The organism is Sphingomonas sp. LT1P40 (assembly GCF_036663835.1).
In the GTDB taxonomy this organism is placed as follows: domain Bacteria; phylum Pseudomonadota; class Alphaproteobacteria; order Sphingomonadales; family Sphingomonadaceae; genus Sphingomonas.
The window spans coordinates 173015-629293 of record NZ_JAXOJT010000002.1 but is presented as its reverse complement, the minus strand read 5'-3'; the positions used below and the strand labels follow the sequence as shown (position 1 = coordinate 629293).

General features: G+C 64.9%; 458 protein-coding genes, 5 tRNA genes, 1 other RNA gene and 1 pseudogene (2 of these 465 only partly in view). 221 read left to right on the top strand and 244 right to left on the bottom strand.

Annotated features, from left to right (window positions below; genetic code table 11):
* A protein-coding gene (locus tag U1702_RS14520; RefSeq protein ID WP_332725859.1) for a M3 family metallopeptidase crosses the window boundary here: on the top strand, positions 1-1165 show its 3' portion. 989 nt of this gene lie to the left of the window's left edge; 1165 of the gene's 2154 nt are visible here — the last part of the coding sequence; its start codon lies off the left edge, out of view; the stop codon is at positions 1163-1165.
* A gap of 18 nt (positions 1166-1183) precedes the next feature.
* Here the strand turns inward: U1702_RS14520 and U1702_RS14515 are convergent, their stop codons facing one another.
* The 3 genes from U1702_RS14515 to U1702_RS14505 form a co-directional block, all read right to left on the bottom strand.
* On the bottom strand, positions 1184-1774 hold the full coding sequence (locus U1702_RS14515; RefSeq protein ID WP_332725857.1) for a DUF1989 domain-containing protein: 591 nt from the start codon (positions 1772-1774) through the stop codon (positions 1184-1186).
* Positions 1764-2459, bottom strand: a complete 696-nt coding sequence (gene gntA / locus U1702_RS14510) for a guanitoxin biosynthesis heme-dependent pre-guanitoxin N-hydroxylase GntA (protein WP_332725855.1) — start codon at positions 2457-2459, stop codon at positions 1764-1766. Before gntA ends, U1702_RS14515 begins: the two co-directional genes overlap by 11 nt.
* A gap of 84 nt (positions 2460-2543) precedes the next feature.
* Positions 2544-2617 (bottom strand) — tRNA-Gln (locus U1702_RS14505).
* A gap of 189 nt (positions 2618-2806) precedes the next feature.
* Between U1702_RS14505 and U1702_RS14500 the strand changes: the two genes are divergently transcribed.
* Together U1702_RS14500 and U1702_RS14495 are read left to right on the top strand one after the other, a co-directional pair.
* Entirely contained in the window at positions 2807-3847 is a 1041-nt protein-coding gene (locus U1702_RS14500; RefSeq protein ID WP_332725853.1) for a Ppx/GppA phosphatase family protein, read from the top strand.
* A 13-nt stretch (positions 3848-3860) separates the two neighbouring features.
* Positions 3861-4559, top strand: coding sequence for an RlmE family RNA methyltransferase (locus U1702_RS14495; protein WP_332725851.1), 699 nt, complete (start codon positions 3861-3863; stop codon positions 4557-4559).
* A 931-nt stretch (positions 4560-5490) separates the two neighbouring features.
* On the opposite strand, the gene U1702_RS14490 is transcribed toward U1702_RS14495, so the two are convergent.
* Entirely contained in the window at positions 5491-6456 is a 966-nt protein-coding gene (locus U1702_RS14490; RefSeq protein ID WP_332725849.1) for an agmatine deiminase family protein, read from the bottom strand.
* 6 nt (positions 6457-6462) lie between these two features.
* Complete coding sequence (locus U1702_RS14485; protein ID WP_332725847.1) at positions 6463-8139, bottom strand: M28 family metallopeptidase; 1677 nt, start codon at positions 8137-8139, stop codon at positions 6463-6465.
* Positions 8140-8530: 391 nt separating this feature from the next.
* On the opposite strand from U1702_RS14485, the gene U1702_RS14480 reads away from it, so the two are divergent.
* Positions 8531-8998: a hypothetical protein gene (locus U1702_RS14480; protein ID WP_332725845.1), complete on the top strand. Its 468-nt coding sequence runs from the start codon at positions 8531-8533 to the stop codon at positions 8996-8998.
* Positions 8995-9444, top strand: coding sequence for a hypothetical protein (locus tag U1702_RS14475; RefSeq protein ID WP_332725843.1), 450 nt, complete (start codon positions 8995-8997; stop codon positions 9442-9444). Before U1702_RS14480 ends, U1702_RS14475 begins: the two co-directional genes overlap by 4 nt.
* A gap of 80 nt (positions 9445-9524) precedes the next feature.
* On the opposite strand, the gene rpsD is transcribed toward U1702_RS14475, so the two are convergent.
* The 6 genes from rpsD to rpiB all read right to left on the bottom strand — a co-directional run bounded on the left by rpsD (position 9525) and on the right by rpiB (position 13723).
* Positions 9525-10139, bottom strand: a complete 615-nt coding sequence (gene rpsD, locus U1702_RS14470; protein WP_332725841.1) for a 30S ribosomal protein S4 — start codon at positions 10137-10139, stop codon at positions 9525-9527.
* A gap of 179 nt (positions 10140-10318) precedes the next feature.
* Positions 10319-10585, bottom strand: coding sequence for a hypothetical protein (locus U1702_RS14465; RefSeq protein ID WP_332725839.1), 267 nt, complete (start codon positions 10583-10585; stop codon positions 10319-10321).
* 69 nt (positions 10586-10654) lie between these two features.
* The gene (locus tag U1702_RS14460) at positions 10655-11377 is read right to left on the bottom strand and encodes an RNA methyltransferase (RefSeq protein ID WP_332725837.1); all 723 of its coding nucleotides are present in this window, start codon (positions 11375-11377) and stop codon (positions 10655-10657) included.
* Complete coding sequence (gene nrdR / locus U1702_RS14455; RefSeq protein ID WP_332725835.1) at positions 11374-11841, bottom strand: transcriptional regulator NrdR; 468 nt, start codon at positions 11839-11841, stop codon at positions 11374-11376. The genes U1702_RS14460 and nrdR overlap by 4 nt, the downstream gene beginning before the upstream one ends.
* Positions 11842-11967: 126 nt before the next feature.
* Positions 11968-13275, bottom strand: coding sequence for a serine hydroxymethyltransferase (gene glyA, locus U1702_RS14450; protein ID WP_332725833.1), 1308 nt, complete (start codon positions 13273-13275; stop codon positions 11968-11970).
* Positions 13276-13285: 10 nt separating this feature from the next.
* A complete protein-coding gene (rpiB, locus tag U1702_RS14445; RefSeq protein WP_332725831.1) occupies positions 13286-13723 on the bottom strand; it encodes a ribose 5-phosphate isomerase B in 438 nt (145 codons plus the stop codon).
* Positions 13724-13825: 102 nt separating this feature from the next.
* Here rpiB and U1702_RS14440 point away from each other — a divergent pair, with 102 nt between their 5' ends.
* The 4 genes from U1702_RS14440 to U1702_RS14425 all read left to right on the top strand — a co-directional run bounded on the left by U1702_RS14440 (position 13826) and on the right by U1702_RS14425 (position 16868).
* Positions 13826-14287 carry a hypothetical protein gene (locus U1702_RS14440; RefSeq protein WP_332725829.1) on the top strand — a complete coding sequence of 154 codons (462 nt, stop codon included), beginning with the start codon at positions 13826-13828 and terminating at the stop codon, positions 14285-14287.
* 85 nt (positions 14288-14372) lie between these two features.
* On the top strand, positions 14373-15608 hold the full coding sequence (locus U1702_RS14435; RefSeq protein WP_332725827.1) for a BtaA family protein: 1236 nt from the start codon (positions 14373-14375) through the stop codon (positions 15606-15608).
* Positions 15605-16252, top strand: coding sequence for a class I SAM-dependent methyltransferase (locus tag U1702_RS14430; RefSeq protein WP_332725825.1), 648 nt, complete (start codon positions 15605-15607; stop codon positions 16250-16252). The genes U1702_RS14435 and U1702_RS14430 overlap by 4 nt, the downstream gene beginning before the upstream one ends.
* A gap of 67 nt (positions 16253-16319) precedes the next feature.
* The gene (locus U1702_RS14425; protein ID WP_332725824.1) at positions 16320-16868 is read left to right on the top strand and encodes a thioredoxin domain-containing protein; all 549 of its coding nucleotides are present in this window, start codon (positions 16320-16322) and stop codon (positions 16866-16868) included.
* Here the strand turns inward: U1702_RS14425 and U1702_RS14420 are convergent.
* Both U1702_RS14420 and U1702_RS14415 read right to left on the bottom strand, forming a co-directional pair.
* Positions 16865-17407 carry a hypothetical protein gene (locus tag U1702_RS14420; RefSeq protein WP_332725823.1) on the bottom strand — a complete coding sequence of 181 codons (543 nt, stop codon included), beginning with the start codon at positions 17405-17407 and terminating at the stop codon, positions 16865-16867. The two genes, U1702_RS14425 and U1702_RS14420, sit on opposite strands and share 4 nt — an antisense overlap.
* A gap of 32 nt (positions 17408-17439) precedes the next feature.
* Positions 17440-18216, bottom strand: coding sequence for an SDR family oxidoreductase (locus tag U1702_RS14415; protein WP_332725821.1), 777 nt, complete (start codon positions 18214-18216; stop codon positions 17440-17442).
* A 54-nt stretch (positions 18217-18270) separates the two neighbouring features.
* Here U1702_RS14415 and U1702_RS14410 point away from each other — a divergent pair, with 54 nt between their 5' ends.
* Both U1702_RS14410 and U1702_RS14405 read left to right on the top strand, forming a co-directional pair.
* Positions 18271-19038: an ATP-binding cassette domain-containing protein gene (locus tag U1702_RS14410; protein WP_332725819.1), complete on the top strand. Its 768-nt coding sequence runs from the start codon at positions 18271-18273 to the stop codon at positions 19036-19038.
* On the top strand, positions 19035-20570 hold the full coding sequence (locus tag U1702_RS14405) for an ABC transporter permease/substrate-binding protein (RefSeq protein ID WP_332725817.1): 1536 nt from the start codon (positions 19035-19037) through the stop codon (positions 20568-20570). Before U1702_RS14410 ends, U1702_RS14405 begins: the two co-directional genes overlap by 4 nt.
* A gap of 127 nt (positions 20571-20697) precedes the next feature.
* Here U1702_RS14405 and U1702_RS14400 read toward each other — a convergent pair whose 3' ends face one another.
* Positions 20698-20988: a 4a-hydroxytetrahydrobiopterin dehydratase gene (locus U1702_RS14400; RefSeq protein ID WP_332725815.1), complete on the bottom strand. Its 291-nt coding sequence runs from the start codon at positions 20986-20988 to the stop codon at positions 20698-20700.
* Between the two features lie 39 nt (positions 20989-21027).
* On the opposite strand from U1702_RS14400, the gene U1702_RS14395 reads away from it, so the two are divergent.
* Genes U1702_RS14395 through U1702_RS14385 form a run of 3 tightly spaced genes read left to right on the top strand, consistent with a single transcriptional unit; the run spans position 21028 to position 22657 of the window.
* On the top strand, positions 21028-21432 hold the full coding sequence (locus tag U1702_RS14395) for a metallopeptidase family protein (protein WP_332725813.1): 405 nt from the start codon (positions 21028-21030) through the stop codon (positions 21430-21432).
* Positions 21429-22016 (top strand): heme ABC exporter ATP-binding protein CcmA, encoded by a 588-nt coding sequence (ccmA, locus tag U1702_RS14390; RefSeq protein ID WP_332725811.1) that lies wholly within the window; start codon positions 21429-21431, stop codon positions 22014-22016. Before U1702_RS14395 ends, ccmA begins: the two co-directional genes overlap by 4 nt.
* Positions 22013-22657, top strand: a complete 645-nt coding sequence (locus U1702_RS14385) for a heme exporter protein CcmB (protein ID WP_332725809.1) — start codon at positions 22013-22015, stop codon at positions 22655-22657. Before ccmA ends, U1702_RS14385 begins: the two co-directional genes overlap by 4 nt.
* Before the next feature lie 156 nt (positions 22658-22813).
* Here the strand turns inward: U1702_RS14385 and U1702_RS14380 are convergent, their stop codons facing one another.
* From U1702_RS14380 to coxB, 13 genes are all read right to left on the bottom strand, one after another.
* Entirely contained in the window at positions 22814-23380 is a 567-nt protein-coding gene (locus U1702_RS14380; protein WP_332725807.1) for a hypothetical protein, read from the bottom strand.
* 30 nt (positions 23381-23410) lie between these two features.
* Positions 23411-24280, bottom strand: coding sequence for a class I SAM-dependent methyltransferase (locus U1702_RS14375; protein ID WP_332725805.1), 870 nt, complete (start codon positions 24278-24280; stop codon positions 23411-23413).
* A 9-nt stretch (positions 24281-24289) separates the two neighbouring features.
* Complete coding sequence (thrC, locus tag U1702_RS14370; protein WP_332725803.1) at positions 24290-25687, bottom strand: threonine synthase; 1398 nt, start codon at positions 25685-25687, stop codon at positions 24290-24292.
* Positions 25688-25729: 42 nt separating this feature from the next.
* On the bottom strand, positions 25730-26377 hold the full coding sequence (locus U1702_RS14365) for an SURF1 family protein (protein ID WP_332725801.1): 648 nt from the start codon (positions 26375-26377) through the stop codon (positions 25730-25732).
* Entirely contained in the window at positions 26374-26748 is a 375-nt protein-coding gene (locus U1702_RS14360; RefSeq protein WP_332725799.1) for a DUF983 domain-containing protein, read from the bottom strand. The genes U1702_RS14365 and U1702_RS14360 overlap by 4 nt, the downstream gene beginning before the upstream one ends.
* A 19-nt stretch (positions 26749-26767) precedes the next feature.
* Positions 26768-27673, bottom strand: coding sequence for a cytochrome c oxidase subunit 3 (locus tag U1702_RS14355; RefSeq protein WP_332725797.1), 906 nt, complete (start codon positions 27671-27673; stop codon positions 26768-26770).
* Between the two features lie 36 nt (positions 27674-27709).
* Positions 27710-28249: a cytochrome c oxidase assembly protein gene (locus U1702_RS14350; protein ID WP_332725795.1), complete on the bottom strand. Its 540-nt coding sequence runs from the start codon at positions 28247-28249 to the stop codon at positions 27710-27712.
* Entirely contained in the window at positions 28246-28392 is a 147-nt protein-coding gene (locus tag U1702_RS17140; RefSeq protein ID WP_503623848.1) for a cytochrome c oxidase system small membrane protein, read from the bottom strand. Before U1702_RS17140 ends, U1702_RS14350 begins: the two co-directional genes overlap by 4 nt.
* On the bottom strand, positions 28389-29291 hold the full coding sequence (locus U1702_RS14345; protein ID WP_332725793.1) for a heme o synthase: 903 nt from the start codon (positions 29289-29291) through the stop codon (positions 28389-28391). Before U1702_RS14345 ends, U1702_RS17140 begins: the two co-directional genes overlap by 4 nt.
* Positions 29292-29347: 56 nt before the next feature.
* Positions 29348-29605: an SHOCT domain-containing protein gene (locus U1702_RS14340; protein WP_332725791.1), complete on the bottom strand. Its 258-nt coding sequence runs from the start codon at positions 29603-29605 to the stop codon at positions 29348-29350.
* 18 nt (positions 29606-29623) lie between these two features.
* Positions 29624-29884, bottom strand: a complete 261-nt coding sequence (locus U1702_RS14335) for a hypothetical protein (RefSeq protein ID WP_332725789.1) — start codon at positions 29882-29884, stop codon at positions 29624-29626.
* A 93-nt stretch (positions 29885-29977) separates the two neighbouring features.
* Positions 29978-31657 carry a cytochrome c oxidase subunit I gene (gene ctaD, locus U1702_RS14330; RefSeq protein WP_332725787.1) on the bottom strand — a complete coding sequence of 560 codons (1680 nt, stop codon included), beginning with the start codon at positions 31655-31657 and terminating at the stop codon, positions 29978-29980.
* Positions 31658-31660: 3 nt separating this feature from the next.
* Positions 31661-32860 (bottom strand): cytochrome c oxidase subunit II, encoded by a 1200-nt coding sequence (gene coxB, locus U1702_RS14325; RefSeq protein ID WP_443026850.1) that lies wholly within the window; start codon positions 32858-32860, stop codon positions 31661-31663.
* Between the two features lie 184 nt (positions 32861-33044).
* Here coxB and pyrE point away from each other — a divergent pair, with 184 nt between their 5' ends.
* The 7 genes from pyrE to U1702_RS14290 are packed head-to-tail and all read left to right on the top strand — an operon-like array spanning position 33045 to position 39431.
* Positions 33045-33626, top strand: coding sequence for an orotate phosphoribosyltransferase (gene pyrE / locus U1702_RS14320; RefSeq protein WP_332725785.1), 582 nt, complete (start codon positions 33045-33047; stop codon positions 33624-33626).
* A complete protein-coding gene (locus U1702_RS14315) occupies positions 33623-34351 on the top strand; it encodes a pyridoxine 5'-phosphate synthase (protein ID WP_332725783.1) in 729 nt (242 codons plus the stop codon). Before pyrE ends, U1702_RS14315 begins: the two co-directional genes overlap by 4 nt.
* The gene (gene acpS / locus U1702_RS14310; RefSeq protein ID WP_332725781.1) at positions 34348-34764 is read left to right on the top strand and encodes a holo-ACP synthase; all 417 of its coding nucleotides are present in this window, start codon (positions 34348-34350) and stop codon (positions 34762-34764) included. The genes U1702_RS14315 and acpS overlap by 4 nt, the downstream gene beginning before the upstream one ends.
* Before the next feature lie 20 nt (positions 34765-34784).
* Entirely contained in the window at positions 34785-35639 is an 855-nt protein-coding gene (gene lepB, locus U1702_RS14305; protein ID WP_332726396.1) for a signal peptidase I, read from the top strand.
* Between the two features lie 2 nt (positions 35640-35641).
* Positions 35642-36769, top strand: coding sequence for an AI-2E family transporter (locus U1702_RS14300; RefSeq protein WP_332725779.1), 1128 nt, complete (start codon positions 35642-35644; stop codon positions 36767-36769).
* The gene (gene maiA / locus U1702_RS14295; RefSeq protein WP_332725777.1) at positions 36766-37392 is read left to right on the top strand and encodes a maleylacetoacetate isomerase; all 627 of its coding nucleotides are present in this window, start codon (positions 36766-36768) and stop codon (positions 37390-37392) included. Before U1702_RS14300 ends, maiA begins: the two co-directional genes overlap by 4 nt.
* Entirely contained in the window at positions 37389-39431 is a 2043-nt protein-coding gene (locus U1702_RS14290; protein WP_332725775.1) for a TonB-dependent receptor, read from the top strand. The genes maiA and U1702_RS14290 overlap by 4 nt, the downstream gene beginning before the upstream one ends.
* Here U1702_RS14290 and U1702_RS14285 read toward each other — a convergent pair.
* Positions 39416-40507, bottom strand: a complete 1092-nt coding sequence (locus tag U1702_RS14285) for a glycosyltransferase (protein ID WP_332725773.1) — start codon at positions 40505-40507, stop codon at positions 39416-39418. The genes U1702_RS14290 and U1702_RS14285 overlap by 16 nt on opposite strands.
* Positions 40508-40685: 178 nt before the next feature.
* Between U1702_RS14285 and U1702_RS14280 the strand changes: the two genes are divergently transcribed.
* Genes U1702_RS14280 through U1702_RS14270 form a run of 3 tightly spaced genes read left to right on the top strand, consistent with a single transcriptional unit; the run spans position 40686 to position 43344 of the window.
* Positions 40686-41612 (top strand): hypothetical protein, encoded by a 927-nt coding sequence (locus U1702_RS14280; protein ID WP_332725771.1) that lies wholly within the window; start codon positions 40686-40688, stop codon positions 41610-41612.
* Positions 41609-42139, top strand: coding sequence for a DUF2141 domain-containing protein (locus U1702_RS14275; RefSeq protein WP_332725769.1), 531 nt, complete (start codon positions 41609-41611; stop codon positions 42137-42139). Before U1702_RS14280 ends, U1702_RS14275 begins: the two co-directional genes overlap by 4 nt.
* 8 nt (positions 42140-42147) lie before the next feature.
* Complete coding sequence (locus U1702_RS14270) at positions 42148-43344, top strand: glycosyltransferase (RefSeq protein ID WP_332725767.1); 1197 nt, start codon at positions 42148-42150, stop codon at positions 43342-43344.
* On the opposite strand, the gene U1702_RS14265 is transcribed toward U1702_RS14270, so the two are convergent.
* Together U1702_RS14265 and U1702_RS14260 are read right to left on the bottom strand one after the other, a co-directional pair.
* Complete coding sequence (locus U1702_RS14265; protein WP_332725765.1) at positions 43287-44738, bottom strand: ArnT family glycosyltransferase; 1452 nt, start codon at positions 44736-44738, stop codon at positions 43287-43289. The genes U1702_RS14270 and U1702_RS14265 overlap by 58 nt on opposite strands.
* Complete coding sequence (locus U1702_RS14260) at positions 44735-46399, bottom strand: DUF8614 domain-containing protein (RefSeq protein WP_332725763.1); 1665 nt, start codon at positions 46397-46399, stop codon at positions 44735-44737. The genes U1702_RS14265 and U1702_RS14260 overlap by 4 nt, the downstream gene beginning before the upstream one ends.
* 106 nt (positions 46400-46505) lie before the next feature.
* On the opposite strand from U1702_RS14260, the gene U1702_RS14255 reads away from it, so the two are divergent.
* Positions 46506-48131 (top strand): alkaline phosphatase D family protein, encoded by a 1626-nt coding sequence (locus U1702_RS14255; protein WP_332725761.1) that lies wholly within the window; start codon positions 46506-46508, stop codon positions 48129-48131.
* Between the two features lie 222 nt (positions 48132-48353).
* The gene (locus U1702_RS14250) at positions 48354-48848 is read left to right on the top strand and encodes a hypothetical protein (protein WP_332725759.1); all 495 of its coding nucleotides are present in this window, start codon (positions 48354-48356) and stop codon (positions 48846-48848) included.
* A gap of 17 nt (positions 48849-48865) precedes the next feature.
* Here U1702_RS14250 and pepN read toward each other — a convergent pair whose 3' ends face one another.
* Positions 48866-51454, bottom strand: coding sequence for an aminopeptidase N (gene pepN, locus U1702_RS14245; RefSeq protein WP_332725757.1), 2589 nt, complete (start codon positions 51452-51454; stop codon positions 48866-48868).
* 109 nt (positions 51455-51563) lie between these two features.
* Here pepN and U1702_RS14240 point away from each other — a divergent pair, with 109 nt between their 5' ends.
* Together U1702_RS14240 and U1702_RS14235 are read left to right on the top strand one after the other, a co-directional pair.
* The gene (locus tag U1702_RS14240) at positions 51564-53246 is read left to right on the top strand and encodes a M20/M25/M40 family metallo-hydrolase (RefSeq protein WP_332725755.1); all 1683 of its coding nucleotides are present in this window, start codon (positions 51564-51566) and stop codon (positions 53244-53246) included.
* Positions 53246-54070 carry a Rossmann-fold NAD(P)-binding domain-containing protein gene (locus U1702_RS14235; protein ID WP_332725753.1) on the top strand — a complete coding sequence of 275 codons (825 nt, stop codon included), beginning with the start codon at positions 53246-53248 and terminating at the stop codon, positions 54068-54070. The genes U1702_RS14240 and U1702_RS14235 overlap by 1 nt, the downstream gene beginning before the upstream one ends.
* Here the strand turns inward: U1702_RS14235 and U1702_RS14230 are convergent.
* The 3 genes from U1702_RS14230 to U1702_RS14220 are packed head-to-tail and all read right to left on the bottom strand — an operon-like array spanning position 53980 to position 56802.
* Positions 53980-54894: a DMT family transporter gene (locus U1702_RS14230; RefSeq protein WP_332725751.1), complete on the bottom strand. Its 915-nt coding sequence runs from the start codon at positions 54892-54894 to the stop codon at positions 53980-53982. The two genes, U1702_RS14235 and U1702_RS14230, sit on opposite strands and share 91 nt — an antisense overlap.
* 8 nt (positions 54895-54902) lie before the next feature.
* The gene (locus tag U1702_RS14225; RefSeq protein ID WP_332725749.1) at positions 54903-55904 is read right to left on the bottom strand and encodes a threonine aldolase family protein; all 1002 of its coding nucleotides are present in this window, start codon (positions 55902-55904) and stop codon (positions 54903-54905) included.
* Between the two features lie 46 nt (positions 55905-55950).
* On the bottom strand, positions 55951-56802 hold the full coding sequence (locus U1702_RS14220; protein WP_332725746.1) for an SDR family oxidoreductase: 852 nt from the start codon (positions 56800-56802) through the stop codon (positions 55951-55953).
* 102 nt (positions 56803-56904) lie between these two features.
* Between U1702_RS14220 and U1702_RS14215 the strand changes: the two genes are divergently transcribed.
* Together U1702_RS14215 and U1702_RS14210 are read left to right on the top strand one after the other, a co-directional pair.
* Positions 56905-57435 (top strand): hypothetical protein, encoded by a 531-nt coding sequence (locus U1702_RS14215; protein WP_332725744.1) that lies wholly within the window; start codon positions 56905-56907, stop codon positions 57433-57435.
* Positions 57435-57917: a DUF421 domain-containing protein gene (locus tag U1702_RS14210; RefSeq protein ID WP_332725742.1), complete on the top strand. Its 483-nt coding sequence runs from the start codon at positions 57435-57437 to the stop codon at positions 57915-57917. Before U1702_RS14215 ends, U1702_RS14210 begins: the two co-directional genes overlap by 1 nt.
* Before the next feature lie 450 nt (positions 57918-58367).
* Here U1702_RS14210 and U1702_RS14205 read toward each other — a convergent pair whose 3' ends face one another.
* From U1702_RS14205 to U1702_RS14195, 3 genes are all read right to left on the bottom strand, one after another.
* Positions 58368-59390, bottom strand: a complete 1023-nt coding sequence (locus U1702_RS14205) for a GGDEF domain-containing protein (RefSeq protein WP_332725740.1) — start codon at positions 59388-59390, stop codon at positions 58368-58370.
* Positions 59391-59529: 139 nt separating this feature from the next.
* Complete coding sequence (locus tag U1702_RS14200) at positions 59530-60075, bottom strand: peroxiredoxin (protein ID WP_332725738.1); 546 nt, start codon at positions 60073-60075, stop codon at positions 59530-59532.
* A gap of 32 nt (positions 60076-60107) precedes the next feature.
* Positions 60108-61205, bottom strand: coding sequence for a phospholipase A (locus U1702_RS14195; RefSeq protein WP_332725736.1), 1098 nt, complete (start codon positions 61203-61205; stop codon positions 60108-60110).
* Positions 61206-61278: 73 nt separating this feature from the next.
* Here U1702_RS14195 and U1702_RS14190 point away from each other — a divergent pair, with 73 nt between their 5' ends.
* The 6 genes from U1702_RS14190 (at position 61279) to U1702_RS14165 (ending at position 64196) form a co-directional block, all read left to right on the top strand.
* Positions 61279-61536, top strand: coding sequence for a hypothetical protein (locus U1702_RS14190; protein ID WP_332725734.1), 258 nt, complete (start codon positions 61279-61281; stop codon positions 61534-61536).
* A 77-nt stretch (positions 61537-61613) separates the two neighbouring features.
* Positions 61614-62045 carry a DUF6916 family protein gene (locus U1702_RS14185; protein WP_332725732.1) on the top strand — a complete coding sequence of 144 codons (432 nt, stop codon included), beginning with the start codon at positions 61614-61616 and terminating at the stop codon, positions 62043-62045.
* Between the two features lie 64 nt (positions 62046-62109).
* Complete coding sequence (locus tag U1702_RS14180) at positions 62110-62607, top strand: phage tail protein (RefSeq protein WP_332725730.1); 498 nt, start codon at positions 62110-62112, stop codon at positions 62605-62607.
* A gap of 12 nt (positions 62608-62619) precedes the next feature.
* Positions 62620-63135, top strand: a complete 516-nt coding sequence (locus U1702_RS14175) for a phage tail protein (RefSeq protein WP_332725728.1) — start codon at positions 62620-62622, stop codon at positions 63133-63135.
* A 12-nt stretch (positions 63136-63147) separates the two neighbouring features.
* Positions 63148-63675, top strand: coding sequence for a phage tail protein (locus tag U1702_RS14170; protein WP_332725726.1), 528 nt, complete (start codon positions 63148-63150; stop codon positions 63673-63675).
* Positions 63676-63683: 8 nt separating this feature from the next.
* Entirely contained in the window at positions 63684-64196 is a 513-nt protein-coding gene (locus U1702_RS14165) for a GNAT family N-acetyltransferase (RefSeq protein WP_332725724.1), read from the top strand.
* A gap of 12 nt (positions 64197-64208) precedes the next feature.
* Here the strand turns inward: U1702_RS14165 and U1702_RS14160 are convergent, their stop codons facing one another.
* Entirely contained in the window at positions 64209-64481 is a 273-nt protein-coding gene (locus U1702_RS14160; RefSeq protein WP_332725722.1) for a DUF6916 family protein, read from the bottom strand.
* 262 nt (positions 64482-64743) lie between these two features.
* Between U1702_RS14160 and U1702_RS14155 the strand changes: the two genes are divergently transcribed.
* A complete protein-coding gene (locus tag U1702_RS14155) occupies positions 64744-71646 on the top strand; it encodes a cadherin-like domain-containing protein (protein ID WP_332725720.1) in 6903 nt (2300 codons plus the stop codon).
* Positions 71647-72068: 422 nt separating this feature from the next.
* A complete protein-coding gene (locus U1702_RS14150; RefSeq protein ID WP_332725718.1) occupies positions 72069-73031 on the top strand; it encodes an IS1595 family transposase in 963 nt (320 codons plus the stop codon).
* Positions 73032-73189: 158 nt separating this feature from the next.
* On the opposite strand, the gene U1702_RS14145 is transcribed toward U1702_RS14150, so the two are convergent.
* Together U1702_RS14145 and U1702_RS14140 are read right to left on the bottom strand one after the other, a co-directional pair.
* The gene (locus U1702_RS14145; RefSeq protein ID WP_332725716.1) at positions 73190-73993 is read right to left on the bottom strand and encodes a DUF3800 domain-containing protein; all 804 of its coding nucleotides are present in this window, start codon (positions 73991-73993) and stop codon (positions 73190-73192) included.
* Positions 73994-74645: 652 nt separating this feature from the next.
* Entirely contained in the window at positions 74646-75131 is a 486-nt protein-coding gene (locus tag U1702_RS14140) for a hypothetical protein (protein WP_332725714.1), read from the bottom strand.
* Positions 75132-75517: 386 nt separating this feature from the next.
* Here U1702_RS14140 and U1702_RS14135 point away from each other — a divergent pair, with 386 nt between their 5' ends.
* On the top strand, positions 75518-78880 hold the full coding sequence (locus U1702_RS14135; RefSeq protein ID WP_332725712.1) for an SIR2 family NAD-dependent protein deacylase: 3363 nt from the start codon (positions 75518-75520) through the stop codon (positions 78878-78880).
* 5 nt (positions 78881-78885) lie between these two features.
* Here U1702_RS14135 and U1702_RS14130 read toward each other — a convergent pair whose 3' ends face one another.
* The 3 genes from U1702_RS14130 to U1702_RS14120 all read right to left on the bottom strand — a co-directional run bounded on the left by U1702_RS14130 (position 78886) and on the right by U1702_RS14120 (position 82464).
* Positions 78886-79983 carry a hypothetical protein gene (locus tag U1702_RS14130; RefSeq protein ID WP_332725710.1) on the bottom strand — a complete coding sequence of 366 codons (1098 nt, stop codon included), beginning with the start codon at positions 79981-79983 and terminating at the stop codon, positions 78886-78888.
* A gap of 235 nt (positions 79984-80218) precedes the next feature.
* Entirely contained in the window at positions 80219-81259 is a 1041-nt protein-coding gene (locus U1702_RS14125) for a DUF2971 domain-containing protein (protein ID WP_332725708.1), read from the bottom strand.
* A gap of 107 nt (positions 81260-81366) precedes the next feature.
* Complete coding sequence (locus tag U1702_RS14120) at positions 81367-82464, bottom strand: hypothetical protein (protein ID WP_332725706.1); 1098 nt, start codon at positions 82462-82464, stop codon at positions 81367-81369.
* A 70-nt stretch (positions 82465-82534) separates the two neighbouring features.
* Here U1702_RS14120 and U1702_RS14115 point away from each other — a divergent pair, with 70 nt between their 5' ends.
* The 3 genes from U1702_RS14115 to U1702_RS14105 all read left to right on the top strand — a co-directional run bounded on the left by U1702_RS14115 (position 82535) and on the right by U1702_RS14105 (position 84148).
* Positions 82535-82990 (top strand): helix-turn-helix domain-containing protein, encoded by a 456-nt coding sequence (locus U1702_RS14115; RefSeq protein WP_332725703.1) that lies wholly within the window; start codon positions 82535-82537, stop codon positions 82988-82990.
* Between the two features lie 165 nt (positions 82991-83155).
* The gene (locus tag U1702_RS14110) at positions 83156-83692 is read left to right on the top strand and encodes a hypothetical protein (protein ID WP_332725701.1); all 537 of its coding nucleotides are present in this window, start codon (positions 83156-83158) and stop codon (positions 83690-83692) included.
* A 240-nt stretch (positions 83693-83932) separates the two neighbouring features.
* Entirely contained in the window at positions 83933-84148 is a 216-nt protein-coding gene (locus U1702_RS14105) for a hypothetical protein (RefSeq protein WP_332725699.1), read from the top strand.
* A gap of 20 nt (positions 84149-84168) precedes the next feature.
* Here the strand turns inward: U1702_RS14105 and U1702_RS14100 are convergent, their stop codons facing one another.
* The 4 genes from U1702_RS14100 to U1702_RS14085 all read right to left on the bottom strand — a co-directional run bounded on the left by U1702_RS14100 (position 84169) and on the right by U1702_RS14085 (position 87843).
* Positions 84169-84837 (bottom strand): recombinase family protein, encoded by a 669-nt coding sequence (locus tag U1702_RS14100; RefSeq protein WP_332726395.1) that lies wholly within the window; start codon positions 84835-84837, stop codon positions 84169-84171.
* 76 nt (positions 84838-84913) lie between these two features.
* Positions 84914-85876, bottom strand: a complete 963-nt coding sequence (locus U1702_RS14095; RefSeq protein WP_332725697.1) for a hypothetical protein — start codon at positions 85874-85876, stop codon at positions 84914-84916.
* The gene (locus tag U1702_RS14090) at positions 85873-87591 is read right to left on the bottom strand and encodes a DUF6538 domain-containing protein (protein WP_332725695.1); all 1719 of its coding nucleotides are present in this window, start codon (positions 87589-87591) and stop codon (positions 85873-85875) included. Before U1702_RS14090 ends, U1702_RS14095 begins: the two co-directional genes overlap by 4 nt.
* A gap of 162 nt (positions 87592-87753) precedes the next feature.
* A tRNA-Ser gene (locus U1702_RS14085) sits at positions 87754-87843 on the bottom strand.
* 155 nt (positions 87844-87998) lie between these two features.
* Here U1702_RS14085 and U1702_RS14080 point away from each other — a divergent pair.
* Both U1702_RS14080 and hisN read left to right on the top strand, forming a co-directional pair.
* Positions 87999-88784: a DUF1134 domain-containing protein gene (locus tag U1702_RS14080; protein WP_443026849.1), complete on the top strand. Its 786-nt coding sequence runs from the start codon at positions 87999-88001 to the stop codon at positions 88782-88784.
* Positions 88785-89100: 316 nt separating this feature from the next.
* Entirely contained in the window at positions 89101-89883 is a 783-nt protein-coding gene (gene hisN / locus U1702_RS14075) for a histidinol-phosphatase (RefSeq protein ID WP_332725693.1), read from the top strand.
* Here the strand turns inward: hisN and U1702_RS14070 are convergent.
* Positions 89852-90904 (bottom strand): winged helix-turn-helix domain-containing protein, encoded by a 1053-nt coding sequence (locus U1702_RS14070; protein WP_332725691.1) that lies wholly within the window; start codon positions 90902-90904, stop codon positions 89852-89854. The genes hisN and U1702_RS14070 overlap by 32 nt on opposite strands.
* A 48-nt stretch (positions 90905-90952) precedes the next feature.
* On the bottom strand, positions 90953-93082 hold the full coding sequence (locus U1702_RS14065; protein ID WP_332725690.1) for an AsmA family protein: 2130 nt from the start codon (positions 93080-93082) through the stop codon (positions 90953-90955).
* A gap of 160 nt (positions 93083-93242) precedes the next feature.
* On the opposite strand from U1702_RS14065, the gene rpmI reads away from it, so the two are divergent.
* From rpmI to U1702_RS14025, 8 genes are all read left to right on the top strand, one after another.
* Positions 93243-93443 (top strand): 50S ribosomal protein L35, encoded by a 201-nt coding sequence (gene rpmI / locus U1702_RS14060; RefSeq protein WP_332725689.1) that lies wholly within the window; start codon positions 93243-93245, stop codon positions 93441-93443.
* A 15-nt stretch (positions 93444-93458) separates the two neighbouring features.
* A complete protein-coding gene (gene rplT / locus U1702_RS14055; protein ID WP_332725687.1) occupies positions 93459-93824 on the top strand; it encodes a 50S ribosomal protein L20 in 366 nt (121 codons plus the stop codon).
* 77 nt (positions 93825-93901) lie between these two features.
* A complete protein-coding gene (locus U1702_RS14050) occupies positions 93902-94519 on the top strand; it encodes a LysE family translocator (RefSeq protein ID WP_332725685.1) in 618 nt (205 codons plus the stop codon).
* Positions 94520-94577: 58 nt separating this feature from the next.
* Positions 94578-95660, top strand: coding sequence for a phenylalanine--tRNA ligase subunit alpha (gene pheS, locus U1702_RS14045; protein WP_332725683.1), 1083 nt, complete (start codon positions 94578-94580; stop codon positions 95658-95660).
* Entirely contained in the window at positions 95657-98038 is a 2382-nt protein-coding gene (gene pheT / locus U1702_RS14040; protein ID WP_332725682.1) for a phenylalanine--tRNA ligase subunit beta, read from the top strand. The genes pheS and pheT overlap by 4 nt, the downstream gene beginning before the upstream one ends.
* Before the next feature lie 133 nt (positions 98039-98171).
* On the top strand, positions 98172-98903 hold the full coding sequence (locus U1702_RS14035) for an SDR family NAD(P)-dependent oxidoreductase (RefSeq protein ID WP_332725681.1): 732 nt from the start codon (positions 98172-98174) through the stop codon (positions 98901-98903).
* 1 nt (position 98904) lies between these two features.
* Positions 98905-99522, top strand: coding sequence for a glutathione S-transferase family protein (locus U1702_RS14030; protein WP_332725680.1), 618 nt, complete (start codon positions 98905-98907; stop codon positions 99520-99522).
* Entirely contained in the window at positions 99522-100388 is an 867-nt protein-coding gene (locus U1702_RS14025; RefSeq protein ID WP_332725679.1) for an aldose 1-epimerase family protein, read from the top strand. The genes U1702_RS14030 and U1702_RS14025 overlap by 1 nt, the downstream gene beginning before the upstream one ends.
* Positions 100389-100415: 27 nt before the next feature.
* Here U1702_RS14025 and U1702_RS14020 read toward each other — a convergent pair whose 3' ends face one another.
* Positions 100416-101246 carry an alpha/beta fold hydrolase gene (locus U1702_RS14020; RefSeq protein ID WP_332725678.1) on the bottom strand — a complete coding sequence of 277 codons (831 nt, stop codon included), beginning with the start codon at positions 101244-101246 and terminating at the stop codon, positions 100416-100418.
* A 129-nt stretch (positions 101247-101375) separates the two neighbouring features.
* On the opposite strand from U1702_RS14020, the gene U1702_RS14015 reads away from it, so the two are divergent.
* A complete protein-coding gene (locus U1702_RS14015; protein WP_332725676.1) occupies positions 101376-102944 on the top strand; it encodes a peptide chain release factor 3 in 1569 nt (522 codons plus the stop codon).
* On the opposite strand, the gene U1702_RS14010 is transcribed toward U1702_RS14015, so the two are convergent.
* The gene (locus U1702_RS14010; protein WP_332725674.1) at positions 102941-104218 is read right to left on the bottom strand and encodes a spinster family MFS transporter; all 1278 of its coding nucleotides are present in this window, start codon (positions 104216-104218) and stop codon (positions 102941-102943) included. The two genes, U1702_RS14015 and U1702_RS14010, sit on opposite strands and share 4 nt — an antisense overlap.
* Before the next feature lie 155 nt (positions 104219-104373).
* Positions 104374-106602 (bottom strand): TonB-dependent receptor, encoded by a 2229-nt coding sequence (locus tag U1702_RS14005; protein ID WP_332725672.1) that lies wholly within the window; start codon positions 106600-106602, stop codon positions 104374-104376.
* 113 nt (positions 106603-106715) lie between these two features.
* Between U1702_RS14005 and U1702_RS14000 the strand changes: the two genes are divergently transcribed.
* Positions 106716-107366 (top strand): TetR/AcrR family transcriptional regulator, encoded by a 651-nt coding sequence (locus tag U1702_RS14000; RefSeq protein ID WP_332725670.1) that lies wholly within the window; start codon positions 106716-106718, stop codon positions 107364-107366.
* Here U1702_RS14000 and U1702_RS13995 read toward each other — a convergent pair whose 3' ends face one another.
* Positions 107367-108416 (bottom strand): hypothetical protein, encoded by a 1050-nt coding sequence (locus U1702_RS13995; RefSeq protein ID WP_332725669.1) that lies wholly within the window; start codon positions 108414-108416, stop codon positions 107367-107369.
* 14 nt (positions 108417-108430) lie between these two features.
* The gene (locus tag U1702_RS13990; RefSeq protein WP_332725667.1) at positions 108431-109033 is read right to left on the bottom strand and encodes a TlpA family protein disulfide reductase; all 603 of its coding nucleotides are present in this window, start codon (positions 109031-109033) and stop codon (positions 108431-108433) included.
* 16 nt (positions 109034-109049) lie between these two features.
* On the opposite strand from U1702_RS13990, the gene argH reads away from it, so the two are divergent.
* From argH to U1702_RS13965, 5 genes are read left to right on the top strand one after another with little or no spacing between them, the layout of a single operon-like run.
* Entirely contained in the window at positions 109050-110420 is a 1371-nt protein-coding gene (gene argH, locus U1702_RS13985; RefSeq protein WP_332725665.1) for an argininosuccinate lyase, read from the top strand.
* 2 nt (positions 110421-110422) lie between these two features.
* Positions 110423-110659, top strand: coding sequence for a hypothetical protein (locus tag U1702_RS13980; protein WP_332725663.1), 237 nt, complete (start codon positions 110423-110425; stop codon positions 110657-110659).
* A gap of 17 nt (positions 110660-110676) precedes the next feature.
* On the top strand, positions 110677-111936 hold the full coding sequence (lysA, locus tag U1702_RS13975; protein ID WP_332725661.1) for a diaminopimelate decarboxylase: 1260 nt from the start codon (positions 110677-110679) through the stop codon (positions 111934-111936).
* The gene (locus U1702_RS13970) at positions 111933-112688 is read left to right on the top strand and encodes a precorrin-2 dehydrogenase/sirohydrochlorin ferrochelatase family protein (protein ID WP_332725659.1); all 756 of its coding nucleotides are present in this window, start codon (positions 111933-111935) and stop codon (positions 112686-112688) included. The genes lysA and U1702_RS13970 overlap by 4 nt, the downstream gene beginning before the upstream one ends.
* Entirely contained in the window at positions 112685-113635 is a 951-nt protein-coding gene (locus U1702_RS13965; protein WP_332725657.1) for a CorA family divalent cation transporter, read from the top strand. Before U1702_RS13970 ends, U1702_RS13965 begins: the two co-directional genes overlap by 4 nt.
* On the opposite strand, the gene U1702_RS13960 is transcribed toward U1702_RS13965, so the two are convergent.
* The gene (locus tag U1702_RS13960; protein ID WP_332725655.1) at positions 113613-114209 is read right to left on the bottom strand and encodes a response regulator; all 597 of its coding nucleotides are present in this window, start codon (positions 114207-114209) and stop codon (positions 113613-113615) included. The genes U1702_RS13965 and U1702_RS13960 overlap by 23 nt on opposite strands.
* Before the next feature lie 45 nt (positions 114210-114254).
* Positions 114255-114791: an NADPH-dependent FMN reductase gene (locus U1702_RS13955; protein ID WP_332725653.1), complete on the bottom strand. Its 537-nt coding sequence runs from the start codon at positions 114789-114791 to the stop codon at positions 114255-114257.
* 27 nt (positions 114792-114818) lie between these two features.
* On the opposite strand from U1702_RS13955, the gene U1702_RS13950 reads away from it, so the two are divergent.
* Entirely contained in the window at positions 114819-115943 is a 1125-nt protein-coding gene (locus tag U1702_RS13950) for a CaiB/BaiF CoA transferase family protein (RefSeq protein WP_332725651.1), read from the top strand.
* 1 nt (position 115944) lies between these two features.
* On the opposite strand, the gene fliS is transcribed toward U1702_RS13950, so the two are convergent.
* From fliS to U1702_RS13860, 18 genes are all read right to left on the bottom strand, one after another.
* A complete protein-coding gene (gene fliS, locus U1702_RS13945; RefSeq protein ID WP_332725649.1) occupies positions 115945-116346 on the bottom strand; it encodes a flagellar export chaperone FliS in 402 nt (133 codons plus the stop codon).
* 4 nt (positions 116347-116350) lie between these two features.
* A complete protein-coding gene (gene fliD / locus U1702_RS13940; protein ID WP_332725647.1) occupies positions 116351-117790 on the bottom strand; it encodes a flagellar filament capping protein FliD in 1440 nt (479 codons plus the stop codon).
* Positions 117791-117823: 33 nt separating this feature from the next.
* On the bottom strand, positions 117824-118963 hold the full coding sequence (flhB, locus tag U1702_RS13935) for a flagellar type III secretion system protein FlhB (protein WP_332725644.1): 1140 nt from the start codon (positions 118961-118963) through the stop codon (positions 117824-117826).
* On the bottom strand, positions 118963-119736 hold the full coding sequence (gene fliR, locus U1702_RS13930; protein ID WP_332725642.1) for a flagellar biosynthetic protein FliR: 774 nt from the start codon (positions 119734-119736) through the stop codon (positions 118963-118965). Before fliR ends, flhB begins: the two co-directional genes overlap by 1 nt.
* Positions 119737-119739: 3 nt before the next feature.
* Positions 119740-120009 carry a flagellar biosynthesis protein FliQ gene (fliQ, locus tag U1702_RS13925; RefSeq protein ID WP_332725640.1) on the bottom strand — a complete coding sequence of 90 codons (270 nt, stop codon included), beginning with the start codon at positions 120007-120009 and terminating at the stop codon, positions 119740-119742.
* 10 nt (positions 120010-120019) lie between these two features.
* Positions 120020-120838: a flagellar type III secretion system pore protein FliP gene (fliP, locus tag U1702_RS13920; RefSeq protein WP_332725638.1), complete on the bottom strand. Its 819-nt coding sequence runs from the start codon at positions 120836-120838 to the stop codon at positions 120020-120022.
* Positions 120835-121089: a flagellar biosynthetic protein FliO gene (locus U1702_RS13915; RefSeq protein WP_332725636.1), complete on the bottom strand. Its 255-nt coding sequence runs from the start codon at positions 121087-121089 to the stop codon at positions 120835-120837. The genes fliP and U1702_RS13915 overlap by 4 nt, the downstream gene beginning before the upstream one ends.
* Before the next feature lie 6 nt (positions 121090-121095).
* The gene (gene fliN, locus U1702_RS13910) at positions 121096-121386 is read right to left on the bottom strand and encodes a flagellar motor switch protein FliN (protein ID WP_332725634.1); all 291 of its coding nucleotides are present in this window, start codon (positions 121384-121386) and stop codon (positions 121096-121098) included.
* Positions 121383-122330 carry a FliM/FliN family flagellar motor switch protein gene (locus U1702_RS13905; protein ID WP_332725632.1) on the bottom strand — a complete coding sequence of 316 codons (948 nt, stop codon included), beginning with the start codon at positions 122328-122330 and terminating at the stop codon, positions 121383-121385. Before U1702_RS13905 ends, fliN begins: the two co-directional genes overlap by 4 nt.
* A 6-nt stretch (positions 122331-122336) precedes the next feature.
* Positions 122337-122954 (bottom strand): flagellar basal body-associated FliL family protein, encoded by a 618-nt coding sequence (locus U1702_RS13900; RefSeq protein ID WP_332725630.1) that lies wholly within the window; start codon positions 122952-122954, stop codon positions 122337-122339.
* A 21-nt stretch (positions 122955-122975) separates the two neighbouring features.
* Positions 122976-124133, bottom strand: coding sequence for a flagellar hook-length control protein FliK (locus U1702_RS13895; protein ID WP_332725628.1), 1158 nt, complete (start codon positions 124131-124133; stop codon positions 122976-122978).
* Between the two features lie 28 nt (positions 124134-124161).
* Positions 124162-124593, bottom strand: a complete 432-nt coding sequence (locus tag U1702_RS13890; RefSeq protein ID WP_332725626.1) for a hypothetical protein — start codon at positions 124591-124593, stop codon at positions 124162-124164.
* A 101-nt stretch (positions 124594-124694) separates the two neighbouring features.
* Positions 124695-126023, bottom strand: coding sequence for a FliI/YscN family ATPase (locus U1702_RS13885; RefSeq protein WP_332725624.1), 1329 nt, complete (start codon positions 126021-126023; stop codon positions 124695-124697).
* Between the two features lie 8 nt (positions 126024-126031).
* Positions 126032-126739 carry a FliH/SctL family protein gene (locus tag U1702_RS13880; RefSeq protein ID WP_332725622.1) on the bottom strand — a complete coding sequence of 236 codons (708 nt, stop codon included), beginning with the start codon at positions 126737-126739 and terminating at the stop codon, positions 126032-126034.
* A complete protein-coding gene (gene fliG / locus U1702_RS13875; RefSeq protein ID WP_332725620.1) occupies positions 126732-127742 on the bottom strand; it encodes a flagellar motor switch protein FliG in 1011 nt (336 codons plus the stop codon). The genes U1702_RS13880 and fliG overlap by 8 nt, the downstream gene beginning before the upstream one ends.
* Positions 127739-129394 carry a flagellar basal-body MS-ring/collar protein FliF gene (gene fliF / locus U1702_RS13870; RefSeq protein WP_332725618.1) on the bottom strand — a complete coding sequence of 552 codons (1656 nt, stop codon included), beginning with the start codon at positions 129392-129394 and terminating at the stop codon, positions 127739-127741. Before fliF ends, fliG begins: the two co-directional genes overlap by 4 nt.
* Positions 129395-129396: 2 nt before the next feature.
* Entirely contained in the window at positions 129397-129759 is a 363-nt protein-coding gene (gene fliE, locus U1702_RS13865; protein ID WP_332725616.1) for a flagellar hook-basal body complex protein FliE, read from the bottom strand.
* Positions 129756-131000 (bottom strand): sigma-54 interaction domain-containing protein, encoded by a 1245-nt coding sequence (locus U1702_RS13860; RefSeq protein ID WP_332725614.1) that lies wholly within the window; start codon positions 130998-131000, stop codon positions 129756-129758. Before U1702_RS13860 ends, fliE begins: the two co-directional genes overlap by 4 nt.
* A 243-nt stretch (positions 131001-131243) precedes the next feature.
* On the opposite strand from U1702_RS13860, the gene U1702_RS17130 reads away from it, so the two are divergent.
* Both U1702_RS17130 and U1702_RS13845 read left to right on the top strand, forming a co-directional pair.
* Positions 131244-132710 carry a flagellin N-terminal helical domain-containing protein gene (locus U1702_RS17130; protein ID WP_443026848.1) on the top strand — a complete coding sequence of 489 codons (1467 nt, stop codon included), beginning with the start codon at positions 131244-131246 and terminating at the stop codon, positions 132708-132710.
* A 177-nt stretch (positions 132711-132887) separates the two neighbouring features.
* On the top strand, positions 132888-133712 hold the full coding sequence (locus tag U1702_RS13845; RefSeq protein ID WP_332725612.1) for an NYN domain-containing protein: 825 nt from the start codon (positions 132888-132890) through the stop codon (positions 133710-133712).
* Positions 133713-133715: 3 nt separating this feature from the next.
* On the opposite strand, the gene U1702_RS13840 is transcribed toward U1702_RS13845, so the two are convergent.
* The 9 genes from U1702_RS13840 to U1702_RS13800 form a co-directional block, all read right to left on the bottom strand.
* The gene (locus U1702_RS13840) at positions 133716-134069 is read right to left on the bottom strand and encodes a YbaN family protein (RefSeq protein WP_332725610.1); all 354 of its coding nucleotides are present in this window, start codon (positions 134067-134069) and stop codon (positions 133716-133718) included.
* 121 nt (positions 134070-134190) lie between these two features.
* A complete protein-coding gene (locus U1702_RS13835; protein WP_332725608.1) occupies positions 134191-134949 on the bottom strand; it encodes a sigma-70 family RNA polymerase sigma factor in 759 nt (252 codons plus the stop codon).
* Positions 134946-137030 (bottom strand): flagellar biosynthesis protein FlhA, encoded by a 2085-nt coding sequence (gene flhA / locus U1702_RS13830; protein ID WP_332725607.1) that lies wholly within the window; start codon positions 137028-137030, stop codon positions 134946-134948. Before flhA ends, U1702_RS13835 begins: the two co-directional genes overlap by 4 nt.
* A gap of 13 nt (positions 137031-137043) precedes the next feature.
* A complete protein-coding gene (locus U1702_RS13825) occupies positions 137044-137922 on the bottom strand; it encodes a lytic transglycosylase domain-containing protein (protein ID WP_332725606.1) in 879 nt (292 codons plus the stop codon).
* Between the two features lie 173 nt (positions 137923-138095).
* Entirely contained in the window at positions 138096-138416 is a 321-nt protein-coding gene (locus tag U1702_RS13820) for a flagellar protein FlgN (RefSeq protein ID WP_332725605.1), read from the bottom strand.
* The gene (gene flgM / locus U1702_RS13815) at positions 138403-138633 is read right to left on the bottom strand and encodes a flagellar biosynthesis anti-sigma factor FlgM (protein WP_332725603.1); all 231 of its coding nucleotides are present in this window, start codon (positions 138631-138633) and stop codon (positions 138403-138405) included. Before flgM ends, U1702_RS13820 begins: the two co-directional genes overlap by 14 nt.
* 126 nt (positions 138634-138759) lie before the next feature.
* Positions 138760-139296: a flagella basal body P-ring formation protein FlgA gene (locus U1702_RS13810; protein WP_332725601.1), complete on the bottom strand. Its 537-nt coding sequence runs from the start codon at positions 139294-139296 to the stop codon at positions 138760-138762.
* 1 nt (position 139297) lies between these two features.
* Complete coding sequence (locus U1702_RS13805; RefSeq protein WP_332725599.1) at positions 139298-139837, bottom strand: flagellar motor protein MotB; 540 nt, start codon at positions 139835-139837, stop codon at positions 139298-139300.
* Entirely contained in the window at positions 139834-140523 is a 690-nt protein-coding gene (locus U1702_RS13800; protein ID WP_332725597.1) for a motility protein A, read from the bottom strand. Before U1702_RS13800 ends, U1702_RS13805 begins: the two co-directional genes overlap by 4 nt.
* Positions 140524-140748: 225 nt before the next feature.
* Here U1702_RS13800 and flgB point away from each other — a divergent pair, with 225 nt between their 5' ends.
* The 13 genes from flgB to U1702_RS13735 all read left to right on the top strand — a co-directional run bounded on the left by flgB (position 140749) and on the right by U1702_RS13735 (position 151441).
* On the top strand, positions 140749-141102 hold the full coding sequence (gene flgB / locus U1702_RS13795; RefSeq protein WP_332725595.1) for a flagellar basal body rod protein FlgB: 354 nt from the start codon (positions 140749-140751) through the stop codon (positions 141100-141102).
* Positions 141103-141104: 2 nt separating this feature from the next.
* Entirely contained in the window at positions 141105-141518 is a 414-nt protein-coding gene (flgC, locus tag U1702_RS13790) for a flagellar basal body rod protein FlgC (RefSeq protein ID WP_332725593.1), read from the top strand.
* A complete protein-coding gene (locus tag U1702_RS13785) occupies positions 141518-142207 on the top strand; it encodes a flagellar hook assembly protein FlgD (protein ID WP_332725591.1) in 690 nt (229 codons plus the stop codon). The genes flgC and U1702_RS13785 overlap by 1 nt, the downstream gene beginning before the upstream one ends.
* A gap of 21 nt (positions 142208-142228) precedes the next feature.
* The gene (locus U1702_RS13780) at positions 142229-143518 is read left to right on the top strand and encodes a flagellar hook protein FlgE (RefSeq protein ID WP_332725589.1); all 1290 of its coding nucleotides are present in this window, start codon (positions 142229-142231) and stop codon (positions 143516-143518) included.
* A 23-nt stretch (positions 143519-143541) separates the two neighbouring features.
* The gene (flgF, locus tag U1702_RS13775) at positions 143542-144285 is read left to right on the top strand and encodes a flagellar basal-body rod protein FlgF (protein WP_332725587.1); all 744 of its coding nucleotides are present in this window, start codon (positions 143542-143544) and stop codon (positions 144283-144285) included.
* 54 nt (positions 144286-144339) lie between these two features.
* The gene (gene flgG / locus U1702_RS13770; RefSeq protein ID WP_332725585.1) at positions 144340-145128 is read left to right on the top strand and encodes a flagellar basal-body rod protein FlgG; all 789 of its coding nucleotides are present in this window, start codon (positions 144340-144342) and stop codon (positions 145126-145128) included.
* 25 nt (positions 145129-145153) lie between these two features.
* Positions 145154-145843 (top strand): flagellar basal body L-ring protein FlgH, encoded by a 690-nt coding sequence (locus U1702_RS13765; RefSeq protein ID WP_332725584.1) that lies wholly within the window; start codon positions 145154-145156, stop codon positions 145841-145843.
* Positions 145844-145854: 11 nt separating this feature from the next.
* On the top strand, positions 145855-146949 hold the full coding sequence (locus tag U1702_RS13760) for a flagellar basal body P-ring protein FlgI (RefSeq protein WP_332725582.1): 1095 nt from the start codon (positions 145855-145857) through the stop codon (positions 146947-146949).
* Positions 146946-147305, top strand: a complete 360-nt coding sequence (locus tag U1702_RS13755) for a rod-binding protein (RefSeq protein WP_332725580.1) — start codon at positions 146946-146948, stop codon at positions 147303-147305. The genes U1702_RS13760 and U1702_RS13755 overlap by 4 nt, the downstream gene beginning before the upstream one ends.
* Positions 147302-148630: a flagellar hook-associated protein FlgK gene (gene flgK, locus U1702_RS13750; protein WP_332725578.1), complete on the top strand. Its 1329-nt coding sequence runs from the start codon at positions 147302-147304 to the stop codon at positions 148628-148630. The genes U1702_RS13755 and flgK overlap by 4 nt, the downstream gene beginning before the upstream one ends.
* A 5-nt stretch (positions 148631-148635) precedes the next feature.
* Complete coding sequence (flgL, locus tag U1702_RS13745) at positions 148636-149544, top strand: flagellar hook-associated protein FlgL (protein ID WP_332725576.1); 909 nt, start codon at positions 148636-148638, stop codon at positions 149542-149544.
* Positions 149545-149668: 124 nt separating this feature from the next.
* On the top strand, positions 149669-150532 hold the full coding sequence (motA, locus tag U1702_RS13740; RefSeq protein ID WP_332725574.1) for a flagellar motor stator protein MotA: 864 nt from the start codon (positions 149669-149671) through the stop codon (positions 150530-150532).
* Between the two features lie 3 nt (positions 150533-150535).
* The gene (locus U1702_RS13735) at positions 150536-151441 is read left to right on the top strand and encodes a flagellar motor protein MotB (protein WP_332725572.1); all 906 of its coding nucleotides are present in this window, start codon (positions 150536-150538) and stop codon (positions 151439-151441) included.
* Between the two features lie 127 nt (positions 151442-151568).
* Here U1702_RS13735 and U1702_RS13730 read toward each other — a convergent pair whose 3' ends face one another.
* From U1702_RS13730 to U1702_RS13720, 3 genes are all read right to left on the bottom strand, one after another.
* A complete protein-coding gene (locus U1702_RS13730; RefSeq protein ID WP_332725570.1) occupies positions 151569-154070 on the bottom strand; it encodes a TonB-dependent receptor in 2502 nt (833 codons plus the stop codon).
* Positions 154071-154173: 103 nt separating this feature from the next.
* On the bottom strand, positions 154174-155292 hold the full coding sequence (locus U1702_RS13725) for a glycoside hydrolase family 130 protein (RefSeq protein WP_332725568.1): 1119 nt from the start codon (positions 155290-155292) through the stop codon (positions 154174-154176).
* A gap of 37 nt (positions 155293-155329) precedes the next feature.
* The gene (locus U1702_RS13720; protein WP_332725566.1) at positions 155330-155623 is read right to left on the bottom strand and encodes a chorismate mutase; all 294 of its coding nucleotides are present in this window, start codon (positions 155621-155623) and stop codon (positions 155330-155332) included.
* A gap of 121 nt (positions 155624-155744) precedes the next feature.
* Between U1702_RS13720 and U1702_RS13715 the strand changes: the two genes are divergently transcribed.
* Complete coding sequence (locus tag U1702_RS13715; protein ID WP_332725564.1) at positions 155745-156758, top strand: polyprenyl synthetase family protein; 1014 nt, start codon at positions 155745-155747, stop codon at positions 156756-156758.
* Between the two features lie 38 nt (positions 156759-156796).
* On the opposite strand, the gene U1702_RS13710 is transcribed toward U1702_RS13715, so the two are convergent.
* Positions 156797-157060, bottom strand: a complete 264-nt coding sequence (locus U1702_RS13710; protein WP_332725562.1) for a hypothetical protein — start codon at positions 157058-157060, stop codon at positions 156797-156799.
* A gap of 40 nt (positions 157061-157100) precedes the next feature.
* Here U1702_RS13710 and hrpB point away from each other — a divergent pair, with 40 nt between their 5' ends.
* From hrpB to U1702_RS13695, 3 genes are read left to right on the top strand one after another with little or no spacing between them, the layout of a single operon-like run.
* On the top strand, positions 157101-159569 hold the full coding sequence (gene hrpB, locus U1702_RS13705) for an ATP-dependent helicase HrpB (protein WP_332725560.1): 2469 nt from the start codon (positions 157101-157103) through the stop codon (positions 159567-159569).
* A 10-nt stretch (positions 159570-159579) separates the two neighbouring features.
* Positions 159580-159861 carry an ETC complex I subunit gene (locus tag U1702_RS13700; RefSeq protein ID WP_332725558.1) on the top strand — a complete coding sequence of 94 codons (282 nt, stop codon included), beginning with the start codon at positions 159580-159582 and terminating at the stop codon, positions 159859-159861.
* Positions 159858-160208, top strand: coding sequence for a nuclear transport factor 2 family protein (locus U1702_RS13695; RefSeq protein ID WP_332725556.1), 351 nt, complete (start codon positions 159858-159860; stop codon positions 160206-160208). Before U1702_RS13700 ends, U1702_RS13695 begins: the two co-directional genes overlap by 4 nt.
* On the opposite strand, the gene U1702_RS13690 is transcribed toward U1702_RS13695, so the two are convergent.
* Genes U1702_RS13690 through U1702_RS13670 form a run of 5 tightly spaced genes read right to left on the bottom strand, consistent with a single transcriptional unit; the run spans position 160190 to position 163299 of the window.
* Positions 160190-160720, bottom strand: a complete 531-nt coding sequence (locus U1702_RS13690) for an NUDIX hydrolase (RefSeq protein ID WP_332725554.1) — start codon at positions 160718-160720, stop codon at positions 160190-160192. The genes U1702_RS13695 and U1702_RS13690 overlap by 19 nt on opposite strands.
* On the bottom strand, positions 160717-161391 hold the full coding sequence (locus U1702_RS13685) for a TPM domain-containing protein (protein WP_332725552.1): 675 nt from the start codon (positions 161389-161391) through the stop codon (positions 160717-160719). Before U1702_RS13685 ends, U1702_RS13690 begins: the two co-directional genes overlap by 4 nt.
* Positions 161391-162179, bottom strand: a complete 789-nt coding sequence (locus U1702_RS13680) for a TPM domain-containing protein (RefSeq protein ID WP_332726393.1) — start codon at positions 162177-162179, stop codon at positions 161391-161393. The genes U1702_RS13685 and U1702_RS13680 overlap by 1 nt, the downstream gene beginning before the upstream one ends.
* A 26-nt stretch (positions 162180-162205) precedes the next feature.
* Positions 162206-162664, bottom strand: a complete 459-nt coding sequence (locus U1702_RS13675) for a TPM domain-containing protein (protein ID WP_332725550.1) — start codon at positions 162662-162664, stop codon at positions 162206-162208.
* 50 nt (positions 162665-162714) lie between these two features.
* A complete protein-coding gene (locus tag U1702_RS13670; protein WP_332725548.1) occupies positions 162715-163299 on the bottom strand; it encodes a LemA family protein in 585 nt (194 codons plus the stop codon).
* Between the two features lie 144 nt (positions 163300-163443).
* On the opposite strand from U1702_RS13670, the gene mscL reads away from it, so the two are divergent.
* Positions 163444-163875, top strand: coding sequence for a large conductance mechanosensitive channel protein MscL (gene mscL, locus U1702_RS13665; RefSeq protein ID WP_332725546.1), 432 nt, complete (start codon positions 163444-163446; stop codon positions 163873-163875).
* Positions 163876-163942: 67 nt separating this feature from the next.
* Entirely contained in the window at positions 163943-165091 is a 1149-nt protein-coding gene (locus tag U1702_RS13660; protein ID WP_332725543.1) for an RICIN domain-containing protein, read from the top strand.
* A gap of 7 nt (positions 165092-165098) precedes the next feature.
* Here U1702_RS13660 and U1702_RS13655 read toward each other — a convergent pair whose 3' ends face one another.
* Positions 165099-165530: an RrF2 family transcriptional regulator gene (locus U1702_RS13655; protein ID WP_332725541.1), complete on the bottom strand. Its 432-nt coding sequence runs from the start codon at positions 165528-165530 to the stop codon at positions 165099-165101.
* A 47-nt stretch (positions 165531-165577) separates the two neighbouring features.
* Here U1702_RS13655 and ssrA point away from each other — a divergent pair.
* Positions 165578-165937: a transfer-messenger RNA gene (gene ssrA / locus U1702_RS13650) on the top strand.
* A gap of 38 nt (positions 165938-165975) precedes the next feature.
* Here ssrA and U1702_RS13645 read toward each other — a convergent pair.
* From U1702_RS13645 to U1702_RS13580, 14 genes are all read right to left on the bottom strand, one after another.
* On the bottom strand, positions 165976-167115 hold the full coding sequence (locus U1702_RS13645; RefSeq protein ID WP_332725539.1) for a serine hydrolase domain-containing protein: 1140 nt from the start codon (positions 167113-167115) through the stop codon (positions 165976-165978).
* A 1-nt stretch (position 167116) separates the two neighbouring features.
* A complete protein-coding gene (locus U1702_RS13640; RefSeq protein WP_332725537.1) occupies positions 167117-168940 on the bottom strand; it encodes a DUF885 domain-containing protein in 1824 nt (607 codons plus the stop codon).
* Between the two features lie 141 nt (positions 168941-169081).
* Positions 169082-171448 carry a polyribonucleotide nucleotidyltransferase gene (pnp, locus tag U1702_RS13635; protein WP_332725535.1) on the bottom strand — a complete coding sequence of 789 codons (2367 nt, stop codon included), beginning with the start codon at positions 171446-171448 and terminating at the stop codon, positions 169082-169084.
* Between the two features lie 190 nt (positions 171449-171638).
* Entirely contained in the window at positions 171639-171908 is a 270-nt protein-coding gene (gene rpsO, locus U1702_RS13630; RefSeq protein ID WP_332725533.1) for a 30S ribosomal protein S15, read from the bottom strand.
* A gap of 20 nt (positions 171909-171928) precedes the next feature.
* A complete protein-coding gene (gene truB, locus U1702_RS13625) occupies positions 171929-172810 on the bottom strand; it encodes a tRNA pseudouridine(55) synthase TruB (protein WP_332725531.1) in 882 nt (293 codons plus the stop codon).
* A 10-nt stretch (positions 172811-172820) separates the two neighbouring features.
* Positions 172821-173504, bottom strand: coding sequence for a site-2 protease family protein (locus U1702_RS13620; protein ID WP_332725529.1), 684 nt, complete (start codon positions 173502-173504; stop codon positions 172821-172823).
* Between the two features lie 85 nt (positions 173505-173589).
* Positions 173590-174174, bottom strand: a complete 585-nt coding sequence (locus U1702_RS13615) for a thymidine kinase (RefSeq protein ID WP_332725527.1) — start codon at positions 174172-174174, stop codon at positions 173590-173592.
* Positions 174175-174208: 34 nt separating this feature from the next.
* Positions 174209-174616 (bottom strand): 30S ribosome-binding factor RbfA, encoded by a 408-nt coding sequence (gene rbfA, locus U1702_RS13610; protein ID WP_332725525.1) that lies wholly within the window; start codon positions 174614-174616, stop codon positions 174209-174211.
* 211 nt (positions 174617-174827) lie between these two features.
* Entirely contained in the window at positions 174828-177515 is a 2688-nt protein-coding gene (gene infB, locus U1702_RS13605) for a translation initiation factor IF-2 (protein ID WP_332725523.1), read from the bottom strand.
* Positions 177512-178273 (bottom strand): DUF448 domain-containing protein, encoded by a 762-nt coding sequence (locus U1702_RS13600; RefSeq protein WP_332725521.1) that lies wholly within the window; start codon positions 178271-178273, stop codon positions 177512-177514. Before U1702_RS13600 ends, infB begins: the two co-directional genes overlap by 4 nt.
* Positions 178254-179885, bottom strand: coding sequence for a transcription termination factor NusA (gene nusA, locus U1702_RS13595; protein ID WP_332725520.1), 1632 nt, complete (start codon positions 179883-179885; stop codon positions 178254-178256). The genes U1702_RS13600 and nusA overlap by 20 nt, the downstream gene beginning before the upstream one ends.
* A gap of 2 nt (positions 179886-179887) precedes the next feature.
* Positions 179888-180433: a ribosome maturation protein RimP gene (gene rimP / locus U1702_RS13590; RefSeq protein WP_332725518.1), complete on the bottom strand. Its 546-nt coding sequence runs from the start codon at positions 180431-180433 to the stop codon at positions 179888-179890.
* Positions 180434-180567: 134 nt separating this feature from the next.
* Entirely contained in the window at positions 180568-182499 is a 1932-nt protein-coding gene (locus U1702_RS13585) for an alpha/beta fold hydrolase (RefSeq protein ID WP_332725516.1), read from the bottom strand.
* A 64-nt stretch (positions 182500-182563) separates the two neighbouring features.
* A complete protein-coding gene (locus U1702_RS13580; protein ID WP_332725514.1) occupies positions 182564-184276 on the bottom strand; it encodes a sulfatase-like hydrolase/transferase in 1713 nt (570 codons plus the stop codon).
* A 104-nt stretch (positions 184277-184380) separates the two neighbouring features.
* Between U1702_RS13580 and U1702_RS13575 the strand changes: the two genes are divergently transcribed.
* A complete protein-coding gene (locus U1702_RS13575; RefSeq protein ID WP_332726392.1) occupies positions 184381-185526 on the top strand; it encodes a PQQ-dependent sugar dehydrogenase in 1146 nt (381 codons plus the stop codon).
* Positions 185523-186677 (top strand): PQQ-dependent sugar dehydrogenase, encoded by a 1155-nt coding sequence (locus tag U1702_RS13570; protein WP_332725512.1) that lies wholly within the window; start codon positions 185523-185525, stop codon positions 186675-186677. Before U1702_RS13575 ends, U1702_RS13570 begins: the two co-directional genes overlap by 4 nt.
* Here U1702_RS13570 and U1702_RS13565 read toward each other — a convergent pair.
* Positions 186674-187054 carry a PaaI family thioesterase gene (locus U1702_RS13565; RefSeq protein ID WP_332725510.1) on the bottom strand — a complete coding sequence of 127 codons (381 nt, stop codon included), beginning with the start codon at positions 187052-187054 and terminating at the stop codon, positions 186674-186676. The genes U1702_RS13570 and U1702_RS13565 overlap by 4 nt on opposite strands.
* Positions 187051-187485: a PaaI family thioesterase gene (locus U1702_RS13560; RefSeq protein WP_332725508.1), complete on the bottom strand. Its 435-nt coding sequence runs from the start codon at positions 187483-187485 to the stop codon at positions 187051-187053. The genes U1702_RS13565 and U1702_RS13560 overlap by 4 nt, the downstream gene beginning before the upstream one ends.
* Positions 187486-187610: 125 nt before the next feature.
* Here U1702_RS13560 and U1702_RS13555 point away from each other — a divergent pair, with 125 nt between their 5' ends.
* From U1702_RS13555 to U1702_RS13500, 12 genes are read left to right on the top strand one after another with little or no spacing between them, the layout of a single operon-like run.
* Positions 187611-187769 carry a hypothetical protein gene (locus tag U1702_RS13555; protein WP_332725506.1) on the top strand — a complete coding sequence of 53 codons (159 nt, stop codon included), beginning with the start codon at positions 187611-187613 and terminating at the stop codon, positions 187767-187769.
* Positions 187766-188713: a hypothetical protein gene (locus U1702_RS13550; RefSeq protein ID WP_332725504.1), complete on the top strand. Its 948-nt coding sequence runs from the start codon at positions 187766-187768 to the stop codon at positions 188711-188713. Before U1702_RS13555 ends, U1702_RS13550 begins: the two co-directional genes overlap by 4 nt.
* Positions 188701-189540 carry a transposase gene (locus U1702_RS13545; protein WP_332725502.1) on the top strand — a complete coding sequence of 280 codons (840 nt, stop codon included), beginning with the start codon at positions 188701-188703 and terminating at the stop codon, positions 189538-189540. Before U1702_RS13550 ends, U1702_RS13545 begins: the two co-directional genes overlap by 13 nt.
* Before the next feature lie 24 nt (positions 189541-189564).
* Entirely contained in the window at positions 189565-190170 is a 606-nt protein-coding gene (locus tag U1702_RS13540) for a winged helix-turn-helix domain-containing protein (protein WP_332725500.1), read from the top strand.
* A 27-nt stretch (positions 190171-190197) separates the two neighbouring features.
* Positions 190198-190983: a crotonase/enoyl-CoA hydratase family protein gene (locus tag U1702_RS13535; protein WP_332725498.1), complete on the top strand. Its 786-nt coding sequence runs from the start codon at positions 190198-190200 to the stop codon at positions 190981-190983.
* Positions 190984-191015: 32 nt separating this feature from the next.
* Positions 191016-191927: a hydroxymethylbilane synthase gene (gene hemC / locus U1702_RS13530; protein WP_332725496.1), complete on the top strand. Its 912-nt coding sequence runs from the start codon at positions 191016-191018 to the stop codon at positions 191925-191927.
* Positions 191924-192598, top strand: coding sequence for a uroporphyrinogen-III synthase (locus U1702_RS13525; protein WP_332725494.1), 675 nt, complete (start codon positions 191924-191926; stop codon positions 192596-192598). The genes hemC and U1702_RS13525 overlap by 4 nt, the downstream gene beginning before the upstream one ends.
* 25 nt (positions 192599-192623) lie before the next feature.
* A complete protein-coding gene (locus tag U1702_RS13520) occupies positions 192624-193478 on the top strand; it encodes a hypothetical protein (protein WP_332725492.1) in 855 nt (284 codons plus the stop codon).
* Positions 193479-193496: 18 nt separating this feature from the next.
* Positions 193497-194681: an acyl-CoA dehydrogenase gene (locus U1702_RS13515; protein WP_332725490.1), complete on the top strand. Its 1185-nt coding sequence runs from the start codon at positions 193497-193499 to the stop codon at positions 194679-194681.
* The gene (locus U1702_RS13510; protein WP_332725488.1) at positions 194681-195193 is read left to right on the top strand and encodes a GNAT family N-acetyltransferase; all 513 of its coding nucleotides are present in this window, start codon (positions 194681-194683) and stop codon (positions 195191-195193) included. The genes U1702_RS13515 and U1702_RS13510 overlap by 1 nt, the downstream gene beginning before the upstream one ends.
* Positions 195190-196305: a CaiB/BaiF CoA transferase family protein gene (locus tag U1702_RS13505; protein ID WP_332725486.1), complete on the top strand. Its 1116-nt coding sequence runs from the start codon at positions 195190-195192 to the stop codon at positions 196303-196305. The genes U1702_RS13510 and U1702_RS13505 overlap by 4 nt, the downstream gene beginning before the upstream one ends.
* A complete protein-coding gene (locus tag U1702_RS13500; protein WP_332725483.1) occupies positions 196250-197473 on the top strand; it encodes an FAD-dependent oxidoreductase in 1224 nt (407 codons plus the stop codon). Before U1702_RS13505 ends, U1702_RS13500 begins: the two co-directional genes overlap by 56 nt.
* 17 nt (positions 197474-197490) lie before the next feature.
* On the opposite strand, the gene U1702_RS13495 is transcribed toward U1702_RS13500, so the two are convergent.
* From U1702_RS13495 to U1702_RS13480, 4 genes are all read right to left on the bottom strand, one after another.
* The gene (locus U1702_RS13495; RefSeq protein ID WP_332725481.1) at positions 197491-198615 is read right to left on the bottom strand and encodes an acyltransferase family protein; all 1125 of its coding nucleotides are present in this window, start codon (positions 198613-198615) and stop codon (positions 197491-197493) included.
* The gene (locus U1702_RS13490; RefSeq protein WP_332725479.1) at positions 198612-199412 is read right to left on the bottom strand and encodes a DUF72 domain-containing protein; all 801 of its coding nucleotides are present in this window, start codon (positions 199410-199412) and stop codon (positions 198612-198614) included. The genes U1702_RS13495 and U1702_RS13490 overlap by 4 nt, the downstream gene beginning before the upstream one ends.
* 36 nt (positions 199413-199448) lie before the next feature.
* Entirely contained in the window at positions 199449-199571 is a 123-nt protein-coding gene (locus tag U1702_RS13485) for a DUF2147 domain-containing protein (RefSeq protein ID WP_332725477.1), read from the bottom strand.
* A 151-nt stretch (positions 199572-199722) separates the two neighbouring features.
* Positions 199723-199797 (bottom strand) — tRNA-Gly (locus U1702_RS13480).
* A 183-nt stretch (positions 199798-199980) separates the two neighbouring features.
* Here U1702_RS13480 and U1702_RS13475 point away from each other — a divergent pair.
* Both U1702_RS13475 and U1702_RS13470 read left to right on the top strand, forming a co-directional pair.
* Positions 199981-200892 carry a tetratricopeptide repeat protein gene (locus tag U1702_RS13475; RefSeq protein WP_332725475.1) on the top strand — a complete coding sequence of 304 codons (912 nt, stop codon included), beginning with the start codon at positions 199981-199983 and terminating at the stop codon, positions 200890-200892.
* Positions 200889-201497 carry an LON peptidase substrate-binding domain-containing protein gene (locus U1702_RS13470; protein ID WP_332725473.1) on the top strand — a complete coding sequence of 203 codons (609 nt, stop codon included), beginning with the start codon at positions 200889-200891 and terminating at the stop codon, positions 201495-201497. Before U1702_RS13475 ends, U1702_RS13470 begins: the two co-directional genes overlap by 4 nt.
* A 3-nt stretch (positions 201498-201500) precedes the next feature.
* On the opposite strand, the gene U1702_RS13465 is transcribed toward U1702_RS13470, so the two are convergent.
* Entirely contained in the window at positions 201501-202718 is a 1218-nt protein-coding gene (locus tag U1702_RS13465) for an FAD-dependent monooxygenase (RefSeq protein ID WP_332725471.1), read from the bottom strand.
* A gap of 86 nt (positions 202719-202804) precedes the next feature.
* Between U1702_RS13465 and U1702_RS13460 the strand changes: the two genes are divergently transcribed.
* On the top strand, positions 202805-205096 hold the full coding sequence (locus U1702_RS13460) for an FtsK/SpoIIIE family DNA translocase (protein ID WP_332726391.1): 2292 nt from the start codon (positions 202805-202807) through the stop codon (positions 205094-205096).
* A 170-nt stretch (positions 205097-205266) separates the two neighbouring features.
* Here the strand turns inward: U1702_RS13460 and U1702_RS13455 are convergent, their stop codons facing one another.
* Positions 205267-206157 carry a LysR substrate-binding domain-containing protein gene (locus U1702_RS13455; protein WP_332725469.1) on the bottom strand — a complete coding sequence of 297 codons (891 nt, stop codon included), beginning with the start codon at positions 206155-206157 and terminating at the stop codon, positions 205267-205269.
* 331 nt (positions 206158-206488) lie between these two features.
* Here U1702_RS13455 and U1702_RS13450 point away from each other — a divergent pair, with 331 nt between their 5' ends.
* On the top strand, positions 206489-208783 hold the full coding sequence (locus U1702_RS13450) for a CDC48 family AAA ATPase (protein WP_332725467.1): 2295 nt from the start codon (positions 206489-206491) through the stop codon (positions 208781-208783).
* On the opposite strand, the gene U1702_RS13445 is transcribed toward U1702_RS13450, so the two are convergent.
* Positions 208734-210002, bottom strand: a complete 1269-nt coding sequence (locus U1702_RS13445; protein WP_332726390.1) for an MFS transporter — start codon at positions 210000-210002, stop codon at positions 208734-208736. The genes U1702_RS13450 and U1702_RS13445 overlap by 50 nt on opposite strands.
* A 44-nt stretch (positions 210003-210046) precedes the next feature.
* Positions 210047-210382 (bottom strand): antibiotic biosynthesis monooxygenase, encoded by a 336-nt coding sequence (locus U1702_RS13440; RefSeq protein WP_332725465.1) that lies wholly within the window; start codon positions 210380-210382, stop codon positions 210047-210049.
* 131 nt (positions 210383-210513) lie between these two features.
* On the opposite strand from U1702_RS13440, the gene U1702_RS13435 reads away from it, so the two are divergent.
* The 3 genes from U1702_RS13435 (at position 210514) to U1702_RS13425 (ending at position 213880) form a co-directional block, all read left to right on the top strand.
* A complete protein-coding gene (locus tag U1702_RS13435; protein ID WP_332725463.1) occupies positions 210514-211137 on the top strand; it encodes a class I SAM-dependent methyltransferase in 624 nt (207 codons plus the stop codon).
* A 32-nt stretch (positions 211138-211169) separates the two neighbouring features.
* The gene (msrB, locus tag U1702_RS13430; protein ID WP_332725461.1) at positions 211170-211574 is read left to right on the top strand and encodes a peptide-methionine (R)-S-oxide reductase MsrB; all 405 of its coding nucleotides are present in this window, start codon (positions 211170-211172) and stop codon (positions 211572-211574) included.
* Between the two features lie 185 nt (positions 211575-211759).
* The gene (locus U1702_RS13425) at positions 211760-213880 is read left to right on the top strand and encodes a transglycosylase domain-containing protein (RefSeq protein ID WP_332725459.1); all 2121 of its coding nucleotides are present in this window, start codon (positions 211760-211762) and stop codon (positions 213878-213880) included.
* On the opposite strand, the gene U1702_RS13420 is transcribed toward U1702_RS13425, so the two are convergent.
* The 3 genes from U1702_RS13420 to U1702_RS13410 are packed head-to-tail and all read right to left on the bottom strand — an operon-like array spanning position 213856 to position 215560.
* A complete protein-coding gene (locus tag U1702_RS13420) occupies positions 213856-214530 on the bottom strand; it encodes a M48 family metallopeptidase (protein WP_332725457.1) in 675 nt (224 codons plus the stop codon). The two genes, U1702_RS13425 and U1702_RS13420, sit on opposite strands and share 25 nt — an antisense overlap.
* Positions 214527-214955 (bottom strand): YcgN family cysteine cluster protein, encoded by a 429-nt coding sequence (locus U1702_RS13415; RefSeq protein WP_332725455.1) that lies wholly within the window; start codon positions 214953-214955, stop codon positions 214527-214529. The genes U1702_RS13420 and U1702_RS13415 overlap by 4 nt, the downstream gene beginning before the upstream one ends.
* Positions 214952-215560 carry an SCO family protein gene (locus tag U1702_RS13410; RefSeq protein ID WP_332725453.1) on the bottom strand — a complete coding sequence of 203 codons (609 nt, stop codon included), beginning with the start codon at positions 215558-215560 and terminating at the stop codon, positions 214952-214954. Before U1702_RS13410 ends, U1702_RS13415 begins: the two co-directional genes overlap by 4 nt.
* Positions 215561-215617: 57 nt before the next feature.
* Between U1702_RS13410 and U1702_RS13405 the strand changes: the two genes are divergently transcribed.
* Positions 215618-216217 (top strand): ankyrin repeat domain-containing protein, encoded by a 600-nt coding sequence (locus U1702_RS13405; protein ID WP_332725451.1) that lies wholly within the window; start codon positions 215618-215620, stop codon positions 216215-216217.
* Here U1702_RS13405 and U1702_RS13400 read toward each other — a convergent pair.
* The 11 genes from U1702_RS13400 to U1702_RS13350 all read right to left on the bottom strand — a co-directional run bounded on the left by U1702_RS13400 (position 216214) and on the right by U1702_RS13350 (position 223019).
* The gene (locus U1702_RS13400) at positions 216214-216720 is read right to left on the bottom strand and encodes an MmcB family DNA repair protein (protein ID WP_332725449.1); all 507 of its coding nucleotides are present in this window, start codon (positions 216718-216720) and stop codon (positions 216214-216216) included. The genes U1702_RS13405 and U1702_RS13400 overlap by 4 nt on opposite strands.
* 63 nt (positions 216721-216783) lie before the next feature.
* Complete coding sequence (locus U1702_RS13395) at positions 216784-217431, bottom strand: cell wall hydrolase (RefSeq protein WP_332725447.1); 648 nt, start codon at positions 217429-217431, stop codon at positions 216784-216786.
* A gap of 174 nt (positions 217432-217605) precedes the next feature.
* Positions 217606-217947, bottom strand: a complete 342-nt coding sequence (locus U1702_RS13390; protein ID WP_332725445.1) for a DUF1491 family protein — start codon at positions 217945-217947, stop codon at positions 217606-217608.
* Positions 217944-218411: a PaaI family thioesterase gene (locus U1702_RS13385; RefSeq protein ID WP_332725442.1), complete on the bottom strand. Its 468-nt coding sequence runs from the start codon at positions 218409-218411 to the stop codon at positions 217944-217946. The genes U1702_RS13390 and U1702_RS13385 overlap by 4 nt, the downstream gene beginning before the upstream one ends.
* On the bottom strand, positions 218395-218865 hold the full coding sequence (locus U1702_RS13380) for a PTS sugar transporter subunit IIA (RefSeq protein ID WP_332725440.1): 471 nt from the start codon (positions 218863-218865) through the stop codon (positions 218395-218397). The genes U1702_RS13385 and U1702_RS13380 overlap by 17 nt, the downstream gene beginning before the upstream one ends.
* Before the next feature lie 9 nt (positions 218866-218874).
* Positions 218875-219456: a ribosome hibernation-promoting factor, HPF/YfiA family gene (gene hpf, locus U1702_RS13375; protein ID WP_332725437.1), complete on the bottom strand. Its 582-nt coding sequence runs from the start codon at positions 219454-219456 to the stop codon at positions 218875-218877.
* 49 nt (positions 219457-219505) lie between these two features.
* A complete protein-coding gene (dnaQ, locus tag U1702_RS13370) occupies positions 219506-220195 on the bottom strand; it encodes a DNA polymerase III subunit epsilon (protein WP_332725435.1) in 690 nt (229 codons plus the stop codon).
* 7 nt (positions 220196-220202) lie between these two features.
* Positions 220203-220799 carry a dephospho-CoA kinase gene (coaE, locus tag U1702_RS13365; protein ID WP_332725433.1) on the bottom strand — a complete coding sequence of 199 codons (597 nt, stop codon included), beginning with the start codon at positions 220797-220799 and terminating at the stop codon, positions 220203-220205.
* A complete protein-coding gene (locus U1702_RS13360; RefSeq protein WP_332725431.1) occupies positions 220796-221605 on the bottom strand; it encodes a shikimate dehydrogenase family protein in 810 nt (269 codons plus the stop codon). Before U1702_RS13360 ends, coaE begins: the two co-directional genes overlap by 4 nt.
* Complete coding sequence (locus U1702_RS13355) at positions 221602-222201, bottom strand: Maf family protein (protein WP_332725429.1); 600 nt, start codon at positions 222199-222201, stop codon at positions 221602-221604. The genes U1702_RS13360 and U1702_RS13355 overlap by 4 nt, the downstream gene beginning before the upstream one ends.
* Positions 222198-223019, bottom strand: a complete 822-nt coding sequence (locus U1702_RS13350) for a pyruvate, water dikinase regulatory protein (RefSeq protein WP_332725427.1) — start codon at positions 223017-223019, stop codon at positions 222198-222200. The genes U1702_RS13355 and U1702_RS13350 overlap by 4 nt, the downstream gene beginning before the upstream one ends.
* A gap of 308 nt (positions 223020-223327) precedes the next feature.
* On the opposite strand from U1702_RS13350, the gene hemE reads away from it, so the two are divergent.
* The 4 genes from hemE to U1702_RS13330 all read left to right on the top strand — a co-directional run bounded on the left by hemE (position 223328) and on the right by U1702_RS13330 (position 227069).
* The gene (gene hemE / locus U1702_RS13345) at positions 223328-224386 is read left to right on the top strand and encodes a uroporphyrinogen decarboxylase (RefSeq protein WP_332725425.1); all 1059 of its coding nucleotides are present in this window, start codon (positions 223328-223330) and stop codon (positions 224384-224386) included.
* Entirely contained in the window at positions 224383-224838 is a 456-nt protein-coding gene (locus U1702_RS13340; RefSeq protein WP_332725423.1) for a HemJ family protein, read from the top strand. Before hemE ends, U1702_RS13340 begins: the two co-directional genes overlap by 4 nt.
* Before the next feature lie 281 nt (positions 224839-225119).
* Positions 225120-226376 carry a transcription termination factor Rho gene (rho, locus tag U1702_RS13335; RefSeq protein ID WP_332725421.1) on the top strand — a complete coding sequence of 419 codons (1257 nt, stop codon included), beginning with the start codon at positions 225120-225122 and terminating at the stop codon, positions 226374-226376.
* A 15-nt stretch (positions 226377-226391) separates the two neighbouring features.
* Positions 226392-227069, top strand: a complete 678-nt coding sequence (locus tag U1702_RS13330; protein WP_332725419.1) for a TerC family protein — start codon at positions 226392-226394, stop codon at positions 227067-227069.
* Positions 227070-227129: 60 nt separating this feature from the next.
* On the opposite strand, the gene U1702_RS13325 is transcribed toward U1702_RS13330, so the two are convergent.
* Entirely contained in the window at positions 227130-227822 is a 693-nt protein-coding gene (locus tag U1702_RS13325) for a dienelactone hydrolase family protein (protein ID WP_332725417.1), read from the bottom strand.
* 11 nt (positions 227823-227833) lie between these two features.
* Complete coding sequence (locus U1702_RS13320) at positions 227834-228298, bottom strand: methylated-DNA--[protein]-cysteine S-methyltransferase (RefSeq protein WP_332725415.1); 465 nt, start codon at positions 228296-228298, stop codon at positions 227834-227836.
* A 55-nt stretch (positions 228299-228353) separates the two neighbouring features.
* Between U1702_RS13320 and U1702_RS13315 the strand changes: the two genes are divergently transcribed.
* From U1702_RS13315 to U1702_RS13290, 6 genes are read left to right on the top strand one after another with little or no spacing between them, the layout of a single operon-like run.
* On the top strand, positions 228354-228599 hold the full coding sequence (locus U1702_RS13315) for a DUF6489 family protein (protein ID WP_332725413.1): 246 nt from the start codon (positions 228354-228356) through the stop codon (positions 228597-228599).
* Positions 228596-229882, top strand: coding sequence for a tRNA uridine-5-carboxymethylaminomethyl(34) synthesis GTPase MnmE (gene mnmE, locus U1702_RS13310; protein WP_332725411.1), 1287 nt, complete (start codon positions 228596-228598; stop codon positions 229880-229882). The genes U1702_RS13315 and mnmE overlap by 4 nt, the downstream gene beginning before the upstream one ends.
* Before the next feature lie 54 nt (positions 229883-229936).
* Positions 229937-231769, top strand: coding sequence for a tRNA uridine-5-carboxymethylaminomethyl(34) synthesis enzyme MnmG (mnmG, locus tag U1702_RS13305; protein WP_332725409.1), 1833 nt, complete (start codon positions 229937-229939; stop codon positions 231767-231769).
* Positions 231766-232374, top strand: a complete 609-nt coding sequence (gene rsmG / locus U1702_RS13300) for a 16S rRNA (guanine(527)-N(7))-methyltransferase RsmG (protein ID WP_332725407.1) — start codon at positions 231766-231768, stop codon at positions 232372-232374. Before mnmG ends, rsmG begins: the two co-directional genes overlap by 4 nt.
* Positions 232371-233150 (top strand): ParA family protein, encoded by a 780-nt coding sequence (locus U1702_RS13295; RefSeq protein WP_332725405.1) that lies wholly within the window; start codon positions 232371-232373, stop codon positions 233148-233150. Before rsmG ends, U1702_RS13295 begins: the two co-directional genes overlap by 4 nt.
* On the top strand, positions 233147-234067 hold the full coding sequence (locus tag U1702_RS13290) for a ParB/RepB/Spo0J family partition protein (protein ID WP_332725403.1): 921 nt from the start codon (positions 233147-233149) through the stop codon (positions 234065-234067). The genes U1702_RS13295 and U1702_RS13290 overlap by 4 nt, the downstream gene beginning before the upstream one ends.
* Before the next feature lie 41 nt (positions 234068-234108).
* On the opposite strand, the gene U1702_RS13285 is transcribed toward U1702_RS13290, so the two are convergent.
* The 5 genes from U1702_RS13285 to U1702_RS13265 all read right to left on the bottom strand — a co-directional run bounded on the left by U1702_RS13285 (position 234109) and on the right by U1702_RS13265 (position 239579).
* Positions 234109-234990 carry a hypothetical protein gene (locus U1702_RS13285; RefSeq protein WP_332725401.1) on the bottom strand — a complete coding sequence of 294 codons (882 nt, stop codon included), beginning with the start codon at positions 234988-234990 and terminating at the stop codon, positions 234109-234111.
* Positions 234987-236009, bottom strand: a complete 1023-nt coding sequence (gene holA, locus U1702_RS13280; protein WP_332725399.1) for a DNA polymerase III subunit delta — start codon at positions 236007-236009, stop codon at positions 234987-234989. The genes U1702_RS13285 and holA overlap by 4 nt, the downstream gene beginning before the upstream one ends.
* On the bottom strand, positions 236006-236527 hold the full coding sequence (gene lptE, locus U1702_RS13275; protein ID WP_332725397.1) for an LPS assembly lipoprotein LptE: 522 nt from the start codon (positions 236525-236527) through the stop codon (positions 236006-236008). Before lptE ends, holA begins: the two co-directional genes overlap by 4 nt.
* Positions 236524-239028, bottom strand: a complete 2505-nt coding sequence (leuS, locus tag U1702_RS13270) for a leucine--tRNA ligase (protein ID WP_332725395.1) — start codon at positions 239026-239028, stop codon at positions 236524-236526. Before leuS ends, lptE begins: the two co-directional genes overlap by 4 nt.
* Before the next feature lie 116 nt (positions 239029-239144).
* On the bottom strand, positions 239145-239579 hold the full coding sequence (locus U1702_RS13265) for a DUF3576 domain-containing protein (protein WP_332725393.1): 435 nt from the start codon (positions 239577-239579) through the stop codon (positions 239145-239147).
* A gap of 191 nt (positions 239580-239770) precedes the next feature.
* Between U1702_RS13265 and U1702_RS13260 the strand changes: the two genes are divergently transcribed.
* Positions 239771-240475 (top strand): porin, encoded by a 705-nt coding sequence (locus tag U1702_RS13260; protein ID WP_332725391.1) that lies wholly within the window; start codon positions 239771-239773, stop codon positions 240473-240475.
* Between the two features lie 104 nt (positions 240476-240579).
* Positions 240580-241056, top strand: coding sequence for a protein-tyrosine phosphatase family protein (locus tag U1702_RS13255; protein ID WP_332725389.1), 477 nt, complete (start codon positions 240580-240582; stop codon positions 241054-241056).
* Between the two features lie 26 nt (positions 241057-241082).
* Here U1702_RS13255 and U1702_RS13250 read toward each other — a convergent pair whose 3' ends face one another.
* Positions 241083-241601, bottom strand: a complete 519-nt coding sequence (locus U1702_RS13250) for a thiamine phosphate synthase (RefSeq protein ID WP_332725387.1) — start codon at positions 241599-241601, stop codon at positions 241083-241085.
* A 22-nt stretch (positions 241602-241623) separates the two neighbouring features.
* Between U1702_RS13250 and U1702_RS13245 the strand changes: the two genes are divergently transcribed.
* Both U1702_RS13245 and U1702_RS13240 read left to right on the top strand, forming a co-directional pair.
* Complete coding sequence (locus tag U1702_RS13245; protein ID WP_332725385.1) at positions 241624-242292, top strand: YggS family pyridoxal phosphate-dependent enzyme; 669 nt, start codon at positions 241624-241626, stop codon at positions 242290-242292.
* Positions 242289-242960, top strand: coding sequence for an HAD family hydrolase (locus U1702_RS13240; RefSeq protein WP_332725383.1), 672 nt, complete (start codon positions 242289-242291; stop codon positions 242958-242960). The genes U1702_RS13245 and U1702_RS13240 overlap by 4 nt, the downstream gene beginning before the upstream one ends.
* Here the strand turns inward: U1702_RS13240 and U1702_RS13235 are convergent.
* From U1702_RS13235 to U1702_RS13215, 5 genes are all read right to left on the bottom strand, one after another.
* Positions 242957-243379 (bottom strand): hypothetical protein, encoded by a 423-nt coding sequence (locus U1702_RS13235; protein ID WP_332725382.1) that lies wholly within the window; start codon positions 243377-243379, stop codon positions 242957-242959. The genes U1702_RS13240 and U1702_RS13235 overlap by 4 nt on opposite strands.
* Positions 243380-244435: a GTP cyclohydrolase II gene (gene ribA, locus U1702_RS13230; protein WP_332725379.1), complete on the bottom strand. Its 1056-nt coding sequence runs from the start codon at positions 244433-244435 to the stop codon at positions 243380-243382.
* On the bottom strand, positions 244432-245217 hold the full coding sequence (locus U1702_RS13225; RefSeq protein WP_332725377.1) for an exodeoxyribonuclease III: 786 nt from the start codon (positions 245215-245217) through the stop codon (positions 244432-244434). The genes ribA and U1702_RS13225 overlap by 4 nt, the downstream gene beginning before the upstream one ends.
* A gap of 322 nt (positions 245218-245539) precedes the next feature.
* Positions 245540-246169, bottom strand: coding sequence for a LolA family protein (locus tag U1702_RS13220; protein WP_332725375.1), 630 nt, complete (start codon positions 246167-246169; stop codon positions 245540-245542).
* A gap of 89 nt (positions 246170-246258) precedes the next feature.
* Positions 246259-246717, bottom strand: a complete 459-nt coding sequence (locus U1702_RS13215) for a peptidylprolyl isomerase (RefSeq protein ID WP_332725373.1) — start codon at positions 246715-246717, stop codon at positions 246259-246261.
* 120 nt (positions 246718-246837) lie between these two features.
* Here U1702_RS13215 and mgtE point away from each other — a divergent pair, with 120 nt between their 5' ends.
* Both mgtE and U1702_RS13205 read left to right on the top strand, forming a co-directional pair.
* Positions 246838-248226 (top strand): magnesium transporter, encoded by a 1389-nt coding sequence (gene mgtE, locus U1702_RS13210; protein ID WP_332725371.1) that lies wholly within the window; start codon positions 246838-246840, stop codon positions 248224-248226.
* A 31-nt stretch (positions 248227-248257) separates the two neighbouring features.
* Positions 248258-248653, top strand: a complete 396-nt coding sequence (locus tag U1702_RS13205; RefSeq protein WP_332725369.1) for a DUF1489 family protein — start codon at positions 248258-248260, stop codon at positions 248651-248653.
* A 127-nt stretch (positions 248654-248780) separates the two neighbouring features.
* Here the strand turns inward: U1702_RS13205 and msrA are convergent, their stop codons facing one another.
* From msrA to pabB, 3 genes are all read right to left on the bottom strand, one after another.
* Positions 248781-249455, bottom strand: coding sequence for a peptide-methionine (S)-S-oxide reductase MsrA (msrA, locus tag U1702_RS13200; RefSeq protein WP_443026847.1), 675 nt, complete (start codon positions 249453-249455; stop codon positions 248781-248783).
* A 357-nt stretch (positions 249456-249812) separates the two neighbouring features.
* A complete protein-coding gene (locus U1702_RS13195) occupies positions 249813-251012 on the bottom strand; it encodes a pyridoxal phosphate-dependent aminotransferase (RefSeq protein ID WP_332725367.1) in 1200 nt (399 codons plus the stop codon).
* Positions 251013-251044: 32 nt separating this feature from the next.
* Positions 251045-252808 carry an aminodeoxychorismate synthase component I gene (gene pabB / locus U1702_RS13190; protein WP_332725365.1) on the bottom strand — a complete coding sequence of 588 codons (1764 nt, stop codon included), beginning with the start codon at positions 252806-252808 and terminating at the stop codon, positions 251045-251047.
* 77 nt (positions 252809-252885) lie between these two features.
* Here pabB and U1702_RS13185 point away from each other — a divergent pair, with 77 nt between their 5' ends.
* The 7 genes from U1702_RS13185 (at position 252886) to U1702_RS13155 (ending at position 257486) form a co-directional block, all read left to right on the top strand.
* Positions 252886-253554, top strand: a complete 669-nt coding sequence (locus U1702_RS13185; RefSeq protein ID WP_332725362.1) for an MBL fold metallo-hydrolase — start codon at positions 252886-252888, stop codon at positions 253552-253554.
* Between the two features lie 44 nt (positions 253555-253598).
* A complete protein-coding gene (locus U1702_RS13180; protein WP_332725360.1) occupies positions 253599-253931 on the top strand; it encodes an ArsR/SmtB family transcription factor in 333 nt (110 codons plus the stop codon).
* Positions 253928-254320 carry a VOC family protein gene (locus U1702_RS13175; RefSeq protein ID WP_332725358.1) on the top strand — a complete coding sequence of 131 codons (393 nt, stop codon included), beginning with the start codon at positions 253928-253930 and terminating at the stop codon, positions 254318-254320. The genes U1702_RS13180 and U1702_RS13175 overlap by 4 nt, the downstream gene beginning before the upstream one ends.
* Positions 254321-254333: 13 nt before the next feature.
* On the top strand, positions 254334-254858 hold the full coding sequence (locus U1702_RS13170; protein WP_332725355.1) for an SRPBCC family protein: 525 nt from the start codon (positions 254334-254336) through the stop codon (positions 254856-254858).
* 101 nt (positions 254859-254959) lie between these two features.
* Positions 254960-255985, top strand: a complete 1026-nt coding sequence (tsaD, locus tag U1702_RS13165; protein ID WP_332725353.1) for a tRNA (adenosine(37)-N6)-threonylcarbamoyltransferase complex transferase subunit TsaD — start codon at positions 254960-254962, stop codon at positions 255983-255985.
* On the top strand, positions 255982-256959 hold the full coding sequence (locus U1702_RS13160) for an NAD(P)H-dependent glycerol-3-phosphate dehydrogenase (RefSeq protein ID WP_332725351.1): 978 nt from the start codon (positions 255982-255984) through the stop codon (positions 256957-256959). Before tsaD ends, U1702_RS13160 begins: the two co-directional genes overlap by 4 nt.
* Entirely contained in the window at positions 256956-257486 is a 531-nt protein-coding gene (locus U1702_RS13155) for a DUF1697 domain-containing protein (protein ID WP_332725348.1), read from the top strand. Before U1702_RS13160 ends, U1702_RS13155 begins: the two co-directional genes overlap by 4 nt.
* On the opposite strand, the gene U1702_RS13150 is transcribed toward U1702_RS13155, so the two are convergent.
* Both U1702_RS13150 and U1702_RS13145 read right to left on the bottom strand, forming a co-directional pair.
* Positions 257483-259318, bottom strand: a complete 1836-nt coding sequence (locus tag U1702_RS13150) for an AsmA family protein (RefSeq protein ID WP_332725346.1) — start codon at positions 259316-259318, stop codon at positions 257483-257485. The two genes, U1702_RS13155 and U1702_RS13150, sit on opposite strands and share 4 nt — an antisense overlap.
* A gap of 62 nt (positions 259319-259380) precedes the next feature.
* The gene (locus U1702_RS13145; protein ID WP_332725344.1) at positions 259381-259542 is read right to left on the bottom strand and encodes a DUF1674 domain-containing protein; all 162 of its coding nucleotides are present in this window, start codon (positions 259540-259542) and stop codon (positions 259381-259383) included.
* Positions 259543-259606: 64 nt separating this feature from the next.
* Between U1702_RS13145 and htpX the strand changes: the two genes are divergently transcribed.
* The 5 genes from htpX to purH all read left to right on the top strand — a co-directional run bounded on the left by htpX (position 259607) and on the right by purH (position 266005).
* Complete coding sequence (htpX, locus tag U1702_RS13140) at positions 259607-260575, top strand: zinc metalloprotease HtpX (protein WP_332725342.1); 969 nt, start codon at positions 259607-259609, stop codon at positions 260573-260575.
* A gap of 132 nt (positions 260576-260707) precedes the next feature.
* Positions 260708-261979: an RsmB/NOP family class I SAM-dependent RNA methyltransferase gene (locus U1702_RS13135; protein WP_332725340.1), complete on the top strand. Its 1272-nt coding sequence runs from the start codon at positions 260708-260710 to the stop codon at positions 261977-261979.
* Between the two features lie 16 nt (positions 261980-261995).
* A complete protein-coding gene (rpe, locus tag U1702_RS13130; protein WP_332725337.1) occupies positions 261996-262655 on the top strand; it encodes a ribulose-phosphate 3-epimerase in 660 nt (219 codons plus the stop codon).
* Between the two features lie 131 nt (positions 262656-262786).
* Positions 262787-264400: a heparinase II/III family protein gene (locus U1702_RS13125; RefSeq protein ID WP_332726388.1), complete on the top strand. Its 1614-nt coding sequence runs from the start codon at positions 262787-262789 to the stop codon at positions 264398-264400.
* A gap of 39 nt (positions 264401-264439) precedes the next feature.
* Positions 264440-266005 (top strand): bifunctional phosphoribosylaminoimidazolecarboxamide formyltransferase/IMP cyclohydrolase, encoded by a 1566-nt coding sequence (gene purH / locus U1702_RS13120; protein WP_332725335.1) that lies wholly within the window; start codon positions 264440-264442, stop codon positions 266003-266005.
* Here the strand turns inward: purH and U1702_RS13115 are convergent.
* The 6 genes from U1702_RS13115 to U1702_RS13090 all read right to left on the bottom strand — a co-directional run bounded on the left by U1702_RS13115 (position 266002) and on the right by U1702_RS13090 (position 274831).
* Positions 266002-267519, bottom strand: coding sequence for a lipopolysaccharide biosynthesis protein (locus U1702_RS13115; RefSeq protein ID WP_332725333.1), 1518 nt, complete (start codon positions 267517-267519; stop codon positions 266002-266004). The genes purH and U1702_RS13115 overlap by 4 nt on opposite strands.
* Complete coding sequence (gene polA / locus U1702_RS13110; protein WP_332725331.1) at positions 267516-270284, bottom strand: DNA polymerase I; 2769 nt, start codon at positions 270282-270284, stop codon at positions 267516-267518. Before polA ends, U1702_RS13115 begins: the two co-directional genes overlap by 4 nt.
* 71 nt (positions 270285-270355) lie before the next feature.
* Complete coding sequence (locus U1702_RS13105; RefSeq protein WP_332725328.1) at positions 270356-271048, bottom strand: 2OG-Fe(II) oxygenase; 693 nt, start codon at positions 271046-271048, stop codon at positions 270356-270358.
* A 62-nt stretch (positions 271049-271110) separates the two neighbouring features.
* Positions 271111-272214: a serine hydrolase gene (locus U1702_RS13100; RefSeq protein WP_332725326.1), complete on the bottom strand. Its 1104-nt coding sequence runs from the start codon at positions 272212-272214 to the stop codon at positions 271111-271113.
* A gap of 117 nt (positions 272215-272331) precedes the next feature.
* Positions 272332-273915 (bottom strand): L-aspartate oxidase, encoded by a 1584-nt coding sequence (nadB, locus tag U1702_RS13095; RefSeq protein ID WP_332725324.1) that lies wholly within the window; start codon positions 273913-273915, stop codon positions 272332-272334.
* The gene (locus U1702_RS13090) at positions 273908-274831 is read right to left on the bottom strand and encodes an ABC transporter ATP-binding protein (RefSeq protein WP_332725322.1); all 924 of its coding nucleotides are present in this window, start codon (positions 274829-274831) and stop codon (positions 273908-273910) included. The genes nadB and U1702_RS13090 overlap by 8 nt, the downstream gene beginning before the upstream one ends.
* 101 nt (positions 274832-274932) lie before the next feature.
* Between U1702_RS13090 and U1702_RS13085 the strand changes: the two genes are divergently transcribed.
* Both U1702_RS13085 and tldD read left to right on the top strand, forming a co-directional pair.
* Entirely contained in the window at positions 274933-275163 is a 231-nt protein-coding gene (locus U1702_RS13085; protein WP_332725320.1) for a zinc-finger domain-containing protein, read from the top strand.
* Positions 275164-275182: 19 nt separating this feature from the next.
* Positions 275183-276604, top strand: coding sequence for a metalloprotease TldD (gene tldD, locus U1702_RS13080; protein ID WP_332725318.1), 1422 nt, complete (start codon positions 275183-275185; stop codon positions 276602-276604).
* Position 276605: 1 nt separating this feature from the next.
* On the opposite strand, the gene U1702_RS13075 is transcribed toward tldD, so the two are convergent.
* Positions 276606-276902: a CcdB family protein gene (locus U1702_RS13075; RefSeq protein WP_332725316.1), complete on the bottom strand. Its 297-nt coding sequence runs from the start codon at positions 276900-276902 to the stop codon at positions 276606-276608.
* Positions 276902-277147, bottom strand: coding sequence for a type II toxin-antitoxin system CcdA family antitoxin (locus tag U1702_RS13070; RefSeq protein ID WP_332725314.1), 246 nt, complete (start codon positions 277145-277147; stop codon positions 276902-276904). Before U1702_RS13070 ends, U1702_RS13075 begins: the two co-directional genes overlap by 1 nt.
* A 46-nt stretch (positions 277148-277193) precedes the next feature.
* Here U1702_RS13070 and U1702_RS13065 point away from each other — a divergent pair, with 46 nt between their 5' ends.
* From U1702_RS13065 to U1702_RS13050, 4 genes are all read left to right on the top strand, one after another.
* Positions 277194-277745 carry a pyridoxamine 5'-phosphate oxidase family protein gene (locus U1702_RS13065; protein WP_332725312.1) on the top strand — a complete coding sequence of 184 codons (552 nt, stop codon included), beginning with the start codon at positions 277194-277196 and terminating at the stop codon, positions 277743-277745.
* Complete coding sequence (locus tag U1702_RS13060) at positions 277745-277948, top strand: putative signal transducing protein (RefSeq protein WP_332725309.1); 204 nt, start codon at positions 277745-277747, stop codon at positions 277946-277948. Before U1702_RS13065 ends, U1702_RS13060 begins: the two co-directional genes overlap by 1 nt.
* A gap of 144 nt (positions 277949-278092) precedes the next feature.
* Positions 278093-278431 (top strand): P-II family nitrogen regulator, encoded by a 339-nt coding sequence (locus tag U1702_RS13055; protein WP_332725307.1) that lies wholly within the window; start codon positions 278093-278095, stop codon positions 278429-278431.
* A 13-nt stretch (positions 278432-278444) separates the two neighbouring features.
* On the top strand, positions 278445-279893 hold the full coding sequence (locus tag U1702_RS13050) for an ammonium transporter (protein ID WP_332725305.1): 1449 nt from the start codon (positions 278445-278447) through the stop codon (positions 279891-279893).
* Between the two features lie 89 nt (positions 279894-279982).
* On the opposite strand, the gene U1702_RS13045 is transcribed toward U1702_RS13050, so the two are convergent.
* Genes U1702_RS13045 through U1702_RS13020 form a run of 6 tightly spaced genes read right to left on the bottom strand, consistent with a single transcriptional unit; the run spans position 279983 to position 286185 of the window.
* On the bottom strand, positions 279983-281560 hold the full coding sequence (locus U1702_RS13045) for a GMC family oxidoreductase (protein ID WP_332725303.1): 1578 nt from the start codon (positions 281558-281560) through the stop codon (positions 279983-279985).
* Between the two features lie 18 nt (positions 281561-281578).
* Entirely contained in the window at positions 281579-282580 is a 1002-nt protein-coding gene (locus tag U1702_RS13040; RefSeq protein WP_332725301.1) for a sterol desaturase family protein, read from the bottom strand.
* A gap of 57 nt (positions 282581-282637) precedes the next feature.
* On the bottom strand, positions 282638-283036 hold the full coding sequence (locus U1702_RS13035) for a hypothetical protein (protein ID WP_332725299.1): 399 nt from the start codon (positions 283034-283036) through the stop codon (positions 282638-282640).
* 10 nt (positions 283037-283046) lie between these two features.
* On the bottom strand, positions 283047-283481 hold the full coding sequence (locus U1702_RS13030; protein WP_332725296.1) for a protein tyrosine phosphatase family protein: 435 nt from the start codon (positions 283479-283481) through the stop codon (positions 283047-283049).
* Positions 283482-283522: 41 nt separating this feature from the next.
* Positions 283523-285295 carry a DNA helicase RecQ gene (gene recQ, locus U1702_RS13025; protein WP_332725294.1) on the bottom strand — a complete coding sequence of 591 codons (1773 nt, stop codon included), beginning with the start codon at positions 285293-285295 and terminating at the stop codon, positions 283523-283525.
* Positions 285292-286185, bottom strand: a complete 894-nt coding sequence (locus U1702_RS13020) for a hypothetical protein (protein WP_332725292.1) — start codon at positions 286183-286185, stop codon at positions 285292-285294. The genes recQ and U1702_RS13020 overlap by 4 nt, the downstream gene beginning before the upstream one ends.
* 80 nt (positions 286186-286265) lie before the next feature.
* Here U1702_RS13020 and U1702_RS13015 point away from each other — a divergent pair, with 80 nt between their 5' ends.
* Positions 286266-286541: a GNAT family N-acetyltransferase gene (locus tag U1702_RS13015; RefSeq protein WP_332725290.1), complete on the top strand. Its 276-nt coding sequence runs from the start codon at positions 286266-286268 to the stop codon at positions 286539-286541.
* Here the strand turns inward: U1702_RS13015 and U1702_RS13010 are convergent.
* The 3 genes from U1702_RS13010 to U1702_RS13000 all read right to left on the bottom strand — a co-directional run bounded on the left by U1702_RS13010 (position 286538) and on the right by U1702_RS13000 (position 290482).
* Positions 286538-287629, bottom strand: a complete 1092-nt coding sequence (locus tag U1702_RS13010) for an ATP phosphoribosyltransferase regulatory subunit (protein WP_332725288.1) — start codon at positions 287627-287629, stop codon at positions 286538-286540. The two genes, U1702_RS13015 and U1702_RS13010, sit on opposite strands and share 4 nt — an antisense overlap.
* Before the next feature lie 19 nt (positions 287630-287648).
* Positions 287649-289226, bottom strand: coding sequence for a phosphoglycerate dehydrogenase (gene serA / locus U1702_RS13005; protein WP_332725286.1), 1578 nt, complete (start codon positions 289224-289226; stop codon positions 287649-287651).
* A gap of 83 nt (positions 289227-289309) precedes the next feature.
* On the bottom strand, positions 289310-290482 hold the full coding sequence (locus U1702_RS13000; protein ID WP_332725285.1) for a phosphoserine transaminase: 1173 nt from the start codon (positions 290480-290482) through the stop codon (positions 289310-289312).
* 136 nt (positions 290483-290618) lie between these two features.
* On the opposite strand from U1702_RS13000, the gene U1702_RS12995 reads away from it, so the two are divergent.
* Both U1702_RS12995 and U1702_RS12990 read left to right on the top strand, forming a co-directional pair.
* On the top strand, positions 290619-291299 hold the full coding sequence (locus U1702_RS12995) for an extensin family protein (protein WP_332725283.1): 681 nt from the start codon (positions 290619-290621) through the stop codon (positions 291297-291299).
* Positions 291300-291321: 22 nt separating this feature from the next.
* A complete protein-coding gene (locus tag U1702_RS12990; RefSeq protein ID WP_332725280.1) occupies positions 291322-292188 on the top strand; it encodes an LOG family protein in 867 nt (288 codons plus the stop codon).
* A gap of 99 nt (positions 292189-292287) precedes the next feature.
* On the opposite strand, the gene U1702_RS12985 is transcribed toward U1702_RS12990, so the two are convergent.
* A complete protein-coding gene (locus tag U1702_RS12985) occupies positions 292288-292953 on the bottom strand; it encodes a c-type cytochrome (protein WP_332725278.1) in 666 nt (221 codons plus the stop codon).
* 121 nt (positions 292954-293074) lie between these two features.
* Here U1702_RS12985 and U1702_RS12980 point away from each other — a divergent pair, with 121 nt between their 5' ends.
* Both U1702_RS12980 and U1702_RS12975 read left to right on the top strand, forming a co-directional pair.
* Positions 293075-293968 (top strand): prephenate dehydratase, encoded by an 894-nt coding sequence (locus U1702_RS12980; RefSeq protein ID WP_332725276.1) that lies wholly within the window; start codon positions 293075-293077, stop codon positions 293966-293968.
* A 92-nt stretch (positions 293969-294060) separates the two neighbouring features.
* Positions 294061-294984, top strand: coding sequence for a hypothetical protein (locus U1702_RS12975; RefSeq protein WP_332725274.1), 924 nt, complete (start codon positions 294061-294063; stop codon positions 294982-294984).
* Here the strand turns inward: U1702_RS12975 and U1702_RS12970 are convergent.
* From U1702_RS12970 to U1702_RS12960, 3 genes are read right to left on the bottom strand one after another with little or no spacing between them, the layout of a single operon-like run.
* On the bottom strand, positions 294981-296303 hold the full coding sequence (locus U1702_RS12970; protein ID WP_332725272.1) for a dihydrolipoamide acetyltransferase family protein: 1323 nt from the start codon (positions 296301-296303) through the stop codon (positions 294981-294983). The two genes, U1702_RS12975 and U1702_RS12970, sit on opposite strands and share 4 nt — an antisense overlap.
* Before the next feature lie 6 nt (positions 296304-296309).
* Complete coding sequence (locus U1702_RS12965) at positions 296310-297314, bottom strand: alpha-ketoacid dehydrogenase subunit beta (RefSeq protein WP_332726387.1); 1005 nt, start codon at positions 297312-297314, stop codon at positions 296310-296312.
* A gap of 35 nt (positions 297315-297349) precedes the next feature.
* Positions 297350-298639, bottom strand: coding sequence for a 3-methyl-2-oxobutanoate dehydrogenase (2-methylpropanoyl-transferring) subunit alpha (locus U1702_RS12960; protein ID WP_332725270.1), 1290 nt, complete (start codon positions 298637-298639; stop codon positions 297350-297352).
* 240 nt (positions 298640-298879) lie between these two features.
* Here U1702_RS12960 and U1702_RS12955 point away from each other — a divergent pair, with 240 nt between their 5' ends.
* On the top strand, positions 298880-299815 hold the full coding sequence (locus U1702_RS12955; RefSeq protein ID WP_332725268.1) for a ribose-phosphate pyrophosphokinase: 936 nt from the start codon (positions 298880-298882) through the stop codon (positions 299813-299815).
* Here the strand turns inward: U1702_RS12955 and U1702_RS12950 are convergent.
* Together U1702_RS12950 and U1702_RS12945 are read right to left on the bottom strand one after the other, a co-directional pair.
* Positions 299812-300558, bottom strand: a complete 747-nt coding sequence (locus U1702_RS12950) for a sulfite exporter TauE/SafE family protein (protein WP_332726386.1) — start codon at positions 300556-300558, stop codon at positions 299812-299814. The two genes, U1702_RS12955 and U1702_RS12950, sit on opposite strands and share 4 nt — an antisense overlap.
* 11 nt (positions 300559-300569) lie before the next feature.
* Positions 300570-301073: a sterol desaturase family protein gene (locus tag U1702_RS12945; RefSeq protein ID WP_332726385.1), complete on the bottom strand. Its 504-nt coding sequence runs from the start codon at positions 301071-301073 to the stop codon at positions 300570-300572.
* 22 nt (positions 301074-301095) lie between these two features.
* Here U1702_RS12945 and U1702_RS12940 point away from each other — a divergent pair, with 22 nt between their 5' ends.
* The 4 genes from U1702_RS12940 to U1702_RS12925 all read left to right on the top strand — a co-directional run bounded on the left by U1702_RS12940 (position 301096) and on the right by U1702_RS12925 (position 304502).
* Positions 301096-301401 carry a hypothetical protein gene (locus U1702_RS12940; RefSeq protein ID WP_332725266.1) on the top strand — a complete coding sequence of 102 codons (306 nt, stop codon included), beginning with the start codon at positions 301096-301098 and terminating at the stop codon, positions 301399-301401.
* A gap of 165 nt (positions 301402-301566) precedes the next feature.
* A complete protein-coding gene (gene sucC / locus U1702_RS12935) occupies positions 301567-302766 on the top strand; it encodes an ADP-forming succinate--CoA ligase subunit beta (protein WP_332725265.1) in 1200 nt (399 codons plus the stop codon).
* A gap of 60 nt (positions 302767-302826) precedes the next feature.
* A complete protein-coding gene (locus U1702_RS12930) occupies positions 302827-303576 on the top strand; it encodes an electron transfer flavoprotein subunit beta/FixA family protein (protein ID WP_332725263.1) in 750 nt (249 codons plus the stop codon).
* Positions 303573-304502: an electron transfer flavoprotein subunit alpha/FixB family protein gene (locus U1702_RS12925; protein ID WP_332725261.1), complete on the top strand. Its 930-nt coding sequence runs from the start codon at positions 303573-303575 to the stop codon at positions 304500-304502. Before U1702_RS12930 ends, U1702_RS12925 begins: the two co-directional genes overlap by 4 nt.
* Positions 304503-304592: 90 nt before the next feature.
* Here the strand turns inward: U1702_RS12925 and nhaA are convergent, their stop codons facing one another.
* Together nhaA and U1702_RS12915 are read right to left on the bottom strand one after the other, a co-directional pair.
* Positions 304593-305840 (bottom strand): Na+/H+ antiporter NhaA, encoded by a 1248-nt coding sequence (gene nhaA, locus U1702_RS12920; protein WP_332725259.1) that lies wholly within the window; start codon positions 305838-305840, stop codon positions 304593-304595.
* A 10-nt stretch (positions 305841-305850) separates the two neighbouring features.
* Positions 305851-307431, bottom strand: a complete 1581-nt coding sequence (locus U1702_RS12915) for a lysine--tRNA ligase (RefSeq protein ID WP_332725257.1) — start codon at positions 307429-307431, stop codon at positions 305851-305853.
* A gap of 113 nt (positions 307432-307544) precedes the next feature.
* Between U1702_RS12915 and U1702_RS12910 the strand changes: the two genes are divergently transcribed.
* Complete coding sequence (locus tag U1702_RS12910) at positions 307545-307793, top strand: FeoA family protein (RefSeq protein WP_332725255.1); 249 nt, start codon at positions 307545-307547, stop codon at positions 307791-307793.
* Complete coding sequence (gene feoB, locus U1702_RS12905) at positions 307790-309640, top strand: ferrous iron transporter B (protein WP_332725252.1); 1851 nt, start codon at positions 307790-307792, stop codon at positions 309638-309640. Before U1702_RS12910 ends, feoB begins: the two co-directional genes overlap by 4 nt.
* Here feoB and U1702_RS12900 read toward each other — a convergent pair.
* Positions 309637-309810: a DUF4169 family protein gene (locus U1702_RS12900; protein ID WP_332725250.1), complete on the bottom strand. Its 174-nt coding sequence runs from the start codon at positions 309808-309810 to the stop codon at positions 309637-309639. The genes feoB and U1702_RS12900 overlap by 4 nt on opposite strands.
* Positions 309811-309845: 35 nt before the next feature.
* On the opposite strand from U1702_RS12900, the gene ssb reads away from it, so the two are divergent.
* Entirely contained in the window at positions 309846-310415 is a 570-nt protein-coding gene (gene ssb / locus U1702_RS12895) for a single-stranded DNA-binding protein (RefSeq protein ID WP_332725248.1), read from the top strand.
* Between the two features lie 116 nt (positions 310416-310531).
* On the opposite strand, the gene U1702_RS12890 is transcribed toward ssb, so the two are convergent.
* Positions 310532-312055, bottom strand: a complete 1524-nt coding sequence (locus tag U1702_RS12890) for a tryptophan halogenase family protein (RefSeq protein ID WP_332725246.1) — start codon at positions 312053-312055, stop codon at positions 310532-310534.
* Positions 312056-312186: 131 nt separating this feature from the next.
* Positions 312187-312273, bottom strand: a tRNA-Leu gene (locus U1702_RS12885).
* Between the two features lie 127 nt (positions 312274-312400).
* Between U1702_RS12885 and U1702_RS12880 the strand changes: the two genes are divergently transcribed.
* Positions 312401-313774, top strand: coding sequence for an MATE family efflux transporter (locus U1702_RS12880; protein WP_332725244.1), 1374 nt, complete (start codon positions 312401-312403; stop codon positions 313772-313774).
* Here U1702_RS12880 and U1702_RS12875 read toward each other — a convergent pair.
* Positions 313746-314432, bottom strand: coding sequence for a zinc-ribbon domain-containing protein (locus tag U1702_RS12875; protein ID WP_332725242.1), 687 nt, complete (start codon positions 314430-314432; stop codon positions 313746-313748). The two genes, U1702_RS12880 and U1702_RS12875, sit on opposite strands and share 29 nt — an antisense overlap.
* Before the next feature lie 141 nt (positions 314433-314573).
* On the opposite strand from U1702_RS12875, the gene ftsE reads away from it, so the two are divergent.
* The 4 genes from ftsE to U1702_RS12855 are packed head-to-tail and all read left to right on the top strand — an operon-like array spanning position 314574 to position 317388.
* The gene (ftsE, locus tag U1702_RS12870; RefSeq protein ID WP_332725240.1) at positions 314574-315281 is read left to right on the top strand and encodes a cell division ATP-binding protein FtsE; all 708 of its coding nucleotides are present in this window, start codon (positions 314574-314576) and stop codon (positions 315279-315281) included.
* Positions 315278-316168, top strand: a complete 891-nt coding sequence (locus tag U1702_RS12865) for a cell division protein FtsX (protein ID WP_332725238.1) — start codon at positions 315278-315280, stop codon at positions 316166-316168. Before ftsE ends, U1702_RS12865 begins: the two co-directional genes overlap by 4 nt.
* On the top strand, positions 316165-316695 hold the full coding sequence (locus U1702_RS12860; protein WP_332725236.1) for a YdcF family protein: 531 nt from the start codon (positions 316165-316167) through the stop codon (positions 316693-316695). The genes U1702_RS12865 and U1702_RS12860 overlap by 4 nt, the downstream gene beginning before the upstream one ends.
* 3 nt (positions 316696-316698) lie before the next feature.
* Positions 316699-317388, top strand: a complete 690-nt coding sequence (locus tag U1702_RS12855) for a lysophospholipid acyltransferase family protein (protein ID WP_332725234.1) — start codon at positions 316699-316701, stop codon at positions 317386-317388.
* Here U1702_RS12855 and U1702_RS12850 read toward each other — a convergent pair.
* Positions 317385-318134: a prephenate dehydrogenase/arogenate dehydrogenase family protein gene (locus tag U1702_RS12850; RefSeq protein WP_332725232.1), complete on the bottom strand. Its 750-nt coding sequence runs from the start codon at positions 318132-318134 to the stop codon at positions 317385-317387. The genes U1702_RS12855 and U1702_RS12850 overlap by 4 nt on opposite strands.
* On the bottom strand, positions 318131-319207 hold the full coding sequence (hisC, locus tag U1702_RS12845; RefSeq protein WP_443026846.1) for a histidinol-phosphate transaminase: 1077 nt from the start codon (positions 319205-319207) through the stop codon (positions 318131-318133). The genes U1702_RS12850 and hisC overlap by 4 nt, the downstream gene beginning before the upstream one ends.
* Positions 319208-319333: 126 nt before the next feature.
* On the opposite strand from hisC, the gene U1702_RS12840 reads away from it, so the two are divergent.
* The 7 genes from U1702_RS12840 to U1702_RS12810 all read left to right on the top strand — a co-directional run bounded on the left by U1702_RS12840 (position 319334) and on the right by U1702_RS12810 (position 331647).
* The gene (locus tag U1702_RS12840) at positions 319334-320896 is read left to right on the top strand and encodes a flavin monoamine oxidase family protein (RefSeq protein ID WP_332725227.1); all 1563 of its coding nucleotides are present in this window, start codon (positions 319334-319336) and stop codon (positions 320894-320896) included.
* 32 nt (positions 320897-320928) lie between these two features.
* On the top strand, positions 320929-322041 hold the full coding sequence (gene metX, locus U1702_RS12835; RefSeq protein ID WP_332725225.1) for a homoserine O-acetyltransferase MetX: 1113 nt from the start codon (positions 320929-320931) through the stop codon (positions 322039-322041).
* Positions 322038-322628, top strand: a complete 591-nt coding sequence (metW, locus tag U1702_RS12830; protein ID WP_332725223.1) for a methionine biosynthesis protein MetW — start codon at positions 322038-322040, stop codon at positions 322626-322628. The genes metX and metW overlap by 4 nt, the downstream gene beginning before the upstream one ends.
* 64 nt (positions 322629-322692) lie before the next feature.
* Positions 322693-325890 (top strand): amidohydrolase family protein, encoded by a 3198-nt coding sequence (locus tag U1702_RS12825; RefSeq protein ID WP_332725221.1) that lies wholly within the window; start codon positions 322693-322695, stop codon positions 325888-325890.
* Positions 325891-326109: 219 nt separating this feature from the next.
* Positions 326110-329076, top strand: a complete 2967-nt coding sequence (locus tag U1702_RS12820; RefSeq protein ID WP_332725219.1) for a TonB-dependent receptor — start codon at positions 326110-326112, stop codon at positions 329074-329076.
* Positions 329077-329143: 67 nt separating this feature from the next.
* On the top strand, positions 329144-329824 hold the full coding sequence (locus tag U1702_RS12815) for a DUF6445 family protein (RefSeq protein ID WP_332725216.1): 681 nt from the start codon (positions 329144-329146) through the stop codon (positions 329822-329824).
* Between the two features lie 2 nt (positions 329825-329826).
* Complete coding sequence (locus U1702_RS12810; protein ID WP_332725214.1) at positions 329827-331647, top strand: family 43 glycosylhydrolase; 1821 nt, start codon at positions 329827-329829, stop codon at positions 331645-331647.
* Here the strand turns inward: U1702_RS12810 and U1702_RS12805 are convergent.
* From U1702_RS12805 to rpmF, 5 genes are all read right to left on the bottom strand, one after another.
* A complete protein-coding gene (locus tag U1702_RS12805) occupies positions 331644-331970 on the bottom strand; it encodes a MerR family transcriptional regulator (protein WP_332725212.1) in 327 nt (108 codons plus the stop codon). The two genes, U1702_RS12810 and U1702_RS12805, sit on opposite strands and share 4 nt — an antisense overlap.
* A 1-nt stretch (position 331971) precedes the next feature.
* Positions 331972-332271, bottom strand: a complete 300-nt coding sequence (locus tag U1702_RS12800; protein ID WP_332725210.1) for an integration host factor subunit alpha — start codon at positions 332269-332271, stop codon at positions 331972-331974.
* Between the two features lie 108 nt (positions 332272-332379).
* On the bottom strand, positions 332380-333360 hold the full coding sequence (locus tag U1702_RS12795) for a beta-ketoacyl-ACP synthase III (protein ID WP_443026845.1): 981 nt from the start codon (positions 333358-333360) through the stop codon (positions 332380-332382).
* Positions 333357-334388 carry a phosphate acyltransferase PlsX gene (plsX, locus tag U1702_RS12790; RefSeq protein WP_332725208.1) on the bottom strand — a complete coding sequence of 344 codons (1032 nt, stop codon included), beginning with the start codon at positions 334386-334388 and terminating at the stop codon, positions 333357-333359. Before plsX ends, U1702_RS12795 begins: the two co-directional genes overlap by 4 nt.
* Positions 334389-334414: 26 nt before the next feature.
* Positions 334415-334594, bottom strand: a complete 180-nt coding sequence (gene rpmF, locus U1702_RS12785) for a 50S ribosomal protein L32 (RefSeq protein WP_332725206.1) — start codon at positions 334592-334594, stop codon at positions 334415-334417.
* Between the two features lie 207 nt (positions 334595-334801).
* Between rpmF and U1702_RS12780 the strand changes: the two genes are divergently transcribed.
* Positions 334802-335236, top strand: a complete 435-nt coding sequence (locus U1702_RS12780) for an MAPEG family protein (RefSeq protein WP_332725204.1) — start codon at positions 334802-334804, stop codon at positions 335234-335236.
* On the opposite strand, the gene nudC is transcribed toward U1702_RS12780, so the two are convergent.
* Genes nudC through mutY form a run of 3 tightly spaced genes read right to left on the bottom strand, consistent with a single transcriptional unit; the run spans position 335233 to position 338461 of the window.
* The gene (nudC, locus tag U1702_RS12775) at positions 335233-336105 is read right to left on the bottom strand and encodes an NAD(+) diphosphatase (RefSeq protein ID WP_332725202.1); all 873 of its coding nucleotides are present in this window, start codon (positions 336103-336105) and stop codon (positions 335233-335235) included. The genes U1702_RS12780 and nudC overlap by 4 nt on opposite strands.
* The gene (locus tag U1702_RS12770) at positions 336105-337418 is read right to left on the bottom strand and encodes a serine hydrolase domain-containing protein (protein WP_332725200.1); all 1314 of its coding nucleotides are present in this window, start codon (positions 337416-337418) and stop codon (positions 336105-336107) included. The genes nudC and U1702_RS12770 overlap by 1 nt, the downstream gene beginning before the upstream one ends.
* Positions 337415-338461 carry an A/G-specific adenine glycosylase gene (gene mutY / locus U1702_RS12765; RefSeq protein WP_332725198.1) on the bottom strand — a complete coding sequence of 349 codons (1047 nt, stop codon included), beginning with the start codon at positions 338459-338461 and terminating at the stop codon, positions 337415-337417. Before mutY ends, U1702_RS12770 begins: the two co-directional genes overlap by 4 nt.
* Before the next feature lie 27 nt (positions 338462-338488).
* Between mutY and U1702_RS12760 the strand changes: the two genes are divergently transcribed.
* The 6 genes from U1702_RS12760 to U1702_RS12735 are packed head-to-tail and all read left to right on the top strand — an operon-like array spanning position 338489 to position 347655.
* Positions 338489-338998 (top strand): DUF721 domain-containing protein, encoded by a 510-nt coding sequence (locus U1702_RS12760; RefSeq protein WP_332725196.1) that lies wholly within the window; start codon positions 338489-338491, stop codon positions 338996-338998.
* Positions 338998-339681 carry a DsbA family protein gene (locus tag U1702_RS12755; RefSeq protein ID WP_332725194.1) on the top strand — a complete coding sequence of 228 codons (684 nt, stop codon included), beginning with the start codon at positions 338998-339000 and terminating at the stop codon, positions 339679-339681. Before U1702_RS12760 ends, U1702_RS12755 begins: the two co-directional genes overlap by 1 nt.
* Positions 339682-339707: 26 nt before the next feature.
* Positions 339708-340445 carry a thioredoxin domain-containing protein gene (locus tag U1702_RS12750; RefSeq protein ID WP_332725192.1) on the top strand — a complete coding sequence of 246 codons (738 nt, stop codon included), beginning with the start codon at positions 339708-339710 and terminating at the stop codon, positions 340443-340445.
* 27 nt (positions 340446-340472) lie between these two features.
* Positions 340473-343886 carry a chromosome segregation protein SMC gene (smc, locus tag U1702_RS12745; RefSeq protein ID WP_332725190.1) on the top strand — a complete coding sequence of 1138 codons (3414 nt, stop codon included), beginning with the start codon at positions 340473-340475 and terminating at the stop codon, positions 343884-343886.
* A gap of 32 nt (positions 343887-343918) precedes the next feature.
* Positions 343919-346324, top strand: a complete 2406-nt coding sequence (locus U1702_RS12740; RefSeq protein ID WP_332725188.1) for a glycoside hydrolase family 31 protein — start codon at positions 343919-343921, stop codon at positions 346322-346324.
* Positions 346321-347655, top strand: coding sequence for an MFS transporter (locus tag U1702_RS12735; protein WP_332725186.1), 1335 nt, complete (start codon positions 346321-346323; stop codon positions 347653-347655). The genes U1702_RS12740 and U1702_RS12735 overlap by 4 nt, the downstream gene beginning before the upstream one ends.
* Before the next feature lie 225 nt (positions 347656-347880).
* On the opposite strand, the gene U1702_RS12730 is transcribed toward U1702_RS12735, so the two are convergent.
* Positions 347881-350175 carry a glycoside hydrolase family 3 N-terminal domain-containing protein gene (locus tag U1702_RS12730; RefSeq protein WP_332725185.1) on the bottom strand — a complete coding sequence of 765 codons (2295 nt, stop codon included), beginning with the start codon at positions 350173-350175 and terminating at the stop codon, positions 347881-347883.
* Between the two features lie 184 nt (positions 350176-350359).
* Here U1702_RS12730 and U1702_RS12725 point away from each other — a divergent pair, with 184 nt between their 5' ends.
* A complete protein-coding gene (locus U1702_RS12725) occupies positions 350360-351352 on the top strand; it encodes a LacI family DNA-binding transcriptional regulator (RefSeq protein ID WP_332725182.1) in 993 nt (330 codons plus the stop codon).
* A 26-nt stretch (positions 351353-351378) separates the two neighbouring features.
* Complete coding sequence (locus U1702_RS12720; RefSeq protein WP_332725180.1) at positions 351379-352818, top strand: glucoamylase family protein; 1440 nt, start codon at positions 351379-351381, stop codon at positions 352816-352818.
* Between the two features lie 158 nt (positions 352819-352976).
* On the opposite strand, the gene U1702_RS12715 is transcribed toward U1702_RS12720, so the two are convergent.
* The 5 genes from U1702_RS12715 to U1702_RS12695 all read right to left on the bottom strand — a co-directional run bounded on the left by U1702_RS12715 (position 352977) and on the right by U1702_RS12695 (position 358185).
* Positions 352977-353519, bottom strand: a complete 543-nt coding sequence (locus U1702_RS12715) for a SixA phosphatase family protein (RefSeq protein WP_332725178.1) — start codon at positions 353517-353519, stop codon at positions 352977-352979.
* Positions 353516-356236: an ATP-dependent DNA helicase gene (locus tag U1702_RS12710; RefSeq protein WP_332725176.1), complete on the bottom strand. Its 2721-nt coding sequence runs from the start codon at positions 356234-356236 to the stop codon at positions 353516-353518. Before U1702_RS12710 ends, U1702_RS12715 begins: the two co-directional genes overlap by 4 nt.
* A 36-nt stretch (positions 356237-356272) precedes the next feature.
* Positions 356273-356530 (bottom strand): hypothetical protein, encoded by a 258-nt coding sequence (locus U1702_RS12705; protein ID WP_332725174.1) that lies wholly within the window; start codon positions 356528-356530, stop codon positions 356273-356275.
* A gap of 66 nt (positions 356531-356596) precedes the next feature.
* Positions 356597-357256, bottom strand: a complete 660-nt coding sequence (locus U1702_RS12700; RefSeq protein WP_332725172.1) for a COQ9 family protein — start codon at positions 357254-357256, stop codon at positions 356597-356599.
* 2 nt (positions 357257-357258) lie between these two features.
* Complete coding sequence (locus U1702_RS12695; protein WP_332725170.1) at positions 357259-358185, bottom strand: DMT family transporter; 927 nt, start codon at positions 358183-358185, stop codon at positions 357259-357261.
* A 57-nt stretch (positions 358186-358242) separates the two neighbouring features.
* Here U1702_RS12695 and U1702_RS12690 point away from each other — a divergent pair, with 57 nt between their 5' ends.
* A complete protein-coding gene (locus U1702_RS12690) occupies positions 358243-359334 on the top strand; it encodes an alkene reductase (RefSeq protein WP_332725168.1) in 1092 nt (363 codons plus the stop codon).
* On the opposite strand, the gene U1702_RS12685 is transcribed toward U1702_RS12690, so the two are convergent.
* The 9 genes from U1702_RS12685 to gltX form a co-directional block, all read right to left on the bottom strand.
* Positions 359319-359750, bottom strand: a complete 432-nt coding sequence (locus U1702_RS12685; RefSeq protein WP_332725165.1) for a hypothetical protein — start codon at positions 359748-359750, stop codon at positions 359319-359321. The two genes, U1702_RS12690 and U1702_RS12685, sit on opposite strands and share 16 nt — an antisense overlap.
* Entirely contained in the window at positions 359747-360304 is a 558-nt protein-coding gene (locus U1702_RS12680) for a GNAT family N-acetyltransferase (RefSeq protein ID WP_332725163.1), read from the bottom strand. Before U1702_RS12680 ends, U1702_RS12685 begins: the two co-directional genes overlap by 4 nt.
* A gap of 10 nt (positions 360305-360314) precedes the next feature.
* Entirely contained in the window at positions 360315-360734 is a 420-nt protein-coding gene (gene ribH / locus U1702_RS12675) for a 6,7-dimethyl-8-ribityllumazine synthase (RefSeq protein ID WP_332725161.1), read from the bottom strand.
* Positions 360734-361873 carry a 3,4-dihydroxy-2-butanone-4-phosphate synthase gene (gene ribB, locus U1702_RS12670; RefSeq protein WP_443026844.1) on the bottom strand — a complete coding sequence of 380 codons (1140 nt, stop codon included), beginning with the start codon at positions 361871-361873 and terminating at the stop codon, positions 360734-360736. Before ribB ends, ribH begins: the two co-directional genes overlap by 1 nt.
* Positions 361860-362468, bottom strand: coding sequence for a riboflavin synthase (locus U1702_RS12665; RefSeq protein WP_332725159.1), 609 nt, complete (start codon positions 362466-362468; stop codon positions 361860-361862). The genes ribB and U1702_RS12665 overlap by 14 nt, the downstream gene beginning before the upstream one ends.
* Before the next feature lie 5 nt (positions 362469-362473).
* Positions 362474-363418, bottom strand: coding sequence for a bifunctional diaminohydroxyphosphoribosylaminopyrimidine deaminase/5-amino-6-(5-phosphoribosylamino)uracil reductase RibD (gene ribD / locus U1702_RS12660; protein ID WP_332726382.1), 945 nt, complete (start codon positions 363416-363418; stop codon positions 362474-362476).
* A 14-nt stretch (positions 363419-363432) separates the two neighbouring features.
* Complete coding sequence (locus tag U1702_RS12655; protein ID WP_332725157.1) at positions 363433-363789, bottom strand: hypothetical protein; 357 nt, start codon at positions 363787-363789, stop codon at positions 363433-363435.
* 42 nt (positions 363790-363831) lie between these two features.
* A complete protein-coding gene (locus U1702_RS12650) occupies positions 363832-364497 on the bottom strand; it encodes an energy transducer TonB (protein ID WP_332725155.1) in 666 nt (221 codons plus the stop codon).
* A gap of 206 nt (positions 364498-364703) precedes the next feature.
* On the bottom strand, positions 364704-366032 hold the full coding sequence (gene gltX, locus U1702_RS12645) for a glutamate--tRNA ligase (RefSeq protein WP_332725153.1): 1329 nt from the start codon (positions 366030-366032) through the stop codon (positions 364704-364706).
* Positions 366033-366125: 93 nt separating this feature from the next.
* Between gltX and U1702_RS12640 the strand changes: the two genes are divergently transcribed.
* The 6 genes from U1702_RS12640 (at position 366126) to ftsH (ending at position 374283) form a co-directional block, all read left to right on the top strand.
* Entirely contained in the window at positions 366126-366815 is a 690-nt protein-coding gene (locus U1702_RS12640; protein ID WP_332725151.1) for a hypothetical protein, read from the top strand.
* A 67-nt stretch (positions 366816-366882) separates the two neighbouring features.
* A complete protein-coding gene (gene ptsP, locus U1702_RS12635) occupies positions 366883-369162 on the top strand; it encodes a phosphoenolpyruvate--protein phosphotransferase (protein WP_332725149.1) in 2280 nt (759 codons plus the stop codon).
* Between the two features lie 136 nt (positions 369163-369298).
* The gene (locus U1702_RS12630; protein WP_332725147.1) at positions 369299-370225 is read left to right on the top strand and encodes a helix-turn-helix domain-containing protein; all 927 of its coding nucleotides are present in this window, start codon (positions 369299-369301) and stop codon (positions 370223-370225) included.
* A gap of 68 nt (positions 370226-370293) precedes the next feature.
* Positions 370294-371256, top strand: coding sequence for a tetratricopeptide repeat protein (locus U1702_RS12625; RefSeq protein WP_332725145.1), 963 nt, complete (start codon positions 370294-370296; stop codon positions 371254-371256).
* The gene (gene tilS / locus U1702_RS12620; RefSeq protein ID WP_332725143.1) at positions 371219-372253 is read left to right on the top strand and encodes a tRNA lysidine(34) synthetase TilS; all 1035 of its coding nucleotides are present in this window, start codon (positions 371219-371221) and stop codon (positions 372251-372253) included. Before U1702_RS12625 ends, tilS begins: the two co-directional genes overlap by 38 nt.
* A gap of 71 nt (positions 372254-372324) precedes the next feature.
* Positions 372325-374283 carry an ATP-dependent zinc metalloprotease FtsH gene (gene ftsH / locus U1702_RS12615; protein ID WP_332725140.1) on the top strand — a complete coding sequence of 653 codons (1959 nt, stop codon included), beginning with the start codon at positions 372325-372327 and terminating at the stop codon, positions 374281-374283.
* Here ftsH and U1702_RS12610 read toward each other — a convergent pair.
* On the bottom strand, positions 374271-376538 hold the full coding sequence (locus tag U1702_RS12610) for a J domain-containing protein (RefSeq protein WP_332725138.1): 2268 nt from the start codon (positions 376536-376538) through the stop codon (positions 374271-374273). The genes ftsH and U1702_RS12610 overlap by 13 nt on opposite strands.
* A 10-nt stretch (positions 376539-376548) precedes the next feature.
* Positions 376549-378249, bottom strand: coding sequence for an Hsp70 family protein (locus U1702_RS12605; RefSeq protein WP_332725136.1), 1701 nt, complete (start codon positions 378247-378249; stop codon positions 376549-376551).
* A gap of 124 nt (positions 378250-378373) precedes the next feature.
* On the opposite strand from U1702_RS12605, the gene U1702_RS12600 reads away from it, so the two are divergent.
* A complete protein-coding gene (locus tag U1702_RS12600) occupies positions 378374-378751 on the top strand; it encodes a hypothetical protein (RefSeq protein WP_332725134.1) in 378 nt (125 codons plus the stop codon).
* On the opposite strand, the gene U1702_RS12595 is transcribed toward U1702_RS12600, so the two are convergent.
* Entirely contained in the window at positions 378748-379800 is a 1053-nt protein-coding gene (locus U1702_RS12595) for a DUF3667 domain-containing protein (RefSeq protein ID WP_332725132.1), read from the bottom strand. The two genes, U1702_RS12600 and U1702_RS12595, sit on opposite strands and share 4 nt — an antisense overlap.
* Positions 379801-379875: 75 nt before the next feature.
* Here U1702_RS12595 and U1702_RS12590 point away from each other — a divergent pair, with 75 nt between their 5' ends.
* From U1702_RS12590 to U1702_RS12510, 17 genes are all read left to right on the top strand, one after another.
* Positions 379876-381132, top strand: coding sequence for a glutamate-5-semialdehyde dehydrogenase (locus U1702_RS12590; protein ID WP_332725130.1), 1257 nt, complete (start codon positions 379876-379878; stop codon positions 381130-381132).
* A 31-nt stretch (positions 381133-381163) separates the two neighbouring features.
* Complete coding sequence (locus U1702_RS12585; RefSeq protein WP_332725128.1) at positions 381164-381427, top strand: CopG family ribbon-helix-helix protein; 264 nt, start codon at positions 381164-381166, stop codon at positions 381425-381427.
* A complete protein-coding gene (locus U1702_RS12580) occupies positions 381415-381702 on the top strand; it encodes a type II toxin-antitoxin system RelE/ParE family toxin (RefSeq protein WP_332725126.1) in 288 nt (95 codons plus the stop codon). Before U1702_RS12585 ends, U1702_RS12580 begins: the two co-directional genes overlap by 13 nt.
* Entirely contained in the window at positions 381699-382319 is a 621-nt protein-coding gene (locus U1702_RS12575; protein ID WP_332725124.1) for a nicotinate-nucleotide adenylyltransferase, read from the top strand. Before U1702_RS12580 ends, U1702_RS12575 begins: the two co-directional genes overlap by 4 nt.
* Positions 382306-382734: a ribosome silencing factor gene (rsfS, locus tag U1702_RS12570; RefSeq protein ID WP_443026843.1), complete on the top strand. Its 429-nt coding sequence runs from the start codon at positions 382306-382308 to the stop codon at positions 382732-382734. Before U1702_RS12575 ends, rsfS begins: the two co-directional genes overlap by 14 nt.
* 12 nt (positions 382735-382746) lie before the next feature.
* Positions 382747-383169 carry a 23S rRNA (pseudouridine(1915)-N(3))-methyltransferase RlmH gene (locus U1702_RS12565; RefSeq protein WP_332725120.1) on the top strand — a complete coding sequence of 141 codons (423 nt, stop codon included), beginning with the start codon at positions 382747-382749 and terminating at the stop codon, positions 383167-383169.
* A 3-nt stretch (positions 383170-383172) separates the two neighbouring features.
* Entirely contained in the window at positions 383173-384363 is a 1191-nt protein-coding gene (locus U1702_RS12560; protein ID WP_332725118.1) for a murein hydrolase activator EnvC family protein, read from the top strand.
* 61 nt (positions 384364-384424) lie between these two features.
* Positions 384425-385768 carry a S41 family peptidase gene (locus U1702_RS12555; RefSeq protein WP_332725116.1) on the top strand — a complete coding sequence of 448 codons (1344 nt, stop codon included), beginning with the start codon at positions 384425-384427 and terminating at the stop codon, positions 385766-385768.
* Between the two features lie 4 nt (positions 385769-385772).
* Positions 385773-386240, top strand: a complete 468-nt coding sequence (locus tag U1702_RS12550) for a disulfide bond formation protein B (RefSeq protein ID WP_332725115.1) — start codon at positions 385773-385775, stop codon at positions 386238-386240.
* A complete protein-coding gene (locus tag U1702_RS12545; RefSeq protein ID WP_332725113.1) occupies positions 386237-386770 on the top strand; it encodes a demethoxyubiquinone hydroxylase family protein in 534 nt (177 codons plus the stop codon). Before U1702_RS12550 ends, U1702_RS12545 begins: the two co-directional genes overlap by 4 nt.
* A 19-nt stretch (positions 386771-386789) precedes the next feature.
* Complete coding sequence (locus U1702_RS12540) at positions 386790-387188, top strand: hypothetical protein (RefSeq protein ID WP_332725111.1); 399 nt, start codon at positions 386790-386792, stop codon at positions 387186-387188.
* A 49-nt stretch (positions 387189-387237) separates the two neighbouring features.
* Positions 387238-388671, top strand: a complete 1434-nt coding sequence (locus tag U1702_RS12535) for a hypothetical protein (RefSeq protein ID WP_332725109.1) — start codon at positions 387238-387240, stop codon at positions 388669-388671.
* A gap of 36 nt (positions 388672-388707) precedes the next feature.
* A complete protein-coding gene (locus U1702_RS12530) occupies positions 388708-389955 on the top strand; it encodes a putative DNA modification/repair radical SAM protein (RefSeq protein WP_332725107.1) in 1248 nt (415 codons plus the stop codon).
* A 62-nt stretch (positions 389956-390017) separates the two neighbouring features.
* The gene (locus U1702_RS12525) at positions 390018-390500 is read left to right on the top strand and encodes a hemerythrin domain-containing protein (protein WP_332725106.1); all 483 of its coding nucleotides are present in this window, start codon (positions 390018-390020) and stop codon (positions 390498-390500) included.
* A 12-nt stretch (positions 390501-390512) separates the two neighbouring features.
* Entirely contained in the window at positions 390513-391889 is a 1377-nt protein-coding gene (locus U1702_RS12520) for a UdgX family uracil-DNA binding protein (RefSeq protein WP_332725105.1), read from the top strand.
* Between the two features lie 68 nt (positions 391890-391957).
* Positions 391958-392275, top strand: coding sequence for a hypothetical protein (locus U1702_RS12515; RefSeq protein WP_332725102.1), 318 nt, complete (start codon positions 391958-391960; stop codon positions 392273-392275).
* On the top strand, positions 392272-393147 hold the full coding sequence (locus U1702_RS12510; RefSeq protein WP_332725100.1) for a hypothetical protein: 876 nt from the start codon (positions 392272-392274) through the stop codon (positions 393145-393147). Before U1702_RS12515 ends, U1702_RS12510 begins: the two co-directional genes overlap by 4 nt.
* On the opposite strand, the gene U1702_RS12505 is transcribed toward U1702_RS12510, so the two are convergent.
* Both U1702_RS12505 and U1702_RS12500 read right to left on the bottom strand, forming a co-directional pair.
* Complete coding sequence (locus U1702_RS12505; protein WP_332725098.1) at positions 393140-393655, bottom strand: YceD family protein; 516 nt, start codon at positions 393653-393655, stop codon at positions 393140-393142. The genes U1702_RS12510 and U1702_RS12505 overlap by 8 nt on opposite strands.
* A complete protein-coding gene (locus U1702_RS12500; RefSeq protein ID WP_443026842.1) occupies positions 393652-394170 on the bottom strand; it encodes a ubiquinol-cytochrome C chaperone family protein in 519 nt (172 codons plus the stop codon). Before U1702_RS12500 ends, U1702_RS12505 begins: the two co-directional genes overlap by 4 nt.
* Positions 394171-394287: 117 nt before the next feature.
* On the opposite strand from U1702_RS12500, the gene U1702_RS12495 reads away from it, so the two are divergent.
* Both U1702_RS12495 and U1702_RS12490 read left to right on the top strand, forming a co-directional pair.
* Positions 394288-394770 (top strand): outer membrane protein assembly factor BamE, encoded by a 483-nt coding sequence (locus U1702_RS12495; protein WP_332725094.1) that lies wholly within the window; start codon positions 394288-394290, stop codon positions 394768-394770.
* 115 nt (positions 394771-394885) lie between these two features.
* The gene (locus U1702_RS12490) at positions 394886-395407 is read left to right on the top strand and encodes an RcnB family protein (protein ID WP_332725092.1); all 522 of its coding nucleotides are present in this window, start codon (positions 394886-394888) and stop codon (positions 395405-395407) included.
* A gap of 381 nt (positions 395408-395788) precedes the next feature.
* Here the strand turns inward: U1702_RS12490 and pbpC are convergent, their stop codons facing one another.
* Both pbpC and U1702_RS12480 read right to left on the bottom strand, forming a co-directional pair.
* Positions 395789-397990, bottom strand: a complete 2202-nt coding sequence (pbpC, locus tag U1702_RS12485; protein ID WP_332725090.1) for a penicillin-binding protein 1C — start codon at positions 397988-397990, stop codon at positions 395789-395791.
* A gap of 193 nt (positions 397991-398183) precedes the next feature.
* Entirely contained in the window at positions 398184-403952 is a 5769-nt protein-coding gene (locus U1702_RS12480) for an alpha-2-macroglobulin family protein (RefSeq protein ID WP_332725088.1), read from the bottom strand.
* Between the two features lie 175 nt (positions 403953-404127).
* On the opposite strand from U1702_RS12480, the gene U1702_RS12475 reads away from it, so the two are divergent.
* Together U1702_RS12475 and U1702_RS12470 are read left to right on the top strand one after the other, a co-directional pair.
* Entirely contained in the window at positions 404128-404946 is an 819-nt protein-coding gene (locus U1702_RS12475; RefSeq protein ID WP_332725086.1) for a DUF6454 family protein, read from the top strand.
* A 34-nt stretch (positions 404947-404980) separates the two neighbouring features.
* Positions 404981-405301 carry a hypothetical protein gene (locus U1702_RS12470; protein WP_332725084.1) on the top strand — a complete coding sequence of 107 codons (321 nt, stop codon included), beginning with the start codon at positions 404981-404983 and terminating at the stop codon, positions 405299-405301.
* A 160-nt stretch (positions 405302-405461) separates the two neighbouring features.
* On the opposite strand, the pseudogene U1702_RS12465 reads toward U1702_RS12470, so the two are convergent.
* Both U1702_RS12465 and U1702_RS17125 read right to left on the bottom strand, forming a co-directional pair.
* Positions 405462-405819 (bottom strand): annotated as a pseudogene (locus tag U1702_RS12465) (IS30 family transposase); the annotation flags it as partial.
* Positions 405820-405828: 9 nt separating this feature from the next.
* A complete protein-coding gene (locus U1702_RS17125) occupies positions 405829-405996 on the bottom strand; it encodes a helix-turn-helix domain-containing protein (RefSeq protein WP_443026841.1) in 168 nt (55 codons plus the stop codon).
* A 467-nt stretch (positions 405997-406463) separates the two neighbouring features.
* Here U1702_RS17125 and aguB point away from each other — a divergent pair, with 467 nt between their 5' ends.
* The 4 genes from aguB (at position 406464) to U1702_RS12445 (ending at position 408111) form a co-directional block, all read left to right on the top strand.
* Entirely contained in the window at positions 406464-407318 is an 855-nt protein-coding gene (aguB, locus tag U1702_RS12460) for an N-carbamoylputrescine amidase (protein WP_332725081.1), read from the top strand.
* Complete coding sequence (locus U1702_RS12455) at positions 407311-407514, top strand: hypothetical protein (protein ID WP_332725079.1); 204 nt, start codon at positions 407311-407313, stop codon at positions 407512-407514. Before aguB ends, U1702_RS12455 begins: the two co-directional genes overlap by 8 nt.
* Before the next feature lies 1 nt (position 407515).
* A complete protein-coding gene (gene folK / locus U1702_RS12450; RefSeq protein WP_332725077.1) occupies positions 407516-407992 on the top strand; it encodes a 2-amino-4-hydroxy-6-hydroxymethyldihydropteridine diphosphokinase in 477 nt (158 codons plus the stop codon).
* Between the two features lie 43 nt (positions 407993-408035).
* A tRNA-Lys gene (locus tag U1702_RS12445) sits at positions 408036-408111 on the top strand.
* A gap of 30 nt (positions 408112-408141) precedes the next feature.
* On the opposite strand, the gene U1702_RS12440 is transcribed toward U1702_RS12445, so the two are convergent.
* The 6 genes from U1702_RS12440 to U1702_RS12415 form a co-directional block, all read right to left on the bottom strand.
* The gene (locus tag U1702_RS12440; RefSeq protein WP_332725075.1) at positions 408142-409068 is read right to left on the bottom strand and encodes a hypothetical protein; all 927 of its coding nucleotides are present in this window, start codon (positions 409066-409068) and stop codon (positions 408142-408144) included.
* Between the two features lie 132 nt (positions 409069-409200).
* Positions 409201-410097: a hypothetical protein gene (locus tag U1702_RS12435; protein ID WP_332725073.1), complete on the bottom strand. Its 897-nt coding sequence runs from the start codon at positions 410095-410097 to the stop codon at positions 409201-409203.
* An 83-nt stretch (positions 410098-410180) separates the two neighbouring features.
* Entirely contained in the window at positions 410181-411677 is a 1497-nt protein-coding gene (locus U1702_RS12430) for an NAD(P)(+) transhydrogenase (Re/Si-specific) subunit beta (protein WP_332725071.1), read from the bottom strand.
* Between the two features lie 4 nt (positions 411678-411681).
* A complete protein-coding gene (locus tag U1702_RS12425) occupies positions 411682-411960 on the bottom strand; it encodes an NAD(P) transhydrogenase subunit alpha part 2 (RefSeq protein ID WP_332725069.1) in 279 nt (92 codons plus the stop codon).
* A gap of 27 nt (positions 411961-411987) precedes the next feature.
* Positions 411988-413109 carry an NAD(P) transhydrogenase subunit alpha gene (locus U1702_RS12420; protein ID WP_332725067.1) on the bottom strand — a complete coding sequence of 374 codons (1122 nt, stop codon included), beginning with the start codon at positions 413107-413109 and terminating at the stop codon, positions 411988-411990.
* A gap of 1 nt (position 413110) precedes the next feature.
* The gene (locus U1702_RS12415) at positions 413111-413233 is read right to left on the bottom strand and encodes an aa3-type cytochrome c oxidase subunit IV (protein WP_332725065.1); all 123 of its coding nucleotides are present in this window, start codon (positions 413231-413233) and stop codon (positions 413111-413113) included.
* A gap of 158 nt (positions 413234-413391) precedes the next feature.
* Here U1702_RS12415 and U1702_RS12410 point away from each other — a divergent pair, with 158 nt between their 5' ends.
* On the top strand, positions 413392-414822 hold the full coding sequence (locus U1702_RS12410; protein ID WP_332725063.1) for a sigma-54-dependent transcriptional regulator: 1431 nt from the start codon (positions 413392-413394) through the stop codon (positions 414820-414822).
* Between the two features lie 51 nt (positions 414823-414873).
* The gene (locus U1702_RS12405; protein WP_332725061.1) at positions 414874-415416 is read left to right on the top strand and encodes a hypothetical protein; all 543 of its coding nucleotides are present in this window, start codon (positions 414874-414876) and stop codon (positions 415414-415416) included.
* On the opposite strand, the gene folP is transcribed toward U1702_RS12405, so the two are convergent.
* Together folP and U1702_RS12395 are read right to left on the bottom strand one after the other, a co-directional pair.
* The gene (gene folP, locus U1702_RS12400; protein WP_332725059.1) at positions 415413-416501 is read right to left on the bottom strand and encodes a dihydropteroate synthase; all 1089 of its coding nucleotides are present in this window, start codon (positions 416499-416501) and stop codon (positions 415413-415415) included. The two genes, U1702_RS12405 and folP, sit on opposite strands and share 4 nt — an antisense overlap.
* Positions 416502-416621: 120 nt before the next feature.
* Positions 416622-417725 (bottom strand): site-specific DNA-methyltransferase, encoded by a 1104-nt coding sequence (locus U1702_RS12395; protein ID WP_443026860.1) that lies wholly within the window; start codon positions 417723-417725, stop codon positions 416622-416624.
* A gap of 394 nt (positions 417726-418119) precedes the next feature.
* On the opposite strand from U1702_RS12395, the gene U1702_RS12390 reads away from it, so the two are divergent.
* Entirely contained in the window at positions 418120-419715 is a 1596-nt protein-coding gene (locus tag U1702_RS12390) for an isocitrate lyase (RefSeq protein ID WP_332725057.1), read from the top strand.
* A gap of 63 nt (positions 419716-419778) precedes the next feature.
* Here U1702_RS12390 and U1702_RS12385 read toward each other — a convergent pair whose 3' ends face one another.
* The gene (locus U1702_RS12385) at positions 419779-421671 is read right to left on the bottom strand and encodes a winged helix-turn-helix domain-containing protein (protein ID WP_332725055.1); all 1893 of its coding nucleotides are present in this window, start codon (positions 421669-421671) and stop codon (positions 419779-419781) included.
* Between the two features lie 35 nt (positions 421672-421706).
* Between U1702_RS12385 and U1702_RS12380 the strand changes: the two genes are divergently transcribed.
* Complete coding sequence (locus tag U1702_RS12380; RefSeq protein ID WP_332725053.1) at positions 421707-422177, top strand: UrcA family protein; 471 nt, start codon at positions 421707-421709, stop codon at positions 422175-422177.
* Here the strand turns inward: U1702_RS12380 and rnhB are convergent.
* The 3 genes from rnhB to U1702_RS12365 all read right to left on the bottom strand — a co-directional run bounded on the left by rnhB (position 422164) and on the right by U1702_RS12365 (position 424681).
* Positions 422164-422883 carry a ribonuclease HII gene (gene rnhB, locus U1702_RS12375; RefSeq protein ID WP_332725051.1) on the bottom strand — a complete coding sequence of 240 codons (720 nt, stop codon included), beginning with the start codon at positions 422881-422883 and terminating at the stop codon, positions 422164-422166. The two genes, U1702_RS12380 and rnhB, sit on opposite strands and share 14 nt — an antisense overlap.
* On the bottom strand, positions 422876-423661 hold the full coding sequence (gene thiD, locus U1702_RS12370; protein ID WP_332725049.1) for a bifunctional hydroxymethylpyrimidine kinase/phosphomethylpyrimidine kinase: 786 nt from the start codon (positions 423659-423661) through the stop codon (positions 422876-422878). Before thiD ends, rnhB begins: the two co-directional genes overlap by 8 nt.
* A 285-nt stretch (positions 423662-423946) precedes the next feature.
* Complete coding sequence (locus U1702_RS12365; RefSeq protein WP_332725047.1) at positions 423947-424681, bottom strand: tetratricopeptide repeat protein; 735 nt, start codon at positions 424679-424681, stop codon at positions 423947-423949.
* 216 nt (positions 424682-424897) lie between these two features.
* Here U1702_RS12365 and U1702_RS12360 point away from each other — a divergent pair, with 216 nt between their 5' ends.
* Positions 424898-425269 carry a hypothetical protein gene (locus U1702_RS12360; protein WP_332725045.1) on the top strand — a complete coding sequence of 124 codons (372 nt, stop codon included), beginning with the start codon at positions 424898-424900 and terminating at the stop codon, positions 425267-425269.
* Positions 425270-425316: 47 nt separating this feature from the next.
* On the opposite strand, the gene U1702_RS12355 is transcribed toward U1702_RS12360, so the two are convergent.
* The 4 genes from U1702_RS12355 to glmM are packed head-to-tail and all read right to left on the bottom strand — an operon-like array spanning position 425317 to position 427749.
* Positions 425317-425574 carry a ketopantoate reductase C-terminal domain-containing protein gene (locus tag U1702_RS12355; protein WP_332725043.1) on the bottom strand — a complete coding sequence of 86 codons (258 nt, stop codon included), beginning with the start codon at positions 425572-425574 and terminating at the stop codon, positions 425317-425319.
* Positions 425574-426179, bottom strand: a complete 606-nt coding sequence (locus U1702_RS12350; RefSeq protein ID WP_332725041.1) for a 2-dehydropantoate 2-reductase N-terminal domain-containing protein — start codon at positions 426177-426179, stop codon at positions 425574-425576. Before U1702_RS12350 ends, U1702_RS12355 begins: the two co-directional genes overlap by 1 nt.
* The gene (locus U1702_RS12345; protein ID WP_332726380.1) at positions 426176-426409 is read right to left on the bottom strand and encodes a DUF1272 domain-containing protein; all 234 of its coding nucleotides are present in this window, start codon (positions 426407-426409) and stop codon (positions 426176-426178) included. The genes U1702_RS12350 and U1702_RS12345 overlap by 4 nt, the downstream gene beginning before the upstream one ends.
* Positions 426409-427749 carry a phosphoglucosamine mutase gene (gene glmM / locus U1702_RS12340; RefSeq protein ID WP_332725039.1) on the bottom strand — a complete coding sequence of 447 codons (1341 nt, stop codon included), beginning with the start codon at positions 427747-427749 and terminating at the stop codon, positions 426409-426411. The genes U1702_RS12345 and glmM overlap by 1 nt, the downstream gene beginning before the upstream one ends.
* Positions 427750-427821: 72 nt before the next feature.
* Here glmM and U1702_RS12335 point away from each other — a divergent pair, with 72 nt between their 5' ends.
* Positions 427822-429081, top strand: a complete 1260-nt coding sequence (locus tag U1702_RS12335; RefSeq protein WP_332725037.1) for a dicarboxylate/amino acid:cation symporter — start codon at positions 427822-427824, stop codon at positions 429079-429081.
* A gap of 84 nt (positions 429082-429165) precedes the next feature.
* Here U1702_RS12335 and gorA read toward each other — a convergent pair whose 3' ends face one another.
* From gorA to pgi, 3 genes are all read right to left on the bottom strand, one after another.
* Positions 429166-430512: a glutathione-disulfide reductase gene (gorA, locus tag U1702_RS12330; protein WP_332725035.1), complete on the bottom strand. Its 1347-nt coding sequence runs from the start codon at positions 430510-430512 to the stop codon at positions 429166-429168.
* 702 nt (positions 430513-431214) lie between these two features.
* A complete protein-coding gene (locus U1702_RS12325) occupies positions 431215-431508 on the bottom strand; it encodes an alkylphosphonate utilization protein (RefSeq protein ID WP_332725033.1) in 294 nt (97 codons plus the stop codon).
* On the bottom strand, positions 431505-433001 hold the full coding sequence (pgi, locus tag U1702_RS12320) for a glucose-6-phosphate isomerase (RefSeq protein ID WP_332725031.1): 1497 nt from the start codon (positions 432999-433001) through the stop codon (positions 431505-431507). The genes U1702_RS12325 and pgi overlap by 4 nt, the downstream gene beginning before the upstream one ends.
* A 298-nt stretch (positions 433002-433299) precedes the next feature.
* On the opposite strand from pgi, the gene lepB (U1702_RS12315) reads away from it, so the two are divergent.
* From lepB (U1702_RS12315) to U1702_RS12300, 4 genes are read left to right on the top strand one after another with little or no spacing between them, the layout of a single operon-like run.
* Complete coding sequence (lepB, locus tag U1702_RS12315) at positions 433300-434190, top strand: signal peptidase I (protein ID WP_332725030.1); 891 nt, start codon at positions 433300-433302, stop codon at positions 434188-434190.
* Positions 434187-434855 carry a ribonuclease III gene (gene rnc, locus U1702_RS12310; protein ID WP_332725028.1) on the top strand — a complete coding sequence of 223 codons (669 nt, stop codon included), beginning with the start codon at positions 434187-434189 and terminating at the stop codon, positions 434853-434855. Before lepB (U1702_RS12315) ends, rnc begins: the two co-directional genes overlap by 4 nt.
* Positions 434852-435751, top strand: a complete 900-nt coding sequence (gene era, locus U1702_RS12305) for a GTPase Era (protein WP_332725026.1) — start codon at positions 434852-434854, stop codon at positions 435749-435751. Before rnc ends, era begins: the two co-directional genes overlap by 4 nt.
* Entirely contained in the window at positions 435748-436728 is a 981-nt protein-coding gene (locus U1702_RS12300) for a carbon-nitrogen hydrolase family protein (RefSeq protein ID WP_332725024.1), read from the top strand. The genes era and U1702_RS12300 overlap by 4 nt, the downstream gene beginning before the upstream one ends.
* Here the strand turns inward: U1702_RS12300 and U1702_RS12295 are convergent.
* The 3 genes from U1702_RS12295 to U1702_RS12285 are packed head-to-tail and all read right to left on the bottom strand — an operon-like array spanning position 436725 to position 438766.
* A complete protein-coding gene (locus tag U1702_RS12295) occupies positions 436725-437417 on the bottom strand; it encodes an NAD-dependent deacylase (protein WP_332725022.1) in 693 nt (230 codons plus the stop codon). The genes U1702_RS12300 and U1702_RS12295 overlap by 4 nt on opposite strands.
* Positions 437414-437740: a YnfA family protein gene (locus U1702_RS12290; RefSeq protein WP_332725020.1), complete on the bottom strand. Its 327-nt coding sequence runs from the start codon at positions 437738-437740 to the stop codon at positions 437414-437416. The genes U1702_RS12295 and U1702_RS12290 overlap by 4 nt, the downstream gene beginning before the upstream one ends.
* Positions 437741-437755: 15 nt before the next feature.
* Positions 437756-438766, bottom strand: coding sequence for a ligase-associated DNA damage response exonuclease (locus U1702_RS12285; RefSeq protein ID WP_332725018.1), 1011 nt, complete (start codon positions 438764-438766; stop codon positions 437756-437758).
* Between the two features lie 170 nt (positions 438767-438936).
* Between U1702_RS12285 and U1702_RS12280 the strand changes: the two genes are divergently transcribed.
* Genes U1702_RS12280 through pdeM form a run of 3 tightly spaced genes read left to right on the top strand, consistent with a single transcriptional unit; the run spans position 438937 to position 443016 of the window.
* Positions 438937-441342 carry a ligase-associated DNA damage response DEXH box helicase gene (locus U1702_RS12280; protein WP_332725016.1) on the top strand — a complete coding sequence of 802 codons (2406 nt, stop codon included), beginning with the start codon at positions 438937-438939 and terminating at the stop codon, positions 441340-441342.
* A 42-nt stretch (positions 441343-441384) separates the two neighbouring features.
* Positions 441385-442323, top strand: coding sequence for a retroviral-like aspartic protease family protein (locus tag U1702_RS12275; RefSeq protein ID WP_332725014.1), 939 nt, complete (start codon positions 441385-441387; stop codon positions 442321-442323).
* A 30-nt stretch (positions 442324-442353) separates the two neighbouring features.
* Positions 442354-443016 (top strand): ligase-associated DNA damage response endonuclease PdeM, encoded by a 663-nt coding sequence (gene pdeM, locus U1702_RS12270; protein ID WP_332725012.1) that lies wholly within the window; start codon positions 442354-442356, stop codon positions 443014-443016.
* A gap of 112 nt (positions 443017-443128) precedes the next feature.
* On the opposite strand, the gene U1702_RS12265 is transcribed toward pdeM, so the two are convergent.
* The 3 genes from U1702_RS12265 to U1702_RS12255 all read right to left on the bottom strand — a co-directional run bounded on the left by U1702_RS12265 (position 443129) and on the right by U1702_RS12255 (position 445242).
* On the bottom strand, positions 443129-443824 hold the full coding sequence (locus U1702_RS12265) for a GIN domain-containing protein (protein WP_332725010.1): 696 nt from the start codon (positions 443822-443824) through the stop codon (positions 443129-443131).
* Positions 443825-443863: 39 nt separating this feature from the next.
* Positions 443864-444583: a head GIN domain-containing protein gene (locus tag U1702_RS12260; protein WP_332725008.1), complete on the bottom strand. Its 720-nt coding sequence runs from the start codon at positions 444581-444583 to the stop codon at positions 443864-443866.
* Positions 444584-444708: 125 nt separating this feature from the next.
* The gene (locus U1702_RS12255; RefSeq protein ID WP_332725003.1) at positions 444709-445242 is read right to left on the bottom strand and encodes a CarD family transcriptional regulator; all 534 of its coding nucleotides are present in this window, start codon (positions 445240-445242) and stop codon (positions 444709-444711) included.
* Positions 445243-445504: 262 nt separating this feature from the next.
* Between U1702_RS12255 and U1702_RS12250 the strand changes: the two genes are divergently transcribed.
* Entirely contained in the window at positions 445505-446383 is an 879-nt protein-coding gene (locus tag U1702_RS12250) for a tetratricopeptide repeat protein (protein WP_332725001.1), read from the top strand.
* A gap of 3 nt (positions 446384-446386) precedes the next feature.
* Here the strand turns inward: U1702_RS12250 and fdxA are convergent, their stop codons facing one another.
* The 3 genes from fdxA to U1702_RS12235 form a co-directional block, all read right to left on the bottom strand.
* Entirely contained in the window at positions 446387-446728 is a 342-nt protein-coding gene (gene fdxA, locus U1702_RS12245; protein WP_332724999.1) for a ferredoxin FdxA, read from the bottom strand.
* A gap of 103 nt (positions 446729-446831) precedes the next feature.
* A complete protein-coding gene (locus tag U1702_RS12240) occupies positions 446832-447131 on the bottom strand; it encodes a S4 domain-containing protein (protein WP_332724997.1) in 300 nt (99 codons plus the stop codon).
* On the bottom strand, positions 447124-449598 hold the full coding sequence (locus U1702_RS12235; protein WP_332726379.1) for a helicase-related protein: 2475 nt from the start codon (positions 449596-449598) through the stop codon (positions 447124-447126). The genes U1702_RS12240 and U1702_RS12235 overlap by 8 nt, the downstream gene beginning before the upstream one ends.
* A gap of 224 nt (positions 449599-449822) precedes the next feature.
* On the opposite strand from U1702_RS12235, the gene U1702_RS12230 reads away from it, so the two are divergent.
* Entirely contained in the window at positions 449823-451322 is a 1500-nt protein-coding gene (locus tag U1702_RS12230; RefSeq protein ID WP_332724995.1) for a M23 family metallopeptidase, read from the top strand.
* A complete protein-coding gene (locus tag U1702_RS12225) occupies positions 451319-452023 on the top strand; it encodes a LamG domain-containing protein (RefSeq protein ID WP_332724993.1) in 705 nt (234 codons plus the stop codon). Before U1702_RS12230 ends, U1702_RS12225 begins: the two co-directional genes overlap by 4 nt.
* Before the next feature lies 1 nt (position 452024).
* On the opposite strand, the gene U1702_RS12220 is transcribed toward U1702_RS12225, so the two are convergent.
* The 4 genes from U1702_RS12220 to U1702_RS12205 all read right to left on the bottom strand — a co-directional run.
* Complete coding sequence (locus U1702_RS12220) at positions 452025-453701, bottom strand: ATP-binding protein (protein WP_332724991.1); 1677 nt, start codon at positions 453699-453701, stop codon at positions 452025-452027.
* Between the two features lie 96 nt (positions 453702-453797).
* The gene (locus U1702_RS12215; RefSeq protein ID WP_332724989.1) at positions 453798-454565 is read right to left on the bottom strand and encodes a TIGR02186 family protein; all 768 of its coding nucleotides are present in this window, start codon (positions 454563-454565) and stop codon (positions 453798-453800) included.
* The gene (locus tag U1702_RS12210; protein ID WP_332724987.1) at positions 454562-455476 is read right to left on the bottom strand and encodes a sulfite exporter TauE/SafE family protein; all 915 of its coding nucleotides are present in this window, start codon (positions 455474-455476) and stop codon (positions 454562-454564) included. Before U1702_RS12210 ends, U1702_RS12215 begins: the two co-directional genes overlap by 4 nt.
* 82 nt (positions 455477-455558) lie before the next feature.
* Positions 455559-456279: the 3' portion of a tetratricopeptide repeat protein gene (locus U1702_RS12205; RefSeq protein ID WP_332724985.1), read on the bottom strand. The gene runs 245 nt beyond the window's last position; 721 of the gene's 966 nt are visible here — the last part of the coding sequence; its start codon lies off the right edge, out of view; it ends in the stop codon at positions 455559-455561.

The following is a 456279-nucleotide window of genomic DNA, read 5'->3' as shown; positions in this document are numbered from 1 at the left end:
GACGCCCGCCAATGCCAGCAAGCTGATGATGTCCGTTTGGCCCGCCGCCCGCGCCCGCGTGCTGGAGGAAGTCGCCGACATGCAGGCGCTGGCCGATAAGGAAGGTGCCAAGATCAAGATCGAGGGCTGGGACTATCGCTTCTATGCGGAGAAGGTCCGCAAGGCGAAGTACGATCTGGATGAAAGCGAAGTGAAGCCGTATCTGGAGCTGAACAACATGGTCAACGCCATGTTCTACGCCGCCGGACGCCTCTACGATCTGCAGTTCAAGGAGAATACCGGCACGATTCCCGTGTTCAACCCGGATGTCCGCACGTTTGAAGTGACCCGCGAGGGCAAGACCGTCGGGGTCTTCTACCTCGACAATTTCGCGCGTGCGGGCAAGCGTTCGGGAGCGTGGGCGACCAGCTATCGCAGCCGTTCGGGGCTGCGCGGTGAAAATATCGTGCTGGCGTCGAACAACAACAATTTCACCAAGGGCGGCGCGGGTGAAGCGACGCTCATCAGCATCGACGATGCATCGACATTGTTCCACGAATTCGGCCATGCGCTGCACAGCCTGCTCGGCAATGTCTATTATCCGGGACTGGGCGGCACGCCGCGTGATTTCGTCGAATATCCCAGCCAGGTGAACGAAAACTGGCTGCTGACGCCGGATGTGCTCAACCGTTATGCCAAGCATTACAAGACCGGCGAAGTGATCCCGGCGGCGTTGGTGGACAAGATCCAGAAGGCGAATACGTTCAACCAGGGGTTCGACACGGTCGAATATCTGTCGTCAGCAATCGTCGATATGAAGCTGCACGACCGTGAGACGCCGGTGGCGGACCCCGATGCATTCGAACGGGACACGCTGGCGGAACTGAAGATGCCGAAAGAGATCGTGATGCGGCACCGGTTGCCGCAGTTCAATCACCTGTTCTCGTCGGACGCCTATTCGGCGGGTTATTACAGCTACCTATGGTCGGAGACGATGGACGCCGACACTTGGGCGGCGTTCGAGGCGACGGGGAATGTGTGGGACAAGGCGACCGCCGACAAGTTCCGCACCGTGCTGCTCGCCACCGGCAACGAGACGGATCGCAAGGAAGCATATAGGGCGTTCCGGGGCCGCGATCCGGACGTGAAGGCGCTATTCAAGCGTCGCGGTTTTCCGTCGGAGTGAGGCATTGGCGCCGCCGGGTTACTCCGGCGGCGTTACCTCCCAGTCGATCGGTTTGAACGAGCCATTGTTGGACTGAAGCGCCGAACAGGCGGTGAGGCCGATAATGAGGTCGTCCATCGCACGGAAGACGATGCGGTCGCCGGCCTTGCTCAATGGCGGATCAACGCGCAGTTCGCCCGTCGTTCCGTCCACCGGCACGTTCATGAAGCAGTTGAATGCGACCGGAATGTCGTCGGGGCCGATGCCATAAGTCTCAAGCGCTGCGACGAGGTTGCCGAAACAGCCGCGATGCGGATCGGTATCGCCATAAATGATGCGGAACGTGTCTTTTGAGCACGGCGTAAGCAGGAAATCATGCCGCCCGACATCGTCCTCGATGATTTCCAGCAACACGTTGCTGCGGTTGGAATAGAGCTTGTCGCCGGTCGTCAGGTAGATGCGGCTGGCATAATCGAGCGTGCGGCCCGAGGAGATAACCTCGCGGATGTCATCCTTGCGGAACGCCAGCAGGTCGGCGACCTGCTCGCCAGTGGGGTCGGTGACGGTCAGCAGCGCGCCTTTCGGCACCTCGAACGCCACGCCTGATCGTGGTTCGATCCTATGCGGCATTTCGCGCCCCTTTGCGGCCCGAGAAGGGGCAGACCCAGTCGGCATCGACCAGTCGCCCGCTATATTGGCGCGCTTCCGACACCGTGCCGTGTCGCGCGAGCATGGGGTTAGCCATACCGGCCAGCGCCACATCGCGCTCGACGATGGAATCGCGCAATTTGTCGTAACGGCCCAGCGCGCGCAGCTGTTCGAACTGGTCGTGCAGGTTGAACACAAGTGCCGGGCGCTCGAAGCGGCGGGCCGGGCGGCTGGCGTGCGGGTGGAGGCCGACGACGAAGAACCCCTCGCCGCCGAAGCTCAATGAAAAATGCGGATCGTCGGGATCGTCGCTGACGCGCGGATCTGGCTTTTGCCCCAGCCATTCGTCCTTTTCGCTGAGCGACTGGACGCGGGCCCATAGATTGGCCTCAAACTCGTCCTCGCCCAGACCGGCGTCCTCTTCGAACAACACGACCAGCGACTGGAACAGGGTCGGTTCGACCTTATAGCCCTCAGCCAAGGCAAGCAGATTGGGATAAATGCGCAAATCGTCCCAGGCGGAACGGATGTCGCGGCCCACTACAAAACGCATCTGGTGGCGACTCAACGCGGATTTCGCGCCGACGCAAGGAAAAGCAGGGTCCTTCACAAAGCGCCGGAAGGCGTCGGCGAGCGGGTGGTCGCTATCGTTCGATGGTTTCAGCATGCCCGTCCAACGCGGCGTTACCGGGCAAGGTTGCGCAACCGAATCAAGATTCGTGCTGATCCAGGTTATGGAAAATGTGAATAGTGGATGCCCGACAAGGACTCGAACCTTGATTGACGGAGTCAGAGTCCGCTCTCTTACCATTAGAGGATCGGGCAATCGGGGGCTGCTCTAGGTGGCGAGAAACCACGGGTCAAGGCGATTCGGGCCGGTTTTGCCCCCGCCGGTCGCTCGCCTTGCCGGCGCCGTGGTGCCCTGCTAGCTTTGCCTTCAAGCACCGGCGGCCGTTTCGGCCGTGACGGAAGAACATAAGTGAGTGACTCAACATGGGGGAAGGCTCCGCCAGGATGCCGCGCCCGCCGGAATCGCCTCCGGCCCGCCCGGCCCCACCGGTATCCCCGCCAGCGGGGCGGGCGCGCTGGCCGGAAGCACGGCATTTCGCCGCACTGGACCTTGGCACCAATAATTGCCGGTTGCTGATCGCACGACCGCAAGGGTCGGGCTTTACCGTGGTCGACGCATTTTCGCGCATCGTGCGGCTGGGCGAGGGGCTGGCGTCGAGCGGGCGGCTGTCCGATGCGGCGATCGAACGGACCATCGCCGCGCTGAAAATCTGCGCCGATAAACTGCGCCGCCGCAACGTTGCGCTGTCGCGGTCGGTGGCGACCGAAGCGTGCCGACAGGCGGAGAATGGCGCGGAGTTCATCCAGCGCGTCTATCGCGAGACCGGCATCGTGCTCGACATCATTACCGCCGAGGAAGAGGCGCGGCTGGCGGTGCTGGGCTGTCACGCACTGCTGGAGCCGGGTGACGGACCCGCTTTGGTGTTCGACATTGGCGGCGGATCGACCGAGCTGGTGCTGGTCGATACCGCGAGTGAGCAGCCCAGCATTCTCGACTGGCACAGCGCGCCATGGGGCGTGGTGTCGCTGACCGAGGCGAAGGGGCGCGGCGGGGGCGATCCCGACGATGCGATCCGCAGCGAGGCCTATGCGCGGATGCGCGACAGCGTGGCCGAGGCATTTGCGCCGTTCATCGCACGGCTGCCCGCGATTACCGGCACGCCGCGCTTGCTGGGCACCAGCGGGACGGTGACGACACTGGCCAGCGTGCATCTGGGCCTCCCCTCCTATGACCGCTCGGCGATCGACGGGCTGATCGTGCCCGCTGCGTCGATGCGTGCCGTCAGCCAGCGGATTGCCGATCTGGATATGGCGGGACGTTCGGCCATTCCGTGTATAGGCGCCGAGCGCGCCGACCTGGTGGTTGCCGGCTGCGCGATTCTGGAGAGTATCATGGACATCTGGCCCGCCGAACGCATCGGCATCGCCGATCGCGGCATCCGCGAGGGCATCCTGCGCCATCTGATGAAGAATAGCGCTCGATGAAGAGGATTTGGCGATGAGCAGGGGCGGCACCAGAGGCCATACCCGCGTCCGCACCGGGCGCGGACGCACCAGCCAGTCGATCCGCTGGCTGGAGCGGCAGTTGAACGACCCCTACGTCAAAAAGGCGAAGGCGGAGGGCTATCGCAGCCGTGCCGCCTACAAGCTGATCGAGCTGGACGAGAAGTTCGGCATGCTGAAGGGATCGAAGCGCGTCGTCGATCTGGGCCTGGCCCCCGGCGGGTGGAGCCAGGTCGTGCGGCGGCAAGTGCCAAAGGCGGCGATCGTCGGCATCGATTTGTTGCCGGTCGATCCGATCGAGGGCGTGACGATCTTTCAGATGGATTTCATGGACGATTCCGCACCCGACCGGCTGGTCGAGGCGCTGGGCGGCGCGCCCGATCTGGTGATGTCGGACATGGCGGCGAACACGGTGGGTCATCCGCAGACCGACGCGCTGCGCACGATGGGGCTGGTCGAGGCGGCGTTCCAGTTCGCAATCGAGAATCTGGAACCGGGCGGCACCTTCGTCAGCAAGATCTTTGCGGGCGGGGGCGACAGCCAGTTCGTCGCCGAGATGAAACGCAACTTCGCCACCGTGAAGCACGCCAAGCCGCCGTCGAGCCGCAAGGGTTCGGTCGAATGGTTCGTGGTGGCGCAGGGGTTCAAGGGGCGAGCCGAGGAAGCGGTTGCGGACGGAGCTGAGTCGGACTGACGGGGTGGGGCCGTGGTCAGCCGGTTGACGCGGTTGACGGTTTGGCAGGGTTTTTGGCGGAAGCGACGGTGAAACGACAGCTTTGCGCCTGCGACGCGACTGTTGCGCGACAGTGACGCGACACGCGCGCGCCGCTGACGCGACAGAGGGGCTACAGCGGCGCGACACCGAAGCGACGGGTTTGCGGCACTGACGCGCGATATATGCGCCATCGACGCGGCGGGGTGTGGGAATAGGGTGGTGCGAGCGGCGGTTCATCGATCAGGATAGATCAGATGAAATCCAACATTACCAGTGGGTTTGGTCGGCGGTCGATTTGGACTGCGGAAGAAGAAGACGCGAGTGTCGCTAACGACCTTGCGGACCTAACCCGACTACAACAAAGTGGCAGCACAGAGCAGTCGACGTAGACAAGCGAGGAGAAGCGTATGAGCAAGCTCTGGTGGTTTATCCCACTTGGCGCTTTGATGCTCTGGTTCGTAATCCAGCTCTTTCGAGGTGGCGGGTCGTCGTCCGATGGTGGCGAACGACCGCCTGAAAGAGATGAGGGCGGCGGTTTTTGAAGAGACTGCGCTGCCCATAGCCTCGAAGCGTACAAGCCAACGGGCGACGTTACCCAGTGGATGTAACGCCCGCTTTCTCCCAATTACGGACGTTTGAATTGGCTCTAAACTGGCTACATATACTGGCATGGCCCCTGCTGATCGTCGTTCGTCAGCTTTCCACGCAATTGCGAACATCGACTCTTCTTCGCCGCTCTCGAAAAGGGAGGGGTTGGGAGTGGGTTGGCACGCACGGTGCGCCAGACTGTGCTGAGGCCATGCAACCGACGTCCTTATCCGTCGCCCGGCCTTGAGCGAGGTCGGCTGCCCTGATTCGTCGGAGGAAAGAAGCGGGACCCCGGGTCAAGCCCGGGGTGACGAGAGGATAGTTACTTCGGAATCTGCTGCGAGATACAGTGGAAACTCCCGCCGCCCGTCAGGATATGGTCCGCCCGCAGCCCCACGGCCTGCCGCCCCGGGAACAGCGCGCCGATCGTCTCGACCGCCTTGCGATCGTTGGGCTGGCCGTAGACCGGCACCACCACGACCGCATTGCCGATGTAGAAGTTCATATAGCTTGCCGGGACCACCTCATCCGAATGGATCACGCGGCCCGGTGAGGGGATCGGCACCACCTCCACTCCGAACGCCTCGGCGCGGCGTTTGGCGTCCTGATAGACCAGCCAGTTGGGGTCGTTTTCCTCCGCCACCGGGATCGCCAGCCGATTGGGGCCGACGAAGCGGGCGAGATTGTCGACATGGCCGTCGGTGTGGTCGTGCGTCAGGCCGTTGCCGAGCCACAACACGCGGTCGAAGCCGAGGTCGCTGTACAGCCGCTCCTCCGCCTCGCGCATCGACAGGCCGGGATTGCGGTTGCGGTTGAGCAGGCATTGTTCGGTGGTGACGACCAGACCGGTGCCGTCCCAGTCGAGCGAGCCGCCCTCCAGCACCCAGTCATGCGGTTCGACCTCGATCCGGCGCTTGTCCGCCAAACGCGCGCCGATCTCCTCGTCTCCGGCATACTCATATTTCCCGCCCCAGCCGTTGAACGCGAAATCGTGGCCGACGCCCTTGTTATCGAGAATAACCCCGGTGTCGCGCAGCCAGATGTCGCCGAACGGGGCGACGACGACTTTGGCCGAATCCCCGGCGAGCAGCCGCGCGGCGGTGGCGGCTTCCTCATCCGCCGCGACCAGCAACACTTGCTCGCCCGCGCCATCGGCATGGACGGCACGGGCAAAGGCGGCAACCTCGGCACGGGCGGCCCCCAGCGATTCCCATAATTCGGGATGGCTGGGGAAGCCGATCCACACGGCCTTGTGCTTCGCCCATTCAGGGGGTGGGGTCGGTTTCATGGCAGCTTACTTCGCTCCGGCGCGGCTCTTGTCGCGGATGGCGCGGAATTCGTCGCCCTCCACCCAGTTCGGCCAGTCGCCCGTCATCGCCAGCGCGCGGCCGACGCTGTAGTAAATCGCCAGATCGCGTTCGACCCCCGCCCAGTTCCACGCCGGATTATATTCGTCCTTCGGCCCGTGGTAGCGGTTCTTCTCATAGTCCATCGCGGCCGCCTTGCCCGCGTCCTTGCCACCCTCGACCAGATCGTCGCCACCGTCGAAATAGAGCATCGGCACGCCTTGCTTCGCCAGCATGAAATGGTCGGACCGGTAGTAAAAGCCCTTTTCCGGGGTGGGTTCGGCGGTGGCGGTGCGGCCCTGTTTCGCCAACGCGCGATCGAGGAAGCCATCAAGCGCCGACTTGCCCTTGCCCACCACGATCACGTTCTTCGCCGGGCCGGTGACGCTGAGCGCATCCATGTTCACGCCGCCCACCGTCTTGGCCAGCGGATAGACCGGGTTGGCACCGTAATAGGCCGATCCGAGCAAGCCCGATTCCTCGGCGGTGACGGCGAGGAAGACGAGGCTGCGGTCGGGCGCGCCGGCTTTCTTGTTGGCCTCCGCGATGGCAATCAGCGCGGCGGTACCCGTGGCGTTGTCGATCGCGCCATTGCAGATATCGTCGCCGTCCGGCGCCTTCTCACAGCGGCCGAGATGATCCCAATGCGCGGTGTAGAGCACGACCTCGTCGGGGCGCTTGGTGCCGGGCAGGATGCCGATGACGTTCTTCGACGCGTGTTTGCGGATGTCGTTGTCGAAGCTGAGCGATGCCTTGACTGCGCCCAGCGGCACGGCCTTGAAACCCTTGGTCTTGGCGGCGGCGGCAAGCTTGGCGAAATCCTGCCCGCCCGAAGCGAACAGCGCCTTCGCCTTGTCGAGCTGGATCCAGCCGATCGCGGCGGACTGGTCGGCATGGCCGTTGGCGGCGTCGGCGACCTGCTGCTCGCCGGTCCAGCTCGACTGGACGACATTCCAGCCATAAGCGGCCGGTTCGGTCTGATGGACGATGATCGCCGCCGCCGCGCCCTGTCGCGCCGCTTCCTCATATTTGTAGGTCCAGCGGCCATAATAGGTCATCGCTTTGCCGCCGAACGTCCCTTCGGCCCCTGCGGTTTCCCAGTCGGGATCGTTGACGAGGATGACGACGGTCTTCCCCTTCACATCGACCCCGGCATAGTCGTTCCAGCCACGCTCAGGCGCGTTGATGCCGTATCCGACAAACACGACCGGGCTGTCCTTGATGTCGATCTTCGACGTGACGCGATAGGTGCCGGCGACGAATTCCGGACCGTATTTCAGCGCGATCGGTGCGGTGCCGCCGGTGAAGTTCAATGTCGAGACGTTCTTCGCGGTGATCGCCACCAGCGGCACGTCCTGAAACCAGCTGGGGCCATCAGGACCATTTGGGCTGCCGGGCTGCAGCCCCGCCTTCTGGAATTGCGCGACGAGATAATCGAGCGTTTTCTTCTCCCCCGGCGTACCGGGCGCGCGACCCTCATATTCGTCGGACGAAAGGATGCGCGTCGCCTCCTTCAGCGTCTCCATCGGCATGGCAGGCATGGCTTCCTCGGGCGGGGCCGAGGGGGCGGTGTTGCAGGCGGCCAGACCCAACAGGGCCAGCGGAGCCAAAAACGCGAGACGCATCGACATCTTCTCCGGGTGTTTCAGGGCAGGACTTGTGGCAGCACTTGATGGCGCTCGCAAAGGGAAAGAGCGAACAGATCGGCTGGAAGATTGACAGATGCGGATAGTTCGCTGGCTTGATATTTGGCCGATCTCGAATAAGCTTGGCAACGGGGAAGGAGATGCAATGCCATCTCGAACTATAGCGCTATTAGCGACCGGGCTGCTCACGTTATCCTTGTTGACCGGGTGCATGGCGATGCGACCCAACACGCTGCCACCCGGCCCTGGCCCCGGCCCGTCGTTTCATGCGATCCCCCGGCTAAATGCGGTACCCGCCGCATCGGTTTCGAAGAACCTAAGTTCACGATGCTTCACAGCCACCCACTCACTTGGTCAAGTCGAAACTTGGTTGAACGGGAAGCTCGACACTCGCGCTTATAGGCGTAAGTTATTTGTCGTTGCGGGCGGCTTTGCGATCGCGACTGCATTCGAGAGTATCGGCCACGACGGTAAGGCTATTGCGGGTAGGCGCTGGCAAACCGGTCCGTTCAAGAACAACCTTTGGGATATCTTCACCGGCAAAGCACTGCCTGGTCGCTATCGAGCACTGTTGTTTGTCTATGGTCCCAATATGGCAACCAACAGCACCGCAGCCGATTTCGGCACGGCGATCACGTTGTTCCAAGACAACCCCTACCGCCTGCCCCCAAGTCTGGCGAATGCGGCGGCCGGCCCTGGCAAACATCTACAGCTGTTCGTCTATGAGTATGAGCGCAAGACGCTGGGTGACGACGCCGTACGTGTGACGCATCTCAGCCCGGAGGCACATCTTGCAGGGGCCGGTCTGAACGCCATTGTTAACGGAGCTTGCCCATGACCAATGCCGTTCTCTCCGCGCGCTTAGGCCGATATCGCCGGTTAATCACTCTTGTTTGGTGGCTCGGCGGGGCGTTGCTGATCCTGCTTGTGCTCGGCTTGGCTGCGGTGCCGAGTGTTTCGCGCGATACACACGAGTTGCTGGGGTGGCTGCTGCCGCACGTCCTTCCTTCGATGACGTTGACCGGCGCGGTGGCTTATTTCGCCGGTCCGCCAAAAACGGTCGATACCAAGCCCGAGGAGATGAAATTCCTATTTCGATTGGCATTGACGGCCAGCGTTTTCTATCTGCTAGTTCTCGTCATCGTCATCATAGTGTCGCTGCTCGCCCTTAGCCGCGGGCAGCAAGGCATTTTAGTCGAGCGACTACAAGACTGGAACATCGTGATCGGCGTCATGCAAGCACTGCCAGCCTCCGCTATCGGCGTTTTCTTCGCGAAGAACTGACCATTGCGAAAAAGGCGACCCAAATGAGTCGCCTTTTCCTTTTCGTTCGTAGGCAGCCAAACGCTGCTGCATACTTGCTATTAGCGCGAGTAGAATTCCACGACCAGGTTCGGTTCCATCTTCACCGGATACGGCACCTCGTCGAGGGTCGGCACGCGGGTGAAAGTGATCTTCGACGCGCCGTCCGGTGCGACATAATCGGGGATGTCGCGCTCGGCCAGGCTCTGCGCCTCGATCACCAGTGCCATTTCCTGGGCCTTGGGTGCCAGTTCGACCGTCTCGCCTGGCTTGATGCGGCGCGAACCGATGTTGCACTTCTCGCCATTGACCTTGACGTGGCCGTGGTTGACCAGCTGGCGCGCGGCAAAGATCGTGGGCACGAACTTCGCGCGATAGACGATCATGTCGAGGCGCTGCTCGAGCAGGCCAATCAGGTTCTGGCCGGTATCGCCCTTCATCCGCGACGCATCTTCATACGAACGCTTGAACTGCTTTTCGGTGATGTCGCCGTAATAGCCCTTGAGCTTCTGCTTGGCGCGCAGCTGGATGCCGAAATCGGACACCTTGCCCTTGCGGCGCTGGCCGTGCTGGCCGGGGCCATATTCGCGCTTGTTGACGGGCGATTTGGGGCGACCCCAAATGTTCTCGCCCATACGACGGTCGAGCTTGTACTTGGCGCTTGAACGCTTCGACATTGGAATTCCTAAACAAAGCTAACAACGTTGACCGGGCGGTTTCCCACCTGATCGCGATTCCGGTACCGCCTGTGTCACAAGACACAGGGCCGCTGCTTCACCGGAGTGCAGGGCCATTGCGAAGGGGCGCGGTTAGCGGCGGCCCCCATGGGAGTCAAGCCGCCGGGGCTGCCGACGGCTCAGTTTGGTCTGGCGTAGGGAAGATAGGCGTCGCGCTCCTGCCGCTCGGAATCCTTGAGGACGCGACGATTATCCTCGGCATTCGCTGCCTGCATCTCGTTCCAGCGCTTGCGCGTCATGCAGACCTGCGGGCCAAAGCGGGTGCCAACGGTCTGGACGCGACGGCAGATCTTTTTCTCTTTGGCCGGAGCCTCGGTCTCGGGCTGCGAAACGGGCGTTGCGGGCATCGGCGAAGCGGCAAGCAACAGGGCGGCAAAGCTGAACATGAGCGGGAATCCCTTTGGTCGAATGTCCCAACTGTAACTCCAGTGTGCAGCGTTTCCAAGTGCTTCGGTTTACTTGGGCTGCTTCTTGCCCTGTAGTGCGGACAGCACCCCGCGCATCGTGCGCACCTCCTGTGCCGTCCAGGCCGGCTTGGTCAGGAGGTTGCGCAGCGTCAGGCGCGACACATTCTCGCGCTCGGGCGGGTAGTAATAGCCGGTATCGGCGAGCAGGCGCTCGAAATGGCCGATCATGCCCTCCAGTTCGTCCTGCGGGGCGGGCGGGTGGAGGTCGGTGCGCGGCGGTTGCGCCAGCCCCTCCCCCTTCGACCATTCATAGGCGACGAGGATGACGGCCTGCGCCAGGTTGAGCGAGCCGAAGACAGGGTTGATAGGCACGGTCAGGATCGTGCGGGCGAGGTTGACGTCCTCAGTCGCCAGACCGGAACGCTCCGCGCCGAACAGGATCGCGGACCTGCCCACTGCCCCATGAATCTCAGCGGCGGCTTCGGCGGGGTTGACCACCGGCTTGGTCACGCCGCGCTTGCGCACCGTGGTGGCATAGACGTGCGGGCAATCGGCGACGGCATCGGCGACGCTGTCATAAACCTGCGCGTCGGCCAGCACACTATCGGCCCCGCTGGCGGCGGGACCGGCGGAGGGGTTGGGCCAGCCGTCGCGCGGGGTGACGAGGCGCATTTCGGTGAGACCGAAATTGAGCATGGCGCGCGCCGCCTTGCCGATATTCTCGCCCAGTTGCGGGCGGACGAGGACGATGACCGGGTTAGGCGCCGTCATTTGCGCTCGCCCGCGACCTCGGCAACGCTGCTGGCGAACGCCTCGAAATCCTTGGCTTCGCGGAAGTCGCGATAGACGCTGGCGAAGCGGATATAGGCGACCGAATCGAGGCCCTTAAGTCCGTCCATCACCAGTTCGCCAATGCGCTGCGACGGGATTTCGGGGTCGCCCAGCGTCTCCAGCTGACGTTGAATGCCGGAGACGAGCTTTTCGATCTGGGTCGGGTTGATCGGTCGCTTGCTGCACGCGATCGACACCGAGCGGACCAGCTTGTCGCGCTCGAATGGTTCTCGCTTATCTTCAGACTTCAAGACAGTCAGTTCGCGCAACTGGATACGCTCGAACGTCGTGAAGCGCGCCGCGCACGCTTCGCACTGACGCCGCCGACGGATCGCCGCCCCGTCTTCGGTGGGGCGGCTATCCTTTACCTGTGAGTCTTCGTTACCGCAGAACGGACAGCGCATCTTAGCCCTCTCCCCACTGGGGAGAGGGTTGGGAGAGGGGCCGGGGGCTCGCAGAGAGAGCGGTCTCGGTGAGACCCCTCCCCCTCACCCCGGCCCTCTCCCCAGCGGGGAGAGGGAGATTGAACATCAACCCTCCGGGTAGATCGGGAAGCGTTCGCACAGGGTGCGGACACGGGTACGGACATTGGCCTCGACTTGCGGGTCACCGCCCTCGCCCTTGGCGCGCAGACCGTCAAGCACGTCGGCGACCATATTGCCGATCTCGCGGAACTCGGCGGGGCCAAAGCCGCGCGTGGTGCCTGCCGGGCTGCCGACGCGGATGCCGCTGGTCTTGACCGGGGGCAAAGGATCGTTGGGGATGCCGTTCTTGTTACAGGTGATCGCGGCCCGCTCCAGCGCCTCGTCCGCATCCTTGCCAGTCACACCCAGCGGCGTCAGGTCGACCAGCGCCAGATGCGTGTCGGTGCCGCCGGAGACGAGGTCGCATCCACGCTCGTTCAGCGTGGCGGCCAGCACTTTGGCATTCTCCACCACGGCGGCGGCATAGCTCTTGAAATCGGGCTTCAACGCCTCGCCGAACGCGACCGCCTTTGCCGCGATGACGTGCATCAGCGGGCCGCCCTGAAGGCCGGGGAACACCGCGCTGTTGATCTTCTTCGCAATGGCTTCGTCATCGGTGAAGATCGCGCCGCCGCGCGGGCCGCGCAGCGTCTTGTGCGTCGTCGTGGTGACGACATGCGCGTGGCCGAACGGGGTGGGATGGACGCCGCCCGCGACCAGGCCGGCGAAATGCGCCATGTCGACGAAGAAGATCGCGCCGACCTCATCCGCAATCGCGCGGAACCTGGCGAAGTCGATATGGCGCGGATAGGCCGAACCACCCGCGATGATGATGCGCGGGTTATGTTCGCGTGCCAGTGCCGCGACCTGATCGTAATCGATCAGATGATCGTCGGGCTTCACGCCGTACTGGACTGCGTTGAACCATTTGCCGCTGAGCGCCGCGCGCGCGCCGTGGGTGAGATGGCCGCCAGCATCGAGGCTGAGGCCCATGATCGTGTCGCCGGGCTTGGCCAGCGCCAGCATCACCGCGCCGTTCGCCTGCGCGCCCGAATGCGGCTGGACGTTGGCGAAGTCGCAGCCGAACAGTTGCTTCGCCCGGTCGATGGCCAACTGCTCGACCTCGTCCGAGGGGTGACAGCCCTGATAATAGCGCTTGCCGGGATACCCCTCCGCATATTTGTTGGTGAAGACCGAACCCTGCGCCTCCAGCACCGCTTTCGACACTATGTTTTCGCTGGCGATCAGTTCGATTTGATATTGCTCGCGCTCAAGCTCATGCGCGACGCCCGCGAACACGGCGGGATCGGCATCGGCGAGGGTCTGGGTGAAGAAGCCATCCGGCTGGACGGCGGAGATTGGATTGGTGCTCATAGGACTATCCTTACAGCTCGGGCGCGGTCAGTTTGTCGACGCGGCGCTGGTGACGATCGCCGCCGAATGCGGTGGCGAGGAAGGCGGTGACGCAGGCTTTCGCCATTTCGGGGCCGATCAGCCGGGCGCCCATGGCGATGACGTTGGCGTCGTTGTGTTCGCGCGCGAGGGCGGCGGAGAGCGGCTCCGATACCAGCGCGCACCGCGCTTGCGCGTTACGGTTGACCGAGATCGAGATGCCGATGCCGCTGCCGCACAGCGCAATGCCGCGCTCCGCCTCGCCCGCCGCGATGGCGCGGGCAAGCTTGTAGCCGTAATCGGGGTAATCGACGCTGGCGGTGCTGTCCGGGCCGAGGTCGGACACGTCATGACCTTCGCCGCGCAACCAGTCGGCGAGCACCGCCTTGAGGTCGAGGGCGGCGTGATCCGAAGCGATGGCGATGCGCATGGGAAGCGTGGTTCGACCCTCAAACGATGTGATGGCGCGGTCTCTAGGCGTTTGTTGCGCGCAAGGCTACACCCGATCTTATGAGTGTGCTTAGGGGAGTGTATGATGCGTATCTGGGTGGTGATCGCGGCAGCGCTGGCGACGACGGCGTGCAGCGAAATGAGCAACGAGCAGCAGGCCGCTCTGGTCGAGAATGCCGTCGCCAATGCCGAGGCGATGGCGGAGAACGTTACCGACCGCGCCAAGGAAAGTGAAAAGGCCAAGGAAGCCCCGAACCGCGATGCATGGGTCGGCAAATGGATCGGCGTCGAGGGGCTGGTGCTGACGATCGAAAAGGATGCGACCACGCCCGGCCGCTATCGGCTGACCAATAAATATGGACTGGACGATGACATGACCGGCACGTTCGACGGCGTGGCGAGTCAGCGCGGCATCACCTTCACGCGCCCGGATGGTCCGCAGGAATTGGTCCCCGGCGACGGCGAGTCGACCGACCTGAAGTATCTGGCGGGCAAGAAGGATTGCCTGATCGTCAGCGTCGGCGAAGGATATTGCCGGGATTGATGTGACGGTTTCGTCATTGATCCGTCGCTGCACTGAAACGTAGCGTCGGTAAGGGCGACCCCGGAACACCCCGAGGAGCCTGCCCATGGGATCGACTGCCCCCCAGCCGCGCAACCGCGCGGTGCGTGCCGCCGTGCATCGCCACGACCAGCTGAGCCGCGAGGGGCTGCTCGAGCGCGCCTTCACCTTCGCCTTTCGCGGGCTGGTCTATGCGCAGATTTGGGAAGACCCGGAGGTCGATATGGCCGCGCTGGCGATCACGCCGGATTGCCATGTCGTGACCATCGCCAGCGGCGGTTGCAACGTCCTGTCCTATCTGACCGCCAACCCCGCCAGGATCACCGCCGTCGATCTGAACACCGCGCATATCGCGCTCAACAAGCTGAAAGTCGCTGCGGCGCAGCGCCTTCCCGATCATGCCGCGTTCCACCGGTTTTTCGGCCAAGCCAACCGGCCCGATAACGTCGCCGATTATCGCGCGCATATTTGCCCGCATCTGGACGAGACGACGCGCGCCTATTGGGAAGGGCGCGATCTGGTCGGGCGGCGGCGGATTGGCGGCTTTGCAGGCGGCTTCTACAAACGCGGACTGCTCGGCAATTTCATCGGCGCGGCGCATTTGCTCGCCAAACTGTACCGCATCGATCCGCGCGAGATTCTGGCGGCAAAGACGCCCGAGGAGCAGCGAGAAATCTTCGAGACCCGGCTCGCGCCGATGTTCGACAAGCGCTTCGTGCGCTGGCTGATCGACCAGCCGGCATCGCTGTTCGGGCTGGGCATCCCGCCCGCGCAATATGAGGCGCTGGCCGGGGACGATCCGCGCGGCATGGGCGCGGTGCTGCGGCGGCGATTGGAGAAGCTGGCGTGCGACTTCGACCTGTCGGACAATTATTTCGCGTGGCAGGCGTTCGGACGCGGTTATGGCGAAGGGGTCGATGCTCCGTTGCCGCCCTATCTGCGTCCGGCCAATTACGAAATGGTGCGTGAGCGCGCGGATCGGGTCGAGGTGCGGCACCAGAATTTTGCCGACTATCTCGAATCGATGCCGGACGCGTCGCTCGACCGCTATATCCTGCTCGATGCGCAGGACTGGATGACCGATGCGCAGCTGGAGCGGCTGTGGCGCGAGATCACCCGCACCGCGAAACCCGGTTCGCGCGTGCTGTTCCGCACCGCCGCTGCGCCAACCTTGTTGCCCGGGCGAGTGCCCGACGCGATCCTGAACCGCTGGGACTATGCCGCAGCCGAGTCGCTCGATTTCACCGCACGCGACCGTTCCGCCATCTATGGCGGGGTGCATCTGTATCGGCTGAAGCCATGATGCCAGACACGCGCCATGCCGCGCACATGGACGGTGTCTATGCGGCGCAGCGGCACATTTATGATCTGACCCGCAAATATTACCTGCTGGGCCGCGATCGGCTGATCGACACGCTGAACCCGCCACCGGGAGGGGCGGTGCTGGAGGTTGGCTGCGGCACCGCGCGCAACCTGATCGCGGCAGCACGGCGCTGGCCGAAGGCACATTTCTACGGCCTCGATATTTCGGAGGCGATGCTGACCACGGCGCGCGCGAAGGTGGCGAAAGCGGGGCTGAGCGACCGCATTACGCTGGCGCAGGGCGATGCCGCTGCGTTCAATGTGGCGGCGTTCGGCGTCACCGGGTTCGATCGGGTATTCCTGAGCTATACGCTGTCGATGATCCCCGACTGGACCGCCGCGATCGAACGCGCGGCAGGCGCGCTGGCCCCCGCCGGACAGTTGCACATCGTCGATTTCGGACAGCAGGAGCGGCTGCCGCGTTGGTGGCGGGCAAGCCTGTTCGCTTGGCTCGAACGCTTTCATGTCAGCCCGCGCCGGGAATTGCCGGTGGCGCTCAAGCATATCGCGATGGCCAATGGCCTGATCCCGGCATTTCAGCCGCTCCTGCGCGGCTATGCTTGGTCGGGCTGCCTGCGCGCCTGACACAATCTGACGATCCTTGCCCAACGAGCGATGCTCTGTAACACCGTGACGAGCGGAGGAATGGGCAATGGATCGGCGAACAGTTTTGGGCATGCCGCTGGCACTCGCGGCGACACCGGCATGGGCGCAGGCCGCGCCACCGCTCAAGTCCAACCAGACGCCCGAAGCCAATCGCGCGATCGACGCCGCGCTGGCTGGCTGGCCAATCGTGCTGCACGGGCCGGGCAAGCGGCCCGATGTCGTGGTGCTGACGCTGAAGGACTGCGGCTATTGCCGATTGTTTCACCGTGATTTCCCGCAGCCATCGCGCGGGCGCACCTATGGCTATCTGGTCGGCGCGTTCGTGTCGGATCCGAAGGCCCTGGTCGTCTCGCTACTAAAGAACCCCACGCTGGCTAATTTCCATGCCTATATGGCGGGCACGCTGGCGCCCGTCCCCGCCCCGTTGAGCGCGGCGGATAACAACCTCTATTTCGACGTTCGGGACAAGTTGGTCGAACTGCAAAAGCTGGGATTTCGCGGCACGCCCACGATCCTGATCCGCCGCCCCGATGGCTGGTTCGCCAAAACCGGCTATGGCACGGAGGCGAAAGAGCGTCTGAGCCGCTACGGTTAAGGTGTATAGCCCCATGGCAGCGGCGGCGTGGTGACCGGCTTGGTCAGGTCGAACTCCACCCGGAAATGCCGATTGGCGCGGCGCAACTCATAGGTGAAGCGGGTCGCGTTCACTTCCATCGCCCAGACATTGGTGGTCGATACCTCAGCTTTGTTCGCCCGGAACAGCGCGATCGATTCGGCATCGACCGGGAAGTCCTGCCGCTCCGCCGTGCCGGACGTGATGGTGTCGCCGCCATACATGGTGAGCACATCCGAACTGCCGTCTTCGTGCCGGTGGTCGTGCTTCAGCCGCACGCCGCTGGCGGTGCGGGTCAGCACCCAGGTGCGTGAGCGATTTTCGCCGACATGGAACGGCACGCGCACGCGTCCCGGCTCGCACGCGGCGACGTGCATCACCAGCAGCTGTGACGCGAACGCCTTGTCGGCGGCATCGGTGGTGACGACGCGCCCGGCATAAGCCTTGCCGCAATGCGCCGCGATCCGCGCCATAAAAGCGTCGGCCGGAGTTTCCGGCGTGCGCCCTGCGCAGCCCGCCAAGGCCAAGGCAATCAGAACCACCCCGCTTCGCATCATGCCGTCTTCCCCCGTGCCATCTTGCGCATCGATCCGCGCATGAAGCGCGCGCCGAACCACATGCGCCGCGCGGTCTTGCCGACCAGCATGTGCAGCCCGTCGCCATGTGCGGCATCCCACACCGCCTGCGCTGCGACCTCGACCGGCGTGAACTCCAGCCGCGCCGCCTTCACCCGCTCGCGCATCGTCTGGTTGCTGCCAGCGCCGGTGCCGTCGAGGATCGCCGTGTCGATGAAGCTGGGCAGCAGCGCGCGAACGCGAATCCCCTCGGGCGACCATTCGCCGTCCAGCGCCTCGGTAAAGCCGCGCACCGCGAATTTGGTTGCCGAATAGATCGCCACCCCGGCGGTGCCATAGATGCCCGCCGCCGACGCGGTGTTGACCAGACAACCGCTGCTCGCCTTCAAATAGCGATAGCCCGCATGCGCACCATAGACGACGCCGTTCAGGTTGATGTCGACGCAGCGGTCGAGTTCCTCGACACTGGTTTGCGCGAAATTGCCGCCGACGCCGATCCCGGCATTGTTGAACAATATGTCGAGCCGCCCACCGCTGGCTGCGGTAAATTCGGCCAGCACGCGATCCCATGCTGCGCGGTCGCGCACATCGAGCACATGCGTGGTGACCGGCGCGTCGCCGAGCAAAGCCGCCGTCTCCGCCATCCCCGCCTCGCTCACGTCCGCCAGCCCCACGCGCCAGCCGCGCGCCGCGAACAGCACGGCCGTGGCACGCCCAATACCCGAACCGCCACCGGTGATGAAGATCGCCTGCATACCGCCTCCCCTAATCTTTGACCTTGTCACATTCATCCCGCACTATCGCTCGCGATGCCAGCGCAAACCGGTCCTTCTGTCAGCCTGAACGGCGTGGCGAAGCGTTATGGCGGAACGCCCGCGCTGGACGATGTGACACTGGAGATCGCCGCGGGAAGCTTCGTTGCTTTGGTCGGGCAATCGGGGTCGGGCAAGTCGACCTTGCTGAAAGCGATCAACCGGCTGGTCGAGCCGGACAGCGGGGTGGTGTCGATCGGCGGACGGGCGGTCGCGGACGAGCCGCCGCATCTGCTGCGCCGCCGGATCGGCTATGTGTTCCAGAATGTCGGGCTGTTCCCGCATATGAATGTGGCCGAGAATGTCGCAGTGGGGCTGCGCATTGCGGGCGAGCGCGACACGGTGGCGCGGGTGGCGGAACTGTTGGAGCTGGTCGATCTGCCATCTGATGTCGCGGCGCGGATGCCCGATCAATTGTCCGGCGGGCAGCGCCAGCGGGTCGGGGTCGCGCGCGCGCTCGCCACCGCACCAGGACTGATGCTCATGGACGAGCCGTTCGGCGCGCTCGATCCGGTGACGCGCGACGCGCTGGGGCGCGCAGTGCGCGCGCTGCACGACCGGCTGGGGCTGACGACGATATTGGTGACGCATGACATGGCGGAGGCATTGTTGCTGGCCGACCGCGTGCTGGTGATGACGGCGGGCCGGATCGTTGCCGATGCAACGCCGGCGGAGCTGGCGACCGGTGCTGGCGGCGCGGCGGCGGATGCGTTGCTTGCGGTGCCGCTGGGGCAGGCCAGGCGGCTGGCGGCATTGCGGCAATGATCGAGGCATTCACCCGCGTGCCCGAATTGATGGCCAGCCATTTGCTACTGGCGATGGCGGCATTGGCGCTCGGGATCGCGATCAGCCTGCCGCTGGCGGTGGCGGCGGCGCGGCACCCGCGGCTTGGGCGGGTGGCGCTGGGCGCGGCGGGGCTGATCCAGACGATCCCGTCGCTGGCGCTGTTGGCGCTATTCTACCCGGTGCTGCTCGCATTGCGCGGCGTACTGGGCGAATGGCTGCCCGCTTTAGGCTTCCTGCCCGCGTTGCTGGCGCTCACCCTCTATGCCGTGCTGCCGATCCTGCGCAACGGCGTGACCGGGCTGGTTGGGATCGACCCTGCGGTGGTCGAGGCGGCAGACGGCATCGGCATGTCGCGGGGGCAGAAATTGCGGCTGGTCGAAGCGCCGCTGGCCGCGCCCGTCGTGATGGCGGGCATCCGCACGGCGGCGGTGTGGACGATCGGCGCGGCGACGCTATCCACCACCGTGGGTCAGCCGAGCCTGGGCGACCTGATCTTCGCCGGACTGCAGACGCAGAACTGGGCGCTCGTGCTGGCCGGGTGCATCGGCGCAGCGGCGCTGGCGCTGGGCGTGGACCTGATCCTGTCGGTGGCGGAGACGGGCATCGCGCGGCGACAATGGCTGTTCGTGCGGATGAGCGCGGGCGCGCTGCTCGCCGCCATTTGCGCTGCTGCGTTCGCACTGGCCCCCACGGTGGGCGGACAAACCGTGGTGGTCGGCGCCAAGGGCTTCTCAGAACAATTCATCCTCGCGCGGCTGATCGGTCACCGGCTGGAGGCGGCGGGCTATCGCGTCGAATATCGTGAGGGGCTGGGCTCGGCAGTGGCGTTCGGCGCGCTGAAAGGCGGCGATATCGACGTCTATGTCGATTATTCGGGCACGATCTGGACCAACGAGATGAAACGTACCGATGTGCCAGCGCGCGATGCGCTGGTGCGAGGGGTGGCCGAATGGGCGAAGGCCAAGCATGGCGTTGGGCTGGTCGGGTCGCTGGGGTTCGAGAATGCCTATACCTTTGCGATGCGGGGCGACGATGCAAAACGGCGGGGGATTTCGTCGCTGGAAGATCTGGCGTCACAGGCCAGTGGCCTGAATTTCGGGACCGATGTCGAATTTCTGGAGCGACCCGAATGGCGCGCGGTGCGGGACGCCTATGGCCTGAAGTTCAAATCGGCACGACCGTATCAGCCGACCTTCATGTACCGCGCACTGGATAGCGGCGCGGCGGATGTAATCCCGGCATTCTCGTCAGACGGGCGGATCGCCGCGGATCGGCTGGCGGTGCTGGCCGATCCCAAAGGCGCGATCCCCGGTTATGACGCGATCCTGCTGGTCGCACCGGGGCGGGCGGAGGATACGCGGTTTCTGGCGGCGATCCGGCCTTTGGTGGGCCGGGTGCCGGTCGCGGCGATACGGGAAGCGAATCTGATGGTCGACCGCGACACCGACAAGCTATCGCCCGAGGCGGTGGCGCGGTGGCTGGCGAAGCGGATCGGTTTGCAGGACCGGTGAGGTATGCAAGCCCCTCCCCTTCAGGGGAGGGGATGGGGGTGGGGCTTGTCAGTTTCACCGAGACCAATTGCCAAGAGGATAGGCCCCACCCCAACCCCTCCCCTGAAGGGGAGGGGCTTAGTCAGGCTCAATCCACCAGTGCGTCGATCGCCTGTGCCATCTCCACGTCGCGCCCGGACAGCCCGCCCGCATCATGCGTGGTCAGCAGGATATCCACCCGGTTCCACACATTTGACCACTCCGGATGGTGATCCGCCTTTTCCGCCAGCAACGCGACCTGAGTCATGAACGCGAACGCCTGGCTGAAATCGTCGAAGGTGAAGCTGCGCGTGATCGCGTCGCGACCGCTGTCGTGATCCCATTCGGGCAGCCCCTCCAGCGCGTCCTCACGCTCGGCCTGGCTCAACTGTTCGACCATTCTTCCCCTCCGTTGCTGGCTCGGGCATAGCGCGGGACGATGACGGAGAAAACCGAGACCTTTGCCCCGAGTGCCGAACAGCTCGAGGCGCTGGCGCGCGCCGCACTGGCACGGATTCCGGAGCCGTTTGCGGCGCACCTCAAGGACGTGGTGCTGATTATCGAGGATTTCGCGGACGAAGAGACGTTGCGCGATATGGGGATCGAGGACCCATTCGAGCTGACCGGGCTCTATTCGGGGCGTCCGGTCGGCGAGAAATCGCCGTTCGACGTCGCGGCAATGCCGGACCGGGTGCATCTGTATCGCCGCCCGTTGCTCGACGAATGGGTCGATACCGGGGTCTCGCTGGAGGCGCTGATTACCCATGTCGTGGTGCATGAGGTGGGGCATCATTTCGGACTGAGCGACGAGGATATGCACGCGCTGGAAGAAGCGGCCGGATGAGCGATGACGCGCGGCTGACGTTCGACGGGGTCGCGTGCGAGCGCGGCGGGCGGCGGCTGTTCGACGGGTTGAGCTTCACGCTGGAGGCGGGCGGCGCTGCGCTGGTAACCGGACAGAATGGCGCGGGGAAATCGAGTCTGATCCGGATTGCCGCCGGGATGCTGAAGCCGGCTGAGGGCGCGGTGAACGCGACGGGCGAACGCGCGTTGCTGACCGAGGCGGCGGCGCTGGACCCGGAATTGACGGTCGCGCGGGCGCTGGGCTTCTGGGCCGGTCTCGACGGGCGGCGGGGCGATGTGGACGCGGCGCTGGCGGCGGTGGGGCTGGCGCAACTGGCGGCGGTGCCGGTGCGGTTGCTGTCGACCGGGCAGCGGCGGCGGGTGGCGATTGCGCGGGTGGTGGCGAGCGGTGCGCCGATCTGGTTGCTGGACGAACCGGCCAACGGGCTGGATCATGGCGCGATCGGGATGCTCGGCGCACTGATCTCGGAGCATCGCGCGGGGGGCGGGATTGCCGTGATCGCGACGCATCTGCCGATCCGGGTGCCGGGCGCGCATGGTATCGTCATCGGTGGCGCGGCGTGAGCGGCTTTGGCGCACTGGTGGGACGCGAGTTGCGCCGGGCATGGGCGGCAGGCGGCCTCACCCTCCCCATCGCCTTCTTCCTCCTCGTCGCCATCCTCTTTCCCTTCGCGATCGGGCCGGAGGCGGCGTTGCTGGCGCGGATCGGGGGCGGGGTGATCTGGGCGGCGGCGGTGCTGGCGGCGTTGCTGCCGGTCGAGCGGCTGGTCGCACCTGATCTGGAGAGCGGGGTGCTCGATCAGCTGGCCGTGCGCGGGTTCGGCGATTCGACGGTGGCGGCGGCAAAGATCGCGGGCCACTGGCTGGGCTTTGCGCCGACCCTGCTGGTAGCGGTGACGGTGGCGAGCGGGTTGCTGGGGCTGTCGCTGGAAGCGATGCTGGCGGTGTTGCTGAGCTTGCTTATCGGCACGCCGGGCTTGGCGGCACTGGGCGTGGCGACGGCGGCGCTGACCGCCGGGCTGCGCGGTGCAGGCGCGGTGGCGGGGCTGGTGATGCTGCCCTTCGCCGTGCCGCTGCTCATCTTTGGCGCAGGGAGCATGGGCGACGATGTCGCGGCGCTGAAGCTGTTGGGGGCGGTGAGCTTGCTGCTGGTCGCCGGGTGTCCGTTCGTGGCGGGCGCGGCGATGCGGATGGGGCGGAATTGACGCGCGGTTGACGCAATTGACGACATCCCCCCATTGCGGGGCCGATACGGCAGGTTGACGGCGTGTACGCGACAGTTTTGCACCAGGAATGCGCCAGCGAAGCGCCGGGTTTGGATGCACCGGCGTTGCCGTAGGTCCTGACCTTGATTTGAGCCGCTATCCGCCGGTAATCCGGATCGCGAGCGCGGTCGCGTACATGCTCAGGACCAGCGCGAGCGCCGTCAGAGTGAAGCGACGGCCGGGGACAAAGGCGGCGGCGAGGAGCAGGCCGAAATACAGCGCCATCCAGCCGATGGCGAACGGCGTCGGCGTGAATCCGCTGTGCCCCATCGTGGAAAGGCTGGCGACGGACACCACATTGCTCGCGAACACGCTGAGCAACAGCTGGCGCTTGTGTTCCAGCATCCAGCCGTCGAGATCGTCCCACGCCGCGTCGCCCTCCTCCGGCCAGACGAGCACGGCGGCAAAATAATACAGCCCGGTAATGACGACCGAGACGAGAAGCGTCGGCATCCCGATCGGCACCGCATCGCGAACCTCCCACGCGTCCATCCAGAAATCGGTGATCTCATAGAGCATGAAGAGGCTGATCGCCGGCGTAAGCAGGCCGAGCTTTGCCGGGCCGTGCCGTTTGACCGCGCGCGCGAAGCCACCGAGGACTTCGGTGAGCGCGAGGCCCATGACGAGCCCGAACAGCGTGAAGATGAATTCAAAGCTGCTCATCGTGCCTCGCGCCTGACTCGAACAATCGCACTAGCGACTCCACCGCGCAAAAATCGCCGTCGGCAGCGCAAGTCCCCGCGCCTCTTCCCGCACCGCCAGTTCGCCCGCCTCGACCGTGCCGCCAAGGTCACCGAAATGCTGGCGGACCAGTTCGCCGATCGCCAGCGCCGACATGCGGATCGCGTAGACCGTCAAAAACAGGAAGCGCGAGTCGGCGTCGAGCAGCTGGCGGCAATCGGCGATCAGGGCGGGGAGGTCGCGTTCGAGGCTCCACACTTCGCCGGTCGGGCCGCGGCCATATTTGGGGGGGTCGAGCAGGATGCCGTCATAGCGGCGCGCGCGGCGGACTTCGCGGGCGACGAATTTTCCGGCGTCGTCGATGATCCAGCGGATCGGCTTGTCGGCCATCCCCGACAGCGCGGCGTTGCCTTTCGCCGCCTCGACCGATTTCTTCGACGCGTCGACATGCACCATCTGCGCGCCGGATGCGGCCATCGCCAGCGTGCCGACGCCGGTATAGCCGAACAGGTTCATTACCGTCGGCGACTCGACCCCGGCGGTCTGTTCGCGCATCCACGTCCAGACCGGCGCCATGTCTGGGAAGAAGCCGAGATGGCGGAACGGGGTGGTTTGGGCGGTGAACTTCGCTTCGTTCCAGCTTAGCGGCCAGCCTTCGCGCGGGACCGGCTTGTTGAACACCCAGCGGCCGCCGCCCTCGTCATCCGGCGCGGGCATGAACTCGCCATGCGCATCCCACCCGGGCGCGGCGGGCGCCCACATCGCCTGTGGCTCGGGGCGGATGAAGCGATAGTCGCCATAGCGTTCAAGCTTGCGGCCATGGCCTGAGTCGATGAGGCCGTAATCGGCCCAGGGTTCGCCGGTAAGGGTAATCAGTTCCATGGAAATGCCTTAGCGCGGCTTGGCGCGCTCGGCGATATAGCCCGCGACGGCATCGAACGTCGCGGGCAGCACATCATAGCGCTCCTCCCGGTCGAACAAATCGCCGATGCGCGCGGGCAGCGAAGGCCGGATGCCGGTGGCGCGCTCGACCGCATCGTCGAACTTGGCCGGGTGCGCGGTGGCCAGCGTGACGATGGGGATGTCGGCTGGCAGGTCGCTGCGGCGCGCGGCGGCCAGCGCGATGGCGGTGTGCGGGTCGAGGATATTGTCGGTGTTCGACGCAGCCCAGGCCATTGCCTGCGCCATCGCGTCGGCGTCGATCCGGTCGCTGGCGAACAGCGATGCTGCGCCCTGTTGCTGGGCATTCGTCAGGCGCATCCCGCTGGTCGCCTCGAACCTCTGCATCTGCGCGGCCAGCGCATTGCCGTCGCGGCCCGCGAGATCGAACAGCAATCGCTCAAAGTTCGAGCTGACCTGAATGTCCATGCTGGGCGCGGCGGTGGGGGTCACGGTGCCCGCCGAATAATCACCGCTGGAGAGTGCGCGGTGCAGGATGTCGTTGACGTTGGTGGCGACGATCAGCTTGGCGACCGGCAGCCCCATCTGTGCCGCGACGAAACCCGCAAAGACATCGCCGAAATTGCCGGTGGGGACGCTGAATGCGATTGGGCGGGCGGGGGAGCCGAGGCGCACGGCGGCATAGAAATAATAGACGACCTGCGCCATCAGCCGTGCCCAGTTGATCGAATTGACGGCAGTAACCTGAAATTTCCCGGAGAAGTCGGCGTCGTTGAACATCGCCTTCACCATCGCCTGCGCGTCGTCGAAGCTGCCCTCGATCGCGATATTGTGGACGTTGGGGGCGAGGACGGTCGTCATCTGGCGGCGCTGAACGTCGCTCACGCGGTCTTTCGGGTGCAACATGAAGATGTCGATGCCTTCACGCCCCGCCACCGCGTCGATTGCCGCAGAGCCGGTGTCGCCACTGGTCGCGCCGACGATGGTCAGGTGATCGTTGGTGCCGGTCAGGAAGCGCTCGAACAACAGGCCTAGCAGCTGAAGCGCGACGTCCTTGAACGCCAGCGTGGGGCCGTGGAACAGCTCAAGCAGGAAATGGCGATGGTCGAGCTGGACCAACGGCGTCACCGCCGCGTGGCTGAACCGGCCATAAGCCCGGGTACACAGGTCGCGCAGTTCGGTTTCGCTCAGGCTCTTGCCGACGAACGGCTGCATCACCCGCACCGCGGTTTCGGCATAGGACAGGCCCGCGAGGTCGGCGACCTGATCGGCGGTGAAGCGCGGCCATTCGACGGGAACGTACAGCCCGCCATCGCTGGCCAGCCCAGCCAGCGTGACGCCACGGAAATCGAGTTCGGGCGCGGACCCGCGTGTGCTCTGATATCGCATGCCGCGCGGGTTAGCGGCGGGCGCGGGGCGGGGCAAGAAAGTCTAGCTTTGCGGCGGCACCGGCGGTGGTGGCGCCTTGCGTCCGCGCCAGCGCAACGCCAGAACGTAGATCACGCCCGCAATCGCCGCGAAAAGGAACCATTGCACGGCATAGGCCAGATGGTTGTTCGGCACGCTCGACGGATCGGGCCGCGCGCTGGCCGACAGACCCGGGGCGGGCTGATCGGCGACCAGCATCAGTGTGCGGGGCGGGCGCTTGCCGAACAATCCGGCCAATATGGGGGTCGAATCGGGTGCCTGGGTAATCGATCCGGTGACCTCGCCGCCCTTCCACACCGGGATCAAACCGGGCGCGGCGCTGATGCCCATGTCGAATTTCAGCGTGGGGCCTTCACCCCCGCCGCCGCGACATTCGGCAATGTGTCGCCAGCCTTTCGTACCATTCTCCGCGCGGCCGGCCTGTTCGGTCCAGCCGATGACCTCCACACACATCGCGCTGGCGCGGCGGAACAGATAGTCGTCACCGACCGGCGGGCGCGGGAACGCCATGACCGGCAGCGCGCTGTTTCCCGCATAGGTGGCGATGGCGGCTTCCTTCTGATGGCGTCGGTCGAGCTGCCAGATGCCAAGGCCGATCATGGCGGCGACGGCGAGGCCGACGATGGCGGTGGGAATGAGCGGGAGTTTCATAGTTCGGGTGCCTTGATCCGGCCTTCGCGCGCGGCGTTGCGATATTCCAGCGCCAGCAGCGCCCCCTTGGCCCAGCGCAGCGACAATATAACCAGCAGCAATGTCAGCGGCGGCCAGATCAGCAGATGGACCCACACCGGCGGACTTGCACCCAGCTCCAGCCAGATCGACAGCACGACGATGATCGTGCCGACGATCAGGGTGAGGAACGCCGCAGGGCCATCGCCGACGTTGAATGCCGCATAGTTCAGCGCGCAGGCCGGACAGCGATCGGCATATTTGACCCATCCAGCAAAAAGGGTGCGCGCCCCGCAACGGGGGCACGCACCCTTGAATGCCGAATCGGTAATTGGCGGTGCGGTGTCGCTCACGCTGGCCGCGCCCCCGCGATCACCCGCCGTGGACCGGTGCGCCCGCGCTGCCCCACACGTAAACGGCGACGAACAGGAACAGCCATACGACATCGACGAAATGCCAGTACCACGCCGCCGCCTCGAAACCGAAATGCTGGCGCGGGGTGAAATCGCCCTGATAGGCGCGCAACAGGCAGACCATCAGGAACAGCGTGCCAACCAGCACGTGGAAGCCATGGAAGCCGGTCGCCATGTAGAAGGCCGACGAATAGTTGGTCTTGCCGAACACGAACGGTGCGTGCGCATATTCATAGGCCTGAATGCTCGAGAAGATCAGCCCGAGGATGATGGTGAGCCACAGGCCCTTCTTCACCACGTCGTTCTCACCGACGCCGATCATGCCCCACAGACCCTTGAGCTCACCGCCGCGCTGATTGTGGATCAGGCCGTGATGCGCCCAGGTCACCGTGGTGCCCGACAGCAGCAGGATGAACGTGTTGAGCAGGGGCAGCTCGAATGCGGGCAGCACCTCCATGCCCTTGGGCGGGAATACCGCGACCGCGCCCTGGACCAGATCGACCGCAGCGCCATGATCGGTGACGTTCATCGCCACCGGGAACAGCGCGAAATCGAACCATGCCCAGAACCAGCCGACGAAGAACATGACTTCGGACGCGATGAACAGGATCATGCCGTAACGAAGGTGCAGCTGGACGACCGGGGTATGGTCCCCGGCTTTCGCCTCCTGCACCACCTGAACCCACCACGACGCCATGCAGAACAGCACGGCGGCGAGGCCGGACAGCAGCACCCACACGCCCTGCGGATGCTCCTTCATGTACATCAGGCCACCGGCCGCGAGCCACAGCGCCGCGAACGACGTCAGCAGCGGCCACGGGCTGGGTGGAAGAATATGATATTCGTGGTTCTTGGCGCCGGCCATCGTCCGTCCCTGTTCTTATGGCGTTTCTAGACCCCCCTAGCTTGCAGGCTTGGCGGAATCCACTGGGTAAAATGTATAGGACAGCGTGATCGTCTCGATGTCCTTCGTATCCGGGTCCGTCAGGATTTTGGGATCGACATAATAGATCACCGGCATGCGCATCGTCTCACCCGGCTTCAGCGTCTGTTCGGTGAAGCAGAAACACTGGATCTTCGAGAAGTATTTGCCGGCCTGGGTGGGCGTGACGTTGTAGGTGGCGGTGCCGGTAACCGGCACATTGGCGACGTTGGTGGCGGTGTAGAACGCCATGTCGCGCGCGCCGATCGAGATTTCGTCCGATGCCATTTCCGGCTTGAACTTCCACGCCAGCTTCGGGCTGACATTGCCGTCGAACGCCACCTTGATCCTGGCATCGACCGCACCGGGTGCGCGGTCGGCACGCATCGTGGTACCGCCAAAGCCGGTGACCTGACAGAACAGGCGATAAAGCGGAACGCTGGCGAACGCGACGCCGGTCATGGTGCACACGCCGAGCACGGCGAGAAGCGCAGTGCGGAGCTTGCGATCGATTTTCATGTCGCCCTCACCGGCATGCCGGCCTGAATCTTCACGATGGTGATGGCGAACACCAGAATGACGAAGGCAAGCAACAGTACCGCCATCAGTCGGGTCCGCGATTTCTGACGAGCACGGACGATTTCTTCTTCTTGCGGAGTCATGCGAACCACCGATCTGCGGCGACAGCGCCGAACAGGATGAAAAGATAGGCGATGGAATAAGCGAACAGGCGCTTTTCCGGTTTCATTTTATCGCCGTCGGTCGCCATCCGCGTGGCGACGCGAAAGACGAGCGCGACGAAGATGGCGGTCATTGCGGTCGCGGTGACGCCATAGACCGCGCCGGTCAGGCCGAGCGGCCACGGCGCGATCGCGGTGATCGCCATCGGGATGGTGTAGAGGCCGATCTGCACCCGCGTCGCCTTCTCGCCAGCGACGACGGGCAGCATCGGCACCCCGGCATTGGCGTAATCGGTCTTCACATAGAGCGCGAGCGCCCAGAAATGCGGTGGCGTCCACAGGAAGACGAGCAGGAACAGCAGGAACGGCAGCAGCGCCACCTCCCCCGTCGCCGCCGCCCAGCCGATCAGTGGCGGGAACGCACCCGCTGCGCCGCCGATGACGATATTCTGCGGCGTGCGGCGCTTCAGCCAGACGGTGTATATGAGGACGTAGAACAGGATCGACATGAGCAGGATCGCGGCGGCGGTGTAGTTCACAGCCAGCCCCATCAGGATCACCGACAGCGCCGACACGCCGACGCCGAAATGCAGCGCCGATTGACGGTCCATGCGCCCGGCGGGCAGCGGACGTCCGGCGGTGCGCTTCATCTTGGCGTCGAGGTCCGACTCATACCATTGGTTGAGCGCCCCCGCCGCGCCTGCGCCCAGCGCGATGCACAGGATCGCGGTGAAGCCGAGGATGGGGTGGATTTGCGTGGGAGCCGCCAGCATGCCGCACAGCCCGGTGAACACGACCAGCGTCATCACCCGCGGCTTGGTCAACGCAAGGAAATCGCGCCAGTCGGCGGGCAGGATCAGGGCATGGTTGGCGACGGACATTTGCCCGGGCCTATAGGCCGGGTTGGAGCGCGGGGAAAGGGTAGCGAGGCGTAAGGTTACAGGCGAGCAAGCAATTCTGTTTTCTTGGCCTGAAACTCAGCATCGGTCAGGACTCCAATGTCACGCAACTCTCCCAGCTTACGAAGCTGATCCGGGATGGAATCGGCAGCAGGACTCGCGCTGGAGGGCTTGGGGTCACCGTGACGAATCTGCTCAAGACGCTCGTAAACTTGATCGAACAACTCCTTGGCTTCGAACGTCTTGAACGCGAGTTCATCATGGGAGGTATGCAGTCTGAGCACGCGATAGCCCATGCGTGATAGCGATTCGACTTAGGTAATTTTGCCTAAGGGGATCGTTTCGAGAACCTCCCCCAGCAATCCTTTACGATAGAAGCAAGCACGCTCGTTCGTCAGAACAAATTGGCCATTGCGCTGCGTCTTATCGCCCTTGCCCATCATCTCACCAATCCAACCTTCCAGATGGTGCTCAACGATTTCACCAGGCTTCAATTTCGCCTGTCGGAATGTGATGATGTGCTTGTTGTCCTGCTGCTTCATCGACTCCCCCGAACTGCGCTCGTTGGGCAACATACTGTGGGGATCGCAACAGGCAATCAAACCCAAAACGAACAAAAACGCCCCGGAGTTTCCCCCGGGGCGCTTTCGTTTCAGCCGTCGCTAAACTCAGTGATGCTTGTCGTCGTCGATCACTGGCAGCGTTTCGAACTGGTGGAACGGCGGTGGGCTGGACAGGGTCCATTCCAGCGTCGTGGCACCTTCGCCCCAGGGATTGTCCGGCGCCTTCTTGCCCGCAGCCATCGACCAGAACAGGTTGATGAAGAAGATCACCATTCCCGCCAGCATAATCAGATAGCCAAAGCTGGAGATGCCGTTCCAGTAAGCGAAGGCGTCGCCATAATCGGGGATGCGGCGCGGCATGCCCTGAAGCCCCAGGAAATGCTGTGGGAAGAACATCACGTTCACGCCGATGAAGAAGACCCAGAAGTGCAGCTGGCCCAGCAATTCGCTGTACATCTTCCCCGACATTTTCGGGAACCAGTAATAGAAGCCCGCGAACAGCCCGAACACCGCGCCCAGCGAGAGCACATAGTGGAAGTGCGCCACCACATAATAGGTGTCATGCATGTAATCGTCGACGCCGCCGTTCGCCAGCACGACGCCGGTGACGCCGCCCACGGTGAACATGAAGATGAAGCCGATCGCCCACATCATCGGGGTCTTGTAGCTCATCGAGCCGCCCCACATCGTGGCGATCCAGCTGAAGATCTTGATGCCGGTCGGCACCGCGATAATCATCGTCGCGGCGGTGAAGTACATCTTGACGTTCACGCTCATGCCCGTGGTGAACATGTGATGCGCCCAGACGACGAAGCCGACCACGCCGATCGCGACCATGGCGTATGCCATGCCGAGATAGCCGAACACCGGCTTGCGGCTAAAAGTCGAGACGATCTGGCTGACGATGCCGAAACCCGGCAGGATCATAATGTACACTTCGGGATGGCCGAAGAACCAGAACAGATGCTGGTACAGCACCGGATCGCCGCCACCGGCGGGATCGTAGAAGGTCGTGCCGAAATTACGATCGGTCAGCAGCATCGTGATCGCCGCCGCCAGCACCGGCAGCGCCAGCAGCAGCAGGAACGCCGTGACCAGCACCGACCACACGAACAGCGGCATCTTGTGGATGGTCATGCCGGGGGCACGCATGTTGAAGATGGTGGTGATGAAGTTGATCGCACCCAGGATCGAGCTGGCGCCCGCAAGGTGAAGCGACAGGATCGCCATGTCGACCGCAGGTCCCGGCTCGCCATAGGTCGATAGCGGCGCATAGACCGTCCAGCCCACGCCCGCGCCGCCGCCGAAGAATGGCGAAAGGAGGAGGAGCAGGAAGGCGGGAACGAGCAACCAGAACGACAGGTTGTTCATCCGCGGAAACGCCATGTCCGGCGCGCCGATCATGATCGGTACGAACCAGTTGCCGAAGCCGCCGATCATCGCCGGCATCACCATGAAGAACACCATGATGAGGCCGTGCGCGGTAATCAGCACGTTCCAGAAGTGAAGCGATTCGTCGAACGTCTGCGGTCCGCCATGGACGAACGCCGAAATCCAGCCGAGATGCTGGATGCCCGGTTCGGCCAGTTCGAGGCGCATGATGCCCGAAATGCCGCCGCCGATGATCCCCGCGATGATTGCGAAGATCAGGTACAGCGTCCCGATATCCTTGTGGTTGGTCGACAGAAACCAGCGCGCGAAGAAGCCGGGTTTGTGATCGGCATCATGCGCGTCGTGATGATCGTGCGCCGTAAAGGCGTGTGCGTCGCGGGCTGCGTCGGTCATGGCTTAATTACCCGTATTGCCGGTGGCGGCTTGATTGGTGGTCGCGGGTTCGGAAATCGCGTTGACGAGACCATCGTTGTCATTGCCGGCGCTGTCGTTACCGGCGTCGGTGGTATTGTCCGGCGCAGCGATCGTCGCCGGGCTGGTCGATGCCTTGCCCGGAGCCGGCATCTTGCCGCCCTTGGCCGCGATCCACTGCGCGAACACTTCCGGCGTTACCGCCTCGACCGCGATCGGCATGTAACCGTGACGCGCGCCGCACAGTTCGGAGCACTGGCCGAAATAGACGCCGGGCTTGTCGACGGTGAAGCTGGTCTCGTTCAACCGACCGGGGACCGCGTCGATCTTGATCCAGAAGGCCGGGATCGCCCAGCTGTGGATCACGTCGTTGGCGGTGGCGATCAGGCGGATCGGGGTGCCGACCGGCACGACGATGCGGTTATCGACCGCGAGCAGGCGGGGACCATCGGTGTCGGTGCGGAAACGCGTGCCGGCCGGGACCTCGCTCTTTTCCTTCAGCATGTTCGCGGTGATCGCGATGCCGCCATGATCGGGATATTCGTAGGACCAATACCATTGGTTGCCGATCGCCTTGATCGTCACGGCATTGTCGGGCGCGGGCTTGAACTGCTTGGCCAGCAGCGAGATCGATGGCCAGGCGATACCCGCCAGGATCAGCACGGGTACGACGGTCCAGATGATTTCGATCGCCGTATTATGGCTGGTCTTTGACGGATTGGGGTTCCGCGCGCGGCTGTAACGCCACATCGCCCACATCAGCAGCGCGAGGACGAAGATCGAAATGAGGATGATGATCGGCAGCAGGATATGGTCGTGGAACCCGGCGGCGCGTTCGCCCAGCTGGGTCACCTGCGGCTGAATGCCAACCTTCTTGTCCACCGGCATGCCAATACCGGCGACCGGCGCAGTCTTGTGCGTGCCGTCGGCGTTCAGCGTCGGATCGGCGGGCGTCGCCGCGGCGGGGGCAGCAGCCGGTGCCGCACCGGGCACGACTGCTGCAGGCGATTCGACCGCGACCGGGGCGGGTGCCGCTGGCGTTGCCGGTGCCTGTGCTTCAGGCGTAGCCGCCTGCGGCGCGGCGGGCGCGGCCTGCGCGAGGGCAGTCCCCCCTGCCAGCGCGAGACCGGCGGCCAGGACGATCGCCTTCAATCCATGCATGCGCATCGTGTCTTCGTACCCCATGTTTTCTTGTCCCCTGTTGCGGGGGCGCCGGGCTTCCGGTCGCGCGGACAAAATTTACCTGTTGCGGCTGGCCTATAGCACCAAGATCGCGTGTCTCAAGCTTGTCCGGTGCTCTTTTTACGCGCGGTTGCGACGAGACAGCCTCGCGCCTAGATGCGGATCGGCGCAAAATGGCGGGATGACGATGACCGAAGACGAAGTTCTGGACGAGTTTCGCGCGGCACAAGCGCTGCTGGAGGGGCATTTCATCCTGTCGTCGGGACTGCGGTCGTCGCGTTACCTGCAATGCGCACGTGTGCTGATGAACCCGGCGCGGGCCGCGCGGCTGGCGCAGGCCGTCGCGGCGAACATCCCGGCGAACCGGCGCGCACGGATTTCGGCGGTCGTTTCGCCTGCGATGGGCGGGGTGATCGCGGGGCAAGAAGTGGCCCGCGCGCTGAACGTCGATGCGATGTTCGTCGAGCGGCCGACCGGCACCTTCGAGCTGCGGCGCGGGTTTCGGCTGTCGCCGGGGCAGCAGGTGCTGATGATGGAGGATGTCGTCACCACCGGTCTGTCGTCGCGCGAGGCGATCCGGGCGATCGAGGAAGCCGGGGGCGAAGTGATCGCCGCCGCATCGTTGATCGACCGGTCGAACGGCACCGCCGATCTGGGCGTGCCGTTCTTCCCGCTGATCCGGCTCGACGTGCCGACCTATGATGCCGAGTCGCTGCCCCCCGAACTCGCGGCGATTCCGGCAATGAAGCCCGGCAGCCGGGCAGCGTGACTTCTCCCCTCCGCCTTGGCGTGAATATCGACCATGTCGCAACCGTGCGGAATGCGCGCGGGTCTGGCTATCCCGATCCGGTGCGCGCGGCCCTGCTGGCGGCGGAAGCCGGGGCGGACGGGATCACCGCACATCTGCGCGAGGACCGGCGGCACATCACCGACGACGATATCGCACGACTCGCCGCCGAGCTGACGATCCCACTCAACCTGGAGATGGCCGCGACCGACGAGATGCTGGGTATCGCGCTGCGCCACACGCCGCATGCCGCCTGTATCGTGCCCGAAAAGCGCGAGGAGCGCACGACCGAGGGCGGGCTGGACGCGGCGGGGCAGCATAACCTGCTCGCGCCGATGGTGCGCGAGTTGAAGGGCGCCAATATCCGCGTGTCGCTGTTCATCGAGCCGGACCCGGCGCAGATCGAGGCGGCGCTGCGGCTGGGCGCGCCGGTGGTCGAGCTACACACCGGGCGCTATTGCGAGCTGACCGGCGAGGCGCAGGTCGCCGAGCTTCGCCGCATCGCCGATGCGGCCGCGCTGGCGGCGAAGAACGGGATCGAGGTACATGCCGGACATGGCCTGACCTTCGACAATGTCATTCCCATCGCCGCGATCCCGCAGATCCGCGAGCTGAATATCGGGCATTTTCTGATCGGCGAGGCGATTTTCGACGGGCTGGAGCCGGTGGTGCGGCGGATGCGTGCGTTGATGGATGAAGCGCGGTGATCATCGGCATCGGCTCCGACCTTTGCAATATCGAGCGGATTCAGACCACGCTCGACCGGTTCGGCATGCGGTTCGAGCAGCGCGTGTTCACCGAACTGGAACTGCGCAAGGCCGCGCGGCGGCCGCTGAACTATGCCGCGACGCTGGCCAAGCGCTTTGCCGCCAAGGAGGCTTTTTCCAAGGCGGTGGGGACCGGTTTCAAGGCCGGGGTGTTCATGCGCGATATCGGCGTGGTGAATGCGCCATCGGGGGCACCGACATTGGCACTGACCGGAGGGGCAAAGGCGCGGCTTGACGCGATGACCCCCGCGGGTCACGTCGCCAAGGTGCATCTGACGCTGACCGACGACCACCCCTGGGCGCAGGCGCTGGTGGTGATCGAGGCGGTGCCGCAGGAATTAATGGCCACGTGAGCGCCGTGAAGGACGAAGAAATGGCCGAGGATCTGGCGCTGGACGTGGAAGACGAAAAGGCCGCACGCGGTGCTGATTGGTGGGGGGAGGCGAAGGGCATCTTCTGGCTGGTGATCGCCGTGCTCGGATTCCACAGCCTGATCGCCAAGCCATTTTACATCCCGTCCGAATCGATGATGCCGACCCTGCTGGTCGGCGACCGGCTGGTGGTGACCAAATATCCCTATGGTTATTCTTACGTCACCCCGACCTTCCACGTCCTGCCGTTCATCAAGGGGCGGCTGTTCGGCAGCCTGCCCGAACGCGGCGATATCGTCATCGTGACGCCGACCGATGCGCGCACCGATTATATCAAGCGCGTGATCGGACTGCCCGGCGAGGAGATTCAGGTCGTCTATGGCAAGGTCTATATTAACGGCCGCCCGGTGAAGCAGGAGCGCATGGGCACCCGCGCGCTGAGAACCGACGCCAACCTCACCTGCGACCCCGATCATTATCCCGGCGCGCTCAGCCGCGATGCAGCGGGCGTGTCGGTGTGCAACGTGCCGATCGTGCGCGAGACTTTGCCCAATGGCCGGTCATACGACACGATCGACATGATGCGGACCACCGCCGACGATTTCGGGCCGAAGCGTATTCCCGCCGGCCACGTATTCCTGATGGGCGACAATCGCGACAACAGCGCCGACAGCCGCATGACCCTGGCGCAACAGGGGCTGGGCGGGCCGGTGCCGATCGAGAATATTGGCGGCCGCGCCGAGTTCATCACCTTCAGCCTGGACGGCAGCGCCGGCTGGAACCCGTTGAGCTGGCCGGGATCGTTCCGATCGGGCCGCGCGGGCAATTCGCTGCACCCCGACCGCGCCGGAGAGTAAGCATGAGCGACGACACCGTCTCCGTCATTCAGGAACCCGGCCCCAACGAAATGCGCGATCCGGTTATGCGCGCCGAGTTGAAGCGCGCCTCAGTGTGGTTTGGCCTTGCCATCGCGGTGGCACTGGTGGTGCTGCTGATCCAGCCCCTGCTGCTGATCTTTGCAGGGCTGGTGATCGCATCGATGTTCGATGGCGGCGTGCGGCTGATCCGCCGCGCGGTGCCTGCGATGCCGCGCTGGCTGGGGCTGCTGATCGTCGTGATCGGCGTGATCGCGTTCATTGTTGGCGTGTTCTACCTGACCGGGGTCGAGATTGCGGCGCAGGCCGAGCAGCTCCGCCAGACGCTGGAGGCGCAGGCGAACCGGTTGAGTGGATGGCTGACCGAGCTGGGCGTGATGCCGGGTGCGTCGGACCTGACCGGGCTGGCGCAGCAGGCGCTGGGATCGGTGGGGCGTGTGACCTCGTTCATCGGCGGCGCGCTGGGGGCGATCAGCAGTTTCTTTCTGGTTCTCATCATCGGCCTGTTCGTGGCGATGGACCCGCGAATCTATGAGCGGGGCTTGCAATGGATGGTGCCGATGGGGTCCCGCGACCAGTTCGCGATCACCCTTGCGCGAATGGCGCGGACGATGCGCATCCTGCTCGCCGGGCGCCTGCTTGGCATGGTGTTCGAGGGTGCTGTGACATGGATATTGCTGTCGATGGCGGGCGTGCCGATGGCGCTGTTGCTCGGCATATTGACCGGCATCCTTGCCTTCATCCCCAATATCGGCGCGTTCATCTCCGGCGTGCTGATGGTCGCGGTCGGCTTCAGCGCCGGACCCGAACAGGGGCTGTGGGCGATCGTCATCTATTTCGTCGTGCAGACGTTCGACGGCTATGTGCTGCTGCCGCTGGTCGCCAAGCATACGGTCGACATGCCGCCCGCGCTGACCGTGTCGTCACAGATATTGGCGAGCACCCTGTTCGGCTTTCTCGGCCTCGCGCTCGCCGATCCGATCGTGGCGATGATCAAGGTCGCGCTGGAACGGAAATCGGAACAGGCGGTCGAAGCGGGCATCGGACCTGAGCCGGAGCCGGATCAGCCCAAGCCAAAACCCCGGCGCGTGCGTGCAAAGCGGTCAGCATGATCCTCTATGACTATTTCCGCTCCTCCGCCGCCTTTCGCGTGCGGATCGCGCTCAATCTGAAGGGCGTCGAGTACGAGCGGGTGGAGGTGCATCTGGTGAAGGGGGAGCAGCGCTCGCCCGAGCATGTCACGCGCAACCCGCAGGGGTTCGTGCCCGCACTCGACATCGGCGGCGGACAAATCCTGACGCAAAGCCTCGCCATCATCGAATGGCTCGATTCGGCCTGTCCCGAACCGCGACTGATCCCCGCCGATCCGCTGGCGCGGGCCGACGCGATGGCACAGGCGCTGGTGATCGCCGCCGACATCCACCCGATCAACAATCTGCGCATCCTAAAGCGCCTCGAATCCCAGTTCGACGCGGACGAGAACGCCAAGGCCGAGTGGTATCGCCACTGGATCGCTGAAGGGTTCACCGCGCTGGAGGCAATGTCGAGAAAAGGTCCGTTTCTGGGCGGCGATGCGCCGGGTATTGCCGACGTGATGCTGGTCCCGCAAATGTACAATGCCCGCCGGTTCGAGCTGCCGCTGGAAGCTTATCCAAAGTTGGTCGCAGCCGATGCCGCCGCCTGTGCGCTTGAGGCGTTTGCCGCCGCGAGTCCCGACCGGACCAAACCGGCATGAGGCGCGCGAGCGCCGTGCTTCTCCTTGCCCTGCCCTTTCCCGCCCTTGCGCAGGAAGAAGTCGTGATTACCGGACGCGGGCTCGATGCGCCGCCGGGCGAAGCCGCCTATGCGGTGACCGAAATCGACCGCGAGCGGCTGACCGATACCGCCAGCGGGCGGTTCGAGGATGTGCTGCGCGATGCCGCCGGGGCGGCGCAGTTCCGTCGCGCCGATTCGCGTTCCGCGCATCCGAGCGCACAGGGGATCACATTGCGCGGGCTGGGCGGCAATGCGTCGAGCCGCGCGCTGCTACTGCTCGACGGGGTGCCACAGGCCGATCCGTTCGGCGGCTGGGTGCCGTTCCCCGCCTATTTGCCCGACCGGCTCGCGTCGGTGCGCATCACGCGTGGCGGGGGCAGCGGCTATCACGGTGCGGGGGCATTGGCGGGGACGATCGAACTGAACAGCGCTGGGGCGGATGAACTGGGTCCGCTGACGCTGGCCGCGTTCGGTGGGAGCCGCGAGTCAGTCGATCTGGTGGCGACCGGAGGCGTCGGGCTGGGTGACGGATCGCTGACGGTCGGAGGTCAGTTCGCGCGCGGCGACGGGTTCGTGCCAATCGTGGCGGAGGATCGCGGGTCAGCAGACCGCGCCGCGCCGTACCGTCAGGCAAGCCTCGCGCTGCGTTCGGTATTCCCGGTCGGCGAAACCGTCGAACTTCAGGCCAATCTCTCCGGCTTCAGCGACGAGCGTGAACGCGGCACTGCCTTTACGGATGTCCGCAGCCAGGGCGCGGACGCCAGCGTCCGGCTGGTCGGACGCGGTGACTGGCGCTGGGCGGCGCTCGCCTATCTCCAGCACCGCGAGTTTGCGAGCGGGTTCGCCAGCGTCAATGCCACCCGCGACACGGCGACCGCGACGCTCGACCAGCATGTCCCAGCCACCGGCGCAGGCGCGCGGATCGAGCTGGAACCGCCCATCGGCAGCGGCGCGACGCTTCGCATCGGCGGCGACCTGCGTCACACGGCGGGGCGCACGCAGGAGCTTTACACCTTCGTCGCGGGCAGCCCGACGCGCCGGCGCATGGCGGGCGGCGAGACCCTGACCGGCGGGCTGTTTGCGGATCTCAGTCTGGAGCGCGGGTCGCTAACGCTGAATGCGGGCGGGCGCGTCGATCGCTGGACGCTCACCGGCGGATCGCTGTTCGAGGCAGCGCTGGCGGGCGGCGTGCCGATCACGGACACGGCCTTTGTCGACCGCAGCGGGTGGGAGGGCAGCGGACGCGCGGGCGCGGCGTTGCGGCTGTCGCCCATGCTGTCGTTGCGCACCGCCGCCTATGCCGGGTGGCGGCTGCCGACGCTCAACGAACTCTATCGCCCGTTCCGCGCCGGAACCGACGCCACCGCCGCCAACCCGCTGTTGAACCCCGAGCGGGTGCAGGGCGTGGAGGCGGGCATTGACTTGACCCCCGCGCCATCGCTCACGCTGCGCGCCACCGCCTATTGGAACCGCATCGACGGCGCGATCGGCAATGTCACATTGGGCACCGGCCCCGGCAATTTCCCCGGCGTCGGCTTCGTCGCAGCGGGCGGCGCGTATCGTCAGCGACAGAATCTGGACGCGGTGATCGCCAAGGGCGGCGAGATCGACCTGCGCTGGCGTGCGGGGCCGTGGCGGGCAAGCGCATCTTATGCCTTTACCGATGCGCAGGTCGAGGCATCGGGCGCGGCGGCGGCACTGGACGGGCTGCGTCCCGCGCAGACCGCGCGACATCAGGGATCGGCAACATTTGGCTGGTCGAAGAGCCGCACCGCGCTTTCGTTGACCGGACGCTACACCGCGCCGCAGTTCGAGGACGACCAAAACGCCCGCACGCTGGCCAAAGCGTTCACGCTCGACGCGCGGGCTGCGCTGCCCGTCACCGATTCGCTCTCGCTCGAAGCTCGGGGCGAGAATCTCACTGACACGCGCGTCGAGACCGCGATCACCGGAAACGACATCGTCGAGCGTGCCGCACCGCGTACCCTGTGGCTGGGACTGCGCTACCGTTTGCGCTGAGCGACCAACCCGTCGAACAACTCAAGATACGCCGCAATCGGGTCCGGGCCCGTCTCGACACGCGGCACCGCACGCGCCCGTCCCGGTGTCAGCCAGTGATTGAGCGCGCCGACCAGCCGCGCGCGGTCCCCCGGCGGCACGATCGTGCCCACTGCGGATGAATCGATCAGCTCGTGAATCGCCACGCTCGAATCAGTGGCGATGGCGGGGGTGCCCGCCGCGATCGCCTCGCGCAATACCCCCGGCACGCCCTCATATTCCGACGTCAGCACCACCGCAGCGGCGCGCGCGATCGCGGGCAGCGGATCGGGGGCATGGCCCGGCATCAGCACACGACCCCGTAACCCCAGCCGCTCGACCAGCCGTTCCAGCGACTCGCGCGCCTCGCCCTCACCCAAGATCAGCAATTTCACATTGCCGTCATGCAGCCGGGGCATGGCGGCGATCAGCCGGTCCCAGCGCTTTTGCGGTGCCAGCCGCCCGACGCCCAGCAGGAACGGTGCATCGGGCATCGGCGGCGGCGGCGCGCCGGGGATCGGCCGGGTCGGGGGATTGGGGATCACATGGACATGCTGCGGGGACAGGCCCATCGCGCCCACCGCTTCTCCCGCCATCGCCGGGGTCATCGCTACCACCGCGTCGAGGAAACCGGGATGCATCCGCAGCCACGCGCGATATGCGGCCCCCGCGCCGCGCGGCAGATCGGGCCGCACCAGCGCGTTGGACACCTTGCCCACCAATGGCGGACATGCCGTGCCCAGCCGGGTGCGCAACCACCAGGCGGCACCGGTATAATGATTGCCGGGGCAGAAAATGACGTCGGGCGACAATTCGCGCACGATAGCGGGCAAGCCGAACAGCGCGCGATAGCTGCCATTGCCCAATTCGCGCACCGTGACACCGTCCGGAAGCTCGTGCGCCAGCGCCCCGCTGGCATCGCCGATCACCAATGTGACCCGGCGTCCGGCGCGTGCCCAACCATCCGCCATCCGGATCAGCGCGCGTTCGACCCCACCCCCTTTGAGCGTCTGGGCAAAGCTCAGGATATGTCCGGCAAGGGGCAATTGATCGGTCATGGACTTGCAGCTTGCCCTGCTAAAGCCCAAATCGCCCCGCGAAGAAACCGCATTCTGCTGCGATGCGGCGCGTCTACCCGATGGGTGGCGAGTCGGAACAAGCGGAAATGTGGTCGGTTAGTTCCCGGAAGAGGGCGTTGTATTGGCCTATGTTGAACCCCCGGGAGCGCAGGCTTCGATGAATATCACCACGGCCGATTCCGCCCCGCTCGTCGGTGCCACGCAACTTGCCGGGCTTGAACCGATCGAAAAAATCCGTCGCCGCTGGCCGATGCTGCTGGGGCTGGCGGTGTCGCTGCTGATGGTTGCTGGCCTGGCGAAGGAGCTGCTGGACAAGGGGCTGGTCGGCCTGTCGCAGACCGCGCCGAGCAGCGGGCTCTTCTATCTCTTCTTCGCGCTCTTCTACCTTGGTCCGCCGACCTTTGATTATATTATCTTTCGCCGTTTGTGGAAGATTCCCGCATCGGGGATGGTCGCGCTGCACCGCAAACGCATCGCCAACGAAGTGGTGCTGGGCTATTCGGGCGAGGCCTATTTTTACGCCTGGGCGCGGCAACGCACGCAGATGGTGGCGGCCCCGTTCGGCGCGGTAAAGGATGTGTCGATCCTGTCGGCGATTGCCGGCAATGCCATCACGCTGGGCATGCTGGCGCTGGCATTGCCGCTGGCGGTGAACCTGTTGACACCAGCCCAGTTCAACACCGCGCTGGTCGCTATCGGCGTGATGGTGGCGACGTCGGTGCCGTTCCTGATCTTCTCGAAGCGTGTCTTTTCACTCCCGCGCGAGACCTTGTGGTGGGTGTTCGGCATCCATTCGACACGCCTGATTCTCGGTTCGATGCTGGTCGCCATTGCATGGCATTTTGCGATGCCGGACGTGTCGATCGGCATGTGGCTGATCCTCGCGGCATCGCGGATGCTGGTCTCGCGCCTCCCGTTCGTGCCGAACAAGGACCTTCTTTTCGCCAACTTCGCCATCATACTGATCGGACAGGGCCAGGCGCTGTCGGAGCTGCTGGCCTTTACCGCGGCGCTCACTTTGCTCGTGCATGTGATGCTGATCGCGGGCTTCGGGCTGCTCGGGCTCATCAGGAAGGATCTATGATTTCACGTTTCGCGATTGCCGTGTTCACTGCCTTTACGATCACCGCCGTTCCCGCCGCCGCCCAGCCCGTGCTGGGCGAGGACGCCGTTGCATGCTCGGGCGGCGCGGGATCGGCGATCCGCGTCAACGTCACCGGGCTGAAGGATCGCAGCGGCCGGCTGAAGCTGGAGCTGTATCCGGCAAACGAGGACGATTTCCTGAAAGACGACACCAAGCTGAAGAACGAGAGCAAGTTTTTCCGCCGCATCTGGGCACAGACGCCGGGTGCGGGCGCGGTGACGATGTGCATCAAGGCACCGCGCGCGGGCCGCTATGCGCTGCTCTTCACGCACGACCGCGACGGCAAGAACAAATTCAACTTCTGGAAGGACGGCGCAGGCTTTCCCAGCAACCGCAAGCTCGGTCGCAGCCGCCCCAAGCTGGCCGAGGCGATGATCAATGTCGGCGGCGGGGTCACGCGGGTGACGATCCGCGCGCAATATCTGCGCGGCCTGTCGGGCTTTGCGCCCTATGATCCGAACGACTGAGGCGGCGCATGCGCATCGTCGACGTCAACGAATATTACTCGCCGACCGGCGGCGGCGTGCGCACTTATCTCGACCGCAAGATGCGGATCATGGCCGAGCTGGGCCATGAGCTGATCGTCATCGCGCCATGGGAAGAAGACCGGATCGAGGACCGCCCCGATGGCGGGCGCATCTATTGGGTCAAATCCCCGCCGCTGATTCTCGACAAGAATTACTGGCTGTTCCGCGACGGTGAGCCGGTCACGCGGCTGCTCGACCAGCTGAAACCCGACGTGGTCGAGAATTGCTCGCCCTGGCAGCCCGCCTGGTTTCTGGGCGAATGGGATCAGGGCAAGGCGCTGAAGGTGTTCTTCGCGCATAACGACAATATGGGCGCCTATCCGCATCGCTGGTTGGAGGGGATTGCCACCCCCGACACGATCGAACGCTGGTTCAGCTGGTACACGCGCTACATGGACAAGTTCCTGACCCAGTACGACGCATTCGTCACCAACGGTCCGGCGCTGGCGAAACGCTATCGAAAGCGCGGGCTGCATGTCGATGCGGCGATGCCGTTGGGGATCGACCGCAACCATTTCTCGCCCGATCTGCGCGACGAAGCGCTGCGCGCGTCGATGCTGGCGCAGCTCGACCTGCCGCCGGAGGGGCATTTGCTGATTGGGCTTGGGCGCCATCACAAGGAAAAGCGCTGGCCGACGGTGATCGACGCGGTCGAACAGGCCGGGGCCGACATGCCGGTCGGGCTGATGCTGCTGGGCGACGGGCCGCAGCGCGCGGCGCTGGAGCGACAGATCGGCGGCAACCGCCACATTCGGCTGTTTCGCCCGGTCTATGACCGCGAGCGTTTCTGCCGCATCCTTGCCAGCGCCGACGCGCTGATCCACGGATCGGATCAGGAACCGTTCGGGCTGGTGGCGTGCGAGGCGCTGGCATCGGGCCTGCCGCTGATCGTGCCCGATGACGGTGGCTGTGCGGAGGTCGCCGACCCGCTGTTCGCCGAAACCTATCGTGGGCGCGATTCGCTGTCCGCCGCCGATGCGATCCGGCGGTTGTTCGCGCGCGATCAGTCGATTCTGAAGGCGGCGGCACGGCATGCCGCTGGCAATGTCCTGTCCGACCGCGATCACGTGATCGCGCTGCTCGCGCTTTATTCGGAGCTGCTTGCCGAACGCGACGGCGGGGTTGCCAGACGCCAGAGGGCGTAACGCTCGTTGCCGAGCGGCAGGATCGTCACCTGCCGGTAATCGCGCTGAACACCCGCCAGCATCTGCGCTCGAATCTCCGGACGTTCCCCACGATAGGGTTTGCGCATCACCACCCATTCAGGCCGCGCGCGCAAGATGCGGTCGATCTCTGCTTCCTGCTCCACCCCGATCGCACCGCGCTCGCGGATTCGGCTTAGATGGCTGGGGAAGATCCAGCGGGTGACGGCGCAACGCCCGGTCATCGGATACAACATGGTTGAGCCGGAATAGACGTGCAGGCATCCGGGGCCGCTGCCGATGACTTGCGCGATGGCCGCGACTTCGCCCGGCGTGCCGCGCGTGGTGCGCTTGGTGAACAGGATCACCTGACCGCCGAGGAACACCAGCACCAGTGTCCACAGTGCGAAGCGCCGGTGCAGCCCGAAGAACCCGGCAGCGGCGATGGCTAGCGGCGGGATCAGCGGCAGGGCATAGTGGTCGAAATACGACCCGAAGATCAGTAACCCGACCACGCTTGCCAGCGCCCAAACGAACAGGAACCCGGCGACTGGCGCGGCCCCACGCGTTCGCCATGCCAGCGCGGCGGCGGCGAGCAACGGCGACAGGATCAGGAGGATGGCGGCGAGATTGGCGATCTGCTCGATCCACGGGTCGGGGTTGCGATCGAGAATCGACAGGAAATTGGCGTAGAGCCATGCATCCCCGTGCCCCATTCGCGCATAGATCGCCCACCCCGCCAGCGTCGGCACCAGCGCAACCCCCGCCAGTGGCACCGCTACAGCCAAGATACCGGGAAGGCTGCGTCCCAACCGCCACTCGCGCCACAGCAGCCACAGCCCGAAGAACAGCCCCTCGAACACCGCTGCATATTTGACCTGCAACGCCAGCCCGACCAGCGTCATTGCCGCAAACCCGGTGGCGAAGCGCCGCCTTGGCCGCGCTGCATCGTCGTCACGCGGCGCGATCAGCGCGGCCGCAGCGATCATCAGCAGATTGTAGAAAACCGGTGCCTGCCCACCCTGTCCATCGATCAGGTTCGGCCACAGGATGACCGCAACCCCCGCCGCCAGTGCGCCGCGCTCCCACCCGGCGCGCCTTGCCAGCCGTGCCGCGAGCATCGCCGTTGCCACCAGACATGCCAGCGCCAGCACCTGATACGCCCAGATCCCCGTCGGAAAACCCAAAGCGGCAGCGGGCGCATAGAGCAGGAACAGCCCCACCGGCTTGCGGTCCCAGATATCGACGAACGGCAATGCCCCGTCGAGCATCGCCCGCGCCGCGACGAAATACAGCTCCTCGTCGACATGCAGGATCGGGTTGCCGAAGGTGATCGCCCGCGCCGCCAGCGCAACGCCAATCAAGATCAGCCAGCGGGGCAGCGCGGCGGCACTCACACCTTGTCGGGATAGACGGGCAGGATATCGACCGGGATCGCCTGCATCGACGCGATCACCTTTTGCGCGTGCGGGTCGAGCTTGGCCCATTTCGCCATGAACGCCTTCACCCCGGCATAATCGCCATTGTGCTGCAACACGATCATGTCGCGGAGCAGGTCGCGCAACGCGATCTCGAACTTTGCATTGTCGATACGATAGCGACCGGCGGCCTCATCCCACGCGAATGCGCCCTTTGCCTTCATGTAGTTATACTGCATCGCCGCGCCCTGCCCGTGCGCCTCCTCGATGCCCCAGCGCATCGCGCGGAACGTGCCGACCAGATAGGTGGCGAACAGCTGCGATTTCTCGGCGGCGGGCAGCTCGCCCTTGCGCATCATGAACAGGATGTTCCACGCGCCCATGACATCGGCCTTGGCTTCTTCAAGCCCCGATGCCTGATCCTTGAGCGCCTCGCTCACCGTGGTTTTCTTTCCTGCAACGGTGATCGTCCCAGGTCCCAGGCTGTGCGACAGCTCGTGGAACAGCGTTTCCAGCTGCATGTATTTCTTCACAACAAGCTTCGACTGCTCTGCGCCGAGCACCAACGGCGCCATCGGTGCCAGGATACGGTCGTATTTCGCGCCCAGCACGTTCGACAGGATCACCTTCTTCGCGCCCTTCGCCTCGCGCACGCGCTCGTCATTGGGCAGGTTGAAGGCGACCGTCTGAATGCCCGGCACGCTGTCGCCGCCGCCGCGAACCTGTTCGGCGACCGCGATCGGCGATTCGAAGCCGCGCTGGAAGTTCTTGAGCTTTTCATCGACCGGGAGATTCGCCTCCATGTCGCGGAGGTATTTCTTGTATTTGTCGAGCGCGGCGGACTCTTCGGGGTCCTTTAGCGTCACGAAACTCTCGAACGCGGTCTTCTGGCCGTGGAGCCGGTCGGTATAGACCTCATACGGCCCGATCGCGACTTCGATCGGCGTGTCCTTCAGGTCCATCCACGCCAGTTCCGACTCGTAATAATCGTCGGTCAGAAACGCTTTCGCGCGCAACGACAGGAATTTTTTCAGGCTGGGGTTGGTGGTGATCGCCGCCGCTTCGTTGAGCAGCCGCGCCGCCTCGGTCAGTTCGGTTTTGAATGCCACCGAATAGGGGATCGCCTTCAGCTTCGCGCCGTCGCGCACGACGATGGTGTAGGGGCTGGTCAGCGCCGCCTTTTCGCCCGGATTGGCGGCGAGATAGGCGTCGAACGCTTCCTTGGTCAGGTCGGTGGGATAGAAGCCCGCCCCCTCCGGCATCTTGCCGGTGGTGCCGAAAAACGCACGGTTCTCCGCCAGATCGTCCCACGGTCCGTAATAACGGTCGTACATTTCGAGATTCAGTCCGCCGCCCGCTTTCTCGATCGCGGCGCGGGTCTGCTTCCAGTTCGCATCACGCTGAGCGCGGTAGATCAGCGACATTTGCTCCGACGCCTGGATCAGCAGGTTCACCACCTGCCGTTCTTCGGCATTGAGGAAGCTGACATCCGGCTTCATCTCGATCACCGCCAGCTTCGCCTTTTGCGCGGCGAGGTCATAGTCTGCGGTCTCGGCGGTGGCCGTCGTGTTGTCGGCGGGCGGGGTCTGGTTGCACGCGGTGGTGGCGAGAAGCAGGGCGAGGATGACGGGCTTGCGCATCGTTTACTCCGGGAACATTCGATTGGCACCGGTCTAGCGAGGCATATCCCGACTGTCACGGACCGGCCATATGCGAAGCGCAAGCCACTGCGGAGGAGATCCCGCCATGACCGTCCGTATCGATCGCCGCTCCTTTCTCCTGACCGGCACGCTGGGCCTCGGCGCCTTCGCCATTCCTGGTTTCGCGCAGACCGCCACCGTCGCGGCGGCACGCGGCTTCACCCATGCCGTCGCCAGCGGTGAGCCGGGAACGGAGTCGATGCTGTTGTGGACCCGCTATGTCGCCAGCGGCGACTCTGCGAAGCTGCGGGTCGAGGTGTCGGAGAGCGGCGACTTTGCGAAAATCGTCGCGGGCGGCGAGGCGATCACCGGGCCGTGGCGCGACTGGACGGCAAAGATCACGGTCACCGGCCTGAAGCCGGGTACGCGCTATCATTACCGCTTCATCGCGCCCGACGGGACGATGTCGCCGGTAGGCCGCACGCGCACCTTGCCACAGGGCGATATCTCGCGGTTCGGCATCGCAATCTTCTCCTGCTCGAACATCGGTTTCGGCTATTTCAACGCCTATGCGCATGCTGCGGTACGCGACGACATCGACCTCGCCGTGCATCTGGGCGACTATATCTACGAATATCCGCACGGCTTTTATCCAACGGCGGCGCAGCTGGTGGACAGCCGCCTGCCGCTGCCCGCGACCGAGATCCTCCATCTCGCCGACTATCGGCTGCGCTATGCCAGCTATCGCAGCGATCCAGACCTGCAGGCCTTGCACACGGCCAAGCCGATGCTGATCCAGTGGGACGATCACGAAGCGGCGAACGATGCCTGGGAGGGCGGCGCGCAGAACCACATGTCAGCCACGGAGGGCGAGTGGAGCATCCGGCGCGCGGCGGCGATACAGGCGTGGCGCGAATGGATGCCGGTGTCGGACGAGCCGTGGAAATCATACCAGATCGGCCGCCTCGCCACCTTGTTCCGCACCGAGACGCGGCTGGGCGCGCGGACCAGACCGCCGTCCGCCGCACCTTTGCTCGCCGCCGACGATCCGGTCGCGGCGTTGAAGGCGTTCCGCGACGGGGCGTGGCAGGATCCGGCAATGACGATGATGGGCTGGGCGCAGGAGGCATGGATCGCCGCGGAACTGGCGCGCTCGGTCAAGGCCGGAACGCACTGGCAGGTCGCCGGCTTCGGCACGATCATGGGCAGGTCGGTGACGCCGAAACAGGCGGTGGAATGGCTGCGGCCCGACGCGCCGGAAAGCGTGAAGCGCCTCGTCACCGGCGGCGTGAAGCTCGCCGCGCTGGGCCTGCCGATGAACCTCGACAATTGGGGCGGCTATCCGGCGGCGCGGGCGCGGTTCCTGAAGGCGGCACAGGCGGCGAATGCGAATTTGGTGGTGATCGCGGGCGACAGCCATAACGCATGGGCATTCGATCTGGCACAGGATGGCAAGCCGGCGGGCGTCGAGTTCGCCGGGCATGCGGTGACGTCACCCGGCTATGAGGGATCGACTGCCGCCGATCCGAAGGTGATCGCCGCCGCACTGGTCGAGACCAATCGCGAGCTCACATGGAGCGATACTTCGCAGCGCGGTTATATGGCGCTGACATTGACGCCGCAGCGGGTGCGCAACGACTGGATTTTTGTCGATACCGTGCTGCAGCGGACACCCTCTGCCAGGATCGGCCATAGCGCAGTCGTGCTGCCGGGGCGAAGGATCATGGCCTGATCGCCTGAACAGACGCTTTCATCTGGATCAAGAAACGGTTCATTTCGGGGGCGTCATAAGCTATTCCCGTCAGGCCCAGTGGCGTTCCCCGGCCGGATGAAACCAGAGGAGGGAATAGCCATGCATCGTTCACCGCTCATGTTCGCCGCCACCGCCGCTTCATTGTTCGCTGGGGCCGCATTCGCGGCGCAGCAACCCGCAAGCCTTCCGACCGGAAAGCGCATGCATAAGCCGCTGGTCCGCACGACGCCGATCCCGCGTCTTACGCCGGAACCCTTTCGCCCGTGCCGCGTCGATCCACAAATACGCTCGATCACGCTGACCAAGGTCGGCGGCATGAAGAACAAGATCCAGGTGAGCTTCGACGTCTACAATAACGGCAGCACCGCGTGGCGCTCGGGCGCGAACCAGCAGAATGTGACGCTGTGCGTCCGCAACGGCAGTACCGGGGCGGTTTACACCGTCACCCGCGCGCTGCCCGCCGGTGCGCCGGCGGGCGGGCGGATGCTGACCTTTACCACGCCAGTGATCCCGAATGCGTTCGACACGTTTGAGTTCAGCGGCACCGTCGATGTCCAGATCAGCTATGATCCCGACATCGCGATCGACGGCAACAAGTGCAACGACGACACCAACAGCGCCAACAACCGCCGCGAGATCAGTGCGCGGATGGTTCAGGCGTTTCTGGGTGAAACACGCAGCAGCCGGACCTACTGAACCCCGACCGGTGGAGATCAGCTGTCCAGGCTCTTCCCCACCTGTTCGGCCATGTCCTTGCTCAATCCCGGCGTGGCAAGGATGCGCTCCAGTTCGGCGCGCATGCTTGCCGCGCGGGTTGCGTCGAAGCGCTTCCAGCGCCCCAGCGGCGGCACCAGCTTCGCCGCCGTCTGTGGATTGAGCTTGTCGAGCGCGATCAGCTGGTCGGCGACAAAGCGATAGCCGCGCCCGTCGCCCGAATGAAACGCGCGCTGGTTCACCGCGAACGCGCCGACCAGCGCACGCGCGCGATTGGGGTTGGCGAGGGTGAAGTCGCGGTGACGCGCCAACTCCTCGACAGCTGCCGCCGTATCCTCGCGCGACGCCAGCGCCTGTGTCTGGAACCATTTGTCGAGCACCAGCGCATTGTCCGAATAGCGGTTGTAGAAAATGTCGAGCGCGGCGATGCGACTGTCCGACGACCCGTTGACCAACGTGGTCAGCGCGCCCTGTCGGTCGGTCATATTGTCGGCATTCTCGAACTGGTTGAACGCCAGCATCGGGCCATCCGATGCCCCCCCGGCATTGATATAGCCGAGCGCCACGGTCTTGATGCGACGCGCGCCCTTGCCCGCAGGTGAGTATTCAAAGCGGTTGGCCTTCACGCTGTCATAGGCCGCGCGCCATTGCTGATCGAGCTGCTTGCCGAGATCGCGGCGCAATGCCTCGCGCGCGCGGAAAATCGCCTCGGGATCGACCACCGGCAGCTGATCGCCGATAAAGCTGTCCGATGGCAGCAAGACCGCCTCCGCGACGAATGCCGGGTCGAGCGCGGGGTCGGCCAGCGTGTTGCCGATTGCCGCGATCACCGCCGCATGATCGGCGCGGCCCTGCGTCACCGATGCGACGAGGGTGTCGAGCATCAGCTGCTGCATCGCCTCGTACCGCGCGAACGGATCGTCGTCATGCGCCGAGAGGAAAGCGAGGTCGGCGGCGCTGCGATTGGTATCGACGATGACGGGGGCGGAGAAGCCGCGGTTGATCGACAGCACAGGACGTTCGGAAACGCCCTCGAACAGGATTTCCTCGTCCGTATCGTCGAGCAGGATTAGTTGCTCCGCACCGACCTGCTTGCCGGTTTCGCTGCCGAACAGCTTCAGCTTGAGCGGCAGCACCATCGCGGCTTTGTTGGGCTGGCCGGGCGTTGGCGGGACGAGTTGCGCCAGCTTGAGCAACGCACGTCCGCTGCCCGATGTGTGATCGAGCGTCGCGGTCACGCGCGGGGTGCCGGCCTGCGAGTACCACAGGCGGAACTGGGTGAGGTCGGTCTCGCCCGCTTCCTCCATGCACGCGACGAAATCCTCGCATGTCGCCGCGGTGCCGTCGAAGCGCTGGAAATACAGGTCGGTGGCGGCACGGAATTTCTGTGGCCCCAGTATCGTGGCCATCATGCGGATGACCTCGGCGCCCTTGTTGTAGATGGTCGCAGTGTAGAAGTTGCTGATCTCGGCATAGGCATCGGGCCGCACCGGATGCGCCAGCGGGCCGGAATCCTCGGGGAATTGTGCGGCGCGCAAGCCCCGCACATCCTCGATCCGCTTTACCGCGGCGCTGCCTTGATCGGCGCTGAACTGCTGATCGCGGTAAACAGTGAACCCCTCTTTCAGGCTCAACTGGAACCAGTCGCGGCAGGTGATGCGGTTGCCCGACCAGTTGTGGAAATATTCGTGCGCGACCACGGCGGCGACCGCATCGTAATCGTAATCGGTGGCGGTATCGGGGTCCGCGAGGATGTAGCGGCTGTTGAAGATGTTCAGCCCCTTATTCTCCATCGCGCCGAAGTTGAAATCGTCGACCGCGACGATGTTGAACACGTCGAGATCATATTCGCGGCCATAGACTTTCTCGTCCCACGCCATGCTGAGTTGCAGTGCGTGGAGCGCGTGATCGGTCTTGGGCAAGTCGCTCTCGCGTACCCAGATTCCGAGTTCCACGGTGCGGCCCGACATCGTGACAAAGGTGGCGCGATTGGCGGCGAGGTCGCCCGCGACCAGCGCGAAGAGATAGCACGGCTTCGGGAACGGATCGTGCCATTCGGCCCAGTGCTTACCGTTTTCGGCATCGCCGGAAGCGATCGGATCGCCATTTGCGAGCAACACCGGGTAGCGTGCCTTGTCCGCCGTCATCTTCACACGATAGCGGGTGAGAACGTCGGGCCGGTCGGGGAAGAAGGTGATGCGGCGGAACCCCTCCGCCTCGCACTGGGTGCACAGCTTTCCGCCCGAGGCATAGAGGCCCATCAATTGCGTGTTGCGTTCGGGCGCGATCTCGACCTCGGTCTCGATGACATGGCGCTCGCTGTCGAGCGTGATGACCAGCGCGCCGCCGTCCATCATCGGCGGCATCTCGACCCCGTCCACCCGCACCGCCAGCGCGGTCAGCCCGTCGCCGTCGAGACGCAGCGGCCGGTCGTGATCGCCGTTCCGCGCCACCGTCAGCGTCGCGCGCACCCGTGTCCTGGCCGGATCGAGATCGAAATCGAGCGCGATGTCCGGCACCAGCCAGTCGGGCGCGCGATAGTCTTCGCGGCGGATGATGGCAGGCGTTGCGGCAAGGGCGTCGATCATAAGGCGGCCTATAAAGCGGTGCCGGGGCGGCACCACGGAAAATCGATTGCGGTGTATCGTCGGACTGCTACGCCTCGGCGCATCATTTGTTCAATCCGGAAGTTCCACCATGTTGCGTCCTGCATTCACGCTCGCCCTGCTCAGCCTCGCCCCCGCGCTGTTCGCGCAGGAGGCGACCCCGGCAGCACCGCCCGCCCCGAGCGCAGCGGAGGACAACGCCTTTATCAACGCGACCCTGCCCGCCGATCAGGCGGCGATGAAGGCGCATGTCATGTTCCTGGCATCCGACGCGATGAAGGGGCGCGACGCCGGGAGCGCCGAATATGAGATCGCCGCGCAATATGTCGCCGCGCAATTCTATGCCGCCGGTCTGAAACCCGCCGGGACCGACGGCGGATATCTGCAACAGGTGCCGTTGCTCAGCTATCGCCCCGCCGACAAGGGCACGCTGACCGTGACCCGCGCGGGGGCAGCACCGGTCAGTCTGGAGTTCGGTGAGGATTATGTGCCGCTGGGCGATCCCGAAAAGGCCAGCACAATGATCGACGCGCCGATGGTGTTTGCCGGATACGGCATCGTAGCGCCGCATTTGAAGCGTGACGATTACAAGGGCGTAGATGCGAAGGGCAAGATCGTCGCCTTCTTTGCCGGGGCGCCCGGCAATTTCGACGGCGAAGAGCGCGCGCATTTCGGCGGCGATGCGAACAAGGCGGCGGTCGCGGCGAGCAAGGGTGCGGCCGGCGTCGTCATCCTTGAATCCCCGGTTTCGGCACGGGTCCGCCCGTTTTCGGGCCGCGCCGATCGCTGGGACACGTTTGACATGACCTGGGCCGATGCCGAGGGGCGCGGCTATGTGCCGTCGCGCGGCACCCCGACGCTGGCGCATGTCAGCATGGACGGTGCGGCCAAGCTGTTCGCCGGAAGCAAGGGCTGGGACGCCGCGCTGAAGGCCGCCGAGGCGGGCAAGCCGGTGCTGAAGGCGTTCGCCACCACATCATCGCTGGCGGTCGCGCTGAAAACCGAGCGCAAGACGGTGACCAGCCCCAATGTCGCGGGTATCATCCCCGGCAGCGATCCGCAGTTGAAGGACGAGGTCGTTATCCTCTCCGCGCATCTCGATCATGTCGGGGTGGGCAAGGCGGACGCCAGCGGCGACACCATCTATAATGGCGCGATGGACAATGCGATGGGGATCGCGTCGCTGATCGAGGAAGCGAAACGCTTTCAGGCATCGGGCAAGGCACCGCGCCGCACGATCATGTTCCTGGCGGTGACCGCCGAGGAAAAGGGCCTGATCGGCGCGGACTATTTCGCTAACAACCCGACCGTGCCGAAGGACAAGATGGTCGCCAACGTCAATCTCGACATGCCGGTCATCACCTACAAGTTCGAGGATATGATCGCGTTCGGCGCGGCGCGTTCGACCCTGGGCGCAACCGTCGCGCGGGCGACCGCGAGCGTAGGCGTCGGCGTGGGAACCGACCCGATGCCGGAACAAGGCTTCTTCGTCCGCTCCGACCATTATCGTTTCGTGCAACAGGGCGTGCCGTCGGTCTTCCTGTGGCCGGGCCAGACGGGCGAGAGCGGCAACGCGTTCAACAAGTTTCTGGCGACGCGTTATCACAAGCCGTCCGATGAAATCACCAACCGCGACATCATGTGGGATCAGGGCGTGCGCTTCATCGCCGCCAATTACGCCATCGCGCGCGAGATCGCCGATGCCGACGAGCGCCCGCGCTGGAACAAGGGCGACTTCTTTGGGCTGTTGTACGGAGGCTATGGCGCGAAATAATGCGCCTGCTGATCTTTGGGCTCGGCTACACCGCCGCGCATATCGCGGCGCGGCTGCCCGATGCGCGGGTGACGGCGACGGGGAGCGCGGGCAACCTCGCCTTTGACGACGCCGAACGCGTGCGGTTCGAGATCGGGCATGCGACGCATATCCTGTCGTCGGTGCCGCCGGGCGAGCGCGATCCGGTGCTCGCCGCCTATGCCGACGCGCTGACGGTTTCGGGCGTCTGGCTCGGCTATCTCTCGGCGACCGGGGTCTATGGCGACAGTAACGGGGCGTGGGTCGATGAGAGCGCGCCGACCGGGACCGGGCGTCGCGCCGAGCGCGCGGTCGCGGATGCGGCGTGGCTGGCGCTGGGCGCGCGCGTGTTCCGGCTGCCGGGGATTTACGGGCCGGGGCGATCGCCGCTCGACCGCATCCTGCGCGGCGAAGGGCGGCGGGTCGACGTGCCGGGACAGGTGTTCAGCCGCGTGCATGTCGATGACATTGCCAGCGGTGTGATCGCCGGGTTCGATGCCCCGGCGGGCGCGTATAATCTGGCCGACGATGAGCCCGCACCGCAAAGCGACGTGATCGCTTATGGCTGTCGCTTGCTAGGCTTACCGGTGCCGCCTTTGGTGCCGCTGGCGGAGGCCGATCTGTCGCCTCAGGCGCTGGCATTCTATTCGGAGAACCGCCGGATCGCCAACGGCAAGGCAAAGCGAGTGCTGGGGTGGCGGCCGCTTTATCCCGATTACCGGTTGGGCCTGCGCGCCTTGAGCGCCAGCACCAGCCCGATGCCCGCCAATACCGCGCCCGCCGCCGCCAGCAGCGACCAGCGGTAGCCCTCGAACAGCGTCGAGAGCAGCATCGCCAGCACCGGCACGATCACGCCGGAATAGGCCGCCTTGGCCGGGCCGATCACGCGCAGCACCTTGAAATAAAGCGGGAACGCGATCGCCGAAGCGGCGATGCCGAGATAGAGCACGCCCGCGATATAGCTGGGGCGCGTGTCGAACACCGGCGGCCCCGCCGTCACCCAGGCGAAAACGCCGTCGAACAGTGCGCCGATCAGCATGGCCCAGCCGAGCATCGTCGCCATCGGATAGGCCTTCGCGGTGTCGGTCCCCTGCATGACATTGGCGACCGAGGCGGAGATGACGCCGAGCAGGGTCAGGCCGATACCGAAATAAATCTCGTCACTGGCCAAAGGATCGCGGCGGATTTCGTGGAGGAACAGCAGTGCCACACCCGTTATCGCGATTCCCGAACCGACGATCAGCTGACGCCCCAGTTTCTGGTTGAGGAAGATGCGCGCGAGCACCGCGTTGGGCACCAGCAACAGCGCGAACACCACCGCCACCAACCCGGAGGTGACATGCATTTCCGCGCGATAGACGAAGTTGAAATTGAGCGCGAACTGGAACAGCCCAAGGAGCGCCGCAAAGCCGATGCCGCGCAGGTCTAGACGGAGCGATTGCCGGGTAAATGCCCCCCAGAGCAGCATCGCCACGCCCGCAATCAGGAAGCGATAGGTGACCGACCAGGTCGGCGGCACGGTGCCAAGCTGCCCGGTGATGACGATCCAGGTCGATCCCCAGATCAGCGTAACGACCGCAAACGGGATCAGGATCGCCAGCCGGGTGGATTGCGGCGCTGGCTCGCTCACAGCATCGGTCACAGTGCGGCGATCGCGTCGGCGAGCGGACGGACTTGCGTCTCGTCCTGATCCCAGGCGACGACCAGCCGCGCCTCGCCCGGTGCCCAGTCGTAAAAGTCGAAACCGCGCGCACGCAGGTTCGCGGCCTCATCGGCGGTGACCTGAAGGAATACTTCGTTTGCCTCGACCGGGTAAACCAGCCGCTCGCCGGCCGCCTGCGCCAGCAGCGCCGCCCCGGCATTGGCGGCACGCGCATTGCGCAACCACACATCGTCGGCGAGCATCGCCAGCAACTGAGCGGCGAGATAGCGGCCTTTGGACTGAAGATGCCCCGCCCGCTTGCGACGGCGGCGCGCACCATCCGCCAACGCGGGGTCGAAAAACACCAGCGCCTCCGCCCCCATGCCGCCATTTTTGATAAAGCCGAAGCTCAACGCATCGACACCCGCGCGCCACGTCACATCGGCAGGCGAGCAGCCGAGATGCACCAGCGCGTTGGCGAAACGCGCACCGTCCATATGCAGCCCCAGCCCGTGCCCACGCGCCAGCGCACCGATCGCCGCGACCTCGGCAGGCGTATAGGCCAGCCCATATTCGGTGGCATTGGTGATCGAAATGGCGTGCGGCTGCACCCAGTGCACGCCGGGCTTGGCCGCCTCGATTACCCCTCGCACCGCATCGGGCGACAGTTTTGCGCCGGGACCGTCGGCGAGCATCAACTTTGCGCCATGCGTGAAGAACTCTGGCGCGCCCGCCTCGTCCATCTGGATATGCGCCTCGCGGTGGCAGATCACCCCGCCATCGGGCGGACAGAGTGCGGCGAGCGCGATACAGTTGGCGGCGGTCCCGGTCGGCACCCACAGCACCGCGACATCGGTCTCGAACAACGCCGAAAAACGCGCGTCAAGCAACGCACTCAACCGGTCGCCGTCATAGGCGGTGTCCTGCACATTGGCGGCGGAGATCGCTGCGATCACTTCGGGACAGGCGGGGGCGGCATTGTCGGAGAAGAAGCGCATGGCCGCCCCATGCGCCGCCCCTCACCGCGCGTCAATCGGCGCAGGGTCAGCCGTTGACGATGGTCCCGCCATTGGGATGCAGCACCTGTCCCGACATGTAGCTCGAGTCCTCGCACGCCAAAAACAGGAAGCTGGGCGCGACTTCGTTGGGCTGGCCGGGGCGACCGATCGGCGTGTCCTCGCCGAACGTCTCCAGTTTCTCGGGCGATGCGCCACCGCACGGGTTGAGCGGCGTCCAGATCGGGCCCGGCGCGACGGCGTTCACGCGGATCCCCTTTTCGATCAGGTTTTCCGAAAGCGAGCGGGTGAAGGCGGTGATCGCCCCCTTGGTGGCCGAATAGTCCAGCAGCTCCTTCGCGCCCTGATACATGGTGACCGAGGTGCAATTGACGATCGCCGACCCCTTGCCCAGATGCGGGAGTGCCGCCTGCACCAGATAGAACATGCCGAAGATATTGGTCTGGAAAGTGCGCTGAAGCTGTTCCTCGGTAATGTCGCGGATATCCTTGTCAGGATGTTGCTCGCCGGCATTGTTGACGAGGATGTCGAGGCGACCGAGTTCGGCCACCGTCTGCTCGATGGCGCGGTCGCACATCTTCTTCGAGCCGACGTCCGCCTTGATCGTGATTGCGCGGCGGCCTTCGGCCTCGACGATTGCCTTGGTATCCGCGGCGTCCTTGTCTTCGAGCAGATAGAGGATCGCTACATCCGCACCTTCGCGCGCATAGAGCGCGGCGACCGCGCGACCGATGCCGCTATCGGCCCCGGTAATCAGTGCGACCTTGCCCTTCAGCCGGCCCGAGCCGGGATAGCGCGGCTGCCATTCTGGCGCGGGGTCAAGGCTGTGCTCGTCACCGGGCAACGCGTCTTCATGGATCATTTCCGCTGTCTCGGTCATCGCTTCTACTCCGCTGGTTGCGGCGAAAACCGGCGGGGCAAGGCGAGGGTTCCGGCGGCTGGAGCAACTTAACGCCCGCTTCGTCGTTACAGCGACGAACCGATGCCTGATAAAGCCCGCCCGCTCCCGACTCCCGACGGTATCGTCCCGGCACATGTCGATGGGCGCGGTGCGGGCCATCGCTGGGCGTCGCTGATCGTGCTTTCGGCATTGATGCTGGCGGCGCTGCTCGGCGCGTTCGGCGGGGGCAAGGTGCGGCCAGTGACGGTGGATAGCGCAACCGCGCGGCTGGAAGTCGCCACGCCCCGAGTCATCCGCAACGGCATGTTCTTTGAGACGCGCATTCAGGTCACCGCGCATCAGCCGATCGCAAAAGCGGTGATTGCGATCCCCGCATCCCTGTGGCGCGACATGACGATCAACACGATGATCCCCGCACCTGGCGAAGAGAAATCGGAAAAGGGCGCGTTCCGTTTCGACTATGGCGCGATGAAGGCCGGCGATGTGCTCGACATCAAAATCGACGGACAGATCAACCCGCCTTTGTTCGCGGGAACCAGCGGGACGATCATCCTGCATGACGGGGATCGCGCGATCGCCGAACTGCCGCTCAGCATCACGGTCCTGCCCTGATGGATATCGTCATTCGCGCCAGCGTGATGTTCGCCATTCTGTTCGGGCTGTTGCGCCTGATGGGCAAACGCGAGCTGGGGCAGATGACGCCGTTCGAGCTGGTGATGCTGGTGGTGGTCGGTGACCTGATTCAACAGGGGATCACGCATAACGACTTCAGCCTGACCGGGGCCACGCTGGCGATTGGAACCTTCGCCTTCTGGACCGTGGTGCTGGGCTGGGTGACCTATCTGTCACGCCGGGCGGAGCGCGCGATCGAGGGCGAGCCGCTGGTGCTGATCCGCCACGGCGTGCTGCTGGAGAAAAGCCTGAAACGCGACCGGCTCACTCGCGCCGAAGTCGAATCGGAAATGCGGCTGGCGGGGATCGCGCGGATCGAAACGGTGGCCTGGGCGATCCTCGAACCCGAGGGGAGGATCAGCTTCATCAAGCGCGAGGGTGACGATGACGGTCCCCCGCCGGACGCGCCCAAGCCGTCCTGAGCGGACGGGCGGGCCGCGCAGGCTCAGGCGATGAAGCCTGAGGCCTGCGGGGCGGCGGTGGTGAGGATCATCAGACCGGTGAGACCGAACGAAACGATCCCGACGAGGATTTGGCGTGCCATGATTTTGTTTCCCTTGTGCATTGGATGTCCGGGTGCGGTCAGGCGACCGGACCCATGCTGACGGTGTTGGCGATCATCAGGACGGTGACAGCAGCAGCGCCGACGAACGAGACGGCGTAGCGAGCGAACGATTCAAACCGGATTGCCATGATATTTAACTCCCTTTGCGTGTTCGCCGGACCATCCGGCGAGATGCCAGAATGATTGCAGGGAGCGTGCCAGGTTCTGTAAGTATCTGATAACACAGAGATTTTAATTTTGTTGCTGTCACTGTTGGTGATTTACGCCACGGATCGTGGGAAATTATACCAACTGTCAGTTGTGGCGATCAGCTCGCGTAAACGCAGTTTCGCCCATCGCCCTTGGCGCGGTACAGCAACGCATCGGCGCGCTGGAAGCTCGCGGCAAATCCTTCGTCGATCACGACGCGCGTGACGCCTGCCGAAAAGGTGATCTCGCCGAGCGGCGCGTCGCTCTCGCGCAGGCGATAGCGTTTGGCGGCGACGGTCGCGCGGGCATTGTCCAGCGTCACGCGCGCCGCCTCCAGATCGGCATGCGCGAACAGCACCGCAAACTCCTCCCCGCCATAGCGCGCGACCAAATGGGTTTCGCAACTTTGCGTCAGCGTATCGGCGATGCTCTTGAGCACGCGATCGCCCACCGCATGACCAAAGCGGTCATTGACCGACTTGAAGTGATCGACATCGCACACTGCGATGCACAATTGCGCGCCGGTTGCGGTGTCGGCGGCATAACCTTCCTCGAATGCGCGGCGGTTGGGCAGGTCGGTCAGCGGATCGCGGCGGGCATTATCGCGCGCCTCCTCCAGCTTGTCGCGCAACTCGCTCGCCTCGCGCGTTGCCGATTCCAGCCGCGATTCGGCGCTTTGAACACGCTCCAGCATCGTCGCGGTAATGCGCGATACATCGACCAGCACCGGCATTTCGGGGGCGGTCGCGCGCAGGATCGCATCCGCGCTGGCGGCGAGATTGCGCCCGAAATCCTCGGTCTCGGCGCGGATCGCCTGAACCATGTCCTGAAAGCCTTCGACCTGCATCTGGGTCTGCGCGACGAGGCCGTCGGCTTGCGCACGCACATTGTCCGCGCTGACCGGCGCTTCACAGCCGAGCGACTCGATATCGCGCTTGGTCAATCGCACACCACCGTCGGTCAGCGCCGCCACCGCCTTCGCCAGCGGCCCCTCCGGATCGTGGAGCAGATGCCAGGCAAAGGCGAAGTTGGCCGGATCGGGATCCAGCCGCTGATCGAACAAAAATGTGCCGATGCGTTCGTACAATTGTCGGGCTGGATCACCAGTCCCGACGGTACGAATCGCCCTCGCCACCGCCATAGAAACCACCCCACGCTCATCCAGGACGCAATTACACGCGCCCGACAACGCATTTGATGAACATGGATTAGGCGCTAACTGCTAAAATCCGGTGAAATGCGACCCGGACCGTTGCAATTTACATACCCATATTGGATGTTTAGCGTTTCCGCGTCTTGTACGCCTGCGCCGCCGCCAGCGTGTTCTTGACGTGATTGGCCGGACTCATCTCGCTATGCGCATAGAGAACCTTGCCGTCCGGCGCGATGACATAGCTGGTGCGGCTGGTCATCGCGGTCTTCGCGCCGTTGCGTGTCAGCGCCACGTCATAGCCGTCGATGATCGCCGGGGTCGCTTGCGCCACCGCGAATTTGCTCGCGCAATCCTTGGTCGAGAATTCCTTGAGCTTGTCGATCGGGTCGGCCGCCATGCCGATGACGATCGCGCCTGCTTTCCTGAACGCCGGCGTCGCCGCTGCAAACGCCTGTGCCTCGGCACTGCATCCGGGTGTGAACGACATCGGATAGAAATAGAGGACGAGCGTCCGCCCCTTCTTTAGCTGTTGTTTCAGGTTCAGCCTGAATTCCTTGCCCGCCAGCGCACCCTGCGTGGTGAAATCGGGTGCGACCTTGCCCGGTGCGAGTTGAGCTGTGGCGGGAACGCTGGCGGTGACGGCCAGGGCGGCGAGGATCAGCTTCATGCGCATCGAAAACTCTCCGGAAAATATGTTGTGTGCGATCAGCGAGTAAGGGCGATGCCGATGCGGCCATGCGTATCACGACGGCGATAATCGTCCAGTGCCTCACCGAACCCGGTGAACGCCTGACCGAACAGATAGATGCCGAAGCCGCCGCCCAGATCGGCCATCGGATAGGAGGCGAACAACTCCGCCGCGCCGCGCCCGCTGTCGGGATTGCCGCGCGCGGTGAGCGTGAGCTTCAGGCTGTCGGGTTTGGCCAGCGTCAGCCCAAGCGAGCCATTGCCCCAATAGCGGTCAAGATCGGGGGCGACGCCCTGTTGCCCGACATAGACCCAAGCCTGCGGCGTCACCTCCGCGCGCCAGCCGTCGCCCAGATCGAACGCCTTGGTGAAGCGCGCGAAGATGCGGTTCGAGTCGATCGAGCCGATACTGCCGCGACCGTTCGAATCGTGCCGCCAGCCGATGCCGAATGCCGCGCTCTCGTCGATCGGGACATCGGCGAAGACTTCGGGTGAGTAAGTGGTGTGGACGAACGGGCCGGACGGCAGGTCGATCCGCCAGAACATGGTTTGCGTGTAGGCGAATTTCAGGCGGCTGAGCGCCCCATCGCCATCGAACGGCTGAAACGCAAAGCTGACCTGCAGCTTGGCCCCCGCATCGTCGCTACCGAACACCCCATAGATCGGCTCGTGCGGAGAAAAGCGGTCAACGAACGCCGACGACGTTCCAGCCGAGCGCTGCACCTCGGTCTCGCCTGCAACCTCGACCGGGGCGCGGGCGCGAGCATCGCCGGGATAGGCGCTGCCGACCCCGGCGGGCAAATCCTTGCCCGGCACCGGCGGCGCGGGGCGCGCGGCATAGGCAACGGGGACATAGCGTGCCTTGGCAAAGCTGCCTGGTGCCAGCATCGCGGCGGGCGCGGGCAGGCGTTCGAGCACCATCCGCGTGCCGTCCGCCGCCGTCACCTCGATCGTGCGCGGCCCTTCGGCGGCAGCGGGGGCCGCGCCCTCGTTGATGAGGATCACCTCGACCCCGCGCAACGCCTCCCGCTCGGACGCAGGCTGGGCGGGCACGGCGCGCACCTGCGCGGCGGCGGGGGTGGCGAGGATCGCGGCGGAGAGAAGGAGACAGCGCATCGCGGCCCCAGATGCCAGCCCGCGATGACGATTGCGAGTCGTTAGGCAGACGCCGTTGCCGTATCAGGGTCCGATGTCCGACGATTACGCCCATGGCCAGCGGGATGGCCTTCGACTCGCCTTGGCGCTGCTCGCGGCGGAGGAGGCCAAATGGGCCGCCCTGCTGGGGGAAAGTTCCTCGGGGCGCACCAATGTCGTTCGCGCCGTGCGGCACAAGACGCTGCAAGTCGCACAGAAGCGCGTGCAGACCGCACTCAACCGCCTCTCGCCCAGGGGTGAAGCGGCAATGGATCCCGAAGTCGCGTCGGCGCTCGACAGGATCGGGCTGTAACTTGACCGGCAGCACCCCCTGAAAACTCTAGGCGGACGCATAATTGCGGTCTATGCCTCAGTCAGGGGGAGAGCGTGATGAATACCGAAGCACCTTCGCGCCGCAGATTTGTAATCGGGGGGCTGGTTGCGGCCGGACTGGCCGGTTGCGATGGCGCGGGATCGGGCCTGGTCAAGGTTGCCGCGGAGAAAAAGGCGCCGCCGTTGACTCAGGGCGAAGTGGGCAGATGGGAAACCCTGCTCGGCCAGACATTCACGATCACGGGCGAGAGCGGCAAGGCCGTCGCCACGCTGACGGCGATCAAACGGGGCGTCTCCGATGCCGGACGGCCGCCTGAGCTGGGCCGCGATTTGCCGTTTTACGTGTTCTTCGAGATGGATGCCCGGATGGCACCGGTGGGCGACAAGACCTATCAGGTTTCGCATAGTTCGACTGGCGCCTTCGACCTGTTCGTGGGACTATCGACCGAGCAGAACGGCAAGGCTGTGTTCAACGCGCTGTTGAACTGATCGGTCGGCGCAGGTTTTCAAGGCGTGCGGCGCCACGCAATCGCGGTGAGTTGGAGGGGCTGCAGTGTCAGAACCATTTTTAAGCGAAATCAAGATCGTGTCGTTCAATTTCGCGCCACGGGGTTGGGCGCTTTGCAACGGCCAGTTTCTGCCGATTAATCAGAACCAGGCGCTGTTTGCGCTGCTCGGCACGACGTTTGGCGGCAATGGCCAGACGACGTTCGCGCTGCCCAATTTTCGCGGGCGCGTCCCCATTCATCCGGGCAATGGCCATGAGTTGGGCGAGGCGGCGGGTTCGACATCAGTGACGATCAATTCGCAGACGATGCCGCAGCATCTCCATTTCGCGCAGGCATCGATCCTGAGCGGATCGACCCCCGATCCGAACAATGCGTATCTGGCCGGGCACCTGAACGGCTATGGCGCTGCCAGCAGCCTGACGGCGACCAGCCCGCAAAGCGTGACGAATGTCGGCGGCAGCCAGCCGCACAACAACATGCAGCCCTATCTGGTGCTGAATTACATCATTGCCCTGCAGGGCATTTTTCCCTCCCAGAACTAAGGACGATCGGCCATGGCACAGCCTTATGTTGGCGAGCTTCGGATGTTCGCAGGGAATTTCCCTCCTAATGGGTGGATGTTCTGCGACGGTCAAACGCTCCCCATTTCCGAGAACGACGTGCTGTTCCAGCTGATCGGGACAACCTATGGCGGCGACGGCGAAGAAACGTTCAATCTGCCCAATCTGCAAAGCCGGGTGCCCATGCACATGGGTACCGGCCCGGACGGAACGACCTATCAGCAGGGTGAAATGGCGGGCACCGAGTCGGAAACGCTGACGGTCCAGCAAATTCCGTCGCACACCCATGCTTTCATCGCATCGACCGGTGCGGCGACCAGCAACAGCCCGAGCGGCAATGTGCTGCGCGCGAGTCCGTCGGTCGACGCGCATTATGCGGGCACGCCCGACGCGGACATGGCGGCGGGGGCGATCACACCCGTCGGCGGATCACAGCCGCACGAGAATATGCAGCCCTTTCTCTGCATCAATTTCATCATTTCGCTGTTCGGGGTATTCCCCTCGCAGTAAGGAGTATCCGGCATGTCCGATCAGTTCGTCGCGGAAATCAGGATCTTTCCATTCAATTTCCCGCCCACCGGCTGGGCGCATTGCAATGGTCAGCTGATGCCGATCTCGCAGAACACGGCGTTGTTCTCGCTGCTCGGCACCACTTATGGCGGGGACGGGAAATCGACCTTCGCGCTGCCCGATATGCAGGGCAATACGCCGATGCAGCCTGGCCAGGGACAGGGGCTGAGCCTGCGCGATCTGGGCGAAATGAGCGGCGTCGAATCCGTTACGCTGCTGGAATCGGAGATTCCGTTTCACACGCACAGGATGCGCGCGGTGACCGGGGAAGTCGCCGACATCAACACGCCGGGACCGCAGACCAGTCTGGCCTATAGCAATAACGGATTCGCTTATAATCCGTTGAATTCACCGCTTGGCACGATGGCACCGCAAGCGCTCGCACCGGCCGGCGGCAGCCTGCCGCACAACAACATGATGCCGTATCTCACCTGCTATTTTAACATCGCACTGCAGGGCATTTTCCCGCAGCGCCCGTAACGCAGCGGATGCGATCGTTCCCGGAAGCCACCGCGCTCGGCATCGGCATGCGGCCGATGGGTGACGCCGACTTCCCGTTCACCGAAACGCTCTACGCATCGACCCGCGCGGAGGAAGTGGCGCAGACCGGCTGGCCGGAAGAACTTTGCCGCGCCTTTCTCGCGCAGCAGCATGCCGCGCAGCACGCCCATTACCAGAAACATTATCACGGCATGGAAGCGCTGATCCTGGAGCGTGATGCAATCGCGATCGGGCGGCTTTATCTGCTCCAGTCGGCGAACGATCTGCGCATCGTCGACATCTCGCTGTTGCCGCAGGCGCGGCGACTCGGGATCGGCAGCGCCATTTTGCGCGACGTGCTGGCCGGTGCGGCGGCGCGTGGTTCCGGCGTCTCGATCCATGTCGAGCGCAACAACCCAGCGCGTGCACTCTATGCCCGGTTCGGTTTCGAGCCGACCCGGGCCGAGGTGTCGGGAGAGGTCTACGATCTGTGGAAGTGGCCCGGCGCGGCGAATCGGTGAGATCACTGCGACTCAGTAAAATATGGCCTCATAGCGCGTACCCTGCGCGCCGCTCGAGATCGGCGCCACGAAGATGTCGTGTTCGGCGTCCACCACTGAAAAGCGGTAGATTCCCTGCGGCAGGATCGGCTGTACCGGCCCGACGAATTCCAGGCGGAACGACCCGCCCACACGTCCGGAATCGTTCAGCGACTCGACCAGGTCGAGCGTCAGCAGGACCGGCACGTCTCCGGCAAAGATCGTATAGGCGGTGCCGACTCGTTCAGCGACATCGTCCAGGGTCACAGGCCGTAGCGCGTCCATCATCTCTATCCCGGTCAAAGCGATCGTGCGGGGCATGATCCCGCGCGACAACTCGACGTGTCCGGCCAATAGGTCAAGGGTGGGGGGTCTGTGACAGGGCCGATGGACAACCATCTGAAACGGTTTGGTTGCTCCAAGTTGCGCACTGGTATGGTGCCGATGTTCGCGTTAAGTGTGGTAGCATGGGTTTATGTCCGTCGCTGCTCCATCGGGGCCGCCGGGGATGTATCGGGGGGGATATCAAATGGCTGTTTCGATCACCGTCAATACGACCGATGAGATCCGAAACGACGTCGACGGTGATGGTGTCGCCGATGCAGGCGATACCATCGAAACCACCATCGTCATCGAAAATAGCGGTGACACCGATGCGCTGAATGTTGCCATCAGCGACGCGCTCGACGGCCTGACCATCGACCCCGATTCGGTGACGATCACGCCGATCGCGGTGGACAATGTTTTCACGATCACTGGCAATACGCCGATCACCTTCACCAGAGCTCAGCTGGTGGGCAACGACCTCGATCCCGACGGCAACGCGGCGAACCTGGTCATTTCCAATGTGTCGGCTGGCAGCAACGGCACGATCCAGGACAATGGCGACGGCACCTATACGTTCACGCCGACCACCGGTCTCGACGCGGGTGCAACGGCCACCTTCACTTATACCGTGCGCGACGAGGACGGGATCGAGAATGTCGTCGGCTATGACGGCCAGGTCACGCTGAACATCACCGACGTCGTCTGGTATGTGGACCGCAATTACAGCGGCGTGAACGGCGCGTCGGATGGGTCGTTCCTGCGGCCTTTCACCAGCATGACCCAGTTGAACGGCGCGAACGGCGACGGCAGCACCAACGACGATGTCGACTCGGCGGGTGAGACGATTTTCGTCTATGACGGTGGCGCGGCGGTTCAGGGTGCGATCACGCTGGAAAACAGCCAGAATCTGTATGGCGACGGCCATGCGATGACCGTCAACGGCATCTCGATCGGCAACAGCGGTGCCAATTCGATCATCACCACGAGCAGCGGGACGGTGGTCACACTGGGTTCCGGCAACACGATCGACGGCATCACGCTGAACGGCACCGGCACCGCCGGCGGGATCAGCGGCACCAGTTTCGGCACGCTGACGGTCAGCAACACCGTGATCGACGTGGCTGGACAGGCGATTTCGCTGGCTACCGGCAATGTCGCCGGGTCTGGTTTCACCTCGACCGATTCCGATGGCGGCACCAACAATGTCAGCCTGACCACGGTGACCGGCACGCTCAATCTGGGCGGCGGCGCGCTGTCGGGTGCCAGCGGGGCGTCGTTCAACGTCAGCGGCGGCACCGTCACGACGGATTATAACGGCACCATCACACAGGCGAACAACGCTGCGACCGTCAGTGTTTCGAACCACACCGGCACGCTGGTATTCGACGGTAACGTCACTTCGACCAACGGCTCCGGGCTGGCCTTTGGCAATGCCGACGGCACTTACGATTTCAACGGCAATGTCAGCCTCAGCGGCGGCGATTCCGGCGTCGATATTCTGACCGGATCGAGCGGTACGTTCACCTTCGACGGTGCCAGCAACGCGATCAACAACAGCGGCAACGCCAATGCCGCGTTCAACATTGTCGGCAGCAATGCCAATGTCACCTGGAACGGTAACATCACCGATACCAACGGCAATGCCGTCAATATCGACAACCATGACAGCGGCACCGTCACCTTCCAGAACGGCACGATCAGCTCGACCGGCGCAAGCGCGGGCGGCATTGACGTCATCAACAGCAATGGCGGCACGGTCAATTTCGCCAGCCAGCTTACGCTCTCAACCCAGGGTAATACCGCAGTCAACATGACCGGTAACGGCGGCGGCACGGTCACGATAACGAACAGCAGCAACACGGTGACCACAACCACCGCCACGGCGGTCAATATCGTCGACACGATCATCGGCGGCAGCGGCGTCAACTTCGTCAGCATCTCCACCGGCGCCGCGACCAATGGCGTCAACCTGTCCAACACCGGCACCAGCGCGAACGGCGTGGGTTCGGGCGCATTTACCGTCACCGGCACGGGTGCCGACGCTACCGGCGGCACGATGAACGGCGTCGGCACCGGCTATAACGTGTCGGGCATCGGCGCGCTCAACCTGACTCAGGTCGATATCACCAATGCATCGAATGACGGCATTTTCGGCAGCAATGTCCGCGGCCTGACGCTCAACAGCGTCGAGATCGATGCCGGCAACGACTCGAATTTCGACCGCGGCGCGGAGTTCAGCAACCTTAGCGGCACCGCGACGGTGACCAATTCGACCTTCGGCAATTCGGCGGGTCATGCGTTCAACGTCTATAACTCCAGCGGCACGCTCAACCTGACCGTGACCGGATCGACCTTTAGCGGATCGCAGGTTGTGGGCGCGGGCGGCGACGACGGTCTGCTGATTGAGGCCAACGGCACCTCGACGATCATCGCCAGCGTGACCGGATCTACGTTCAGCAACAATGAGGGCGATCATTTCCAGTTCGCCACCGATGGCGGCGCATCGACTTCGCATATCACCTTCAGCGGCAACACGCTGAGCAACGCCCCGGCCGGAAACCCCGAACTGCTCGGCGGCGGCATCACGATCAGCCCGTCGGGCGATTCGGACGTTACCTTTGCGATCACCGGCAACACGATCACCGGCAACAACCAGGGCGGCGCGATCGACGTCACGACGCTCGGCTCGACCGCCAATATGCTCGCGCAGGGCACGATCAGCGGCAACAATGTCGGCAATGCGGCGCAGGACAATTCGGGTTCGGCTCAGGCGAGCGGCATTTCGGCCGAGAATAACGGCAACGGCACGCTCACCGTCCTGATCGCAAACAACAATATCACCGAGGTCAACGGTGCCTTCTCGATCGAGATTTTCGCGCGCGCCGGCACGGGATCGGGCGGAACGCTGAATGCCACCGTCACCGGCAACACGATCACCAATCCGACGGTTGCCGCCCCCAATGCGGGTATCCGCGTGACCGGCGGCACCTCGCTCGGCACCGACAAGGGCACGATCAACGTCGATATCAACAGCAACAATGTCGATACGGCGCTGACCAACGATATCCGCATCACCTCGAACGGTGACGTCAATATTAACCTGAAGGATTTCGGCGGGCCGACCGGCGCATCGACGACGGCCGGCATCGGCACGAACATCGAAACCTATCTCGAAGGCCGCAACCCGGGCGGTGAGAACGCGTCCTATTCCGCTGGTTCCACCGACAATCAGGCGGCGATCGGAACGACGGGTTCCGTCGCGCAGCCGGGCACGCCCTCGTCGCCGCTGCTCGCAGTCGCGCTCCCCGACGCGCCATTGGCCAGCGCGCCTGTTGCTGTGCTCGGCGATGCGCCTGCGACGGGCGGCAACGCCGACACCGGAACCGGCGGCGCGGGCACGGGCACGCCCGCCGTCCCGGCGCACCCGGTGATCGTCGATGACGGTGTGCTGAGCCAGGCCGAACTGGATTATTTCGTCGCGGCGGCAATCGACCGCTGGATTCTTGCGGGCGCCACGGCCGAGCAGGTGGCGGCGATGCGTGCCGCGACGTTCAACGTCGTCGATATGACCGGCATTTATCTGGGCGCAAGCAACGGCTCGACCATCGAGATCGACGCCGACGGCGCGGGCATTGGCTGGTATCTGGATGCGACCCCCGGCGATGACGCGGAGTTCACCGGTAGCGGATCGCGCCTGACCGGTCAGGGCGACGCGGCCAACCAGATCGATCTGCTCACCACGGTGATGCACGAGCTGGGCCATCAGATCGGCATCGGGGACAGCTATCAAAGCGGCGAAGCCGACACGCTGATGTATGGCTATGTCACGGTCGGTGAGCGGCGTCTGCCGACAGCGACGGACACCGCCGACGCTGGCGACGGGCCGGTCGATGCATCGGCATTCGCGCTCGGCCCGATTGGCGTGGGCACGCTGCCTGCGGGTTCGGCGATCGAAATCCGGTTCGAATCGGTGGTCAATCCCTATGGTCCCGGAATCGTTGCCCCGCTGAACAACACCACGACGGTATCCGGCAGCAATTTCGCCAATTCGACGGATCCGCACAGTCTGGTGCTCGACACGCTGACGCTGGGCGGCACTGTGTTCGTCGACGCCGATGGCGACAATGTCTTCGACGCGGGCGAAGGAACCGCCGGCGTCACGGTCAACCTGTATGTCGATGCCAACGGCAACGACATGCTCGACGGCGCGGAGGCGACGAGCATCATCGCGTCCATCACCACCGACGCGAGCGGCAATTACAGCTTCGCCAATCTCGGCGCGGGTAACTATGCGGTTGCGGTCGGCGCGGCGAACTTCGGCGCGGGCGCGCCGCTGAACGGGCGCGCCAGCCTGAGCGCAACGGGCGATCCGGACGACAATGTCGAGAATGACGACAACGGCATCTCCATCGGCGGTGGCGCGTTCCGCAGCGGCCTGATCACGCTCAGTTTCAATGGTGAGCCGACGCTCGACGGCACCAATCAGGCCGACATCAACAACTCGCTCGATTTCGGCTTTGCGACGCCGAACGTGGCACCGACCTCGGCCAACCTGGCCGGTGACAATGTCGCCTATGTCGAAGACGACGGCGCGGTCAGGCTGGACGTCGGCGGCAATGCGACAATCGCGGATGCAAATAATCTCAACTTCGCCGGCGGTACGCTGACGGTCGAAATCAGCACTGGATTGTTCGAGTCGGAGGACGTGCTTGGGATCGCGGCGACCGCCGCGGTCAGCTTCACCGCCAACACGGTGTCGGTCAACGGCGTTCAGATCGCCACCTATACCGGCGGCGGCGCAGGCGGACTGGACCTCGTCTTTACCTTCGACGCCGATGCAACCCCGGCCGCGCTGACCGAGCTGGTCCGCGCGCTGACCTATACCAACAGCAACGGCGTTGCGCCGAACATATCGACCCGCACGGTGACGCTGACGCTGGTCGACGGGCGCGGTACCAACGAGGGCGCGGGGGCGGACACGCTGACGCTCGACACCACCGTCACCGTCGCGCGGCAGAATGATGCGCCGGTCGTGCCCGATCTGTCCGATATCGCCGCAACCGAGCAGACGGCGGCCACTGTCGCCGTCGCGGTCAGCGACCCCGATCTCGATGCGCGTAACGGCGGCGCCGGCGATTATGCGGGTGCGACCTTCTCGATCAACCGTGACTCTGGGGTTTCGGCGGAGGATACGTTTGCGATCAACGCCACGGGCGCATCGTTCACAATCGCCGGCAACGACCTGCAATCCGGCGGCCTGACCTTCGCCACGCTGTCGGTCATCGCCGGAGGCCTGAGCATCAGCTTCACCAGCAGCGCGACGACGGCGACCACCGCGCTCGTCAACGAAGTGCTGGGACGGATTCAGTACACCAATCTGTCCGATGCGCCGCCGCTCTCGGTATTGCTCGCTTTTGGCCTGTCGGACGGCGCACCGGGCGGCGATCAGGGAACGGTAGTCCTCGACAACAATTATGATGCCGGCACGGTCACCGTGAACATCACGGCGCAGAACGATCCGCTGGTGCTGACGGTCGCTGACACGACGGTCGGCGGGACCGAGGACGTCAACATCATATTCAACGCCGCCAACGGCAACGCGATCACGGTGTCCGATCCCGATCTCCGCAGCGTTACGATGACGCTCGGCGTGCAAAGCGGCACGCTGACCTTGTCGGGCACCACCAACCTCGCGGTAACCGGCAACGGCACCGCCAATGTGCAGATCGTCGGTCTGGCCGCTGATATCAACGCCGCCGTTGAAGGGCTGATTTATCGCGGCAACCTCAATTTCGATGGGTCCGATACGCTGGCGATCAATATCGCCGAGTCGGGCGATAACGATTCGGCGAACATCGCCATCACCCTTGCCGACGACGGCGTGCTTCAGGGTACCGCGGGCAACGACAATTTGGGCGGCACCAACGGCGTCGATTTCTTCGACCTGAGCCAAGGGGGTAGCGACACCGCATCCGGTGGCGATGGCAATGACGGTTTCCTGATGGGCGCGGCGTTCGATGCGTCGGACGCAATCGACGGCGGCGACGGGACCAACGATCAGGTCGGTCTGCGCGGCAACTATACCGGCGGCAATGCGCTGGTGCTGGGATCGACGACGCTGCGCAATGTCGAGTTGATCGGCCTGCTCGACGACGGCGGCAACGATTACGACATCACCACCCACAACGACAATGTCGGCGCGGGTCAGGTGCTGACGGTGTTCGGCACGAATCTGGGCGAGGATAACAGCTTCACCTTCAACGGCTCGAACGAGACCGACGGCAGCTTCCGCATCTATGGCGGCCTGGGTACCGATGTGGTGACCGGCGGCGCGCAGAATGACGGATTCTGGTTCGGCCCCGGCCGGTTCGATCCAACGGTCGATCGAGTCAATGGCGGCGGCGGCACCAACGATCAGCTGGCGCTGGACGGCGACTACACGATTACGCTGGATGGTACGAGCATCCAGAATATCGAGACGATCACGCTGCAGCGCGGGCCGGTGGGGGACAGCAACAGCTTCAACCTGACGCTGGCCGACAGCCTGGTGGCGAACGACGCCACGCTGACCATCTGGGGCTTTCCGTTGCTGACGGCCCTGACGGTCAATGGAGCGGCGGAAACCGACGGCAATCTGCGTGTCTATGGGGGTGCCGTGGGCGATACGATCACTGGCGGTGGCGGCGACGACTGGCTGTGGGGCGGCGCGGGTGGCGACCGGCTGACCGGCGGTGTGGGCGCGGACATCTTCGCCTATGACGTGGCAAGCCAATCTACGGGCATCAACTACGACACGCTGGTAGGATTCAATGCGGCGGAGGACCGGATCGACCTGCCGTTTGCGGTCACCAGCGTCGCGGCTCCGGTCAGCGGCAACCTGTCGCTGGCGACGTTCAACGAGGATTTGGCCGCGGCGATCGGCGCGGCACAGATGGCATCGGGTCAGGCGGTACTGTTCACCGCCACCGGCGGCGACATGGCCGGCCAGACCTTCCTGATCGTCAACGGACTGAACTCGAGCGCCGGCTATCAGGATGGCAGCGATTATGTGTTCCATCTGGAAAGCCCGGTCGGCACCATCATCACGCCGGACCCGTTCGTTTAAGGAGCTGCGATAGCGATCTGGACGTGCCTTCCCCGGGTGCCGCGAGCATTCGCGGGTTCCCGGGGTTCACTCATTCGATGCAGCTAGGTGCGGATCGGTACGCGACCGGCTGACGATGGGCATTCTCGACATCCCGACACGGTGTCGAGCAACTTGTCGTGCCCTTCCAACCCGGTCATGCGGCGTGTTGTTTATCCAGGATAAAACTGGATTTGGCGGAGACGGAGGGAGGAGATGTGTACCGGCTCGGTTCCTGGTAAACTATTGTTATTACGCATGTTTGGCCCGCCCTGTGTACCAACCAATGTACCAAGGTAATGTACCGTGATCTCGTTCAATCCGAAGCAAAATCGTTCGTGATTATGCACTTTACAAACCCACGATTTGACACATAACGGCTCCACCAAACGGAGCGTTTCACCATGTCGGTTCTTTCTTCCCCGCACTTTCACGACGAAGCCAAGGCTTTCGCCTATCTGGAAAGCATCGTGTGGGCCGATGGAACGGTTTGCCCGCATTGCGGCACGGTCGGCGGTCGCATCTACGATCTGGCTGGCGTCCGCTCCAAGCCAAGCAAGAAGAACCCTGAAGGCGTTGTCCGCCACGGCCTGAAAAAGTGTGGCGAGTGCCGCGCTCAATTCACCGTGAAGGTTGGCACCGTGTTCGAGCACGCCCGTATGCCGCTCCACAAGATGCTACAGGCCGTTCATCTGATGGTGTCGAGCAAGAAGGGTATCAGCTCGCACCGGCTCAGCCGCGTGCTTGAAGTCCAGTATAAGAGCGCATGGTTTCTCGCCCACCGTATCCGCGAAGCGATGCGTTCGGGTGACCTATCCGTGTTCGGTAGCAACGGCGGCGCGGTCGAAGGGGACGAAACCTATTTCGGCATCAAGAAGGGTTCTGAAACGCGCCCCGGCTATCCGCACAAGATGGCAGTCGTCGCGCTGGTCGATCGTGAGAGCGGCACCATGCGTTCGTTCGCTTTCGAGCGCTGCACCGCCGCCAACGTCGTCCCGGTGGTGAAGGCCAACATTTCCGGCGAAGCCCGCCTGATGGCCGACGAAAGCCGCATCTACACGAAGATCGGTCGCGAGTTCCCGGAGCATGGCACCACGACCCACCGCATGAACCAGTATGTGAACCTGGATGATCGTACGATCCACACGAACACCGTTGAAGGTGCGTTTTCGATCTTCAAGCGCGGCATGAAGGGCGTTTGCCAGCATTGCGGACAGCAGCATCTGCACCGCTATCTGGCAGAGTTTGAGTTCCGCTATAACAACCGCATCGCCAACGGCGTGGATGACCGCCAGCGTTCGCGCAACGCGATGGCTGGTATCATTGGCAAGTGCCTCACCGATAAATCAGCTGGTATCGACGCCTGAATTCGAGAAAACGATTCAACCTCAACAGCTTAGCTTCAAGTTCAAGTTTGTGGAAAAGTCTTGATTTATTAGGGATTTGCTCCCATCTTCGATCCAATCCAGCTGCGGTTGGAGGGAGAACGTGTTTCGCGTTCAGCGGGGGCCTTGGGCCCCCGTTTTCATTCCGGCAACCATTTCAGACCCCAGCCTTCGATGAGCCCGGTTTTCGGCTGCCGCGCTAGTTTTGACGCGACAAGAACGTCCACAAGACGCGACCCAAAGCCGACAGCGGGTGCTTCATTAAGATGTGTCGTTTTCATGTAGCGAAGGACTGGGTGGGCCAACGAGTCCGCCAATTGCACCGCCGCAATATCGTCGGCCTTGCTACAGAACTTCAGCTCTTTGGAAGTCAGGCATTTTTGAACGAGCGCCGCCGTTACAGCGTTGTTGCCATTTGCCCAAAGGCCCGAATAGGCGCGCTTGAGCCTTTTATCTGCGAACTTCCCGCGAGCCTCAATGACAACGTCACCGACGAAACCATGGCGGTTCAACCATTTCACGAACCGCTCTACGAGAATTTCTAGGCAGTAGTGGTAGGGATCGTGCTGCCAAACCACATACTTTTTGACGTGCGCATCTTTGTCGATCGCCCCTGCAATCGCGAGGAACTGCGCACCCTCCACAAGCTTGAGCCATCGCCGCTCAAATTCCATTGCTAGGAAGGGGTCGTCTTTCAGGCTCTCAAAATGCCCCTCCCCCCGAACCATGTCGCGCCTGTGCAGGATGACCGGGGAGTCGGCACAGTGTCCAAACAGGTCGGCTTTTAGCTCGGTGACGGACGGTGCGAATTTGTCATTATGCGTCTGTTGAAGCATAATGATTCCCATCAAACATAAGAACCGATCTTCATGCGCCTTCTTAAGCGTTTGGGTTCCGGTTTCGTCAATGTAGAGGCGATATCGCTTCGAAGGATGCACGAACATGACGGCTAGTTCGCCTACGAAACACGATCCGAGTCAACTTGATAAGTTCAAGCAAGTCGCGCGCGAGCTTGAAACCGACGACGACCCCAAGCGCCTCGCAGAGAAGCTAGGGAGGCTGGTGAAGCATAAGCCGGCGCCGGAGAAAGGCGAGTGAAGCGCGCGCTCCTGCTGACTCTAGCAGTCGTTGGCGCAGCTGCTGCGATTGTCCTGTACGTGGGCGCGTGGGGTACGGCGGAGATCGCACATCGTAACTTCGATATGGCAGGCTTTGCAATATCGAGTCTGGTCTTGCTCGCTCTTGCGTTTACGGACCAAGCATAAGCCGGTGGAGAAACCGAAGTGAGATGGATCGCCCTTGCCGTTCTTATGGCAGCTAGCGGCACGCCTGCTTATGCTGAAACGGTATTCGGCCTAGGCGTTGGTAGCTGTGCGACGGCCATGCAGGCCCACAAAACTGTGGAACGCAGGGCGTGGATACTGGGATTTTGGAGCGGGTTGAACACTCCTACAAAGTCGAACGTGGGCGACCAATCTGACGCGCTCGGCATCATAGGAGCCGTGGAATTATACTGTCGAAACAACCCGTCAGAATCGTTGGCGTTCGCCACCTACACGACCTATCAGAACATGCGGCTTAGGCCGTAGAATATGCCTAAAATTGAGGTCCAGCAGGCGGCGGGCCGGGTAGGATAAGCGGCACAATCTCTGCGGACGCACCCTGCACGTCCCCGATGCGCCAGTCTTTCCCCATTTGTTTGAGTTCAATGTTCATCCACTCTCGCGGCGGCAATTCGGCCCCTGCCAAAATTCCCGGCGAAATCCCATCGTGGTTGAAAACGTAGCGCTGGGTTAGCTGGCGGATCACGACCCTATAATCTTCGGTCTCAGCGCCGTGCGTCTCGACAGTGGGCGGCGGACTTTCGGCTGCCTCGTGCAACTCTCCTAGCTTGCGCTCCAAGTCGCCAATCCGGTCATCCTTCAGGGACAGGCGCTCTTTGAGCGTTTCAACGATGCCGGTGAAGCGCGACCTTGCCGCAAGGTAAGCCAACCCGGCTACCATCGCGCCCGCGATCAAGAACGTGAAAAGCGCTTGGCTAATCACGTTCCATTCCTTTGCCAGATAGGTGAGCAAATCCATGGCCTGCGCATACGCTGACTCACGGCTCTAGGTCTAGTGGGTTTGTAAGAGACATAATCGCCAAATCGTTTGCGAAATCTCATGCTTTCCATGCCCGTCTTGAGCAGCCCGATCGCGATCGTAGCCTGAAATGACAACCTAAGAGGTCTCGCCAAGTCATGGCGGTGATGACTTCACCCTGATACTGGGTGAGGATGAACCCGCTAAACCCAACGACCGTTAATCCGCTGGCTGGGTGCGCCGATCTCCCAGCACTAAATCAGCTCGCCCGTAGTTTATGGAGGACAGAAGGCGCCCGTGGTGCAGCTGTACTTATCGGCGCAGGGCTCAGTCGTGAGGCCAGTCTGTCGAGTGCAGAGCTGCCTCCCCCCCCGCTCTGGTCAGATTTGGCTAAAATTATGCGGAACCAGTTATATCCTCTCGATCCGGCCGCAGCTCCTTGGGACCCGCTGCGGCTTGCAGAAGAGTATCGGAGCTTCTTCGGACAGGCTGCACTTGATGCTTTTGTCCGTGAGAACATCCGGGACGTTTCGTGGCACCCAGCAGAGCTTCACGCTTCCTTGGTTGATCTGCCTTGGGCTGACATTCTCACTACGAACTATGACACACTGCTTGAACGGGCTGCCCGTCATTGCGATCGCGCATATGATCCAGTCCGGTCGGAGGCCGGGATCGCATTCGCCAAAGCGCCACGCATCATCAAATTACATGGCTCCATTGGTACAACGGACCACTATGTGATCGCAGAGGAGGACTTTCGAACCTATCCAATCCGACACGCAGCGTTCGTAAACTTGGCTAGACAATGTTTCGTTGAAAATGAACTTTGCCTGCTTGGCTTCTCGGGTGATGATCCCAACTTCTTGGCGTGGGCAGGGTGGGTACGTGATCATCTTGGTAGCTCAGCTCGCCGCATTTTTCTGGCCGGGGCTCTCAACCTCAGCCCCGCGAAGCGAAAATATCTCGAGGCCCGCAACATCGCTCCGATTGATGTTTTTCCACTTGTGGAAACACTTGAGCGAGAGAAGCAGCACAGCGCAGCCAATCGCCTTATCCTCAACGCACTTCACGCGCTGCGACCCGTACCAATCCACGATTGGACACCCGCCTCGTCACCTATTGATGATCGTGACGCAGACTTGGAAGCGCAGAAATCAAACTTACTCGCGATGCTCGAACGTTGGCGCGAAGAACGGCAGCGTTATCCAGGCTGGCTGATCTGCCCGGGTGGAAGGCGCACTGCGCTACGCCACAACAGCGAGATGCCACATGCCGATCTGCTTGCATCGCTCCCGCCAGAGATTGCAGCGACTTTGATGGTCGAGTGGTGCTGGCGGCATGAGACGGCCCTTTGGCCGATACATCCAAGTTTCATTGAGCAGGTCAGGCGCTTTGCTGACCCCATCACCTCTAGCGTACTCAGAAAGACTGATAGGCTACTGGTAAGCTCCATACTTCTTCAACATGCTCGCTTACGAGGCGACCGCGCACTGTTCGAGGAGATGGTTTCTTTTATCGAAGGTGAGGCTACTCCGTCCAGCGATGCACTCGCTGGGCTTCGGCACCAACAAGCCTTAGATAGCCTTCATAATCTTGACTTTACTGCCGCTGAAGCGCTTGCATCGGAGATCAACGGGGAGGATCCAGCTTGGTCGCTACGGCGCGCTGCGATCCTCTCGGCCTTGGGAAAATTCAGCGAAGCGGCCGGCACCATCGCAACCGCTCTAAATGATCTTCGCGAGCGTGAACGGGTTGACCGCACGTCCGTATGGATCCGCTCGCGGCTCGCGTGGGCGCTATTTCTAGCTAGGCTGGAACGACGCGGTCGCGGAGAATTCGAGCCTTGGCCTGAGCGGTTTCGTGAGACACGCTGTGACCCGTGGCAGGAGATCGAAGCTGCTGTTCAAGGTGCATCAACCGAGCGGCGAAAGCAGCGTGAGAAGCCGCAAAGTCCCACGCCAAATTTCAAACCAGGATCGTTCAAACTACCGTCAAAGACGATACATTTCGGCGACAGCCGAGTAGAACCCGCAGACACCTTCCGCCTGCTGTTCGAACAAGCAGGCATTCCTGCTCGATTTGGCTATGTGGCGCTGTACATTTCGGAACGACTGGACGCGCTTGAACTCGAGCATCAGCCGACGCTTGAGTGGTATCTTAACCTTCTGAGTGCTGGTCTCGACAAAGGTGACACCCAGCTGCAACGATACTTCGCTCGGGTAGTGATTGCTGCGCTTGGTGCCGAGGTGATCGCTGGCCTTGCTAAGCGGGTCAGGCACGCTCGTGACTACTGGCAAACAGTGCTCCACAACGCAGACGCAGAACGATCCACATTTGCTCGCGATCGCCTGCTAACGCTACTGGAGCTATTGGCCCGGCTCGTTGTTCGCTTTGACAGCGCACAAGCCATTGCACTTCATTTAGAAACGCTTGCCCTTAGCCATCGCCTGAGACCGCAATTCCGCTATGGTGACGCCCTCGGAACCCTGCTCGCTAACAGCTTCGAAGCAGTCGCTCCGCAGGCCCGTGCTTCCATGATACTTGCTGATCTTGAGATGCCTCTAGTCGGCGAGGACGGCATTCCGGAACCGACCGACTGGATCGGCAGTGGGCAGCTTCTGCGACCTAAGCGCATACCGTCGCTGCGGCCAATCATCGCTACCTTACTCGAAGCAGCGGCTGGTACGGGAGGCCCGCGAAGGTCTGCAATATCACGGCTGACCGCCCTTCATGCCATGGATGCGCTCACGTCCGACGAAAGTCGTCGCTTCGCACGCGTCGCATGGAGCCAACTGGATGAGGGCACCCCGCCGCTACCAGCTGACACCCAAGTTTTCGAGTACTTCTGGGCCAAATTGCCATGTCGCGGCCGAGATCCAGCCGACACGGTTCGAGAGCGCGTCTTTTCCGCTGCTAACGCGATTGATCGGAAATACCTCGGCGCAATGATCCGCACCGTTCGGTCGAGCTCTGTCCGCCCGACTGCCGAACAAGCTTGCGAACGCTTCGATACTATCGTCGCGCTTCGGTTCAAACCAGTGGACCCGAATGACTTTATCGAGACCTTCCGTGCCGGAATGAGCGGCTATGATCATCAGCAGGAAGCCAATTTTGCCGGCGCGACGTTGACCTGGGCACTCGCGGAAAATCTTATATCTGCCGATCGAACCCCAGAGAGGCTGGCCGCGATTATCAAGTTCGCTTCAGAGAATGACACGTTGGCCGCTAGTGGTGCACTAGTTCCCTTTCTGGCGAAGAACACGGCTGCTTGTGGCGAACTCACAACGGTCGTTCGTCGCGGATTGACGATGCAGGACAGTCATCAAGTCGGATATGCTTGCGATGCCCTATGGCTTTGGCAGGATGCGCACGGCTCCGGGCCGCTGGCGGTCCCCAATGAGCTTATCGACCAATTTGTATCTGTGATCGAGCTCCGTCAATCTCCGGCCCTCTGGCGAATGCTCGAGACGGCGGCGCGTTTGATCGGGCAAAGCCGACTAGACCATTCCCAACTCCAACGCGTCGAAAACGCTCTTGGCGACTTGATAGCTGAAACCGATTACGCAGGGATTGATCCTCTCAGCGAGCTGGCAGGAACAGTGTCAATGGTCCGCGAGCACGCGGTCAAACTCGCACTATCGCTTCGCAACGCCGGAAGATCGAGCGATGCAATCCAGAGTTGGACTCACCTCTATGGTAACGATGCTCTGCCGGAAGTTAGGCACGCACTTTCTGCGGAAGAGGCCTAGGTTTGCTACGATAGGGTGGCCAGGTGAACGCATCGCAGTTTGGCGATCTGACTTCCCTTAGCTTCGACTAGGCGGAGTGCCTGATCCAGATGTGACCCGAGCCGTGCGACGGCTGGTAGCCAGCGATGCGGCAAGCGAAGTTCGTCACCTCCCTGCCATACCAGTCGGCGACGCAACGCGGTGCCTTCCAGTAGAAAAATGAGATCGCCAACGGTGGTGGCATACTGGTCGGAACCGATCCCCGCCGCGTCAAGCATGCCGCGCATATCTGGATTATCAGCGACCAGAGCGCGAGACACGATATTGCCTCGCCTAGTGAACTGGTCGAGTGCGTAGCCAGGAATACCAGAAGTTAATTGCACGGGTGGCGTCAGGTCGTCGCTCATTTCACCGGTCGGAGCGCTGGACCAAACCTGCCAGACAAGCGGCAACAGCATCGCCATAGGGTTCCGGGATATCTTCCACGCAATTCGACACGTTGCTACGACATGGGAGAAGGGGTTGAGTTCGGCTAGCGTATCGAACACGGCGGCGGGGTCGTGATGCATCTGACCTTCCGCAAGGCCACCTCCGGTCGCCAATACGGCCACGCCGCGCGCGGTGATCGATCGACTTCTGTCAGCGATACCTGCGATCATCTCATCGATCGATCCGTCAAGGGCGTCGTCACGATGAGGTCGATAAGCAGGATCGTTGATTGCTTTGAGAAGAAGATCGCAAGCGGCTTGACAATGATTGCTCTCGGCCATTTGCCGGACCAGCTCAGCAACCACGGGCCAATCGCCGCCAACCGACTGCCGCCATTTTCGGTCTTGCTGAGAGGCTACGATCCGAGCCAGCACATCGATATTGGCGACGCCGACATCCTCGCAGGCGATAATCGTCAACGCGCGCCACATGCTGCGGCGGTCGTGTTCGAACAGGTTCGCTACCGCCCGAATGGCAAGGTCTGGCTCGGCGCGGCGAACTGCTTTTTGGATCACTGATCTCGCCAGCCAGCGGTCGCAGGAAAGCGGATCGATCCGTGGCGCTAAGCTGGTGGCAACCTCTTCGGCAAGATCGATCAGCGTGGTGTCTAACAAGGTATTCTCAGGAAACAGCATTGATACCTCCTCAATGGGAGGTTGCTGGATCGTCTAACCCACCATTAACGTAGACCAGTGACCTGTCTTGAAAAGGGAAAAGGGCGGCGGCTGCGGGCCATTCGAGTTTCCGGTCGACGAACCCGAAAGTCGCCTTTGTTTAGATCGGCCGTGGATGAAGCGGCGTTGGACGAAAGTGGACGATCAACCGGCCCAAAATCGCATCGAAGTGCTGCTCTCCTCAAAACGCGCCTAGTCAGCGCGGGCGGAAAGGCGAAGTCGATACGGTCACGGTTGCGTTCTGGTGTCCGTGAGTGTTCAGCAGACGGCGGATACCGCGCTGGATCAATGGTGGCTCGGCGGTAGGCCCGATACGTACCGAGCGAATGGGCAGCCTTTCAGCTTCGCGAATACGGTTCATGTTGGAAAATTCTAGGTTGGTGGATGTCAAATATGGGATGACGCGGCCCGCGCTCTCACGAAAGTTCGGGGTCGGATGGTCAGGATACCAAGACCGCGAGCTTTCATCCTGGCCGTAGTCGTGCGCGGTGTAAATGAAGCGCACCTCGCGCTCTGATGCGAACGCAGGATCCTTGCAGGTGACAATATAGTGCCAGAGCGCATGATAGAGGCTGCCAGCGACAAGCTTGCTCTCCTCATCGACCATCATAGCAGGGCCGCGCCGCTTGACCGGAATGGGATGACGGATGTCCTCGCGATAGGCGTCAGCATAGGCTGTGAGCAGTTGGTCGAAGACCCAGCGCTGATCCACCGTGTCGTACAAAACGCGATCGAGTACGCCCTCGGAGGTGTACCCGAACATTAGCGGGCTGTGTTCGAGCTCGATCGCGACGGGCGCGTCGGTGCCGCCATAAGCACGCCACTGGGTGAGGTCGTCGCCCTCGAAAGAGAAACACGCAACATAGACCTGCGGATCGGCCCGGCTGTCGAAATAGGACAGCGCAAGTCCCATCATGGCGCTAACCTCGGCCGAAGGTTCAACTGTGATCCGGGCCTTGACGCAATCGCAGGCCAGCCGGCGACCATGTTCGATCTCGTGGCGATCGTTGAGATAAGTGGCCTCGCTCAACCATAGCTCGTTGTTGGCGACGATCGAGATGAGTGCGGCCGACGACGTGTAATGGTAGATCAGTGAAGGCGGTGCGGTATGGTAGAAGCGACGAAGCATCGCGAACGATGCCTCCCGCTTTGCACGGAACCAGCGCGGCATTGGACCCGCCTGTCCGTCGAACCGCGTCATCTCGGCAATGATCTTCTCGGCATAATTGTGGCTCATGCCAATTACTACCGCGCCCTTCCGCAGTACGCTAGGTTATGCCCACTTCGAACAGCCAGATCCTGCAAACGGCCCAGGTCCCGCCACGGCTCGTGACAGGGGTCTGGCTACCGCCCAATCGCCGGATCGCTAGGCACGTTAAGGTCGTAGGTAGTCCGCTTGTCGATGTGCGCGGACCATCGATAGCTGACCTTTTTGAAACGGAGCGATGTGGCTGCTTCTCGAATGACGTTCTGAGTGTCCTCAATATTTGCATTGAACGAAAACAGACGACCGGTCACCAATAGGGTGCTGTCCCCCGTGCCCGTGGTCACGACACGGATGTCGCGTCGGAATAGCTTGGCATCCAGCGCCTTTGCATAACGTCGGCGCATGGCCGGAAACAACGAGCGCTGCTTCGCGGCCAACGCGTCGATCAACTCCTTGCGCTTGAGGGCTTGCTCACCGGAGAGTTTGAGCCCCGCGTTGTCTTCGACGTCAGCGGCGATCCCAGCGAGGCTGGTGCGAAGCTTCCCGAATGCCTCGTCGCTTTCCGGAGCGGTAGAGGGAAGGGCACGCACTTGCGGGAGCCAATAGCTGTCGATCCGCTCGGCATACTCAACGCCGGGGTCTCGACCAATTTGTTCATCCGATGCCTTTTGAATTGCCGCGATCAGCCGCTGCTTCAGAGGCCGATCTGCGTCATCGAGAGCGTTTCGCTCCGAAAGCAATCGAAGGGATAGGTCGACGTCGCCAGCATTGAGCGCGTCCTGAACGGGCCGAAGCATGTGGTCGGCTGGGATCTCTCCGAACCGCTGCGCTGCCTTCAGTTTGGAAGGTGACGGCATAACGGGCGTGACCGAGGGCGACACAGCAGTGGCCGACGATATCCCTGGCCCCGGCCTTTCGGCGGCTGTTTGCAGTGGTGTGAACGTCAATGAAGGCCCGACGAGAAGCAACATAATCGGCAGCACGACAAAAGCGAACAGCAGGATCGCCCATGCCCGACGGACGAGGGGGAAGTGATTTTCAATTCGCCGAAGGATTGGCGGAAGCAGCACGATGCCGCCAGCAATCCGAACGAGCCCGGCGGCACCGCTCGCTTGAGGAAAGCCCAGCAGGTTGCCGAAGCCCGCCAGAATGTATGCGGTGCCTAAAATCCAGCACAGCACCGTCAGCCATGCCTTGCGCTCGACCGAAGCCTGTCCGTCTACCACCTCCGTCATTGCACCCCCCATTTCGTGTTTGAGGATAAATCGTAACTCAGTGCCGGCTTTCCGCAAGTGAAGTTAGGATATGAAGTTAACTTCACTTCATAGCCATGGGCTTGGCAGCCGCGCCGCCGATACTTGGGAGCGGGAGCTCACCATGGATTTACGTCAGCGGTTTGGAAATCTGGTGGCCGCGCACCGTAGGCGTCGAGGACTGACGCAGCAGATGCTAGCTGACCTCACCATCATGTCCGCTGACATGATTTCTAGGATCGAGACCGGAGGCACTGGCGTCACATTTCCTACCATCGAAAAGCTAGCACGAGCGCTGGAAGTCGATCCCTGTGAGCTATTCATCCATGATCCAACGCTTGGCAGCGACCGGCGGCCAGTTTTGCTCGATTTGGCCTCGCGACTTGCCAAGCTCGACGATGACGATTTGCGATGGGCGGCGGACCTTCTGGACACCGCGTTGCGCTCGAAACCACGCTCTGTTCGCGTTTCAGCACGAAGGTTTGAAGCAACTGGATTCGAGCCGTAGTCGTGCCGCTCGAACCGGCTGGACGTAGTAGTTGTGGCTTGTCCGCTTCAGTGCGGCACGATCTGCGTTTACGTGCGCTACGAAAGCCTCACGCGGGGTCGCACACAGCGCATTTCACCCCCGACGCTTTCGGGTACAGTTCGCGGCGCTCTACTTAATCAGGGGATGCCTGTGTTCTGTCCTTCGACGGTCAATTGGGGAAGCGTTGCCGAAGTTGTCGGCGCTGTTGGATCGGTCAGCGCCGTTATCGTAGCGCTTGGTCTGGCACTGCGCGAGCAGCGCCGCCAAGGCGACCAAGAGCGCGCCCGGGTCATGGTCGAGTATAGGCGGCGAAACGAGATCATCACAGAGGCTTTGGAACTGGCAGAAGAGGCGCGCGATGAGGCGCAAGCCTATGCTTGCGGCTTTGAAGGTGGGCCGTTTGATCTAGCGCAGCATGTTGCGGCGTACACGAGAGAGATGGAGGCAAAGAGCCAACGCGCGTTGCAGCTTCAAGCATTGGAAATCGTCAACCCATCGCTTCACGCTGACCTTGGCTACATCGCGCACATGCTGCGCGTGGAGCCACTACCTCTCGAACAATGGAGGGATTTAAAAGGCAACGCGATTTTCCTTGCCGAAGTACTAGGGCAACTGATGGTCGGCCTGAGCGGGACCCGTGAACGCCTGAACAGTCAAGACGGCTCAGCAAAGACGCGCTGAAAAAAGGGGAGCTCTTCGCGCACAGTATCTGTGCCGTTGCCAATCCTCCGCACGAAAGGCCGAGAGCGCATCTGCAGGTTGAGCGCCAACTACGCCGTAGCGCCGCCGCCTGCTCCGTGAAGCATGATACACCCAAGCCCAGTCCCCTATGACCCATCTCGGTGCAGGCTAGCTAGCGACCAGCGTCACATGCGACGGTTGTCACTTTCAGAACTGTTCTGCCCGCCGCCGGGAGCGAGGGTGAAGTTAACTGCACGAGATATGACCCGCAAAATTCTATCTGGTGTCTTTCTTCGGACGAGCCACACCCCCGCTGGCGATGTTCTTCTAATGAGCCACGCAGGTATCGGCGTCTCTCGTCCGGTCAGCCGCGCAATTTCTGGCGGCAAGCAACAAATGTACCCGCAAAACACGCCAGTTTCAGCGAAAATCGCGATAGAAAATCAACTCGTATAGCATCGGTCCCTTTGTGGATTTCAACACATCGCACGGGTACGAAGATTGAGACGTTGCAAGACTTTTTGAGTAGTCTGCGCGGTCCACGTCGCGCCCTCACGTGTGGTGGATCCTCTCCGGTTCAAATGCAGGGCGATCTCGCTCAACGTTCCCGCGCCATCCGTCATCGCCTGCACCACCTGACCACGCAGACCCTCGGCAAATACTTCAGCGTCGGAACGACGACGGGCGGCTAAAACTTTACCGTGCGCACCAAGGATAACGCCTCTAGCCCGTGCGGCAGCCAACGCCGCCTTCGTTCGAGCCGCTATTTGATCTCGCTCATATTCGCCAAACACCGCCAGCATCTGGAGCATCACCTTCGATGCGGCCGGGTTGTCGACGGCAACGAATTCCACCCCGCCGTCCATAAGAGACGACACGAAGCTGACAGATCGAGCGAGGCGGTCGAGCCGGGCGATCAGCAGCACCGCCCTCTCCCGTTTGCACTGTGCAATTGATTGCAATAGGATTGGGCGGGTCGCTGAACGCCCCGTCTCCACCTCCACATGCTCAGCGACCAAATTGCCACCGACTGTCCCAGCGTATTGCCGTACCGCCTCTCGCTGAGCCTCTATTCCTAGGCCGAAAGCGCCCTGTTTGTCGGTCGAAACGCGCAGGTAGGCTATGAAGTTAATTGCAGCGGTCATGGCGAGCTTCACGAATAGAGGGTGGTTTGTCCGTGAAGCGATATTCCTGTTGCGGCACCATGAAAGGAAAATCGGATTAGAGATCGTCGTCGAAGCTAAAGGGCTTTAGCCCCGGCTTCGGCGGCAACATCTTCTCCAGCACCTTCTTGCCGATGGCTTCAAACTCGTGAGCAAGGGCCATCGGGCTGGGTGCGTGCAGGTTGAGATCGTGGAATGCATATCGCGGCTGCATGCCTATCCTGAGCCAACTCCAATTTTCGAGGAGTTTCTCAAAGAAGACACTCGCCTGCTCCGGGCTGACGATATCGATCTTCGCAAGCTTAGTGCGAACCTCGGCAATGTGCTTCCATGTGTACGCGCTGGACCAATCCCATTCCTTCAGACCCGCCGTGGTCCATGCTGAACCAATGCGGGCAGCGAGCTCTCTATCCAGCGGCGTTGCCTTCACGTAGCCGGGGGCTTTCGGCTCACCTTTATCCTTCTCCCCGAAAATCTTCGAAGAGGAAGTTTCGTTCATTCCCTTCTTCCCTGCTTCGCTAGGAAGAATGAAACTCTTCTCTTTCTTTGCCGTCTTCTCTGATTGTTGAAGCTTCTTTGATGTCACATTCTGCGCCATCGGCTGGTCGCAGTCTTCACCCACCGGCTGGTGGCAGTTGTGTCCGTAAGAGGTGTTACCCAGCCCCTTCTTGGCGCCTCTGCTCGCCGCAAACTCCTTCGCCGTTTCCAACAGCTGAAGAGACTTCCCGGTGAGGGTTAACCACGTGACCGGACCGATCGTACCCGGCCGGGGGCGATAGGTCAGCACCCAATATCCTGCCTTTGCCAACTCCTTGAAATGCCGGTTCGCAGTCCGGGCTGCGATCCTCAATTCTGCGTTCAGCTGCGGACCAGTCTTCCATATCATGGGCGCATCACCATCCCAGTGCGTGGCGTGCTGCGACCAATAGAGACAATAGGCCAATGTCCGCGCGAGCGAGGCGCTGAAGGTGAGGCCGTTCGTTGCCCGGAAGATATCCTGCTCGGATGCGTAGACGATCATGCTGAAACCTCCCCGGTTTCGGCGGTCACGCCGATAGGAAGCCGCACCTTCAGCCTCATCGCCTCGACAGCTGCCTTCAGCGTCACCAGCGACGCACCCTCGCCATATCCCGCACTCGTCGTCCCATCGCTGTGACCAATAATGCGGTCGATCACGTACTGCGGCTGAAGCGCATCCCGGAAAGCATCCTCCGCATTGTGTCGGAAACTGTGAAACACCAATGCGGGGTCATGCAGTCCGGCCCTGCTCATCAGCCGTCCGAACCATTTGCTGAAGACGGTGGAAGCCTGCCCGTCGGCCCCAAACTTGATCTCCGGGAACAGGCGCTTCGAGCCCTTGCGCTGGTGCCGGCGCTTCTCGACAAAATCCAGAAAGCCAAGAGCGATTAGGTCAGAATGCAGCGGGATCCTGCGCACGCCCGCTTCCGACTTGACGTGCTTGGTGTCGTGCCGGTTCTCCGTGCTGCTGCCCTCCTCGGTAATGCGGAGAAACGCGATGCCATCCTCGCTATCGACGTCCGCGTGATGCAGCTGAACAAGCTCGCCGAGCCTGGCTCCGGTGTAGAAGCCAAGGATCGGGATCCAGTAATAGGCATCGCGGAAAATCTGCGTGCCGGAAACAAGCCGCCACTTTACCGACTGGCAGCCGGTAAAGAGGGGGGCGACGAACAGCTGTGTCAACTCACCAGCCGAATAGGGACGGCGCGACCGCTTTCCCTTCGGCCGCTTAGCGACCGGCACGCGGATATTCTCAGCCGGGTTGCGGTCAAGATAGCCTTGTTCGGACAGGCACCAGCGGAAGAAAGCTTGGGTCGGAACGAAGATCAAAGCGACGGTGCTGTCGCTGATCCGATGGGAGGTGTTCTTCGTCTGCTTCTCGGCGAAGGTCTGGCGCACTGCCTTCCCGCTGTTCCGGCGAAGACAGGCAATCGCGTCCCGATAGCCACGAACGTCGGGTGCAGCGATTGAGGTCAGTGGGCGCTCATCGCCGAGGTGCTGGCGAAGATAGCCGAGATAGCGGGTCCGAATGACATGCGTCTTGCTTGTCCAGCTGCGCCGCTTGGTAGCCAGATAGGTGTCGATAGCTTCACCGAGCGTAGGACCGACAAACACCTCGCTCGTGTTCGGCGGCGCTTCGACGGGCCGGGCAAAGATTGGATCAAACGGGGCAAAAGGTGTGAGCCGATCGGAAAGTCGCAGCTGATACAAGCGTTCACGCTCAACCAACGCACGAGCCGCGCCGTCTAGTAGATCGTCGCGCGAGCCGGACGACAAGTCGGTCATCCGCATACCGGCCGGCACCAAAGCCCGCCGTGCAATTGATTGCACCGTTTCGTCGTATGCGCCCAGCGCTCGTTGCACACGAGCGGTCGCAGTCATCTCCGACGAGCAATAGAGCTGCTCGTTGCGTTCCCAATCGGACAGCCGCGTACCGGCTGCCCCTTCCACTTCCCGCGTCATTTCGTTGAACAGATTGCAGATCAGGCCGCGAACCTGATCCTTCGATAACTCCATCATTCTTACCATGTCGAACATCTCGAACACGCGCGCAGCGCAAACTGCGGCTAAAGTCCGGGCTCGGGATGGCTGATATGTGCGTAGCGAACGCCGCACCTCCGTCAGCCCGACCAGCGACCGTAAGTCGTCGGGCACCCGTATGCGCAGGTGAAAAATTCCCGATCGACGTTGCAGATGCTGGACACGGCTTCCGCTCACAGCGGCGCATCCAATTCACGGTCCAACAAACGGTGGACGGTCTTGACCGATACTATCCCCGCGGCCGAACGGGTCTTTATGTACCAACGTGTGGACCAAATCTCTTTGGCCGCACAAGTCGCTTTCGCTAAGTCACTGATTATCCAGCATAAACTGGAAATCTGGCGGAGACGGAGGGATTCGAACCCTCGGTACCGTTCCCGGTACGACGCTTTAGCAAAGCGTTGGTTTCAGCCACTCACCCACGTCTCCGGTGCCTGCGGCGAGCGGCGGCTATAGCGAGCGTTGTAGAAGCGATCAATGGCGCGTTTTACAGCGGTTGAACGCGAAATCGACTCGGGTCATCGCCGGTTCATTGCCGCCGCGCCAACGCACACCGTAATGGCATGGTGCGGGAGGGTTTTGACATGCGGCGCGCGTTGATCTGGCTGGGGATGGTGATGGCGGTGCCGTCGCTGATGACGGGGCCTGCGCTGGCGCAGGCGCAACAGCGCATGCAGACCGTCGATCCCGACACGGCGATCGATGCCGATCTGGATCTCCCGCAATCGTCGATCCCGCAGGAACCCGCCTATCCGCCGCCCGTCGACGAGCCGGTCGATGCAGGTGCGCCCGACAGCCAGCCCTATCCACCGCAACAGCCCGGCCCCGGCACACCGCCCGCTGCCGCCGCAGCGCCGGACAACGGACTTGCCAAGCCCGAAGCACCTGCGACCTTCGATCGGTCCCGTGTCGTCAGCGAAGCCGAGGGTGTGTTCGGCAAGGGCGCGACCGGCCTCGCCGGATTGCTGGAGGACATTTTGAAGGATCAGGGCGAACCCAATGCCTATATCGCAGGCAGCGAGGGGTCGGGCGCGATCGTGCTCGGCCTGCGCTATGGGTCTGGCCGGATGGTCCACGCCGTCGAGGGCGAGCGCAAAGTCTATTGGACCGGGCCATCGGTCGGCTTCGATGTCGGCGGCGACGCCAACAAGGTGTTCGTGCTGGTCTATAATCTCTACGACAGCCAGGAGCTCTACAAGCGCTTCCCGGCGGGCGAGGGCCGCGTCTATTTCGTCGGCGGCTTCTCCGCCACCTATCTGCGCCGCGGCGATACGGTGTTGATCCCGGTGCGGCTGGGCGTCGGCTGGCGCGCGGGCGTCAATGTCGGCTATATGAAGTTCAGCGAAAAGAGCCGCTGGTTTCCGTTTTGATTGGGCGGGGACGCGGGTGTCCGGCCTGCGTCTAGTGTGCGCTAGAGGTTGATAGCCGCTGTTCCAAACCTCCTCCAGAGGGAAAAGGATAGCGCAGCTTGGCAGCTTGCTGCCTAGCGGAGGTCGGATGAGGGGACGACGCGCTATCAGGAGGCGATCCCCTGACTCAGCTCCGACTAGGGCTACGCTGAAGAAGCGCGACTCAAGTCTGCGCAGCCCTCTCCCGACGGGAGAGCGACGAGTCAACAACCGCGTCGTCACCGGCCGCAAGGCAAACAGGCTGGTGAAGCCGCCGCACCCGCGTTAGGTCCACCCAATGCCAGTCTCCCAAGCCGATATCGACCTTGCCGCACGCCTAGCCGACACGGCGGGCGCGGCGATCCGTCCCTATTTCCGCAGCGAATACGGCCTGGAGGCCAAGGCCGATGCCTCACCCGTGACGCTGGCGGATAAGGCGGCGGAGGCGGCGATGCGGCGGCTGATTATCGCCGAGCGGCCGATGGACGGCATCATCGGCGAGGAAGAGGAGACGCGTCCCGGCACCAGCGGACGGACCTGGGTGCTCGATCCGATCGACGGGACGCGCAGTTTCATCGCCGGACGCCCGATCTTTGGCACGCTGATCGCATTGCTGGACGGCGACTGGCCGGTGCTGGGGGTGATCGATCAGCCGATCATCGGCGAACGCTGGATCGGCGTGGTGGGGCGGGGCACGACGTTCAACGGCAAGCCCGCTGCGGCGCGCACCTGCCGCGAACTGTCGAACGCCCTGCTCGCCACCACCTCGCCCGCCCTGTTCGACGACGGACAGCTGCACGCGTTCGAGCATATCGACGCACAGGTGATGAGCACCGTGCTGGGCGGCGATTGCTATAATTACGGGCTGGTCGCGTCGGGACATCTCGATCTGGTGATCGAGGCGGGGCTGAAGCTGCACGATTTCGCGGCGCTGGTGCCGGTGGTCGAGGGCGCGGGCGGCCGGATGTGCGACTGGGCAGGCGATCCGCTTCATGCGGGCAGCAATGGCGAAGTGATCGCGGCGGGCGATCCGGCGCGGATCGAGGAGATTATCGAGGCACTTGGGTGTCGCGGGCATTGAGCCCGTTGGCAAGCAGCATTCCGCCGACAATACATCCGGCAAACAATGCGCCCTCCAGACCGCCGGTCGCAGCCTGACTGACCGGTCCGAACCCCTCTTCGCCAAACAGCGCGCCGATCTGGTCGAGCCGCAGCCGTGAATTGGGGAATTGCGCCGCCAGCAGCGCGAGACTGCCGCCCAGCAAGCGCCCACCGATCAGCACGATACCAACCCCAGCCGTCCCGCCCGCCAGCGCCGCAATCGCGACCGCGCGGCGCAGCAATGCGATTCGATCCGTCGCCCAAGCACCGATGCCGACCGCAGCGCCGAGCAGCGCCCCCTCGCCCGCGCCGGTAAAATTGCCAAGCGACTGGCCGAACAACAGGTTGAATGCGTCGAGCCCGAGCAGTTTGACGATTCCGCCAACGATCATACCACCCGCCGCACCCCCGACGATCATCCACGCCCGCCCGCTGAAAATGCGCGCTGCGGCGATGCCGAAGCTGACGCCCGCCCCGCCGATCACCGCCATCAATAGAGTAACGCAGAACAGCACGATCACCACAGATGTCGCCCCGGTCCCCGGCTGTAACGGCTGCGCCGCGCCGCCAAAGCCATAAAACAGCCCGCCGATTGCGCCCGCAAGGCCAGCGCCGAGCGTCCCTGCCCCCGCCAGCGGCGCGAACCGCCGCCATGCGTCCGGCGCAGGTGGTTCTGATGCCGCCGCCTGCCGCTGCTCGGCCTCCAGCGGCGCGATGAAGCGATAGCCATGCTTCGGCACCGTTTCGATGAAACGCGGATTGGTGGCGTCGTCGCCGAGCTGACGACGGAGCGTCCGGATACATTGCGTCAGCGCCTCGTCGGTCACCGGCACGCCGCGCCACACGGTTTCCAGAAACCGGTCCTTGGTCACCAGCTGTCCAGCTTCGCTCACCAACAGCGCCAGCGCGTCGAAATAGCGAGCATTGAGTTCGACCGGACCGGTATCGCTCAACAACTGGCGATTTGCTGCGTCCAGAATGAAGCGGTCGAATGCGGCCATCGCCGATGACTCATCCAAGCCCGCCGCCAATGCAACACGCAAAGCGTATCAGAAGATTCCGAGGAACTTCTTGCGCTGTTCCTTGCGCTCGCCCTTCGACCGCTTGCCGTCCTCCGACTTGGCGGTCGTGCCCTTGCCGACATCGTCGCGTGGGGCACCTTCGGTGGTGCGCTGCGCCTTGGCCGTCGCGCCTGCCAGTACCGGGCCGCATGCGGCCGACTTGGCATCGCCGACATCTACGAACGCCAGCACGCCGGCCAGCGGCGTGGCGACGATCGCCAGACCCAGCCCAGCACCGGCGCGACCCAGCAACTGGTCGCTGATGATGTCGTATCCCGGCGTGGCGAACGTCCCGTTGATCCCCACCGGCGATTGTCCGGCGAACACGCTGAACTTCTTTGAATCGGCGCGGAAGGCGAGGTCCAGCGTCTCGTTGCGGAACGAGAAACCCCCGCGCCCCAGCATCACGCTTTTCTGCGTATCGATCAGGATCGGGTCGGCCGCAGCCACCCCGCCGCGCACGGTAAAGGCGATCAGCCCGCAATTGATCTGCACCGGCTCCTTCAGCTTCCCCTCGAACATCTTTTGCACGAAAGTGCCGATATCGAGTTCGCTGAGCTGGATGTTGCGCGTCCAGAAGCTGCCTCTGGGCAGGATGAAGGCGATGCGCCCGCCGGAACTGGCCAGCGTGTCGCGTAATGAATCGCCGCGCCCCTCCAGCCTGATGCGGCCCTTGACCGTCCCCGTCGTCCCCGATTCTTCGACACCCCAACCCGCCAGCAGCGTGCTCATCGGCGTGGGGGCCAGCCGCACGTCATAAGAGGCGGCGGTCGGGCGCGCCCGCGTGTTCAGGATGATGTCCGACGCGACGTTGCCGCGCGCCATCGAGAAGGTGAACGGCGACAGCGCCAGCCGTCCGCGATCGAGTTCTACCGTCAGGTCGATGTTCGAGATCGGCACGCTGCGCGATTTCACATCGGCCACGCGCCATTTCGCCTTCGCGTCGAACACCTGCATCGACTGGATCGGGAAGTTCGCATCGGGCAGCACGCCCGCCGGGGCCGCACCGGCCGCCGCTGCCGCCGCCATCGCCCCGCGCGACGCGACGATATCGGGGTTGTAGCCAATGAACGGTGCGGCATCGACGATGTCGAGCGAGCGCGTGGAGAGATCGGCGGTCATCAGCAATCGCTCGCCGCGCGCATCCGCCGCGAACTTGCCTGACAGGTCGCTGTTGCCGAACCGCCCGCGCAGCCCGCTGAAGCTGTAGAGATCGCCCGACTTCACCATATTGGCCGACACGCGATAAGTGCGCGTCTCCGGCAACATGACGCCGATGATGTTGAGCAGGCTGGCAAGATTCGCGCCGCGCGCGGTGGTGCGCAGCGGGACATTCTCGATATCCGCAAGGCTCGGCAGGGTTCCGTCGACGGTGATGATATTGCCCGCCGCGCGCGCACGCAGCGTCAGCTCGTTCTTGCCGCGCCCCGCCGTCTCATTGGGACTGAGCAGCGCGCCGGTCAGCGTGAACGGCGTCTTTCGCGCGACGCCATTGCCGGAAAAGCGCACGGCGTCGCCGATCCGCGTGCCGGTCGATTTGACCGTCTCGAACTTCAAATCGGTCAGCAATTGCAGCTGCGGATCCTTGTAGCGCAGCGTCGTTCCCGCCAGCGTCGCGCGGTCGATCGTCGGAAACTGTACCGGCTCGCCCTTGCCGCTGCCGAAGGTCCAGGTGTTGGCGCGCTCACCATTCCATTCCAGGTCGATTGCGCCGTTCTGAAGGTCGAGGAAGCGCGCATGATAGCGGGTGCCGAACAACAGCGAGAGCGGAGCGATTCGGGTGTGGATCGAATCGGCCGCGAACAGATGCGGCTTGGTCGCCCATTCCGGGTTTGCAATCGTCATCTTCTGTGCCACGAATTTCAGGTCGAGCGGGTCGAAATAGAGCTGAAAATCACCCGCGACCTTTACCTCGCGATTGGTCGAGCTGCTGGCGATTCGCTCGAACGTGCTCTTCAGAAAGCGACCCTTGGTGACATACAGCACCGTCCAGGCGAGGATCATCAGGCCGAGAATCGTTACCAACACCGACAGCGTCGCGGCAAGCGGCGTCGAAACGGCGCGCACGCCGCCGCTCAGCGGTGCGTTGGTTGCTGTCGTTGTTTCGGGTGTGGCCATCCCCCTCCAAAGACTCGTAGCGGTCACATGTTCCGTAGCGCGCGGTTGCAAAATGGTGATTCAGCAGTTACAGGCCCGCCTTTCCGCGATTCAGGAGGACTGCCCGGCTAATTAGGGCTGCCGGGGCCGTCCGTGATCGTCGCGCTAAAAGGAGACGAAAATGCCCAAACTCAAGACGAAGAGCGGCGTCAAAAAGCGCTTCAAGTTCACCGCCTCTGGCAAGGTGAAGCATGGAGTCGTCGGAAAGCGCCACCGGCTGAGCAGCCACAACTCGAAGTACATTCGTACCAATCGCGGTACGTCGGTCCTGTCCGATGCCGATGTCGGTCACGTGCGCCTCTGGGCGCCGTACGGCCTGTAAGGAAAGGACTGAACCATGGCACGAGTCAAACGCGGTGTTACCACCCGCGCCAAGCACAAGAACATTCTGGAACAGGCCAAGGGTTACCGCGGCCGCCGCAAGAACACGATCCGCATCGCGCGTCAGGCCGTCGAAAAGGCCGGCCAATATGCGTATCGCGATCGCAAGGTTAAGAAGCGCAGCTTCCGCGGCCTGTGGATCCAGCGCATCAACGCCGGCGTCCGCGCCGAGGGTCTAACCTATTCGCAGTTCATGCACGGGCTGAAGCTCGCCGGCGTCGAACTGGACCGGAAGGTTCTGGCCGACATCGCGATGCACGAGGGTGAAGCGTTTAGCGCCATCATCGCGCAGGCAAAGGCGGCTCTGCCCCAGGCCGCCTGAGGCGACTTGGCAAGCAGGGAGATTTGGGGCGTCGGTGGCAACACCGGCGCCCTTTTTCGTTTCCCGGAGGATCGAGAATGACGCTCCAGACCTGGTGGCTCTATGTCACTGCCGTGTTCCTGATATCAGCCACACCCGGCCCGAACATGCTCCACGTCATGGTGCAGAGCATCCATCACGGCGCGCGCCGCTCGACCGTGTCGATGGCCGGGCTGATGACCGCGAACCTAATCTGCCTGCTCGCCTCTGCCGCAGGACTCGGCGCACTGCTCAAGGCATCGCCGATGCTGTTCGAAGTGTTGCGCTATGCCGGGGTCGGTTATCTGGTGTGGCTGGGGATCAAGGCATGGCGTGCGCCCGTCGGCAATGATGCGGGCATGGCCCCGCGCACGCCCTCGCTTAGGGCAATGTATGGCGCAGGCCTCGGCACTGGCTTCTCGAACCCGAAACTGATCATCTTCGCTGCGGCGCTATTCCCGCAGTTCATCGACACGACCCGGCCGTTCGCACCGCAGCTGGCAATCCTGATTCTCAGTTTCGCCGCGATCGAGGCATTCTGGTTCGCCATGTATGCGCTGGGCGGACGGTCGCTGTCGGCCTGGCTTGCCCCCGCAAACCACCAGCGGCTGTTCAACCGCGCAACCGGCGCGATCTTCGTCGGCTTCGGCGCGGCCTTGCTGGGCAGCCGGGTATAGACTTGACCTGCGCGCCGGACTGCGGTTCGGGCCTCTTGCGAACACGAACGGAAAACCGATGACCACGGACCTAGACCATCTCCGCAATGACCTGCTTGCCGCAGTCGATGCCTCGTCCGGCATCGACGCGCTTGAAGCCGTCCGCGTTCAGGCGCTGGGCAAGCAGGGGGCGGTGACCGGACTGCTCAAGACGTTGGGCGGCATGTCACCGGAGGAGCGGCAGGAAACCGGCCCGCGCATCCACGCGCTGCGCGAGGCGGTGACCGATGCGATCACGGCCCGCAAGACCGAGCTGGAGCGTTCGGCGATGGAGGCCAAGCTGGCCAGCGAGACGCTCGACCTCACGCTCCCGGTCGATGGCGTGCCCGCTGGCAGCGTCCACCCGGTAAGCCAGGTGATGGACGAATTGGCCGAAATCTTTGCCGACCTCGGCTTCGCGGTCGCGACCGGGCCGGAGATCGAGGACGACTGGCATAATTTCACCGCGCTCAACATCCCCGAGACGCATCCGGCGCGCGCGATGCACGACACGTTTTACCTTGCGGGCGAGCATGCCCAGCCGATGGTCCTGCGCACCCACACCAGCCCGGTGCAGATTCGCGCGATGAAAGCGGCGGGCGGCAACCAGCCGATCCGCATCATCGCCCCCGGCCGCACCTATCGCAGCGACAGCGACGCCACCCACACCCCGATGTTCCATCAGGTCGAGGGGCTGGTGATCGACAAGGGCATCACCCTCGGCCACCTCAAATGGACGCTGGAAACCTTCCTGAAGGCGTTCTTCGAGCGCAACGACATCGTCCTGCGCCTGCGCCCCAGCTATTTCCCGTTCACCGAACCGAGCGCGGAGGTCGATGTCGGCTTCTCCATCGTCAACGGCAAGCGCGTGATCGGCGGCAGCGAAGGCTGGATGGAAGTGCTGGGCAGCGGCATGGTCCATCGCGGCGTGATGAAGGCGGGCGGCTACGACCCGGATGTGTGGCAGGGCTTCGCGTTCGGCTGCGGGATCGATCGCCTGGCGATGCTCAAATACGGGATGGATGATTTGCGCGCCTTTTTCGACGGCGATCTGCGCTGGCTGAAACATTATGGCTTCTCGGCGCTCGACGTGCCCACGCTGAGCGGGGGAGTCGGCGCATGAAGTTCACCCTCGGCTGGCTCGAAGAGCATCTCGACACCACCGCATCGCTCAACGAGATCGTCGAGGCGCTGACTCGCGTCGGCCTCGAAGTCGAGGGGGTCGAGAATTCCGGTGAGAAGCTCGCGGGCTTCCGGGTCGCGCGCGTGCTCTCTGCGGACAAGCATCCGCAGGCTGACAAGCTTCAGGTGCTGATCGTGGATGCCGGCGACGGGCCGATGCAGGTGGTGTGCGGCGCCCCCAACGCCCGCACCGGACTGGTTGGAGTGCTTGGTCTTCCCGGCGCGATCGTCCCCGCCAACGGCATGGAATTGAAACAGTCTGCAATACGCGGCGTCGAATCGAACGGCATGATGTGCTCGACCCGAGAGCTTGAACTGGGCGAGGATCATGAAGGGATCATCGAGCTTCCATCCGATGCTCCCGTCGGCAAGCTCTTCGCCGATTATGCCGGGCTCGATGACCCGGTGATCGACGTCTCGATCACACCGAACCGCCAGGATTGCATGGGCGTGCGCGGCATCGCACGCGATCTGGCAGCGGCGGGATTGGGCACGTTGAAGCCGCTCGACGATGTCTATCGCTCAGGCATCGAATCCGTGACCGGTGAGGGACCGGGACCGGATGTACGCATCGACGATCCCGACGGTTGCCCAGCTTTCTATGCGCAAGCAGTGTCGGGCGTCCGCAACGGCGAGTCCCCGGAGTGGATGCGTCGGAAACTGACCGCGATCGGGCAAAAGCCGATCAGCGCGCTGGTCGATATCACTAATTTCGTGTCGGTCGATCTTGGCCGTCCGCTGCATGTCTATGACCGTGCGAAACTCAACGGCGGCTTGGTCGCGCGCAAGGCGAAGGCGGGCGAGCAGGTGCTGGCGCTCAACGGCAAGACCTACACGCTCGACGACACCATGACCGTCATCGCCGACGATGCGAGCGTCCACGATATCGGCGGGATCATGGGCGGCGAGCATTCGGGCTGTTCGGACACGACCACCGACGTGCTGATCGAATGCGCCTATTTCGATCCCGAACATATCGCGCGCACCGGCCAGAAACTGCTGCTGACCAGCGATGCGCGCACGCGGTTCGAGCGTGGCGTCGATCCCGCATTCCTAGATAACGGCCTGTCGATCGCCACACAGCTCGTGCTTGGACTGTGCGGCGGCACCGCCAGCGGGGTTACCCGCGCGGGTACGCCGCCCGTTCCGGCCACCCGGATCGCCTATGACACCAACCTCGCCGAGACGCTGGGCGGCCTCGCCATCGCACCCGAACGACAGCGGGCAATCCTCGAATCGCTCGGCTTCACCGTCGATTCCGGCTGGACTGTCACTGTTCCCAGCTGGCGCCGCGATGTCGAAGGGCCAGCCGATCTGGTCGAGGAAGTGATCCGGATCGAGGGGATCGACAACGTCCCCTCCGTGCCCCTGCCCCGCACCCCCGGCGTCGCCACCCCCACCGCCACACCCGAGCAAAAGCTGGAGCGCCGCATGCGCCGCTCGGCGGCGGCGCGCGGGCTGAACGAAGCGGTGACGTGGAGCTTCATCGCCGAGAAGGAAGCCTTGGCCGTAGGCGGCGGCGCCTGGACGCTCGCCAACCCGATCAGTGAAGATTTGAAGGTCATGCGCCCGTCGCTCCTCCCCGGCCTGTTGATGGCAGCGGCGCGCAATGTGAAGCGCGGCGCGACCAGTGTGCGCCTGTTCGAGATCGGTCGCCGCTATCTGGCCGACGGCGAGAGGCTGACGCTCACCGCCCTGCTCACCGGCGACAAGCGTGTGCGGGGCTGGGCGTCGGGCAAGGCCGCGCCGTTCGATGCGTTCGATGCCAAGGCGGAGGCACTCGCCGTGCTGGAAGCCGCCGGTGCGCCGGTCGCCAACCTGCAAGTCATGGGTGAGGCAGGCGACGCCTATCATCCCGGCCAGTCGGCGACGCTGCGACTGGGGCCAAAGACGGTGCTGGCCGCATTCGGCATGGTCCACCCGGCGCTGCTCAAGACCTTTGACCTCGACGGCCCCGTCGCGGCGGTCGAGATCTTCCTCGACGCGCTCCCCGCCAAGCGTGGAACCGGCTTCATGCGCCCCGCCTATACGCCCCCGGCGCTGCAGGCAGTCAAGCGCGACTTCGCCTTCCTCATCCCCGCCGCGCTCCCTGCTGGCGATCTCGTTCGCGCAGTCAGGGGTGCGGACAAGGCGGCGATCGTCGATGCCCGCCTGTTCGATTTGTTCACCGGCGCGGGAGTCGAGCAAGGCCACAAGAGCCTTGCCATCGAAGTCACCCTGCAACCCGGTGACAAGAGCTTTACCGATGCTGAGCTGAAGGCGGTGGCGGACAAGGTCGTCGCAGCGGCGACGAAGCTGGGCGCGGTGTTGCGGGGTTAGATCCTCTTGCCGTCACCCCGGCCTTGTGCCGGGGCCTACCGGACGGCAAGGGAAGTGCTCCGGATTGAAGTTCAGTCCGCGCGGCACCGTGGCCCCGGAACACGTCCCAGGGTGACGGTTGGAAGGGAATAGAATGCGAACAGCACTCATCACCGGCGCGACCTCGGGGTTCGGAGAAGCCGCCGCCCGCCTGTTCGTCGCAGACGGCTGGCGCGTGATCGGCACAGGACGCCGCGCGGACCGGCTCGATGCGCTGAAAGCCGAACTGGGGGATGCCTTTCATCCCGCCGTCTTCGACATCCGCGACGAAGCCGCTCGCGATGCCGCACTCGACGCGCTTCGCGGCATCGACCTGCTGGTCAACAATGCCGGCCTGGCACTCGGCACCGAACCCGCGCAATCCGCCTCATTCGACAATTGGCGAGTGATGATCGACACCAACATCACCGCGCTGGTGGCGATCACGCACAAGCTGTTGCCCGCGCTGATCGAACGCAAGGGCGCGATCATCAACCTGTCCTCGGTCGCCGCGACCTATCCCTATGGCGGCGGCAATGTCTATGGCGGGACCAAGGCGTTCGTGCATCAGTTCAGCCTGAACCTGCGCTCCGATCTGGCAGGCACCGGCGTCCGCGTCACCTCGATCGAGCCGGGCATGGCGCAAACCGAATTCACCGTCGTCCGCACCGGCAGCCAAGAAGCGTCCGACAAGCTGTATGGCGGCGCGAACCCGATGACGGCGGAAGACATCGCCGCGATGATCTTGTGGGTCGCACAACTGCCGCCGCATCTGAACATCAACATCATGGAGATGATGCCGGTGAACCAGAGTTTCGCCGGGTTCGCGGTCCATCGGGAAGCATGACATGATCTTCTACGGCCACCCCTTCAGCTCCTATTGCCAAAAGGCGCTGATCGCCCTGTACGAGAGCAACACGGCGTTCGATTACCGCATGGTCGGCCATGACCCCGCGACCGACGCCGAGTTCGAGGAATTGTGGCCGATCAAGCGCTTTCCGCTACTGGTCGATCAGGGCTGGACGTATCTGGAAGCGAGCATCATCGTCGAGCATATCGCGCCACATATGCTCGCGGGCGGGCTCGATGCGCGGATGCTGGACCGGGTGTTCGACAATTATGTAATGACGCCGATGCAAAAAATCGTCGGCGACGCGCTGCGGCCCGAGGGTGCGAAAGACCCGCATGGCGTGGCTGAGGCACGCGCGCTGCTCGACAAGAGCTATGCCTGGATCGACGGGCATATGGCCGGGCGGCAATGGGCGGCGGGCGAGTTCGGGCTGGCCGATTGCGCGGCGGGACCGGCGCTGTTCTACGCCGACTGGGCGCATCCTATCCCGGAGGAACTGGTCGCGCTCAAGGCCTATCGGGCGCGGCTGAATGCGCGGACCAGCTTCGCGCGGGCGATCGACGAGGCGCGGCCGTTTCGTTCCTATTTCCCGCTGGGCGCGCCGGACCGCGACTGATGGTCACGATCTCAAGCGGCGCGTTGACCGCGACGATCGACCCGCTGGGTGCGGAGCTCGTCAGCCTCATCGATACGCAGGGCCGCGAATACATGAGCGATGGCGACCCGGCGTTCTGGGTCGGGCGCGCGCCGTTGCTGTTTCCGATTATCGGCGCGCTGAACGGCGGCAGCTACCGGCTGGACGGGCGGGGATATGCGCTGCCTCAGCACGGCTTTGCGCGGCGACGTGCGTTCGATCTCGTAGAGCAGACGGCAGATCGAGTCATGTTCCGGCTGTCGGACGATGCGGAGACACGCGCGGTCTATCCCTTCGCCTTCATGCTCGACGCCGCGTTCACGCTGGACGGCGAGACGCTGTCGATCGAAGTTGCCGTCACAAATAATGGCGGCGGGCCGATGCCGGTGAGTTTCGGTTTTCATCCAGCCTTTGCATGGCCCCTGCCCGGCGGCGGTGCAAAGGACGATTATCGCATCGTCTTCGAGCGCGACGAGCCAGGCAGGCTCAACCGCATCGAAGGCGGACTGATCGGCGCGGCGGAGCGCGAGACGCCGGTCGCTGGCCGAACGCTGCAATTGCGCGACGACCTGTTCACGGCGGACGCGCTGGTGTGGGAAGCCCCGGCCAGTCACTCGCTGCGTTATGGCGTCGACGGCGGGCCGGAACTCGACATCGCCTTCCCCGACATGCCCACCCTTGCACTGTGGACAAAACCCGGCGCGCGCTTCCTCTGCGTCGAGCCATGGCAGGGCCATGCCGATCCGGTCGGCTTCGACGGGGAAATCTGGGACAAGCCGGGGATGCTGCGACTTGAACCCGGCGAAAAACGCGCCTTTGCGATGCAAGTGACGGTAAGAGGCGACTGACCAACAAGCTGACCCGCCGCCCTCACCTCAGCTTTCGATGAACGCCAGCAAATCGGGGTTCACGACTTCCGGATGCGTCGCACACATGCCGTGGGGCAGGCCTTCATAGGTTTTGAGCGTGCCGTGCTTAAGCAGCTTGATCCCCTTCAGCGCGGAATCCGCGATCGGGACGATCTGGTCATCGGTGCCGTGCATCAGCAGGACCGGGATATCGAGCGCCTTGAGGTCGTCGGTAAAGTCGGTCTCGCTGAACGCCTTGATGCAATCATGATGCGCCTTGGTTCCGCCCATCATCCCCTGCCGCCACCAATTGTCGATCAGCCCCTGGCTGACCGTCGCGCCGTCGCGGTTGAAGCCGTAAAACGGGCCGCTGGCGACATCGATGTAGAATTGCGCGCGATTGGCGATAAGCGCGGCGCGAAACCCGTCGAACACCTCGATCGGCAAGCCTTCGGGGTTGGCGTCGGACTTCACCATGATCGGTGGCACCGCGCCAATCAGCACCGCCTTAGCGACCCGACCCGGTTCGGCGCGCGCGGCGTAATGCGCGACCTCGCCGCCGCCGGTCGAATGGCCGATATGGATTGCGCCCTTTAAATCGAGTGCGCGCGCCAGTTCGATGACGTCGGCGGCATAGGTGTCCATTTCATTGCCGATGTCGGTCTGGCTGGAGCGGCCATGCCCGCGCCGGTCATGCGCAATGACGCGATAGCCCTTGTGCAGGAAGAACAGCATCTGGTTGTCCCAGTCGTCCGCGCTCAGCGGCCAGCCGTGATGAAAGACGATAGGCGTGGCGTCCTTTGAACCCCAATCCTTGTAGAAAATCTCGGTGCCGTCGCTGGTGGTGATAGTGCTCATGATCGGATCCTCGCATGGGAAACGGCGCGACTCGCCAGCGCTCAGCGTGGCATGACACCGCTGTCCAGGCGAGTGTTCGTTTCGCCTCCAGCCATTGCGGGAATCGAACGCAACCCCTAGTGGCGCGCGATGACTTCCATTTCCGATCGCCGCACCTTTGCGATCATCTCCCATCCCGACGCCGGCAAGACCACGCTGACCGAAAAGCTCCTGCTGTTCGGCGGTGCGATCCATCTTGCGGGCGAGGTCAAGGCGCGTGGGGCCGCGCGGCGCGCGCGATCCGACTGGATGAAGATCGAGCAGCAGCGCGGAATTTCGGTAACGTCCAGCGTGATGACCTTCGAGCGCGACGGGATTACCTTCAACCTGCTCGATACGCCGGGCCACGAGGATTTCAGCGAGGACACTTATCGCACGCTGACAGCCGTCGATTCCGCGGTGATGGTGATTGACGCGGCCAAGGGGATCGAGAGCCAGACGCGGAAGCTGTTCGAGGTTTGCCGCCTGCGCAACGTGCCGATCATCACCTTCGTCAACAAGGTCGATCGCGAAGGGCGCGAGATGTTCGAGATTCTCGATGAGATCGCCGACCTGCTCGCGCTCGACGTCGCGCCGATGACCTGGCCGGTCGGCATGGGTGGGCAGTTCGAGGGGATTTACGATCTGGTCAACGATCGCCTGTTGCTGCCCGAAGGCGACAGCCGCGAATTTCAGGGCAAGGTGGTAAAGACCAGCGGCCTCGATGACCCGCAGATCGACGCGATCATCTCGCCACAAATTTTGGCGAAGGTGCGTGAAGAGGCCGAATTGGGGATGGCCGGTTACGCCACCTTCGATGGCGAAGCGTATCGCAACGGCGACCTGACCCCGGTCTATTTCGGGTCGGCGCTGAAGGAATTCGGCGTGGATTCGCTGATCGACGCGATCGCACGCCACGCACCGCCGCCGCGCACCCAGCCCGCCGAACCGGCGCCGGTGTCGCCCGACCGCGCCGACGTCACCGGATTCGTGTTCAAGGTTCAGGCGAACATGGACCCCAACCACCGCGACCGCATCGCCTTCATGCGGCTGGTGTCCGGCACGTTCAAACGCGGCATGAAGCTGATCCCCTCGGGCCATGGCAAGCCGATCGCGATCCATTCGCCGATCCTGTTCTTCGCGCGCGAACGCGAGCTGGCGGACGAGGCCTATCCCGGCGACATCATCGGCATCCCCAACCACGGTGTGCTGCGCGTCGGCGATACGCTGAGCGAACGCGCCGATGTGCGTTTCACCGGACTGCCCAATTTCGCGCCCGAAATCCTGCGCCGCGTGCAGCTGAAAGATCCGACCAAGACCAAGCAGCTGCGCAAGGCGCTGGACGACATGGCCGAAGAGGGGGTGACTCAGGTTTTCTACCCCGAGATCGGGTCGAACTGGATCATCGGCGTGGTCGGACAGCTTCAGCTGGAAGTGCTGCTGTCGCGGCTGGATGCGGAGTACAAGGTCGCCGCCGGTCTTGAGCCCGCCCCCTATGACACCGCGCGCTGGCTGGGCGGCGAAGCGGCGGACGTGGCCGCGTTCATCGACCTCAACCGCGGCGCGATGGCCAAGGACCGCGACGGCAACCCGGTGTTCCTCGCCAAATCGGCATGGGAAGTGAATTACGTCACCGAGCGCTATCCAGCCGTGAAGTTCGCCGCGACGCGGGAGCGTTAACCTACCCAATCCTTACGCAACGGCTTCACCGCCAGCAGCATCAGCACCGTCGCGATCAGGTAGAACCCCAGCGCAAACGTCGCGGCATAGCGCAGCGCGTCGTTGCCATAGCTGCCCGTCATCGCGTCCGACATCGCCCCCATCACCCATGATCCGGCCCCCAGCCCGATCAGATTGTTGATCAGCAGGAAGCTCGCGCTGGCGGTTGCCCGCATATGCGGTGGGACGAGATGCTGGACGGCGGTGATCACCGGACCAAGCCACAGGATGTTCAGGCCGTTCGGGATCAGGAACAGGAACCATGCCAGCGTGACATTGTCCGTCATAAACGCCCCCGCGAACAGCGGCACGCAGATCAGCCACGCAAAGGCGGGCAGTTTGGCATAGAAACCGCGATCCCCCTGTCCCATCCGGTCGGCGAAATAGCCGCCCGCGAATACGCCGATCGTACCGCCGATCAGCAGGATCGACCCGAAGAAGTAACTGGTCGTCGCCAGATCGAACCCGAAACTGCGGATCAGCACCGACGGCGCCCAGAAAGCGAGCCCATATCCGCACATCGAACTGAATCCGGCGGCGAATGCCATCAGCCAGAAGCTGGGTTTGTTGAAGAGAATGCCGAACACCTCACTGATCGGCACGCGATCCGCGTCGCAAGTGGCAACCGGGCGCGGCGGCTCCTTGACGATCAGGCGGAAGATCGGGGCGATCACGATCCCGGCCAGCCCCACGACGATGAATGCCGCGCGCCAGTCCACCGTCGCCGCGATCCACGCACCCAGCAACGTGCCCGACGCCAGCCCGATCGGAATCCCCAGCGAATAGATGCCAAGCGCCCGCGCGCGCTGATGCGGTGGGAAATAGTCAGCGATGATCGCATAGGATGGCGCAACGCCGCCCGCCTCACCCACACCGACCCCGATGCGGAACAGGAACAGGCTCCAGAACCCAGTCGCAAGGCCGCACAAAGCGGTGAACCCGCTCCACACCGTCAGCGATGCGGTGACCACCCAGGTTCGGCTGGTGCGATCCGCCAGCAATGCCAGCGGCACCCCCAAGGTCGAATAGAGAAAGGCGAATGCGATGCCGCCCAGCGCGCCCAACTGCGTATCGGTCAGCCCGAGGTCAGCCTTGATCGGCTGCACCAGGATGCCAAGGATCTGCCGGTCGAGGAAGTTGAAGGTGTAGACCAGCAGCAACATCGCCAGCACCAGTGCGCGATAACGTGGCGTGCCGTGACCCTGACTCGCGGTTGCCGCTTCGGTGGCGCTCATGCCGATCCCCTCCAAAAAATTGGCCGGACGCCCGTGTGAGCGCCCGGCCATGTCAGTCTGCCAAACTCAAATCGGTATGGCGATCAGAGTCTGTTGAAAATGCGCAAATCAGCGCATTTTGCGGTGCCGGCCCGCTCCCCCATTTCAACAGACCCTCAGAACTTCACCTCGAACGTGCCGGTCACCGTGCGCGGCGGACCGTAATAGCCGATCACCGAGTTGCCGGTGAGCGCGCCGGGGAAGTTGTAGCCGCCGACGCGGTAGCGCGCATCGGTCAGGTTGCGACCGGCCACGCCGATCCGGTAACGGCCATCGCCCGACGTCCAGTTGAGCGATGCCTCGACCAGCGCATAGCCGTCCTGATCGAGCGCCGGGGTCGCCAGTTCGAACATCTGGATGTCGCTGCGCAGCGACACCGCCGGGGTGAAGGCGAGGGAGCCGCCCGCCACATCGTGCGACCAGGTGAACGACGCGTTGGCGGTCCATTCCGGTGTGTTCTGGAATGCGCGCGCATTCGACACGTCGACCGGGGTGGTGCCGCCGCCGATGAAGGTGAAGAACTCCTTGTAGTCGGCATTGGTGTAACCGACCACGACGCTGGCGGAGAAGTTGCGCGACGGCACCATCCGCGTTTCCAGCTCAAAGCCATAGATGACGCCCTTGCCCGCATTGTCGACGAAACTGGCGATGCCGCTGGGCAGCGACGGCACCTGAATGGTGACCTGCTGATCCTTGTAGTTCGAATAGAAACCGGCGGCGTTGACGAACAACGTGCGGTCGAGGAACGCGCCCTTCACGCCGACTTCGTAGCTGTCGATCGTCTCCGGCTCATAGCCATTGGCGGTGGTCGGCGTCAGCACCACGTCGCCGCGCATGTCGAACCCGCCCGATTTGAAGCCCTTGCCATAGCTGGCATAGAAATTCAGGTCGTCGTTCGGCTGATAGCTGAGACTCACGCGCGGCGTGAATTTCTCGAACTCGCGGCTGTTGGTGTAATCGGAACGGATCAGGCCGGGGACCGCTGCGGCATTGCCGAAGCGCGGGGACCGGATACCGGTATAGTTGCGGCGGAACACGGTGCCGGTCTTTTCGTCGCGCGTATAACGCAGGCCCGCCGAGATCTTGAACTGCTCGCTCAGGTCAAAACTGAAATCACCGAACGCGGCATAGCTTTTGGTGAACACTTCACCGGCGGTCAGCGTGGTGAGGTTGGCGAGGCCGATGACGGTATCGAACGCGCCGCTCGCGCGACCGTTCAGGTAATAAAGGCCGAACACGCCCTGAAGCCGTTCGCCTTCATACAGGAACTGCAGCTCCTGCGTGAACTGGCGGTCGGAATAGTCCGCCGGGATGTCGAGCGTGGGCAGGATGGTGTTGTCGAAGTCGATCACCGTGTCGGTGCTGCCGTCGCGCCATGCGGTGATCGTCTTGAACGTCAGCGCATCGGACAGATTGACCTCACCGGTGACCGAAACCCCGCGCGTCTCGACCCGGTTGTAATCGCCGATCCCGGCGCGCGTGTCATAAACGCTGGCGGTCGGCGCATAGATCGGATCGACGCCATTGGGCAGCAAACGCGTGCCGTGGCGCGGGTTGGAGCGATCGAGCACGCGATCGGCGGCGACGCGGAGGAAGATAGTGTCCGATGGCGTGAACTCAGCCGAAACCCGACCGGCCAGCACGTTTTTGTTATAATGCTCGGCACCCGTCGTCAGGTTGGTGCCGTACCCGTCGCGCCAGTACTGCGCGACCGCCGCGCCGAACGACAGCGTATCGCCCAGCGGCACGACGACCTGCCCCACCAGGTCGATCTGGTTGTACGAACCATAGGACGCGCGCGCCGACGCCTTGTAATCATTGCCCAGCCGGCGCGTGACGTACTTTACCGCGCCGCCAATGGTGTTGCGGCCATAAAGCGTACCCTGTGGCCCGCGCAACACTTCGACCCGCTCGACGTCGAAAATGTCGAGCACCGCGCCTTGGGGCCGTGCGACATAAACGTCGTCAATATACAGCGCGACGCCCGGCTCGAAGCCCCACAGCGGATCCTGCTGGCCGACACCGCGGCTGAACGCGATCAGCGTGGAGTTGGAACCGCGTGCGATCTGCAGCGTCAGGTTCGGGGTCTTGTCCTGCAGCGCGGTGATGTCTGGTGCGCCGCTGCGAACCAGCGAATCGCCAGTAACCACGGACATCGAGATCGGCACGTCGATCAGGCTTTCTTCGCGACGGCGCGCGGTGACGACGATTTCGCCCGAAGCGGCTTCGTCTTCGACGGCGGTATCGGCAGGAACATCCTGCGCGAAAGCGGGCGCGGCGGCGAGCGCGCCAAAAGCGGCGCCTGCGTATAGAATTGTGCGAGCAGACGGAATCAGGCGTAGCATCGGTGCTTCCTCCCCAGAAATAGCCGGGCTGAGCCCCGGCTTGTCAGACGTTGGAGGACGCTATACTGAAACATGAACCGGGTTTCAACTTCCGGTTTCAAGGGAGAGGGCGAGTGACCGAAAATAGTGGCACGGAGGCCACAGTCACCGAAGCAAAGAGCGAAAGCGCGGCGAGCGAAGGCAAGGAGCCGCGCACCGCGCGTGGGCGACGAACGCTACGAACGATCCTCGACGCCGCCGCTGCCGAATTCGGCGAAAAAGGCTTTCACGAGGGGTCGATCAGCGGGATCACTCGCCGCGCCGGTGTCGCGCTGGGCAGCTTTTACACCTATTTCGATTCAAAGGACGCGGTGTTCCGCGCGCTGGTCCGCGACATGAGCGATCAGGTCCGCGAACACGTCGCCCCCGCGATCCGCGCCGCCCCCGACCAGATCGCCGCCGAGCGCGCGGGCCTGGCGACGTTCATCGAGTTCGTCCGGCAGCACAAGGAAATCTACCGCATCATCGATGAAGCCGAGTTCGTCGATCCCGAAAGCTTCCGCCTCCACTACGCCACCACCGCCGACCGCATCGCCGCCCGCCTGAAAGCCGCCGCCGAACGCGGCGAGGTCCGCGCGGACGTGTCGGAGGTCCACGCCTGGGCGATCATGGGGATGAACGTGTTCCTGGGCCTGCGCTATGGCGTGTGGGACGCGGACCAGACGCCGGATGCGGTGGCGGATACCGTGGCGGAGATGCTGGCGCGGGGGTTGGGGGTGCGTTAGTCAGGTGGCCTTCTTCGGTCGTCGTTCGGATACCCGCAGGCTTTTTACGACGAATTGGTCTAGTTGGCGGATCAGTGCCAGTTCGACTGTTGCCTCTTCATCATCGTCAGGCTTGTCCGTGTTCCAATAGAAGGCGGTGCCACGCACGGTGACGTGATCGACATCGACGCCATCGGGGGAATCGAAGAAGATTGCCCCTGCGCTCTGTAGGAGCGACCACAGCTGCGGCTGAACCGAGTCCGCATTATGTGCGACGAGCCGATCGCTTTCCTTCTGGGTTAATCCAATGCCAGGACGGAGCTTGTGAAGCACGGCGAGCGCTTCACCGGCGGATTGCCGATCGCCCTTTAGTGCCGAGCAAGCTGCGAGGAGCATCGGGATATTCCGAACGGTCGCACGATCGACTGTGCCGCATTCCGCCAGCGCCTCATACGCAATGTCAGCGAGGCGAAAGGCGAACGACATTCCGAGACCTCCACCACATGCGGTTTCGGCATCGCGACGGTACACTGGCTCGGTGAACTGCTCCGGCAGAATATGTTGTTCGATCCGGCGCGCATCCCCCGCTTCCCCCACGGCAAACCACGCATGGAGGCAGAGCGAGATTTCATCCTCAGTCACCCCTTTTCTGCGCACCAAGTCGCGGTCGAAATTCGTGGACTCCGCGATGACACGCGCCCACACTTCACTGCTAAGCGTAGCTTCCAAAGTCGCAGCCTGAGCTTTGGGTGCCCCGGGGATTCGGACCTCGATGACGGGTGCCCGACCGAGTATCCTGTGCGCGGAGATGGCGACGACGTCCCGGCCATAGCCATCGACCAGCATGACCCTCCGGAACGTGATGCCGCGCGCGATCAGATCCTTGCCGGACTCGAAACCGTACAAGGATCTCATTTTGTCCTGCACCGCATCCGAACAACGGTCGATTCCGTTATCATCGCCGCACCCGCGCTCGAACACATCGTCGACGGGCGCCTTGCCGGCCTGATCAGCCAGCGTCGGCGCGGCTGCGAAAACAAGGCTGGCAAGTGCAAGCCACAGAATCTTCATCGCACGTCGCTCCGTTACTTCGATGCCTCCGCAATCCACGCCTTCGCCGTCTCGCCGTCCCAGTCCATGTCACCCGACACGCGCCACACCTCACGCCCCTGAGCATCGTAAAGGATAGTCGTCGGCAAATTGACGCCATAGCCGGTCGAGAATTTCACTTCGGGATCGAGATAGGGCTGCAACGCCTTGAACCCCGATTTCGCAAAGAATGGCGTGACCTTCTCCGCGCCCTCCAGATCCTGGCTGATCACCACGACCTGCAACTTATCGCCCTCGCGCACCGCCAGCCGGTCGAGCATCGGCATTTCGCGGATGCACGGTGCGCACCAGGTCGCCCACAGGTTGAGCAGCAGCGGCTTGCCCTTGAACGCGGCCAGCGTCACCGGCTTGCCGTCCGGTGCCTGAAACACATGCGCCGGGGCCGCTTCCCCCTTGTTGCTGCGGTCGAGCGTGCCGACGCGTTCGGGTTCGTCGCTGGCGTTCTCCGCCGCAGGCTCGCTATCGGCGGCGACAGTTGGGTTTGCTTGCTCGCCAGCATCCTTGGCCCTATCGCAGCCAGCGGTTCCAAGCGCTAATGCGCCGAACAATATCGGGAGAAGCGCGATCGTCGGGCGCAAGACAGACTCCAATTCCATGTGGGGCGGGCGCTTCGCCGAAGGCCCGTCGTCGGTGATGCGCGAGATTAACGCATCGATCCCGTTCGACAAGCGAATGTGGCAGCAGGATATCGCAGGATCACAGGCGCATGTTGCGATGCTGGGCCGGCAGGGCATCGTGGCGCTTGAGGATGCGGCGACGATTTCCGCCGGTCTCGACGCCGTTGCGGCGGACTATGCCCGCGACGGCGTGCCCGAAGATCTGGCGCTCGAAGATATCCATATGCTGACCGAGGCGCGGCTGGCGGAGAAGATCGGGGCGGTCGCGGGTCGCCTTCATACCGCGCGCAGCCGCAACGATCAGGTGGCAACCGATTTCCGGCTATGGGTGCGCGACGCCACCGATCAGGTGCTGGCGGCGCTGACCGCGTTGCAGGACGCGCTGCTGACGCGGGCCGAGGAACATGCCGACAGCGTGATGCCGGGCTTCACACATTTGCAGAGCGCGCAGCCGGTGACGCTGGGGCATCACCTGATGGCCTATTTCGAGATGATGGCCCGGGATATCAGCCGCTTCACCGACGCCCGCGCGCGCGGCAATCGTTGCCCGCTGGGATCGGCGGCGCTGGCGGGGACCGGCTTCGACCTCGACCGCGATGCGACGGCCGCGGCGCTTGGCTTCGACGGCCCGACGCGCAATTCGCTCGATGCGGTCAGCGACCGGGATTTCGCACTCGATTACCTGATGGCGGCTGCACAATGCTCACTCCACCTCAGCCGCCTGGCCGAGGAATTCGTGATCTGGGCGAGCCAGCCGTTCGGTTTCGTGCGGCTGTCGGACCAATGGTCGACCGGCAGCTCGATCATGCCGCAAAAGCGCAATCCCGATGCGGCGGAGCTGGTGCGCGGGCATAGCGGGCGCATCATCGGCTGCCTCACCGCGCTGATGATCACGATGAAGGGCCTGCCGCTCGCCTATTCCAAGGACATGCAGGACGACAAGCCGCCGGTGTTCGAGGCGCATGACCTGCTCGGCCTGTCGATCGCGGCGATGACCGGCATGATCGAGAGCGCAGAGTTCCGCACCGACCGGATGCGCGGCCTCGCCGAATCGGGCTTTGCCACCGCGACCGACCTCGCCGACTGGCTGGTGCGCGAAGGCGGCATCCCGTTTCGGGAGGCGCATCATATCACCGGTCGCGCAGTGGCGGCGGCTGAGGCGAAGGGGGTGCGGCTGGACCAGCTCGACCTTGCGGACCTGACCGCAATCGACGAGAGGATCGATATGCGCGCGTTCGATGTGCTGAGCGTCGATGCATCGGTGGCCAGCCGCACCAGTTTCGGCGGGACCGCGCCGATCCGGGTGCGCGAAGCGATATCGGCGGCACGAGCCGCGCGAGAGGAGTGACGATGCGAGTTGCGTTGATAGTGCTGGCGGCATTGGCCGTGGCGGCGTGCGGCAACAAGGCGGAGTTGAAACCGGCCGCGGGGGCATCGCTTCCGCCGAAACCCTATGGGGCTGTCGCCACCCCGACCCCCGACCAATTGGTCGAGGCATCGCCCCAGACTCGCCCGACGCGCAGCGACGAAGTGCTGCGCAGCTCCGAAGAACGCCGCAGCGACGAGTTCGATCTGCCGCCGCAATAATCGAGAAGACCCGTTTCATGGACCATTTCAATCGCAGGAACGGCGTGCTGCACGCCGAGGACGTCGCCATTCCCGCCATCGCGGCAGCGGTCGGCACCCCCGTCTATATCTATTCGACCGCCACGTTGGAGCGGCATGCGCAGGTGCTGAAAGCCGCGCTGAGCGAACTGCCGCGCGTCCACATCGCCTTTGCGATCAAGGCGAACCCTAACCTCGCCGTGCTGGGTGTGCTCGCAAGACAGGGTTACGGTGCGGATGTCGTGTCAGGTGGCGAGTTGAAGCGCGCGCTGGCGGCGGGGATGAAGCCACAGGACATCGTTTTTTCCGGCGTCGGCAAGACGCGCGCCGAGCTGCAACTTGGCCTCGACCAAGGCATCGGCCAATTCAACTTGGAGCTGGAAGAGGAAGGCGAAGTGCTCGCCGCGCTTGCCCATGCCCAGGGCAAGACCGCGCCCGCCGTGCTGCGCGTGAACCCCGATGTCGATGCCGGCACCCACGCCAAAATCTCGACCGGCAAGGCGGAGAACAAGTTCGGCGTGGCGATCGATCGCGCACCCGGCATTTTCGACCGGTTGTCGCAGCTGCCCGGCCTCGATCTGCGCGGCGTGGCGATCCATATCGGCAGCCAGCTCAAGACGCTGGCCCCGCTCGAAGCTGCGTACACGCGCGTCGGCGAGCTGGTCGCACAGCTGCGCGTTGCCGGACACACGATCACCCATGTCGATCTGGGCGGTGGCCTTGGCGTGCCCTATCATCCCGGCGAACAGGTTTCGTCGGCCGAAGATTTCGGCGCGATGGTCAGGCGCGTGACCGAGGGCTGGGACGTGACGCTGATGTTCGAACCGGGCCGCTTCATCTGCGGCAATGCCGGGGTGCTGGCGACCGAGGTGATCTGGGTGAAGCCCGCCAACGGCAACCCCTATGTCATCGTCGATGCGGCGATGAACGACTTGGCGCGACCGGCGCTTTACGATGCCTATCACGATTTCGAGGCGGTCGAGCCTACGGGTGAGAAGATGATCGCCAATATCGCGGGACCGGTGTGCGAAACCGGCGATACATTTGCAATGGGCCGCGAGATCGACGTCGTGCGGTCGGGCGACCTCGCCGTGTTCCGCACTGCGGGTGCTTATGGCGCGACGATGGCCTCGACCTATAATAGTCGTGCTTTGGTGCCGGAGGTGCTGGTGTCGGGCGACAGATTCGCGGTGGTCGCCGACCGCATCCAGCCCGAGACGATCATGGGTGCCGAGCGCGTGCCCGAGTGGGTCCGATGAAACGATCGGGATTGCCGGTCTTCGTCCGGATGGACGGGCGGCCCGTGATCCTGATCGGTGACGGCGCGGCGGCGGAGGCCAAGCGCCGCTTGCTGGAGCGCGCGGGGGCAGTGATCGTCGCGGAGGACGGCGATGCGCCGCTCGCGCTGATCGCCTGTGACGATCCGGAGCCGGTGGTGACGCGGCTGAAGACGCGGCGCGTGCTCGTCAACGTCGCCGACCGGCCCGATCTGTGCGACTTCACCCTGCCCGCGATCGTCGAGCGCGATCCGGTAACGATCGCAATCGGCACCGGCGGCGCATCGGCAGGGCTGGCGGCGGCTTTGCGGCAGCGGTTGGAGCCGCTGATCCCGGCGACGCTCGGTCAGCTCGCCGATTCACTGGGACGGGCGCGCGATGCGATGCGGGCGCGCTGGCCCGATGGCGGCGAGCGACGGCACGCGATTGGAACTGCCCTGTCCGGTCCGCTCGATCCGTTGGTGGCGCAATCCGCCGATGCCGTGGAACGCTGGCTCGCCGATCCGGCGGCGGGCGCAGGCGGACTCGTGCGGATCGAGTTGCGTTCCGCCGATCCGGACGAGCTGACGCTGCGGGAGGCGCGATTGCTGTCGCAGGCCGACCGGATTACACACCGCCCGGACGTGCCCCTCGATATCCTCACTCGCGCCCGCGCCGATGCCGATCGCATCGAATGCACCGCCCCGCCCGCCGATCTGCCGGGCCTGACGATCGACCTGGAGATGGCGCGATGAGCGGCTTTGCCTACGTCGTCGCGCGCAACGGCGTGCGTGAAACCACGCCTGAGCAGGGCATTGCCGCGCGGCGCGGGTTCGTTTGGATTCATCTTACGTCGCGCGACGAAGAGGTGCAGCATTGGCTGAGCGCAACCGCACAGCTTGACCGGTTCGTGATCGAGGCACTCACCGCGCTTGAAACCCGCCCGCGCTGCGAACAGGTGAATGGCGGCGCGGTGCTCAATCTGCGCGGCATGACGCATGCGACGATGGCGAGTTCCGATCCGCTGGCGTCGATCCGGCTCTATGCGGAGGGCGACAGGGTCATTTCGGTCACGCGCCTACCGCTCGATGCGCTCGACGCGGCGCGCGCCGCGACCGAAGCCGGGTCGATCCGCGATGCGGGCGACTTGATCGCGGTCCTCGCCAGCACGATCACCGGGCAGCTCGATCCGCAAGTCGCCGATCTGGGCGATTCGCTCGACGATTGCGAGGAGCAGCTGGATGGGCGCCGCGCGTTCGAGCTGCGTCGTCAGGTCAATCACGCGCGGCGGACCGCGATCGGTTATCGCCGCTTCCTCTATCCCCAGCGGGTAGCGCTGGAGACGCTCGCCACCCTGCCCGTCCGCTGGTTGAGCGATGAAGACCGGCTGCACATCTCCGCCGCCGCCGACCGCGCCGCGCGCATGGCCGAGGAACTGGAAAGCATCCGTGAGCGCGCCGCGCTGATCCACGAAACGCTGACTGACCTTCGCGCCGAACTGATCGATCAGCGCAGCCTCGTGATTGCGGTGGCGGCGATGATCTTCCTGCCGCTGACCTTCATCACCGGGCTGTTCGGCATGAACGTGAAGGGCATTCCCTATGACGATCATCCGTTTTCATTCTGGGTGATTACCGGCTTCAGCATCGCTGTCGCCGCAGTGGTCACGACCTATTTCGTCAGGCGGCACTGGTTCCGCTAAGCCGCTCGACCTCTGCATTTAGCGACTGGATCGAGCTGACCAGCCGTGCGCGGTCGGCGCGGGTGACGGCGAGTTCGGTGCGCGTTTCGCCCAGTTCGATCGCGCGCGCGGCGATGCGCGCATCGAGTGCGGCGACCGAGCGCTTGAGCTCCGACAGGCGGGTGCCGCGTTCCAGCGTGCGTTCGATCCGCGCGGCAAGCACCTCGAAATCGAACGGTTTGGCGACATAATCGTCGGCCCCGGCGGCGAGCGCCGCAACCACCGCACCGCTGTCGCTGCGCGCGGTAATCATGATGACGGGCAGGTCGACGGTATCGATCGCGCTGCGCAGTTCGGCCAGCACATCGAGGCCGGAGACGCGCGGCATCATCATGTCGAGCAGCACGAGATCGAACCCGCGCGCACCGATCAGGTCGATCGCCTCACGACCATTGTCGCACAGCACGACCAGATAGCCGAGCTGACCCAATCGCGCGCCGACGACGTTGAGGTTGGTGCGGCTGTCGTCCACCACCAATATGGTGCGAACGCCGCGCCGACGCGCATCGCCGGATGCCAGGAGAGTCTGTCCCATGCGGGCGATGCTAGTGCCGGATCGTCACGATCCGGTTAACCACATTCAGCGCTTCAGGAATCCCAGCAGCTGATCGACCATGATGCACAGTTGCGGCGAGGCGTCGCCCACCGCATCGCCCTCGACACCGGTGTTGATGGCGACGCCCAGCGGCGTGGGCCAGCCGCGCAGGGCGTGGATCACGGTACGCAGCGCGGCCAGCGTCGATACCGCCGCCTGCCAGCCGCCCGCCGTCGCCACCAGCCCGACCGGCATGCCGTCGAAATAGGGGCGCTGGTCCTTGCGCAACAACTCGACATGATCGAGCGCGTTCTTGACCATGCCCGACAGCGAGCCGTGATAGCCGGGCGAGCCGACGATGATCGCGTCGGCATCGCGCAGTACCGCAACAAAGCGCTCGATCGCCGCATTGCCGCTGGCTCCGCCCAGCTCATAATGCGGGAAATTGATCGCCTCGCCGGTCAGCAAGGTCGTGCGCGCACCCCGCGCCTCGGCCAGTTCCAGGCAATGCGCGAGCGCGCGCCCCGTTGCCGAATCGGGGCGTGAGGTTCCACCAAGGGCGACGATGTGCGGCTTGCTCATCGCGCGGCGCTAGCCGAAACAGGCGCGATGGGCCACCCGCATCGTGCGGGGCCGCGCAAGGAGCAACGGGTGCAATCGCAGGTACAATCTCAGGGGCCGCTGACGGGGGTACGCATTATCGAGATCGACGCGATCGGCCCGGTGCCGTTCGCGGCCATGCTGCTCGCCGACCTGGGGTGCGAGATCGTGCGTGTCGCACCGCCAGGGACCAGCGCCAGCGGCATCGTCCCTGCTTTGTATCGTGGACGACAGGATGTGACGCTCGATTTCCGCCACCCCGCCGCGATCGCCGAACTGCTCGATCTCGTCACCCATGCCGACGGCCTTATCGAGGGGATGCAGCCGGGGTCGATGGAGGCGCTGGGATTAGGCCCCGATCCGTGCAGAGCGCGTAACCCGGCGCTGGTCTATGGCCGCGCCAGTGCGTGGGGCCAGAGCGGGCCGCTGGCCGGACGGCCGGGCAACGACATCAACGTGCTGGCGCTGACCGGCGCGCTACACGCGATCGGCACCGCGGATATGCCGGTCGCGCCGCTCAACCTGTTGGGCGACCATGCCGGATGCGCGATGTTCCTGGCGCTGGGGATGGTCGCGGGGATCATGGGCGCGCAGGCGACCGGTGAGGGCCGCGTCGTGGATGCAGCGGCGATCGACGGGGTCGGCACGCTGATGGCGCTCACGCAAAGCCTGTTCGCGTCGGGCCGCTGGCTCGACCGGCGCGAAAGCAATCTGGTGGATGGCGGTGCGCCCTTTTACCGCAGTTATGCCTGTGCCGATGGCGGGCATGTCGCGGTCGGCGCGATCGAACCGCGCTATTTCGACGTGTTGTGCGCGGGGCTTGGCTTTGGTGCGGGGACGTTTGCGCAATTCGACCGCGCCGTCTGGCCGACAATGGCGAGTCGCTTCGCCGAACGCTTCGTCGCGCGCACCCGCGACGAATGGGTGCGGCATTTCGCCGAGAGCGAGGCGTGCGTTACGCCTGTGCTGTCGCTGGAGGAGGCGCTGCACCACCCGCATGTGCTGGCCCGCCGACCGGTCGCAGTTGGACCGGCGGGGGCGGCGACGGCACCGCTGTTCAAGCCCAGATCGGCGATTGCGCCGGCAGCGGAAGCGAGTTCGGTGGGCGAAATCCTGTCGCGCTGGGCAAGTTAGTTCAGGCGGCCCGCGCCTGACTCCACGCGCCGGCAATTTCTTCCAGATCGTCCGCGACCGCACGAAACGGCACCGGATCGTTCCCGATACTGGCGTTGATGATTTGCGAACGCAGGCCGTGATAGAGCGTGGCGAGCGTGCGCGACACTTCGCCACCACGCTCGAAATCCAGGTTCGATTCGAGCGCGAACATGATTGCTGTGGCGCGTGCGATACGCTCGCTCTTCACCGCCAGCTGGCGCTTTTCAGCGGCAAAGGCGGCGGCGCGAAGGGCGGCGATACACTCCTTGTACATCAGCTCGACCAGTTGGTGCGGATCGAGCGCGGCGGACGTGCGACCCACCGCGTCGATCGAGCGATAGGTGGCGGCGGCTTTCGCATTGGGGCGCATCGGGCTTCTCATCGCATCAATCCTGGCTGTTCCAGGCGTCAACCTGCGATTCGAGGAAGCTCATCGTGGATTTATAGACCGCGACCTTGGCATCCATCGTGGCGAATTGCCGGGTCATGCGCGTGCGCAACGCCTCGGTCTTTTCCAGCACCTCGGTCTTGTCCTCGATGATGTCGGCCTTGGCATTGGTGTAGCGTAATTCGCTCGCGCCCAGCCCGCGCGTCGCGCTAGACGCGGCGCCGGAAATGAGGTCGAGCGCGGCGGACAGGCCGTTGCTGGTGGTCGAAGCGCCGCTGGGCTGGGCGAACATCTTCTCCACCGCATCGGGATGGTTGACCAGCGCCTTGGTCAGCGCGGTGGTGTCGAGCGTCAGCGATCCGTCGCGGTTGGTCTTCACCCCGATCTGCGACAGCGTCGTCGGCGATCCTGCGGCACCGGCGGTGGCAATCGGGGTCAGCGTCAGCTGCTGCATCTGCCGCTTCAGCGTCTTGGCCGCAGTATCCGCACGCAGCGATCCGGTCACGGGATCGAGATCGGTACGAAGGGCCGAGAACACCTCATTATAAGTGTCCACGAAGTCCTGCACCGACTGAAGCAGCGCGCTCGTCGGCAGCGTCTTGCCGATATTGACGATGGTGCCGGGCTGGGCGGAGGCGAGATCGAGCTTCACGCCGGGGACAAGATCGGAAATCGAATTGGAGTCGCGGCGCAGCTGCACGCCGTCGATCGCAACGATGGCGTCGGCGGCGGTGCTGCCGATCGTGGTGCCGGTCGCGCCGATACCGATGTTCAGCGCGGCAAGCCCTTCATGCCCCGCCGTTTCGGTCGCGGTCAGCGTGAACGCGCGCGTTTCGCCGGTACCGCTCTTGACCACCAGCCGCGATCCCGCCGCATCGGTCAGGATAGAGGCAGTGACGCCCGCATTCGCCGTGTTGATCGCGGCGACAATCCCGTCGAGGCTGGAATTGTTCTCGCCGATGGCGATGGTCACAGGCGTGCCGCTGCCCGGCGTGAACGCCGTCATCGACCCGCCCGTAACGGTCGCCGTGCCAAAGGTGAGCGTCAGCGTGCCGCGCCCGACTGCGGCGGTCTTGTCAGCCACCGGCGTAGCGGCGGCCGTCTGCGGCGCGGCGAGCTGGCGCACCTCGACCCGCGCGTTGAGGTTGGTGAGGCTGGCGCCGCTGAGACGCGAGACGTTCAGGATCGCGCTGTTCGATGTCGTCGGCTGAGTCGCCAACGATCCGCTGCGCGACAGCGTCGAGAGTGCGCTGGCGAATGTGGTGATATTGCTCTTGTGCGTCGCTGCGGCGGAGATTTGCACGGTCAGCGCCTCCTCGCGCCGGGTCAGCGTCGCATTCTTGACCTCGAACTGCGCCTCGACCAGCTGGCTGACCAACGCCGTCGTGTCGATGCCCGATCCGGTGCCGATGGTTTTCGCAATCGATTCAACAGCCACGGTTGCGTCCCCCTATGTAACGGTTAACGGCCATCACCGCGCCGCCTTTAGGTCGATTTGGCCGTGTTCGTCGAAGCGCGCAGTTTCCGGCACGTTGATCGCCGGCATCCGTCCGCCGGCACGCTTGTCGAGGCCGAAGACGAACGCCAGCACCGTCGCCACCGCCAGATACAGATCGTCGCGGATCTCCTGCCCCTCGCGGCTGGTGAAATAGACGGCACGGGCGAGCGCGGGGATTTCCAGCTTCGGCACGGCGAATTCGTCGGCCAGTTCGCGGATCGCCAGCGCGATCTCGCCGCGCCCCTTGGCGACCACCACCGGCACCTGATCGCTGCCCGATTCATACCGCAACGCGACCGAGAAATGCGTCGGGTTGGTTAGCACGACATGCGCCGTCGCCACGCTCTTGCGCAGGCCGCCCTTCGCCATCTCGCGCTGCCGCTGGCGTTGCGCGCTTTTGGTCTCGGGCGACCCTTCGCTTTCCTTATGCTCGTCCTTCAGTTCCTGCATACTCATCTTGAGCCGCTGGAAATGGCGGAACAGCTGGATCGGCAGATCGACGCCTGCGATCAGCAGCAACCCGCCCGCCATCACGAAGATCAGCGTGGTGAAGGTGTCGCCAAGCGCGCGTACCGCCTGGGTCAGGTCGGACGAAACCAGCCCCATCATCGGCCCCGCCGCGCCCCACAGCATCCACCCACCCATGCCACCGAGCAGCACGACCTTCAGCAGCGACTTGAACAATTCGATCCAGCCGGTCGCGCCGAAGATACGCTTCAGTCCGGAGCCGGGATTGATGCGATTGCCCTTGGGCTGGATCAGCTTCATTTGGAAATGCAGCGCGCCCAGGCCCGCCTGACTGAGAATTGCACCGACGAACGTGACCGCAAGCAATGCGACCAGCGACGGGGCGAGCTTCCATCCGGCGGTCGCCAGCGGCTTCCACGGCTGAAAACTCTCGATATCGGCGCGGCCAAAGGTGAAGCTGGCCGACATCACTTCCTTGCACGCGCCGAGCAGTTCCGGCCCCATCATCACCATCCACCCGCAACCGAGCAGCACCACCAGCGCCGCGCCGAAATCACGCGACTTGATCATGTCGCCTTGTTCAAGCGCCTTTTGCTTGCGCTTGGGTGTTGGTGCTTGTGTCTTTTCCCCCGATGACTCCGACATCAGCCGAGCACCAGGGTTTGGGCCGCATCCAGCCCTTCACGGACGATGACCAGCATGTAATCGCCCATTGCGGGCATGCCGACGAGCAACGCCAGCACGCCCATCGCCAGACTGGCGGGAATGCCGATGGCGAACAGGTTGAGCGCGGGGGCGGAGCGCGAGATCATGCCGACGACGATGTTGAGGCACAGCAGCAGAAAGCCGACCGGCAGCGCCAGCAGCAGTCCGGCAAAGAAGGCATAGCCGCCGAACAACGCGATATTCTGGAGCTTGCCCGGCGTCAGCCACGCCTGCCCCGGCGGCAGCAATTCATAGGAACGCACCACCAGCTCGACGAGCACGAGATGCCCGTCCACGGCGAGGAACAACAGGGTCAGCAGGATCGTCAGGAACTGGCCCAGCGCCGGGCTGGACTGGCCGCTCTGCGGGTTGATCGCGGTGGCGAAGGACAGCCCCATCGACACGCCGATCACTTCGCTCGCCACCAGCGGCGCGGCGAACGCGATCTGCAGGATGAAGCCCAGCGACAGGCCGACCAAGGCCTCCGCCCCGATCGCCAGAAAGGTGTTGAGCGCAAACATCTCGCCCGGTGCCTGGATCGGCACTGCGTTCATCGTCAGGATGCCGATCGCGGCCGTCAGCACAACGCGCACATTCAAAGGCACCGACACCGCCCCGAACACCGGCGCAGCAACGAACGCTGCGCCCACGCGCACCATCGTGAACAGCAGCGCCCACAGCTGCGGCTCGATCGAGAGGCCGAAGCCCATCATGATCTAGCGCACCAGCTCCGGGATTCGTTCGAAGATGCCGGTCGTGAAATCACCCAGCAGCGTCAGGATCATGCCGCCGAAGATCACCAGGCTCACGCCCACGACGATCAGCTTGGGCACAAAGGTCAGCGTCTGCTCCTGGATCGACGTCGCGGCCTGCACCATGCCCAGGATCAGGCCTGAGACGAGCGCGGGGATCAGGATGGGCGCGGAAGCAAGCGCGAGGATCCACATCGCTTCGCGCGCAACGGTCAGGAAATAATCTGCGTCCATGTTTGGATCCCTAAGTCGCAAAGCTTGAAGCGAGACTGCCCATCGTCAGCGCCCAGCCATCGACCAGCACGAACAACAACAGCTTGAATGGCATCGAGATGATCGTCGGCGACATCATCATCATGCCCAGACTCATCAGCACGGTGGCGACGATCAGGTCGAGGACGATGAAGGGCAGGAAGATCAGGAAGCCGATCTGGAACGCGGTCTTCAGCTCGCTGGTGACGAAAGCGGGCAGCAGGATCGAAAACGGCGTGTCGGCGGGCTTCGCGATCGGGCCGGTCTTGGCCAGTTCGGCGAACATCGTGATGTCCTTCACCCGCGTCTGTTTCAGCATGAAGGCGTGGAGCGGTTCGCCCGCCTTGGCGATCATCTCGGTCGCGCCGATCTTCCCCTCGGCATAGGGCTGGATCGCGGTCGCGTTCATCTGGCTGATGGTCGGTGCCATCACGAAGAAGGACAGGAACAGCGACAGGCCGACCAGCACCTGGTTCGGCGGCGTCTGTTGCAGTCCCAGCGCCTGACGCAGGATCGCCAGCACGATGATGATCCGCGTAAAGCTGGTCATCATCAGCACGATGCCGGGCAGCACCGTGAGCAGGCCCATGATGATGAGCACCTGCAACGACAGCGACAATGGCGCGTCGCCACCGCCCAGATCGCCCAGCGCGCGATCGACCGCGTCACCGACGCCCGGTGTGGGCGCGGTGGCGGGTGCCGCGACCGGCACCGCCGGTGCCGCCGCCTGCGCGAATGCAGGCGCTACCAGAAACAGCGCGAGTGCGAGCGCCCCCAGAATGAGCGCGAAAAGACGCAGGTTGGCGCTCACGGGTCGATCCGGTCGATCAGCGTGACGCCGGTCCGGCTGACCGAAACCAGCAGCCGCTTGTTCTCGACCTCTAACACCGCGATGCGGACGCCGGCGGAGATCATCATCGTCTCCTTTACCTTCAGCATGCGATCGCTCTGGTTGCCCGGCAGCCGCGCCTCCAGCTTGCGCCACAGATACAGGCTGCCGATCAGCAGGCCGCAGACCAGCGGCAGCAGGATCACCAGCTTGAGAATATAGGACCACATCATCGGGTGTCAGCCGCGCTTTTCGGGCGCGACCAGCTCGGTCATGCGCACGCCGAACTTGTCGCCGACAGTAACGACTTCGCCGCGACCGATCAGCGTGCCGTTGACGAACACCTCGAGCAGCTCGTCGGCCTGACGGTCCAGCTCGATCACGCTCGATTCGCCCAGTGCGAGCAGTTCGCGCAGCGTCAGCGTGGTCGATCCGATCTCGACCGTCAGCTTGACGTCGACATCCTGGAGCAAGTGGAAATTGGCCGCCACCGCAGTGTCGGTCGGGAAGCCCCCGGTCATGTCGTTCATCGTGCGTCCTCAAGTGAAAGCGATTCAAAGCGGGTCAGGCGAATGGCGGCATGGCCGTTGCTGGTGCCGACGGTGCCGCAACCGATGCGCTGGCGATGCACCATCACCGGCACGTCGGGGCCAAAGCTGATCGGGATCACGTCGCCGGGCTTCAGGCTCATCAGCGTCGAGACCCGCACCACCGGCTCGGCCAGCACCGACCGCACCGGCAGCCGCAGCGCCATCGCCGCGCGAGTCAGGCCGTTGCGCCATTCGGGTTCGGGTTCGGGATCGCCGCCGATGACCTTGGCGGTCAGCGACGGAGTAAAGGGCTTTAGCGCGGCGACGGGATAGAGAATGTCGATCCAGTGCGGCTTGACCGTGTCGGATGCCACGCCGATGCGGGTGACGATCATCGCCTCGCCCGCATCGATTTCAGGCGCGATCGAGATCGGCATCACGCTGTCGACCGCAGCGAATTCCAGCCGCGCGAGGATCTGCCACGCGGGATCGAGCTGTGCAGCGATGCTGGCCGACAGGCGGCTCAGCAACGTATCCGCCGATCCGGTAAACTCGGTCGGCAGCGGATGCGGCGGCTCCCCCTCGCCGCCGAAAAAGCGGTCGAGCATCTCATATGCGAACTTGCCGTCGATCGCGATCAGCGCGCGGCCGCGCGTCGGCATCATCGTCAGCGGCAACCATGCGGTCAGCGCGGTGCGTTCCCCGCGATAATCGGCGAAGCGCTGAACGCTAAGCGGTTCGGCCCAGCAGCGCGCGCCTTCGCCAACCAACGGCTCGACGACAGCCTTCAGCGACTTGGCAAGGCGAGCGCTGAGGTGCTGCACCCCGTGCAGATCGCCGAACGGATTGAGATTGGCGACGCCCAGCGCCGGCGCGTGCTCCGCCCCGGTCCGGGTGCGCTCTCGCCGATCCGGCGCGCCAGTTTCTGAAGGGCTGTTAACCATGCCCGTTCACTGAACGATGAAATTGGTAAAGTAGACGTTACCAACGCCGCCAAATCCCTCTTTTTCTTTCAAAACAGCGTTGATTGCCCTCGCCAGCCGCCCTTGCAGCTTCTTTTTACCGTCGGCGGTGAAGACCTCATCCTCATTGGTCTCGCCCAGCGCCATCAGCACGGCGGAGCGCACCGCCATCTCGTGCGTCTTCAGATTCTCGATGACGCGGTTGTCGTAAGCGGTCGAAATCGCAACGCCGACCTGGATGAAATGGACGCTTTCGCGCAGATTGGAGGTGAACTCCTTCTCCAGCGCATAATAGGTCGAGGCATATTTGTCGCCGCCCGAACCCTTGGGCGTGGTCATGCCCTTGCCTGCGCCGCCCTCGCCTTCGCCCTCGCCAGCCTTCGCCTCGGCACGGACTTCCTCGCTCTTCGGCACCAGCCGCGGGGTATCCGCACCGGCCGTTTCCCCGGCATGCGCGCCGCCGCCGAACAGTCCGGCCTGCGAGGCATAAAGCCCGCCGCCGACGCCGCCGCCGATCAGCACGACCAGCCCGGTGCCGATCAGGATCCATTTCTTGGCGCCGCCCTTCTTCTTGGGCGTGGCGGCGGCTTCTTCCTTGTCACTCATCGTTCGATTCCCCCTGACAGGTTATGCAATTCGCTCGTTCGGATCGGTTTTGGGTCCGCTCGCCGCCGCCGATGCGGGGCGAGTGGATCCTTTGGGTTCGGATTGGTGCGGCGTGCCGGGCTGGCCGCCGGTGCCGCCATCGACACTGGTTCCGCCCAGCTTCACCCCGCGCGCGTTCGCCAGTTCGACCAGCTGCGATGCGGCATCGGCGAGCAGCTGACGCGTCGTAGAATTCTCGGCGGTGAAGTGAACATGCAGGCGGTCGCCATCGCGGCGGATCGAGATTTCGAGCGCACCCAGATTTTCGGGTGCGAGCCGGATGCGCGTATCGGTCGCCTCCGCCGCGTCGCGCGCCGAGTCCTGCATGGCCGCGATCCGGTCGATCATCGCGCCGGCCCAGTCGTCGCGCGACAGATCGAGCGGGGCCTGATCCGTGGCGCTCATCGCCTGAACGGTGGTGCGCAGCTGGTCAGTCTGTAGCGATGCGGTGATCTCGATCGGATCGGCACCGGCGGTCGGGATCTTTGCCGAGTCAGCGACGGGGATGGCAAAGGCAGCGGCGAACATTTGCCCCGCGGGAGCCGCGGCGACCGGCGATTGCGGATGTGGCGGGAGGGCGAGCGGGGGCGGCGTGATCGGTCGTGCCGCGCGCGGCTCGATACGGTCGCGCACCGGTGTCTCGCTCTTTACTTGCGGTTCGATCACAGGTTCGGGGTCGACGGCGACGGGTGCGAAGTCTGGCTCCGCCGTCGCCTCGACGATCGGGGCGGTGTCGATCGTCTCGCGCTCGGCTGCGGGAGCAATAATAGGCGTCTCGACCGGCGCGGGATCGGCACCGGCAAACGGAGCGATCTCACCGACAAGCGCCGCTTCCGGCGGAGCGGGCATTGTTCCCGTGAGCGCCAGGCCGGGTGCGAGCCGCACCTCGACCTGAACCGATGCCATGCCGTCGGGCAACCATGCCAGCAGCGGATCGGGCGTTTCCGCCTCGTCCGGCAAATCCTTGCCGCCCTCGGCTGGGACTTGCCGCTCGCCGTCACCCTTTGCCGTGATACCCGGAATCAGCATTGCGCCCAGCGCCGCCATGAAATCGGCGACCGGCACGCGCGCAACCGGTGCCGCGCGCAGCGGCACGGCGGGGGTCAGGCCGGGTAGCTTGATGGAAAGCAGGTTGAACACGGCGGGGAAAATCTCCTTTCCCCAGTAATCAGCAAGGATCGTGCCGTTTTTTTGGAACCGACGGCATATCTTCCAGCGCACGCATCGCCTTGCGCGCTACATTGGCCTCGGCCCGGGCCAGCAACTTCTCGATCGCGGTCTGGTCGCGCTTGGCTTCGCGCGTGGCGTCTTGCGCGGAATTCAGGCCACGCTCGGCCTCGGCCACGCGGCGTTCGGCGGCAAAGGCCGACTGGTGCAGGCGTTCGCGGTAATGCGCCGCCGCGATCAGCGTGGTCGCGCTTCCGGGCGTCGGTGCGGGTGCGGGTGCCACCCCTTCGGCAAGTTGGGCAATGCGCGCGCGCATCGACTCCTCGGCAGCAACCTTGTCACGCGCCGCGACTTCGTCGGCCCGAACCATGTCTAGCTGAAGCGTCCGGACGCGCAAAAGGCGGTTGAGCTTCTTGGCGTGTTTCTCAGGCATTTTTCGTTCCCCGCACCGGCCCGCTCCCCCACCCGGCCACCCATCCAGAATACGCTGTGGGTGGCCGGGTGGGGAAGCGGGCCGGTGCGGCCTCAATCAAACTACGCATCGCCGAACACGCCGATCAGTTCGGCAACGGCATCGTCCAGCGGCACCGTCTCGTCATAGGCCTGCCGGATATAATCCAGCACCGAATCATGGCACGCGATGGCCGCGTCGATCGCGGGGTCGGCACCGGGGCGATAGGCACCCATCAGCACCAGATCGCGATTCTCTTCATAGGTCGCCAGATGCCGACGCAGCACGCGCGCGGCGGCGACATGCTCCCGGCTCGCGATATCGGTCATCACGCGGCTGACCGACGGTCCCAGGTCGATCGCCGGATAGACCCCGCGTTCGGCCAGCGCACGGCTCAGCACGATATGCCCGTCGAGGATCGAGCGTGCCGAATCGACGACCGGATCGTTGCCGTCGTCGCCATCGGCCAGCACGGTATAGATGGCGGTGATCGACCCGCCGGTATGCACATCGGTACCCGCGCGCTCGATCAGGCTGGGCAACATCGCGATGGCACTTGGCGGATAGCCGCGCGCGCTGGCCGGTTCGCCGAGTGCCAGGCCAATCTCGCGACCGGCATGCGCGACGCGGGTCAGCGAATCCATGATGAGCAGAACCTTCTTGCCCTCGTTGCGAAACGCCTCGGCAATCGCCGTGGCGCGCAGCGCGCCGCGGATGCGCAGGACGGGCGAATGGTTGGCCGGAACCGCGACCACGACCGAGCGCTGGCGCGCCTCGCCCGCGACCTTGGTCTCCAGAAAGTCCGAAACCTCGCGGCTACGCTCGCCGATCAGCCCGATGACCACCACATCGGCCTCGGCCGCGCGGACCATCATGCCAAGCAGCACCGATTTGCCGACGCCGGAGCCGGCCATGATGCCGACGCGCTGCCCCTGACCGATGGTCAGCAGCCCGTTGATCGCACGCACCCCGACATCCATCGGCTGCAGCACGCGCCCGCGGTCGAGCGGCGACTGGATCTTGCCCGCCAGCGGCCATTTGCCCGCGCCGCGAATGGGGCCAAGGCCGTCGATCGGCTTGCCCGATCCATCGACCACGCGACCCAGCATCGCCGAACCGACTTCGGCTTCACCCGGCGGGCCGATCGGGCGCACCGGGGCGTTGGGGAGCAGGGCAGCGGGGCCGCCCAGATTCATCATCAGTGTGCGACCGGCGCGAAAGCCGATCACTTCGGCCTCGATGCGGTTGGCACCGGTGCCGATCGCGCAGACCGTGCCGACCGGAAGCGAAAGCCCGACCGCCTCCATCAGCAACCCGTCATAGGAGGACAGCCGCCCGGAAACCTTGGGCCGCGCCACGAAGTCGCGGCAGGCAAGGCCGTCGAGGTAATCGGCGGTAAAGCTGTTGAACATCGAAACCCTTAAATTGCAGGCGGAATCGGGATGCGGTCGATCGCGGCGGCGAGCTGTTCGATCCACAGATCGGGGCCATCTTCGATAATGGTCGAAGCGCTTTCGATGACAAAGCCACCGCGCGCGACATGCGGGTCGGCGACGGGGAACACCGTCTTGGGCAGATGCCCCTCGATCAGCGCGACATCGTCGGGGTGCAGCCGCAGGATCGCCGATTCGGCGCTGTCGGCGAGCATGTCGGTCGCCGCCTCGATCCGCGCCGCAAGCACATCGGGCGCGATCCCGGCGTCGCCGATCATCCGCTGGACCAGATGCAGCACGGTCTGGCGCAAATGTCCGGCCATGCGTTCGCGGTCGAAATGTGCGCCCTTCGATAGGGCGTCGCTGACCTGTTCGAGCAAGGCAGCCTGTTGCGCCGCGGCACTTTCGGCTTCCGCTCGCGCAGCTGCCAGCCCCTCGGCATAGCCGGCCGCATGCGCCGCTACGACCGGATCGACAAACTCCCGAACAGGCGGTGCCGGTTCGGGATCGAACGGATCCCAACCCTCGGTCGGTTTGTGCCCCGGCTCGGCCGGACTGAAATGCTTGGGGCTCGCCGCCGCCTCGCGCGGGCGAACCTCGCGCGGCGCGAACCCTTCGGGCGGTGCAAAGGCGCGCTGCAGCGCCTCGGCAATCCCGGCGCCGCGCGACGACATGCCGGGGATAAAATCAGACATAATCGTCGTCGCCCCCGCCGCCCGGCATAGTGATCGTGCCATCCTTCACCAGCTGACGCGCGATTCCGATCATCACCTTCTGCGCCTCCAGCACTTCGGCCAGCTTCATTGGGCCGCGTGCTTCCATCTCGTCGCGGATCGTGTCGGCGGCGCGGCTGGACATGCAGGCGAGGAACCGGTTGCGCGCATTCTCGTCCACGCCCTTCAGGCTACGGACCAGCACGTCGCTTTCGATGTTGCGGAGCAACGTCCCCATATTTTTGTCGTCGAGCTCGAGCAGATTGTCGAAGACGAACATCGCCTCTTCGATCGCCCTGGCGACTTCGCGGTCGAGCTTGGCCAGCTTGGGCATCACCTTCTGCTCGGTGATTTTCCGCGCCGACGACATGATTTTTGCCGCCTCGCGCGTGCCGCCCATCTGCAATCCGGCGACGCGACGCGGTTGCGTGGCATGGCGTTCGAGCAAGGCGGTTAACGTGGCGATCGCGTCAGGCGTGACCGGGCCGAGCTTGGCGACGCGGCGCAGCACCTGCGGCTGAATCGCCTCGGGCAGCATTTCCAGAACTTGCGCGGCGGTCGCCGATTCGAGATGCGCCAGCAGCACGGCGGCGATCTGCGGATGTTCCTCGCTCAGCATCGCCGCGATCTCGTTGGCGTCCATCCAGGCGAGCATCGCGATCGATTCGGACGGCTGCGGCGGCAGGATGCGGGCAAGGACATTGCCCGCACGCTCCGGCCCCAGCGCCATGGTCACCACCGATTCCAGCTTGGGCCGCGGATCGAACTGGATCGCGCTGCGCTCCTGCGCCCGCCCCGTAAAATCGTCGAGCACCTGCCCCATTTCCCATTCGCTGACATCGGCGACGCTCATCATGGCGGTGCCGAGTTGGCGGACCTCTTCGGGATCGAGCTTTTGCAGGATCGCGGCGGCTTCTTCGTCGCCGACCACCATCATCAGCACGGCGGCGCGTTCGACGCCGGTAAAGTTACGGGGCGCGTTCACGACTTGCCCTCCGTCTTTATCATGTCGCGCACCGCAAGGGCGGCACGCGCGGGATTGTCGCGGGTGAAGTCGCGCACCAGCCCAACCCGGTCACCCAGCGATACGCCGCCAGCGCCCAGCATCTCGGCGCTGACCGGGGTCGGCATGGCGACGCCATCCGGCACGCCCATCGGCAGCGATCCGCCGCGCGCGCTGTCGTCGCGCTTCTTGAGCAACGCCTTGGCTAGCGGACGGACGCCCAGCAGCAGGACGAGTAGCGCGATCACCACCGCCGTCACATTGCGCGCGATCATCGCAAACCAGCCCGATTCGTAGAATGGCGTGCCGGTCTCGGCGACGTCGGACGCCGCGCTGAACTTGCGGCTGACGACCGTCACCTGATCCTGACGCGCCGGGTTGAAGCCGACGGCCGCCTTTACCAGCCCGTCGATCTGCCGGATTTCGACCTGCCCGCGCGGCTTGCCCGGCTCTTCGCGCATCAGCACGGCCACCGACAATCGCTTGATCCCGCCGGGTGCGGCGCGCGTGACCGAGATTTCCTTGGCATTGTCATAGCTGCGGGTGAAGCTGTCGCTCTGCTTCATCCCCTGCACCGCTACCGGGGCCGCAGGCTGGCCGGGTACGGGCGCAGCCCCCTCCGCCGGCGGTGTGCCGACGGTTGCCGCCGGCGGCGCGACATTGGACAGCGCGCCGGGAATACCGCCGGGCGCACCGGCGGCATCGCGCGGCGCACCGGTCCAGTTGCCCTGTTCGGCACGCACCACGGCACCCGTCTTGTCATAGCTTTCGCGCGTCGCCTGAGTTTCGTCCAGATCGACCTCGGCCTGCACTTCGGCGCTGAAATTGCCTGCACCCAGCAACGGCGTGAGCAATTGCACCAGCTGCTGGCGATATTTGTCCTCGACCCGGCGTTGCAGGTCGATGCGGGCATCGCCGGCAGCGCCATCGGTGCCGGATTTGCTGAGGAGCGCACCCGCCTGATCGACGATCGTCACCGATTCGGGCTTCATCCCCGGCACCGACGATGCGACGAGGTTGACGATCGAGCGCACCTGCGCCTCCGACAAGGTGCGGCCCTGTTCCAGCGTGACGATCACCGATGCCGACGGCTCGGACTTGTCGCGCACGAACACCGTGGCTTCGGGGGTAGCAAGATGCACGCGGGCGACCGCGACCGTATCGATTTCGCTGATCGAACGCGCCAGCTCGGTCTCGCGTGCCTGGCGCAGCCGTTCGCCCTCGACCGCGCGCGACACACCCATTGGCAGCTGGTCGAGCAGCGCATAGCCGCCCGGTGCCGCTTTGGGCAGGTCCTGCCCGGCGAGCAGCATCCGTGCCTTGTGATAATCATCCTCGTTGACCGTGATCGAACCGGCACCGTCGATGCGGTTGACGATACTCGCAGCGGACAACGCGTCGGCCACCGCCGCCTTGTCGCTTTCGGGCAGGGAAGCGAACAGCACCCGCTGCGGCGGGGTGGACATCGCCGCCCATGCCAGTGCGGCAGCACCGATCAGACCGATCATGAAGATCATCGGCAGACTGCGCTTGACCGCCGGCTGGGACAGAAACGACCCGGCCTGTTTCAGCGGATTGGAAAAGCCCTGTGCCGGTGCGGCAGGGGCGTCGGAGATGGAAAGATTATTGTTCATGGTCAGACCGGCATGCTCATGATGTCACGATAGGCGGTCAGCAGCTTGTTGCGGACCTGCAGCGTCGCTTCGAACCCGACCGACGCTTCCTGGCGGGCGAGCATCACCTTGGCGATGTCCACCGTTTCGCCGCGCTCATAGGCCGCGGACAGATCGCCGGCCTTGGCCTGCGCGCCGTTGACCTGCTTGAGCGCGGTCTCCAGCGTATCGGCGAAGCTGGTCGGACCTGCGGGTTGCGCAGCCGGAGCGGCTGCGCCGGTGGTCGCGCGTTGCAGCGCTTCGTTGCGTTCCAGGATCTGGGCACGCAGTTGCATGACGCGGTCGATGCCGCCCCCGCCCGCACCGCCAATTGCACCGATGCTCATGCGCTGATTCTCCGCGTGATGTCTTCACCCTGCTCGCGCGCTCGGGCCAGCCGGTAGCGCAGGGTGCGCTCCGAAATGCCCAGACGTTTGGCAGTCTCGATCCGGCTGCCGCCGCATGCCGCCAGCGTCTCACGGATCGCCGCGAATTCACTGAGCTGGACGATGTTGCTGAGCGTCCCCTCTGCCTGTTGCAGCATGGCCGGCGCACGGTCGAAGATCAGATGATCGGGCGTGATCGCCTCACCCGGGCAGAGCAACAGCGCACGCTGGATCACATTCTCCAGCTCGCGGACATTGCCCGGCCAGTCATGCGACTGCAGCACCGCCAGCGCCTCACGCGTCACCCAAGGCAGGCGTGTTCGGCTGCCCGCGTGGCGCAACACCATCGCCGGGGCCAGCGCAGCGACATCGCCGGGGCGATCGCACAATGGCTTGGTCGACAGCGGAAAAACCGACAGGCGGTAATAAAGATCAGCGCGAAACCGGCCTTCTGCCACTTCGGTCTGCAAATCGCGGTTGGCGCAGGCGATAACGCGAACGTCGATCTTTTCCGCCGCCGTCGCACCGATCGGCACGACTTCGCGTTCCTGCAAGGCGCGCAGCAGCTTGGCCTGAAGGCCGAGCGGCATTTCGGCGACTTCGTCGAGCAACAGTGTGCCGCCGTTCGCGGCGCGAAAAAAGCCTTCGCCCGCCGCGCTCGCGCCGGTGAACGCGCCCTTCTGGTGGCCGAACAGCAGGGCTTCCAGCATCGTCTCGGGTAACGCCGCGCAATTGACCGCGATGAACGGACCGTCGCGGCGCGCGGAAATGTTGTGGATAGCCTTCGCCAGCACTTCCTTGCCGGTGCCGGTGGGCCCGTTGATAAGCACAGTGATGTCCGCCACCGCCACCCGCTCGGCCAAGGCATAAAGCGCGAGGCTCTCGGGGTCCGACGCGACCGGGGCATGCGCGCCGCGCAGCATCGCGCTGGCAAAGCCGCTGGCGACCGCCGCGTCGTCCGACCCAAAGGTCAGGCGGGCCGGATTGCCGTCATGAAAGGGGATTGCAGCGACCGGCCCGTCGGCCAGCACCAATGTGCGGGCGGATACCGGTGGAGCTTCGCCCTCGACGATCATGAACAGGTCGCCGGGCATCGGCTTCACCTTGTCGGCCGCGCCGATCGTGAAGCCCTGCGCCCTGAGCGCCGAGACCAGCGCATAGTTTTGGCGCAGCACCGCCGCTGACGGAAAGATCGTCTGCATTCGAAAGAACCCCCTGTTGCAAGGGTAATTGCGGTATTGATGGTAAACGATCGGTAAACCATCCGGCAAAAATGCGCCGCTTCGGCTCCTATTTGCCGCGCGCGCTCCCACGCACGCGCGTGAACAGGGCAAATAAAACTACTTAATCCCGCGCTCAGCCTGCCGTTCACCCCATTGGCGGCTCGGGCTCCTTCGCATTCAGGGGGGTAATCGGAGACGCTTTGGACTGAACGGAGAACGCACATGACTGTTATCGGAACCAACATCGCGAGCCTTCGTGCCGCGAACGCGTCGTCCAGCGCCTCTTCGGCGTTGCAGACGTCGATGGAACGCCTGTCGACCGGCAAGCGCATCAACAGCGCGAAGGACGATGCCGCTGGCCTCGCCATCGCCAGCCGCATGACCAGCCAGGTCAAGAGCATGGCCGTCGCCATGCGCAACGCCAATGACGGCATCAGCCTGGCGCAGACCGCAGAAGGCGCACTCGGTGAAGTCACCAACATGCTTCAGCGCATGAAGGAGCTCGGCACCCAGGCATCGAACGGCACGCTGGGCACCAGCGATCGCTCGACGCTGCAGGCTGAAATGACCCAGCTGATTGCCGAAGTCGGCAACATCTCGAAAACCTCGAACTTCAACGGCGTCGCGCTGCTCGACGGCAAGACGGGTGACGTCAAGCTGCAGACCGGCATCAACGCTGGTGAAACCATCACGATGTCGATGCTCAACACCTCGGCTGCAAAGCTGGGCCTGCGCTCGGGCGCAGAGCAGACCGCGACCGGCACCCTGACGGGTACGGCCACCGGCTTCGAGAAGAACCAGCTGCAGATCAACGGCACCTGGGTCGGCGCCAGCGTCGACAGCAGCGGCGATGCCAGCTCGGCGATCGCCGACAAGGTGACCGCGATCAACGCCGTAACGGGTGAATCCGGCGTTACCGCAGCCGCCTCGACAAAGCTGACGCTGTCGCTGGTCGGTGCCGACGAAACCATGACCGGCACGATCAGCATCGGTGGCGAAGACATCGATCTGGCCGCAGGCGTTGTCGAAGAAGACGAAGATGCCGGCATCGAGGCAGGTTACGACCTGGCGCTGCTGGTTGACGCGATCAACGAGACGACGACCGACAGCGGCGTGACCGCGGCGCTCAACGAAGCGGGCACGGCCATCGTGCTGACCAGCGCGGCCGACGTCGTGATCAACTTCGCGGCTGAAGACGACATCGAGAAGGTCACGGTTCGTGCCGAAGGCGCCACTGCCGACGTCACGTTCGAGGAAGGCGAGGACTCCACCGTCGCGCAGAACCAGATCACGCTGTCTGCCGCTTCGGGCAAGACCGTGATGGTCGAGGGTGAGACCGCGGCACTGGCCAGCGTCGGCATGACCGCAACGACGGCAGCCGGTTCGGACCTGTCGATCGCAACGCAGGACGATGCTTCGGCAGCGCTTGCTGTGATCGACGCCGCACTGACCTCGATCTCGGCCGGTCGCGGCGACCTCGGTGCGGTTCAGAACCGCCTCGAATCGACCGTTGCCAACATGTCGACGACGACCACCAACCTGAACGAGGCCCGCAGCCGCATCGAGGATACCGATTTCTCGGCGGAAACGACGGCGCTCGCCAAGGCCCAGATCCTGAGCCAGGCGTCGACCGCGATGCTGGCCCAGGCCAACCAGTCGCAGCAGGGCGTTCTTTCGCTGCTTCGCTAAGCGTGTGCCGGTCGGGGTGTCACCCCCCTGACAGGCACCACGGCCGGTCACCCTCCTTCATTGGAGGGCATGCGAGGAGCCCCGGTGGTCGCAAGACCACCGGGGTTTTTCGTTCGCGCGGCAAACCGCCGTTGGCGCAATCGTTGCGTCCGGGCGCGATCGGTCTCACAAGACTGCATGAGCACTGATCCCTCGCTGAGCTTGACGTCCGACCGCAGGATCGCCCTGCTGATCGACGCCGACAATGTTTCGCACACCAAGATTGCTGCGATCCTTGCCGAATTGTCGAAATATGGCACCGCCAACATCCGCCGCGCCTATGGCGACTGGGCGAGTGCCGGACTGAAGGGGTGGCGCGACAAGCTGCACAGCTTCGCAATCCGGCCGATTCAACAATTCAGCTATTCGGCGGGCAAGAACGCGACCGACATTGCCCTTGTCATCGACGCGATGGAATTGCTCTACACGCAAAAGCCGCACGCCTATTGCATCGCATCGAGCGATGCCGATTTCACCCCGCTCGTCATGCAACTCAAGGCCAGCGGGCACGACGTCTATGGCTTTGGCGAGCGCAAGACGCCGGAGCCGTTCGTCAACGCCTGTACGACGTTCCTCTATCTCGACGGCCTCGTCGCGCCTGAAGCGCCGACACCGGTCAAATCTTCGCCAGCCGCCCCACGAAGCAAGGCGAAGTCCGTGGCAAGCCCGGCACCCGCCGCCGATCCCGCGCGATCCATCGCCCAGGATACGATGCTGGTCAGCATCCTGCGCGGCGGGGTGGAAGCGGCGGCGCGCGACGACGGCTGGGCGCTCCTGTCCACCGCAGGAAGCGCGGCCAAGCGTCAGGCACCGATCGACCCACGCAACTACGGCGTGAAGAACTTTCCGGCATTGTTCGAGGCCACCGGCCTGTTTGAAATCTACAAGCCGGAGGGTGGTCCCAGCTATGTGGCGGACAAGCGCAACCGCGAGCGCACGCCGCGTCCGACCGGGGCGAATTAAGGCTTACGCCTCCGGCCGTGTCCAGATCCAGCCGCCGACGATTGCCGCCGCCGCGACGGTGACCAATGGCCACGGCATGGCGGTGAAGGCGAACGCCACCGCGATGCTCACGACAAATGCCACCGTCGCCGCCTTCTTGCCGGTCCGGCTGATCGCCCCGCGCTCGCGCCAGCGCACGATATGCGGGCCGAACTGCGGATGTTCGAGCAGCCGCCGCTCCATCGTCGGCGAACTGCGCGTGAAGCAATAGGCGGCAAGGATGACAAACACCGTCGTCGGCATCACCGGCAGCAGCGCGCCGATCGCGGCGAGGCCGAGGCTGACGAACCCTGCGGTAAGGTAGAGATAGCGGCGCACGCCACTCGCGTAGCATGGTGATCTGCGAATGTGTCGCAAAAAGAAGTGGGGTGGAGGCGGCCCCCGGCACGCTTCCACCCCGCCCCCTATGTGACCAGTGCCCCCCGGCACCGTTCGCATTCTATCCTAACCGGCGCATCAGCCCTTTCTTCAGCCGATCATGCGCACTCTTCTTGATCTGGCAGACGCGCGCGGAACCAACGCCGAGCACCTGGCCGATTTCTTCGAGGTTGAGTTCCTCGACATAGTAAAGCTGGATCACGAGCTGCTCCTTCTCGGGCAACTCGCTGATCGCCGCGATCAGCGCCTCGCGCTGGTCGGCATCGGCCAGCTGGTCGAACGCCGAGGGTTCGTCGGACATGAACCATGGCCCTTCGTCCGAATAGACATCGTCGATCGAATCGAACCTCACCGCTTCGGCGCTGGCATAGTCGCTGCGCAACTTCTCCACGGTGACGCCCAGCCGCGACGCGACCGTCGCCTCGTCGGGCCGCTTGCCCGATTCGTCGGTCAGCGCGCCGACCGCATCGTTATAGACGCGCCGCCGCTTCATCGCGCCGCGCGTGATCGTCGCCTGTCGCCGCAATTCGTCGATCATCGCACCGCGCACCCGCGTCGACAAATACTGATCGAAGCTGACCAGCCCGCGATCCTCGAAGCTGTTCGCCGCCTCGACCAACGCAACCAGTCCGATCTGCACCAGATCCTCGACGTCGATCAGCGAACTCATCGATCCGTGGACGTGCCATGCCAGCCGCCGGACGAGCGGCATATGCTTGCGCACCAGCGCATCCATGTCGCGTTTGGTCTCGCCGCTGCGACCATAGGTCAGCGCGAATTCGTTGTGGCTAAAGTCTTTATGGCTTTGCTGGAACGTCATGCCGGCAGCGCCGCAGGAGCGCCGATCACGGCAACGACTTCGACCGACTTGTCCTCGGGCACTTCAAAGAAGCTCATCACCGGCGTGTCGGGCAAACAGGTCTTGACCAGCTTGCGGATCGCAATGCGGATCGAAGGTTGCACGACCAGCGCGAACGGCTTGGCCTCCGACACCAGAGGCTGTGCCGCGCGCTGAAGGGCATCGACGATACGGCGGCCCAGATCGGGTTCGATCGTATGACGCCGCGCCGGATCGGACCGAACCGCCTGCCCCAGCAACGCTTCGAGCTGCCCTTCCAGCGTCATCACGCGCAACGGCTCGCGCACGCCGCACAATTTCTGAATGATGAGCGGACCAAGCTCCGGCCGGATCAGTTCGATGATCTCATCGGCGTCGAGCGTTTTTTGCGCGGCATTGGCGATCGCGGCGGCGATGCGGCGGAATTCCTTGAGCGGGATATTCTCCGCCAGCAGCCCGCGCAGCACCTGCGTCAGCGTCGTGATCGGCAACGGATTCGGCGACAATGCCGACACCAGTTGCGCGGCACGTTCGCGTAGCCCGTCGAGCAAAGCCTGCACCTCGTCCGGGCCGAGCAGGTCGGATGCGTTCGAGATCAGCGCCTGATTCAGATGCGTCGCCATGACGGTGCCCGGATCGACTACCAACCAGCCTTGTCCGGTCGCGGCATCGGCGTCGGCAGTCGAAATCCAGACGGCGTCGAGGCCGAAGGTTGGGTCCTTTGCCTTCTTGCCGTTGAGCAAGCCCGCCGCCTGACCGGTGTCCAGCGCCAGCACTTCGTCGGGCGAAACGGTATCCTCGCCGATGACGACGCCGCCGACGACGATGCGATAGGTGAAGGGGTCGAGATTGATGTCGTCGCGCACGCGCACTTGCGGCACCACGAAGCCCAGTTCCTTCGACAGCGCACGACGCACACCGGTGATGCGCCCCATCAGCGGCCCGCCGCGACGCTCGTCGACCAGGGGGACCAACCCGTAACCGATGTCGAGCATCACCTGCATATTGTCGGTCACTTCGTCCCAGCCGATCTTCGACGGATCGACGGCTTCGGCGATGGCGACGGGCTCCGGCGCAGGCGGACGCTTCGATGCCTGATACATTTTCCATGCCATGAAACCGGATGCGGCGGCGGCGGGCAGAATGATGAAATGCGGCATGCCCGGCATCACACCCAGCAGCGCGACGATCACCGCGACCGGGGTCCAGGTCTTGTGGCTGGAGAACTGGCTGCCGATCTGGGTCGCCAGATCCTGTTCCTTGTTCGCATTGACGCGCGTGACGATGGCCGCGGCGGCGATCGACAACAGCAAGGCCGGGATCTGAGCGACCAGTGCATCGCCGATCGCCAGCAGCACATAGGTCTGGGCCGCTTCGCCAATCGTCATGCCGTGGCTGACCGGACCCAGAATCAGGCCGCCGATGACGTTGATGAACAGGATCAGCAGGCCGGCGATCGCATCGCCCTTCACGAATTTGGACGAACCGTCCATCGCGCCATAGAAATCGGCTTCGGTCGAAACTTCGATCCGCCGCGCCTTGGCTTCGTCGGGCGTGATCAGCCCGGCGTTGAGATCGGCGTCGATCGCCATCTGCTTGCCGGGCAGGGCGTCGAGGGTGAAGCGCGCGGACACCTCGGACACGCGACCCGCACCCTTGGTTACCACGATCATGTTGATGATGATCAGGATCGCGAACACGAACAGGCCGACGACATAATCGCCGCCGATCATGAACGTCCCGAACGCCTCGATCACATGGCCTGCCGCCGCTTCGCCCTCATGCCCATGCCCCAGCACGACACGGGTCGAGGCGACGTTCAGGCCCAGCCGGAACAACGTCGCGAACAGCAGCACGGTGGGAAAGGCCGAGAAATCGAGCGGCTTCTGCGCATTCAGCGCGACCATCAGCACGGCTAGGCTGATGATGATGTTCATGATGAAGAAGGTGTCGAGCAGGAAGGTCGGCACCGGCACGACCATCATGCCGACCAGCACCAGGATTGCGACCGGCAGCGAGAAGCTCTTTGCCGATGCGCCGATCGACGCCATGTTCAAATTCATTCCGGCCACGCGGTTACGCTCCCAGGCTCGCAAGCATCATATAAGCGAGCTTCGCGCTCTGCGGCGTCGGGCGAAGCGGGTTCACACCCTCGTTGCTACGTCCGGCGGTGTTCATCTGATCGAGCGTGGTCAGCCATTTGCGGTCCTGCCCGACGGCATCGTTGCCCAGCACGACCTCGACCCCGTCACCCAGCGACTGGACCAGCTGCTGAAACTTCGCATCGCCCGCCCCGGAACCGACGCCACCCGAGGCGAGGCCGGTCGCACCGACTGCCGCCGCGCCCTTGTCGAGCTTGCCGGCAAACCGGTCGTAGATTTCGCCGAGCGAACGCTGCTGGCCGCCGGGGGTGTAGAAGATGCTGCGATTGGCGCGCGCTGCGGCGGGAAACATGCTGGCCGCGCCCCGTTCCGGATTGGCGTCCATCGCCCCCAGAAATTTGCGCGCGCCGCCAATGCCCAGGAAGTGCGCCATATAAAGATCGGTGCCGGTCGCTTCCCGGCCCAGCGAACTCTCAAGCGACGCCTTGTTGTCGCTGGCATGTTCCGCCGCCATCAGCGAGGCCGCCTGCGGATCGTTGCGCATCGACAGAATTGCGTTGCGCGTCGCGGCGTCGGGCACGACGAAGCGGCCCGACGATGTGCGCTTGATGCTGTCCGACGCCCAGCCCAGCCCGTGCTTGTCGCCATGCTCCTTGACGACGCCCAGCCAGCTTTGCTCGATGAACTGATACAGGCCGGTGGCGCTGGAGGTGCGGGCGCGGGCATTGCTGCGCATCCCGCTTTCGACCTGTGCCTGGCCGAGCAGATAGTTGAAGTCGATCCCGGTCTTCTGGCTTGCCGCCGCGATCGCCGTAGTGGCGGTCGCTCTGGCTCCGATTGAAGGTACGCTCATCAGCCCCTGCTCTTTGAACTAGCCCGTGGTTAAGGGATGTTCAGCAAGAGGCGTGCCAGTTTATCCGCTCATCATCGTCACCCCAGCGAAAGCTGGGGTCTCAAGAGGCAAAAGACCCCAGCTTTCGCTGGGGTGACGGTTGTGGGCACTATCGGCCGCATCAGCGACGCCCTTTACGCATACGCTCCGGCAAGACCAGGCCGGTAGGACGGCAAATCATTGCCGGTCAGTGTCTGCAACCGCCGCCGCACATTGGCGGCCATCAGATTGACATAGATGCGGCTGGTCTCGTTCAGCCTGTGCGCCTCCTCGGCCAGCGCGCGCAGCTCGGGCGAGAGGTCCGGTTCGTCGTCATTGGCGGCCCCCACCGCCTCGATCCCGACCAGTTTCGCATGCGTCGCGCGTTCCAGCGCGGCGACGTCGTTCGACTTCAGCGCCGCGATCTCGGCGTACAGCGCGTCGATCACGTCGATCAGGGCATCACGCCTTTTCATTCGGATTCCAGTCGAGTTTCAGCGCAAGCAGCCGATCTGCCACGGTCGATGGCACCAGCGGGAAATTGCCGTCGGCAATCGCCTTCTTGATGCGCGACACGCGTTCGGCATCGACCGGCGCGCTTGCCGCCGCCGTGCGGGTCAGCGACGCGGCGGTGCTGGTCTGCGCCACCCGCGTCTCGACGCCCGCTGCCTTGACGGGCGCGGTCGCGGGCACTGGCGTCAACCGCCGGTCCGCTATCGATACAGGCCTGAAGCCAGTTGGATCCACCATGTCTGCAACCCTTCTCGTTCTGCTGACATAGGCGAAAACGACCGGGCGCGGCGAAGCTTTAGGAAATAATTATTCGCCGAATCCGGGGAGGCGCGCGCGTCCCGATTCCATCGCGATCGCGGCCACCGGTGGGCGCTTGTCGTCCATCTTGACGATGACACGACCGCCGACCGGCGCATCGCCCATCGCAACGCCCTGACGCGTGATCGAAAAGCCGGCAGCGCCGGCCTCGACCATGATCGGATCGCCGCGCTTGATGACGCTCTCAGCCTTGACCGGTGCGGGCGGACGCACGGCGGCAACCGCGACGGGTGCGCGGGTCGGTGCCGCCTTTGGCAACACATTGACCGCGACAAACACGCGCCATTGCTGTGGCCCCGGACAACGGATCACCACCGCATCCTCCGCCGCCGAGCGCCAGCTCAGCTGCGGATCGGCGCAGGCGGCAAGCCGCAGGCGCTTGTCCACTGCCGCGCGCGCGCCGCCTTCGACGCCGATCGGCGCACCGGCGAATTGCTGGACCAGTTGGTCGAGCGCCTCGGTCGACTGGAAGGCGACGGGCGTGCTCGTCGCGGCGAGCAATGCGGGCAAGAGATGGACGATCATATCAGTCTCCACGTCGATGGGTATCGCCGGCAAAGCCGACGGAGAGGGTCACGGCCCGGCGCTTGCCCGGCTCGATCCGAATGACGATACGGCGCGGATCGACCGCGCCGCTGCGCACAAGCGTCGCGGCGACGGTGCGGGCGCGGTCGGCGGCCAGGATCGCGGCGCTGCCGGTGGCGGGATCGATATCGGCGCTACCGGTCTGGGCATTGACGTCGGTCGATCCGGTGATGGTGATTTGCGTGCGCGCGTCACGGGCGGCGTCGCGCGCCCAACCGATGATGCCAGACGCATCGGGCAATACGGCGGAACCCGCCGCGAACCCGTCGAGCCGCGCGGTCGCAACCGCCATTGGCGGCACCGCCACCTCCTCGATCCCGAACCCGCTGCGCAGGCCAGTGACCAGCGCCTGCCGGTCGAGCGAGCGATTGGCCTGCATAAAGACAAAGAAGCCGACCAGCAGCAGCGCCAGATCGGCGAGCGTGATGAGCCATACCGATTTGGCCGGTGCGATATCGTCCCAGGCGTCGGCGGCGATCATGCCGCGACATCCCGTTTTCGCGCGCGTTCCAACGTGGCGAGCGCGGCCAGCGGTGCGGCGAGCCGCAACCGTTCGGTCGCCTCCGCCCGCGCGAGCCGCTTCAGCCGCGCCGCCACCGGCATCGCCAGCAGGTTCGCCACCAGCGCACCGTAAAGCGTCGCCAGCAACGCCACGGCCATCGCCGCGCCGATCTTGTCGGGGTCTTCCATCGATGCGAACATCTGGACCAGACCCAATATCGTCCCGATCAATCCCATTGCCGGAGCCGCCTCAGCCGCGCCGGTCCACACCTCGATCGCGGCGCGATGGCGTTCGGCGCGCGCATTGGCTCGATCCGTGACGATTGCCGCGGCCTGATCGGGGCTTGCCCCGTCCACCGCCGCGGTCACCGCCGCCGCCATGTCGGGATCGTCGATCACCGACCGGTCGAGCGCGAGCACCCCGTGCCGCCGCGCGATCCGCTCCAGCGCCGCCGTCTGGTTGAGCAGCGCATCGGCACTGAACGGCCGCCGCCACATGACGCCCAGCGCGCGCAACGATCGTCCGACATCGCCCAGCTGGTTGCGCAGCACCACGCTCGCCACCGTGCCACCTAGGACGATCCCGATCGCCGGCGGATCGAGGAAGATGCCCGGCACAAAGGTCGCGGCGGCGGCGGCGGGTTCGGAAAATACGGCGATATTCATGCGCGAGTCATTGCAAGCACCGGGCCAAATCATCTGCCCGCCCTCACGCAAGGGCAGCGCCAGCCGTCACCGGCAAGACCGGCAACCTGCTTGCCGTCCGACCGGCAAAACCTTGCCGCTCCCAACACTGCATTCGGCAAAACGAGCGATTTCAGCGCCCCGCACCGAAACTGGCACGCCCATTGCTAGGATGGGCTGGAACACGAACATGAAAGGGCGTGCAACATGGCGAATGACGGTCTTTTCGGAGTGCATGGCGCGGCGCTGTCGGTGCGTTCGCAGCGCATGGGCATCCTCGCCTCCAACATCGCCAACGCCTCGACCCCGGGCTTCAAAGCGCGGGACATCGATTTCAAGGAAGCGCTCAACGCGATCGAGACGCCGGGCATGAACGGCGACGCCGCGATCGACGGCGCGATGAAATATCGCGTGCCGCTTCAGCCCAGCCTCGACGGCAATACCGTCGAACTGGCCACCGAACAGACCGCCTTTGCCGAGAATGCCGTCGCCTATCAGACGACGCTGGCGTTCCTCAACGGGCGCATCTCCACCCTCACCCGCGCGCTGAAAGGCGAATGATCATGGGCGACCAACCCCTCAGCATCTTTCAGGTCGCAGGGCGCGCCATGTCGGCGCAGCTCGTGCGAATGAACACCACCGCGTCGAACCTCGCCAATGTCGGCCAGGTCGCATCGTCGGCGGGCGAAGCCTATCGCACGATGAAGCCGGTGTTCCGCACCGCCTTCGACGCCGCCAGCGGCATGTCCACGGTCGATGTCGAAAGCGTCGTCGCGGCGGGCGAAGCGCCGACCAAGCGCTATGACCCCGGCAACCCGATGGCCGATAAGGACGGCAACATCTGGGAATCGGCTGTCAACGAAACGCGCGAACTGGTCGACATGATGGAGACCGCACGCACCTATCAGAACAATGTCGAAGTGATGCAGACGGCCAAGACGCTGATCACCCAGACGCTCAACCTGGGACGCAGCTGATGGCAACGGGCTTTGACACGACGCTCGCCAATCTGGGCATCAATCGCAGCAATGCGAGCGCGTCCAATGCGGCGACCAACGGCGCGAGCGGGGCGATGGACCAGTCCGATTTCCTGACGCTGATGACCGCGCAGATGAAGAATCAGGATCCGTTCGATCCGGTCGACAACACGCAAATGGTTGCCCAGATGGCGCAATTCTCGTCGCTGGCGGGGATCAGCGAGATGAACACCACGCTGCAGGCGATCGCCGCGAAGCTGGGCGGCACGACCACCACCGATCTGGTATCGTGGGTCGGCCGCACCGTGCTGACCGAGGGATCGGTTGCTTACCCGCGCACCGACGGTTCGCTGGGCGGCGTGATCGAACTGGGCGCCGCGGCGGCCGAGGTCAATATCGTGATCGAGGGGCCGAACGGCGAGATCCTCAAAAACGTATCGCTTGGCGCGGTCGAGGCGGGACAGACCGAATTCGAATGGGATGGCTCGACCGATACCGGCGAACCCGCCGGCAACGGGCCGTTCACCATCCGCGTCGCCGCACGCAATGCCGATGGCGACGCCGTCACCGCCAAACCGCTTGTCTGGTCGCCGGTTACCGCCGTTGCGATGGGCAGCGACGGCAACCCAGTCCTTACCCTGCCCGGCCTCGGTCAGGTTTCCACCACCGCCATCCGCAAGATCGGCTGAGCTTTCCAAGGAGTTATCGAAATGTCTTTCTACACCTCGCTCTCCGGTCTTCAGGCGGCTCAGACCGATATGTCGACCATCTCGCACAACCTGTCGAACGTCTCAACCAACGGCTTCAAGAAGAGCCGTACCGAGTTCGCCGACGTCATCGCATCGAGCGTGTCGCTCAATCCGAACCAGATGATCGGCTCCGGCACTGTCGTAAAGGCGATCCGCCAGCAATTCGGTCAGGGCGGGATGCAGCAGAGCTCGTCGAGTCTCGACATCGCGATTGCCGGCGACGGCTTCTTCGCGGTCAAGCCGGGCCTTGAATCCGCCGGCGTCAACTTCACCCGCAACGGCAGCTTCCTCGTGGATAGCGACCGCTATGTCACCGACTCGCAGGGCGCCTATCTTCAGGTTTATCCGGTCGACGGTTCGGGCGCAGTCGTCGCAACCGGCCTCGGCTCGACCGAAAACCTGCGTCTGCCGCAGACCAGCGGCGTGCCCGAATCGACCAAGAATGTCGCGCTCTCGTTGAATCTGTCGGCCTATTCGGGCGTCCCGTCGGAAGCGACGCGCTTCACGCCGGATACGCCTTACGCGTTCGACCGGTTCGATCCGGGCACCTACAACAACTCGACCCAGACGACGATCTATGACGCCAGCGGCAACCCGCTGACGATGACCAGCTATTTCGTGCGCGAGACGACGACCGCGCCCACCGAATGGTCGGTCTATACGTTCGTCGGCGACAAGCAGCTCGGCACCGACGCGGCAGCACCCGGCCCGATCACGCTGACGTTCGATGCCAATGGCGCGCTGACCACGCCAAGCGAAGCGACCCAGTTCGCGCCGTTCACCGTCGGCAGCAGCACGACCGAACAGTCGGTCAGCCTCGATTTCGGCACCGCGACGACCCAGCTCGGCGCGCCCTTCACCGTCAACAACCGTTCGCAGGACGGCAAGGCGGTCGGCCAGCTCGACGGCGTGACGGTGGGTGAGGATGGCATCGTCCGCGCCAGCTTCTCGAACGGCGACAGCCAGGCTCTGGGCAAGATCGCGCTGGCGAACTTCTCCAATCCGTCGGGCCTGCGTCAGCTGGGCAATTCGACTTGGGCCGCCACCGGCCTGTCGGGTGAACCACGGCTGGGCGAAGCGGGCGTCAACGGCTTTGGCGGGCTGATGTCCGGCGCGGTCGAACGCTCGAACGTCGATATCACCGAGGAACTGGTCGGCCTGATCGCGGCACAGCGCAATTTCCAGGCGAATGCGAAGGCGCTCGATACCGCGAGCCAGATTTCGCAGACCATTTTCAACATTCGTAGCTGAGTCAAAGGGTTAGGGGCTAAGCGATGGACAAGCTCGTCTACACCGCACTGTCGGGCCTCAAGGGCAAGATGGATGCGCAGGCGACGATCGCGAACAACATCGCGAACGCCTCCACGATCGGCTTTCGCGCCGACCGGGTCAATTTCGACCGGCTGATGGTCAAGGGCGACGGCTTCGACAGCCGCCAGCCCAGCGCCGAAACCGTCGTTGATATGGACCGGCGCGCAGGTGCGATCACCCAGACCGGCCGCAGCCTCGACGTGGCGATCACGGGCGAGGCATGGCTGGCGGTACAGGCTGCCGATGGCAGCGAAGCTTATACTCGGCGCGGCGATCTCCGCATCGCGCCGAGTGGTGTCTTGGAAACCGGCGACGGTTTCCCGGTGATGGGGTCGGGGGGCCCCATCACCGTGCCACCGCATGACAAGATCATGATCGCCGACGATGGCACGCTGTCGATCGTGCCCCCGGGCGCGGACCCGAGCCAGCCGCCGCAAGTCATCGACCGGATCAAGCTGGTCAGCGACAGCGGCAGCATCACGACCAAGGGGCTGGACAATCTGCTTCACGTCAAGGGCGGCGGCGTACTGCCCGAGGATCTGGACGCGACCGTTCAGACCGCGTCGCTGGAACAATCGAACGTCAATCTCACGCAAGCGCTGGTCGACATGATCGAGAACCAGCGCAGTTACGAGGTGCAGGCGAACCTGCTCCGCGAAGCCAAGACGATGGACGAGAGCGCCGCGAGCCTGATGCGCGTCAGCTGAAAAATCAGCACGCGTGATGCGCGTGAGTTGAGAATTTGAGGAAGGAACAGGACCATGGGTTCAGCAGCAATGCACATCGCGCGCACCGGGCTTGATGCCCAGGACATGCGCATGCGGGTGATCTCAAACAACCTCGCCAACGTGAACACCACGGGGTTCAAGCGCGACCGCGCCTCGTTCGAGGCACTGGCCTATCAGGTCGTGACCGCGCCCGGTTCGGCCAGCACGTCGGAAACGCAATATGCCACCGGCCTCAACCTCGGCACCGGTGTGCGCATTCAGGGTACCGCGCGGATCGATACGCAAGGGTCGTTCCAGACCACCGGCAACGCGCTCGACATGGCGCTGGACGGCAATGGCATGTTTCAGGTGCAGCTGCCCGGCGGCCAGCTCGGCTATACCCGCGCCGGTAACTTCACCCGCTCGCCCGAGGGACTGCTGGTCACGACCGAAGGCTATCAGGTGATGCCCGGCATCACCATTCCGGAGGGCGCGACCGCGATCACCGTCGGCAGCGACGGCACCGTCAGCGCCACCGTTCCCGGCCAGACCGAGGCGACGCAGGTCGGCCAGATCCAGATCGCGGCGTTCCCGAATGCGGCGGGGCTTCAGGCGATTGGCGACAATTTCCTGGTCGAGACCGCCGCTAGCGGCGCGGTCAATCTGGGCATCGCCGGACAGGATGGTCGCGGCAACATCCGCCAAGGCATGCTCGAGGGGTCGAACGTCAATGTCGTCGAGGAACTCGTCGACATGATCGAGACCCAGCGCGCTTACGAGGTCAATTCCAAAATGATCTCGGCGACCGACGAAATGCTGAAATATGTCAATCAGAACATCTGAGGCCAGGAAATTGGAAACGCGCGTGATGAAATTTGCAGCAGGCCTGTTGACCGGCGCCGCGATCGTCGCCGCCATCGCGTTCACCGCAACGCCGGCGAAAGCGCAACTTTTCGGCAAAAAGGCACCGAAGGAGGATTTTACCGTCACGCTTCCGGTCGCCGCGCCCGCGGCCGCCCCCGCCAACGGTTCGATCTTCCAGGCCAGCGAAGGCTATGCCGCGCTGTACGAAGGCACGCGCGCGCGCCGCGTCGGCGATCCCCTGACGATCGTGCTGGTCGAACGCACCAGCGCGTCGAAGTCGGCGGGATCGCAGCTCGACAGCGGCGGCGGCTTCTCGATCACGCCGCCAACCACGGGTGCCTTGAACCTGTTCAATCAGAGCGACGCCAGCGTCAGCGGCAAGCGCAACTTCAAGGGGTCAGGTACCGCCGACCAGTCCAACGCATTGTCAGGCGAGATCAGCGTAACCGTCGCGCAGGTCCTGCCCAACGGCACGATGCTGGTGCAGGGACAAAAGCGCGTGACGCTCAATCGCGGCGACGAATTCATCCAGATCAAGGGGATCGTCCGCCCGACTGACATTAGCGCGGACAATCGCATCGCATCGACCCGCGTCGCCGATGCCCGCATTTCCTACACCGGCAAGGGCGATGTCGCCCGCGCCAGCCGTCAGGGGTGGCTCGGCCGCTTCTTCTCGGTCATCAGCCCGTTCTGAGGAACACGCACATGATCCGCTTCCTCGTTGCCCTCATCGCCACGCTCCTTCTCGCTCAGCCGGTTTCGGCCGAGCGGATCAAGGATCTCGGCAATTTCCAGGGCATCCGCACCAACCAGCTGACCGGTTACGGCATCGTCGTGGGCTTGCCTGGCACGGGCGACGACAATCTGGAATATACGGTGCAGTCGATGAAGGGCGTCACCGCCCGCTTCGGCTTCGCGCTGCCGCCGGGGATCAACCCGGCGCTGAAGAACGCGGCGGTGGTAATGATCACCGCCGAACTGCCACCCTTCGCCAAGCCGGGGCAGAAGCTCGACATCACGGTGTCGTCGATGGGCAAAGCCAAGAGCTTGCGCGGCGGTACGCTGGTGATGACGCCGCTGATGGGCGCGGACAACCAGATTTATGCGATGGCGCAGGGCAACCTCGCGGTCGGCGGTCTGGGTGCCGAGGGGAAGGATGGATCGACCATCGTCGTCAACACGCCGTCGTCGGGCCGTATCCCTGAGGGCGCGACGGTCGAACGCGCGGTCGAGACCGGCTTCGCCACCACCCCGACGCTCATCTTCAACCTCGCCCAGTCCGATTTCACTACGGCACAGCGCGTCGCGGATGCGATCAACGGCCGCTTCGGCTTCGGCACCGCCCGCGCCATCGATGGCGTCTCGGTCGCGGTCGCCGCGCAACCCGGTGCCGATTTCCGCGCCCGCGTGATGAGCGAGATCGAGAATCTGACGGTCGAATCCGCTGAAGCTTCAGCCAAGGTCATCGTTAACGCGCGCACCGGCACTGTGGTCATCAACAGCGCCGTCCGGGTCAGCCCGGCGGCGGTAACACATGGTAAACTTACCGTTCGTATTGATGAATCCCAGCGGGTCAGCCAGCCGCTTCCGTTCAGCCAGGGTCAGACCGCGGTTGAGCAGAAAAGCGGTGTCGGCGTCGAAGAGGAGAAGCGTCCCATGTTCCTGTTGGAGCCGGGTCCGAAGCTTGCCGATGTGGTCAAGGCGGTGAACGCGATCGGCGCGTCGCCGGCCGACCTTGTCGCCATCCTCGAAGCGCTGAAGCAGGCCGGTGCGCTGAAAGCGGAGCTGATTATCCTGTGACCCATATTCCTGTCCCCGCCGCCGCTTCGCTCAAACTGACGGGCAGTGTCTCCACGGACACCGCCCGGCTGGGTACGCGTGCCAATCTGGAAGCGGCGGGCGACCGGTTCGAGGCCATCTTTACGAAGATGATGCTGGGATCGATGCGCAAAGCGAAACTGGCCGACAGCCTGTTTGAAAGTCAGGCGCTGGACCAATTCCGCGATATGCAGGACGACAAGCTGGCCGAGAGCATGGCGACGCACGCGCCGATCGGCATCGGCAAAGCGATGACTGCATTCCTCGCCCGCGCCAATGCCGAAGCGGCTGCCGCCGCACCGGCGACGGACGCGCAGACCGGGGATAAGGCGACATGACCGATATCCTGTCGATCGGCGTCAGCGGCGTCCGCGCCTATCAAAGCGCGCTGACCACCACGTCGGAGAATATCGCAAACGCCGGCACCGCGGGCTATACCCGCCGCGTCGCCACGCTGCGCGAAGTTTCCGCACCCAGCGATGCGGGCACGCTCAACGGCCTGGGCGTCACCATCGGCGGGATCACCCGCACCGGTAACGATGCCCGCAGCGCCGAAGTCCGCACCGCCGGGTCCGATCTCGCGCGCAGCGAGGCCGGGGTCGTCTGGCTCGAACGCGTCGAAACCGTGCTGACCGGCAACAAGCTAGACGAGCGCCTGACCGCCTTCTTCAATGCCGCGACCGCGCTCGCCGCCGATCCATCCGCCAGCGCCCCGCGCGCGACGATGCTTCAGGCCGCCGCCACGCTCGCCAACAGCTTCGCCGCGACCGGCGCGGGACTGGACGGCGCACTCGCCGATCTCGACCAGTCTGCCGACGCCGCGACCGGCCAGCTCAATATGCTGACCGCCGGCTTGGCCAAGGTCAACGCCAACCTCGGCCGCGCCGCACCGGGTAGCAGCACACAGACGGCGCTGCTCGACGAGCGCGATCGCCTGCTCGAATCGATGAGTGCACTGGCCGATGTCAGTGTCAGTCTTGACACTGCCGGCCGCGCTACGGTCAAGGCCGGTGCGGGCGGCCCGCTTCTCGTCCACGTCGATCAGGCCGCCGTCGCCACTTACGCACGGGGTCCGGATGGTGCCGTATCCTTTGCCGTCTATGGCGTCGACGGGTCGCATGCTTTAGCCCCCGGCGGCGGTGCCCTTGCCGGAATTAGCGAGGGCGCGGCGCGCATCGCCGACACGCGCGACGCGCTCAACGCCATGGCCGTCGATTTCGCCGATGGCGTCAACGCGGTCCAGGCCAGTGGCGACGATCTGAACGGCAATCCCGGCGCGGCGATGTTCAGTGCGACCAGCGCCACGACGTTCAAGCTCGTCCTGACCGATCCGCGCGGCATCGCTGCGGCGTCGCCCGATGGCGGTGAGCGCAGCAACGGTAACCTCGCATCGCTCGCTGCGCTGCGTAGCGAAAGCGGGTTCGAGCGCAGCCTCACCACGCTGACCACCAACAATGCCAGCGCGCTGACCGGCCGCCGCGCGATCGCCGAGGTGCAATCGACGATCCGCGCCAATGCGGCGGCGGCCCGCGATTCGGTCGGCGGCGTCAATATCGACGAGGAAGCGGTCGACCTGATCCGCTTTCAACAAGCCTATCAGGCGTCGAGCCGCGTGATCCAGGTCGCGCGCGAGACGCTCGATACGCTCTTCAACATCCGGTGACAGCCATGCGCGTGACGACCAGCCAGCTTTATGACCGGCCCTCGCTGCTGATGGGCAATTTGTCGCGTCAGGCCGACCAGCTGCAAACGCAGGTGGCGACCGGCAAGCGTATCCTGACGCCATCGGACAGCGCATCGGGCTGGCAGCAATTGTCGGGCCTGAAGCGCGCCGAAGCCGATGACGGTGCCTATGGTGCGAACATCAAGATGGCGCAGTCGCTGCTGGCGGCGACGGATACCGCGCTGGAGGCCGTCGAAACGCAGCTGCAACGCGCGAAGGCGATTACGGTACAGGCGGGCAGCGATACGCTGACTGCCGAGGGCCGCGCCGCATTGAAGGTCGAGGTCGATGCGATCATCGCCGACCTGCTCGGCGTGGTGAATGCGAAGGATACACGCGGCCAGCCCTTGTTCGGCGGCGCGAGCGGCGACACCGCCTATGCGCGCCAGCCCGACGGCTCGATCGCCTATGCCGGACAAGGTGACAGCGCAGCGATTCCAGTAGGCGACGGCGTCAGCATCGCCGCCACCGAAACCGGCGCGCGCGCATTCGGCGGCATCCAGACTTCCAGCGGCGAAAGCGATATGTTCGCCATCCTCTCCGCATTGTCGGCGGCGCTTCAGCCGGGTGCGGAGGGCGGGGGGGTCGACGAAGCGATGACCAATCTCGACGCCGCACTCGATCAGGTCGGCACCGCCCGCACCTCGGTCGGCGCGCGCGCGTTTCGCATGGATCTGGAGGCCGAACGGCTGGTCGATGTCGATGTCACGCGCGAGGCGACGCGGTCGGGCATCGAGGATGCCGACGTCACCACTGCGATCGCCGAGCTGCAAAAGACGCTGACGATCCTGCAGGCGACCCAGGCGAGCTTTACCAAGCTGACGAGCATGTCGTTGTTCGACTATCTGCGCTGATCGAGGCTGCGGCGCGACATACTCAACGCGCTGGTAACCATATCGTTAGAGTTTGACGGCAAGACTGAGCCGAACGGTACGCGCTCCCATGGGACGGGCACCGCCAACGGGGGTTTGCGCGCACATGTTTCCAATCATCGGATTCGTCGTCCTGATCGCGATGGTGTTCGGCGGGTTCGCCATCACCGGCGGCGCGCTCGGACCCGTGCTCCACGCACTCCCGCACGAGATGCTCATCATCGGCGGCGCTGCCGTCGGCGCGCTCATCATCGGCAATTCGGGCCGCGAGCTGAAGGCACTGGGCGGCGGTTTCGCCAAGGTGCTGAAAGGGCCGAAATACAAGAAACAGGATTATCTCGATGTCATCTTCCTCGTCTCGAAACTGATGAAGATGCTTCGCGTCGATGGCCCAATCGCGCTTGAGCCGCATGTCGAGGATCCGAAGTCCTCGGCGGTGTTCGCCGAATATCCCCGGCTGCTCGCCGATCACACCTTGGTCAATCTGATCTCGGACACGCTGCGCCTCGTCGTCGTCTCATCCGGCACGCTCGACGTGCACGCGGTCGAGGATGTGATGGATAACGCGATCAAGACGCACCACCACGAAGTCGAGGAGCCGCAGCACGCGCTGCAGAATCTCGCCGATGCACTGCCGGCGCTCGGCATCGTCGCAGCGGTGCTCGGCGTGGTCAAGACGATGGGCTCGATCGACAAGCCGCCCGCGATCCTCGGCGCAATGATCGGCTCGGCGCTGGTCGGCACCTTCCTCGGCGTGTTGCTCGCTTACGGCCTGGTCGGCCCGCTGGCCGGACGTCTGAAACAGATCATCGAAGCGGACGCCGCCATCTACAACACGGTGAAGCAGATCATCATCGCCTCGCTCCACGGTCATCCGCAGCCGCTGGTGATCGAGGCGGCGCGCAGCGGGATCGCGCACCATAATCAGCCGGGTTTCGCGGAAGTATTCGACGGACTCCGTGGCCGCTAAGCCATGACTGCGCGTGCTCCTCACGCGGCGAAACAGCCGCCCAAGATCATCGTCAAGAAGATCTATATCGAAGGTGGCGGCGGGCATCACGGCGGCGCGTGGAAGGTCGCCTATGCCGATTTCGTGACGGCGATGATGGCGTTCTTCCTGCTGATGTGGCTGCTGGGCGCGACCAATGAGAAGCAGCGCAAGGCGCTCGCCGATTATTTCGCGCCGACGCTGATCGAGATGAAGCAGAACAGCGCCGGTTCCAACGGCCTGCTCGGCGGCGACGCGTTGCAGGGCAAGGATAACTATCCGACGATGGCCAAACAGACCGGCACCCGGTCGATGACCATTCCGGCGGGTGCGGCGGGCGGCGACAATGTCGGCACCGGCGTTAAAGGCAGCCTGAAGGACAAGGAAGCGATGGACGCCGCCGACCGCAAGGGCTTTGCCAGGATGAAGGCCGAGATCGAGGGCAAGATGAAGTCGAACCCGCGCCTTGCCAAGCTGGGCAAGCAGGTCCGCTTCGTCCCTACGCGCGACGGGATGCGGATCGACCTGATGGACGATGCCGATTATTCCATGTTCGCGCTCGGCACGACCAGCTTCGTCGCCGAAGCTTCGCAGCTGGTGGCACTGGTCGCGCAGTCGATCGCCGAGTCCGACAACGACATCATGATCCGCGGCCATACCGACAGCCTGCGTTATGGCGACCCGACCAACATGAACAACTGGATGCTGTCGAGCGCGCGTTCGGAAGAGACGCGCCGCCGTCTCGCCGCTGGGGGCGTCCCCGAAACGCGGTTCGAGCGGATTGAGGGCGTCGCCGACCGCGAACCGCTCATCAAGACCAACCCCGCCGACCCGCGCAACCGCCGCGTGGCGATTACGCTGCTGTACCGGAAGAGTCGGCTGGATCGTTAAGATCCTCCCCGGCACGGGGAGGGGGGCCAGCGAAGCTGGTGGAGGGGGCTCACCTCAGGGGATGCCGATGCCGCAGCCCCCCTCCGTCACCGCTGCGCGGTGCCACCTCCCCGTCCCGGGGAGGATATCAGAAGAACATCTTTCGCAGACTGATCTTCACCGTCCGGCCCAGCGGATCGAGCAGCGCCGGCTGATAGCTGATCGGTGTCGTGCCACTGGCATCGGTCACCTTCAGGCGGCTGTCGAACAGATTGTCGACCGACAATGTCACCCGCGTGCCCGCCAGCCAGCGATTGTCGCGCACGAATTTGAACTGCGGGCCAAGCGTTGCGAACAGCCGCAGATTGACCGTCGTGAAATCGTCGAAGCGCAAAGCGCCCGCGCTCGTCGCGCCGCCCTGTACCGTGGTCGCGCTGTTCCAGTCGGCGTTGAGCCGCAGCCCGACGCCGTCGCGCGTCACCCCCGCGCGCACCTCGACCTGATGCCGTGGCGATCCGCCCCGGCTACCGGTCGCCGATCCGTTAAGCTGATCGAGTTCGGGGAGACCGTCGCGGATGACGATCTTGTCGGTCAGCGCGACGGTGTGAAACACGCCCAGCTGGATGCGCCCGCCATTCGCGCCGCCGCCCGGACCGCCGCCGCCGCCAAAGCCGCCGCGTCCGCCACCGCCGGGGCCGCGCCCGCCGCCAAAGCCACCGCCGGGCCGTTGCCCGCCTTCACCGGCACGACGACCTTCGCCAGGCACGCGCTCGCCCGGCCCGCCTTCGGCTGGTGCGGGCGTTTCGCCGCGTGCCTCGGCGGCGGCACGCGCTGCCTCGCGCTCGGCGCGCCGCGCCTGCATCTGCTCCATCGCCTGCCGCGCCATCGGAGAGCTGATCGGCTTCGAGAAATTAAGGCCCCAGCGCACCTGCTCGCGCTCGCTGCGCAGGAAATTGACCGGTCGGTTGTCGATCCGGATCAGCTGACCGCTGCCATCGCGCACAAAGCGATCGGGAAACGCGGCTTCCAGCTCGGCGGTCGCGGTCGGGAAGGACGCGATCGGATTGCGAATAATGCTCTTGTTGTAATCCACGTTGAAGCTGAGATCGGTGTCCTTGATCGGCCGCAAATTGAGGCCAAGCTTCATCACACTGCGATTGTCGGCGATCAGCCCGGCATTGCCGCCGTCGATGCGCGTGATGTCCACGCTTTCGCCGCGCACGAAATCGAACACGCGAACGTTCGGCGTCTCCAGCGTCGGGTTGCCCAGCTGCTGCGATGACGGCGCGCCCTTCTCCTCGGTGAACGATGCGATGAAACGCACCCCGTCGACCGGCGACCAGTTCGCACCATAGCCATAAGTGACGAGCGTCCCGAAGTCCGACAGCTCCTCCGCCTCGGCATTCAGATTGAGCGACAAATTGCCGATCGCGCCGAGCACGCCGCGCGTGCGGCTGGCGATCGGCAAGTCGATATTCGCCTGAGCGGCGCCGGTATCGCGCCCGATCGACGCGGTCGAGAACCCCGTCGCGCGCCGCGACTCGCTTGCCAGGTCGCTGGTCCGCCCCGACACGCGCAGGCTGGTCGAGATATCGCCCGCCGGCAGCTTGGCGATCGATCCGTTGACCAGTGCATCGAGCGATCCGACATTCGACACCGATCGCGTCCGGTTGGTGTAGCCAATATCGGTGTCGGTCAGCGTGCGCCCTTCGACGCGATCCCAGTTGCCTGTCACCGACCAGCGCCATTTGGGCGAGATGTCGCCATTGAGCGAGAAGCCACCATGCAGCGTGCCGGTATCGCTGCCCCGCTGCAGCGGGGTCATCCCGCCGGCGGCGGGCAATCCCAGTAGCGAATCGCTCCAGCTCTGTTCGATCCGTACATTCGCGGTCGCCGCGACCTTGCCGATATTGCGGCTGAATACGCTGTTGAGCGACAGATTCTGCGTATCGGGCAGCAAGGTGCGGAACGCGGTGTCGGAACGCGGGCGCAGGGGATCCTGGATGATGTCGCGCTCGCTCTCCAGCAGGCTCGAATCGCGCTCATATTCGACATCGATATTGATCCGTCCGTCGCGGTTGATACGCAGCCAGCTCAGCTCGGCATCCTGCCCGCTGCGCCCGCCATCGGTGGCGAAGGTCCCGTCCAGCTCCGCCGTGATCGAGCGAAAACGGCGGCGCAGCACGATGTTTACCACGCGCTGATCGGCACGATAGCCCAGCTTCAGCGCGGCTTCTTCGGGCAATATGTCGATCCGCTCGATCGCCTCGGGCGGAATGTCGCGGATCTCGGCAAAGCCGGAGATGCGTCGTCCGCTCAGCAACAGCACCGGCCCGCCCCCGTCACGCCCGCGCCCGGAGCGCGTCTGCGGCTCCAGCTCGGTCAGCAATTCGGCCAGCGATCCGACGCCATAGGCGCGGATATCGGCAGGGTTCAGCACGATCTCGGGCTTGACGTCGCCGGGCACTGCGCCACGCAGCTGACCGGTCACGACGACCTCTTCGGCCTCCTCCTCGACGACATCGCCACCGCCGCCGGGCGTATCGGCCTCCGGCTGCGCCTGCACGGTGGCGGGAGCATCCTGCGCCGCCGCCATCGCGGTGGGGGCCACCGTCGTCATCAATCCCGCAAACAACCACGTGCGCCGCATTCGTAACTCCCAGACGTATCGATTCATTCAGACAGCGGCGCGATAGCCGCGATTTGTCGCAAAATTGTGCCCTTGCGAACAAATGCGCGCGTTTAGCTGAATGTCAGTCGAACCGGTGCTTTGCGATATGCGTGATGCGGCATGCGAGATCGGCTTCGCCGCTGGCTACGATCCAGCTGTCCCCGCCATCGGCAATACCGGTCGTGAACACCACCGGCGTCGGCAGATACAGTTGCGCGGCGATCGGGCCGGTCAGCGCCGGGTTCGCCTCGATCAGCGGCATATCGTCCGCCAGCCGCGCGATCCGCGTCGGGTCATCCCGGTCGAGCAATGCCCAGAAGGTGCGATAGACACCCACCTTCTCGCGCCGCTCCACCCCGTGATACAGCATCAGCCAGCCGCGATCGGTCAGCACCGGCGGTGTCCCCCCGCCCATCCGCGCACTGGTCAGCGTCCCCCGCCGCGCCCGGATACCCGGCGTGTCGCACGGTTTCCAGTGTAGCGCATCGGGTGACTGCGCGAACTGGATCGACGGCCCGCCGGTAAATTCGCTGCCCGGCGGCGGGGTGAACCACACTTCACCCAATGGCCGGGTCAGCGCCATGAATCGGCCCCCCGGCTTCCCCTCGAACAACACCATGTCCTTGTTCTGGTGATCGAGGACGACGCCTTCGAGTTTATAGTCCAGCCCGTTCAACGACCGGTACAGCGCCGTGCATTGCCGCTCGTCGGACACGCCGCACACGGTCATGTACCACGCCCCGCCGATCAGGCTGATCCGCGCATCCTCAACGCCGTAAGCCATGTACGATGCCGACGGCGCGATCGCCTTGTCGTAATGCACCGCCACCACCGCGCGAGCATCGCGCGTCACTTCGACCGGGAGCAGCCACGAGATCGAGGTCAGTCCGGCCAGCGGCGACCCGCCACCCGTTACCGTGAAGCTACGCGGATCGCTCATCTCCACCCCGTCGAGCGGATAGGAATCGAGCACATAACCATCTGGCGTCCAGCGGATCGCGCGCGCATGCCCGCCCACCACCGGCTCGCGCAGCGCCTCCGCCACCCGCACCATCAGCAGCAGATTGCCGTTCGGCAGCCGCGTCAGCCCCGGATTGAACGCGCCCAACACGAATGTTTCGACATCCAGCGAGGCTCGCAACGGCGAGCGCGACAGATCGACTTCTTCGGGCGCGAAAATCAGGTAATCGGCATCGTTCAAGGCTGTGGCCCCCCTTTCGGCCCCAACGACGCGCGGTTCAGGGCGTTCCCGCCGCGTCCTGCATTTTCGCGTGGTGGCGGATCACCTCGTCGATGATGAAACGCAGAAACTTCTCGGAAAATTCGGGGTCGAGATCGGCTTGCGCCGCCAGTGCGCGCAGCCGTTCGATCTGGCGATCCTCGCGTCCCGGATCGGCGGGGGGCAGTCCGGTCTCGGCCTTGTAACGGCCCACCGCCTGCGTGATCTGAAATCGCTCGGCGAGCAGGAACACCAGCGCCGCGTCGATCCGGTCGATGCTCTGGCGATAGCGTTGCAGCGTGTCGTCGCTCATGGGGTTTCCTCGTGATTCTGCACCGGCACAGCAGATTCGCGGCCTTGTTGCGTTCCTTTCACCCGCATGCAAGCCCCGCGCACTTGCCTTTGCCACCGCTTGCCGCCACATCGCGGCCAGCATGAGTGCGTCCATTCACCGTATCGGCCGCGGCGCCGAACCTTCGCTCGATCCGATCATCGCGCTGGTCGCGTCGGACATGAACATGGTCAACGCCGTGATCCTCGATCGCATGCAGTCGCAAATCCCGCTGATCCCCGAACTGGCCGGTCATTTGATCGCGGGCGGCGGCAAGCGGATGCGGCCGATGCTGACGCTGGCGAGCGCGAAATTGCTTGGCTATCCGGGGACGCGACACCACCGGCTGGCCGCTTCGGTCGAGTTCATCCACACCGCGACCCTGCTGCACGACGATGTCGTCGACGGATCGGACATGCGCCGGGGCAAGCGCGCCGCCAATCTGATCTGGGGCAACCCCGCCAGCGTGCTGGTCGGCGATTTCCTGTTCAGCCGCAGTTTCGAGCTGATGGTCGAGGACGGCAGCCTGAAGGTGCTGAAAATCCTCTCCAACGCCAGCGCGGTCATCGCGGAGGGTGAGGTCAACCAGCTCACCGCAGCGCGCCGCATCGACCTGGCCGAGGAACGCTATCTCGACATTATCGGTGCCAAGACCGCCGCCCTGTTCGCCGCCGCGTGCCGCATTTCCGCCGTCGTCGCCGAACGGCCCGAGTCGGAAGAAGCCGCGCTCGACGCCTATGGCCGCAATCTGGGCATCGCATTTCAGCTAGTCGACGACGCGATCGACTATGTTTCCGACGCCGGCACGATGGGCAAGGACGCGGGCGACGATTTCCGCGAGGGCAAGATGACCCTGCCCGTCATCCTGGCCTATGCGCGCGGCAGCGACGAAGACCGCGCCTTTTGGAAGGAGGCCGTGCTCGGCCGCCGCGTCAGCGACGACGATTTCGCTCACGCCATCGAACTGGTGCGCGCCAGCCGCGCGGTGGACGACACGCTCGCCCGCGCCCGTCATTACGGCCAGCGCGCGATCGACGCGCTGGGCATTTTCCCGGGCAGCGCGGCCAAGGAAGCGATGATCGAGGCCGTCGAGTTCGCGGTCGCCCGCGCATATTAGAAAGGCGACACCGGTTCGGGTGCCGCCTCTTCTACTTCTTAAACGTCGTCGGTCGTCGCTTCCTCGTCATCGACGCCCAGCGCTTCTTCCTCGTCACTGTCCAGCACATCGCCGATCGCGTCGCTCATCAGATCAAGCTGCTCGTAGCTTGCGGTCAGGTCGATCGTTTCGCCATCGTCATCCTCGATGTTGATCAGATAATCGCCATTGCCGTCCGGGGTTACGGTGAAGCTAGAAATTATTCGTGCCATGCCATTCTCCTCTTCATTCGCCGCAACGCGCGTGAACGCTTCCGGTGCCATGCCGCTTCAAGCAATTCTCGAAACCGCGTAGGGCGGGCTGGTGAGCGACCTTCCGATCCATGCCGTCCTGTCCGATCTGCTCACCGCATTGCGCGCGCGAAGCAATGCCGTGCTGGTCGCCCCGCCGGGTGCAGGCAAGACCACGGCGGTGGCCCCTGCGTTGTTGAACGAGGACTGGTGCAACGGCGAAATCCTGCTGCTCTCCCCGCGCCGCCTCGCCGCGCGCGCCGCCGCCGAGCGGATGGCCGTGCTGGCGGGCGAGCCGGTCGGCAAGACGTTCGGCTATGCCACGCGGATGGACAGCAGGCGGTCTGCGGCGACGCGGGTCACGGTCGTGACCGAGGGGATTTTCGTCGCCCGCATCCAGAGCGATCCCGAGCTGGCGGGCGTGTCGGCGGTGTTGTTCGACGAAGTGCATGAACGCAGTCTCGACAGCGATTTCGGGCTGGCGCTGGCATTGGATGCGCAGGCGGCTCTGCGGCCCGATCTGCGGCTCGTGGCGATGTCAGCGACGTTGGATGGATCGCGCTTTTCGACGCTAATGGGGGACGCCCCCGTGGTGGAGAGTGAGGGGCGCAGCCATCCGCTCGAACTCATCCATCTCGGACGCGCCGCCGAGGCGCGGATCGAGGACTCAGTCGCCGCCGCGATCCGGCATGCGCTCCGTGAGGCTGAAGGCGGCATTCTCGCCTTCCTCCCCGGTGTCGCCGAAATCGAGCGCACCGCAGAGCGGATCGACGATGTTCCCGGCACCATCCTGCACAAGCTCCACGGCAGCCTCGACCCCGCCGCCCAGCGCGCGGCGATCGCGCCGGACTCGCATGGACGGCGCAAGATCGTCCTCGCTACGTCGATCGCGGAAACCTCGCTCACGCTTGACGGCATCCGCATCGTTATCGACTCCGGCCTCGCCCGCCGCCCGCGTTACGATCGCGCGGCGGGAATGACCCGCCTCGTCACCGAACGTGCCAGTCAGGCCTCCGCCACCCAGCGCGCGGGCCGCGCCGCACGACAGGAGCCGGGGGTCGCCTATCGCCTGTGGGAAGCCGCCGCCACCGCCGGTCTGCCCCGCTTCGACCCGCCCGAAATTCTCGAGGCCGATCTGTCCGCGCTTACGCTCGATTGCGCGTTATGGGGCGTCGCCGATCCACGCGAGCTGCGCTGGCTCGACCCGCCGCCCGAGGCTGCGGTGCAGGAGGCGCGTGCGCGGCTGACCGCGCTGGATGCGCTCGACGATGATGCCCGCCCCACCGCACACGGCAAAGCCATCGCGCGCCTGCCGCTCGCCCCGCGCCTTGGCCACATGCTGATTAGCGCAGGTGAAATGGGCCTCGCCCGCACCGCTGCGCAAATTGCCGTCCTGCTCGGCGAACGCGGGCTGGGCGGCTCCGACACCGATCTCGAACACCGTCTGCGCCGCTGGCGCACCGAACGCGGCCAGCGGGCGGAGGCGGGAAGGCGTCTGGCCGAACGTTGGACCAAACTGACTCCCCTCCCTGCAAGGGAGGGGTTGGGGGTGGGTGCCGAGCGCAGCTCGGCTGACGGCGTAGCAACCTGCGTCGCGCTCGCGTTCCCCGACCGCATCGCCAAGCGCCGCGACGCCAGCGGCGCGACCTGGGCCTCGGCGGGTGGGCGCGGGTTCAAGCTCGATCCGACATCCTCGCTCGCACGCCACGAATGGCTCGCGGTGGCGGAGACGCAAGGCATGGCGGCGGGTGCGCGCATCCTCTCCGCCGCGCCGATCGACGCCGCCACGATCGAGTCGCTGTTCGCCAACCGCATCGAAACGCGCCGCAGCGTCCGCTTCGACCCCGCCACCGGTCGCGTCGAGGCGAACCGCGAACGGCGCCTGGGTGCGATCCGTCTCTCATCCGGCCCCGACACCGCCGCCGATCCCGCTGAAATCGCGGCTGCACTGCTCGAAGGCGTTCGCACTCACGGCCTCGATCTGCTTCCGTGGTCCGATACCGCCCGCGCGCTGCGAACCCGCGCCGCATATGCCGGGGTCGAGGCGTTGTCCGACGAAGCCCTGAGCGCCGACCTCGACGCCTGGCTGCCCGCCGCGCTCACCGGCAAACGCCGCCTCGACGCCGTCGCCCCGGAGGCGCTGACTCAGGCGCTCCAGAACCGCCTCGGCTGGGATGGTCAAAAGCTGCTCGACCGCCGCGCGCCGGCGCGGTTCGAGACCCCCGCCGGTTCGAGCCACGAAATCGACTATACCGCCGAAGCCGGCCCCACCGTCGAAATGCGCGTACAGTCGCTGTTCGGCCTCGCCGTCCATCCGACGATCGGAGACGGCGTCCCATTGGTCCTGTCGCTCACCTCGCCCGCCGGTCGCCCGATTCAAACGACGCGCGACCTGCCCCGCTTCTGGAGCGGCAGCTGGGCCGATGTCGCCAAGGAAATGCGCGGCCGCTACCCCCGTCACCCCTGGCCGGACGATCCTGCGGCTGCATCCGCGACGCTGCGCACTAAAAATGCGGATGCACGGCGCGGCGGTTCGCGTTAAAGGCGAAACTATGAGCACCGCACGCATCTATCAGCGCCCCAAGAACGCCATGCAGTCCGGGCGCGCCCGCACCGATCGCTGGGTGCTCGAATATGATCCCGGTGAGCAGCAGCGCCCCGATCCGCTGACCGGCTGGGCCGGTTCCGGCGATACGCTGGGCCAGCTGCGCCTGAACTTCCCGACACTGGAAGCGGCAACCGAATATGCCGCGCGCGAGCACATCGCCTACCATGTCGTCCCCGCCCCCCAGCGCAAGCTGAAGCTTCAGGCCTATGCCGACAATTTCCGGTGACCCCGGCTAAGATTCTCGATCGCTGGATCGAGGCGTTCAATGCTGCGGATATTGAGGCCCTGACCGCGCTCTATCACGACGACGCGGTCAATCATCAGGTTGCCAACGCTCCGGTCGAGGGGCGTGACGCGATCCGCGCGATGTTTGTGAGTGAGTTCGCCGCCGCCGAGATGGTCTGCTTGCCCGTCAACCGCATGGCCGACGGCGAATGGGCAGCGATGGAATGGCAGGACCCGAAGGGCTTTCGCGGCTGTGGCTTCTTCCACGTCGTCGATGGCCGCATTAAACTTCAGCGCGGCTATTGGGACCGGCTGAGCTTCGAGCAGCTTTACGCCAGCAACGACTGACCCAGCACCAGCAACAGCTTCACGTCGATCGCCAGCCCTCGCGCGCGACAGTCGTCGACAAAATTTGGCACGTCCGCCAGCTTCACGCGGTGGACGGTGATCCCCTCACCCTCAACCCCGCCGCCATCGCCGACGCGCACCAGATCGCGCGCGCGGACTAGCGTGAAGCTCTCGCTGACCATGCCGGGGGACGAGAAATACTCGCCCAGCGCTTCGATACGCCCGGGACGATAGCCGGTTTCCTCTTCCAGCTCGCGCGCCGCCGCCGTCTCCGCCGCTTCGCCGTCGGTATCGTCGCCGACCAGCCCGGCAGGTAATTCAAGGCAGGACCGGCCCAGCGGCACCCGATATTGCTCGACCAGCAGCAGATGCCCATCATCGTCGATCGCGACGATCACCGCCGCGCGGATGCCGCGCGCGCGCGACACATATTCCCAGCGGCCCTGGCGTTTCACGGTAATGAACTTGCCCTGCCAGACGGTCTCTACCGGCGCATCCGTGTCCGGCGTCACAGTTCGATCAGCCGATCGGGCAGCTCGTTGGCATCGCTCTCGGTCTTCGGGAAATGTGTCGCCAGCACGGCGCCGATCCGCGTCACCGCCGCCGCCATGCCGCCCGCCGGATCACCGGCGCGGATGCGATCGATCAGCGCCACCATCGCCTCGCCCCAGACATCATCCTTGACCTTGGCGACGATCGCTTCGTCCGCGACGATCTCCGCGCGATGCTCCGCAAGGCTGAGGTAAAGCAGCACCCCGAACCGCGCCTCGGTCCGCTTCTCCGCGCTCGCTTTGTAAAATTGCACCGCACGCCGCCGCACGCGCCTTCCGCGCACCGCCGCGGGAATCAGCACGCCGCGGAACGGCAGCGCCTCAAACCCGAACCGCACCGCCAGGAACAGCACCGCCTGAACCACCACCAGCAACGCCAGTTGCAGATGCCGCTCCGCCTCGCCCCAGCCGCCCGTGAACAGCGCCAGCTTGGCGTCGAGCAGCCCCGGAAACATCGCAAACAGTCCCAGCGACGCCAGCATCACCGCCGCCGCATAATAAAGCGACACGTCATGATAATGGTCGGACCAGTCGGTGACGATGGTCACGATCTCGCTGTCGGTGCCGCGCTCCGCCTCGGCCACCGCAGCCGTCACGACCGCATGCTCCTCCGCCGTAAATCGCCGTGTCATCACCAGCCCCCCGATGCGCCGCCGCCGCCGAACCCGCCGCCGCCGCCGGAAAAGCCGCCGCCGCCACCACCGAATCCACCGCCGCCGCCCCAGGATGATCCGCCACCGCCGCCCCATGAGGAGCCACCGCCATCGCCCCAACCCGGACCCCAGATCACCACTGGCGCGCTGCCGCGGCGATATTTCTTGCCGCGCGATGCCCCAACGATAATCGGCAGCACCACAAAGAGTAGAATGAAGACCCAGAAGATCAGCACGAACCAGCCGGGGGTGCCGCTTGTCTTCTTGCTCTTGCCCGCATCGATCAACGCCTTCGCCCGCGCCTCGGCGGCCTCCAGCGGGAGTTTCAGCTGTTCGTTGATCGCGGTCGCACCCGCGATGATACCGCCGCCCATGTCGCCCGCCTTGAACAACGGGGTCATCGTGTCGCGGATGATCATGCCCGACAGTGCGTCGGTCATGATCGGCTCAAGCCCATAGCCGACCTCGATCCGCATCTTCCGCTCGGTCGGCGCGACGATCAGGACGATACCGTTGTCCGCCTCCGACTGGCCGATCTTCCAGTCGCGAGCGAGCCGATAGCCATAATCCTCGATCGGGTAATCCTGAAGATCGGGGATCGTCGCGACCACCAGCTGTCGCCCGGTCGCCTGTTCGGTCGCCTCCGACATCGCCGTCAGCTGCGCCTCCTGCCCGGGTGAGAGCAGGTTCGCACTGTCGACGACGCGCCCGGTCAGCTTGGGAAAAGTCTGCGCCTGTGCCGCCGTGCCGATCAGCACCGCAAGCATGAAGGCGACCAGATACTGCACGATTCTCACGATGATGCTCCCGGCGTATCGATCTCGCGGATGATCGCCGCGCTTCCGGCGAGAATGCCGCCCGCCATATTGCCCGCGCGGATGCGTGGCAGGATCGTCTTCTCAATGATCACGCTCGCTTCCGCGTTGGTCAGCGTCTTTTCCAGGCCACAACCAACCTCGATTCGTACCTTGCGCTCGTTCGGCGCTACGATCAGCAACACGCCGTCGTCATACCCTTTGCGGCCAATTCCCCAATGATTGCCCAGCGCCAAGCCGAACGCTTCGATTGCACGGCCCCCCAGCGTCGGCACCGTGACGACCACAAACTGATGCTTCGTATTGCGCTCCGTTTCCGCAAGCGCCCATGTCAACAAGGCCTCGCGGTTCGCCGACAACAGATCGGCATTATCCACCACTCGGCCGGTCAGCGCAGGCAACTGCTTCGCCTGCGCTGGCGCGACGGGTTCGGACACACCGGCGCTGCAAGCTGCCAGCAAAACCCACAACAGGGCGGCGCGCAGGATCAGTTGCTGTTCCCGAAGTCCACGGTCGGTGCGGTGTCGGCGCCCGGCGTCGTTGCCTGGAACGGCACCATCGGCTTGGAACCGTAAAAGATTTTGGCACCGATCGCGTCGGGGAAGGTGCGGATGGTGGTGTTGTAGCCCTGCACCGCCTCGTTATAATCGCGGCGCGAGATGCCGATGCGGTTCTCAGTCCCCTCAAGCTGCGTCATCAACGTGGCGTAATTGCCCTGTGATTTCAGCTCGGGATAGGCCTCCTGCAAGCGTTGCAGCGACAGCGTCACGCCCGCCTGTGCGCGGTCGAATGCGGCCAGCTTTGCCGGATCGGTCAGGTCGGCGTCCGACACCTTGACCTGCGTCGCCGACGCGCGCGCTTGGGTCACCTCGACCAGAATCGCCTTTTCCTGCGCACCCGCCGCGCGGACGGTGGAGACGAGGTTGGGGATCAGGTCGGCGCGACGCTGATACTGGTTCTGCACCTCCGCCCATTTCGCCTTCGCATTTTCCTCAGCCGTGGGAACGCTGTTGAGACCGCAGGCCGAAAGCATGGCAACGGAAACCAGCGCGGCAACCAGACGAAGCTTCATGTCGAAGAAACCCTCTCATGTGTGTCGCATCGATACGACACCGGATAGGTAGGGGACCGCAGCCCGTCCTGCAATGGAAACCCGGGTTGCGACCATTGAATCCCGCAGTTACGCTGCCTCGACAACGGCAGTTAGGGATATGCCATGATCGGTGAGTTCAAAGCATTTATCGCGCGCGGCAATGTGCTCGATCTGGCCGTGGCGGTCATCATCGGCGCGGCGTTCGGCAAGATCGTCACCTCGCTGACCGAGGATATCATCATGCCGGTCATCGGCCGCATTTTCGGCGGGCTCGATTTCTCCAGCTATTTCGTGCGGCTGGGGGAAGTGCCCGCGACCTACACCGGATCGCTGTCAGATTATGCCGCGCTGAAAAAGGCCGGCGTGCCCCTGCTCGGCTATGGCGAGTTCGTGACCCAGTCGGTGAATTTCCTGATTATCGCCTTCATCATCTTCATGCTGGTGCGCGCGGTGAACAAGGTCGCGCCGAAACCCGAAGTCGTTGCCCCCGGAGATCCGGCGGACGTCGTGCTGCTGCGCGAAATCCGCGACGAGCTGCGCGCCAAGAAGGGCTGACGCGACCGCTTGACTCCGCCCGCCGTCGCTGGCCAACTCCGTTTCAGTTCCGAAACGGAGGACGGCGATGGCAAGGCGGGTCGTGACGTTGATGCTCATCGTCGTAGCGGCGCTGGTAACGGCATTTCCGGCGATGGCGCAACAGGAGCTGAGGAGTTCGCCGATCCCGGAAACGGGCACTGCCGAATATATCTTCAGCACGGCGAAGGGCGACTGCCTCGTCGCGCAGGTTACCGTCCGGCCCGGCGTTGCCCCCTATCTGCGGGAGGGAAGGTGCGACAATCCGGTTGTCCTGACGCTGCATTATCTGGGCCGGTCGGAAGTGCGGATCGAAGTCGGGACACCGGGTCAATGCGCAACCGTCGCGCGCTGGGTCGTGTTCGGCGATCCCCGTATCGACATCCACCCGTGCAACGGCGCGCTCGATCAACGTTTCCGGCTGGAGCGAGCAACGCGCGGTATGCGCGTGCGCACGCTGGAGGGCGCCTGCTGGACTCGGCGCGGCCCCTCCTACGGCGCGCCAGAAGCGACCGATCTTGGCTCGCTGATCTGCCGAAACGGTGCCCTGGAGCAGATGTTCAGTCTGGCCCCGCCGCCCGACGCCGAGACGCGGCCTGCCCGCGTGCCTCAGCCGGCCATGCCGTCGGCGACCCCAGCCCCGGCTCCCGCTATGCCCGTCGCCACGCCGGTGACGCCGGTGACGCCGGCACCCGAACCCCGCCCCGCAACGCTGCCCGCCAACGCACCGCTACCCGGTTTCTACGCGCTGGAGACGCGCGATCCACCGCAATGCCTCGGCATCATCGGCCTCAGTGACGATCCCGACGGTACCAACAACCGCCGCATCCGCATGAGCCAGTGCGAAAATCGCTGGACCATGAATTTCGAGATGAGGTTCATCGCCGGACGCGGGTTTCTGATCGTGCCACAGAACGAGCCCGACGTGTGCGCGACGTTGCCCCGCATGGCGAGCGAGCCGCGCCGTCCTTGGGTCGCCGCGGCGCAATGCACCGTCGCCGACGATCAGCTGTTCGTGATCGAACAGATCGGATTCGGAAACTTCGTGACGATCAAGACGCTGGCGGGGCTGTGCCTCACGGTGCGCGGCAATTTGCGCGCGGAATCGTCGGCGGACAATAACACCGGCCTGTTTCCCGAGCCATGCCGCAGCACAACCGACCAGAATTTCAAACTGGGCTGGATCGAACGCCGTTAGCGCGCGGTCAGGCCGCTGCCATTTCCTTGGCCGTCGCATCGGCCAGACTGGTGCCATCCAGAATGCGTGCGGTTTCGTCGCGCACCCGCGCCATCGTCAGGCGGATCGCGCAGGTCGCCTCGTCCTTGCAGTCGAGGCAGGGGCGGTAGGCGGTGCGGCTGACGCATGGCACCAGCGCCAGTGGCCCCTCGATCACGCGAACGATCTCACCGAGCGAAATCAGGTGCTTGGGTCGTGCCAGCCGGTATCCGCCCATCTTGCCGCGCGTCGAATCGAGGAACCCGGCCTCGCGCAGATCGGCCAGGATCAGTTCCAGAAACTTACGCGGGACATTCGCCTCGGCGGCAATCCGCGTCATCGGGGTCGGCGCACCCTCCGCCGGTTGCGTCGCCATGAACAGCATCGCGCGCAAGGCATAACGGGAACGCTGGGTCAGCATGGCTTGGTTCTTGCACTCGGTTCATGGCGATGTGAAGGCCTAATCCCACTCTTTTCATTCGGATTTCCTTCCCTATATTGGAAGGTGCCGGGTTCGCCCGGCTATGACGATAAATTGTGACGTGAAATAGATGCAGCGGACCCGGGGGCAGTACCCGGCGGCTCCACCAGAAATTGTGGCCAGAAACCGAAAGGTGCCTGGAGACCGTTTCTGACGGGGCCGAACCAGGATCGACGTGTATTGAAAGGCGTTATTTTCGTTCGGAACGGAGCCGCCGCGACGGCCCACAACCATAAGTGCCAACGATAACGAAGCACTCGCTATTGCAGCGTAACCCCAGGGCCTAACGGCTTAAGGTTATTCTAAAATGCGCGGTTGGACCGCACCGGGCAACAGAAGCGGATTCCAGCGGTACGGGAGGCACCGGGCAACAGAAGCCTCCCACTTATCTTCCGTGGACGAGACGTTCTTCCTCGCGGCTGAATGCCGAGCGCCCTTTGCTGTCCGGCGGTGTGGCGGTGGCGAAGAACGCGACTCCCTTTCCCGTTGCGCGATTGATCCATAGGCCGGAGCGGAGGCCATATGCCTCACCGGCGTGGCCGATACGGACACGACCATCGCGGAACAGGTCATCGGCACAACCTTCGTATCCCGTCGGCAGGGTCGTCACCGCCAGCCCATATTGGCAATAGAATCCGTTCGACGTGTCGCCATTCGCACCGTCGAACTGCCAATCAACACGCTCCAGTTCGGCAATCGACGCGCGTTTCAGGAAGCTGCCGTCATTCCGCAGCAACATGCCGCCGACCACCGCCAAATCGCGCATCGACGCGCGCAACCCGCCCTGTGGTGAGAACAGCGCGCCATTTTCGCCCAGCCGATAGGTGCCGAGGGCACAGCCACTGGTCGCGATCACGGGACAATCAGGCCGCCGTCCACCCAGATCGTCCAGCGCCACCTCTCCGGTTGCGCGATACAGCACCACCGCCTGCGCGATCTTGCCGTCACTGCACGTCGACCAGTTGAAGCATGCGTCGAGTTTGAGCGGTCTCAGCACCAGCCGACGCATCAGCCTGTCAAAGCGCTCGCCCGACGCTTTCTCCATCACGCTGGCGATCACGGGAAAACCGATATTGGCGTAGCGGAAATAGCTGCCGGGACGGTGTTTCGCGTCCCACAATGCTGCACCCGTCACTACATCCTGTAACCGCTCGCCCAGCGGCACCCGATATTCCTCCGGATCGATCAGCCCGGACCGGTGCGACAGCAACTGCCGCAACGTCACCGGCGCATCGGGAAAGGCCGGATTGCGCAAGCGATAGCCAAGCGTCTCGCTGACATCGCGGTCCAGATCGAGCTGCCCCGCCTCCACCATCCGCATCACGCCGAGCGCGACGACCAGCTTGGAAATGCTCGCGATCCGCACCGGATCGTCGGCGGTGACACGGCGGCCCGCGCTGCGATCGGCAACGCCCGTCGCGCGCACGTCGGTGACGCCCCTCGCATCGAATGCCACGCGCACCTCGGCGGGCGCGGTCGTCGCGCAGCCCGCCAGCAACAACAGCAACGGCAGAACAAGGCGCATCCTATCCCCGCTTCCCCGCAATGTAGCGGTCGATTTCCTCCTCCAGCACGTTCAGCGGCACCGCGCCGTTGCCCAGCACAACTTCGTGGAAATCGCGGATATCGAACTTCGCGCCCAGCTTTGTCTCGGCGCGCTTGCGCAGTTCGGCGATCTTCAACTGGCCGATCATATAGCTCGTCGCCTGACCGGGATTGTTGATGTAGCGATTGACCTCGCGCTCGATATCGGCGGGCGAGATCGACGAGTTGGCGCGAAAATACTCGATCGCCTTTTCGCGCGACCAGCGTTTGGAATGCAGCCCGGTATCGGTGACCAGCCGGATCGCGCGCCACATCTGCAATGACAGCATCCCGAATTCGGCATTGGGATCGCTATACGCCCCCATCTCCTTCGCCAGCCGCTCGGTGTAGAGTCCCCAGCCCTCGCTATAGGCGCTGTACCCGCCGAAGCGCCGGAACTTCGGCAACCCCGGCAACTCTTGCGCGCGCGCGATCTGGAAATGATGGCCCGGCGCGCCTTCATGGACCGCGATGCCCTCCAGCTGCACCTTCTGCACCTGATCCATATTGGCCAGGTTGACGTAATAGATGCCGGGCCGCGACCCGTCCGGCGCGGGGCGGTTATAAAAGGCGACCGACGCCGTCCCCTCACGCCATTTCTCGACCGCCCGCACCTCCAGCGCGGCCTTGGGCAGCGTGTGGAACCAGCGCGGCGCTGCCGCCATCATCTTTGCGATCACCGCACGCGCCTGGACCAGATATTCCTCACGCCCGGCATCGGTGTTGGGGAATTTGAACTCGGGGTTGGTGCGGACCGCGTCGAAGAAGGATTCGAGCGTGCCGGTGTAGCCGATGCGCTGCTTCACCGCCTCCATCTCGACCCGGATCGCGGCGACCCGCTCCAGCCCGATCTCGTGGATCTGGTCGGCGGTCAGGTCCGTGGTGGTATTTTGCGCCAGCCGCGCGTTATAGAATGCAGCCCCGCTCGGCAGGCTCCACGCCCCGTCATTGCCCTTCGCCTTTGGCTCGATCTCGTCCAGCACCGCGAACAACGTGTCGAATCCGCGCTTAAATGGCCCCTTCAGCGCCACCTCAGCCTCCACGATCAGCGCCGCCTTGTCCGCCGCTGGCGCATTCAGCGCGGTGACCTTCTTGCGGAAATCGGCCAGCAGCGTGCTGTCGGCCCCGGTCGTGAACGGCGCGCCGGCGATCACCTTCGCCGCATCCTCGCGCGCCGGTTTGAACACCATCTTTGGCGGCACGATGCCCTTGATCGCCTGATCGCGCATCGTTTGCGCCACTTCGCGCATCACGCGCTCGGTCTCGGCGATCCGCGCGATATAAGCGCGCGCATCGGCGACCGTGTCGACGCGATGATTGTTGATGAGGAATACCGGGATTTGCCCCGCCGGACTGCCATTGGTCGACACGGGAAAGCCGTAATCGCGAAACGCATATTGCCGCCGCGCGCGCTCGACTTGAGTCTCGAACAGCCGGTAGCTGAGCCGTGCCTGTGGTCCCAGCCGGTCGGGGGAGAATTGCGCGCGCATCGCGGCCAGCTGCTGTTCGGCGAGCTTCATGCGACGCTCCCCGGCGGCGGCAGTGTAATCGTCGAGCCTGTCGTAACCGGCCTTGCTGCCCAATGCGGTCTGCGTTTCCGGACTTTGCGCGACATTGGCATCGAATGCCGCGTCGAGGAAAACCGTCAGCCCCGCGTCCTCCGCTTGGGTATCGGCGGGCGCAGCGGCCAGTGGCGGGGTCTCGGCAAGGGGCGGCTGCACCGCGCAACCAGCGAGCAACAGCGGAAGGGCAAGGCGAAGGGTCAAGGCGAATATCCTGTGCGGGGCAATACCGGATCGTATCGCCCGCGCCCAACATCGCCAACGGAAAAGGGGTCCAACGGAAAAGGGGCCCGGCATTGCTGCCGAACCCCTTCATCCTCTCCGCTATCCTTGCGGATGTATTGCTTAGTCGCGGTCGCCGGTCAGGAATGCCGGGGGCGAGAATGCCTCTGGCGCATCGTCCCGCCCGCCTTCTGAACGGCCACCTTCCGAACGCTCGCCGCGCGGACGGTCGCCGCCACGGCCACCACCGCCATCGCGACGCGGACCACGGCCACCATCGCCGTCACGGCGCGGGCCGCGATCACCCCGGTCGCCGCCATCACGGCGTGGACCCCGGTCACCACGCGGGCGATCACCGCCTTCGCGGGGTTCGCGTGCCGGGCGGGTGTCGGCCAGTTCTTCACCGGTTTCCTGATCGACGACGCGCATCGACAGGCGAACCTTGCCGCGCTGGTCGATTTCGAGAACCTTGACCTTCACGGCCTGGCCTTCGCTCAGCACGTCGGCAACCTTCTCGACCCGCTCGTTGCGGATTTCCGAAACGTGAACCAGACCGTCCTTGCCGCCCATGAAGTTCACAAACGCGCCGAAATCGACCAGATTGACGACCTTGCCGTCATAGACTTTGCCGACTTCGGCCTCTTCCACGATGCCCTTGATCCACGCAATCGCAGCGTCGATCTGCGCGGTGTCGGACGACGACACCTTGATCAGACCCTCGTCATCGATATCGACCTTTGCGCCAGTGGTGGCGACGATCTCACGGATCACCTTGCCGCCGGTGCCGATCACGTCACGGATCTTCGACTTGTCGATCTGCAGCGTTTCGATGCGCGGGGCATGCGCCGACAGCTCTTCACGCGTGTGATCGAGTGCCTTGGCCATTTCGCCCAGGATGTGCGCGCGGCCTTCCTTGGCCTGTTCCAGCGCCTTGCGCATGATCTCTTCGGTGATGCCGGCGATCTTGATGTCCATCTGCATCGTGGTGATGCCTTCGGACGTGCCGGCAACCTTGAAGTCCATGTCGCCCAGATGATCCTCGTCACCCAGAATGTCGGACAGAACCGCAAAGTTCTTGCCTTCCAGAATCAGGCCCATCGCGATACCCGACACCGGACGCTTCAGCGGAACGCCTGCGTCCATCATCGACAGCGAACCGCCGCAAACCGTCGCCATCGACGACGAGCCGTTCGACTCGGTGATGTCCGACAGAACGCGGATCGTGTACGGGAACTCGTCCTTCGACGGCAGCACCGGGTGCAATGCACGCCATGCCAGCTTGCCATGACCGACTTCACGGCGGCCCGGCGCACCGAAGCGACCGACTTCACCGACCGAATAGGGCGGGAAGTTATAGTGGAGCATGAAGTTGGTGTAGGTCAGGCCGTCCAGCCCGTCGATCATCTGCTCGGCGTCCTTGGTACCAAGTGTGGTGGTGCAGATCGACTGCGTCTCACCGCGCGTGAACAGCGCCGAACCGTGCGTGCGCGGCAGGAAGTGGACCATCGCCTCGATCGGACGGATCTGGGTGGTTGTGCGGCCGTCGATGCGGGTGCCGTCCTTCAGGATGGCGCCGCGAACGATTTCCGCTTCCAGCTTCTTCATCAGCTTGCCGGCGGCCATCTGATCCTGCGGCGCGGCGTCCGAAAACGCTTCCTTGCCCTTGGCCCGTGCCGCGTTGAGCAAGTCCGACCGCTTCGACTTGTCGACTACCTTATAGGCGGCGGCGATGTCCTTGCCGATCAGCTTCTTCAGCTTGTCCTTGGCGGTCGACAGGTCGGCCTGCGGGGCCATTTCCCATGGATCCTTCGCAGCCTTTTCAGCCAGGTCGATCACGGCGTTGACGGCTTCGCGGCATGCCTTGTGCGCGAACTGAACCGCGCCCAGCATGACTTCTTCCGACAGTTCCTTGGCTTCGGATTCGACCATCATCACGGCATCGCCAGTGGCGGCGACGACCAGATCCAGGTCGCCTTCCTTGATCTGGCTGTTGTTCGGGTTGAGGATGTACTCGCCGTCGATATAGCCGACGCGAGCCGCGCCGATCGGGCCCATGAACGGGACGCCCGAAATCGTCAGCGCAGCCGATGCGGCGACCATCGCCAGCACGTCCGGCTCGTTCTCGCCATCATAGCTGAGAACCTGACAGATCACGTTGATCTCGTTGTAGAACCCTTCCGGGAACAGCGGGCGGATCGGACGATCGATCAGGCGGCTCGTCAGAGTCTCCTTTTCGGTCGCGCCGCGCTCACGCTTGAAGAAGCCGCCGGGGATGCGGCCGCTGGCGGAGAATTTTTCCTGATAGTGGACGGTGAGCGGGAAGAAATCCTGCCCTTCCTTGACCGAGCGCGCGGCCGTAACGGCGCACAGCACGACGGTTTCGCCGAGCGTCGCGATGACAGCGCCGTCAGCCTGGCGGGCAACGCGGCCCGTTTCGAGGGTGAGGGTTTCGCCGCCCCACTCGATGCTTACCTTCTTGGTGTCGAACATTTGATTTCCTTTGGACCGGACGCCCAATGCGCCCGGGGCCTGTGTGCAAGCTGTCCGGCTTGCGCGGCTTGGGGTGATTTCACCCCTGAAAGCGGGTCATGGGCCGAATTGCCCAAACCCCTGAACCGGGCTCATGCCCGGAATTGCAAAAAGGCGACCCGAAGGCCGCCTTTTCAGATTATTTGCCCAGTTACTTACGCAATCCGAGCTTGCCGATCAGGCTGGTGTAACGCTCGGCGTCCGTCTTGCGGAGATAGTCGAGCAGCGAACGACGCTTGTTGACCATCATCAGCAGACCGCGGCGCGAGTGATTGTCCTTGGCATGGCCCTTGAAATGGCCGGTCAGGTTCAAAATGCGCTCGGTCAGGATTGCGATCTGGACTTCGGGGCTGCCAGTATCGCCCTCGGCGCGGCCATGTTCCTTGGAAAGCTCGGCCTTGCGCTCGATCGTGATCGTCATGTGTTTTCCTTCGACATCGTTTACAGGTTGAAGCCACGCACGACCCGGACGATCCCGTCCGAAACCTCGACCAGCGCGACCGGCGTTTCGCCGTTCAGCGCAAAGTGTTGGCCGTCGTTCGCAGCAATCCCGATCAGCTCCCGCCCCTGTCGGAGCAGACCTGCCTGATCGGGGGTGAGGGATAGAGCCGGGATGTCGTCCAGCCCCGCCCTCAACGGCAGGAGGTGTTGTTCAAGGTCGCGCGCCTTACCGGATTCGGTCACTTTGTCCAGCGATATCGCGGAATCGAGGGTGAACGGGCCAGCCTTCACGCGGCGGAGCATGGTGACATGGCCTACGGTGCCGAGCGCCAGCGCGATGTCACGCGCAAGGCTGCGGATGTAGGTGCCTTTCGACACATGCGCGGTCAGCGTCGCGCTGTCCGCGTCTGCCTTGCCCAGAGCCAGCGCATGGATGGTGACCGAGCGCGTCGCCAGTTCGACCGTTTCGCCCTTGCGCGCCAGATCATAGGCGCGCTCGCCATCCACCTTCAGCGCCGAATAGGCGGGGGGTATCTGATCGATCGGTCCGGTGAACCGCGGCAGCACCGCCGCCACCTGCGCCAGCGTGGGCCGCACGTCCGAAGTCGCAATTGCCGCGCCTTCCAAGTCCAGTGTGTCGGTCTGCTCGCCGAACCGCACCGTGAAGTCATAGATTTTGTCGCTGTCGAGCATCCGCCCGGCGAGCTTCGTGGCCTCCCCCACCGCGATCGGCAGCACCCCGGTCGCCAGCGGGTCGAGCGTACCGCCATGCCCGACCTTATATTTGGCATAGCCGCCATCGCGCAGCGCGCGCTTCACCGCACTCACGCCCTGCGTCGAGCCTAGCCCAAGCGGTTTGTCGAGAATGATCCAGCCATGCATGGCTGGAGCCCTAGACGGTGAGGTTCACCAGCCCAAGCACGAATCCCATGATCGCGTTGATGACCGGTGCGGCCAACTTCTCCCCAATCCGCGCCTCGGGATCGAGCAACGGCAGCGCCACGATCACCGCCACTGTGATCAGGATGAAGATTCGTCCTCCGCGCCGCACTTTGCGCCGAACTCCCTCCGGCAACAATTCGGCAATGGCGCGCCCGACGTCGAATGGCGGGAAGGGCAGCAGATGAAACGTCGCCATACAGGCATTGGCGAGAATGAAGTTGAGCAGATTGGCGGCGAGAAAGCCGCTCGTGCCGCTTTCCGGCATCGTTCCGCCCATTGCGGCGACCAGCGCGCCCAGCGCCACCGCGCCGATCACCGCATGGACCATGCACGCCACCGGCCCGGTCAGCGCCACCAGCGCCAGTCGTCGCCGCGTGACCGTGTCGTCGTCCACCGTCAGCGGCAACCTTTTCCCCCAGCCGAACACCGGCGCGTGCGCCAGTGCCAGCGCAATCGGCACCAGGACCGATCCGATCGCATCGATATGGCGCACAGCGTTCCGCTCCGGTCGCTGGGCGTTCGCCGCCGGGTCGCCCATCCAGCGGGCAACGGTCCATTGCGCGAAATCGTGCAGCACGATCGCGGCGACCACGGGCAACAACCACGTCGCAACGGTGTAGAACGCAGCCTCCATCCCCCTCTCCCCGGATAACGGCGTGCCGGACAATCGCGGGCGATGCCAGTGGCTTCGCTTGCGCTCAAGTCACAAAACGAGACGGTCAGTCGGCGGCCGCGATAGCCTCGGTGAAATGGCGGCGGCACAATGCGACATAGCGATCGTTGCCGCCAATCTCGGTCTGCGCACCCTCCGCCACCGCCCGTCCTGCCGCATCGACGCGCAGGTTCATCGTTGCCTTGCGCCCACAGCGGCACACCGATTTGATTTCGACCAGCGCATCCGCCAGCGCCAGCAGCCGCGCCGATCCGGTAAACAGCGCCCCCGTGAAATCGGTGCGCAACCCGTAAGCCAGCACCGGCACCCCCAGCACGTCCGCCACCGCCGCCAGCTGATCGACCTGCGCCGCGCTCAGGAACTGCGCCTCGTCGACCAGCACGCAATGCACCGGTCCTGTGTCCATTTCGCGCTCGACCCGCAGCCGTAAATCCATCGCCGCATCGAACGATATCGCCTCCGCAGCCAACCCGATCCGCGACGATATCCGCCCCGCCCCCGCCCGGTCGTCGATCGCCGCCGTGAACAGCAGCGTCCGCATGCCGCGCTCGCGATAGTTGAAATCGGCCTGCAACAGCATGGTCGATTTGCCCGCGTTCATCGACGCATAGTAGAAATAGAGCTTGGCCATCGCCGCTTCCTAGCGCGACAGACGCGAAACGCGATCAGCTTTCGGCGTCGCCGTCATCCGTCAGATCCCGGGCCACCTTGGGATCGCGCAGCAGTTTTTCGATATGGCTGCCCTCGTCAAAGCTCTCGTCCGCGAGAAACTTGATCTTCGCCGCGTATTTGAGCTTCACCTTCGACGCCACCTCGCGCTGGAAATAGGCAGTGTTGGTGCGCAGCGCCTTCAGCACGGCTTCCTCGTCCTTGCCCAGCAACGGCTTCACGAACACGATCGCGTGGCGCAGGTCGGGCGACATGCGCACTTCGGTGACCGACACGACATGCTTCGCCAGCACCTCGTCATGCACCTCGTCGCGCGCAAGGATGCTCGACAGGATGTGGCGCACCTGTTCGCCCACGCGCAGCAGGCGGACGTTGCGGGATTCGTTGGAGTCGTTGGGTTTCACTTGGCCATATGTCCCAAGGTCAGTGCCAGCGGCAGGATAATGGCTGCGCCGAAGGCGGGAATGCAACCCGGATTTGCGCCATCCACTGCGGAGATGAAATGCCGTCCCCACCCCGTCTTTGGCGCGGGAGCCGGATAACCACGCGGTCGATCGCGCTTGCCGTCTGCCGGGTCCGACGGCTCCTTGGAACGTCGGCCCCGGCTTTTCGGCATTACAGCGTCCGTTCGCGCAGTTCGACCTCGAACGTCTCCAGATAGTCACCCGCCTTGATATCGGTGAAGTTCTGCGTGAACGTCACACCGCACTCAAGTCCTGCGCGAACTTCCGCGACATCGTCCTTGAAACGGCGCAGCGACGCGATTTCGCCCTGATAGATGATGACGTCGTCGCGGGTGATACGCGCCTTGAGCGCCTTGCGGATGACACCGTCGGTGACCAGCAGACCGGCGGCCTTGCCGTGCTTGCCCGCGCTGAACACTTCCTTGATCTCGGCGCGGCCAACCACGGTCTCGAACGCTTCCGGTCCAAGCTGTCCGGCCATGCCCGCGCGAATCTCGTCGGTCAGTTCATAGATCACGTCATAATATTTGAACGCGACCTTCTGGCGATCGGCGATCTCGCGTGCCTTGGCGTTCGGGCGCACGTTGAAGCCGATGATCGGCGCGCCGGACGCTCCGGCCAGCGTCACGTCGCTCTCGGTAATACCGCCGACGCCGGCGTGCAGCACACGCGCCTTGATGTCGTCGGTGCTGATCTTGTTGATCGCGGCGACGATCGCCTCGACCGTGCCTTGGGTGTCGGCCTTGACCACCAGCGGATATTCCATCGCCTGCTTTTCCTTGAGCGCACTGAACATGCTCTCCAGGCTGGCGGGGGCGTTGGTGGTGCGCTTGGTCTGAATGACGCTGGCACGATAGGCGGCGATTTCACGCGCGCGCGCATCGTTTTCGACGACCTGGAGCAGATCGCCCGCCATCGGCACGCCGGTCAGGCCAAGCACTTCGACCGGCATCGACGGCCCGGCTTCCTTCACCTGGCGGCCCTGATCGTCCATCAACGCGCGGACCTTGCCGCTTTCCGCGCCGACGACGAAGATGTCGCCGACCTTCAGCGTACCGCGCCCGACCAATACGGTCGCAACCGGGCCGCGACCCTTGTCCAGCTTCGCCTCGACCACCGCACCCTCCGCAGAACGATCGGGATTGGCGCGCAGCTCGAGCAGTTCGGCCTGAAGCTGGATCTTTTCGATCAGCGTTTCCAGACCGGTCTTCTCCTTCGCCGAAACCTCGACGTCCTGAGTCTCGCCGCCCATTTCCTCGACCTGCACATCATGTTCGAGCAGCCGCTCGCGCACGCGTTGGGCATTGGCTTCGGGCTTGTCGATCTTGTTGATCGCCACGATCATCGGCACGCCCGCCGCTTTGGTATGATTGATCGCCTCGATCGTCTGCGGCATCAGCCCGTCATCGGCCGCCACCACCAGCACGACGATGTCGGTGACGTTGGCGCCGCGCGCGCGCATCTCGCTGAACGCTTCATGGCCCGGCGTGTCGAGGAAGGTGATCTTCGACTTGTCCTTCAGCGTGACCTGATACGCGCCGATATGCTGCGTGATCCCGCCCGCTTCGCCGCGCACGACATTGGTGTTGCGCAGCGCGTCGAGCAATGACGTCTTGCCGTGATCGACATGGCCCATGATCGTGACGACCGGCGCACGCGGCTTCATGTCCTCGTCCGAATCCACGCCGGTATCCAGCGACAGATCGATGTCGGAATCGCTGACGGCGACGAAGTTGTGGCCGAATTCCGCCACCAGCAGCTCTGCCGTATCCTGATCGATCGTGTCGGTCATCGCCGACGGCGCGCCCAGCTTGAACAGCGCCTTGATCAGGTCGCCGCCACGTTCGGCCATGCGGTTGGCCAGTTCCTGGACGGTGATCGTCTCGGGCACCTGCACGTCGCGGATCTGCTTGACCTGCGGCTCGCGTGGTCCGGAATGACGGCGATGTTCCTTTTCACGCGCGCGCTTCAGCGCGGCGAGGCTGCGCGCACGCGCGCCGTCGTCGCCGCCCAGCGCACGGTTGACGGTCAGCTTGCCGCCGCGACGCTCGTCGGTCTTGCGGTCGCGCGAAGGCTTGATCGGCTCGGGGCGCTTGGGCTCGGCTGCCGCCGCACCGGCGGCCGGACGTGCCGCACCCGCCGCGGGACGGGCGGTGCCGCCACCGGCCAGATTGGGTTCGGGGCGCACCGGTGCTGGTGCAGGACGCGGAATCTCCGGACGCTGCACCGGGGTGAACAGTCGCGGAGCCGGACGGCTGGCATCGAGTTGCAGGTTAACCGGCTCGGGCGGCGCAGGCGGCGGTGGCGGTGGCGCAGCTTCGACCGGCACCGGCGTCGGCGTCGGCGTCGGCGTAGCAGCGGCAGGCTCGGGCGCGGATGTGGCCTTGACCGACTCTTTCTTCGGCGCGGCGGCCGCTTCGGCTTCGGCGCGAGCGCGCTCTTCGACGCGGCGCTGCTCGGCCTCGACCGCCTCGGCCCGCTCACGATCCTCGCGGCGACGCGTTTCTTCCTGCGCATTCATGCGCTGCTCGTCGGCGTCGCGCAGCATGCGAGCCTGACGCTCCTGCGCCGTTTCACCGACGGGCGCGGACGGACGCGGCGCGGCGACCGGCGGCGGCGGCGGCGGAGCCGCGACGACCTCAGGCTGCGGCGGTGCCGCCTCTTCCTGCGGTGCGCCGGATTGCGGGCCAAGCACGCGGCGGCGCTTCACCTCGACCACGACCGTGTTCGAGCGCCCGTGGCTGAAGCTTTGCTTCACCTTGCCGGTCTCGACCGTGCGCTTCAGCCCCAATGGCTGGCGCATTCCGAGTTTCGGCTTTTCGTTTTCGGTATCGCTCAAGTGTCTATTCCTGCTCGTTCTTCGTTCGACGGGTTTTCGTCTGTCTCGTCGCCGCGTGCGCCCGATGCGCCTTGCGAAGGCGTTTCGCAAGGCTCGGGCACAGAATCGGGTCCGATAAAATGCAGCCATCGGGCGAGCGTTTCGCTCACCCGCGCGGCAGCTCTGGCGTCGGTCAAACCGACATGTACCACATTTTCGCGGCCAAGGGCCAAGGACAATATGGTGCGTGGGATGGGCAATGTGAAGCCTGTATCCCCGGAACCTTCGCGTTCACGCCCGACGCGCAGCGCCTGATCGAGCTTGCGGTTGCCATCGGTCCCCGCGTCGGACGCATGAAGCAACAGGTGCAGCTTGCCGCTGCGTCCCGCCTTTTCGATGCGCTCGCCGCCGATGACGACGTAACCGGCCTTGGCCTCCAGCCCCAGCCGGTCGAGCAACGCCCGCTCCAGCTGCGTGGCGATCCGTTCGCCCAGATCGTCGGGAATGCGCAGGTCGTTGGTCTTGAACGCCCGCGACAATGCGCCGCGCAATTTCTTGCCCGACGCGTCCAGTTCGGCGCGACTGACACCGATCCACGCACCGCGCCCCGGCGCTTTCGCGCGCACGTCAGGTAGCACCTCGCCATCGGGCGAGAGCGCAAGCCGGATCAGGCCGTCGCGAGGGGCTTCCTCGCGCGACAGGATGCAGGTGCGAACGGGGTCCGCACCTGGCTTTCCATCGATCAGATCAGACCGGGTTTCATTGCTCGGATTCCGCAACAGCGTCCTCCGAACTTGCATCCGCGGCTGGCTCTTCGTCCTCGAACCAGTGCGCACGCGCGGCCATGATGATCTCGTTGCCCTGCTCTTCGCTCAGGCCATATTCGCCGAGCACGCCGCCCTTGTCGGCTTCGCGCACCGGTGCCGCCGGACCATCGCCGCGACGGCGCGGTTCGGGGCGCTTCTTCGCGACCAGCTCGTCGGTGGCCAGATCGGCCAGGTCGTCGAGCGTCAGGATCTTCGCTTTGCCCAAAGTCACCAGCATCGCTTCGGTCAGATACGGCATCGTTGCCAGATCGTCCTCGACGCCCAGGCTGCGGCGCAGTTCGCGATTGGCTTCCTCGCGGCGATCGAGCGCTTCCTGCGCACGATTCTGCAGCTCCTGGCCCAGTTCCTCGTCGAACCCTTCGATCCCGGCGATTTCGCTCAGTTCGACATAGGCGACTTCTTCCATCGTGCTGAAGCCTTCGGCCACCAGCAGCTGTGCCAGCGTCTCGTCCACATCCAGCTCGTTCTGGAACATCTCGCTGTTCTGGACGAACTCGTTCTGGCGCTTCTCGCTCGAATCGGTCTCGGTCAGGATGTCGATCGCCTTGCCGGTCAGCTGGCTGGCGAGACGGACATTCTGCCCGCGACGACCGATGGCGAGGCTCAGCATGTCGTCGGGGACGACCACTTCGATGCGGTCATCCTCTTCGTCGATCACCACGCGCGCGACGTTCGCGGGCTGCAGCGCGTTGACGACGAAGGTCGCGGTGTCGGGCGACCACGGAATGATGTCGATCTTCTCGCCCTGCATTTCCTGCACGACGGCCTGGACGCGCGAACCCTTCATGCCGACGCACGCGCCGACCGGGTCGATCGAGGAGTCATGGCTGATGACGCCGATCTTGGCGCGCGAACCGGGATCGCGGGCCGCAGCCTTGATCTCGATGATGCCGTCATAGATTTCCGGCACTTCCTGCGCGAACAGCTTCTTCATGAAGTCGGGATGCGCACGGCTCAGGAAAATCTGCGGCCCGCGCGTCTCGCGCACGACCTTCAGGATCAGGCTGCGGACGCGGTCGCCGACGCGGACGACTTCGCGCGGGATTTGCGCGTCGCGGCGGATAACGCCCTCGGCACGGCCCAGATCGACCACGACGTGACCGAACTCGACGCGCTTAACGACGCCGGTGATGATCTCGCCCTGGCGGTCCTTGAACTCTTCATATTGACGCTCGCGCTCGGCATCGCGGACCTTCTGGAAGATCACCTGCTTGGCGGCCTGCGCGGCGATGCGGCCGAACTCGATCGGCGGCAGCGGATCGACGATATAGTCGCCGACGACCGCGCCCTTCTGAAGCTTCTCGGCCTCTTTCAGGTTCACCTGCTTGAAGAAATCGTCGACCGCCTCGACCACTTCGACCACGCGCCACAGGCGCAGATCACCAGTCTGCGGGTCCAGCTTTGCGCGGATGTCGTTCTCGGCACCGTAACGGGCGCGGGCGGCACGCTGGATCGCGTCCTCCATCGCCTCGATCACGATCGCCTTGTCGATCATCTTCTCGGTCGCCACCGCATTCGCAATGGCGATCAGTTCGGCGCGGTTGGCGGTAACGGCAGTGGCCATCGTTAAACCTCTTCTTCGATAATCTTGTCGGCGCCTTCAGTCGAAAGCGGCGCGGTGGCTGCGAGCAGCCGGTCGGTAATTACCAATTTGGCATCGTCGATCCCGGCAAAGGGCACGAACGACTGCACACCCAGCCGGTCGAGGATGCCGACGATCCCGTCAGGCTCCACCCCGGTCAGGTCGCCCTTGAACTGTTTGCGCCCATCGAGCTTTTCGGTGAGCACGATGCGGGCTTCGTGCCCCTTCCAGTCCTCGAAATCGCTCAGCCGGGTCAGCGGGCGGTCGATTCCCGGTGAACTGACTTCCAGACGATAGGCATGATCGATCGGATCGCGCCCCGCTTCCTCCAGCGCGTCAAACACATCGGAAATGCGACGCGACAGATCGGCGCAATCGTCGATCGTCAGCTGTCGCGTGTCCGGACGCTCGGCCATCACCTGCAACGTCGGGTCGGACGTGCCGCCAAGGATCTTGACGCGCACGAGTGCGAGCCCGAGCGCCTTGGCCTCAGGTTCGATCAGTCCGGTCAACAGGGCGATGTCCGCCACGCGGCACTCCAGCTAAGAATATTGAACATGCAACTCGGCGGCGCCGGCCCCGTGGGGACCGACCTCGGCAAGTTTCCAATGTCGAGAACAGCGCCCCTATACGCCCGTCCTGCTGCCACGGCAAGGTTTTCGAGTCAGCGCGCCGCAGCGGGCGGTCCGGTCGGATTATGCCTGTCGAGAAACGCGCCGACACGCTTCAGAAAGTCGGCTGCGTTATCGGGGTTGTCGAGCCCGTGCCCCTCCCCCTCATAGACTTTATATTCGTGCGCTTTTCCGATGCCTTTCAACGCCTCGTGCAGCCGCCGGGACTGATAGAGCGGAACATTGTCGTCCTTGTCGCCATGTGCGATCAGGATCGGCACGTTCAACCGATTGACGGCCTTGATCGGCGATACCGCATCGAGGTCGAAATCACTTTCGCCACGCACCTTGTCGCGCCACGCACGCGCATAGCGCGGCGCTGCAAAACTCTGCCGGTCGTAGCGCAGCATCGAGGCTACGTCGGAAATCCCGGCAAAGCTGATGGCGCAACGATAGATTTCGGGATTGCGCACCGCCGCCCACATCGCGGCATAACCGCCAAAGGATGCGCCCATGATGCAAACCCGGCCGCGATCGACCGTTCCCTGTTTCACCAGCCACGCCACCCCGTCGTCGATATCGTCCTGCATGCCCCGGCCCCATTGCCCATAGCCTTTTTCGACAAAGGCTCGACCGAACCCGGTCGAACCCCGGAAATTCGGCTGCAGCACCGCGTAACCGCGCGCCGCAAGATACTGTACCCACGGATCGTGACCCCAGCTGTCGCGCGCGAACGGCCCGCCATGCGGTATCACGATCAGCGGCAGCTTGACCTCGCCACCGACCGGAAGCGTCAGATAGCCGCGAATCGCCAGCCCGTCCCTGGCTGTGTAACTAACCGGCTTCATCGGGCGGAGCACCTTGCCCGTTAGCGCCGGATACACATCGGCGAACGGATGCAGTTCGCGCACGTTCAGGTCCAGCACCGAGTAGGAACCGGCATCGCTGTCGGCGCGGGAATGGATCAGCAGCATGCGACCGTCGTCGCTGCCGGACACGATCTGGCTGAATTTTCCGGGGATGAGCTTGTCGATCCGTTTCTGTAACGCGGCGCGATCAGCATCGAGCCAGCGCGTTTCGGCGCGATCTTCGGTATAGGATATGCCCGTCGGTCGACCATCGGCCAGATGCACCGTGTCGATATCGACCGTTTTATGGTCGGCAACCACCGCGCCCATCGACCCCGTGGCAAAATCATAGCGGCGCAGTACGAAGCGCCCGTCCGCGCCTTCGGCGAGCGCGTGGCCGTGATCGCTCCCCGCGACCGGCATCAACGCAGTGATGACCGGATCGCCCGCGCGCTCCGACCGTGTTGCCAGTCTTTGATACGACTCACCCGCCGCGGAGCGATAGAAGATCCAGCTTTTGTCCGCGTCTGCGCCGATCGCGGCACGAACGACGCCAGCTTCGTCCACGAACCAGTCCCACACCCGTGTTCGCGGTTGTTCGAGCACGCGCGCTACATCGCGAACCGGGTCATATTCGAACACGGCCGGATATTCGGCGACGCTGCGTCGCGCCGCATAAACAATGCGATCTCCGCCGCTTGAGACGTAGAGCAGCGTGTTTTGCCCGTCGAACTGCTGGGGGCCAACGAAACGGATTTGACGCTTAGTGAGGTCGAACAGCACCAGTTGGCTGACCCGGATGACCGTCTGGCTTCGCTGATATTGTACCGCCGTGACTCCCGCAATCAGCCGATCGTTGCCAACCCACCGTATCCACTCGACATCGTTATTCTCGGCAAGCGGAACCCGGATCGGATCCCGGCTTCCTCGCAAATTCCAGATAAAGATCGTCGGCGTGCGACGGGTAACGATGCCAGCCGCAACGCGTTTTCCGTCCGGCGACAGTCGGGGTTGCTTGAACGCAGGCGGCTCCGCCAATTCGGCTGCGCCGGGCGCAACCGGGGCGGGTTGCTGGGCTTTGGCGGGGGCGATGGCAAGGCTGAGAACGGCCAGAACAACATTAACAAAACGCGCCAAGCCCATGAAATAACCCCCGATCTCGACGGGAGCCTAGAGGGACGCCATGCCCCGAGCAAGCGGGTTAGCGCCCCGCCGCCCTCTGTCCAGCGTCCCGCTTCGGCGGGCGCATCAGCGTCGCCGCGTCGATCGCCTTCCACACCGGCTTTCGCCCCAGCCGCGCGTTGAACAGCGTGTTGAAGCGCATTTCATCCTTCAGCGGCCGGTCCAGCGACTCGCCATAGACCGCGCGAACCGCGTCCGGTGCATAGCCCATCAGGCCCAGCAGGGTCGGGAACAGCTGGTAATGGCTCGCCCGGTTGCGATTCAGCCTGACCGCCGCAGCCCATCCGCCGACATTCCCCGCATCGGTCAGCACCGCGATCGGCACCGCACCCTCCTCCGGCACCGGATTCGCGCCGCAATGCGTGTGCACGCCCGACCCGCCGCGCTCGTTCAGATCCTGTCCGTGATCGCTGGTGTAGATGATTGTCGCGCCATGCAGCGTGCCAGGTGCCAGCAGCCGGTCGAAAAACCCGCCGACGCTCCACAACAACGTATTGCGATATGCATTGCGATAAAGCTGCCATTGCGTGCCGCTGCCGTCGAAGCCGTCGCGCTTGCCGCTGTCGGCGATTCCCAGATAGCGGCCGCGCGGCAATGCGGGGCGATAGACCGCATGACTGTCGGGATATTTGTCGTGGACCGGGAAATGCGCGCCGACCTTGTTGACCAGAATAAACTCGCGCGTCCCGTTGGTCAGATGCTGTGTAATCCGTGCAGCGGCGGCGTGGTCGCGCGTCTCCACTGCGACGTCGTCGAATTGCACCAGCGTGTCGATTCGCGCGCGCTCGTCCGCATCCATGCCGTTATGCAACCCGCCGGCGGTGCGCTGTGCGTCGATATAAACGGTGCCGAACCCGGCCTTTCGCGCGAAATCCCAGATCGCCGGGCCGGTCGCGTTCAGCTCGGCATAATGGTTGCGCGTGCCGCCATGACGCAGCGTCAGATTGGTGCCGAGCGAGCAGTTGGTGATCGACGCCGCCACCCCGAAATGATTGACCGCGATCCCTTTGGGCGGGGTCAACAAGCCAGTCCGCACCCCCGCCGGATCGACGAAGTCGAGATAGCGCGCAGCGACGCTTTCATCGACGATCAGCACGATATCGCCATCGACCCGTGGCGGACCGGGCCGCATCGCCACCGCGCGCCGCTCCTTCTCGCTGCCAATCCCCTCGCCCGCCGCCAACATCAGATAGGCGAGCGGCGCGAATGCCGTCGGCAACCCGCGCGCACCATCGCCGCCGCGCATGAACAGCACCCCGGTCAATACCGCCAGCGCGCCAACCGGCGCCAGCACCCACCGCGCCCGCAAGGGTCTGCGCGGCGCAAGACCGATCGCCAGCAACAACGGAACTGCGACCAGCACCGCCAGTGCGATTCGTCCGCCATGCTGGGCCATCGCATCGCCCGCGAACCCCGCCGATCCGGCCAAGTTGAGGAATCCGTCATAGGTCAGATGGTCAGCCAGGATGCGCTCGCTCGCGCCCAGAAACGCGGCGGCGGCGAACAGCGACAGTGCAAGTCCCCAGCGCAGTAGCGGTTGGGCGAGCCGTGATGCGACCCACAACGCCCCGGCCAGCATCGCATAGAGCGCGAGATAGATCGCCAGCGACAGCGACACCCCGAGCGACCCCAGCCGCTCGACGACCGTCCCGCCATCGGCGAGCAGATAGAGCAGCAGCAGCGCTTCCTTGAGCGGCGCATGCCTCGGCCAGATTGTCGCGTTTCCCTGCATCCCGCGCCGTTGATAGACACGGGCTCGTTGCGATGCCGTAAATGCCCGTTGCAACATCATTCCGCCCCGCGCGTTGCGGGAGCATCCAGTTGCCGGAGGAATATATGCGCCTGTTGCCGATCGCCGCTCTCTCGCTCACCCTGATCGCCTGCACGGGGGCCGAACCGGGCAACGGCCAGACGCCCGCCAGCCAGACCGGGGGCGCAGCCGGCGTTCCGTTCACGGTCACGCCAGTCGCCGATTTCGATGCACCCTGGGCGATGACCTTCCTGCCCGACGGGCGCATGCTGGTAACAGAGAAGGCCGGAACATTGCTGCTGGTCAGCGCGGACGGCAAGACCAAGACGTCGGTTTCGGGCATCCCCGCCGTGGACAGCGCGGGCCAGGGCGCACTCAAGGATGTCGTGCTCGCCCCTGGCTTCGCCACCAACAAGCAAGTCTATTTCAGCTATTCGGAGGCCGGTGACGGCGGCAAGGGCGTCGTCCTCGCGCGCGGCACGCTGACCGAAGGCGCGTCACCCAGCCTCGCCAACGTGCAGACGCTGTTCCGCGCGTCACCCTATGTCAGCGGCAACGGCCATTATTCTGGCCGCATCGCCTTTGCCCCCGACGGCAAGCATCTGTTCTTCGCCAATGGCGAGCGTCAGAAATTCGACCCGGCACAGGATCCCAAAGCCACGCTTGGCAAGATGCTGCGCCTGACCCTCGACGGCAAACCGGCGGGCGATCCCGGCCTGACCGCTCAGGGCTTTCACCCCGCGGTCTGGTCATACGGCCATCGCAACCTGCTCGGACTCGCTTTCGACAAGGCCGGCAATCTGTGGGAACAGGAAATGGGGCCGAAGGGCGGCGATGAGGTCAACCTGATCCTGCCCGGCAAGAATTACGGCTACCCGATCGTCTCCGACGGCGACCATTATGACGGCCGCGACATCCCCGATCACAAGACCCGTCCCGAGTTCGAGGCGCCTAAAGTATCGTGGAATCCCGCGATCTCACCCGGCGGGTTGATCGTCTATTCGGGCAAGCTGTTCCCGGACTGGGCAGGCGACCTGTTCATCGGCGGCCTGTCGAGCCAGGCGCTGATCCGCGTCGATGTGAACGGAACGGGCGCTGCCAAGGGTGACCAGTTCCCGATGGGCGCGCGCATCCGCGAGGTCGAGGAAGGACCGGACGGCGCGATCTGGCTGCTGGAGGATGGCGGGCAAGGATCGCAAGGGCGGCTGCTCAAACTGACGCCGAAAAAATGATGGCCGGGCGCTGGCTGACTGCGGCGGCTGCACTCGCCCTGGCCGGATGTGGCAGCGGCGGGAGCGGCAGTGTCGTGACGCCCGCGCCGACCCCCACGCCAACCGCCACCAGCACGCCCGCGCCGCCGACCACTGCAGTTCAATCGACGACCGTCGCCACCTTCAATCAGCCTTGGGCGATGACATTCCTGCCCGATGGCCGGATGCTGGTAACCGAACGCGGGGGCGTGCTGTACCTCGTCACCGACTCCGGCACAAAGACGACGGTCACGGGCACGCCGACGGTCGCCGCCGCCGGACAGGGCGGACTGCTCGACGTCGCGCTCGACCCACAATTTGCCGCCAACCGCCGCGTCTATCTCAGCTTCGCCGAAAACGGCGCGGGCGGTAGCGGTCTTGCGGTCGCGCGCGCCACGCTCAACACTGCCGCGACCGCATTGGAAGGCGTGACGACGATCTGGCGACAGGCACCGAAGATCGCGGGCGATACGCGCCATTTCGGCGGCCGCATGGCATTCTCGCCCGACGGCTTTCTATTCGTCACTGCCGGTGACCGACATCAAGGTGCCCCTGCGCAGGATCTGGCACAGACGCTGGGCAAGATCGTGCGGCTTAATCTCGATGGCACGACGCCCTCGGGCAATCCGTTCGCCGCCACCGCTGGTGCCCGTGCCGAAATCTGGACGCTCGGCCATCGCAACCCCTACGGGCTCGTCTTCGCCACCGACGGACGGCTGTTCGAGAGTGAGATGGGGCCGAGCGGTGGCGACGAATTCAACCTGATCGCACGCGGCAGCAACTATGGCTGGCGGATCGTGTCGGAGGGTGACGATGGCGAGGTGCTGCCGCGCCATTCCACCCGGCCCGATTTCGCCGCACCGCTGGTCAGCTGGACACCGGTGATCGCCCCCGGCGGAATGATCCAATATACCGGCACGCGCTTTATCGGCTGGAACGGCGATTTCGTCCTCGCCGGACTGGTGTCGCAGGGGTTGGTGCGCGTGCGCCTGTCGGGCTCGACCGCCAGCGAAGTGGCCCGTGTTGCACTTGGCGCGCGCATCCGCGAGGTCGAACAGGGACCGGACGGCGCGATCTGGGTGCTGGAGGACGGTAACGGCGTGGGGTTGCGGAAACTCGTGCCCGCCCCCTAGCCGATCAGGAAGTTCATTCGGGCGGCAGCCACTGGACGCTCGCGGTCATCCTGCCACGCCACCGCCTCGACATTGGCGATGCGCGTGCCCAGCCGACTTACGACGCCCGCTGCGCGCGTCTCCTTCTCGCGCCCGCCGCGCATGAAATCGACCGTGACATTGACGGGTTTGAACCGGGCATCACCACGGCCTTCCGCGCCCAGTGCATGCTCCAGCGCCTTGATCGCTGCCATCTCGAGCAAACCGGCCAGTGCACCGCCATGCACAAACCCCGGTCGGCCCAGCACCGCCGTGGCGAACGGCATGGTCAGCACCGGCGAGCCTTCACCCCGCTCGATTTCCATGCCCAGCAGCGTCGCATAGGGGGGCAGCATCATGCCGCCGTTCCCGTGAACATGAAGGTGCCCGCGACATGCGCAACCGGATCGTCCGGGTCGCCATCATGGGCAAGACCGCGCACGAAGGCGATCGATCGCGTGATCCGATAGCATTCGCCGCGCCCGATCACCTCGCGCCCAGCTGTCGCCGGACGCAGATAATCGACGCGCAGATCCAGCGTCGCGTGCGGCAGGAACCCGCCGCGTTTCATCCACACCGCAACGCTGGTCGCCATGTCGAGTAATGCGATGATCGGGCCGGATGCCAGCACCCCGCGCTCGACATCGCCGATCAGGTCGGCGCGGAACGGCAGCCCCAGCGCGCACCAGTCCGGACCATGGTCGCGATAGGCGATGCCCAACGTATCGCCATGCCCGCCGATGCGGTGGTCGAAAAAGCGTTTGGGGTCGAATGCCAGCGGATCGGTCATGCCGTGCGGTTAGCCGGGTGACGGGCGTCCGGCAATCATCCACCGACCTCAACGTAAACTCGAATTAACTCTGCCGTCCGCTGGACCCCGCCTAGTTTGCGATCGACGTTACAGGGGGAAGCACGATGATTACCATGTCGCTCGCCGAAATCGCCACGCTCGGCACCCAGATCGCCACCCATGGCGCAATCCGCGCCTCGGAAATGGTCAGCGACGACATTTTCGAGCTGATGATCGCCATCGCCATTCTGGTTTACGAGACCTATCCCGGCACCAATCAGTGACCTTGCGCTTCGCGGCGGCGGCGCACCCCGATCTGCTCGGGTCGCGCCACCGCTCGGCCCCGGTCAACGCGGCGTGGCTGTCCGGGCCGCAGCGAGAGGTCGCTGCGCGATTTGCAGGGTTGAACTGTCCCGATGCCGTCGCCGGCATGGCCGAAATTCTGCTGTCGGACAGCGAGTGGGTCGCGCGATTGCTGGCCCCGCTGATCGACGCGCTTCATGCCGATCCGTGGTTCGAGCCGCCGTTCAAGGTTAGCCGCGATGGGCTGCGAACCGGTGCCGTGCTGGTCGATTGCGCCGCCGTCAGCATCGCCGCGACGGTAACCTCGGCGACCGCGCTCAATCGTCTCCCGCCACCCGCCACCGTGGTAATTCCGGGGCGTGTCACCATCACGCGCTACGTTCGGGGCGGAGATGCGCAGATGCGCCGCTGGCGCGCCGACCCGGCAGCAGCGGATTTCAGCGCCACCGACACATCACCGTGCCGCGAGCAAGTCCCGGTCATCCTGCGCGACGGGATGCAGATCCGTCACAACGGGCAAACCGACGGCCATGTGATCGTCGGGACGGAGCGGGACATCGTGGCCATCACCGCCACCGTCAAACCCGGTGCGGCACCGCTGATGCGCGAATATGCCGTCGCCGATGGCCGCTTCGTTCGCGCCGCCAGCGCTGACGACGCCGCGTCGCGCACCGAAATGCTGCTGACCTTTTTGCGAGTGAGTGGTCGCACCGACGCTGCCGGATCGTTCGACGCCGCATCGCGTCATCCCGCCTTTCACTTGCGCTGGGCGGCAATGCGCGAATGGCTGATGCTCGACGCCCGCAACGCATATCCCCGCCTCGCTGCAATGCGGGACGGGGACCAAAACGCCGAAATTCGCAGCGCGGCCAACGCGACATTGCAGGTTCTCGATCAGCGACTGGCTCAGCCATGCCCCGCCTGATCGATCCCGGCGACGCCGCGCCGATATCGCTCGAGGAATTGGCCGACACGCTCGATTCGACGCCGTTCGACGCGCATGACGAAGATCAGTTCGCCGCCCTTGGCCCGCTGCTGGCCCGGCTGGGCCGCAACACCAGCTTCCTCGCCGACCTGGCGATCGACGAACTCAAGCAACGTTGCACCAATCAGAGCACGGCAAATGGCTATGGACCGCAGGTTTTCATGCTCCGCCCGCCCAATGGCCGATATGTCATCCGCGCCAATTTCTGGCCCGCGATGGGCGATGCCGTGGTGCAGGCCAGCGGCACTGCGCCCTTCTTCTACGACCTGCCGCACGACCATAATTTCCCGTTCCTGACTTACGGCTATCTCGGCCCGGGCTATTGGAGCGACTATTACGAATATGACGGCACCGCTGTGGGTGGGGTGCCGGGCAGCCATGCCGGACTGCGTTTTGTCGAGCGCTCGCGCCTCGATCCAGGCAAGCTGATGCTCTACCGCATGCAGCGCGACGTGCATGTTCAGCTGCCCCCGGACAGCTTCTCGGTCTCGCTCAACATATTGGGGCAGCACCCCAGCCACCCGTGGGTCGACCAGTATCGCTTCGACATTGCGCGCGGCACGATCGTCGAAGGGCTGACCACCGCCCCGTCCGAGGGGCTGGCGATGCTGGCCGCGCATCTCGGCGGCGGTAACGGCATCGATGTAGTCGACCAGCTAAGCCGCCGGCACCCGCACCCCCGTATGCGAGCGACCGCTTTCGCGGCATTGGGTTCGGCCCGAGGCTTCACTGTGTCCAAAGCGGATGATTTTCCGGCACCGTCGTGACCCGGCTGGCCTAGACCAACGCCGGTGGGGCAGAAAATCATCTCCGAAATCGATATTCCGCTTTTCGACAAGGCGATTGCCGCGCGCGGTTATGCGCTGGTGCTCGGCGCGCCGCCCTTCGCACATGACCGGGATGTCGCCGCGATCCTGCGCCGGTGGGAACCGGGACGCCGCATCGATCGATCGCGCGTCCCCGAGATCGCCGTTGCGCACTGCGCGGCATCGCTCGCCGCCGCGCTGGACGCCGGGGCGGCCGATGCCGTCGTGCATCCGGTGGATCCGTTTGAACTTGCGGCACGGGTCGATGTGCGTATCCGCACTCATGTGCCGGGCGAAATGCGGATCGGCGACCTGTCGATCGATCCGATCCACCGCCGCGTGATGCGCGCGAACCAGCCGATCGCGCTGGTCGCCCGCGAATACGCCGTCCTGCTCTATTTGGCAGAGCGCCAGGGTGAATATGTCACCCGGCGCGAACTGCTCGAATGCGTGTGGAAGCTCCGCTTCGACCCCGGCACCAATGTGGTCGCGGTGCATGTCTCGAAACTGCGCGCCAAGCTCGAACGCACATTTGACGGGCCGATGATTCGCAGCGCCAAGGGACTCGGCTACCGTCTCGATGCAGGCTAGTGTCGCGGCAAAACCGAGAGGGGAGCCATGACCGAACAGCGCGTGACCATCGATTTCGCGGAAGGCATCGCCAATGTCCGCCTAAATCGCCCGGACAAGATGAACGCGCTCGATCCGGCGATGTTCGCCGGAATCGCCGATGCGATCGAACAACTGGGATCGATGCCGGGGCTGCGCGCGGTGGTGTTGTCGGGCGAAGGGCGCGCTTTCTGTGCCGGGCTCGACATGGCAAGCATGGCGGGCGGCGGGTCGGGCATGGATTTACGCACGCGCAGTCATGGCGACTCGAACCTGTTTCAGCAGGTTGCCTGGGGCTGGCGCACGCTTCCGGTGCCGGTGATCGCGGCGGTCCACGGCATCGCGTTCGGCGGCGGGTTTCAGATCATGTCGGGCGCCGATATCCGCATCGCCGCGCCGGCAACACGCTGTTCGATCATGGAAATGAAATGGGGCATCGTTCCCGACATGGCGGGCTTTGCATTGTGGCGCACGACGGTGCGCGACGATGTGTTGAGGGAACTGAGCTACACAGCACGCGAATTTGCAGCGGAAGAGGCGCTGGCGCTGGGTTTTCTCACCCGTATCGACGATGATCCGCACGCGTCCGCCATGACGCTCGCCCGCCAGATCGCAGGCCGAAACCCGCATGCGATCCGCGCAGCGAAACGACTCGCCAATCTCGCTGCGCATGCGGATGATGCCGCGATCCTAGCCGCCGAAAGCAACGAGCAGGCCCCACTGATGCGCTCGCCCAACCAGATGGAGGCGGTGATGGCCAATATGCAGAAGCGCGCGCCACAGTTCACGGACTGACACACGTCACAGGAGCCGCTAGAGGGCGGCACATGTTGCTCCGTCTCGGTACCCGCGGATCGCCGCTAGCGCTCGTTCAGGCCAATCTCGTGCGCGATGCGCTGCTCGCCGCGCATGGCTGGGCGGCGCACGCCATCGAGATCGTGCCGATCCGCACCACCGGCGACCGCGTGCAGGACCGTCCGCTCGCCGAAATCGGAGGCAAGGCGCTGTGGACCAAGGAACTCGACCGCGCATTGCTGGCGGGCGAGATCGACCTTGCCGTCCATTCGATGAAGGATGTCGAGACAATCCGGCCCGCCACCATCGCCATCGCCGCGATGTTGAGGCGGGAAGACGTGCGAGACCGGCTGATCGGCGCGGTTTCGATCGACGCGCTGCCCATCGGCGCGCGCATCGGCACCAGCTCGCCGCGCCGCGCCGCGCAGATGCGCCGCATCCGCCCCGACCTGTGCATCGTACCGCTGCGTGGCAATGTCGATACGCGCATCGCCAAGGTGGCGGCGGGTGAGGCCGATGCAACGCTGCTGGCCGCTGCAGGACTCGCGCGGCTGGGTCGCCCGGACGTCGGCGCGGCGATCTCGCTCGACACCCTGCTGCCAGCCCCGTCGCAGGGCGCGGTCGGGATCGAGGCACGCGCCGACGACGTCGCCACCCGCATGCTGATCGCCGCCATTGGCGACCGCGAAACCGAGATTTGCGTGCTCGCCGAACGCGCATTGCTCGCCGCGCTGTCGGGCGATTGCCATTCCCCGATCGCGGCGTTGGCGACGATCGAGCATGACGGCATCCGCCTGCGCGCCGAATTGCTGACCGGTGACGGCGACGAGCATGTCACCACCGACCGGTGCGGCCTGAACGGCGATGCGGAAGAGACCGGCGCGATCGCCCGCGACCTGCTCGCCGACGCCTCGCCGCGCCTGCGCGCGCTGTTCGGGCATTGACCCGCCGCATCGCGATCCTGCGGCCCGAACCGGGCAACGCGTCAACGACGCAGCGTGTGCGCGACGCCGGGCTGGAGGCACTGCCGCTGCCCTTGTTCACCATGCGCCCGCTCGACTGGACGCCGCCCGACCCGGCACGCTTCGACGGCCTGCTCCTCACCAGCGCCAACGCACTGCTTCATGGCGGTGCCGGCCTCGCCGCCTTGCGCGCCCTGCCCGTGCTAGCGGTCGGCCCGACCACGGCCGATGCAGCGCGCGCCGCCGGGTTCGACGTGACGCTGACCGGCGACAGCGACGTGGCGACGCTGCTGCGCGAAGCCACCGGAGACACGCGGCTGTTATGGCTGGCGGGCCGGGAGCGCACCGCGTTCGATCATCCCGCACTTGCCGCGACGATCGCGGCCTATGCCAGTGATGCGCAGACGATCACGGCAGCGGACGCGACGTTGCTCCACGACAGTGTGGCACTTGTCCATTCCAGCCGTGCCGCGCGACAGCTCGCCGCCGAGCTCGATCGTCACGCGATCCCGCGCGGCACCGTGCGGATCGCCGCGATCAGCCCGAAAGTCGTCGAAGCCGCCGGCTCTGGCTGGGGCGCGATCGCCGCCGCCGCCACACCCGACGACGACGCGCTGATCGCTGCAGCACACCGCCTTGCGATTGACCCCTGACCGCATCGGGAGAATAAGCGTTTCCATGACCCCCGACACGCCGATCCACGCCCCGCCCCGCAGCAACGCCCTTTCGGTTGCTCTGATCGCCGGTCTGATCGCCTTTCTCATCGGCCTGGCGGTGATGGCCGCTTTGTTCCGCTTCGGCGGATGGTGGACGCCGGACGACGCCACACTGCCAGTCTCGCAACAGGCGCTCCCCGCGCAACAGTCGGCAACGGCGGGCACCGATATCGCCACGCTCAGCGCCCGCGAACAGACGCTGGCCGCACGGCTCGACGCGATCGACGCGCGGATGCGCTCGACCGATGCCGACGCGCGCACTGCCGCCAGTTATGCCGGACGCGCCGAGGCGATGATGCTGGTGTTCGGTGCCCGCCGCGCACTCGAACGCGGCCAGCCGCTGGGATATATCGATAATGAATTGCGTCGCCGGTTCGGCGGAATCGAACCGCAATCGGTCGCCACCGTGGTGCGCGCGGCGGGCGAACCGGTGACGCTGGAGGATTTGCGGCTGGCGTTCGACCAGATCGCGCCGCGCCTGTCGACCGGCGCGCGCGGCGAGGGGTGGTGGGAGGCATTTGAGCGCGAACTCTCCACGCTCGTCATCATCCGCCGCGACAATGCCCCCAGCCCGCATCCGCGCGAACGACTGGCGCGCGCGCGGCAGCTGCTGGCGCAGGCACATGTCGAGGCTGCGCTGGCGGAGGTATCGCGGCTGCCCGGCGCACAGGGCGCGGAAAGCTGGATGGCGGCGGCGGGTCGCTATATCGAAACCCGCCGCGCGCTCGACGCGCTGGAGGCTGCGGCGGTGAAGGGCCAGGTCGCCCCCGCCGCCGGGGCCACGCAACCTCCCGCCGCCCCGCAGCCGACTTCATAAGATCAAGGGAGAGACGTCATGGCCGCGATGGGCCGATTCGACTGGGCGGATCCGTTCGCGCTCGACGCGCAGCTGACCGATGAAGAGCGCATGGTGCGCGACACGGCGCGCGATTATGCGCAGGAACGACTGCTGCCACGTGTGACGCGCGCGTTTCTGGACGAGGATTTCGACCGGAACATCATGTCGGAGATGGGCCAGCTCGGCCTGCTCGGCGCGACGATTCCCGAGGAATATGGCGGGGCGGGCCTGGGCTATGTTTCCTATGGCCTCGTTGCCCGCGAAGTCGAACGCGTCGATTCGGGCTATCGCTCGGCGATGTCGGTGCAGTCGAGCCTCGTGATGTATCCGATCCACGCTTACGGGTCCGAAGAACAGAAGCGCAAGTATCTGCCCAAACTGGCCAGCGGCGAATGGGTCGGCTGTTTCGGGCTGACCGAGCCGGATGCGGGGTCAGACCCCGGCGGCATGCGCACGCGCGCGACCAAGATCGACGGCGGCTATCGCCTGACCGGCTCCAAAATGTGGATCACCAATTCGCCGATCGCCGACGTTTTCGTCGTCTGGGCGAAAAGCGAGGCGCATGGCGGCGGGATCAAGGGGTTCGTGCTTGAGAAGGGCATGGCCGGGCTTTCGGCACCCAAGATCGAAGGCAAACTGAGCCTGCGCGCGTCGATTACCGGCGAAATCGTGATGGACGGGGTCGAAGTCGGCGAAGACGCACTGCTACCCGAGGTTCAAGGGCTGAAAGGGCCGTTCGGCTGCCTCAACCGTGCACGATACGGCATCGCCTGGGGCACGATGGGCGCGGCGGAGGCGTGCATGCATGCCGCCCGCCAGTACACGCTCGACCGCGCGCAATTCGGACGTCCGCTAGCGGCGACGCAGCTGGTGCAGCTGAAGCTTGCCAATATGGAAACCGAGATCGCGCTCGGCCTGCAAGCGGCGTTGCGCTGCGGTCGCATGTTCGACGAGGGCAGCCTTGCACCCGAGGCGATCAGCATCATCAAGCGCAACAATTGCGGCAAGGCGCTGGATATCGCTCGCGTCGCCCGCGATATGCATGGCGGCAACGGCATCTCCGCCGAATTCCATGTGATGCGCCACGCGATCAATCTGGAAACGGTCAATACCTATGAGGGCACACACGATGTCCACGGCCTGATCCTGGGCCGCGCGATCACCGGGATCGCCGCGTTCTGATGGATTTGCAGCCAACGCTGACCGGCGAGCTGCTTGTCCTGCGGCCCACGGCCCCGGAGGACTGGGACGAGCTGTTCGCGGTCGCGTCCGATCCGCTGATCTGGGAAGTCCACCCGGCGAAGGACCGCTGGCAGGAAAGCATATTCCGCGCTTATTTCGACGACGCGCTGGCATCCGGCGGCGGGCTTACCATCATCGACAAGGCGACCGGCGCGGTCATCGGGGCCAGTCGCTACGCCTTTCCCGACGCGGTGCGCGACGAGGTGGAGATCGGCTGGACCTTCCTCGCCCGCCCCTATTGGGGCGGGGTCTATAACCGCGAACTCAAGACGCTGATGCTCGATCATATCCATCGCTTCGTCGGCGGCGCGGTGTTCGTCGTCGGGCAGAACAACCATCGATCGCGCCGGGCGATGGAGAAGATCGGCGGGGTATTGCAGACGGGTCGGGTCGAGCGTGGCAATGGCCAATTGCTTCCCGATCACGTCTATTACGTAATTCGCCGCGCATGAAACCGCTGGCGGGGATTCGGGTCGTCGAACTCGCCCGCATCCTTGCCGGGCCGTGGTGCGGGCAATTGCTCGCCGATCTGGGGGCGGAGGTGGTCAAGGTCGAACGCCCTGGTGCTGGCGACGACACGCGCCACTGGGGACCGCCTTTCCTGCACGATGCCGGCGGCAACAACCGCGACGCAGCCTATTACCACGCCGCCAATCGCGGCAAGACCGCGCGTTTCATCGACATCGCTACCCCTGAAGGACAGGCCGAGGTCCACGCGCTGATCGCCGATGCCGATGTCGTGATCGAGAATTACAAGGTCGGCGGGCTGGTCAAATACGGCCTCGACCCCGCTTCGATCCGCGCATTGTATCCCCGTGCGATCGTGTGTTCGATCACCGGTTTCGGCCAGGCCGGTCCCTATGCGCACCGCGCCGGTTACGACTTCATCATTCAGGGGATGGGCGGGATCATGTCGCTGACCGGCGAGCCCGACGGCGCGCCGCAAAAGGCCGGGATCGCCTATGCCGACATCTTCACCGGCGTCTATTCCGCCGTCGCCATCCTCGCCGCGCTGCGCCAGCGCGATACGACCGGGGTGGGCGCGCATATCGACATGGCGCTGCTCGACACGCAGGTCGCGGTGCTCGCCAATCAGGCGCTCAACTGGATGGCATCGGGCAAGGTGCCGCACCGCATGGGTAACGGCCATGCCAACCTCGCCCCCTATCAGGCGTTCACTGCCAGCGACGGCGACCTCATCATCGCGGTCGGCAATGACGGGCAGTTCAGGAAACTGTGCAACGTGCTGGGCCTGTCCCTCGCCGACGATCCCGACTTTGCCACCAACCCCGCGCGTGTCCGCAACCGCGCGCGGCTGATCGCGCCGATTCAGGCCGCCATCGCGGACTGGACCAAACAGCAATTGTCGGAGGCACTGGAGGCGCAAGGCGTCCCCGCCGGACCGATCAATAATGTCGATGAGGTCTTTGCCGACCCACAAGTGCTGGCGCGCGGCATGGCGATCGTCGCGGGCGGGTTGCCCGGCGTGGCCAGCCCGATTGTGATCGATGGCGAACGGATGGTGTCGGACCTGCCCAGCCCCGCGCGACCGCCGGACGCCTGATCTGACCCCGCTCGACATTGCGGTCGCCGGATGCGGCACGGCTGGGCTGGCGGCGGCATTGCTGCTCCACCGCGACGGGCACCGGGTGACCCTGTTCGAGCGGTTCGAGACGCCGCAACCTTTGGGATCGGGCCTGCTGATCCAGCCGACCGGGCGGGCGGTGCTGCGGACATTGGGACTGGAGACCGCCCTGCTCGAACGTGGCGCGCGCGTCGACCGATTGATTGGGGAGGCGAACGGGCGAACCGTCCTCGACGTGCGCTATGCCGCGCTGAAGGGGGATCGCTTCGGCGTCGGCGTCCATCGCGCGACCTTGTTCGACATTCTCCACGACGCGGTGCGCGGCGATGGGATTGCCGTTGAGACCGGGCGTGCGGTCATCGGCCGCGACGGCCAGCGGCTGAGGTTCGCTACCGGCGCATCGGGCAGGTTCGACCTGATCGTCGATGCGATGGGCAGTCACTCGGCACTGGCCCCGGCATGCGGGAACCCGCTGGCCTATGGCGCGCTGTGGGCCGATCTCGAATGGGCAGGCGATTTCGACCCGCACGCGCTGCAGCAACGCTATCGCCGCGCCAGCGTGATGGCGGGCGTACTGCCGATCGGCACACCTCGCCATGCCACCGCATCTCGCGCCGCACTGTTCTGGTCGCTCCGTGCCGACCGGCTGAACGACTGGCGCGTCGCTGAACTCGATGCGTGGAAGGGCGAAGTGGCGACGCTCTGGCCGGCAACCACGCCGCTGCTCGATCAGATCGCGGACGCTGCCCAGCTCACCTTCGCCCGTTACGCGCACCGCACGCTGCGCACCCCCGTCGAACCCGGCCTGATCCATATCGGCGACGCGTGGCACTCGACCAGCCCGCAATTGGGGCAGGGCGCGAACATGGCGCTGCTGGATGCCTATGCGCTTGCCCTCGGGCTGCGCCGCGCCCGCATGCTGCCCGACGCGCTGGCGGAGGCGGTGCGGCTGCGACGCGACCAGATCATGCTCTATCAGGCGCTGAGCCGGATGCTGACGCCGGTCTATCAATCCGATGGCGCGGCGCTGCCATGGCTGCGCGACCGGGTAATGGGGCCATTGTCGAAGCTGTGGCCCGCCACCACGCTTCAGGCGGCGCTGGTCAGCGGTGCGATCGGCAGTCCGCTTGGGCGGCTGGGGCTATAGTCGGAAAGTCACAAAGGTCACACGGTCTCGGGACGCGCTGTCGCCCGTCGTAACAGCCGGCGCAGACGCCCGGTATTGGCCTCCGTCAGCGCAGCGAACCCCCAGGCGATAGCCACCACGCCCGCCAGGATCGCTGCCGCCATCGCCATCGTCGCCGAATCAGGTGCCCGCCGTGCGCCACCGACGATAATCCCTGCGACCAGCGCCATCAGCGGAAAATGGATCGCATAAAGCGAGAAACTCGCCCGCGCCCCGAACAGCGCAAGCGGCGCGAACGCCGCGTTCCGTCGCGGCGCGCTGCGCAACAGGGTGAACAGGAACAGCGCGAACGCCGCCGCCTCGATCGGGTCTTCCAGCCCGAAATCGCCGGTCCGCCCCCATGCCAGCACGATTCCGCACAGTATCGCAGCCATGATGACCGCGCGGCGCGAGCACTGCCATTCACGCTGTCGCGCGCGCTGCTCAGCGAAATGCAGCAACGCGCCGCACGACCAGCTGACGAAGCCGAACGCCAGTTCCGGATTGACGACACCGACCAGCAGCACGACCAGCGCCAGTGAAAACCGCCGATAGGTCAGGCTGAGCCACAGCGCGGGAAACCACAAATAATACCAGAACTCGAACGCCACGCTCCACAATGGCCCGTTGGTGCCATAGGGGGCGACGACGATATCCTGCAGGAATAGCAAATTGCCCAGCAGCACACCCGGCCCCAGATCGTGCGCTACGTCCTTGGCCAGCACCCAGGTGTCGGTCTGTCCCAGATGCGTCGGCAGGCGCAGGACGTGCAGGCCGATCGCATCCAGCACGCCGCCCAGGATCAGCGCCGGGATCAGCACGATCACCAGCCGCGCGCCCCGGTCGCCCAGATAATCGCGCCACGACCAGCCACGTTCGACCCGCGCGGTCACACTGCGCGCGATCCAGTATCCGCTGAGCACGAAGAACATGACCACCGCCGAATGCGCGAAGCCCGCCGCATAATAGCAAAGCTGCACGATCAGCGACCCGGTCGGCCGGTAATCCTCGACCAGCAGCCCCCATAAATGCCCGAACGCCACCGTCACCGCGAGCAGGGTGCGCATCGCATCCATGTAGAGCCATGCCGGTTCGCCGGCCGATTCCTCCGCCGTCGCCGTCATCCGGCGGTGCGTTCGATCAGCGCCTGCGCCCCGGCCGGGGCGCGCACCTTACCGCCATGGATGAAGAAGACGAAGCTGTCGCGCGGCTGTTTTGGCAGCGCGACATCCTCGACATAGGGTAGCCCGTCGGGCCGTCCGCCCGCCGCCCATGTTCGCGTCGCATCCGCCCAACGGTCGATCTCGTCCGCCGGGTAGCAAAGCGGATTGTCGTCCTCGCCGCGTTCCAGCCGGGCATAGATGAAGTCGCCGGTGATATCGGCAATTGCCGGGTATTGGGGCGAATCGGCGAACACGATCGCCGCACCGGCATTGCGGCACATCGCCACGAATTCGGGTACGGCAAAGCTCTCATGCCGCACCTGGATGGCGTGGCGCAGTTTCACGCCGTCATGCGACGCAGGCAGCAACTTCAGGAATGCGCCGAAATCCTGCGGCTCGAATTTCTTGGTCGCCATGAACTGCCACAGGATCGGGCCGAGCTTGTCGCCCAGCTCGATTATGCCCTGCCCCACGAATTTCGCCACCGATTCGCCCGCCTCCGCCAGGACCTTGCGGTTGGTACAAAAGCGTGAGGCCTTGACCGTGAACACGAAGTCGTCGGGCACCGCCGCCGCCCAGCCGGCAAAGGTCGCGGGCTTGAACCCGGAGTAATAGGTGCCGTTGACCTCGATCGCGGTCAGCTGGCGGCTGGCATATTCCAGCTCTTTCTTCTGGGTCAGACCTTCCGGATAGAAAGTCCCGCGCCATGGCTCGAAGGTCCAGCCGCCAATGCCGATTCGAATGTCGCCGCGTTCCATGCTTCCCGGTCTAGCCGAGCGGGATGAAGATAATCATCACGAAATGCGCGTCCAAATCTGTTGCTTGCAGATGGGGCCGCCCAGCACACAGCCCTTGCCGACCAGCGAATCGCCCTGAACCTTCATCTGGCCGGAAAAGGTGAGGTTCATGTCAGGCATGAATACGCTGCTCTTACACTCGCCCGTCGAGTGGTCGCTTTCTGACGAGGTGCGCGCCGCGGCAAAGCCGCGTCGTCGGTCGCAGCGCCGCTGCGCCGGCCGCGCTTTCCGCAATTTCGTGAACTAGCGCCGCTAATTCACGCCGGAAAGCTGGAGCGGGCGAAGGGATTCGAACCCTCGACCCCAACCTTGGCAAGGTTGTGCTCTACCCCTGAGCTACGCCCGCTCTGGCGTCATGTCGCCCGCTCGGAAAAGCCGAGGGGGCGGGGCAAGGTGGCGGCCTCTAGCAGTGGGGTTCGGGGTCTGCAAGCCCGAAGATGGACCGCCGAAAATGGGACCGCCAAGGGGCTTGGCCCGCGCCGCGCCAGCGCCCACATAGGGCGTCAGTTTGAACCAACAGGGATTCGCCGTGGCCACGCTTGGACTTTCCGCCGCCGACAAGGACGCCGTCGAGGCGTTCAAGCGCGATATCGTCGAGCCGTCGATGACCAAATTGGTCATCCTCGATTTCTGGGCCGAATGGTGCGGGCCGTGTAAGGCGCTGGGTCCGGTGCTGGAGAAAGTCGCCGCCGAATATGCCGACAAGGGCGTGATCCTCGCCAAGATCGACGTCGACGCCAATCAGTTCATCGCCGCGCAATTCCAGGTGCGATCGATCCCGACCGTCTATGCGATGTTTCAGGGACAGCTGGTCACCGATCTGACCAATGCCCGCACCGAATCGCAGCTGCGCACCGCGCTCGACCAGATTCTGAAGCAAATCCCGATCGAGAGCGAAGCGGCCGCGCAGGAGGCGGAGATCGAGCCACTGCTGGCGATGGCGGACGAGGTGCTGGCGGCGGGCGAGCATGAGCGTGCGCTGTCGGTCTATGACCAGATCGCCGAGATGGTGCCGGGTCATCCGTTGGTGACTGCGGGTCGCGTGCGTGCGCTGACCGCGCTGGGCCGCCATGACGAGGCTGAGGCGGCGCTGGCCGACCTGCCCGAGGAAGCGACCAGGTTGCCCGAGATCGAGCGTGCCCGCGCCGCGCTGACGCTGGCGAAAGACGCGCCTGCCGACGGCCAACTCGCCGAAATCCGCGCCCGCGCTGCCGCAAATCCCGACGACATGGATGCGCGCTACGAGCTGGCCGGTGCGCAGATGGCCGCGAACGACCGCGAGGGTGCCGCTGAAACGCTGCTCAAAATGATTGCCGAGGACCGCGACTGGAACGAGAGCGCCGCCCGCGCGCGACTGCTCACCTTGTTCGAGGCGGTCGGGCTGGAGGATCCGTGGGTGTCGGCGCAACGCCGCAAGCTCTCCGCCATCCTGTTCGGATGACGACACGGCTGTCGATCTTTCCGCTACCGGGCGCGTTGCTGTTTCCCCGGATGCAGCTGCCGCTCCATATTTTCGAGCCGCGCTATCGTGCGATGGTGACCGACTCGCTGGCGCGTGACCGGCGCATCGGCATGATCCAGCCGAAAGCATCGGGCGACAAACCGCCGCTGTTCGAGATCGGCTGTGTCGGCCGTATCGCCGAGGTCGAGGCGCTCGACGGCGGGCGGTTCGACATCGTGCTGGAGGGGCTGTCGCGTTTTCGCGTCGTGCGCGAACTCGATGTCACGACCCTGTTCCGCCAGATCGAGGCGGAACTGATCGCCGACAGCGACGATGAAGTCCTGTCGCTGGGGGCACGCGCCTCGCTTGAAATGGAATCGCGCCGCTTTGCGGATGCGCAGGGCTATGCAGTGGACTGGGAAGCCGTTTCGCGCCTCGACGATGCCAGCCTGGTCAACGGCATCGCTCAGATCGCCCCGTTCGACCCCGCCGCGAAACAGGCGCTGCTGGAGGCGGATTCGCTAAGCGACCGGGCGGACCTCACCGTACAGCTGATGCAGTTTTTCGGGCGGCATGGCGATGCCGATGAAGGGACGTTGCAATAGGCGTTACGCCAGTTCCCCGTGCAACAGCTTCGGTGTCGCCCCGCTTTCCCCGCGCGCCTCGGCCATGAACCGGTTCTTGAGCGCAGGCATCTTGTCCACCGCCGACAGGCCGAACCGACGTGCGGCATGCGCGGCCTTGCCGGGAATGCCGAACAGATGCGTCAGGCCATCGGTCGCCACGCTGACCATGAAGGTGTCGAGGCTCCGCCAGCGTTCATAGCGTTTGAGCAACGCAGGGTCGCCCATGTCGAGACCGAGACGCTTGCCCTCCACCAACACCTCGACCAAAGCCGCGACGTCGCGGAAGCCGACATTGACGCCCTGTCCGGCAATCGGGTGGATGCCGTGGGCGGCGTCGCCGACCAGTGCGAGCCGGTCGGCGGTGATCGTCGCGGCGTGATGAAACCCCAGCGGATAGCTGAAGCGCGGCCCCAACGGGCCGAGCTTGCCCAGGAATCCGCCCATCTTCTTGTCCGCCTCGGCCAAAAAGCCGCGTTCGGACAGCTTCATCATCCCCGCCTCTTCGTTGCGCCGAACGGACCAGACGATCGCCGAGCGGTGCCCCAGTTCGTCATCGATCAGCGGCAGGATGGCGAACGGCCCCTGCGGATAGAAAATCTCGAACGCGGTGTTCTCATGGGCATGTTCGTGGTGGAGTGAGGTGACGATCGCCGAATGATCGTAGCTCCAGCGCGCGACGTTGAGGTGCGCGGTGTCACGGGTCGGCGAATTGCGGCCCTCCGCCCCGATAAGCAGTTGCGCCCGCACCGTTTCGCCACTGTCGAGCGTCGCGGTCACGCCATGTTCGCCGCGCCCGACCGACATGGCGCGCGTCTGCATCCGCACATCGGCCAGCGGTGCAGCCTGCGCCGCCGCCATCAATGCGGCGCGGAGGTGGCGGTTCTCAACCATCGTGCCGAGCGCGCCTTCGCCATCCTGCGGCACGAAATCCAGCTTGCCGGGCTCGAGGCCATCGCTGACACGGATACTCTCGATCGAGCAACCCTTGCCCGCCAGTCGATCCGCGACGCCGATCGCCTCCAGCATGCGCATCGGGGCAGCAGCGATGGCAGAGGCACGCCCGTCATGACTCGCCGCCAGAATCGCGGCGGGATCAGCGGGGTCGATCACGATCGAAGAGATGCCGTGCTTGTCAAGCGCGACGGAAAGCGCGCTGCCCACCAGTCCGCCACCAAGGATAAGGAGGTCCGCTTTACTCATGCCATCCCGTTATCCCACCCCTCGTCTTGACGCCAGACTCCGCAGGGAGGATGATTGGAACGATTTACGAACATTGGGGCGGGGACATGGCGAGCCGGGTGCAGCCGATGCTGTGGCGTGACACGATGAAGGCAGGGGCGAAGCGGAGCGGGGCGCTGATCGGGGCGATCGCACTGTTCCTCGTGACGCTGGCGTCGGTGCTGGCGGTGGGGACGTACAGCGGGGGCGATCCGTCGTTCAATACGGCCGCGGGCGGACCGGCGCAGAATCTGCTGGGGATTCCGGGTGCTTATCTCAGCGACCTGTTGCTGGCGCTCGGCGGGCTGCCGGTTGTGCTGCTGGCACCGGTCGGGCTGATCGTCGCGTTGCGGCTGTGGCGGGGCGAAGCCGTCGGCGCATGGGGACGGATGCTTGGCGGTGCTGTCGCGGGCGTGGTGCTGATGGGCGTGGCGCTGGCGTTCGTGTCGAGCCGGTCGGTGCCGGAACTGCCCGGCGGCTGGGGCGGCATCGCCGGCCTTGGCATCGCAAATCTGTTTCGCTGGGGCCTCAACTTCGTGGGCGACCCCGCCGTGACCCTGTGGGGCGGACGGGCGCTGGGCGTCGTCGCGGGGCTGTCGGGCGTGGTGATCTGGGCGCGCAGCGTACAGCTCGACGTGCGCCAGCATATCCGGCTGCCGCGCCGCGATCGCACCGAGGCCGAAGCGCAATATGACGATGCGGACGGCGCCGATTTCGTCCCCGCCGCGCCGAAACCGCGCAAGGTGGCACTGCCCGAAACGCGGCCCGGCCCGGTTATTGCGGATCGCATGCCCGCACCCTCGCCGCCCAAGGCAAAGCCGGTGCAGGCGAGTCTCGATTTCAAGGGCAACTACCAGCTGCCGTCGCACGAGTTGCTCAAGCCCGCGCCGAAAAGCGGTAGCACTGCGATCGACAAGGCGGCGCTGGAACGCAACGCGCGGCTGCTGGAGAGCGTGCTCGACGATTTCCATGTGAAGGGACAGATCGTCGAGGTCCGCCCCGGCCCCGTCGTCACCATGTACGAACTCGAACCCGCATCGGGCATCAAGGCCAGCCGTGTCGTGCAGCTGGCCGACGATATCGCACGCAACATGTCGGCCATCTCTGCCCGCGTCGCTACCATTCCCGGACGCAGCGTTATCGGCATCGAACTGCCCAATGCGAAGCGCGAGCCGGTGTCCTTGCGCGAACTGATTTCCAGTGAAACCTATGAGGATATGGGTGCGTCGCTGCCGATCGTGCTGGGCAAGAATATCGCCGGCGATCCGGTCATCGCCGATCTGGCGCCGATGCCGCATCTGCTGGTTGCGGGCACGACCGGTTCGGGCAAGTCGGTCGGCCTCAACTGCATGATCCTGTCTTTGCTCTACCGGCTGACCCCGGATCAGTGCCGCATGATCATGATCGATCCCAAGATGCTGGAACTCAGCATGTACAAGGGTATCCCGCATCTGCTGGCGGACGTGGTCACCGATCCGCCAAAGGCGGTGCGCGCACTGAAATGGGCGGTCGAGCAGATGGAGGAACGCTATCGCATGATGGCGTCGGTCAATGTCCGCTCGCTCAGCAGCTTCAACGACAAGGTGCGGCAGGCGCTGGCCAAGGGGCAGAAGCTCGGGCGCAAGGTGCAGACCGGTTACGACCCCGAAACGCGCCAGCCAATCTATGAGGAAGAGACGCTCGAGCTGGCGCCGCTGCCGCAGATCGTGATCATCGTCGACGAGCTCGCCGATCTGATGATGACAGCGGGCAAGGAAGTCGAATTCCTGATCCAGCGACTGGCGCAAAAAGCGCGCGCGGCGGGCATTCACCTGATCATGGCGACTCAGCGCCCGTCGGTCGACGTCATCACCGGCGTCATCAAGGCGAATTTGCCGACGCGCATCAGCTTTCACGTCACGTCGAAGATCGATTCGCGCACGATTTTGGGCGAGCAGGGGGCCGAACAGCTGCTGGGCAAGGGCGACATGTTGTATATGCCCGGCGGCAAGCAGATCGCGCGCGTCCACGGCCCGTTCGTCAGCGACGAGGAGGTGATGGCGGTTGCCGATCACTGGCGCTCGCAAGGCGCGCCTGATTACATCACCGCCGTCACCGAAGAGCCGGAGGGCGAGGAATTCGCCCTCGACGGCGCGCCGACGGGTGAGGATTCGCCGGAGGAGCAACTGTATCGCCGCGCGGCGCAGCTGGTAGCGGAAAGCCAGAAGGCGTCGACGTCATGGCTCCAGCGCCAGCTGCGGGTCGGCTATAACAGCGCCGCGCGCTTGATCGAGCGGATGGAAAAAGATGGGCTGGTGTCCCGCCCAGACCATGTCGGACGGCGCGAAGTGTTGATGGATCAGGATGGACGACCGCTTTGACTCGACGCGACCTGCCCTAGGCAAGGGCTAGGAGGGGTCAGGCTTTAGCGCAGGTGGAGCCGAGAAGGGGGATTGGCGAGCACCGGAGCGCAGCGTGCTTATGGCACGTGAGCACCGGGGCACAGCCGATCGCGCTTCGCAGGCCCGCATGCGCTGAAGCCTGACCCCTCCTAGGCGTCGATTTCGATCAGCTTGATAAGCCAGTCGTGAAACATTTTCACCGGGCGCTGCTCCAGCGCGCGGGGGCGGCAGACGAACCAATAGCTGTACGGGCTTTTCACCGTCGCCTCGCCGAACAGCGTCCCGATTCGCGGGTCGCGCGGGTCGATATTGTGCGAGTCGAGCATGAAGGCGACACCGACACCCTGTGCCGCCGCCTCCAGCATCAGCGTACCCGAATCGAACAGGTCGATCGCCACCGGCTCCAGATCCGGCATGCCCAGCGACGCGCGCCAGATCTCGAAACTGTCGGCCATGTCGCGGTGTGCGAGCACGCTGTAGCCCGCCAGCTGCGCCGGCTCGGTAATCGCGTCCGGCCCCTCGACCAGCCGCCGTGCCGCCACCGGGCGGATGCGGTTGCGGTCGAGTCGCCGCGCATAGAGCGTCGGTTCGATATCGCGCGCCAGCACGATCGCCGCGTCCAGCCCGTCGCCCAGCCGCGACATGCCATGTCCGCCGGTATCGATATCCAGATGGAGCTGCGGATGCGCCGCGCGCAATTCGTGCAGGAATGGAAGCAACCGCTGCGTTGCGAACAATGACGGCGTGCCGAGCCGCAGCCGCAGCAGTTCCGCGCCGCTGGTCATGCTCTCGATCGCGTCGCTCATCGTGTCTAGCGCAGGCGCGATCAGGCCGAGCAGCCGCTCGCCATCGGCATTGAGCTTCATTGCCTGATGCCGCCGCTCGAACAATTGTTTGCCGATGAACCGTTCCAGCGCCTGAACCCGGCGACTGAGCGCGGGTGACGACAATGCCAGTTCCTCCGACGCGGCCTTGACCGACCCCAGCCTTGCAACTTGGACGAACGCTTCGATGGCGGTGAGGGGTGGCAACCTTCGCATATCAAATTGTGTGGTGCAGCGTTTCCATTTGCAACCGATTATCGCCATTCGATGACAACCGTGTCATTGGCTGTAAACCGCGATTGTTACAGATTGCAGAATTTGCAATCGCGTTAGTTCTTTTCGCACTTGCAACATATTACGCTGCACTGCACATAGAGCAGGCCTTTCAGGCATCCTCTCCTAAACCTTTCAAGGGCCGGTCCAACGACCGGCCCCTTTTTTTGTCCGAATCGCGTGCGAAACGGAGGCATACCTAGCCGATCCGGAACCGCGTGCCTATTTGACGCGTCACCCCGGCGACACTGGGTCGTCAGGAAGGGAGAGCCAAATGGCCGATTCGGAAACCCCCACCCGCAAACTTCAGGTCGCCAATGCGCGGCCCGAAGACAGCGGTCGTGGCCTTGCCCATTTGCCCCGCACGCTGATGGCCGAACTCGCGCTGCAACAGGGCGATGTGATCGAGATCGTCGGCAAGCGCAGCACGCCCGCGCGCGCCGTTTTCCCTTATCCTGAGGATGAGGGCCTGGAACTGCTGCGCATCGACGGGTTGCAGCGCGCCAATGCCGGCGTCGGATCGGGCGATTTCGTCGAGGTTCGCCGCGTCGAATCGCGCGCCGCGACCAAGGTCGTGATGGCCCCCGCGCGCAAGGATCTGCGGCTCGAAGGATCGGCGGACGCGCTCAAGCGCACCTTTATCGGGCGTCCGCTATGTCAGGGCGACACCGTCTCCACCGTCGGACAACAGCGTGTCGCCGACATGCCGCCCAACGTGCTTCAGCATCTGCGCGCGCCGGCCTATGCCTTGCAGGAAATCCGGCTCGCGGTGGTCTCCACTACGCCGCGCGGCATCGTCCATATCGACGCCGAAACCGAAATCGAACTGCGCACCGAGTTCGTCGATGCCAAGGATTTCCGCCCCGCCGACGTCACCTATGACGATATCGGCGGCATGTCGGCGACGATCGACCAGCTGCGCGAGATGGTCGAGCTGCCGCTGCGCTATCCGGAGCTGTTTCAGCGGCTGGGCGTCGATCCGCCCAAGGGCGTGTTGCTGCACGGGCCGCCCGGCACCGGCAAGACGCGCCTCGCGCGCGCCGTCGCCAATGAATCGGACGCGCAATTCTTCCTGATCAACGGACCCGAAATCATGGGGTCGGCTTACGGCGAATCGGAAAGCCGGTTGCGCCAGGTGTTCGAGGAAGCCAGCGCCAACGCCCCCTCGATCCTGTTCATCGACGAGATCGATTCGATCGCGCCGAAACGCGGTCAGGTGTCGGGTGAGGCGGAAAAGCGCCTCGTCGCGCAACTGCTGACGCTGATGGACGGGCTGGAGGCACGCGCCAACGTCGTTATCATTGCCGCGACCAACCGGCCGGAAGCGATCGACGAGGCGCTGCGTCGTCCCGGCCGATTCGACCGCGAGATCGTCGTCGGTGTGCCAGACGAGCGCGGCCGCCGCGAAATCCTGGGCATCCACGCACGCGGTATGCCGCTGGGCGAGGGGGTCGATCTGAACGAACTCGCCCGCACCACCTTCGGCTTTGTCGGCGCGGATATCGCCGCGCTGGCGCGCGAGGCAGCGATCGAGGCGGTGCGGCGAATCATGCCCAAGCTGAACCTCGAGGAAAAGACGATTCCGCCCGAGGTGCTGGAGACGCTGGCGGTCACCCGCGAGGATTTCGTGGAGGCGCTGAAACGCGTCCAGCCAAGCGCGATGCGCGAAGTGATGGTGCAGAAGCCGGATGTAAAATGGGAGGATGTCGGCGGCCTCGACGACGCCCAGATGCGGCTGAAGGAAGGCGTCGAGCTGCCGATGAAGGACCCCGACGCCTTCCGGCGGCTGGGCATCCGTCCGGCCAAGGGGTTCCTTCTCTATGGCCCGCCCGGCACCGGCAAGACATTGCTCGCCAAGGCGGTGGCGCGTGAGGCGGAGGCGAATTTCATCGCCACCAAATCATCCGACCTGCTGTCCAAATGGTATGGCGAGAGCGAGCAGCAGATCGCACGGCTGTTCGCCCGTGCGCGCCAAGTCGCCCCTTGCGTGATCTTCATCGACGAACTCGACTCGCTGGTGCCCGCACGCGGCAGCGGTAGCGGCGAGCCGCAGGTGACCGAGCGTGTGGTCAACACGATCCTGGCCGAGATGGACGGGCTGGAGGAATTGCAGTCGGTCGTCGTGATCGGCGCGACCAACCGTCCGAACCTGGTCGATCCGGCGCTGATGCGGCCGGGGCGGCTCGACGAGCTGATCTATGTCGGCGTGCCCGATCAGGCGGGGCGCGAGCGGATTCTGCGTATCCAGACGACGAAAATGCCGCTGGCCGGCGATGTCGATCTGGGTGAGGTCGCCGAACGCACCGACCGCTTTACTGGTGCGGACCTTGAGGATGTGGTGCGCCGCGCCGGTCTCGCCGCTTTGCGCGAATCGATTGATAATCGCGTGGTGACGATGGCGCATTTCCGTGCCGCCCTAGCCGATTCGCGGGCGACGGTGACGCCGGAGATGGAGCAGGAATATGCGCTGATGGCAGCGCGGCTGAAACAGGATGCGGTGTCGATCCAACCGCTCGGCTTCATTGCGCCGGGGATGCTCCCGGGCCGGGCAGCGAAGACCGAAGGGTAAGCCAGCCGTAAATAACAAGGACGGCCAGTGCGGCGGCCGCTGTCAGATAGGGCAGCGGCTGCCACAACCCGTATAGCGCCACGCCGATCGACGGGCCGAGAATGAAGGCGGCACCGTTGATCGACGTCACCTTGCCCGCAACCGACCCCTGCGCGCTTTGCGGCACCGCCAGCGACGACCCCGCCGTGAATCCGGGCCGCGAGAAGCCGAAGCCGAGCGTGGTCAGCGCATAAGCGGTGGCGATGCCGTAGAGCGAAGTTGCCGTACCCGTCGCCAGACATCCGAGCGCGCTCAGGCCCAGCCCGATCAGCATCAGCTGGCGCGGATTCAGGTCGAGCAACGGGATGATCCCCCATTGCGCCAGCAACGCCGACCCCGCCCCCATCATCAGCACCAGCCCGGTCGCACCGATCGCCTCGATCGGCGGCACGCCCATCCGGTCGATAATCAGAAACCCGATCGCCTGCCCCGTCATCGCCTGCGCATGGCCGAGGATCAGGCCGCAGATCATCCATGCCCGCACGCGTGGATCGAGAAAGCCGACCGGCTCGGCTTTTGGCGTGGTGGCGGCGGTGATGCTCGCCCCACTGGCCTGTCCGCCGATCGACGGATAGCTGGACACCGCGCCGTGGACGACGTCCGAATCGACATCGCGCGGCAGGAAACGCATGACCACGAACAACATCGCCAGCGCGGCGATGCTGAAGATGAAGGCCGGTCCCGCCAGTCCGATCTCCGGCCCGTTTGCCCAGGCATGGCCCAGCACCAGATACGGTGCGACCGCCGGTCCCAATATGGTACCCAGGCCGAATGCGGAGCCGAGCAGGGTCAGCGCCTTGGTCCGGTCTTCACGGGTCGTGCGCGACGCGACGATCGCCTGGATCGCGGGCGGTGCTGCCGATCCGAACCCGCCATAGATCATCCGCGCCGCGACGAAAAAGGCAAAGGCGGTGACCGGCGCGATCCAGCCATTGATTCCAGCGGCCAGGAACAGCCCGCACAGGAACAGCGACGCGGTCAGCCCGACCTGGCCCAGCAGCACCATGTTGCGCCGCCCATGCCGGTCGGATCGGTTTGCCCAGAATGGTGCCACCATCGTCCACAACAGGGCTGAAACGGAGAACGCGGCCGCTACCGCGCTGTCCGGTACGCCCAGCGACCGGCCAAGCGCAGGCAGCACCGATTGCAGCGCGGTGTTGCCGGCGGCAATCGTGAACATCACCAAAAAAAGGATGATGAAGGTGCGATCGCGCGGAAGCGCGCTCACGTTGCGCTCCAGATGTGACCCCGGCGGATATCGGCAACCATCAAATCATAGCGTTTGAGCCAGCGCCCACGCCCCTCGTTCTGGATGCGGCGATGTTCGGGATGGTCGCGCCACGCCGCCGCGCTGGCATCGTCCGCCCAATAGCTGATCGTGATTTCGCCGCCACCGCCCGCACCGTTGTCACCGCCGACCCAGTCGACCCCGCGAAACCCCGGCTGTCTCGCCACCAGCGCCGCCATCGCCTCTGCCGCCGCTTCATAGCCGCCCGCATCCGAACCCGTGGATTCGGAGACAAAGATCACGGCGACCTGCCCTTCGCGTGGATGCCCCATAGGTTTCATGATGAAACTTTCCGCCGCCCTGCGCAACCGCTGCGACAGGTGACACGTTGTGCCGCGACGTGGCTGATGACAGAGGCGTGGCAACTGTCCTACAGAAACGCGACACCGCCAAAGGGAAGTTGATGACCGGTTCGACCACGATTGCCCGCGCAAAGCGAAAGCCCACGCGCCCCATGTCGCCTCAGGCGATGTTTCTTCAGGGGTTCTTCAAGCATCCGGTGATGGTCGGTTCGATCATCCCGTCCTCGGGCAAACTGATCCGCAAGATGCTGAAGCCGGTGGACTGGGAAAATACCAAGGTCTTTGTCGAATACGGTCCGGGCGTCGGCACCTTCTGCCGTCATATCCTCGACCGGATGACCCCCGATGCGAAATATATCGCGATCGACACCAACGCCGATTTCGTTGCCTATCTGCGCGATTCGATCGTCGATCCGCGCTTTTCCGCGATTCATGGCTCGGCCGCGGACGTCAACACGATCGTCGCCGATCATGGTGCGGAACATGCCGATTTCGTGCTGTCGGGCCTGCCCTTCTCGACCTTGCCGCCCGGTGTCGGTGCGCAGATCGGCGCAGCGACGGCACAGGTGATCCGCCCCGGCGGCGCGTTCCTGGTCTATCAGTTCAGCCCCAAATGCCGCGACTTCATCGATCCCTATTTCGACCGGGTCGACCGGGACATGGAATGGTGGAACGTGCCGCCCGCGCAACTCTATTGGGCGTGGAAGGACGACGCCGCCGATTGACGGCGCGCGCTTCGCACCACACATCGGTGGCCATGGACCATCTCAATCTTTCCGAATCGGAATGGCGTGCACGCCTGACGCCCGAACAATTCACTGTGCTGCGTCATGCGGGGACCGAACGCGCCTTTTCCGGTCGGCTGACCGATAACAAGGCCGACGGCGTCTATCGCTGTGCCGGGTGCCAGCTGGAGCTGTTCGACAGCGACGACAAGTTCGATTCGGGATCGGGCTGGCCCAGCTACACCCAACCGATCGCGCCCGACCGCATCACGGAACATAGCGACGTCAGCCACGGGATGGTGCGCACCGAAGCGCGCTGTGCCCGGTGTGACGGGCATCAGGGGCATGTCTTTCCCGACGGCCCGCCGCCGACCGGCTTGCGTTACTGCATCAATTCGGTCGCGCTGGACTTTCGTGCACGTGGTGATGCTGGCTGAGCAAGCTCAGTCAGACCACACCGGCCCACTCCCCCACCCTGCCATCCACGCCAGTGTATCTTGATGGGTGGCCGGGTGGGGGAGCGGGCCGGTGCCGCATTCAGCAAAGCTGAATCAGACAAACAAACACGATTGATCCGCTTGTGACATGTGCGGTTCAGCCGTAGATTCGCACACACCGTTCCATGGCCACCCGTAAAACGCCCCTGTTGTCGCCGAAAACACGCCGCATCCTGACTTGGGTGCTGGGCGGTGCCGCGCTGTTGGCGCTCGCCGGCTTCGTTGCCTTGCTGATCGCGGTTTACACAGCACGCGCGTCCCTTCCCAGTTTCGACGAGCTGAAATCATCGCCCAACGGGCAGATGATCCGCGTCCATGCCGCCGACGGCACCGTCATCGTATCGCTCGGACCCAGTTACGGCGAATGGATCGAATATTCCAAAATCCCGACGCCGATGCGCGACGCGATGGTGGCGATCGAGGATCGGCGCTTTCACTCGCACTGGGGCGTCGATCCGGTCGCGCTCGCCCGCATCACCAAATTCGCATTCGACAATCGCGGCACCGACCGACGGCTTCAGGGCGCATCGACAATCACGCAACAGGTCGCGCGCACGATCTTTCTGTCCAACAAATATGACGTCGGGCGCAAAGTGCGGGAGATGATCCTGGCGCTGGCGCTGGAGCGCAAGTTCACCAAGGACCAGATCCTCGAACTCTATCTGAACAAGGTCTATTTCGGCGGCGGCGCTTACGGCATCGACGCCGCCTCGCGCACCTTTTTCGGCCATGCCGCGACCAACCTGACGCTGTCTGAATCCGCCGTCATCGCGGGCCTCGTCAAGGCGCCCTCGCGCTATTCGCCTACCGCCGATGCCGAGGCGGCAGTCGGTCGCGCCAGCGTGGTGCTCGACGTGATGGTCGAAACCGGCGCGCTGACCCGCGCCGAAGCCGCAACCGCGCGCCCTGCGGGCGTGAAGCTGGCGGCCGCGCCAAAGCAGAACAGCGTGCGCTATTTCACCGACTGGGCACTGCCCCAGCTGGAGATGCTGATCGACGAGACCGTCGCCCCGCTTGACGTGTGGACGACGATCGACCTGAAGATGCAGAACGCCGCGACCCAGGCGATTCAGGCCAACACGCCCGCGGGCACACAGGGCGCACTGGTCAGCCTCGACCGCGACGGTGCGGTGCGCGCGATGATCGGTGGGCGCGATTATGTGACGTCCAACTACAACCGCGCGACTCAGGCGACGCGCCAGCCGGGGTCGGCATTCAAGCTGTTCGTCTATCTCGCCGCGCTGGAGGGCGGGCACAAGGTCGACGACCGCGTCGTCGACGAGGCGGTGACGATCAACGGCTGGAGCCCGCGTAACAACAGCCGGCGTTTTTCCGGCGAAATGACGTTGCGTTCGGCCTTCGCCTATTCGGTCAACACGGTGGCGGCCAAGCTGGGGCAGGAATCGGGCTTCGGCACGGTTGCCGACATGGCGCGCCGGTTCGGCATCACCACGCCCATTAACACGCAACCGGCGATGGTGCTGGGCACGTCCAACGTGCGCCTGATCGACATGACCCGCGCCTATGCCTCGGTCGGGCAAAAGGGCGTGGCGGTGACCCCCTATGCCATCACCCGCGTCACCGCGAACGGCGCGGTGATCTATCAGCATGAAGTCGACACCTCGCGCGTGCTCGTCGCGCCCTATGTCGCCGCGCAGATGACCGATTTGCTCCAGACCGCAGTCAACACCGGCAGCGGCAAAGCGGCACAGATCGGCCGCCCCGTCGCGGGCAAGACCGGCACCACCAGCTCGAACAAGGATGGCTGGTTCCTCGGCTTCTCTTCCGGCCTTACCACCGGCGTGTGGATGGGCCGCGACGATGCCAAGGTCGTGCGCGGATTGCAGGGCGGCACCGCGCCCGCGAAAGCCTTTGCCGCGTTCATGAAGCCCGCCGTCGCCGGTCGCCCGGTCGAGGAATTCGAGACCGAAGTAACCCTGCCCGAATGGCAGGTCGAACCCGACCAGCAAGTCTATGGCGAGCCGGATAACGGGCTGTTCGTCGACGAGGATGGTAACCCCATCGAACGCGACGAGGTCAACCCCGACGCCGCGCAGGAGCCCGGCGAATCAGTCGACGATCAGACCCCGGAGGATGGCCGGATCGACGACGACTGGCTCGACCGGATGACCGGACGCGGTCCGGGCGAAGCGCCCCCGCCCGCGCGCGAGCCAGCCGATCGCGCACCCCCGCGCGATCCGCCGCGCGACTCGCGTCCGCTTCAGGAATCGCGCCCGAACGAGTGAAGTCGCATGGCGTTGGCGCGCAGCCAGGCACGTTCACGGGCCGGTTCCCTGCCATAGAGGTCGCGCACCACCGCATGGAACGCGGCGCTGTGATTCATATGCACACGGTGCGCCACCTCATGCGCCACGGTCGCGCGGCGCACCTCCGGCGGCGCCAGGATCAGCCGCCAACTATAGCGGATGATGCCGGACGATGCGCAGCTGCCCCAGCGCCCCTTGGGATCGCCAATCGCGACCCGCGCGACGGTAACGCTCGCCTTGGCGGCATATTCGGCGGTTTCGGCGCTCAGCACCTTTAGCGCCTGTTTGCGCAGCCACAGTTCGATCCGGCGTTCATAGCCCTCACGCGGCCCCCCCGCCATCAGTTGCCCGTCATCGAACACCGGCGTGCGCGGAAAGCCGCTGTCCCAGCCCAGCGACACCGCCTCGCCCATGTAGAGCAACGCGCCGCCCGGCACGAACGGGCTGGGCTGAGTACGCTTCGCCAGCGCTCGGTCAATCCATGCCTGTTGCCCCTGCGCCCATGCCATCGCCGGGCCGACCGGGGCGCGCGGCGGCAGCGTCAAACGGACTTGCCCCGTGGCATTGTCGATCGACAATTTCATCCGGCGCGCACGCGGATGCCGGACGACTTCGATTGCGGCGCTCACAGCACCCGGTCGACCATATGGTTTTCCAGATCGCCCGCCAGCGTCTCCGAAACGGTCCAGCCGCGCGTCGATTCGCCCGCTTCATGGACGCTCTCGCGGTCCCCGCTCACCAGATAATGCCAGTCCGGCAGTGCTTCACCGTTTGCGCGCAGGCGATAGGCGCAGGTCTGCGGCAACCACACGATGTCCTCGACATTGTTCATCGTCAGCCGCACGCATTCGGCGACATAGGCATGGCGGTGCTTGTAATCGCTGCACATGCCGGCATCGCGGTCGAGCAAGCGGCACGCGACGTTGGTGGCGTAGAGTTCGCCCGTGTCTGCATCCTCGATCTTGTGGAGGCAGCATTTGCCGCAGCCGTCGCACAAGGCTTCCCATTGCGCGCGGTCGAGGCTGGCGAGCGGCTGCTCCCAAAATGGCGTCACCCGATCCAGCGTTCGATCTCCGCGACGATCGCTTGCGGGCTTTCATCCTGGGGCAACAACGCGATCGGCTCGCCCTTCGGCCCCATCAGATACGCCTGACGCCCGTGATCCATCAGATAACCGCTCGGCGTCACGCGCTTGGCATAAGGCACGCGATACGCCTTTGCCGCCGCATCGATCGCCGCCGCCGAGCCGGTCAGGCCGATCATGCGCGGGTAGAAGGCGGCCGTGAATTCCTTCACCACCTTCGGCGTGTCGCGGGCAGGATCGATCGTCACGAAGATCGGCACGATTTGCGCCGACAGCTTCGGATTCTGCTTGTCGAGCAGTTTCATCGCGCCGCCGATATTCTGGACATCGACCGGGCACACATCGGGGCAGAAGGTGTAGCCGAAATACATGATGCGGTATTTTCCGGCAAAGTCGCTGTCCTTCACCGCCTTGCCGTTCCCATCGACCAGCGCGAACGGCCCGCCGATCGACGCCCCCGCCAACGGCGCGTTGGCGAGCGATTTTTGCGCTGGTTCGCCGCTTCCGCAGGCGGCAAGAAGCAGAGCGAGCGGAAGGGCGCGGAAAAACAAGCTGTTCATGGTGTCGCCAGCCATGATCTGATACGGGGCGGCTTGCAAGGTTCGCACAACCAAAGGGGCATTGTTTCGACCATGGTTTTCCGTCCGTCCCGGCCCGTACTCGCCGCGGCGCTCATCGCGTTCGCACTTCCCGCCATCGCCCAGCAGCGTTCGGAGAGCACCACTTTCCTGAATGCCGTGCGCGAGCAGGACGGAAACAAGGTGACGGAGATGCTCAACGAGCCCGGCCAGAGCGTCGTCAACGCGAAGGACGGCAAGGGTGAGGGCGCGATCCACATCGTCGTCAAGCGGCGCGACCGTACCTATCTCAATTTCATCCTCGCGCGCGGCGGGGATGCCAATCTTCAGGATCGTGCCGGCAACACCCCGCTGATGCTGGCGGTCGAGGCCGCCTATCCCGAGGGTGTCACGATCCTGTTGTCGCGCGGTGCCAATATCAACCTGGCCAATAATGGTGGCGAGACCCCGTTAATCCGCGCGGTGCAGCGCCGCGATATCGAACTGGTGCGCATGCTGCTGACGAACAAGGCCGATCCCGACCAGAGCGACCGGCTCGCCGGCATGAGCGCGCGCGACTATGCCGCTGCCGACGCCCGCTCGCCGATGATCGCACAGATGCTGAAGAATGCGCCAAAGGCCGAGAAACGCGCCGTTTCCGGGCCGAGCTTCTAACCCTTCCAGTTCAGCCCGTCGGCATCGGGATCGGTCAGGGTAATGACCCGTCGCGCGGCGCGGCGGGCAAAGGCCAGCGTGCAGTTGCGCCGCGTCGTGGCCACCAGCGGCACCGTCGCCGCCTCGCGCACGACTGCCGCGTCATAGCGGTCGGCGACGATCACCCCGGCACGTTCGGGCAGGAACGCCGAGGAATCGAGCGGGGACAGATCGAACCCCGCCGGAACTGCCCAGAAAAACCGGTCGCAATGCGCCAGATAGTCGGTCCATTTGCCGTCGCCGAGCAGATCGGCGCGTGACACCTTGACCTCGACGATGATGATGTTGCCGCGCGCGTCGATCGCCATCAGGTCGGCGCGGCGGCCATCGCCCAGCGGTACCTCCGCCATTGCCACGATATCGTGGCGCAGCAGCATCCGGCACACGCCCCGCGTCACCTCTGCGGTGAGCAGCCGTGCGTCGGGCGGGCACGAATCAAAAGCGGGGGATGACAAGCTCGCCATCCCCCGCTTTTAGAACATTGCACGAACGGGAGAAACCCCGGTTCGTCGTTTAGTGCCGACCGCTTAACGATAGAAGATGTGGTTGCCGACACTGCCGACGCGGGCACGACGCCAGCCGGGCGAGACGTAACGGGCATGGAAGAACAGCGCGTTCGACACACGGCTGTCCCAGGCATCGTCACGCGCCACCTTGGCGACGGCCAGTGCGGTCTTCCACGCGCGGGCGCTGACGGGCGGCTGCGGCAGCTGGCCACCACGCACGAACGAGAATTGGCCGCGCTGCTTGAGCACGCCGCACACGGTGCCGGGGAAACGACCCGATTTGGCGCGGTTGAGGATCACTTCGGCGACGGCAAGTTGGCCTTCGAGCGGCTCGCCCTTCGACTCGTAATAGACGCCGATGGCCAGACAATTATGCTCGGCATCCGACGTGGCGAGCGGCTGCGCGGCGACGGCGGCGGCCAGCGTCGCATAGTCTGCGCTCTCGGCGGCTTCAGTCAGTTCGGCTTGTTCGAGCGCGGCCGGTGCATCCTGCTCGAGATCGGCGAGCGCTTCGGCCATGGTGGGAACCTGTTCGGCAACAGGATCGTTGATGCTTGCGAGTGGCGTTTTTTCAGCCTCCCGGGCCACACCCGGGGCTGTCGCGCCGATTCCGGCGGCGACGGAGAGAGTAACAGCCGCGATCAGTGCGGCGCGTAGTGAGAACGTCATTCAACTTCGATATTATGCGGTTGGCGTGCGATCCGGCCCATCCCCTTGTCGACATCAGTCGATCCACGGTGGCCGGTCGGACTGTCCCCCCGACTGCGTAACCGGCGGTTTCACACCCCGTCGGCACAACGCTCTTTAAGCTGCGCGCGCCTCTGACGGGACCGCAACGATCCGTCAACCATCGATGATCGTTTCAGCGGCGAACCGTTCTGCCCCTGCGATATCCAGTTCAACCACCCACAGATCTGGATCTCGACTGCGGCGCCGCTGCCAATAGTCGGTCACCGCGGCGTCATCCGCCAGGTCGGAGGGGCCGCTGACCACCAGTACAGGCTTGCCCTCCGACCCCAGCCCGCGCTCGAAAAAGCCGGGATTCCCGCCGCGTTCGAGCGTCAGGACCAGGATCGTACCGGCTTCGGCATGCCCCTTTGCCAATATCATCGCGCTGCCGCCCGCCGCATTCACACGGCGGACCAGTGCATTGACGATCAGCCCGCTGGCGAGCCGTGGCGTCATGGCTGCACGCGATAACCGGGCAACCCGGCCAGTGCGATGCGCGACTTCATGAAGGTGCCGGTGCCGCGCGCAACTTCCTCCCCGCTGCCGTCGATCAGCCGCGCCTCCGCCACGAATACGCGCCGCTGACCGCTGACCCAGCGCCCCTCGGCGGTCACCGGGCCGATCCCCAGCGGTCGGGTGAACAGCAGGTTGAACGCCGTGGTCAGCAGGAACCGGTCGGTAACCAGGCTGTTCGCGGCGTAGAAGGCGGCATCGTCCAGCATCTTGAAATAGCCGGTGCCATGCGCCGCGCCGCCGGCATGGAAATGCCGTTCGTCGATGGTAAAATGGATGCGCGCCTGTCCGCTCGCAGGAATTTCCAGCCGCGAATCGAAGAACCGGTTGATCGGCGCGGCGGCATAGAGCGATTCGAGCGCGCGGAAATGCGCGTCTGCGCCTGTCGCCTCAGGCGGCCGCGTCACGCGCCTCGACCCCGGTCAGCAGCGCGAACAGCGCATCGGTCGATCCCGCGCCGCGCAGCTTGGCGGTAAACACCCGGTCGCGCAGCCGCCGCGACACCCGCGCCAGCGCCTTGAGATGCTCTGCCCCCGCCTCGGGCGGCGACAGCAATGCGAACACCAGATCGACCGGCGCATCGTCCACCGAGCCGAAGTCGAGCGGCTTGTCGAGCCGCGCGAACATGCCGATCACGCCGGGCAGCCCCGCAATCTTGCCATGCGGAATCGCGATACCGCCGCCGAAACCGGTCGATCCCAGCTTTTCGCGTTCGCTCAGCCGTTCGGCAACGGCGGCGGGATCGAGGCGATAGGCCGCAGCAGCGGCCTCACCCAGAAGCGCGAACAGCTTCTTCTTGGTGCCCGCAGGGGTTCCCGAAAGCACCGCCTCGGGGGTTAACAGATCGCTGAGATCGACCATCGTGCTCGGTCAGGCGGCCCGGTTGGGTTCGACCCAGCCGATCGTGCCGTCGGTGCGGCGATAGACCATGTTGTAATTGCCGGTGCCGCTGTTCTTGAACAGCAGTGCGTTGGTGTTGCGCAAATCCAGCATCATCACCGCATCCGACACGCTGGCGTCGGGCACGTCGACACGGGTTTCGGCGATGACCGGTGGGGCATCGGGAACCTCTTCCTCGTCGCCGATCTGGAACACCGTATAGCCAGCGTCGTAATTGGCTTCGGCCGCGGCCTGCGCCTGGGCATGACCGTTAGAACGATCTTTCAGGCGGCGCATATAGCGGCGCAGCTGTTTCTCGATCTTGTCGGCGGCGCCGTCGAACGCGAGATGCGCTTCCTGCGCTGCGTGCGAGCCCTTCAGTACCAGACCCTGCATCACATGCGACACGATGTCGCAGGTAAAGCCATGGTCGTGCGGTCCCTTGCCAAAGGTTACATGGGCGGAAATCGCGCGTGAGAAATATTTGTCGGCAATACCCTGAAGTCGTTCATCGACATGCTGCCTGATCGCCTCGCCCGTATCGACCCGATGACCCGAAACCCGGATATCCATATATTCCTCCGTCTAGTTGAGGGGCACCTAGGAACGCGCTTCGCCAGCGTCAACCGGACGCCGGTGCATTCCACAGGGGCTCCTCGAATCCGGCCATGAACGCCGAATGGCGGACCAGTTCTGCATTGCTGGCCGTAAAAACGCGCGCGGGACGAACATGGCTCCGACCCGTTGAAATTTGGTTCAGTTCGCGTGCCGCTTCTTCCACAGACAAGCCAAGCGCGATCTGGCGCCCGCCGGTCAGTTCGATGAAGACCTGCGCCAGCAATTGCGCGTCGAGCAGCGCACCGTGCAGCTCGCGTGCGGACAGATCGATGCCATAGCGCACGCACAGCGCGTCGAGCGTGTGCTTGGCCCCCGGATGCCGTGTCCGCGCCAGCTGAAGCGTGCAGACGATGCGCTCGACCGGCAGCAATGGACGCCCGCAGGCCTTCAACTCACCATTGATAAAGCCGTAATCGAACATCGCATTGTGCGCGATCAGCGGGCAATCGCCCAGAAATTCGATCAGATCGTCGCAAACATCGGGGAAACGCTTCTTGTCGGCCAGAAACGCCGCCGACAGCCCGTGCACGTTGAACGCCTCGACCGGCATGTCGCGGTCGGGGTTCACATAGGCATGGAACGAGCGCCCGGTCGGCACCCGGTTGACCAGCTCGACACAACCGATTTCCACCAGCCGGTGCCCTGCGCTGAAGCTGAGCCCGGTGGTTTCGGTATCGAAAACGATTTCCCGCATCGCGCGATTATCCGCCTTCTGGCGGCACTAGGCAAGCGATGACCGCACGAACTGCGTCGCGTGTCTCATCAAGGGAACCGCCGGTCGGAATCACGAAATCCGCGCGCTGCCGTTTCTCGGCATCGGGCAGCTGTTTTGCCAGAATCGCCTCGAAGCGCTCGACCGTCATGCCCAGCCGCACGAGCACCCGCGCCCGCTGGACATCAGCGGGGGCAGAGACGACCGCGATCCGGTCAACCTTCTTCCATCCGCCCGTCTCGAACAGCAACGGGATGTCGAGCACAACCAGCGGCGCATCGGCATTCGCCAGCAGAAACGCCGCGCGCGACTCGGCGACGGCGGGGTGAACGATCGCTTCCAGCCGCGCGAACGCCGCCGGATTGCCGAACACCGCCTCACCCAGGGCCGTGCGGTTCACGCCTTGGGGTCCGGTCGTATCGGGAAACACCGCCTCGATCGCCGCGACCACAGCGCCGCCCGGTCCCTGTAGCCGATGGACCTCGGCGTCCGCGTCGAACACCGGCACGCCCGCTTCGGCAAACATCGCGGCCACCGTCGATTTGCCCATGCCGATCGAGCCGGTGAGGCCCAACACGATGGTCATGCGACCAACAGCGCCCGCAAATCCGCGTCATGCTCGCGCGGTGGTGCCTTGCCAAAGAACAGCTCGAACGCCAGCGCCGCCTGGCCGATCAGCATCTCCAGCCCGTCCACCGTCTCCAGCTCGCGTGCCCGCGCCGCCCGCAACAAACCGGTCTCCAGCGGCGCATAGACCGCGTCATACACCACCGCATCCTCGGGCAGCGCCGACAGATCGAGGTCGAGCTGCGGCTGTCCCGTCATCCCCAGCGAACTGGCGTTGACCAGCAACGCCACCGGCGGGAGCGGCGCGTCGAGCGGCACCGCATCGCCCTTCAACCCGAAGGTTGCGAGCAACCCCATCGCCTTCAACGGTGAGCGGTTGAGGATCGTAACCCGCTCAACCCCGGCGCGTGCCAAAGCGAAAAGCACCGCGCGCGCCGCGCCGCCGGCTCCGATCACGGCGACCGCCGCGCCCTCCAGATCGAAATCGGCGAGCGGCGCATAAAAGCCCGCGGCATCGGTGTTGGTGCCGATCAGCGCGCCCGATCCGTCGCGGAACACGGTGTTGATCGCGCCGATCGAGGCGCGCACGCCGCCTGGATCAGGCACGTGATCCAGCGCCGCCACCTTGTGCGGGGCGGTGATGTTGCACCCGCGCCAGTCGGGATCGTCGCGGCGTGAGGCGAAGAAATCGCCGAGCGCATCCGGCGTCACCAATGTCTTGTCATAGCGCGCGGCCAGCCCGAGCTTCCCCAACCAGAAGCCGTGGATCACCGGCGATTTGGATTGCGCGATCGGATCGCCGATCACTTCGGCATAGATGGTCATGACGTCAAAACGCCTCTCGTGCGCAGATAATCGAGGATGGTCAGCAACGGCATGCCCAGAATCGTGTAATGGCTGCCCTCGATCTTCGAGAATAGCTGCACCCCCGGCCCCTCGACCCGATAACAGCCGACGCATCCCGCGATTGCGGGCCACTCGGCCTCCAGATACTGCTCGATAAACGCATCTGACAGTGGCCGCACCGCCATCCGTGCGCGCTCGACATGCCGCCATACCGGACGACCATTTTCCGCGATCACCGCCGCGCTCCACAGATCGTGGCGCTTGCCGGACAGCAACGCCAGCTGCCGTGCGGCATCGGCGCGATCGACCGGCTTGTCGAGCATCGTCCCGTCCTCGATCGCCACCACCGAATCGCACCCCAGCACCAATGTCCCCGGCACCCGCTGGCTGATCTTGATCGCCTTCAGCTCGGCCAGCGCATCGGCCAGATCGCGCGGGGTCGCCCCGGCCATCCCGGCCTTGACCGCATCCTCGTCGACATGTGCCGGCAATGCCTCATGCAGCACCCCGGCGGCGGTCAGCATCGCACGGCGCGATGCGCTGGTGGAAGCCAGAATGAGTGTGGGCACGGTCATTCCGCTCGCGCTTCCATCGCGCGGTCATTCGCCATGGTGATGATCGCCGCCGCCGTTTCCTCAATCGAACGGCGCGTGACATCGATCACCGGCCAGCCATTATCGGCGAACATGCGCCGCGCATAGGCGACCTCGCGCTGCACCGCGTCCTGTTCGATATAGGACGTCTCGTCCTGCTGGTTCAGCGACAGCAACCGGTTGCGCCGCACTTGAATCAGCCGCTCCGGGCTGGTGGTCAGTCCGACCACCATCGGGTTCTTCAATGCATACAGCGTCGATGGCGGCGGCGATTCCGGCACGATCGGGATGTTCGCGGTCTTGTAGCCGCGATTGGCCAGATAGATCGAAGTCGGCGTCTTCGACGTGCGCGACACGCCGGCGAGCACGATATCGGCCTCCTCCCAATTCTCCCAGCCGATGCCGTCGTCGTGCGCGATCGTGAACTGGATCGCATCGACCCGCGCGAAATAGGCGGCGTCCAAAATGTGCTGCCGCCCCGGCCGGGCCTTCATCTCCTGTCCCAACAGGCTCGACAGCGCGTGGTTGACGGGGTCTAGCGGGGCCACCGCCGGCAACCCCATTGCGCGGCAGCGCGCCTCCAGCGTGCGGCGGATCGTCGAATTCACCAGCGTGAAGATCACCAGCCCAGGGTTCTGCACGATCTCGTTCAGGATGCGCTCGAGGTGCGTTTCGCTACGCACCATCGGCCAGAAATGCCGGATGGTCTCGACATCGTCGAACTGCGCCAGCGCGGCCTTGGCGATATTCTCCAGCGTCTCGCCGGTGGAGTCGGAGAGGAGGTGGAGGTGGAGTTTCACGGGCGGAAACCCCCGCTGGACAGACCTGTGGACAACATGGGCAAAACGGCTAGCGCAACCTTCATGCCCCGCCAAGCGGGTCGATCGATCCCCGCTTCGGCCATTTCATCCACAGCGGGTTCCACAGCGGCGCGGATCGGCGCACAGACTGTGAAGACTGTGGATAAATTGGGCGACTCCGTGGGGAGCGGGGTATGCTGCCGCCGTCAATCTGTTGGCAGAATCGGCACAACCGCCTAAGCCCCGCGATCCACGCTCCATCTACAACCACATCCTCTTTGAATCTTATCTTCTAATAGAAGTAGGCAATGACCGAACCTTCGATTTCGACGCCCGCGTCGCCCATATCCAAGCCGTTGCTAAAGGTGCTGTCAGGTCAGCGGGTCGAGTCCCCGCCGGTATGGCTCATGCGTCAGGCGGGCCGCTATCTGCCCGAATATCGCGCGCTTCGAGCAGAGAAGGGCGGCTTCCTCGAACTGGTCAACGACAGCGATGCGGCGGCGGAAGTCACGCTTCAGCCGATCCGCCGCTTCGGGTTCGACGGTGCGATCCTGTTCTCCGACATTCTCGTCATCCCGCATGCGCTGGGCCAGAATCTGTGGTTCGAGACGGGTGAAGGCCCGCGGCTCGCGCCCAAGCTGGTCGATCATGCGCTGGAATCGCTGTCAGCGGCCCCGCAGCGGCTTGACCCGGTCTATGGCACCGTCCGCCGCGTTGCCGCCGCTTTGCCGCCTGAGACGACGTTCCTGGGCTTTGCAGGCAGCCCGTGGACGGTCGCCACCTATATGGTCGCCGGACAGGGTAGCCGCGACCAGGCTGAAACGCGCCGCATGGCCTATCGTGACCCAATGGCGTTTCAGGCAATCATCGACGCAATCGTCACCCTCACGATCGATTATCTGGCGAAACAGGTCGAAGCCGGGGTCGAGGCGGTGCAGCTGTTCGACAGCTGGGCCGGATCGCTTTCGCCTGCACAGTTCGAGCGCTGGGTGATTGCGCCCAACGCCGCCATCGTCTCGGGTCTGCGCGCACGCTGCCCGAATGCGAAGATCATCGGTTTCCCCAAGGGGGCTGGCGGAAAACTCGGTGCCTATGCCCGCGAGATCGAGATTGACGGTATTGGCCTCGACGAGACGGTCGATCCCGCCTGGGCGCACCGCGAACTGCCGTCGGGCATGCCGGTGCAGGGCAATCTCGATCCGCTGGCGCTGATCGCGGGCGGTGATGAACTGCGCGCCGCCGCGACACGCGTGCTTGCGGCGCTGGCCGATCGTCCGCATATCTTCAATCTGGGCCATGGCATCCTGCCGGATACGCCGATCGCCCATGTCGAGCAGCTGCTCGATCTCGTTCGGGGTGGCAGATGATCGGTTTTCTGGGTGCGGCATATCTGTGGGTAAAAGCTGCCCATCTGATCTTCGTGATCTTCTGGATGGCAGGGCTGTTCATCCTGCCGCGCTATCTGGTGCATCATCAGGAGGCGCTGGGCGATCCGGTGCAGGCGAGGGCTTGGGCTGAACGCGAAGCGAAACTGCGCCGCGTGATCCTCACGCCAGCACTCGCCGTCGTCTGGATTCTGGGCCTGGTGCTTGCCGCCAACCTCGGACTGTTCGAGGGTGCAGCGGGTCTCGGCTGGCTACATGCCAAGCTGTTGCTGGTCGTGTTGCTCTCGGGCTATCATGGTTGGGCGGTTGCTTATTCCAAGCGTTTGGCGGTGGGTCAGGGCAATATTGAACCCCGCCGCCTGCGCATGCTCAACGAAGTCCCTGCGATCTTCGTCGCGCTGATCGTGGTGCTGGCCGTCGTTCGGCCTTTTTGATGTGGGCGGCACCGGCCCGCTCCCCACCCGGCCACCCACAAGATCATGCTGGATTGGTGGCCGGGTGGGGGAGCGGGCCGGTGCCGTCACAAATGCGTCCTTCACGCATTTCAAACAGCGCCGACTTGACTTGAATCCGGCCCGAACCTAATCCGCTCTCGTCGTGCCGCCGTCCTGGCGGTAACCGGCTTCCTTTCTCCATGCTATTGCCCGCGTCTCAACGCCCGAATTCCACAACCACAGTGCGCAATTCCCCCGGCGATCGCCACACGGACTCCCCCATGCATCTCAAAGAACTCAAGAAAACACCCCCCGCCGAACTGGTGACGATGGCCGAGGAGCTCGGCGTCGAAAGCGCCTCGACGCTTCGCAAGCAGGATCTGCTGTTCGCCATTCTCAAGGCCCAGGCCGAAAATGGCGAAATGATCATGGGTGAGGGCACGATCGAAGTGCTCTCGGACGGCTTCGGCTTCCTGCGCAGCGCTCAGGCGAACTATCTCGCCGGTCCCGACGACATCTATGTCTCGCCCAATCAGGTCCGCAAATTCGGCCTGCGCACCGGCGACACGGTCGAGGGTGAAATTCGCGGGCCGAAGGATGGCGAACGCTATTTCGCGCTGACCAAGTTGGTCTCGGTCAATTTCGATGACCCAGAGGTCGTCCGCCACCGTGTCAATTTCGACAATCTGACGCCGCTCTATCCCGACAGCAAGCTGACGCTGGACCCCGCCGATCCGACGCAAAAGGACAAGTCGGCCCGCGTCATCGACATCATCAGCCCACAGGGCAAGGGCCAGCGCACGCTGATCGTCGCCCCGCCGCGCGTCGGCAAGACGGTGATGCTGCAGAACATCGCCAAGGCGATTACCGACAACCATCCCGAGGTATTCCTGCTGGTCCTGCTGATCGACGAGCGGCCCGAGGAAGTCACCGACATGCAGCGCAGCGTGAAGGGCGAAGTCGTCTCCTCCACCTTCGACGAGCCGGCCACCCGCCACGTTGCGGTCGCCGAAATGGTGATCGAAAAGGCCAAGCGGCTGGTTGAGCACAAGAAGGATGTCGTCATCCTGCTCGATTCGATCACCCGTCTTGGCCGCGCCTACAACACCGTGGTGCCGTCGTCGGGCAAGGTGCTGACCGGCGGTGTCGATGCCAATGCGCTCCAGCGTCCGAAACGCTTCTTCGGTGCCGCGCGCAACATCGAGGAGGGCGGTTCGCTCTCGATCATCGCCACCGCGCTGATCGACACCGGCAGCCGCATGGACGAAGTGATCTTCGAGGAATTCAAGGGCACCGGTAACTCGGAAATCGTGCTCGACCGCAAGGTCGCCGACAAGCGCATCTTCCCCGCACTCGACGTCGGCAAGTCCGGCACGCGCAAGGAAGAGCTGCTCGCCGAAAAGGGTACGCTCAGCAAGATGTGGGTGCTGCGCCGTATCCTCATGCAGATGGGCACGATCGACGCGATGGAGTTCCTGCTCGACAAAATGAAGGATTCGAAGACCAACGAAGACTTCTTCGATTCGATGAATTCGTAAAAGGGGTAGCGAACCATGACCGATATCTGGACGCTGATCGTCGCGGATTTTGCAAAGCTGTTCGAGGGCAGCGCAGCCGCTTGGTTTACCTTCGGTCAGGTGATCCTGATCGACATCGTCCTTGCGGGCGACAATGCCATCGTCATCGGCGCGCTGGCGGCCGGTTTGCCAGCGGATCAGCGCAAGAAGGTCATCCTGATCGGCATTATCGCCGCGCTGGTGCTGCGCATCGGCTTTGCGCTGGTGGTGACTCAGTTGATGGCGATCGTCGGGCTGATCTTTGCCGGCGGCGTGCTGCTGCTGTGGGTTGCGTGGAAGATGTACCGCGAAATCGGGCATGGCGGCGAAAGCGCCGGGTCGCCGGAGATCGAGGGTGACGAACATTCGGGTGTCCGCCCTGCCAAAAGCTTCGCCGCCGCCGCCTGGGCCGTTGCCATTGCCGACGTCTCGATGAGCCTCGACAACGTCCTGGCGGTCGCGGGCGCGGCGCGCGATCATCCTGGCATCTTGATGGTCGGCTTGGTCATCGCCGTCGCCATGATGGGCGTCGCGGCAAACATCATCGCCAAATATATCGAGCGTTACCGCTGGATTGCGTGGATCGGCCTGATCGTGATCGTCTATGTCGCCGGATCGATGATCTATACCGGCATAACGGATCAGAAGGTCGGACTGCTTCAGCTGTTCAACTAAGCGACTGGTCTGAAAACAAAAATGGGGCGGTATCCGTTGCGGATGCCGCCCCTTTTCGTATCAGCCAATATGCTCGGCGAAGAACGCTTCGGTCCGGCTGTCGGCCAGTTTTGCCGCGGCGTCCGACCGCCGCTTGCCCATCTCGGTGGCAAAGCCGTGATCCTCGCCCGGATAGTCGTGCAGAGTCACTTTAGGGTGATCGTCCAGCCCGGCATGCATGGCGGCCTGCACATCTTTCGACACGAAGCCGTCGTCGCCGGCGATATGCAGCAGCAGCGGGTTGGCGATGGCGTGCTTCTCGCCCAGCAACCCGTCGATCCCGACCGCGTAATAGCCGACACTGGCATCGGCATCGGTGCGCGCGGCGGTCATGTAGGCCAGCCGACCACCCAGACAATATCCCACCACGCCGACTTTCCCGCCGCTCACCGCGCGCGCCGCGCGGATCGACGCCTCGATGTCTGCGATGCCTTGGTCCTGCTCGAACTGCCCCATCAAACCGAGTGCTTCCTGCATCTGCTCCGGCACATCCGGGTCCAGCTCGATCCCGGGCCGCAGCCGCCAGAACAGATCGGGGGCGAGGGCGAGGTAACCCAGCGTGGCGAGGTGATCGCATTTCCGCCGAATCCCCTCGTTCACGCCGAATATTTCCTGAATTACGACGATTGCCCCGCGCGGAGCGCCTTCGGGATCGGCGCGATAGGTTTCGAACGCGCCATTGCCGTCGATGCTGTCGATCGTGATGCTCGCCATATTGTGCTCCTTCAGAGATATCGCCGCTCGTGATCGAGCAGCCATTGCTTGGTCGCGGGGCCGTCGCCCGCCGAATAGGAACCGAGCGCGCCGCCTGCGCCCAGTACGCGGTGGCACGGGACAATAATCGGAAACGGATTGCGTGCGCACAGCTGCCCAATCGCGCGCGGCCCGGAATCGAGCTGCCGCGTCAGCTCGCCATAGCTCACCGTATCACCATAGCCGACCGCGATCAGTCCAGCGCGCAGGATCGTCCCACGCGGCGAGCGCAGGTGAGCCAGTGAAAGGTCGAAGTCCTTGAGGTCGCCCGCAAAATATTCCGCAATTTGTTCGACCGCCGCACGCACCGCAGCTGTGCGCGCCATATTTGGAACGCCATCGCCACCCACCCGAATCGCCGAAAGCCGCGTCTCGTCGCCCTCCACACGGATCATGCCGATGGGCGTTGCGATCAGGGCGTGGTCAGGCGCATACATGGCGACAGACTAGGGCAGGGCGCGGCGTCCGCTCAAGCACGAAGCGGAGAGAAAGATGAAGATCAACGTCGAAGTGGATTGCACGCCCGAGGAAGCACGCCGCGTCATGGGACTGCCCGACTTCACGCCCGTCCACGACCATTATATCCAGATGCTGATGGGTTCGATGGACAAGGGCATGGTCAATCCCGAAATGATCCAGACGATGATGAAAAGCTGGACCCCGATGGGAGAGGCGGGAATGAACCTGTGGAAGGGTATGTTCGATATCGGCAAAATGGGCGGCAAAAGCGGCGAGTGAGCGATACGATCTTTGCGCTGTCGAGCGGACAACCGCCCGCCGCGATCGGCGTCATGCGCATATCCGGTCCTCACGCCTTTGCGGCGGTCGAGCGGCTGACCGGCAAGCTTCCGCCAGCGCGCCGCGCGTCGTTGCGCACGGTGTGCGACGGCGACATCCTCGACCGCGCACTGGTGTTGATCTTTCCCGGCCCCAGTACTGCGACCGGTGAGGATCTGGCGGAGCTTCACCTGCACGGTGGTCGTGCGGTGGTTCGCGCGGTCGAGGCGGCACTTTCGGCGATTCCCGGCCTTCGCCCGGCGGAAGCGGGGGAGTTTACGCGTCGTGCGCTATTTCATGGGCAGATCGACCTCACCGAGGCCGAAGGGCTGGGCGACCTGCTCGCCGCCGAAACCGAAAGCCAGCGCCGCGCGGCGATGCGCGCAGCGGGAGGCGGTATCCGGCGACAAGTGGAAACATGGGCGCAACGCGCGCTGCAACTCTCCGCGACGGTAGAGGCCCTGCTTGATCACGGCGATGAAGCGGATGTGACGTCGGAGGCGGACGCGATCGGCGTGGTTGGCGAGCGCGCAGCCGCTTTGTCTGGCGAAATCGAAACGATCGTTGCCCAGCCCGGCGTCGAACGGTTGCGTGACGGCATCCGAGTCGTGCTGGCTGGAGCACCCAATACTGGCAAATCGACCCTGCTCAACGCGCTGGCCGACCGCGATGCCGCGATTGTCTCCCCGCTGGCGGGCACCACGCGCGACCGCATCGAAGCGCCGGTGATGCGAGGGGGCATCGCTTATCTGTTGACCGACACTGCGGGTCTTCACGATGCGCCAGCCGATATCGTCGAGCAGATCGGGATCGATCGCGCGCGTCAGGCTGTGGTGGAGGCGGACATCGTGCTGTGGCTCGACGATGCGCCGCCTGCCGACAATGCCTGCCGTTCCTATATCCTTCTTCACCCGCGGGCCGACGAACCCGGACGGGCCGAGGCCGCCGAGCGAATGGCGATCTCGGCAAAAACGGGAGAAGGCATCGATGCCTTGTGGCTCCAGATCGAGACGTTTGCGGCGACCCTGCTTCCGTCGCCCGACGCGGTCGTGCTCAATAACCGGCAGCGTGACCTTGCGGCAGCGGCGGCAATCGCATTGCGTGCGGGGAGCACGCAGGCCGATCCGCTGTTGCTGGCCGAAGATTTGCGGCACGCGTTACGCACCTTCGACCGGATCACCGGCGCGACCGATGTCGAGGCGATGCTCGATACCTTGTTCGGAAAATTCTGCATCGGCAAATGATGTTCCACGTGGAACGCTTTTGACGCGTCGCGCGCACAGCGCTATCGCTCCGGCATGCGTGCATGGGACGTTGTAGTCATCGGCGGCGGCCATGCCGGGACCGAGGCGGCCGCTGCGGCTGCCCGCATCGGCGCACGCACCGCGCTGGTGACGTTCGATCCCGCGATGATCGGCGCAATGTCCTGCAATCCCGCAATTGGCGGCTTGGGCAAGGGGCATCTGGTGCGCGAGGTCGACGCCCTGGACGGCCTGATCGCGCGTGCAGCCGATCGGGCGGCGATTCACTATCGTCTGCTCAACCGCTCAAAGGGACCCGCGGTGCAGGGGCCGCGCGTGCAGGCCGATCGCACGCTTTATGCCGCAGCGATCCAAGACATGCTGGCGGCGCAGTCGGGTCTGGAGATTGTCGCGGGGGAGGCCGTCGGCCTTATCCTCGACGGGGGAAGGGTGACCGGTATTCGCCTCGACAGCGGGGAGGATATTGGCTGTGCGGCGCTGGTTCTCGCCAGCGGGACGTTTCTCGGCGGACGCATCTTCCGAGGCGAAGAGCGTGAGATAGGCGGTCGCGTCGGTGAGCGGGCTGCGACCGCGCTGGGCGTGCAGTTGCGCGAATGCGGTTTGCCGATCACCCGCTTGAAGACCGGCACGCCGCCACGCCTGGATGGGCGCACGATCGACTGGGCGCGGCTGGAGGAGCAACCCTCCGACGCCGATCCGTGGCGCATGTCGCCGCTGACCGATACGCCGCGCCTGCCGCAGATCGCCTGTGCCATCAGCCGGACGACGCACGACACGCACGACATCATCCGAGGGGGTCTCGACCGTTCGCCCCTGTTCAGCGGGGCGATTGAGGGCGGGGGGCCGCGTTACTGTCCGTCGATTGAGGACAAGATTTTTCGTTTTGGCGACCGCGACGGGCATCAGGTGTTTTTGGAGCCGGAGGGGCTCGACACGCATCTGGTCTATCCCAATGGCCTGTCGACCTCCCTGCCCACCGACGTGCAGCAGGCGATGATCGCGTCGATGCCGGGGCTGGAACGCGCGACAATCGTCACGCCGGGTTATGCGGTGGAGTATGACCATGTCGATCCCCGCGCGTTGTCCGCGACGCTGGAGAGCCGGGCGCTGCCGGGGTTGTTCTGTGCCGGACAGATCAACGGGACCACCGGTTACGAGGAGGCGGCGGCACAGGGATTGATGGCGGGGATCAATGCGGCCGCGCTTGCACTGGGTCGCGCGCCGACGCTGTTGCCACGCGACCTGAGCTATATTGGCGTCATGATCGACGATCTGACGTTGCAGGGCGTGACCGAGCCCTATCGCATGCTGACGGCGCGCGCGGAGTATCGGCTGCGGTTGCGCGCGGACAATGCCGAGACGCGGCTGGCTTCGCTTGGCGAAGCGGCGGGCTGTATCGGGACGGTGCGGGCTGCGCATCAGGCGGCGCGACGGACCCGGCGGGCGGCACTCGATTCGGCGTTTGCCGTGACTCGCACGGCCAGCGAGCTGGCGCGTGGGGGGGCGCCCGTCTCACAGGATGGTGCCCGTCGCACGGCATTTGAATGGCTGCGGTTTACCGGGGTGTCGCTCGATCATCTCGGCTTGGGCGATATCGAACACGATGGCCTGATGGGCGAACTAATCGAGGATGCCCGTTACGCACCCTATCTCGAGCGACAGTCGGCGGAACAGCTGGCGCTGGACCGGTCGGATGGGGCGAGCATCCCGGCTGCGCTCAATTACGGTGCCATCCCCGGCCTCTCGAACGAGATGGTCGAGCGTCTGACTGCTGCGCGACCCGCGACGATAGGCGATGCGGCACGTGTGCGCGGGATAACGCCCGCAGCAGTAACCGCCATCATGCTGCATGTTCGGCACGCTGCATGACCGAGGATGAAGCACGAAACTGGATTCGCGAGCGTTACGATGTTTCACGTGAAACAAAGCTTGCTGCGTTCGTCGATTTGCTGGTCGAGGCGTCGGCAGCTCAAAATCTGATCGCGCCATCCACGCTGACGCGGATCTGGGCGCGGCATATCGTCGATTCGGCGCAGCTGCTCGATCATGCGAGGACGGGAGCTTGGCTAGATATCGGTAGTGGGGCCGGGCTGCCCGGCATCGTGATCTCCATCTTGCGTGCCGATCCGGTCGAGCTGGTCGAGCCGCGCAAGCTTCGCACCGCATTTCTGGATCATGTCATTAGGTCACTCGCGCTAGACCATGTGACTGTTGTTACCGCAAAAGTTGAGCGCGCGATCGGACCGCCAGTCGCCGCGATTACGGCGCGCGCCGTAGCCCCGCTGGACGAAATCTTCCGGATGGCCGCCCACCGCGCCGACCGAGAAACAGTCTGGGTGCTGCCAAAAGGGCGAAACGCCGAATCGGAGGTGGAAGTGGCGCGCCACGCGTGGCAAGGTTCGTTCCACGTGGAACCGAGCATTACGGCTCCCGACTCGCTCATCGTCGTCGCCAGAGAGGTTCGCCCAAGATGATCTGCATCGCCATTGCGAATCAGAAGGGCGGGGTGGGCAAAACAACGACAGCAATTAATGTCGGCACCGCGCTCGCCGCTACCGGACAACGCGTGCTGCTCCTGGATCTCGATCCGCAGGGCAATTGCTCGACCGGCCTGGGCATTAACCGGTCAGAGCGTGCCCATTCCACCTATGATCTTCTCGTTGGCGACCTGACGCTTCAGGAAGTGGTGGTCGCCACCCGCGTGCCGGGCCTCGACATCGTACCTGCCACGGTCGATTTGTCAGGCGCGGAAATCGAGCTGGTCGAGTTCGATTCGCGCACGCATCGGCTCGACAAGGCGATCGAACGCAGCGAATCGCGTTGGGACGTGATTCTGATCGATTGTCCGCCCTCGCTGGGGCTGCTGACGATCAATGCGATGGTCGCGTCGGACGCGTTGCTGGTGCCGCTGCAATGCGAATTCTTTGCGCTGGAGGGGTTGAGCCAGCTGCTCAATACGGTCGAGCGCATCCGCAGCCGCTTCAACCCCGGCCTGTCGATCCTAGGGGTCGTGCTCACCATGTACGATCGCCGCAACCGGTTGACAGATCAGGTGTCAGACGACGTTCGCGCTGTGCTGGGCAAGGTGGTTTTCGACACGGTGATCCCGCGTAACGTGCGGCTGTCGGAGGCACCCAGCCACGGCCTGCCCGCGCTGATCTACGACTATCGCTGTGCCGGGTCCGAAGCCTATATCGCGCTCGCCCGCGAAGTGATCGATCGCCTGCCCAAGCTCAGGAAGGCCGCATGACCGAAGAACAGACGCCCGCTCCGCCCGCCGCACTCACACGCAAGAACCGCCCCAGCCTTGGCCGCGGGCTCAGCGCTTTGCTCGGCGATGTCGAGCGAGAGGAACCGGTTGGGGCAGGGGGCGAGACCTCGTCCGGCGTGCGGATGCTTCCGGTCAGCTCGATGTCGCCGCATCCCGAACAGCCGCGCCGCCATTTCGACGAGGATGCGCTGGAGGAACTGGCCAAGTCGATCGCCGCGCGCGGGCTGATTCAGCCGATCGTCGTGCGCCCGCATGGCAAGGATTATCAGATCGTCGCCGGTGAGCGCCGCTGGCGTGCCGCACAGCGCGCGCGATTGCACGAGGTGCCGGTGATCGTCCGCGACCTGGACGAGGCCGAAACGCTCGAAATCGCGATCATCGAGAATATCCAGCGCGAGGACCTCAATGCGATCGAGGAGGCGGAGGCCTATGCCAAGCTGATCGGCGCGTTCGGCCATACGCAGGAGGCGCTGGCCCGCATCGTCAACAAGTCGCGCAGCCATATCGCCAATCTGCTGCGGCTGCTCGACCTGCCGCCGACCGTGCGGCAACGCGTGGTCGAGGGACTGCTGACGATGGGGCATGCCCGCGCGCTGATCGGCGCGCCCGATCCGGAGCGGCTGGCGCGCATCGTAGTCGAGCGTGACCTGTCGGTACGCGATACCGAGAAGCTGGCGCGCGAGTCGAAACCGCGCGCCGCCGGAAAAGAAGGCGGGAGCAAGCTCAGCGGTGTCGCCAATGCCGATATTGCAGCACTCGAACGTCAGCTCGGTGATGTGCTCGGCCTCAACGTCAAGATCAGCTTCGGCGACAAGGGCGGGGCAATGACATTGGCCTATTCGACGCTCGATCAGCTCGACATGATATGTCAGCGGCTCACGGGCGAGAAAATATAGTTAAATCATTCACTTAATGTGGGCCGCATCATTCGGACGTGCTATTTTTCGGCCGGAGTCGCGCGTACTGGCCGTCGCTCGATCGTCCGTTCGTCAGTCTCGCGCTGCGACCAGCCGTCGGCGCGCTTCGTCTCGATCTGCGTCACACTCGTTCGGCGTCGCACGTTCCCGCCATCCGCTTCAAACGTCACCGTGACCGTTCCCGTAATTTGCTCATCCGCCCGCGCCTTCAAGGCAGTTTCCAGCGTCACCGGCTTGCGCATCAAATTTCCAACGATCACATCGGACTCAGCCCGCGTTCGGCGCACGGCTTCGGGATCGATCTCCAGGACGACGCGAAAGTCGTTCGATGGCGTGTGTGTCAGCCTGCCAGCCTCGCGTACACCCGTCTCCCGATAAAGCGCACCCTCACGCAGATCGGTACTGCTTAAGTCGAGCGCGTCGATGATTTTCAGCACCGTTTGCGGATCGCACTCGATGCGAAACGCATTCCAGGTGAAGATCACGCGTCCGCAATCGTCTTTGGACAACTCCGCTTTCGCTAGCCATATTTCCAACCGGGCTTCGAGTTCCGCGCGATTGAGCAACACTGTTCGCCCGGTCGAGCCCCTCAAAACTCGTGCGGGAAACTGCCACTCCCGCGCCCTGTCGTCTGCTGTTGCGTCGGGCGGCAAGTCATATTCCAGTTCCACACCGCTATCGCGTATCGCGATCACGCGCTCGAAAATCGACGTGCTGCCGTTCGAGCTTCCCGACGACTTATCGCTGGCCTGTGAAGTCGTCCGATAACTGTGGGTGAGCTCATAGGTATCACCGGCTTCCTGTCCCGATGGCGAGGCAAAGGCGGGCGGTAGCGACAGCAGGACCATCATGGCGGTTCCGGCCTTCTTTGCGCGCGAATGCCTGTTGCCGAGCTTCGTCACCGCGAGCGCGCTGCCGCCCGCGCCAGCGTCGTCAACGCGTCGTCGGCCAGAACCTGGCCCGCGCTGCCGCCCGCGCGCGTGATTGCCCGTTCGGCCTCACGCACCCGCTCCACGCCGCGCGCCAGCATCGCGCTGTTCCAGCGACGCAGCGCGATCTTGGTGCTCATCTCCTCCTTGAAAAACACGCGGTATTTCTTGACCACTTCGTCTGGCGATGCACCGCGATCGACATCGGCGCGCATCTCAGCGAGGTTCATCAGCCGTCGTACCAATTGCCGCAACAGCGGGATCGACGACACGCCGGCATGCTCCAGCCGGGCCAGATCCACGCCGATTTCCGCCGCGCGACCCTCAACCACCGCCTCAATCGCGCCGAACATTTCGGCCTCGCCCAGATCGGCCCCGATCGCCTCAAGTGCCGCCAACCCAGCCTCACGCGGGCGATCGGGTGCGGCATCCAGATAGATCGACAATTTCTCGATTTCGCGGGCCAGCACGGCGCGGTCGCCACCCGACATCGCCGCCAGCCGCTCGGCCACGCCACCGATCAGCCGCAACCCGTTTTCGCGCGCGATTCCCGCCGCCAGCTGGCTGGTATTGCGCGCATCGGGGACGTAGCAGGCATGCGCCATCACCGACGGCGCGGGCAGCCCCAGTTTGAGCAGCCGTCCGGTCCCCTTCAGCGCGCCGCCGACCGCCACGACCGGGTTCCCCGCAACATCGGAATCGATCAGCAACCGCACTGCCTCGGTCGAATCGTCGTCCATCGCAGTCACGCGGATATAGCGGGCATCGCCGAACAGCGACATCGACGCGGCTTCCTCGGCCAGTCGCCCGGGATTTGCTTTCAGCGACGCGCCCTCGATATCGACACGTTCGGCCCCGCCGCCCATCGCTCGCCCCAACCGCGCGGCGAGGTCGTTCGCGCCCGATTCGTCGGGGCCATAGAGCAGAAACAGGCGGATATCCGGCCCCGGCTTGTCCAGCCGGGCGCGAATCTGGGCCTCGCTGGCCTTCACTTCGCCCCGGTGGCCGGACCCGCGCTCGAACGCGCATAACGAGCGAGCCGGGCAACGATCTGATCGGCGATGATGCCGGACAGCCGCTCCAGCGCAGTGCGCTCGGCCGCGATGGTGGCATATTCCGAACTGGCGACGTCAATGCCGGCGTCCGATCCGGCGGTCGCATCCAGCACCACTTGTCCGGTCGCCAGCTCGACCAGCTGATAGCGCGCGCGCAACGTCCGCCGCTCACGCGTCACCACATCGTCGCGCCGCACGCCAAGCCCGATGATCTGGTCGTCCAGCTTGATCTCCAGCCGGTAGCGCGGCGTCCCGCTCGCCGTCGCTTCGATCCGGTCGCGCACCGCGTTGGATACCAGCCAGCCCGATTCGCCCTCGATCGGGGCGACTTCGACGCCCGACAGCATCGTCTGCACCGGCCCCGCAACCCCGCCGCCGTAAAGCGGGCGCAGACCACAGCCCGAGAGTGCGGTCAGCGCCAGAACGGCGGCCGAAAGCTTCAGACGCTTGCTCATGCGACGATATTCACCAGGCGATCCGGCACCACGATTACCTTTTTCGGCGTTGCACCTTCCAGAATGCGCTGCACATTGGCGTTTGCCAAGGCCATCGCCTCCAATACGTCCTTCGCTTCGCCCTTTGCCGCCATTATCGTGTCGCGCAGCTTGCCGTTGACTTGCAATGCGATGGTCACTTCGTCATCGACCAGCAGTGCTGGATCGACTTGCGGCCAGGCCGCGTCGGCGATCAGCCCGTCCTCATCCATCGCGGCCCAGGCTTCCTCGGCCAGATGCGGCGTCATCGGCGCGGCGAGCAGGATGATCGTGCGGATCGCGGTGGCGCGCGATGCGGACGGCGCGGCGCGTTCGATCGCGTTGACCAGCGCATAGAGCTTGGCCACCGCCTTGTTGAATTGCAGCCCCGCGATATCCGTTGCGACCCCGGCGATGGTCTGGTGCAGGATGCGGTCGAGCGGCTTGTCCTCACCCTCCCATGCCTCAAGCTGGGCAAACAACCGCCACAACCGCTGGACGAAGCGCCATGCGCCATCGATCCCGTTCTCGGTCCACTCCAGATCGCGTTCGGGCGGCGAATCCGACAGCACGAACCAGCGCACGGCATCCGCGCCATATTGGTCGACGATCGGTTCGGGATCGACGGTGTTCTTCTTGGATTTGGACATCTTCTCGATGCGGCCGACCGTTGCCGGACCGCCGCCCGATGTCTCGACCCAGATATCGCCCTTGCGCGACACTTCGCCCGGCGACAGCCAGCGGCCATCGCTCGACTTGAACGTCTCGTGCGTCACCATCCCCTGGGTAAACAACCCCTCGAACGGCTCGGCGATGTCCAGCATGCCGATATGCTTCAACGCCCGTGTCCAGAAGCGCGCATAGAGCAGATGCAGGATCGCGTGCTCGACCCCGCCGATATACTGGTTCACCGGCAGCCACTGCGCCACCACCGCCGGATCGAACGGCTTGTCCGTTGGCTGGCTGGCGAAGCGGATGAAATACCAGGACGAATCGACGAAGGTGTCGAGCGTATCGGTCTCGCGCCGCGCCGCGCCGCCGCAGCTCGGGCAATCGATCTTGCTCCATGTCGGGTGCCGGTCGAGCGGATTGCCGGGAATGTCGAACGTCACATCTTCGGGCAGCACCACCGGCAGCTGGTCCTTCGACACCGGCACCGCACCGCACGCATCGCAATGGATGATCGGGATCGGCGTGCCCCAGTAACGTTGCCGAGACACGCCCCAGTCGCGCAGCCGCCAGACAGTGGTGCCATGACCCCAACCGCCCGCTTCGGCGCGCTGGATCACCTCGCGCTTGGCATCGACCACGTCCATGCCGTCGAGGAAATGCGAGTTCACCAACGTGCCCGGCCCGGAATAGGCCTCCGCATCGCTAAACTCAGGTTCGGTCTTGTCGCCTTCCGACACCACCCGCCGGATCGGCAGCTGGTACTTCGTCGCAAATTCAAAATCGCGCTGATCGTGCGCCGGCACGCCGAATACCGCGCCGGTGCCGTAATCCATCAGCACGAAATTGGCGATGTAGACCGGCAATTCCCACGCCGGGTCAAAGGGATGCGTCGCGCGCAGCCCGGTATCGAGGCCCAGCTTCTCCTGCGTCTCGATCTCCGCCGCAGTCGTCCCGCCCAGCTTGCACTGTTCGATAAATGCCGCGACCGCCGGGTCGCCCTCGGCCAGCGCCCGCGCGATCGGATGGTCCGCCGCGATCGCGACGAAGCTGGAGCCGAAGATCGTGTCGGGACGCGTGGTGAACACCTCGACCGTGGCGCCGTCCGACAATGCAAAGCGAAACTGCAGCCCCTGCGACTTGCCGATCCAGTTCTCCTGCATCAGCCGCACCTTGTCCGGCCATTTGTCGAGGGTGTCCAAACCCTCCAGCAGCTCGTCGGCGAAATCGGTGATCTTCAAAAACCACTGGTTCAGCTTGCGTTTCTCGACCAGCGCGCCGGAGCGCCAGCCGCGCCCGTCGATCACCTGCTCGTTCGCCAGCACTGTCGCGTCGACCGGATCCCAGTTAACCGTCGATTCCTTGCGATAGACCAGCCCGGCGTGCAGCAGGTCGAGGAACAGCGCCTGTTCATGCCCGTAATAATCCGGCTCGCACGTTGCCAGCTCGCGGCTCCAGTCGATCGCCAGCCCCAGCCGCTTCAGCTGCGCGCGCATCGTCGCGATATTGTCGCGGGTCCAGCCGCCGGGATGGACCTTCTTCTCCATCGCCGCATTCTCGGCCGGCATGCCGAATGCATCCCACCCCATCGGATGCAGCACTTCCATCCCCTTCATCCGGCGATAACGGGTGAGCACATCGCCCATCGTGTAGTTGCGGACATGCCCCATATGGATGCGCCCCGACGGATAGGGGAACATCTCCAGCACATAGGATTTGGGCTTGGGCGAATGGTCGTCCGCCACAAACGTGCGGCGTTCGTCCCAAACCGCCTGCCACGCCGAATCGGCCTTCAGCGCGTTGAACCGCGACATTCTTTATCCTTGGGTTTCGGTGCCGGCCCGCTCCCCCTCCCGGCCACCCAGCGAAATTACCTTATGGGTGGCCGGGAGGGGGAGCGGGCCGGCACCGCCACTAAATCAAGAAACGCTTAACCCGCGATAGCAGCGCGGCGGAGATCCCGTGCTCGCGTAAGGATGATGTCCTCAAGCTTCTGCACCGTCGCGGCCTCGACCGGCGAATCGACCCACTGGCCACCGCGATTGACCTGACGCAGCGCCGCGACGCGTAGCGCATCGGCGCGCAGATCTTGGTCGAGGATCGTGATGGTCAGCTTCATCCGCTCGGTCGGCATGTTCGGGTTGGCGTACCAGTCGGACACGATCACGCCGCCGTTCGAATCGGTCTGAACCAGCGGCATGAACGAAATCGTGTCGAGTGCGGCGCGCCACAGATAGGCGTTTACGCCGATCGTGGTGACTTTCGATGCGGCCAGATCGGCACGCGGCCGGTCTCCGCCGCCGCCACATGCGGTCAGGGTCAGGGCTACGCTGCCCAGGATCGCAGTGCGCAACAGGCGGGTCATCGGCATCTTCCTATGGGAAATATCATGTTCAGGGGGCATCTATAGATACTGGGGCGTCCGCCGCAAGCGCAAGCGGCTGTGCGTCTTGTGCAACACTTGGGGCGAAAAGCGATTCAGGTGGTGGAACATCCGGCCTCGATCATGGTAGGCGCAATGTGAGTATAGGGGTTGAAATGAGCGTTCGGCGACTCATGGCAGGAATCGGGATCGGCACGCTTGGCGTGGCCGGCCTTGCTGTCGCGCCTGCGCTTCTCGCCCAGACCGCACCACAGCAGCAGCGAATCGCCCAGAAACGCGCGCCTGCGATCACCAGCATCGGTACCTTCACCCCCGCCGCCGGCGATCCCAAGCTCGCCGCCGCGCTCGCACGCAGCGGCCTGTCGGGCAGCGGGTTCCGCTTCACGCCCGCCGATTCGGCACGCTCGACCAGCCGCAGCGTCACCGTCGCGGTGCGCGCGCGTAACAGCCGTTCGGGCACTGCTCTTGCCGATCGTGGTGCCGCAGCACCCGCCACCGTCACGCTTCAGCCCATCGCCTATAATCTGGGCGTGTCGGTGGGCTGGAAGCGCTTCAGCATTGCGGGCGACCTGTCCAAACTCGATTTGGCCGGCCAGCCGGGCAGCCGCGAATCGGCTGAAGTCGGCGTGGCTTACACCGGCAAGCGTGTCGCTGGCCGGATCAAGGCCGGGGCCGAGCGTCCGCTCACCAGCACGCCACGCCTGATCGCCGACGATCCGAACTATTCGATCGACGTCGGCGGTTCCTACTCGCTGACCCGCAACCTCGATCTGACTGCGGGCGTCCGCTACAAGTCGGAAGAGAATCGCCTGCCGCAGCTGACCGACAATCGTCGCGACAGCCAGGCGGTGTACGTCGGAACCGCCATCCGCTTTTAATTATTCGGCTGAAGTCTGTTTGGCGGCATGAGCGGGACACCCGCTCGTGGAGCAGGCTGGTCATATTCACGCCAAATCACATAAAATGTTTGGATTGTGGGCGCATGCCATCTGATCTCTATTGGATCGACGCTTCGGGTAGCGGGCTCGCAATTATGGCGCGACCGCGTGCTGGCTACTGGCTGGAAGATGAAATCGATCACTGGCAACGGTCCGGCGTCGGCATTGTCGTCAGTTTGCTCAAAGCCGAAGAAGTTACCGATCTCGGTCTAGAACGGGAGATTGAACTCTGCGAAAAGGCTGGCGTTCGGTTCTTGTCATTTCCGATACCGGATCGTGGCCTGCCTTTCGATCCTGATACCGCCATGCGGTTTGCTGCCGAAATTGCAGATATGCGGAAACCCGTCGCGATCCATTGCCGTGCAGGCATTGGTCGTTCGTCGATCATGGCGGCCGCCGTTCTCGTCAGTGAGGGTGTCGATCCCCAATCAGCTTTGGCAGCGATCGAAAAGGCAAGAGGCTTGCCGATCCCGGACACGGAGGAGCAACGGGTGTGGGTTATGGGGCTGGAGAAAAGCTGAGCATCGGGAAGGAGCCGACTTCGCACTCACCCCATCCACGCATCGATCCCCGCCCAGCCATCAACACCCAGTGGCCTAATCCCTCGCCACCGCCGCTCATCCATCCCACCCAGCGCGATTACCGGCACCTGCAACCCACGGATCATCAACCCCAGCCGCACCGGCCCTAGCGCCCGCGCACCGGGATGCGAGCGCGTCGAGTAGACCGGCGACACGAACAGCAATTCCGCCCCGGCCCGAATCGCCGAGACAGCCTCCCGCCGCGAATGCACGGGTGCCGTCATCGCGCCACGATGCCGCCCGTGCGTTCCCGCCGCCCCACAGCCCAGTCGTTCGCACCCCGCGACCACCAGCGTCAGTCGGCGTCGCCGCGCAATCCGCCGAATTCTCGCGAACAACGCCCGTCGCTCCGCCAAACTCGCATGATAATGCCGCAGGATCACCCCCGACCCCGGCGGCAACGCTTCCAGCGCGGCCCACAACCCGCTGCCCAACCGCGGGTCGGTCATCAGCCAGCGCTGCGGGAGGGGGTGGCGGCGGTGCATCGCCCCTCCTATAGCGCCGCTCATGGCTTCCGACACTGCAGACACCCGCCTTTCCGCTATCCATGATCGCATCGCAGTGGCGGCAAAGACCGCCCGCCGCGATCCGACCGAGGTGACTCTCATTGCGGTCTCCAAGACGCACGATGCCGCCGCGATCCGCCCGCTGATTGCCGCCGGTCAGCGCGCGTTCGGCGAGAATCGCGTGCAGGAGGCGGCCGCCAAATGGCCCGAACTTCGTGCCGAGACCCCCGGCATCGCGCTCCACCTCGTCGGCCAGCTACAATCGAACAAGGCACGCGACGCGGTCGAGCTGTTCGACGCGATCCACTCGGTCGATCGCCCCTCGCTCGTTACCGCGCTGGCCACGGCGATGGCGGAGACCGGCAAACATGTGGATTGCTTCATTCAGGTCAATATCGGCGACGAACCGCAAAAGGGCGGCTGCGCGGTCGCCGGTCTGCCCGCGCTGCTGGATATGGCACGCGAGGCAGGTCTCCCAGTCGCCGGGCTGATGGCCGTCCCGCCGTTCGATCTCGATTCGGCTCCCTATTTTGCGCTGCTGGCGAAACTCGCGCGCGATCATGGCCTGTCCGGTCTCAGCATCGGCATGTCCGACGATTTCGAGACCGCGGTCACGATCGGCGCAACGCATGTCCGTGTCGGCACCGCGCTGTTCGGGGCGCGCGCATGATCGCAACTCGGTTTCAGGGCATTATCTTCGATTTCGACGGCGTGCTGCTGGAGAGCGAATATGACGGCAACCGCCATATCGCCGACTATCTGACCGGCATCGGTCACCCGACCACGACCGAGGAGTCGATGACGAATTTCATGGGGCTGGCGGATACCGCATTCATCGATGCGATCGAGCGCTGGATCGGCCGCCCGCTTCCCGACGACTTCCACGAGATCCGCAAAATCGAGAACCGCCGCGTCATGGCCGAAGGCGTCCCCGCAGTCGCCGGTGCCATCGCCTTCATCCGCGCGCTGCCCGATGCGCTGCCGCGCGCGATCGCCTCGTCCAGCTCGACCAAATGGATCGCGGCGCATCTCGACCATCTCGGCATTCGCGACGCATTCGACGGACGCATCTTCAGCGGGCGAGAACATGTGCGACATGGCAAGCCGGCACCCGACATCTATCTGCACGCCGCCGCCAATATCGGCATCGACATCTTGGAGTCCGTGATTCTGGAGGATTCGCCCGTTGGCGCGACCGGTGCGGTCGCGTCGGGTGCGCACGTCATCGGGCTATGCGCGGGCAGCCATTGCGGAATCGGCCACGACGCCCGCCTGCGCGCGATCGGCGTTCACGACATCGCGCATGATTTCGGCGAGGTTGTCCGGCTGATCGCCTAGCCGAGCATGAACGCGCGAAAGGCGATCGCGTCCTCCAGCGCATTATGCGGCACCGCGCTCATTCGCGCCGCATCGAACCCGGCCGGGTCGCATAGCTCGAACCGGATATGCGCGATGGGATGGCGGAAGCCGGGCCGTGCGATCAGCGCCATCGCGGCATGCGCGATATCCTCGGGCCAGTCGGCGATCAGCACCGGATCGGGATCGCGCGATAGGTAAGCGCTCATCGCTCGACCCAATTCCGCATGCGTGACTTGTTCCACGTGAAGCACCGGCAATACATGCGCCGCCACCCACGGTGTCGGCTGCGGACAATGCACCGCCGCGTAAAAGGGCGCACTGCCATCCTCCGGCGCCAGCGCCAGTGCGATCAGCGCGCCGCCGAAGCCGTTAAACTCCGCGTCGAGATAATAGCGCATCTAGAGCTGATGCCCGGTGCGGTCGCGCTTGGTCGCGAGATAACGTTCGTTGTGCGGATTGGGCGGCAGGCTGTGCGCTACGCGCTCCGCCACCGCGACTCCCGCCGCCTCAAGCCCCGCCACCTTCTGCGGATTATTGGTCAGTAGTCGCACGCGATCCTGCCCCAACAGCTTCAGCATACGCCCCGCGACACCGAAATCGCGGGCATCGACCGCGAATCCCAGCCTGGTATTGGCATCGACCGTATCGAAACCCTGATCCTGCAACGCATAGGCGCGCAGCTTGTTGATAAGGCCGATCCCGCGCCCCTCCTGTCGCAGATAGAGCAGGATTCCCCAGCCTGATTCGGCAATCGCATGGATCGCGGCATGCAATTGCGGTCCGCAATCGCATTTCAGGCTCCCGAGCACGTCGCCGGTCAGGCATTCGCTGTGCAACCGCACCAGCGGCGGATGGCCGTCCGGCTGTCCGATCAGCAGCGCGATATGCTCGTCGGGCGATTCGGGGGTGCGAAACGCGACGATCTCGGCGTCTTCCGCCCCCGCCACCGGCAGCCGCGCGCGGGTGACGATGCGCAGTCGTGCCGGGTCTTCATGCGCATCGATATCGGCGGGGGTGATGGCCCCCTCACCACCCTCGCGCACGAAGAAGGCCGGGATCAGCCCCGCGATCCGCGCCAGCCGTAAAGCCGCCGCTGCCGCATCGGGCACCAGCGGCGGGATTGCGCGAAACGGCCCCTTCAACGGGGTTGCCAGATCGAGTTGGGGGTCAGCCAGCGCCACCGCGCCGTCGAAATCGAGCCACGGCGCTCGCCGCACCAGCACGGGTGCATCCGGCACCGCCGCATCGAGCTGATTGGCCAGCTTGAGCGTCACCGCGCGCCCGGCAGAGATCAGCACGGGTGCGGTGGCGTCGGGGTCAAACTCAGCCAATCGCGCCGCGTCGCCCGTCTCGATCGCCAGCAGCGACAGCGTGCCGCTGCTCCCGCGAATGGCGATCGGCCATCCCCGGCGCAGCGCGTCGATGGCGCGCGCGACGGACCGCGCGTCGCTCAAAAATCGAACTCGGTGACGATGGGGACATGGTCGGACGGTTTCAGCCACCCCCGCACCGGCTCACACACACGATGTGCGGTCGCCTTGGCCGCGACGTCGCGGCTCGCCCACATATGATCGAGCCGCCGCCCGCGATCCGACGCCGCCCAGTCCTTTGCGCGATAGCTCCACCAGGTGAAGCAACGTTCGGGTGCGGGGATGAAGGTGCGACCCAGATCGACCCAGTCGTTCGCCGCCTGAAGTCGTGCCAGTGCCGCCACCTCGATCGGGGTATGGCTCACCACGTCCAGCAGCTGCTTATGGCTCCACACGTCGCATTCCAGCGGCGCGATATTGAAATCGCCGGTGACGATGGAGGGAATGCCCGACAACCCCTCCGACCAGCGCGTCATCCGCTCGATGAAATCCAGCTTCTGCCCAAATTTCGGGTTTAACTCGCGATTCGGAATATCGCCGCCTGCGGGCACATAGACATTCTCCAGCCGCACGCCGTTCGGCAATCGCACGCCGACATGCCGCGCCTCGCCATTGGCCTGCCAGTCGAAGCGGTCGTCCTCGACCAGCGGCACGCGCGACACGATGGCGACGCCGTGATGCATCCGCTGGCCATGAATGATGATGTGGTCGTAACCCAGTTCGTCCAGCGGGCCGTGCGGGAAATCCCCGTCGATCACCTTGGTTTCCTGAAGACACAGGATATCGGGCGCTTCCTCGCGGAGGAATTGCTGGACGATTTCCATACGGAAACGGACGGAGTTGATGTTCCAGGACGCGATCTTCATGTCGCGCGGGATGTAGTCGCGTTCCTTTTGTCGCGCCAGAGTAGGTTGCCTGTCTGCCGCACCAGTCCGTTCCCACTCCCGGCCATCCAGCGCCAAGCATCCTATGGGTGGCCGGGAGGGGGAGCGGGCTGGTGCGGCACGCGCTGCAAAGCGCCAAAAAGCCAAAGGCCCCCGCTCCGGGGGCATGGAGCGAGGGCCGACCTGGCGTTCGTCACGCAGGCAGGAAGGGGTATTTTTCGGGCAACAGGGGGAAAATCCCGAAAGCCCCATCCGCAATTTCCGTCTTAACGCCGCGAATCTGTCGCCAGCATGAATGCCGCGGTCAGCGGCGCCCGCCGGTCTTCCGCGGATCGTTCCAGCGGAACGCTCCGTCGCTGATCGGCGCGTTGAAGCGCTGGTTGCTCAAACGGACGGTGGTGCGGTTGTTCTGCGAATCCAGCGCGACCCAGCCCTGCAGCATCAACCCGCCGGGTGCGCTGGCGTTGCGCGCGAACACCATTGTCAGCCGCCCGAATTCGGGCCGCTTGGGATCGTGCGCCTCGATGCTCACGACCTGCGGGTTTCCGGTCGGCACGACCTTGGCATAACGCGACAGGTCGCGGTCGGAATCGAGCAGCACGCCCAATGGCGAGTTCTTGACTGGCCAGCGCGACACCTGTCGCACCGAATAATCGATGAACCACAAGGCGCTGCCGTCGCCGACGATCAACAGCGGCACGCCCTTTTCATATTGAAAACGGATCTTGCCGGGCTTTTTCAGCGTCAGCTGGCCGTTCAGCGTCTTGCCGACGCGATCGGTCTGCGCGAACGCCGCCGTCATCGTCTGTGCGGCTTTCAGATGCTGTTGCACCTGCGCGAGCGTGCCCGTTTGCGCGACGGCGGGCGTTGCGAAGGGAAGGGTGATGGCGGCCAGTGCCGCCAGCGTCGGAATGTTCATGGTGTTGCGAAACATCCCGTTCCCCTGCCGGTTCCCCGTTGAACGGGTTGTGAATAGCGCGGCAATGCCGGTCCGCACAGTTGGCGGACCGGGATTGCCGCGACTTACGCTTCGGTGCGTGCCTTGACGATCTTGCCCGGATTGCGCGGTGGTTCGCCCTTGGGCAGTGCGTCGACATGCTCCATGCCTTCGGTCACTTCGCCCCACACGGTGTACTGCCCGTCGAGGAAGGTGGCGTTGTCCAGACAGATGAAGAATTGCGAATTGGCGGTGTTGGGATCGTTGGTGCGCGCCATCGAGCATACGCCGCGGACGTGCGGCTCGCGGCTGAACTCGGCTTTCAGGTTCGGCTCCTTCGATCCGCTCATGCCGGTGCCGGTGGGATCGCCGCCTTGCGCCATGAAGCCGTCGATCACGCGGTGGAACACCACCCCGTCATAAAAACCGCTATCGGCCAGCTTGGCGATACGCTCGACATGGCCGGGGGCGAGGTCGGGACGCAGCTTGATCGTCACCTCACCGCTGTCGAGGGTCAGGTTGAGGCGCGTGGGAAGGTCGGACATAAACTAGAAAGCTCCAGGGATTTGGGATTGGCTTGCCCCGCACCTAGGGATGCACGCCGCCGGTTGCAAATAATGGACGTTCGACCCTAGAGGGACGGCAGGCGCCAGACGGAGGGCTCGATGACCGACGAGACCGAAACCACCGACGCGCCGCGCGAGTCGCACGAACGCCTCAGCCCCGATTTCGTCCGCAATGTGCTCGATCTGGTCGAGGCGGGCGACGTCGAGGCGGCGCGCGACAAGGTCGAGCCGCTCCACCCCGCCGATATCGCCGATCTGGTCGAGCTGACGCCCGCCGATCGCCGTCGTGCGCTCGCCGCCGCGATCGCCGGGCTGATCGACGGCGACGTGCTGGCGGAAATGAACGACTGGGTCCGCGAAGACCTGATCGACGCGCTCGAACCCCATGAAGTCGCCGACATCGCCGCCGAACTCGATACCGACGACGCTGTCTCTATCATCGAGGACATGGACGACGAGGATCAACGCGCAGTGCTGCGCGCGCTCGATCCCGACGATCGCGCCGCGATCGAGGAGGCCTTGTCCTTCCCCGAGGAATCCGCCGGTCGCCTGATGCAGCGCGACCTGATCGCGGTGCCGGAGCATTGGACGGTCGGCGACGTGCTCGATTATCTGCGCGGCGACGACGATCTGACGACGGATTTCTGGGAAATCTTCGTCGTCGATCCGGCGCACAAGCCGGTCGGTGCCTGCGCGCTGTCATGGATCCTGCGCACCCCGCGCAACGTTGCGATCGCCGACGTCATGAAGCGCGAACAGACGCTGATCCCGGTGGCGATGGATCAGGAAGAGGTCGCGCTGCTCTTTCAGAAATACGCACTGATCTCGGCCGCCGTCGTCGATGACAGCGGGCGGCTGGTCGGCATGGTCACCGTCGATGACATCGTCCACATCATCTCCGAGGAAGCAGGCGAGGATGCGCTGCTGCTGTCCGGCGCGGGCGACGGCGACATCAACGAGCCGATCCGCGATACCTATACGTCGCGCGTGCGCTGGCTGATCGCAAACCTGTTCACCGCGCTGCTCGCCTCGTTCATCATCGCCCAGTTCGGCGCGGCGATCGAACAGATGGTGGCGCTGGCGGTGCTGATGCCGATTGTCGCCTCGATCGGCGGCAATGCGGGAACCCAGACGATGGCGATTGTCGTGCGCGCGCTCGCCACCAATCAGCTGACGCAATCGAACACGATTCGCACGATCAAGCGCGAGATTCTGGTGGCATTGCTGAATGGCGGGACGATCGCGGTGCTGATCGGCTTGGGCGCGGGGCTGGTGTTCGGCAACGCGGCGCTGGGCGGGGTGATCGCGGCGGCGATGGTCATCAACATTCTGGTCGCCGGGCTGGCCGGGGTGCTCGTGCCGCTCGCGCTCGACCGGATGAAGCAGGATCCGGCGGTATCGTCCTCGGTGTTCGTGACGATGGTCACCGATTCGATGGGCTTTTTCGCGTTCCTCGGGCTGGCGGTTGCGGTCGGGCTGACGGGTTGATCGCGGGCAGTTCGCGCCCCAGATGAAGCCTATGCCGCTTCATCTCACCAAGGTTGCGTTCGGGGTCAGCAGCGTCGAGCATCTGCGCGACCGCCTCGCGGACCGCGGTCGCGCCGGGCCGGTCGAGCTGACCACGCGCTACAAGCCCAAGCGGTTCGAGGAGATCGCCGGCGGCTCGCTATTCTGGATCTGGAAGCACCAGCTGATCGCGCGATCGCCGGTCCTCGGCTTTGGTGAGGCGGAGGGCGGTCGCACCGCGATCCTGCTCGATCCCGAACTGGTCCTCGTCACGCCCCAGCCAAAGCGCGCGCATCAGGGCTGGCGCTATCTCGCGGACGAAGATGCACCGCGCGACCTTGGCACCGGCGACATGGCGTCATTGCCCGGCGAACTGGCGGGAAAGCTGGCGGAATTGGGTCTCGTCTGAGCGCGCAGCGCTTTAGTATTTATCTCACACAAAGGCACGACGGCACAAAGGAGAAGGATATTCCCCTTCTTTCCTTTTGGTGCCTTCGTGCCTTTGTGTGAGCAATTCTTCTTGCCGCTAACGCGGCTTAGCGCACCAGCGCCGGAAATGCCGCCCGGAACGCCGCCACCTTGGGCTTGTCCCAGCGCACGATATAGCCGTGCGTCGGATTGCGCCGTGCGAAATCCTGATGCTCGGCCTCGGCCAGATAATATTGGCCCTGCTCGATTTTCGTAACGATGGGCGCGCCATAGACTCCCGCCCGGCCAAGCTGCGCGATGTAAGCGCGCGCCACCCGGTCCTGCCCGGCATTCTGTGGAAAGATTGCCGACCGATAGCTAGGCCCCGTATCCGGCCCCTGCCGGTTCAGCTGGGTCGGATCGTGCGCGACCGAGAAATAAATGCGCAGCAGCGTCGCATAGCTCACCACCCGTGGGTCATAGACGATGCGGATCGCCTCGGCATGGCCGGTGCGCTCGGTCGAGACCTGCGCATAGGTGGCCGTCGCTTTCGTGCCGCCGGCGTAGCCGCTGGTGACGGCCTTCACGCCCTTCACACCCTCGAACACCGCTTCCAGGCCCCAGAAGCAGCCACCCGCCAGCACCGCGACCTGATTGCCCGGCGCGGGTGCGACATCGGTGGCGGCGGCCGGGATCGCCACAGCCTTTTCGGCAGCGGCGAACACCGGCGGAATTACGCCAGTGGCGTTCATTACGCCAAGGCTTGCAAGACCGGCCACGGCAAGGGCGGCGGCGCGGCGCATCAGAAGAGCGTCGTCGCCGCGACCTGCTCAATATTCAGCGCGACCATGCCAATCGCGCCAAGCGAGAAGCCCGCGAGAAAGCGGTGAAGAAATGCGGATTTGAACATCGCACGCATGAGTTATTCCTTTGGCTTGATGGGCGGCGGTCAAAACCGCTGCCCGCGAATCCAAGCGCTGTTTTAGCTGAGCCAGATGAACTGCATCTGGCCATCCTGTTCACAGGTTCGTTCAGAAACCGGAAAAGGTTTCAGGATTTTTGTTGAGAAGTGCGGCACCAGCCCGCTCCCCCACCCGGCCACCCATCAAGATACACTGGCGTGGGTGGCCGGGTGGGGGAGCGGGCCGGTGCCGCCTAACTTACCGAAGATTCGCGCACGCTTCCTGAATCCGTCCGCACGCCTCGGTCAGGATCGCCTCGCTGGTCGCATAGCTGATGCGTAGCGCGGGCGAGAAACCGAACGCCGCGCCATGCACCGCCGCCACCCGCGCATCGTCGAGCAGATAGGTTATCATCGCCTCGTCGGTGTCGATCAGCGCACCCTTGGGCGTGATCTTGCCGATCAGCGCGCTGAATTCGGGATAGACGTAGAATGCGCCCTCCGGCGTCGGACAGTTCATGCCGTCGATCTGGTTGAGCATGCCGACCACCAGGTCGCGGCGCTTCTGAAACGCGTCGTTGCGACCCTTCAAAAACGACTGGTCGCCGTTCAGCGCCGCCACCGACGCAGCCTGAGAGATGCTGCACGGGTTCGAGGTCGACTGCGACTGGAGTTTGCCAATCGCCTTGATGAGCCATGTCGGCCCGCCCGCATAACCGATGCGCCAGCCGGTCATCGCATAGGCCTTCGACACGCCATTGGCGGTCAGCGTGCGGTCGAACAGCGTGGGACAAACTTGCGCGATCGTCGCAAACTCGAAGCCGTCATACAGGATATGCTCGTACATATCGTCGGCATAGATCAGCACATGCGGGTGCCGCTCCAGCACCTCGCCCAGCGCCTTCAGCTCGGCGGCGCTGTATGCGGCACCGGTCGGGTTGGACGGCGAGTTGAGCACGACCCATTTGGTCCGGGCGGTGATCGCGGCCTCAAGCTGTTCGGGCCTGATCTTGTAACTCTGGTCCGCCCCGGCGCTGATGAACACCGGTTTGCCCCCGGCGAACTCGACCACATCGGGATAGCTGACCCAATAGGGCGCCGGGATGATGACCTCGTCGCCCGCGTCGATCGTCGCGCAGAATGCGTTGAACAGCGTATGCTTGCCGCCGGCATTCACGCTGATCTGGTTCTCGGCATAGGTCAGGCCGTTGTCTCGCGCATATTTGGCGATCACCGCCGCCTTCAGTTCGGGCGTGCCATCGACATTGGTGTATTTGGTCACGCCCTTCCGGATCGCCTCGATCGCGGCCTCTTTGACGAAATCCGGCGTGTCGAAATCGGGCTCGCCCGCGCCCAGCCCGATCACGTCGATGCCCTGGCGCTTCAGGTCCAGAACGCGGCTGGTCATGGCGAGCGTGGCGGAGGGCTGGATACGGCCGAGTGCGGCGGAGGTCTGCATGGCGTGATACCTGTCTGGAGGAAACGCGCGCGCTATAGGTCCGGCAACGCCTCTTCCGCAACCGTAACAGCCGCAACGAGTCCGCGCAGTGCGTTGCCGATAAAGAAGCCGCTGGTCAGGTCGGCGGGCGTCAGGTCCGCCTCGATCGCGCGGCCCGCCTCGACCAGCTCGGCGCGCAGTACCCCCGGAAGCAAGCCGCGCGAGGATTTCGGGGTCAGCAACACGTCGTCGTGGCGCACGAAGATCGAGGTGAAGCTGCCCTCGGTCAGATAGCCGTCCGCGTCGATATAGATCGTCTCGAATACCCCCTCGATGCGGGGATAGATGCGACGGTCGCTGGTTTTGTGCACCAGACGAAAGTCGCGCGGCGCAACTGTCAGGGGTCGGATCGCCACCGTCACCGGCCCGTCCGGCGCTGGCGGCATCGGCGCGGTGCCGATCGCCACATGCCCTTTCGCCGACAGCATCAGCCGCACGCGCGCCGCCTCGCGCAGCCGAAACGTCGCCGCCTGCAATTCGTTGCGCACGGCATGCCGGTCGAACGCAAAGCCGAAGACTTCCGCGCTCGCCTTCATCCGAGCCAGATGCCGTTCGAGCAGCGCGATGCCGTCATTCGGATCGAACGCCATCGTCTCGATCAGGTCGAAGCGCCGCTGTCCCCGCGTCAGGAACGCGCCCTTGGCCAAGCACTCGTCCCATTCCTCGCCCGCCCGCGAATCCGCTACCACGCCCGATCCCAGTCCAATCGTGGCGACATCCGCGCCTTCGGCCAGATGCAATGTCCGAATCGCCACGTTGAACGCCGCGTCGCCATTGGCGTCGATCCGCCCGATCGAACCCGTATAGGCACCCCGTGCGTCCGCCTCGACCGCGCCGATCACCTCCATCGCGCGGATTTTCGGTGCGCCGGTCACCGATCCGCACGGGAAGGTCGCGGCGATCACCTCTCCCACGCTGGTCCCCGCCGCCAGCTTCGCCGACACGGTCGACACCATCGTGTGCAGCGTCGGATAGGTCTCGACCTTGAACAGCTCCGGTACCGTCACGCTGCCCGGTTCGGCAATGCGGGTCAGGTCGTTGCGCATCAGGTCGACGATCATCAGATTTTCGGCCCGCTGCTTGGGATCGCTCGCCAACATGGCCTTCGCTTCGGCATCCTCCTCCGGCGTCACCCCCCGCCGCGTCGTCCCCTTCATCGGGCGTGCGATCAGCTCGTTGTCACGCAGCGCGAAAAACAATTCCGGCGAAAACGACAGCAACCACTCGCGGCCGGTCCACACGATCCCGCCATAGCCCGCCGCCGCCCGCCCGCGGATCGCGGCATAGGCCGCCAACGGATCGCCGATCACCCGCACGGTGGCGCGAAACGTCAGATTCGCCTGATAGATATCGCCCGCTTCGATCCAGTCATGCACGCGGGCAAAAGCGGCACCATAATCGGTACGGCTGATCCCCGGTCGCGGTCGCCCAACCCACGCCCCTGCCGGATCGGGCAACAGCGCAGCGACATCATCCGCCGCGATCGTCTCAAACCCGTTGAACAGCCCGAACCACAGCAACGATCCCGAATTTGCCGGAACCCCCAGTTTCGGCTCCAGCGCATGCCCCGCCTCATAGGCGATATACCCCGCCGCGTTCAGCCCCTCGGCCCGCGCTGCATCCAGCGCCGTCAGCGCCCCCGCAATCTCGCCCGCCGTCTCCGCCACGATCGTCCGCACCGGCGCGCGATACAGCCGCGCCGCCTCACCCCCCGGCCGGGCATCGTCGAGCAATACGAAGGGGGCGTCGAAGCGCATCGTCCGCCCATGCAATCCCGCGCGCGTCGCGGCAAGCCTCTGTTGCCGCATGGCGTCACCCCGCCTATCTCCGGCGCATGAACGCCCCCAACCCTCCGCTCCGCGCCGCGATCATTCCGGTCACCCCGCTGCAACAGAACTCGACCCTGTTGTGGTGCACCGAAACCATGCGCGGCGTGTTCACCGATCCCGGCGGCGACCTCGATCGCTTGAAGGCGGCGGCACAACAACATGGCGTCACGATCGAGAAATTGCTGATTACCCACGGGCATATCGACCATTGCGGTGAAGCCGGCATCCTCGCCAAGGAACTGGGCGTGCCGATCGAGGGGCCGCATGAGGCTGACCGTTTCTGGATCAGCCGGCTGGAGGACGATGGCCGCAGCTATGGCGTCAACGGCAAGCCGTTCGAGCCCGACCGCTGGCTGGTCGATGGCGACACGGTGACGGTCGGCAACCTCACGCTCGACGTCTATCACTGCCCCGGCCACACCCCCGGCCATGTCATATTCCACCACCCGGCGTCGAACCTCGCCATCGTCGGCGACGTGATCTTTCAGGGTTCGATCGGTCGCACCGATTTCCCGATGGGCAATCATCAGGACTTGCTCGATGCGATCACCTGCAAGCTGTGGCCGCTGGGCGGCGACACGGTCTTCGTCCCCGGCCATGGCCAGCCCAGCACCTTTGGGCAGGAGCGCAAGACCAATCCGTTCGTTGCGGATTCGGTGCTCGCTCAACATTAAACCATCTGGTTGACAATATCGGCAGCGAGCCGTAACTAAACCAAATGGTTGAACGACTCGACGCCACCTTTCATGCCCTCGCCGATCCCACGCGGCGCGGCATGCTCGCCTCGCTCAAGCTGGGCGAAAAAAGCATCGGCGACTTGGCGCAACCCTATGCGATGAGTTTCGCCGGGGCGTCCAAGCATGTGCAGGTGCTCGAACGCGCCGGCCTCGTCACCCGGCGGAAAGTCGGCCGCACCCAACTCTGTCGCCTCCAAGCCGCACCACTGGCCGAGGCAGAGGCATGGCTTCAGCAATGGGCGGCCTTCTGGACAACGCGCCTCGACAATCTTGAAAATCTGCTCCGCGACGCCCCCACAGGAGACGCAACATGAAAGCCACTCCCTTCCTGATGTTTCAGGGCGGCAAGGCCGAGGCCGCGCTCGATTTCTATGTCGAACATATCCCCGGCAGCCGCATCGACTCACTTGAGCGCTTCGGCCCCGCTGGACCCGGCCCGGAAGGCTCGGTGCTGCGCGGCTATGCCACCATCGCGGGTCAAGCGGTGATGGTCCATGACAGCTTCATCACCCACGGCTTCGACTTCACGCCGTCCTGGTCCTTTTTCCTCGATTGCGACGACGAAGCCGGGTTCGACCGCCTGTTCGCGTTGCTGTCGGATGGCGGCAGCGTGCTGATGCCCCCCGACAATTACGGCTGGAGCGCAAAATTCGGCTGGGTCAGCGACCACTTCGGCATCTCCTGGCAACTCAATCTCGACTGAAGGGACCGCCCCCATGCCCGCACTCGATATCCTCAGCGCCGATACCATCCGCATGGAACGCATCCTCGACGCGCCGCCCGCAACCGTATGGCGCTACCTCGCCGAGGCAAGTTTGCGGCAGCAATGGTTCGCGGGCGGCACCGATGCGCGGGCTGGTGCACCGGTCGAGCTGGTGTTCGATCACGACAATCTCTCCGCCGACGACGTCCCCTACCCCGAGAAATACGCGAAGTGGAAAGGCGGGGTGGGCCGCGAGACGGTGGTCGAATATGATCCGCCGCACGTCCTCGCAATCAGCTGGGATGAGGGCAAGGAAGGCACTGCCCGCTTCGAGCTCTTCGCCGAAGGGGCGGACAAAACCCGCCTCGTTCTCATTCATAGCGGCATTACCGGTCCCGGTCCGATGGCCAATTTCGGCGGCGGCTGGCATTCTCACCTCGCCGTCCTGCAAGGACTGCTCGCGGGCGAACCGGTGCGCGATTTCTGGGCGTTGCATGCCGAATCGGAGGCCGAGGTTGCAGAGGTGCTGAGGGGATAAGTTGCTCACGCAAGGTGCGAAAAGACCTTCTTCTCTGCGCCTCTGCGCCAACAAACCGCCCGCCCTTCGACAAACCGCCGCTGCATCCCTAGATCGGCCTCATGCTGATCCTCGGCCTCGAATCCAGTTGTGACGAAACCGCCGCCGCCATCGTCACCGGCGATCGGCTAGTCCTCGCCCACCGCCTCGCGCGGCAGGACGAGGCGCATCGCCCGTTCGGCGGCGTCGTCCCCGAAATCGCGGCACGCGCGCATGTCGAGGCGTTGGGACCACTGGTCGAGGGCGCACTGGCGGACGCAGGCGTCACCCTTGCCGAAGTCGATGCCATCGCCGCCACTGCCGGTCCCGGCCTGATCGGTGGCGTCATGGTCGGCCTCGTCACCGGGAAAGCCTTGGCCCACGCCGCCAACAAGCCGCTGATCGGCGTCAACCATCTGGAGGGCCACGCGCTGTCCCCGCGTCTCGCCGATCCCGACCTCGCTTTCCCCTATCTCCTGCTGCTCGTCTCCGGCGGTCATTGCCAGCTGCTGCTGGTGCAGGGCGTGGGCAGTTACCGCCGCCTCGCCACCACCATCGACGATGCGGCGGGCGAAGCGTTCGACAAGACCGCGAAACTGCTTGGCCTCGGCTTCCCCGGCGGTCCCGCAGTCGAGCAGGCCGCGCGGCATGGCGACCCCAAATCTGTCCCGCTCCCGCGCCCGCTGGTCGGCTCGGGCGAACCGCATTTCTCCTTCGCCGGCCTCAAAAGCGACGTCGCGCGGAAAGCCGACAAATACCCTGTCGCCGATCTCGCCGCGTCATTTCAGCAGGCGGTGGTCGATTGCCTGGTCGATCGCACCCGCATCGCGCTGGCCAAGGCCCCGCAAGCCACCGCGCTCGTCGTCGCGGGCGGGGTCGCCGCCAACACTGCCGTCCGCGCCGCGCTCCAGCAGCTTGCCGGCAGCCATGACCTGCCCTTTATCGCGCCGCCGCTCTGGCTCTGCACCGATAATGCCGCCATGATCGCTTGGGCCGGGGCGGAGCGGTTCGCGCTTGGCCTCACCGATCCGCTCGATATGCCCGCGCGCCCGCGCTGGCCGCTTGATCCGGATGCGGAAAAGGTGCGCGGCGCAGGGGTAAAGGCATGAGAATAGGAGTCCTTGGCGGCGGTGCATGGGGGACCGCACTGGGACAGGTCGCGGCGCGTAACGACCAGCCTGTCACCCTGTGGGCACGCGAGATCGACGTCGTGACGTCGATCAACGAATCGCATGAGAACAGCAGCTTCCTGTCCGGCGTCCCGCTGTCCCCCTCGATCCGCGCTACCGGCGACCTGGCCGATCTGGCCGGCAGCGACGCGCTGCTTGTCGTCGTTCCCGCGCAATTCCTGCGTTCGGTCCTGTCGCAACTTCAGGCGGGCAACCGACCGCTCGTGCTGTGCGCCAAGGGGATCGAGGCGGGCACGCAGAAACTCGTCGCCGAAATCGCCCGCGAACTCCACCCCAACGCCCCGGTCGCGGTACTGTCCGGCCCGACCTTCGCGCATGAGGTTGCCGCAGGGCTCCCTACCGCCGTCACGCTGGCGTGCGAGGATGACGATCTGCGCGATCAACTCGCCGAGCGCATCGCCGGTCCGGCTTTCCGCACCTATGCCTCGTCCGACGTCACCGGCGCGGAGATCGGCGGCGCGGTCAAGAACGTCCTCGCCATCGCGTGCGGCGTGGTCGAGGGGGCGGGACTGGGCCTCAACGCCCGCGCCGCGCTGATCGCGCGCGGGTTCGCCGAAATGACCCGTTTCGGCGTTGCACGCGGCGGACGGCCCGAAACGCTGGCGGGCCTGTCCGGCCTTGGCGACCTCGTCCTTACCTGCTCGTCGACCAATTCGCGCAACTTCTCGCTCGGCGTAGGTCTGGGGCAGGGCAAGGCCGCCGCCGATCTCCTCGCCGACCGCCGCACCGTGGCCGAAGGCGCTGCCACCGCCCCGGTGCTGCGCGAGGCGGCAATTGCCGCGGGGGTTGACATGCCCGTCACCGAAGCCGTCTGCGCCCTGCTCGAAGGCGCGCCCGTGCGCGACATCGTCCAGTCGCTGCTCGCGCGCCCGCTCCGGGAAGAAGCCCGGTGAGATGGGCGGCGCTGCTGCGCGGCATCAACCTCGGCAAACGCCAGCTCAAATCGGCGGAACTAAAAGCAGTGGTCGAGGGCTTGGGCCACACCGACGTTAAGACCCTGCTCGCCTCCGGCAACGTCGTCTTCACCGCGCAGGATACCGATGCCGCCACGCTGGAAGCGCAAATCCACGAAGCGTTGCAAGCACAAACCGGCCTCAAATCCGAAATCTTCGTCCGCACGCCCGATAATATGGCCGCGATCGTCGCCGCGAACCCCTTTCCGGAGGAGGTGAAAACCCGCCCCAGCTTTGTCGTCGTCACCTTCCACCGGAAACCCGTCGCCGCGGACAGGGTCGATGCTGCCATGGCCGAGGATAATGGCCCTGAGCGCGCGCAGGCGATCGGCCGCGAACTCTATATCGACTTCCCCCAGGGCCAAGCCCGCTCGATCCTCCACGCGCCGCTGGGAAAGGCGACGCGCGACCCGATCGTCACCGCCCGCAACTGGAACACGGTCCTCAAAATCCGCGACGCGCTCTAACGCATCGCCCGCGCCGCCAGTCCGGCGCAATCTGCATCGCTCGCCAGCGGCGGCCGGTCGCCCGCAATCGCCTCGCCCAGCATCTTCAATACCGTGCCGACGCCCTTTTCCTTCCCCGGCACGCGCGGCGACGGCGCCTTGATCGTGCCGCCGATCGGCACCGGCTCGCTCAGCCGCAGGATGCTGTCTTTCTTGGGCGATCCCATCATGCTGAGCGAAAGTCCCTCGGTCGCCAGATTGATCGTGCCCGACACGCGTGATTGCGAGCGCGATGTGTCGATCACCAGCGGGCTCATCCGCGCCGTGCCGCGCGCCACATCCATTCGCACGATCAGACAGCGCAGCGACGCCACGTCCTGTTTATCCGCAAACACCCCGCGCCCGACGTCCAGCCCCAGGAACGATGCCAGCTTCGCCGGGATCCGGCCCTGACCCGACACCAGCGCCACCGTCCCGGTCGAACGCCCGACCGCCGCGCGCACCGTTTCGCCTTCGCCGCTCAGCCGCACGATCCCGCGCAATGGCGCGTCGATCGCATCGCTCCCGGCCAGCGTCCCGATCGTCGATCCGTCCAGCTTCAAATCCATCGTCAGCGTGGGCAGCGCCTTGCCGCCACGCTGGTCGATGACCACGCGTCCGCTCAACACGCCGCGCACCAGTCCCATCTCGAACGGCGAGACCGTCAGTCGCGCATTGTCGAGCGTCAGCGTGCCGACGGCGCGACGAAACGGTCCAGCGCTTTCGCCGATCAGCCGGTCGACCCGCACGCGCAGCACGCCATCGACATCGGACACGTTCTTCAGGTCGATTCGCGTCCCCGGTACGATGCGGGGGCCGAGCTGCGCTTTTCTGGCGGCACCGATCGCAAGCCCGCGGTTGTTCGACAGATCGTTGAACTCCAGCACCGCCAGCCGCAATGTACCGTCGATCTTCGGACGCTCGCCGCTCTTGTCCACCGTCGCCGTCGCGCTCGACAGCCGCGACTGCCCGATGGTGCCGGACAGCTTCTCGATCTTCCACACCTCACCCGTGCGCTCGACTGTTCCGCGCAGCGCCACCGGCTGCGTCCCCAGCAGCCCGGCCTCGATCACCCGGTCGATATCGAGCAGATCGTTGCCGCGCGCGTCGATGTCGAAGCGCATGTTGCGCGCATCCAGCGGTGCGGCCATCGTGCCCTTCAGCGCGATCCGCGTCGTCGGCCCCATGATCGAAGCGGTGAATGGCCACGCCGTCCGCCGCGCAATCGGATCGCCGCTGAACGCGATCTTCACCGGCTCCTCGCCCAGCGCACCGTTGCCGACCGCGCGAAACCCGGTCGCGTCCGAGTCCACCCGCACCACCGCGCGCCGGTCGCGCTTGGCATCGCGGTAATCCACGGTCAGGTTGCGGACGATCAGTTCCTCTAGCCCGCCGCCGCCTCGATTACGGCGCTTGCCCTGTCCGCGATCCCAGTTCCTGCGCCCGTCCTTGTTGCGGATCAGCGTGACCCGGCCATTCTCTACCGAGATCGGATCCGGGTCGATCCGCCCGATCAGAATCGGCAGCACCGGCAGACGCAGGCTGGCACGCTCGACCCGTAGCAACTCGCCTTTTCCGGCCCACGCTGGTTGCGCGATACGAATGTCGCGCAGGTCCAGCGCGGGGTTGAATGAAAAGAAGCCGCGCCGCTCGATCGACCCGATCGTCACCGGCGCCCCGACCCGTTCCGCCAGCGCGCGCTCGGCGTTGCCCTTGAACGCGCCCCATGGGAACATCGCCAGGATCAGCAACAACAATAGGATCGCGGCGGCAACGCCGATCACGATCTTGATAATCAGGGGTTTAGCCGTCACCGTCATCCTCGCTTGACGCGCAGCCACAGGAATCGTTCCGCCTCCGTCTCGTTAACTGGGCGTCAGAAATCGACCGCTATCCCCTTGCGTTCCCAGTCGCCATAGCGTGTCGGGTCGTTGCCCAGCGGGTCGGCATCCGGCCGCGTTATCGGTTCCGGCTTCGGCACCGGCGTGTTCGGTGACAGGTGCGCGGGCGGTTTCACATGGTCGGGGCGCTTGCCCATGATATCCTCGATTGAAGCCAGCGGACGCTATGCCCACATTGAACCTGCAAAGGAGCAAAGCCAAGTGAACGGTTTCAAGACGACGATGCTGCTGGCGGCGCTGACCGCGCTGTTCATGGCGCTCGGTTTCACCATCGGCGGTCGCGGGGGCATGATGCTCGCGCTGCTGGTCGCGGTGGGCATGAACCTCTTCACTTACTGGAACGCGGACAAGATCGTGCTGAAAATGCACAATGCCAGGCAGGTCGATGCCGAGTCCGCCCCGGAATTCTACACCCTCGTCGCCAGCCTCGCCCAGCGCGCCAGCCTGCCGATGCCCAAGGTTTACGTCATCGATTCCCCCCACCCCAACGCGTTCGCCACCGGGCGCAATCCTGAGAATGCGGCGGTCGCGGCCACGACCGGCCTGCTGAATATGCTGAACCGCGACGAGATTGCGGGCGTAATGGCGCACGAACTCGCCCATGTCCGTAATCGTGACACGCTTATCATGACGATGGTGGCGACGATCGCAGGTGCCATCTCGATGCTCGCCAATTTCGGGATGTTCTTTCGCGGCGGCGGGGGTCGCGGTGCGATACTGGCGACCATCCTTGCAGTGATCGTCGCGCCCTTCGCCGCGATGATCGTGCAGATGGCGATCAGCCGCACGCGCGAATATGGCGCGGATCGCGGCGGCGCGGAGATTTCGGGCAACCCCCGCGCGCTCGCGTCGGCGCTGGCCAAGCTGGCGCGCGGCGCGGCGGCGATCCCCAACCCGGTCGCCGAGCGTGTTCCGGCGACGGCGCAACTCTACATCGTCCCCGGCCTGTCGCGCGGCGGGGACAGCATGTTCTCGACCCATCCTGACACCGGCAACCGCATTGCCGCGCTGGAGGCGATGGCGGTCGAAATGGGCCAGTCCGCCCCGCTTGACAGTTTCGCCGCAAACCCATCGAAACCGTCAAGACTGTCAACGACCCGCCCCTCCGCCCTCGGCGTCCGCCCCACCCCGCGCCGCTCCAGCGCGCTCGATCCCAACCGGCGCGGCTGATGGTCGATGGACCTGGTGATATCGCTGCGGCACTGATGAGTTACGACCGGAAAGAGCCACGCTGGCTCACCGGATTGCGAATTGTAACGCTCGTCGCACTCGTGACGGCAACTGTATGGATCATCCGAAGCCTTGTCTGATCGTCGCCCTCCCGCCGACCCGCCCGGCGTGCCCGCCCGCCGTGCTGCGTTGCGCCTGCTCGATGCCGTGCTTCGGCGTGGTCTTGCGATCGAACAGGCGCTCGACAATGCCGCGTCCAGCCTGTCCCCGCCCGACCGGGGGCTGGCGCACGCCATCGCCGCCGAAGTTCTGCGCCGCCTCGCCGATCTCGACGCGCTGATCGACAGCGCGACTCAGCGCAACTTGCCCGACGATGCCAAGGCGCGCTTTGCGTTGCGTATCGCGCTGGTTCAGGTGCTTCGCCTCGGTACCCCGCCGCACGCCGCGATTTCGACCGCATTGCCGCTGGTCGATGGCGGCCCGCGCAAGCTGGTCCATGGCGTGTTCGGATCGCTGATGCGAAAGGGGGTGACGCTGCCCGACCTTCCGGCGCTGCCTGCGCCGGTCCATTTCCGCCTCGCCAAAAACTGGGGTGAGGATGTCGCACAGGCGGCCGCTGCCGCCATCGCGGTCCCGCCGCCGCTCGACCTCAGCTTTCACGGCGATGCGCCGAAGATCGACGGCGAAAGCCTCCTCCCCGGCCATCTGCGCATCCCGGGCAATCAGGCCGTGCCGCAACTCGAAGGGTTCGCGGAGGGCGGCTGGTGGGTGCAGGACATCGCCGCCTCGCTCCCCGCGCGGTTGTTGGGAAAGGGTAATGGGCGCGTCCTCGACCTGTGCGCCGCGCCGGGTGGCAAGACGCTGCAGCTCGCCGCCGCCGGCTGGGACGTCACCGCCGTCGATGTCTCGCAAAGTCGTCTGGCGCGACTTTCAGAAAACCTGACCCGCACTGGTTTGAAGGTGAAGATCGTCACCGCCGATCTGCTCAAATGGGCACCCGATTTCCGCCCCGACGCCGTCCTGCTCGACGCGCCGTGCAGCGCCACCGGCATCTTCCGCCGTCATCCCGACGTGCTTCACCGCGTCAGTCCGCGCATCATCGCCGAAATGGCCGAGCTTCAGTCGCAGCTCTTTTTCCGCGCCGCGAAGTGGGTCCGCACGGGTGGAACCTTGGTCTATGCGACTTGCTCGCTGGAGCCGGAGGAGGGCGAGCATCAGCTCGAAACCTTCCTCGCCGCCAACACCGATTTCGTGACCGATCCGATCCGTGGCGATGAACTGCCCGATGACGTCACGCCGCACGAACGTGGCTGGCTGCGCACGCTGCCGGGGATGCTGGCCGACAAGGGTGGCCTCGACGGCTTCTTCATGGTGCGGTTGAAGCGAGTTGCGGGCGATTCCTGACCTGTTAAAGGACAGCATGACTTCCGTCCGTATCGCCCCCTCGATCCTCTCCGCCGACTTCGCCAAATTGGGGGATGAAGTGCGCGCGATCGACGTGGCCGGGGCTGACTGGATCCATATTGACGTGATGGACGGCCATTTCGTCCCCAACATCACGATCGGCCCAGCGGTCATCAAGGCGCTGCGCCCGCACACCGCCAAACCGTTCGACGTCCATCTGATGATCGCGCCAGCCGATCCAATGTTGCAGGCGTTCGCCGATGCCGGTGCTGACTGCATCTCGGTCCACCCCGAATCCGGCCCGCACCTCCACCGCACGCTTCAGACGATCAAGGCGCTGGGCAAGCGTGCGGGCGTGGTGCTCAATCCTGCCACGCCCATCGATGTCGTCGATCACGTCATGGACATGGTCGACCTGATCCTGGTGATGAGCGTCAACCCGGGCTTTGGCGGCCAGAAATTCATCGAAAGCCAGTTGCCCAAGATTTCGGCCCTGCGCGCCCGCATCGACGCCAGCGGTCGCCAGATCGACCTTGAGGTCGATGGCGGCGTCGATCAGGGCAATGCCGCGCGCGTCATCGCCGCCGGTGCCGATGCGCTGGTAGCCGGAACCGCCGCCTTCAAGGGTGGGCCGGGCCATTACGCCTCCAATATCACCGCGTTACGGGCGGGGTGACGGTGGAGGGCGACGACCCCGCGACCGAGGGGCCAGATACCGATGGGATTCAGCAGGGCAAAAGGCTGATCCGGATCGGGGGCGACAGGGGCCTGTCGCTGGCGGACCGCATTTCCGAGCGTTTTTATCGCATGACCTGGCGCACCCCCATTCACAGCTTTCGTCTAAAGGGGCGGCATCCGCTCAAGCTCATCGCCGTCATCGATGATCCGTTCATGGGCGATCCGGCACGCGGCAATGCCTTGCTGGACGGCCGCATGCTCTTTCGCGGCGAAAGTCACGATCTCGAAACACTCGATCCGGCACGGCCAGTTTGGTCAAAGCCGTTCGGCGATTATTTCCACAGCTTCGCGTGGCTGCGCGACCTCTCCACCGTCTGCACCCGCGCTCAGGCCGCGCCGATTGCCGAGGCGCTGATGCGCAAATGGCTGGGCGCGCATGCCGAAAAGGTTGCCGACCCGGCATGGCGCGCGGACTTGTGGGGCCGCCGCATCCAGTTCTGGACCGCACATGCCCCGCTGCTGCTGTCGAGCACCGACCTCGTTTACCGGTCAAAGGTGCTCCACGCCCTCGCGCGCGGCGCCCGCCATCTTGATCGCGCGGCGGATCGCGTGCCATCGGGCGTACAGCGCATCGCCGCATGGTGCGGTGTCCTCACCGCAGGCCTGATGATCCCCGGCGGCGATCCGCGCCGTAATTTCGGCGAGGCCGGGCTCGCCCGCGCGCTGACCGCCACGATCAGTGAGGATGGTGGCATCGCCGGACGTTCCCCGATGGCGCTGCTCGACGCGATTATGCTACTGACGCTGTTGCGCGAAGCCTATGCCTCGCGCCGCCTCGACGCGCCGGAGAGCGTGACCGGCGCGCTGACCCGTATGGTCACCGCCTTGCTCGGTATTTCCCATGGCGACCGGGGCCTCGCCAGCTGGCAGGGCGGGGTGCCGGTCGATGGCGACACGATCGACGCCATCGTCGCCGCCACCGGCGCGCGCGTCCGTCCGCTGCGGCAGGCACGCGAATGGGGCTATCAGCGCGTCGCCCAGCAACGCACCGTCCTCATCATGGACGCCGCGCCCCCGCCGATCGCGCGCGTGATGGAGGGCGGCTGTGCCTCCACGCTCGCGTTCGAGTTCTCGGACGGCCCCGACCGCATCGTCGTCAGCTGCGGCGGTGCGCGCGGTGCCGATCTGCGCCTGCCGCCCGCGCTGACCGAGGGGCTGCGCACCAGTGCGGCGCATTCGACGCTGATCGTCGGCGACAGCAATTCCACCGCGATCCACCCGGACGGTACGCTGGGACGCGGCGTGGTCGAAATGGAGCTGAGCCGTCAGGAAACCGACACCGCCAGCCGGATCGAAGCGAGCCATGACGGCTATGTCCGCCGTCACGGCCTCATCCACCGCCGCCAGATCGCGCTGGGTGCCGATGGCCGTGATGTGCGGGGCGAGGACATGCTGTTACCGGCCGGGCGCAAGGGCAAGCGCGACTCGACCCCCTTTGCGATCCGCTTCCACCTCCATCCCACGGTCGACGTTTCCCCCACCGCCGATGGCGCCGGCGCATTGCTTCGCACGCCATCGGGCAGCGCGTGGCAGTTCCGCGCACGCGGCGGCGCACTGGCGATCGAGGAAAGCGTATGGATCGACGGCAAGGGGATTCCGCGCGAATCGCAACAGCTTGTCCTGACCGGTGAATCCCCCGCCGGCGGCACCAGCATCTCCTGGCTGTTCCACCGCGCGCGTTAGGGGTTGCGTGAGGTGCCTGACGCCGTAAAGCGCGCGGCCATGACCAGCATCCCGATCCGCCGCGCCCTGATCTCGGTTTCCGACAAGACCGGCATCGTCGAACTCGCAAAGTCGCTCGCCGCCAAGGGCGTCGAACTGGTCTCGACCGGCGGTACGGCCAAGGCTTTGCGCGACGCTGGCCTTGAAGTCCGCGACATTTCCGATCTCACCGGTTTCCCGGAAATGATGGACGGCCGCGTCAAGACGCTGCACCCGAACGTTCACGGCGGCCTCCTCGCGGTGCGCGACGATGCCGGACACATGGCATCGGCCAGCGACCACGCCATCGGCATGATCGACCTAGTCGTGGTCAACCTCTATCCCTTCGCCCAGACCGTGGCCAAGGGTGCAAGCCGCGACGAAATCATCGAGAATATCGACATCGGCGGCCCTTCGATGGTTCGCTCGGCGGCCAAGAACCACGCGTTTGTCGCCATCGTTACCGACCCGGCCGACTATGCCATCGTCGCAACCGCCGAAACCACGCTGGACGATCGCCGCCGCTTCGCTGCCAAGGCCTACGCCCTGACCGCGCAGTACGACGCCGCCATCGCCAACTGGTTCGCCTTTGCCGATCAGGGTCAGCGTTTCCCCGACACGCTGCCGCTGGTGTTCCGGCGCGGGGAGGAACTGCGTTACGGCGAAAACCCGCATCAGTCCGCCGCGCTCTATCTGCCTACCGGCCCCGCTGCACGCGGCATCGCGCAGGCGCAACAGCTGCAGGGCAAGGCACTCAGCTATAATAATTACAATGATGCCGACGCCGCGCTGGAGCTGGTCAGCGAATTCCGCGACGGCCCGCCGACCGTCGTCATCGTCAAGCACGCCAACCCGTGTGGCGTCGCCACCGCCGACACGCTGGTCGATGCGTACAAGGCGGCACTCGTCTGCGACAGCGTCTCCGCATTCGGCGGCATCATCGCGCTCAACCGCCCACTCGACGCCGACACCGCGCGCGCGATCAGCGACATCTTCACCGAAGTCGTCGTCGCCCCGGATGCCAGCGACGACGCGCGAGCGATTTTCGCGGCCAAGAAGAATTTGCGTCTGCTCATCAGCGGCGATCTGCCCGATCCGGCACGCCCCGGCCTGATGCTCAAGACGATCGCTGGCGGCGCGTTGATCCAGTCGCGCGACAATGGCCAGCTAGGTGAATTGAAGGTGGTGACGAAACGCCAGCCGACCGACGCCGAACTCGCCGACTGCCGCTTCGCCTGGACCGTCGCCAAGCACGTCAAGTCCAACGCCATCGTCTATGCGAAGGACGGCAGCACTGCCGGGATTGGCGCGGGCCAGATGAACCGTCTCGAATCCGCGCGTATCGCGGCGTGGAAAGCCAAGGACGCGGCGGAGAAGGCCGGCTGGTCCGAACCCCGCACGATCGGCAGCGCCGTCGCCTCCGACGCCTTCTTCCCTTTCGCCGACGGTCTGCTCGCGGCGATCGAGGCTGGCGCGACGGCTGTGATTCAGCCCGGCGGCTCGATCCGCGACGCCGACGTCATCGCCGCCGCCGACAAGGCCGGGCTGGCGATGGTGTTCACCGGCATGCGGCACTTCCGGCACTAGGCGTTTAAGTCACCCTGTTTTGGCAGCTTCTTGAACAGTGCCTTGTCATCCGGGCCGAATGCGAATTTCCCGATGACGGCGAGATAGGCGATCGCAATCGCCGGGACGCCGACCGACAGTTCCAGCCATTCCAGCCGGTGTGGTAGCAGCGTGAACGCGCCGCCGACCGCGCCGCCTACCGCGAGTGCGGCGACGAATCCGGGCCGCAGACTGAATACCGATGCCTTGGTCAGTCGCGCGAGCAGCCAGCATTTGATTGTCGATCCGATTGCTAACGTTACGGCCAACGCTACCGCCGGTCCCGCCGCCTGCCAGTTGGTGCTCCAGCCCAGGTTTCGCATTGCGAACACCAGCGCGAACGACAGCGCCGCCTGAAATCCCAGCAACAGCAGCGACACCATCAGATTGCGGTGCCGCGCCATATAGACCAGCCCCGCCTCCGCCACCGCGCCGGGCGATGCCAGCACTTCGGCGGCGAGCAGGAAGCACAGCGCCCCCGCTCCCGCCACGAATTGTGGCCCGACCACGCCCATCACGCCCTCCGCCGGGATGCCGCCCATCAGCAGCAGCGCCGCCTGTGCGGTGATGATCCAGAACGCCACCTGCTTCACCTGATGCGCGATGGCGGCATGGTTGCCCGCTGCCAGATTGCGCGCGATCACCGGACCCAAAATGGGGTCGAAGCTCGTTTTCAGCTTTTGCGGAATCGATGCGACCTGCTGCGCCATGTAATAGATGCCGACGATGGCAGGCGGGAAGAGCAGTCCGAGGATGAAACGGTCGATATTGCGCGTGCCCCATTCGATCGCGTCCGCCCCGGCCAGCGGCATGTTGCGCCGTGCCAGCTGAAGCAAGGGCCGCACACGCGGCGACCAGCCATGCGGCAGGCCATAGCTGCGGATGAACGGGATCAGGCTGGCGATCAGCGCCGCTGCCATCGACAGGACATAGGCGATAATCAGCCCGTCGCGCGGCACGACATAATAGAGCGCCCACGCCGCGATGCTAATCGTCCACGGCTCGACGATCGCACGCGCCGTCACTGTCGCTTTCACATTGCCGCGATAGGCAAGCGCCGCGAGGCTGACGTCCGACCAGGCGATGGCAAAAACGATCACCGGCAGCAGCCCGCTCAAGCCTGTCACTGCGCTGTTGGCGTACATGATCTGCGGGAAGGCGAAGAGCACCGCGCTGGCGATCATCGACACCACGAACGCGACGACCATCCCGTCCCATACGACATGGGCATGCGGCCGATCGGTATTGGCCAGCGCCTGTGCCAGCCCGCGTTTCAGGCCAAGCGTCGCCAGCAACGCAGCCAGCTCGACCACCACCACCGCCAGCGCAAACCGCCCGACAATCTCCGGGCCGTACAGCCGTCCGGCAATGAACAAGAATGGCAGCCGCGCGAGCAATCGCAGGAAGAACCCGAAAATGTTCGTCCGTCCGCCCTTGGCCAGCGCGGCAATATCCTCGGGAGCCGCCGCCGAAGGCGCGGGCCGCGCGTCGGTCAATGCGCCGCGCCCCAGCTTGGGCCGGTGCCGATCTCGACCCCCAGCGGTACAGTAAGCTTGACCGCCGGTTCCGCCGCCGTCTCCATCACCCGCCGGATCACCGCAGTCGCCGCCTCGACATCCCCCTCGGGCAGCTCGAACACCAGTTCGTCATGCACCTGCATCAGCATGCGAACGTCGGATAGCCCCGCGTCGAGCAGTGCCGGCCCCATCCGCATCATCGCGCGCTTGATAATATCGGCGCTGGTCCCCTGAATCGGCGCATTGATCGCGGCGCGTTCGGCCCCCTGCCGCTCATGCTGGACGCTGGACTTGATGCGCGAGAAGTGCGTTTTCCGGCCGAACAAGGTCTTGGTGTAGCCCTTCGCCCGGACTTCCTCGATCGTCGAGACGATGTAGTTGTTGATGCCCGGAAACCGCTCGAAGTAGCGGTTTATCATGTCCTGTGCCTCGTCCGCCGTCACGTCGAGCCGACCCGCCAGCCCCCAGCGCGAAATGCCATAGAGGATGGCGAAGTTGATGGTCTTGGCCCGCCCGCGCGTGTCGCGGTTGACCTCGCCGAACAGCTCCATCGCGGTCATGCTGTGAATGTCGTCGCCATTCTCGAACGCGGTGCGCAGCGCGGGGACGTCTGCGATATGCGCCGCCAGCCGCAACTCGATCTGCGAGTAATCGGCGGCGAGGATGACATTGCCCGGCTCGGCCACGAACGCGTCGCGGATCTGCCGCCCGACTTCGGTGCGGATCGGGATGTTCTGGAGGTTCGGATCGGTCGATGACAGCCGTCCGGTCTGTGCGCCGGTCAGCGAATAGCTGGTGTGGACGCGACCGGTCATCGGATTGATCTGCGCCTGCAACGCGTCGGTATAGGTGGACTTCAGCTTCGACAGCTGCCGCCAGTCGAGCACCTTGACTACCATCTCGCGACCGGGGGAATCCTTGTCCGCCGCGATCCGCTCCAGCTCGTTCACGTCGGTCGAATAGACGCCCGACTTGCCCTTGCGGCCCCCTTTGATGCCCATCTTGTCGAACAGCACGTCGCCCAGCTGTTTGGGGCTGCCGATGGTGAATTTGAACCCGGCGATGCCGTGGATTTCTTCCTCCCGCGCCGCGATCTGGTGCGAGAATTCGGTCGAAAGCCGCGACAGCACGCCCGCATCGACTTTCACCCCGGCCATTTCCATGCCAGCGATCACACTGACCAGCGGCCGGTCGACCATCTCATAGACGCGCGTCGCCCCCTCGAACGGCAGGCGCGATTTCAAGCGCCGCCACAGCCGCAGCGTCACATCGGCATCCTCGGCAGCATAGCGCGTCGCCGCCTTCAGATCGATTTCGGCAAAGCCCAGCTGCTTCTTGCCCGTCCCGACCACGTCCTTGTACGCGATGCAGCTGTGCGACAGATGCGTCGCCGCCAGCTCGTCCATACCATGCCCGTGCAGCCCGGCATCGAGGTCGAAGCTCATCACGATCGTGTCGTCATAGGGCGCAATCTCGACCCCGAGCCGCCCCAGCACGATCATGTCGTATTTCAGATTATGCCCGATCTTGAGAACCGCCGGGTCCTCGAACAGCGGTTTCAGCTTTGCCATCACGGTATCGCGGTCCAGCTGGACCGGCTTCTCGGCGAACATGTCGGTCCCGCCATGCGCGACGGGAATATAGCAGGCGAGGTTAGGATGCAGCGCCATGCTGACGCCGACCAGTTCCGCGCGCGTCGCATCGACCCCGGTGGTCTCGGTATCGATCGCCACCCAACCCTGATGCTTCGCCACGGTAATCCAGCGGTCGAGCGCAGCCTCATCGACTACCGTCTCATAGCCGTCATGATTGCAGGGTGGGTCTTCGGGCAGCGGCACCGGCTCGGGGCTGTCCACCGGCGCGTCGGCCACACTGGTACCGGTGCTGCCCAGCCGGTTGAGCAGGGTCTTGAACCCGTGATGCTCAAGGAAGGCGCGGAGCGGCGCTTCGGGAATGCCCTTCAGCTCCAGATCCTCCAGCGGATCGGGCAACGGTACGTCGCAGGCCAGCTCGACCAGCTTGCGCGACAGCCGCGCCATATCGGCATGCTCGATCAAATTGTCGCGCATCTTGGACGGCTTCATCGACGGCGCGGCGGCCAGCACGGCCTCGACATCGCCATATTCGTCGATCAGCTTGGCGGCGGTCTTGGGGCCGATGCCCTTCACCCCCGGCACATTGTCGACGCTGTCGCCCATCAGCGCCAGCACCTCGCCCAGCTTCTCCGGCCCCACACCGAATTTCTCACGCGTATCGTCCGGCCCCAGCCGCCGGTTGTTCATCGTGTCGAGCATGTCGACCGACGGATCGGTCATCAGCTGCATCAGATCCTTGTCGGAACTGACGATCGTTACCTGCCACCCCTGTGCCAGCGCCGCCTTGGTATAGCTGGCGATCAGGTCGTCGGCCTCCCAGCCCAGTTCCTCGATGCACGGCAGCGAAAAGGCGCGGGTCGCGTCGCGGATCATTGGAAATTGCGGGACCAAATCCTCGGGTGCGGGCGGGCGGTGCGCCTTATACTGGTCGTACAGATCGTTGCGGAACGTGTGTTCGCTCTTGTCGAGGATCACCGCCATGTGCGTCGGCCCGTCCGCCGTATTCAGCGCATCCACCAGCTTCCACATCATCGTGATATAGCCATAGACCGCCCCGACCGGCTCGCCATGCTTGTTGGTGAGCGGCGGCAGCCGGTGATAGGCGCGAAAGATATAGCCGGAGCCGTCGACCAGATAGAGATGGGGCATGGCCGGGGCTTAGCAGCGGGCAGCGACCGGGGCGAGACCTAACCGGCGTGTACGCTGGCCAGTGTCGCCACCTAAAGCGCGTCGTGGAAAATGATTCCCAATGTGTGCCGCTGCCCGCGCCGGATCGCGCTCACGCCATGCCGCATCGTCACCCGATAATCACCCCGGCCGCCGCGAACCGGCCGCTGGTTCACCGCAAACACGACCGCGTCACCCTGCACGAGCGGCACCACCGCCGCGCGCGACTGCATTCGCGGGCGCTGTTCGGTCAGCACCAGCTCGCCGCCCTCGAACCCCTCGGGTGCGGATAAAAGGATTGCCACCTGGAGCGGAAAAACGTGATCGCCATACAGGTCCTGATGCAGGCAATTATAGTCCCCGGGACCATAGCGAAGCAGCAATGGCGTCGGTCGATTCTGTCCGCCGACATGGCATTCGGTGAGGAAGCCGGCGTGGTTGCTCGGAAAGCGCCGTGCAATCCCCATGCGTTCATGCCAGCGGTTCGCTATTTCCGCGAGCCGGGGATAGAGCGCCGTCCGCAACGCCGAAACCAATGGCGGCAAGGGATAGCTGAAATAGCGATACTCGCCGCGCCCGAACCCGTGCCGCGCCATCGTCACCGTGCTGCGAAACGGCTCGGGCGTATCGTAAAGCGCGGTCAGTCCCGCACATTCGGATGGTGACAGAAGTTCGGGCAGCACCGCCCAGCCCTCGCGGTCGAGCGCGGCTTCGGCGGCGGGCCAGTGATAGCGGGCGGGCGTCATTGTCATACAGGCGCGTCTAATGTCGGGCGACGCGATCCGCTTCCCGAAGGTTGCGCCCGAACCTAGCGGTGGTTGGCGACCACGGAGGCGACTACGGCCTGCATCAGTTCCTGCCGCTCGCGGATCGGGCGCGGCGTATCGCCGATCATCACCGCGACCGAATAGGATTTGCCGTCGGGTGCCGTCAGAATGCCGACATCGTTATAGCCGGCCGTTCGCCCGCCCAGATCCTGGCCCGTCCCGGTCTTGTGCCCGAACGTCCAGCCGACGGGGACTGCGCCGCGCAGTCGCATCTTGCCGGTGCGCGATGCCTCCATCACCGTCATCAGCCAGCGGCCGGACGATGGCGACAGCAGCTCGCCCGCCTTCAGCCGCGCTAGTGCAAGTGCGATCGCCGACGGTGCCGCGCCATCGACCGGATCGGCGACATACGCGTCGAACGCCGCACGCCGCACGGTCGGCGGCAGTGCGGCCCGCGCGCGCTGAAACTCGCCTGCCATCGAATAGCGGGGCTGCCACGTCAGGCCGGCGGTTCCCGCCTGTAACAATTTCTCGCCGGGGCCGAAGCGGATTTCGCCGAGCTGCTTTTCGCGGATAAAGGCGCGCACCGCCTGTGGCCCGCCGACCAGGTTCATCAGGCGATCGTTGGCGGTATTGTCACTCGACTGCATCGCGCGCAGCAGCAATTCGCGCACCGTCGTCTGATAAACGCCGTTCTTGACCACCAAAGATGCGATCGGCTGATGGAACACGGTCAGATTGTCGCGCGTCACCGATACCGGATCGTCGAGCGTCAGGCGGCCGCGGTCGCGTGCGTCGAGCACGGTCATCGCAACCCATAATTTGCTCACGCTTTGCTGCGGCATGCGGCGGGCGCCATTGGCATCGACCTGCCAGCCCCATTCAAGGCTGCGCACCGAAATCCCCACCACGCCGCCGAAATTGCGCGCCAGCGAATTCACCGTCGCGCTCAGCGATGCCGGGGCAGGAAAGACGGGCAGCGGTTGCGGCGCAGGTGGAATTGCCATCCGATAGCTCGGTGCGGGCAAATTCGCGGGCAGGTCCTGGCCATGCACGCCGGCCCCGATCAACAGCGCGGGGGCAAGGCCACCCAAAGTGAGCGCCCGTTGTAAAATCGTGAACTCGATCATTGCGAAACCAGTCATTGCCCCTTGCCCAATGTGAACATGCTGTCGCACCGCCGCAAGTCTCAAGCCACTTTGGCCAAAGCTGCGACGAATGCCGGGATTATGACGGTAAAGCGTGAAGATTCCCCGAAAAAATCACGGAACAAGAATGGTGTCGATCGGTTGCGATGCCGTTTCGGGATAATCCAGCGTAAAATGCAGCCCCCGGCTTTCCTTGCGGTGCAGCGCGGAACGCACGATCAATTCGGCCGATTGCAGCAGGTTGCGCAACTCGATCAGGTCGGGGGTGACGCGGAAATGGCCGTAATAATCCGCGACTTCCTCGTTCAGCATCTTGATGCGGTGCGCCGCGCGTTCGAGCCGTTTGGTGGTCCGCACGATCCCGACATAATTCCACATGAAACGGCGGATTTCGGTCCAGTTCTGCTTGATGACGACTTCCTCGTCCGAATCCGCGACGCGGCTTTCGTCCCATGGCTGAATCGCCGGAGGCGCGGGCAGCGCGTCCCAGCTTGCCGCGATATGCTTCGCCGCTGCCTCTCCGAACACGAAACATTCCAGCAGCGAATTGCTCGCCAGCCGGTTCGCGCCGTGCAGCCCGCTCTCGGTGCATTCGCCCGCCGCATACAGACCGGGCAGGTCGGTGCGTCCGTCCAAATCGATGACGATACCGCCGCACGTATAATGTTGTGCCGGGACGACCGGAATCGGTCCGGTCGTCATGTCGATGCCCAGCGTCAACAGCTTCTCGTAGATGTTCGGGAAATGCCCTTTCACGAATTCGGGCGGCATATGGCTGATATCGAGATGGACATAGTCGAGTCCGTCGCGCTTGATCTCCGCGTCGATCGCGCGTGCCACGATGTCGCGGGGGGCCAGCTCCAGCCGGGCGTCGTAATCGGCCATGAAGCGCTTGCCCGTGCCGGGGTTGATCAGATGCCCGCCCTCGCCGCGCACCGCCTCGGTAATCAGGAAGTTCTTGATGTCGAGATTGTAGAGACAGGTCGGGTGGAACTGCATGAACTCCATATTGGCAACGCGGCATCCCGCGCGCCACGCCATGGCGATGCCGTCCCCGGTCGCCCCGCGCGGTGCGGTTGAGAACAGATAGGTGCGCCCCGCGCCCCCGGTCGCCAATATCGTCGCACGGGCGGTGAAGAGCTCGACCCGCCCGGTGACACGGTTGACGGCATAGACGCCCCACACATTGCCCGCGCCCGAATAGCGTTCTTCATGGCGGCTGGTCGCCAGGTCGATCGCCACGCGATCCGGCACCAAAGTGATGTTGGGATGCGCCGTCGCCGCACGGATCAGCGCTTCCTGCACGGCCCAGCCGGTGGCGTCGTCGACATGCACGATGCGCCGCGCGCTATGCCCGCCCTCACGCGTCAGATGCAGGCCTTCGCCATCGTCGTCCGCGTTGAACGGCACGCCCAGCTTCGCCAGTCGCTCGATTGCGGCCGGTGCATTCTCGACCACGAACTCCACCGTGGCGCGATCGTTCAGCCCCGCGCCCGCCACCATCGTGTCCTCGATATGGCTCTCGAACGTATCGCCCGGCTCCAGCACCGCCGCGATCCCACCCTGCGCCCAGGCGGTCGATCCCTCGTTCAGCTGCCCCTTGGCCAGCACGGTGACCTTGAACCGGTCGGCCAGGTTGAGCGCTGCGGTCAGCCCAGCTGCGCCGGAACCGATGATGAGGACGTCGCTTTCAGCCATTGGACGCCCGCGTCAGGCTCAGGAACACGTCCTCCAGATCGGCTTCGCGGGTCGAGACATCGATGATCCCGAACCCCGCCGCCTGTACCGCGCCCAGCACTTCGCCGGCATTGGCCTTGTCCTTGGCATAGGTGATGAGCAGCGTGCGCTCACCCTTCGCTTCAATCTTCAGAAAGCAGCCATTGTCGGGGAGGGCGTCGATATCCCGGTCCACCACCACCTCGACCGCCTTTTCCTGAGTCTTGTTGACCAGCGCGCGCGTCGGCTCGTTGGCGATCACGCGACCGTGGTTGATGATCGCGATGCGATCGCACAGCTGTTCGGCTTCCTCCAGATAATGGGTGGTCAGCACCACCGTCACGCCGCGCTCGTTCAAGCTGCGGACATAGGCCCAGAGCTGCTGGCGAAGTTCGATATCGACGCCCGCGGTTGGCTCGTCGAGCACGAGCACCGGCGGCGAATGCACCATCGCCTTTGCCACCATCAGCCGCCGTTTCATGCCCCCGGACAAAGTACGCGAATAGGCGTTGGCCTTGTCCTCAAGATGTACCGCGCGCAGCAACTCCATCGAGCGCCGCTCCCCCTTGGGTACGCCGTACAGGCCGGCCTGGATCTCCAGCGTCTCGACCGGCGTGAAGAACGGGTCGAACAGGATTTCCTGATTGACGATGCCGATCGCGCGCTTGGCGTTGCGCGGATGCTGGTCGATATCGAACCCCCACACGCGTGCCGTACCGCCGGTCTTGTTCACAAGACCCGCCAATATGTTGATGAGCGTCGATTTGCCCGCGCCATTCGGCCCCAACAGCCCGAAAATCGTTCCGCGCGCGACATCGAAACTGACATCGTCCAGCGCCTGCTTTCCCCCCGCATAGGTTTTGGAAAGCCCCTGAATTTCGATCGCCGCGTCGCTCATGCCAGCGGAATTGGAACTGCGCGCGTGGATTGGCAAGTGAAACCCGATTGCGAACATCTGGCGCATTGCCGCAACGGCGCCGCTTTGCTAACCGCGTGCCCATGATCGCGCCACCCGAAACCACCCGCGTCTCGCACGCCCGTGTCGCCTGTGACGGCGCGCATGCCGGCATCGCAGCCTCGCTTGGCCATCCGCGCGTGTTTCTGCAAATCGACGAGCATGGCTATGTCGATTGCGGCTATTGCGACCGCCGCTTCGTGCTGATCGGCGGCGCGGCGGATGGCGCGGATCAGAGCGAACTGCCTGACATATCGTCTGGCGCCAGCGTTTAGGCTGCCTATATTCGCTGGCATGTACAGCGATCCTCGTGGCTTCCTCTATCGCGACGGCTTCGATGCCGACGCCGCCCTCCGCCTCACCGCCGACGCCCTCGCGCGTGCCGATGACGGCGAGCTTTATTTGCAATATCGCAAGTCCGAGGCGTTCGGCTTCGACGATGGACGGCTGAAGACGGCGTCCTACAACACGGATTCGGGCTTCGGCCTGCGCGCGGTGGCGGGCGAGACGACCGCCTTTGCCCATGCCAACGACATTAGCGCCGCCGCGATTCAGCGCGCGGCACAGACGATGGCGCTGATCGACCCCACCGCATCGCCGCGCGCCGCGCCGCCGACAAAGACCAACCGCCACCTCTACACCGATGCCGACCCGCTCGACCTGGTTCCTTTCGCCGACAAGGTGAATTTGTGCCAGACGATCGACGCCGCCGCCCGCGCCCGCGATCCGCGCGTGGTGCAGGTGTCGGTCAGCCTGCTCGGATCGTGGAGCGTGGTCGAAATCGTCCGCCCGGACGGTTTCATCGCCACCGATATCCGCCCGCTGGTGCGGCTCAATGTCTCGATCGTCGTCGAAACCAACGGCCGCCGTGAAACCGGGACCTATGGCACCGGCGGTCGCGCGCTGTATGACCGGCTGCTTCAGCCCGAAACCTGGAACGGTGCGATCGACGAAGCGCTGGCACAGGCGCTGGTCAATCTCGACGCCGTCGATGCACCGGCGGGTGAAATGACCGTGCTGCTCGGCCCGGGCTGGCCCGGCATCCTGCTCCATGAAGCAATCGGCCACGGGCTGGAGGGCGATTTCAACCGAAAGGGCACGTCCGCTTTCTCCGGTCGCATCGGCGAGCGCGTTGCCGCCCCCGGCGTTACGGTGGTGGACGACGGGTCGATCCTCGACCGGCGCGGCTCGCTGTCAATCGATGACGAGGGTACGCCGACGCGCGAAACCGTGCTGATCGAGGACGGCATCCTGCGCGGCTATATGCAGGATCGCCTCAACGCCCGGCTGATGGGGGTCGAGCCGACCGGTAATGGCCGCCGGGAAAGTTTCCAGCACGCGCCGATGCCACGCATGACCAACACCTTCATGAAGGGGGGCGCGGACGATCCCGCCGAGCTGCTTGCCCGCGTAAAAAAGGGCATCTTCGCTAAATCCTTCGGCGGCGGTCAGGTCGATATAGTCTCCGGCAAATTCGTCTTCTCCTGCACCGAAGCCTACCGGATCGAGGATGGCAAGATCGGTGCCCCGATCAAGGGCGCGACGCTGATTGGCGATGGCCCGACCTGCCTCACCAAAGTCACCGGCATCGGCAACGACTTCGCCCTCGACGAGGGCATCGGCATGTGCGGCAAGGGCGGGCAGAGCGTGCCGGCCGGCGTGGGCCAGCCCACCTTGCTGGTGGAGGGACTGACGGTGGGCGGGACGGCGGCTTAGCCTAAACGCCGGTTAGCAGCCGATCGAATGCACCCACAATAATGTGATGCTCGCTGGCCAGCGACGCAATTGCCTTTCCGAGCTCGTTCGTGGGCACGGTGGCCACCAGATGCGTCGCAAGTAGATGGTCCTGCCCGTGTATATCGAACACCGGGTGTAAGCGGTCGCGCGCGGCGGGCGCGGTGTCCACTGGAATAAGCGGTACAACGATCCGTGTGCGTAGATGGGCCAGCGAACCGTTTTGGCAGTCGAGCAAAAGGCCCGCGCCATGCGTGCGATGCACGTCGAATTGCGCCATCAGAACTGGCGATATCGGGCGAGCGGCAGGCCATGTTCATCGACCCAGGCATTCCACGTTTCTGCCCAGTCGCGATTATCTTCCGCCCACTTTCGATCACGCTCGGCTTTGGCCGCGTCGCGAATTGCTCTCTCGCTGACTTGGGAAAGGTTGATTCCAGCCTCACGCGCTGCTGCCACAATCCCGGTATCGATTGAAAGGTTCACCGGTTTTCGCTTGCCCGAGAAGATGCTATCCTGTTTCATGCGCTAAGCCTATGCGCATGAACCATGCGCGTCAATGGAGCGCATCATGGCCGAATTCTTCGACGCCCTCACCGACGATCACCGCGCGTTCATCGCGAAACAGCCGGTGTTCTTCGTCGCCACCGCCGCCCCGGACGCGCGCGTCAACCTCAGTCCAAAGGGGATGGACAGTTTCCGTGTACTCGATGACCGCACCATCGCCTATCTCGACGTCGCGGGATCGGGCAATGAGACCAACGCGCATCTCATCGCCGACGGGCGTATCACGATCATGTTCTGTGCGTTCGACAGTCCGGCGCTGATTTTTCGCATCTACGGGCGGGGCCGCCCGGTGCTGCCGCAGGATGCTGAATGGGATGCACTCGCCGCACATTTCACATTGCTGCCCGGCACGCGCCAAATCTTCGTGATCGATCTCGACGCCGTGCAAACCTCGTGCGGCTGGGGCGTCCCTTATATGAGCTTCGAGCGCGAGCGTGAGACGCTCAGCAAATATCATATCAAGCAGACCGATGCCGAACGCTTCGGCAAATACGCCATCCGCACGACCAGCATCGACGGCCTCCCCGTGCGCAATCCCCAGCGCACAACCGCCTGATGGCGCTGGTCGAACTTGGCCGCTATTCGCCACCGGAGGCGCATATGGTGATCGGATTGCTGGAGGCGGAGGGGATCATGGCCTTCGCCTTCGACGCCGGGTCCAGCGTGGTTGAGGGCAGTCTGGCCATGCTGATCCCGGTTCGCGTCATGGTCGACGACGAAGATCTGCACCTTGCGCGGGCAGTGATGCCAACAGCCTAAAAAACAGGCAGCCATTCGCACCTGCACAATTTTTTACCTTTCGGTAACGAACGTCTGCCGGCGACTCTGGCAGAATCCCCACGATTTCGACTCTGGCACGCCCTTTGCTGATTGGCCTTCCGGGTCAAAAGAGAAGGGGGCGCAATGAAACTCGTCATCGCCATCATCAAGCCGTTCAAGCTTGATGACGTCCGGGAAGCACTCACCGAACTGGGTGTCGCGGGCATGACCGTTACCGAGGTCAAAGGGTTCGGAAGGCAGAAAGGCCAGACCGAAATCTACCGCGGAGCGGAATACAGCACCAACATGGTGCCGAAAATCAAGATCGAGGTGGTCTGCGCGAGCGATCTCGCGGGCCGTGTGGTCGAGGCGGTTCAGGCCGCGGCCAACACCGGTGCGATCGGCGACGGCAAGATCTTCGTGCTCGACGTCGGTCAGGCGGTGCGCATCCGCACCGGCGAAACCGATCAGACCGCGCTGTAACAGGGGGTAAGCCATGAAAACTGCTTTGAAACTAGCCGCCGGTGCGGGAGCTGCGATGTTCGCGGCGATCCCCGCCTGGGCGCAAAACGCCACGGAAGCCGTGGCCGAGGCGGCCCCTGCGGCCGCGACCGCCGCCTTCGTCCCGACCGCAGAGATGGTCAACAAAGGCGATGTCGCCTGGATGCTGGTCGCATCCGCACTGGTGCTGATGATGTCGGTGCCCGCGCTGGCGCTGTTCTATGGCGGCCTGGTCCGCACGAAGAACATGCTGTCGGTGCTGATGCAGGTGCTGACGATCGTCTGCGTGGCCGCACTCGTGTGGTTCGCCTGGGGCTATTCGATGGCCTTCACCTCGACCGGCACGCCATTCCCGAAACTGTTCGGCGGTCTGGACAAGGCGTTTCTGATGGGCGTCGATCCGACGACCTTCGCCGCAACCTTCTCCAATGGCGTCTATCTGCCGGAATATGTCTTCGTGATCTTCCAGATGACCTTTGCCTGCATCACGCCGGCGCTGATCGTCGGGGCGTTTGCCGAGCGCGTGAAGTTCACGCCGCTGATCATCTTCGTGGTCGCATGGCTGACGCTCGCCTATTTCCCGCTCGCACACATGGTCTGGTACTGGGCTGGCCCGGACTTCCTTCACGCCGCACCCGATGACACGGGTCTGTTGTGGGGCTGGGGCGCGCTCGACTTTGCCGGCGGCACAGTCGTACACATCAATGCCGGCATCGCCGGTCTGGTCGGCTGCCTCGTGATCGGTCCACGCCTTGGCTACAAGTCGGAGCCGATGCCGCCTCACTCGCTGGTGATGACCATGATCGGCGCATCCTTGCTGTGGATCGGCTGGTTCGGTTTTAACGCGGGTTCGGGTCTCGAAGCCAACGCGTTCGGCGCACTCGCCTTCATCAACACGCTGACGGCAACCGCTGCGGCGGGTGCGACATGGGCGATCATCGAACAGATCGTTCACAAAAAGCCGTCGCTGCTTGGCGCGGCATCGGGTGTCGTCGCCGGTCTGGTGGCGATCACCCCGGCGGCGGGCTTTGCCCATCCCGGCACCGCGATCCTGCTGGGTGCTGTCGCCTCGCTGGTTTGCTTCCTGTTCGTCACCACGGTGAAGAATGCGTTGAAATATGACGACACGCTCGACGTGTTCGGCATCCATGCGGTCGGCGGCATCATCGGCGCGATCGGCACCGGCATCGTCGCCAACCCGGCGTTCGGCGGTCAGGGTTGGATCGACTATACCGCACCGGTCGCCAAGGCGGGCGAATATGACATGGTCGCACAGGTCATCACCCAGCTTTGGGCGGTGGGCGTAACCGTCGCCTGGACCGGCGTGGTCAGCCTCGTCCTGTTCCTCGTGCTCAAATACACGATCGGCCTTCGCCCGACCGCTGAAGTCGAGACCGATGGCCTCGACATCAACGAGCATGGCGAACGCGCCTACAACTATTGAGAGATCGGGGCCGCGTTCCGGCGCGGCCCCTCACGTCGTTCCTCCTGCGGACGACTGGGCCGGTGGTTCGCCACCGGCCCTTTTTTTGTTCAGCGAAGGTCAGCCTTCACGAAATCGGCACAGCGTTCGCCGATCATGATGCTCGGCGCGTTGGTGTTCCCGCCAATAAGACGCGGCATCACCGAGGCATCGGCAACGTACAGCCCCTCCACCCCCCGCACACGCAGTTGCGGGTCGCACACCGCCCCGGCATCGCTGCCCATCCGCGCGGTGCCGACCGGGTGATAGATTGTGTCCGACCGCGCCCGGATCAGCCGCTCCAGCGCGGCATCGTCCTGGATATCGATCGGATAGCGATCGCGCCCGCCAAATCGCTTCAGCGGTTCGGCGTCGAGGATGCGGTACATTTCCCGCACGCCCTTCATCAGCAGATCGACATCGCGCCGGTCGCTCAGAAAACCGGGGTCGATCAGCGGTGCCGCGCGCGGATCGATCGACTGCAGCCGCACCGTTCCCCGGCTCTCCGGCCGCAGCACACAGGCGTGACAGCTGAACCCGTGCGCCTTTACCTTTGCCCGGCCATGATCCTCGACGATCGCGATCAGGAAATGGAGCTGGATGTCGGGCGCGGACAGCAACGGATCGGTCTTCAGAAACGCCCCCGCCTCGGCAAAGGGCGACGTCATCTGACCCGAACGCGACCGGAACCAGCGCCACATCGCGCCCATCCCGCTCAGCGATCCGCGCAGCGACCGGCCCAGGAACAGATTGCCCGGAGTCTCGAACGCCGCAACATAATCGAGATGGTCCTGTAAATTGCCGCCGACTTCAGGCGCGTCGACCCGCACCGGAATCCCCAACTCGGCCAGATGTGCACGCGGTCCGATGCCCGACAGCATCAGCGTCTGCGGCGTGCCGAACACCCCGCCAGCCATCACCACGGCGCGTCGTGCCCGGATCATTCGCGTCTGCCCGCCGCGCGCATAGGCGACGCCCCATACGCGCCCTTCCTCGAACAACACGCGCTCGACCGTCGCGTCGCAAATGATGTTGAGGTTGGGCCGTTCGGTCAGGTAACCGCGCGCCGCGGTCCAGCGCTCGCCATCCTTCTGCGTCACCTGATACAGGCCAGCGCCTTCCTGACGCGCGCCGTTGAAATCGTCGTTGCGCGGGATTTGCAGCGATGCGGCGGCGTCGATGAACGCCCTCGACCCGGCATGCGCGAACCCCTGATCGCCGACATGCAATGGCCCATCGCCGCCATGCCAGCCGTCGGCACCGCGTTCGTTCGCCTCGCTGCGCTTGAACACCGGCAGCACATCGTCCCAGCCCCAACCGGTGCAACCCAAAGCCGCCCAATTGTCGTAATCCCATGGATGTCCGCGCACATAGAGCATGGCGTTGATCGCGCTCGACCCGCCCAGTCCCTTCCCCCGTGGCTGATAGCCACGCCGCCCGTTCAACCCCGGCTGCGGCACGGTCTCATACGCCCAGTTGGTCGCCGGCGTCTGCATCGCCATCGCGCCGGGCATCAGCGTGCGCCAGCCGGTATTACGCCCCCCGGCCTCGATCACCGCGACGCTATATTTACCGTCCTCGCTCAGGCGGCCTGCGGCGGCGCTGCCTCCGGACCCGGCTCCGATGACGACGATATCGGCTTCTTGCATTTGTTCTCGAGCCTTCGGCTAGACGGTGCCGGCCCGCTCCCCCACCCGGCCACCCATCGAGTGTACCGTGTGGGTGGCCGGGTAGGGGACCGGGCCGGCACCGTCGTCCGCGTGAGCGGACGCTTGCCGACGCAAGTCTTCCCGCGCCGCCCAGCGCGCCTTGATGGTTTCCGATGTATCGCGGCTGCCGTCGTGGCTCCACCCGGGCGGCGCGAACATATAGCCAAGGCGAGCGTGCCAGTTCGGGGCGGTCCATACGTCCTTCGCGATTCCCCACCATTCGTGGAACGCCGCGCGGATCAGGTTGAAGTCGGGGAGGTTGTGGACGATCCCGTAGCGCGGCCGCTCATCGTCGCGCTCCGGCTCATAGGTGCCGAACATCCGGTCCCAGATGATGAACACCCCCGCATAATTCTTGTCGAGATAACGCGGGTTGGTGGCGTGGTGGACGCGGTGGTGCGACGGCGTGTTCATCACCGCCTCGAACCAGCGCGGCATACGACCGATCACTTCGGTGTGGATCCAGAACTGATAGACCAGGTTCACCCCTGCGACGAAGAACACCATCGCCGGCGGAAAGCCGATCAGAAACAGCGGGAGGCGAAACAGGAACGACACGCTAAAGAACCCGGTCCAGGTCTGCCTGAGCGCGGTCGACAGATTATAATGCTGGCTGGAATGATGGATGACATGGCTCGCCCAGAACCACCGCACCCGGTGCGCCGATCGGTGGAAGGCGTAATAGGCCAGATCGTCGATCACGAACGCGACCACGAACCAGTACCAGGCGTAGCCGATGTCGAAGAGGCGGAACTGGTGCACCCACACCGCCAGCGCAAAGATCGCACCGCCCGCCAGCACGCCTGCGATGGTGCTGCCAAAGCCGAGCATCAGCGACGTCAGCGTATCGCGCGGACAGTACCGGCTGCGATCCTTCAATCGCGCGACCACCATCTCCGCCAGCACGAGCAGGACGAAGGCGGGGACCGCAAGATCGACGGGATCGGGCAGATTGGGCATCGCGTTCCTTACACGCGTGTTAATAAGCGCGTCTGTGTGGCAAGTGCAATGGGGCGTTCAGCCGTCCAGCGCCGCCGCGAATGCCCGAGCCTCCTCCGCATCCGCCACCGTAATGCGGAATAGCTCCCCCGTACCCGTTTGCAGCGTGATCGCGGCACCAGCGTCCCCGTGCGTCACCGACAGGAGCGTCGCACCGTCGATCCGCCGCGCCCGGAACCGCGCACCCATCGGCTCGATCAGTACCAGTTCGCCCGCATCGCCCGCGACGGCGGCCAGTCCGCCGCTCGCCGAAACCACGCCCGCTTGCCCGACGAACCCGCTCACCAGTGCCTCGGCCAGCGCGACCGCATCGTCGCCCGTTTTCAGTTGCTGTGTCCCGCCCAGCCGTAACGCCCAGGCGATTCCCGCCAGCGTCAACACTGCCGCCAGCGATCCCGCAGCAAGCATCCAGTTCATGCCAGAAAGCTCACGTCCGTCCTGAAAGCGTATCCAGCATCGCGCGAATTCCGTTCAGATCATAGCCCGCGCCCGCCGCCTGCTCGATCAGTTCGACCGGATCGGTACCCCCGCTCGCCTCCGCCAGTGCCCATAAATTCGCCGATCGCGTGCCCGACCGGCAATAGGCCAGCACGGGACCATCTGCCGCATCCAGCGCGTTGCGCATCGCCTCGACCTGAGTCGCGGCGAAGCCGGCATGCGTCACCGGAATCGCGTGATAGGACAGGCCCAGCGTCTCGGCCACCGCGCGCACCGCTTCACCCTCGGGCTGGCCGGATTCCTCGTCGTCGGGCCGGTTGTTGACGATTGCCACGAACCCCGCCCGCGCCAGTTCGGTCACATCCGCCGGATCGATTTGCGGGGCGACCGAAATCTGGTCGTTGATACGGCGGATGTTGGCCATGAACCTCTCCTGTGGCACCGGTTCAGCCCAGCCGAACGCAACTACGGCGCTTCGCGTATCACCTGAAGGAAAGCATCGCCATAGGCATCTAGCTTGCGTTCGCCGACGCCGGTGAACGTGGCCAGCGTCGCGCGGTCGCGCGGTCGCCGCGACGCCATTTCGCGCAACACCGAATCGTGAAAGATCACATAGGGCGGGACGCTTGCCGTTTCCGCCAGTTCACGGCGCTTGGCGCGCAACGCCTCGAACAGCGGCGCATCCTCGCTCGCCATCTCGACAGCCGGACCGCCGCGCCGCTTGCGCCCGCGTTCCGGCTCGCTGGCCAGCACGACCTCAACCCTGGCCTCGCCGCGCAAAATCTCGCGCGCATTGCCCCCCAGCGCCAGCCCGCCATGCTCGTTCGGCACCAGCACGCCGCGCGCCTGTAACGCCCGCGCCACCGGCTTGACCAGCGCCATATCCTCCGGGTCCGCGATGCCGAACACGGTCAGCCGGTCATGGCCCCATTTCAGGATGCGCTCGTCGCTCGCCCCGCTCAGCACCTTTTCGAGATGCCCGACGCCGAAGCGTTGTCCGGTGCGATAGACCGCGGACAGCAATTTGCGCGCAGTCTCGGTCGCGTCGCGCACCCCCGGCGCGTTCAGGCAATTGTCGCAATTGCCGCATTTGTCCGGCGGCGTTTCCCCAAAATAGCGCAACAGCACCGCGCGCCGACACTCCGCCGTCTCGACCAGTCCGGCCAGCGCGTCGAGCCGCGTCCGCTCCGCCGCGCGCCGCCCCTCCGGCATCTCCATCAGCCATTCGCGCGCGCGCGTGAAATCGCCGGGTGCCCAGAACAGGTGTGCCACCGCCGGATCGCCATCGCGCCCCGCACGCCCGCTTTCCTGATAATAACCCTCGATCGACTTCGGCAGGCCGGCATGCGCGACAAAGCGCACGTCGGGCTTGTCGATCCCCATCCCGAACGCAATTGTCGCGACCATCACCATATCTTCGGACCGCACGAACTCGGCCTGCGCGCGCTTGCGCTGATCGGGGGCCATGCCCGCGTGGTAAAAGCGCGTCTGCCGCCCGGTTCCGGCCAGCGCCGCTGCCAGCTTCTCGGTGCGGTCGCGTGAGGTCGCATACACGATCCCGGCCCCCGGCGTGCGCTTGACCAAAGACGCGATCGCCGATCCTTTGGAGGCGGTATTGGTGATCGCGTAGCGGATATTGGGCCGGTCGAACCCGGCGATGATCATCCCGTCGTCGGGAATACCCAGCTGTTCGAGGATATCGGCGCGGGTATGCGCGTCGGCGGTGGCGGTCAGCGCCAGCCGGGGCAGATCGGGGAACGCGTCGAGCAGCGGGCGCAGCAGCCGATAATCGGGCCTGAAGTCATGACCCCACTCGCTCACGCAATGCGCTTCGTCGATGGCGAACATCGACAGCGGTGCCTGACGCAGCAGGTTGCGAAACCCCTCGTTCGACGCCCGTTCCGGCGCAACGTAAAGCAGGTCGAGCTCGCCCGCCCTGAACCGCGATATCGTCTCGTCGCGATTATCGTCGGCGCTGGTCAGTGTCGCGGCGCGGATACCCACCGCCTCCGCCGCGCGCAGCTGATCGTGCATCAGCGCGATCAACGGGGAAACGACCAGACACGTCCCCTCCAGCATCACCGACGGGAGCTGATAGGTCAGCGACTTGCCCGCGCCGGTCGGCATCACCGCCAGCGTGCGCTGTCCGGCGAGCACGCGCGTTACGACGTCACGCTGGACGCCACGAAAATCAGGAAAGCCGAAAGTGGTACGAAGAACGTCTTGCGGGTCACTCATGCGGGCGGCGTATAGCCCAGTTCCGCCAGATATGCGCGCAAACCGGCGGCATAATCGGGATATTCGATCAGCTGGCCGTCGGGGCATGCGCCGTTCTCGGGATCGCGCGCGACCTTGCACTTGTCCGGCCAGATTTTCGGCTCGGTACGGATTTCCTTGAGGATGACCGGCATTGCCGCCTCCAACTGACCCAGCCGCGCCGCGTTCGCCGCCCATGCCGCGCAGGCGCCGTTCGGATATTCCTCCTTGATGCAGCCTTTGCGCGTTTCCGCCGCCGCCTTCTCGAATATCTTGCGAAAGCGCGGGTCGGCGGAAACATCGACCTTTGCGCCGTCGATCACGTTCAGCACCATCGGCGGCGCGACGCTCCCGGCATAGCTCTCGAACGCATAAAGGAAGCGGTCGTCGCTCACCACGAAGTCCAGCGTCCCGTCCTTGTCGATATCCTTTGGCCAGCCGATCTCGGCCCCGTCATAGGCACCCAGTTCGACGACCTTCAGCCCGTCCGCACCCGGCACCACCGCGCGCATCTCCTGACAGCAATGCATGCCCCCGCTATAGGTCTGCACGAATGCCGCGACCGGTCCGCCTTTCGACAATGGTCCGAGCATCAGGATATTCTGCATCGGCGAGCCGTCAAGCGTGACCGATTTGCCGTCCGCTGCGGTGATGACGAGCTTGGGCTCCATATGCCCCTCCTCGCAATCTTCGCCCAGCGGCGCGCATTGCACCCGGTCGAACATCGCCGTCATGCCGCCCAGCCGATAGACTTTGCGGCCCTCTCCCATCGACCATTCGATCCGCTCGCCGGCGCGCACCAGCTTGACCGGCTGACGCGCGGCACCCAGCATCACGAACAGCAGCAATAGGCTCAGCAATCGGATCGTCACGGCGTTGCCCTCCAGTGCTATCGCGCTACCATTGCGCCCAAGGGGCAGCAATCGAGGGACGACAGATGGATTCTGACAGCGTGACCGATAACCGGAGCCGTAGCCGCTACGAACTCGTGGTCGATGGCCACACCGCCTTTGCCGCCTATACGATCGACGGTGACGTCATGACCTTCACCCATACCATCGTCCCGCCCGCGCTGGAGGGACGGGGCATCGCCAGCCGTCTGATCCTGCATGCGCTGACCGATGTACGGGCACGCGGCATGACGCTGATCGCAAAATGTTCGTTCGTCGCCGCCTATATCCGCAAGCACCCGGAGTGGGCGGACTTGCTGGCCGAACCGCTGGATTAGAGCGCGACCGGCTTCCCGTCGATCAACTGGTGCGTGCACAATTGCGCCGCCGCGCTGTCGTCGGCATCCAGCGCAGCGACCGCAGCCCAGCCTTCACGGCGCAGCGCCGCCGCCTTGGCGGCATTGGTCCCCACGGGCAGGAACACACGCCGCCGGTCGCCGTTGGTCAGCCCCGCGTCGAGGATCGAATCGGCGAACAGCGAGAATCCGACCGCAGGCTCCTCGCCGTCCGCGCCGATCACGGAATAGCTGCCGCCGCGCCCGATCTCGCCGCGCACCCCTTGCGCGAACAGCGAGAAGCCGATCCAGCTTTGATATTCGAAGCCGTGGCGCTCGGTCGGGTCGAGCGTCAGCGCGACCTTGCCCGATACCGCTTCGGCAACGGCGGCCAGCCCGTCGAGGCGGGACGCCAGCACGCCGTTACGGTCATGCGCACGCAACCGCTCGATGGCCGTCTCAAACGGACCCGCCGCTTCGATCAACGGCAGGAATGCCGGATCGATCGCCGCCACGCCTGCCGCATCCTTCGCATCCAGCCGGTCGCGCAACCGCATCAGCGCATCGGCTGCCATATCGGGTGCCAACTGCTCGATCAGGTCGGGCAAGGTGAAATCGAGCGCGAGCCCGGTGACGCCCGCCGCCTCGAGCGCCTCGACCGCAACGGTCACGATCTCACGCGCCGCCGCCACACTGTCGCGCCCGATCAACTCGCAACCGATCTGCCGCATCGCACGCTCGGGCCGTAACTCGCTGGCGCGCAGTTTCAGCACTTGCCCGGCATAGGATAGCCGCACGGGGCGCGGGTGGTGCGCCATCCGCGTCGCCGCAATTCGCCCGACCTGCGCGGTGATATCGGGCCGAATCGCCAGCGTGCGGCGCGACACCGGATCGGTAAAGCGCACCGCATCCTTCGCACTCGCCGCCTTCAGCCGCGCACCCAGCGAATCCTCGAACTCGGCGAGGGGCGGATCGACCTGCTCATAACCATAGGCCCGCGCGACATCGAGCACACGCCGCTCCAGCGCCGCAGCCGCGTCGGCATGGGGCGGGAGGCGGTCATGAAAGCCCTCGGGAAGAAGTCCGTTCATCCCCGCTCCCATATGCGCCTCAGAACTTCAACGCCATCGCCGTCTTCACACCCGGTAGTGCGCGCACCGTGGCGATCAGATCCGGCGTCACGGCGTCATCGACCGACAGCAGCAGCACCGCCTCGCCACCGGCATCGCGGCGACCGAGGTGGAAGGTGCCGATATTCACTCCTGCCTCGCCCAGCGCGCTGCCCAGACGGCCGATGAACCCCGGCGCATCCTCGTTGACGACGTACAGCATATGCCCGGCCAGATCGGCCTCGACCTTGATACCGAACAGCTCGACCAGGCGGGGTGCCTTGTTGCCGAACAGCGTGCCCGCGACCGACCGCTCGCCCGCATCGGTTTTGACCGAGACGCGCACCAGCGTGTGGTAATCGCCTTCCTTCTCGGTCTTGATCTCCCGCACTTCGATGCCGCGTTCCTTGGCCAGGAAGGGCGCGTTGACCATGTTCACCGTGTCCGAATGGACGCGCAGGAACCCGGCCAGCACCGCACTTACGATCGGCTTCTGGTTGAGTTCGGCCGCCGCACCCTCGCTGTGGATCGAGACGCGGGCGATGCTGCCATGCGCCAGTTGCCCGACCAGGCTGCCCAGCTTTTCGGCCAGTTCCATATAGGGCTTGATGCGCGGCGCTTCCTCGGCGGACAGCGACGGCATGTTGAGCGCGTTGGTGACGCCGCCATTGACGAGGAAATCGGCCATCTGTTCGGCGACCTGAATCGCGACATTGACCTGCGCCTCGTTGGTGGAGGCACCCAGATGCGGGGTCGAGATGAAGTTGGGGGTGCCGAACAGCGGCGATTCCTTGGCGGGCTCGCTTACGAACACGTCGAGCGCCGCGCCGCCGATATGCCCCGAATCGAGGCCTTCCTTCAGCGCGACTTCGTCGATCAGCCCGCCGCGCGCGCAATTGATGATGCGCACGCCCTTTTTCGTCTTGGCCAGATTCTCGGCGGACAGGATGTTGCGCGTCTGGTCGGTCAGCGGCGTGTGCAGCGTGATGAAATCGGCGCGGGCGAGCAGCTGATCGAGCTCGACCTTCTCCACGCCCATTTCCACCGCGCGCTCCGGCGACAGGAACGGATCGAACGCGATAACCTTCATGCGCAGACCCAGCGCACGATCGGCGACGATCGATCCGATATTCCCCGCTCCGATCAGGCCCAACGTCTTGGCGGTCAGCTCGACCCCCATGAAGCGGTTCTTCTCCCACTTGCCGGCCTGAGTCGACAGATCGGCCTCGGGCAGCTGACGGGCGAGCGCGAACATCAGCGCGATGGCGTGTTCGGCGGTCGTGATCGAATTGCCGAACGGGGTGTTCATGACGACCACGCCCTTTGCCGACGCGGCGGGGATATCGACGTTATCGACGCCAATCCCGGCGCGGCCGACGACCTTCAGGTTGGTTGCGGCATCCAGGATCTCCTGCGTGACCTTGGACGAGCTGCGGATGGCGAGGCCGTCATACTGGCCGATGATCGCCTTCAGCTCGTCCTGCGTCTTGCCGGTGATCTCGTCCACCTCGACGCCGCGCTCGCGGAAGATTTCGGCGGCCTTGGGGTCCATTTTGTCGGAAATGAGTACTTTTGGCATTTTCTACCTCGCCATCCCGGCGAAAGCCGGAATCTTTCAAATCTGGGGAATGTGGTTTGAAGCGAACGCAGCTCTGTAGAGAGCTAGCGCAACAGTTCCATGGAAGCCTTGCGCCAAGCCCAATCGAGCCAAGGTCCAAGGGCGACGATATCCGCAGTTTCCACAGTAGCGCCGCACCAGATACGCAAGCCTGCCGGGGCGTCACGATAGCTGCCAATGTCGTATGCGGCATCTTCAGCCTCAAGAAATGAGACCATCTTCTTCGCGAGCGCCGCAGCCGCCTCTTCGCTCAATGGAAAGTCGCCGAGAGCCTTGTCAGTGAACGCCAAGCAAACGCTGGTTTTCGACCGGAACGCCTCATCGAGCGCAAGATGGCCCAGCCAATCACGCTCTGCCACAATCTTGTCGAGCGCCGCGGCATTGGCGTCCGACCGTGCGATCAGCCCCTCGGCACCGCCAATCGACTTCGCCCATTCCAGCGCAAAGATCGCATCCTCCACCGCCAGCATCGACGGCGTGTTGATCGTCTCGCCCTTGAACACGCCCTCTGCCAGCTTGCCCTTCGCCATCAGGCGGAACACTTTCGGGAGCGGCCATGCGGGGGTGTAAGCTTCCAGCCGCTCGACCGCGCGGGGGCCGAGGATCAGGACGCCGTGCCCGCCTTCGCCGCCCAGCACTTTCTGCCAGCTGAATGTGGCGACGTCGATCTTGTCCCATGGGATGTCATAGGCGAACACCGCGCTGGTCGCGTCGGCAAAGGACAGGCCTTCGCGGTCGTCGGGGATCCACTCGCCATTGGGGACACACACGCCGCTGGTGGTGCCGTTCCAGGTGAACAGCACGTCGGTCGTCCAGTCGATGGCGGTCAGGTTGGGCAGCTGGCCGTAATCGGCGCGCACGACAGTCGGATCGAGTTTCAACTGCTTGACCGCATCGGTGACCCAGCCTTCGCCGAAGCTCTCCCATGCCAATGTCGTCACGCCACGCGCGCCGAGCATCGTCCACATCGCCATCTCGAACGCCCCGGTGTCGGAACCGGGGACGATGCCGATGCGGTGTGTGTCGGGCAGCTTCAGCATCTCGCGCATCAGGTCGATGGCATATCGCAGACGCGTCTTGCCTAGCTTCGACCGGTGCGACCGGCCCATCACTTGCGTATCGAGTTTTTCGGGAGCCCAGCCCGGCGGCTTTGCGCAGGGACCGGAGGAAAAATGCGGACGCGCCGGCTTGAGCGCCGGAGCAGGTAGATCAGTCATTTCAGTCTCTCCTTACAGAGAGCACGCGCGGCGTTGGGACCGCGTGGCCCGTCGCCGCCCCTAACGGCGAAGCCCTCGAAGTCAAGCGAAGAGCGGTTAGGGGGGGATTCAGTTTCAGGCTTTATAGCGGCAACCGATGCGCTTCCTCGCCGCCCTACTCCTACCCGTTCTGCTGTCCGGCTGCCTGTTCGGCGGCGACGGCGACCGCCCCTCGCCGCGTGCCCCGGTGCGCCCCGATCCCCGCGGCCCAGTCACGCTCAATCTGCCGACCAGCCGCGAGACGCAGCAATGTTACGCCGATCTGTCGCGCGAACAGGTGCGGTTCAGCCCGCTGCCCGACCGCGATTATGGCGGCGGTTGTCAGGTGATCGGCGCAGTGCAGCTGATCGATATCGGCCTGCCGGTCAGCGGGCTCAAGGCAATGCGGTGCCCGCTCGCCCGCGCCTTCATCGCTTGGGCACGCAACGCTGCCGCGCCCGCCGCGCGCGAAATCCTGCGCGGGGAACTGGTTAAGATCGAGACGTTCGGGACCTATTCGTGCCGCGGCATCGTGGGTGGCAGCGCGGCCTCGGCTGCGCGCGTGTCCGAACATGGCCTCGGCAATGCCGTCGATGTTTCGGCATTCATCCTGCGCGACGGGCGGCGGATCACCGTGCTCGACGGCTGGAATTCGGACGATGACGAGATCCGCGACTTCCTCCGCGCCATCCACCGCTCGGGCTGTCGCCGGTTCGCCACGGTGCTCAGCCCGGATTATAACGCGGCACACCGCAACCATCTGCATTTCGACATGGGGCGCGGCCCTTTCTGCCGGTGATGTTTTGATTTAAGCGACGTTGATGACAGATCCCAACGTACCCTCGCGCGTGTTCGCGCGTGCCAGCCAGGACGCCGAAAGCGCCCGCACCGCCGTCAGCACCCCGCAGACCCAAGACCCGGCCTACCGCCTTGCCTTCCAGGATATGGACTTCCTGTTGCGTGAGGATTTGCGCCCGGTTCGTTTCCAGCTCGAACTGCTGAAACCGCAATTGCTGATGGACGAGGCGAAGATCGCGTCGATGTTCGTCATCTATGGCTCAGCGCGCATCCCCGAACCGGCCAAGGCACAGGCGCTGCTCGATCTCGCCACCGACGACCAGTCGCGGCTGATCGCACAGCGGCTGATCGAGAAGTCGAAATATTACGATGTCGCGCGCGAGCTTTCGCACCTCGCCAGCTGCTATCCGCTGGATGACGACGGCAAGCGCCACTTCGTCGTCTGCTCCGGCGGTGGTCCGTCGATCATGGAGGCGGCGAATCGCGGGGCGATGGACAAGGGCTGCGAATCGGTGGGTCTCAACATCGTTTTGCCGCACGAACAGGCGCCGAACGAATATGTGACCCCGTCGCTGAGCTTCCAGTTCCATTATTTCGCGCTGCGGAAGATGCACTTCCTGCTTCGCGCGCGTGCGGTTGCAGTGTTTCCGGGTGGGTTCGGCACGTTCGACGAATCGTTCGAGCTGCTGACGCTGATTCAGACCGGCAAGATCAAACCGATTCCAGTGATCTTTTACGGCAAGGATTTCTGGACCCGGGTCGTCAATTTCGACGCGCTGGTCGAGGAAGGCGTGATTTCACCGCGCGACCTGAACCTGTTCCACTTCTGCGAAACTGCCGAAGAGGGCTGGGAGATCGTCCAGAATTTCTACAAGGACCGCGCGGAATAAGGCGTCTCCCCAGCGAAAGCTGGGGTCTCCCGCGTTTTGCCGAAAGCTCACGGGCACGCACGCCGCACCAGACCCCAGCTTGCGCCGGGGTGACGAGGCCTACTCCTTCTTCGCGGCCTCAACGGCGGCAGCCGGATCGACCGACGGCGCGCCAGGGGCCGGGGTTGCGGCGTTCGACAGCTCGGTCGCGTTGCCATCGACAGCGGTGGCGTTGCCCTCGCCTTCGGCGGCAGGTGCGGCCTCGACCGCCGGCAGTGGCAGGTTCGACCCTTGTGCGTTCAGATAGGCAATGACGTTGGCGCGTTCCTGCGGGTCGGACAGGCCGGCAAAGGTCATCTTGGTGCCCGCCGCATATTTGCGGGGGCTGGCAAGCCACGCATCCATGGCGGCAAAGTCCCAATTGCCGGGAACGGCCTTCAGCGCTTCCGAATAGGCAAAGCCCGCGACATGGCCGTGCGGCTTGCCCATCGCCGCCCACAGATTCGGGCCAACGCCGTTCGCGCCGCCGCTGGTGATGGTATGGCACGCCGCGCATTTGGCGAACGAAGCCTGACCCTTGGCCGTATCGGCCTTGGCCATGCGCGCGCCGATCGGCTCGACCGCTGCGCCGCCATCCTCACCACCGCCATCGGCGCTCTCGACCGGATAGCCGGCCTTTTCGGGCTTTTCGCTATGATAGATCATGCCGCTGGCGATCGACAGGCCAAGGGCAGAGGCACAGCCGAACAGGACCCAGCCTGCGATCGTGTTCATGCGATTATCCATTGCGCGCCCGTCTGCCCCAGTTGTTGATCGTCTTGATCTTGGCGGTTCCTTTAGTGTGGGCTTTTGCGCACCGCAACCCGGGCTTGCTCACCTAACCGCTGAGCGCTAAGCGCCCGCGCCAATGGAAAGTTTCGCAGCGCCCGCGCGCCCGATCGTGGCGCGGATGACCGAAGCCGCGCTGGCAGAGCCTAAACGCGCGGTCGCGTTTCAGGGCGCGCCGGGTGCAAATTCGCATATGGCGGCGCTCGAAGCCTTCCCGACCGGCCTCCCCTTGCCGTGTTTCAGCTTCGAGGATGCGATCGATGCGGTGCGCGAAGGGCGCGCCGATTGCGCGATCATCCCGATCGAAAATTCGCTGCACGGGCGCGTCGCCGACATCCACTTCCTGCTGCCCGAATCGGGGCTGGTCATCACCGGCGAGCATTTTCTGCCGATCCGCTATGCGCTGATGGGGCTGGGCGACCGCGCCAGCGTGCGCCACGCGATGAGCCATCCGCAGGCGCTGGGCCAGTGCCGCTTGTGGCTGCGCGAGCAGGGGATTGCGCCGCTATCCTATCCCGACACCGCCGGTGCTGCCGCCGTGATCGCCGAACAGGGCGACCCCGCCGTCGCCGCGCTCGCCCCGCCGGGGGCAGCATCGCTCTATCAGTTGACGATTTTCGAGAATGACGTCGCCGATGCCGACCACAACATGACCCGCTTCGTCGTGCTCGCCCGCAGCGCGCCGCCGCTGCGCGACCACGGCCTGTACATGACTACCTTCATCTTCGAGGTGAAGAACGTCCCCGCCGCCTTGTACAAGGCGCTGGGAGGGTTCGCCACCAACGGCGTCAACATGACCAAGCTGGAAAGCTATCAGCGCGGCGGCAGCTTCGCCGCGACCGAATTTTATTGCGACATCGTCGGCCGCCCCGGCGATCCCGCAATCGACCGCGCGCTCGACGAACTGAAGTTCCATACCAAATCGATGCGCGTGCTCGGCGCCTATCCCCAAGCGCGCGCGCGGCCTGAATAAGCGGTCCGGGTAACCCGCTCGAAAACGGTCATTTTGGGCCTTCCCGAACTGCGCGGACGGCTGCTACCCCGATGACGGGACCGGGGGAATCGATGACCGAAGACGTAGAAGAACGCAGTGCCCTGTTGGGGTGGCCATTGCTGACGGCGCTGGGGGGCTGCCTGTTGCTGGCCGTTGCATCGATGCTGGTTCCGGCGATCCTGCCACGCATGGATATTTCGACGCTGTTGCTGATCGGCGCGGGCACCGGGCTGGCGCTGTGGCTGGTCGTGCTGCTTGTGGGCATGCGTCGCCCGCAATGGATCGTCATTGCCGCCGCGCTTGTCCTTTTGCCGGCGGCGGGCGGGCTGGCCGCGCTCGGCGCCAACCGCATCTATGTCGCGCGCGCATCGGGGGACGGCATGACCTTCGCCCAGTTGAAGTTCGCGCCAGATGGCGCGCCGCTGCTCCCCAGTGGTGCCGCCGGACGTGGACCCATCTCGGCCGCCTATCACGCCGCGCTGGCCGAAGCGGAGAAGGACCAGAAGGATTATGCCGCGACGCTCGGCCGCATGAACCTCGGCGCGCTCAACGCCCCGTATCTATTGCAACAGGCACCGGCGGTGCTTGAGAAATGCGGATCGATCAGCGGGCTTGAAAAGGTCGCGGCAACGAACAGCCGCCGCCGCGGCGAGCGCGCCGCCCGACTGGGCGATGCCGTGGCAGCCTCCGAACTGTCGACGTCCGCGAAGGAGGGCGTGCGGATGATCGTCGTCCCCGAGACGGCCGATGCAATCCTCGCCAACGAAATCGAGACGATCCGTGCGGCACGCGAGCAATGCGATCTGCTCGCCCGCCGGACCTGGAGCAATTCGGGCGGCTATTTCGGCTTTGGCAATGCGGGCGACTGGGCAAAATTCCGCACGATCACCGCCCGCCGTGTCCGGGCGGCCGAGGAACTGGGTCGATTGCAGCGCTCCGAAACCGACCGCCGCACCGCCGGACGCGAAATGGTGCGCGAGGAACTGAGCCGTTAATCGGCGAACAGCAGCACGGGCGTTTCGACCAGCTTCTTCACCGCCTGGACATAGCTCGCCGCGTCCCAGCCATCGACGACGCGGTGGTCGCAGCTGATCGACAGGTTCATCAGCTTGGCGCGGACGATATCGTCCCCGACAAACACAGGCCGTTCGACAATCTTGTTCGGGCCGATGATCGCAACCTCGGGCCGGTTGATGACCGGCGTCGTCGCAATGCCGCCCAGCGGGCCGAGCGAGGTTATGGTAATGGTCGAGCCTGACAGCTCCTCGACCTTCGCCTTGCCGGTGCGCGCCGCCTCGGCGAGGCGGGTGATCTCGCTGGCGAGCTGCCACACATTCATGTCCTGCGCATCGCGGATCACGGGCACCATCAGCCCGGCATCGGTCTGCGTCGCCATACCCAGATGCACGCGTCCGTGGCGGATGACCACGCCCGCCTCGTCGTCATAACGCGCGTTGAGCATCGGGAAACCGGGCAAGGTGCGACAGATCGCGACGATCAGGAACGGCAGCATCGTCAGCTTGGGCCGTGCCCCGCGATTGGCGTTCAGATCGCCGCGCATTGCCTCCAGCGCGGTGACGTCGATCTCATCGACATAGGTGAAATGCGGGATCGCGCGCTTCGACGCCGCCATATTCTCGGCGATGCGGCGGCGCATGCCGATGACCTTGACCGCCTCGTCCTCGCGCGCACGGCTGGCGTGCGGCGCGTTGTAGCCCTGCGCCGCGCCATAGCGCAGGAAGGCGTCGAGATCGGCGTGGCGGATATGCTGGCCCTCGTGCTTCACTTCGGCCAGATCGACGCCGAGATCCTTCGCCCGCTGGCGGACAGCGGGGGAAGCTAGAACTTGTTCTCCCCTCCCACTTGCGAGAGGGGTCGGGGGAGGGGCTGTTTCCGTAGTGACGGGCGCGGGTTCGGACTCGACAGTTTCTCCCCCAGTTCCTCCCGCAAGCGGGAGGGGAGCGGCTTCAGCCACTTCCTCAACGCCGGGATTCTCCGCTTCGATCTGCTCTTCGACCGCTTCGGACACCGGGGCAGCCTCAGCCACAGGCGCAGGCGCCTCGCCCGCTTCACCATCGACCTCGACCACCATCAGCGCGGCACCGATCGGCACCTGGTCGCCGACCTCACCCGCCAGCTCGACCACCACGCCCGACACGGGCGACTCCATCTCGACCGTCGCCTTGTCGGTCATCATGTCCGCGACAGACTGATCTTCCTCGACGCGATCGCCGACCTTGACGTGCCAAGCGACGATCTCGGCCTCGGCAATGCCTTCGCCGATATCAGGCAGTTTGAACGTGAAACGAGCCATTGCGGTTCAGTCCTTCAGGAGTTTCTTGAGTGCCTCGCCGATACGGACGGGACCGGGGAAATATGCCCATTCCAACGAATGGGGATAGGGTGTGTCGAAACCTGTGACGCGCTCGACCGGGGCTTCCAGATGATAGAAGCAACGTTCCTGCACCAGTGCCGATAGCTCGGCACCGAACCCGCCGGTGCGCGTCGCCTCATGCACCACCAGGCAGCGTCCGGTCTTCTTCACCGATGCCTCGATCGTCTCGACGTCCAGCGGGACGAGCGTGCGCAGGTCGATAATCTCGGCGTCGATCCCCATGTCCTCGATCGTCGCGCGCGCAACATGGACCATCGTGCCGTAGGCCAGGATCGTCACCGCCTCGCCCGGCCGCACCACCGCTGCCTTGCCCAGTTCGATGCGATAATAGCCTTCCGGCACCGCCCCCCCTTCATGGCCCGACCAGTTCTTCGACGGGCGATCCCAATGGCCATCGAACGGGCCGTTATAGATGCGCTTGGGCTCGAAGAAGATCGTCGGATCATTGTCCTCGATCGACGCGATCAACAGCCCCTTGGCGTCGTAAGGCGTGGACGGGATCACCGTTTTCACGCCGGAGACGTGGGTAAAGATGCCCTCGGGCGATTGCGAATGCGTCTGGCCGCCAAAGATACCGCCGCCGAACGGCGACCGCACCGTCAACGGGGCAGTGAATTGCCCGGCCGAACGATAACGCAGCCGCGCCGCCTCGCTCACCAATTGGTCGAGCGCGGGGTAGATGTAATCGGCGAACTGAATCTCCGGCACCGGGCGCAGGCCGTATGCGCCCATGCCGATCGCGACGCCGATGATGCCGCATTCGGTGATCGGCGTGTCGAACACGCGGGTTTTGCCGAATTTCTCCTGCAAGCCCGCGGTGGCGCGAAACACACCGCCGAAATACCCGACATCCTCGCCCATCACGACCACATTGGGGTCGCGCGCCATCATCACTTCCATGGCCGAGTTGATTGCTTGAATCATGTTCATGCGGGTGGTGGCACCCGCTTCGTCGATGACATCGCTCATGATTTGCGCGCCCATGGACGGCCTGACGCCGTTTCCTCGTCGATCATCTGCTGCCGTTGCTCCTTCAGATGCCATGGCATCTCCTCGAACACGCCGTCGAACAGCGAATCGAGTGGCTGGAGCAGGCCGTGGCCTAGGATGCCGTTCTTCTCGGCTTCCTTCTGCGCGGCTTTCACTTGCTCGGCGAGTTCGCGGTCCATCGCTGCGTGACGTTCGTCATCCCATTCGCCGATCGCGATCAGATGCGCCTTCAGCCGTGCGATCGGGTCGCCCAGCGGCCAGGCCGTCGGCTCGCCCGCGCTGCGATATTGCGTCGGATCGTCCGACGTCGAATGACCCTCCGCACGATAGGTGAAATGCTCGATCAGCGTCGGCCCCTGATTGGTCCGCGCGCGCTCCGCTGCCCACAACGTCGCGGCATAGACCGCCAGCGCGTCGTTGCCGTCCACGCGAAGGCCAGCAATGCCATAACCGATCGCGCGCGCCGCGAACGTCGTCGCCTCCGCCCCGGCGAACCCTGAAAAACTCGAAATCGCCCATTGGTTGTTGACGATGTTGAAGATGACCGGCGCTTTATAGACGGTCGCAAAGGTCAGCGCGGAGTGGAAGTCGCCCTCCGCCGTCGAACCCTCGCCGCACCAGGTCGCGGCGATGCGCGTGTCGCCCTTGGCCGCGCTCGCCATCGCCCAGCCGACGGCTTGCGGATATTGCGTGGTGAGGTTGCCGGAGATCGAGAAGAAGCCGTCGTCGCGCGACGAATACATGATCGGCAGCTGCTTGCCTTGCAGCACGTCGCCGCTGTTGGAATAAATCTGGTTCATCATCTGAACCATCGAATAGCCGCGCGCGATAAGGATGCCCTGCTGGCGATAGCTGGGGAAGCACATGTCGTCGCTGGCCAGCGCGTGCGTCGCGGCGATCGCCACCGCCTCCTCGCCGGTACATTTCATGTAGAAGCTGGTCTTGCCCTGCCGTTGCGCGCGGAACATCCTTTCGTCGAACGCCCGGACCAGCGCCATGTCGCGCAGGATCGTGCGCAACGTGTCGGGCGTCAGACGCGGGTTCCACGGGCCAACCGCCTGTCCCTCGTCATCCAGCACGCGCACCAGCGTATAGGCCAGTTCGTGGAAGCTGTCGGGCGCGGCGGCGGTATCGGGCCGTCGCTGCGCCCCGGCGGGTGGCACATCGACATCGGCAAAGTCCACCGCGTCGCCCGGCCGAAACTTCGGTTCCGGCACGTGCAACGATAGGGGTGGCAAATTGGGGCGCGAACCGTCCGCTGTCATGCTCTCTCCACTGTGCGAGGCTCCATGTCATCGATCAACGCACGAAATCCTGTTGCGCCCACCTGTTATTATATTTCAAAATCGCTGTCCAGATAGGACAGCGTCACTGTCCTGATTGATGCTGTTTCCCGGTGGGACAGCCTAGCCATATGCGAGTAAACGAATCGCCCCCTTTTCCCCGAAGGCTACGCCTCCTAAGGGGATCGTTCCATTTTCAATCGCGCCTGGGAGCGACCCGTAATGAAACTGATGGCCGGCAATTCCAACCTGCCGCTTGCCCAGGCGATTGCGGGCTATCTCGAAATCCCGCTGACTCAGGCGAATGTGCGGCGCTTCGCCGACGAGGAAATCTTCGTCGAAATCCTCGAAAATGTGCGTGGCGAGGACGTGTTCGTGCTTCAGTCGACGTCGTTCCCGGTGAACGACAACCTGATGGAAATGCTCATCATGATCGACGCGCTGAAACGCGCATCGGCCCGCCGCATCACCGCCGTTCTCCCCTATTTCGGCTATGCGCGTCAGGACCGCAAACCCGGCCCGCGCACCCCGATTTCGGCGAAACTGGTCGCCAATCTGATTACCAAGGCCGGGGCCGACCGCGTCCTCTCGGTCGATCTCCACGCCGGACAGATTCAGGGCTTTTTCGATATCCCCACCGACAATCTCTTTGCCGCGCCGGTGATGAGCGAGGATATCAAGGCACGCTTTTCAGGCAAGAATCTGATGGTTGTCTCGCCCGATGTCGGCGGCGTTGTCCGCGCCCGCGCGCTGGCCAAGCGGCTCGACAACGCCCCGCTGGCGATCGTCGACAAACGCCGCGAGAAAGCGGGCGAATCGGAAGTGATGAACATCATCGGCGATGTCGAAGGTCGCTTCTGCATTCTGATCGACGATATCGTCGATTCGGCCGGGACCTTGTGCAACGCCGCCGCCGCGCTGAAGGAAGCGGGGGCCGAGGAGGTCGTCGCCTATTGCACGCACGGCGTCCTGTCCGGTGGCGCGGTCGCGCGCGTCGATGGTTCGGCACTGACCGAACTGATTATCACCGACTCGATCGGCAATCATGCAGTGGTCGGCGAGGCGAAGCATATCCGCCACCTCACCATCGCCCCGCTGCTGGCCGAAGCCATGCGCCGCATTGCGGACGAGAGCTCGGTGTCGTCGCTGTTCGACTAGGCGACCGCCTTCCACACCAGCACGGCGCCCACCAAGATCATCAGCCAGTAAATAGCGGTATAGAATCGCTCCGGGGACACGCGTCGCACCAGCCACACCCCGGCAAAGGTGGACAGGATCGCCACCGGCATCAGCACCGCCGACGTCATCAGATTCGCCTGCGTAAACTGGCCCAGCGCGACATAGGCCGGAACCTTGATCCAGTTGACCAGCGCGAAATAGACCGCAGTCGTCCCCACCAATATGTCGCGCGGCAAGCGGCGCGGCAGCACCCATAGCTGCCATGGCGGCTGTCCGGCATGCGCGATCTGACTGGTAAAACCCGAGGCCAGCCCGAACAGCGCCCCGACCCAACCGGGTGAGGTCGATGGCTTTGGCTGGCCCTGCCGCTCGCGCCACAAACGATAGGCCCCGAACAACATCGAGATCGCGCCCACCGCCGCCAGCACGCCGTCCGAAGATACGCTGCTGGCGAACCCGTAACCCAGAGCGATGCCGATCACCGCGCCCGTCAGCGTCCACCCCAGCACATACCAGTCCACCGATCGCCGGAACGCCCATACCCCGACCACATCTTGCACGATCAGGATCGGCAACAGGATTGCGGCGGCCATCACCGGGTTCGCCGCGAATGCGACCAGCGGGAGCGACAATGCACCCAAGCCCGCAAACCCGCCCTTCGACAGCCCGAGCAGGACGACTGCCGGGATCGCCAATGCGTAAAAGAGCGGGTCGGTAATCAGAAAATCGGCATTCAGGCCGTGCCGCGTGGCGCGCGCACCCCGGCATTGCCGCCCGCGTTCAGTTGTGCCTTCAGCTTCTCTGGCGCGGGTGCCCACAGAAATCCGAAGCTGACCGTGCCCTCTTTCGTCGCAACGACATGGTGCAGCCGGTGCGCCTGAATGATCCGCTTCATGTAATTCGACTTGGGAAGATAGCGGTGATTCAACCGCTTGTGCACGATGATGTCATGAAACCCGAAATAGATCGCGCCATAGGCGGCAATCCCCGCGCCGATCCATGCAAAGCCCGGCCACCAGCCCAGTTGCACGCCGCCCAGCAACAGCACGAACGACGGCACGGCAAAGATTACCGCATAGAGATCGTTCAGCTCCCAATTTCCGGTGCGCGGCTCATGATGGCTCTTATGCAGGAACCAGCCCGGCCCATGCATGATCCAGCGATGCGCGACATAGGCGAACCCCTCCATGAACAGGATGGTGCCGATGAACAACAGGATGCCGATTGCAGGACTCATGCGGGCGATATAGCGATCCCCCATGCGAAACACACCCATTGTGCTGTTGCTTGGCCTCACCCTTTCCGCCTGCGCCGTGCCGGAGGCGAAACTCCGCACCGGCCTGGTCAATGCCGGCCTCTCACCGCCGCTCGCCGCGTGCATGGCGGAACGGATGGTCGATCGCCTCTCGCTTGCCCAGCTGATGCGCATCGCCGATCTGCCCAAGGCGCGTCAGGCCGAGTCGCTGCCGCAATTCCTTCGCCGCGTTCGCGCGCTGGGTGACCCAGAAATTCTTTCGGTCGCTTCGACGTCGGGCGCACTCTGCGCCACCGGTATCGTTCGTTGAACGGCTGAAAATGCCGGATTTCGCGTGCGGCGGTGCTGGTGACGGGCAAGGTCGGCCTCAGCACATGCCCGACGCCGTGACCTTTGTGACTTTTCGCCGTTTGATTCGCTCAAGGGGCTGTGCTTAAGGCATCGGCAAATTGCTGCGAACGCGAAGGGGCTGCCCGTGAACATCCATGAATATCAGGCCAAGGAATTGCTGGCAAAGTTCGGCGTCCCGGTTCCCGCCGGTTTTGCCGCGATGAGCGTGGAGGAAGCCGTCGAGGCATCGAAGAAGCTTCCCGGACCGCTCTATGTCGTGAAAGCGCAGATTCATGCCGGCGGTCGCGGCAAGGGCAAGTTCAAGGAACTGGGGCCGGATGCCAAGGGTGGCGTGCGGCTGGCCAAGAGCGAGGATGAGGTCCGCGCTGCGGCCACCGACATGCTCGGCAACACGCTGGTGACGATCCAGACCGGCGATGCGGGCAAACAGGTGAACCGCCTCTATGTCACCGATGGCGTCGATATTGCGAAAGAGTTCTACCTCGCCCTCCTCGTCAACCGCGCCACCGGTCGCGTATCGATGGTCGTCTCGACCGAAGGCGGCATGGACATCGAAACCGTCGCCCACGACACACCCGAAAAGATCCAGACGCTCGACATCGACGCAGCGACCGGCTTCATGCCGCACCATGGCCGCGCCGTGGCCGCCGCGCTTGAACTGACCGGCGACCTCGCCAAGCAGGCTGCGAATGTCGCATCGAAGCTCTATGACGCATTCCTCGGCACCGATGCCGAGCAGATCGAGATCAATCCGCTCGCCGTGACCGACGACGGCAAGCTACTGGTGCTCGATGCCAAGGTCGCGTTCGACGGCAACGCCCTGTTCCGTCACAAGGATCTGGTCGAACTGCGCGACACGACCGAGGAAGACGCGATGGAGCTGGAGGCGAGCAAGTATGACCTCGCTTACATCAAGCTCGACGGCGATATTGGCTGCATGGTCAACGGCGCGGGCCTGGCGATGGCGACGATGGACATCATCAAGCTGAACGGCATGTTCCCGGCTAATTTCCTCGACGTCGGCGGCGGCGCGAACAAGGAAAAGGTGACGGCGGCGTTCAAGATCATTCTCGCCGATCCCGCGGTGAAGGGCATCCTCGTCAACATCTTCGGCGGCATCATGAAGTGCGACATCATCGCCGAGGGCATCGTCGCGGCGGCGAAGGAAGTGAACCTTTCCGTGCCGCTCGTCGTTCGGCTTGAGGGCACCAACGTTCAGGAAGGCAAGGACATCCTCGCCAATTCAGGCCTGCCGATCGTGGCAGCGAACGACCTCGGCGATGCGGCGAAAAAGATCGTGGCCGAGGTCAAGCAGGCCGCTTAAATCATCGGGGACACGATCTCTCCTCCCCAGGAAGAGGTTGGGACCACAGGAGTGGATGGAATGAAAGTCATCGTACCGGTCAAGCGAGTGCTTGATTACAATGTGAAGCCGCGGGTGAAGGCGGACGGGACGGGGGTCGATCTGGCCAACGTGAAGATGAGCATGAACCCGTTCGACGAGATCGCGGTCGAGGAAGCGATCCGGTTACGCGAAAAGGGCGTGGCGACCGAGATCGTCGTGGTCTCCATCGGCGAGCAGAAGGCGCAGGAGACGCTGCGCACCGCGCTGGCGATGGGTGCTGATCGTGCGATCCTGGTGGTCAGCGAGGACAAGGTCGAGCCGCTGGGCGTGGCCAAGCTGTTGAAGGCGATCTGCGACGAGGAGCAGCCCGGGTTGGTGATCCTTGGCAAGCAGGCGATCGACGACGACAACAACCAGACCGGCCAGATGCTGGCGGCGTTGACCGGCTGGGGCCAGGGCACGTTCGCGTCGAAGGTAGAAGTATCTGGCGATAGCGTCAGCGTGACGCGCGAAGTCGATGGCGGTGCGGAGACGGACACGCTGAAGCTCCCCGCGATCGTCACCACCGATCTGCGGTTGAACGAACCGCGCTATGCGTCGCTGCCGAACATCATGAAGGCGAAGTCCAAGCCGATGGCGCAGAAGACCGCCGCTGATTACGGCATCGACGTCGCCCCGCGCCTGACCACGCTGAAGGTCGTCGAGCCGGCCAAGCGCACGGCCGGTGTGAAAGTGGGCGATGTCGATGAACTGGTGGCCAAGCTCAAGGCAATGGGAATCGCGAAATGAAGACGCTCGTCTGGGTCGAACATGACGGTGCCGCCGTCAAGGATGCCACCTACGCCGCAGTGACTGCGGCATCGCAGCTGGGTGAAGTCCATCTGCTGGTAGCAGGGCAAGGCGTGGATGGCGTCGCTGCCGAGGCCGCGAAGATCGCCGGCGTCGGCAAGGTCCATGTCGCCGACGACGCCGCGTTCGGCCATGCGCTGGCCGAGAATGTCGCGCCGCTAGTGGTGTCGCTGATGGACAGCCACGACGCGTTCGTCGCGCCCGCCACCAGCAACGGCAAGAACATCGCGCCACGCGTCGCCGCGCTGCTCGACGTGATGCAGGTCAGCGACATCCTTTCGGTCGAGAGCGACGACACATTTACCCGCCCGATTTACGCCGGCAACGCCATCGCCACCGTGCAGAGCAAGGACGCGAAGAAGGTGCTGACGGTACGCGGCACGGCGTTCGAGAAGGCTTCGGCAGAAGGCGGATCGGGCACGATCGAGAAGGTCGCATCGACGGGCGATCAGGGTCTCTCGACCTTCGCCGGGTCCGAAATCGCCAAGCTTGAACGCCCCGAACTGACCAGCGCGAAGATCATCGTCTCCGGCGGCCGCGCGCTGCAGAATGGCGAGAATTTCAAGTCGATCATCGAACCGCTGGCCGACAAGCTGGGTGCCGGTGTCGGCGCATCGCGCGCTGCGGTCGATGCGGGGTACGTCCCCAATGACTATCAGGTCGGTCAAACCGGCAAGATCGTTGCGCCCGAAGTCTATATCGCGATCGGCATCTCCGGCGCGATCCAGCATCTGGCGGGGATGAAGGACTCAAAGACGATCATCGCGATCAACAAAGATGAGGACGCTCCGATCTTCCAGGTCGCAGACTTGGGCCTGGTCGGCGACCTCTTCAAGATCGTGCCGGAGCTGACCGAAAAGCTGTAGAAACAAGTAAGGCCCGTCGCTTTCGCGGCGGGCCTCCCTTGACGATCCGTTCCCTTCAAGAGTTCGGACCGAAAACGCTCTTTCTTTCGATCAAGCAGACACAGAACGTGCGTCCTCGTCATTTGGTTCCGCCGATACGATAATTTTTTTCGGCCCAGCGAAACGCAGCAGCAGAAATCCCAGCACCGCCGATAGGATCGAGCCGGCCAGCACACCGATCTTGACCTCGTCCACCAGTTCTTCGTTACCGGGAAAGGCGAGACCGCCGATGAACAGGCTCATCGTGAAACCGATCCCTGCCAGCATCGCCACACCGTAAATCTGCGTCCAGTTCGCTCCTCCGGGTCTGCACGCAAAGCCGGTGCGGTCGGCGATCCATACGCTGCCGAAAATGCCGATCTGCTTGCCCAGGAACAGTCCCGCCGCGATGCCGAGCGGTAACGGCGCCAGCAGGATCGCGGGTGACATGCCCGCCAGGCTGACCCCGGCATTGGCGAAGCCGAACAGCGGCACGATCAGATAAGCGACCCACGGTGCCAGCGCGTGCTCCAATATGTGAAGCGGTGAATCGGCGGCATCGGGCGCACCCGGCGACAGCTTGACCGGGATCATCAGCGCCGTGAGCACACCGGCGATCGTGGCATGCACGCCAGACAAGAAAACGAGATACCACAGCACCGCGCCTAGCAGCAGATACGGCCACAGCTTCGTCACGCCGCTGCGGTTGAGCACATACATCGTCGCCATCACCAGTGCTGCGAGCGCCAGCGCGAGCGTGGACAGATCGGCAGTATAGGCGATCGCGATGATCGCCACCGCGCCCATGTCGTCGACGATCGCCACCGTTGTCAGAAACAGCTTGAGCGACGCCGGTGCGCGGCTGCCCAATAGTGCCAGCACGCCGATGGCAAAGGCGATGTCGGTTGCCGCCGGGATGGCCCAGCCCGCCGTCAGAGGCCCGCCCCCGGTTACCGCCAGATAGATCGCCGCCGGGACCACCATCCCCGCCGCTGCCGCGACGATCGGCAAGCGGCGATCTTCCCATCGTGCCAGCTCGCCATCGACGAACTCACGCTTGATCTCCAGCCCGACGAGCAGGAAGAAGACCGCCATCAGCGCATCGTTGATCCACAGATGCACGGTCATCGGTCCGTATTTCGGGCTGATGACGGGGCCGGTCTCGGCGTGGAGGAAGTGGAAATAGCTGTCCGACAGCCCTTCGATATTGGCGACGATCATCGCCAGCGCCGCCGCTGCGATCAGGATGATCCCGCCCGCTGCCTCGCTCTGCATGAAAGCACGCAGCGCCGATGGCCCGTGCGCCCGATGATTGGCCATGTGGTCCCCTTTAACTGGCCTTGGCCAGCGCCTCGCCGATCAGTTTGCGCGAATTTTCGATGCCATACAGCGCGATAAAGCTGCCCATGCGCGGCCCCTGTGACGAGCCGAGCAGCGTCTCATACAAAGCCTTGAACCAGTCGCGCAGTTCCCCGAACCCGCCAGTCTTGCCGATATCATAGACGATATTCTGGATATCCTCCGCGCTCGCATCGCCGGGCAGCGCAGCGAGCAAGCGGTCGAGATTCTGCAACGCATGAATCTCGGCACCCACCGGCGCACGGCGCACCAAAGTCGGCGCGATAAAGTCGCGGCCATAGGCCAGCGCGTAACCGATCAGCGCATCCAGCGCCGGATGCTTTTCCGGCGTCGCATCGGGCACGTAATTGGCAAGATAGCCCCAGACCTGTTCTTTTGTCGCCTCGCCCATCACCCCAACCAGATTGAGCAGCAGCCCGAACGTTACCGGCAGCGTCTCGGTCGGCACCGCACCGGCATGGATATGGTGGACCGGGTTGCCCAGCTTTTGCGTAACCTCCTGGCCCGCATAATTGGCTCGAAACTGCCAGTAATCGTCCACCGCGCGCGGGATCACGCCCATGTGCAGCGCCTTGGCCTTTTTCGGCTCGCGATAGATGTAGAAGGCGAGGCTCTCGTCCGGGCCATAGGTCAGCCACTGGTCCAAACTCAGGCCATTGCCCTTGGACTTGGAGATCTTCTCGCCCTTTTCGTCGAGAAACATCTCGTAATTGAACCCCTCGGGCGGGCGACCGCCGAGCACGCGGGCGATCTTCGACGACTGGATCACCGAATCGATCAGATCTTTGCCCGCCATCTCGTAATCCACGCCCAGCGCGACCCAGCGCATCGCCCAGTCGACCTTCCATTGCAGCTTCGAGCGGCCGCCGAGCGCAGTCTGCACCACCCGATCGCCGCCTTCATCTTCGAACGCGATCAACCCGGCCTCCGCGTCGACCACCTCGATCGGTACTTGAAGCACCCGTCCTGACCGGGGGCTGATCGGCAGCACCGGGGAATAGGTGGCGCGGCGCTCCGCTCGCAGCGTCGCCAGCATGATCTCCATGATTCCGTCATAGTGGCGCAGCACACCCCGGATGCCGTCGTCGAACCGGCCCGACCGGTAATAATCGCTCGAACTCGCGAATTCGTAATCGAAACCGAACTGGTCGAGAAAGCCACGCAGCTTGGCATTATTGACTGCGGCGAAGCTCTCGTTGCTTCCGAACGGATCGGGTACCTGCGTCAGCGGCATGCCGATATGCTGAGCCAGCATATCCTTGTTCGGGACATTGTCCGGCACCTTGCGCAGCCCGTCCATATCGTCGCTGAACGCGATCAACCGCGTCGGGATATCCGACAATTCCTCGAACGCGCGGCGCACCATTGTCGTGCGCAGCACTTCGTTGAACGTGCCGATATGCGGCAGTCCCGACGGGCCATAGCCGGTCTCGAACAGGATATGCCCCTTGTCCGGCGCTCCATTTGGGTAGCGCTTGAGCAGCTTGCGCGCCTCTTCATAGGGCCAGGCCTTTGAGACGAGTGCGGCGGCGCGGAGATCGGTGTCGGTCATCGCACAAGCGGGTGCGCGATGCGGCCTTTTTTTGCAAGTTTGACGGGTAGGAAAACGGGTAGCGACACGAAGGGACTGGCTTTACCTAACAGCAATTGATAATCGCTCGCATTATGAGTGACTCGCTGGCGCGTGCGGCGCGCAACATTCCCGGAACCGTCGCCTCGGTCGACTGGACTTCGCTTGCTCCATCGGAAGCACGACGATTGCGCGAGTTCGGGCTGGACGAGGGGGTCGAGATCGAGCTGGTCAAGCGCGGTGGCTGGTTCGGAGGCCCCGCCGCCGTCCGCATTGGGCGGATGACCGTGGCACTGCGCCGCCATGTCGCCGAAGCGATCCATATCGCCGTCCCAGCGGAATGAATCAATCGCCGCTGGTTGCGCTGGTCGGCAATCCCAATGCCGGCAAGACCGCGCTGTTCAACGCGCTGACCGGTGCGCGGCAAAAGGTCGGCAATTATCCCGGCGTCACGGTCGAACGCCATTCGGGTCGCCTCGCGCTCGATGACGGGCGGCCAGTCGAGCTGGTTGACCTGCCCGGCACCTACAGCCTCGACCCGTCGAGCCCGGATGAACAGGTCACGCGCGATGTCGTGCTGGGCAAGCAGGATGGCGAACGCCTGCCCGACGCGCTGATCGTCGTGACCGATGCCGCGAATATCGAGAATCACCTGCGGTTCGTGCTTCAGCTGAAGCAGTTGGGCCGCCCGATGGTGGTTGCGCTCAACATGATCGACATGGCGACGCGCGACGGGTTGAAGATTGACACCGCCGCCCTGGCGCACGCGCTGGGCGTGCCGGTGGTCGAGACAGTGGCGGTGCGCAAGCGCGGGCTGGACCATTTGCGCGCCGCACTTGCCGATGTGCTGACCGGCGCGAAGGCACCGGTGCCCGATCCCGCCGCAATCGACGCGGAAATCACGCATTTCCAGCGCGAGGCGCGGCGGCTCGCGTCGATCGCGGTGATCGAGGAAGCGGCCGGGCGCGCCTTTACTCGCGCGGTTGATCGCGTGGTGCTGCATCCGGTGGCGGGGCCGCTGGTGCTGCTGGCGATCCTGTTTGTGATGTTTCAGGCGGTCTATGCGTGGTCGGAAGCACCGATCGGCTGGATCGAGGGGCTTCAAGGCTGGCTGGCGGAGACTGCTGCCGCGAATCTGCCCGAGAATTTCCTGCGCGACCTGTTGATCGAGGGGATCATCAACGGCGTTGGATCGGTGGTGGTGTTCCTGCCGCAGATCGTGATCCTGTTCCTGTTCATCTTGCTGCTGGAGGCGACGGGTTACATGGTCCGCGCCGCGCTGATGATGGACCGGCTGATGGCCGGGGTGGGCCTGTCGGGCCGCTCGTTCATCCCGCTATTGTCGTCGTTCGCCTGCGCGATTCCGGGAATCATGGCGACGCGCTCGATCGACGATCCGAAGGAGCGGCTGACGACGATTCTGATCGCGCCGCTGATGACCTGTTCGGCGCGATTGCCGGTCTATGCCGTCATCATCGGCGCGTTCATTCCGGCGACCGACCTGATCCCCGGCGTCGGGCTTCAGGGGCTGGTGCTGCTTGCGCTTTATCTGTTCGGTATATTGGGCGCGGTGGCGGCGGCGTTCGTGCTGCGGATGACGGTGACCAAGGGGCAGAGCGGCGGGTTCATGATGGAATTGCCGCGCTATCAGTTGCCATCGGTGCGCGACGTGCTGATCGGGCTGTGGCAGCGCGCCTGGGTGTTCCTGCGCCGCGCGGGCACGATCATCATGGGGGTGACCGTGGCGCTGTGGCTGTTGTCGTCCTATCCGGTCGCCCCGGAAGGGCAGAAGCAGAGCGAATATTCGATCGCCGGTCGCATCGCCTCGGGCCTCGAAGTCGTGCTCGCGCCGATCGGGTTCAATCACGAGATGAGCCTGGCGGTGATTCCGGCGATGGCGGCGCGCGAAGTCGCCGTATCGGCGTTGCAGACGGTCTACGCGATCGATGCGGATGCCGATGCCGAGGGTGAGGCGCTGGGCACGCAATTATCGGCGCGCTGGTCGCTGCCGACCGCGCTGGCGTTTCTGGCGTGGTTCGTATTCGCGCCGCAATGCCTGTCCACCATCGCAGTGGCGCGGCGCGAGACCAATGGCTGGAAATGGCCGACGGTGATGATCGTCTATCTGTTTGCGCTGGCCTATGCGGCGGCGGGCGCGACCTATTGGGGCGCGCGGGCGCTCGGGCTCTAGTCGCGCTTCGAGTCGTCGAGTGTCCGTTCGATGCGGGCGCGTTCGGCGGCCTCAGCCTGCTTCTCGGCCTTGGTCCGACCGAACTTGGCGCGGTTCTCCACAGCCTTTGCGCTGTCAGCGGCCTTCGTGCGCTGCTTCCTTGCCTTGTTCAGGTTGATGATTTCCGCCATCTGTTCCCCGATAATGATTTGAAAGCGGAGTTAACATGGCGGGCAGCGTCAACAAGGTCATTCTGGTCGGCAATCTCGGGCGCGATCCCGAAGCGCGGTCCTTTTCCAACGGCGGCAAGGTGGTCGAACTGCGCGTCGCCACTTCCGAAAGCTGGAAGGATCGCAATTCGGGCGAGAAGAAGGAGCGCACCGAATGGCACACGGTCAAGCTGTTCAGCGAAGGGCTGGCCAATGTCGCCGAACGCTATCTGCGCAAGGGGTCGAAAGTTTATCTTGAGGGCCAGCTGCAAACCCGCAAATGGCAGGACAAGGATGGCGGCGACCGTTACTCGACCGAGATCGTTTTGCAGGGTTTCGACGCCAAGCTGGTGATGCTGGATGGCCCCGGCGGTGCTGGCGGTGGCTCGAGTGGCGGCGGCGGTGGCGGTCGTGACGAATGGGGGGGCGGCGGAAACGACGACTTCGCCGGTCAGTCGAGCAATCGCGGCGGCGGCGGCGGTGGATATGGCGGCGGTGGCGGTGGCGGTGGCCGCAGCAGCCCGCCTGCGGGCGGCGGCGCGGGCGGTGGCTTCCCGGACGATCTGGACGACGACGTACCGTTTTGAGTGCGTAGCTTCCCATCGCCCTCACCCTTCCGGCGCTTTGCGCCTCCCTCCCTCTCCCAATGGGAGAGGGAAGAGCGCCGCAGGCGCGAAGGGTGAGGGTGATGAGCTTTTGACTGTTACGCCGCGACCACCCCGGCCTTGCAGTGGCGGTCGATGAACGCCTGATGGGCCGGCATGGCGGCCGCGACCTCGGCATTCACTTCCTCAATGTCCCTCATGAATCCGGCGACATCTTCGTCGGGGATCATGTCGACCATCGGGTCGTAGTTCATGTGCATGCCCTGTCCCAACAGCACCTGAACCCAGCTTTCTTCGCGGAACAACTCGGCCTTGCCGTGGACGAAGAAGCGGGCTGAGGCGCGGAACAGGTCGAGCCGCTCGGCCAGGCTGTCGGGCACCGCCATGTTGCGGACATAGGCCCAGAACGGCGTATCGTCGCGTTCGGTGATCTTGTAATGCGCGATGATGAAGTCGCGCACGTCGTTGAATTCGAAATCGTGCTGGCGGTTATATTCAGCGGTGTCGGCAGCGTTGAAGCCGCGCCCGGGGAATAGCGCGACGAGGCGCAGGATCCCGGTCTGAATCAGATGGATGCTGGTCGATTCGAGCGGTTCGAGGAAGCCGGACGACAGGCCGATCGCGACGACATTCTTGTCCCACGCCTTGTGCCGTTTGCCCGGCGCGAACTTGACCGGGCGCGGATCGGCCAGCGGCTTACCATCGAGATTGCGGAGCAACGTGTCCGCCGCCGCGTCGTCGCTGATCTGTGCGCTGGCATAGACATGGCCGTTGCCGGTGCGGTGCTGAAGCGGGATGCGCCATTGCCAGCCCGATCCGTGCGCGGTCGAGCGGGTATAGGGCGTCAGCGGCGCGACGCTCTCGCATGGCACCGCCAGCGCGCGATCGCACAGCAGCCATTGGCTCCAGTCCTCGTAACCCACGCCCAATGTCTGCCCGAGCAGCAGCGCGCGCATCCCCGAGCAATCGACGAACAGGTCGCCGGCGATGGTCCGCCCGTCCGCCAGCACGATGTGATCGACGAAGCCGTCCTCGGGTCGTTGCTTCACATCGACGATCTTGCCCTCGATCCGCGTGACACCCTGTACTTCGGAGCGGGTGCGCAGAAAGCGGGCATAAAGCGAGGCGTCGAAATGATAGGCATAGTCGATATGCCCCATGGGCGATCCGGGATTGCGCGGGTCGGGAAAGCAGAATTTGTTTTGCCGCGCGGCGACGCAGTTCAGCGCATAATGGTCGAAATGCCTGGCCTGTCCTTGCGCCGCCAGCTTCAGCCAGAGCTGGTGCGGGTGCAGCCACATCAGATCGGTGCCGATCTTGCCGAAACCGTGGATGTAACTTGCCCCCTGTGCCCGCCAGTTGACGAATTCGATGCCGAGCTTGAACGTCGCCTGGGTCGCGCGGATCATCTCGGTCAGGTCGATGCCGGCGAGTTTGTTGTAATCCTTGATGCCGGGGATCGTTGCTTCGCCGACGCCGATGATACCGATCTCATCGGATTCGACCAGCGTGATGTCATAGCCACGAAAGAAGAGCTTGGAGAGCAGTGCCGCCGTCATCCACCCGGCGGTGCCGCCACCGACGATGATGATGCGGCTGATCGGCGGGTTGTCGTGCTCCATCGTCCATCCCCTGCGTAAGGCTCCGATGGCCCGCTTCGCTATAGATCGACGCTGACGGGCGGTAAACGGTTACACACCGCCCGCCAGCGTCACAGGCCCGAAGGCCCGTATCTCCCGATTGTCTGGATGATTGGTGCGGCCAAGAAGACTCGAACTTCCACGGGCTTTCGCCCACAACGACCTCAACGTTGCGCGTCTACCAATTCCGCCATGGCCGCACGGATATCTGACCGGCGGGCTGACCCGGCGGCTGGTAAGGCGCGGCCCCTAGCAAAGCACTTGGGGGGGCGCAACAACCATCCGCAGCTTTCTTCTGTCACGGCGTCCGTCTAAGGCCAGCGCCCCATGCAGTTTCCCGCCGACACCCGCGCCGAGATGCGCCGCATTCTCGCGCTGGCATGGCCGGTCGTGCTGACGGGACTCAACTGGACGATCCTGCACGTCACCGACGTGATCGTCGTCGGACTGGTCAGCACGCATGAGGTTGCCGCACTGGGGGCAAGCCGCACGCTGACCTTTATCGGTATTGTCGTGGCGCTGGGCTGGCTGACTGGCGTGCTGGTGTTCGCTTCGCGGGCTGATGGGGCGAAGGATTTGCCCGCGACCGGCGCGGTACTACGGCAGGGGCTGGTGCTGGGCCTGATCCTTGGCCTCGTCAGCGGCGGCATCCTGTTCCTCTTCGCATTGCCGATGCTGCTCGGCGTCGGCGTCGATTCCGGCATCGCACCAGAGGCGGCGCGGGTCGTAAAGACCATGGCGATCGGTTATCCGTTTCAGCTGCTGATCGTCGCCGCCAGCTTCTTTCTCGAAGGGGTCAGCCGCCCGCGCCGGGTGATGGCGGTTAATTTGTCGATCCTGCCGATCAACGCGCTGCTCGCCTGGGTGCTGGCGACGGGGCAGTTTGGTCTACCGGTGATGGGTGCAGTCGGGGCGGCAACTGCCACCGTCATCGCGCTGGTGATCGGCGCAGTGGCGATGGTCGTGGCCGCGCTGACTTTGCCCCGTGCGCGGGAACGCGGGGTGCGCGACTGGCGCGATTTCGGGACCCGGCCAATGTGGACGGGCGTCGGCGCGCTGCTGGCGTTCGGAGCGGTCCCGGCGATCGCCTCGGGCCTTGAGCTGGCCGGGTTCTCGATCCTGATCGCGCTGTCGACGCAGTTAGGCGAGACCGCGACGCATGCATTTCAGATCGTGTTCTCGGTCCATAACGTCACCTTCGCCTTTGCACTCGGCCTCGGCTCGGCGGCGGGGGTGCGCGTGGGCAATGCGGTGGGGGAGGGCGATCCCGCCGCCGCCGGACCACGCACCGCTATTGCCGCCGGGCTGGCGGCCGCGATCCTGGGCGTGCTGGCAATCGGGCTGATCCTCGTCCCCGCGCTGGTGGTCGGCGTGTTCCCGGCCAACGCCGCAGTCGTGGCGCTGGCGGTGGCGATGCTGCCCTTCTGGGCACCGTTCATCCTGTTTGATGGGTTGCAGGTGGTGTTCGTCTACGCGCTGCGATCGCTCGGCGATCAGGTAGCGGCGGGGATCAACGGCATCCTCGCCTTCTTCCTGCTGACCGGCGCGATCGGGCTATGGACGGTGCATGCCGGATGGGGGCCGATAGGGCTGGTCGCGGCCTCCGCCACCGGCATGGTCGCCGCCGCTCTGCTCAATGGCGGGCGGCTTTTGTTCATTACTCGCCGCTTAGCTATTCTGGGGCTTCGCCCGAAAAGCTGAACTGGATGCTTTTGCCGGTCGGCGGCACGTCGAGCTTGCCGCTGTTGAACTCAAGGCTGCCACCGGGCGGCAATGAGCGCGGCTCGGGCGTGATCGTCCAGTTATAGACAATCGAGTTGTTGCCATCGCGCAGCTCGGCCAGGATGTTGGGGACGCGTTGCGTCTCCTTGGTCGGGTTCATGACCTGCCCGCTCACCACGAACAATTCGCCGCCGTTCAGTCGCGGCTTGCGCTGCACCGACTGTGCCGTGAAGATCAGCGGCGTGCGCACGTCGCCGATCGGCAGCCCCAGCTGCGCCGCCAGCCCCGGCGCGCCGCTGTACAGGATCGCGCCCGCGCCGAGCAGCATCGACACGCCCGCAATCACTGCAGCGGCAGTCCAGCGCTTTTCGGGATTCTTGCGCGGTTTGAACGGCGGCTCATGTGCGAACGGATCATAGTCGTGGCTTGCCGAAGCCTCTGCCTTTGCCACAGGTGGCGTCGGCGCATAGGCATCCGCGCGGATCACATCGGCGGCGGGCTTTGCGATCGGCCCGCCTGCCGGTTCCTGATGCCAGCTATGGCGGCAACTCGCACAGCGCACGGTCCGCCCTTCGCCACCGATCGCGGTGTCGGGGACCAGATAGCGGGTGCGGCATTCGGGACATTCAAGGATCATGGCGACACATCTTGCTTGGCACGGACACAAGGATTGCCAATCCCGAATCTAAACACTTCTCGCTCCCGCATTGCAAGCGCTGCGTCGCCTGTGCGATGGCTAAGCGGGGCAGAAGACTCAGGAGCGGCCACGCGCCGGCACATGGCCAATATCGTTCAGTTCGAGAATGTCGGCCTGCGTTACGGGACCGGAGCGGAAACGCTCAGCGATATCAGCTTCACGCTGAGCGCGGGGTCCTTCTATTTCCTCACCGGCGCATCGGGCGCGGGCAAGACGTCTTTGCTCAAATTGCTTTATCTCGCCCAGCGCCCGACGCGCGGGATCGTTCGGCTGTTCGGCGAGGATGCGGGCGCGCTGCCCCGCAAACGCCTGCCCGGTTTTCGCCGCCGCATCGGCGTGGTGTTCCAGGATTTCCGGCTGCTCCCGCATTTGTCGGCCTATGACAATATCGCGCTTCCCCTGCGCGTCTCCGGCATGCCCGAAAGCGAGATCGAGGCGCCGGTGCGCGAGATGCTGGCCTGGGTTGGCCTGACCGATCGTGGGCGCGCCAAGCCGCCGACGCTGTCGGGCGGCGAGCAACAGCGCATCGCCATCGCCCGCGCGGTCATCACCCGGCCCGAAGTGCTGGTGGCGGATGAGCCGACCGGCAACGTCGATCCCGAAATGGCCGAACGGCTGCTCCATCTGTTCGATTCGCTCAACCGGCTCGGCACCACCGTCGTTGTCGCGACGCACGACTTCCATTTGCTCAACCGCATTCCCGACGCGCGCATGATGCGGATCGAAAAGGGGCGACTGAACGATCCCACCGGCGCGCTGCGTTATCCGCCGGGCGGCGCGCCCGCATGAGCTGGTTCCGCCGCGACAAGCCCGAACGCCGCTTGCTCGACGATGCGCGCCGTCCGCGCACGATGCTGTGGATCATGGCGATCATGCTGTTCCTGACGGTGCTGGCAGGTGCGCTCGGCCTCGGCATGGCGGGGGCCAGCCGCACGCTCGATCGACAGCTGGCGGGGCGGCTGACGATTCAGCTGGTCGAGGCCGATGCCGCCAAGCGCGATGCGGCGGCCAGGGCCATCGTCGAATCGCTGCGGGGGACACCGGGCGTGCGGCGCGTTGCCGAAGTCGATCGCGCACGCCTCGCCGAACTGCTCGAACCGTGGCTGGGCGACGCCGGGCTGGACAGCGAATTGCCGATGCCGGCGATGATCGACGTCGATCTCGATTCGGGCGACGCGGCGGTGGTCGATCGCGCGACGGCCGCCGCGCGCGCCATCGCGCCCGCGGCCCGCGTTGATCGTCATGCGCAATGGCTGACCCCGGTCGCCGGGTTCCTATCGACGATGACTTGGTTCGCCGCTGCGCTGGTGCTGCTGATGGCGACCGCGACCGCCGCCGTGGTGCTGCTTGCCGCGCGCGCGGGCCTCGACATGCACCGCGATACGATCGCCGTGCTGCACATTCTCGGCTCGACCGATACGCAGGTCGCGCGGCTGTTTCAGCGCCGCATCGCGCTCGACACGTTTCTGGGCGGGGCGCTCGGCACGATCGTCGCGCTGGGGGCGATCTGGCTGCTCGGGCGGCAGGCGGCGGCTTTGGGCTCGGAATTGTTGAGCGGCGTCGCGCTGACGCAGACCGACTGGGGGATTCTCGCCGCGACGCCGCTCGCCTTCGCGTTGATGGCGATGTTTGCCGCGCGCACGGCGGTGCAGCGGACCCTGGGGCAGACGCTGTGATCCGGCGCGTCTCCGCGTTGCTCGCGCTGGCCTGGGCGCTTGGTTTCGCGCTGTTCATGCTGTCGCTCGGCAAACCAGTCGATACGGGGGTAAAGACCGATGCGATCGTCGTGCCGACCGGCGGGCCGGGGCGGATCGATCGCGGCATCGCGCTGGTGCAGGCGAAAGCGGCAAAACGCATGCTCATCACCGGCACCGACCCGACGGTGCGCCCGATCGAACTGGCGGTGGAGTACAAAGCGCCGCCGCGGCTGTTCCGCTGTTGCATCGACCTGGGGCATGAGGCGGTCGATACGCGCTCCAACGCCGACGAGACGGCGGCGTGGGTCCGCGAAAAAAACTATAAATCGGTGCGGCTGGTCACCGCCGACTGGCACATGCCGCGCGCGAAGCTGGAACTGAGCTACGCATTGGGAAGCGATGTCGAGATTGTCGGCGACGGGGTGCGTACCAATCCGCGCTTCACCATGTTGCTGCGCGAATATCACAAATATCTGGTGCGCCGGATCGTATTGCTGTTCGGGTAAGCCATGACCCTGCTGCGCAACATCGCCTTTGTCCTCGTTTTTTATACCGCGTCGGTGCTGATCGTGCTGGGCGCGCCGATCGCCGCGCTGTTCGGGACGCGCGTGCTGCGGCCCTATTGCATGCGCTGGACCGGGTTCGGCATGTGGTGCGCGCATCACATCCTCGGAATCCGCGTTCAGATGGAGGGCGCGATGATCGCCGGCCCAGCGCTCTATGCCGCCAAGCATGAATCGATGTTCGAGACGATGGCGCTGGCCTATCTGCTCGGCACGCCTGCTGTGGTGATGAAGCAGGAACTGGGGCAGATTCCGGGCTGGGGCTGGGCGGCGCGCAAATATGGCGCGGTGATCGTCAACCGTGAAGCGTCGGCCAAGGCGCTGCGGCGGATGATGCACGAGGCGCAGGGCGCGCTGGCGGAGGGGCGATCGATCCTGATCTTTCCCGAAGGCTCACGGGTTCCAGTGGGCGAAACGCCCGAACTGCGGTCGGGCTTCGCAGGACTCTACCGGGTCTTGAAGATTCCGGTGGTGGGAATCGCGCTCGACAGCGGGCGAGTGTGGCCGCGCAAGGGGCTGAAGCGCCCCGGCATCGTCACCATTCGCTTTTTCTCGCCGATCCCCCCGGGCCTGTCGCGCGAGGAAATCGAGGCGCAGACCCATGCCAGCATCAACGCGCTGAATTTGGAAGGCTAGTCGGCAGCGCTGCGATTGCCCGCTGCGACGCTCTCCGCCAGCAATCCGTTCGCCTCTGCGATAAACTGCGTGGTGATTTCCTGCGCGAACGGGTTCAAATTCTGGATTGCGAAGAACAGTTCCTTGCTGTCGTCGCGGATCAGCGCGCACAGCTCCAGCAGATGCTGGTAGCTGTTGGTTTTCAGCTCCTCGTCCGGAATCCGGATATTCTCCAGCGTGCGGCCGATCAGATGGGTCAGCGCCTGGACATAGGCCATCTCGCGGTCATGCTCCTCGGCGGTCGTCAGCGACACGGCGAGACCCAGCTTGCGCCCGAACGCCGCGACCTTGTGATGCGATTCCCCGCGTACCGGGCACACGACCAGCGGCTGCCCCACCAGCCCAGCCCGCGCGCTCTGCGGGCCGAACAGCGGGTGGGTGGCGACGATATCGACACTCTCCGGCAGCGCCTCGGCCATCCAGCGTGCGGGCAACATCTTCACCGACGCGACATCCACCACCAGCGTGCCGGGACGCACCAAAGGCGCGATCTGGGCGATGATCGCGGCCATCGACTGGACCGGCACGGCGAGCATGACGATATCGCAGTCGGCGGCGTCGGGGACGGTGCCTGACGCGACACCCAATGCGTCCGCCGTCGCCGCAATATCCGCCGCATCAGTCACGGTCACCGCGAAATGATCGCGCAAATGCCGCGCAGCCAGCTGCCCGAAACGCCCGAACCCGATAATGCCGAACCGCTTCATCCCGCCGTCGCTGTATCGACCAGCTTCTTGAGAATGGCGGCGACGGCGCGCGTCTCGCCTTCGGTCCCGATGGTGATGCGCAACCCGTGCGGCAGCCCCTGTCCGGGCAGCCAGCGGACGATGTAGCCCGCCTCCATCAGCCCCTTATATGCGACCTCCGCCGTCAGCGTCCCCTCGAACAACACCAGCACGAAATTCGCCTGGCTCGGCACGGCGCGGAGGCCGGCATTGCCCAGCTTGGCGATCTCGTCCGCGAACCAGCGCCGCCACTGCGCATTATGGCGGCGCGTGTGCTCGACGAACTCGGCATCGTGCAGCGCGGCGATGGCGGCGGCGGTCCCGGCGATGGTGATGCTGAAGGGCAGGCGAATCCGATGCATCGCCTGAATGATCGGCTCCGATGCATAGCCCCAGCCGATCCGCTCGGCGGCCAGCCCGTAAAGCTTGGAGAAGGTGCGCGTCACCAGCACGTTCGAGGCGGTCTGCGCCAGTTCCATCCCGCCATCGTCGATCTCACCCTCGATATATTCGGCATAGGCATGATCGAGGACGAGCAGGATGTCGGGGCGAAGGCCAGCGTGCAGCCGCGCGATTTCCTCGCGCGACGCATAGGTGCCGGTCGGATTGTTGGGATTGGCGACGAAGACGATCTTCGTGCGATCGGTCACGCAGGCGAGGATCGCATCGACATCGGTGGCATAGTCGTTGTCGGGTGCAACCACCGGCACCGCGCCCACGCGCCGCGTTGCGATCGGATAGACCGAGAAGCCGTAATGGACATAGATGATCTCGTCGCCCGGCCCGGCAAACGCGCCCGCCGCCAGATGCAGCACCTCGTCCGATCCGTTGCCATAGATGATCCGGTCGGGGTCCAGCCCATGCTGCGCCGCCAAGGCATCGCGCAGCTCGGTCGCGCTGGCGTCGGGATAGCGTTCGAGGGTTTGCGCCGCGCTTGCAAACGCCGCGCGTGCCTTGGGCGAGGTGCCGAGCGGATTCTCGTTGGACGAGAGCTTCACGGCTTTACGGCCATCGTCGGTCTTCGACCGGCCCGGAATATAGGGAGCGATGTCCATGATCCATGGCATTGGCCGGGGTGCTGAAACGGGTGCGTTCATGGGCTGCGCGATGGCCGAACCGGGTAAGAATGGCAAGGTTTCCGAAAGCGGCTTGTGATATGGGCGCGCCAAGGGGGAATTGGGATGCGGGGAAGCGAGGCGCTGTGGCGCGCATTTGAACTGGCGCGGCGCCGCGATCTGACGGCGCGCGGGTGCGCTGCGCCGCGTCCGGGGCCGGAAGGAATCGGTCGCCGCGCGCTGCTTCAGGGCATGGCGGCGAGTGGTGTTGCGGCAAGTCTGCCCGCCGCCGCACAAGCATTGCCATCGGGCGGGCGCGTTGCGATCGTCGGCGGCGGGATTGCGGGGCTTACCGCGCTCCATCGCCTGACAAAGGCCGGCATCGACGCGCGGCTATATGAAGCGCGTAACCGGCTCGGCGGGCGCATGTTCACGCAGCGCACGGCGGACGGACAATTGTTCGAGGCGGGCGGGCAGCTCGTCAACACCGACCACGAAGACATGCACGCGCTGGCGAAGGAATTCGCCATTCCGCTGATCGACCGCAAGCCAGGGGTGCATCATTCCGTGGTGCTCGCCGATGGGGCGGTGGTGGCACAGGCCGATCTTGCCCGGCTGCTCACGCCACTTGCAGCGCGCATCGCCCGCGATTCGGCGGCGATCGACGCCAATCCCCGCGCCGCCGCTGCGATCGACCGGCTGTCGGTTGCACAATATCTGGACCGACATGCCGCGCTGATCGCCGATCCACGCATCCGCGCGCTGATCGAATCGAGCATTCGCACCGAATATGGGTCGGAGGCGAATGCTGCCTCCGCGCTTCAGCTGATCTTCAACCTGCCGACGGTGAAGGGCCAGCATATCGAGATACTGGCGGGCAGCGACGAGCGTTACGTCATTGCCGGGGGCAGCGGGCGGCTGGCCAATGCGATCGCCGATGCGCACCGCGACCGCATCGAGACCGGGCGTCGGCTGGCCACGATCCGCGACACCGGCGGGTCGATCCGGCTGGAGTTCCACGACGGCAGTGTTGCCGTCTCGGACACCGTGATCGTCGCGGTACCGGCACCGATCCTGCGTCAGATCGACTTTGCAGTATCGTTGCCCTTACGCTGGCGCGAGTTCATCGCGGAGGCCGATCTGGGCAAGAACGAGAAAGTACAGGTCACCGCCAGCACGACACCCTGGGCCGATATCCTCGGCACCGGCGGCGAGCTGTGGGATACGAGTTCACCCTATGCGCTCGGCTGGGACGGCACGTTACAGGGCGTTGCCGGCAAGCCGGTGTGGAACTGGTTCCTGGGCGGCGATCAGGTCGCTGCCGCCACCGCCGCGCCGGACGCACTCGCCGCCGCACTTGCCGCACGAACCGAAGCCGCCATCCCCGGCATCGTCGGCGCGACCGCAGGTGGCGTGGTCCGCCGCACCAACTGGTGCCGCGAGGCGCTGACGCTGGGTGCCTATACCAACAGTTCGCCCGGTCAGCTCACGCGTTTCGGCGGGCTGTTCTGGATCGAGTCCGATGATGCGGCGGAACGGCAACGGGCGACTGCGGGACGTATCGTCTTTGCCGGCGAGCATGTCTCCGACGCCTGGGTCGGCTTCATGAATGGCGGCGCGCAGACCGGGCGACTGGCGGCAGAAGCCGTGATCGCGGCGCGCAAGGCGAGCGGGCGGCGCGCTGCTTGAACGCTTCGGTTCACCGGACTAACTGCGTGCCGATGACCGATGACGCGCGAGGCCTCAATCGACGGGTGACGCTGCCGGGGCCGTTGCGGCTCGACGGCGGCGGGCTGTTGTCGCCGGTCGATATTGCTTACGAAACCTATGGCGATATTGCGCCCGATGGCGGCAACGCCATCCTGATCTGCCATGCGCTGACCGGGGATCAGCATGTCGCGTCCGACCACCCCGTCACCGGTAAGCCCGGCTGGTGGACGCGCATGGTCGGTCCGGGCAAGCCGATCGATCCCGAGCGCCATTTTGTCATCTGCGCCAATGTGCTGGGCAGCTGCATGGGCACGTCCGGCCCGGCGACGATCAACCCGGCGACGGGCCAGGTGTGGGGCATGAGTTTCCCGGTCATCACGATCCGCGACATGGTGCGCGCACAGGCGCTGCTGCTCGACCATCTCGGCGTTCAGCGACTGAAGGCGGTCGTCGGCGGATCGATGGGCGGGATGCAGGCCTTGAGCTGGCCCGCGACCTTCCCCGATCGCGTCGAGGCGACGGTGGTGATCGCCTCGACCGCGCGGCATTCCGCGCAGAACATTGCGTTTCATGAGGTCGGGCGACAGGCGGTGATGGCCGATCCCAACTGGAACGGCGGGGCCTATTATGACGGCGATCCGCCTGCCGCCGGCCTCGCCGTGGCGCGGATGGCGGCGCATATCACCTATCTGTCCGAGGAAGGGCTGACCGAGAAATTTGGGCGGCGGCTTCAGGCACGCGAGGCGAAATCGTTCGGCTTCGACGCCGATTTTCAGGTCGAAAGCTATTTACGGCATCAGGGGCTGTCGTTCGTCGACCGCTTCGACGCCAACGCCTATCTCTATATCACGCGCGCGATGGATTATTTCGACCTGGCCGAGGAGCATGGCGGCGTTCTCGCCAATGCGTTTCGGGGCACGAAGTCGCGCTTCTGCCTCGTCAGTTTCGACACCGACTGGCTCTATCCGACACGGGATTCGCGCAGCATCGTCCATGCGCTGAATGCGGCGGGGGCGGCGGTCAGTTTCGTCGAGTTGAGCTCGCCCTATGGGCATGACGCGTTTCTGCTGGATGCGCCGGAGTTGAACCGCGTGGTGGACGGGTTTTTGAGGGCTGGGCGGTGAGCGACCTCCGCCCCGACCTCGCGATCATTGCCGCGAATGTCGCGCCCGGCACCCGCGTGCTCGATGTCGGCTGTGGCGATGGCGCGTTGATGGCGGCGTTGCGCGATCAGCGTCAGGTCGATGCGCGTGGGCTGGAGATCGACGCCACGAACGTTGCCGCCGCGGTCGGGCGAGGGCTGTCGGTGATCCAGGGGGACGCCGACACCGATCTCGCCGATTATCCCGACGCCAGCTTCGACTATGCAATTCTCAGCCAGACGTTGCAGACGACCATGCGGCCGCATGTCGTGCTCGATCATCTGTTGCGCATCGGTGAGCGCGCGGTGGTGTCGTTCCCCAACTTTGCGCACTGGCGGGTGCGTGTGTCTTTGCTGTGGGGCGGGCGGATGCCCGTGACGCGGTTGCTGCCCGTGGCGTGGTATGAAACGCCGAACATCCACCACGTCACGATCGACGATTTCCGTGCCTATGTGCGCGAGCGCGGAATCACGGTCGAGCAGGCATGGTTCCTGTCGGGCGACCAGCTGACCAGCCCCGCCGCGGCAAACTTCCGTGCCGAGCATGCCGTATTTTTGCTTCGGCGATAGGCGCGTGACGCGGGCGGTTTCGCTTGATACCACCGCCGCATAACAGGTTCAGGGAGTTTCTCGGATGCGTCATTCGGTCGCCGGCGTTCTCGCCGCGCTTTTCGTCATGGGTCAGGCAAACGCGCAGGAGAAGCCAGCCGAAAAGCCCAAATGGGACGTCAACGCCCCACAAGGCGCGGTGCTGAAACAGGCGGCGATCGACACCGACGAAGGCACGTGGATGGACGTCGATGTCTCGCCCGACGGCAGGACCATCGCCTTCACGCTGCTTGGCGACATCTACACCATGCCCATCGCGGGCGGCACGCCGACGCGTATTTCCGAGGGGCTGGCGTGGGAAGTGCATCCGCGCTTTTCGCCCGATGGTCGGCGCATCGCCTTTACCTCCGACCGTGCGGGCGGCGACAATATCTGGATCATGAATGTCGATGGCGGCAACAAGCAGCAGCTGACCAAGGAGGATTTCCGCCTGCTCAACCAGCCGAGCTGGTCGCCCGACGGGCAGTATATCGTGGCGAAGAAGCATTTCACCACGGGCCGCTCGCTCGGCACCGGCGAGGTGTGGCTGTATCACGTCTCGGGTGGCAGCGGCGTGAAGTTGGTCAAGCGCGCGAGCGAGCAGCTGCAAAAGGAATTGGGCGAGCCGGTCTATGCGGCGGACGGCAAGTCGGTGTTTTTCACCCGCAATGTCACCCCCGGTCCGATCTTCGAATATGCGCAGGATTCCAACACAAACCTGTTCAACATCGAGCGCTATGATCTGGAGACGGGCGAGACCACTACCGCCGTTTCGGGCCTCGGCGGCTCGGTCCGCCCCGCACCGTCGCGCGACGGCAAGAAGATCGCCTTCGTCCGCCGTGAGGCCACGCGATCGAAGCTTTACGTCAAGGATCTGACCTCGGGCGAGGAGCGCAAGATCTATGACGCGCTCGATCAGGACGTGCAGGAAACTTGGGCGGTTACCGGCGTCTATCCCAACATGGCGTGGACCCCGGACAACAAGTCGGTCGTGTTCTGGGCGGGCGGCAAGCTACGTCGCGTCGATGCCGATGGGTCGAATGGTGCAATTATTCCGTTCCGCGTCGCCGACACCCGCGCGGTCGCCGCCGCGCCGCATCCGCAGATCGAGGTCGCACCCGCAAGCTTCTCGACCAAAATGCCGAAGTTCGCCTCGGTCTCGCCCGATGGTGGGCGTGTGGTGTTCGAGACGATGGGCAAATTGTGGGTCCGCCCCGTTGCGGGCGGTGCACCGCGTCGCCTCACCAATCTCGCCGAGACTGCCGGGGTCGAGCTCTTCCCGTCATGGTCGCGCGACGGCAAGTCCATCGTGTTCGTCGAATGGAACGACGCCAAGCTGGGCCATATCCGCACCGTCGCCGCATCGGGCGGGAGCGCACGCGATGTGACCGCCCAACCCGGCAACTATGCCCGCCCGACCTTCTCCCCCGATGGCCGCATGATCGCGTTTGAAAAGGGCGGCACGACCGGCCTGACAGCACCTGGCTGGGCCGACAATCCCGGCATCTACCGCGTCGCCGCGACCGGCGGAACGCCGCAGCTGGTGGCGAAGGGACTGGAGCGGCCGCAGTTCGGCACCTCGAACGACCGGCTATTCATGGTCGAAGAGGGCGGCGGCAAGACCCAGCTGGTCAGCACCAGCCTGTCGGGCGAGGAAAAGCGCGTCCACGCCACTGGCGAACTCGCCAACGACTTTGTCGTCGCACCCGATGGCCGCAGCATCGCGTTCCGCCAGAATTATCAGGCCTTCGCCATGCCGCTGATGCCCGGCGGACAGGAAGTCAGCGTAGAGCCAAAGGCCGATGCGCTCCCCGTCGTGCGCGTCAGCAGCGACGGCGCAGACTATATCCACTGGTCCGACGGATCACGCTTGAACTGGAGCCTGGGCGCAACCCTGTTCAGTGCGGATCGTGCCAGCCTGTTCGCCAGCGCGCCGGGCGGGACGAAACCAACGATCACCCCGCGCACCACCTCGCTGGCAATGCAGGTTCAGGCCGACAAACCGATCGGTCGCATCGCGCTGACCAACGCCCGCGTCGTCACGATGGCAAGCGCAGACGGCGGCATCATCGAGAATGCGACGATCCTGATCGAGAGCGACCGCATCGTGCAGGTCGCCCCGACCGCGGCGATTCAGCTTCCCGCAGGCACGAAGACCATCGATCTCGGCGGCAAAACCGTCATCCCCGGCTTGGTCGACGCGCATGCGCATGGCCCTTACGGTGCGGACGAACTGGTGCCGCAACAGAATTGGTCGCTGATCCAGAACCTCGCGCTCGGCACCACCACGATCCACGATCCATCGTCGTCCGCGCGCACGGTGTTCCCGGCACAGGCGATGCAGCGTGCCGGCAAGCTGCTCGGCCCACGCATCTTCTCGACCGGCGAGATCGTCTATGGCGCCAAGAATTCGGCGGTCTACGCCGAGATTAACAGCTATGAGGACGCGCTCAACCATGTCCGCCGGCTGAAGGCACAGGGCGCGCATTCGGTTAAGAACTACAACCAGCCGCGCCGCGAACAGCGCCAGATGGTGGTGGCCGCTGCCCGCGCGGAGAATATGCAGGTGGTGGCGGAGGGCGGGTCGCTGTTCGGCATGGACATGAACCTGATCGCCGACGGCAACTCAACGCTGGAACACAACATCCCCGCCGACATCTTCTACAAGGATGTGGTGCAGATGTTCGGCCAGTCGGACACCAACTACACGCCGACGCTCGTCGTCAGTTATGGGGGTCTCGCGGGCGACCCCTATTGGCGGCAGGCGACCGATGTGTGGAAGAACCCGCTGATGGTCCACACGCCGCCCGCCGTGCTGCGCGCCGACACGATGCGCGTGGTAAAGGCGCCGGAGGACAATTTCGTCGACGACGACAATGCGCGTGAGGCGAACAAGATCAGCAAGGCGGGCAAGCTCGTGTCGATCGGCGCGCACGGGCAACAGGCCGGGATCGGCTCGCACTGGGAGCTGTGGTCGTTCGTGCGCGGCGGCATGACGCCGATCGAGGCATTGCGCGCGGGCACGATCGACTCGGCCAAATCACTGGGCTTTGCCAAGGACATCGGCTCGATCGAGGCGGGCAAGCTCGCCGACCTGGTGGTGCTCGACGCCGATCCGGTCGCCGATATCCGCAACAGCGACAAGATAAGCCGGGTGATGCTTGGCGGGCGACTGTACGACGCCAAGACGATGAACGAGGTCGAGACCGGTACCGCAAAGCGCGCACCTTACTGGTGGGAGTGAGCAAGGCGGTACCAGCCCGGTGCCGAAAGCACGCTGTGGCCCGGATGTCGCACATCCGGGCTATGCCGTCAGCCGCCGACACGCCCGCTCTAGAATGCGATTGACAACGTAGTCACAAAGGCGTTTGGATCAGGTACGCTAGGCGACTTTAGAAACGCCGCATGTGTTGTAACCGGTTACACAACTGAATGTGCGCCGGTGCTTTAGGGGAGCAGATGTATGAAAGATTTCCGTAGCAAGCGTTCGATTCTGGTCCGTGGCGTCTCCGCCGGGGCGTTCGCCGTCGCGCTGATGGTCAGCACGTCGGCGATGGCGCAGACCACCGCGACCCTCCAGGGCCGCGTCGAGGGTGCCACCGCCGGCCAGCAGGTCAACGTGACCGACACCGTCACCGGCCGCACCGTCATTGCCACCACCCGCGCCGATGGCAGCTTCACCGTCGTCGGCCTGCGTCCCAGCACCTATCGCGTCGAGGTCGAAGGGCAGGAGACTCAGGAAGTTTCGCTGCCCGTCGGCCAGATCGTGAATGTGGATATCGGGGCAGCCGAGCAAGCGGCGACAGGCGAAGACGTCGTCGTCACGGGCAGCCGCAGCCGCACCGAAGTGCGTAGCGCCACCATCGGCACCAGCGTCAGCCAGCAGCAGATCGAAAGCCTGCCGCAGACCAGCCGCAACTTCCTCAACTTTGCTGCGCTTGCACCGGGTGTGACGGTGGCGGCTGGCGACAATGTCGGCATCCAGGCGGGCGGCAACAGCTCGAGCAACGTCAACGTTTTCATCGACGGCACCAGCCAGAAGAGCCAGGTCGGCTTTGGCGGCGTCGCGGGCCAGAACTTCTCGAAGGGCAATCCTTTCCCCCAGTCCGCGATCCAGGAGTTCCGCGTCGAGACGCAGAACTTCAAGGCTGAATTCGAAAATTCCGGCTCCGCTATCATCACTGCGATCACCAAGACCGGCGGTGAGGATTTCAGCGGCGGTGCGTTCGGCAAGTTCGTTCCGAAATCCTTTTACGGTCGTCCATTCTTCGACCGTCCCGGCGAAGCCAACAATCCAACGGGCGCCAATGCCAAGCCAGACTACAAGCGCTGGCAGTTCGGTGCCGATCTGGGCGGCCCGATCGTTCCGGGCGTGCTTCATTTCTTCGCCACCTATGAAGGTACGCGCCAGACCAGCCCCTCGCTGGTCGTCAATCCCGCCACGGAGCTTCCCCCTTCGCTGCGCGACCGTTTCGGCGGCAGTTTCGCGTCCGATTTCAACCAGGATCTCTATTTTGCGAAACTGACGCTCTTTGCATCTGATGCGGACACGATCAGTGCCAGCTACTTTCTGCGCCAGGAAACCGACGTCAAGGATTATGGCGGCAACCGCGCGTTCGAACAGGGCCGCGACGTCGGCACCGAAAGCAAGAACTATCAGCTGGAATGGGCGCATCGCGGCGACGGATTCCTGAACGAGCTGACGTTCAGCTATTTCAATAATTTCACCGGTACGCCGACGATCACGGTGGGTCCGGAGTATGTGCTGACCAACGGCGTTGGCGGCAGCGATCTGTTCTTCTTTGGCGCCAACTCGTTCCAGCAGGTGAATGAGCAGGAGAGCTACACGTTCAAGAACAACTTCACCTACACCGGCTGGGACAGCCATGTGGTGAAGACCGGCATCAAGATTTCGATGAACACGCTGACGCGCATCGAGGACGCTTTTGCGAACGGATCATATCGTTACGCGTATCAGAATTTCACCGATGTGGGCAGCAGCACTCCGTTCCGCGCGCAAATCTCGCTGCTGCCACCGACACCAATCGAAGCGGACAATGTCCAAGTCGGCTTGTTCGTGCAGGACGACTGGACGATCGACGATCACTGGACCGTCAATCTCGGCCTGCGCTGGGATTATGAGTCGAACGCCTTCAACAACAATTATCGCACACCGACCAAGATCGCCAACGCGCTGCGCAGCTATCAGCCATGGCAGGCGGCGGGCATCAACCCGGAAAACTACATCACCGACGGGACCAAGCGTAAAGCATTCCTCGGCGCGTTTCAGCCGCGTATCGGCGTCTCGTATGACGTCAATGGCGACCGCGATCTGATCCTGTTTGCCGGTGCCGGTCGCTATTATGACCGGAACATCTTCTATCTCGCCGCGCTGGAAACGCTGTTCAACAATGTTCGCAGCGATGCGTCGGTCAATTTCTGCGGCGCAACCGGGCTTCCGGCCTGCACGCAGCCGGGCGGCAATCTTGCCTCGGGCGAATTGCAGTGGAACCCGGCCTATCGTGATCCCGATGCGCTGCGCACTGCGGTCGCGCAGACCGGCCTGAGCGGCGATATCTGGGTTATCAACAACGATGCCAAGGTGCCGTTTACCGATCAGTTCACCGCAGGCATCCGCAAGCGGTTGGGTCCGGTCCAACTGTCGCTGGCGTTCGCGCACAACCGCTCGCACGATGCCTTTATCTTCGTGCGCGGCAATCGCCAGCCGAACGGCAATTACACCGATGGTGGCGACGCCTGGGTGCGGGACAACTTCCCGGCGGGCGGCGGTCAGGTTCCGGGCTATACCGGACGCCTGAATATCGGATCGAGCAATGGCGAGCAGCGTTACTCGGCGATCTATCTGACCGCCGACAAGACCTATACCAAGGATTCGGGCTGGGGCGCGACCGCCGCGCTGACCATCTCGGATGCAAAATCCAACCAGGGCATCGACTTCGGCGAAGGTCAGATGTTCAACGCCGGGCGTCAGGACGCCTATGGCTGGCAGCCGACCAAGGGGCTGGAACGCTGGCGCTTCGTCGCCACGGCGATCGGCGATCTCCCTTGGGGCTTCCAGATTTCGGGTACGGGGACGCTGGCATCGGGACCGCGTTTCGGCAATGTCGATTTCGGTCGGACCCCACCGGCCAATTGTGGCGGCTGCTTCTATTACAACGACGGCGGCGTGCTCAGCCCGAAGCAGAAGATCGCATACAAGAATCTGGACGTGCGCATCGCCAAGACGTTCACTGTTCCCGGTGTCGGCGGCGAACTGACGGCGGATTTCGAAGTCTTCAACGTCTTCGACTCGGTCAACCGCAACTATTCGACCTGGGGAGCCGGCTCGGGCTCGAACCCGCCGCGCGAAGAAAACAGCACGGTCGGTTATGCCCGCACTTTCCAGGCGGGTCTGAAGTACAAGTTCTGATCTTCGGATCGGGTTTTGGGGGAGGGAAGCCACGGCTTCTCTCCCCTTGTTTTTTCCGGGAGCTGGCATGAAGCCCGCGCTGCATCGCTTCGGATCGTCAGGCTCGCCGGTCGTGGTGGTGGATGCCGTCACCGGTAACCTGCGCGAAATCGTCGACATTGCCGCCGCGCTCGCGCCCTTCCCCGTCAGCCAGACCTATTATCCCGGCCTTCGCCGCATTTTCGACGAAGCCGACAACGCCGCCATGGCCTATGCCGATGCGCTGCTCGAAGCCGCCGCGCCCTATATCGGCGGCGCGTTCGATGCCGAATCCTTCGATCTGGTCGAGGCGAGCTTTTCGATCGTCACTACGCATCCGACGGCACTGGGCGGACCACAGCGCGTGCCGCATTTCGACTCGACCGACCCGAACTATCTCGCTTTGCTCCACTATCTCGGCGATACGCCGGACACCGGCACCGCATTCTACCGCCAGCAAAGCACCGGGATCGAACTGGTCACCGAAGCTAACCTCCCCGCCTTTGTCGAGGCGGCCAAAGCCGACAGCGCGGCGATGACCGGGTACATCAACGCCAGCAACGCGCGCTACGCACAGACCGGCCGTGTCGAAGCCGTTCCCGACCGGCTCGTCATCTATCGCGGCGCCCAGCTCCATTCGGGAATTATCCCGCCGAACATGACGATCAGCGAAGATCCGCGCCGCGGGCGGCTAACTGCCAATTTGTTCGTGCGGATCAAGGGAGAGTGAACATGCTCAAGCACGCCATCCTCATTGCCGCGCTGACCGCCACTGCCGCCAGCGCGCAGCAAGCGAAGCGCAGCTACGCCAACCCGATCGACATCGATTACCGCTATAATTTCGAGCAGATCAACGAGGGCATCTCCTACCGCACCGGCGCCGATCCGGTGATCGTGCGGCACAAGGGTGCCTATTATCTCTTCCAGACGCTGGCCGACGGCTATTGGCGCTCGACCGATCTGGTCGACTGGAAATTCATCACCCCCAGCCGCTGGGAAAATGACAGCTTCGTCGCTCCCGCCGCCTGGTCCGATGGCGAGCGCCTGTATCTGATGCCGTCGATGATGGAGCCGGGCGCGATCTACGTCTCCGACGCGCCGGAAACGGGCAAGCTCGACTATCACGTCCGCCGCATGCCGCGTTTGCCGGGGCAAGTGCGGCCGGGCGAGGAGGAAAAGATCGAAAGCGGGCAGATCCCGCCCGGCCCGTGGGATCCGGCGCTGTTCCTCGACGATGACGGCAAATGGTACATGTATTGGAACTCGTCCAACGTCTTCCCGCTCTACGGCATGGAAATCGAGTTCAAGGACGGCAAGCTGATCTACAAGGGCAAGGCGCAGACGATGTTCGCGCTCCACCCGGACAAGCATGGCTGGGAACGCTTCGGGCAGGACCATAGCGGCACCTTGCCCAACGGCACCCCGATCAAGCCGTTTATGGAGGGGGCGTGGATGACCAAGGTCGCCGGCACCTATTACCTTCAGTACGGCGCGCCCGGCACCGAATATAACGCCTATGCCAACGGCACCTACACGTCGAAGTCACCGCTCGGCCCGTGGGAATATGCGCCATGGAACCCCGTCGCATACAAACCCGGCGGGTTTGTCGAGGGCGCGGGGCATGGCTCCACCTTCGACGATATCCACGGCAATTGGTGGAATACCGGCACGCCGTGGCTGGGGCATAACTGGACGTTCGAGCGGCGCATCAACATGTTCCCGACGCGGTTCGAGGCGGACGGGCAGATGTGGTCCTCGTCGCGCTTCGGCGATTTCCCGCATTGGGCACCGACGGCGAAGGTAGACGACATCGAGTCGCTGTTCACCGGGTGGATGCTGCTGTCCTATCGCAAGCAACTGATCGCGTCCTCGACGCTGGGCGAGTTCGATACGGCGCGGGCAGCGGATGAGAATCCGCGCACCTTCTGGGTCGCAGCGAGCAAGAAGCCGGGCGAGACGCTGACGATGGATCTGGGCGCGGCCAAGACCGTGCGCGCGATTCAAGTCAATTTCGCTGATTACAAATCGGGGCGCTACGCCGATGCGCCGGATATCTACACCGAGTTTCGGCTGGAGGGGTCGGCGGACGGCAAACGCTGGTCGAAGCTCGCCGAAACCGAAGCTCCGCGCCGCGACCGCCCGAACGCCTATTTCCAGTTGAGCAAGCCCGCCAAGGTTCGTTACGTCCGTTATGTCCACGGCCATATCGGCGGCGCACATCTGGCGATCAGCGACCTGCGCGTATTCGGCAATGCCGACGGTGCCGTACCCGCCATCCCCGCCGGCGTCGCGGCGGTGCGCGACAAGGACGAACGCAACGCGCGGGTGACATGGCGCAAGGTGCCGGGAGCAATCGGCTATAATGTGATGTGGGGGGTGCGTCCTGATCGCCTGACGCTGGCCTATCAGGTCTTCGCCGACGAGCTGGGCGGCGACCCGACCGCGAAACTGGATGTCCGCGCGCTGAATGTCGGAGTCGGTTATTATGCGGCGGTAGAGGCATTCAACGAAACCGGCGTCTCCACACGGAGCAAGCCGATGCCTATTCGCTAACCATCGTCTTTCAACGCCTGCGACAACGCGTCGCGGACCGCGGCCAGCGATTCGGGCTGCCCGCGTCCGCCGCGTTCCGCCGCCAACAGCCGCTGTACGCCACGAATCGTGTAGCCTTCGCGCGTGAGCAGCGCATCGATGCGCCGCACCAGCGCGACATCGTCGGGCCGGTAATAACGTCGCCCGCCGGCGCGCTGGAGCGGCCGCAGTTGCGGGAAACGCCCTTCCCAATATCTCAATATATGCTGCGGACGACCGATTTCCTGCGCAAGTTCGCCGATCGTCCGAAAGGCGTTAGGCCCTTTCTCCGGACCCGTGCCCATATCATCCCCCGTCGACGATCCGGTCGCGCAACATCTGGCTGGCGCGGAACGTCAGCACGCGGCGTGGCGCGATCGGAACTTCGACACCGGTCTTGGGATTGCGGCCGATCCGCTCTCCCTTGTCGCGCAGGATGAAGCTGCCGAAACCGGAAATCTTGACATTCTCGCCCTTGGCGAGCGCTTCGCACATATGGCGCAAAATCTGTTCGACCATCCGCGACGCATCGGCACGCGACAAACCCACCTCTCGATGCAGTGCATCGGCAAGGTCCGCTCGGGTCAGGGTCGCAGCGTTGGCCATCAATAAATTCTCCGCGTCACGGCCGTCTTCGCACCGTAACACATGGAAGTAACGGTGCAACCATCGTTACGCTATCGTGACGACAAAGCGCACCAAAAAAGCGTGCAATCAGAACCGCACAACCGCCGCACCCCAGGTGAACCCGCCGCCCATGGCCTCCAGCACCAGCAGGTCGCCACGCTTGATCCGCCCGTCGCGCACCGCCGTGTCGAGCGCTAGCGGCACCGATGCGGCCGAGGTGTTGGCGTGCTGGTCGACCGTCACGATCACCTTTTCGGGGGCCAGTCCCAGCTTCTTCGCCGTCGCATCCAGAATTCGGGCGTTCGCCTGATGCGGCACCACCCAGTCGACATCCGCAGCGGTCAGTCCGAGCACGCCCAGGCTCTCGTTCATCACCGCCGCCAGATTGACCACGGCATGGCGGAACACTTCCTTGCCCTTCATCCGCAGCTTGCCGACGGTGCCGGTGGTCGACGGCCCGCCATCGACATAGAGCAGTTGGTTGTGCCGCCCATCCGCGTGAAGCTTGGTCGTCAACACCCCCCGCCCACCTTCGACCGCGGTTTCCTGCGCCTCCAGCACGATCGCGCCGGCACCGTCGCCGAACAACACGCAGGTCGCACGATCTTCCCAGTCAAGTATTCGACTGAACGTCTCCGCGCCGATCACCAGTGCGCGGATGGCGGAACCGGCGCGGATCATGCTCTCCGCCACCTGCACCGCATAAAGGAAGCCCGAACAGACCGCCGCGACGTCGAACGCCACGCAATCGTCGATGCCAAGCGCAGCCTGCACCTTGGTCGCGCTGGCGGGAAAGGTCTGGTCTGGGGTCGCGGTGGCCAGCACGATCAGGTCGATATCGGCGGCGGCTGTCCCGGCGGCGGCCAGCGCCGCTTTCGCCGCATCGGTCGCCAGCGTCGCGGTGGTCTCGCCGGGGCCGGCGATATGGCGAAAACGGATGCCGGTGCGCGCGACGATCCACTCGTCGCTGGTATCGACGCGTTCCGCCAGTTCGGCATTCGACACCCGGTGCGGCGGTAGTGCCGATCCGGTGCCCGTAATCACAGCCCGTCGAACCAACGTGCTCATGCGGCCTGGGCCTCGAAATTACCCAGATCCTCGGCGATTCGCCTGGTCAGGTCGTCGCGCACCATCTTTGCCGCCACGCCGATCGCGGTCTCGACGCCGATCTCGGTCGCACTGCCGTGACTCTTCACGACGATGCCGTTCAGGCCGAGGAACACCGCACCGTTATGGATATTCGGATCGAGATGATGCTTGAGCAGCTCGGTCGCCGGTTTGGAGATCAGAAAGCCGATCTTGGAACGGATCGAGCTGGAAAAAGCCCGGCGCAGCAGGTCGGCGACGAAGCGTGCCGTGCCCTCGATCGTCTTGAGCGCGATATTGCCGGAAAAGCCATCGCACACGATGACATCGACATCGCCACGCGACAGCGCATTGCCCTCGATAAAGCCGGTAAAAGTCAGCGGCAGGTGCTTCGCCGCACGCAGTTGCGCCGCGGCATCGCGGATGATGTCGGTGCCCTTCAACTCCTCGGTGCCGATATTCAGCAACGCGACGCGGGGCGCCTCCAGGTCGAGTACGGTGCGCGCATAGGCCGCACCCATCACCGCGAATTGCACCAGATTGCGCGTATCGACTTCGGTGTTCGCGCCTAGATCGAGCATCACCACATCGTTTGCGCCCAACGTAGGCATGCGGGCGGCCAGCGCAGGCCGGTCGATGCCGGGCATGGTGCGCAGCGACAATTTAGCCATCGCCATCAGTGCGCCGGTGTTGCCGGACGATACCGCCGCTCCGGCCTCGCCGCGTTTCACCAGATCGATCGCGATGCCCATAGATGTCGTCTTGGCGCGCCGAATCGCCTGACTCGGCTTTTCGCTCGAACTCACCACGTCGGGCGCGTGCACGATTTCCGACGCAGCGGTCAGATTAGGGTGCGATTTCAGGCCCTCACGAATCGCGGCCTCGTCGCCCACCAGCAGGAAGCGCATGTCATCGTACCGGCGTCGCGCACGCGCAACCCCGGCGAGCATCACCGCCAGCCCCTCGTCGCCGCCCATCGCATCGACGGCGATTCGCGCGCTGGAGGTCATGACCGGCGAACTCCCTGAGATTCGGGTCAGCCCTCGACCGAGAGGATTTCGCGGCCGTTATAATGGCCGCACGCACCGCACAGGATGTGCGGGCGCTTCAGTTCGCCACAGTTGGAGCATTCCTGAAATGCCGCAACGGTCAGCGAGTCATGCGACCGGCGCATGCCACGACGGCTGGGCGAGACTTTTCTTTTTGGGACGGCCATTTCGGCAACCTTCTTGAATTCGTTCGTCTAAAAACCGGATCGCGATATGCCTGAGCGGACGAACGGGCAAGCGCCAGGAGACCGGCACCCGCCGGACCGCCAGTCAGGCCTGTCACAAAGCGAGCGAGCGCCTATACCGATTTCCACCCAAGTTGCAAGGCGGCGGCCGTCGTGGCAGCCATATAGTCTCATATGGGGGAAACAAGCATGGACGCCATCATTCTGCCGGTCGCACTGGCTACTACCGCCGCCTGCGCGCTCATCAACCTGTGGCTGGCGATTCGCGTCGGGCAGGTGCGCCGCGCGGAGAAGATCTCGATCGGCGATGGCGGCAATGAACGCTTGATCGCGCGGATGCGGGCACAGCTCAACTTCGCCGAATATGCGCCGATCGTGCTAATCCTGATCGCGCTGATCGAACTGGCGGTGGGCACGGAAACCTGGTTGTGGGTGGTCGCGGCGCTGTTCGTGGTCGCGCGCATCCTGCATCCGATCGGCATGGATGGCTGGAAGCTAGGGCGCGGCATCGGCATCGGCGTTACGTTGCTGACGCTGGTCGGGCTCGCACTTTATGCCGCCAGCATTCCCTATTTCAGCTTTGGCACGGTCGAGACGATCGAGGTCGTGGAGGCGATGGGTTAACCGTCGATCCACGCCCGCAACAATGTGTAGGCGATGGCATAGCGCGGCGGGGCGCCGAACCGCGCGTCGTCGCGCCCTTCCAGCGCGGCGATCACCTCGTCGCGCGTCGCCCAGATGGCGTCTTCCAGTTCGTCGGTGTCAAGCGTGATCGCGTCGTTCGTCGCCTCGGCGATGCAAGCGATCATCAGCGATGACGGGAAAGGCCAGGGCTGGCTTGCGACATAGCGGACGTTGGAGACGCGGATACCAGCTTCCTCCAGCGTTTCGCGCGCGACGGCCTCCTCGATCGATTCGCCGACCTCGATAAACCCGGCCAGCGCCGAATAGCGACCGGCGGGCCACGCCGCCTGTCGCCCGAGCAACGCACGGCCCTGATGCTCGGCGATCATGATGACGACGGGATCGGTGCGCGGGAAGTGTTCAGCCTTGCATCCCGGACAGCGCCGCGCCCAACCGCCGCGATAAATCTCGGTCGCCGTCCCGCACGCGGCGCAAAACCCGTGCCGCTGGTGCCAGTCGACCAGACTGCGTGCCGCCGCATACAGCCCCGCCTGGTCGGGCGGCATCAGTCCCAGCATGTGGAACAGCGCCGGGGAACGCATCGGCGCATGCCGGTCACGCTGCGTCAGCCCCACGAAATGCGGCCTGCCCTCGATATAGCCCAGGAACAGTGGCTCGGCATCGTCGGACAAGTCGGCCAGGCTGACCCAGACCAGCCGCCCGTCGCTATCGATCTCCGGGTCCAGCCCGTTCAATTTGAGCAATCGTGCGCGCCAGTCGCCCATTGCCGCCGCCAGTGCCGCCGGATCGTTGCGCTCGCGATCGGCACGATCCAGCACCGCCCCGGTGAACCCGACTTCAGCCGGCATCAGCGCGCCAGATCGGCATAGACCGCCCGCGTCGCATCGGTTCGCAACGGCCATTTCTCACCGGGGAAATAGTTGACCATCACCGTGGCGCGAATCCGATTCGCCGGATCGACGAAGCCGATCGTGCCCGCCGCACCGCCCCAGCCATAGGTGCCCTTGCCCGGTCCGCCGGGCATGGCCTCCACCACCACCGACCCACCCGCACCGAACCCCATCTTGCCGCGTTGCGCACCCCCGCTGCCACCGGGCGCGCCGCCAAACGTCACCCCGTCGGGCAACAGATCAGACATCGCCAGCCGCACCGTCTCCGGTTTCATCACGCGCTTGCCGTCCAGCCGGCCTTCGTTCTGCAACATGTGCAGGAACCGGTCATAATCGCGCGCCGACATCACCAGTCCCGCCCCGCCATAGGGAAAGGATGGCGGGGCGGCATAAACCGAACCCTTGGCCGGATCGAGCACGACGCGGTTGTCGCCCGCCCACACATAATTGACGGCAAAACGATTCAGTTCGCTCCCCGGCACCGTCCAGAAACTCGATTTCATCCCCAGCGGCGTGAACAGCCGCGTTTGGACGAACTGTTCGAACGGCATGCCGCCCGCCACTTCGACGACTCGTGCCAGCACGTCGAGACTGATCGAATAGCTCCATGCCGTCCCCGGATCGGCGATTAGCGGCAATGTCGCCACGCGATCGGCGAATTCCTTGAGCGAGGGCGCACGCGTCTTGCGTGCCTCGACCTCGATCCCGGCATTCACTGCCGCCGGATTGATCCCCAGCCGCTCATATTCCTTGAGCAACGGGCCCTTGGTAATGATGGTATAGCCCAGCCCCGCCGTGTGGGTCAGCAAATGCCGGATCGTCACCGGCCGGGCGGCGGGGCGGCTGGCCAAGCTGTTGGCCGGGTCGGTCAACACCTTCATCGACTTGAAGCCCGGAATGAAGTCGCCGACCGGCCGGTCGAGCTGCAGCTTGCCGTCCTCGACCAGCATCATCGCGGCGATGCCGGTGATCGGCTTGGTCATCGAATAGACGCGCCACAGCGAATCGGCGTCCGCTTTCGCCGCACCGGGCTCGACCGCAATCGCTCCCGCCGCCGATATCGTCGGCGCGACGTCGCCCTTGGCATAAGCTATGACGATTCCCGCAGTCTTGCCGTCGGCGACATAGGCACGGGTCAGATCGGACACCGTACCGGGCTTCGTCGCATCCGTGACGGGGGCGGATGGTGCCACCGCCTGACCCGCAGCGCCCGACGCCGCCACCGCAATTGCCGCCAGCGCAGCCGCGCTTCCCATGATCCAAATTTTCATCGCATCCTCCGCATTGCTTCAGCCGCGCTGGCGAACACCGTCGGCAGCCCCGCCGCCGCCAGATCGTCGATCGGCCACCATTCGCCTTCGACCGCTGAATGCGCCGCGATTGTTGCGGTCGCAAGCGTGGAAACCAGCTCGAAATGCGTAAAGCCATGCGTCACGGTGGCATTGCGCAGCGTCCAGTCGGCAACGAGTGGCGCATCCTTCAGCCCCGGCGGCGAATCGGTCCATGGCCCGGTCGGCAACGCCCGCATGCCGCCCAGCAGGCCCCTGTCCGGTCGCCGCACCAGCAGCACCGTGCCACTCCGCTCCGCCCAGAACATTGTCCCGTAACGCGTCGGTCGCGCTTTCTTCGGCGATTTCACCGGATAGGCCTCGGGTGCGCCTTCCGCGCGCGCCGCACAGCGATTGGACAGCGGGCAGATCAGGCATTTGGGCGATCGCGGCGTACAGATCGTTGCACCCAGATCCATCATCGCCTGCGCAAAATCGCCAGCACGCGAATCCGGCGTGATCGAATCGGTCAGGTCGCGGATGCGCGGTTTCGCCCCCGGCAGCGGATCGGCGAGCGCGAACAGCCGCGCCACCACCCGCTCGATATTGCCGTCTACCACCACCGCGCGCTGCCCGAATGCGATCGCTGCCACCGCTGCAGCCGTATAGGCACCGAATCCGGGCAGTTGGCGCAGTTCGGTCTCGGTTTCCGGCAGCCGCCCGCCATGCGCCGCCGCTACTGCCCGTGCTGCGGCAAGCAGGTTGCGGGCGCGGGCATAATAGCCAAGCCCGGCCCAGGCGCTCATCAGATCGGCGTCGTCCGCCACCGCAAGACTGGCGAAATCGGGCCAGCGCGCGGTAAATTTCTGAAAATAGGGAATGACCGTCGCAACCTGCGTTTGTTGCAGCATCACCTCCGACAGCCACACGCGATACGGGTCCGGCGCGAGCGTTCCGGGCGGCGCGCGCCACGGCAGAACACGGGCATTCGCGTCGTACCAGGCGAGTAGCAACGGGGCGATAGTGCGAGAGGCGTTGTCGGGCACGCCCCGCCTATGGCATGGACGGACCGGATGAGTAAGCCGCGCGCCCCGGATGAACCGAAACGCAGCAACCGCCTTCGCCCCGTGGCGGAGCTGGTGCCCGATGTCGGCCGCGTCGCTTTCCGCAAATTCGGCTTCGTCCAGAGCGCGGTCCTCAGCCGCTGGAATGAAATTGTCGGCGATCGTTATGCCCGCGTCTCCGTCCCCGAATCGATCCGCTTTCCGCGCGGCGAACGCGCCAATGGCGTGCTTAGCCTGGTGGTTCAGGGCGCGCACGCCCCGATGATGATGCATATCGCGCCGGAGATCATGGAGCGGGTCAACCGCTTCTTTGGCTATCCCGCCGTGGCGCGTATCGCGATTCGGCAAGGTGAGGTACCGCGCGCATCGGTGCCGGCTGCTCAGCCCGAACCGGCCCCGCTGACGGCGGAAATGGGGGACAGCCTGCGCGGTATCGTCGATCCGGAATTGCGCGCCGTGCTGGAGGGATTGGCGGCTGGCGTCGCGCTGCCCGTAATGAAACTTGGAAAGATCGACTGATGCGTATTATTCGCCTGATGCTTGCTGTGGCCACCGGCATGGTCTTTGCCGCGTCCGCCCCGGCCCAGCCCGCCCGTGACTGGCGCACCCATGTCGTTCAGACCGCGTCCGGCGCGTTCGTGATCGGCAACCCGGCGGCGAAAGTGAAGCTGGTCGAATATCTCAGCTACACCTGCGGCCATTGTGCGGAGTTCGTCGCCGAATCGAAAGTGCCGCTGCACGATCAGCTGGTGCGCAAGGGCGCGGTGCAGGTCGAGGTGCGACATGCCGTGCGCGACCCGCTGGACCTGACCGCCGCTTTGCTCGCGCGCTGTTCCGGGCCGCGCGGCTTTTCGGGCGCGACCCAAGCGATCTTTGCGGCTCAGGCCGACTGGTATCAGCAAGGCGCGGCATGGTGGCAGGCGAACGGTGCAGCAATGCAGTCGCAACCCGAACTGAAGCGTCTGCGCGCGGCCGCGACCGGATCTGGCCTCGACCAGCTGATGCAGCGGCGCGGTATGACGCCTGCCGCGATCAACGCTTGCTTCGCTAATCCCGCCGACCTGAACAAGCTGACCGCGATGGCCAAGGCCGCGTGGACCCAGATTAAGGGCACGCCCAGCTTTACGATCAACGGCAAGGCCGGTGGCGGCAACCACTGGGAAACGCTCGAACCCGAATTGCGTGCCGCTGGCGCACGTTGAACGACTTACGAACGGAGACTGATTACATGCGTATAGCGATTGGCCTGGCATCCGCGCTGGTTCTGGCTGGCTGTGGCGGCGGCGGGAGCGACAACACCATTGCTACGGGACCGACCGCAGCCCCCGTCCCCGGTGCGTCCGCCCCCGCGGGCGCCGCTTGGGTCGACAAGGTCGAAAAGACCGCCGAGGGCGGCTTTCGCATGGGCAACCCCGATGCCGCGATCAAGCTGATCGAATATGGTTCGCGCACCTGTGGCCATTGCGCCGCCTTTGCCGTCTCCGGCATGGAGCCGTTAAAAGCCTATATCGCCACCGGCAAGGTCAGTTTCGAGTTCCGCGATTTCCTGCTCAATCCGATCGATCTGGGCGCGTCGCTGCTCGGCCGTTGCGGCGGCCCCGGTCCTTATTTCGCAATCCTCGATCAGATGTTCGAGCAGCAGCGCGACCTGCTGAGCAAGGCACCGGGTCAGGGCGACCCGTTCGTCCAGCAGCTGGAGGCGATGGCACCGCAGCAGCGCGTCGTCGCGCTGGCCGAGAAGATGGGCTATCTCGATTTCGTGCAGCAGCGCGGCGTGCCCGAGGCGCAGGCGCGCCAGTGCCTCGCCGATCCGGCCGAGACGGCAGCCCTAGTCAAGAGCAACGAGGATGCCGCCAAGCAGTACAGCATCCCCGGCACGCCCACCTTCATCCTGAACGGCAAGGTGCTCGAGAATACCGGTACCTGGCCACAGGTCGAAGCCGCGCTAAAGACCGCCGGGGCCTGACCCGAATGACGGGGCGGAACCGCTGACATGCAGATCAAGCGGCTCCGCCTCACGGGGTTCAAGAGTTTCGTCGATCCCGCCGATTTGCGGATCGAACCCGGACTGACGGGCATTGTCGGGCCGAACGGCTGCGGCAAGTCCAATCTGCTCGAAGCGCTGCGCTGGACGATGGGCGAGAACAGCGCGAAATCGATGCGCGGTGCGGGCATGGAAGACGTGATCTTCGCCGGCACCGCCACCCGCCCGCAACGCGACTTCGCCGAAGTCTCGATCCTTGCCGAACAGACGGGCGGCGAGGATGACGGCGAGATTGAGGTCGTCCGCCGGATCGAGCGCGGCGCTGGTTCCGCCTATCGCATTAACGGGCGCGATGTGCGCGCGAAGGACGTCGGCCTGTTGTTCGCCGACTCCGCCACCGGCGCGCACTCCCCTGCCCTCGTCAGCCAAGGACGGATCGGCACGATCATCATGGCCAAGCCCGGCGAGCGGCGGCAGATGCTCGAGGAGGCTGCCGGGATTTCCGGGCTGCACGTCCGCCGCAAGGACGCGGAACAACGGCTGCGCGCGACCGAGGCGAACCTGACCCGGCTGGACGAGGTGATCGGCGATCAGGAGGCGCGCGCCGCCGCGCTGAAGCGGCAGGCACGACAGGCCGAACGCTATCGTGAATTGTCCGACCGAATCCGGGTGGCCGAAGCGCGGATGATCTTCGCCCGCTGGCGCGATGCTGCCGCCGCGTCGGATGCCGCCAAGAAGGAGGCGGCGGGCGCCGAGGCTTTGGTGGCCGAACGGACCGTCGCGCAGGAGGCCGCGCTGACCGCTCAGCGGACGGTGGCGGAAACGCTGGCCGGGGTTCGTGCCGATGGGCTCGCGGTGCGCGACCGCGCGAGTGAGGCGCTGCACCGACTGGCGGCGCTGCGCAGCGAGGCGGCGACCGTGGAACGACGCATCTCCGATCTGGCCGACGCCGCGGCGCGGCTGGAGGCGGACAAGGGGCGCGAAGGTGCTCTGGCGCACGATGCCGCCGATGCATTGGCGCGGTTGGGTGACGAAGCGGCGGCGCTGGAACATCGAATCGCGCATGCCGAATCGCGGATGCCGTCGCTCGATTCCACCCTTGCGCGCGCGGAAAGCGAATCGCGCGACGCGGAAGTAGCGTTGGCGCATTCGCTTTCCGCTCAGGCAAGTGAAGTTGCGGATGCGCGTGTTGCAGAGGCTGCGTTTACGGCGGCGAGAGCCCGTGTCGAACGCAGCGAACGCGACGCCGCGCGGATCGCCAGCGAGATTCGTGCCCTCAGCGACTCCGCACCGTTGATTGCGGCCAAGCGGCAGGCGGGAGAAGCGAAGGTGAAGGCCGAGCAACAGGCCGAAACCGCACGCACCGGCCTTGCCCGCGCCGATGCGACCGAGCGCGGCGCGATCGACGCGCGCACGCGGGCGCAATCCAAGCGCGCCGAAACGCATGCCGAACTGGCGCAGATCGACAGTGAGGCGGCGGCGTTGGCCAAGGCGACGCGCCCGAGCGGCAAGGACCGGCTGCTCGACCGGCTGAAGGTGTCGCCCGGTTACGAGCGCGCGCTGGCGGCGGCGCTGGGCGACGATCTGGAGGCGGGGCTCGATCCGACCGGCGAACGGCATTGGGCGGGCGCGGCGGCGCTGCCCGGCGATCCCGGGGCGGCAGCGAACACCACGCCACTGACGCGCCATGTCGAGGCACCGACGGCGCTGGCACGGCGGCTGGCGCAGGTGCTGGTCGCGGAAAGCGACGACGGGCAGCCGCTCGCGGTCGGACAAAGGCTGGTGACGCTGGGCGGCGTCATGCGGCGCTGGGACGGCTATGTCGCGCGCTCCGGCGGCGCGGCGGCGGCGGCGCGGCTGGAAAGCGTTAACCGGCTGCACGCGCTGGAGAAGGCGCGGCCCGCCGCCGTTCGCGCGGTCGATGCCGCCGATGCCGAACTGACGCGGATCGAAGGCGATATCGCTGAAGCGCGGCGCAACGCTGCCGATTGCCGCCGTCTGCTCGACCATGCCGACACCAGTGGGCGCGAGGCGGCGCGGGCGGAAGATCGCGCGGCGGGCGCGTTGGAACGGCTCGACGCACAGCGTGCCGATCTGGAAGGGCGTCGCGCGCGCGTCGCTGCCGAACAGGACGAGGCTGGGGCCGAAGTCGCCCGCGCGGATGCGACCCGCGTCGCCCTGCCCGATGGCAGCGAGACGCGCGCGAAGGTCACGGCGCTGACCCGCGAGGCCGAATTGCGCCGCACCGCTGTGGCAAGTGCGCGGGCCGAGCGCGGGTCGCTGGAACGCGATCTGGCGGCGGCGCGCGAGCGGCTGGCGGCGGTGCGGGCGGAGAGCAAGGGCTGGACGTCGCGCGCGGGCGAGGCGGCGCGACGCATCGCCGAGATGGATGTACGCGCCGCCGAACTGGTCGAGACGTGGGCGATTCTGGCGGTTAAGCCCGCCGAACTGAAGCGCGCCGTGGCTGAGGCGGAGGTGACGAGTGAAACGGCGCGCGCGAACAGTGCTACCGCGCAGGCGGCGGAACGCGAAGCCGAGGCGGCGCTACGCACGACCGAGAGCGACGTGCGTATAGCGGGTGAGGCATTGTCCGAAGCGCGCGAGGCGCGCGCAGGCGCAGTCGCACGCGCGGAAAATCACGAAGCGCGCCGGATCGAGATGGGGCGGCTGTCGGGTGAGCGTTTCGAATGCCCGCCACCGGTGCTCCCCGAGCGGGTCGGCTTCCAGTCCGACACCGTGCGCGGGCCGCAAGACGAATCCGCCGCGCATGAACGGCTGAACGCCGAGCGCGAACGGATCGGTCCGGTCAATCTGGTCGCCGAGACCGAGCTGGAGGAACTGACCACCGCTGCCGCGAACAATGCGCGCGAACGCGACGACCTGATGCACGCCGTCCACCGCCTGCGCGGCAGCATCGGCACGCTGAACCGCGAAGGGCGGCAACGGCTGCTCGCGGCGTTTGAGGCGGTCGACCAGCATTTCCGGCGGCTGTTCACGACACTGTTCGACGGCGGTCAGGCGCATCTCGCGCTGATCGATTCGGACGATCCGCTGGAGGCGGGACTTGAGATATTGGCACAGCCACCGGGCAAAAAGCTGCAATCGCTCACCCTGTTGTCGGGTGGCGAACAGGCGTTGACGGCGGTCGCGCTGATCTTTGCACTGTTCCTGACCAATCCCGCGCCGATCTGCGTGCTCGACGAAGTCGATGCGCCGCTCGACGATGCCAATATCGAGCGCTTCTGTGACCTGCTCGACGCGATGACGCGCGAAACCGCGACCCGCTATCTGATCGTCACGCACAACGCCGCGACGATGAGCCGCATGCACCGGCTGTTTGGCGTGACGATGGTCGAGCGCGGGGTCAGCCGGCTGGTGTCGGTCGATCTGGGCGGCGCGGAATCGTTGATCGCCGCCGAATAATTGTAAAAGTCTGCGTGACGGAGAGAGATGCCATGAAACTGTTGCTGACAACCTTGTCAGTCGTTGCGCTTGCGATGCCCGCGGCGGCGCAAATGCGGGCGCTGGACAATGGCGTCGAGGTGACGCGGGGCGAGGTTTCGGTGCGAGTGACGGCGCTTACCCCCAAGACCCTGCGCGTGCGGCTGGTTCGGGATGGCAAATGGCCCGAGGACGCCAGTTGGGCGGTGGAAGCGGACATTCGCGCAAAGGCGGTAATGGTGCTGTCGAGGCCGGACGGGTTTGCCACCGATGCGGTCAGCGTATCGGTCGACCCGGTGACGCTGGCCGTGACGGTGCGGGACAAGGCCGGGAAAATCATCGTCACCGACGCCGCTGCGCCCGCGATGTCGGCCGACGGCAGCTTTGGCCTGACCAAGGCGATGCCGGTCGGTGAGCGCTATTTCGGCCTCGGCGACAAGACCGGGCCGTTCGACCGGCGCGGGGCGAGCTATGTCCACTGGAACACCGACACGTTCGGCTATGGGCGCGAGACCGACCCGACCTATAAATCGATTCCCTTTTATGTGGCGACCGGTGGCACGGGGGGGAGCTATGGCCTGTTCCTCGACAACACCACGCGCAGCTGGTTCGATTTCGGGCATCGCAGCGACGGCGCACTGGCGATCGGCGCGCCGGGCGGCGCGGCGGACTATTATCTGATCACCGGACCCAGCACCGCCGACGTCGTGCGCCGCTATCACGAACTGACCGGAAAGGCCCCGCTGATCGCGCCATGGGGGCTGGGGTTTCAGCAATCGCGCTACAGCTATATGTCCGATGCCGAGGTCCGCGAACTGGCGGCGCGACTGCGCAAGGAGCGCATTCCGACCGATGTGATCTGGCTGGACATCGACTTTCAGGATCGCAACCGGCCGTTCACGACGAACGCCAAGACCTTTCCCGATCTGCCGAGGCTGGCACGCGACCTGAAGGCCGATGGCATCGGGCTGGTGGCGATCACCGACCTGCATATCGCGCACGCGCCGGGTGAGAGTTATGCGCCCTATGACAGCGGCGTTGCGGGCGACCATTTCCTGAAAACGGGTGACGGCAAGACCTATGTCGCACCGGTCTGGCCCGGCCCGTCGGTATTCCCGGATTTTACCCGCGCGGCGTCGCGCGACTGGTGGGGCGGGCTGTACAAGGGGTTGGTAACGGCGGGTATTGCGGGCCACTGGAACGACATGAACGAACCGGCGATCTTCGAGACGCCCAGCAAGACCATGCCGCTCGACAATATCCATCGCATCGACGGCGACGGGTTCGCGCCCCGCACCGCCACCCATGCCGAGGTGCATAATGTCTATGGCATGCAGAACAGTCGGGCGACGTTCGAGGGGTTGCGGAAGCTCGATCCCACCGCGCGCCCGTTTGTGATGACGCGGGCAAGCTATGCCGGGGGGCAGCGTTATGCGGTGACCTGGACCGGGGACAATAATGCGACCTGGGACCATCTGAAGCTGTCGGTGCAGCAGCTGGTCAATCTCGGCCTGTCGGGATTCTCCTACAGCGCCGCCGATATCGGCGGCTTCACCGGCGGCCCCAGCCCCGATCTGCTGACGCGCTGGACCCAGATCGGCGCGTTTACGCCGGTGATGCGCGTCCACGCTGCCGTCAACACGCCGCGCAGCGAACCGTGGGTGGATGGTCCGGAGCATCTGGCGCTCAGGCGCAAGGCGATCGAGGAACGCTATCGGCTGTTCCCCTATCTCTATGCCGTGGCGGAGCAACAGGCGCGGACCGGCGATCCGATCGTGCGCCCGATTTTCTACGATTACGCCGCGTCGGGATGCGACTCGCCGATGGCGTTCACGCTGGGCCGCGACGTGATGATCGCGGCATCGCCGCAGCCCGAATCGCCGCAAGCCTATGACGTGTGCCTGCCCAAGGGTGGCTGGTATGATTACTGGAGCGGCCGCAAGGTGGCGGCGAAGCCGGGCGACAAGGCGGACAGCGTGCGCGAGACGCCGCGCATCGACCGGTTGCCGGTGTTCGTGCGGGCGGGCGCGATCCTGCCGCGTCAGCCTCTGGTGCAGAGCCTGAGCGAGACGCCGAAGGGCGCGCTGGCGCTTTCGGTCTATCCGGGGCCGGACTGCAGCGGCGCGATTTACTTCGATGACGGCAAGGCGCAGGCGATCGAACGGGGCGCGTATCTGCGACAGGCGTTTCGGTGCGCGGAGACGGCGGACGGTTTCACGGTCGAGATCGGCGCGCGCGAGGGCAAGTTCAAGCCGTGGTGGCGCGAGATCACCGTGACGGTGCATGGGCAGACGAATGCGAGAACCGTCCGGATCGGTCGGAAAGTGCAGGCCGCGATCGACGATGAAGCAGCCGAAACGCTGACCTTCATCCTGTCCGATACTCGCAAGGCCACCAACGTGACGCTGTCCGCACGGTGACCGCCGTCCTGCGCCCCTCCCGCGCGCGGCTGACCCTGTTCGCTTTCGGGGACTTTGCTTTCAACCTGTATTGGCAGAGCGCGATGCTCTTCCTGCTATTCTATTACACCGAGGCGCTCGATTTGCCGGTGGGGATCGCGGCGACGATCTTCCTCATCGCATCAGTATGGGACGGGATCGCCAATTTCGCGGCGGGCGTGCTGGCCGACCGGCGCGAGCCGCGCCACGGGCTGGGGCGGTTGCTGGCGATTGGCGGCGTGCCGCTGGGGCTGGGGTTCGTGCTGGCCTATCTGCCGCCGCTCGCACCGGGCTGGTGGGGGATGGCGGGCGTGTTCGCCGGGCATATCGCGTTCCGCACCGCCTATGCCTTTGTCAACGTGCCTTATCTGGCGATGAGCGCGCGGGTGAGCGCGGACAGCGGCGACCGCGCGTTCGTGGCTGGGATGCGGATGCTGTCGGGAACGCTGGCTGCGGTGGTGGTGGCATTGGGAACGGTGCCCGTGGGGGGCATGTTGCTAGGCGCGGGCGCGGCAGCCGACGCCTATCTGGGTGCCGCGTTGCTTTTCGCCATTGTGGGCGCACTGATCCTGGCGTGGGTCGGCTTGAGTTATCGTGAGGCCGACGTCCCGGAGCGGCGCGAACCGGTGCTGGTGCTGACGGCACTCCGCGCGATCGCCGCGAACCGGGCGTTTGTGACGCTGAATCTGGCGATGATGGCGATGATCGTCGCGGTGACGGTGCTCAACAAATCGGTACTCTATTACTTCAAATACTTCCTGGGCGACGAGGGTGGCGGACAGCTCGCGCTGGCGTCGATGAGCGTGGTCAGCGTGATGGCGGTGCCCGTGTGGATGTTCCTGCAACGACGGTTGGGCGCACGCGCGCTGTGGTTTCTGGCGGCGGCGGGGGCGATGAGCGGCCTTGCGCTGTTCGCGGCGTTCGACGTGCATCGCGCGGGCGTGATGCAAAGCTATCTGATGGCAATGCAGGCGATGATCGTCGGGCTGAACTTCGTGTTCTGGGCGATGCTGCCCAACACGATCGAATATGGCGAGCAGGCAACGGGGCTACGCGTCGAAGGCGCGACGTTCGGGATGGCGGCGCTGTTACAGCGCGTGGCGATCGGCATTGCGACGGCGATATTGGGCTTCGGGTTCGACGCGGCGGGTTATGTCGCCAATGTCGCACAGAGCGGGGCGACGCTGTCGGCGATGCGCCTGACGATTGCGCTGGTGCCGCTGGGGTTCCTGATGCTGTCGTGCGCGCTGATGGCGCTGAACCCGCTGGGGCGCGGGGCGCATGAGCGGATCGTGAAGAGCCTACGACGCTAAAGTCGGCGGGGCGTGTCGACATTCTGCTCAGGCGGCGACGAAAAGGGTGATTTTCGAGCAACGGAGCGCAGCGTGCTTAAGGCACGTGAGCACCGGAGCACAGAAAATCGCGCTTTGCAGCCCCGTCTGGGCAGAATATCGACACGCCCCTCGTCCGGCACCAGCCCCGGGGTGGAGGGAGCGGGCTGGTGCCGGACCCCGGGCTGGCCGGGAAGCGATCAGGAATTACACAGTCAACGTGAAGGTGGAGCGGACCCCCTGCGCCTGCGCCGAGGGGGCGATCCACACGTCGAACAGGCCGGGTTCGACCGTCGGTTTCAGGTCGCGGCCGATGAAGGTGAGGTTGCGGCGGGTGAGGACGAAGCGCACCGTTTCCGACGCGCCGGGGGCGAGACGGAGTTTGCGGAACGCCTTCAGCTCCCGCACCGGGCGGGTGACGCTGGCGGCGCGGTCACGAATATACAGCTGGACCACTTCCTCCGCCGCGCGCGTACCGCGATTGGTGATGCGCGCAGTGAACGCGATCTCGCCGTCCGCCGTCAGCACGCCCTTGTCCGGCGTCAGGTCGCTATACTCGATCTTGCCGTATGTAAGCCCATGGCCAAACGGATAGAGCGCCGAGTTCGGGATCGAGCGGTAATGCGTCTTGTACGGTTCCAGCTTTTCGTCGCTGGGGTTCGGACGACCGGTCGGCTTGTGCGCGTAATGATAAGGCTGTTGCCCCGGCTCGCGCGGGAAGCTCATCGGCAGGCGGCCCGAGGGGCTGTAATCGCCGAACAGCACGTCGGCGATGGCATTACCGCTTTCCGACCCAAGGAACCAACTGACGAGGATGGCGGGGGCATTCTTGACCGCACCCTCCAGCGCCAGCGCGCGACCGTTTTTGAGGATCACGATCACCGGCTTGCCGACCGCCGCGACCGCTTCGGCCAGCGCCTGTTGCGGAGGGGGCACGGTGATGCTGGTGCGTGACTGTGCCTCGCCCGACATATTCTCCGCCTCACCGATCGCGAGCAGGACGATGTCGGCATTGCGGGCAGCCGCGACGGCGGCGTCGATGCCACCGACGAGCGGGGCTTCGACCTCGGAGCCTTCGACCACGGTGATGTCGGCATCCTTGCCCAGTGCGTTGCGGATGCCGGTGGCCAAATCGATCGCCTGCGCATTGTCGCCATAGACACACCACGGGCCATTCAAATCATGCTGACCCGCCGCGAACGGACCGATGATCGCGATCTTCTGACCACCCTTGCGCAACGGCAGGATATCGGCCTCGTTCTTGAGCAGAACGATCGACTTTTTCGCCATCTCGCGTGACAGCGCCAGCGTCGCCTTGTTGCGGCTGCGCGCCACTTCGCGCTTTTCGTCGATGCGGCGGAAGGGGTTCTCGAACAGGCCGAGCTTGGCCTTGATCGCCAGCACCTTGCGCACCGATTCGTCGAGCCGCGCCATCGGCACTTCGCCCTTTTCGACCAGATCGGGCAGGTGATCGCGGTAGAAGCCGCTGGTCATGCTCATGTCCACGCCGGCAAGGAACGCGATCTTGGTCGCTTCGCGCGCGTCCGCTGCAAAGCCATGGTCGATCATCTCCATGTCGCCGGTGTAATCGGAGACGACAAAGCCCTGATATTTCCACTCGTCGCGCAACACCGTGCGCATCAGCCATTCATTGCCGTTCGACGGCACGCCCGAAATCTCGTTGAACGACGCCATTGCCGACAGCGCACCCGCATCGAACGCGGACTGGAAGGGCGGGAAATAGACTTCGCGCAGCGTCCGTTCGGACACGTCGACGGTGTTGTAGTCCAGCCCCGCCTCCGCCGCGCCATAGGCGGCGAAATGCTTGGCGCAGGCCATCATCGTGTCGATCGCCTTCAGGTTCGCGCCCTGAAAGCCCTTCACGCGGGCGGCGGCGAAGAGGTTGCCCAGATGCACGTCCTCACCCGCGCCCTCCATCGTCCGGCCCCAGCGCTGGTCGCGCGAAATGTCGACCATCGGCGCGAAGGTCCAGTCGATGCCGCACGCGGCAGCCTCGAACGAAGCGGCAGCGGCGGTGCGTTCGGCGAGATCGGGCTCGAAACTGGCGGCTTCACCGACCGGCACCGGAAAGATCGTGCGGTGGCCGTGGATGATGTCGGCGGCGAAGATCAGCGGGATTTTCAGCCGAGAATCCTTGACCGCGGCGGTCTGCATGATGCGGCACATACGCGCGCCATTGCCGTTGAATACGCCGGTGATCTGGCCCTTGCGGACCTCTTCCACCTGTTGCTCGAAGTTGGAGGTGGAACCGCTGGCGGGATTGATCGAGATGGCGGTGCCGCCGCCCCAAGCCGATGCCATCAGGCTGAGCTGGCCGGCTTTCTCGGCCAGCGTCATCTTGGCGAGCAGCGCCTCGATAAACGCGGGCACCTCGACCTGCCCCGCCTGGAACATCAGCGCGCGCGCCGGGCTGCGCAGCCAGGCGGCGACCGCACCCGCGCCCATCAGGGCGGCGCGGCGGGAAATCCGGGTGTCGAGCATGTCTTCCTCTCCTGAAACGCATCGTGCCGAACGGCGGCACGGGGGAATGCGAAGGCTGGCCCGCCCCGCTTTTGGGGTTGTCGCGGCAAACCGTAACCGGTTACATGACGCCCTGAGAGCAAGTTTGCAATCGCCAATGACCGTGTAGAGAACGAAGTTTTCTGCAGGCGACGAGAGAGGACCTATGGCCGAGGCGACGATCCGCGATGTGGCGCGCCGGGCGCAGGTGTCGATCGCATCGGTATCGCGCGCGCTGAACGGCCTGGGCAATGTCCGGCAGGAGACGCGGGACCGCGTTATCGCCGCTGCGGCAGAGCTGGGTTATGTGCCGCACGCCGGGGCACGCAGCCTGAGTCTGGCGCGTGCGCATGCGGTCGGCGTCGTGCTCCCCGACCTGCACGGCGAATTCTTTTCGGAGTTCGTGCGCGGCATGGACCGCGAGGCGAGCAAGCGTGGCTATGTGCTGCTGTTGTCCAACATTCATGACGAAAGCGAGCAGGCGGCGAATGCGTTGCGGGCGATGCGCGGGCGCGTCGACGGGCTGATCGTGATGGCCCCGCATCTGAGTGCGACAATGCTGCGCGCGGCGCTACCCGCGACGCTGCCGTCGCTGTTCATCAACGGGCCGGAAGAGATTGACGACCGTCCGACGATCCGGCTCGACAATCTGGCGGCAATGGACGCGATGATCGCGCATCTGGTGGCAAATGGCCATCGACGGATCGTCCATGTCGCCGGGCCCGAGGGCAATGTCGATGCGCGCGAGCGGGCCGAGGGTTTTCGCATCGCCCTTGCGCGGCATGCGCCCGACATCGAGCCGTTGATCCTGAGCGGCGACTTTTCGGAAGAGGCGGGCGAGGCGGCGGCGCGGTCGATCGTCGCAAACGACATCCCGTGCGACGCGGTGTTCGCGGCGAACGACATGATGGCTTTGGGCTGTCTGCAGGCGCTGCGCATGGCGGGCGTCGATGTACCGGGTGGCATCGCGGTGGCGGGGTTCGATGACGTGCCGCTCGCGCGATATCTGGGGCTGACAACGATGCGCGTGCGGATCGCCGAGATGGGCGCGCGTGCGATCGAGCGGTTGATCGAAATGCTGGAGGGGGGAGCCACGGACGGGCGCGCCGAGCGTCACGAGACCGAACTGGTGGTGCGGGGAACGACCGCACCGCGCTGAACCATAAGACCGAGAGAGGATTTCCCATGTTCCCGAGTATCCGCCGCCGCTCCTTGCTCGCCGCCCCCACGCTCGCCGCCGGGGCGATGGCCTCGGGCTGCACGCGCCCGCTGCTGGCCGCATCGGCCGCGCCCGCAACACCCGTGCTGCCCGACTGGTATCCCGACCTTGAGCGGCGGACGTTCAACTATTTCTGGGAGCTGGCAAACCGCGAAAACGGGCTGGTTCCGGATCGCTGGCCCACGCCCGCTTTCTGCTCGATCGCGGCAGTCGGTTATGCGCTGACCTGCTATCCGATCGGCGTCGAGCGCGGCTGGTGCGGCCGCGCCGAAGCGGCTGAGCTGACGCGGACGACATTGCGCTTTTTCTGGAACGCGCCGCAGGGGCCGGAGCCGACCGGCAGGGCGGGGCACAAGGGATTCTTCTATCACTTCATCGACATGAAGGATGGGCTGCGTTTCAAGCAGGTCGAGCTGTCGAGCGTCGACACCACGATCCTGTTCATGGGGATCCTGTTCGCGGGCGAATATTTCGACGCCGACAACGCTGTCGAAGCGGAAATCCGAAAGCTCGCCGTGGATATCTATGCCCGCGCCGACTGGAATTTCTTCCGCAGCGACGGGCGACCGCAAATCTCGATGGGCTGGCACCCCGAGCGCGGGCTGATCGAGCGGAACTGGGACGGGTATAATGAGGGGATGTTCGTTTATATCCTCGCGCTTGCCGCGCCGAAGCATGCCGTTCCGGCGAACAGCTGGGCGGCGTGGACCGCGCCTTATCCCAAATTCTGGCGGGGTACGGGCGAGACCCGCCATCTCGCCTTCGCGCCGTTGTTCGGCCACCAGTACAGTCATATCTGGATCGATTTTCGCGGCATCACGGATGCGCCGATGCGCGAAGCCGGGTTCGACTATTTCGAGAATAGTCGCCGCGCGACCTGGGCCAACCGCGCCTATTGCGTCGCCAACCCGATGGGCTGGACCGGCTATTCAAAGGATGTGTGGGGCCTGACCGCATGTGACGGGCCGGGCAATTACCAGCTGCCGTTCAAGGGAGAGACGCGGACCTTTTACGGCTATTCCGCGCGTGGCCCATTGGGTCAGCCGGACGAGCGTGACGACGGCACGATTTCGCCGACTGCGGCGCTTGGATCATTGCCGTTCGCGCCGGAAATCGTGATTCCCGCCGCCGAGGGCCTGCGGAAATGGCCGGGGCTTTACGGCAAATACGGGTTTCTGGATGCGATCAACCCGAGCTTCACTTTCGCCGACAAACGGCTTGAGGTCGGCAAGATCAACGGCGCACATGGCTGGCTCGGCACTGATTATATCGGGATCGATCAGGGGCCGATCCTGATCCAGGCGGCGAATTACCGGAATGATTTCGTGTGGAGCCGGATGCGCAAATCGGCCGTGATCCGCAAGGGATTGACCGCAGCCGGGTTCACCGGCGGCTGGCTGGGCTGAGTTTAGAGTCTGTTTGGAAACTCGCGAAAGAGCGAGTTTCAAGACGGCACCAGCCCGCTCCCACTCCCGGCCACCCACAGCGTATCCTGAAATGGGTGGCCGGGAGGGGGAGCGGGCTGGTGCCGCAAACGCGCCTTGGCGCGTTTTCAAACAGACTGTTAACCGCGATCCGGCCCCAATGCGGGGTCGAGATCACGCGGGCGAGTAAAACGAACCAGCGTGCCGCCATTGGCGCGGATCGCGCCCCAGTCGGCGACGTCGAACGTCATCACCGCGACGGCGGCGGTGGGAAATTTCTCCTCGATCGAATCGCGCAGTGCGTCGCCTGCACGATCGGGGATGAGCGTCAGGACGAGGTCTTCGAGGCCCGGATTGTGGCCGATCAACAGCGCGCTGTCGGCCCCATCCGGCAGTTCGTGGATCACGTCGAGCAGGCTGGAGGCGGAGGCGAGGTAGATGCGCTTGTCCCATGCCGGGGCGAGCTGGCTGCCATAGCCGGTTTCGACACGGTCGATCGTCTCGACCACGCGTGTGGCGGGTGATGCGGAGACATGATCGAAGCTCAGGCCCTCGCCGCGCAGATAGCGACCGACGGTGACGGCGGCGCGCTGGCCCTTGCCATTCAACGGCCGGTCGAAATCGCGGGCGACCGGATCGTCCCAGCTCGATTTGGCGTGGCGCAGCAACGTCAGCGTCTTCATCGGGGCTCCGATTGGGGGATTGCCTCAGCCTTTTGCCCCAAGGGCGCGACAGATGAAAGACGTTCGACGCGCTTTACCGCTTCGTCGAGTGGGAGGCGGATGATCGGGGTGCCGGGCGGAAAGGCGGTAAGCAGGCGGCTGGGCATCGCGGCGGACAGCAGCACGAATGCGCCGTGGTCGTCGGCGCGGCGGATCAGACGACCGAATGCCTGTGCCAGCCGCGCGCGGACGACGCGGTCGTCATAGGCGCTGCCGCCATAAGCCAGACGGCGGGCGGCGTGGAGGACGCTGGGCTTTGACCATGGCACACCCTCCATCACCACCAGCCGCAGCGAATGGCCGGGCACATCCACCCCGTCGCGTAGCGCATCGGTGCCGATCAGCGAGGCGCGCGGTTCGTCGCGGAAGATATCGACCAGCGTGCCGGTGTCGATCGGATCGACATGCTGGGCATAGAGCGGCAGCCCTTCGCGGGCGAGCCGGTCGGCGATGCGGGCATGGACCGCGCGGAGGCGGCGGATCGCGGTGAACAGGCCGAGCGTGCCGCCCTGGGCCGCCAGGATCAGCCGAGCATAGGCGGCGGCGAGAGCGCCCATGTCGCCACGTTTTATGTCGGTGACGATCAGCACTTCGGCCTGATTGACATAGTCGAACGGGGATGCGGCCTCGAACCGGCTGGCCGGATGCAGCAGATGCTGCGCGCCACTGCGCGCTTCGGCCACCTCCCAGTCGCCGCCAGCGCGCAAGGTGGCGGAGGTGACCAGTGCGCCATGCGCGGGCTTGAGCACGGTTTCGGCAAAGGGTTTGGACGGGTCGAGCCAGCGGCGGTGGATGCCGATGTCGATTTCGCGCCCTTCGATGCGTTCGACCGCCAGCCAGTCGACGAACTCGGGCGTGGCGGGACCGCCGATGCGGACGATCAGCGCAAGCCAGGCGGCGACGGTCTCGGCGCGCCAGCCGAGCGAGGCAATCGCGCCCTCGATCCGCGCGCGCGCCGGGCCGTCGAGCCAGTCGGGGGCTTCGTCGAGCACCGCTTCGAGGCGGCGGCCCAGCGTCATCAGCGGGCGGCGCAATTGTTCGATCGCGGCGGCGGCGGGGCCGGTGGCGTCGATCAGTGCGGCATCGGGTTCGGCGAGCTCTGTTTCGATGCCATAACCCGCGTCGCCCGACCCGTCGGTATCGCGGGCATAGGTCAGCCCGCGCACGGCGGCGAGGAGTGCTTCGACCGGGCCGAACGGCTGACCCTCGGCGACGCGTTGCAGCCAGCCTTCGGAAGGGAGCGCGCGGGCGGCATCGACGGCTTCGGCAATCGCCTGTGCGCCGCCCTCGTCATAGCTGGCGACGTCCGACAGCCGCGCGGCGAGGCCACGGCGGCGACCGCGCGAGCCGGAGTCGGGGCCGGTGACCCAGCGGCGCAGTTCGATCGTCTCCTGCCCCGACAGCGCGACGCTAAACATCGCATCGGCGGCGTCGAACAGATGATGCCCCTCGTCGAACACATAGCGGGTCGGGCGAGTCGAGGTTTCGCGGCCGCGTGCGGCGTTGACCATGACCAAAGCGTGGTTGGCAATGACGATATCGGCATCGGCGCTGGCGCGCGCAGCGCGTTCGATGAAGCATTTCCGGTAGTGTGGGCAGCCGGCATAGACGCACTCGCCGCGCCGGTCGGTCAGCGCGGTCGAGCCGTTGCGGCGGAACAAAGCGGGCAGCCAGCCGGGCAGATCGCCGCCGACCATGTCGCCATCGGCGGTATAGCCGGCCCAGCGCGCGACGAGTTGCGCCAAGATCGCGGCGCGTCCGGCAAATCCGCCTTGCAGCGCGTCCTCCAGATTGAGCAGGCACACGTAATTCTCGCGGCCCTTGCGCGTGACGATACGCTGCTTGCGGATTTCCGGGTCGGGGAACAGGCGCTCGCTTTCGTGCGCGAGCTGGCGTTGTAATGCCTTGGTGAAGGTCGATACCCACACTGCGCCGTCGGCCTTGGTCGCCCAGAGCGAGGCCGGGGCGAGATAGCCGAGGGTCTTGCCGATGCCGGTGCCAGCTTCGGCGAGGACGAGGTTGGGTGAGTCGCGCATCGTGCGCGGGGCAAAGGCGGCGGCGGCGGCCTCGGCATAATGGCGCTGGCCTTCGCGCGGCTCGGCATGCTTGCCGGTGAGGGTGTCGAGGCGTTCGCGGACCTCTTCGACGTCGAGGCTGACGGTGCGTGGCGGCGTGCGCGGCTGGCCCTCGCTCCATTCGGGGAGGCGCGAGAACAGCCAGCGTTCGGCCTTTTCGGGGCGCGACAGCCGCTGCGTGACGGCGGGCGCCCAGGTCCAGCGCAGGCGGGCGAGCGACTGTGCGGCGTGCCATGCACCTTCGCGCTCGGGCCAGTCGGTGTCGGCAATGGCGAGCATCGCCGCCGCCGCTTTGCGCAGAAACGGGGCGACATCGGCATCGCTGGCGGGTTCGGCGAGGCCCAACGTGCGGGCAAGGCCGCGCGGGGTGGGGACCATGAACTGTGCAGGGCGCAGGAACGCGAAGAGTTCGAGCAGGTCCAGGCCTGAAAGATCGGGATAGCCGAGCCGCTGACCCGTCAGCGGCGCGTTGAGCATGAGCATCGGCGTATCGGCGGCCATCCGCACCGCCTCGCCCCGTCCGACACTGCGCGTACCCTCAGCAGTCGATATCCAGATGCCGCCGTGACTGGCGTGAAGCGCGGGCCAGGGAAGTGCAGTCACCGCCGCATCCTTGGCGGAGCGGCGTCCTGCACCGGATCAACTGGTTGGGGGCTGGTTGCTGTGGATGACGTGGACCTGCACGGGCTGCTCGTCATAAGTTGCCGCCGTGACCAGACCCCAGATCCAGGCGGCAAGCATCATCGGTCCGCCAATAATGACTCCGATCAGGGTCAGCGTGAACAGCAATCCCACGAAATAGATCAGCAACTGCGCTATTCCCGCGCCTGTCTTGCCGATGATGAGGCTTCCCACGCCGGGAATGAAGAAATTGACGATGATGGCCGCTGCTTTCATGGACTGCCCCCTTCTTGTCCGGAACGGCAAGCTTATGCATGAATCCGCCGCTGGGCAATCCGCGCTTCACCGCGCGTGATAGCGCAGTCGGCCGATGAAGCGCGACATGCTGAAGCGGTGGTCGCTGCGTCCGGCGAGCTTTGCCTTTGCTTTTTCGAACTGCGTGATGTTTTCGATCCGGCGGGCGAGGAAGGCGCGGGTTTCGGCCTGACCCTCGCTCTCGTCCTGCAGGAACACGGCGATCGTCGCGGCGTAAATCCCGCCGAGCATCGCGCGCTTGGTATAGTGGTTGTAATCGGTCGCGCTGTCGCCCGCGAGCCGCCACATCGCATCCGCCGAGCGCCAGCCGAGCCGGGTGGCGCGCGCGGCGTTTTGCGGCATTGCCAAGATGGCGACGGCGCGGCGCAGGGCTTCGCGGTCGGCGGTGAGGGCGTCGAGGCGAGCTTCGACCAGCGCGGTGATCTTCGCGCGAATCTTCATGGCGTCGAGCGTTTCGGGTGGAAGCGCTTCGGCCATGCGGCGGTCGATTTCGGCGAACCAAGTGTCGATCATTTCGAGCGGCTTGCCCGGCACCGCGAGGCGGGCGACGTCGCGGTCGGCACCGATCGCATCGGCGGCGGCGTCCACCGCCTTGGCAGTCCAGCCGTCGAACGCGGCATTGGCGGCGAGATGCGGTGCGAGTGCGGCGCGAAGCTCGTCCAGCGTCATGTCGGCGACTGTGGTCATGTTCACGGTTTAGCCTCATCTGGCGCGGTTGCAACCGGCGTGGATTCGCGCCGGACCAGCACCAGCGCGATGGCGACCAGCGCCGCGCCAATAAAATCGAGCGTGCCGAGACGCTCGTCATAGACGATCCAGCCGACCGCGCCCGCGATAATGGGTTGCGAAAGCAGGCCGATGCCCACCACCAGCGGCGAGAGATGGCCGAGCGCGTAGATCATCAGCCCTTGTCCCACGACCTGGCTGGCGAGTGCGAGGCCGATCAGCACGCCCCAATTCTGGGGCCAGATCTGCTCACCCATGAATATGGCGAACAGCAGGAGCGGGAGCATGCCAGCGATGCTCGACAGTGCGAGCGCGGGAAGCGGGGCCATCACTTCGCGGGCGCGGGCCATCAGGATGAAATACACGGTGTAGAGGGTACCGGCGAGCAGGCTCAACAGGTCGCCCAGCAGATTCTGCGGCGACAGGCTGTAGGATCGACCGAGCAGCAGGGCGGCCCCGGCGGCGGCGAGGGCAAGCGCGAACCCCTGTTGCTGGGTCGGCCAAGCACGGGCGATGAGAAAGCCCCAGATCGGAAACATCAGCGTCGCCGAATTGCCGAACAGCGTGGCGTTGGCGAGTGTGGTGTGGAGGATGCCGATATGCCACGATGCGAGATCGGCGGCGAAGGCGATGCCGCTGAACAGGATCGTCATCCACAGCGCGCTGGCGCCGCGAAACGGGCGGCGGTCCATCGCATAGACGATCGCCAGCAGCACCGGCACGCCGAGCGCCAGCCGCCAGAATCCGGCGGCGACCGGCCCGACATCGGCGGCGCGCACAAACCACGGGCCGAACGCGAGCGCGATATTGCCGAAGATCAGCGCCGCGAAGGGCAGCGCAGTTGCGCTTTGCGGGGACGCAGCTTTTGTTGGGGCGGCGGACTCGTGCATTGCGCCCTTAGCGCCCTAACTATTGTGCAACGCAACCCAGAGGGTGATATTTTTCCGATGACCAGCCTGTTCGATCCTATCCAGCTTGGCGCGATCGTCGCGCCCAACCGCATATTGATGGCCCCGTTGACGCGCGGACGTGCCGACCGCGATGCGGTGCCGACGGATTTGATGGTGGAATATTACCGCCAGCGCGCGAGTGCTGGCCTGATTATCAGCGAGGCTACGGGGATCAGTCGTCAGGGGCTGGGCTGGCCGTTCGCGCCGGGGCTGTGGAACGCCGCGCAAGTCGAGGCGTGGAAGCCCGTGACCGATGCGGTGCACGGCGCGGGCGGGCGGATCGTCGCGCAGCTGTGGCATATGGGACGGCAGGTGCATTCGTCGGTGACCGGCGAGCAGCCGGTGTCGTCCTCGGCGACGCAGACGGCGGGGCATATGCACACTTACGAGGGACGGCAGCCGTCTGAAGTGGCACGTCCACTGACGCTCGACGAATTCCCGGCGCTGCTGGAGGATTACGCGCGGGCAACCGAGAATGCGCTGGCCGCCGGGTTCGACGGGGTACAGATTCATGCCGCCAATGGCTATCTGATCGACCAGTTCCTGCGCGACAATGCAAACTTCCGCGACGATATTTATGGCGGCAGCGTCGAGAACCGCACGCGCTTGCTGCGTGAAGTGGCGACGCGGGTTGCGAGCGTTGCAGGTGCCGGTCGCACTGCGGTGCGGCTGTCGCCCAATGGCGAGTCGCAAGGTGTCGATGACAGCGATCCGGCGACGCTGTTCGGTGCTGCCGCCGCGCTGCTGAGCGAGATCGGCATCGGCTTTCTGGAGCTGCGCGAGCCGGGCGCGGACGGCACATTCGGCAGCACCGACGTGCCCAAGCTGAGCCCGGTGATCCGCAAGGCATTCAGCGGGCCGCTGGTGGTCAATTCGGACTATGCGACGGTCGAAGCGGCGCAGGCAGCGATCGATTCCGGCGTGGCCGATGCGGTGAGTTTCGGGCGAACCTTCCTCGCCAATCCGGATTTGCCGCAGCGGTTGAAGCAGGGTGCGGCGTTGAACGCGAGCAATCCGAAGACATGGTACAGCCAGGGGCCGGAGGGGTATGTCGATTATCCGGCGCTGGCCGATCAGGAGGCCGCCTGATCGAGGCGCGCGGTGATCCATTGACGGGTCGCCGCGCGTGCCTTTGGCTGAAGCAGGATGAAGACCGGAACGATCCACAGCCACGGGAAAAAGATCGTGGCGAAGGTGCCGAAGACGAACAGCGCGATGAGCCAGCCGCCGATCGCGCGTCCCAACCGGTTCGAGAATTCCTCGGTCATCACAATCTCGCGCGGCCCCTTCAGGTCGTAAAAGCGCGCGGTGGTGAGGATGTTGCTGCCGCTGCGATCGTCCACGCGGCTCGGCGCGACCGATTCGATTGGGCGATCCGACGGTTCGGGTCGCGGCGCTGTTGGCACATGCCCGCGCGTCGCCGGTTGTCCCGTGTGCGTGTCGATCACCACCAGGCGACGCCCGCGCTCCACCACTTTGTAGCGGCTGGGCGGGATCGCGGTCATCGTGCCGCCACGTCCCGATTCTGGCGACCCGCTCGCCACTGATCGGCGGTCTGGCCCCAGGCATCGACCGCGACATCGGCATAGGGCGCGGGGAGTTTCGCGGCACGCAAATTGGTTGAGCCGAGGCGTTGGGCAAGCCGGATCGACCGGGTGTTTTCCGGGGCGATGGTGTGAATCACCTCGCTCCAGCCCAAGATGTCGACGGCATAGTCCATCGCCGCGACTGCGCCTTCATAGGCGTAGCCCTTGCCGGCGAATTCGCTGGAGACGCCCCAGCCGACTTCGGTGCCTGGCCAGCCTTCCGGCTGCCACGGGCCGAGCCGTCCGACCCATTTGCCGGTGGCGCGTTCGATGACCGAGAACATCGCAAAGCCGGCAATCTCCCACGACCCCGCCATCGTGCACAGCTGTCGCCAAGCGACGCTGCGCTCGACCGGTCCGCCGAGATGCTCGGTCGCCACCGGGTCTGCGCTGAAAGCCGCCCAGCCGTTAAGATCCTCAGCCGCCGGACGGCGCAGGATCAGCCGTTCGGTGAAGAGGATCGGCTCGTTCATCCCTCGCTCCTCAAGCCAGTTTTTCCCTGAGCGCAAGCATCGCCAGCGCCGCTTCCGCCGCGCCGCCGCCCTTGTTCAGCTGAGCCGGGTCGGCCCGGACGATCGCCTGCGCTTCGTTTTCGGTCGTCAGGATGCCGTTGCCGATCGGAATACCGTCCATCGTCAGCGCCATCAGCCCGCGTGCGCTTTCGTTCGAGACGATCTCGAAATGATAAGTCTCGCCGCGAATGACGACGCCCAGCGCGACAAAGGCGTCATAGCGGTTCGATTCGACGCCGAGCGACACCGCACCAGGGATTTCGAGCGCGCCGGGGACGGTAATCGTCTCATGGTCATGGCCCGCCGCCTCGATCGCGGCGCGGGCACCGGCGAGCAGCATGTCGTTCAGATGCGCGTAGAAGCGTGCTTCGACGATCAGAACCGTCGCCATCAGCGTTCGCCCAAGTCGATGGCGCGCTCACCGGTGATCGACAGGCCATAGCCGTCGAGGCCGACCAGCGTGTGATGCGTGTTGGTCAGCAACTCCATCTCCTCGACGCCCAGGTCGGTGAGGATCATCGCGCCGACGCCATAGTCGCGCAGCTCCTCCATATCCGCCTCGGTGCGCTTGCCCGCCTTGCGCTCGACTGCGGTGGTGAAGGCGTCGGCCCGCGGCTTGTTGATGACGATGACCACGCCCGCGCCCTCTTCGGCGATGATTTCCATCGAGCGCTGGAGCATGCGGCCGCGTTCGCCCTCTTCGCCGAACAAATCGCCAAAGGGTGACAGCGCGTGCATGCGGACAAGGGTTGGCTTGTCGGGGTCGATGCGGCCCTTGACCAGCGCGATCTGTTCGGTCCCGGCCGCCTTGTTCCAGAAGGTGATGACGCGCCATTCGCCGCCCCAACGACTGGTGAAGGTCGTTTCTGCGCGACGCTCGACCAGATGGTCATAGCGGCGGCGATAGGCGATCAGGTCGCGGATCGTGCCGATCTTGAGATTGTGCAATTGCGCGAAGGAGACGAGGTCGTCGAGGCGCGCCATCGTGCCGTCGTCCTTCATCACCTCACAGATCACGCCGGAGGGGTTGAGGCCGGCGAGGCGCGCGACATCGACCGCCGCCTCGGTATGGCCGGCGCGGACCAGCACGCCGCCGTCGCGCGCGACCAGCGGGAAGACATGGCCGGGCGAGACGAGGTCGTCGGGACCGTTCATCGCGTCGATTGCGACAGCCACCGTGCGCGCGCGATCGGCGGCGGAGATACCGGTGGTGACGCCCTTCTTGGCCTCGATCGAGACGGTGAAGGCGGTGCCCATGCTGGTGCCGTTCTTGCGCGCCATCGGTTCGAGCCCGAGGCTGTCGATCCGCGCCTTGGTCATGGCCAGGCAGATCAGCCCGCGACCGTGCTTGGCCATGAACGCGATCGCGTCGGGGGTCGCCATTTGCGCCGGGATGATGAGGTCGCCTTCATTCTCGCGGTCTTCGTCGTCGACCAGGATGAACATGCGGCCGTTGCGGGCTTCGTCGATCAGTTCTTCCGGCGTCGAGAGGAAGCCGTGGCGAAGACGGGCTAGTTCAGCTTTGGCCACGATGGGCCTCCATGCGTTGGAGATAGCGTGCGAGCACGTCGATCTCGAGGTTGACGGCCTGACCCTGCGCCAGCGCGCCAAGGGTTGTGACGGCCTGGGTGTGCGGGATCAGGTTGATGGCGAAATGGGTGGTGCCGTCGGGTTGATCGGCGACTTCGTTGACCGTCAGCGAGACGCCGTCGATGGTGATCGAACCCTTGGCAGCGATGAACGGCGCGAGCGCGGCGGGAACTGAAATGCCGATGCGTTTCGAGTCGCCCGTCGGACAGATGCCGAGCACGGTCCCGGTGCCGTCGACATGGCCGGTGACGATATGACCACCGAGTTCCTCGCCCAGCCGCAATGCGCGTTCGAGGTTGAGCTTTTGCCCCGGCGTCCACTGAGCGGCGGTGCGGGACACGGTTTCGTGCGAGACATCGACCGCGAACCAGCCCGGCGCCTTGTCCACGACGGTCAGGCAGACGCCCGAACAGGCGATCGATGCGCCGAGGTCGACGGTGGCGGTGTCGTAGGAAGTAGCAACACGCGCGCGCAGATCGCCGCGATCCTCGGTCGCTTCGATGGTGCCGATGTCGGTGACGATTCCGGTGAACATTTGGCCTACTTTCTGACGCGCTCGTAGACTTCGAGCGTGTCGCTGCCAAGCGTGCGCGTATCGGTGCGCTGCCAGCGATGATGCGCGTCGGCGAGGTCGGTGAGGCCAAGGTCGGCAAGACCGGGTTTCCCGCCGAGCAGGACGGGCGCGCGGTAGAGGAGCAGGCGGTCGACCAGGTCGGCCCGGAGGAAGGCGGCAGCGGTCTGTGCGCCGCCCTCGACCAGGAGGTGGTCGATGGTTTCGAGGGTGGCGATATCGGCGGGTGCGGCGATTGTCGTCCAGCCATTGGCGGGGCCGGTGGACAGGAGAATACGCCGGGGGCTGCGGTCATCGAGGCCGGGGAGCCGCACATTGAGGCGGGGCGTGTCGGCGTCGAGCGTGCCGCGACCGACGAGGATCGCTTCGTGCCGCGCGCGTTCGAGATGCGCGTGGGCACGCGATTCGGGACCGGTGATCCAGCGGCTTTCGCCACTGGCCAGCGCGATGCAACCGTCGAGCGAGGTGGCGAGCTTGAGGGTGACATGCGGGCGGTGCAGCGACTGACGCGTCAGGAATCCCGCCATGCTGCGCCGCGCTTCGGTTTCGGCAATGCCGGTCGTGACCTCGATCCCGGCGGCGCCGAGGCGGGCGATGCCTTCGCCGTTGGTACGCGGATCGGGGTCGGTCAGCGCTATCACGACTCGGGCGACACCGGCGGCGATCAGCGACTCGGCACAGGCCGGACCGCGTGGCGAGTCATGTGCACAGGGTTCGAGCGTGACATAGGCGGTGGCTCCGCGAGCCGCTTCACCGGCTTCGGCCAGCGCCATCGCCTCGGCATGCGGGCGACCGCCCGGCTGGGTCCAGCCGCGTCCGATGACGCGGCCTTGTGCGACGAGGATGCAGCCGACATTGGGATTGGGAGCCGTTCGCCCCCTGCCGCGCGTGGCGAGCGCCAGCGCGGCACCCATCCAGCGCGCGTCGTTCAAAGGCCGACGGCTTTCAGGCTGTCGTCGACTTTCTTGAACTCCTGCCGCCGCTTTTCCTTTTTCGCCTTGATGATCGCTTCACGCTTTTCACGCGCGGCCTGATCGATCTTTTGCTGAGCGATGATTTCCTGGAGCGTGCGGTCTGCGCGCCAGTTCTGCACGTAAACGATCTCGCGTTTGTACGGCTTCTCGAAATAGCTATCGAGATAGAAGCCGAACAGGATCAGGCCGGTCACGCCCGCAGCCGCGATCAGGAACCAGAATTGATAGCGGTGCTCGATCCGCAACGCGTTGCGCAGATCGGTAAGCGGCCCGACCGACGGCACATCCTTGTCACGCCTGATGAATCTCATGCGCATATAGATAGGGAAGTGCGCCGGTCGGGACCAGTGTTGTTACTCGATGATCTGGAAACGCAGCGTCATCGATTTCCAGCTCTCGACCGGGATGCCGTCGCGCGTCGCGGGTTTGAAGCGCCATTTGGCCAGCGCATGGCGGCGCGTCGCTTTGGACAGGCCGTCGCTGGGGCTGCGCAGGATCTCGATCGCCTTGACCCGGCCATCGACGCCGATGAGGACACGCAAGCTCACGCTGCCCTCGGTCTGCGCGCGAATTTCGGACGCGGGATAGGGTGGCTGGAGCGCGTCGGCATAGCGCTGGTCATAGGCTGCGCCGGTGAGGACGGGCGCGCGCGGCGGATCCAGCGTGACGCCACCGCCGGTGAGGCCGGTCGGCCCGGCTGGCGGATCGGGATACAGCCGGACGGGTTCGCTGGTGGTGGCGGGGCCGCGCGGCGTCGGCGGGGTGATGACGATGGGATCGGGCTGGTGGATCGGCGGCGTGCGTTGCTCGATGCGCTTCTCGACAGGCTTGGGTTGGGGTTCGGGGGGTGGGGGTTCGGGGATCGCGATCGTCTCGATGACAATCGGCGGATCGAACATGTCGGGCGCGATTTTCGGCCCGACCAGCATCAATCCGGAGCCGACGAAGCCGATGACGATCAGCGATGCGGCGACGCCGGCCGGACGCGATGCCGTGGGGCGGTAGCGATTTACGGTCATGGCTGCTCTCCTTCATACCCGATCACTGCCGGGATGAAGTGATGATACACCATCGCATGCAACTGGCCAAATGGTTTTGGATCAGGACGGGTTGTTTGAAAATGCGCTGAACGCATTTCACCGCACCGGCCCGCTCCCCCACCCGGCCACCCATTCGATTATACGCTGTGGGTGGCCGGGTGGGGGAGCGGGCCGGTGCCGCCCTCTCAAACGATAACCAGCCGTTCGAGCGTGCGCGCCCGGCCGATCAGGGGAAGGAGTGCGGCCATGTCCGGCCCATGATCGCGCCCGGTAAGCGCGCGGCGGAGCGGCAGGAACAGCGCCCTGCCCTTGCGCCCGGTCGCGTCCTTCAATGCAGCGGTAAGCGCGTGCCACGGGTCCGCAGACCAGTCGATCTGCCCTGCGATTTCGGCGGCGCTGCGCAGGAAATCAACGTCTTCCGCGTCGGGCGTCGCGGCGACCGCGCCCTCCACCACGGCCCACCAGTCCGCCGCTTCGGCGACGGTCGGGAGGTTGGGGCGGATCGCCAGCCAGCCCGCCTCGTCCATTCCCGCAGGAATGCGGGCGGCGACGGCGGCATAATCCAGCTGGTGAACGATGCGCGCGTTGAGCTGGGCCAGCTCGACCTCGTCGAAGCGGGCCGGCGCACGACCGAAGCGCGCAAAGTCGAAACTGGTCAGCAGCGACGCGACCTCGCGTTCCGCCTCCACCGGGTCGCTGGTGCCAAGGCGCGCGAGCAACGCTACAATCGCCTGCGGCTCGATCCCAGCGTCGCGGAAATGATCGACGCCTAGCGAGCCGAGTCGCTTCGACAGCTTCCCCTCGCTGCCGGTCAGCAACGCCTCATGCGCGAACACCGGCGGTGTCGCGCCCAGCGCTGCGAACATTTGCAACTGGGTCGCGGTGTTCGAGACATGATCCTCGCCGCGCACGACATGGGTGATGGCCATGTCGATATCGTCGATCACCGACGGGAGGAGATAGAGCCACGAGCCATCGTCACGGCGGATCACCGGATCGCTCATCGTCTTCGGGTCGAACCGCTGCGGCCCGCGAACCAGGTCGGTCCACTCGATCGCTGCGTCATGATTTAGGCGAAAGCGCCAGTGCGGTGCTACGCCATCCGATTCGAGCTGACCGCGTTCGGCATCGGTCAGGGCGAGCGCGGCGCGGTCGTAGATCGGCGGAAGACTGCGCCCGAGCAGGATTTTGCGCTTGAGATCGAGTTCCTGCTGCGTCTCATAGGCCGGATAAATGCGGCCCGCGGCGACCAGATCGTCGAAACAACGCTGATACAGATCGAACCGCTGCGACTGTCGCGCTTCGCCATCGGGCGACAGGCCGAGCCAGTCGAGATCGGCGCGAATCGCATCGACATAGCTTTCGCGCGAACGCTCGGCATCGGTATCGTCGATGCGCAGCAGGAAGCGCCCGCCCTGCTTACGCGCCCACATCCAGTTGTGAAGCGCAGTGCGGATATTGCCGATGTGCAGCGTGCCGGTGGGGCTGGGGGCGAAACGGGTGATGACGGACATGGCGCTGCGCTAGCGGATTTCGTCGCGATGCGAAATCGTGCGGTTCGGCGCACGATTAACGCGAAATTGATCTGCCCCTGATTGAGTGCCGCAATGTTTCGCGTATCCCTGTTGCTGCCGTTCGTCGCGCTTGCCACGGCCTGTGCCGGTCCGGAACGGGTCGCGGCACCGGCCCCCGCGCCTCCCCTGCCAATGGCGATTGCGCCCGCGCCCGTGCCGCCCGATCGCGCAGCGAGCGGCCTGACCATCCCCGCACGGCTGGCGGACGGAAGCTATGCGACGCCAAACCGCGCCATCTCAGCCGCAGGCGCGTTGTGGCATCTGCGCGCCGCATTCAACGTGGCGGCACTCAACTGTCCGGACGGGTCGCTCGCCCCCGCTTATAACCGCGTGCTGGCGGTCCACCGCAAGGCGCTGACGACGGCGCATCGCGCGCTGATTGCCGAGCATGGCGACAATGCCGCGTTCGACCCGGCGATGACGCGGCTCTACAATTACTTCGCGCAGCCGCCGGTGCTGGCGCGCTTCTGTGCGACGACGGCACCGTTGTTGCATGCGGCGGCGGCGCTCCCTCCCGGGGAGTTTGCAGCATTCTCAACGATGGCGCTGGCGCAGGTCGACCGGCCCTTTGCCGATTTCTACGCACGCTATGACAGCTATCGCGCCGAACTGGCGGCGTGGCGGTCGGGCGTGCCGGTCGCGCCGCGCCTGGCCTATGACAGCAGCATTTTCGTGACCGCCGCGACCGTCACCGGCGGCCGCACCGCGCTCGCCGCGCGATAGGGCTGAAAATCGGGGTTTTTGCCGCGCTTTTGTTGGCGCATTCGCATCGATCTGATAGCGCTTCCTTATGCCACTTTCCGCCGCCGCCTCCGCCCGTGAGATCCTGACCCGGTTGCACGACGTGATGGCGTCGCGCGCAGCGGCACAGGGCAAGCTCAATTCGGTCGTCAACATCATCGGCGAGGCGCTGGATAGCGAGGTCTGCTCGATCTATCTGCTGCGGGAGGGCGTACTGGAGCTCTATGCGACGCGCGGGCTGGCGCAAGAGGCCGTGCACGTCACCAAGCTGGCGCTGGGCGAGGGCCTGACCGGCATGATCGCCAAGAATGTCGAGACGCTCAACCTCGATGAGGCGGCGAGCCATCCTGACTTCGCCTATCGGCCGGAGACGGGCGAGGACAAATATCACAGCTTCGCCGGGGTGCCGATCATCCGCAAGGAGCGCGCGGTGGGCGTGCTGACGGTGCAGCACGCCGATCCGCGCCGCTATGAAGAGGTCGAGATCGAGGCGTTGCAGACCGTGGCGATGGTGCTGAGCGAGCTGATCGCCAATGCCGGTTTGGTCGACGAAGCGGGCGGCGGCGGATCCACCCGCCCGCAATCGACCGCGACCGCGCGCGTGAGCGGGTTCAAACTGGTCGAGGGGATGGCGGCGGGCGCTGCCGTGTTCCACCAGCCGCGCATCACCATCGAACATACCGTCGCGGAAGATACCGAGGCCGAGCGCCACCGCGTCTATGCCGCGTTCGACAAGATGCGCGAGCAGATCGACCGCATGACCAGCCAGGCCGATTTCGGCGCGGCGGGCGAGCATGACGAGGTGCTCGAGACCTACAAGATGTTCGCCTATGACGAAGGCTGGGGTCGCCGCATCAACGAAGCGATCGATAGCGGCCTGACGGCGGAAGCGGCAATCGAGCGCGTGCAACAGCGCACGCGGATGCGCATGCGGCAGATCGACGATCCGTTGCTGCGCGACCGCATGCACGATCTGGAGGACCTGTCCAACCGGCTGCTGCGCATCGTTTCCGGCCAGCTCGGCACGGCGGCACAGATGGGGTTGCGGCAGGATTCGATCCTGATCGCGCGCAACCTCGGCCCCGCCGAACTGCTCGAATATGACCGCCGTCGGTTGAAGGGCGTGGTGCTCGAGGAAGGGTCGCTGACCGCGCACGTCACCATCGTCGCGCGGGCGATGGGGGTGCCGGTGCTGGGCCGGGTCAAGGATATCCGCCGCCTAATCGCCGAGGGTGATCGCTTGCTCGTCGATGGCACCGAAGGCTCGCTGGTGATCCGCCCGACCGGTGCGATGGACGAGGCGTTCGACGCCAAATATCTGATTACGCAGAAACGCCGCGCGGTGTTCGCGGCGCTCAAGAACGAATTGCCGGTCACCACCGACGGGCACCGCGTGACGGTGATGGTCAATGCCGGGCTGCGGGACGACGTGGCAGCGCTCGACCTGACCGGCGCCGACGGGATCGGGCTGTTCCGCACCGAATTCCAGTTTCTCGTCTCCGCCACCTTGCCGCAGCGCGAAAGCCAGCGGCGGCTGTACAAGGATGTCCTGGAGGCGGCGGGCGAGCGCCCGGTGGTGTTCCGCACAGTCGATATCGGCGGGGACAAGGCGCTGCCCTATCTCGACCATGACGAGAATGGCGACGAGGAAAATCCGGCGATGGGCTGGCGCGCGCTGCGCCTCGCGCTCGACCGCGAAGGGCTGATGAAAGTGCAGGCCCGCGCCTTGCTGGAGGCGGCGGTCGGAAAGACGCTCAACGTCATGTTCCCGATGGTGTCGGAGCCATGGGAATTCGACGAGGCGCGCGCGCTGTTCGAGAGTCAGCGTGCGTGGCTGGAGGCACGCGGGCATAAATTGCCGCTGCACATCCGCTATGGCGCGATGCTGGAGGTGCCGGCGCTGGCCGAAGTGCTAGACATCCTGCTGCCCAATGTCGATTTCCTGTCGATCGGCACCAACGACCTGACGCAATTCCTGTTCGCCGCCGATCGTGCGCACCCCAAATTGGCGGTGCGCTACGACTGGCTGAGTCCGTCGATCCTGCGTTTCCTGCGTCGCGTGACCGCCGAATCGCACGCGGCGGGCGTGCCGATCGCGGTATGCGGTGAGATGGGCGGTCGCCCGCTGGAGGCGATGGCGCTGATCGGGCTGGGCATCGACCGGCTGTCGATCACGCCCGCCGCCGTCGGCCCGATCAAGGCGATGGTGCGCTCGCTGGATCGAACGAAGCTGAGCGGTGTCATGACCGAATTGCTGACGCATCCGCCCAAGGACATGCGTGCTGCCTTGCTGGACTGGGCGAACGAAAATGGCGTCGAGCTCGCCTGACGGCCTGTTTCACCGATTTGTGTGATGAAATGGCCGATTTCACGGGCATTTTGGGGTGTGCCAGCGTTGACAGGGCATTAAGGACAGGGGACACCGCAGCGCGGCTTCACCCCCCCGAAGCGACCGGAGCGACTGAATGGACGGCGAACGCAGCGAAAACCCCACGCTATTCCCGGTGAAGGTCGGGGAAAAGCTGCGCGATACGCGGCTGGCGCAGGGCATGGAGCTGGCCGATATCGCCACGCGCACGCGCGTGCCGTTGCGTCATTTGCAGGCGATCGAGGCCGGGGACTATTCGGGGCTCCCGTCGCCCACTTATGCGATCGGCTTCGTCAAGGCCTATGCCCGCGCGGTCGGTGCGGACGAAGTCGCACTGGCGCAGGAATTGCGCGCCGAAACCTCCGAAACCTTTGCCGCGCGCGAGGTCTATGAAAGCTATGATCCGACCGATCCGGTGCGCGAACCGCCGGGCGTGCTGGCCTGGGCCGGGGCGGCGATCGCGGTCCTGCTGCTGGTCGGTGTGGGCCTGTGGTACGGCACCGACCTGTTCCGCAGCAGCGGCGAACCCGTGCCGGAGCCGACCGCCACCGCATCGGCGGTCGTTGAACCGACCCCCACGCCGGCGCCCGCCGCGGGCGGTCAGGTCACGCTGATTGCGACCGAACCAGTGTGGCTGCGGATCTATGATGCCGGGGGCGCGCGGTTGTTCGAAAAGGAAATGGCACCGGGCGAACGCTATGACGTGCCGGCCAATGCGAACGGCCCGATGATCAATATCGGGCGCCCCGAAGCGCTGCAGGTAACGGTCAACGGATCGAACGTGGCGGCACTGGGTCCGGCGGGGATCGCGCTGATGGATGTGCCGATCAGTGCCGAGGCGCTGATGGCACGCGGAACTGCGGGCGCGTCTGCGACACCGGCGGTGGCTGTGCCCGCCCCGCGCGCATCGGCGACCCCGCAGGCGCGGCGTCTACCGGCGACGTCGCCGTCGCGCGCGGCCAATCCGGCGCCACCGCCGGTCGAGGCCGCACCCGAACCGGCGGCGAATGCCACGGGCGCTTAAGCGTGGCGACAGCTTCGCCATGCGATGTATAGACCTTTGATGAACTTGCACCTGTGGGGGGTGTCCCGATGCGTATGACGATGAAATGGACGATGGGCATCATGCTGGCCACGGTGGCGATGCCGGTGGCGGCGCAGACCAGCCGTGGCGCGGCTCAAACCGGGATCGAGGGCCGCGTCGACCGGCTGGAGCGCGAAATGCGCGCGGTGCAGCGCAAGGTGTTTCCGGGCGGTGCGGGGCAAACCGTCGAGCCACAGATCACCGGCCCGCAACAGTCGCAAAATGCGCCGGGATCGCCTGCGTCGGGCGTCGTCAGCGACCTGAACGCGCGCGTCAACGCGATGGAATCGCAGCTGTCGCAGATGACCGGGCAGATCGAGCAGACCCAGTATAAGGTCCGCCAGCTGGAAGAGGCGTTCACCGCGTACAAGCGCTCGACCGATGCGCGGTTGCGGGTGCTCGAGGAATCGGCGTCGGCGGTCGGCGGCGAACCCGCCTCGCCGCCCGTCACTGGCGGCACCCGTTCCGGCGGCACGCGCCCCACGACTGGCGGCACGCGCCCGACCCCAGCGACCGGCGGCCCCGCGACGTCAGCACCGACCACGCCGGTCGCCGGGATCGAGCGGCCCAGCACCAGCGACCCCGCCGAGGACGGCTATGTCTATGGCTTCCGCCTGTGGCAGGCGAAGCAATATGACAAGGCGATCCCGGAACTGCGCACCGTCGTCCAGAAATACCCCAAGCACCGCCGCGCCAGCTATTCGCAGAATTTGCTGGGCCGCGCGCTGCTCGATCAGGGCAAGCCGGCAATGGCCGCGACCGCATTCTTCGAGAGCTACCAGAAGATGCCGAACGGCGAACGCGCGCCGGATTCGCTCTATTATCTCGCACAGGCGCTGGTGAAGATGAAGAAGCCGGCGAGCGAGGTGTGCAAGGTCTATGACGAACTGACCCAGGTCTATGGCGACCGGATTTCAGAAGGCATGAAAATGGATGTCGCAACCGGCCGCTCCGCCAGCAAGTGCAAATGAGCTGACACCGCCCGATCCAAAATGGGTCGAGCGGTTTGCGGCTGATTTCAACCTGTTGTGCGTTCGCGCGCTGGGCGATGACCTGGCGGACGACGCCCGGATCGCACTGGCAGTGTCGGGTGGCGCGGACAGCATGGCGATGTTGCTGCTCGCCGTTGCCGCCTTCCCTGGCCGCATCGCGGTAGCCACAGTCGATCACGGACTGCGTGTCGAAGCAGCTGCCGAAGCTGCGATGGTGGCGGTCGTTTGCACTCAGCTCGGCGTGCCGCATGAGACGCTATCGCCCGCAACGCCGATTTCAGGCGTCAGCTTGCAGAAGCAAGCGCGCGAAGCGCGTTACGATGCGCTAATGACGTGGGCGTCGCGGATCGGTGCATATCCACTACTCACCGCGCATCACGCGGACGATCAGGCCGAGACCCTGCTGATGCGCCTGAATCGCGCATCGGGGGTCGCCGGATTAAGCGGGATTCGGCCCTATCGGTTCGGCACATGCCTGTTGCTCCGACCGCTACTGGGGTGGCGACGCGGCAGGTTGCGGATGATCGTGGAAGCGTCCGGCGCGCCGTGGATCGACGATCCCACCAATGCCGACACACGGTATGATCGAACGGTTTTCCGGGATTTCCTGACTCATCAAACCTTGCTCGACCCCGCCGCACTGGCAGAATCCGCGGCGCACATCGCCGAATCGGATGCCGCGCTGAGCGAATTGACCGATCTGTTCTGGACAAATCGCTGGCAGGAAGGGCGACGACGGCTGAATGCCACTGATCTCCCGCGCGAAATTCAGCGTCGTTTGATCCGCAAGGCGCTTGTCGAGACCCGCGCGGTGCATGGCATCGCTATCCCGCCATTTTCCGATGCAACCAATGTCGAAGCACTGCTCGACGCGCTCGCAGTCGGTAGTGCCGCAACTCAGGCCGGGCTTCTGGTTACTCCAGACAATAGCGGCAGCTGGCACTTTCGCCCCGCCCCGCCGCGCCGATCACTCTGATCGAAGCTGTTCCATTGCCATTAACCTGACAGCGCCTATCTTCACTGAGGAATCAAGGTAGCCGGAAACCGATGAACGATAACGACAAGCAGCAGGGTCCCGAGAATAACGGCAATCCCTGGATGAAGAGCCTCCTCATCTGGGTGGGCATCCTCGCCGCGCTCGCGCTGTTCGTGACGATGTTCGACACGCGCGCGAGCACGACGGCGGGCACGACGATCGCCTATTCCGAGTTCCTGGACAAGGTCGACGGCGGCACAGTTAAGGACGTCAACGTCGCGGGCAATGTCATCACCGGCACCTTCACAAACGACGGCAAGTTCCGCACCAACGCGATTCCCGATCCGCAGCTTGTCCCGAAACTACGAGAAAAGGGCGTGACGATCAGCGCGCGGCCGGAGGAGCAGCCGTCGATCTGGCTGTATCTCCTCTATCAGTCGCTGCCATTCCTGCTCTTCCTCGGCATCGCGTTCTTCGTGCTGCGCCAGATGCAGAAAGGCTCCGGATCGGGCGCGATGGGCTTTGGCAAGAGTCGTGCGAAACTGCTGACGCAGAAAGAGGGCAAGGTCACCTTCGACGACGTCGCCGGCATCGACGAAGCGCGTGAGGAGCTGGAGGAAATCGTCGAATTCCTCAAGGACCCGACCAAATTCGCGCGGCTGGGCGGCAAAATTCCAAAGGGTGCGCTGCTGGTCGGCTCGCCCGGCACTGGCAAGACGCTGCTCGCCCGCGCGATTGCGGGTGAGGCGGGCGTGCCGTTCTTCACCATTTCCGGCTCGGATTTCGTCGAGATGTTCGTCGGCGTCGGCGCCAGCCGCGTGCGTGACATGTTCGAACAGGCCAAGAAATCGGCCCCGTGCATCGTCTTCATCGACGAAATCGACGCAGTCGGTCGCCATCGCGGCGCGGGTCTGGGCAATGGCAATGACGAGCGCGAACAGACGCTGAACCAGCTGCTGGTCGAGATGGACGGGTTCGAGGCGAACGAAGGCATCATCATCATCGCCGCCACCAACCGTCCCGATGTGCTCGATCCCGCGCTGCTGCGTCCGGGTCGTTTCGATCGTCAGGTCGTCGTGCCGCGCCCGGATATCGAAGGGCGCGTGAAGATCCTTCAGGTCCATATGAAGAAGGTGCCGCTGGCCCCCGATGTCGATGCGCGCACCATCGCGCGCGGCACGCCGGGCTTCTCGGGTGCCGATCTCGCAAACCTCGTCAACGAAGCCGCTCTCACCGCCGCGCGCAAGGGCAAGCGACTGGTCGCAATGCTGGAGTTCGAGGAGGCCAAGGACAAGGTCATGATGGGCGCGGAACGCCGCTCGATGGTCATGACCGACGACGAAAAGCGCATGACCGCCTATCATGAGGCCGGTCACGCCATCGTCTCGCTGCACGAGCCGGCATCGGACCCGATCCACAAGGCAACGATCATCCCGCGCGGTCGCGCGCTGGGTATGGTCATGCGGCTGCCCGAGCGGGATTCGTACAGCTATCACCGCGACAAGATGTATGCGAACCTCGCGGTTGCGATGGGCGGTCGTGTCGCCGAGGAAGTGATCTTCGGCTACGACAAGGTCTCGTCCGGCGCATCGGGCGACATTCAATACGCCACCGGCCTCGCCCGCGACATGGTCACCAAATGGGGCATGTCGGACAAGGTCGGCCCGGTCGAATACTCGCAGCCAGAAGGCGAGAGCTTCCTCGGTTACAGTTCGTCGCAGGTCGTGCGCATGTCGAACCAGACGCAGCAGCTGATCGACGACGAAATCCGCGCGATCGTCGAGGGCGGACTGACCCGCGCCAAGACCGTGCTGAGCGACCATCTCGACGAGCTGCACAAGCTGGCCGGCGCGCTGCTCGAGTACGAGACGCTGAGCGGCGACGAGATCAAGAAGCTGTTGGCCGATGGCGATATCGGGCGGCCCGATCCGAGTGCGTCGGGCAAGCCGGTCGTGGCGGCAGGCACGTCGATCCCCAAGACGCGGCGTCCCAAGGGTCCGTTCGGCAATCCGGCCCCTCAGGGGGCTTGATCGCCGCTCTTCGGCTTCGCTGACGATTCAGGTGGCGACTCTGCGGCCCGCGCGATGAGCGCGGGCCGCATCGTTTTGGCGACATCGGCATCGGGCTGCGCGCTCAACGCTTCCATCAGCGCGATCCGGGCGTCGCACTTCGCCTTTAGGTCGCTGCCCCGCATCGCGTCGTTCAGTGCCGCTGACCGGCGAGCATCGCCGTTGGCGGCAACGCGAAGCAGTTCGGTGGTTGCTACCTCACGTCCGGCCTCTCCATCGGCGACCGTTGTGGGGCTACTCGCGGCGACTGCCAACGCGTGACGGTAATGGCGCTGGAGCAGTTCCTTGCTCAGCGTCCGGCTTGTATCCTGTTGCTCGCCCGCCGCGCATGCACGCAGGTCCAGCGTGCGATACTCGCGCATCGTCGCCAGCCGGATGTCGAACTCGCTGGCCAGCAGCGCCGACGATGCCTCGGGCAGCCGCGCGCGGTAAGCGATGTTGACCAGCCGGTCGATCTCGCGCGACGCCTCGTCACGGCTCCGCTTGCCGTCCGCTTGCTGCTGCCAGACGGCCGATACTGCTGCGTACAGGCCCGGATTGCCGTCTTTCAGCGCCGTGAAACCGGGTTCGTTCCGTTCCAGCTGCTGGATCGGCAGCTCGACCGGTCTGCGCTCAATCTCCGGTGCCGACATCACCGCCGCGACCACCAGCACGATCCACAATCCCCAGCGCAGGAACGGTGCCATCCGCGCCGCCCAGCTGCCGTCATGCTGCTCGCGCACCGCCGCCATCAACACCATGCCGGTGATCGCGGCGGCGCCCCATGGCAGCAAGGGCTGGGGTGCCGCCGGCAACCAAGACCGGCCGGCCGCCGCAGCCAGCAACAGCCCCGCCAGCACCGCCGCCGCCATCACCGGCCGCGCACCCGCACGCCACAATAGCTCGGCAATTGCGCCCGCGCCGGTCGCGCCGATCAACATCGATGCCGCCGCAAATGCCAGCAACGCCAGCTTTTCCGGACCCGACAGCGCAAAGAACGCCGCCGCGCCGAGCAGGGCCAACGCGCCGAACGAAACCACGCGGCCCAGCACATTGCCGATCTGCGGCTCGCGCCCCACGGCCACCGCCATCCACAGACTCGCCACCGCGCACAAGGCAGCGACAATTCCCGCCATCCAGTCGCTGGCGGGCGTCCAGATAATCAGCAGCGCCGCCGCCAGCCACAGGCCGGCCCAGCCATGCGTAGACCAGCCCGGCTGGAACCCCATTTCTTCGCGCCGCCGCCGCCACGGCGCGACGATCCGCAATCGCACCACCGCAAAGCCGATGCCCGCAACCAGCGCTGCGACCGCGCTCACTATCCGAACGGTGAGCGGCTCGATCGCAAGCGTGCAGATCAGCGCACCGATCGCAGCGATCAGCAGCGCGCCAAGATCGAGAAAGCCGAAACGTGGTTTGTCGAGATGGTCCCGCCACCACGCCGCCGCGTGCGGCTCGAAACTATGGACGATCCCCGGCACCTGATAACCGGCAAGGTCGAACAATTGCTGGACCTGCGCCGCGACACCGGGCCGCAGCGCGCCGATGCGGCGCTGCCAGTCCGGTTCCTTGCCGCGCGTCAGCGTGCGCCATCCGGCCGACAGGTCGTGATTGCTGTTGTTCAGCGACTCGATCATCCGCCATTCGTCGATGCGGCTCAGAATTCGCCAGACTGCGGGCGGGTGGTTGCCTTCATCTTCCCAGCCGAAGGTCTCCACCGCCTGAATCAGGATGGCGTCGCTGCGCGGCACGGTGTCGGCGAGCAGATTGGACAGCCAATATTCGATGCTATCGCGCGTATCGATCTCGATCAGCGCGGGTGCGCCGAGGATCGCGTCGAGCCGCGCGGCGAGCGCTGCGGCATCGCCATGCCATGGCCCGCGCAGACCTGCCTCCAGCGCGGCGGTCCGGCGACGCAGATCGGCCTGATCCGCCGCGCGCGTCTCGGCAAAGGGATCGGGTTCGGCCGGTTCGGCCGACCGCTCCGCCCATTCGGTGCGCTGAACCGCATCGCCTCCGGCAAACGCACCGGACGTTTCGTCCCCGTCACCTTCGTCATAATCGTAATCGTCATAATCGACCCAGTTCAGCGCCGACTCATAGGCCTGACGCAACGTCATGAAGCCTTCGGGGTCGTCCTCGGGATTGGTGACCTTGAGTTGCTTTGCATAGGCACGCCGGATCACCGCGCGGTCGCTCCCGCGCGGGACGCCGAGCACATCCCACCATGGCTTCACGGACGGACCGTCACAGGAAGGTTTCGCCTTCCAGCGCGTCGAGCGCCTCGTGCAATTCCTTGCGCGCCGCCTCGATCGCGCGCGGGTCCTGCGTCTCCAGCGCGGCGGTAAAGCGGCCGATCACTTCGCCCACCCAGATGCGCTGATCGCCCAGGAAATTCTCGAAGCATTTCTCGCCGCGCGCGATCGCCGCCTTGTTCTCGCCCTCGTCGCGCGGGTGTGTCTTCAGCCCCGCCAGCGACGCCCGCGCCTTTTCCAGCGCCGCCGCGTCGCCGGCCATGCCGTCGTTGATCGTCAGGCTGATCTTCTCCCCGGTCTTGGGCACGACGATATCGACTTCGAGCAGCCCGGACACGTCATAGGAAAAGCGCACATCGACCGCTTGCCCCGCCGGGCCGCGCGGCATCCGCACTTCGGTCCGCCCGATCTCGACATTGTCGCGGACCAGCCGTGCTTCGCCCTGATAGATGCCCATCTCCACCTTGGTCTGGTTGTCGTTCATGGTGGAAAATGTGTGCATGCGGCTGGCCGGGATCACCGTGCCGCGTTCGATGATCGGGGCGAAAATGCCGTCCTCGATTCCGCCGCCAGGCAATCGCCGCGCAACCTCGACGCCCAGCGAATAGGGGCAAACATCGGTGACCACGACTTCCTTCAGCGCCGAATCGCGCGATTTGAGGCCAGCCTGCACCGCCGCACCCAGCGCGACGGCCTCATCCGGGTTGACGGTCGCGTTGGGAAAGCGCCCGAACATCCGCGTCACCGCCCCGCGCACGATCGGCATCCGCGTCGACCCGCCGATCAGGATGATCTCGCTGAGCTCCGCGCTCTTGATCCCCGAATCGCGCATCGACCGCAGCACCGGCTCGCGTAAGCGGTCGATCAGCGGCTTGGCCGCCTCCTCGAACGCGGTGGTGGTGACGGCATGGCGATATTCCTGATCGCGCCACACCAGCCGCATTTCGACCTCCGCCGCACCCGACAGCGCGCGTCGCGTCCGCTCGGCGGTCTCGCGCAGTTTCTGGTGAAGCGCGTCGTCGCCGCGCCCGGCATTGCCGAACGCGTCGGCATGGGCTTCGCGCATCATTGCGACGAGCAGTTCGTTGAAATCCTCGCCGCCCAGATGATTATCGCCGGTCGAGGCGCGCACCTCGATAATCCCCTCGAAAATCTCGACGATCGACACGTCGAACGTGCCACCGCCCAGATCGAACACCAGAAAGCGCGATTCGTCGGCCAGCTGATGGATGCCGTAAGCGAGCGCGGCGGCGGTCGGCTCGTTGACCAGCCGCTCGACCTTCAGCCCGGCCAACTCGCCCGCGCGGTGCGTTGCTTTCCGCTGCTTGTCGTTGAAATAGGCGGGGACGGTGATGACAGCCTCGGTCACCGGCTTGCCCAGAAACGCCTCGGCATCCGATTTCAGGCTTTGCAACACCAGCGCCGACAATTCCTCCGGCGTGAAACTGCGCTTGCCCAGCTGCGCGGTGCGACGCGTGCCCATATAGCGTTTGAATGCGGTCGCGGTGACCTCGGGGTGGCTTGCCATCCGTTCGCGCGCGGCAAGGCCGGTGATGACCGTGCCGTCATCGGCGATGCTCACCGCGCTGGGGGTGAGGAAATGCCCCAGCCGATTCGGCACCAGCGCCGCCGCCCCGTCGCGCCAGACCGCCGCGGCACTGTTGGTCGTGCCGAGGTCGATGCCGATAATCATAATTGGGAATCCCCGTTTGAAACGCGGGCGACTTTAGCGCGCGCCGGGCCGCTGTGAAGCTGACGAATTCACACATTGCCCCAGCAGCTTGTCTTGGGCCATGATGCCAGCCGGGGAGAGATGAATGAAGTTGTTCTGGATGATCGCTGCCGCATTCGTCGTGATGCCCGTCAGTGCACAAGCGATGACGGTCGAGGCTTTTCTGGTGAAGGCGCGGGCGCTCAAAGCAAAGGGGCCGCTGGCGATCTTTTCGTCGGACCTTGCGCCGGTGCGGGCGGAGATCAAATCGGTGGCGACCAGCTATCGTGCCGATCTGCGCGCCGATCGCGCGGCCGGTCGCCCGCCGCACAGCTGCCCCCCGCCCGAGGGCAGCGCGGCGGCAAAGATCAAGCCCGACGCGTTCCTCGCCGATCTCGAAGCGATTCCACCCGCGCAACGATCGATGAACATGAAGACGGCATTCTACCAGATCATGAAGCGCCGCTGGCCTTGTCCAACCTAACCCAACAGCCCCAGACCCAGTAGCAGGAAGCAGAAAATCAGCACGACGAACAGGATCAGCTGGAGCAGGACGAACGTCCGCAGTGCCGCGCTCCACCAGCGTAGCCGGTACGCGCCCTTCATCTGGAAATAGATGTGCGCCGGTGCCCCGATCATCGCAATCATGGCAATCGCGTCCGACCCCAGCCCCAGCGCGCCGGCGATCGTCAGCAGGATGAACGACAGCGACATGAAGGCGAGCGAATAGGTCACGAACACGGCGTGGTCATACCCCCTGAACTGCCGCCGCCATGCGAACAACAACCAGACGAACGGGATCGACAAGGGGATCAGCGCCCAGCTGAATTTATAGCTGTTGGTCTGAAGCTTGTAGAGCGCGAGGCCGGGGTTGGCCTGTGCCTTGGCGACGCCCTTGTCGAGCCGCGCCCAGCCGGTGTTGATGTTGACCGTACGCGTCTGCGCATCGCCGAGCAGGACCGGCACTTCCTTCAGCTTGCGCAGCTCGCCTTCCATCCGCGCGATCCGCTTGTCCAAGTCGGCCGCCCGGGCGCTGCCTTTGGCCGCCGTTGCGCGGGTGTCGCGCAGCTGGGCAAGTTTGTCCTCGGTCGGTTTGCGCGCAACTTCCATTCCCTGCGCAAATTGTTTGCTGCCGAGTTCGGCGGGGGGCGACACGCCCATGATCTGCAGCACCGCGAACATCGTGAAGACGGAGAACAGGAACATCGCCATCGGCGACACGAAATAGGCGCGCTCGCCATGGATATAGCGGCGGGTCAGCTCGCCGGGGCGCAGGAACAGCAATGGCAGCGTGTTCCACAGCTTGCCCTCGAAATGGACGACGCCGTGCAGGATCTCGTGCCCGATCGCGCCGATCGTGCGGTGGACATGCGCCGTCTGTCCACAGCGGTGGCAATAGGGACCAGCCAGGGTGGTGCCGCAGTTCAGGCACGGGCCGTGATGCGCATCCTCGCCCTCGCCATGACCCGGTTCGACAGCGCGTGCCATCAGGCCGCCGCTGACGATATCCCCCGCTGCGTCGAACTCACCCATGAAGCCTGACTAACAGCGACGCAAAGCAGACGCGATAGGGACTTTCGCGCGGTGGCATGATAGCCGCGATATGCCATGGATCAGACGCCCGAAGCCCTTATCGCCGAGCTTGGCCAGCATGCGCGCGCCGCTGCCGTGACGCTCGCCGCCCTCCCGACTGCGCGCAAGGCGGAAGGATTGCGCGCTGCGGCCGCCGCGATGCGTGTGCAGGGGAATGTGATACTCGCAGCCAACGCCACAGATGTCGCGGCGGCGGAAGCGAATGGCCTGAGCGCGGCGTTGCTCGACCGGCTGCGGCTCGACCCGGCTCGACTGGAGAGTGCGGCGGCGGGGGTCGAGGCGGTCGCGGGACTGGCCGATCCGGTCGGGCAAGTGATTGACCGCAGCGAACGCCCCAATGGTCTGCAGCTCAGCCGCGTGCGCGTGCCCATCGGCGTGATCGGCATCATCTATGAAAGCCGCCCCAACGTCACCGCCGATGCGGCGGCGTTGTGCGTGATGAGCGGCAATGCCGTGATCCTGCGCGGCGGCGGCGAGGCGGCGCACAGCAACCGCGCGATTCATGCGGCCTTTGCCCAAGGGCTTGCCAGTGCCGGACTGCCCATGGATGCGGTGCAACTGGTCCACACGACCGACCGCGCGGCGGTCGGCGCGATGCTGCGGGCGGACGGCCTGATTGACCTCATCATCCCGCGCGGCGGCAAAAGCCTGGTCGCGCGCGTGCAGGCCGAAGCGCGCGTACCCGTGCTCGCGCATCTCAACGGGATCAACCACACCTATATCGACGCCGCCGCCGATCCTGCGATGGCGCGCGATCTGGCAGTCAACGCGAAGATGCGGCGTACCGGCGTGTGCGGCGCGACCGAGACTTTGCTGATCGACCGCGCCTTTGCCGATCCCGCACCGATCCTTGCCGCATTGATCGAAGCGGGCTGCGAACTGCGCGGCGACCCGCAAGTGCGGGCGCTGGAACCGCGCATGATCGCCGCCAACACAGAGGATTGGGACACCGAATATCTTGACTCGATCCTGTCGGTGCGGCTGGTCGACGGTATCGAGGATGCCATGGCGCATATCGCCGCGCATGGATCGCATCACACCGACGCGATCGTCACCGAAGATGCCACCACCGCCGAACGCTTCCTGAACGGCGTCGACAGCGCGATCGTCATGTGGAATGCCTCCACCCAGTTCGCCGATGGCGGCGAGTTCGGTCTGGGCGCCGAAATCGGCATCGCCACCGGCCGCCTCCACGCCCGCGGCCCGGTCGCGCTGGAGGGGCTGACAACCTATAAATGGGTAGTGCGCGGGACGGGGCAGGCGCGGGGTTGAACGGCCGAATACAAATGTATACAATCGCGTCATGAGCAAAACGGCTGTCATTACCGCTCGCGTTGATCCCGATACGCTGAATCTCGTGGACCGGTTGGCGTCCGCCCAAGGGCGCTCGCGCGCTGATTTTGCAGCTGAAGCAATTCGCCGGGTCGCTGAAAGCGATGCCGATTTGATGGCGTTTATTCAGGTGGGAATCGATTCCGCAGACCGTGGCGAACTGGTTCCGCATGAAGTCGTGATGGCCGAACTTGAGGCCATGATCGCCAAGCATGAGGCGCGATGCCGCGGCTAGACTGGACGGAGCCCGCGCTCGAAGATCTTCGCGCGATCGAAGAATGGCTGAGTGAGAACGCACGCCCCGAAATAGCGCTGGTTACCTTGGTGCATATCCGTCGGCGCGCGCGCTTCCTTGAAGAATTTCCGCATGGCGGTCGGCCGATCGGCGAGGGAATTCGCGCACTCCGCGTAATCGATACGCCACACCTGATCTTGTATCGACTGGTTGGCGCAAAGTTACAGATTTTGCGCGTACAGCATGAACGCGAGGACTGGTTCGTCGAACCTTGAAACGCATCGGTCTCCTCGGCGGTTCGTTCAACCCCGCGCATCGCGGGCACCGCGCGATCTCGCTCCACGCCCTGCGCGCGCTCCAGCTCGACGAAGTGTGGTGGATGGTCTCCCCCGGCAACCCGTTGAAGGAGGCAAAGGGCATGGCCCCGTTCGCCGCGCGGATTGGTTCGGCACGAGCGATGGCGCGGCACGCCCCGATCCGCCCGACCGCGATCGAACAGCGGCTCAAGACCCGCTACACCGTCGATACGCTCACCAAACTCCCCCGGCTCTACCCCAAACACCGCTTCATCTGGCTGATGGGGGCCGATAATCTGGGTCAGTTCCATGCATGGAAAGGGTGGCGGCAAATCGCGCGACAGGTTCCGATTGCGGTGATCGCCCGTCCGGGCTATGACGCGGACGCCCATGCAAGTCCTGCGATGGGTTGGCTGCGGCGCTTTGTGCGGCCCGCACGTCAGGCGAAGAAATGGACCAAGTGGAGTTTGCCGGCCCTGGTGCTGCTGCGCTTCCGCCCTGATCCTACCTCGGCGACCCGCCTGCGCGCCGCCGATCCCGGCTGGCACCGGCGCTATCCGCTTTCGCTAAAGAACGGCACATATGACGCACGCTGAAGGAACCTCGTTGCCCGCTTCTACCCAAGTCGACCCCGCCGCCGAAAAGGCCCCTGTCCCGGAGAAAGTCCTGGTCGGCGAAGCGTTGCATCAGCTCATCCTCACCTCGCTCGACGACGATCAGGCGGTCGAAACCGTGTCGATCCCGCTCGCGGGCAAGAGCAGCATCGCCGACTATATGGTCGTGGCGAGCGGCCGTTCGACGCGTCAGGTCGCCTCGATGGCCAACAAGCTGGCGCAGAAGATCAAGGAAGAATATGGCCAGAGCCCGCGGGTCGAAGGTCTGCCGACCGCCGACTGGGTGCTGATCGACGCGGGCGACGTGATCGTCCATTTGTTCCGCCCCGAAGTGCGCACTTTCTACAATCTCGAACGCATGTGGGCGTTTGGCGACGGGCCTTCCGGCAAAGCCTGAGCGTAACGCTCCATGCTCCTGCACATCGTCGCGCGGGGGCGCATCGGGCGTGGACCCGAGGCCGACCTGGTCCAACGCTATCTCAAACGCGTGACTTGGCCGCACAAGGTGACAGAACTTCCCGATCAGGGCGGCAAGCTGCCCGATCTGGCCCCTGGCACACGCCGCATCCTCCTCGACGAGAAGGGCGAAAATCTGCCCTCGCGCATCCTCGCCGAACGACTGGGCGCATGGCGCGACGATGGCGTGCGCGAGGCCCGCTTCCTGATCGGCGCGGCGGACGGCTTCGGCGATGCCGAGCGCGCGGACGCCGATCTGCTGATCTCGTTCGGGCGCGCCACCTGGCCGCATCTGCTGGCCCGCGCGATGCTGGTCGAGCAATTGTGGCGCGCGACGAGCATCCTTGCCAACCACCCCTATCATCGTGAAGGCTAGGGCATGCGTCGTCTGAGCCTAATCGCAGCAGCCACCCTTTGCCTGACGGCAGGCGGCAGCGCGCTCGTTGCCCAAACGCCCACGCTGGCCGAACAACAAGCGCAGCTTCAGACCGCGAACAAGGCCGCCAAAGCCGCCGAAGCCCGCGTCCGCACACTACAGGCCGCTGCCGCCACCGAACGCGACGAAGCGCGTCGCGCCCGCACACGCGAAGCCGCCATCGCCGCCAGCATCCAGGCGGCCGAAGCCGAGATCGCCGCCGCCCGCGCGCGCATCGCCATCGTCGATCGCATGCTCGCGGCGCAACGCACCCGGCTGGCCGAACGGCAGGGGCCGGTCGCGCGCCTGATCGCTGCGCTGCAATCGCTCGCGCGCCGTCCCGCGATTCTCGGCATCGTCCAGCCCGGTTCTACCGCCGACATCGTCCATGTTCGCGCCGTGCTGGCGACGGTGACCCCGATCGTGCGCGCCCGCACCGACGATGTCCGCGCCGAGGTCGCTCGCACCCGCCGCCTGCGCGAGGGCGCGGATCTGGCGGTGCGCAGTCTGCACGACGGGCGCGCCCGGCTGGAGAATGAAAGGCTCGCGCTGGTCCGCATGGAGGGCGAGCACCGGCTGCGCTCGGTCGGTTATCGCCGCGACGCGATGTTCGAGTCCGACCGCGCACTGGCACTGGGCGAGCAGGCGCGCGATCTGGTCGATCTGATGGACAATATGGGCGAGGCGGCGGAAACGCGTGAGGCGCTGGAGGCGCTTCCCGGCCCGCTCCCCCGGCCCGGTGCCGAAGGGGCGGGGGCTCCCGCCGCCATCGTCCGCGACACCCGCACCCCGCCGCCGTACCGCCTGCCCGTGTCGGGCACCGTCGTTACCGGTCTTGGCGAATTGTCGGCGGAGGGCGTGCGCTCACGCGGCCTCACCCTCGCCACCTGGCCCGGCGCGCAGATCGTCGCCCCCACCGGCGGGCGGGTCATCTATGCCGGCAAGTTTCGCGGATACGGCAACATCGTCATCCTCGATCATGGCGGCGGCTGGACCTCTTTGGTCGCCGGACTCGATCGCGTGATGGTCCGCGTCGGCGAACAATTGATCCAGGGCAGCCCGCTCGGCCGTGCGCCACCGGGCGAGACGCCGCGCATTACTGTCGAGCTACGCCGTAAGGGCCGTCCGGTCGATCTGGCACAATTGCTGGATTGAAGTTCGCAGCGCCCGCATTTTCGTCTATCCTGCGTTCAGATCGTATCAGGAAAACATCGTCATGGTCCGTCCCGTTCTTCAAGTCACCGCCGCCGTCGGCGCACTCGCCCTCATTCCGCTCACCACCGGCGCAATGGCGAGCGTCGATACGTCGAGCTACCGCGAACTCGATGCGTTCATGGATGTTTATGCGCGGGTAAAGGCGGACTATGTCGAAAAGGTCGACGACAAGACGCTCATCAAGGGTGCGATCGACGGCATGCTGGCGTCGCTCGATCCGCACAGCAGCTACGTCGATGCGCTCGCGTTCGACAATATGCGCCTCGCCACCGATGGCAATTATGGCGGCCTGGGCCTGTCGGTCACGATGGAGGACGGCGCGGTCAAGGTCGTGACGCCGACCGAGGATACCCCGGCGGCGCGGGCGGGCATCAAATCGGGCGATTTCATCACGCATCTCGACGGCAAGCTGATCTATGGCGGCACGCTGGATGAGGCGATCACCCAGATGCGCGGCGAGCCGGGGACGAAGATCCAGCTGCGCCTCGTCCGTCCCGGCCGCGACAAGCCGATAGAGGTGACGCTGACCCGCGAAACCATCATTCAAAAGGCGGTGAAGTGGGAGGTCAAGGACGGCATCGGCATCCTCAACATCAACACTTTCTCCGCCACCACCGCCGCCGATATGCGCGCCGGCATCCTGGCGATCGAAAAGCAATTGGGCGGCAAGCCAAAGGGCTATGTCATCGATCTGCGCGCCAATGGCGGCGGGCTGTTGAATCAGGCGATTGAAGTCACCGACGCCTTCCTGTCGCATGGCGAGATCGTGTCGCAGCGCGGGCGTGAGAAGCCGGATATCGAACGCTGGTACGCCAAGGCCGACGATCTCGCGCGCGGGCTGCCCATCGTAGTGCTGGTCGATGCCGGGACGGCGTCGGCGTCGGAGATCGTCGCGGGCGCGCTACAGGATCATCACCGCGCGCTGGTGATCGGTGAGAAAACCTTCGGCAAGGGATCGGTGCAGACGCTGCTGCAACTCGGCCCGCGTACCGCGCTGCGCCTCACCACCGCGCGTTATTACACCCCATCGGGCAAGTCGGTGCAGGAGGGCGGGATCGAGCCCGATCTGCTGGTGCCGCAGCTGACCGATGCCGATTACAAATCGCGCCCGGTATTCCGTGAGGCCGATTTGCGCCGTCACCTGATCAACGAGACCAAGGTCGATAATGCGATCCTGGAGGAAGATACCAAGACCGATCCGCGCTTCACCGCGACACCGGAAACGCTGAAAAAGCAGGGGATCGAGGATTTCCAGCTGCATTATGCGCTGCAGACGATCGCCCGCATCGGCACCCCCGCACGCATGGCGGGCGGCGGTTCGCCGAAGAGCGGTGGCAAGCGCTAACGCCATGCCGCCGCGACGCACCGCACAGATCCTCGCGCTGCTGATCCCGCTCGCGCTGATGGCGGGCGCGCTGGGCAGCCAGTATTTTGGCGGGCTGTATCCGTGCGAAATGTGCATGTGGCAGCGCTGGCCGCATTATGCCGCGATTGCCGCCGCCGCTTTGTCGTTCGTAGTGAAGCCTGCGCGTGACACGCTGGTGTGGCTCGCGGTGGTGGGAATCGCGAGCAGCGGCGGGATCGGCGCCTTCCATGCCGGGGTCGAATATGGCTGGTGGGAAGGGTTGACCCGCTGCGCCACCAATTTCGCCAGCGGCGGCAGCGCGCTCGATTCGATCATGAACGCGCCGCTGATCCGCTGTGACGTCGCGCCGTGGGATTTTCTCGGCATTTCGCTCGCCGGATGGAACGCGATCGTCTCGCTCGGCGGCGCGCTGGTGATCGCCGTGCTGATGTTCAAGGGACGGCAAGCATGAGATGGAAACCCGGCGACCGCCGCGAAAGCGTCGAATCGATGATTCGCGTCGATCAGGCCGGCGAATATGGCGCCACCCGCATCTATGCCGGGCAGTTGGCGGTGATGGGCGACCGCAGCGACACCGCTCGCGCGATTGCGGGCATGGCGAATCAGGAGGAACGGCACCGACGCTTCTTTGATGCGTTGATTGCACAGCGCGGCGTCCGGCCGACCGCGTTGCAGCCGGTGTGGAACGCCGCAGGGTTCGCCCTTGGCGCGGCAACGGCGGCAATCGGGCCGGCGGCGGCGATGGCGTGTACGGTGGCGGTCGAGACCGAGATCGACATCCACTATCGCGATCAGCTGGCGACACTGGGCGAGGACGATCAGACCTTGTCCGATGCAGTGGCGGAGTTCCGGGCCGAAGAGCTGGAACATCGTGACACGGCGCTGGCGGCCGGAGCGGAAACGGCACCCGCCTATCCGTTGCTCTCGGCGGCGATCCGGCTGGCTTGCCGGGGTGCGATTGGGTTATCGAAACGGCTCTAGGGCCGGGAAGGAATTGACGATGAAGACGATTCTTTTGGGACTTGCCGCGGCCGTTGCACCCTTCGCGCTGCCCGGTGCCGCATCGGCGCAGAACGCGCCGCAAAATGGCGTGCTGGTCATCTATGGCGACGACAAATGCCCGACCAACGCCGATGGCGATGAAGTGGTCATCTGCGTGCGCCGCCCCGGCGAGGAGCGCTTCCGCATTCCAAAGGAACTGCGCGACCAAGAAGTCACGCCATCCAATGAAAGCTGGGCGGTGCGTCAACGCTCTGCATTGACGGCTGGCGACTCGGGTATCGGCAGCTGCACCACGGTTGGCGCGGGCGGCGGGATCGGCTGTGGCGCGCGCGAGATTCAGGCGGGCAAGGCCGAAGCCGATTCGCGCAAACGTGCTGAGAAAGTGCTGCCCGACTGATTCCGGCGACCGAGCCGATCTAACACCGCGCGAATTTCGGGGATTTTGCATGTTGTCAGCTGATGCGCGCGGGCGCTGGCGGGTTCCGGTGCTGCTGTTCGCGCTGGTCTGGTTATCGTGCGTCTGGTTCGGATCCTGGGCGTTCAACCCCAATAGTGTGACCCGAATTCTTGCGGCCACCGCGATCGTGGAGAAGGGGAACGCCCGGATCGACAGCTTTGGCGACATGACCATCGACAAGGCGATGTTCGACGGTCACCTCTATATGGACAAGGCACCGGGCATGACGCTGATGGCGTTACCCTGGGTCGCGTTGACCAATGCGGTCACCAACCGCACCAGCTTCGACATTCCCCACCGGCTGTACGATCCGACAGCGGAGGATTTCCTGCAATTGCGGATGCGCGTCGCCATCGCTTTCACGACTGCGATCCTCACCGCGCTGGCGGCGGTCGCATTGCTCGCGCTCGGCACCGGCCTGACCGGCAGCCGCGCGGCGGGCCTGTTCGCCGCCATGAGCTTTGCGTTCGGGACGACGATGTGGGGGTGGAGCACCACCTATTTCGGCCACGCCCCGGCCACCGCGCTGATCGCCATCGCGCTGTGGGCAGTGTGGCGCGGCACCAGCGGCGGTCCGCCCGGACGCCATGCGCTGATCGCCGGCTTGGCGCTCGGCTGGGCAGTCGTGATCGAACACAGCACGATCCTCACCGGTGCGCCGGTCGCATTATGGGCCTTATGGCGCATCCGGGGCTGGGAGCGGCCCATCATCCTGCGCACGATCGCTCTGACACTCGCCGGGGGCATCGTCGCGTCGATCCCGCTCTTCGCCTATAATCTCGCTACCTTCGGCAACGCCTTCCAGACCGGCTATTCGGGCGTGGTCGGATTTGAGGGGATGAAGCAGGGCTTTTTCGGCCTGACCTATCCAAAGCTCGACGTGCTGTGGGAAATCCTCGGCGGCAAGCGGCGCGGGATGATCTGGGTCGCGCCCGTCCTCGCGCTTGCCCCGTTCGGCATCTGGACCCGGTTGCGCGATCCGGCCCGCCGCGACCTCGGCATCATGCTGACCGCCGGCGCGGTGATCGCGTTCCTCTATCACGCATCCTATATCTATTGGGACGGCGGCCACGCCACCGGCCCGCGCCACGCCCAACCCGCCATCGCCTATCTCGCCATCGGCCTCGCCGCTTTCTGGTCAAGCGCCAACCGGGTCGAGAAGTGGCTGGGCATCGGATTTCTTGCCGTCAGCATCGCCCTCAACCTGATCTTCGCATCGGCCGAGATCACGGTCCCCGATTTCTACACCCAACCGCTGACTCAATATATCTGGCCCAAATTCGCGGGCGGCGACCTTCGCACGATTCCCAACGAGTTCTGGGGCTGGTCGCCCTGGGCGGGGATGGGGCTCTATCTCGCATTGGCTGGCGCACTGGCGGGAATGCTGGCGATGGCAGTGCGGCGGGAACGCCTAAGTATCTGACTGGACAGCATTCGTTCCAGAACATAGAAGGAACGAATGGCCCAGATCGACCTCCGCGAAAAGCTCGCGACTCTCGCCGATGCGGCAAAATACGATGCGAGCTGTTCGTCCTCCGGCACCGCCAAACGCAAATCGTCGGGCGGCAAGGGACTGGGATCGACAGAGGGCATGGGCATCTGCCACGCCTACGCGCCCGATGGCCGTTGCATCAGCCTGCTCAAAATCCTGCTGACCAACAGCTGCATTTTCGACTGCCATTATTGCATCAACCGCAAAAGCTCGAACGTCCGCCGCGCGCGCTTCACCGCGCCCGAAGTCGTCAAGCTCACGCTCGATTTCTACCGGCGCAATTATATCGAGGGGCTGTTCCTCTCGTCCGGCATCATCAGTTCATCCAATTACACGATGGAGCAGATCGTCGAGGTCGCGCGCAGCTTGCGCGAAGATCATGATTTCCGCGGCTATATCCATCTCAAGACGATACCGGACGCCGATCCGGAACTGATTCATCAGGCCGGGCTGTATGCCGACCGCCTGTCGATCAACGTGGAATTGCCCACCGTCGCCGGCCTCACCCGCCTCGCCCCCGAAAAATCCGCCACGCGGATCGAGGGTGCGATGAAGTCGCTCAAGACCAGTATCGACGACAGCGGCGATGCGAAGAAGAAATACCGCTCGGCCCCCAAATTCGCGCCTGCCGGCCAGTCCACCCAAATGATTGTCGGCGCGGATTCGGCGACCGACCGCGATATCGTCGGGCGCGCCGCCGGGCTTTATGGTCGCTTCAACCTGCGCCGCGTCTATTATTCCGCGTTCAGCCCGATCCCCGACGCCAGCGCCGTGCTCCCGCTCCAGCGCCCGCCGCTGATGCGCGAACACCGGCTCTACCAATCCGACTGGTTGATGCGCTTCTACGATTATTCGCCACAGGAGGTTGCCGACGCCGCCGATACCGCCACCGGCATGATGCCACTCGACATCGACCCGAAACTCGCTTGGGCGCTCAAACACCGCGCCAGTTTCCCTGTCGACGTGAACCGTGCGCCGCGCGAATCGCTGCTCCGCATACCGGGGCTGGGGGTAAAGGCGGTCAATCGCATCCTCGCCGCGCGTCGCTGGCGAAGGCTAACGCTGGCCGATATCGGACGGCTGACAGTGTCGATCACCAAGATGCGGCCGTTTCTGATCGCATCCGACTGGCGCCCCCTCGCGCTGACGGATCGCGCTGACCTGCGCACCCTGCTGGCCCCCAAACGCGAGCAACTCGAACTGTTCGCTGCGTGAGAATGAGTCGCGGGTGAAACAACTGCCCGCGCAGGCAGTTTGACCGGCGAAGGAGACACAGCATGGCCACCGACCGCATTTTCGAGGATTTGATCGCCGACCATGATCGTCAGCGCGACCTGCTCGACCGCATCGCCGAGACCAGTGGCGATAGCGAGGAACGGCGCGAGCTGTTCGAGGAACTGCGCCTCGAACTTCAGGCGCATGCCGCCGCCGAGGAAGAATCGCTCTACGCGACGATGCTCGCCAACCCCGATTTGCGCGACGAAGCGCGGCATTCGGTGTCGGAGCACAAGGAAGTCGACGACATGCTTGGCGAGCTGGTCGAGATGGAATTCTCGTCGAGCGGCTGGCTGACCCGCTTCAAGACGATGAAACACCGCTATCTCCATCATATCGACGAAGAGGAGGAGGAGATGTTTCCCGCCGCGTCGAAGGGTCTGTCGGAGGAGACCAAGAAAAAGCTCGCCGCGATCTTCGAGAAGCGCAAGCCCAAGGAACTGGCGCGGGCTGAGGATGAACTACCCGGCGATGCCCGCGAGTAAGCCGATCGCCTGATGCGGGTTGTCGCGCTCACTGCAGAGGATGATTTCGACGGCTGGCGCGATGCGGCGCGCGCGCTGGCGGCTGCGCGCGTACCACCGGCGGATGTGACATGGCAGGTCGGTGACGCCCCCACCGACCTGTTCGGCGACGAAGCCGTGCTGACCAGCGGGGGTTCGGCACTTCGCGTGCCACGCCGCTTCGTCGAACTTGCGCGGGAGGCGATCCTGCACAGCGACCCGCAGCGGTTCGCATTGCTCTACACGCTGCTCGCGCGTATCGCCGCCGACCCGCACGCGATCGACGACAGCGCCGATCCGCTGGTCCAGCGGCTCGAACGCATGACGAAAGCGGTTCGCCGCGACATCCACAAGATGCGCGCTTTCGTGCGCTTTCGTGAGCTGACCGACGATGATGCCCAGCGCTTCGTCGCGTGGTTCGAGCCCGAACATCATATCGCGCGCATCAATGCGCGCTTCTTCGTCGATCGCTTCAACTCGATGAACTGGTCGATCCTGACGCCCGACATTTCATTGCACTGGGATGGCAAGACGCTGAGCGAGGGGCCGGGCGCAACCAAGGAAGACGCGCCGCAGGACGATCCGGCGGAGGCGATCTGGAAAACCTATTACGCCGCGATCTTCAACCCCGCACGGCTCAAGACCGGCGCGATGCTGAAGGAAATGCCGCGCAAATACTGGAAGAACATGCCCGAAACCGCGCTGGTACCGGGCCTGATCGCAGGGGCCAGAGCACGGGAAATCGCCATGGTCGAAGCCGCTCGCACCGCTCCGGGCGGCAACAGCGAAGCCGCGTGGGCGGCGTTGCGCGACGAGGCCGCGACCTGCACCCGTTGCCACCTGTTCAAACACGCGACGCAAACCGTGTTCGGTGAGGGGCCGGTCGATGCCCCGCTCATGCTGGTGGGCGAGCAGCCGGGCGATCAGGAGGATCTGGCCGGGCACCCATTCGTCGGTCCCGCCGGACAAGTGCTGGACCGCGCACTGGCGGAGGCGGGGATCGACCGCAGCGCCGCGTACCTGACCAACGCGGTCAAGCATTTCAAGTTCGAGCCGCGCGGCAAACGCCGCATCCATTCCAAGCCCGATGCGGGCGAGATCACCGCGTGCCGCTGGTGGATCGAACAGGAGCGGTTGCTCGTGCGCCCAAAGGTGACGGTGGCGCTGGGCGCGACGGCGGCGCGATCGCTGCTGGGTCGGGCCGTCACCATATCGAAGGAACGCGGCCATCCCCTTACGCTGCCCGATGGCGGCGAGGCCTGGATCACCGTCCATCCGAGCTACCTGCTGCGTCTGCCCGACGAAGCCCGCAAGGCCGAGGAATATGGGGTGTTCGTTGCCGATCTTCGCGCGGCGGCGGCGCGGCTTTGACTCTCTACCGCATCCGGCGCAATCTCCCCATGGGGAACAGGCATGCGCTACGTTATCGTCGCATTGATATGGTTCGCACTGCCCGCGGCAATCGTCGCGGCGCAGACGCTCCCGCCGCCCGCGCCGGTGATGCCTGCGCCGCCACCGCCACCTCCTCCTCCACCGCCGCCCCCTCCACCTCCACCGCCACCGCCACCGCCACCGGAAGGGCAGCCGACCGACAGCGAACCGCCGCGCTGCACACAGCGCCCGCCCAAGGCGGTGCCGACCGGCAGTCGCACCGCCAGCGGCACGGTGAAGCGCGACGAGGGCAAGTCGGCCTGCCTGACCTGTCCGCCGCCCTGCGACTGAGCGGGGCAAAGGCGTTACAAGCGTTCGGCACATGACGATCGATTCGCACCATGCCCGGATTCGGCCGATCACGCGGCTGCTCGCCGAATTGCAGACCAGCATCACCGCCAATGGCGTGCGCACGTTTGACGGGCGGCTTGACCGTTTCGTCATCTATACGTTGGCGACGCGGGTGACCGGCCTGCCCGACCCGGCGACGGCGACGATAGCGCCGACCTCGGTCCATGCGCTCGCGCAGTCGCTGGGGCGACCCTATGAAACGATCCGGCGGCATGTGACGGCGCTGGTGGCCGACGGGCTGTGCCACCGGGCGGGAAACCGCATCAACGTGACGCCCGAAGGGTTGGCGCGTCCCGCCATCGCCCAGCTCCTGCGCTGGACGCACGACTGTTTCGCCCGCTTCGTCGAAGATTTGAAAGAGACCGGTGTCGCCGTGCCCGAAACCCGGCGCGCGCCCTATCATATGGCGACGGGCGTGCGCGCGGCGGCGGATATCATGCTGGCGGTCACCCAGACCAACCGAGAGAAACATGCCGGCTGGCTCGATCTGGTGCTGTTCTCGACCGTCGTGGCCGGCAATTGCCGTGGCCAGCCCTTGTCGCCCGACCCCAGCTTCGCCAGTCATCCGGTCAGCGCGCTGGCCGCCGGTCGCACGATCGGCGTCACCGCCGCCACCGCCAACCGCCATTGCGCGGCGATGGTGGCTGGCGGTCAGCTGGTCCGCGTGCGTGGCGGCTTTCTGGTCAATCCAGCCTGGCTGTCACACCCGACGGCGCAGGCGGTGACCGATAACAGTCTGCAAAATGTCCGCCGTTTGCTGGGCGTGGTCGCGGCGGCGGGGTTTCCGTTCGACGATCCCGCCAGCGCCTATTGCGATGGGCGCCCACCGCTGACGCCGATTATTTGAGCTTTTTCTTGAGCGCGGCCAGCGCCGCGAACGGCCCCGTATCTTCCTCGCTCAGCACCCCGGCATCGCGCAGCGCCGTGTCGGCGGTGGGGCCGCGCGGGAAGGGATCGAGCGCCAGTGCCAGCGTCTCCGCCACGGCTTCGCCGACGTCGATCGCACTGCCCGCAAAGAACACCGTGTCGCAATCGTCTGCGGTCAGCTCGACCTCGTCCTCGCCCGCGCCCGCTTCGGGCACGAAGCGGATCGAGAAATCCTCCTCGACAATGGCGGGGACCGGGTCGCCGCTGATGCTGCACGCCTGCACCACCGCGCCGGACAGATGGCCACGCATGACGATGCCCGTGGCATCCTGTCGTATCGTCCCGCTGGCGTGCAGCCGGTCGATCGCAATCAGCCCGAAACGGCGGGCCAGCGCCTTGCGCTCTCCCTCATCCGCATCGACCGCGACTGAGCGATCCCCCGCGCCGATCGCGTCGAGCCGGTGCGGGCGCGAAAATTCCGGGGTCATCCGGGCAGTCGCCCGGCCAGCAGCGCGTCCAACGGCACCCCGGCCAGCGCCGTATGCAGCGCCCGCAATTCCCCGGCACTATGCGCCAGAGCCGCCTCACCGGGATGTTCGCCGCGATACAGGTTGCGCAGCAACGCATCCTCAAACCCCTCGCTCGCAAGCCCGTCGCGGTACGCACCCAGCCGTCCGCCGACCAGACCCATCATCTTGCCCATCCGCTTGCCGACAACGACATCGCCGACGCCGCTCTGGCGCAGCTGGCCGTCCATATCGTCGATGAAGCATTCGGCCAATTGCGCCGATGCCGCCGCCGCTTCCTGCTCGGCCTCCATCCGCAACAGCACGATCGCCAGCACGGTTGCGATCATGTCGAATCGGCCGTTGATCGTATCCGGCACGCCGCCCGCTTCATACCAATGCGGCGCGCGTCCGTGCGCCACCACGGCCTGATACAGCGCCAGAGCGGGATTTTCCGCCTTGCGTCCGGTCAGCCGTTGCCACAATCCCATTGTCATGCTCCTCATACCCCGCTTGTTTGCGGGGGCGTGCGCGCATATTGAGGGGAACGGCGCGCGATGCAATGCGTGCGCCCCGTGTACGTTTGTATGTGCCCGATTGGGAGTTGAGTGTTGATGGTTTCCGCCCGTGTACTTCGTGTTGCCGTGTCCGGCCCCATATTGATTGGGCTCTTGCTGGGCGCGGGCGCATGCGCGCCGCTGCGCGGCTATCAGGGCTATGTCGTCGATTCCGATCTGGTGAACTCGGTGCAGCCCGGCGTGGACAACCGCGAATCGGTGCTGGCGACGTTGGGCAAGCCGACGCTGACCAGCCAGTTCAACCAGGGCGAATGGTATTATGTCGGGCGCCAGACCCGCAACTATGCCTTTAACGATCCCAAGGCGCGCGAACAGACGACGCTGCGCATCCGCTTCGACGCCGCCGGCAACGTCACCGACGTGAACCGGACCGGGGCGGAGCAGATCGCATCGATCAGCCCGTCAGGCAAGAAAACGCCGACGCTGGGCCGGGAACGCGGCTTCTTTGAGGATCTGTTCGGCAATATCGGCACCGTCGGCGCGCCGGGGACCGGGCCGGGGCCGAGCGACGGCCCCTGATAAAATAGCGCAGGCTTTCTATTCGCTGACAGCATCATTCCCGCGCCGTTCAGTTGCGAGGGGCTAAATCCTGCTTCACACCGGATCTCCCGGTAAGAAAGAAGGAGGAGCTGTGATGAAGAATAAGCTCATGTTCGCCGCACTGATCGCCGCCGTCGCTATGCCCGCAATGGCAGCCGCACCGGCCAGCGCGCAGAGCCAGCGCGAAGTGCGTCGTGACCGTCAGGACCTGCGTGAGGAACGCGGCGAGCTGCGCCGTGCCCAGCGTACCGGTGATCGTCGTGACATCCGCGAAGAGCGCCGTGACGTGCGGGAAGCTCGCCGCGACGTGCGCGATTCGGTCCAAGACCGTAACCGCCGCTGGGGCAATGACGACTGGCGCGGCTATCGCACCCAGAATCGCCGCGTCTATTCGCGTGGCAACTGGCGTGCGCCGTTCCGCTATAACGGCTTCAGCGCGGGCGTGCGGATTGCCCCGCAATATTATGGCAGCCGTTATTACATCAACGACCCGTGGCGCTATCGCCTGCCAGCGGCCGGCTATAACCAGCGCTGGGTGCGTCACTATGACGACATGCTGCTGGTCGACACCCGCCGCGGTCGGGTGATCCGCGTGATCCGGAACTTCTTCTGGTAATCGCCAGGCATCGACGAGCCAGCTGAAAGCTGGTGACTCGGGGAATGCGGTAACCAGGAATAAAAAGTGGCCGCGCCGGCGGATACGCTGCCGGCGCGACCGATTACCCGATGTCGATCCCGAAAGGGTAGGACCGAATGCTGCAACGCGCGTGAATCGGTTTGGTTCGATTTTCACGCGATGCCGCAGATGCCGGGTTGTTTTCTTCGCACGCCATGTCCCTGTGGCAACTTCTGGTGGGGCATGGCGCGCGGCGAAGCGGCCCGGCATCATCGTGCGCGCTTGAAGTGGCGGCACCGGCCCGCTCCCCCACCCGGCCACCCATTTCAGAATACGCTGTGGGTGGCCGGGTGGGGGAGCGGGCCGGCGCCGTCTTACGCGCTAACGCACTGTGAACATCACCTGATCGACCACCCGCCCGCCCAGATCGACCAATCGCAATTTATGCGATCCCGGCCCCGCCAGCACCATCGGTCTCGCGTCCGCCGCGCCCAGATCGCGGCCATCCAGCACCAGCCGATGCCCGGTCACTTCCCCGGTCACCGAAATCGCCATGCGTTGCCGCTCGATCGGGATGTCGGGGTCGAGCGCATAGACGCTGCCCGACAGCGGGCTGACGATACGCGGGCGGCGCGACCCTGCGGGTGCCGCCGCGACACGGTTCATCGCCGTGCCGCGCAGGAAGAACTCGCGCCGTGGCTGCTCGATGCCACCGCCAAAGACAATCGCGCGTTGCTCGATTCCCTCGGGCCGCACGGGCTGGCGACCGGGTCGCCCGGTGTGCAGCGCCATCATCACGTCGCGCCACACCGGCGCCGCACCGCTGGTGCCGGATACGGCGCGCATCGGATCGCCCTCCAGATTGCCGATCCACACGCCCACCGTGTAGCGGTCGCTGAAGCCGATGCACCAATTGTCGCGCATCCCCTTTGACGTCCCCGTCTTCACCGCCGCCCAAAATGGCAGGCGCAGCGCCGAATCCATCCCAAACGTGCTGGCGCGGGCATTGGGATCGGCGATCATGTCGCTCACCAGCCATGCCGCCTGCGGCGTGGTGGTGACGCGCGCAGGTTGCGCCTTCTCACCTTTCCGCACCGTAAGCGGCGCAAAACGCCCGCCCAGCACCAAGCTGCGAAATGCTGCGACCTGTTCGACCAACGTCACCTCCGCCGACCCCAAGGCCAGACTGAATCCGTAATACTCACCGTCCTCGGTCAGCCCGCGATAGCCGGTGTCCCACAGCCGGTCCCGAAACGCCTCGACCCCCGTCAGCACCAGGGTTCGCACGGCGGGGACGTTCAGCGATCCCGCCAGCGCCGCCCGCGCGCTCACCGGCCCCTTGAACGCACGGTCGTAATTTTGCGGCACGTACAGGCCGGATGCGGTGTCCAGCTGAACCGGCGAATCGTCGAGGATCGAGGCGGGGGTCAGATACCCCTTCTCGATCGCCTGCGCGTACAGGAATGGTTTCAGCGTCGATCCGGCCTGCCGATAACTCGCAGCGCCATCCACCGACGGTGCCGTGGACTCGCCGCCAATCCCGCCGACCCACGCCAGGATCTCCCCGGTCTGGTTGTCCGCCACCACCACCGCGCCATCCCGCGCGCGCGTCCCGCCCAGCCCCAGTAGCTGCCGTCTGAGCGCCCGGATCGCCACCTGCTGAATGCCCGTATCGATCGTCGTCGTCACCCGCGCACCCGGCTCGGTCAGCAACCGGTTGGCCAGATGAGGTGCGAGACCGGGGTCGAGCGCAAGGCTGCGCGCCGGACCCAACATCGACGCCGCCGCTCCGGCAAAGCGCGCGCAGTCCGAGTTCCGGGACGCCGTATTACGAAGGAGGGCACAGGCCCGCCGCGCGACTTCGGGCGCGCCCGCCGAGGGGTTCGGCAACAGCGCCGCCAGCAAATAGCCGTCATCCCGCGTCAGCGCGTCGGGCGTCTTGCCAAACAGCCCCAAAGCCGCCGCGCCGATCCCCTGCGCCTCCCCACGAAACCCGGCCAGGTTGAGATAGGCCTCCAGGATATCGTCCTTCGACCACACCCGCTCCAGCGCCGCGCCCGCCCGCATCTGCCGAAACTTGTCGAACAGCCCGCGCGACCCCGGTGCCGCAAGCTCGGGTGCCAGATACGCCGCGACCTGCATCGACAGCGTCGACGCTCCGCGCGCGCGCTTGCCCTGCACCCGGTCGCGGATCGATCCGGCGACCGACCACCAGTCGATCCCGTCATGGTCCCGAAAGCGCCGGTCCTCCGCCGCCACCAGTGCCTCGACCGCATCGGGCGCGATCTTGTCGGGTGTCACCCAGCCCAGCCGCCGCGCCGCAAAATCCACCCGCGACGAATCGAGCAACCGCCCATTGCGGTCGTACAGCCATGCCTCGGACGGCTTCCACCCAGCGACGGTGGCGGCATGACCGGGCAGGCGCGGAGGCAGGGTGGCATAGTCGATCGCGGCATAGACCCCGGCGAAGGCCAATACCGTTGCAACGACGATACGCGGCCCGGTCCACCATGCGCGATGCGTGGGAGCCTCAATGCTTGCCCACAGCCGCCGCGTGCGAGTCCAGATGCGCCAACGCAGCATTCACTCCCCTCCCTGAAAGGGAGGGGCAGGGGGTGGGTTTTGCGGCGGGGGAAGCTCGATGCCTCCCATGCCGCATTTCAGGGATGCCACTGAGATCATGCCGATGCGCCCGGACGCGCGCACCCACTCCCAACCCCTCCCTTTCAGGGAGGGGAGCGTCGCGATCCCGTAAGCATTACTCGCACCCCTCACGTCACCGCTGCGCAATCACCACCGGCGAATTCGGCACCGCCGCGCGGATCTCCGGCGAGTACATTGCCTCGACCTTCGACGGCGGCAGCTGCATCCGGCCCGCCGCGTTCAGCCGCATCGTGTAGCTGACGGTATGCGTGCCCCGTGGCAGCCAGGCGAAATAGCCGCGCCAGCTATCCCGCCCGCGCTCGACATAGCTGGGCTGCGTGCCCGAACCCTCGCCGCCTTCCGCCAGCATCTCCGATTGCCCGCCCAGCGATCCGATCACCGTCGCGCCCGCGGGAACCGGATCGTTGACGACCACCCAGTTGCGCTCGGCACTCGCCTCCACCGTCAGCGTCACGCGCAGTACGTCGCCGCGCGTCAGCACGCCCTTGGTCTTGGCCTGCACCACATCGACCTTGCGCGTCAGTTTGTAGCCCGCACTTAGCGGCTGGGTCAGCGGCACGGCGGCGCGCACCTGCACCATCGCCCACGGCCCGGAGCCGCCCGCCTGCGACATCCGCAGCGGCGTTGCCTGTCCCACCGGCGGCAGGGCAAAGACGAAACTGCGCTGCGGGTCGGCCAGCGGCCAGCCCCGACGCACCGTCTGCGTCCCCAGCGACGCGGTGGTGATCCCCGCCACCGCTTCCGCCGGATAGATGCCAGCAAATTTGCGCGCCGCGACCACGCCCCACGCATTGGCCGTGGTCGTGTCCCAATGCCCGCGTTGCTGGCGCAGCGCCGCCCCGGTCATCATCTTCGGCGTCTCGCCCTGGAAGGATGGCCGCCCGACCGTGGCGACTAAAGCTTTCAACACCGCCTCATCGCCCGACGCCATCATCCACCACGGGCTGTTGGCCTTGTCGGTCAGGTCGATCCGCGTACCTTCATAGACCAGCCGCGTCTTGAGCACGCCCTCCGCCGCCGCGCGCAATTGCGCCCCATTCGCCAGCCCCGGCACCCGGCCCAGCGCCGCGATATAATCGGCCAAAGTCGATGTCGGCATGTCCGCTGGCCCCATGCCCAGCTGCCCCAGCATCGCCGCGCTCGCCGCCCCCTGCCGTGCCAGCGCCGCGAACGCCGCGACCTTTTGCAACCGCACATCGCCATAGGTCTCGCGCCGCAAGCGTCCGTCGAGCACCGCCTTCATCGCTTCGATCATGCGGCCACGCGGCCCTTCGGGCAGCGGCAGTCCCGCCTCCGCCGTGATCGACAGGACATAGGCCGTCAGCGCCTCCGACCCCGACAATTGCTCTGACGGGAAATACCGCAATAGCCCGTCGCGATCGACATAGACCGGCATCTCGCCCGCCAGCGCGTTCCACGCGCCGGTATCGCCCAGCGCAATCGCCTTCGACGTGCGCTGCTCGAAACAGCCATAGGGATAGGCCGACATATACGCACGGACCCCCTCCAGCGGCGGCACGAGCGTATTCGTCAGCTGGACGGAAACGTTGCCGAACCCCGGCAATGCACCGGCGGGCGGCTGGATCGAGATCGTCCCGTCCGCCCCAACCCGCGTCAACGTCGCGGCCCAGGTTTCGACCGGCACCGCCGGTGCGATTTCCTGCGACACGGTGATCATGTCGCTCGCCTTGCCGCTCGCGTCCTTGGCCGTGACCTTCCAGTTCAATTTATCGAAGCCAGCCGGTGCCGTCAGGTTCCACGCGATCGGCACTGCGCCACCCGCCGGAATCTCGACCGTCAGGTCGCGGCCCTTCGCCACCGTTGGCGATACCTCGACGCTCGCCGTCACCTTCATCGGCTTGTCGGAGCCATTGCGCAGCGTGAACCCAGCGGAGAAGAAATCGCCGTTCCGCACCAGCGGCGGAATCCCCGCAAAGATGCTCAGATCCTGCGCGGTGCGGATGTTCGTCTCGCCCGTACCGAACCCCTGCCCCTTGTCGCCCAGCGCGATCGCAACCAGCTTGAACGAGGTCAATGCGTCGGACAGCGGCACGTCGACCGTTGCCCGGCCACTGCCGTCCAGCGGCACCTTGCCGCGCCACAACAGTACCGGCTGGAAATTCTCGCGGTTCAGCGCAGACAGATCGCCACCACCGCCGCCGCCAGCCTCCACTGCCTTCCGCCCATAATGCCGTTTGCCCACCACCTGCATCTGCGCGGTCGATGTGAGGACCGAGATCGGCCGGTCGCCCATCATCGCCTTCAGCACGTCCCAGCTTTCATTGGGGGCAAGCTGCAACAGCGCCTCGTCTACCGCCACGAACGCCACGTCCGCGCTCGGTGCGGCCTTGCCGTTCGAACCCTTTACTTCGACCGCGACCTTGGCGGTATCGCGCGCGGCATAGCGTTCCCTGTCGGCCTTGACCGCCACGGCCATGCGATGGCCTTCCCAGCCGACCTTCACCTTGGCGATGCCCAGCCGGTAACTCGGCTTGGCCAGATCGACCGTCGCAGTCGGCGACGCCCCTTCGCGGGAGAAGAACGGCAGGCCCCATTTGCGGGCGAGGTCCGCCCACCAGAGCTTCCACCCGCCGATGCGCCCGCGCACCGCCATGACGGAGACATAGACGTCCGGCGCATAAACGCCCTGCAACGGAACCTCGACCACCGGATTGTCGCCCGAGAGTTCGGTGACGAAGCTCGACATCACGCCTTCGCGTTCGACCGTCACCAGCGCAGTCGCCTCGCGAAACGGCATCCGCACCTGGAATTTCGCGGTGTCGGTGGACTTATACTCCTGGCTCTCGGCGATCACATCCATCCGGTCGCCATTGTCGCCGCCGAACCACCAGTCGTCCTCGCCCGCCAGCCATACCGACGTCGTGGCGCGCGCGACATTGCCGCTGCCGTCGCTGGTCGTCGCCACCGCATAGACTTCGCCCGACACGCCCGGGTCGATCTGGCATTGCGCCAGCCCGAGCGAATCCGTCGTCGCCGAACAACTCGCGGAAATCTTGGTCGTCCGCATGTTGTTCTCATAGGCATAGAAGCCGCCGATCAGCCGCCGCCGCGCGGTCAGCACTTCACGGCTATACACCGCCACCTGCACCCGCTGCCCCTTGATCGGCTTGCCCGCCATATCCAGCGCGACCAGCCGCAGGCGCAGATCGTCCTCCTTCATCAGCCAGCCATCGGTCTTGACCCCCAGCTGCACGCCCGACGCGTAGAGCGGCACGCGGCGCGAAGCGGTCAGCACCTCGCCATTGGCATCCTGATAATCCATCTCGACGCGCATCTGGGTGTTGCCGTCCAGTGTCTGTGGAATCTCCACGCTGGACCGCGCCGTCCCGTCCGCCCCCAATGTCACCGGCAGCGTCTGCATCGGCGGGAGCGTCAGCGAATCCTCCTCGCCCTCGCCATTCAGCGGTTTGGTCCCCTCTGCGATCGCCTTCCCGCCGAAACTATAGCCGTCATAGCCATCGGGGCTGGGGAAGCTGTCATAGTAACCGATGCGCAGTTCGACCGGCAGGTTCGACGCCCCGCCGCCGGACAGATAACCGACGAACAGGTCGAGCGGCAGGATCTTGGCCTTCACCGCCGCTTCCTTCGGCCCCGCGACCGATGCGCGCATCGTCGGCAGCTTATATTCGTCGACCTTGATCGTCTGGTTCGTCCAGACGACATCCTCGTCCTCGCCCGCCTTTGCGGGCCGCACGAATTGCAGCGAATAATCGCCCATCGGCGCGCCCTGCGGCACGTTCCACTGCGTCTCGCCAATACCGTTGGCGTCGATCGTCACCGGCATCTCGAACTTGGTGTCGGAGCCGTTGTGCGTCAGCCGCAGCTTGCCGGTAAACGCCGTCGGATAGACAAAGCCCTGCGCCACCGGACGGCGCAGGACATGCTTCATGTTCACCGCTTCGCCCTGTCGCACCAGCGCGCGGTCGAAGATGGTGTGGACGATCTCGCCCGCCGCTTCATAGCCATAGCGCAAGTCGAAGTCGTAAGGCCGGATACCCTCGCCCCACGCCGTCAGGGTGAAGCTCATATCGTCGCCCTTGCGCGCCGACACCATCAGCGGGTGCGATTCCGACCCGTCGTCGCAACTGCCCCAGCTTTGCGGCTCGGGAATCCCCTGATTGACCGCCAGCCGCCCCTGCGCATCGGTGTTGCCCGCCGCCAGCGCCGCGCCGGTGCAGCTGTCGGTCACCTTCACCGCCGCGCCCGCCACCGGCTTGCCGGTATCGAGCGACGTCACCCACGCCAGCGAGCCTTCGCGCCCCCATTTGAAATGCACCGCCATGTTGGTGACCAGCGCCCCCGCCGCCACATAACGCGGCGCATCGCGGCCCAGCAATGCGCGGCCCAGCTGCGGCGACGCCAGCTCGACGACATAGAATCCGGGCTTGGTCAGCGGAATCCCGACGACCTCGAAATCCTTACCCTTGCCCGGCAACCCGATGTTCAGCGGCGCACCGCCCGCCTTTGTCAGGATCGGCTGGGCCCCGGTCTGGTTGATACGGATCGTCTCCTCGCCGCGCTTGACCTCATCGACTTCATAATCGTCGGCCTTGTCGATCGTGCGCAGCCATTTGGCGATCACCCCGTCCGACGCATCGACTCGCATATGCTGGCCGGCAACGGTCAGATTCTTGCCCTGCAACGCCGGTTCGACGTTGCGCACGGTGACCGGCAGGATGCCGCCCTCACCGGCCTCGATAATCCCGAAATTCGCCGCGAATTTCACCAACGGTGGCGCTTCGTCGAAGCGCACGTCGAGCGGGAAGCGCTCGGCATTCGACAACACCCGCCCGCTCTCATCCTTGATCCCCGCTGGCAACACCAGCTTGGCGTCGGTGGACGCGGGCAACGGCGACGCGAACTTCAAATCGCTGACCGTATTGGTCTTCTTGTCGTCATCCGACAGCACCGGCGACAGCTTCGTCCCGTCCGCCAGCTCGATCCGAACCTGCGTCGCCAGCTCCTTCGGAATCCGTGCCGTAAAGCGGACCCATGCTTCCTGCACCGGCGAACACCCGGCCTGCGGATTGACCCGCGAACATTCGAACCGCGCGGTGAACGGCTTGCGCACCGTAAAGTCGAACCGCTGGTCCGCCCCCGCCGTCTTGCCCCCGGCACCCGCAATCGACGCGCCCCATACCAGCGACACGTCACGCCCCGGCGGCAACGGACGCCCGCATTTCACCGCGACCACGCTCGCCAGCGCCTTGCTGCGCTCGCCCGCATCCTCGGGCAATTTCTCGGCAATCCCCGAATCGCTCAGGAAATTGCGAACTTCCCAGCGCGCCGGGTTCAAATCCTGGATCAGCTTCGGCGCGACCTCCGCACCCAGCACCTCGACCGGAATCCGCTCGCCCAGCCCCTCGACCGCGCAATAGGCACCCGCCGCGATCGACGCGCGTGTCGCGGGCATATTGGTGCCGATCAGGAACACCTGATCCTCCTCGACCTCACCGCCATAGCGCGTCGGCAGCAACCCCTTCACCGTCGGCCCGCCCGCGTCGATCTTGAACATCCGCGATCCGGTGACTTCATAACCGGACAGGCTCTTCAGCTTCTCGACCAGCACAATGTCGCAAGTCGCGCCACCGGGGAGCGGCGACGCGAATTCATGGACGAAGGTCTGCTGATCGACCCAGCGCCCCTCGCCCCCGACCGGACAGGTCACCTTGATCGGCGTGGCCGCACGCGGATTGCCCAGCGGCACCATCGGCTGGCTGAAGCGGATCGTGTACCGCTCGATCGCGCCATCGCCCACGCCCGGCGTGGACAGCACCACCTGCGGACTGGAATCGCCCCAGGCAGCCAACGGCGTCAAAGCCAGTGCCAGAATCGCGGCGGCGCGTGCGAGCTGCTTCATAACCCCTCTCCCCAAGGATGGCGGGGAGCCTAGCGGGACGCGCGGCGGTGTCCAGTGTCAGGATCGCACCCGGCGACTCGCCCCGCGGTGCAGCTTTTCTGCAACAGAAATGCGGGTTTTCTGACACACACATCTGTCATGGCGCGCGGAACTTCACTGACCGGGGGCACGTCAGATGATCCGCAAGACCATGCGATCCACCTTCGCCGGATTCCTGCTGGTGCTGTCGAGCCTGGCGGTCGCCGCCGCGCCATATGAGTGGGAGGGCGCGATCGAGCAGGCCCGGCTCATCGGCAGCCATCAACTCGACGGCGAGTTGTTCCACGTCCAGGGCCTCGAACTCGAACCCCGCCGCATCTGGATCACCTCGGTCGATGAAGCGAACCGCAAAGCCTGGCTCCATGAGTTCGACCGGCGCACGCGAAAACTCCTGCGGCGACTGGACCTGACCGACGGCGCAAAATATCACCCCGGCGGCATCTCGATCGCTGGCCGTTCGATCTGGATCGCGGTCGCGGAATATCGGCCGAACAGCACCGCAACACTGGTCGAAATCGATGCGGATAGCCTGGCGATACGCCGGAAAATCCACGTCACCGACCATCTGGGCTATGTCGCGGCATCGGGCCGTCACCTGGTCGCGGGCAATTGGGACAGCAAATTGCTCTACATCTTCGATCTGGCAACGGACGCCCCGCCCCGGATTGTCCCCAACCCGTCCGCCACCCGCTATCAGGACATGAAGTTCGTCGACGGCCACCTCGTCGCGGGCGGATCGCTGACATTGTGGAGCGGAGCAGTCGACTGGATCGACTGGCCCACGATGAAGGTCACGCGGTCGCTGCGCGCCGGGGCCGTCGGCCCGATCCGCCCGGTCGGTCGCGGCGGGCCGTACACCGGCGAAGGCATGGCGATCGAAGGCCGCGACCTCTACCTCGTCCCCGAAGACGGCCCCAGCCGCCTGTTTCATTTCCGGCTTGATGCGCGCACCTGATGAATCGCTGTCACCGCCATGCTAGGGCGGCACCATGCTCCACACCCGCAGCCTCTCCGGCACCGTCGCAATCGACGGGTTGTACTATGACTGGGAACTTCGCAGCGAGCCGCAACCCTGCGGTGACGGCGACTGGAAAGGCATGACGGTGTCGCTGCGGCAACAGGACATGCAGCGCGAAGCCCTGCTCGAATTCCCCACGCCCAAGCGCTTGTTGAAAGGCCTGCCCAGAGGCCGCATCCAGATCAACGACGCCATCGCCGCCAGAGGTGTGCGCGCGGCGCTGGCGGCGGGGTGGGAGCCGGAGACGCGGGGGAAGCCGATGGTGTTCGTGGTGGATGCTGACGGGAATTAGGTAGCTCCCAACCACGACTCGAAGGCGGTCGCACCCATTTTTTTACCCCTTTCCCGTTCTTAACGGGCGCATCGGGTCGGGTGAGGGCCTTCTTCTTCTGTCGCCGCCGCGCCGATAAGAAGAATACCCTCCCCAACCCCTATCGCGACGGCGGGAGGGGCTACCGCACATGACCCGCAAGCCACAACATCGTCACCCCGGGGCTTGAGACGGGTGTGGATTCACATTGGAAGTGCAACGGGTTGATGAAGGCCTCGGCAGGGGTTTGGAAGCCGAGGCATTTTCGGGGCGTGTGATTGTAGGGCGTGAGGATGCCGTCGATGCGATCGTCGGGCAAGGCGTGAAGGTCTGTTTTGCGTGGCAGGCTGCGGCGAAGCCTTCCGATGGCGTTTTCTACGCCGCCTTTTTTGCCAGGGTGCGTGCGGATGGCAGAAGAAGAGATCGATACCGAGTCGTTTTGCGATCTGCCGGTGGCGTGTAAACTCGGTGCCGTTGTCGAAGGTGATGGATCGTCGCAGCGCCCCCGCTCACCACTGTTGCGCTTCAACTCGCGGGCGATGGTCGATCCCGGCTTCGCTGGGGCAGGCTGGCTGGCGATCCAGAGCTGCAGCGATTTTCCGGATCGATTGCCCCGCTTCACGAAGCCGGGCAATCGAACGGCGTTCCTCGATCGATAACTGGCTGTAGTTCGACATGGCAGCACCTGTGTCAGGCGTTGCACTCGTTTGTGAACTCAGGGGGGGGCGCTGCCTTGCCCGGCGCAAGAAGCTGGACCCGGCTCAAGGCCGGGGTGACTAGAGGGAAACGCCCGCTCAAACCCACACCCCCCGTCACCCTGAAACGAGTTCAGCATGACGGTAGCAGGGCTAGTGAAATCTTTCCTTTAGCCACGGCTCTTGCTGCCAAGCCTTTCAGCAGTGAGTGCTGAACCATAGATCCCTTTGTCGAGAGACTGTCTGCCCCATTGACCATCGGCCAATTCATGCCAGCGATAGGTAAAGCGACGATCTGTACGCCTGACGATCAGGATATGTCGAATGCATCCGCTAGGCCCGATCGTTTTGACAATCTCTTTGGTCATGCGGAGATCAAAGCTTCGACACGTCATAATCTGTAGCTTGAATTACGTGCCTTTCCCGCCCCACCTCCCTAAATACCCCACATGACCCAACTCACCGTCGCCGCGCTGCAGCTCGCTTTCACCACCGACACCGCGCGGAACATCGCCAACGTCACCGATCTCGTCCGTGAGGCGGCGGCGCGGGGCGCGCAGGTCGTCCTCCCCCCCGAATTGTTCGAGGGGGAGTATTTCTGCCGGGTCGAGGACGAGGGGCTATTCGCGTTGGCGCAACCGGTGGCCACTCATCCTGTCGTCACCGCGATGCAGAAACTCGCCGCCGAGCTGGAAATTCACATCCCGACCAGCTTCTTCGAGGCGGACGGGCCGCATCATTACAATTCGCTCGCCATGATCGGGCCGGACGGCAAGGTCGCCGGGGTCTATCGCAAGAGCCACATTCCCGTTGGGCCGGGTTACGAAGAGAAATATTATTTCCGCCCGGGGAATACGGGGTTCAAGGTGTGGGACGGCCCCGCCGCCGATGCGACGCTGGGGGTCGGCATCTGCTGGGATCAATGGTACCCCGAAACCGCGCGCACGATGATGCTGATGGGCGCGCAGATCCTGTTCTACCCGACTGCAATCGGTTCCGAACCCTATGATTCCGATCTCGACACCAGCCGCATGTGGCGGCGCGCGATGGTGGGCCATGCCGTGTCCAACATCGTCCCCGTGATCGCGTCGAACCGCATCGGCACCGAGGGCGATCAGCGTTTCTACGGCCACAGCTTCATCTGCGACGAATGGGGCGATATCGTCGCGGAATTCGGTGCCGAGGAAACCGGCGTGCTGACCGCCACGCTGGACCTGGATCGTGCGCGGAAACACCGCGCCGGCATGGGCTTCTTCCGCGACCGCCGCCCGGAATTGTACCGGCGGATGGTAGAAGATGTCTGAGCCACTGGATCGCGCACAGCGGCGGCTGTTGCGTCGTCTCTATAACGGCCGCACCGTCCCGATCGTGGTGGATGGCCAGTCGTTCGCAACCTATCGCGCGGCCACGGGCTATCTGTTGTCGCTTACGACCGAGGCGCGTGACGCCGCTTATGCGCAGATGAAGGCGTTCGCAAAGGCGGACAGGACCGAGCTGTAACATGTCCGGCAGTGGCAGCCATTACGTCGTTGCGCTGGGATCGAACCGGCGCGGGCGGCATGGCGCGCCCAAACGCGAGGTACGCGCCGCGATCGCGGCGATCGGCGGCGTAATCCGGGCATCGCCGCCGATCGCCACCGCGCCGCTGGGGCCGTCGCGCCGTCGTTTCGTCAATGCCGCGATCCTGATCGAGAGCGACGAGACGCCGCCCGAATTGCTTGAGCGATTAAAGGCGATCGAGCGCGCCTTTGGCCGCCGTCGCGGACGTCGTTGGGATGCACGGGTGATCGACCTCGATATCATCCTGTGGTCGGGCGGCGCATGGAGCAGCGTCGGGCTGACCGTCCCACACCCCCTGTTCCGACAACGGGCCTTCGTGCTGCGGCCGCTGTGCATCATCGTCCCGAACTGGCGCGATCCGCTGAGCGGACGCACGATCCGTCAACTGGCTGCACGATCCCGGCTTTCCGGCGGTTGACCGGGCGGGGCGGCACGCTTAGGTGCCGCGCAGGAATTGGTGAGGGCTCGTAGCTCAGTCGGTAGAGCAACGGACTTTTAATCTGTAGGTCCCGGGTTCGAATCCCGGCGAGCCCACCAGCTCTTTTGCGATCTCGCTGCGGGATCCGCTTATCCCGCCGCCAGCCCCGCGCGCGCCGCTGCCGCGAAATAGCCGCGCATCCCGCCGGTTGCGTGTTCTGTCAGCGTAATATGCGCGCGACGCTTGTCCGTGGGGTCAGCTTCTCGCCCGAACAGATTGGCGTCGTGCAGCGTTCCGATCCAGCGCAGCGCCGTGGTCGGTGGCACCGCTGCGGCAATGCACAGGCTGGACACGGACACACGGCGTCCCTCCAGTCGGGCAGCGTAGAGGTCGAGCAGCATGTCCCAGGCGGGATCGGCGAACAATTCCGACGGAAAATGCTGGTCGCGCAACCGCCGCGCCCGGATAGTCGAGCGCACGACACGCGGATCCGGATCAGGCTCGATAGCAGGTTCGGCGCGAAAGCTATTTGCGCGGTCGCGGACGCCGCCGGGGCGCTCGGCGCTGAGCTGGGTCAGCACTTCCGCCAACCGCGCGACTTCGTCGTTCAGCATCCGCAACCGCTCCGCCTCGCGCTCATGCGTCGCGTCGTGCAGGCGTGCGCCAGGTTCCGCCATCACCGCGACCAGTGCGGCGGCATATTGGGCGGGCGAGGCATCGCACAGCAACGCCGTACACCGGTTGAGCAGCGGCGGCGCGACCGCATCGATCGCCGCAGCATCGAGCAGTGCCACGATCCGGCAGTGGCGTGCGTCGTGGCGGCTGGCCAGCGCATCCGCTGCATCGGCCGCCTCCAAGTGCCCCACGCCGGTGGCATCGAACAGCACGATATCGAGCCGAATTTGCATATCGATCCGTGCCGCCATCGCTACGGGCTCGACCCGGTCGATCAGCCGCGCGCCCGCCGCCTCGATCGCGCGGGCATGCGCATCCATCCGGTTCGGCGCGGCGACGATCAGCGCGGTCGGCGCAAGGACGCCGGGATCCGGGGCGAACGACACGACAGTCTCAATCATGCAATACCTCCGCTTTGCAACGCATTGCGGATGTTTCTCCTGCCAAGGGCCTGAGCGGTAGGCAGAAGAATGTCCGTTCTCAACCCGTCTGTTGCGAAGTATCTCCAGAACGGATCAAGAACGCAAGTACGATCAGCCGAACACTTCCTCGGCATCCTCGAATTCGTCCTCGACCAGCAGGCGTGCGGCGGTCGCGGCGCTGCCGCCGCTGAGCGCGATCCAGATCGCGGCGACCACGGCGCTGCCGATCGACTGCAGGATCATCATGGTGCTGAACCCGCTCATCATCGCGGCCTGACGTTCGGCGGCAAGCATCGTCGCATCGGGGTTGCCGGCCGCGGACATGATGTCGGCGAAATAGCTGCCCACCGAGAAGATGCCGACGACCATCGACAGCACGAAGCCGATCACGGTGACGACGAGCGCGGCACCGAACAATGTCCAGAAACGCCCGCGGCTCAACCGCCAGGCTTCGCCAATGACGAATGCGCGGCGATGCAGCGTGAGCGGGAAGGCTAGCGAGAAGCGAACGAGCAGATAGACCACCGCGCCAAACACGACGAGGCCGATCAGAAAGCTCAATGCGATGACGAGACCGGGCGATTCGCTGCTGGTGGCGACACCGACGCTGAACAGCCCGACGACGAACCCCGCGCCAAAGAAGAAGATGAGCCCGATGATACCGAACAGCAGGACCAGGGCAATCATCCGCAACTCGTCCCCGCCAAAGCGCAGAAAGGCGAGGCCACCGGCGTCGGGCCGCAGCACCGATCGCATCGAAGCAGTGTAGAGAACGACGCCGACGATCATGAGCACGATATTGAGCAGCCAGACCGGCCCCATCGCCGCCATCGCGGCGCTCGGATCGCCAGCCGTATCGGGGTTGACGATGCCTGCCATCAATGGCTGCATCGCCAACAGGATGGCGATGTTACAGGCGAGGTAGATCCCCGCCCAAACAGCCACGGCCGTGAAATGCTCGCGGAACACGCCGAATGCGCCTTCCAGAATCTTGCCGATACTAATCATTGCCCCAACCCCCTGATTGGCGGCCGGTCGGCACCGGATCAGTCGAGGTGTTTGCCAGATCGTGAATGGATTGATCCCCCGGATCAATCCAGATTCTTCACGATCTCCTCGACCATCTTCTTGGCATCGGCCAGCAGCATCATCGTATTGTCCTGATAAAACACGTCATTGTCCACGCCGGCGTAACCGACGCCGCCCATGGAGCGTTTGATGAACAATACCGTCTTGGCCTTGTTCACGTCGAACACGGGCATGCCATAGATGGGCGAGGACTTGTCGGTCTTGGCCGCCGGATTGACGACATCGTTGGCGCCGATGATGAACGCGACATCTGTCTGCGCGAACTCGCTGTTGATGTCCTCCAGCTCGAACACCTCGTCATAGGGGACGTTCGCTTCGGCCAGCAGGACGTTCATATGGCCGGGCATGCGCCCTGCGACCGGGTGGATCGCGTATTTCACGCGGACGCCATGTTCCTTGAGTTTGTCGCCCATTTCGCGCAGCGTGTGCTGCGCCTGGGCGACAGCCATGCCGTATCCGGGGACGATGATGATCTGTTCGGCCTGACTCATCAGGAAGGCGGCGTCCTCGGCGGAGCCGCGCTTCCACGGGCGATCGGTTGCCGCTGCTGCGCCAGCACCGCCGCTGTCGCCGCCAAAGCCGCCCGCGATCACGCTGATGAAGCTGCGGTTCATCGCGCGGCACATGATGTAGGACAGGATCGCGCCCGAAGACCCGACCAGCGCGCCGGTGATGATCATCGCGGTGTTGCCAAGCGTAAAGCCCATCGCCGCCGCCGCCCAGCCGGAATAGCTGTTGAGCATCGACACCACCACCGGCATGTCCGCCCCGCCAATCGGAATGATGAGCAGGAAACCGATCAGGAAGGACAAAGCGAGCACGGTCCAGAACACCCATTCGGGGACTTCGAGTTGGATCGTGTAGAAGGCGATCAGGCCGATAATCCCGGCGAGCGTGCCCAGGTTTATGACATGCCGCCCCGGCAGCATGATCGGCTTGCCGCCCATATTGCCATTCAGTTTCAAGAAGGCGATAACCGAGCCGGAGAAGGTGATCGCGCCGATTGCGACGCCAAGACCCAGCTCGATCCGGCTGACCGGCAGAATCAGTCCGGCGTTTGGCGAACCCGCCGAAAAGACGATCCCGAATGCTTGCGGGTTCAGATAGGCGGCGACGCCGACCAGCACGGCGGCAAGGCCGACAAGGCTGTGGAAGCCCGCGACCAGCTGCGGCATGTCGGTCATCTTGATCTTACGTGCGACAACCCAGCCAAAGCCGCCACCAATCGCGATGGCGGCAACAATCTCACCGAGCGTAACGAGGTCGGGGAAACCTCCGGCTACGGCAATGGCTGGCGCATGCGCACCGCTTAGGCCACCTAGCGGCACATGCGTGACGAGCGTCGTCACCACCGCGATCAACATCCCCGCCATGCCGAAGCGATTGCCGCGACGGCTGGTCGCGGGGGAGGACAGGCCGCGCAACGCGACGATGAAACAGACGCCCGCGATCAGATAGGCGAGCGCAATCCAGGGGTTGACGGGAGCAACTTCGTGCATCGGCTCAGCCCTTCTTCTTGTACATGGCGAGCATGCGCGCGGTGACGGCGAACCCGCCGAAAATATTGACACTGGCCAGCGCCACCGCGATCAGCCCCAGCCATTTCGAAGTCGGGCTCCCGGCGGCGGCAGACGCGATCAGCGCGCCGACGATGATGACGCTGGAGATGGCGTTGGTGACGGCCATCAGCGGCGTGTGCAGCGCCGGGGTCACCGACCACACCACATAATAGCCGACGAAGCACGCCAGCACGAAGATCGACAGGATCGAGATGAAGTCCATGGTCCAGCGCCCCCTTGCGCCCGATAATCAGGTGAGCAGCCGCTCGTTCACAATCTTGCCACCCTGTGTCAGCCGAATCGCGTCGCCGATTTCCTCGTCGAGGACCGGTTTGCCCGCTTCCTTGTCCCAGAAGGCGGACAGAAAGTTGTAGAGATTGCGCGCGAACAGGGCCGAGGCGTCGGACGCCAGCCGTGAGGCGACGTTCTTGTGGCCGACGATCTTCACACCGTGGATCGTGACGACTTCGCCCGCGACCGCACCCTCGACATTGCCGCCGCTTTCGACGGCGAGATCGACGATCACGCTGCCCGGCCGCATCGACGCTATCTGAGCGTCGCTGATCAGCCGCGGCGCGGGGCGGCCCGGGATCAGCGCGGTGGTGATGACGATGTCCTGCTTGGCGATATGCGACGACACGAGTTCGGCTTGGGCTGCCTTATATTCGTCGCTCATTTCGGTGGCATAGCCGCCCGAGCCTTCGCCTTCGATCCCGGCGACATTCTCGACGAAGATCGGTTTCGCGCCCAGCGACTGGATCTGCTCCTTCGTCGCCGACCGCACATCGGTGGCCGACACCTGCGCGCCCAGGCGGCGGGCGGTGGCGATGGCCTGAAGCCCTGCGACGCCGACGCCCATGACGAACGCTTTTGCAGCGGAAATCGTGCCCGCGGCGGTCATCATCATCGGAAAGGCGCGGCCATATTCCCCCGCCGCGTCCAGCACCGCCTTGTACCCGGCGAGGTTAGACTGGGAGGAGAGGATATCCATTGACTGCGCGCGGGTGATGCGCGGCATGAACTCCATTGCCAGCGCCTCGATGCCGAGCGACGCATAGGCGTCGACACGCTCGCGCTCGCCGAACGGGTTGAGGCCCGCCGCCAGCCATGCACCGGACTTGATGCCGGACAGCGAACCGACATCCGGTCCGGCCACGCCCAGCACGATATCGGCATTCGCCAGCACATCAGCCCGCGAACCGACGGTGGCACCCGCCGCCGCGTAGCCGTCATCGGCAAAGGAAGCAGCCTCACCCGCGCCGCTCTCGACCGCCACTTCGGCCCCAAGCGCGATGAACTTCTTGACCGTCTCCGGCGTCGCGGAAACGCGCCGCTCGCCTGCGGCGGTTTCCTTGAGGACCGCGATCTTCACGTCAGGCGATCAGCCAGACGACGAGTGCGGCGAGTATGACGGTGACGATCGTGCCGACCTTCAGCATCCGCATGAACCCGCCATAGGTGTTTTCATGTGCCTTCATGTCGCCGCTCTGGGCCATGCGTCTTCCCCTGTTACTACTTGTTTGCACGTTCCTTAGACGGCGTGCTCGCCCCCCTCAACCCCTGCGCGCTTTTGGTACGCTTAAGCCCGTCTTTACCCAAGGCGGTTATGTCACATGGCCACATTAGGGACAGTTGGCACAGTGGGGACAGATACATGACGCGCAACGGCCAGCGCCAGTTGATGCTGATCGACGATGAGCCCGCCCAGCGGCGGCTGGTCGCGGCAATCGCCGCGCGTCGCGGATGGCGCACGATCTTTGCCGGGGATGCCGAGACTGCATTGGCGACCTTGGGCACGCCCGATGGCATGGCGCTGGATGCGATCGTGCTGGATCACTGGGCGCCCGATTTCGATGCGGCGGCGCTGATCGCCGAACTGCGGCTGAACCGTCCGATGCTGCCGATTTTGTTGCTGACCGCCAATGGCTCGGTTGCCGCCGCCGTCAGCGCGATGCGCGCCGGGGCCACCGATTTCCTGACGAAACCGATCGCCGCCGACCGGTTGCTCGCCGCACTGGATACGGCGGTGGGGGGCAAGGTGTCGGGCGAATTGCGTCCGCTGACCGAAAAACTGACCGCCAACCTGGCATTCGACGAAATCGTCGGCAGCGCACCGCAATTCCGCGCCGCACTGGCGATTGCGGCCAAGGCGGCACGGGCGCGGGTGCCCGTACTGATCGAAGGCGAAAGCGGCGTCGGCAAGGAAGTGGTGGCGGAGGCGATTCACGCCGCATCGCCCCGCCATGCGAAGCCGGTGGTGCGGGTGAATTGCGGGGCGATCCCGGCGAATCTGGTCGAATCCGAACTGTTCGGGCACGAAAAGGGCGCGTTCACCGGCGCGTTCGAGCGCAAGATCGGGCGCTTTCAGGAGGCGGATGGCGGGACCATTTTCCTCGACGAAATCGGCGAGATGCCGCTGGAGGCGCAGGTCAAGTTGCTCCGCGTCGTCCAGTCGGGCGAAATCCAGCCGATCGGTGCGCGGCATGTCAGCGAAGTCGATGTCCGCGTGATCGCGGCGACCAACAAGACGCTGCTGACCGAAGTCGAGGAAGGGCGATTCCGCGAGGATCTTTACTACCGGCTGAACGTGGTGCAGGTCACGATCCCTCCCTTGCGCGACCGTGGCGGCGATATCGCGCCGCTGGCCCGACATCTGCTGGCGCGGGTGGGGGAACAGCCGGGGTTGCGCCCGCTGGGGATTACCGACGATGCCATCGCCTTGCTGGGCAGCTATGACTGGCCGGGCAATGTCCGCCAGCTTCAGAACGCCTTGTTCCGCGCCGCCGTGCTGTGTGACGGCGACGCGCTGACCCGCGCCGACTTCCCACAGATCGCGCAGCTTTCCGGCGGACGTCCGGCAGGGGCGGCATCGGCCAATGGCGGGGCGGCGTCCGGGGCGGGGATCACCCTGTTCAAGCCCGACGGCAATCTGCGTGCGCTGGAGGAGATCGAGGCGGATGTGATTCGCCTTGCGATCGGCCATTATCGCGGGCGGATGACGGAGGTTGCGCGGCGGCTGGGGATTGGGCGCTCGACGCTCTACCGCAAGCTCGGCGAACTGGGAATCGACCAGAACGCCGCGTGATGCGCCGAACCGTCTAGCGAAGACGGGTGTGCTTCCCATATAAAGCAGACGATGCTTCGAATCCTGCTTGTGATCGTGGCCCTTGCGGCCTTGGCCTTTTTCGCGGTGGCGCTGCTTGCGGCGGGTGCCGTGGCGTTTGGCGCGTATTTCGGCATTCGCAAGCTGAGGGATCGGTTTGCGACGGTCCGGTTTAAGCGGATGCGCAACGCCAAGCCCGGCGATCCCCTGGAGGATGCCTGGACGCTGACCGCCAACGAGGCCGACTGGGCCGTCAGCCGGATCGCGGCGGCGCGGACCAGCTGTGCGCGGCTGATTTCGATTGCCGAGGCTGAGCCGCTGGCGACCGACGCGGTCGACTGGGCGAATGTCGTGCGCCGCCGGGTGCCCGATCTGGTCGCCGCGTGCATGGACGAGTGCCGCGACGCAACGGCGGGTGAGCGTCGCCGCAATCTGGAAGATCTGATCGAGAGCCTGGAAAAGATCGGCGCCGAGGCGGATCGTCGGCGGGGCCGGTTCCGAGATGTGCGGACCAGCCCGTTCGCGGTGCAGCGGACCTATGTGGATCAGCGTACCCGGTCCGATCCCTTAGGCTAACGCCCGACCAGCGCTGCGTCGCGCAGGCCGCGCCAGACGCGAAGGGCCTGCACCGTTTCCGGCACGTCATGGACGCGCAGCAATTGCGCGCCGAGTTCAGCCCCTTTGAGCGCCAGCGCCAGCGAGCCGCCCAGCCGCTGGTCGGCGGGGGCTTCGTTCGACAGCGCGCCGATGATGCGCTTGCGACTGGCCCCGAGCAGCAGCGGCACGCCAAGCCCGTGGAACAGCGCCAGCCCGTTCAGTAACGCCAGATTGTCCGACAATGCCTTGCCGAACCCGATGCCGGGGTCGGCGATGATGCGGCTGCGGTCGACGCCCGCCGCGACGACGGCGGCGATACGCGCTTCCAGCCAGTCATAGACTTCGATCAGCGGGTCGCCATAGCCGCGCCCGCCATCCGCGCCGTGCTTCGGGTCGCCGGCGTGCATCAGCACCACCGGGCAGCCCGCGCGCACCACGACATCGAGCGCGCGGTCGTCCCACAGCAATGCCGCGACGTCGTTGACGATATGTGCGCCTGCCGCCAGCGCCGCCTCCATCACCCCGGCCTTGCGCGTATCGGCGGAGACGAGCGTACCGCCGCGCGCGAGGCGTTCGATGACGGGCACCACGCGGGCGATCTCGTCGCCTTCCCATACTTCCGCCGCGCCGGGGCGAGTCGATTCGCCGCCGACATCGATCAGCGCCGCGCCCTGTGCCGCCATGCCGACGCCCGCCGATGCGGCGGCTTCGGGATCGCCAACATGCTTGCCGCCGTCGGAGAAGCTGTCTGGCGTCAGGTTGAGGATGCCCATCACCTGCGGCTGGTCGAAGCGCAGCGTGCGCTCGCCCAGCTGGAGCGCGGGACGGGGAGCGGTGATGCGGACGTGGATCGCCTGAATGCGTTCGTCGGGAGGGAGGTCGGCGACGGAGATCGTGCGTTGGGCGACGCGCTTGCCGTCTGCGACCGCGATCAGTTCATAGGCGGAGAACCACAGAAGCCCGCCCGCCAGCCGCACCAGTTCGCCGTCGCGGTCGATCGGGGAATCCGCGAATTGTACAGGGCGCAGGTAGAGTTGCGCCTGTGCGGGCAGCGTGAACGTCATTCAAAAGTCCCAAAAGTCACATCACCCCTACACGTGAGACGCGCAGGGTTTTGATCGCGAAAATGGCGAGCGGGACGATCATCGCAGAAACCCGCGATGTAGGAAAATGATCGTTGCGTCTTACGGCTGCGTCGCCAGCAAATAGGTCTGGCGCAGCGTGTCGATCGGCCGCAGCCCCTCGGGCGTTTCGTGGTGCCAGAAGGTCCAGCCATTGCACGACGGCGCATTCTGCAGCGTCGCGCCCACCTTGTGGATAGACCCCGCCGTGCCGCAATCGGTAAGCAGCGAGCCATCGGCCTTTACCACCGCGCGCCATTTACGCTTGGAATCGGACAGGATCGCGCCGGGGGTGAGATAGCCGGTTTCGATCAGCGTGCCGAACGCGACGCGGGGTGCCTGGCGCGGGGCCATCATCGTCGTCACGGCGGATTCGTCGAGCGGCAGCGCGGCAGCGATGCGTTCCTGTGCCGCCTCGACATAGCCGCCTTCGCGCTCGATCCCGATCCAGTGGCGACGCAGCCGTTTGGCCACCGCGCCGGTGGTGCCGGTGCCGAAGAACGGATCGAGGATCACGTCGCCGGGCTTGGTGCAGGCGAGCATCACGCGATACAGCAGCGCTTCGGGTTTCTGCGTCGGATGAACCTTGGTGCCGTTCTTCTTCAGCCGCTCCTGTCCGCCGCAGATCGGGAATTCCCAGTCGCTGCGCATCTGAAGCTCGTCGTTTAGCGTCTTCATGCTGCGATAGTTGAAGGTGTATTTCGCCTTCTCGCCCATCGACGCCCAGATCAGCGTCTCATGCGCGTTGGTGAAGCGCGTGCCCTTGAAATTGGGCATCGGATTGGCCTTGCGCCAGATGATGTCGTTGAGAATCCAGAAGCCGAGGTCCTGGATCGCCGAGCCGACCTTGAAGATATTGTGATAGCTGCCGATCACCCAGATCGTGCCGTTCGGTTTCAGAATGCGACGCGCCTCGGCCAGCCATGCCCGCGTGAATGCGTCATAGGCATTCAGCGAATCGAACTTGTCCCATTCGTCGTTGACCGCATCGACCAGGCTGCCATCGGGGCGGTTGAGGTCGCCGCCCAGCTGAAGATTATAGGGCGGATCGGCGAAGATCATGTCGATCGACGCGGCGGGTAATGCGCGCATCGCCTCGATGCAATCCTGTTGAATGATCGTGTCGAGCGGGAGGACGTCGATCCAGCTGCGGGTGCGCACGTCCACCGTGTCCGCCAGCGGACGCGCCTTCGCGACCTTTTCGATGACCCCCAATTAACTACTCCCAGCCCCGTTGAGCGAGCGAAACGCCACGAAAGCGTGGAGTCCGTCAAGCAAACAATGGTTAACGAAAAGCGTTGGGATTCCGTTAACTTGGCGGAACATTTGCGGACTTGTCCACATATTGAGTCCCGGACTTATCCACAGGCCCAAGGGGTGGGGTGCGGTGTAAAAGACTCGTTTCGGAAGCGGCTGATCCGGTGAAGTTTGTCGTTTATTTACAAGATTACCGATAGAAAACCTGTATGCCGCACCGGTTCACGCCGTGTGGCTTGGATTTAGGGCAGCAAAGCGTGTCAATCTGAATAGATATGCTCGCAATTCCGAAGCGAGGACTGCCATGACCTATCAAGACGAAATCGCCCGCGCTCAAGCGCCCATCACTGCCGAGAACGGTCGCTGGGACGGCATCGACGCTGAATCGGTGGCGCGGATGCGGTTGCAAAATCGGTTCCGCACGGGTCTCGACATCGCCAAATACACGGCCGGGATCATGCGCCGAGACATGGCGGCCTATGACGCCGATCCGGCGGCCTACACCCAGTCGCTGGGCTGCTGGCACGGGTTTATCGGGCAGCAGAAGCTCATCTCGATCAAGAAGCATTTCGGCACAACCAAGGGCAAATACCTCTATCTGTCGGGCTGGATGGTCGCGGCGCTGCGCAGCGATTTCGGGCCGCTGCCCGACCAGTCGATGCACGAGAAAACCAGCGTTCCGGCGCTGATCGAGGAGCTTTACACCTTTCTGAAGCAGGCCGATGCGCGTGAACTGGGCATGATGTTCCGCGATCTGGACGCCGCGCGCGACAGCGGCAACGCGGTCGAGGCGGCGCGCATCCAGCATGCGATCGACAATTACGAAACGCATGTCGTGCCGATCATCGCCGATATCGACGCGGGCTTCGGCAATGCCGAGGCGACGTACCTGCTGGCGAAGAAGATGATCGAGGCAGGGGCGTGCGCGCTGCAGATCGAAAATCAGGTCAGCGACGAGAAGCAGTGTGGCCATCAGGACGGCAAGGTCACCGTGCCGCATGAGGACTTCCTCGCGAAGGTCCGGGCGTGCCGCTACGCATTCCTGGAGATGGGCGTCGATGACGGCATCATCGTCACGCGCACCGACTCGCTGGGTGCGGGCCTGACCAAGCAAATCGCGGTCAGCAAGGAACCGGGCGACATCGGCGACCAGTATAATAGCTACCTCGACTGTGAGGAGATCGACCCCGCCACGGCGCGCAACGGCGACGTCATCATCAACCGCGACGGCAAGTTGATGCGGCCGAAGCGGCTGCCATCCAACCTGTTCCAGTTCCGCGAAGGCACCGGGGCGGATCGTTGCGTCCTCGACTGCATCAACAGCCTGCAGAACGGCGCCGACCTATTGTGGATCGAGACCGAGAAGCCGCATATCGAGCAGATCGCATCGATGGTGGACCGCATCCGCGAGGTCATCCCGAACGCCAAGCTGGTTTACAACAATTCGCCAAGCTTCAACTGGACGCTGAACTTCCGCCAGCAGGTGTTCGACGCCTGGGCCGAGGCGGGCAGGGACGTGTCGGCGTTCGACCGCGCCCGTCTGATGAGTGTCGATTACGATGCGACCGAGCTGGCGATCGAGGCGGACGAGAAAATCCGCACGTTCCAGAAAGATGCGGCGGCGCGGGCGGGGATTTTCCACCACCTCATCACGCTGCCGACTTATCACACCGCCGCGCTGTCGACCGACAATCTGGCGCGGGAGTATTTCGGCGACGCGGGCATGCTGGGCTACGTCAAGGGCGTGCAGCGGCAGGAAATCCGTCAGGGGATTGCCTGTGTGAAGCATCAGAATATGTCGGGCAGCGATATTGGCGACGATCACAAGGAGTATTTCGCCGGTGAGGCAGCGCTGAAGGCGGGCGGGGCGCACAATACGATGAATCAGTTCGCGGCGTAAAACGCCGGAGCTGACGGCCCGAGAAAGGTTTCCTGGGGAGGAAAGGGGGCCCGTCGTCACGCTTCAGCGCGGCGGCGGGCCTTTTCCGTTGAGCGTGGCGCAAAAGGGTGGGGCGCCTTCGGCCGCGCACAGATGCGGGCGGGTGTCGCTTTGTCGCCAATAAGCGATGAGTCCGGCGCGTTCGAGTAGCGCCCGATAGCGTGGATCGCCGCGCAGCGGCTTGAGCAGTGGACTGAACAGTGCGCCGGTTGCGCGGGGGTTGGCGGCGAGCAAGGTGTCGAGCGCAGCGAAAGTCGCATCGCTGCGCCCAAGCGCTGCCAGCGTTTCGGCGATTTCGGACGCACGGTCGGGAAACGGGCCGCGGGCAAGCGCGGTACCGGCGGCGTCGATTGCGACGCGATCCCCCGATGCCAGCGCGCGATAGGCGGGCAATAACCGTTCGGCGAGTTCGGAGCGTTCCGATGCCAACGCGCGCGCCGCCGCGTACCAGTCTTTCGCCAGTGCCGCACCGCGCCACTGAAAGCCAATTGCGACCTTGCCATGCACCTGTGTCAGCCGCCGTATCGCCTGACCTGCGGCGACCGGCTGATCCGCGAAATAAAGCGCGGCTGCGACGTTCCACAACGCGCCTGCACCGTCGGCATTCTCGTCCAGCACGCGGCCCAGATATTCACCAGCTTCCCGTGCGCGACCGACTTCGAGCAGGAATCCGCCATAATCGTTGAACTCGCACACACATTCACTGAGCCGTTTCGAGATCGCCTTCTGAAACAGCTTTTCCTGGTCTGCATAGCGTCCGGCGGGGACGAAGCGCGCGAGCAGCGCATAGTTGCGACCGATATCCGGATCGCTGGCGATGCCGCGCCGGGCTGAGGCTTCGGCCTCCTTGTCCAGCGCCTTTGCCTGTTCGGCGGGGCTGAACATTGACAGCCGAGTCAGGGCCGATGACAGGCTGGCCCAGCCGCGCGCAAAATCGGGGGCTGCGGCGACGGCCTGACGCGCGGCGGCGACCATACGTGTCGGTGACCCCTCGAACGCCATTCCCTCGTAACAGGCTTGCAGATGAGCGGCGAGCGCGCGCGACGGCAGCGTGCCGGGATAGTCGGCGCGACCCGCCAGGCCGCATTTGAGCGTAGCGTCGATCAGGAAGGCGAACTGGATTGGTCCGGCTCGCTCGGTCACCGCCCGGTCGCGGGCGGCGGACCACAGGGTCTCGCCTGTCGCCGCCTCCTGCACCTGCACCGAATAGCGCAATATGTCGTCCAGCCGCTTGACCGCGCCGCGCAGCTGATAGTCGCCGCCCGTTTCCCGCAGGACGAGATAGGGATTACGCCCGAGCCGGGTCGCGATCTCGGCGCGGGTATGGCTGGCGATCCCCGCAGGGGCACCGTCGCCGACCGCCTCAATCGCGACGATGCTGACGGTTGCGGTGGCGGGCGTGCGCGTGGCCCGCCAGCCCCAAATACCCAGCGCGGCTATGAGCAGGGCGAGCATGGCAATGACCGGAACGAGCCAGCGACGGCGCTTTCGCGTGACCAGTTCGATCACCGGCGTGGTGAGCGCGATATCGCCTGGTTCATCCGCGCCGTCGCACTCGACCAGACGAAAACCGACCTTGGTGATTGTCTCGATCCGCACCGCGTCGCCCGCCACCTCGCCGATGGCGCGGCGCAGGCGATAGACGACGCTGCTGATCGCCTCGTCGCCCACAATACGGCCGTCCCAGCACGACAGGATGAGGTCGTCGCGGGTAAGGATATGGCCATCGGCGCGGGCAAGCGCGACGAACAATTGCATCATCCGCGGCTCCAGCGTGATGCGCCGCCCGCGTTCATGCGTCACGGTGCGGGTCGGCGGATCGATGCGCAGCGGGCCGATTGCGAACGCAGACGCGCGGGCAAGCTCGATCCGCGACGTCGACGCGCCGTTTCCGTCGTTATTTCCGGGGTCCGTCATCCAGCCATCCTCGCCAACCGGATAGGCGAGCGAACATGGCGGGCAAAGAGCCAGCGTGGCTCCGTCATGAATTCATCAAGCGTTCGTCATGCCCGCGCGACGTCGCCGTCAAGCGCGACACCGGCGTCGGTGCCAGACAAGGGCAACCGGCGCGGTATCGCCCCGCCTTCTTACGGGAACCAGTTATGAACCACATACTCCCCCTCATCCTGCTGATCGGTGCAGTCGGTAGTCCCGCATTGGCGGCACCGAGCGATCGAATTGAAACCCGCGTTGCGGTCAGCGTGCGTGACCTTGATCTGTCTACCGACGCAGGCCAGCGCGCCTTCGACCGCCGGGTCGTGGCCGCCGTCAGCAGCGTCTGCGGAGCCAGCGCTGCGGATCTGGCGACCCGCGCCGACGTTCGCAACTGTCGCATAGCCGCCCGGGCCGGTGTCGCACGGCGCCGCGCCGAACTGGTCGCGAGCGCCAGCGGTAACGGTGCGTCCCAGCTCAGCGCACGCTGAACCCATCGGCGATGCCGGCCGTCACCGGCATCGTCAGGCCGGCGGCACGTCCGGAGGGACCGGGCGCGCCGCCGGTCATTTTCGTGGTGACGGTGAGCGCAGGTCCGAAATCCAGTTCCGCCTGTGCCACCGGCGCGAAGCTGCGGCGGTGGTGAGGGGTGGGGCCGAGAGTGCGCAGGGCATTCTGGTGCAGCTTTGCGCCATAACCCTTGTTGCTGGCCCAACCATAGCCGGGGAACGCGGCGTCGAGTTCGATCATCATGCAGTCGCGGCGGTGCTTGGCGACAATCGAGGCGGCGGCGATCGACAGGCACAGCGCGTCGCCGCCGATCACGGGCTCGCTGTGATGCTCCCATTTCGGACAGCGATTGCCGTCGACCAGCACATAGGCGGGGCGCAGGTCGAGCGCGGCGACGGCGCGGGTCATTGCCAGCATCGTCGCCCACAATATGTTGAGTTGGTCGATTTCTTCGACGCTGGCGATGCCGATGCCGATACGGGCGCAGGCCAGCAGTGCCTCGTAGAGCGCAGCGCGTTTGGCGGGGGTCAGCGCTTTGGAGTCGTCGATACCGTCGGGGATGCAGGCGAAATCGAGGATGACGGCGGCGGCGACGACGGGTCCGGCAAGCGGCCCGCGACCGGCCTCGTCCACGCCGGCGACCGGGCCGCGCGGGGCGTGGCGGGTCTCGTAGCTGAAGTCAGGCATCGTCGCCGCCCTCCAGCTCGTCGAACGGGGAATAGCCGAGCGTGTGACCGATCGGCCCATGTCCTGCGCCCAGCCCCGGTGCGGTGAGCAGGGCGATACGAACGAAGCGGACCGCGCGGTAAAAGGCGTCGGCGATCGCCATCCCCTCGCCCAACCCGGCGGCGAGTGCGCTTGCGAAGGTACAGCCGGTGCCGTGCGTGCTGGTGGTGTCGATGCGGCGCGCGATGAGTTCGGCCAGCAATTCGCCCCGCGGCGAGAACAGCCGGTCATGGACGTCGTCGCCCGCGACATGCCCGCCCTTTTCGACCAGATGCGCGCCGTGGGCGAGAACCGCGTCGCGTCCGCCCAGCGCCGCGAGTTCGGGGGCGTTGGGGGTGACGACCGACGCGCGGTCCATCAGCCGCTCGAAAGCTGCAATGGTGGCGGCGTCGGCAAGGACCGACCCGCTGGTGGCGACCATGACGGGGTCGAAGACGATGGGCACGTCGAGCGCCTCCAGCCGGTCGGCGACGGCATTGGCGGTTTCAGCCGATCCGATCATGCCGATCTTGACCGCATCCACGCCGATATCGCTGAGGACGGCGTCGATCTGCGCCAGCACCATGTCGGCGGGGATGGCGTGGACGGCGGTGACGCCCAGCGTGTTCTGCGAAGTAATCGCGGTAATCGCGGTCATGGCGTGGCCGCCCAGCATCGTCACGGTCTTGATATCCGCCTGAATGCCCGCGCCGCCGCCGGAATCGGAACCTGCGATGATGAGGATGCGGGAGATGGTCATGACAGTGCGTTGACAGTTTTGACGGTTTGGAGGGGTTTGGGGGCGGACGCGGCGGGTACGCGGCGGGTATGCGCCTGTAACCCGCCACGTGCGCGGCAGTGACGTGGCGGTGACGCGACAGTGACGCGGCGAGTGCGCGACGCAGGAGTAACCGAGGCGATGAGCATGAGAATGCCATGGCACAGGCGGGGGTGTGTAGGAAAGTTTTGCGATGGCGTGAGCGGAATGGTCGTTTTCGACCCCATCACGGATGTCATTAACAGCGAGTCGGCTTCCGGACGACCGTCACCTATCACCGCCCCGTTGTACAAGAGCTTGAGCAGCGCGTTGCCCTGAGAGCGCCTTAAGCGTGAGCTGCGTGGGCGCAGGGCTGTAGCCGCCAACAATTTCTTCAACCCGTCTGCGTTCATCAGGTGACAGCCGCGCTTCAAAACCCTTCAACCACGCCGCCTGCGCTTCGCTGGGTTCCGACCGGATGAGAAAAAGCTGGAAGTAAGCTGCCGTTTTCACCGCATCCGGTTTGATGCCGGTCGCACCATTATAGACTGAAGCAAGAGCCATCAGTCCGCCGGACCACCCCTGAGCCGCTGATCGTTCCAGCCAGCTTAGTCCTGTCGGCACGTCCCCGCTTCGCGCGTAGAGGATGCCGACATCCTGTTGTGCAAGCGCATAACCGGCCTTCGCGGCCACGAGCTTATATTGAAGCGCCAGCTTGGCGTCGGGTTCTACCAGACCGGCGCCTTGTCCGTCATAATAACAGCCCAATTTGTAGGCACCCAACGGATCACCAAGCGCTGTTGCCTTGCGGAAGGCATCAAGCGCCTTGGCGTGATCCTCCGGAACGCCTGAACCGGTATGGTATGCCATGCCCAAGTGATAGATTGCCTCGGCGTTTCCAGCTTCGGCCAGGCGTTCGAGAGCAGGTATAAAGTCTGCATCCTGGGCGCGCCCGCAGCCGGGCAAGGCGAGGACCGCGACAGCCAGCATTCCGGCAATAAAGCGCATCGTTCCGCCGATCATCAGGCAGGCTTAGCATGGTGTCGAGTGGCAGCAAGCTCTGCCCCTCGATAGCGCGACTCCCTCATCCAACCTTCGCTAAGGCAGCAAGCTGCCAAGCAGCGGTATCCTTCTCCCTTAAGGAGACGGTTGACGAGTGTAGTCGAACAACAGCTAACCGCCATTTCGAACGTTGACCCTTGTCTGGGCGAGCCTGACCCGGCATGAGATTGACGAGATATGCTGATCCTTGCCGTTGCCCTGCTACTCGCCAACCGCGATACGACGGCCTTCCCCGAGCAAGTGCCCGGCTTGACGGAAGCGTGCTTGGAGGCTGCGGTCGCGGCCGGAAACGTGACTGACACGGACGACAGCCACAAATATATTTGCGCTGGCGACACGGCCACCCGGCTCTGGGCATTTCTGGAACGCGCAGAGGTTCGTTCCTACGAGCAGGACACACCCGAGGGCCGCTGGCTCAGCCGTGAGTTTCCGCTTGGCGGCTGTTTCAAGCGGGTTCGGCTGCCTGGTGGCGAACCCGCAACCGATGGGTTGTCGTGCACGATTTGGGTGCCGCGCCCAATCGTTGGCTCACCCATGGGGAAACCCTGACGCTCCAGGGCGCTGGCAACGTCGACGGCGGGGCGCGTTCAGTCACCTTAACTCAACCGGATGATGCGATCCGCCATGTCGTTGAGCGGGGTGGCGATGCCGTGGTGTGCGCCGAGCCGGGCGATCACGCCGTTGCGGGCATCCGCCTCGGTCGGGCGGCCCGCGAGCCGGTCGGCGAGGATCGAGTTCACCGCATCTGCCGGATCGGCGCGATATCCGGCGACGACCCGGTCGGCGAGTGCATCGTCGAGCTGTGCGCCCTCTGCCCGTCCGACGGCGATGCATTCGACGACCAGCGCATGCATCAGCGCCGCCGCATCCGGTTCATGCGCGACACCGCCGGGCGCAGCGTCAGCGCGTTGACGGCGCCGGCGCAGTTGATGGCAAGTTTGCGCCACGCCGCGCTGAGCCAGTCGTCGGTGCATTGCACGTCGATCGGCGTGTGGGTGAAAAGCGCAGTGAAGGCTTTGCCCGCCGCATCGGCCGGGACCAGCATCGTGCCCGTCCGGCGCTGGATGACGTCGCCGGGCGCGCGCCGCTCGGCCGGGATATCGACGATGACGGGGACGATTTGCGCCGGGTCGAGGCCGGGAAAGCGCGATCGATGCTCGACGCCGTTCTGGAGGATGGCGACGCGGGTGTGCGGTCCGGCCAGCCGTTCGAGCCAGCGGGCGGCACCCGGCGCGTCATAAGTCTTGGTTGCGACGATGACCCAGTCGACTTCAGTCGCGGTTGCCGGGTCGGTGTGCTGGATTGGCTGGCTGTCCAGCATACCAACCGGAGTCTCGACACGCAGGCGGTCGAACGGGGTGCGGACGCAGAGTTCGACCGCATATGCCGGGTTTGCGATCAGCCAGGCGGCGATGGTGGCGCCGACGGCACCGGTGCCGACCACCGCAACCCGGGTCAACCGCCATCCTCGCCGAAGCGTCGCTCCGTGCTCGCCGGATGCGTGCGCAGTGCGCCGCCGGTTCGGGTCGGGCGGTCGAGGAGTTCGCCGCCGCAATTGGGGCAGCGTTCGTCCACGGCATCGGCGCACATCGCGCAGAAGGTGCATTCGAACGAGCAAATGAACGCGCCGCCCTGATCGGCGGGGAGGTCAGTGCCGCAGCGTTCGCAGTCGGGGCGCATTTCCAGCATCAGGCTGCCGCCACGCGCACGGCGTCGCATATGCGGTTCACGACCGTTTCGACCTGCGCCATGTCCTCGCCTTCGGCCATCACGCGGATCAGGGGTTCGGTGCCGGACTTGCGGATGAGCAGGCGGCCGGTGCCGTCGAGTTCGGCTTCGGCGGCGGCGATCGCGTCCTTGACCCGCGCGTCGTCCAGCGGTTTGCCGCCGGCGAAACGGACGTTCTTCAGGAGTTGCGGGAGCGGGTCGAAACGGTGGAGGACTTCGCTGGCCGGGGCACCGGCGCGGACCAGTTCGGCGAGAACTTGCAGCGCCGCGACCAGGCCGTCGCCGGTGGTGGCGTAGTCCGTCAGGATGATGTGGCCCGACTGTTCGCCGCCGACATTGTAACCGGACGAACGCATCTTCTCCAGCACATGGCGGTCGCCGACATTGGTGCGAATCAGGCCGAGACCCTGTGCCGAGAGATGGCGTTCGAGGCCGAGGTTGGACATGACGGTGGCGACGAGGCCGCCGCCCTGCAACCGCCCCTGCCGCGCCCAGCCGCCGGCGATCGTCGCCATCAGCTGATCGCCGTCAACCACTTCGCCATGCTCGTCCGCAACGATCAGCCGGTCGGCATCGCCGTCCAGCGCGATGCCGATATGTGCGCCGGACGCGACGACGGTCTCGCACAAAGTCAGCGGCGCGGTCGAGCCGACCTGATCGTTGATGTTCTTGCCGTTCGGCTCGACGCCGATCGCAATGACCTCGGCACCGAGTTCCCACAAGGCCGAGGGGGCGACCTGATAGGCCGCACCATTGGCGCAATCGACCACCACCTTTAGCCCGTCGAGCCGCAAATCGGTGGGGAAGGTCGATTTGGCGAAGTGGATATAGCGGCCCTTGGCATCGTCGATGCGCTTGGCGCGGCCGATTTCGGCGGCGGCGGCGAGCGGCAGGTCGCCGTCCAGCAACGCCTCGATCGCTTCCTCGTCCGCGTCGGACAATTTGTAGCCGTCCGGGCCGAACAGTTTCAGTCCGTTATCGGCGAACGGATTGTGGCTGGCGGAAATCATCACGCCGAGGTCTGCGCGCATCGATTGCGTCAGCATCGCCACGGCGGGGGTGGGCATCGGGCCGACCAGTACGACGTCCATGCCGACGCTGGTAAAGCCAGCGACTAGCGCGCTTTCGAGCATATAGCCCGACAGGCGCGTGTCCTTGCCGATCACCACGCGATGTTTGTGATCGCCGCGCAGGAAGTGCTTTCCCGCCGCCATGCCGACCTTCATCGCCATCGCCGCGGTCATCGGATGGACGTTGGTCTTGCCGCGAATTCCGTCGGTTCCGAAATATTTTCTTGCCATATCCGCCCGCTTTGCGCCTGTTTAGAAGCTTCCGTGGCGCGTTGGTAGCGCCGCTTTTGATTAAGGGCGAGTATGTCGCAGCCGACACGGATTTTTGCAGCCCTGATTCTGGGCCTTGCGCTGGGGATCGCGGCGGCGGCGTTCGCGCCGGCGGGGGCGTTGCAGGCGGCGGACTGGGTGCAGCCGATCGGGACGATGTGGCTGCACGCGTTGCAGATGACGATCGTGCCGCTGGTCGTGTCGCTGCTGATAACCGGGATCGCGGCGACGGCGGAGGCGGCGAAGGCGAGCACGCTGGCGCGACGGGCGTTCATCGCGTTCATCGTGCTGTTGTGGGTGTCGTCGGCGCTGGGCGGGGCGATTGCGCTGGGGCTGTTGTCGGCGTTTCCGTTGGGCGGGGAGCTGGCCGGGGCGCTGCGCGATGCATTGGGCAGCGCGCCGCCGACCGGGGAGGTGCCGCCTTTCTCGGCGTTCGTGGTGGCGCTGGTGCCGTCCAACCCGATCGCGTCGGCGGCGAACGACGCGTTTCTGCCGATGATCCTGTTCACGACCGTGTTCGCCTTTGCGATCACGCGGTTGCCGGATGAGGAGCGGGTGCGGCTGACCGGGTTTTTCCAGGCGGTCGGCAATGCGATGCTGGTGGTCATCAACTGGGTCTTGTGGCTGGGGCCGATCGGGGTCGGGGCGCTGGCTTATGTCGTCGGGGCGCGCGCGGGCACGTCGGCGTTCGGGGCGCTGCTGCATTATGTGCTGATCGTGAGCGCGGTGGGGATCGTGCTGTGGTTGCTGGCGGTGCCGTTTGCGTGGGTGTTCGCCAAGGTGTCACCTGCCCGGTTCGTGCGCGCGATCCTGCCGTCGCAATCGGTGGCGGCGAGCACGCAATCGTCGCTGGCCAGCCTGCCCGCAATGCTGCGATCAACCGAGACGCTGGGCGTGCCGGTGGCGCGGGCGGGTGTCGTGCTGCCGCTGGCGGTGGCGCTGTTCCGCTGGACGGGGCCGGCGATGAATTTCGCGGTGGCGATCTATGTCGCGCACTGGCTGGGGATCGAGCTGGGCGCGGGGCAGCTGGCGGCGGGGTGGGCGGCGGCGGCGATCACCACGATGGGTGCGGTGGGGTTGCCGGGGACGATCAGCTTCGTGTCGTCGATCGCGCCGATCGCTATTGCGATGGGTGTGCCGATCGCGCCGCTGGGGCTGCTGGTGGCGGTGGAGACGATCCCGGACATTTTCCGCACGGTCGGCAATGTCGCGATGGATGTCGGGGCGACGCGGGCGATTGCGGGTGAGGGTGGTGAGGAGAGCGAGGCCGACGAACTGTTGCGCGCTGAGTAAAATCCGTCACCCCAGCGGAAGCTGGGGTCTCGTTAGGGCTTCCCCTGCCGCCTGAGACCCCAGCTTTCGCTGGGGTGACGGGTATTATTTCATCAGCACCAGTTCTTCCGCCATGCTCGGATGCAGCGCCACGGTCTGGTCGAAGTCGTCCTTGGTCAGGCCGGCCTTCACCGCCACTGCCGCCGCCTGCAAAATCTCCGGCGAATCCGGGCCGATCATGTGGAGGCCGAGGACTTTGCCGGTCTCCGCATGGCAGATCATCTTGTAGAGCGCGCGTTCGTTGCGGTTCGCCAGCACGTTCTTCATCGGGCGGAAGTCGGAGGTGTAGACCTTGACCGAGCCGTATTTCTGCTTGGCCTGCCCCTCGGTCATGCCGACGCCCGCGATCGGGGGATGGCTGAACACGGCGGCGGGGATGCAGCCATAGTCGACGGTGGTGGGCTTGTCGCCGAACACGGTGTCGGCGAAGGCCTGACCTTCGCGGATCGCGACGGGCGTTAGTTGCACGCGGTTGGTGACGTCTCCAACGGCGTAGATCGAGTCGATGGTGGATTTGTTGTCGGCACCCACAACGATTGCGCCCTTGTCGTCGAGTTCGACGCCAGCCTCCGCCAGCCCCAGCCCTTCGGTATTGGGCACGCGACCGGTGGCGAACAGGACGCAGTCGACCTCCATATCCTCGTGTTCGGTCATCGAGACGAGCAGGCTGCCATCGGCCTGTTTCTCGATCCCGCGGAACTCGGCGTGGAAGCGGAAGTCGATGCCCTTGGTCATGCTGATCTGGAGCAGGCGGTCGCGGATCTGTTCGTCATAGCCGCGCAGGATCACGTCGCTGCGGTTGATCAGCGTCACCTTGCTGCCGAGTTCGTTGAAGATACCGGCGAATTCATTGGCGATATAGCCTGCGCCCGCGATCAGGACGCGCTTTGGCAGAGCGTCGAGATGGAACACCTCGTTCGAGGTGATGCCATGTTCGTGGCCGGGGCATTCGGGGACGAGCGGGCGTGCGCCGACTGCGATCAGAATTTTACCCGCGCTGATCTTGCGACCGCTGGCGAGCGTGACTTCGTTCGGGCCGGAGACGGTGGCGCGTTCGTGGATGACCTCGACGCCGTGGCTGTCGAGGGTGTTGGTGTAGGCGGCGTTCAGCCGGTCGACCTCGGCCAGCACATTGTCGCGCAGGGTCGCCCATTCGAAATCGCAATCGGGGACGTTCCAGCCGAACCGGCGGGCGTCCTTCAGATCCTCGGCGAAATGCGCGCCATAGATCAGCAGTTTTTTCGGCACACAGCCGCGAATGACGCAGGTGCCGCCGACGCGATATTCCTCGGCGATGGCGACCTTTGCCCCGTGCGCTGCGGAAACGCGCGAGGCGCGGACACCGCCGGAACCTGCGCCGATGACGAAGAGGTCGTAGTCGTAATCGGGCATGGTGGTCTCCGGTTCGTCGCGCTGGAGCCGCAGATAGGCGCAGGCGGGGTGGATGCCAACGCACGCTTTGCGTTGGGGGATCGCTGCCTACCCTTTTGGCCACCCCGGCCCTGTGCCGGGGCCCACCGGGAGGCGGGCTTTGGACAAGCGGCTGGAGGTCAGCCGGTGAGGCTGCGTGGGCCCCAGCACAAGGCCGGGGTGACGATAGGGGATCGGCAAACGACCCAATTTTAGCCCTGACATGGTAATGATGGCGCGCCTAAGAGATGACGCTCGGAGGACTCATGATCTTTAGACACGCACTTATCGCGTTTTGGTTAGTTTGGCTCGTAGGTGGATGCGCGACCGAGCCGCGCACGGTTTCCGGTAACCAACGAATAGAGAATAAAGGCGTTTGGTTTTCTGGTGAGTACGCTTACTTCCGCGCGTCAGATAGCAGTGTATTTGTTCTTCTTCTGCCCAACCCGCGCGATCAAAAACGGTTCGCAGCGCTTGCCCCTCTCAGGTTAGACGCATCAGATACCTGCCTCGCATTGCGTATCCAGGGTAGTCTCAATGGAGAGGTTGACCGGGCCAACCGGCCCTATTTTGTCGTTTCTAAAATTGTTGCGGCAAGAAAGGTTGAATGCGGGAACCTCGCCTGACGGTCCGCAACGGCTGCTTTCCACCCAATAGCAGATGGTCAAAGCCTGATCCCAAACCTCAACGCTTCCGCACAAACTCCGCGCGCAGAACCAACCCTTTGATGCCGTCAAACTTGCAGTCGATTTCCTGCGCGTCGCCGGTCAGGCGGATCGATTTGATCAGGGTGCCGCGTTTTAGCGTCTGGCCTGCGCCTTTGACGGTCAGGTCCTTGATTAGGGTGACCTGATCGCCGTCGGTCAGGATATTCCCGACCGAATCGCGGACTTCGAGCGTGTCGGACGCGGCGGCGAACTGGGAGGCTGGACCCCATTCGCCGCTGGCTTCATCATAAACGTAATCGTCGTCGCTCAAGACCCGAATGCCCGGCGGATCAGGTCGTCGGTGGAGGGGTCGAAATCCTGTCCACCCTGGTCCGCTGCCCTGGCCATTTCCTTGCCCAGTTCGACGCCGAACTGGTCGAACGGGTTGATGCCGAGCAGGGCGGCGCTGACGAAAGTGCGGTGTTCGTAGAAGGCAATCAGCGCGCCGAGGGTGCGCGGGTCGAGTTCGTCGAGCAGGATGGTGCTGGACGGGCGGTCGCCGGGATAGTTGCGCGCGCCGTCGTCATTGGCGCGACCGGCCATCAGCGCTGCGCCCTGCGCAAAGGCGTTGATGAGCAGCTGGCGGTGGTGATCCTCGGCCAGCGTGTCGCCGGGTTCGATGACGGCAACGAATTCGAGCGGGACGAGGTGCGTACCCTGATGCAGCAGCTGGAACACGGCATGCTGGGCATCGGTGCCGACGCCGCCCCAGGTGATCGGGGCGGTGGCGCGGCCGACGGGCGCGCCCTCGGCCGTCACCGACTTGCCGTTCGATTCCATCTCAAGCTGTTGCAGATAGCTGGGGAGCAGGCGCAGGCGTTCGTCATAGGCGAAGGTGGCGCGCGTCTCGCAGCCCCTGTTCTGCGTGTAGTAAAGGTCGGCGAACGCCGCGAGGACCGGGGCGTTGCTGCGCAGATCGGTGAGGCGGAAATGGCGGTCCATTTCGGCGGCACCGTCCAGCATCGCCTCGAACGCGTCCCAGCCGAGTGCGAGCGCGGCGGGGAAGCCGATCGACGACCACAGCGAATAGCGTCCGCCGACGCTCTCGGCGAAGGGGAGCACGCGAGTTTCATCGATGCCCCATTCGACCGCCTTGTCGGGTGCTGCGGTGAGCGCGATGACGCGGCCATAGGGGTCCTCGACGCCATGTTCGCGCATCCAGTCGAGCGCGGATTCGGCGTTCAACAGCGTTTCGGTTGTAGTGAAGGTTTTGGACGCGATCACCAGCAGGGTGGCGTGCGGATCGAAGGCGGAGATCGCCTCCTCCAGCGCGCTGCCGTCGACATTGGAGACGATGGCGACGTCGTAGCGCGCTTCCTCACGGCCCAGCGCGTCGATCAGCAATTCGGGGCCAAGCGCGGAGCCGCCGATGCCGATATGGACGACGTGGGCAACGGGGCCAAGCGCTTCGGCCTCGATCGCGTCGATCAGGCCGCGCATACGGGCGTGGAAGGCGGCGGCGCGGGCGACGCTGTCGGGTGACCCTTCGCCGCGTTCGGCGGTGTGCTCGACCGCGCGCCCTTCGGTCACGTTGACGATATCGCCCGCGAACAGCGCTTCACGCTTGCCCGCGAGGTTGGCGGATTTGGCGAGGGCGGTGAAGGCGTCGAGCGCCGCCGCATCAAGATGCGTCTTGGAGAAGTCGAAATGGATGCCCGCGACATCGGTGCTGAGCAGCGCGAGGCGGCTGGTGTCGGTGGCGAACAGGTCTTTCAGCGGCGTACGGGGAAGCGCCTCGATTGCAGTCCAGTCGGGGGTCGCCATGGTGTGTCTCCGGTTCGCGTCGCGGCGCATGTAGCGTGCCATATGGGGCATCGCTACCCGTGCCGTTAAATCCTCCCCGGCAAGGGGAGGTGGCAGCGCACAGCGCTGACGGAGGGGGGCTTCCTCACGGGACTCCGTTGCCTCACGCCCCCTCCACCGCTTCGCGGTCCCCAGCAACGGGTTGACCATGCCCCGCATGGTCAAGGATCGTCTGGGGGACGATCCGACCCGTTGCTCGTGCCGGGGAGGATTAGAAAGCCGCCTTGACGCTGCCATAGTGGCCGCGCAAGGCACGCATATGGACGATACCGCCCCCGCCGATTCCACGGCCACGCCCGCGCCTGTGCCGCAGACCCAGCCCGTCAAGCCGCGTTCGGAGTTGCGCGAGACGCTGACATTCCTGGTCAAGCTGGCGATCCTGGTGTTCGTGGTGCGCAGTTTCATCTTCGCGCCGTTCAGCATCCCGTCGGGTTCGATGCTGCCGCGATTGCTGGTCGGCGACTTCCTGTTCATCACCAAATGGAATTACGGATACTCGAAGCATTCGATGCCGTGGAGCCTGCCGCTGATCCCCGGCCGCATCTTTGCCGACGATCCGACGCGCGGCGATGTGGTGGTGTTCAAGGCACCGCCGACCGACGATACCGACTGGATCAAGCGCGTCATCGGCCTGCCCGGCGATACGGTGCAGATGCGCGGCGGCCAGCTGATCCTGAACGGAAAGGCGATCCCGAAACAGCGGATCGCCGATTTCGTGCTGCCGATCAGCCCCAATTTCCCGATTGCGGGACCGGGTACGGACGGGGGTTGCGAACCCGCGTTCGTGCAGCAGGCGGACGGCCGGACCGTGTGCCGCATCCCCCGCTTTCGGGAGACGTTGCCCAGTGGCAAGACCTATGACGTGCTCGATTCGGGCGAAACCTTTGCCGACAACACCGACTTGTTCATCGTGCCGGCGGGGCATGTGTTCCTGATGGGCGACAACCGCGACAATTCGAGCGACAGCCGGTTCCTGCCATCGGTCGGCAGCGACGGCGTCAACCGTGGCGGTATCCGGTTCGTGCCGATGGAGAATCTGCAGGGCAAGGCCGTGGTCGGCTTCTGGTCGACCGATGGCAGCGCCGAATGGGTCAAGCCGTGGACTTGGGTAAGCGCGGCGCGGTTCGAGCGTGTCGGGGATGGCTTTTGAACGAGCCGCTGGCGGACTGGCTGGCCGGGGTGCTGAAGGAAAGCCCGGCGGATCTGACGACCTATGAACGCGCGTTGACGCATGGCAGCCAGGCGGCGGCGAATTACGAGCGGCTGGAGTTTCTGGGCGACCGGGTGCTGGGGCTGACGGTTGCGGAATGGCTGTATCAGCGCTTTCCGGACGAACCCGAGGGGAAATTGTCGCGGCGGTTCAACTCGCTGGTGACCGGCGTGGTGTGCGCCGACGTCGCGCGCGAGATCGGCGTGCCGGCCTATCTGAAGCTGGGCAAGCAGGCACGCGACGATGGCGCGGCGGGCAGCGACAATGTGCTGGGCGATGTGATGGAGGCGCTGATCGGGGCGTTCTTCATCGAGCGCGGGTTCGACGCGGCACGCGCGCTGGTGCGGCGATTGTGGGACAGCCGGATCGATGCGCAGGCGTCGGCACCGAAGCACCCGAAGTCGGCGTTGCAGGAATGGGCGGCGGCGAACAATCGTCGCGCGCCGGACTATGAATTGCTGGACCGCTCCGGCCCCGGCCATGCGCCGCGCTTTCGCGTGAGGGTGTCGATCGGCAAGCTGGCCGAGGCCGAGGGCGAGGGATCGAGCAAGGCGGCGGCGGAAACGGCGGCGGCGGTGGCGTTATTGGAGCAATTGGACAAATGACCGCGGAACAACATTGCGGGCTGGTCGCCATCGTCGGCGCGCCCAATGCGGGCAAGTCGACGCTGGTCAACGCACTGGTCGGACAGAAGGTCGCGATCGTCAGTCCGAAGGCGCAGACGACGCGGACGCGGCTGATGGGGATTGCGATCGAGGGTGACACGCAGCTGTTGCTGGTCGACACCCCCGGTATCTTCGCCCCCGCCCGGCGGCTGGACCGCGCGATGGTGGCGGCGGCGTGGGAGGGGGCGGAGGGCGCCGATCTGGTTGCGCTGGTGGTGGACGGCAAGGGCGGGATCGGGCCGAAAGTGCGGGCGATTGCCGAGAGCTTGAAGGGCCAGCGCGGGCGCAAGCTGCTGATCCTCAACAAGGTCGACGTGGCGGACAAGCCGCGTCTGCTGGGGCATGCCGACATGCTCAATCAGCTGATGGCGTTCGACGATACCTATTTCGTGTCGGCGACGACCGGGGACGGAGTGCCTGAGCTGAAGGCGCATCTGGCGGCGAAGATGCCCGAGGCACCGTGGCATTTCCCGGCGGATCAGGTGTCCGACGCGACCGACCGGATGCTGGCGGCGGAGATTACGCGCGAGCAATTGTATCTGCAGCTGCACGCCGAACTGCCCTATGCCAGCGCGGTCGAGACCGAGCTTTACAAGGAGCGACAGGACGGATCGGTCGAGATCCACCAGCAGATACTGGTCGGGCGCGATACCCAACGCGCCATCGTGCTGGGGCATGGCGGCGCGCGCATCAAGGACATCGGCAGCAAGGCGCGGGCCGAGCTGATGAATTTGCTGGGGGTGAAGGTGCATTTGTATCTTCACGTCAAAGTAAGGCCGGGCTGGGAAGATGATCGCGGGCTGTATCGCGACATCGGACTGGACTGGGTGGAATGAACGCACGCGTAAAGGCGGCGATCGTGCAGGATGCGCCGGTGCCGCTGGCGATCGCGCCGGGCATCGACAAGGCGGTGATGCATATCGCCGACGCTATCGATGTCGGTGCGGAAATGATCGCATTCGGCGAGACGTTTCTGGGCGGATACCCGCTGTGGTTGGACGAAGCGCCCAATGCCGCGATCTGGGACCATCCGGGGACGCAGGCGTTGCACGCGATTCTGATGGCGCAGGCGATTCGCGGGATTCGCGACCCCCGGCTGGAGCCGATTCAGGATATCGTCGACCGCGCAAACGTGATTGTGTCGATCGGCGGGCATGAGCGGGTGCGGCAAAGCCTGCTCAACACGCAATTCCTGTTCCGGCCGGAGCGACCGCCGCTGATCCACCGGAAACTGGTGCCGACGCATGGCGAGCGGATGATCTGGGCACGCGGCGACGGATCGACGCTACACACGCATCCAGCGGAGTGGGGCAATGTCGGGCAGCTGATCTGCTGGGAGCATTGGATGCCGCTGGCGCGTGCCGCGATGCATCATGCGGGCGAGGCGGTGCATGTTGCGGCATGGCCGAGCGTGCGCGAGATTTATCTGACGGCGTCGCGGCATTATGCGTTCGAGGGTCGGTGTTTCGTGCTGGCGGCGGGGACGATCCAGACGCGGGCGGAGTTGCTCGACGGGCTGGAGCGCGCGGGCGGCGACGCCGAGGCGAAGAAACTGATTTTGGGAATGCCGGACGGGCAGCTGCAATTCGGGCATTCGGCGATCATCGGGCCGGATGGCGAAGTGATCGTGTCGAGCGATGGCGATGCGGATATTTTGACCGCCGAGCTGGATATGAGCGCGATCGGGCGCGGGTTGGCGGCGCTGGACAGCGATGGCCATTATGCGCGGCCCGACGTATTCGAGCTGCGGGTGGATCGGCGACCGCGCGAGGGCATCGTCGATGCGGATGAGGACGGGTTTACCCGGGCTTAGTCGAGTAGGGACGCGACCCATTCGGGCACCAGTGTGCCTGCCGGGCCGAGGCGGGTTTCGCCGAACCAGGCGCTGCCCTCCGACCGGTCGAGATTGAGTTCCAGCGTGTCGGCGCCGTGATAGCGCGCGGTGCGGACGAAGCCGGCGGCGGGATAGACTGCGCCCGAGGTGCCGATCGAGACGAACAGATCGGCACGGGCGATGGCAGCGTCGATCGCCTCCATCTGGTATGGCATTTCGCCGAAAAAGACGATGTCGGGGCGCAGCGTTGCCGCACCGCAGGCCTGGCAACGGGTGCGGGGCGGGAGCGAGTCCGTCCACGGCGTGCGGGCATCGCATTCGGCGCACAGGGCCGAGTTCAGTTCGCCATGCATGTGGATCAGGCGACGTGATCCGGCGCGTTCGTGCAAGTCGTCGACATTCTGCGTGACCAGCAGCAATTCGCCCGGCCATTCGGCATCGAGCCGGGCGAGCGCGTGGTGGGCGGCGTTCGGTTCGACGGTGGCGAGTTTCGCGCGGCGCTCGTCATAGAAGCGGTGGACGAGATCGACGTCGCGGGCGAGCGCTTCGGGGGTGCAGATATCATCGACGCGGTGCCCCTCCCACAATCCGCCGGGACCGCGAAAGGTGGCGACGCCGGATTCGGCGGAGACGCCCGCGCCGGTGAGGATGACGATGTTGGTGGTCATGGCGTAGCCCTTGGTCCGAGCAGGATGATAGCCGTGCCGACAAGAGCGACGAAACCGCCGATGATGTCCCAGCGGTCGGGGCGGGCGCCCTCGACGGTCCATAGCCATGTGATCGCGGCGACGATGTAGATGCCGCCATAGGCCGCATAGGCGCGGCCGGCGTGGGTGGTCTCGACCAGCGTCAGTGCCCAGGCGAAAACGATCAGCGCGGCGATGCCGGGGATCGCCCAGAGCGGGGATTTGCCGAGGCGGAGCCATGCCCAGAAGGCGTAGCAGCCGGCGATTTCGGCGAGCGCGGCGAGCAGGTAGGCGGGGAGGGTCATGGCCCCCGTCTTAGCTCAATCGTCCTCATCCTCGTAACCCGCGAGTTCGAGCGCGCGCGCCTTGATCTGGCGCTGTTGGCACCAGTGGACGAGCGCGTCCTCCCGTCCGTGCGTGACCCACAATTCGCGCGGGGCGATTTCCTGGATGGTACGGGTGAGTTCGTCCCAGTCGGCATGGTCGGACATGATGAGCGGGAGTTCGACGTTGCGTTGTCGGGCGCGCTGACGAACGGTCATCCAGCCGCTGGCCATCGCGGTGATCGGATCGGGCAGGCGGCGCGACCAGCGATCGTTGAGCGCACCGGGCGGGGCGATGACGATGCGGCCTTTCAGCTCCGCCTTGGGCAGGCCGGTCGCGGGACGCAGCTCGCCGAGCTGGACGCCGTGGTCGATATAGAGGTCGCACAGCCGTTGCAGCGCGCCGTGGATGTAGATGGGATCGTCGAAGCCCATGGCCCGCAATTCCATGATGACGCGCTGTGCCTTGCCCAGCGCATAGGCACCGACCAGGACGCAGCGGTCGGGCTCGGCACGCAGCGCGGCGAGCAGCTTGTCGACTTCGTCGCTGGTTTCTGGGTGACGGAACACGGGAAGGCCGAAGGTTGCTTCGGTGATGAAGACGTCGCATTTGACCGGGCGGAAAGGTTCGCAGGTCGGGTCGGGGCGGCGCTTGTAGTCGCCCGAGACCACGATGCGCTCGCCGCGATGATCGAGCACGATCTGAGCGGAGCCGAGGACGTGGCCGGCGGGGACGAAGCCGATTTCGACGTCATTGCCCTTTGGACCCATCCTGATCGTCTCGCCATAGGCGACCGGATGGCCGGTCTGTTCGCCGTAGCGCGCGTCCATGATCGCCAGCGTTTCGGGGGTTGCCCACACCTCGCCATGGCCGCCGCGCGCGTGATCGGCATGGCCGTGGGTGACGAGCGCGCGCGCCTTGGGCTGTGAGGGATCGACCCATGCGTCGGCGGCGGGGATGTAAATCCCCTCCGGATGCGGTTGGACCCAGTCGCCGAGCTTTGCCATGCTTCCTATATGGTTGGGATGGATCATGGTTCCCAGTTCTGTTTTGCTCCCCCTTACTCCCGCCGTCATGCTGAACTTGTTTCAGCATCCACCGCGCCACAGGCAGCTGCGTCGTGGCGGGAGGGGTGGATGTTGAAACAAGTTCAGCATGACGGAAGAGAGGGTGGGCTTTGAGCCTTCCGACCGTCCTGACCGACTGGTTCGCGTCGCGTGGCTGGGTACCGCGGCGGCACCAGACCGATATGCTGGCGGCGGGGCAGCGGGGGAGCCATGCGTTGCTGGTGGCGGCGACGGGGGCGGGCAAGACGCTGGCGGGGTTTCTGCCGACGCTGACCGAGTTGATCGAGGACCCGGCGGACGGGTTGCACACGCTGTATATCTCGCCATTGAAGGCGCTGGCGGTGGATGTGCAGCGCAATCTGTTGACCCCGATCGCGGAGATGGGGCTGTCGATCCGGGTGGAGACGCGCACCGGGGATACGCCATCGGACCGCAAGGCGCGGCAACGCGCGCGGCCGCCGCAGATATTGCTGACGACGCCGGAGTCGCTGAGCCTGTTGCTGTCGTATGAAGACAGCTTCACGATGTTCGCGGGGTTGCGGACGGTGGTGGTGGATGAGGTCCATGCCTTTGCCAGTGGCAAGCGCGGCGACCTGTTGTCGCTGGCGCTGGCGCGGCTTCAGGCGATTGCGCCGGGGATGCGGCGGGTGGCGCTGTCGGCCACGGTGGCCGACCCGGACGAATATCGCGCCTGGGTCGCCCCCTATGGCGATATCGAGTCGGTCGAACTGGTGCTGGGCGAACCGGGGGCGGCGGCGGATATCGCGATCCTGTTGCCCGAGGGGCGCGTGCCGTGGTCGGGGCATAGCGGGCGTTATGCGATGCCGCAGGTGATGGCGGAGATCGAGACGCACAAGACGACGATCATCTTCTGCAACACGCGCGGGCTGGCCGAGCTGATCTTTCAGGATTTGTGGAAGGCGAACACGCTGGGGCTGCCGATCGCGATCCATCACGGGTCGCTGTCGCAGGAGGCCCGGCGCAAGGCGGAATCGGCGATGGCAGAGGGACGGCTGCGTGGGCTGGTGGCGACGGCTTCGCTCGATCTGGGGGTGGATTGGGGCGATGTCGATTGCGTGATCCAGATGGGCGCGCCGAAGGGGTCTTCGCGGTTGTTGCAGCGGATCGGGCGGGCGAACCACCGGCTGGACGAAGCGAGCGAGGCGGTGATCGTGCCGGGCAATCGTTTCGAGTATCTTGAGGCGCGCGCGGCGCTGGATGCGGTGGCGGCGGGCGAGCTGGATGCCGAGAGTTTTCGCAGCGGCGCGCTGGACGTGCTGGCGCAGCATGTGATGGCGTGCGCGTGCGCCGCGCCGTTCGAGGCGGCGGTGATGCTGAACGAAGTGCGGGCGGCCTTGCCCTATTCCGCGCTGGACGCGGGTGTGTTCGAGCGCGTGCTGAACTACATCGCCGATGGTGGCTATGCGCTGCGGGCCTATGACAAATTCAAGCGGCTGACGCTGGGCAAGGACGGGCTGTGGCGGGTTACCAAGCCCGCATTTGTTGCGCAGCATCGCCTGAACGCCGGGATCATCGTCGAGGCACCGATGCTGGAGGTGCGGTTCAAGAACGGGCGGCGGCTGGGCAAGGTCGAGGAGAATTTCGCGGCGTCGCTGTCGCCGGGGGATACCTTCTCGTTCGCTGGGTTGAGTCTGGAGGTCGAGCGGATCGACACGTCGGACGTGGTGGTGCGGGCGACGTCGAAACCGGCGCGGATTCCGAGCTACATGGGCGCGCGGCTGGCGCTGACCACGAACCTGTCGCGGCGGGTGCGGGAGTTTCTGTGGGACCGCAGTCAGTGGTCGCGCTTTCCCGATGATGTGCGCGAATGGCTGGAGGTGCAGGCCATGCGCTCGCAGCTGCCGCCCCCCGACCGGCTGCTGGTCGAGACGTTCCCGCATGAGGGGCGCTATCACCTCGTCGCCTATAGTTTCGAGGGGTGGAATGCGCATCAGTCGCTGGGGATGCTGATCACGCGGCGGATGGAGGCGCTGGGGCTGAAGCCGATCGGGTTCGTCGCCAATGATTATGCGCTGGCGGTCTATGGCTTGGAGCCGATTACCGATCCGGCGGCGCTGTTCTCGGCCGACATATTGGAAGACGAGTTTGTCGACTGGGTGCAGGGATCGGCATTGCTCAAGCGCGCGTTCCGTGAGGTCGCGGTGATCGGCGGGCTGGTCGAGCGGCAGCATCCGGGGAAGAAGAAATCGGGGCGGCAGGTGACGTTTTCGACCGACCTGATTTACGACGTGCTGCGCAAATACGAGCCCGATCATCTGCTGCTGCGCGCGGCGTGGGAGGATGCGCGGGCGCGGATGACGGATGTCGGACGATTGGCCGATCTGCTCGACCGCGCGGCGGGGACGATGCTGCATGTCGATTTGCCGCGCGTGACCCCGCTGGCGGTGCCGGTGCTGGTGATGATCGGGCGTGAAGTCGTGGCACAGGGTACGGCGGAGGACGAGATTTTGATCGAGGCCGAGGCGCTGGCGGCGGAGGCGATGCGGCTGGATTGAGCGCGTATATCATTCGACCAACGGCATTTGCTGCGCAGCATGATGAGGCGTATCATCCGTGGCATGCAGTCGCGCCTGTCCCTGTTGCTGATCGCATTTATCGCCGCCCCCGCTGCGACACAGGAAACCGCGCCCGCCCCCGCCATCGGTGAGGATGCCAGTGGCACGCTGGCATTAGGCGCGCTGGCCAACCGCATGACCGTGCCGGTGTCGATCAACGGCAGCGCGCCGCACCCCTTCGTCATCGATACCGGGGCGGAGCGGTCGGTGATCTCGCGTCAGCTTGCTGCGACACTGGGGCTATCGGCAGGTCCGCAGATCACGCTGACCACGATGACGGGGAGTTCAAAGGTGCCGACGGTACGGATTCCGTCGCTGACCGTCGGGCCAGTACGCGACCAGCGCGCGTTCAACGCGCCCGCGCTGGAGGCGGCGCATATGGGCGCGCACGGCCTGTTGGGGATCGAGCAGCTCCGCACGCATATGGTGGCGATCGATTTCGATCGGGGCGAGATGGCGCTGCGCCCGTCGCGCCGGTCGGGCGTGCGCATGATGGCACCGCGCGACCGCGACGAGGTGGTGATTACCGCCAAAAGCCTGTTCGGCCAGCTGATCGTGACCGAGGCGACGTTCGAGGGGGCGCGGATCACCGTTATCCTCGACACCGGATCGCAGATCAGCATGGGCAATCTGGCGTTGCAGCGGCGGCTAAGGCGCATCCCGATGAAGGGACCGATCACGCTGACCAGCGTTACCGGTGAGCAGCTGACGGTGAATTATCATGTCGCCAGCCGGGTGCAGCTGGGCGGGATTTCGATGCGCGGACTGCCGGTCGCGTTCGCCGATATCCCGCCGTTCGAGCGGTTTGGGCTGATCGAACGGCCCGCGCTGATGCTGGGCATGGATGCGCTGCGCGCGTTCCGCCGGGTCGAGATCGATTTCCCCGATCGCAAGGTGCGGTTCCTGTTGCCGCGTGGTTGACGCGCGCGGGCGGTGCGACGATAGCGGGGCATGGTTCCCTTTTCGTTCGCCGGTCATGAATTGTGCGCGCTGCCCGAAGGCGCGCTTTACTGGCCCGCGCGACAGGCGCTGATCGTCGCCGATCTGCATTTCGAGAAAGCCAGCTGGTTCGCGCTGAAGGGGCAGATGCTGCCGCCTTACGACACGCAAGCGACGCTGGCGGCTTTGGGCGCGCTGATCGAGCGGACACGGGCGCGCGAGCTGTGGTGTCTGGGCGACAGTTTCCACGATTCGGCGGGGTGCGAGCGGCTGTCGGCGGATGCGCGGGCGACGTTGACCGGGTTGACCGGGTCGCTGCGCTGGGTGTGGATTACCGGCAATCACGACGCCGCGCTGACGGATCACTGCGGTGGCGAGATCGTCGAGGAGGCGGAGGTCGATGGCCTGTTGATGCGGCATGAGGCGGAGCCGCGCGAGTTGCGACCTGAGCTGTCAGGGCATTTCCATCCCAAGCTGCGCGTGCGGCTGCGCGGGCGACAGGTGGCGCGGCGCTGTTTCGTGGCGACGCCGACCAAGCTGATCCTGCCCGCTTTCGGCGCGCTGACCGGCGGGCTGGATGCGCATCATCCGGAGATCGTGCGGGCGGTGGGTCGCGGGGCCGAAGCGCTGGTTGCGCTGGAGGACCGGTTGCTGCGGTTTCCGATCGCGGCTTAGTTCGGGTTCAGCATAGCTCAACCGTGCGGCACCGGCCCGCTCCCCCACCCGGCCACCCACAGGGTATTCTGGATGGGTGGCCGGGTGGGGGAGCGGGCCGGTGCCGCACCACTCAACGCCGCTCCGTTTTCCCCGCGCAGGTCGCTGGTCCCGGACCGGCGAGACGACATGTCGCGTTGCCCTCAATCCGTACCGTGCCGGTGCCGAGCGTCGAGACGGCGGCGGTGAAGCGGGCGGTGAAGCGGCTGTCGCCGGCGCTTTGCGAATGAACGGTGAGGTCGTTGACCGAAACCCCGCCCGCGTCGATCGATCCGGCACCATAGTTCATGAAGCGGGCGTTGCGCGCGCTGCCGCCGCTGACCTTGACGTTGCCCGTGCCGGTCAATGTTGTGACGAGCTGATCGGCGCTGAGCGTGCCGACGGTCAGCGACCCCGCGCCATTGACGCCGAGGTCGATGCGCTGGCCGCTCATGCTGTCGATGTCGAGCTTGCCGCCGCCGTTGATGTTGGCACCGCGCAGCCGGGGCGAGGCGATGGTGATCGTCGCCACCCCGTCTTGCTCGCGCCAGCCTTCCCAGGTCGAGCGATCGGCGCCGACGACCAGGGTGCCACCTTGGTTGCGGATGCTGACCCGGTCGATCGCGGCACGCGCACCGGTGACGATGGCGGACGGTGAGCCGGGGATCACGCGCACCACAAACGGGCCGTCGATGCGGATGCGCTCGAACCCGGTGAGCAGGATATTCTTCGCCTGTGGCGCGGGGGCAGCGCCGAGGACGAGAAGGGCGAGGGGGATCAGGGTGCGCATGCTCGACGCATCGCACCCTTGCCCCGGGTCATCAAGCGATCAGCTGCACCGTGCGCTGCCCGATCCCATTTTGCTGACCGAGCATTTGGCGCCGCCGGTCACCTCGACATCGCCCGATCCGACGATCGACACGCTGGCCTGACCGGTCAGCTGGGCGCGGACGTTGCCCGACCCGGCGATCGAAATGTCGCCCTTTGCCGCCTTGAGCGCGGCGGCGTCGATGTCGCCCGATCCCGCGATCGAAGCGCCTATTTCGGTCGCCTGGCCCGCGACGCGCAAATCGCCCGATCCGGCGATCGACAGCGTCGCCTTACCGCCGTTCAGCGCGGCGACGGTCAGATTGCCCGAACCCGCGATGGAACCGTCGAAATCGCCCTCGGCGCGGTCGATCGTCATGTCGCCCGATCCGGCAACGCTGGCGCTGGCCAATTTGGGCATGGTGACGGTGATCTTTGCACCCTTGTTGCCGCCCCATTTCCAGTCGCCGTCCTTGCGACCGATGCGCAATGTGCTGCCGTCCTTGCGGATTTCGAGCTTGTCGAGCAGCGCACTGTCACCCTCTGCGGTGACCGCGAAGGTCGCGCCGGTTTTCACCTCGACATCGTCCGAGCCGCGCAGCGACACGCCGGTGAAATCGGTGACCTGAAAACTGCGGGTGCCGCCGGTGCCGCTGGGCTGGACGACATCGCCGCTCATCCCGTTAGCGAAGTTGCACGCGGCAAGCGGCAGTGCGGCGGCGAAAATCAGAGCGAGGTTCATCGTGACTCTCCCATGTGTGTTGTCACGATAATACACTCTTGATCAGCGGCACGCAAACGAAAAGGGGCGGCCGTTGCCGGCCGCCCCCCATTCATCAAATTGGATTCGTCAGGCAATGCGACCGATCAGGCGGTAACCTTGTCCTTGTTATAGATCGCCGCCGAAGCGCGCAGAATGTCGAGCAGCTTTTCCAGCGCCGCCTTCTCGTCGATCTCTTCCATCGCGGCGAGTTCGCGGGCGAGGCGGCTGGCCGCAGCCTCGAAGATCTGGCGTTCGGAATAGCTCTGTTCGGGCTGGTCGTCGGCGCGAAACAGGTCGCGGACCACTTCGGCGATCGACACCAGGTCGCCCGAATTGATCTTCGCCTCATATTCCTGCGCACGGCGCGACCACATGGTGCGCTTGACCTTGGGCTTGCCCTTCAGCGTGTCGAGCGCCTCGCGCAGCGTCTTGTCGCTCGACAGCTTGCGCATGCCGACGCTCTCGGCCTTGTTGGTGGGCACGCGCAGCGTCATTTTCTCTTTTTCAAAACGGAGCACGTACAGCTCGAGCTGCATGCCCGCGATTTCCGATTTCTGGAGTTCGATTACACGGCCAACGCCGTGCTTTGGGTAAACGACATAATCGCCGACATCGAAGGACAGCGCCTTGACAGCCATGTGCGGGAAGCCTTTCTAATGAACCATGCCCAACGGGGATTGCGCCGTTCGTCCGGTGCGGTTACCGGGATGATGACGCGATCGGGGCAAATGCTTTACGGTCTCCAGTACGAGGTCACGAATCCTCGCGTCCGTGCGCTTGTTTAACATAGTTGCAATAAAATTACCACCCTTGAAACACCGTCATCCGGTGATGTCAGTGACTTGAGCGGCGCGATCTCTACGATTGTCCCGATACCCGCTTCACGTCATAACGCGGACGATGCTGTCGCTTTTGCTGTTTTTCGCCGTTCAGGCAGATTCCGCCGCGCAAAGCTATTCACCTGCAGTCAAAACGCTGATTGCCGACCATGCTCGGCTGGCACCGGGCGAACTCGCCAAAAGGCTGGCGGCGCTGGCGGATCGTGGCGATCTTTCGGCAGCGCAGGCCTTGGGGGAAATGGCGCAGCAAGGCGCGTTGGGCGTCCCCAGAAATCTGCCTATGGCTTGTGACTGGTATGAGCGCGGTTCGGCCTTGCGTGGAGATTCCACGCACAATCTGGCGCTCTGCTTCGAGACTGGCAATGGTCGCCCGCAGGACATGGTGCGTGCCCGCACGCTTTATCAGGCGGCCGCCGCCAAGGGTTGGGTGCAGGCGAAATGCGCGCTGGGCACGATGCTGGTCGCCGGTCGCGGCGGCGCAGTCGATGCCGCGCGTGGCGTGGCGCTGTGCCGCGAGGCGGCGGAGGCGGGTAACGCGAACGCGCAGACCGACTATGGCGGGTTTCTGCTGACGGGCAAAGGCATCGCCCGCGATCCCGTGGAGGCGCGCAAATGGCTGACTGCCGCAGCCGAGAGGAAGCAAGCCAATGCCGCCTTCCTGCTCGCGCAAATCCACATGAAGGGCGACGGCACGCCGCGCGACCCGGCACAGGCCGAGCGTTGGTGGCGCGTCGCCTATGAGGGCGGACGCGCGGACGCGGCGATCCATGTCTCGAACGCGATCTATGCGCGGATCGCGCCGGACGGCGAGACCATCGCGGATCGTTCGCTGATTCCCGAATGGATGCGGTGGGTCAGGATCGCTGCGACCGAGGAGCCGGACCCGGCGCTACGCGCAAAATGGCAGGAAATGTTACGGTCGCTCGAAAAGGGCGACTGAGGATCAGTCGCCAGCACCGGGCTCCGGCGAGAAATATTTGTCGAACTTGCCCTCTTCGCCCTTGTGCTCATCGGCGTCCGCCGGGGTCTGGTCGCCCTTGCGCGTGACGTTGGGCCATTGCGCGGAGAAGCTGTTGTTCAGCTCAAGCCATTTTTCCAGCCCGCTTTCGGTGTCGGGCAGGATCGCCTCGGCCGGGCATTCGGGCTCGCACACGCCGCAGTCGATGCACTCGCTGGGATTGATGACGAGCATATTGTCGCCCTCATAGAAGCAGTCGACCGGGCAGACCTCGACGCAGTCCATATATTTGCAGCGGATGCAGGCGTCGGTGACGACGTAGGTCATGGCAGGTCTGGCCCCTAAAAGCGCCCGTCCGGGCTATTTCTGCGTTTCTGCTATGCCCGCCGACCGAACGCGTCAATCAATAGGCTCTTTCTGCGATACGTTCTCAATCTTTAGCGGGTTCAGGCGGCGGGGTGCCTGCGCGAAGGTCGGTATAGCAGGCGCTTCCCTCAGCCGGTGGACCGCGCCGGTGCGGCAATGCCTGTATGCGGATGACGCGAACCTGTCCGCCATGTGTCAGGAATGCGAGGATGTTGCCGGGCCGCACCGCCACATGCGCACGATCGACGATGCGGCCGTCGATGCGCAGATGGCCGCCCTCTGCCAGCGCGCGCGCGAAGTTGCGCGACGCCGAAATGCGCGACCACCACAGGAACCGGTCGAGCCGCATGGCCGGCTCACTCATCGATCAGCTCGGCCAGCGCGGCAAAGGCATTGTCGCGCGGGGCGGGCTTCGCCTTGGCCAGCGGGGTCAGGCCTTGCCACATCCAGCGCGGCGGCTGTCCGGTTGGCGCGCGGACGCCGCGAAAGCCGAGCTGCGCCATCAGTCTGGCGAGCGTGTCGGTCGTCAGGCCGATCGACGTGGCGAGTGCGGGGTCGGGCGCGAACGGCGTGCGGCCCTTTCGTGCGTCATGCGCCGCGCGCGCGACGCGCTCGACCAGGTCGATGCGGACGGCCTGTGCGCCGAGCGGACGAAATCCATGTTCAAGCGTGGCACCGGGGGCATCGCGCGGTAGGACCGTGGCGCCGTCGCGCGGCGTGTCGGGGAGTGCGAGCAACGCGCGGCGGGCGGCGGCGGGGCGGGGCTTGAGCAGGCCGGGGGCGAAGATGTCGAGCGTGCCGATGACGAGCCCGGCGGCGCGGAGGCGCTTGCGCTCGTCCGGCTCCAGCGTTTCGACGAGCTTGCCCGCCGCGCGGCGTGGCAGCAGCCCGCCCGCCTTGACCAGCAATCCTGCAAGCGCGCGGACGCGCCCGCTGGCACCGGCATCGCGGCTGAGCGAGTCGAGCGTGGCGATATCGGGCAAGTCGGCAGCGATGCGATCCGCGAACCAGCGCTCGATCCGCGCGAGGCTGTTCACTCGGATTTTCGCATCGAGCACGTCGAGCGACTTGTCGAGGCGGATGCGCGGACGCACCGGGTTGCCGGTCGCCTCAAGCGTCGCAACCGGGTGGTCGCGCCAGATGATCGCGGCATCCGCAAGCGCGAGGTCGGCGGCTGGCGCATCGGCGAGCGCAGCACCGCGCGCGCGAATTTCGCTCGCCAGCCCCTTTTCGGCGGCGGCAAGCAGCATGCGCTTGTCGGCGACCTTGGCATCGGGCGCGACCGCGAAGCGGAAGCCACGCAGATGGCCCAGCACATGATCCTCGACGCTGACCGCGCCATCGGCCGCAACCGTCACTGGCAGGTTGGATGCGTCGGCACCGATGCGCCGCAGCAGGACGGTGGTGCGCTTGTCGACGAAGCGCTGGGTCAGGCTGGCGTGGAGCGCGTCGGACAGCCGCTCCTCCAGCGCCTGTGTGCGTGCCGCCCAATGTTCGGGTTCGGCGAGCCAGTCGGCGCGCTGTGCGATATAGGCCCAGCTGCGGGCGGCGGCGATGCGGCCCGCAATCGTCTCGACATCGCCATCGACGCGGTCGAGCCGGGCGATCTCGTCGGCGAACCATTGGTGGGGCAAGTGCAAGGTCCCCTCGCTGAGATGGCCGAAGATGCGCGCGACGAAGCGGGTGTGCGGGTCGATGCCGAGCTTACGGAAATCGGGGAGGCCACAGGCGGACCAGAGGCGGGCAACGGCACGGGGCGAGCGGACGCGCTGACGCACCCAGTCCTCCCCCGACAGGCGTTTGAGCACCGCGAGGTCGAGCGCTTCGGGTGCTGCGCGCAGGACGGAGGAATCGGGTTTCTGTTCGAGGCTCTCGATCAGCGCATCGATGGTCGAATGATCGGGGTCGCCGTTGCGCCAGAAGAGGTGGTCGAGTCGGGGGATATGGTGGCCCTCGATCGCCGCGATCTCTTCCGGGGTGAATGCGCCCGGCCCTTCCTCGCTCAGCGCGCCGAAGCTGCCGTCGCGCTGATGCCGTCCGGCGCGGCCCGCGATCTGCGACATTTCGGCGATGGTCAGGCGGCGCTGGCGGCGGCCGTCGAACTTGTTGAGCGATGCGAAGGCGACATGATCGACATTGAGGTTGAGGCCCATGCCGATCGCGTCGGTGGCGACGAGATAATCGACCTCGCCCGACTGGAACATCGCCACCTGAGCGTTGCGCGTGCGCGGCGAAAGCGACCCCATAACGACGGCGGTGCCGCCGCGCAGGCGGCGCAAAGCCTCGGCGACGGCGTAGACCTCCTCGGCCGAAAAGGCGACGATCGCCGAGCGTTTGGGCAGGCGTGACAGTTTCTTCGCACCCGCATAGCTGAGCGTGGAGAAGCGCGGGCGCGAGATGATTTCGGCTTCCGGCACCAGCTGGCGCAGGACCGGGCGGAGCGAGTTGGAACCCAGGATCATCGTCTCGTCACGACCGCGTGCGCGCAGGATGCGGTCGGTGAATATGTGGCCGCGCTCCATGTCCGCGCCCAGTTGCCCCTCGTCGAGCGCGACGAAGCCCACGTCCGCATCGGTCGGCATCGATTCCGCCGTACACAGGAACCAGCGCGTGCCGGGGGGCATGATGCGTTCTTCGCCGGTGACCAACGCGACTTCCTTTGGTCCCTTGATCGCGACGACACGGTCATAGACTTCGCGCGCCAGCAGCCGCAGCGGGAAACCGATCATGCCGCTCGAATGGCCGCACAGCCGCTCGATCGCGAGGTGCGTCTTGCCGGTGTTGGTGGGGCCGAGCACCGCAGTGACTGGACCGTTGGAGAAGCCATTCATTACGCCGGACAAGATCGTGCCGAGTCGGGCGCGACGCAAGCGTTTGCGTGACCTGTTTCACTGCGGGATGGTTAAGTTCACGTCCCGTCTCCGCACCCGCACGACTCGCCGCAAGGAGACGCCTGCCACCCGCTGCTTAATTTGACTTTAGGGACTCGCATCCACAACGATCCCACCCGTGCCGGGGGTCGGCATTGAATTGCGATTTTGGGGGGCGGCGCACCTTGTTTCTGCGCACCGATCATGGATTCGAGCAAGCGGGTGGCACCACCGCGCTCTCCTTCGGTCGTTCGCTCGCCGTTCGCAAACGCACCCTCGCCGACCGGTTCCGCGAACTTTATCCCGATTTCGAGGCCATTCCCGACCTGGGCTCGCGTATCGGCAGCGGCGAATGGTTTCGCGGGGCCGCGACCTGTGCGGTGCTGTGCGCTGGCGTGGTGCTGTTGTCGCCGGGGTTCGAGCGACCGATCTATGGCAGCGTGCCCGGCGCGCTGAAGGGCAGCGATGCCGATGTCGCGCGCGCGCAGGCGATCGCGCCGCTGACGATGGGCGCGAAGACCGGCACGAAACTGGGTGCGACCAATCTGGTCGCCAATCTGACCGACACGCCCGAACGGCCGATCTTGCAGCACACCGTTACGCTGAGCGGCGGCAGCCTTCAGGCGGCGCTGGTGCGATCCGGGGTTGGCAAGTCCGATGCTGCTTATGCCGCCGACCTGATCGCCGCCGCCGTGCCGCTGAACGATCTCAAATCCGGTACGCAGATCGATCTGACGCTGGGCCGCCGTGTCGACAAGTCGCAGCCGCGGCCGCTGGAGAAAATGGCGTTCCGGGCGCGCTTCGATCTTTCCCTCGAACTCGTGCGCGCGGGCAATGCGCTGGCGCTCAACGAAATTCCGATTGCTATCGACCACACCCCCTTACGCATTCGCGGGCGGGTGGGCGACAGCCTGTATCGCTCGGCGCGCGCGGCGGGTGCTCCGGCCAAGGCGGTCGAAGCCTATATCCGTTCGGTCGCCACGCGCATGCCGATCGGCAATGTCGGTTCGGACAGCCAGTTCGACATCATCGTCGAGCAAGCCAAGGCCGCGACCGGCGAGGTGCAACTGGGCACCCTGCTCTATGCCGGACTGAACGGCGGGTCGCGCAAGTTGCAGCTGGTGCGGTGGGAGGAAGACGGTCGGGTCAGCTGGTATGACGGCAGCGGCAGCGGCGAACGCAAGGGGCAGATGGCGATGCCGGCATCGGGCCGGATCAGTTCGGGCTTTGGGCTGCGTCGTCATCCGGTGCTGCGCTTCACGCGGATGCACAAAGGGCTCGACATCGCCGCCGGTTACGGCGCGCCGATCCGCGCCGCCAATGACGGCAATGTCGCCTTTGCCGGGCGCAATGGCGGCTATGGCAATTTCGTGCGGCTGAACCATTCGGGCGGCATGGGCACCGGCTATGGCCATATGAGCCGGATCGCGGTGAGCAATGGCCAGCGCGTCGCGCGCGGACAGGTGATCGGCTATGTCGGGTCGACCGGTATCTCGACCGGCCCGCATCTGCATTATGAGCTGTATCGTAACGGCGTGGCGATCAACCCGCGTTCGGTATCCTTTTCGGTCGTCCAGCAGCTGGGCGGCAGCGATTTGCGCGAGTTCAAGGCGAAGCTGTCGCGGCTGCTGGCGGTGCCGGTTGGGGGCACGCGCGGCAAGCCGGCCGAAACCGAAGCGGAATGAAGCCGATCGACCGGCGAACATTGCTGATCGGTGCGGCGGGGACGGTTGCGGCGTGCGTGCCGATGGGGCGCGGAGACGCGTCATCGACCGAAATCTGGACCTTCGACTCGCTTGAGCGGATCGGTGGCTTGCGGCCGCGGATCGAGGGTGCGCCGAAGCTGATCGACAGCCCGCTGGGCCGCGCGGTCGCATTCGACGGTGCGAAGGACGTGATCTTCATCGACCGGCATCCGCTGGCCGGTGCGGCGCAATTCACGTTCGAGGCGCTGTTCCGCCCCGATGGCGGGGCATTCGAGCAGCGCTGGTTCCATCTGGAAAGTGGCGACGGGGCCGACCCGACCGCGCGCACGGGGCAGCGGATGCTGTTCGAGATCCGGGTGGAGCAGGACGAATGGTATCTCGACACGTTCATTCTGGGGCCGGGCTATCGCCAGCCGCTGATCGTGCCGGAAAAGCGGTTTCCGCTGGGCCGCTGGTATCATGTCGCGCAAAGCTATGACGGGACGACCTATCGCGCTTACGTCAACGGGGCGCTGCAGGCGGAGGCGGCGCTGACGTTTACGCCGCAGGAGCCGGGTCGTGCGTCGGTGGGGATGCGGATGAACAAGGTCAGCCCGTTTCGCGGCGCGGTGCGCGCGGCAGCCTTTACCCGCGGTCGGGCGCGAATGCCGGGCGAATTCGCGTTGACGACACCCGCCTGACTTAACGCCCCTGCGCGCGCCAGCGTTTGATCGTGCGCTCCAGGATAACCTCTTCGCCGCCGGCATGACGCCAGAGTTGGGAGAATAGCGGATCGGCCGAGGCGGGACGCTTGATCTCTTCCAGCGCGTCGAACGAAACGCGCACCGGGGTGGCGACGCCCTCGCCGACCATGATGCACTCGCGGTTGCGCAGCGCGGGGATCGAATCGAGAAAACCGCGTGCGCCTTCGGGCATCGCCGCACGCACGAACGCCTGATCGCGGTCGTTGTTGAGGCGCATGGCAATGATCGTGCCGCATTGCGAAAGCACGCCTTCGGCCAGATCGGACGGGCGCTGGGTAATCAGGCCGAGCGAGACGCCGTATTTGCGGCCCTCTTTGGCGATGCGGCTTAGAATCTTGCCGACCGACGAGCCATCGGCGTTGCGTTCGTTGGGAACGTAGCGGTGCGCTTCCTCGCAAACGAGCAGGATCGGGCGCTGCGATTCGCCGCGCGACCAGATCGCGTAATCGAACACCATCCGGCTGAGCACCGCGACGACGACCGACGTAATCTCGCTCGGCACGCCCGAGACGTCGATGATCGAGATCGGCTTGCCGTCGCCGGGCAGGCGAAAGATGCGCGCGATGAAGCTGGCCATCGTGTCCGCGACCAGCATGCCCGAGAACATGAAGGCATAACGCGGGTCGGCCTTGATCTCCTCGATCTTGCTCTTCAGCCGCAGATAGGGGGCGGTGTCGGTGGCCTTGTCCATCTTGCCCATCTCGTTTTGCAGGATGGTGGTCAGATCGGACAGCAGATAGGGGATCGGCGCATCGACGGTGAGCTTGCCGAATTCGGCGGCGAGGCGGTTCTTCTGCTTCGCCATCAGGATGCAGCGCGCGAGGATGTCGCCATCGACCTGACGATCCGACCCCTCGGTCGTCACGAAAACCTCGCAATGCTCCTCGAAGTTCATCAGCCAGTATGGCATTTGCAGGTTCGACACGTCGAACAATGCGCCATTGGTCTTGAACGCCGCCGAATATTCGCCGTGCGGATCGATCATCACGATGTGACCCTGCGGTGCCAGATCGCAGATGCGGTGGAGGATCAGCGCGGCGCTGGTCGATTTGCCGGTGCCGGTCGAGCCGAGCAGCGCGAAATGCTTGCCCAGCATCGCGTCGATATAAAGCGCGGCGCGAATATCCTTGGTCGGATAGACATTGCCGACCTCGATATGCGCGCGATCGTCGGCGGCATAGATTTGCTTGAGGTCGGCGGTCGAGACCGGGAAAACCAATGTACCGGGCGAGGGATAGCGGGTGACGCCGCGGCGGAAACTATAGAGCTTGCCGGTCAGACGCTCCTCATCGCCTTCGCCGAGGAAATCGACCTGAGCGACGATGCGGCCGGTCGCGTCGTCGAGGCGCAGTGCGCGGACATTGGCGATCAGCCAGGCGGAGCCGGAACGCATCTTGATCTGGCTGCCGACGGTACCGGCATTGGCGATGGCGGGATCGGCGCTCGTCGAGAGAGATTCGAGCGCGGCGCGATCGAGCACTACTTCGCTGGACGCGCCGCCGATCGCGGAAACCGCGCCGATGCCCGAAATCGCACCACTCGCGGCAGCCGGCACCACCGCTTCCGAAGCGGGGCGGATACGATCGAACCGGTGTCCGCCCAGATCTTCAGTCATCAAGCCGTGTCGCTCCTGGCACCAAACGCGACCGTTATGGAGCAGACAAGGTAAAGATAGCGTGTGTGAGACCGTTGGTTCGCACCGATGCCCCAATCAGAATCTTCTCCAGATCGCCCCGGCGGCCCAGCCGAACAGGATCGACAGGAACACGGCGGCAAGGCCGTAGAGCACCGACGATCGTTCCGCGGCATGCGCGATCCAGCGCTCGAACCCGGATTTGCGGATATCGATGTCGCGCACGGCGGCGGCAAGGACGCGGCCGTCGCGGATCAGAAAGGTCTCGGCGGTGAAGCGGCCCACCGGGACCCGTGCGGGAATGTTGATGCGCGCGCGGTAGAGCACGTCTTCGGTGATCTCGACCGTCTTGGGCGCTTCGTAATACAGGCCGGTGCGGCGTTTGAGGCCGACCAGCCCGGCATCGAACCGCGCCTGCACCGCCGGGACTGCGCCCGAGGCGGGGGAGAGCTGAAGGCTGTCGAGGCCGAGTTCGTAGATCGCCCGGCTGCGCGCATCGACGATCTCGCGGATCGGGCGCGACGAGGCGATGGCGTAGAAGGACGGTGCCGAGCGGTAGCGGGTGCGATCGGCATTGACCCAGATCCCCGCGACCTTCTGCTTTTCGCGCACCAGCACCGATTCGGTCGGCCCTTTCACCACCACGACGATGTCGGCGGGTGGCTCGCCCGGCTGACGACCGCTGCCCCCGGCGTGAAGGATCGCGCCGAACAGCAGCAAGTCCGCGCCGGTGAAAGAATAGGCGATTTCGATCTCGCGCTGCGACACATCCGGGACCAGCACCGGCTTGGCCTGACCGAGGAGGAGCGGCGCGGCGAGCGCGAGGAGAAGGGCGGCGCGTTTCACCCGAGTTCGACCGAGAAGATTTCGTCAGGCTGCCAGGCGAGGCCGAGCAGGATGCGCAGCGCGACGAGCAGGACCATGACCGCCAGCGCGAGCCGAAGATATTCGGGTCTCACGCGCTGGGCGAAGCGCGCCCCGAGTTGTGCGCCGACGACCGAGCCGAGCAACAGTAGCACGGCGAGCACGATATCGACTGCCTTGGTCGTCACCGAATGGACCATCGTCGCGGTCGCACTGACGAACAGGATCTGAAACAGCGAGGTGCCGACGACGACCTGAGTCGGCATCCCCAGCAAATAGAGCATCGCCGGGATCAGGATGAAGCCGCCACCGACGCCCAGCAGCATCGTCAGGATGCCGGTGGCAAGGCCGAGCAGCAGCGGCGCAAGCGGCGAGATGTAAAGGCCCGAGCGGTAGAAGCGAAAGCGAAACGGGAGCGCCGCGACCATCGGATGATGCCGTCGCCGCTTGGCGCGGGGCGTCGCCCCCTCTCGCGTATTGCGGACTGCGCCCAGCGATTCCGACAGCATCAGCCAGCCGATCGATCCGAGCATCAGGACGTACAGGATTGCGATCACGGTATCGATCTGGCCGCTGGCCTGCAGCAGCGTGAACAGGATCGCACCTGCGCCCGACCCCAGTACACCGCCCCCGATCAGCACGAATCCCATATGATAATCGACGCCGCCCCGGCGCAGATGCGCGAACACGCCGGATACGCTCGCCCCGGTCACTTGGCTGGCGGCGGAGGCGGCGGCGACGGTCGGCGGGATGCCATAAACGATCAGCAACGGCGTCGTCAGAAACCCGCCGCCGACGCCGAACATGCCCGAAAGCACGCCGACGCCCAGACCCAGCAACACGATGACAAGCGCGTTGACCGAGAGATTGGCGATGGGGAGATACAGGTCCATGCGCTGCCCTGCCTAGCCGCTTGCGCACGCGGGCGGAAGGCGCATGACGGTGTCCTCATCAAACGCCGCGCAAGTCGCAGGCTTACCTGTCTTCAGCCTTCAAACGTTGCAGTTCGGCGGTGTCGGCGCGCATCTTCTGCTCATCGCCGAGCCATTTGTAGATGTCGGCCCGCATGGCCAGCGACCATCTATCGCCGGGATCCACGCGCAAGGCCGCCGAAAGATAACCGATCGCGCCACGCGGATCGCCGCGGTTGAGGCTGAGCAGCGCCTCTCCCCGAAACGCGACAAGGTTCGACGGCTCAAGCGCGCGAACCGCCGCGAAGTCGCTTCTTGCCGCCGCCTCTTGCCGTTTCCAGGCATAGGCAATGCCGCGATTGGCGAGCGGCACCGGATCGTCGGGCGCAAGCCGGTGCGCCTCCGTAAAATCCGCCACGGCGCGATCGAGCTTGCCGTGGTCGAGGAAGATCAGTCCGCGATTTACATAGCCTTCGGCTTCGCTCGTCTCCTCGCGCATTTCGATCAGCGCGTTGCACGCCGCCAGCCGTTCGCGCGCCGGATAAGCGCGGGTCGCATCCTGGCACCGCTCCCGCGCGGCGTGCAGCGGGACTCGCAAATGCATGTGAACGCCGAGCCAGAGAAACAGGAGGCCGAGCAACGAATTCCACCCTGCCGAGAGCCAGAATCGCGCGGGCTGTCCCGCCCGCTCGTAACTGTCGGGAAAGCCCTTGGCCAAGGGGCGGATGCGGCCCTTTGACACGCTGCGGGCGACAGCCGCGAGCATCGCGATCCCGCCGGCCACG

Bases quoted from the DNA above. Each gene is read 5' to 3' on its own strand.
- U1702_RS14515 (WP_332725857.1), bottom strand. From the start codon at position 1,774: ATGCCGCATAGGATCGAACCACGATCAGGCGTGGCGTTCGAGGTGCCG.
- gntA (WP_332725855.1), bottom strand. From the start codon at position 2,459: ATGCTGAAACCATCGAACGATAGCGACCACCCGCTCGCCGACGCCTTC.
- U1702_RS14500 (WP_332725853.1), top strand. From the start codon at position 2,807: ATGCCGCGCCCGCCGGAATCGCCTCCGGCCCGCCCGGCCCCACCGGTA.
- U1702_RS14495 (WP_332725851.1), top strand. From the start codon at position 3,861: ATGAGCAGGGGCGGCACCAGAGGCCATACCCGCGTCCGCACCGGGCGC.
- U1702_RS14490 (WP_332725849.1), bottom strand. From the start codon at position 6,456: ATGAAACCGACCCCACCCCCTGAATGGGCGAAGCACAAGGCCGTGTGG.
- U1702_RS14485 (WP_332725847.1), bottom strand. From the start codon at position 8,139: ATGCGTCTCGCGTTTTTGGCTCCGCTGGCCCTGTTGGGTCTGGCCGCC.
- U1702_RS14475 (WP_332725843.1), top strand. From the start codon at position 8,995: ATGACCAATGCCGTTCTCTCCGCGCGCTTAGGCCGATATCGCCGGTTA.
- rpsD (WP_332725841.1), bottom strand. From the start codon at position 10,139: ATGTCGAAGCGTTCAAGCGCCAAGTACAAGCTCGACCGTCGTATGGGC.
- U1702_RS14465 (WP_332725839.1), bottom strand. From the start codon at position 10,585: ATGTTCAGCTTTGCCGCCCTGTTGCTTGCCGCTTCGCCGATGCCCGCA.
- U1702_RS14460 (WP_332725837.1), bottom strand. From the start codon at position 11,377: ATGACGGCGCCTAACCCGGTCATCGTCCTCGTCCGCCCGCAACTGGGC.
- nrdR (WP_332725835.1), bottom strand. From the start codon at position 11,841: ATGCGCTGTCCGTTCTGCGGTAACGAAGACTCACAGGTAAAGGATAGC.
- glyA (WP_332725833.1), bottom strand. From the start codon at position 13,275: ATGAGCACCAATCCAATCTCCGCCGTCCAGCCGGATGGCTTCTTCACC.
- rpiB (WP_332725831.1), bottom strand. From the start codon at position 13,723: ATGCGCATCGCCATCGCTTCGGATCACGCCGCCCTCGACCTCAAGGCG.
- U1702_RS14440 (WP_332725829.1), top strand. From the start codon at position 13,826: ATGATGCGTATCTGGGTGGTGATCGCGGCAGCGCTGGCGACGACGGCG.
- U1702_RS14435 (WP_332725827.1), top strand. From the start codon at position 14,373: ATGGGATCGACTGCCCCCCAGCCGCGCAACCGCGCGGTGCGTGCCGCC.
- U1702_RS14430 (WP_332725825.1), top strand. From the start codon at position 15,605: ATGATGCCAGACACGCGCCATGCCGCGCACATGGACGGTGTCTATGCG.
- U1702_RS14425 (WP_332725824.1), top strand. From the start codon at position 16,320: ATGGATCGGCGAACAGTTTTGGGCATGCCGCTGGCACTCGCGGCGACA.
- U1702_RS14415 (WP_332725821.1), bottom strand. From the start codon at position 18,216: ATGCAGGCGATCTTCATCACCGGTGGCGGTTCGGGTATTGGGCGTGCC.
- U1702_RS14410 (WP_332725819.1), top strand. From the start codon at position 18,271: ATGCCAGCGCAAACCGGTCCTTCTGTCAGCCTGAACGGCGTGGCGAAG.
- U1702_RS14405 (WP_332725817.1), top strand. From the start codon at position 19,035: ATGATCGAGGCATTCACCCGCGTGCCCGAATTGATGGCCAGCCATTTG.
- U1702_RS14400 (WP_332725815.1), bottom strand. From the start codon at position 20,988: ATGGTCGAACAGTTGAGCCAGGCCGAGCGTGAGGACGCGCTGGAGGGG.
- U1702_RS14395 (WP_332725813.1), top strand. From the start codon at position 21,028: ATGACGGAGAAAACCGAGACCTTTGCCCCGAGTGCCGAACAGCTCGAG.
- ccmA (WP_332725811.1), top strand. From the start codon at position 21,429: ATGAGCGATGACGCGCGGCTGACGTTCGACGGGGTCGCGTGCGAGCGC.
- U1702_RS14380 (WP_332725807.1), bottom strand. From the start codon at position 23,380: ATGAGCAGCTTTGAATTCATCTTCACGCTGTTCGGGCTCGTCATGGGC.
- U1702_RS14375 (WP_332725805.1), bottom strand. From the start codon at position 24,280: ATGGAACTGATTACCCTTACCGGCGAACCCTGGGCCGATTACGGCCTC.
- thrC (WP_332725803.1), bottom strand. From the start codon at position 25,687: ATGCGATATCAGAGCACACGCGGGTCCGCGCCCGAACTCGATTTCCGT.
- U1702_RS14365 (WP_332725801.1), bottom strand. From the start codon at position 26,377: ATGAAACTCCCGCTCATTCCCACCGCCATCGTCGGCCTCGCCGTCGCC.
- U1702_RS14355 (WP_332725797.1), bottom strand. From the start codon at position 27,673: ATGGCCGGCGCCAAGAACCACGAATATCATATTCTTCCACCCAGCCCG.
- U1702_RS14350 (WP_332725795.1), bottom strand. From the start codon at position 28,249: ATGAAAATCGATCGCAAGCTCCGCACTGCGCTTCTCGCCGTGCTCGGC.
- U1702_RS17140 (WP_503623848.1), bottom strand. From the start codon at position 28,392: ATGACTCCGCAAGAAGAAGAAATCGTCCGTGCTCGTCAGAAATCGCGG.
- U1702_RS14345 (WP_332725793.1), bottom strand. From the start codon at position 29,291: ATGTCCGTCGCCAACCATGCCCTGATCCTGCCCGCCGACTGGCGCGAT.
- U1702_RS14340 (WP_332725791.1), bottom strand. From the start codon at position 29,605: ATGGGCTATCGCGTGCTCAGACTGCATACCTCCCATGATGAACTCGCG.
- U1702_RS14335 (WP_332725789.1), bottom strand. From the start codon at position 29,884: ATGTTGCCCAACGAGCGCAGTTCGGGGGAGTCGATGAAGCAGCAGGAC.
- ctaD (WP_332725787.1), bottom strand. From the start codon at position 31,657: ATGACCGACGCAGCCCGCGACGCACACGCCTTTACGGCGCACGATCAT.
- coxB (WP_443026850.1), bottom strand. From the start codon at position 32,860: ATGGGGTACGAAGACACGATGCGCATGCATGGATTGAAGGCGATCGTC.
- pyrE (WP_332725785.1), top strand. From the start codon at position 33,045: ATGACCGAAGACGAAGTTCTGGACGAGTTTCGCGCGGCACAAGCGCTG.
- lepB (WP_332726396.1), top strand. From the start codon at position 34,785: ATGGCCGAGGATCTGGCGCTGGACGTGGAAGACGAAAAGGCCGCACGC.
- U1702_RS14300 (WP_332725779.1), top strand. From the start codon at position 35,642: ATGAGCGACGACACCGTCTCCGTCATTCAGGAACCCGGCCCCAACGAA.
- maiA (WP_332725777.1), top strand. From the start codon at position 36,766: ATGATCCTCTATGACTATTTCCGCTCCTCCGCCGCCTTTCGCGTGCGG.
- U1702_RS14290 (WP_332725775.1), top strand. From the start codon at position 37,389: ATGAGGCGCGCGAGCGCCGTGCTTCTCCTTGCCCTGCCCTTTCCCGCC.
- U1702_RS14285 (WP_332725773.1), bottom strand. From the start codon at position 40,507: ATGACCGATCAATTGCCCCTTGCCGGACATATCCTGAGCTTTGCCCAG.
- U1702_RS14280 (WP_332725771.1), top strand. From the start codon at position 40,686: ATGAATATCACCACGGCCGATTCCGCCCCGCTCGTCGGTGCCACGCAA.
- U1702_RS14275 (WP_332725769.1), top strand. From the start codon at position 41,609: ATGATTTCACGTTTCGCGATTGCCGTGTTCACTGCCTTTACGATCACC.
- U1702_RS14270 (WP_332725767.1), top strand. From the start codon at position 42,148: ATGCGCATCGTCGACGTCAACGAATATTACTCGCCGACCGGCGGCGGC.
- U1702_RS14260 (WP_332725763.1), bottom strand. From the start codon at position 46,399: ATGCGCAAGCCCGTCATCCTCGCCCTGCTTCTCGCCACCACCGCGTGC.
- U1702_RS14255 (WP_332725761.1), top strand. From the start codon at position 46,506: ATGACCGTCCGTATCGATCGCCGCTCCTTTCTCCTGACCGGCACGCTG.
- U1702_RS14250 (WP_332725759.1), top strand. From the start codon at position 48,354: ATGCATAAGCCGCTGGTCCGCACGACGCCGATCCCGCGTCTTACGCCG.
- pepN (WP_332725757.1), bottom strand. From the start codon at position 51,454: ATGATCGACGCCCTTGCCGCAACGCCTGCCATCATCCGCCGCGAAGAC.
- U1702_RS14240 (WP_332725755.1), top strand. From the start codon at position 51,564: ATGTTGCGTCCTGCATTCACGCTCGCCCTGCTCAGCCTCGCCCCCGCG.
- U1702_RS14235 (WP_332725753.1), top strand. From the start codon at position 53,246: ATGCGCCTGCTGATCTTTGGGCTCGGCTACACCGCCGCGCATATCGCG.
- U1702_RS14225 (WP_332725749.1), bottom strand. From the start codon at position 55,904: ATGCGCTTCTTCTCCGACAATGCCGCCCCCGCCTGTCCCGAAGTGATC.
- U1702_RS14220 (WP_332725746.1), bottom strand. From the start codon at position 56,802: ATGACCGAGACAGCGGAAATGATCCATGAAGACGCGTTGCCCGGTGAC.
- U1702_RS14215 (WP_332725744.1), top strand. From the start codon at position 56,905: ATGCCTGATAAAGCCCGCCCGCTCCCGACTCCCGACGGTATCGTCCCG.
- U1702_RS14210 (WP_332725742.1), top strand. From the start codon at position 57,435: ATGGATATCGTCATTCGCGCCAGCGTGATGTTCGCCATTCTGTTCGGG.
- U1702_RS14205 (WP_332725740.1), bottom strand. From the start codon at position 59,390: ATGGCGGTGGCGAGGGCGATTCGTACCGTCGGGACTGGTGATCCAGCC.
- U1702_RS14200 (WP_332725738.1), bottom strand. From the start codon at position 60,075: ATGCGCATGAAGCTGATCCTCGCCGCCCTGGCCGTCACCGCCAGCGTT.
- U1702_RS14195 (WP_332725736.1), bottom strand. From the start codon at position 61,205: ATGCGCTGTCTCCTTCTCTCCGCCGCGATCCTCGCCACCCCCGCCGCC.
- U1702_RS14190 (WP_332725734.1), top strand. From the start codon at position 61,279: ATGTCCGACGATTACGCCCATGGCCAGCGGGATGGCCTTCGACTCGCC.
- U1702_RS14185 (WP_332725732.1), top strand. From the start codon at position 61,614: ATGAATACCGAAGCACCTTCGCGCCGCAGATTTGTAATCGGGGGGCTG.
- U1702_RS14175 (WP_332725728.1), top strand. From the start codon at position 62,620: ATGGCACAGCCTTATGTTGGCGAGCTTCGGATGTTCGCAGGGAATTTC.
- U1702_RS14170 (WP_332725726.1), top strand. From the start codon at position 63,148: ATGTCCGATCAGTTCGTCGCGGAAATCAGGATCTTTCCATTCAATTTC.
- U1702_RS14165 (WP_332725724.1), top strand. From the start codon at position 63,684: ATGCGATCGTTCCCGGAAGCCACCGCGCTCGGCATCGGCATGCGGCCG.
- U1702_RS14155 (WP_332725720.1), top strand. From the start codon at position 64,744: ATGGCTGTTTCGATCACCGTCAATACGACCGATGAGATCCGAAACGAC.
- U1702_RS14150 (WP_332725718.1), top strand. From the start codon at position 72,069: ATGTCGGTTCTTTCTTCCCCGCACTTTCACGACGAAGCCAAGGCTTTC.
- U1702_RS14145 (WP_332725716.1), bottom strand. From the start codon at position 73,993: ATGTTCGTGCATCCTTCGAAGCGATATCGCCTCTACATTGACGAAACC.
- U1702_RS14140 (WP_332725714.1), bottom strand. From the start codon at position 75,131: ATGGATTTGCTCACCTATCTGGCAAAGGAATGGAACGTGATTAGCCAA.
- U1702_RS14130 (WP_332725710.1), bottom strand. From the start codon at position 79,983: ATGCTGTTTCCTGAGAATACCTTGTTAGACACCACGCTGATCGATCTT.
- U1702_RS14125 (WP_332725708.1), bottom strand. From the start codon at position 81,259: ATGAGCCACAATTATGCCGAGAAGATCATTGCCGAGATGACGCGGTTC.
- U1702_RS14120 (WP_332725706.1), bottom strand. From the start codon at position 82,464: ATGACGGAGGTGGTAGACGGACAGGCTTCGGTCGAGCGCAAGGCATGG.
- U1702_RS14115 (WP_332725703.1), top strand. From the start codon at position 82,535: ATGAAGTTAACTTCACTTCATAGCCATGGGCTTGGCAGCCGCGCCGCC.
- U1702_RS14110 (WP_332725701.1), top strand. From the start codon at position 83,156: ATGCCTGTGTTCTGTCCTTCGACGGTCAATTGGGGAAGCGTTGCCGAA.
- U1702_RS14100 (WP_332726395.1), bottom strand. From the start codon at position 84,837: ATGACCGCTGCAATTAACTTCATAGCCTACCTGCGCGTTTCGACCGAC.
- U1702_RS14095 (WP_332725697.1), bottom strand. From the start codon at position 85,876: ATGATCGTCTACGCATCCGAGCAGGATATCTTCCGGGCAACGAACGGC.
- U1702_RS14080 (WP_443026849.1), top strand. From the start codon at position 87,999: ATGCGGCGCGCGTTGATCTGGCTGGGGATGGTGATGGCGGTGCCGTCG.
- hisN (WP_332725693.1), top strand. From the start codon at position 89,101: ATGCCAGTCTCCCAAGCCGATATCGACCTTGCCGCACGCCTAGCCGAC.
- U1702_RS14070 (WP_332725691.1), bottom strand. From the start codon at position 90,904: ATGGCCGCATTCGACCGCTTCATTCTGGACGCAGCAAATCGCCAGTTG.
- U1702_RS14065 (WP_332725690.1), bottom strand. From the start codon at position 93,082: ATGGCCACACCCGAAACAACGACAGCAACCAACGCACCGCTGAGCGGC.
- rpmI (WP_332725689.1), top strand. From the start codon at position 93,243: ATGCCCAAACTCAAGACGAAGAGCGGCGTCAAAAAGCGCTTCAAGTTC.
- rplT (WP_332725687.1), top strand. From the start codon at position 93,459: ATGGCACGAGTCAAACGCGGTGTTACCACCCGCGCCAAGCACAAGAAC.
- U1702_RS14050 (WP_332725685.1), top strand. From the start codon at position 93,902: ATGACGCTCCAGACCTGGTGGCTCTATGTCACTGCCGTGTTCCTGATA.
- pheS (WP_332725683.1), top strand. From the start codon at position 94,578: ATGACCACGGACCTAGACCATCTCCGCAATGACCTGCTTGCCGCAGTC.
- pheT (WP_332725682.1), top strand. From the start codon at position 95,657: ATGAAGTTCACCCTCGGCTGGCTCGAAGAGCATCTCGACACCACCGCA.
- U1702_RS14035 (WP_332725681.1), top strand. From the start codon at position 98,172: ATGCGAACAGCACTCATCACCGGCGCGACCTCGGGGTTCGGAGAAGCC.
- U1702_RS14030 (WP_332725680.1), top strand. From the start codon at position 98,905: ATGATCTTCTACGGCCACCCCTTCAGCTCCTATTGCCAAAAGGCGCTG.
- U1702_RS14025 (WP_332725679.1), top strand. From the start codon at position 99,522: ATGGTCACGATCTCAAGCGGCGCGTTGACCGCGACGATCGACCCGCTG.
- U1702_RS14020 (WP_332725678.1), bottom strand. From the start codon at position 101,246: ATGAGCACTATCACCACCAGCGACGGCACCGAGATTTTCTACAAGGAT.
- U1702_RS14015 (WP_332725676.1), top strand. From the start codon at position 101,376: ATGACTTCCATTTCCGATCGCCGCACCTTTGCGATCATCTCCCATCCC.
- U1702_RS14010 (WP_332725674.1), bottom strand. From the start codon at position 104,218: ATGAGCGCCACCGAAGCGGCAACCGCGAGTCAGGGTCACGGCACGCCA.
- U1702_RS14005 (WP_332725672.1), bottom strand. From the start codon at position 106,602: ATGCTACGCCTGATTCCGTCTGCTCGCACAATTCTATACGCAGGCGCC.
- U1702_RS13995 (WP_332725669.1), bottom strand. From the start codon at position 108,416: ATGAAGATTCTGTGGCTTGCACTTGCCAGCCTTGTTTTCGCAGCCGCG.
- argH (WP_332725665.1), top strand. From the start codon at position 109,050: ATGTGGGGCGGGCGCTTCGCCGAAGGCCCGTCGTCGGTGATGCGCGAG.
- U1702_RS13980 (WP_332725663.1), top strand. From the start codon at position 110,423: ATGCGAGTTGCGTTGATAGTGCTGGCGGCATTGGCCGTGGCGGCGTGC.
- lysA (WP_332725661.1), top strand. From the start codon at position 110,677: ATGGACCATTTCAATCGCAGGAACGGCGTGCTGCACGCCGAGGACGTC.
- U1702_RS13970 (WP_332725659.1), top strand. From the start codon at position 111,933: ATGAAACGATCGGGATTGCCGGTCTTCGTCCGGATGGACGGGCGGCCC.
- U1702_RS13965 (WP_332725657.1), top strand. From the start codon at position 112,685: ATGAGCGGCTTTGCCTACGTCGTCGCGCGCAACGGCGTGCGTGAAACC.
- U1702_RS13960 (WP_332725655.1), bottom strand. From the start codon at position 114,209: ATGGGACAGACTCTCCTGGCATCCGGCGATGCGCGTCGGCGCGGCGTT.
- U1702_RS13955 (WP_332725653.1), bottom strand. From the start codon at position 114,791: ATGAGCAAGCCGCACATCGTCGCCCTTGGTGGAACCTCACGCCCCGAT.
- U1702_RS13950 (WP_332725651.1), top strand. From the start codon at position 114,819: ATGGGCCACCCGCATCGTGCGGGGCCGCGCAAGGAGCAACGGGTGCAA.
- fliS (WP_332725649.1), bottom strand. From the start codon at position 116,346: ATGAGAAGCCCGATGCGCCCCAATGCGAAAGCCGCCGCCACCTATCGC.
- flhB (WP_332725644.1), bottom strand. From the start codon at position 118,963: ATGTCGGAGTCATCGGGGGAAAAGACACAAGCACCAACACCCAAGCGC.
- fliR (WP_332725642.1), bottom strand. From the start codon at position 119,736: ATGATGGGCTTCGGCCTCTCGATCGAGCCGCAGCTGTGGGCGCTGCTG.
- fliQ (WP_332725640.1), bottom strand. From the start codon at position 120,009: ATGGACGCAGATTATTTCCTGACCGTTGCGCGCGAAGCGATGTGGATC.
- U1702_RS13915 (WP_332725636.1), bottom strand. From the start codon at position 121,089: ATGATGTGGTCCTATATTCTCAAGCTGGTGATCCTGCTGCCGCTGGTC.
- fliN (WP_332725634.1), bottom strand. From the start codon at position 121,386: ATGAACGACATGACCGGGGGCTTCCCGACCGACACTGCGGTGGCGGCC.
- U1702_RS13905 (WP_332725632.1), bottom strand. From the start codon at position 122,330: ATGGTTAACAGCCCTTCAGAAACTGGCGCGCCGGATCGGCGAGAGCGC.
- U1702_RS13900 (WP_332725630.1), bottom strand. From the start codon at position 122,954: ATGAGTGACAAGGAAGAAGCCGCCGCCACGCCCAAGAAGAAGGGCGGC.
- U1702_RS13890 (WP_332725626.1), bottom strand. From the start codon at position 124,593: ATGCCTGAGAAACACGCCAAGAAGCTCAACCGCCTTTTGCGCGTCCGG.
- U1702_RS13885 (WP_332725624.1), bottom strand. From the start codon at position 126,023: ATGTTCAACAGCTTTACCGCCGATTACCTCGACGGCCTTGCCTGCCGC.
- U1702_RS13880 (WP_332725622.1), bottom strand. From the start codon at position 126,739: ATGTCTGATTTTATCCCCGGCATGTCGTCGCGCGGCGCCGGGATTGCC.
- fliF (WP_332725618.1), bottom strand. From the start codon at position 129,394: ATGAACAATAATCTTTCCATCTCCGACGCCCCTGCCGCACCGGCACAG.
- fliE (WP_332725616.1), bottom strand. From the start codon at position 129,759: ATGAGCATCGGTGCAATTGGCGGTGCGGGCGGGGGCGGCATCGACCGC.
- U1702_RS13860 (WP_332725614.1), bottom strand. From the start codon at position 131,000: ATGCAGACGATCTTTCCGTCAGCGGCGGTGCTGCGCCAAAACTATGCG.
- U1702_RS17130 (WP_443026848.1), top strand. From the start codon at position 131,244: ATGACTGTTATCGGAACCAACATCGCGAGCCTTCGTGCCGCGAACGCG.
- U1702_RS13845 (WP_332725612.1), top strand. From the start codon at position 132,888: ATGAGCACTGATCCCTCGCTGAGCTTGACGTCCGACCGCAGGATCGCC.
- U1702_RS13835 (WP_332725608.1), bottom strand. From the start codon at position 134,949: ATGACGTTCCAGCAAAGCCATAAAGACTTTAGCCACAACGAATTCGCG.
- flhA (WP_332725607.1), bottom strand. From the start codon at position 137,030: ATGAATTTGAACATGGCGTCGATCGGCGCATCGGCAAAGAGCTTCTCG.
- U1702_RS13825 (WP_332725606.1), bottom strand. From the start codon at position 137,922: ATGAGCGTACCTTCAATCGGAGCCAGAGCGACCGCCACTACGGCGATC.
- U1702_RS13820 (WP_332725605.1), bottom strand. From the start codon at position 138,416: ATGAAAAGGCGTGATGCCCTGATCGACGTGATCGACGCGCTGTACGCC.
- U1702_RS13810 (WP_332725601.1), bottom strand. From the start codon at position 139,296: ATGATCGTCCATCTCTTGCCCGCATTGCTCGCCGCGACGAGCACGCCC.
- U1702_RS13805 (WP_332725599.1), bottom strand. From the start codon at position 139,837: ATGATCGCCGCCGACGCCTGGGACGATATCGCACCGGCCAAATCGGTA.
- U1702_RS13800 (WP_332725597.1), bottom strand. From the start codon at position 140,523: ATGAATATCGCCGTATTTTCCGAACCCGCCGCCGCCGCCGCGACCTTT.
- flgB (WP_332725595.1), top strand. From the start codon at position 140,749: ATGGCGAATGACGGTCTTTTCGGAGTGCATGGCGCGGCGCTGTCGGTG.
- flgC (WP_332725593.1), top strand. From the start codon at position 141,105: ATGGGCGACCAACCCCTCAGCATCTTTCAGGTCGCAGGGCGCGCCATG.
- U1702_RS13785 (WP_332725591.1), top strand. From the start codon at position 141,518: ATGGCAACGGGCTTTGACACGACGCTCGCCAATCTGGGCATCAATCGC.
- U1702_RS13780 (WP_332725589.1), top strand. From the start codon at position 142,229: ATGTCTTTCTACACCTCGCTCTCCGGTCTTCAGGCGGCTCAGACCGAT.
- flgF (WP_332725587.1), top strand. From the start codon at position 143,542: ATGGACAAGCTCGTCTACACCGCACTGTCGGGCCTCAAGGGCAAGATG.
- flgG (WP_332725585.1), top strand. From the start codon at position 144,340: ATGGGTTCAGCAGCAATGCACATCGCGCGCACCGGGCTTGATGCCCAG.
- U1702_RS13765 (WP_332725584.1), top strand. From the start codon at position 145,154: ATGAAATTTGCAGCAGGCCTGTTGACCGGCGCCGCGATCGTCGCCGCC.
- U1702_RS13760 (WP_332725582.1), top strand. From the start codon at position 145,855: ATGATCCGCTTCCTCGTTGCCCTCATCGCCACGCTCCTTCTCGCTCAG.
- flgK (WP_332725578.1), top strand. From the start codon at position 147,302: ATGACCGATATCCTGTCGATCGGCGTCAGCGGCGTCCGCGCCTATCAA.
- flgL (WP_332725576.1), top strand. From the start codon at position 148,636: ATGCGCGTGACGACCAGCCAGCTTTATGACCGGCCCTCGCTGCTGATG.
- motA (WP_332725574.1), top strand. From the start codon at position 149,669: ATGTTTCCAATCATCGGATTCGTCGTCCTGATCGCGATGGTGTTCGGC.
- U1702_RS13735 (WP_332725572.1), top strand. From the start codon at position 150,536: ATGACTGCGCGTGCTCCTCACGCGGCGAAACAGCCGCCCAAGATCATC.
- U1702_RS13730 (WP_332725570.1), bottom strand. From the start codon at position 154,070: ATGCGGCGCACGTGGTTGTTTGCGGGATTGATGACGACGGTGGCCCCC.
- U1702_RS13720 (WP_332725566.1), bottom strand. From the start codon at position 155,623: ATGAGCGACGACACGCTGCAACGCTATCGCCAGAGCATCGACCGGATC.
- U1702_RS13715 (WP_332725564.1), top strand. From the start codon at position 155,745: ATGAGTGCGTCCATTCACCGTATCGGCCGCGGCGCCGAACCTTCGCTC.
- U1702_RS13710 (WP_332725562.1), bottom strand. From the start codon at position 157,060: ATGGCACCGGAAGCGTTCACGCGCGTTGCGGCGAATGAAGAGGAGAAT.
- U1702_RS13700 (WP_332725558.1), top strand. From the start codon at position 159,580: ATGAGCACCGCACGCATCTATCAGCGCCCCAAGAACGCCATGCAGTCC.
- U1702_RS13685 (WP_332725552.1), bottom strand. From the start codon at position 161,391: ATGACACGGCGATTTACGGCGGAGGAGCATGCGGTCGTGACGGCTGCG.
- U1702_RS13680 (WP_332726393.1), bottom strand. From the start codon at position 162,179: ATGCTTGCGGTGCTGATCGGCACGGCGGCACAGGCGCAGACTTTTCCC.
- U1702_RS13670 (WP_332725548.1), bottom strand. From the start codon at position 163,299: ATGAAGCTTCGTCTGGTTGCCGCGCTGGTTTCCGTTGCCATGCTTTCG.
- mscL (WP_332725546.1), top strand. From the start codon at position 163,444: ATGATCGGTGAGTTCAAAGCATTTATCGCGCGCGGCAATGTGCTCGAT.
- U1702_RS13660 (WP_332725543.1), top strand. From the start codon at position 163,943: ATGGCAAGGCGGGTCGTGACGTTGATGCTCATCGTCGTAGCGGCGCTG.
- U1702_RS13655 (WP_332725541.1), bottom strand. From the start codon at position 165,530: ATGCTGACCCAGCGTTCCCGTTATGCCTTGCGCGCGATGCTGTTCATG.
- U1702_RS13645 (WP_332725539.1), bottom strand. From the start codon at position 167,115: ATGCGCCTTGTTCTGCCGTTGCTGTTGTTGCTGGCGGGCTGCGCGACG.
- pnp (WP_332725535.1), bottom strand. From the start codon at position 171,448: ATGTTCGACACCAAGAAGGTAAGCATCGAGTGGGGCGGCGAAACCCTC.
- rpsO (WP_332725533.1), bottom strand. From the start codon at position 171,908: ATGACGATCACGATCGAGCGCAAGGCCGAGCTTTCCAAGGAACATGGC.
- truB (WP_332725531.1), bottom strand. From the start codon at position 172,810: ATGCATGGCTGGATCATTCTCGACAAACCGCTTGGGCTAGGCTCGACG.
- U1702_RS13620 (WP_332725529.1), bottom strand. From the start codon at position 173,504: ATGGAGGCTGCGTTCTACACCGTTGCGACGTGGTTGTTGCCCGTGGTC.
- U1702_RS13615 (WP_332725527.1), bottom strand. From the start codon at position 174,174: ATGGCCAAGCTCTATTTCTACTATGCGTCGATGAACGCGGGCAAATCG.
- nusA (WP_332725520.1), bottom strand. From the start codon at position 179,885: ATGGCCACTGCCGTTACCGCCAACCGCGCCGAACTGATCGCCATTGCG.
- U1702_RS13580 (WP_332725514.1), bottom strand. From the start codon at position 184,276: ATGCAGGGAAACGCGACAATCTGGCCGAGGCATGCGCCGCTCAAGGAA.
- U1702_RS13575 (WP_332726392.1), top strand. From the start codon at position 184,381: ATGCGCCTGTTGCCGATCGCCGCTCTCTCGCTCACCCTGATCGCCTGC.
- U1702_RS13570 (WP_332725512.1), top strand. From the start codon at position 185,523: ATGATGGCCGGGCGCTGGCTGACTGCGGCGGCTGCACTCGCCCTGGCC.
- U1702_RS13565 (WP_332725510.1), bottom strand. From the start codon at position 187,054: ATGATGCTGCCCCCCTATGCGACGCTGCTGGGCATGGAAATCGAGCGG.
- U1702_RS13560 (WP_332725508.1), bottom strand. From the start codon at position 187,485: ATGACCGATCCGCTGGCATTCGACCCCAAACGCTTTTTCGACCACCGC.
- U1702_RS13555 (WP_332725506.1), top strand. From the start codon at position 187,611: ATGATTACCATGTCGCTCGCCGAAATCGCCACGCTCGGCACCCAGATC.
- U1702_RS13545 (WP_332725502.1), top strand. From the start codon at position 188,701: ATGCCCCGCCTGATCGATCCCGGCGACGCCGCGCCGATATCGCTCGAG.
- U1702_RS13535 (WP_332725498.1), top strand. From the start codon at position 190,198: ATGACCGAACAGCGCGTGACCATCGATTTCGCGGAAGGCATCGCCAAT.
- hemC (WP_332725496.1), top strand. From the start codon at position 191,016: ATGTTGCTCCGTCTCGGTACCCGCGGATCGCCGCTAGCGCTCGTTCAG.
- U1702_RS13520 (WP_332725492.1), top strand. From the start codon at position 192,624: ATGACCCCCGACACGCCGATCCACGCCCCGCCCCGCAGCAACGCCCTT.
- U1702_RS13515 (WP_332725490.1), top strand. From the start codon at position 193,497: ATGGCCGCGATGGGCCGATTCGACTGGGCGGATCCGTTCGCGCTCGAC.
- U1702_RS13510 (WP_332725488.1), top strand. From the start codon at position 194,681: ATGGATTTGCAGCCAACGCTGACCGGCGAGCTGCTTGTCCTGCGGCCC.
- U1702_RS13505 (WP_332725486.1), top strand. From the start codon at position 195,190: ATGAAACCGCTGGCGGGGATTCGGGTCGTCGAACTCGCCCGCATCCTT.
- U1702_RS13500 (WP_332725483.1), top strand. From the start codon at position 196,250: ATGGCGAACGGATGGTGTCGGACCTGCCCAGCCCCGCGCGACCGCCGG.
- U1702_RS13495 (WP_332725481.1), bottom strand. From the start codon at position 198,615: ATGACGGCGACGGCGGAGGAATCGGCCGGCGAACCGGCATGGCTCTAC.
- U1702_RS13490 (WP_332725479.1), bottom strand. From the start codon at position 199,412: ATGGAACGCGGCGACATTCGAATCGGCATTGGCGGCTGGACCTTCGAG.
- U1702_RS13485 (WP_332725477.1), bottom strand. From the start codon at position 199,571: ATGCCTGACATGAACCTCACCTTTTCCGGCCAGATGAAGGTTCAGGGC.
- U1702_RS13470 (WP_332725473.1), top strand. From the start codon at position 200,889: ATGACGACACGGCTGTCGATCTTTCCGCTACCGGGCGCGTTGCTGTTT.
- U1702_RS13465 (WP_332725471.1), bottom strand. From the start codon at position 202,718: ATGAGTAAAGCGGACCTCCTTATCCTTGGTGGCGGACTGGTGGGCAGC.
- U1702_RS13460 (WP_332726391.1), top strand. From the start codon at position 202,805: ATGGCGAGCCGGGTGCAGCCGATGCTGTGGCGTGACACGATGAAGGCA.
- U1702_RS13455 (WP_332725469.1), bottom strand. From the start codon at position 206,157: ATGCGAAGGTTGCCACCCCTCACCGCCATCGAAGCGTTCGTCCAAGTT.
- U1702_RS13450 (WP_332725467.1), top strand. From the start codon at position 206,489: ATGGCCGATTCGGAAACCCCCACCCGCAAACTTCAGGTCGCCAATGCG.
- U1702_RS13445 (WP_332726390.1), bottom strand. From the start codon at position 210,002: ATGTTCACGATTGCCGCCGGCAACACCGCGCTGCAATCGGTGCTGCCT.
- U1702_RS13440 (WP_332725465.1), bottom strand. From the start codon at position 210,382: ATGGGGCATCCACGCGAAGGGCAGGTCGCCGTGATCTTTGTCTCCGAA.
- U1702_RS13435 (WP_332725463.1), top strand. From the start codon at position 210,514: ATGACCGGTTCGACCACGATTGCCCGCGCAAAGCGAAAGCCCACGCGC.
- msrB (WP_332725461.1), top strand. From the start codon at position 211,170: ATGGACCATCTCAATCTTTCCGAATCGGAATGGCGTGCACGCCTGACG.
- U1702_RS13425 (WP_332725459.1), top strand. From the start codon at position 211,760: ATGGCCACCCGTAAAACGCCCCTGTTGTCGCCGAAAACACGCCGCATC.
- U1702_RS13410 (WP_332725453.1), bottom strand. From the start codon at position 215,560: ATGGCTGGCGACACCATGAACAGCTTGTTTTTCCGCGCCCTTCCGCTC.
- U1702_RS13405 (WP_332725451.1), top strand. From the start codon at position 215,618: ATGGTTTTCCGTCCGTCCCGGCCCGTACTCGCCGCGGCGCTCATCGCG.
- U1702_RS13400 (WP_332725449.1), bottom strand. From the start codon at position 216,720: ATGGCGAGCTTGTCATCCCCCGCTTTTGATTCGTGCCCGCCCGACGCA.
- U1702_RS13395 (WP_332725447.1), bottom strand. From the start codon at position 217,431: ATGACGTTCTCACTACGCGCCGCACTGATCGCGGCTGTTACTCTCTCC.
- U1702_RS13390 (WP_332725445.1), bottom strand. From the start codon at position 217,947: ATGACGCCACGGCTCGCCAGCGGGCTGATCGTCAATGCACTGGTCCGC.
- U1702_RS13380 (WP_332725440.1), bottom strand. From the start codon at position 218,865: ATGGTCGATCTCAGCGATCTGTTAACCCCCGAGGCGGTGCTTTCGGGA.
- hpf (WP_332725437.1), bottom strand. From the start codon at position 219,456: ATGGATATCCGGGTTTCGGGTCATCGGGTCGATACGGGCGAGGCGATC.
- dnaQ (WP_332725435.1), bottom strand. From the start codon at position 220,195: ATGCGGGAAATCGTTTTCGATACCGAAACCACCGGGCTCAGCTTCAGC.
- coaE (WP_332725433.1), bottom strand. From the start codon at position 220,799: ATGACCATCGTGTTGGGCCTCACCGGCTCGATCGGCATGGGCAAATCG.
- U1702_RS13360 (WP_332725431.1), bottom strand. From the start codon at position 221,605: ATGACCATCTATGCCGAAGTGATCGGCGATCCGATCGCGCAATCCAAA.
- U1702_RS13355 (WP_332725429.1), bottom strand. From the start codon at position 222,201: ATGACCGTGCCCACACTCATTCTGGCTTCCACCAGCGCATCGCGCCGT.
- hemE (WP_332725425.1), top strand. From the start codon at position 223,328: ATGACCGAACCTTCGATTTCGACGCCCGCGTCGCCCATATCCAAGCCG.
- U1702_RS13340 (WP_332725423.1), top strand. From the start codon at position 224,383: ATGATCGGTTTTCTGGGTGCGGCATATCTGTGGGTAAAAGCTGCCCAT.
- rho (WP_332725421.1), top strand. From the start codon at position 225,120: ATGCATCTCAAAGAACTCAAGAAAACACCCCCCGCCGAACTGGTGACG.
- U1702_RS13330 (WP_332725419.1), top strand. From the start codon at position 226,392: ATGACCGATATCTGGACGCTGATCGTCGCGGATTTTGCAAAGCTGTTC.
- U1702_RS13325 (WP_332725417.1), bottom strand. From the start codon at position 227,822: ATGGCGAGCATCACGATCGACAGCATCGACGGCAATGGCGCGTTCGAA.
- U1702_RS13320 (WP_332725415.1), bottom strand. From the start codon at position 228,298: ATGTATGCGCCTGACCACGCCCTGATCGCAACGCCCATCGGCATGATC.
- U1702_RS13315 (WP_332725413.1), top strand. From the start codon at position 228,354: ATGAAGATCAACGTCGAAGTGGATTGCACGCCCGAGGAAGCACGCCGC.
- mnmG (WP_332725409.1), top strand. From the start codon at position 229,937: ATGCGTGCATGGGACGTTGTAGTCATCGGCGGCGGCCATGCCGGGACC.
- rsmG (WP_332725407.1), top strand. From the start codon at position 231,766: ATGACCGAGGATGAAGCACGAAACTGGATTCGCGAGCGTTACGATGTT.
- U1702_RS13295 (WP_332725405.1), top strand. From the start codon at position 232,371: ATGATCTGCATCGCCATTGCGAATCAGAAGGGCGGGGTGGGCAAAACA.
- U1702_RS13290 (WP_332725403.1), top strand. From the start codon at position 233,147: ATGACCGAAGAACAGACGCCCGCTCCGCCCGCCGCACTCACACGCAAG.
- lptE (WP_332725397.1), bottom strand. From the start codon at position 236,527: ATGAGCAAGCGTCTGAAGCTTTCGGCCGCCGTTCTGGCGCTGACCGCA.
- leuS (WP_332725395.1), bottom strand. From the start codon at position 239,028: ATGTCGCGGTTCAACGCGCTGAAGGCCGATTCGGCGTGGCAGGCGGTT.
- U1702_RS13265 (WP_332725393.1), bottom strand. From the start codon at position 239,579: ATGACCCGCCTGTTGCGCACTGCGATCCTGGGCAGCGTAGCCCTGACC.
- U1702_RS13260 (WP_332725391.1), top strand. From the start codon at position 239,771: ATGGCAGGAATCGGGATCGGCACGCTTGGCGTGGCCGGCCTTGCTGTC.
- U1702_RS13255 (WP_332725389.1), top strand. From the start codon at position 240,580: ATGCCATCTGATCTCTATTGGATCGACGCTTCGGGTAGCGGGCTCGCA.
- U1702_RS13250 (WP_332725387.1), bottom strand. From the start codon at position 241,601: ATGCACCGCCGCCACCCCCTCCCGCAGCGCTGGCTGATGACCGACCCG.
- U1702_RS13245 (WP_332725385.1), top strand. From the start codon at position 241,624: ATGGCTTCCGACACTGCAGACACCCGCCTTTCCGCTATCCATGATCGC.
- U1702_RS13240 (WP_332725383.1), top strand. From the start codon at position 242,289: ATGATCGCAACTCGGTTTCAGGGCATTATCTTCGATTTCGACGGCGTG.
- U1702_RS13235 (WP_332725382.1), bottom strand. From the start codon at position 243,379: ATGCGCTATTATCTCGACGCGGAGTTTAACGGCTTCGGCGGCGCGCTG.
- U1702_RS13225 (WP_332725377.1), bottom strand. From the start codon at position 245,217: ATGAAGATCGCGTCCTGGAACATCAACTCCGTCCGTTTCCGTATGGAA.
- U1702_RS13220 (WP_332725375.1), bottom strand. From the start codon at position 246,169: ATGTTTCGCAACACCATGAACATTCCGACGCTGGCGGCACTGGCCGCC.
- U1702_RS13215 (WP_332725373.1), bottom strand. From the start codon at position 246,717: ATGTCCGACCTTCCCACGCGCCTCAACCTGACCCTCGACAGCGGTGAG.
- mgtE (WP_332725371.1), top strand. From the start codon at position 246,838: ATGACCGACGAGACCGAAACCACCGACGCGCCGCGCGAGTCGCACGAA.
- U1702_RS13205 (WP_332725369.1), top strand. From the start codon at position 248,258: ATGCCGCTTCATCTCACCAAGGTTGCGTTCGGGGTCAGCAGCGTCGAG.
- msrA (WP_443026847.1), bottom strand. From the start codon at position 249,455: ATGCGCCGCGCCGCCGCCCTTGCCGTGGCCGGTCTTGCAAGCCTTGGC.
- U1702_RS13195 (WP_332725367.1), bottom strand. From the start codon at position 251,012: ATGCAGACCTCCGCCGCACTCGGCCGTATCCAGCCCTCCGCCACGCTC.
- pabB (WP_332725365.1), bottom strand. From the start codon at position 252,808: ATGCGCTTCGACGCCCCCTTCGTATTGCTCGACGATGCCCGGCCGGGG.
- U1702_RS13185 (WP_332725362.1), top strand. From the start codon at position 252,886: ATGAACGCCCCCAACCCTCCGCTCCGCGCCGCGATCATTCCGGTCACC.
- U1702_RS13180 (WP_332725360.1), top strand. From the start codon at position 253,599: ATGGTTGAACGACTCGACGCCACCTTTCATGCCCTCGCCGATCCCACG.
- U1702_RS13175 (WP_332725358.1), top strand. From the start codon at position 253,928: ATGAAAGCCACTCCCTTCCTGATGTTTCAGGGCGGCAAGGCCGAGGCC.
- U1702_RS13170 (WP_332725355.1), top strand. From the start codon at position 254,334: ATGCCCGCACTCGATATCCTCAGCGCCGATACCATCCGCATGGAACGC.
- tsaD (WP_332725353.1), top strand. From the start codon at position 254,960: ATGCTGATCCTCGGCCTCGAATCCAGTTGTGACGAAACCGCCGCCGCC.
- U1702_RS13160 (WP_332725351.1), top strand. From the start codon at position 255,982: ATGAGAATAGGAGTCCTTGGCGGCGGTGCATGGGGGACCGCACTGGGA.
- U1702_RS13145 (WP_332725344.1), bottom strand. From the start codon at position 259,542: ATGGGCAAGCGCCCCGACCATGTGAAACCGCCCGCGCACCTGTCACCG.
- rpe (WP_332725337.1), top strand. From the start codon at position 261,996: ATGACTTCCGTCCGTATCGCCCCCTCGATCCTCTCCGCCGACTTCGCC.
- U1702_RS13125 (WP_332726388.1), top strand. From the start codon at position 262,787: ATGACCTGGCGCACCCCCATTCACAGCTTTCGTCTAAAGGGGCGGCAT.
- purH (WP_332725335.1), top strand. From the start codon at position 264,440: ATGACCAGCATCCCGATCCGCCGCGCCCTGATCTCGGTTTCCGACAAG.
- polA (WP_332725331.1), bottom strand. From the start codon at position 270,284: ATGCCCCATCTCTATCTGGTCGACGGCTCCGGCTATATCTTTCGCGCC.
- U1702_RS13105 (WP_332725328.1), bottom strand. From the start codon at position 271,048: ATGACGCCCGCCCGCTATCACTGGCCCGCCGCCGAAGCCGCGCTCGAC.
- U1702_RS13100 (WP_332725326.1), bottom strand. From the start codon at position 272,214: ATGACTGGTTTCGCAATGATCGAGTTCACGATTTTACAACGGGCGCTC.
- nadB (WP_332725324.1), bottom strand. From the start codon at position 273,915: ATGGCTGAAAGCGACGTCCTCATCATCGGTTCCGGCGCAGCTGGGCTG.
- U1702_RS13090 (WP_332725322.1), bottom strand. From the start codon at position 274,831: ATGAGCGACGCGGCGATCGAAATTCAGGGGCTTTCCAAAACCTATGCG.
- U1702_RS13085 (WP_332725320.1), top strand. From the start codon at position 274,933: ATGATCGCGCCACCCGAAACCACCCGCGTCTCGCACGCCCGTGTCGCC.
- tldD (WP_332725318.1), top strand. From the start codon at position 275,183: ATGTACAGCGATCCTCGTGGCTTCCTCTATCGCGACGGCTTCGATGCC.
- U1702_RS13075 (WP_332725316.1), bottom strand. From the start codon at position 276,902: ATGGCGCAATTCGACGTGCATCGCACGCATGGCGCGGGCCTTTTGCTC.
- U1702_RS13070 (WP_332725314.1), bottom strand. From the start codon at position 277,147: ATGAAACAGGATAGCATCTTCTCGGGCAAGCGAAAACCGGTGAACCTT.
- U1702_RS13065 (WP_332725312.1), top strand. From the start codon at position 277,194: ATGGCCGAATTCTTCGACGCCCTCACCGACGATCACCGCGCGTTCATC.
- U1702_RS13060 (WP_332725309.1), top strand. From the start codon at position 277,745: ATGGCGCTGGTCGAACTTGGCCGCTATTCGCCACCGGAGGCGCATATG.
- U1702_RS13055 (WP_332725307.1), top strand. From the start codon at position 278,093: ATGAAACTCGTCATCGCCATCATCAAGCCGTTCAAGCTTGATGACGTC.
- U1702_RS13050 (WP_332725305.1), top strand. From the start codon at position 278,445: ATGAAAACTGCTTTGAAACTAGCCGCCGGTGCGGGAGCTGCGATGTTC.
- U1702_RS13045 (WP_332725303.1), bottom strand. From the start codon at position 281,560: ATGCAAGAAGCCGATATCGTCGTCATCGGAGCCGGGTCCGGAGGCAGC.
- U1702_RS13040 (WP_332725301.1), bottom strand. From the start codon at position 282,580: ATGCCCAATCTGCCCGATCCCGTCGATCTTGCGGTCCCCGCCTTCGTC.
- U1702_RS13035 (WP_332725299.1), bottom strand. From the start codon at position 283,036: ATGAACTGGATGCTTGCTGCGGGATCGCTGGCGGCAGTGTTGACGCTG.
- U1702_RS13030 (WP_332725296.1), bottom strand. From the start codon at position 283,481: ATGGCCAACATCCGCCGTATCAACGACCAGATTTCGGTCGCCCCGCAA.
- recQ (WP_332725294.1), bottom strand. From the start codon at position 285,295: ATGAGTGACCCGCAAGACGTTCTTCGTACCACTTTCGGCTTTCCTGAT.
- U1702_RS13010 (WP_332725288.1), bottom strand. From the start codon at position 287,629: ATGAACGGACTTCTTCCCGAGGGCTTTCATGACCGCCTCCCGCCCCAT.
- serA (WP_332725286.1), bottom strand. From the start codon at position 289,226: ATGCCAAAAGTACTCATTTCCGACAAAATGGACCCCAAGGCCGCCGAA.
- U1702_RS13000 (WP_332725285.1), bottom strand. From the start codon at position 290,482: ATGACTGATCTACCTGCTCCGGCGCTCAAGCCGGCGCGTCCGCATTTT.
- U1702_RS12995 (WP_332725283.1), top strand. From the start codon at position 290,619: ATGCGCTTCCTCGCCGCCCTACTCCTACCCGTTCTGCTGTCCGGCTGC.
- U1702_RS12990 (WP_332725280.1), top strand. From the start codon at position 291,322: ATGACAGATCCCAACGTACCCTCGCGCGTGTTCGCGCGTGCCAGCCAG.
- U1702_RS12985 (WP_332725278.1), bottom strand. From the start codon at position 292,953: ATGGATAATCGCATGAACACGATCGCAGGCTGGGTCCTGTTCGGCTGT.
- U1702_RS12980 (WP_332725276.1), top strand. From the start codon at position 293,075: ATGGAAAGTTTCGCAGCGCCCGCGCGCCCGATCGTGGCGCGGATGACC.
- U1702_RS12975 (WP_332725274.1), top strand. From the start codon at position 294,061: ATGACCGAAGACGTAGAAGAACGCAGTGCCCTGTTGGGGTGGCCATTG.
- U1702_RS12970 (WP_332725272.1), bottom strand. From the start codon at position 296,303: ATGGCTCGTTTCACGTTCAAACTGCCTGATATCGGCGAAGGCATTGCC.
- U1702_RS12965 (WP_332726387.1), bottom strand. From the start codon at position 297,314: ATGAACATGATTCAAGCAATCAACTCGGCCATGGAAGTGATGATGGCG.
- U1702_RS12960 (WP_332725270.1), bottom strand. From the start codon at position 298,639: ATGACAGCGGACGGTTCGCGCCCCAATTTGCCACCCCTATCGTTGCAC.
- U1702_RS12955 (WP_332725268.1), top strand. From the start codon at position 298,880: ATGAAACTGATGGCCGGCAATTCCAACCTGCCGCTTGCCCAGGCGATT.
- U1702_RS12945 (WP_332726385.1), bottom strand. From the start codon at position 301,073: ATGAGTCCTGCAATCGGCATCCTGTTGTTCATCGGCACCATCCTGTTC.
- U1702_RS12940 (WP_332725266.1), top strand. From the start codon at position 301,096: ATGCGAAACACACCCATTGTGCTGTTGCTTGGCCTCACCCTTTCCGCC.
- U1702_RS12930 (WP_332725263.1), top strand. From the start codon at position 302,827: ATGAAAGTCATCGTACCGGTCAAGCGAGTGCTTGATTACAATGTGAAG.
- U1702_RS12925 (WP_332725261.1), top strand. From the start codon at position 303,573: ATGAAGACGCTCGTCTGGGTCGAACATGACGGTGCCGCCGTCAAGGAT.
- nhaA (WP_332725259.1), bottom strand. From the start codon at position 305,840: ATGGCCAATCATCGGGCGCACGGGCCATCGGCGCTGCGTGCTTTCATG.
- U1702_RS12915 (WP_332725257.1), bottom strand. From the start codon at position 307,431: ATGACCGACACCGATCTCCGCGCCGCCGCACTCGTCTCAAAGGCCTGG.
- U1702_RS12910 (WP_332725255.1), top strand. From the start codon at position 307,545: ATGAGTGACTCGCTGGCGCGTGCGGCGCGCAACATTCCCGGAACCGTC.
- feoB (WP_332725252.1), top strand. From the start codon at position 307,790: ATGAATCAATCGCCGCTGGTTGCGCTGGTCGGCAATCCCAATGCCGGC.
- U1702_RS12900 (WP_332725250.1), bottom strand. From the start codon at position 309,810: ATGGCGGAAATCATCAACCTGAACAAGGCAAGGAAGCAGCGCACGAAG.
- ssb (WP_332725248.1), top strand. From the start codon at position 309,846: ATGGCGGGCAGCGTCAACAAGGTCATTCTGGTCGGCAATCTCGGGCGC.
- U1702_RS12890 (WP_332725246.1), bottom strand. From the start codon at position 312,055: ATGGAGCACGACAACCCGCCGATCAGCCGCATCATCATCGTCGGTGGC.
- U1702_RS12880 (WP_332725244.1), top strand. From the start codon at position 312,401: ATGCAGTTTCCCGCCGACACCCGCGCCGAGATGCGCCGCATTCTCGCG.
- U1702_RS12875 (WP_332725242.1), bottom strand. From the start codon at position 314,432: ATGATCCTTGAATGTCCCGAATGCCGCACCCGCTATCTGGTCCCCGAC.
- ftsE (WP_332725240.1), top strand. From the start codon at position 314,574: ATGGCCAATATCGTTCAGTTCGAGAATGTCGGCCTGCGTTACGGGACC.
- U1702_RS12865 (WP_332725238.1), top strand. From the start codon at position 315,278: ATGAGCTGGTTCCGCCGCGACAAGCCCGAACGCCGCTTGCTCGACGAT.
- U1702_RS12855 (WP_332725234.1), top strand. From the start codon at position 316,699: ATGACCCTGCTGCGCAACATCGCCTTTGTCCTCGTTTTTTATACCGCG.
- U1702_RS12850 (WP_332725232.1), bottom strand. From the start codon at position 318,134: ATGAAGCGGTTCGGCATTATCGGGTTCGGGCGTTTCGGGCAGCTGGCT.
- hisC (WP_443026846.1), bottom strand. From the start codon at position 319,207: ATGGACATCGCTCCCTATATTCCGGGCCGGTCGAAGACCGACGATGGC.
- U1702_RS12840 (WP_332725227.1), top strand. From the start codon at position 319,334: ATGCGGGGAAGCGAGGCGCTGTGGCGCGCATTTGAACTGGCGCGGCGC.
- metX (WP_332725225.1), top strand. From the start codon at position 320,929: ATGACCGATGACGCGCGAGGCCTCAATCGACGGGTGACGCTGCCGGGG.
- U1702_RS12825 (WP_332725221.1), top strand. From the start codon at position 322,693: ATGCGTCATTCGGTCGCCGGCGTTCTCGCCGCGCTTTTCGTCATGGGT.
- U1702_RS12820 (WP_332725219.1), top strand. From the start codon at position 326,110: ATGAAAGATTTCCGTAGCAAGCGTTCGATTCTGGTCCGTGGCGTCTCC.
- U1702_RS12815 (WP_332725216.1), top strand. From the start codon at position 329,144: ATGAAGCCCGCGCTGCATCGCTTCGGATCGTCAGGCTCGCCGGTCGTG.
- U1702_RS12810 (WP_332725214.1), top strand. From the start codon at position 329,827: ATGCTCAAGCACGCCATCCTCATTGCCGCGCTGACCGCCACTGCCGCC.
- U1702_RS12805 (WP_332725212.1), bottom strand. From the start codon at position 331,970: ATGGGCACGGGTCCGGAGAAAGGGCCTAACGCCTTTCGGACGATCGGC.
- U1702_RS12800 (WP_332725210.1), bottom strand. From the start codon at position 332,271: ATGGCCAACGCTGCGACCCTGACCCGAGCGGACCTTGCCGATGCACTG.
- U1702_RS12795 (WP_443026845.1), bottom strand. From the start codon at position 333,360: ATGAGCACGTTGGTTCGACGGGCTGTGATTACGGGCACCGGATCGGCA.
- plsX (WP_332725208.1), bottom strand. From the start codon at position 334,388: ATGACCTCCAGCGCGCGAATCGCCGTCGATGCGATGGGCGGCGACGAG.
- rpmF (WP_332725206.1), bottom strand. From the start codon at position 334,594: ATGGCCGTCCCAAAAAGAAAAGTCTCGCCCAGCCGTCGTGGCATGCGC.
- U1702_RS12780 (WP_332725204.1), top strand. From the start codon at position 334,802: ATGGACGCCATCATTCTGCCGGTCGCACTGGCTACTACCGCCGCCTGC.
- nudC (WP_332725202.1), bottom strand. From the start codon at position 336,105: ATGCCGGCTGAAGTCGGGTTCACCGGGGCGGTGCTGGATCGTGCCGAT.
- U1702_RS12770 (WP_332725200.1), bottom strand. From the start codon at position 337,418: ATGAAAATTTGGATCATGGGAAGCGCGGCTGCGCTGGCGGCAATTGCG.
- U1702_RS12760 (WP_332725196.1), top strand. From the start codon at position 338,489: ATGAGTAAGCCGCGCGCCCCGGATGAACCGAAACGCAGCAACCGCCTT.
- U1702_RS12755 (WP_332725194.1), top strand. From the start codon at position 338,998: ATGCGTATTATTCGCCTGATGCTTGCTGTGGCCACCGGCATGGTCTTT.
- U1702_RS12750 (WP_332725192.1), top strand. From the start codon at position 339,708: ATGCGTATAGCGATTGGCCTGGCATCCGCGCTGGTTCTGGCTGGCTGT.
- smc (WP_332725190.1), top strand. From the start codon at position 340,473: ATGCAGATCAAGCGGCTCCGCCTCACGGGGTTCAAGAGTTTCGTCGAT.
- U1702_RS12740 (WP_332725188.1), top strand. From the start codon at position 343,919: ATGAAACTGTTGCTGACAACCTTGTCAGTCGTTGCGCTTGCGATGCCC.
- U1702_RS12730 (WP_332725185.1), bottom strand. From the start codon at position 350,175: ATGCTCGACACCCGGATTTCCCGCCGCGCCGCCCTGATGGGCGCGGGT.
- U1702_RS12725 (WP_332725182.1), top strand. From the start codon at position 350,360: ATGGCCGAGGCGACGATCCGCGATGTGGCGCGCCGGGCGCAGGTGTCG.
- U1702_RS12720 (WP_332725180.1), top strand. From the start codon at position 351,379: ATGTTCCCGAGTATCCGCCGCCGCTCCTTGCTCGCCGCCCCCACGCTC.
- U1702_RS12715 (WP_332725178.1), bottom strand. From the start codon at position 353,519: ATGAAGACGCTGACGTTGCTGCGCCACGCCAAATCGAGCTGGGACGAT.
- U1702_RS12705 (WP_332725174.1), bottom strand. From the start codon at position 356,530: ATGAAAGCAGCGGCCATCATCGTCAATTTCTTCATTCCCGGCGTGGGA.
- U1702_RS12700 (WP_332725172.1), bottom strand. From the start codon at position 357,256: ATGACCACAGTCGCCGACATGACGCTGGACGAGCTTCGCGCCGCACTC.
- U1702_RS12695 (WP_332725170.1), bottom strand. From the start codon at position 358,185: ATGCACGAGTCCGCCGCCCCAACAAAAGCTGCGTCCCCGCAAAGCGCA.
- U1702_RS12690 (WP_332725168.1), top strand. From the start codon at position 358,243: ATGACCAGCCTGTTCGATCCTATCCAGCTTGGCGCGATCGTCGCGCCC.
- U1702_RS12685 (WP_332725165.1), bottom strand. From the start codon at position 359,750: ATGACCGCGATCCCGCCCAGCCGCTACAAAGTGGTGGAGCGCGGGCGT.
- U1702_RS12680 (WP_332725163.1), bottom strand. From the start codon at position 360,304: ATGAACGAGCCGATCCTCTTCACCGAACGGCTGATCCTGCGCCGTCCG.
- ribH (WP_332725161.1), bottom strand. From the start codon at position 360,734: ATGGCGACGGTTCTGATCGTCGAAGCACGCTTCTACGCGCATCTGAAC.
- U1702_RS12665 (WP_332725159.1), bottom strand. From the start codon at position 362,468: ATGTTCACCGGAATCGTCACCGACATCGGCACCATCGAAGCGACCGAG.
- ribD (WP_332726382.1), bottom strand. From the start codon at position 363,418: ATGGGTGCCGCGCTGGCGCTCGCCACGCGCGGCAGGGGGCGAACGGCT.
- U1702_RS12655 (WP_332725157.1), bottom strand. From the start codon at position 363,789: ATGAGATTCATCAGGCGTGACAAGGATGTGCCGTCGGTCGGGCCGCTT.
- U1702_RS12650 (WP_332725155.1), bottom strand. From the start codon at position 364,497: ATGACCGTAAATCGCTACCGCCCCACGGCATCGCGTCCGGCCGGCGTC.
- gltX (WP_332725153.1), bottom strand. From the start codon at position 366,032: ATGTCCGTCATCACCCGTTTCGCCCCCAGCCCCACCGGCACGCTGCAC.
- U1702_RS12640 (WP_332725151.1), top strand. From the start codon at position 366,126: ATGTTTCGCGTATCCCTGTTGCTGCCGTTCGTCGCGCTTGCCACGGCC.
- ptsP (WP_332725149.1), top strand. From the start codon at position 366,883: ATGCCACTTTCCGCCGCCGCCTCCGCCCGTGAGATCCTGACCCGGTTG.
- U1702_RS12630 (WP_332725147.1), top strand. From the start codon at position 369,299: ATGGACGGCGAACGCAGCGAAAACCCCACGCTATTCCCGGTGAAGGTC.
- U1702_RS12625 (WP_332725145.1), top strand. From the start codon at position 370,294: ATGCGTATGACGATGAAATGGACGATGGGCATCATGCTGGCCACGGTG.
- tilS (WP_332725143.1), top strand. From the start codon at position 371,219: ATGTCGCAACCGGCCGCTCCGCCAGCAAGTGCAAATGAGCTGACACCG.
- ftsH (WP_332725140.1), top strand. From the start codon at position 372,325: ATGAACGATAACGACAAGCAGCAGGGTCCCGAGAATAACGGCAATCCC.
- U1702_RS12605 (WP_332725136.1), bottom strand. From the start codon at position 378,249: ATGATTATCGGCATCGACCTCGGCACGACCAACAGTGCCGCGGCGGTC.
- U1702_RS12600 (WP_332725134.1), top strand. From the start codon at position 378,374: ATGAAGTTGTTCTGGATGATCGCTGCCGCATTCGTCGTGATGCCCGTC.
- U1702_RS12595 (WP_332725132.1), bottom strand. From the start codon at position 379,800: ATGGGTGAGTTCGACGCAGCGGGGGATATCGTCAGCGGCGGCCTGATG.
- U1702_RS12590 (WP_332725130.1), top strand. From the start codon at position 379,876: ATGGATCAGACGCCCGAAGCCCTTATCGCCGAGCTTGGCCAGCATGCG.
- U1702_RS12585 (WP_332725128.1), top strand. From the start codon at position 381,164: ATGAGCAAAACGGCTGTCATTACCGCTCGCGTTGATCCCGATACGCTG.
- U1702_RS12580 (WP_332725126.1), top strand. From the start codon at position 381,415: ATGCCGCGGCTAGACTGGACGGAGCCCGCGCTCGAAGATCTTCGCGCG.
- rsfS (WP_443026843.1), top strand. From the start codon at position 382,306: ATGACGCACGCTGAAGGAACCTCGTTGCCCGCTTCTACCCAAGTCGAC.
- U1702_RS12565 (WP_332725120.1), top strand. From the start codon at position 382,747: ATGCTCCTGCACATCGTCGCGCGGGGGCGCATCGGGCGTGGACCCGAG.
- U1702_RS12560 (WP_332725118.1), top strand. From the start codon at position 383,173: ATGCGTCGTCTGAGCCTAATCGCAGCAGCCACCCTTTGCCTGACGGCA.
- U1702_RS12555 (WP_332725116.1), top strand. From the start codon at position 384,425: ATGGTCCGTCCCGTTCTTCAAGTCACCGCCGCCGTCGGCGCACTCGCC.
- U1702_RS12550 (WP_332725115.1), top strand. From the start codon at position 385,773: ATGCCGCCGCGACGCACCGCACAGATCCTCGCGCTGCTGATCCCGCTC.
- U1702_RS12545 (WP_332725113.1), top strand. From the start codon at position 386,237: ATGAGATGGAAACCCGGCGACCGCCGCGAAAGCGTCGAATCGATGATT.
- U1702_RS12540 (WP_332725111.1), top strand. From the start codon at position 386,790: ATGAAGACGATTCTTTTGGGACTTGCCGCGGCCGTTGCACCCTTCGCG.
- U1702_RS12535 (WP_332725109.1), top strand. From the start codon at position 387,238: ATGTTGTCAGCTGATGCGCGCGGGCGCTGGCGGGTTCCGGTGCTGCTG.
- U1702_RS12530 (WP_332725107.1), top strand. From the start codon at position 388,708: ATGGCCCAGATCGACCTCCGCGAAAAGCTCGCGACTCTCGCCGATGCG.
- U1702_RS12525 (WP_332725106.1), top strand. From the start codon at position 390,018: ATGGCCACCGACCGCATTTTCGAGGATTTGATCGCCGACCATGATCGT.
- U1702_RS12520 (WP_332725105.1), top strand. From the start codon at position 390,513: ATGCGGGTTGTCGCGCTCACTGCAGAGGATGATTTCGACGGCTGGCGC.
- U1702_RS12515 (WP_332725102.1), top strand. From the start codon at position 391,958: ATGGTTCGCACTGCCCGCGGCAATCGTCGCGGCGCAGACGCTCCCGCC.
- U1702_RS12510 (WP_332725100.1), top strand. From the start codon at position 392,272: ATGACGATCGATTCGCACCATGCCCGGATTCGGCCGATCACGCGGCTG.
- U1702_RS12505 (WP_332725098.1), bottom strand. From the start codon at position 393,655: ATGACCCCGGAATTTTCGCGCCCGCACCGGCTCGACGCGATCGGCGCG.
- U1702_RS12500 (WP_443026842.1), bottom strand. From the start codon at position 394,170: ATGACAATGGGATTGTGGCAACGGCTGACCGGACGCAAGGCGGAAAAT.
- U1702_RS12495 (WP_332725094.1), top strand. From the start codon at position 394,288: ATGGTTTCCGCCCGTGTACTTCGTGTTGCCGTGTCCGGCCCCATATTG.
- U1702_RS12490 (WP_332725092.1), top strand. From the start codon at position 394,886: ATGAAGAATAAGCTCATGTTCGCCGCACTGATCGCCGCCGTCGCTATG.
- pbpC (WP_332725090.1), bottom strand. From the start codon at position 397,990: ATGCTGCGTTGGCGCATCTGGACTCGCACGCGGCGGCTGTGGGCAAGC.
- U1702_RS12480 (WP_332725088.1), bottom strand. From the start codon at position 403,952: ATGAAGCAGCTCGCACGCGCCGCCGCGATTCTGGCACTGGCTTTGACG.
- U1702_RS12475 (WP_332725086.1), top strand. From the start codon at position 404,128: ATGATCCGCAAGACCATGCGATCCACCTTCGCCGGATTCCTGCTGGTG.
- U1702_RS12470 (WP_332725084.1), top strand. From the start codon at position 404,981: ATGCTCCACACCCGCAGCCTCTCCGGCACCGTCGCAATCGACGGGTTG.
- U1702_RS17125 (WP_443026841.1), bottom strand. From the start codon at position 405,996: ATGTCGAACTACAGCCAGTTATCGATCGAGGAACGCCGTTCGATTGCC.
- aguB (WP_332725081.1), top strand. From the start codon at position 406,464: ATGACCCAACTCACCGTCGCCGCGCTGCAGCTCGCTTTCACCACCGAC.
- U1702_RS12455 (WP_332725079.1), top strand. From the start codon at position 407,311: ATGTCTGAGCCACTGGATCGCGCACAGCGGCGGCTGTTGCGTCGTCTC.
- folK (WP_332725077.1), top strand. From the start codon at position 407,516: ATGTCCGGCAGTGGCAGCCATTACGTCGTTGCGCTGGGATCGAACCGG.
- U1702_RS12440 (WP_332725075.1), bottom strand. From the start codon at position 409,068: ATGATTGAGACTGTCGTGTCGTTCGCCCCGGATCCCGGCGTCCTTGCG.
- U1702_RS12435 (WP_332725073.1), bottom strand. From the start codon at position 410,097: ATGATTAGTATCGGCAAGATTCTGGAAGGCGCATTCGGCGTGTTCCGC.
- U1702_RS12430 (WP_332725071.1), bottom strand. From the start codon at position 411,677: ATGCACGAAGTTGCTCCCGTCAACCCCTGGATTGCGCTCGCCTATCTG.
- U1702_RS12425 (WP_332725069.1), bottom strand. From the start codon at position 411,960: ATGGACTTCATCTCGATCCTGTCGATCTTCGTGCTGGCGTGCTTCGTC.
- U1702_RS12415 (WP_332725065.1), bottom strand. From the start codon at position 413,233: ATGGCCCAGAGCGGCGACATGAAGGCACATGAAAACACCTATGGCGGG.
- U1702_RS12410 (WP_332725063.1), top strand. From the start codon at position 413,392: ATGACGCGCAACGGCCAGCGCCAGTTGATGCTGATCGACGATGAGCCC.
- U1702_RS12405 (WP_332725061.1), top strand. From the start codon at position 414,874: ATGCTTCGAATCCTGCTTGTGATCGTGGCCCTTGCGGCCTTGGCCTTT.
- folP (WP_332725059.1), bottom strand. From the start codon at position 416,501: ATGACGTTCACGCTGCCCGCACAGGCGCAACTCTACCTGCGCCCTGTA.
- U1702_RS12390 (WP_332725057.1), top strand. From the start codon at position 418,120: ATGACCTATCAAGACGAAATCGCCCGCGCTCAAGCGCCCATCACTGCC.
- U1702_RS12385 (WP_332725055.1), bottom strand. From the start codon at position 421,671: ATGACGGACCCCGGAAATAACGACGGAAACGGCGCGTCGACGTCGCGG.
- U1702_RS12380 (WP_332725053.1), top strand. From the start codon at position 421,707: ATGGCGGGCAAAGAGCCAGCGTGGCTCCGTCATGAATTCATCAAGCGT.
- rnhB (WP_332725051.1), bottom strand. From the start codon at position 422,883: ATGCCTGACTTCAGCTACGAGACCCGCCACGCCCCGCGCGGCCCGGTC.
- thiD (WP_332725049.1), bottom strand. From the start codon at position 423,661: ATGACCATCTCCCGCATCCTCATCATCGCAGGTTCCGATTCCGGCGGC.
- U1702_RS12365 (WP_332725047.1), bottom strand. From the start codon at position 424,681: ATGATCGGCGGAACGATGCGCTTTATTGCCGGAATGCTGGCTGTCGCG.
- U1702_RS12360 (WP_332725045.1), top strand. From the start codon at position 424,898: ATGCTGATCCTTGCCGTTGCCCTGCTACTCGCCAACCGCGATACGACG.
- U1702_RS12355 (WP_332725043.1), bottom strand. From the start codon at position 425,574: ATGCATGCGCTGGTCGTCGAATGCATCGCCGTCGGACGGGCAGAGGGC.
- U1702_RS12345 (WP_332726380.1), bottom strand. From the start codon at position 426,409: ATGCTGGAAATGCGCCCCGACTGCGAACGCTGCGGCACTGACCTCCCC.
- glmM (WP_332725039.1), bottom strand. From the start codon at position 427,749: ATGGCAAGAAAATATTTCGGAACCGACGGAATTCGCGGCAAGACCAAC.
- U1702_RS12335 (WP_332725037.1), top strand. From the start codon at position 427,822: ATGTCGCAGCCGACACGGATTTTTGCAGCCCTGATTCTGGGCCTTGCG.
- gorA (WP_332725035.1), bottom strand. From the start codon at position 430,512: ATGCCCGATTACGACTACGACCTCTTCGTCATCGGCGCAGGTTCCGGC.
- pgi (WP_332725031.1), bottom strand. From the start codon at position 433,001: ATGGCGACCCCCGACTGGACTGCAATCGAGGCGCTTCCCCGTACGCCG.
- lepB (WP_332725030.1), top strand. From the start codon at position 433,300: ATGGACGATACCGCCCCCGCCGATTCCACGGCCACGCCCGCGCCTGTG.
- era (WP_332725026.1), top strand. From the start codon at position 434,852: ATGACCGCGGAACAACATTGCGGGCTGGTCGCCATCGTCGGCGCGCCC.
- U1702_RS12300 (WP_332725024.1), top strand. From the start codon at position 435,748: ATGAACGCACGCGTAAAGGCGGCGATCGTGCAGGATGCGCCGGTGCCG.
- U1702_RS12295 (WP_332725022.1), bottom strand. From the start codon at position 437,417: ATGACCACCAACATCGTCATCCTCACCGGCGCGGGCGTCTCCGCCGAA.
- U1702_RS12290 (WP_332725020.1), bottom strand. From the start codon at position 437,740: ATGACCCTCCCCGCCTACCTGCTCGCCGCGCTCGCCGAAATCGCCGGC.
- U1702_RS12285 (WP_332725018.1), bottom strand. From the start codon at position 438,766: ATGGCAAAGCTCGGCGACTGGGTCCAACCGCATCCGGAGGGGATTTAC.
- U1702_RS12275 (WP_332725014.1), top strand. From the start codon at position 441,385: ATGAGGCGTATCATCCGTGGCATGCAGTCGCGCCTGTCCCTGTTGCTG.
- pdeM (WP_332725012.1), top strand. From the start codon at position 442,354: ATGGTTCCCTTTTCGTTCGCCGGTCATGAATTGTGCGCGCTGCCCGAA.
- U1702_RS12265 (WP_332725010.1), bottom strand. From the start codon at position 443,824: ATGCGCACCCTGATCCCCCTCGCCCTTCTCGTCCTCGGCGCTGCCCCC.
- U1702_RS12260 (WP_332725008.1), bottom strand. From the start codon at position 444,583: ATGAACCTCGCTCTGATTTTCGCCGCCGCACTGCCGCTTGCCGCGTGC.
- U1702_RS12255 (WP_332725003.1), bottom strand. From the start codon at position 445,242: ATGGCTGTCAAGGCGCTGTCCTTCGATGTCGGCGATTATGTCGTTTAC.
- U1702_RS12250 (WP_332725001.1), top strand. From the start codon at position 445,505: ATGCTGTCGCTTTTGCTGTTTTTCGCCGTTCAGGCAGATTCCGCCGCG.
- fdxA (WP_332724999.1), bottom strand. From the start codon at position 446,728: ATGACCTACGTCGTCACCGACGCCTGCATCCGCTGCAAATATATGGAC.
- U1702_RS12240 (WP_332724997.1), bottom strand. From the start codon at position 447,131: ATGAGTGAGCCGGCCATGCGGCTCGACCGGTTCCTGTGGTGGTCGCGC.
- U1702_RS12235 (WP_332726379.1), bottom strand. From the start codon at position 449,598: ATGAATGGCTTCTCCAACGGTCCAGTCACTGCGGTGCTCGGCCCCACC.
- U1702_RS12225 (WP_332724993.1), top strand. From the start codon at position 451,319: ATGAAGCCGATCGACCGGCGAACATTGCTGATCGGTGCGGCGGGGACG.
- U1702_RS12220 (WP_332724991.1), bottom strand. From the start codon at position 453,701: ATGACTGAAGATCTGGGCGGACACCGGTTCGATCGTATCCGCCCCGCT.
- U1702_RS12210 (WP_332724987.1), bottom strand. From the start codon at position 455,476: ATGGACCTGTATCTCCCCATCGCCAATCTCTCGGTCAACGCGCTTGTC.